Source organism: Pseudoduganella lurida (assembly GCF_007830455.1).
In the GTDB taxonomy this organism is placed as follows: Bacteria; Pseudomonadota; Gammaproteobacteria; order Burkholderiales; family Burkholderiaceae_D; genus Rugamonas; species Rugamonas lurida.
This window is the reverse complement of record NZ_VLLB01000001.1, coordinates 223648-685020: the sequence shown is the minus strand read 5'-3', so window position 1 is coordinate 685020 and position 461373 is coordinate 223648. Positions and strand designations below refer to the sequence as shown.

General features: G+C 66.8%; 377 protein-coding genes, 3 tRNA genes and 1 pseudogene (2 of these 381 cut by a window edge). 208 read left to right on the top strand and 173 right to left on the bottom strand.

The genetic code is table 11. The features are described 5' to 3' along the window. Nucleotides 1-2459: the 5' portion of a CHASE domain-containing protein gene (locus IP91_RS02965; protein WP_145647274.1), read on the bottom strand. It extends 1504 nt beyond the left edge of the window; 2459 of the gene's 3963 nt are visible here — the first part of the coding sequence; the start codon lies at nucleotides 2457-2459; its stop codon lies beyond the left edge, outside the window. A gap of 311 nt (nucleotides 2460-2770) precedes the next feature. Here IP91_RS02965 and IP91_RS02960 point away from each other — a divergent pair, with 311 nt between their 5' ends. Beyond that, nucleotides 2771-4486, top strand: coding sequence for a sensor domain-containing diguanylate cyclase (locus IP91_RS02960; protein WP_229473786.1), 1716 nt, complete (start codon nucleotides 2771-2773; stop codon nucleotides 4484-4486). Here IP91_RS02960 and IP91_RS02955 read toward each other — a convergent pair. Beyond that, a complete protein-coding gene (locus IP91_RS02955) occupies nucleotides 4402-5463 on the bottom strand; it encodes a CHAD domain-containing protein (RefSeq protein ID WP_158643068.1) in 1062 nt (353 codons plus the stop codon). The genes IP91_RS02960 and IP91_RS02955 overlap by 85 nt on opposite strands. Nucleotides 5464-5633: 170 nt before the next feature. Next, nucleotides 5634-8987 carry a DUF8487 domain-containing protein gene (locus IP91_RS02950; protein WP_145647272.1) on the bottom strand — a complete coding sequence of 1118 codons (3354 nt, stop codon included), beginning with the start codon at nucleotides 8985-8987 and terminating at the stop codon, nucleotides 5634-5636. A 139-nt stretch (nucleotides 8988-9126) separates the two neighbouring features. On the opposite strand from IP91_RS02950, the gene IP91_RS02945 reads away from it, so the two are divergent. The 10 genes from IP91_RS02945 to IP91_RS02900 all read left to right on the top strand — a co-directional run bounded on the left by IP91_RS02945 (nucleotide 9127) and on the right by IP91_RS02900 (nucleotide 28264). Next, the gene (locus IP91_RS02945; protein WP_145647271.1) at nucleotides 9127-10014 is read left to right on the top strand and encodes a sugar kinase; all 888 of its coding nucleotides are present in this window, start codon (nucleotides 9127-9129) and stop codon (nucleotides 10012-10014) included. A 135-nt stretch (nucleotides 10015-10149) separates the two neighbouring features. Further along, complete coding sequence (locus IP91_RS02940) at nucleotides 10150-13227, top strand: glycoside hydrolase family 2 TIM barrel-domain containing protein (protein WP_158643067.1); 3078 nt, start codon at nucleotides 10150-10152, stop codon at nucleotides 13225-13227. Between the two features lie 107 nt (nucleotides 13228-13334). Then, a complete protein-coding gene (yghU, locus tag IP91_RS02935) occupies nucleotides 13335-14174 on the top strand; it encodes a glutathione-dependent disulfide-bond oxidoreductase (RefSeq protein WP_145647269.1) in 840 nt (279 codons plus the stop codon). Between the two features lie 107 nt (nucleotides 14175-14281). Further along, complete coding sequence (locus IP91_RS02930) at nucleotides 14282-14482, top strand: hypothetical protein (RefSeq protein WP_145647268.1); 201 nt, start codon at nucleotides 14282-14284, stop codon at nucleotides 14480-14482. Nucleotides 14483-14770: 288 nt separating this feature from the next. Beyond that, complete coding sequence (locus IP91_RS02925; protein WP_158643066.1) at nucleotides 14771-16408, top strand: sensor domain-containing diguanylate cyclase; 1638 nt, start codon at nucleotides 14771-14773, stop codon at nucleotides 16406-16408. Nucleotides 16409-16487: 79 nt separating this feature from the next. Further along, entirely contained in the window at nucleotides 16488-18824 is a 2337-nt protein-coding gene (locus tag IP91_RS02920; protein WP_145647266.1) for a glycoside hydrolase family 2 TIM barrel-domain containing protein, read from the top strand. 273 nt (nucleotides 18825-19097) lie between these two features. Continuing rightward, entirely contained in the window at nucleotides 19098-20108 is a 1011-nt protein-coding gene (locus tag IP91_RS02915) for a zinc-binding alcohol dehydrogenase family protein (RefSeq protein WP_145647265.1), read from the top strand. Nucleotides 20109-20263: 155 nt separating this feature from the next. Then, a complete protein-coding gene (locus IP91_RS02910; protein WP_145647264.1) occupies nucleotides 20264-21088 on the top strand; it encodes an amidohydrolase family protein in 825 nt (274 codons plus the stop codon). Between the two features lie 10 nt (nucleotides 21089-21098). Beyond that, nucleotides 21099-23588: a glycoside hydrolase family 95 protein gene (locus IP91_RS02905; RefSeq protein ID WP_145647263.1), complete on the top strand. Its 2490-nt coding sequence runs from the start codon at nucleotides 21099-21101 to the stop codon at nucleotides 23586-23588. Nucleotides 23589-24472: 884 nt separating this feature from the next. Next, a complete protein-coding gene (locus tag IP91_RS02900) occupies nucleotides 24473-28264 on the top strand; it encodes a TonB-dependent receptor (protein WP_145647262.1) in 3792 nt (1263 codons plus the stop codon). Nucleotides 28265-28597: 333 nt separating this feature from the next. Here IP91_RS02900 and IP91_RS02895 read toward each other — a convergent pair whose 3' ends face one another. From IP91_RS02895 to IP91_RS02885, 3 genes are all read right to left on the bottom strand, one after another. Further along, a complete protein-coding gene (locus tag IP91_RS02895; RefSeq protein WP_145647261.1) occupies nucleotides 28598-29281 on the bottom strand; it encodes a PEP-CTERM sorting domain-containing protein in 684 nt (227 codons plus the stop codon). A gap of 77 nt (nucleotides 29282-29358) precedes the next feature. Then, a complete protein-coding gene (locus IP91_RS02890) occupies nucleotides 29359-33102 on the bottom strand; it encodes an SdrD B-like domain-containing protein (RefSeq protein WP_145647260.1) in 3744 nt (1247 codons plus the stop codon). A gap of 334 nt (nucleotides 33103-33436) precedes the next feature. Next, the gene (locus tag IP91_RS02885; protein WP_145647259.1) at nucleotides 33437-33700 is read right to left on the bottom strand and encodes a hypothetical protein; all 264 of its coding nucleotides are present in this window, start codon (nucleotides 33698-33700) and stop codon (nucleotides 33437-33439) included. 220 nt (nucleotides 33701-33920) lie between these two features. Here IP91_RS02885 and IP91_RS02880 point away from each other — a divergent pair, with 220 nt between their 5' ends. Both IP91_RS02880 and IP91_RS02875 read left to right on the top strand, forming a co-directional pair. Further along, the gene (locus IP91_RS02880; RefSeq protein WP_145647258.1) at nucleotides 33921-35129 is read left to right on the top strand and encodes a cation:proton antiporter; all 1209 of its coding nucleotides are present in this window, start codon (nucleotides 33921-33923) and stop codon (nucleotides 35127-35129) included. An 85-nt stretch (nucleotides 35130-35214) separates the two neighbouring features. Continuing rightward, the gene (locus IP91_RS02875; RefSeq protein ID WP_145647257.1) at nucleotides 35215-38214 is read left to right on the top strand and encodes a sensor histidine kinase; all 3000 of its coding nucleotides are present in this window, start codon (nucleotides 35215-35217) and stop codon (nucleotides 38212-38214) included. Between the two features lie 21 nt (nucleotides 38215-38235). Here IP91_RS02875 and ppk2 read toward each other — a convergent pair whose 3' ends face one another. From ppk2 to IP91_RS02860, 3 genes are all read right to left on the bottom strand, one after another. Beyond that, on the bottom strand, nucleotides 38236-39153 hold the full coding sequence (gene ppk2, locus IP91_RS02870; protein WP_145647256.1) for a polyphosphate kinase 2: 918 nt from the start codon (nucleotides 39151-39153) through the stop codon (nucleotides 38236-38238). A gap of 176 nt (nucleotides 39154-39329) precedes the next feature. Next, nucleotides 39330-41336, bottom strand: a complete 2007-nt coding sequence (locus IP91_RS02865) for a beta strand repeat-containing protein (protein WP_145647255.1) — start codon at nucleotides 41334-41336, stop codon at nucleotides 39330-39332. 396 nt (nucleotides 41337-41732) lie between these two features. Next, the gene (locus tag IP91_RS02860; protein WP_145647254.1) at nucleotides 41733-42461 is read right to left on the bottom strand and encodes an MHFG family PEP-CTERM protein; all 729 of its coding nucleotides are present in this window, start codon (nucleotides 42459-42461) and stop codon (nucleotides 41733-41735) included. A gap of 443 nt (nucleotides 42462-42904) precedes the next feature. On the opposite strand from IP91_RS02860, the gene IP91_RS02855 reads away from it, so the two are divergent. Together IP91_RS02855 and IP91_RS02850 are read left to right on the top strand one after the other, a co-directional pair. Beyond that, on the top strand, nucleotides 42905-44422 hold the full coding sequence (locus IP91_RS02855) for an ATPase domain-containing protein (protein WP_145647253.1): 1518 nt from the start codon (nucleotides 42905-42907) through the stop codon (nucleotides 44420-44422). Continuing rightward, nucleotides 44409-46091, top strand: coding sequence for a response regulator (locus IP91_RS02850; protein WP_145647252.1), 1683 nt, complete (start codon nucleotides 44409-44411; stop codon nucleotides 46089-46091). Before IP91_RS02855 ends, IP91_RS02850 begins: the two co-directional genes overlap by 14 nt. Nucleotides 46092-46226: 135 nt before the next feature. On the opposite strand, the gene IP91_RS02845 is transcribed toward IP91_RS02850, so the two are convergent. Both IP91_RS02845 and IP91_RS02840 read right to left on the bottom strand, forming a co-directional pair. Further along, entirely contained in the window at nucleotides 46227-48278 is a 2052-nt protein-coding gene (locus tag IP91_RS02845; RefSeq protein WP_145647251.1) for an AsmA family protein, read from the bottom strand. Between the two features lie 339 nt (nucleotides 48279-48617). Next, nucleotides 48618-51755 carry a glycoside hydrolase family 2 TIM barrel-domain containing protein gene (locus IP91_RS02840; protein ID WP_145647250.1) on the bottom strand — a complete coding sequence of 1046 codons (3138 nt, stop codon included), beginning with the start codon at nucleotides 51753-51755 and terminating at the stop codon, nucleotides 48618-48620. A 228-nt stretch (nucleotides 51756-51983) separates the two neighbouring features. On the opposite strand from IP91_RS02840, the gene IP91_RS02835 reads away from it, so the two are divergent. The 7 genes from IP91_RS02835 to arfB all read left to right on the top strand — a co-directional run bounded on the left by IP91_RS02835 (nucleotide 51984) and on the right by arfB (nucleotide 58937). Then, nucleotides 51984-53129 carry a hypothetical protein gene (locus IP91_RS02835; RefSeq protein ID WP_145647249.1) on the top strand — a complete coding sequence of 382 codons (1146 nt, stop codon included), beginning with the start codon at nucleotides 51984-51986 and terminating at the stop codon, nucleotides 53127-53129. Nucleotides 53130-53243: 114 nt separating this feature from the next. Beyond that, entirely contained in the window at nucleotides 53244-53801 is a 558-nt protein-coding gene (locus IP91_RS02830; RefSeq protein WP_145647248.1) for an RNA polymerase sigma factor, read from the top strand. Nucleotides 53802-53803: 2 nt separating this feature from the next. Continuing rightward, complete coding sequence (locus IP91_RS02825) at nucleotides 53804-54769, top strand: FecR family protein (RefSeq protein ID WP_145647247.1); 966 nt, start codon at nucleotides 53804-53806, stop codon at nucleotides 54767-54769. 78 nt (nucleotides 54770-54847) lie between these two features. Further along, nucleotides 54848-55492, top strand: coding sequence for a secretin and TonB N-terminal domain-containing protein (locus IP91_RS25925; RefSeq protein WP_158643065.1), 645 nt, complete (start codon nucleotides 54848-54850; stop codon nucleotides 55490-55492). Beyond that, on the top strand, nucleotides 55417-57195 hold the full coding sequence (locus IP91_RS02820) for a TonB-dependent receptor (protein WP_158643064.1): 1779 nt from the start codon (nucleotides 55417-55419) through the stop codon (nucleotides 57193-57195). Before IP91_RS25925 ends, IP91_RS02820 begins: the two co-directional genes overlap by 76 nt. Further along, nucleotides 57195-58457, top strand: a complete 1263-nt coding sequence (locus IP91_RS02815; RefSeq protein ID WP_145647245.1) for a ComEC/Rec2 family competence protein — start codon at nucleotides 57195-57197, stop codon at nucleotides 58455-58457. Before IP91_RS02820 ends, IP91_RS02815 begins: the two co-directional genes overlap by 1 nt. 84 nt (nucleotides 58458-58541) lie before the next feature. After that, on the top strand, nucleotides 58542-58937 hold the full coding sequence (arfB, locus tag IP91_RS02810) for an alternative ribosome rescue aminoacyl-tRNA hydrolase ArfB (RefSeq protein WP_145647244.1): 396 nt from the start codon (nucleotides 58542-58544) through the stop codon (nucleotides 58935-58937). Nucleotides 58938-59026: 89 nt separating this feature from the next. Here arfB and IP91_RS02805 read toward each other — a convergent pair whose 3' ends face one another. The 4 genes from IP91_RS02805 to IP91_RS02790 form a co-directional block, all read right to left on the bottom strand. Then, a complete protein-coding gene (locus IP91_RS02805; protein WP_145647243.1) occupies nucleotides 59027-59224 on the bottom strand; it encodes a hypothetical protein in 198 nt (65 codons plus the stop codon). A gap of 38 nt (nucleotides 59225-59262) precedes the next feature. Further along, nucleotides 59263-60201 carry an MFS transporter gene (locus IP91_RS02800; RefSeq protein WP_145647242.1) on the bottom strand — a complete coding sequence of 313 codons (939 nt, stop codon included), beginning with the start codon at nucleotides 60199-60201 and terminating at the stop codon, nucleotides 59263-59265. Nucleotides 60202-60419: 218 nt separating this feature from the next. Then, the gene (locus IP91_RS02795; RefSeq protein WP_145647241.1) at nucleotides 60420-61178 is read right to left on the bottom strand and encodes a PEP-CTERM sorting domain-containing protein; all 759 of its coding nucleotides are present in this window, start codon (nucleotides 61176-61178) and stop codon (nucleotides 60420-60422) included. 305 nt (nucleotides 61179-61483) lie between these two features. Further along, a tRNA-Leu gene (locus tag IP91_RS02790) sits at nucleotides 61484-61570 on the bottom strand. A 200-nt stretch (nucleotides 61571-61770) separates the two neighbouring features. Between IP91_RS02790 and IP91_RS02785 the strand changes: the two genes are divergently transcribed. The 3 genes from IP91_RS02785 (at nucleotide 61771) to IP91_RS02775 (ending at nucleotide 66346) form a co-directional block, all read left to right on the top strand. Further along, complete coding sequence (locus tag IP91_RS02785) at nucleotides 61771-62622, top strand: hypothetical protein (RefSeq protein ID WP_145647240.1); 852 nt, start codon at nucleotides 61771-61773, stop codon at nucleotides 62620-62622. Between the two features lie 48 nt (nucleotides 62623-62670). Then, nucleotides 62671-64881, top strand: a complete 2211-nt coding sequence (locus IP91_RS02780; RefSeq protein ID WP_145647239.1) for a penicillin acylase family protein — start codon at nucleotides 62671-62673, stop codon at nucleotides 64879-64881. Between the two features lie 79 nt (nucleotides 64882-64960). Continuing rightward, a complete protein-coding gene (locus IP91_RS02775) occupies nucleotides 64961-66346 on the top strand; it encodes a hypothetical protein (protein WP_145647238.1) in 1386 nt (461 codons plus the stop codon). Here IP91_RS02775 and IP91_RS02770 read toward each other — a convergent pair. Together IP91_RS02770 and IP91_RS02765 are read right to left on the bottom strand one after the other, a co-directional pair. Then, complete coding sequence (locus IP91_RS02770) at nucleotides 66343-67518, bottom strand: trans-sulfuration enzyme family protein (protein WP_145647237.1); 1176 nt, start codon at nucleotides 67516-67518, stop codon at nucleotides 66343-66345. The two genes, IP91_RS02775 and IP91_RS02770, sit on opposite strands and share 4 nt — an antisense overlap. Beyond that, a complete protein-coding gene (locus IP91_RS02765) occupies nucleotides 67515-68918 on the bottom strand; it encodes a pyridoxal-phosphate dependent enzyme (protein WP_145647236.1) in 1404 nt (467 codons plus the stop codon). Before IP91_RS02765 ends, IP91_RS02770 begins: the two co-directional genes overlap by 4 nt. 171 nt (nucleotides 68919-69089) lie before the next feature. Here IP91_RS02765 and IP91_RS02760 point away from each other — a divergent pair, with 171 nt between their 5' ends. The 7 genes from IP91_RS02760 to IP91_RS02730 all read left to right on the top strand — a co-directional run bounded on the left by IP91_RS02760 (nucleotide 69090) and on the right by IP91_RS02730 (nucleotide 80575). Further along, nucleotides 69090-69644 carry a thymidine kinase gene (locus tag IP91_RS02760; RefSeq protein ID WP_145647235.1) on the top strand — a complete coding sequence of 185 codons (555 nt, stop codon included), beginning with the start codon at nucleotides 69090-69092 and terminating at the stop codon, nucleotides 69642-69644. A 165-nt stretch (nucleotides 69645-69809) separates the two neighbouring features. Then, nucleotides 69810-70577 carry a type I methionyl aminopeptidase gene (gene map / locus IP91_RS02755; RefSeq protein WP_145647992.1) on the top strand — a complete coding sequence of 256 codons (768 nt, stop codon included), beginning with the start codon at nucleotides 69810-69812 and terminating at the stop codon, nucleotides 70575-70577. Nucleotides 70578-70794: 217 nt separating this feature from the next. Beyond that, complete coding sequence (locus IP91_RS02750; protein ID WP_145647991.1) at nucleotides 70795-73911, top strand: TonB-dependent receptor; 3117 nt, start codon at nucleotides 70795-70797, stop codon at nucleotides 73909-73911. A 295-nt stretch (nucleotides 73912-74206) separates the two neighbouring features. Beyond that, nucleotides 74207-76450: a carboxy terminal-processing peptidase gene (locus IP91_RS02745; RefSeq protein WP_145647234.1), complete on the top strand. Its 2244-nt coding sequence runs from the start codon at nucleotides 74207-74209 to the stop codon at nucleotides 76448-76450. Between the two features lie 407 nt (nucleotides 76451-76857). Next, a complete protein-coding gene (locus IP91_RS02740) occupies nucleotides 76858-77379 on the top strand; it encodes a (2Fe-2S)-binding protein (RefSeq protein WP_145647233.1) in 522 nt (173 codons plus the stop codon). Next, nucleotides 77376-78386 (top strand): FAD binding domain-containing protein, encoded by a 1011-nt coding sequence (locus IP91_RS02735; protein WP_145647232.1) that lies wholly within the window; start codon nucleotides 77376-77378, stop codon nucleotides 78384-78386. Before IP91_RS02740 ends, IP91_RS02735 begins: the two co-directional genes overlap by 4 nt. Nucleotides 78387-78397: 11 nt before the next feature. Then, nucleotides 78398-80575 (top strand): xanthine dehydrogenase family protein molybdopterin-binding subunit, encoded by a 2178-nt coding sequence (locus IP91_RS02730; RefSeq protein WP_229473764.1) that lies wholly within the window; start codon nucleotides 78398-78400, stop codon nucleotides 80573-80575. 386 nt (nucleotides 80576-80961) lie between these two features. On the opposite strand, the gene IP91_RS02725 is transcribed toward IP91_RS02730, so the two are convergent. Continuing rightward, nucleotides 80962-82578: a catalase gene (locus tag IP91_RS02725; RefSeq protein ID WP_145647230.1), complete on the bottom strand. Its 1617-nt coding sequence runs from the start codon at nucleotides 82576-82578 to the stop codon at nucleotides 80962-80964. A 200-nt stretch (nucleotides 82579-82778) separates the two neighbouring features. Between IP91_RS02725 and IP91_RS02720 the strand changes: the two genes are divergently transcribed. After that, entirely contained in the window at nucleotides 82779-85013 is a 2235-nt protein-coding gene (locus IP91_RS02720) for an NHL repeat-containing protein (RefSeq protein ID WP_145647229.1), read from the top strand. A 57-nt stretch (nucleotides 85014-85070) separates the two neighbouring features. Here IP91_RS02720 and IP91_RS02715 read toward each other — a convergent pair whose 3' ends face one another. From IP91_RS02715 to IP91_RS02635, 17 genes are all read right to left on the bottom strand, one after another. Continuing rightward, nucleotides 85071-86006 (bottom strand): diacylglycerol/lipid kinase family protein, encoded by a 936-nt coding sequence (locus IP91_RS02715; protein WP_145647228.1) that lies wholly within the window; start codon nucleotides 86004-86006, stop codon nucleotides 85071-85073. Between the two features lie 87 nt (nucleotides 86007-86093). Further along, the gene (locus IP91_RS02710; protein ID WP_145647227.1) at nucleotides 86094-87944 is read right to left on the bottom strand and encodes a rhamnogalacturonan lyase; all 1851 of its coding nucleotides are present in this window, start codon (nucleotides 87942-87944) and stop codon (nucleotides 86094-86096) included. Between the two features lie 275 nt (nucleotides 87945-88219). Then, nucleotides 88220-89215, bottom strand: coding sequence for an alpha/beta fold hydrolase (locus IP91_RS02705; RefSeq protein WP_145647226.1), 996 nt, complete (start codon nucleotides 89213-89215; stop codon nucleotides 88220-88222). A 166-nt stretch (nucleotides 89216-89381) separates the two neighbouring features. Then, on the bottom strand, nucleotides 89382-89924 hold the full coding sequence (locus IP91_RS02700; RefSeq protein ID WP_229473762.1) for a prepilin-type N-terminal cleavage/methylation domain-containing protein: 543 nt from the start codon (nucleotides 89922-89924) through the stop codon (nucleotides 89382-89384). A 168-nt stretch (nucleotides 89925-90092) separates the two neighbouring features. Continuing rightward, nucleotides 90093-90815 carry a hypothetical protein gene (locus IP91_RS02695; protein ID WP_145647224.1) on the bottom strand — a complete coding sequence of 241 codons (723 nt, stop codon included), beginning with the start codon at nucleotides 90813-90815 and terminating at the stop codon, nucleotides 90093-90095. Beyond that, complete coding sequence (locus IP91_RS02690; protein WP_145647223.1) at nucleotides 90815-91576, bottom strand: ABC transporter permease; 762 nt, start codon at nucleotides 91574-91576, stop codon at nucleotides 90815-90817. Before IP91_RS02690 ends, IP91_RS02695 begins: the two co-directional genes overlap by 1 nt. Beyond that, nucleotides 91573-92316, bottom strand: a complete 744-nt coding sequence (locus IP91_RS02685) for a prepilin-type N-terminal cleavage/methylation domain-containing protein (RefSeq protein WP_145647222.1) — start codon at nucleotides 92314-92316, stop codon at nucleotides 91573-91575. Before IP91_RS02685 ends, IP91_RS02690 begins: the two co-directional genes overlap by 4 nt. A 3-nt stretch (nucleotides 92317-92319) precedes the next feature. Then, nucleotides 92320-93078, bottom strand: coding sequence for a hypothetical protein (locus IP91_RS02680; RefSeq protein WP_145647221.1), 759 nt, complete (start codon nucleotides 93076-93078; stop codon nucleotides 92320-92322). Beyond that, complete coding sequence (locus tag IP91_RS02675) at nucleotides 93053-93493, bottom strand: hypothetical protein (protein WP_145647220.1); 441 nt, start codon at nucleotides 93491-93493, stop codon at nucleotides 93053-93055. The genes IP91_RS02680 and IP91_RS02675 overlap by 26 nt, the downstream gene beginning before the upstream one ends. Continuing rightward, complete coding sequence (locus IP91_RS02670) at nucleotides 93490-94158, bottom strand: hypothetical protein (RefSeq protein ID WP_145647219.1); 669 nt, start codon at nucleotides 94156-94158, stop codon at nucleotides 93490-93492. The genes IP91_RS02675 and IP91_RS02670 overlap by 4 nt, the downstream gene beginning before the upstream one ends. Continuing rightward, entirely contained in the window at nucleotides 94146-95777 is a 1632-nt protein-coding gene (locus tag IP91_RS02665; protein ID WP_145647218.1) for a hypothetical protein, read from the bottom strand. The genes IP91_RS02670 and IP91_RS02665 overlap by 13 nt, the downstream gene beginning before the upstream one ends. A gap of 1 nt (nucleotide 95778) precedes the next feature. Further along, a complete protein-coding gene (locus IP91_RS02660) occupies nucleotides 95779-96984 on the bottom strand; it encodes a type II secretion system F family protein (RefSeq protein WP_145647217.1) in 1206 nt (401 codons plus the stop codon). Further along, the gene (locus IP91_RS02655) at nucleotides 96984-98678 is read right to left on the bottom strand and encodes a GspE/PulE family protein (RefSeq protein ID WP_145647216.1); all 1695 of its coding nucleotides are present in this window, start codon (nucleotides 98676-98678) and stop codon (nucleotides 96984-96986) included. The genes IP91_RS02660 and IP91_RS02655 overlap by 1 nt, the downstream gene beginning before the upstream one ends. 5 nt (nucleotides 98679-98683) lie before the next feature. Continuing rightward, nucleotides 98684-100513 carry a tetratricopeptide repeat protein gene (locus IP91_RS02650; protein WP_158643063.1) on the bottom strand — a complete coding sequence of 610 codons (1830 nt, stop codon included), beginning with the start codon at nucleotides 100511-100513 and terminating at the stop codon, nucleotides 98684-98686. Further along, nucleotides 100510-102519 carry a pilus (MSHA type) biogenesis protein MshL gene (mshL, locus tag IP91_RS02645; RefSeq protein ID WP_229473760.1) on the bottom strand — a complete coding sequence of 670 codons (2010 nt, stop codon included), beginning with the start codon at nucleotides 102517-102519 and terminating at the stop codon, nucleotides 100510-100512. Before mshL (IP91_RS02645) ends, IP91_RS02650 begins: the two co-directional genes overlap by 4 nt. Before the next feature lie 51 nt (nucleotides 102520-102570). Beyond that, nucleotides 102571-103539 carry an ExeA family protein gene (locus IP91_RS02640; protein ID WP_145647214.1) on the bottom strand — a complete coding sequence of 323 codons (969 nt, stop codon included), beginning with the start codon at nucleotides 103537-103539 and terminating at the stop codon, nucleotides 102571-102573. Between the two features lie 3 nt (nucleotides 103540-103542). Continuing rightward, entirely contained in the window at nucleotides 103543-104274 is a 732-nt protein-coding gene (locus IP91_RS02635; RefSeq protein ID WP_145647213.1) for an ABC transporter ATP-binding protein, read from the bottom strand. Between the two features lie 137 nt (nucleotides 104275-104411). On the opposite strand from IP91_RS02635, the gene IP91_RS02630 reads away from it, so the two are divergent. The 16 genes from IP91_RS02630 to IP91_RS02555 all read left to right on the top strand — a co-directional run bounded on the left by IP91_RS02630 (nucleotide 104412) and on the right by IP91_RS02555 (nucleotide 120816). Beyond that, complete coding sequence (locus tag IP91_RS02630; protein ID WP_145647212.1) at nucleotides 104412-106115, top strand: GspE/PulE family protein; 1704 nt, start codon at nucleotides 104412-104414, stop codon at nucleotides 106113-106115. Between the two features lie 3 nt (nucleotides 106116-106118). Further along, the gene (locus tag IP91_RS02625; protein ID WP_145647211.1) at nucleotides 106119-107342 is read left to right on the top strand and encodes a type II secretion system F family protein; all 1224 of its coding nucleotides are present in this window, start codon (nucleotides 106119-106121) and stop codon (nucleotides 107340-107342) included. 1 nt (nucleotide 107343) lies between these two features. Continuing rightward, the gene (locus tag IP91_RS02620; RefSeq protein ID WP_145647210.1) at nucleotides 107344-107859 is read left to right on the top strand and encodes a type II secretion system protein; all 516 of its coding nucleotides are present in this window, start codon (nucleotides 107344-107346) and stop codon (nucleotides 107857-107859) included. Between the two features lie 92 nt (nucleotides 107860-107951). Beyond that, nucleotides 107952-108386, top strand: a complete 435-nt coding sequence (locus tag IP91_RS26675; protein WP_199754468.1) for a prepilin-type N-terminal cleavage/methylation domain-containing protein — start codon at nucleotides 107952-107954, stop codon at nucleotides 108384-108386. A gap of 15 nt (nucleotides 108387-108401) precedes the next feature. Further along, entirely contained in the window at nucleotides 108402-108971 is a 570-nt protein-coding gene (locus IP91_RS02610) for a prepilin-type N-terminal cleavage/methylation domain-containing protein (RefSeq protein ID WP_145647208.1), read from the top strand. Then, nucleotides 108968-109531 (top strand): type IV pilus modification PilV family protein, encoded by a 564-nt coding sequence (locus IP91_RS02605; RefSeq protein WP_145647207.1) that lies wholly within the window; start codon nucleotides 108968-108970, stop codon nucleotides 109529-109531. The genes IP91_RS02610 and IP91_RS02605 overlap by 4 nt, the downstream gene beginning before the upstream one ends. A gap of 10 nt (nucleotides 109532-109541) precedes the next feature. Then, entirely contained in the window at nucleotides 109542-110375 is an 834-nt protein-coding gene (locus IP91_RS02600; RefSeq protein WP_229473757.1) for a prepilin-type N-terminal cleavage/methylation domain-containing protein, read from the top strand. Next, entirely contained in the window at nucleotides 110372-110869 is a 498-nt protein-coding gene (locus IP91_RS02595; RefSeq protein ID WP_229473755.1) for an agglutinin biogenesis protein MshP, read from the top strand. The genes IP91_RS02600 and IP91_RS02595 overlap by 4 nt, the downstream gene beginning before the upstream one ends. Beyond that, nucleotides 110869-114036: a DUF6701 domain-containing protein gene (locus IP91_RS02590; RefSeq protein ID WP_145647205.1), complete on the top strand. Its 3168-nt coding sequence runs from the start codon at nucleotides 110869-110871 to the stop codon at nucleotides 114034-114036. Before IP91_RS02595 ends, IP91_RS02590 begins: the two co-directional genes overlap by 1 nt. A 134-nt stretch (nucleotides 114037-114170) precedes the next feature. Further along, on the top strand, nucleotides 114171-115121 hold the full coding sequence (locus IP91_RS02585; protein ID WP_145647204.1) for a type IV pilus biogenesis protein PilM: 951 nt from the start codon (nucleotides 114171-114173) through the stop codon (nucleotides 115119-115121). Next, nucleotides 115118-115798, top strand: a complete 681-nt coding sequence (locus IP91_RS02580; protein ID WP_145647203.1) for a PilN family protein — start codon at nucleotides 115118-115120, stop codon at nucleotides 115796-115798. Before IP91_RS02585 ends, IP91_RS02580 begins: the two co-directional genes overlap by 4 nt. Next, nucleotides 115795-116565, top strand: a complete 771-nt coding sequence (locus IP91_RS02575; RefSeq protein WP_145647202.1) for a type II secretion system protein M — start codon at nucleotides 115795-115797, stop codon at nucleotides 116563-116565. The genes IP91_RS02580 and IP91_RS02575 overlap by 4 nt, the downstream gene beginning before the upstream one ends. Nucleotides 116566-116591: 26 nt before the next feature. Then, the gene (locus IP91_RS02570) at nucleotides 116592-117020 is read left to right on the top strand and encodes a hypothetical protein (protein WP_199754467.1); all 429 of its coding nucleotides are present in this window, start codon (nucleotides 116592-116594) and stop codon (nucleotides 117018-117020) included. 22 nt (nucleotides 117021-117042) lie between these two features. Next, on the top strand, nucleotides 117043-118818 hold the full coding sequence (mshL, locus tag IP91_RS02565) for a pilus (MSHA type) biogenesis protein MshL (protein WP_145647988.1): 1776 nt from the start codon (nucleotides 117043-117045) through the stop codon (nucleotides 118816-118818). Then, nucleotides 118818-119726, top strand: a complete 909-nt coding sequence (locus IP91_RS02560; protein WP_145647201.1) for an ExeA family protein — start codon at nucleotides 118818-118820, stop codon at nucleotides 119724-119726. Before mshL (IP91_RS02565) ends, IP91_RS02560 begins: the two co-directional genes overlap by 1 nt. 10 nt (nucleotides 119727-119736) lie before the next feature. Continuing rightward, entirely contained in the window at nucleotides 119737-120816 is a 1080-nt protein-coding gene (locus tag IP91_RS02555; protein WP_145647200.1) for a tetratricopeptide repeat protein, read from the top strand. Nucleotides 120817-120840: 24 nt separating this feature from the next. Here the strand turns inward: IP91_RS02555 and IP91_RS02550 are convergent, their stop codons facing one another. The 3 genes from IP91_RS02550 to IP91_RS02540 are packed head-to-tail and all read right to left on the bottom strand — an operon-like array spanning nucleotide 120841 to nucleotide 123369. Next, a complete protein-coding gene (locus tag IP91_RS02550) occupies nucleotides 120841-121689 on the bottom strand; it encodes an HD-GYP domain-containing protein (protein ID WP_145647199.1) in 849 nt (282 codons plus the stop codon). 2 nt (nucleotides 121690-121691) lie between these two features. Next, on the bottom strand, nucleotides 121692-122855 hold the full coding sequence (locus IP91_RS02545) for a pyridoxal phosphate-dependent aminotransferase (RefSeq protein WP_145647198.1): 1164 nt from the start codon (nucleotides 122853-122855) through the stop codon (nucleotides 121692-121694). A 25-nt stretch (nucleotides 122856-122880) separates the two neighbouring features. After that, nucleotides 122881-123369: a putative toxin-antitoxin system toxin component, PIN family gene (locus IP91_RS02540; protein ID WP_145647197.1), complete on the bottom strand. Its 489-nt coding sequence runs from the start codon at nucleotides 123367-123369 to the stop codon at nucleotides 122881-122883. Nucleotides 123370-123408: 39 nt separating this feature from the next. Between IP91_RS02540 and yaaA the strand changes: the two genes are divergently transcribed. Next, the gene (gene yaaA, locus IP91_RS02535) at nucleotides 123409-124176 is read left to right on the top strand and encodes a peroxide stress protein YaaA (protein ID WP_145647196.1); all 768 of its coding nucleotides are present in this window, start codon (nucleotides 123409-123411) and stop codon (nucleotides 124174-124176) included. Between the two features lie 219 nt (nucleotides 124177-124395). Here the strand turns inward: yaaA and IP91_RS02530 are convergent, their stop codons facing one another. Continuing rightward, nucleotides 124396-125205, bottom strand: a complete 810-nt coding sequence (locus IP91_RS02530) for an outer membrane protein assembly factor BamD (RefSeq protein WP_145647195.1) — start codon at nucleotides 125203-125205, stop codon at nucleotides 124396-124398. A 64-nt stretch (nucleotides 125206-125269) separates the two neighbouring features. Between IP91_RS02530 and IP91_RS02525 the strand changes: the two genes are divergently transcribed. Then, nucleotides 125270-126373 (top strand): RluA family pseudouridine synthase, encoded by a 1104-nt coding sequence (locus IP91_RS02525; protein ID WP_371860575.1) that lies wholly within the window; start codon nucleotides 125270-125272, stop codon nucleotides 126371-126373. After that, nucleotides 126370-127161 (top strand): peptidoglycan editing factor PgeF, encoded by a 792-nt coding sequence (gene pgeF, locus IP91_RS02520; RefSeq protein WP_145647193.1) that lies wholly within the window; start codon nucleotides 126370-126372, stop codon nucleotides 127159-127161. The genes IP91_RS02525 and pgeF overlap by 4 nt, the downstream gene beginning before the upstream one ends. 3 nt (nucleotides 127162-127164) lie before the next feature. On the opposite strand, the gene IP91_RS02515 is transcribed toward pgeF, so the two are convergent. Next, complete coding sequence (locus IP91_RS02515) at nucleotides 127165-127365, bottom strand: hypothetical protein (RefSeq protein ID WP_145647192.1); 201 nt, start codon at nucleotides 127363-127365, stop codon at nucleotides 127165-127167. Between the two features lie 57 nt (nucleotides 127366-127422). Here IP91_RS02515 and IP91_RS02510 point away from each other — a divergent pair, with 57 nt between their 5' ends. Beyond that, nucleotides 127423-129147, top strand: coding sequence for a PHA/PHB synthase family protein (locus IP91_RS02510; RefSeq protein WP_145647191.1), 1725 nt, complete (start codon nucleotides 127423-127425; stop codon nucleotides 129145-129147). Nucleotides 129148-129386: 239 nt separating this feature from the next. Then, nucleotides 129387-129947, top strand: coding sequence for a polyhydroxyalkanoate synthesis repressor PhaR (phaR, locus tag IP91_RS02505; protein WP_145647190.1), 561 nt, complete (start codon nucleotides 129387-129389; stop codon nucleotides 129945-129947). Nucleotides 129948-129951: 4 nt separating this feature from the next. Here phaR and IP91_RS02500 read toward each other — a convergent pair whose 3' ends face one another. Continuing rightward, entirely contained in the window at nucleotides 129952-130908 is a 957-nt protein-coding gene (locus tag IP91_RS02500; RefSeq protein WP_145647189.1) for a LysR family transcriptional regulator, read from the bottom strand. An 83-nt stretch (nucleotides 130909-130991) separates the two neighbouring features. Here IP91_RS02500 and IP91_RS02495 point away from each other — a divergent pair, with 83 nt between their 5' ends. The 8 genes from IP91_RS02495 to IP91_RS02460 all read left to right on the top strand — a co-directional run bounded on the left by IP91_RS02495 (nucleotide 130992) and on the right by IP91_RS02460 (nucleotide 140632). Next, entirely contained in the window at nucleotides 130992-131789 is a 798-nt protein-coding gene (locus tag IP91_RS02495; RefSeq protein WP_145647188.1) for an NAD(P)H-dependent oxidoreductase, read from the top strand. A gap of 177 nt (nucleotides 131790-131966) precedes the next feature. Beyond that, on the top strand, nucleotides 131967-133265 hold the full coding sequence (locus tag IP91_RS02490) for an ABC transporter substrate-binding protein (protein ID WP_145647187.1): 1299 nt from the start codon (nucleotides 131967-131969) through the stop codon (nucleotides 133263-133265). Nucleotides 133266-133315: 50 nt separating this feature from the next. After that, nucleotides 133316-134149 (top strand): carbohydrate ABC transporter permease, encoded by an 834-nt coding sequence (locus IP91_RS02485; protein ID WP_145647987.1) that lies wholly within the window; start codon nucleotides 133316-133318, stop codon nucleotides 134147-134149. Next, nucleotides 134146-135051, top strand: coding sequence for a carbohydrate ABC transporter permease (locus IP91_RS02480; protein ID WP_145647186.1), 906 nt, complete (start codon nucleotides 134146-134148; stop codon nucleotides 135049-135051). Before IP91_RS02485 ends, IP91_RS02480 begins: the two co-directional genes overlap by 4 nt. A gap of 31 nt (nucleotides 135052-135082) precedes the next feature. Continuing rightward, nucleotides 135083-136138 carry an ABC transporter ATP-binding protein gene (locus tag IP91_RS02475; protein WP_145647185.1) on the top strand — a complete coding sequence of 352 codons (1056 nt, stop codon included), beginning with the start codon at nucleotides 135083-135085 and terminating at the stop codon, nucleotides 136136-136138. Nucleotides 136139-136271: 133 nt separating this feature from the next. Next, entirely contained in the window at nucleotides 136272-137660 is a 1389-nt protein-coding gene (gene rimO / locus IP91_RS02470) for a 30S ribosomal protein S12 methylthiotransferase RimO (RefSeq protein ID WP_145647184.1), read from the top strand. Between the two features lie 256 nt (nucleotides 137661-137916). Then, nucleotides 137917-139092, top strand: a complete 1176-nt coding sequence (locus IP91_RS02465) for a cystathionine beta-lyase (RefSeq protein ID WP_145647183.1) — start codon at nucleotides 137917-137919, stop codon at nucleotides 139090-139092. Between the two features lie 124 nt (nucleotides 139093-139216). Beyond that, a complete protein-coding gene (locus IP91_RS02460; RefSeq protein ID WP_145647182.1) occupies nucleotides 139217-140632 on the top strand; it encodes a cytochrome B6 in 1416 nt (471 codons plus the stop codon). A gap of 44 nt (nucleotides 140633-140676) precedes the next feature. Here IP91_RS02460 and IP91_RS02455 read toward each other — a convergent pair whose 3' ends face one another. The 3 genes from IP91_RS02455 to IP91_RS02445 form a co-directional block, all read right to left on the bottom strand. Then, a complete protein-coding gene (locus tag IP91_RS02455; RefSeq protein WP_145647181.1) occupies nucleotides 140677-141033 on the bottom strand; it encodes a DUF4870 family protein in 357 nt (118 codons plus the stop codon). A gap of 66 nt (nucleotides 141034-141099) precedes the next feature. Continuing rightward, a complete protein-coding gene (locus IP91_RS02450; protein ID WP_145647180.1) occupies nucleotides 141100-141336 on the bottom strand; it encodes a hypothetical protein in 237 nt (78 codons plus the stop codon). A 15-nt stretch (nucleotides 141337-141351) separates the two neighbouring features. Beyond that, on the bottom strand, nucleotides 141352-141744 hold the full coding sequence (locus IP91_RS02445; RefSeq protein ID WP_145647179.1) for a c-type cytochrome: 393 nt from the start codon (nucleotides 141742-141744) through the stop codon (nucleotides 141352-141354). Nucleotides 141745-141892: 148 nt separating this feature from the next. Here IP91_RS02445 and IP91_RS02440 point away from each other — a divergent pair, with 148 nt between their 5' ends. After that, nucleotides 141893-142390 (top strand): TspO/MBR family protein, encoded by a 498-nt coding sequence (locus IP91_RS02440; protein ID WP_145647178.1) that lies wholly within the window; start codon nucleotides 141893-141895, stop codon nucleotides 142388-142390. A gap of 79 nt (nucleotides 142391-142469) precedes the next feature. Continuing rightward, the gene (locus tag IP91_RS02435; RefSeq protein ID WP_145647177.1) at nucleotides 142470-143666 is read left to right on the top strand and encodes a CaiB/BaiF CoA transferase family protein; all 1197 of its coding nucleotides are present in this window, start codon (nucleotides 142470-142472) and stop codon (nucleotides 143664-143666) included. Nucleotides 143667-143685: 19 nt separating this feature from the next. On the opposite strand, the gene serB is transcribed toward IP91_RS02435, so the two are convergent. The 4 genes from serB to IP91_RS02415 all read right to left on the bottom strand — a co-directional run bounded on the left by serB (nucleotide 143686) and on the right by IP91_RS02415 (nucleotide 150016). Continuing rightward, complete coding sequence (serB, locus tag IP91_RS02430) at nucleotides 143686-144528, bottom strand: phosphoserine phosphatase SerB (protein WP_145647176.1); 843 nt, start codon at nucleotides 144526-144528, stop codon at nucleotides 143686-143688. Between the two features lie 94 nt (nucleotides 144529-144622). Next, entirely contained in the window at nucleotides 144623-148075 is a 3453-nt protein-coding gene (gene mfd / locus IP91_RS02425; RefSeq protein WP_145647175.1) for a transcription-repair coupling factor, read from the bottom strand. Between the two features lie 118 nt (nucleotides 148076-148193). Continuing rightward, nucleotides 148194-148949: a GAF domain-containing protein gene (locus IP91_RS02420; RefSeq protein WP_145647174.1), complete on the bottom strand. Its 756-nt coding sequence runs from the start codon at nucleotides 148947-148949 to the stop codon at nucleotides 148194-148196. Continuing rightward, nucleotides 148946-150016 (bottom strand): serine/threonine-protein kinase, encoded by a 1071-nt coding sequence (locus tag IP91_RS02415; protein ID WP_145647173.1) that lies wholly within the window; start codon nucleotides 150014-150016, stop codon nucleotides 148946-148948. The genes IP91_RS02420 and IP91_RS02415 overlap by 4 nt, the downstream gene beginning before the upstream one ends. A gap of 83 nt (nucleotides 150017-150099) precedes the next feature. Between IP91_RS02415 and IP91_RS02410 the strand changes: the two genes are divergently transcribed. The 10 genes from IP91_RS02410 to tssH (IP91_RS02365) all read left to right on the top strand — a co-directional run bounded on the left by IP91_RS02410 (nucleotide 150100) and on the right by tssH (IP91_RS02365) (nucleotide 161253). Next, on the top strand, nucleotides 150100-150306 hold the full coding sequence (locus IP91_RS02410; protein ID WP_145647172.1) for a hypothetical protein: 207 nt from the start codon (nucleotides 150100-150102) through the stop codon (nucleotides 150304-150306). A gap of 12 nt (nucleotides 150307-150318) precedes the next feature. Then, complete coding sequence (gene tssA / locus IP91_RS02405) at nucleotides 150319-151362, top strand: type VI secretion system protein TssA (RefSeq protein WP_145647171.1); 1044 nt, start codon at nucleotides 150319-150321, stop codon at nucleotides 151360-151362. Between the two features lie 40 nt (nucleotides 151363-151402). Continuing rightward, nucleotides 151403-151903, top strand: coding sequence for a type VI secretion system contractile sheath small subunit (tssB, locus tag IP91_RS02400; protein WP_145647170.1), 501 nt, complete (start codon nucleotides 151403-151405; stop codon nucleotides 151901-151903). A 12-nt stretch (nucleotides 151904-151915) separates the two neighbouring features. Beyond that, complete coding sequence (tssC, locus tag IP91_RS02395) at nucleotides 151916-153406, top strand: type VI secretion system contractile sheath large subunit (protein WP_145647169.1); 1491 nt, start codon at nucleotides 151916-151918, stop codon at nucleotides 153404-153406. 98 nt (nucleotides 153407-153504) lie between these two features. Next, nucleotides 153505-153996, top strand: a complete 492-nt coding sequence (locus IP91_RS02390) for an Hcp family type VI secretion system effector (protein ID WP_145647168.1) — start codon at nucleotides 153505-153507, stop codon at nucleotides 153994-153996. Between the two features lie 65 nt (nucleotides 153997-154061). Next, on the top strand, nucleotides 154062-154955 hold the full coding sequence (locus IP91_RS02385; protein ID WP_145647167.1) for a type VI secretion system accessory protein TagJ: 894 nt from the start codon (nucleotides 154062-154064) through the stop codon (nucleotides 154953-154955). After that, nucleotides 154948-155448, top strand: a complete 501-nt coding sequence (tssE, locus tag IP91_RS02380; protein ID WP_145647166.1) for a type VI secretion system baseplate subunit TssE — start codon at nucleotides 154948-154950, stop codon at nucleotides 155446-155448. Before IP91_RS02385 ends, tssE (IP91_RS02380) begins: the two co-directional genes overlap by 8 nt. A gap of 123 nt (nucleotides 155449-155571) precedes the next feature. Then, nucleotides 155572-157473 (top strand): type VI secretion system baseplate subunit TssF, encoded by a 1902-nt coding sequence (tssF, locus tag IP91_RS02375; protein WP_145647165.1) that lies wholly within the window; start codon nucleotides 155572-155574, stop codon nucleotides 157471-157473. Beyond that, the gene (tssG, locus tag IP91_RS02370; protein ID WP_145647164.1) at nucleotides 157458-158537 is read left to right on the top strand and encodes a type VI secretion system baseplate subunit TssG; all 1080 of its coding nucleotides are present in this window, start codon (nucleotides 157458-157460) and stop codon (nucleotides 158535-158537) included. Before tssF (IP91_RS02375) ends, tssG (IP91_RS02370) begins: the two co-directional genes overlap by 16 nt. Before the next feature lie 10 nt (nucleotides 158538-158547). Continuing rightward, nucleotides 158548-161253 (top strand): type VI secretion system ATPase TssH, encoded by a 2706-nt coding sequence (tssH, locus tag IP91_RS02365; RefSeq protein WP_145647163.1) that lies wholly within the window; start codon nucleotides 158548-158550, stop codon nucleotides 161251-161253. Between the two features lie 26 nt (nucleotides 161254-161279). Here the strand turns inward: tssH (IP91_RS02365) and IP91_RS02360 are convergent, their stop codons facing one another. Beyond that, complete coding sequence (locus tag IP91_RS02360; RefSeq protein ID WP_158643062.1) at nucleotides 161280-161933, bottom strand: class I SAM-dependent DNA methyltransferase; 654 nt, start codon at nucleotides 161931-161933, stop codon at nucleotides 161280-161282. Between the two features lie 179 nt (nucleotides 161934-162112). Here IP91_RS02360 and IP91_RS02355 point away from each other — a divergent pair, with 179 nt between their 5' ends. Together IP91_RS02355 and IP91_RS02350 are read left to right on the top strand one after the other, a co-directional pair. Then, complete coding sequence (locus IP91_RS02355; RefSeq protein WP_145647161.1) at nucleotides 162113-162502, top strand: DUF4280 domain-containing protein; 390 nt, start codon at nucleotides 162113-162115, stop codon at nucleotides 162500-162502. 21 nt (nucleotides 162503-162523) lie between these two features. Further along, nucleotides 162524-164494 (top strand): type VI secretion system Vgr family protein, encoded by a 1971-nt coding sequence (locus IP91_RS02350; protein WP_145647160.1) that lies wholly within the window; start codon nucleotides 162524-162526, stop codon nucleotides 164492-164494. Between the two features lie 29 nt (nucleotides 164495-164523). Here IP91_RS02350 and IP91_RS02345 read toward each other — a convergent pair whose 3' ends face one another. Beyond that, a complete protein-coding gene (locus tag IP91_RS02345; protein ID WP_229473752.1) occupies nucleotides 164524-166947 on the bottom strand; it encodes a penicillin-binding protein 1A in 2424 nt (807 codons plus the stop codon). Between the two features lie 177 nt (nucleotides 166948-167124). Between IP91_RS02345 and glpD the strand changes: the two genes are divergently transcribed. Next, the gene (gene glpD / locus IP91_RS02340) at nucleotides 167125-168663 is read left to right on the top strand and encodes a glycerol-3-phosphate dehydrogenase (protein ID WP_145647159.1); all 1539 of its coding nucleotides are present in this window, start codon (nucleotides 167125-167127) and stop codon (nucleotides 168661-168663) included. Nucleotides 168664-168775: 112 nt separating this feature from the next. On the opposite strand, the gene IP91_RS02335 is transcribed toward glpD, so the two are convergent. Further along, nucleotides 168776-170275 carry a peptide MFS transporter gene (locus tag IP91_RS02335; protein WP_145647158.1) on the bottom strand — a complete coding sequence of 500 codons (1500 nt, stop codon included), beginning with the start codon at nucleotides 170273-170275 and terminating at the stop codon, nucleotides 168776-168778. A 182-nt stretch (nucleotides 170276-170457) separates the two neighbouring features. Between IP91_RS02335 and ppnN the strand changes: the two genes are divergently transcribed. Continuing rightward, complete coding sequence (gene ppnN / locus IP91_RS02330; protein WP_145647157.1) at nucleotides 170458-171828, top strand: nucleotide 5'-monophosphate nucleosidase PpnN; 1371 nt, start codon at nucleotides 170458-170460, stop codon at nucleotides 171826-171828. A gap of 278 nt (nucleotides 171829-172106) precedes the next feature. Here ppnN and lysS read toward each other — a convergent pair whose 3' ends face one another. The 3 genes from lysS to prfB all read right to left on the bottom strand — a co-directional run bounded on the left by lysS (nucleotide 172107) and on the right by prfB (nucleotide 175437). Further along, nucleotides 172107-173639: a lysine--tRNA ligase gene (gene lysS, locus IP91_RS02325; RefSeq protein WP_145647156.1), complete on the bottom strand. Its 1533-nt coding sequence runs from the start codon at nucleotides 173637-173639 to the stop codon at nucleotides 172107-172109. A 2-nt stretch (nucleotides 173640-173641) separates the two neighbouring features. Continuing rightward, a complete protein-coding gene (locus IP91_RS02320; protein WP_145647155.1) occupies nucleotides 173642-174331 on the bottom strand; it encodes an HAD family hydrolase in 690 nt (229 codons plus the stop codon). Between the two features lies 1 nt (nucleotide 174332). After that, a protein-coding gene (prfB, locus tag IP91_RS02315; RefSeq protein ID WP_145647154.1) for a peptide chain release factor 2 occupies nucleotides 174333-175437 on the bottom strand; the annotation gives its coding sequence in 2 pieces (ribosomal slippage) (nucleotides 174333-175355 and nucleotides 175357-175437; 1104 coding nt in all). Between the two features lie 151 nt (nucleotides 175438-175588). Here prfB and IP91_RS02310 point away from each other — a divergent pair. Then, entirely contained in the window at nucleotides 175589-177598 is a 2010-nt protein-coding gene (locus tag IP91_RS02310; RefSeq protein WP_145647153.1) for a bifunctional 2',3'-cyclic-nucleotide 2'-phosphodiesterase/3'-nucleotidase, read from the top strand. A gap of 137 nt (nucleotides 177599-177735) precedes the next feature. On the opposite strand, the gene IP91_RS02305 is transcribed toward IP91_RS02310, so the two are convergent. The 6 genes from IP91_RS02305 to IP91_RS02280 form a co-directional block, all read right to left on the bottom strand. Then, nucleotides 177736-178542, bottom strand: coding sequence for a DUF817 domain-containing protein (locus tag IP91_RS02305; RefSeq protein WP_371860597.1), 807 nt, complete (start codon nucleotides 178540-178542; stop codon nucleotides 177736-177738). A 42-nt stretch (nucleotides 178543-178584) separates the two neighbouring features. Further along, nucleotides 178585-178902: a DUF2288 domain-containing protein gene (locus IP91_RS02300; RefSeq protein ID WP_145647151.1), complete on the bottom strand. Its 318-nt coding sequence runs from the start codon at nucleotides 178900-178902 to the stop codon at nucleotides 178585-178587. Between the two features lies 1 nt (nucleotide 178903). Continuing rightward, nucleotides 178904-179620, bottom strand: coding sequence for an RES family NAD+ phosphorylase (locus tag IP91_RS02295; protein ID WP_229473749.1), 717 nt, complete (start codon nucleotides 179618-179620; stop codon nucleotides 178904-178906). Then, nucleotides 179621-180058, bottom strand: a complete 438-nt coding sequence (locus IP91_RS02290) for an antitoxin Xre/MbcA/ParS toxin-binding domain-containing protein (RefSeq protein WP_145647150.1) — start codon at nucleotides 180056-180058, stop codon at nucleotides 179621-179623. 81 nt (nucleotides 180059-180139) lie between these two features. Continuing rightward, the gene (gene recJ, locus IP91_RS02285; RefSeq protein WP_145647149.1) at nucleotides 180140-181834 is read right to left on the bottom strand and encodes a single-stranded-DNA-specific exonuclease RecJ; all 1695 of its coding nucleotides are present in this window, start codon (nucleotides 181832-181834) and stop codon (nucleotides 180140-180142) included. 6 nt (nucleotides 181835-181840) lie between these two features. Further along, nucleotides 181841-182866 (bottom strand): hypothetical protein, encoded by a 1026-nt coding sequence (locus IP91_RS02280; protein ID WP_145647148.1) that lies wholly within the window; start codon nucleotides 182864-182866, stop codon nucleotides 181841-181843. A gap of 160 nt (nucleotides 182867-183026) precedes the next feature. Here IP91_RS02280 and IP91_RS02275 point away from each other — a divergent pair, with 160 nt between their 5' ends. The 5 genes from IP91_RS02275 to IP91_RS02255 are packed head-to-tail and all read left to right on the top strand — an operon-like array spanning nucleotide 183027 to nucleotide 189570. After that, nucleotides 183027-184292 (top strand): lipoprotein-releasing ABC transporter permease subunit, encoded by a 1266-nt coding sequence (locus IP91_RS02275; RefSeq protein WP_145647147.1) that lies wholly within the window; start codon nucleotides 183027-183029, stop codon nucleotides 184290-184292. 19 nt (nucleotides 184293-184311) lie between these two features. Next, nucleotides 184312-185571 carry a lipoprotein-releasing ABC transporter permease subunit gene (locus tag IP91_RS02270; RefSeq protein ID WP_145647146.1) on the top strand — a complete coding sequence of 420 codons (1260 nt, stop codon included), beginning with the start codon at nucleotides 184312-184314 and terminating at the stop codon, nucleotides 185569-185571. A gap of 4 nt (nucleotides 185572-185575) precedes the next feature. Next, entirely contained in the window at nucleotides 185576-186271 is a 696-nt protein-coding gene (gene lolD, locus IP91_RS02265) for a lipoprotein-releasing ABC transporter ATP-binding protein LolD (RefSeq protein ID WP_145647145.1), read from the top strand. Between the two features lie 12 nt (nucleotides 186272-186283). Then, nucleotides 186284-187096, top strand: coding sequence for a TatD family hydrolase (locus IP91_RS02260; protein WP_145647144.1), 813 nt, complete (start codon nucleotides 186284-186286; stop codon nucleotides 187094-187096). A 47-nt stretch (nucleotides 187097-187143) separates the two neighbouring features. Further along, the gene (locus tag IP91_RS02255; protein ID WP_145647143.1) at nucleotides 187144-189570 is read left to right on the top strand and encodes a DNA internalization-related competence protein ComEC/Rec2; all 2427 of its coding nucleotides are present in this window, start codon (nucleotides 187144-187146) and stop codon (nucleotides 189568-189570) included. On the opposite strand, the gene mdcH is transcribed toward IP91_RS02255, so the two are convergent. The 9 genes from mdcH to mdcA form a co-directional block, all read right to left on the bottom strand. Further along, a complete protein-coding gene (gene mdcH / locus IP91_RS02250) occupies nucleotides 189558-190496 on the bottom strand; it encodes a malonate decarboxylase subunit epsilon (RefSeq protein ID WP_145647142.1) in 939 nt (312 codons plus the stop codon). The genes IP91_RS02255 and mdcH overlap by 13 nt on opposite strands. Continuing rightward, nucleotides 190493-191122: a malonate decarboxylase holo-ACP synthase gene (locus tag IP91_RS02245; protein WP_145647141.1), complete on the bottom strand. Its 630-nt coding sequence runs from the start codon at nucleotides 191120-191122 to the stop codon at nucleotides 190493-190495. The genes mdcH and IP91_RS02245 overlap by 4 nt, the downstream gene beginning before the upstream one ends. A gap of 3 nt (nucleotides 191123-191125) precedes the next feature. Further along, nucleotides 191126-191890 (bottom strand): malonate transporter subunit MadM, encoded by a 765-nt coding sequence (gene madM / locus IP91_RS02240; protein ID WP_145647140.1) that lies wholly within the window; start codon nucleotides 191888-191890, stop codon nucleotides 191126-191128. A 10-nt stretch (nucleotides 191891-191900) separates the two neighbouring features. Beyond that, on the bottom strand, nucleotides 191901-192296 hold the full coding sequence (madL, locus tag IP91_RS02235; protein ID WP_145647139.1) for a malonate transporter subunit MadL: 396 nt from the start codon (nucleotides 192294-192296) through the stop codon (nucleotides 191901-191903). Nucleotides 192297-192370: 74 nt separating this feature from the next. Then, nucleotides 192371-193186 carry a biotin-independent malonate decarboxylase subunit gamma gene (gene mdcE / locus IP91_RS02230; protein ID WP_145647138.1) on the bottom strand — a complete coding sequence of 272 codons (816 nt, stop codon included), beginning with the start codon at nucleotides 193184-193186 and terminating at the stop codon, nucleotides 192371-192373. Then, the gene (locus tag IP91_RS02225; protein ID WP_145647137.1) at nucleotides 193183-194058 is read right to left on the bottom strand and encodes a biotin-independent malonate decarboxylase subunit beta; all 876 of its coding nucleotides are present in this window, start codon (nucleotides 194056-194058) and stop codon (nucleotides 193183-193185) included. The genes mdcE and IP91_RS02225 overlap by 4 nt, the downstream gene beginning before the upstream one ends. Beyond that, nucleotides 194055-194378 carry a malonate decarboxylase subunit delta gene (locus tag IP91_RS02220; RefSeq protein ID WP_145647136.1) on the bottom strand — a complete coding sequence of 108 codons (324 nt, stop codon included), beginning with the start codon at nucleotides 194376-194378 and terminating at the stop codon, nucleotides 194055-194057. The genes IP91_RS02225 and IP91_RS02220 overlap by 4 nt, the downstream gene beginning before the upstream one ends. Beyond that, on the bottom strand, nucleotides 194359-195255 hold the full coding sequence (locus tag IP91_RS02215) for a triphosphoribosyl-dephospho-CoA synthase (protein WP_145647135.1): 897 nt from the start codon (nucleotides 195253-195255) through the stop codon (nucleotides 194359-194361). The genes IP91_RS02220 and IP91_RS02215 overlap by 20 nt, the downstream gene beginning before the upstream one ends. Then, complete coding sequence (mdcA, locus tag IP91_RS02210) at nucleotides 195255-196910, bottom strand: malonate decarboxylase subunit alpha (protein WP_145647134.1); 1656 nt, start codon at nucleotides 196908-196910, stop codon at nucleotides 195255-195257. Before mdcA ends, IP91_RS02215 begins: the two co-directional genes overlap by 1 nt. Nucleotides 196911-197043: 133 nt before the next feature. Between mdcA and IP91_RS02205 the strand changes: the two genes are divergently transcribed. After that, entirely contained in the window at nucleotides 197044-197946 is a 903-nt protein-coding gene (locus tag IP91_RS02205) for a LysR family transcriptional regulator (RefSeq protein ID WP_145647133.1), read from the top strand. A 15-nt stretch (nucleotides 197947-197961) separates the two neighbouring features. Here the strand turns inward: IP91_RS02205 and IP91_RS02200 are convergent, their stop codons facing one another. The 4 genes from IP91_RS02200 to IP91_RS02185 form a co-directional block, all read right to left on the bottom strand. Continuing rightward, nucleotides 197962-199281, bottom strand: coding sequence for an alpha/beta hydrolase family protein (locus tag IP91_RS02200; RefSeq protein WP_145647132.1), 1320 nt, complete (start codon nucleotides 199279-199281; stop codon nucleotides 197962-197964). Between the two features lie 52 nt (nucleotides 199282-199333). Then, nucleotides 199334-199852: a hypothetical protein gene (locus tag IP91_RS02195; protein WP_145647131.1), complete on the bottom strand. Its 519-nt coding sequence runs from the start codon at nucleotides 199850-199852 to the stop codon at nucleotides 199334-199336. Beyond that, a complete protein-coding gene (locus IP91_RS02190; RefSeq protein ID WP_158643061.1) occupies nucleotides 199849-200199 on the bottom strand; it encodes a transglycosylase SLT domain-containing protein in 351 nt (116 codons plus the stop codon). Before IP91_RS02190 ends, IP91_RS02195 begins: the two co-directional genes overlap by 4 nt. An 87-nt stretch (nucleotides 200200-200286) precedes the next feature. Next, nucleotides 200287-200604: a hypothetical protein gene (locus IP91_RS02185; RefSeq protein WP_145647129.1), complete on the bottom strand. Its 318-nt coding sequence runs from the start codon at nucleotides 200602-200604 to the stop codon at nucleotides 200287-200289. A 182-nt stretch (nucleotides 200605-200786) separates the two neighbouring features. Here IP91_RS02185 and IP91_RS02180 point away from each other — a divergent pair, with 182 nt between their 5' ends. Both IP91_RS02180 and dcd read left to right on the top strand, forming a co-directional pair. After that, the gene (locus IP91_RS02180) at nucleotides 200787-201632 is read left to right on the top strand and encodes an alpha/beta fold hydrolase (protein ID WP_145647128.1); all 846 of its coding nucleotides are present in this window, start codon (nucleotides 200787-200789) and stop codon (nucleotides 201630-201632) included. Nucleotides 201633-201731: 99 nt separating this feature from the next. Then, complete coding sequence (dcd, locus tag IP91_RS02175; RefSeq protein WP_145647127.1) at nucleotides 201732-202298, top strand: dCTP deaminase; 567 nt, start codon at nucleotides 201732-201734, stop codon at nucleotides 202296-202298. An 85-nt stretch (nucleotides 202299-202383) separates the two neighbouring features. Here dcd and IP91_RS02170 read toward each other — a convergent pair whose 3' ends face one another. Together IP91_RS02170 and IP91_RS02165 are read right to left on the bottom strand one after the other, a co-directional pair. Then, complete coding sequence (locus IP91_RS02170) at nucleotides 202384-203913, bottom strand: sensor histidine kinase (RefSeq protein ID WP_145647126.1); 1530 nt, start codon at nucleotides 203911-203913, stop codon at nucleotides 202384-202386. A gap of 2 nt (nucleotides 203914-203915) precedes the next feature. Then, the gene (locus IP91_RS02165; RefSeq protein ID WP_145647125.1) at nucleotides 203916-204605 is read right to left on the bottom strand and encodes a response regulator transcription factor; all 690 of its coding nucleotides are present in this window, start codon (nucleotides 204603-204605) and stop codon (nucleotides 203916-203918) included. Nucleotides 204606-204790: 185 nt separating this feature from the next. Between IP91_RS02165 and IP91_RS02160 the strand changes: the two genes are divergently transcribed. The 11 genes from IP91_RS02160 to IP91_RS02110 all read left to right on the top strand — a co-directional run bounded on the left by IP91_RS02160 (nucleotide 204791) and on the right by IP91_RS02110 (nucleotide 215534). After that, entirely contained in the window at nucleotides 204791-205444 is a 654-nt protein-coding gene (locus IP91_RS02160; protein ID WP_145647124.1) for a Spy/CpxP family protein refolding chaperone, read from the top strand. 10 nt (nucleotides 205445-205454) lie between these two features. Next, nucleotides 205455-206123 (top strand): hypothetical protein, encoded by a 669-nt coding sequence (locus tag IP91_RS02155; RefSeq protein ID WP_145647123.1) that lies wholly within the window; start codon nucleotides 205455-205457, stop codon nucleotides 206121-206123. Between the two features lie 18 nt (nucleotides 206124-206141). Further along, nucleotides 206142-207053 (top strand): peptidase associated/transthyretin-like domain-containing protein, encoded by a 912-nt coding sequence (locus tag IP91_RS02150; protein WP_145647122.1) that lies wholly within the window; start codon nucleotides 206142-206144, stop codon nucleotides 207051-207053. 315 nt (nucleotides 207054-207368) lie between these two features. Next, a complete protein-coding gene (locus IP91_RS02145; RefSeq protein WP_145647121.1) occupies nucleotides 207369-207926 on the top strand; it encodes a hypothetical protein in 558 nt (185 codons plus the stop codon). A gap of 93 nt (nucleotides 207927-208019) precedes the next feature. Then, the gene (locus IP91_RS02140) at nucleotides 208020-208754 is read left to right on the top strand and encodes a hypothetical protein (protein ID WP_145647120.1); all 735 of its coding nucleotides are present in this window, start codon (nucleotides 208020-208022) and stop codon (nucleotides 208752-208754) included. Nucleotides 208755-208759: 5 nt separating this feature from the next. Beyond that, nucleotides 208760-210028 carry a hypothetical protein gene (locus IP91_RS02135; RefSeq protein WP_229473747.1) on the top strand — a complete coding sequence of 423 codons (1269 nt, stop codon included), beginning with the start codon at nucleotides 208760-208762 and terminating at the stop codon, nucleotides 210026-210028. Nucleotides 210029-210053: 25 nt separating this feature from the next. Then, on the top strand, nucleotides 210054-212315 hold the full coding sequence (locus IP91_RS02130) for a hypothetical protein (RefSeq protein ID WP_145647118.1): 2262 nt from the start codon (nucleotides 210054-210056) through the stop codon (nucleotides 212313-212315). Further along, on the top strand, nucleotides 212308-213342 hold the full coding sequence (locus IP91_RS02125) for an aminotransferase class I/II-fold pyridoxal phosphate-dependent enzyme (RefSeq protein WP_145647117.1): 1035 nt from the start codon (nucleotides 212308-212310) through the stop codon (nucleotides 213340-213342). Before IP91_RS02130 ends, IP91_RS02125 begins: the two co-directional genes overlap by 8 nt. Further along, the gene (locus tag IP91_RS02120; RefSeq protein WP_145647116.1) at nucleotides 213339-214199 is read left to right on the top strand and encodes a hypothetical protein; all 861 of its coding nucleotides are present in this window, start codon (nucleotides 213339-213341) and stop codon (nucleotides 214197-214199) included. Before IP91_RS02125 ends, IP91_RS02120 begins: the two co-directional genes overlap by 4 nt. 28 nt (nucleotides 214200-214227) lie before the next feature. Continuing rightward, nucleotides 214228-214806 carry a hypothetical protein gene (locus tag IP91_RS02115; protein WP_145647115.1) on the top strand — a complete coding sequence of 193 codons (579 nt, stop codon included), beginning with the start codon at nucleotides 214228-214230 and terminating at the stop codon, nucleotides 214804-214806. Beyond that, entirely contained in the window at nucleotides 214803-215534 is a 732-nt protein-coding gene (locus IP91_RS02110) for an amidohydrolase family protein (RefSeq protein ID WP_145647114.1), read from the top strand. The genes IP91_RS02115 and IP91_RS02110 overlap by 4 nt, the downstream gene beginning before the upstream one ends. 9 nt (nucleotides 215535-215543) lie before the next feature. Here the strand turns inward: IP91_RS02110 and IP91_RS02105 are convergent, their stop codons facing one another. From IP91_RS02105 to IP91_RS02095, 3 genes are all read right to left on the bottom strand, one after another. Continuing rightward, nucleotides 215544-216893 (bottom strand): sigma 54-interacting transcriptional regulator, encoded by a 1350-nt coding sequence (locus IP91_RS02105; RefSeq protein ID WP_145647113.1) that lies wholly within the window; start codon nucleotides 216891-216893, stop codon nucleotides 215544-215546. 198 nt (nucleotides 216894-217091) lie between these two features. Beyond that, nucleotides 217092-219350, bottom strand: a complete 2259-nt coding sequence (locus IP91_RS02100) for an arginine/lysine/ornithine decarboxylase (protein ID WP_145647112.1) — start codon at nucleotides 219348-219350, stop codon at nucleotides 217092-217094. Between the two features lie 171 nt (nucleotides 219351-219521). After that, complete coding sequence (locus IP91_RS02095; RefSeq protein WP_145647111.1) at nucleotides 219522-220004, bottom strand: dihydrofolate reductase; 483 nt, start codon at nucleotides 220002-220004, stop codon at nucleotides 219522-219524. Nucleotides 220005-220334: 330 nt separating this feature from the next. On the opposite strand from IP91_RS02095, the gene IP91_RS02090 reads away from it, so the two are divergent. Further along, the gene (locus tag IP91_RS02090) at nucleotides 220335-220769 is read left to right on the top strand and encodes a hypothetical protein (RefSeq protein WP_145647110.1); all 435 of its coding nucleotides are present in this window, start codon (nucleotides 220335-220337) and stop codon (nucleotides 220767-220769) included. 126 nt (nucleotides 220770-220895) lie between these two features. Here the strand turns inward: IP91_RS02090 and IP91_RS02085 are convergent, their stop codons facing one another. From IP91_RS02085 to wrbA, 10 genes are read right to left on the bottom strand one after another with little or no spacing between them, the layout of a single operon-like run. Then, on the bottom strand, nucleotides 220896-221867 hold the full coding sequence (locus IP91_RS02085) for a thymidylate synthase (protein WP_145647109.1): 972 nt from the start codon (nucleotides 221865-221867) through the stop codon (nucleotides 220896-220898). Nucleotides 221868-221921: 54 nt separating this feature from the next. After that, complete coding sequence (locus tag IP91_RS02080; protein WP_145647108.1) at nucleotides 221922-223325, bottom strand: DEAD/DEAH box helicase; 1404 nt, start codon at nucleotides 223323-223325, stop codon at nucleotides 221922-221924. Further along, nucleotides 223322-224413 carry a threonine aldolase family protein gene (locus IP91_RS02075; protein ID WP_145647107.1) on the bottom strand — a complete coding sequence of 364 codons (1092 nt, stop codon included), beginning with the start codon at nucleotides 224411-224413 and terminating at the stop codon, nucleotides 223322-223324. Before IP91_RS02075 ends, IP91_RS02080 begins: the two co-directional genes overlap by 4 nt. Further along, on the bottom strand, nucleotides 224406-226253 hold the full coding sequence (locus IP91_RS02070) for an ABC transporter transmembrane domain-containing protein (protein WP_145647106.1): 1848 nt from the start codon (nucleotides 226251-226253) through the stop codon (nucleotides 224406-224408). Before IP91_RS02070 ends, IP91_RS02075 begins: the two co-directional genes overlap by 8 nt. Before the next feature lie 42 nt (nucleotides 226254-226295). Further along, on the bottom strand, nucleotides 226296-227372 hold the full coding sequence (locus IP91_RS02065; protein ID WP_145647105.1) for a lipocalin-like domain-containing protein: 1077 nt from the start codon (nucleotides 227370-227372) through the stop codon (nucleotides 226296-226298). Next, nucleotides 227372-229951 carry an FtsX-like permease family protein gene (locus IP91_RS02060; protein WP_145647104.1) on the bottom strand — a complete coding sequence of 860 codons (2580 nt, stop codon included), beginning with the start codon at nucleotides 229949-229951 and terminating at the stop codon, nucleotides 227372-227374. The genes IP91_RS02065 and IP91_RS02060 overlap by 1 nt, the downstream gene beginning before the upstream one ends. Before the next feature lie 5 nt (nucleotides 229952-229956). Next, nucleotides 229957-230382 (bottom strand): DUF4124 domain-containing protein, encoded by a 426-nt coding sequence (locus IP91_RS02055; RefSeq protein ID WP_145647103.1) that lies wholly within the window; start codon nucleotides 230380-230382, stop codon nucleotides 229957-229959. Further along, nucleotides 230379-231785: an FAD-binding oxidoreductase gene (locus IP91_RS02050; RefSeq protein ID WP_229473745.1), complete on the bottom strand. Its 1407-nt coding sequence runs from the start codon at nucleotides 231783-231785 to the stop codon at nucleotides 230379-230381. Before IP91_RS02050 ends, IP91_RS02055 begins: the two co-directional genes overlap by 4 nt. A gap of 3 nt (nucleotides 231786-231788) precedes the next feature. Beyond that, complete coding sequence (locus IP91_RS02045) at nucleotides 231789-232202, bottom strand: DUF2069 domain-containing protein (RefSeq protein WP_145647102.1); 414 nt, start codon at nucleotides 232200-232202, stop codon at nucleotides 231789-231791. After that, complete coding sequence (wrbA, locus tag IP91_RS02040; RefSeq protein ID WP_145647101.1) at nucleotides 232202-232813, bottom strand: NAD(P)H:quinone oxidoreductase; 612 nt, start codon at nucleotides 232811-232813, stop codon at nucleotides 232202-232204. The genes IP91_RS02045 and wrbA overlap by 1 nt, the downstream gene beginning before the upstream one ends. Before the next feature lie 48 nt (nucleotides 232814-232861). Between wrbA and IP91_RS02035 the strand changes: the two genes are divergently transcribed. Both IP91_RS02035 and IP91_RS02030 read left to right on the top strand, forming a co-directional pair. Beyond that, complete coding sequence (locus tag IP91_RS02035) at nucleotides 232862-234232, top strand: YihY family inner membrane protein (RefSeq protein ID WP_145647100.1); 1371 nt, start codon at nucleotides 232862-232864, stop codon at nucleotides 234230-234232. 187 nt (nucleotides 234233-234419) lie between these two features. After that, nucleotides 234420-234881 carry a CBS domain-containing protein gene (locus IP91_RS02030; protein ID WP_145647099.1) on the top strand — a complete coding sequence of 154 codons (462 nt, stop codon included), beginning with the start codon at nucleotides 234420-234422 and terminating at the stop codon, nucleotides 234879-234881. Nucleotides 234882-234906: 25 nt separating this feature from the next. Here IP91_RS02030 and IP91_RS02025 read toward each other — a convergent pair whose 3' ends face one another. Next, nucleotides 234907-237147 (bottom strand): EAL domain-containing response regulator, encoded by a 2241-nt coding sequence (locus IP91_RS02025; protein ID WP_145647098.1) that lies wholly within the window; start codon nucleotides 237145-237147, stop codon nucleotides 234907-234909. 251 nt (nucleotides 237148-237398) lie between these two features. Between IP91_RS02025 and aroC the strand changes: the two genes are divergently transcribed. Next, complete coding sequence (gene aroC / locus IP91_RS02020; RefSeq protein WP_145647097.1) at nucleotides 237399-238505, top strand: chorismate synthase; 1107 nt, start codon at nucleotides 237399-237401, stop codon at nucleotides 238503-238505. Between the two features lie 45 nt (nucleotides 238506-238550). On the opposite strand, the gene IP91_RS02015 is transcribed toward aroC, so the two are convergent. Together IP91_RS02015 and IP91_RS02010 are read right to left on the bottom strand one after the other, a co-directional pair. After that, nucleotides 238551-240050, bottom strand: a complete 1500-nt coding sequence (locus IP91_RS02015; protein ID WP_145647096.1) for an HDOD domain-containing protein — start codon at nucleotides 240048-240050, stop codon at nucleotides 238551-238553. Then, nucleotides 240047-241816: a putative bifunctional diguanylate cyclase/phosphodiesterase gene (locus tag IP91_RS02010; RefSeq protein ID WP_145647095.1), complete on the bottom strand. Its 1770-nt coding sequence runs from the start codon at nucleotides 241814-241816 to the stop codon at nucleotides 240047-240049. The genes IP91_RS02015 and IP91_RS02010 overlap by 4 nt, the downstream gene beginning before the upstream one ends. Nucleotides 241817-242131: 315 nt before the next feature. Between IP91_RS02010 and IP91_RS02005 the strand changes: the two genes are divergently transcribed. From IP91_RS02005 to IP91_RS01995, 3 genes are all read left to right on the top strand, one after another. Then, entirely contained in the window at nucleotides 242132-243820 is a 1689-nt protein-coding gene (locus tag IP91_RS02005) for an isovaleryl-CoA dehydrogenase (protein WP_145647094.1), read from the top strand. Nucleotides 243821-243905: 85 nt separating this feature from the next. After that, the gene (upp, locus tag IP91_RS02000; RefSeq protein ID WP_145647093.1) at nucleotides 243906-244556 is read left to right on the top strand and encodes a uracil phosphoribosyltransferase; all 651 of its coding nucleotides are present in this window, start codon (nucleotides 243906-243908) and stop codon (nucleotides 244554-244556) included. A 9-nt stretch (nucleotides 244557-244565) separates the two neighbouring features. Next, nucleotides 244566-244919 carry an Hpt domain-containing protein gene (locus IP91_RS01995; protein ID WP_145647092.1) on the top strand — a complete coding sequence of 118 codons (354 nt, stop codon included), beginning with the start codon at nucleotides 244566-244568 and terminating at the stop codon, nucleotides 244917-244919. Between the two features lie 36 nt (nucleotides 244920-244955). On the opposite strand, the gene IP91_RS01990 is transcribed toward IP91_RS01995, so the two are convergent. Next, a complete protein-coding gene (locus IP91_RS01990) occupies nucleotides 244956-245384 on the bottom strand; it encodes a hypothetical protein (RefSeq protein ID WP_145647091.1) in 429 nt (142 codons plus the stop codon). 56 nt (nucleotides 245385-245440) lie between these two features. Between IP91_RS01990 and IP91_RS01985 the strand changes: the two genes are divergently transcribed. Next, entirely contained in the window at nucleotides 245441-245644 is a 204-nt protein-coding gene (locus tag IP91_RS01985; protein WP_145647090.1) for a cold-shock protein, read from the top strand. A 253-nt stretch (nucleotides 245645-245897) separates the two neighbouring features. On the opposite strand, the gene IP91_RS01980 is transcribed toward IP91_RS01985, so the two are convergent. Next, nucleotides 245898-246830, bottom strand: a complete 933-nt coding sequence (locus IP91_RS01980) for a LysR family transcriptional regulator (RefSeq protein WP_145647089.1) — start codon at nucleotides 246828-246830, stop codon at nucleotides 245898-245900. Between the two features lie 126 nt (nucleotides 246831-246956). On the opposite strand from IP91_RS01980, the gene aceB reads away from it, so the two are divergent. Continuing rightward, nucleotides 246957-248546, top strand: coding sequence for a malate synthase A (gene aceB, locus IP91_RS01975; RefSeq protein WP_145647088.1), 1590 nt, complete (start codon nucleotides 246957-246959; stop codon nucleotides 248544-248546). Here the strand turns inward: aceB and IP91_RS01970 are convergent. Then, entirely contained in the window at nucleotides 248543-249202 is a 660-nt protein-coding gene (locus IP91_RS01970; protein ID WP_145647087.1) for a 2-hydroxychromene-2-carboxylate isomerase, read from the bottom strand. The genes aceB and IP91_RS01970 overlap by 4 nt on opposite strands. Before the next feature lie 22 nt (nucleotides 249203-249224). Beyond that, nucleotides 249225-250046, bottom strand: a complete 822-nt coding sequence (gloB, locus tag IP91_RS01965) for a hydroxyacylglutathione hydrolase (RefSeq protein WP_145647086.1) — start codon at nucleotides 250044-250046, stop codon at nucleotides 249225-249227. Here gloB and IP91_RS01960 point away from each other — a divergent pair. The 10 genes and pseudogenes from IP91_RS01960 to IP91_RS01915 all read left to right on the top strand — a co-directional run bounded on the left by IP91_RS01960 (nucleotide 250045) and on the right by IP91_RS01915 (nucleotide 257490). Beyond that, a complete protein-coding gene (locus IP91_RS01960; protein WP_145647085.1) occupies nucleotides 250045-250824 on the top strand; it encodes a class I SAM-dependent methyltransferase in 780 nt (259 codons plus the stop codon). The two genes, gloB and IP91_RS01960, sit on opposite strands and share 2 nt — an antisense overlap. After that, a complete protein-coding gene (gene rnhA / locus IP91_RS01955; RefSeq protein ID WP_145647084.1) occupies nucleotides 250817-251257 on the top strand; it encodes a ribonuclease HI in 441 nt (146 codons plus the stop codon). The genes IP91_RS01960 and rnhA overlap by 8 nt, the downstream gene beginning before the upstream one ends. A gap of 71 nt (nucleotides 251258-251328) precedes the next feature. After that, the gene (gene dnaQ, locus IP91_RS01950; protein WP_145647083.1) at nucleotides 251329-252030 is read left to right on the top strand and encodes a DNA polymerase III subunit epsilon; all 702 of its coding nucleotides are present in this window, start codon (nucleotides 251329-251331) and stop codon (nucleotides 252028-252030) included. A 50-nt stretch (nucleotides 252031-252080) separates the two neighbouring features. Next, a tRNA-Val gene (locus IP91_RS01945) sits at nucleotides 252081-252155 on the top strand. 481 nt (nucleotides 252156-252636) lie between these two features. Then, nucleotides 252637-253584, top strand: coding sequence for a tyrosine-type recombinase/integrase (locus tag IP91_RS01940; protein ID WP_145647082.1), 948 nt, complete (start codon nucleotides 252637-252639; stop codon nucleotides 253582-253584). A 378-nt stretch (nucleotides 253585-253962) separates the two neighbouring features. Beyond that, a complete protein-coding gene (locus IP91_RS01935; RefSeq protein WP_145647081.1) occupies nucleotides 253963-254340 on the top strand; it encodes a VOC family protein in 378 nt (125 codons plus the stop codon). A 205-nt stretch (nucleotides 254341-254545) separates the two neighbouring features. After that, a complete protein-coding gene (locus IP91_RS01930) occupies nucleotides 254546-255466 on the top strand; it encodes an alpha/beta hydrolase family protein (RefSeq protein ID WP_145647080.1) in 921 nt (306 codons plus the stop codon). Next, nucleotides 255463-255894 (top strand): MarR family winged helix-turn-helix transcriptional regulator, encoded by a 432-nt coding sequence (locus IP91_RS01925; protein WP_145647079.1) that lies wholly within the window; start codon nucleotides 255463-255465, stop codon nucleotides 255892-255894. Before IP91_RS01930 ends, IP91_RS01925 begins: the two co-directional genes overlap by 4 nt. Nucleotides 255895-255995: 101 nt before the next feature. Continuing rightward, a pseudogene (locus IP91_RS01920) lies at nucleotides 255996-256798 on the top strand (IS5 family transposase). Between the two features lie 185 nt (nucleotides 256799-256983). Beyond that, complete coding sequence (locus tag IP91_RS01915) at nucleotides 256984-257490, top strand: GAF domain-containing protein (RefSeq protein WP_145647078.1); 507 nt, start codon at nucleotides 256984-256986, stop codon at nucleotides 257488-257490. Nucleotides 257491-258036: 546 nt separating this feature from the next. Here IP91_RS01915 and IP91_RS01910 read toward each other — a convergent pair. After that, nucleotides 258037-259161, bottom strand: a complete 1125-nt coding sequence (locus IP91_RS01910; RefSeq protein WP_145647077.1) for a PQQ-dependent sugar dehydrogenase — start codon at nucleotides 259159-259161, stop codon at nucleotides 258037-258039. Nucleotides 259162-259896: 735 nt separating this feature from the next. Beyond that, a complete protein-coding gene (locus IP91_RS01905; protein WP_229473740.1) occupies nucleotides 259897-260874 on the bottom strand; it encodes a LysR family transcriptional regulator in 978 nt (325 codons plus the stop codon). Between the two features lie 5 nt (nucleotides 260875-260879). On the opposite strand from IP91_RS01905, the gene IP91_RS01900 reads away from it, so the two are divergent. Continuing rightward, complete coding sequence (locus tag IP91_RS01900) at nucleotides 260880-261311, top strand: DoxX family protein (protein WP_145647076.1); 432 nt, start codon at nucleotides 260880-260882, stop codon at nucleotides 261309-261311. A 33-nt stretch (nucleotides 261312-261344) separates the two neighbouring features. Here IP91_RS01900 and IP91_RS01895 read toward each other — a convergent pair whose 3' ends face one another. Further along, a complete protein-coding gene (locus IP91_RS01895; protein ID WP_145647075.1) occupies nucleotides 261345-262205 on the bottom strand; it encodes an AraC family transcriptional regulator in 861 nt (286 codons plus the stop codon). 120 nt (nucleotides 262206-262325) lie between these two features. On the opposite strand from IP91_RS01895, the gene IP91_RS01890 reads away from it, so the two are divergent. Next, the gene (locus IP91_RS01890) at nucleotides 262326-263543 is read left to right on the top strand and encodes an FAD-dependent monooxygenase (RefSeq protein WP_145647074.1); all 1218 of its coding nucleotides are present in this window, start codon (nucleotides 262326-262328) and stop codon (nucleotides 263541-263543) included. Between the two features lie 211 nt (nucleotides 263544-263754). Here IP91_RS01890 and IP91_RS01885 read toward each other — a convergent pair whose 3' ends face one another. From IP91_RS01885 to IP91_RS01875, 3 genes are all read right to left on the bottom strand, one after another. Then, the gene (locus IP91_RS01885; RefSeq protein ID WP_229473737.1) at nucleotides 263755-265089 is read right to left on the bottom strand and encodes an aminotransferase class V-fold PLP-dependent enzyme; all 1335 of its coding nucleotides are present in this window, start codon (nucleotides 265087-265089) and stop codon (nucleotides 263755-263757) included. Nucleotides 265090-265091: 2 nt separating this feature from the next. Then, nucleotides 265092-267488, bottom strand: coding sequence for a TonB-dependent receptor plug domain-containing protein (locus IP91_RS01880; RefSeq protein WP_145647073.1), 2397 nt, complete (start codon nucleotides 267486-267488; stop codon nucleotides 265092-265094). 201 nt (nucleotides 267489-267689) lie between these two features. Continuing rightward, nucleotides 267690-267995: a helix-turn-helix transcriptional regulator gene (locus tag IP91_RS01875; RefSeq protein WP_145647072.1), complete on the bottom strand. Its 306-nt coding sequence runs from the start codon at nucleotides 267993-267995 to the stop codon at nucleotides 267690-267692. 221 nt (nucleotides 267996-268216) lie between these two features. Between IP91_RS01875 and IP91_RS01870 the strand changes: the two genes are divergently transcribed. Genes IP91_RS01870 through mobF form a run of 3 tightly spaced genes read left to right on the top strand, consistent with a single transcriptional unit; the run spans nucleotide 268217 to nucleotide 273165 of the window. Continuing rightward, complete coding sequence (locus IP91_RS01870) at nucleotides 268217-268549, top strand: hypothetical protein (protein ID WP_145647071.1); 333 nt, start codon at nucleotides 268217-268219, stop codon at nucleotides 268547-268549. Between the two features lies 1 nt (nucleotide 268550). Continuing rightward, a complete protein-coding gene (locus tag IP91_RS01865; protein ID WP_145647070.1) occupies nucleotides 268551-270299 on the top strand; it encodes a type IV secretion system DNA-binding domain-containing protein in 1749 nt (582 codons plus the stop codon). Then, nucleotides 270292-273165: a MobF family relaxase gene (mobF, locus tag IP91_RS01860; RefSeq protein WP_158643060.1), complete on the top strand. Its 2874-nt coding sequence runs from the start codon at nucleotides 270292-270294 to the stop codon at nucleotides 273163-273165. The genes IP91_RS01865 and mobF overlap by 8 nt, the downstream gene beginning before the upstream one ends. Nucleotides 273166-273464: 299 nt before the next feature. Here mobF and IP91_RS01855 read toward each other — a convergent pair whose 3' ends face one another. The 21 genes from IP91_RS01855 to IP91_RS01755 all read right to left on the bottom strand — a co-directional run bounded on the left by IP91_RS01855 (nucleotide 273465) and on the right by IP91_RS01755 (nucleotide 293358). Then, nucleotides 273465-276317: a conjugal transfer protein TraG N-terminal domain-containing protein gene (locus tag IP91_RS01855; protein ID WP_145647068.1), complete on the bottom strand. Its 2853-nt coding sequence runs from the start codon at nucleotides 276315-276317 to the stop codon at nucleotides 273465-273467. 1 nt (nucleotide 276318) lies between these two features. Next, nucleotides 276319-277743 (bottom strand): conjugal transfer protein TraH, encoded by a 1425-nt coding sequence (locus IP91_RS01850; RefSeq protein WP_145647067.1) that lies wholly within the window; start codon nucleotides 277741-277743, stop codon nucleotides 276319-276321. Nucleotide 277744: 1 nt separating this feature from the next. Next, complete coding sequence (locus IP91_RS01845) at nucleotides 277745-278533, bottom strand: conjugal transfer protein TraF (RefSeq protein WP_145647066.1); 789 nt, start codon at nucleotides 278531-278533, stop codon at nucleotides 277745-277747. Between the two features lie 121 nt (nucleotides 278534-278654). Then, on the bottom strand, nucleotides 278655-279740 hold the full coding sequence (locus IP91_RS01840) for a conjugal transfer protein TraN (protein ID WP_145647065.1): 1086 nt from the start codon (nucleotides 279738-279740) through the stop codon (nucleotides 278655-278657). Nucleotides 279741-279764: 24 nt separating this feature from the next. Beyond that, complete coding sequence (locus tag IP91_RS01835; protein WP_145647064.1) at nucleotides 279765-280766, bottom strand: hypothetical protein; 1002 nt, start codon at nucleotides 280764-280766, stop codon at nucleotides 279765-279767. Beyond that, the gene (gene trbC, locus IP91_RS01830; RefSeq protein WP_145647063.1) at nucleotides 280763-281503 is read right to left on the bottom strand and encodes a type-F conjugative transfer system pilin assembly protein TrbC; all 741 of its coding nucleotides are present in this window, start codon (nucleotides 281501-281503) and stop codon (nucleotides 280763-280765) included. Before trbC ends, IP91_RS01835 begins: the two co-directional genes overlap by 4 nt. Next, complete coding sequence (gene traU / locus IP91_RS01825) at nucleotides 281500-282537, bottom strand: conjugal transfer pilus assembly protein TraU (RefSeq protein WP_145647062.1); 1038 nt, start codon at nucleotides 282535-282537, stop codon at nucleotides 281500-281502. The genes trbC and traU overlap by 4 nt, the downstream gene beginning before the upstream one ends. Continuing rightward, nucleotides 282521-283210: a type-F conjugative transfer system protein TraW gene (gene traW, locus IP91_RS01820; RefSeq protein WP_145647061.1), complete on the bottom strand. Its 690-nt coding sequence runs from the start codon at nucleotides 283208-283210 to the stop codon at nucleotides 282521-282523. The genes traU and traW overlap by 17 nt, the downstream gene beginning before the upstream one ends. Beyond that, nucleotides 283197-283715: a S26 family signal peptidase gene (locus IP91_RS01815; RefSeq protein WP_145647060.1), complete on the bottom strand. Its 519-nt coding sequence runs from the start codon at nucleotides 283713-283715 to the stop codon at nucleotides 283197-283199. Before IP91_RS01815 ends, traW begins: the two co-directional genes overlap by 14 nt. 7 nt (nucleotides 283716-283722) lie before the next feature. Continuing rightward, entirely contained in the window at nucleotides 283723-284097 is a 375-nt protein-coding gene (locus IP91_RS01810; protein ID WP_145647059.1) for a TrbI F-type domain-containing protein, read from the bottom strand. Next, nucleotides 284094-286682, bottom strand: coding sequence for a type IV secretion system protein TraC (gene traC, locus IP91_RS01805; protein ID WP_145647058.1), 2589 nt, complete (start codon nucleotides 286680-286682; stop codon nucleotides 284094-284096). The genes IP91_RS01810 and traC overlap by 4 nt, the downstream gene beginning before the upstream one ends. Beyond that, nucleotides 286679-287278: a type IV conjugative transfer system lipoprotein TraV gene (gene traV / locus IP91_RS01800; protein ID WP_145647057.1), complete on the bottom strand. Its 600-nt coding sequence runs from the start codon at nucleotides 287276-287278 to the stop codon at nucleotides 286679-286681. The genes traC and traV overlap by 4 nt, the downstream gene beginning before the upstream one ends. Before the next feature lie 2 nt (nucleotides 287279-287280). After that, nucleotides 287281-288030, bottom strand: coding sequence for a DsbC family protein (locus IP91_RS01795; protein WP_145647056.1), 750 nt, complete (start codon nucleotides 288028-288030; stop codon nucleotides 287281-287283). Continuing rightward, nucleotides 288011-289276: a TraB/TrbI/VirB10 family type IV secretion system protein gene (locus IP91_RS01790; protein WP_158643059.1), complete on the bottom strand. Its 1266-nt coding sequence runs from the start codon at nucleotides 289274-289276 to the stop codon at nucleotides 288011-288013. Before IP91_RS01790 ends, IP91_RS01795 begins: the two co-directional genes overlap by 20 nt. Further along, nucleotides 289269-289979, bottom strand: a complete 711-nt coding sequence (locus IP91_RS01785) for a type-F conjugative transfer system secretin TraK (RefSeq protein WP_158643058.1) — start codon at nucleotides 289977-289979, stop codon at nucleotides 289269-289271. Before IP91_RS01785 ends, IP91_RS01790 begins: the two co-directional genes overlap by 8 nt. Before the next feature lie 10 nt (nucleotides 289980-289989). Continuing rightward, a complete protein-coding gene (locus IP91_RS01780) occupies nucleotides 289990-290568 on the bottom strand; it encodes a TraE/TraK family type IV conjugative transfer system protein (protein ID WP_145647053.1) in 579 nt (192 codons plus the stop codon). Between the two features lie 3 nt (nucleotides 290569-290571). Then, complete coding sequence (gene traL, locus IP91_RS01775; protein ID WP_145647052.1) at nucleotides 290572-290856, bottom strand: type IV conjugative transfer system protein TraL; 285 nt, start codon at nucleotides 290854-290856, stop codon at nucleotides 290572-290574. A 6-nt stretch (nucleotides 290857-290862) separates the two neighbouring features. Further along, nucleotides 290863-291201, bottom strand: coding sequence for a TraA family conjugative transfer protein (gene traA, locus IP91_RS01770; RefSeq protein ID WP_145647051.1), 339 nt, complete (start codon nucleotides 291199-291201; stop codon nucleotides 290863-290865). Nucleotides 291202-291213: 12 nt separating this feature from the next. Then, on the bottom strand, nucleotides 291214-291549 hold the full coding sequence (locus IP91_RS25920) for an OmpA family protein (protein ID WP_158643057.1): 336 nt from the start codon (nucleotides 291547-291549) through the stop codon (nucleotides 291214-291216). Between the two features lie 765 nt (nucleotides 291550-292314). Continuing rightward, nucleotides 292315-292749, bottom strand: coding sequence for a lytic transglycosylase domain-containing protein (locus IP91_RS01760; protein ID WP_145647049.1), 435 nt, complete (start codon nucleotides 292747-292749; stop codon nucleotides 292315-292317). Nucleotides 292750-292992: 243 nt separating this feature from the next. Beyond that, nucleotides 292993-293358 (bottom strand): hypothetical protein, encoded by a 366-nt coding sequence (locus IP91_RS01755; protein ID WP_145647048.1) that lies wholly within the window; start codon nucleotides 293356-293358, stop codon nucleotides 292993-292995. Nucleotides 293359-294232: 874 nt separating this feature from the next. On the opposite strand from IP91_RS01755, the gene IP91_RS01750 reads away from it, so the two are divergent. Beyond that, nucleotides 294233-295807, top strand: a complete 1575-nt coding sequence (locus IP91_RS01750; protein ID WP_145647047.1) for a methyl-accepting chemotaxis protein — start codon at nucleotides 294233-294235, stop codon at nucleotides 295805-295807. A gap of 638 nt (nucleotides 295808-296445) precedes the next feature. Here IP91_RS01750 and IP91_RS01745 read toward each other — a convergent pair. The 4 genes from IP91_RS01745 to IP91_RS01730 all read right to left on the bottom strand — a co-directional run bounded on the left by IP91_RS01745 (nucleotide 296446) and on the right by IP91_RS01730 (nucleotide 302522). Further along, nucleotides 296446-297657, bottom strand: coding sequence for a trypsin-like serine peptidase (locus IP91_RS01745; RefSeq protein ID WP_145647046.1), 1212 nt, complete (start codon nucleotides 297655-297657; stop codon nucleotides 296446-296448). A 2-nt stretch (nucleotides 297658-297659) separates the two neighbouring features. Beyond that, on the bottom strand, nucleotides 297660-298649 hold the full coding sequence (locus IP91_RS01740; RefSeq protein WP_158643056.1) for a DNA/RNA non-specific endonuclease: 990 nt from the start codon (nucleotides 298647-298649) through the stop codon (nucleotides 297660-297662). A 734-nt stretch (nucleotides 298650-299383) separates the two neighbouring features. Beyond that, nucleotides 299384-301045, bottom strand: a complete 1662-nt coding sequence (locus IP91_RS01735; protein ID WP_145647044.1) for an ATP-binding protein — start codon at nucleotides 301043-301045, stop codon at nucleotides 299384-299386. Further along, the gene (locus IP91_RS01730; protein ID WP_145647043.1) at nucleotides 301035-302522 is read right to left on the bottom strand and encodes an ATPase domain-containing protein; all 1488 of its coding nucleotides are present in this window, start codon (nucleotides 302520-302522) and stop codon (nucleotides 301035-301037) included. Before IP91_RS01730 ends, IP91_RS01735 begins: the two co-directional genes overlap by 11 nt. Before the next feature lie 754 nt (nucleotides 302523-303276). Between IP91_RS01730 and IP91_RS01725 the strand changes: the two genes are divergently transcribed. Beyond that, nucleotides 303277-305751, top strand: coding sequence for a PAS domain-containing hybrid sensor histidine kinase/response regulator family protein (locus IP91_RS01725; RefSeq protein WP_158643055.1), 2475 nt, complete (start codon nucleotides 303277-303279; stop codon nucleotides 305749-305751). Nucleotides 305752-305859: 108 nt separating this feature from the next. Here IP91_RS01725 and IP91_RS01720 read toward each other — a convergent pair whose 3' ends face one another. Continuing rightward, the gene (locus tag IP91_RS01720; RefSeq protein WP_145647042.1) at nucleotides 305860-308112 is read right to left on the bottom strand and encodes an ATP-binding protein; all 2253 of its coding nucleotides are present in this window, start codon (nucleotides 308110-308112) and stop codon (nucleotides 305860-305862) included. A 512-nt stretch (nucleotides 308113-308624) separates the two neighbouring features. On the opposite strand from IP91_RS01720, the gene IP91_RS01715 reads away from it, so the two are divergent. From IP91_RS01715 to IP91_RS01705, 3 genes are all read left to right on the top strand, one after another. Further along, the gene (locus IP91_RS01715; RefSeq protein ID WP_145647041.1) at nucleotides 308625-309047 is read left to right on the top strand and encodes a response regulator; all 423 of its coding nucleotides are present in this window, start codon (nucleotides 308625-308627) and stop codon (nucleotides 309045-309047) included. 304 nt (nucleotides 309048-309351) lie between these two features. After that, nucleotides 309352-312039 (top strand): bifunctional diguanylate cyclase/phosphodiesterase, encoded by a 2688-nt coding sequence (locus IP91_RS01710; protein WP_145647040.1) that lies wholly within the window; start codon nucleotides 309352-309354, stop codon nucleotides 312037-312039. 536 nt (nucleotides 312040-312575) lie between these two features. Beyond that, the gene (locus IP91_RS01705) at nucleotides 312576-313043 is read left to right on the top strand and encodes a DUF1203 domain-containing protein (protein WP_145647039.1); all 468 of its coding nucleotides are present in this window, start codon (nucleotides 312576-312578) and stop codon (nucleotides 313041-313043) included. A gap of 166 nt (nucleotides 313044-313209) precedes the next feature. Here IP91_RS01705 and IP91_RS01700 read toward each other — a convergent pair whose 3' ends face one another. Further along, nucleotides 313210-313458 (bottom strand): hypothetical protein, encoded by a 249-nt coding sequence (locus tag IP91_RS01700; RefSeq protein ID WP_145647038.1) that lies wholly within the window; start codon nucleotides 313456-313458, stop codon nucleotides 313210-313212. Between the two features lie 285 nt (nucleotides 313459-313743). Here IP91_RS01700 and IP91_RS01695 point away from each other — a divergent pair, with 285 nt between their 5' ends. Together IP91_RS01695 and IP91_RS01690 are read left to right on the top strand one after the other, a co-directional pair. Then, nucleotides 313744-315381: an ATP-binding protein gene (locus IP91_RS01695; RefSeq protein WP_158643054.1), complete on the top strand. Its 1638-nt coding sequence runs from the start codon at nucleotides 313744-313746 to the stop codon at nucleotides 315379-315381. 325 nt (nucleotides 315382-315706) lie between these two features. Further along, entirely contained in the window at nucleotides 315707-316006 is a 300-nt protein-coding gene (locus IP91_RS01690; RefSeq protein WP_145647036.1) for a hypothetical protein, read from the top strand. Nucleotides 316007-316159: 153 nt separating this feature from the next. Here IP91_RS01690 and IP91_RS01685 read toward each other — a convergent pair whose 3' ends face one another. Further along, a complete protein-coding gene (locus IP91_RS01685; protein ID WP_145647035.1) occupies nucleotides 316160-316594 on the bottom strand; it encodes a hypothetical protein in 435 nt (144 codons plus the stop codon). Between the two features lie 538 nt (nucleotides 316595-317132). On the opposite strand from IP91_RS01685, the gene IP91_RS01680 reads away from it, so the two are divergent. Together IP91_RS01680 and IP91_RS26610 are read left to right on the top strand one after the other, a co-directional pair. Next, nucleotides 317133-318812: a histidine kinase famiy protein gene (locus tag IP91_RS01680; RefSeq protein WP_145647034.1), complete on the top strand. Its 1680-nt coding sequence runs from the start codon at nucleotides 317133-317135 to the stop codon at nucleotides 318810-318812. 167 nt (nucleotides 318813-318979) lie between these two features. Beyond that, nucleotides 318980-319105: a hypothetical protein gene (locus IP91_RS26610; RefSeq protein ID WP_259772436.1), complete on the top strand. Its 126-nt coding sequence runs from the start codon at nucleotides 318980-318982 to the stop codon at nucleotides 319103-319105. Nucleotides 319106-319226: 121 nt separating this feature from the next. On the opposite strand, the gene IP91_RS01675 is transcribed toward IP91_RS26610, so the two are convergent. Further along, on the bottom strand, nucleotides 319227-320387 hold the full coding sequence (locus IP91_RS01675; protein ID WP_145647033.1) for a WD40 repeat domain-containing protein: 1161 nt from the start codon (nucleotides 320385-320387) through the stop codon (nucleotides 319227-319229). Nucleotides 320388-321284: 897 nt separating this feature from the next. Between IP91_RS01675 and IP91_RS01670 the strand changes: the two genes are divergently transcribed. The 3 genes from IP91_RS01670 (at nucleotide 321285) to IP91_RS01660 (ending at nucleotide 324389) form a co-directional block, all read left to right on the top strand. Continuing rightward, nucleotides 321285-321692, top strand: a complete 408-nt coding sequence (locus IP91_RS01670; protein WP_158643053.1) for an antirestriction protein — start codon at nucleotides 321285-321287, stop codon at nucleotides 321690-321692. Nucleotides 321693-321770: 78 nt separating this feature from the next. Continuing rightward, the gene (locus tag IP91_RS01665) at nucleotides 321771-323702 is read left to right on the top strand and encodes a ParB/RepB/Spo0J family partition protein (RefSeq protein ID WP_145647031.1); all 1932 of its coding nucleotides are present in this window, start codon (nucleotides 321771-321773) and stop codon (nucleotides 323700-323702) included. Between the two features lie 288 nt (nucleotides 323703-323990). Continuing rightward, the gene (locus tag IP91_RS01660; RefSeq protein ID WP_229473735.1) at nucleotides 323991-324389 is read left to right on the top strand and encodes a hypothetical protein; all 399 of its coding nucleotides are present in this window, start codon (nucleotides 323991-323993) and stop codon (nucleotides 324387-324389) included. Nucleotides 324390-324493: 104 nt separating this feature from the next. On the opposite strand, the gene traM is transcribed toward IP91_RS01660, so the two are convergent. The 4 genes from traM to IP91_RS01640 form a co-directional block, all read right to left on the bottom strand. Further along, the gene (gene traM, locus IP91_RS01655) at nucleotides 324494-325246 is read right to left on the bottom strand and encodes a conjugal transfer transcriptional regulator TraM (RefSeq protein ID WP_145647030.1); all 753 of its coding nucleotides are present in this window, start codon (nucleotides 325244-325246) and stop codon (nucleotides 324494-324496) included. Nucleotide 325247: 1 nt separating this feature from the next. After that, nucleotides 325248-325973: a nucleotide-binding protein gene (locus tag IP91_RS01650; RefSeq protein ID WP_145647029.1), complete on the bottom strand. Its 726-nt coding sequence runs from the start codon at nucleotides 325971-325973 to the stop codon at nucleotides 325248-325250. Between the two features lie 9 nt (nucleotides 325974-325982). Beyond that, a complete protein-coding gene (locus tag IP91_RS01645; protein ID WP_145647028.1) occupies nucleotides 325983-326300 on the bottom strand; it encodes a hypothetical protein in 318 nt (105 codons plus the stop codon). A gap of 136 nt (nucleotides 326301-326436) precedes the next feature. Beyond that, nucleotides 326437-327072, bottom strand: a complete 636-nt coding sequence (locus IP91_RS01640; RefSeq protein WP_145647027.1) for a hypothetical protein — start codon at nucleotides 327070-327072, stop codon at nucleotides 326437-326439. A gap of 648 nt (nucleotides 327073-327720) precedes the next feature. Between IP91_RS01640 and IP91_RS01635 the strand changes: the two genes are divergently transcribed. Further along, nucleotides 327721-328002: a hypothetical protein gene (locus IP91_RS01635; RefSeq protein WP_145647026.1), complete on the top strand. Its 282-nt coding sequence runs from the start codon at nucleotides 327721-327723 to the stop codon at nucleotides 328000-328002. 90 nt (nucleotides 328003-328092) lie between these two features. On the opposite strand, the gene IP91_RS01630 is transcribed toward IP91_RS01635, so the two are convergent. Next, nucleotides 328093-328422: a hypothetical protein gene (locus tag IP91_RS01630; RefSeq protein WP_145647025.1), complete on the bottom strand. Its 330-nt coding sequence runs from the start codon at nucleotides 328420-328422 to the stop codon at nucleotides 328093-328095. A 271-nt stretch (nucleotides 328423-328693) separates the two neighbouring features. On the opposite strand from IP91_RS01630, the gene IP91_RS01625 reads away from it, so the two are divergent. The 14 genes from IP91_RS01625 (at nucleotide 328694) to IP91_RS01560 (ending at nucleotide 345265) form a co-directional block, all read left to right on the top strand. Further along, nucleotides 328694-329776, top strand: a complete 1083-nt coding sequence (locus tag IP91_RS01625) for a LacI family DNA-binding transcriptional regulator (RefSeq protein WP_145647024.1) — start codon at nucleotides 328694-328696, stop codon at nucleotides 329774-329776. Beyond that, nucleotides 329773-331041, top strand: coding sequence for a sugar ABC transporter substrate-binding protein (locus IP91_RS01620; protein ID WP_145647023.1), 1269 nt, complete (start codon nucleotides 329773-329775; stop codon nucleotides 331039-331041). Before IP91_RS01625 ends, IP91_RS01620 begins: the two co-directional genes overlap by 4 nt. Continuing rightward, nucleotides 331038-332105, top strand: a complete 1068-nt coding sequence (locus tag IP91_RS01615; protein ID WP_145647022.1) for a carbohydrate ABC transporter permease — start codon at nucleotides 331038-331040, stop codon at nucleotides 332103-332105. The genes IP91_RS01620 and IP91_RS01615 overlap by 4 nt, the downstream gene beginning before the upstream one ends. Next, the gene (locus tag IP91_RS01610; RefSeq protein WP_145647021.1) at nucleotides 332102-332986 is read left to right on the top strand and encodes a carbohydrate ABC transporter permease; all 885 of its coding nucleotides are present in this window, start codon (nucleotides 332102-332104) and stop codon (nucleotides 332984-332986) included. The genes IP91_RS01615 and IP91_RS01610 overlap by 4 nt, the downstream gene beginning before the upstream one ends. Before the next feature lie 14 nt (nucleotides 332987-333000). Beyond that, the gene (locus IP91_RS01605; protein ID WP_145647020.1) at nucleotides 333001-333975 is read left to right on the top strand and encodes a family 43 glycosylhydrolase; all 975 of its coding nucleotides are present in this window, start codon (nucleotides 333001-333003) and stop codon (nucleotides 333973-333975) included. A 71-nt stretch (nucleotides 333976-334046) separates the two neighbouring features. Then, entirely contained in the window at nucleotides 334047-336413 is a 2367-nt protein-coding gene (locus tag IP91_RS01600; RefSeq protein ID WP_158643052.1) for a GH32 C-terminal domain-containing protein, read from the top strand. Between the two features lies 1 nt (nucleotide 336414). Continuing rightward, entirely contained in the window at nucleotides 336415-337557 is a 1143-nt protein-coding gene (locus tag IP91_RS01595) for an ABC transporter ATP-binding protein (RefSeq protein ID WP_145647018.1), read from the top strand. Beyond that, nucleotides 337554-338507, top strand: coding sequence for a carbohydrate kinase family protein (locus IP91_RS01590; RefSeq protein ID WP_145647017.1), 954 nt, complete (start codon nucleotides 337554-337556; stop codon nucleotides 338505-338507). The genes IP91_RS01595 and IP91_RS01590 overlap by 4 nt, the downstream gene beginning before the upstream one ends. An 82-nt stretch (nucleotides 338508-338589) precedes the next feature. Next, on the top strand, nucleotides 338590-341487 hold the full coding sequence (locus IP91_RS01585) for a TonB-dependent receptor (protein ID WP_158643051.1): 2898 nt from the start codon (nucleotides 338590-338592) through the stop codon (nucleotides 341485-341487). 429 nt (nucleotides 341488-341916) lie between these two features. After that, nucleotides 341917-342927, top strand: coding sequence for an AraC family transcriptional regulator (locus tag IP91_RS01580; RefSeq protein WP_145647015.1), 1011 nt, complete (start codon nucleotides 341917-341919; stop codon nucleotides 342925-342927). Continuing rightward, nucleotides 342924-343958 carry an SDR family oxidoreductase gene (locus IP91_RS01575; RefSeq protein WP_145647014.1) on the top strand — a complete coding sequence of 345 codons (1035 nt, stop codon included), beginning with the start codon at nucleotides 342924-342926 and terminating at the stop codon, nucleotides 343956-343958. The genes IP91_RS01580 and IP91_RS01575 overlap by 4 nt, the downstream gene beginning before the upstream one ends. A gap of 51 nt (nucleotides 343959-344009) precedes the next feature. Next, nucleotides 344010-344381: a hypothetical protein gene (locus IP91_RS01570; RefSeq protein ID WP_145647013.1), complete on the top strand. Its 372-nt coding sequence runs from the start codon at nucleotides 344010-344012 to the stop codon at nucleotides 344379-344381. Nucleotides 344382-344781: 400 nt separating this feature from the next. Continuing rightward, a complete protein-coding gene (locus tag IP91_RS01565) occupies nucleotides 344782-345015 on the top strand; it encodes an AMP-binding protein (RefSeq protein ID WP_158643050.1) in 234 nt (77 codons plus the stop codon). Continuing rightward, nucleotides 344939-345265, top strand: coding sequence for an AMP-binding enzyme (locus IP91_RS01560; RefSeq protein ID WP_145647012.1), 327 nt, complete (start codon nucleotides 344939-344941; stop codon nucleotides 345263-345265). The genes IP91_RS01565 and IP91_RS01560 overlap by 77 nt, the downstream gene beginning before the upstream one ends. A 250-nt stretch (nucleotides 345266-345515) precedes the next feature. On the opposite strand, the gene IP91_RS01555 is transcribed toward IP91_RS01560, so the two are convergent. Further along, complete coding sequence (locus tag IP91_RS01555; protein WP_145647011.1) at nucleotides 345516-346688, bottom strand: tyrosine-type recombinase/integrase; 1173 nt, start codon at nucleotides 346686-346688, stop codon at nucleotides 345516-345518. Between the two features lie 326 nt (nucleotides 346689-347014). Between IP91_RS01555 and IP91_RS01550 the strand changes: the two genes are divergently transcribed. Continuing rightward, a tRNA-Val gene (locus IP91_RS01550) sits at nucleotides 347015-347089 on the top strand. A 330-nt stretch (nucleotides 347090-347419) separates the two neighbouring features. On the opposite strand, the gene IP91_RS01545 is transcribed toward IP91_RS01550, so the two are convergent. After that, nucleotides 347420-347995, bottom strand: a complete 576-nt coding sequence (locus IP91_RS01545) for a hypothetical protein (RefSeq protein WP_145647010.1) — start codon at nucleotides 347993-347995, stop codon at nucleotides 347420-347422. A 337-nt stretch (nucleotides 347996-348332) separates the two neighbouring features. On the opposite strand from IP91_RS01545, the gene IP91_RS01540 reads away from it, so the two are divergent. The 3 genes from IP91_RS01540 to IP91_RS01530 all read left to right on the top strand — a co-directional run bounded on the left by IP91_RS01540 (nucleotide 348333) and on the right by IP91_RS01530 (nucleotide 352397). Next, nucleotides 348333-349166 (top strand): DUF2306 domain-containing protein, encoded by an 834-nt coding sequence (locus IP91_RS01540; protein ID WP_145647009.1) that lies wholly within the window; start codon nucleotides 348333-348335, stop codon nucleotides 349164-349166. 95 nt (nucleotides 349167-349261) lie between these two features. After that, entirely contained in the window at nucleotides 349262-350875 is a 1614-nt protein-coding gene (locus IP91_RS01535; protein ID WP_158643048.1) for a sensor histidine kinase, read from the top strand. A gap of 154 nt (nucleotides 350876-351029) precedes the next feature. After that, nucleotides 351030-352397 carry a glycoside hydrolase family 27 protein gene (locus tag IP91_RS01530; protein ID WP_145647007.1) on the top strand — a complete coding sequence of 456 codons (1368 nt, stop codon included), beginning with the start codon at nucleotides 351030-351032 and terminating at the stop codon, nucleotides 352395-352397. A 379-nt stretch (nucleotides 352398-352776) separates the two neighbouring features. Here the strand turns inward: IP91_RS01530 and IP91_RS01525 are convergent, their stop codons facing one another. Further along, entirely contained in the window at nucleotides 352777-353616 is an 840-nt protein-coding gene (locus IP91_RS01525) for an MHFG family PEP-CTERM protein (RefSeq protein WP_145647006.1), read from the bottom strand. A gap of 100 nt (nucleotides 353617-353716) precedes the next feature. Here IP91_RS01525 and IP91_RS01520 point away from each other — a divergent pair, with 100 nt between their 5' ends. Further along, the gene (locus IP91_RS01520; RefSeq protein ID WP_145647005.1) at nucleotides 353717-354679 is read left to right on the top strand and encodes a hypothetical protein; all 963 of its coding nucleotides are present in this window, start codon (nucleotides 353717-353719) and stop codon (nucleotides 354677-354679) included. Here IP91_RS01520 and IP91_RS01515 read toward each other — a convergent pair whose 3' ends face one another. From IP91_RS01515 to tssK, 9 genes are all read right to left on the bottom strand, one after another. After that, entirely contained in the window at nucleotides 354680-355255 is a 576-nt protein-coding gene (locus IP91_RS01515) for an FxDxF family PEP-CTERM protein (RefSeq protein ID WP_145647004.1), read from the bottom strand. It abuts the gene before it with no gap. A gap of 261 nt (nucleotides 355256-355516) precedes the next feature. Beyond that, nucleotides 355517-356434, bottom strand: coding sequence for an Imm71 family immunity protein (locus tag IP91_RS01510; protein WP_158643047.1), 918 nt, complete (start codon nucleotides 356432-356434; stop codon nucleotides 355517-355519). Continuing rightward, nucleotides 356431-357336, bottom strand: a complete 906-nt coding sequence (locus IP91_RS01505) for a hypothetical protein (RefSeq protein ID WP_158643046.1) — start codon at nucleotides 357334-357336, stop codon at nucleotides 356431-356433. Before IP91_RS01505 ends, IP91_RS01510 begins: the two co-directional genes overlap by 4 nt. 45 nt (nucleotides 357337-357381) lie before the next feature. After that, nucleotides 357382-358338, bottom strand: coding sequence for a hypothetical protein (locus IP91_RS01500; protein ID WP_145647001.1), 957 nt, complete (start codon nucleotides 358336-358338; stop codon nucleotides 357382-357384). A 282-nt stretch (nucleotides 358339-358620) separates the two neighbouring features. Further along, nucleotides 358621-359559 carry a hypothetical protein gene (locus tag IP91_RS01495; protein ID WP_307724386.1) on the bottom strand — a complete coding sequence of 313 codons (939 nt, stop codon included), beginning with the start codon at nucleotides 359557-359559 and terminating at the stop codon, nucleotides 358621-358623. Continuing rightward, nucleotides 359559-360980 carry a hypothetical protein gene (locus IP91_RS01490; protein ID WP_145646999.1) on the bottom strand — a complete coding sequence of 474 codons (1422 nt, stop codon included), beginning with the start codon at nucleotides 360978-360980 and terminating at the stop codon, nucleotides 359559-359561. Before IP91_RS01490 ends, IP91_RS01495 begins: the two co-directional genes overlap by 1 nt. After that, entirely contained in the window at nucleotides 360973-363840 is a 2868-nt protein-coding gene (locus IP91_RS01485; protein WP_145646998.1) for a type VI secretion system Vgr family protein, read from the bottom strand. The genes IP91_RS01490 and IP91_RS01485 overlap by 8 nt, the downstream gene beginning before the upstream one ends. Beyond that, nucleotides 363840-364616, bottom strand: a complete 777-nt coding sequence (gene icmH / locus IP91_RS01480; protein WP_145646997.1) for a type IVB secretion system protein IcmH/DotU — start codon at nucleotides 364614-364616, stop codon at nucleotides 363840-363842. Before icmH ends, IP91_RS01485 begins: the two co-directional genes overlap by 1 nt. A 15-nt stretch (nucleotides 364617-364631) precedes the next feature. Continuing rightward, nucleotides 364632-365963 carry a type VI secretion system baseplate subunit TssK gene (tssK, locus tag IP91_RS01475; RefSeq protein WP_145646996.1) on the bottom strand — a complete coding sequence of 444 codons (1332 nt, stop codon included), beginning with the start codon at nucleotides 365961-365963 and terminating at the stop codon, nucleotides 364632-364634. Nucleotides 365964-366346: 383 nt separating this feature from the next. On the opposite strand from tssK, the gene IP91_RS01470 reads away from it, so the two are divergent. The 8 genes from IP91_RS01470 to tssH (IP91_RS01435) are packed head-to-tail and all read left to right on the top strand — an operon-like array spanning nucleotide 366347 to nucleotide 375663. After that, the gene (locus IP91_RS01470; RefSeq protein ID WP_229473733.1) at nucleotides 366347-366967 is read left to right on the top strand and encodes a tetratricopeptide repeat protein; all 621 of its coding nucleotides are present in this window, start codon (nucleotides 366347-366349) and stop codon (nucleotides 366965-366967) included. A 42-nt stretch (nucleotides 366968-367009) separates the two neighbouring features. Next, nucleotides 367010-367513, top strand: a complete 504-nt coding sequence (gene tssB / locus IP91_RS01465) for a type VI secretion system contractile sheath small subunit (protein ID WP_145646995.1) — start codon at nucleotides 367010-367012, stop codon at nucleotides 367511-367513. A 2-nt stretch (nucleotides 367514-367515) separates the two neighbouring features. Next, nucleotides 367516-369024: a type VI secretion system contractile sheath large subunit gene (tssC, locus tag IP91_RS01460; RefSeq protein ID WP_145646994.1), complete on the top strand. Its 1509-nt coding sequence runs from the start codon at nucleotides 367516-367518 to the stop codon at nucleotides 369022-369024. Between the two features lie 35 nt (nucleotides 369025-369059). Next, nucleotides 369060-369551 (top strand): Hcp family type VI secretion system effector, encoded by a 492-nt coding sequence (locus IP91_RS01455; protein ID WP_145646993.1) that lies wholly within the window; start codon nucleotides 369060-369062, stop codon nucleotides 369549-369551. Nucleotides 369552-369601: 50 nt separating this feature from the next. Beyond that, a complete protein-coding gene (gene tssE / locus IP91_RS01450; RefSeq protein ID WP_145646992.1) occupies nucleotides 369602-370090 on the top strand; it encodes a type VI secretion system baseplate subunit TssE in 489 nt (162 codons plus the stop codon). 1 nt (nucleotide 370091) lies between these two features. Beyond that, nucleotides 370092-371936 (top strand): type VI secretion system baseplate subunit TssF, encoded by a 1845-nt coding sequence (tssF, locus tag IP91_RS01445; RefSeq protein WP_145646991.1) that lies wholly within the window; start codon nucleotides 370092-370094, stop codon nucleotides 371934-371936. After that, complete coding sequence (tssG, locus tag IP91_RS01440; protein ID WP_145646990.1) at nucleotides 371900-372982, top strand: type VI secretion system baseplate subunit TssG; 1083 nt, start codon at nucleotides 371900-371902, stop codon at nucleotides 372980-372982. The genes tssF (IP91_RS01445) and tssG (IP91_RS01440) overlap by 37 nt, the downstream gene beginning before the upstream one ends. Nucleotides 372983-373011: 29 nt before the next feature. Beyond that, nucleotides 373012-375663 (top strand): type VI secretion system ATPase TssH, encoded by a 2652-nt coding sequence (gene tssH / locus IP91_RS01435; protein ID WP_145646989.1) that lies wholly within the window; start codon nucleotides 373012-373014, stop codon nucleotides 375661-375663. Between the two features lie 12 nt (nucleotides 375664-375675). On the opposite strand, the gene IP91_RS01430 is transcribed toward tssH (IP91_RS01435), so the two are convergent. Beyond that, a complete protein-coding gene (locus IP91_RS01430; protein WP_145646988.1) occupies nucleotides 375676-376293 on the bottom strand; it encodes a helix-turn-helix domain-containing protein in 618 nt (205 codons plus the stop codon). Nucleotides 376294-376458: 165 nt separating this feature from the next. On the opposite strand from IP91_RS01430, the gene IP91_RS01425 reads away from it, so the two are divergent. The 7 genes from IP91_RS01425 to IP91_RS01395 are packed head-to-tail and all read left to right on the top strand — an operon-like array spanning nucleotide 376459 to nucleotide 386885. Next, a complete protein-coding gene (locus IP91_RS01425; RefSeq protein WP_145646987.1) occupies nucleotides 376459-378483 on the top strand; it encodes a serine hydrolase domain-containing protein in 2025 nt (674 codons plus the stop codon). After that, nucleotides 378483-379487 (top strand): dipeptide epimerase, encoded by a 1005-nt coding sequence (locus IP91_RS01420; protein WP_145646986.1) that lies wholly within the window; start codon nucleotides 378483-378485, stop codon nucleotides 379485-379487. The genes IP91_RS01425 and IP91_RS01420 overlap by 1 nt, the downstream gene beginning before the upstream one ends. Beyond that, the gene (locus IP91_RS01415) at nucleotides 379484-380743 is read left to right on the top strand and encodes a peptide MFS transporter (RefSeq protein WP_145646985.1); all 1260 of its coding nucleotides are present in this window, start codon (nucleotides 379484-379486) and stop codon (nucleotides 380741-380743) included. The genes IP91_RS01420 and IP91_RS01415 overlap by 4 nt, the downstream gene beginning before the upstream one ends. 58 nt (nucleotides 380744-380801) lie before the next feature. Continuing rightward, nucleotides 380802-383075 (top strand): TonB-dependent receptor, encoded by a 2274-nt coding sequence (locus IP91_RS01410; protein ID WP_145646984.1) that lies wholly within the window; start codon nucleotides 380802-380804, stop codon nucleotides 383073-383075. After that, on the top strand, nucleotides 383075-384118 hold the full coding sequence (locus IP91_RS01405) for an N-acetyltransferase DgcN family protein (protein WP_145646983.1): 1044 nt from the start codon (nucleotides 383075-383077) through the stop codon (nucleotides 384116-384118). Before IP91_RS01410 ends, IP91_RS01405 begins: the two co-directional genes overlap by 1 nt. Beyond that, nucleotides 384115-385698: a serine hydrolase gene (locus IP91_RS01400; protein ID WP_145646982.1), complete on the top strand. Its 1584-nt coding sequence runs from the start codon at nucleotides 384115-384117 to the stop codon at nucleotides 385696-385698. The genes IP91_RS01405 and IP91_RS01400 overlap by 4 nt, the downstream gene beginning before the upstream one ends. Continuing rightward, nucleotides 385695-386885 carry a dipeptidase gene (locus IP91_RS01395; protein WP_145646981.1) on the top strand — a complete coding sequence of 397 codons (1191 nt, stop codon included), beginning with the start codon at nucleotides 385695-385697 and terminating at the stop codon, nucleotides 386883-386885. The genes IP91_RS01400 and IP91_RS01395 overlap by 4 nt, the downstream gene beginning before the upstream one ends. Here IP91_RS01395 and IP91_RS01390 read toward each other — a convergent pair whose 3' ends face one another. The 8 genes from IP91_RS01390 to IP91_RS01355 are packed head-to-tail and all read right to left on the bottom strand — an operon-like array spanning nucleotide 386886 to nucleotide 396685. Beyond that, on the bottom strand, nucleotides 386886-387437 hold the full coding sequence (locus IP91_RS01390; protein WP_145646980.1) for a hypothetical protein: 552 nt from the start codon (nucleotides 387435-387437) through the stop codon (nucleotides 386886-386888). It abuts the gene before it with no gap. 8 nt (nucleotides 387438-387445) lie between these two features. Continuing rightward, nucleotides 387446-388477, bottom strand: a complete 1032-nt coding sequence (tssA, locus tag IP91_RS01385) for a type VI secretion system protein TssA (protein ID WP_145646979.1) — start codon at nucleotides 388475-388477, stop codon at nucleotides 387446-387448. Between the two features lie 23 nt (nucleotides 388478-388500). Continuing rightward, the gene (locus IP91_RS01380; protein ID WP_145646978.1) at nucleotides 388501-389310 is read right to left on the bottom strand and encodes an OmpA family protein; all 810 of its coding nucleotides are present in this window, start codon (nucleotides 389308-389310) and stop codon (nucleotides 388501-388503) included. 2 nt (nucleotides 389311-389312) lie between these two features. Further along, nucleotides 389313-390299 carry a type VI secretion system-associated protein TagF gene (gene tagF / locus IP91_RS01375; protein WP_145646977.1) on the bottom strand — a complete coding sequence of 329 codons (987 nt, stop codon included), beginning with the start codon at nucleotides 390297-390299 and terminating at the stop codon, nucleotides 389313-389315. Further along, a complete protein-coding gene (gene tssM, locus IP91_RS01370) occupies nucleotides 390296-394162 on the bottom strand; it encodes a type VI secretion system membrane subunit TssM (RefSeq protein ID WP_145646976.1) in 3867 nt (1288 codons plus the stop codon). The genes tagF and tssM overlap by 4 nt, the downstream gene beginning before the upstream one ends. 25 nt (nucleotides 394163-394187) lie before the next feature. Then, a complete protein-coding gene (locus IP91_RS01365) occupies nucleotides 394188-395570 on the bottom strand; it encodes a hypothetical protein (protein ID WP_145646975.1) in 1383 nt (460 codons plus the stop codon). 1 nt (nucleotide 395571) lies between these two features. After that, the gene (locus IP91_RS01360) at nucleotides 395572-395835 is read right to left on the bottom strand and encodes a PAAR domain-containing protein (protein ID WP_145646974.1); all 264 of its coding nucleotides are present in this window, start codon (nucleotides 395833-395835) and stop codon (nucleotides 395572-395574) included. A gap of 10 nt (nucleotides 395836-395845) precedes the next feature. Beyond that, nucleotides 395846-396685 (bottom strand): M15 family metallopeptidase, encoded by an 840-nt coding sequence (locus IP91_RS01355; protein ID WP_199754465.1) that lies wholly within the window; start codon nucleotides 396683-396685, stop codon nucleotides 395846-395848. 198 nt (nucleotides 396686-396883) lie between these two features. Between IP91_RS01355 and IP91_RS01350 the strand changes: the two genes are divergently transcribed. From IP91_RS01350 to IP91_RS01325, 6 genes are all read left to right on the top strand, one after another. Next, on the top strand, nucleotides 396884-397771 hold the full coding sequence (locus IP91_RS01350) for a hypothetical protein (RefSeq protein ID WP_145646973.1): 888 nt from the start codon (nucleotides 396884-396886) through the stop codon (nucleotides 397769-397771). 24 nt (nucleotides 397772-397795) lie between these two features. Then, the gene (gene tssI / locus IP91_RS26755) at nucleotides 397796-402667 is read left to right on the top strand and encodes a type VI secretion system tip protein TssI/VgrG (RefSeq protein WP_145646972.1); all 4872 of its coding nucleotides are present in this window, start codon (nucleotides 397796-397798) and stop codon (nucleotides 402665-402667) included. Further along, nucleotides 402664-403359, top strand: coding sequence for a DUF7738 domain-containing protein (locus tag IP91_RS01340; RefSeq protein ID WP_145646971.1), 696 nt, complete (start codon nucleotides 402664-402666; stop codon nucleotides 403357-403359). The genes tssI and IP91_RS01340 overlap by 4 nt, the downstream gene beginning before the upstream one ends. A gap of 78 nt (nucleotides 403360-403437) precedes the next feature. After that, complete coding sequence (locus tag IP91_RS01335) at nucleotides 403438-403620, top strand: hypothetical protein (RefSeq protein ID WP_145646970.1); 183 nt, start codon at nucleotides 403438-403440, stop codon at nucleotides 403618-403620. Nucleotides 403621-403709: 89 nt separating this feature from the next. Beyond that, nucleotides 403710-404165 carry a DUF7738 domain-containing protein gene (locus IP91_RS01330; protein WP_145646969.1) on the top strand — a complete coding sequence of 152 codons (456 nt, stop codon included), beginning with the start codon at nucleotides 403710-403712 and terminating at the stop codon, nucleotides 404163-404165. Nucleotides 404166-404584: 419 nt separating this feature from the next. Beyond that, nucleotides 404585-405283, top strand: coding sequence for a DUF7738 domain-containing protein (locus tag IP91_RS01325; RefSeq protein ID WP_145646968.1), 699 nt, complete (start codon nucleotides 404585-404587; stop codon nucleotides 405281-405283). Between the two features lie 256 nt (nucleotides 405284-405539). Here IP91_RS01325 and IP91_RS01320 read toward each other — a convergent pair whose 3' ends face one another. Continuing rightward, on the bottom strand, nucleotides 405540-407834 hold the full coding sequence (locus IP91_RS01320; protein ID WP_229473731.1) for an FdhF/YdeP family oxidoreductase: 2295 nt from the start codon (nucleotides 407832-407834) through the stop codon (nucleotides 405540-405542). 138 nt (nucleotides 407835-407972) lie between these two features. Here IP91_RS01320 and IP91_RS01315 point away from each other — a divergent pair, with 138 nt between their 5' ends. Then, entirely contained in the window at nucleotides 407973-408599 is a 627-nt protein-coding gene (locus tag IP91_RS01315; RefSeq protein ID WP_145646967.1) for a hypothetical protein, read from the top strand. A 22-nt stretch (nucleotides 408600-408621) separates the two neighbouring features. On the opposite strand, the gene IP91_RS01310 is transcribed toward IP91_RS01315, so the two are convergent. Together IP91_RS01310 and IP91_RS01305 are read right to left on the bottom strand one after the other, a co-directional pair. Further along, nucleotides 408622-409089 (bottom strand): cyanophycin metabolism-associated DUF1854 family protein, encoded by a 468-nt coding sequence (locus IP91_RS01310; protein WP_145647975.1) that lies wholly within the window; start codon nucleotides 409087-409089, stop codon nucleotides 408622-408624. Continuing rightward, nucleotides 409079-411358 (bottom strand): cyanophycin metabolism-associated ABC transporter, encoded by a 2280-nt coding sequence (locus IP91_RS01305; RefSeq protein ID WP_145647976.1) that lies wholly within the window; start codon nucleotides 411356-411358, stop codon nucleotides 409079-409081. Before IP91_RS01305 ends, IP91_RS01310 begins: the two co-directional genes overlap by 11 nt. A 305-nt stretch (nucleotides 411359-411663) precedes the next feature. On the opposite strand from IP91_RS01305, the gene IP91_RS01300 reads away from it, so the two are divergent. Next, complete coding sequence (locus tag IP91_RS01300; protein WP_145646966.1) at nucleotides 411664-413841, top strand: cyanophycin synthetase; 2178 nt, start codon at nucleotides 411664-411666, stop codon at nucleotides 413839-413841. Nucleotides 413842-413880: 39 nt separating this feature from the next. After that, nucleotides 413881-416451: a cyanophycin synthetase gene (gene cphA / locus IP91_RS01295; RefSeq protein ID WP_145646965.1), complete on the top strand. Its 2571-nt coding sequence runs from the start codon at nucleotides 413881-413883 to the stop codon at nucleotides 416449-416451. Between the two features lie 56 nt (nucleotides 416452-416507). On the opposite strand, the gene IP91_RS01290 is transcribed toward cphA, so the two are convergent. After that, on the bottom strand, nucleotides 416508-417602 hold the full coding sequence (locus IP91_RS01290) for a LacI family DNA-binding transcriptional regulator (protein ID WP_145646964.1): 1095 nt from the start codon (nucleotides 417600-417602) through the stop codon (nucleotides 416508-416510). A gap of 131 nt (nucleotides 417603-417733) precedes the next feature. After that, nucleotides 417734-417862 carry a hypothetical protein gene (locus tag IP91_RS26605; protein ID WP_259772435.1) on the bottom strand — a complete coding sequence of 43 codons (129 nt, stop codon included), beginning with the start codon at nucleotides 417860-417862 and terminating at the stop codon, nucleotides 417734-417736. 227 nt (nucleotides 417863-418089) lie between these two features. Between IP91_RS26605 and IP91_RS01285 the strand changes: the two genes are divergently transcribed. From IP91_RS01285 to IP91_RS01265, 5 genes are all read left to right on the top strand, one after another. Beyond that, nucleotides 418090-419340 (top strand): Hsp70 family protein, encoded by a 1251-nt coding sequence (locus IP91_RS01285; RefSeq protein WP_145646963.1) that lies wholly within the window; start codon nucleotides 418090-418092, stop codon nucleotides 419338-419340. Between the two features lie 10 nt (nucleotides 419341-419350). Continuing rightward, on the top strand, nucleotides 419351-419983 hold the full coding sequence (locus tag IP91_RS01280) for a 3'-5' exonuclease (protein ID WP_145646962.1): 633 nt from the start codon (nucleotides 419351-419353) through the stop codon (nucleotides 419981-419983). Nucleotides 419984-420173: 190 nt separating this feature from the next. Then, on the top strand, nucleotides 420174-421541 hold the full coding sequence (locus IP91_RS26670) for a tetratricopeptide repeat protein (protein WP_145646961.1): 1368 nt from the start codon (nucleotides 420174-420176) through the stop codon (nucleotides 421539-421541). Between the two features lie 171 nt (nucleotides 421542-421712). Beyond that, nucleotides 421713-423908 carry a prolyl oligopeptidase family serine peptidase gene (locus IP91_RS01270; protein WP_145646960.1) on the top strand — a complete coding sequence of 732 codons (2196 nt, stop codon included), beginning with the start codon at nucleotides 421713-421715 and terminating at the stop codon, nucleotides 423906-423908. A 217-nt stretch (nucleotides 423909-424125) separates the two neighbouring features. Beyond that, nucleotides 424126-425832, top strand: a complete 1707-nt coding sequence (locus IP91_RS01265) for a DUF4214 domain-containing protein (protein ID WP_145646959.1) — start codon at nucleotides 424126-424128, stop codon at nucleotides 425830-425832. A gap of 30 nt (nucleotides 425833-425862) precedes the next feature. Here the strand turns inward: IP91_RS01265 and IP91_RS01260 are convergent, their stop codons facing one another. Together IP91_RS01260 and IP91_RS01255 are read right to left on the bottom strand one after the other, a co-directional pair. Next, the gene (locus IP91_RS01260; protein ID WP_145646958.1) at nucleotides 425863-426867 is read right to left on the bottom strand and encodes a sensor domain-containing diguanylate cyclase; all 1005 of its coding nucleotides are present in this window, start codon (nucleotides 426865-426867) and stop codon (nucleotides 425863-425865) included. A gap of 85 nt (nucleotides 426868-426952) precedes the next feature. Further along, nucleotides 426953-427891, bottom strand: a complete 939-nt coding sequence (locus IP91_RS01255) for a sensor histidine kinase (protein WP_158643045.1) — start codon at nucleotides 427889-427891, stop codon at nucleotides 426953-426955. A 182-nt stretch (nucleotides 427892-428073) separates the two neighbouring features. On the opposite strand from IP91_RS01255, the gene queE reads away from it, so the two are divergent. The 7 genes from queE (at nucleotide 428074) to nadC (ending at nucleotide 434553) form a co-directional block, all read left to right on the top strand. Beyond that, entirely contained in the window at nucleotides 428074-428709 is a 636-nt protein-coding gene (queE, locus tag IP91_RS01250; RefSeq protein ID WP_145646956.1) for a 7-carboxy-7-deazaguanine synthase, read from the top strand. A 12-nt stretch (nucleotides 428710-428721) separates the two neighbouring features. Further along, nucleotides 428722-429177 (top strand): 6-carboxytetrahydropterin synthase QueD, encoded by a 456-nt coding sequence (queD, locus tag IP91_RS01245; RefSeq protein WP_145646955.1) that lies wholly within the window; start codon nucleotides 428722-428724, stop codon nucleotides 429175-429177. Next, nucleotides 429170-429736 (top strand): tRNA adenosine(34) deaminase TadA, encoded by a 567-nt coding sequence (tadA, locus tag IP91_RS01240; protein ID WP_229473728.1) that lies wholly within the window; start codon nucleotides 429170-429172, stop codon nucleotides 429734-429736. The genes queD and tadA overlap by 8 nt, the downstream gene beginning before the upstream one ends. A gap of 33 nt (nucleotides 429737-429769) precedes the next feature. Continuing rightward, nucleotides 429770-430687, top strand: a complete 918-nt coding sequence (gene ldcA / locus IP91_RS01235) for a muramoyltetrapeptide carboxypeptidase (RefSeq protein ID WP_145646954.1) — start codon at nucleotides 429770-429772, stop codon at nucleotides 430685-430687. Nucleotides 430688-430767: 80 nt separating this feature from the next. Further along, entirely contained in the window at nucleotides 430768-432366 is a 1599-nt protein-coding gene (locus tag IP91_RS01230; protein ID WP_145646953.1) for an ABC-F family ATPase, read from the top strand. A 129-nt stretch (nucleotides 432367-432495) separates the two neighbouring features. Further along, a complete protein-coding gene (gene nadA, locus IP91_RS01225; RefSeq protein WP_145646952.1) occupies nucleotides 432496-433650 on the top strand; it encodes a quinolinate synthase NadA in 1155 nt (384 codons plus the stop codon). A 9-nt stretch (nucleotides 433651-433659) separates the two neighbouring features. Continuing rightward, nucleotides 433660-434553 carry a carboxylating nicotinate-nucleotide diphosphorylase gene (gene nadC, locus IP91_RS01220; RefSeq protein WP_145646951.1) on the top strand — a complete coding sequence of 298 codons (894 nt, stop codon included), beginning with the start codon at nucleotides 433660-433662 and terminating at the stop codon, nucleotides 434551-434553. Nucleotides 434554-434557: 4 nt separating this feature from the next. Here the strand turns inward: nadC and IP91_RS01215 are convergent, their stop codons facing one another. Both IP91_RS01215 and IP91_RS01210 read right to left on the bottom strand, forming a co-directional pair. Further along, complete coding sequence (locus IP91_RS01215) at nucleotides 434558-435067, bottom strand: GNAT family N-acetyltransferase (RefSeq protein ID WP_158643044.1); 510 nt, start codon at nucleotides 435065-435067, stop codon at nucleotides 434558-434560. Nucleotides 435068-435262: 195 nt separating this feature from the next. Next, nucleotides 435263-436966, bottom strand: coding sequence for an MFS transporter (locus IP91_RS01210; RefSeq protein ID WP_145646949.1), 1704 nt, complete (start codon nucleotides 436964-436966; stop codon nucleotides 435263-435265). Between the two features lie 219 nt (nucleotides 436967-437185). Between IP91_RS01210 and IP91_RS01205 the strand changes: the two genes are divergently transcribed. From IP91_RS01205 to IP91_RS01190, 4 genes are read left to right on the top strand one after another with little or no spacing between them, the layout of a single operon-like run. After that, complete coding sequence (locus tag IP91_RS01205; protein ID WP_145646947.1) at nucleotides 437186-437488, top strand: Dabb family protein; 303 nt, start codon at nucleotides 437186-437188, stop codon at nucleotides 437486-437488. A 10-nt stretch (nucleotides 437489-437498) separates the two neighbouring features. Next, entirely contained in the window at nucleotides 437499-438278 is a 780-nt protein-coding gene (locus IP91_RS01200) for an SDR family oxidoreductase (protein ID WP_145646945.1), read from the top strand. A 34-nt stretch (nucleotides 438279-438312) separates the two neighbouring features. Further along, nucleotides 438313-439308 carry an NADP-dependent oxidoreductase gene (locus IP91_RS01195; protein ID WP_145646943.1) on the top strand — a complete coding sequence of 332 codons (996 nt, stop codon included), beginning with the start codon at nucleotides 438313-438315 and terminating at the stop codon, nucleotides 439306-439308. Between the two features lie 20 nt (nucleotides 439309-439328). Next, nucleotides 439329-439775 (top strand): GNAT family N-acetyltransferase, encoded by a 447-nt coding sequence (locus IP91_RS01190; protein WP_145646941.1) that lies wholly within the window; start codon nucleotides 439329-439331, stop codon nucleotides 439773-439775. Here the strand turns inward: IP91_RS01190 and IP91_RS01185 are convergent. Next, nucleotides 439772-440680, bottom strand: coding sequence for a LysR family transcriptional regulator (locus IP91_RS01185; RefSeq protein ID WP_145646939.1), 909 nt, complete (start codon nucleotides 440678-440680; stop codon nucleotides 439772-439774). The genes IP91_RS01190 and IP91_RS01185 overlap by 4 nt on opposite strands. Before the next feature lie 109 nt (nucleotides 440681-440789). Here IP91_RS01185 and IP91_RS01180 point away from each other — a divergent pair, with 109 nt between their 5' ends. Further along, nucleotides 440790-441797, top strand: coding sequence for a zinc-binding alcohol dehydrogenase family protein (locus IP91_RS01180; protein ID WP_145646938.1), 1008 nt, complete (start codon nucleotides 440790-440792; stop codon nucleotides 441795-441797). Nucleotides 441798-441872: 75 nt separating this feature from the next. Beyond that, nucleotides 441873-442526 (top strand): oxygen-insensitive NAD(P)H nitroreductase, encoded by a 654-nt coding sequence (gene nfsB / locus IP91_RS01175; protein WP_145646936.1) that lies wholly within the window; start codon nucleotides 441873-441875, stop codon nucleotides 442524-442526. Between the two features lie 18 nt (nucleotides 442527-442544). Here nfsB and IP91_RS01170 read toward each other — a convergent pair whose 3' ends face one another. From IP91_RS01170 to ygfZ, 3 genes are read right to left on the bottom strand one after another with little or no spacing between them, the layout of a single operon-like run. Next, entirely contained in the window at nucleotides 442545-443369 is an 825-nt protein-coding gene (locus tag IP91_RS01170) for an NRDE family protein (protein ID WP_145646934.1), read from the bottom strand. Continuing rightward, nucleotides 443360-443677 carry a DUF4936 family protein gene (locus IP91_RS01165; RefSeq protein ID WP_229473726.1) on the bottom strand — a complete coding sequence of 106 codons (318 nt, stop codon included), beginning with the start codon at nucleotides 443675-443677 and terminating at the stop codon, nucleotides 443360-443362. Before IP91_RS01165 ends, IP91_RS01170 begins: the two co-directional genes overlap by 10 nt. Beyond that, nucleotides 443677-444684, bottom strand: a complete 1008-nt coding sequence (gene ygfZ / locus IP91_RS01160) for a CAF17-like 4Fe-4S cluster assembly/insertion protein YgfZ (RefSeq protein WP_145646932.1) — start codon at nucleotides 444682-444684, stop codon at nucleotides 443677-443679. The genes IP91_RS01165 and ygfZ overlap by 1 nt, the downstream gene beginning before the upstream one ends. Nucleotides 444685-444837: 153 nt before the next feature. On the opposite strand from ygfZ, the gene mltG reads away from it, so the two are divergent. The 9 genes from mltG (at nucleotide 444838) to IP91_RS01115 (ending at nucleotide 451553) form a co-directional block, all read left to right on the top strand. Continuing rightward, the gene (mltG, locus tag IP91_RS01155; protein ID WP_145646930.1) at nucleotides 444838-445851 is read left to right on the top strand and encodes an endolytic transglycosylase MltG; all 1014 of its coding nucleotides are present in this window, start codon (nucleotides 444838-444840) and stop codon (nucleotides 445849-445851) included. A gap of 26 nt (nucleotides 445852-445877) precedes the next feature. Beyond that, entirely contained in the window at nucleotides 445878-446492 is a 615-nt protein-coding gene (tmk, locus tag IP91_RS01150; RefSeq protein ID WP_145647972.1) for a dTMP kinase, read from the top strand. An 8-nt stretch (nucleotides 446493-446500) separates the two neighbouring features. After that, a complete protein-coding gene (locus tag IP91_RS01145) occupies nucleotides 446501-447517 on the top strand; it encodes a DNA polymerase III subunit delta' (protein ID WP_145647971.1) in 1017 nt (338 codons plus the stop codon). A gap of 17 nt (nucleotides 447518-447534) precedes the next feature. Beyond that, on the top strand, nucleotides 447535-447933 hold the full coding sequence (locus IP91_RS01140; protein ID WP_145646928.1) for a PilZ domain-containing protein: 399 nt from the start codon (nucleotides 447535-447537) through the stop codon (nucleotides 447931-447933). 6 nt (nucleotides 447934-447939) lie between these two features. Beyond that, complete coding sequence (locus tag IP91_RS01135) at nucleotides 447940-448461, top strand: GNAT family N-acetyltransferase (protein ID WP_145646926.1); 522 nt, start codon at nucleotides 447940-447942, stop codon at nucleotides 448459-448461. A gap of 82 nt (nucleotides 448462-448543) precedes the next feature. After that, entirely contained in the window at nucleotides 448544-449326 is a 783-nt protein-coding gene (locus IP91_RS01130) for a TatD family hydrolase (protein WP_145646924.1), read from the top strand. Further along, nucleotides 449326-450066, top strand: coding sequence for an ankyrin repeat domain-containing protein (locus IP91_RS01125; RefSeq protein WP_229473724.1), 741 nt, complete (start codon nucleotides 449326-449328; stop codon nucleotides 450064-450066). Before IP91_RS01130 ends, IP91_RS01125 begins: the two co-directional genes overlap by 1 nt. 265 nt (nucleotides 450067-450331) lie before the next feature. Continuing rightward, nucleotides 450332-451249, top strand: coding sequence for a class I SAM-dependent methyltransferase (locus tag IP91_RS01120; protein WP_145646922.1), 918 nt, complete (start codon nucleotides 450332-450334; stop codon nucleotides 451247-451249). A 106-nt stretch (nucleotides 451250-451355) separates the two neighbouring features. Continuing rightward, on the top strand, nucleotides 451356-451553 hold the full coding sequence (locus tag IP91_RS01115) for a hypothetical protein (RefSeq protein ID WP_145646920.1): 198 nt from the start codon (nucleotides 451356-451358) through the stop codon (nucleotides 451551-451553). Nucleotides 451554-451655: 102 nt separating this feature from the next. Here IP91_RS01115 and IP91_RS01110 read toward each other — a convergent pair whose 3' ends face one another. After that, nucleotides 451656-452732 carry a phospholipase A gene (locus IP91_RS01110; RefSeq protein WP_145646918.1) on the bottom strand — a complete coding sequence of 359 codons (1077 nt, stop codon included), beginning with the start codon at nucleotides 452730-452732 and terminating at the stop codon, nucleotides 451656-451658. 179 nt (nucleotides 452733-452911) lie between these two features. On the opposite strand from IP91_RS01110, the gene fusA reads away from it, so the two are divergent. Continuing rightward, nucleotides 452912-455020 carry an elongation factor G gene (fusA, locus tag IP91_RS01105; protein WP_145646916.1) on the top strand — a complete coding sequence of 703 codons (2109 nt, stop codon included), beginning with the start codon at nucleotides 452912-452914 and terminating at the stop codon, nucleotides 455018-455020. A gap of 205 nt (nucleotides 455021-455225) precedes the next feature. Here fusA and IP91_RS01100 read toward each other — a convergent pair whose 3' ends face one another. Both IP91_RS01100 and IP91_RS01095 read right to left on the bottom strand, forming a co-directional pair. Next, entirely contained in the window at nucleotides 455226-457574 is a 2349-nt protein-coding gene (locus IP91_RS01100; RefSeq protein WP_145646914.1) for an EAL domain-containing protein, read from the bottom strand. Between the two features lie 55 nt (nucleotides 457575-457629). Next, nucleotides 457630-458109, bottom strand: a complete 480-nt coding sequence (locus IP91_RS01095) for a hypothetical protein (RefSeq protein WP_145646912.1) — start codon at nucleotides 458107-458109, stop codon at nucleotides 457630-457632. A gap of 148 nt (nucleotides 458110-458257) precedes the next feature. Between IP91_RS01095 and IP91_RS26595 the strand changes: the two genes are divergently transcribed. After that, nucleotides 458258-458386, top strand: a complete 129-nt coding sequence (locus IP91_RS26595) for a hypothetical protein (protein WP_259772434.1) — start codon at nucleotides 458258-458260, stop codon at nucleotides 458384-458386. A gap of 19 nt (nucleotides 458387-458405) precedes the next feature. Here the strand turns inward: IP91_RS26595 and IP91_RS01090 are convergent, their stop codons facing one another. Then, complete coding sequence (locus IP91_RS01090) at nucleotides 458406-460376, bottom strand: peptidase U32 family protein (protein ID WP_145646910.1); 1971 nt, start codon at nucleotides 460374-460376, stop codon at nucleotides 458406-458408. A gap of 147 nt (nucleotides 460377-460523) precedes the next feature. On the opposite strand from IP91_RS01090, the gene IP91_RS01085 reads away from it, so the two are divergent. Next, nucleotides 460524-461373, top strand: the 5' portion of a protein-coding gene (locus IP91_RS01085) for a TerC family protein (protein ID WP_145646907.1). It continues 716 nt past the right edge of the window; only the first 850 of its 1566 coding nucleotides appear in the window; it begins with the start codon at nucleotides 460524-460526; the stop codon falls past the right edge of the window.

Here is a 461373-nt window from a genome sequence, read left to right as displayed (position 1 = left end):
GCCACGAAGGCGCTCTTGGCACGGCTGGCGCTTTCGGCGATCGCGACCGCCTGCCGGAGCTGCTCTTCCGCCGCCCGCGCGGCCGTCACGTCGCGCACGATCAGCGCGAAGCCGGCCAGTTCGCCGTCGCGCTGCACGGCATCGAGCTGCAGTTCGCCGAAGAAGCGGCCGCCATCGGCGCGCGCCATCGCCGCCACGGCCGTGGCGGTGCCGGCACGCGAGGCGTCGGCCAGCAGGGCGCGGGCCTGCGCCGGATCGGCCCACAGCCGCGCGGCGCCGCCGGCCGCCAGCGCATCCGGATAGCCGAACAGGTTGGCGGCGCCGCCGTTCCACGCTTCCACCCGGCCGGCGCCGTCCAGGAAGATGATGGCGTGGCTGGCCACGCTGGCCGTAAACAGGCGGAAGCGCTCCTCGGACTGGCGCGTGGCGCGCTGCTCGTGCTGCAGCTCGCGCGTGATGCGCTGCGCCATGGCCAGCGCGCGGGCGCGGGTCGAGGCCAGGCCGCGCACGATTTCGAACAGCAGGAAGCTGATCAGCGCGCCCAGGCCGAGCGTCAGCAGCGCGCTCTGGCGGTCGACGGCGGCCTCGAAGCGGGCCGTGGCCGTGAAGGACAGCTGCCAGCGGTGCCCGGCTTCGTCGATCGGGAGCATGCGCTGCTGCACCAGCGGGCGCACGTAGCGCATGCCGCGCCAGTCCGCCGTGTCGTTGCTGTAGATGGCCCGGCCGGGCGGGCCGTCGTGCAGGTCGACGATGCGCAGCGTGAACGCGTCGGCCGCGCCCACCATGCTGTCGACCATCTCGCCCACGCGGAACGGGCTGTAGACGAAACCGCGCAGGGCGACGGCGCGGGCCGCGCTGCCGGCAATGTCGGCACCGGGCGCATACACGGGCACGAACATAAGGAAGCCCTGCTGGCTGCCCCGGCCGCCGTCCTGTACCAGGGTCACCGTGCCGGTGCTGCCGATGGCGGCACTGCGTGCCGTGGCCAGCAGCGCGGTGCGCCGGATCGTTTCGGACATCATGTCGAAGCCGGCCGCGCGCAGGTTGCGGGCGTCGCCCGGTTCCATGTAGGTCACGACGGCGGCCGGCCAGCGGCGCGGCGTGGGCCAGATGCGGAACGCCGGGCGCTCGACCCGCTGGCGCGCCACGAAATCGTCCGCCATGTCCTCGCGCAGCCAGGTGGCGTAGCCGAGGCCCAGCGTGCCGGGAAAGGCGCGCGCCAGGTCGAAGTCGGCCACGTAGTCGAGCCACTGCTGCCGCGTCACGGCCGGCGCCGCGTCGAAGAACGCCTTGCCGGCCCTGAGCAGGCGGCGGTAGTTGGCCATGCGGTAGTCCATCTGCCGCCATGCCGTATCGACGCTGGCGCGGAACTGTTCGCGGATGCGGTGCTCCGAGTAGGTGGCGATGCCGTGCCAGGCGGCCACGGTGATGGCCAGGCACAGGGCCAGCGTGACGACGGGCGAGCGCGCCGGCCGGCCGCCCTGCCGCGCCCCGGGCTGCCCGGCGGCCGTGTTGGCGACCACCATGGCCGTCACGGCCAGCAGCGCCAGGTAGATCTGCAGCGCGAGCATCGAGTGGAACTGGTCGCGCGTGGCGAACGGGCCGCCGCCGGCCAGCGTGGCCCAGACGGCCCCCGCGCCGGCAATCACCGCCGCGGCGCTGCCGGCCGGCGCGCCATGCCGGAATGCCGCCCAGACGAGGGGAACCAGCAGCAGGAACGGCAGCCAGTCCGGCGTGCCGGCGGCCTCCAGCCGGAACACCAGCAGGGTGGCGCCGGCAGTGAGGGCCAGCAGGGCCGGCAGCGCCAGGACCGTGCCGCGCGCCTGCCATATGCGCCGCAGCGCGCTCCGCGAACTCCAGGCGGCCAGCAGCGGCGTCACCAGCAGCATCGCCAGCACATCGCCCAGCCACCACAGCATCGCCACCTGGACCGCCTCGGCCTGCGGCACGATGCCGGCGACGGCCAGGGCGGCCCCTCCGATGCCGGCACTGGCGATGGCGGCCAGCGCCACCACGACGATGTAGCCGTAGACGATCAGGGGATGGTGCGCGCGCAGCAGGCTGCGGCCATACCGCACCGCCCACGCAGCCGCCGCCACGGCGGCCACGTTGCCGGCACTGATGGCGACGGCGGCGGCGGTGTTCGGCAGGGCGGCGGCGCCGGCCAGCCCCGGACCGGCCGCCATCAGGTAGAGATTGACGAGGAGGCTGCCCGCGCCGACCGGCACCAGCATCGGCCGGCGCCAGCGCAGCACGGCCCACAGCGCAATGCCCGTCGGGAGCCAGACGGGGCTGTTGTTACCCGTGGGGACGGCCAGCGCCAGGCAGGCGGCGGCGGCCAGCACATACAGGAAGAGGCACAGCAGGCCCGCGGGCAGGACGCGACCGGGCGGCATGCGCGGCCGCGCCGGGGATCGGCCGGCACCGTCGCCGGCCGGCGTGCTGCTGCGTCTGCCCATCTGCGCGGGACTCCTCCATCCGGGCCGAACCGCTCCGGCCGGACGCCGGTGCGCCGTTGGCCGGCTGATCGGATGATGCCTCAGTTGCACGCCCGCCGCAGGATGTGAATGTGCGGAAAGACCGGATCCGCGCGTGACGTGATGGCATCGTTGTCAGCCTACAACGAAAGTTGCCAAAGTGTTTTTAGTTGCCGGGCTGCCGGGTATAATCCGGCCACCGTGGCACGCCCCTAAATTCTTCGCGCGCGCCGCCCGCCTGGCCACCACCCCGCCGGAACACCGCTGATGCGCCCCGTGCGCTGGAGAGCACCGTGCTTTCGGCCATCCACCATTTCACCAGCTTCAAGTTCAAGATTTCCTTCCTCGTCACGTCGATGGTGCTCATCGCCGGCCTGGGCGTGGGCGGCATCTCGCTGCTGATCGCCGAAGTGCAGATGCACCGCGTGATCGCCAGCCAGGAACTGTCCACGCTGGCCGGTGCGGCCGCCTTCATCGACAGCGACGTGCGGGCCCGCCAGCTGGCCCTGCGCACGATCGCGGAAGAGGCGCGGGCCCACAACCTGGATGCGGCGGGACTGCAGGCGCTGCTCGAAGCGCACCAGGGCCTGGCCGACGACTTCGCCAACGTGACCGCCTTCGATACGCACGGCGACCTGGTCGCCAGCCTGCGCGACCGCCGCGAGCGGCGCATCAACATCACCAGCCGGCTGCACTTCCAGGAGACGCTCGCCACCGGCAAGGGCGTGATTTCCCTGCCGTACCGCAGTGCGCTGCTGGAACGCCCCGTGTTCGCCGTGACGCAGCCGCTGTTCGACGCCTACGGCCGCCAGTACGCCATGCTGGTCGGCGCCGTCGACCTGCTGCGCCCCACCTTCGTGGCGCAGATCGAGGCACTGCGCACCTCGGGCAAGGGCTATCTGTTCATCACCACGCAGGATGGCACGATAGTGCACCACCCGCGCACGGAGCTGATCCTCACGCAGCCTTCCGGCGACAACCGGCCGGCCGTGGAGGCCGCACTGACGGCGCCGGAAGGCTGGCGCACCGATATCCTCGATGACGGCACGCCGTCGCTGGTCGTGTTCAAGCGGCTGTCGCACGTGGGCTGGACGGTGGCCGTGTCGTATCCGCTGCGCGCCGCGTTCGCGCCGATGGCGGCCGTGCGCAACAACACGGTGGCGGCCGCAGGGCTGTTCACGGCGCTGGCCGGCGTGTTCGGCTGGCTGTTCGTGAAGACGCTCACGCAGCCGCTCGACCAGCTGCAGCACAAGGTGGAGGCGATGGGACGGGGCAAGACCGATATCGACGTGTTCAATGTCGATGCACGGGACGAGTTCGGCCTGCTGAGCCGCGCGCTGTACCGCCTGTCGCAGCTGCGCCAGCAGTCCGAGGACGAGCTGAAACGCATGGCCAGCACGGACGTGCTGACGGGCGCCCACAACCGCCGCATGTTCGACCAGTTCCTGCCCACGGCGCTGGCCCGCGCGCGCCGCGCCGGCGAGCAGGTGGCCGTGGCGTTCCTGGACGTGGACCGCTTCAAGGCCATCAACGATACCCACGGCCATGGCGTGGGCGATGCCGTGCTGGTGGAATTCACGCGCCGCCTGCAGGGCGCCGTGCGCTGCACCGATACGGTGGCCCGCCTGGCCGGCGACGAGTTCGTGATCGTCTACGAACAGCTGCATGCGGTGGAAGAAGCGCACCAGCTGGGCGCGAAGATCATGACGGCGATGGCGGCGCCGTTCCGCATCGGCGACCTGGTGCTGCGCGTGACGACGAGCGTGGGCATCGCCGTGGCGCGCCACGCCTCCAGCGCGGAAGCCATCATGCATTCGGCCGACTACGCGCTGTATGGCGTGAAGGCGGCCGGCCGGAACGGCTATGCGGTCAATGTGGTGGGGGCGGAAAAGCTGGCCAGCGTGCACGGCCACCAGACGATGGCTCAGCTGGTCAACCGCAGCCTGGCGGCGCGCTTCAGGGCCTTGCCCAGCGAGCGGGCATCGCCTTCGCTGGCCGCCAGCACGTAGCCGCGCGCGTACGACGCCTCGCGCGCCAGTTCGCCGTGGCCGTGCTGCAGCTGCGGCAGCAGCCGGCTGGCGACGGCCAGGTCGTTCAGCTCGCCCAGGCGGTCCTGCAGCGCGGACAGGCGGCCGATGTACTTTTTCACGGTCCCTTTCGGCAGCAGGTCGCGGAAGAACTCCGCGCTGTAGCGGGCCTTCTTGGCCGCGATGCGCACCCGGTGGCGCGCCGGCGCGTCCGCCACGTCGAGGCTGGCGATGCGCTTCTTCAGGCGCTTTTCGGCGCGGCGCAGCAGCGGCTGGGCGCCCACGGCTGCCGGCTGGGCCAGCGGCGCCTTCTTCGGCAGCGCCTCGTCCGGCGGCATGCGCCACTGGCGTCCGTCCAGCCAGGCGTCCAGGCCTTCCAGCAGCGCGGCGAAGCGCGGTTCTTCCAGCGTGTGCAGCATTTCGCGGTGCATCACGGCCGCCTTCGATTTGGCCGACTCGCGCAGCGCATGCGTGTCGATGCCCGCGATGCGGTCGATCGTCGACTCCACCAGCACGTCCCAGTCGCGCGTGGCGCCGAGGGCGCCGGACAGCCATTCCACGTCGGCAGCCAGGCCCGGCGGCAGCGCGGCCAGGTCCTCGAACATGCCGAGCAGGGCACGCAGGCGGCGCAGGCCCACGCGCATCTGGTGCAGGCTTTCCACGTCCCTGGCGAGCACGCCCGGTACATTGGCCTGCATCTGGCGCAGGCAGTTCAGGCCCATGCGCCGGAACGCGTCCTCCAGCGTCATCCTGCGTCGCAGGCGCACCGGTTCGGCCTTGATGGCGGCCGGTGCGGGCTCCGCTTCGGGCAGGGAAGTGGCTGGGGGCGCGGGCTCAACCCCTTCATGGCTGGCATCGTTGACGGCTTCCGGCGCGGCCGAGGCAGCGTCGACGGCGGCGTCGTCACGGGGGCGGACGACGTCCGCGGGGGCTTTCTGCAGTTTCAGTTGCGGTTTCATGGCTCGGTCTCCAATGTCGATGAAACGACTATAGACCCGCCACACCGCCCGGCACTTTTTCGATGCGCCGGCTGCGTGAAGCGGCGCACACATGGGCGCGATGGGCCGGTTCAGGTTGACCGGCGCTCATGCTCCCATATCTGGGAACATGAGCGCCTTTCATGTGGCGCTCAGCGCGCCGGCTTCGGCGGCCGCGGCCGGCGGTCGTCCATGCCCGCCTCGTCGACATCCACGCTGCTGGAGCGGGAGCGCTGGTATTCCAGTTCGCCCGCTTCGTCCGGCAGGGGCTTGCCCGTGTAGGACACGGCCACGTCGGCCAGCGCGATCGCGCGGTCGGCACCGAAGCCGGACAGCGCCGTCAGCTTCAGCCAGCGGGCCGTCACGGCCGCATCGAAGCGCACCGTCTGCGGGTCGAAGGTGGAGCCCAGCGTGGCACGCTTCACGTCGCGCCACGCCTTGCCGTCGTCGCTCGCCTGGACCAGCCATTCCCGCACGTCGCCCTCGTGGTCGCGATGGTTCTGGCGCGGCATCAGCACCAGGCCGTCGAACGGCACGGCGGCCGGGAAGGCGATGGTCAGTTCCGGTTGCGGGCGAGGAGAATTGGGGGCAGCATCCCTGGCCGGTGCCAGCAGCGCATACGTGTTCGGATCGCCGTCGACGGTGCGGGCCGCATCGGGCCAGCCGCTGGCCTGGGCACCCAGCTTCTTCATCACGCGCGTGTCGAACAGTGCGGCGCGCATGGCGGCCGGCTCGATGGCGGTGCGGGGCGCGAAGCCGCTGCCGGCCATGTAGTCGAGCACCGACTTGCGCAGCTGGCGCGCCACCACGCGTTCGTCGAGCTGCGAGACCAGGTCGGCGGTCGACACCACCAGCCGGCCCTTGCCGACCCGGGCTTCCCACAGCAGTCCCAGCTTGTAGTTGCGGTTCCAGTCGTCGATGGGCTGCACGATCGGCTGCAGGCCGGGCGGCAGGTTGGCCAGGTTCATGCCGCGCGCCTGCGTGGCCAGCTCGGCCCACTGCCAGTCGTAGTGCGCGTCCGTCGGGAAGCCGGCCAGCGCCGGATGTTTCGTGTCGATCCAGAGACCCAGCATGCGGCTCCAGCCCGGGTTCATGAGCCGGTTCCAGAACACGGGCACGTCGGCCAGTGGCGGCGACATCCAGTCCAGGTCCGCCTTGCGGGGGATATACAGCACCTTGCCGCCGGCAGCCAGCCGCGCTTCCGCCTCGGGCCAGGCGTGCGTGATCAGTACGTCCTGCGGCACCTTGTCCGCCACGCGGTCCGGATACAGCCAGAAGTTCCAGTCGTTCTCGATCTCCTTGTGACCGGCGATGCCGACGACGAGGCGGTATTTCGCCGGGGCCGGCAAGCCCGCCAGCGGCAGGCGAATGCGGCCCAGCTGCGTGTTCCCGCCCGTGGCGATGTCGGTCGTGTCGAGACTGCCACCGGCAACGGCAGTGCCGCCCGCATCGACGATGCGCCAGGTGGGCCGCACGCCCGTCAGCGCAGCCTTGCCGTAGTGGGCGATTTCCACCGGCACGTCGAGCGTGTCGGCCGACGTCAGCACCAGGCGCGTCACGCGGGCCAGCGGCACCGTCTCCCCGTTGAAGCGGCGGAACGCCTCTGGCGTGGCATAGCCCTTCGATTCCCAGAACGTGTCGAGCAGGCCCACCAGCGCGGTGCCCTGGCCCAGGTAGTCGTGCAGGTCCAGCAACTGGTAGCCGCTCATGCCGCGCGTGCGCAGCGCCGCTTCCACTTCCTCCTTGTAGCAGGCCAGCTGCCAGGCCCCGGAGGCCAGCGCGAAGTCGCGGTTCTTGTCCAGCACGCCGTGGGCGCGGGCGGAGTCGCGGAAGATCTCGTAGTTCCCCGGCTGCAGGTAGCCCGTGAACTTGCCGATGATCGAATAGTCGGGATAGGCCACCCACTGGCCCGTCTCGTGGCCGAGCACGGGCACCGTGATGCCTTCCAGCGAGGCGGAGTAATCGCGGCCGAACCAGCCCGTCTTGTTGCGCAGCGGTTTCGGGCCGATGCGCTGGATGGCCAGATAGTCGGTGCCCTTGTCCACGTCCGGCACGTTCGGCTCCGTGTGGCCCGTACCGTTGGTGTACAGGCGGCGCGGATCGGCCAGGCGGTAGTGGACGATCCACTTGTCGAAGGCCTCCTTCCACTTGCCCTTCGGCTCGTTGCTGGGGCTCAGCAGCAGGAAGGACGGGTGGTTGCCGTAGGCGCGGATCATCTTCTCCGTCTCTTCGTACAGCATCGCCTCCATCGGCGTGCCGGGCGACACGTCGTTCCACATGCCCGGTTCCGGCTGCAGGTAGATGCCCACCTCGTCGGCCGCCTGGAACGCCGCTTCCGGCGGATTGAACGAGTGGAAGCGCATGTGGTTGATACCCCAGGCCTTGTTGATCGCGAAGATCTTCTTCCAGTACGCCACGTCCGTGGGCGGATAGCCGGTCAGCGGGAAGTCGCCGCCGTGGTGCGTGCCGCGCATGAACACGGGGCGGCCGTTGACCAGCATCTGCTGCCCCTGCGCGCGGATCTGCACGAAGCCGAAGCGCACCGTGCGGCCGTCCTTCGCGGCGGGGCCGGACAGCGCGAGCTGCAGGGTCTGCAGCGCCGGATTGAATTCGTCCCAGGTGGCCGCATCGCGCGGGTACTGCACGGTGAATTCCGCGCCCCCGCCATCGGCCGCCCAGGTCACGGGTATCTTCCGGCCGTTGGCGCTGATGGTGCCGCCCCCGGCCTTGCCACCGGCATTCCCGATGCGCAGTTTCACGCGCACGGTGCGGTCCGCCACGTTCGGATAGACCTGGGCATCGTCGATGTAGACGGGCGACGTGGCCTGCAACTGGACCTTGCCGATGATGCCGTTCCAGCTCATGCCCAGCGAGTCGGACACGCTGTGCGAATCCGGGCGGTACTTCATCAGCATGCGGCTGTCGACCCGCACCGAGACGACGTGCCGGCCCGGCGGCAGGAAGCCCAGGTCGTACGCATGTTCGGCCACCAGGCTTTTCTGCGAACCGATCTCGCGGCCATCGACCCACACGGTGGAGCCCCAGCGCGGGCGCTCCAGGTGCAGCACCACCCGCTTGCCGCGCCAGTTCGACGGCACCGTCACGTCGCGCTGGTACCAGGCAGCGCCGAGATAGTGGCGCGGTGGCTGCGACAGGAAGGGCACCTTCACCTTGCCGGGCTGCGCGTAGGCCTTGTAGTCCTCGCGCAGGTTCCAGTCCTTGTCGTACAGCGACAGCACCCAGGGCGTGGTGGTGCCGATCTCGTCGCCCTTGCCCTGCGCGTTCAGGATGCCCGGCAGCGCGATGCTTTCCTCGAGGGGCTGCGTGGCCCAGCCGGCACGCGCGCCTTCGTCGGCGCGGTCGAGCGCGAAGCGCCAGGTGCCGGACAGGTCCAGCGTGTCGGCGGCGTGCAGGGGCAGGGCGGCGGCCAGCAGCAGGCTGGTGGCCAGCGCAAAACGGGGCAGGGAGATCGGCATCGGCGGCAGGAGGGGGTGAAAATAGCGCATTATGCCGTTGCGGTCGGGTGCGAAGTGGTCAACAAGTTGAGCAAGGACCCGGCATCGCGTCGGGGCGCAGCGCCGCGCGGCACTGGCCGGCCACCGGAAATGGTGTTAACGTTAACGGATTGCCCCGAGAGGAACGACGATGACCGCAGCCCCCGAACGCCGCTTCGACCTGATCGCCATCGGCGAATGCATGGTGGAGTTCCATGCCACCGAGCCGCTGGCCACGGCCACCGCATTCCGGAAAGGCTGCGGCGGCGATACGCTCAATGCGCTCGTGACGGCCGCGCGGCAGGGCGGGCGCACCGCCTTCGTCACGCGCGTGGGCGACGATCCGTTCGGCGCCGGCCTGCGTGCCGCGTGGCAGAACGAAGGCGTCGACGTGAGCCAGGCGCCGCTCGTGCCCGGCGAGAACGGCGTGTACTTCATCTCCCTCGATGCGCATGGCGAGCGCTCGTTCACGTACCGGCGGGCCGGCAGTGCGCCATCGACGCTGGACGCAGCGCATATCGACGAGGCCTTCATCGCCTCGGCGCGCTGCGTGCTGCTGTCCGGGATCACGCAGGCGATCTCGCCCTCGGCCCGTGCCGCCACGCTGGCCGCCGCGCGGTACGCCAGCAAGCACGGCGTGCTGGTGGCCTACGACCCGAACTACCGGCCGCGCCTGTGGTCCGGTGCGGCCGCGGCGCATGCCGCCTGCGTGGAGCTGCTGCCGTTCGTCGACATCCTGCTCCCCAGCCTGCCGGCCGATGCCGACGTGCTGCCCGGCGCGCCGCAGCACCTGGTGCGCCACGCCGTCGTCAAGCACGGCGAGGCCGGCTGCGAGGTGTTTCACGAAGGCGAGCGCCACGTGGTGCCGGCCGCGCCGGCCCGGGTGGTCGATACCACCGGGGCGGGCGATGCCTTCAATGGCGCCTACCTGACGGCCTTCCTGCGCGGCCTCGCACCGCCCGATGCGGCGGCCCTGGCCAACCGCGTGGCCGCCGCCAAGCTGGCGCACCGGGGCGCCATCCCGCCGCGCGAGGGCTGACCGGGCCGACCGATCAACATCGCGAGCGTTTGCGGCGGCGGCCGGCGGGGCAGCTCCTTTCCTGGCGGCCGCGCCCCATAATCGCGTGTCGCCACGGCCCCTTGCCGCGTGGCCCGTTGCCCGCGAGGATCCCGCTTGAAATTCCTGTCGATTGCCGTGCTGGCCGCGGCCCTGTCCCCATCCGCCCTGGCGGTCGACGCGCTGGCGTCGTCCTCGCCTGCGCTGGCGTCGTCCTCGCCCGCGCTGTCCCGCTCTCTCGATGGTGACTGGTCGTTCCGGTACATTGCCGGCGGGGTGGCCGGTACCGATGCCGCATTCATGGAACCACGGTTCGATGCCTCCGCGTGGCCGACCATCCCGGTGCCCGCCAACTGGGAGCTGAAGGGTTTCGCCGAGCCGCAGTACGGCGACGACCTGAAGGAAGGGATCGGCCTGTACCGCCGCACCTTCCGCGTGCCTGCCGGCTGGCAGGGCCAGCGCGTGTTCCTGCGCTTCGAGGGCGTCGCGTTCGGCTACGAGGTATGGGTGAACGGCCGGCGCGCCGGCGCTTCCTCGGCCAGCGCCTTCAACCGGCACACCTTCGATGTCACGGCGCTGCTGGCGAAGGGCAGCGCGGATAACGTGCTGGCGGTAAAAGTGCTCACGCGGCCCCACGGCGTGGAATTCGACCTGAACGACGACTGGTCGCTGTCCGGCATCTACCGGCCCGTGCAGCTGTTTGCGGTGCCGGCCACCCATCTGACGGACCTCGCAACCAGGACCACGCTGACCGCGGACGGCAGCGCCGTCTTCGCGGTCGATGCCACGGTGAGCCGCGCCGATGGCGAGGTGCGCGCGACCCTCGTCGCGCCGGATGGCCGCACGGTCGGCGAGGTTGACTTGCCGCGCAGGGGGGATCTGCAGCACGCCGGCATCCTGCGCGTGACGAAGCCCGCACTGTGGACGGCCGAAACGCCGTCGCTGTACCGCCTGCAGTTGACCGTGACGGCGCGCGGCAAGGTGCTGCAGACCGTGGAACAGCGCGTCGGGCTGCGCGAGATCTCGATCGCCGGCGCCGTGCTGCGCCTGAACGGGCGACCGATCAAGCTGCGCGGCGTGAACCACCACGATCTCGATCCGCTCGCCGGCCGCGCCATCACGCGCGAGCAGATGAAACGCGACCTGCTGCTGATGAAGGCGGCGAACGTGAACTACGTGCGCACCTCGCACTATCCGCCGGCGCGCGAGCTGCTGGACCTGTGCGACGAGCTGGGGCTGTACGTGATGGACGAGGTGGCGATCGGCTACGGCGACAAGAACCTGGACAGGCCGGACTACCGCGCCAACATCCTGGGCCGCGTCGAGCCGACCATCCGCCGCGACCGCAATCACGCCTCCGTGCTGGTCTGGAGCATCGGCAACGAGAATCCGATCACGGAGGTGGAGCTGGAAGCGGGGAGGATCGCCAAGCGGCTCGATCCCACGCGCCCGATCACGTATCCGAAGGTGGGCAGCTATTTCGCCGCGAATTACCGGCGCATTCCCGACTGGGTGGACATCCACGCGCCGCACTACCCCGTCAACGAGCGCATCGCGGAGTACGCTCGGACGCTGAAGCATCCGGCCATCTTCACCGAGTATGCGCATGCGCTGGGGCTGGCGACGGACCGCCTCCAGGACCAGTGGGAGCTGATCTGGCGCCATCCCGTGTTTGCCGGCGGCTCGATCTGGCACTTCATGGACCAGGGCATCCTGCGCACCGCCGCGGCGCCCGTCGATCCGGATCGGCCCACGCAGCTGGTGTGGCTGGACCGCTTCCGTCATTACGACACGCATGGCCTGGATGGCGCGGATGGCGTGGTGTATGCCGACCGCACGCCGCAGACGGATTACTGGCAGATGCGCAAGGTGTACGCGCCGGTGCAGATTGCGGCGGTGTCCACCGAGGTGAAGCCCGGCCGGCAGGACGTCGCGCTGACGGTGGAAAACCGCCACGATTTCCGCTCGCTGGCCGGCATGCGCCTGGCCTGGGCGCTGCAGCGCAATGGCCGGGCCATCGGGCAGGGCGAGCTGCCCTTGCAGGCCGCGGCGCGCCAGACGCAGACCTTGCAGCTGCCGGTGGACGTGCCGGCCGATGCGGGTGACGATGTGCTGGCGCTGGCGTTGCGCGTCCTCGACGGGCAGGGTACGCAGATCACCGAACGGACCGTGCAACTGGGGCCAGGCCGCGCGCCGGACTTCGCGGCGCTGCTGGCGGGTGCCGCGGGTGCGGCACCGGTTCTTGCGGGATCCGCCGGCGCGGCACCAATTCTTGCGGGATCCGCCAGCGCGGCACCGGTTCTTGCGGCATCCGCCGGCGCGGCGCCCGTCGTGACGGAAGCGGCAGGCGCGATCCGCGTCGCGCTGCCGCAATGGACATTGACAGTGGCACGCGCTTCCGGCGCCGTGACGATCCGCGACCGCGCCGGCCGCGATCTGGTGGCCGGCATCGTGCCGCACAGCGGCCGCAGGCCGACGATGGCGGAGGAATTGGGCAGCAAAAAAACTGGCTTGTGGCTCCCATCCACGCTGGACCGCATCGATGCCCCGGTCGTGCAGGTGACGCAGGAAGCGGGCGGCGTGCGCATCGCCGTGTCGGGCCGGTGGCCGCGGTCCGACCTGCCGGCCGAAGGATACCGGGGCGGGTACCAGCTCGCCATCGATGCACGCGGTGCGATCGCGGTGCGCTACGAGTTCACCGTGGAGGCCAAGGCCGGCACACTGTCCGAGGCGGGCCTGTCGCTCGTCGCCCCGGCGGGCCTGGACGAGTTCCGCTGGATCGGCCAGGGCCCGTATGCGGGCTATCCCGGCAAGGACCGGCTGAATGAGTTCGGCCTGTTCCACCTGCACCGGACCGACCTGCGCTTCCAGGGCAACCGCCGCGGCACGTCGCTGGCGCTGCTGACGACGGCCGCCGGCGCCGGCTTCGCGCTCGCAAGCGCGCCGGCCGATGTGGCCGTCGAACGGTCCGGTGCGGGCGCGCTCCTCAGCCACAACGCGCTGATCGCCGGGCTGGGCAACAAGGGCACGGCGCCCGAGACGACGCTGCCGCTGGGCGCCCACCCGACGCGGGTGGCCGGCAGCTTCACGCTGCTGCCGCTGGACGACGCCTGGCCGGCACCCCTGACGCGCTGGTTCGGCGCTGCCGGCGCCACGGATATCTTCCGCCCGTTCCTGCACAGCTACGACCAGTAAGGCGGCATTTCGGGCCGCGGCCTGCAGAACTTTGTCAGCCATGCCACACTGGCGGTCCTCGTGGCTGCGCCGGTGGCGCGGCCGGAACCCGAACAGGAGATCTGCGCATGAGTCAGGACACGAACTATGTGCCGCCCGCGGTATGGGCGCCCACGACATCCGGCGGCACGTTCGCCAGCATCAACCGGCCCGTGGCCGGCCCCACCCATGACCTGGCGCTGCCGGTCGGCGAACACCCGCTGCAGCTGTATTCGCTGGGCACGCCGAACGGCCAGAAGGTCACGATCCTGCTCGAAGAGCTGCTGGCCCTCGGCCATGCAGGCGCCGAATACGATGCGTGGCTGATCAGGATCGGCGAGGGAGCGCAGTTCTCCAGCGGCTTCGTCGATATCAATCCGAATTCGAAGATCCCGGCGCTGGTCGACCGCAGCGGCGCCGCGCCGGTGCGCGTGTTCGAATCCGGTTCCATCCTCGTCTACCTGGCCGAGAAATTCGGCGCCTTCCTGCCCGCTACCCAGCCGGCCCGCGCCGAGGTGCTGAACTGGCTGTTCTGGCAGATGGGCTCCGCGCCGTTCGTGGGGGGCGGCTTCGGCCACTTCTATGCATACGCACCCGTGAAGCTGCAGTACCCGATCGACCGCTATGCGATGGAAGCGAAGCGCCAGCTCGACGTGCTGGACCGCCAGCTGGCCACGCACCGTTACGTGGCCGGCGACGAGTACACCATCGCCGACATGGCGATCTGGCCGTGGTACGGCTGCCTGGTGATCGACAACCTGTACGAGGCGGGCGAGTTCCTGGCGGTGCAGGACTACCGCCACGTGCGGCGCTGGGCCGACGAGCTGGCGGCCCGGCCGGCCGTGGCGCGGGGCCGCCGCGTCAACCGCCTGCGCGGCGCGCCGGAGGAGCAGGTGCCGGAGCGGCACAGCGCTGCCGACCTGGACTGACTGGCAATCTGCAACTGTCGCGAAAACCTCATGTAAGTTCTTAAGTATGCGCGCCAAGTTTGCGGCCTGCGCTATCATCATGTCGTCATGAAGGCGCCGGAGACATCATGGAACGACACAGCGAACATCGCGCAGACGGACGCACGGCCGCGGAAGTGGAGCAGGGCGTGCAGCTTTCCTTCGACGAGGGCGTTACCTCCGCCCTCGAATACATGCTGACCCATGGCGTGCCGCGGCCGATCGCGATGCGCGTGCTCAGTTCGCCGGAATGCATCCGGCGGCGCGAACGGCTCCTCGCCGCCAGCTAGCGGCTGGTACTCCGCCGAACCGGGCCTTCACGGGCGAGCCACTGCTGTGGCAAGGGGGCGACACAGGTCCACCCCGCACGCCGGTCGCGGGGGTATTTACTACCGGCAACGTCCGTTATGGTAAAATCGCGTCGCGCCCTTCCGGCGCAGCGCACGGCCCAGCCAATGCCGTCATGTCGTCGCCCCGGCGACGGAATCACTGATCGGATTGACGATGGCCCGCTTCTGCCTTTTCCCTGGTATGTCCTGCCGCCGCCTGCGTGCGCGCGCCCTGTCGCGGGTGCGCCCATGAAGCGCCTGCTCCTTCCCCGCACCCTGCGGTTCCGCATGACGCTCGTCGTCAGCCTGCTCGTGCTGCTGGCCACGCTGCTGGTGTCGGCCCTGTCCCTCGGCTTCGTCGGCTGGCGCATGAAGGAAGTCGTCGGCAAGGAGCAGCTCGCGCTGCTGAGCAGTGCCGCCGCCGGCCTGGACCAGGATTTCGGCATGCGCCAGGCGCTGCTGCGCACGATCGCCGAAGGCCTGGCCGACCGCGCCACGCTCACCGCGGCCGACCTGCAGGCCGACCTGGAGAAGCACCCGACCTTGCGCGAAGAATTCTTCAACGTGATCGTGTTCGACACGGCCGGCACCGTGGTGGCCAACCTGGGTGACCGCCGCGCGCTGGGCAGCCGCATCGCCGCCAGCCGCGCCTATTTTGCCGAAACGCTGCGCGCCCGCGAAGGCGTGATCTCGGCGCCCCTGCGCAGCACGCTGTCGGGCAAGCCGATCGTCCTCATCACGCAGCCCGTGTTCGACGGGGCCGGCAAGGTGCGTTACGTGCTGGGCGCTGCCGTCAACCTGGCCAATGGCCGGCTGCTGGGCCACTTCGAGGCGGCCCGCCCGGGCAACACGGGCTACCTGTTCCTGGTGGACGGCACCGGCACGATCCTGATCCATCCGAACCGCGACCGCATCCTCAAGCGCATGGCCGAAGAAGAAGGCGGCGTGACACCCACGATGCGGGCCGCGCTGGCCGGCTTCGAAGGCTGGACCGAAGGCGTCACGAAAAGCGGCGAGGAAGCGCTGATGGCATATCGCCGCGTCCACCGCACCAACTGGATCATCGGCGCCGTCTATCCGGTCGACGAGGCGTTCGCGCCCGTCATCGAGGCCGAGCGGGCGTCCTGGCTGGCGGCCGGCCTGGTGGCGCTGCTGGCCGGCGGCTGCGGGCTGTGGGCCACGCGCCGCCTGCTCCATCCACTGATGCAGCTGCGCGGCGCCGTGGGCCGCATCACGGCCGGCACCGCCGATATCGCCGTGCTCGATTCGGCCCGGCCGGACGAGGTGGGGGAGCTGAGCCGCGCGTTCTACCGCCTGTCCGAGCAGCGCCGCGCCGCCGAGCAGCAGCTGGCGCTGCTGACACGCACCGATGTCCTCACCGGCATCAACAACCGCCGCATGTTCGAAAGCGAACTGCCGGCCGCGCTGGCCCGCGCCGCCCGCGCCGACACGGGCATCGTGCTGGCCTGCATCGACGTGGACCACTTCAAGGCGATCAACGATACGCACGGCCACCCGGTGGGCGACCGCGTGCTGGTCGAATTCGCGCAGCGCCTGCGCGCCGGCGTGCGCGTCGTCGATATCGTGGCGCGGCTGGCCGGCGACGAATTCGTCGTCATCTTCGAATGCGTGCGCACCGAAGAGCAGGTGGCGGTCCTGGCGGCAAAGCTGCAGGCCGCGTTCCGCCAGCCGTTCGACTGCGGCGGCCGGCTGCTGGCGGTATCGGCTAGCGTGGGATTCGCGCATGCCGTGCGCCCGGCCGATTCCGAGGCCATGCTCAAGGCGGCCGATGCCGCGCTGTACCAGGCCAAGGAAGCGGGCCGCAATACCTGGGCGCTGGTGCGCGTGGGCGACGAGGCGGTGCAGCCGCGCAGCGCGGCCGGCTAGACCCGGCATCGAAGGGTGGGCGCACGGTGGCGGATCGCATACAATTGCCGTTTTCGTCACGGTTTCCGACCCTTACTCCATGATCCTTTCGCGCTTCCTGAACGCCGCGCCGCGCCACGCCGCACGCGCGTCGTTTGCCCTGCTGCTCGCCGCCGCCACCGGCCAGGCCCTTGCCGCCACCGTGCCCCTCAACGATGCCTGGCAGTTCTACCGCGACGAAGCGCGGGGTGCCACGACCGTCGACCAGGTGCCGGCCAATGGCTGGACGCGCGTCGACCTGCCGCATGCCGCGCGCATCGAACCGCTGATGCCGACCGCCGCCTGGCAGGGCACGGTGTACTACAAGAAGATGCTGAACGTGGCCCTCAAGCCGGGCGAGCGCGCCATCGTGCGCTTCGAAGGCGTGATGAACGTGGCCGACGTGTGGCTGAACGGGAAGCACCTGGGCCAGCACCTGGGCGGCTACCTGCCGTTCGCCTACGACGTGACGGACCTGCTGAAGGCGGGCGGCCTGAACGAACTGGTGGTGCGCGCGAATAACGAGGACAACCCGGTCACGGGCCCGAAACCGCTGAAGGACCTGGACTACATCCAGCACGGCGGCATGTACCGCGGCGTGGCGCTGGTCACCAAGCCGGCCGTGCACATCACCGACGAGATGGTGTCGTCGACGGTGGGTGGCGGCGGCGTGTTCGTCACTTATCCGGCCGTGAGCAAGTCGGCCGCGGTGGTGCAGGTGAAGGCCGAGGTGAGCAACACGTCGGGCGAAGAGCGCACCGTCACCGTGAAGAACACGCTGACGTGGCAGGGCAGGCAGGTGGCGACAGCGAGCCAGCAGGTGCGCCTGGCCGCCGGCGAGAAACGCCATGTGACGATGCCGCTGCAGCTGGCGAAGCCGAACCTGTGGTCGCCGCAGGCGCCGAACCTGTACCAGCTCAGCACCGCCGTGACCGGCGATGCGGGCGAGGATGTCGTCACCAACCGCATCGGCGTGCGCCGCATCGCGTTCGACAAGGGCCGCCTGCTGGTCAACGGCACGCCGCTGATGCTGCGCGGCGTGAACCGCCACCAGGAGTTCCCGTACGTGGGCTACGCCGTGCCGGACAACGCCCAGTACCGCGATGCGCTGCTGATCAAGCAGTACGGCTTCGATTACGTGCGCCTGTCGCACTACCCGCAGTCGCCGGCCTTCATGGCCGCGGCCGACGAACTGGGCCTGGTCGTGCTGCCCGGCGTGCCCGGCTGGCAGTACTTCAATCCCGATCCCGCCTTCAGCGCCCAGGTGCAGCGCACCTGCGCCGACATGATCCGCCGCGACCGCAACCACCCGAGCGTGATCGCCTGGGAATGCTCGCTGAACGAAACGGAGATGCCGGCCGCACTGATCGACACGCTGCACCGGACCGTGCATGCCGAATACCCGGGCGACCAGGCCTTCTCGGCCGGCTGGGTGCCGCAGACCTACGACATCTACCTGCAGGCGCGCCAGCACCGCATCGGCAGCGAGCACAGGACGCCGGACAAGCCGCTGATCGTCTCCGAATACGGCGACTGGGAATACTATGCGATGAACGCGGGCTTCAACCAGACCGCGTGGGGCGACCTGAAGCCGGCGGACCGCTCCAGCCGCCAGCTGCTGGGCGCCGGGGAAAAGCACCTGCTGCAGCAGGCGAAGAACGTGGCCGAAGCGCATGACGACAACTTCAATACCCATGCCTTCGCCGATGGCTACTGGGTGATGTTCGACTACACGCGCGGCTATGCGCCGGACCTGGAATCGTCGGGCGCGATGAGCATCGACCGGCTGCCGAAGTTCGCCGCCGAATTCTTCCGCTCGCAGCGCGATGCCGGCGAGCGTTCCGTGAAGTGGGGCGGCGGCCCGATGGTGTTCATCGCCAGCTGGTGGACGCCGGAGTCGTCGCCGCTGGTGCGCGTGTACACCAATGCCGAGGAAGTCGAGCTGCGCCTGAATGGCAAGGTGGTCGCGCGCCAGAAAGCCAAGCCGTCGAAGACCCATCCGAAGCTGGCGCATCCGCCGGTCGAATTCGACACGGGCGGCTTCGCACCGGGCGAGCTGGTGGCCGTGGCCTATACCGGCAAGCGCGTCGTCGCCGAACACCGCGTGCGCACGCCGGCCGCCCCGGCGCAGCTGGCGCTGTCGGTCGATGACCGCGGCGTGCAGCCCGTCGCCGGCGACCTCGTGTTCGTGCGCGCCCGCATCGTCGACACCAACGGGACCACCGTGCCGGAGACGGGCCGCAAGGTCACCTTCGCGCCCGTGGCCGGCTACGAGATCCTGGGCGACAGCACCGTCGCCACGGAAGCGGGCATCGCCAGCGTGGTCGCCCGCGTGAAGCCGGGCACCGGTACCGGCAGCATGAATGCCGAAGCCGGCACCCTGCGCGGCAAGCTGTAACGCCGCCACTACTGCCGAGCTCGTGTCACCTTCTGGGGTCAGGCGTAGTGACACGCACTCAGCAGTAGTGCCCCCCGCCCGGGCGTGGCGCTCTACAAAAAGCGTTACAGAAGAGCTCGTGTCACTACGCCTGACACCATGGTGTGACACGGGCTCGGCCGTAAGAATGAATGTCACGTTGAAATAGTCACCCCGGTGACTATTTTTTCGGCCTTCAAATGTCTTGAATATATGGAGTACACTGGCGCGACCTGATCGGCATGGAAGGGAACCATGAAAGCTGTCGTGTGCGAAGCGCCGGGCGCGTTGCGGCTGGTGGAGCGGCCGGTGCCGGTGGCGGGGCCGGGGGAGGTGCTGCTGCGCGTGCGCCGGATCGGCCTGTGCGGGACGGACATGCATATCTTCCGCGGCACGCAGCCGTTCCTGGCCTATCCGCGCGTGATGGGGCATGAGCTGTCCGGCGAGATCGTGACGGCGCCGGCGGGCAGTGCCCTGCGGCCGGGCGACCCGGTCTACGTGATGCCCTACCTGTCCTGCGGTGCGTGCGTGGCCTGCCGCAGGGGCCGCACCAACTGCTGCACGCGGGTCGAGGTGCTGGGCGTGCACCGCGATGGCGGGATGGCCGAGTACCTGGCGCTGCCGGCGCAGTTCGTGTTCGGCACCGAGGGCATTGCGCTGGACGACGCGGCGATGCTGGAATTCCTGGCCATCGGCGCGCATGCCGTACGGCGTGCCACGATGGAACGGGGACAAAACGTGCTGGTGGTGGGCGCCGGTCCGATCGGCATCGCGGTGGCGCTGTTCGCGCAGCTGGGGGGCGGCGTGGTCACGGTGCTCGATGGCCGGGAGGACCGCCTGGCATTCTGCCGCGCGGCGCTCGGCATCGGCCGCACCGTCACGGCCGGCGAGGGGGACAGGGCGGCGCTGGCGGCGCTGACGAACGGCGAATTCTTCGATGCCGTGTTCGACGCCACCGGCAACGTGCATGCCATGGAGCGCGGCCTGGACTTCGTCGCCCATGCCGGCACCTACGTGCTCGTGTCCATCGTGCGCGACCGCATCTCGTTCGCGGACCCGGAATTCCACAAGCGCGAGACGACATTGCTGGCCAGCCGCAACGCCACGGCGGAAGACTTCCGCACCGTGCTGGCGGCAATGAAGGCGGGCCAGGTGCCGGCAGGCCTGATGAACACGCACCGCACCACGCTGGCCGGCTTCGTCGATGTGCTGCCGGACTGGATGGACCCGGCGGCCGGCGTCATCAAGGCCATCGTCGAGGCATGACGGCCCGTCGCTGGCGGCAAGCGGGCAGGTAGAATGCACGCATCCCGGCCATTGCCATCCCGGCCGCTCCTGGCACCCGCCATGCCCCGCTGCGGTGCCGGCCTGCTGCTGCGGTCCCTCGCGCATGGCGGCGCCTCACCCACAGGAGCCCCGTGATGCGCATCGACGCCCACCAGCACTTCTGGCAGCTCGCGGCCCGCCAGGGCGCCTGGCCGCCGCCGGCACTGGCGGCGATCCACCGCGACTTCGTCCCGGCCGACCTGGCGCCGCTGCTGGCCGCGCACGGCATCGACGCGACGGTGCTGGTGCAGTCGCTGCCGGCCGAAGACGACACACTATCCCTGCTGGACCTGGCGGACCGGCATGCCTTCATCGCCGCCGTCGTTGGCTGGACCGACCTGAAGGCCGCCGATGCGCCCGGCCGGATTGCCGCGCTGGCACGCCACCGGACGCTGCGCGGCCTGCGCCCGATGCTGCAGGACCTGCCGGACGACTGGATCGCCGACCCGGCGCTCGACGCCGCGGTCGATGCGATGCTGCGCCACCGCCTGTCGTTCGACGCGCTGGTGGTGTCGCGTCAGCTGCCCGCGCTGCTGGCGTTCGCGCAGCGCCATCCCCGGCTGCCGATCGTGATCGACCACGCCGCCAAGCCTCCCATCGCGACGGGCGACCTGGCGGCATGGCGCACCGATATCGGCCGGCTTGCCGCGCTGCCGGGCGTGTGCTGCAAGCTGTCCGGCCTTCTCACCGAAGCGGGGCCGCGCTGGCAGGCCGCCGATCTGCAGCCCGTCCTGGACCATCTGCTGGACAGGTTTGGCGCGGCACGCCTGCTGTGGGGCAGCGACTGGCCCGTGCTGGATCTCGCCGCCGACTACGGCGCCTGGCTGCAGGCCTGCGAACGGCTGCTCGCACACCTGCCGCAAGCCGACCGCCAAGCCATCTTCGGCCTGAACGCCCGCCGCTTCTACCGCATCGACTGACGAGCCTCCGATGACCTTCCTGCAGATCCTCTTCCTCGCACTGACCCTGGCAACGCTGCGCGCCACCGCTGCGCCAACCCCGGACAACGGGGCACTGACGCTCCATTACGACAAGCCGGCCGACGCCTGGACCGAAGCCCTCCCGGTCGGCAACGGCCGGCTGGGCGCGATGGTGTTCGGCCGTCCCGGCGACGAGCTGCTGCAGCTGAACGAGGCCACCCTGTGGAGCGGCGGGCCGGTCGGGCGGGAGCTCAATCCGGGTGCGTTCGACGCGCTCGGCAAGGCCCGCGCGGCGCTGGCGCGGGGCGACTACCAGGCCGGCACCGACTGGGTGCGCAAGATGCAGGGCCCGTACACGGAAAGCTACCAGCCGCTCGGCGACCTGCTGATCCACCAGGACCTGGCCGGTGCCGTGCGGGACTATCGCCGCAGCCTGGACATCCGCGACGGCATCGCCAGCACCAGCTACACGGTGAACGGCGTGCGCTACACGCGCGAAGTGTTTGCCTCCGCGCCGGGCCAGGTGATCGTCGTGCGCCTGTCCGCCGACCGCCCGCGCCAGCTGAACCTGGACCTGGAGACGCGCACGCAGATGCGCGCGACCAGCCGCGTGGACGGTGGCGCCATCGTGGTGGCGGGCAGGGCGCCCGCACACGTCGATCCCAGCTACGTGAAGACGCACGCGGAGCCGGTGATCTGGGACGATCCGGCCGGCTGCCGCGGCATGCGCTTCGAACTGGCCGTCCGGCCGGTCGTGCGGGACGGGAAGGTCACCGCCAGCGGCAGCCGCATCGGCATCCGCGATGCGTCCGAAGTGGTGCTGCTGGTGTCCGCGGCAACCAGCTTCGCGGGCTTCGACCGCTGCCCGGCCAGCGCCGGTCGCGACCAGCACGCGCTGGCCCAGGGGCACCTGCGGCGCGCGCAGGGACAAGGGTACACGGCCCTGCGCGCCGCCCACGTGGCCGACTTCCGCGCGCTGTTCGACCGCGTGGCGCTGACCCTCAATCGTGGCGAGGCGGACCGCAGCGCGCTGCCGACCGACCGTCGGCTGGCCGAGTTCACCGCCGGGCAGCCGGATGCCGCCCTGGAGGCGCTGTACGTGCAGTTCGGCCGCTACCTGCTGATCTCGTCGTCGCGCACGCGCGGCGCGCCCGCCAACCTGCAGGGCATCTGGAACCAGCTGGTGCGCCCGCCCTGGAGCAGCAACTACACCACCAACATCAACCTGCAGATGAACTACTGGCCGGTGGAAAGCGCCAACCTGAGCGAGCTGCAGGCACCGCTGGACGACCTGCTGCGCGCGCTGGCCGTCACGGGGCGCGACACGGCCGCCACCTATTACCACGCGCCGGGCTGGGCGGCGCACCACAACGCCGATATCTGGGCCAGCAGCAACCCGGTGGGCGATTTCGGCGACGGCGATCCGAAATGGGCCAACTGGGCGATGGGCAGCGCCTGGCTCAGCCGCCACATCTGGGAGCATTACCAGTACACCGGCGACCTGGCCTACCTGCGCGACGCGTACCCGGTGCTGCGCGATGCGGCGCGCTTCACGCTGGCCTGGCTGGTGCCCGATGCGCAGGGTCGGCTCGTCACGTCGCCCTCCACGTCGCCGGAAAATGATTTTTACTATACGGATGCGGCCGGCGTGCAACGCCAGGCGGCCGTCACCGTGGGCTCGACGATGGACCTGGGCATCGCCCGCGACCTGTTCGAGAACGTGGCGGCGGCCAGCACGGTGCTGGGCGTGGATGCCGGCCTGCGGAACGAGATGGCGGCGGCCACGGCGCGCCTGCTGCCGTTCCAGGTGGGGGGCAAAGGCCAGCTGCAGGAGTGGTACCGGGATGTCGAGGAAGTCGATCCGCACCACCGCCACGTGTCGCAGCTGTACGCGCTGCATCCCGCGCGCATCATCTCGCCGTTGACGACGCCGGCGCTGGCGGCAGCGGCGCGCCGCACGCTGGAACTGCGCGGCGACGACGGCACCGGCTGGAGCCTGGCGTGGAAGGTGAACTTCTGGGCGCGCCTGCTCGATGGCAATCACGCCTACACGCTGTTCCGCAATTTGCTGCGGCTCACCCGCCCCGGCGACAAGCACGGCGGCGCCTACGCCAACCTGTTCGATGCCCATCCGCCGTTCCAGATCGACGGCAATTTCGCCGGCACGGCCGGCGTCATCGAGATGCTGCTGCAAAGCCAGAACGGCGAGCTGCACCTGCTGCCGGCGCTGCCCGATGCGTGGCGGGCCGGCAGCGTGAAGGGCATCGTCGGCCGCGGCAACTTCGTGGTCGACGTCGACTGGGATGCTGGGCGGTTGCAGGCCGCGCGCATCACGGCGCGGCGGGGCGGGCGCTGTGTGCTGCGCACGGCGGCGCCGGTGACCGTGCAGGGCGTCGCGGCGCGGAGCATGCCGGGCACGCTGGGCTATACGCTGGCGTTCGACACGGAGCCGGGGCAGCACTACGAGGTTATTCCGGCGCCGCCGGCGGGCTTGCACTAGCGACGAGCAATCTGCAAGCGTCGGCTGCGTACAACGGCGCGTGGCTGGTTCCGATCATCGGCGTGACTGTTTTCCCGGCGCCCGCAAGCAGCCCGGGTGCGTGGCGATGGCGCGCGGACGCGTGGCGCGACAATGACGCGACAAAGACGCCGGTGAAATCGTTTCCACCCACCCGATCGTGCGGATGACGTCCGTATGACAGCGCGCGTTCATGGCTGGCATAGCGAATTGGTTATCGCAGCGGCGGAAAAAGTGATTGGGCGGGGCGCCGGGTGACCCGTACGATGGCCTTTGTCCGTGTACATCGTACCGCGGCCCAGTGGCGGCGAACCGTGTTGCCAGCGCCAGCGGTGGTTCGCTCATCGCGGTGAGCATTTGCCCGGATGTATCATCGGGGCAACTGCCGGCCCGGATTTGTGTCTTACAATCCGGACAGATAACGTAACTATAAGATATTAAATAACGATGCGGCACCGGCCCTGCCAGAGCTGCCGCACACTTCGGAGATGAAATGACCACAGCGAGCGCACTCTTCCGCCCGGCAGCCTTCCACACGCGGCGCGCCCTCCCTCTCATGCCCGGCCCCAGGCGACAGCCGCACTGACTGGCCCGGCACTGCCGGTGGCTGAGCGCACCGGCAGTGCCTGCATTACCTGACTGAACGAACGTAGCCCACGCCTGCAGCACGGCAGTGGCGCGGCTTGTCACGTCTGGCACATTGCCAGGCTGGCCGCGGCCACCCCGGGCCCCGTCCCGCGGGCGCATTGCAGCGACGCCGGGGCATTAATGTATTAGCGCACAGGGTGGCAAAGGCTTCGGCTGCCAGTTCGTCTGCCGCGGTCCACGGCATCCCGTGCAGCACACAAGACAAACCAGGAGGAGACATGAAGCATCATTCGAACGAAATTCCGCTGCGGCGCATGACGCGCGCCGTCACGATGGCGCTGGCATCGCTAGTCGCCAGCGGCCATGCCTACGCGCAAAACACGGCGGCCAGCGGCACCGCGCCGGACGTGGAAGGCCCGACGACGACCGTGCAGATCGTGGGTGCGCGCCAGTCGCAGCAGAGCGCCATCGCCAGGAAGCGCAACGCCGACACGGCGCAGGATTCCATCATCGCGGAAGACGTGGGCGCCTTCCCCGACCGTAACGTGGCCGATGCCATCTCCCGCGTGGCGGGCGTGGCGCTCGACCGGGGCGACTACGGCGAGGGCGTGAGCGTATCGATCCGTGGCAATGGCCCGGAACTCACGCGCGTGGAGCTGGACGGGCAGGGCGTGCAGCAGGCCGGCGGGACCGACATGCTGGGCGGGATCTCCGCCGGCCAGGATGCCGCGGGCGGCCGCGGCGTGGAAATGCGCCAGCTGTCCTCGGACCTGATCAAGAGCGTGGACATCGTCAAGGGCTCGACGGCGGACATGACGGAAGGCTCGCTGGGCGGCGGCGTGCGGATCACCACGCGCAACGGCCTCGACTTCAAGAAGGATTACCTGTCGGTGCGGGTTTCCGGCACGGAGAACTCGATCAACAAGAAGGTCAATCCCGACCTGAACCTGGTGGGCGTGAAGAAGTTCATGGACGACAAGCTGGGCGTGCTCGTCAACCTGTCGAAAAGCAAGCGCGACCTGGAGTCGCACAAGATCCAGCAGGGCGGCACCAGCAACCAGGTGGGCGCGATCCGCCCGCTCGACTTCGACAACTCGCCGGAAAAGACCTTCAGCTTCCAGCCTTCGACCGTCAAGCTGGACGACCCGCTGGCCACCACGCCGCTGCAGGTCTCGAACCTGGCCGCCGGCGGCACGTTCAACAGCGCCACGCCGCAGCAGATCGTGGACCGGTCGGCCGCGGCACAGTCGAAGGCCGACTGCTACAGCGCCTTCCCGCTGTTCACGGTCGCGCAGGAGAACGCCTTTGCCACCGGCACCAACCGCACCAACGCCATCAACGCGCGCCAGAACGAACTGGCCAGCTGCCTGGGCCAGTGGAACGACTGGATCAACAGCAATGGCCGCTACAACGTGTCGCGCTACAAGGCCGACCGCAACAGCGGCGACATCCGCTTCGACTACAAGGTCAGCGACAATCTGACCGTCTACTTCAAGCACAGCCGCAGCAGCGACACGGTCAAGGAGACCAGCAGCGACCTGACGTTCGGCGGCTTCACCGCCAATCCGGGTGCCGTCAACGGCCCTAACGGCTTCGCCGGGGCGGGCATGATCGAAACCGCGATTCCCGTCAACGCTGCGCTGCCGAACAGTGGCCGCGCGCCGAACGGCGCGTCGTACGTGCGCTCGGTCGCGCCGGGCTCGGGCTACTTCTATTATCCCGACCTGTCCTATCGCAGCGGCACGCCCGTCAACGGCACGGTCGCCAACGTCGATCCCGCCTCGGTGGTGACGGACGCGAACCACCACGTGACCCAGTACTCGCTGGCCGATGGCAGCTACGGCATCGACAACACCACGCGCTACATGGAAACGAAGTCGCGCTACTCGCAGGCCGGCGCGAACTACAAGAACCGCTGGGTGCGCGCCGAGCTGCTGCTGGGCGATTCCAGCTCGACCTTCTCGCGCTACGAAAAACGCGCCAGCTTCAGCGCGTACACGGGCCCGACCGACGTGGCCGTCCTGCCGAACGGCATCTGGAACTACACGCCGCGCAGCCTGGTCGATATCTCGAATCCGGACAACTTCTTCCGGCTACGCCCCCAGGGTGCGCTGCAGGCCGTGCCGGCCACGGCGCTCGTGCCGGCCAGCCCGGCCTACACGGCGGGCCAGACGCCGAACATCGACCCGACGCGCACGCTGTCGCTGCAGAACGCCCGCATCAACGAGTCGTTCGAGCGCACGATGAAGCTGGACCTGGCCTTCAACACGGGCGACTTCACCAACGGCTACCTCCCGCAGATCAAGACGGGCTACAACCGCCGCAAGAGCGGCTACGACGCCTGGGGCACCGGCGGCTACACGGCACAGAACGAAGTGGGCGAGTTCGGCAAGCCCGGCTACGTGCCCGGCGTCTATATCCCTGGGAGCAACCTGCGCACCACCTACCAGGTCTGCGAGGACACGCCCGGTTCGCTGGCCGCGGGCGGCAAGCCCTGCGTGTACGGCTACACGCCGAGCCCGAATCCGACCGCCTCGCTGCAGGGCACGATCCAGATCAGGCCGGACCAGTTCCGCGACATCTTCAAGCAGTCGCTGACCGTGCCGCCGACCGGCCAGTTCTACGGCGGCGACAAGGACCGTCCGGCCGGCCTGACGGACGGCTGGACCGAGATCGACATCGATAAGCTGTATTCGCTGCTGGGCGTGCCGAACTACAACCTGAACTGCATCAAGAGCTGCACGGGCAGCGACGGCAAGACCTACGCGCAGCCGAAGAACGCCATCGCCGAAACGGTCGATGCCGGCTACCTGATGGCCGACTTCGCGCTCGACCACGTGCCGTTCTCGGAACGTGCGCTGCCGTTCGGCGTGGAGTTCGACGGCAACGTGGGCGTGCGGGCCGTGAAGACGAAGGTGTTCGGCACGGGCCAGCTGCAGTTCACGTCGATCACGAAGAACGTCAACTTCAATCCGCTCGACCCGAACAATGCGGCCGGTATCAACACGCGCATCTATCGCCGCGATGTCACGCTCAATGCCCAGAGCACGGATTACCTGCCGTCCGTCAACCTGAACATGTGGCTCCTCGACCGCAAGGTGGTGGCGCGCTACAACTGGGGCAAGACGGTGGCGCGTCCCGCCGCCGGCCGCCTCGTGCCGACCGGTTCCTGCACCTACGACCAGCGCTTCGAAGACGTGGTCGATTCGTCGGATGAACCGCAGGCCCAGCGCTGCAGCGGCACCATCGGCAATCCCGAGCTGAAGCCGCTGACCAACCACAACCAGAACCTGTCGCTCGAGTGGTATCCGAACAAGGACAACATGCTGTCGTTCTCGTACTACAAGCAGGAAGGCAAGATCGGCGCGCCCACGCTGATCGAGGGCATCAGCGGCGCCAACCTGTTCGCCGGCTCCGGCGAGGTGGACACGGCCTCCGGCAAATCCCTGGCGGACCTGGCATTCAACTACAACCGCTGGACCAACCAGCTGCCGAGCAACCGCACGGGCATCGAGGTGGGCGGCAAGACCGCCTTCACGTTCCTGCCCTGGTACCTGCGCTACACGGGCCTGGACGCGAACTACACGCGCAACAAGTCCAACCTCACGGGCACGGCGGTGCGCGACCTGCTCACCGGCGACATCATGCCGGTGGCCGGCGAGCCGCACCATTCGTGGAATGCCTCGCTGTGGTATGACGACGGCGTGCTGACCGCGCGCGTGGCCGTGCAGGTCGTGGCGGACAAGTTCAACTGCATCTCCGGCTGCAACCTGTCGACGGGCATCAACAACTATCCGGCCCAGGGCCTGACGGTGGTGCGGGCGCCGGGCTATGCGCCGGGCGCGCCGAGCTTCCGTCTCTCCACGCGCTATGTCGATGCCAAGCTGGGCTACAAGATCAACAAGAACATCGAGGTGTTCGTGGAAGGTCGCAACCTGGGCAAGACCCATACGGGCAACACGACGGGCGGCTATGCCAACTTCGCCGACGGGACCCCGAACGTGTACACCGACAACTACACCGGCGCCACCTACATGGCCGGCGTGAACTTCCGCTTCGGCGGCGAGTAAGCGCGCCGGCGTACCGCCTCCACCATCCGGCCCGCCAACGGGCCGGGTGTTTGCCGAAGGTGATCCGTCACCTTCGGCTTTTTGCCGTTTACGGGGGCCAGAGAGGACAGCGCAATACCGCAGCCGAATACTGCAGCCCAATACCGCAGTCGAATACTGCAGCGCAATACTGCAGCCAGATACCATAGCCCGTTGTCGCCGCCCGCTACCGCAGCCCATTGGCGCAGCCAGGTAGCGCAGCCGGTCCGATACCACCACCCAAAAAAAATCCCGCGCGGCGCAAGCCGGCGAGATTTTTTCTTCAGCACAGGCAAGCCGGCGAGCCGGCCCGTATCACGCCTGCTTGCGGCGGCGTGCGAACAGGCCCATGGCGGCCAGGCCCACGCCCATCATGGCGTACGTGGTCGGTTCCGGCACGGCCGAAATCAGGTTGGCCGTCACGACCGTCTGCGAGCCGGCGGCAGCGTACGACGTGAAGTCGTACTTCGACACGAAGGCCGTGTTGGCCTGGGCGGCGAGCAGCATGCTGGTCGTGTTGTTGACGATGGTGCTGTTCGCCACGCTGGTGTTGGTGGTGCCGTTGGTCAGCACCTGCAGGTCGCCCGATGCCAGGTTGCCGTTGTCGTTGTACAGCTCCCACAGGGCCAGCTGGAAGCTCAGCGCGGTCGACTTGCCGGCCGCATCGGCCGTCAGCGTGTCGGCGTAGTACAGCGAGTACAGGCGCTGGACGCTGGTGTTGCTGTCGAAGCCGGTGAACGCGGCATTGGCCGTGTACGTCGTGGTCTTGGTATTCATGCCCGTCATCGGCTCGATGCAGAAGGCCAGCCAGTCGGTGCCGTTGTCGTTGATGTTCCAGACCGGCACGTTCACGACCGGCGCCGTCTTCGTGAAGTTCTTCACGGCAGCCAGGCCCTGCGAGTACTTCGACGTGACGGTGACGGAAGCGTGGGCGCCGGCAACGGCGAGGAGGGCGGCGGAAGCGATGGCGCAGCGGGCGAACAGGGAAGAGATTTTCATCGTGAACTTTCTATTTTGGTTGGTCGTGCCGCCGGCGCCTGCCGGCGGCGTTCTGGCGTTTTAGGTGTAACGGTGAATCAGGCTGCTGCCGCGCTGGCCTGGCCGATCAGCGTGGCCATGCTCTGCGCATCGATGCCCGCGGCGGCCGCATCGGCGGCTGCCACGTTGAAGTACACGTCCGTCATGTCGACCGTCTGGCCGCCGACCACGGCGCTGCTGCGCTCCAGGTGCAGGTTGCCGTTCGCATCCAGGAACGGCAGTTCCTCGTAGGCCACCGTCAGCGACGTCACGCCCGCCTGCGCCAGCGAGACCAGCTCGCCCGCATCGGTGATGCCGTTGCTGTTGGCGTCCTGCCACAGCGTCAGCTTGGCGAAGTTCGTGTCGGCCGCGGTCACGAAGCCGTCGCCGTTGCTGTCGAAGTCGGCCAGCTTGGCGAAGCCGCTGCCTTTCGTGGCGCCGCCGAACAGTTCCGTGATGTCGTCGATCCTGCCGTTGCCGTTCAGGTCGATGGCCAGGAAGGCGTCGTCCGCCGCCAGCCAGCCGGACTTGACCGCCGAGCCGGTGCCCAGCAGGTCGAAGCTGCCGCCGAAGTCGGCGCGCGCGATCGTGTGGATGCCGTCGCCGTTCAGGTCGATCGCGATCGGCGTGATGGCCGCGTCGCGCGTCATGTCGCTCTGGCCGGAGGTCACGGTGAACACATCCGTCTTCGTCACGCCGACCTTGCTGACGCCGTCGCCATTCACGTCGCTGTCGATGCTGTCGTTGCTGCCGGTGTTCTTGACGCCCCACTTCCAGTCGTTCATCGAGTAGGTGTAGCCCGCGCTGTCCTTGAACACGACGTTGGTCTTGTCGAACTGCAGGTAGTAGCTGCCCGGATCCAGGTTCTTGAACAGGTAGTTGCCGTTCGCGTCGGTGGTGGTCGAGGAAACCAGCGTGCCGCTGCTGGTGTACAGCGCGACCTTGACCTTGCCGATGCCTTCCTCGCCCTTGTCCTGGATGCCGTTGTGGTTCGCATCGCGCCACACCTTGTCGCCGATGCTGGCGGTGCGGTACAGGCCCGCGTCGATGGTGGTGTTCTGCTCGTTGGCCGCCAGCTTGAAGGTGCCGCTGCTGACCACGCCGTTGACCAGCTTGAAGTCCGAATCGAGGCTGTCGTTGCCGACATTGGCCTTGGTGACGTTGTAGCCGTCCGGACGCGCCACTTCGATGCTGTAGGTGCCGGCCGCCAGCTTGCCGAACTGGTAGCTGCCATCCGCCGCGGTGACGGTCGTGCCCTGCAGCTTGTGGTTGGCGTCGTACAGTTTCACGGTCACGCCGCACAGGCCTTTTTCGCCCGCATCCTGGATGCCGTTGGCATTGCTGTCTTCCCAGACGAAGTTGCCCACGCTGGCACCCTGCACCAGGCCGGCATCCATCGTCAGGTTGCTGCCGCCGGCCGCCACGGTGACCGTGCCCAGCTTGCCGCTCGCGTCGGCATTGCTGTCGGTGGCCGTGCTGCCCGCGTTCTGCTTCGTGATGGCGTAGCCGTCCGGCGTCTTGATGCTGACGCTGTAGGTGCCGGCCGTGACCGCGAACTTGTAGTTGCCGGCCTTGTCGGTCGTGGTGGTGGCGACGATGGCGCCCTTGGTGTCCGTCAGGGTGACGGCCACGTTGGCCACGCCCGTCTCGCCGCTGTCCTGGATGCCGTTGGCATTGCTGTCGAGCCAGACCCGATCGCCGATGACCGCCGCTTCCGTCACGCCGGCGTCGATAGTGTTGTTGACTTCGCCGGAAGCAAGCGTCACCTTGTGCGACAGGCCGTTCGCATCGATGTCGGAATCAATCGCGTCGTTCGTGCCGGCGTTCTGCTTGGTGATGATGTAGCCGGACGGCAGGGCGGACTTGTCGAACTGTACGCTGTAGGTGCCCGGCTTCAGGCCGGCAAACGAATACTCGCCGGCCGCGTTCGTCGTGGTGCTGGTCACGGCCTTGCCGTTCGTGTCCAGCAGCGTCACTTTCACGCCCTTGATGCCGCTCTCGTTGCTGTCCTGGATGCCGTCGCCATCGCAGTCGAACCACACGCGGTTGCCCAGCGTGGCGGTCTTGTACAGGCCGGCGTCGGCCGGGTCGATCGTCTTGCCGGCGGTGACGGTGAACTGGGCGGAGTTGCCGCTGGCATTCACGTCGCTGTCGATCGCATCGTTGGTACCGACATTGCTGCCGGTGAAGGTGTAGCCGGCCGGCGCATCGACGTGCACGGTATAGGTACCGGCCGCCTGCGAGAAGCTGTAGTTGCCGCTGGCATCCGTCTTCGTCACGCCCACTTCCTTGCCGGTGCTGTCGAGCAGGTGCACGACGGCGTTGGCGATGCCTTTCTCGCCGCCGTCCTGCAGGCCGTTGCCGTCGGCATCGTGCCACACGGTGCTGGCGATCGTGCCGTTCGGCGTGACCGCGCCGGCCTGCAGCGCGGCGTGCTGGCCGGACGCGAGCGTGACCTGGGCGGTGGCGCCGCTGGCATCGGCATCCGATTCGCTGCCGGCCGCGCCGGTGACGAACTGGGCGCCGGCCGGCAGCGTGGCCGGGTCGAATTTCAGGCTGTACGTGCCCGGCTTCAGGTCGCCGAACTGGTAGTTGCCGGAAGCATCCGTGACGGCGCTGGCGACGACCTTGCCGGCAGCGTCGAGCAGCGACACCTTGACATTGCCGATGCCCGCTTCGCCGGCGTCCAGCTTGCCGTCCCTGTCGGTATCGCTCCACACCTTGGCCGAAATGTCGGCGGCGCGGAACAGGCCCGCATCGGCGGAATCGTGCACGTCGCCCTTGACGACGGTGATCGCATCGCTCACGCCGGCGGCGTTGAAGTCGCTGTCCTTCGCGGCATCGCTGCCGGCACCCTTGGTGGTGACGAGGTAGCCGGCCGGCGCCGTGACGGCGACGACATAGGTACCGCTGCCGATGTCGAAGCCGTAGTGGCCCGCCGCGTCGGTGGTGGTGGTGGCCACCGCGTTGCCGGCCGTGTCGCGCAGCGTCACGGTGACGCCGGCGATGCCCGCTTCGCCACTGTCCTGGATGCCGTTGGCGTTGCCGTCTTCCCAGACGGTGTCGCCGATGTGGGCTGGCGTGGAACCGCCCGTGCCGGGCGTACCCGGATCGACCGGCACCGGCACTGGGACGGTGAACTTCAGGTAGTTCACGGCTTCGCTCGTGTCCTTGGCGCCCGGGCCCACCGTGCCGCCGTCGTCGCGCACATGGAAGCCCATCTCGACCGTGCCGCCGGAATCCTTGGCAGGCTGGAACGTGAGGTTGCCGGCGCGGATGTCGTCGATCGAGATCTCCGTGCCCGCGGCGACCGGCTCGCCGTTCAGCAGGATCTGGCCGGCCTTCGGCAGCGAGGTGATGATCATCGAATTGAAGTGGTCGCCTTCGACCGGATCGCGGAAGCCGAAGGCATCCTCGCCCAGCACGACCGGCGTGCGGTCCGTCAGGTTGTACGCATGGTCGGCACCGAACGGCGCGTCGTTGACCGGATCCACCACCACCTGCAGGGTCAGCGTGATGAGGTCGCCATTGCCGTCGGCCACGAGGAACTGGTACGTGGTGAACTGGCCGTTGTAGTTTTCCTGCCAGGCGCCGGGCGTGACGGTCAGCTTGCCGCCGTCCAGGCCCAGCAGGGGCGTGTTGTCCTCGACAAACGTGCCGTCCGGCATTTCGGTGAGGAACGACGCCACGTCGATCGACTGGGAGGGCGTGTAGCCGGCCGCGACGATGATGTCGCGCAGCGTGAAGGTGGCGGTGGTGTCTTCGAAGACGTGGATGGTGCTGTCGAGGGTGATATCGCTCATGTGTACTCCGGGCCTCGCGGCCGGTCTCAAGGTTCAGTTTGGCGTTACGGGAATGCCCTGGACACGGTACGGGGATAGGGTACGAGTCTCGTGGGGGAAACAGGTCATGCTTGTTTGATACAACAGTTGCCAAGGTTATAGCAAAACTTGTCGTTTGACCATAACTTTCTAATCGGAACAGGTAATTTATTTAACTTACGTTGTCGAGTTTCAACGTATTGAAGGCGCAGGTGCTTGCCGCCCTTGCCGGTTCAGTGCCAGCTGACAGGGCGGGCGGCAAGGGGGAGGGCGAAAGGGACGGGCGCGGCGCGGCCACGGAGGGTGCCGCGGCGCGTCAGGACTCGGCAGTGCCCGTCGTGACAGGGGCAGCGGGCACGGGCGAGGCTGCCGGTAAAGAGGGAAAGGGATGCGGGAGCGGGGAAGCAGGGGATGGCTGGGGCAGGGGAGAAGTGCCGGCTGCCGCCGGTGCGGGCGGGTCCGCCTGCAGGCCCTCGCGGCGCAGGTAGTCCAGCGCATCCTCGATGCCCAGCATCTGCTCGAACACTTTTGCCACTTCCAGCTTCTGCCGGTCCAGTTCGTCGTTGCGGCCTTTGGGCACGACGCCTCCTCACATAATTTCCGTACGGCAATTATATCTGGCGTGGACAGGACGAACCCTCTCCAATTGTCACAGACACGTACAAAATCCGGCGGCACCTGGAAGCGTTTCCAGCGGCGCCTTGAAAACGTTGCACCGCCTGGCGCCCGCCAGTAAGATTGCGTCGAAGTTTAATGACAACAAAAAAGTAACGACGACCAGAACACTACAAGGGGATGTCATGTCGAACTCGGAAATCTATCTGCTGGCAATGCTGCTGATCTTCAGCGTGCCGTATCTGGTGTGGCGCCTGCTGCGCACCGATTATTTTGCGCCGCTGGTGATCGTGCAGATCATCATGGGCATCGTGATGGGGCCCAGCCTCCTGGGTGCCGTTTTCCCGGCCTATCACCAGTTCGTCTTCAACCCGGCCGTCGTGCAGTCGATCAACGGCGTGGGCATGTGGGGCGTGATGCTGTTCGTGATGCTGGCCGGCCTGGAGCTGGATCTGAAGAAGGTCTGGCAGTACCGCAAGGAGAGTGCCACGACGGCCGGCCTGTCGCTGGGCGTGCCGCTGCTGTTCGGCTGCGGCGCCGGCCTGCTGCTGCTGGGTTATGGCGGCTGGATCGGCCCGAAGGCGCGCGACTGGCAGTTCACGCTCGGTGTCGGCATGGCCTGCGCCGTGACGGCCCTGCCGGTGCTCGTCATGCTGATGGAGAAGCTGCAGATCCTGCGCCAGCCGATGGGGCAGCGCCTGCTGCGCTACGCCAGCCTGGACGACGTGGCGATCTGGGGCGTGCTGGCGCTGATCCTGCTGGACTGGGAACGCGTGGGCCGCCAGGCCGGCTTCCTGCTGGCGTTCGGCGTGGCGACGTTCCTGCTGCGCCGCGCGATGGTGCGGCTGCCGGCAGGCGACCGCTGGTACGTGGCGCTGATCTGGCTGATCGCCTGCGGCCTGGGTGCCGACTGGGCCGGCCTGCACTTCATGGTCGGCGCGTTCCTGGCCGGCGTGGTGATGGATGCCGACTGGTTTGAGCAGAAGCTGCTGGACATGCTGTTCAAAAACGTGCTGCTGGTGCTGATGCCCGTCTACTTCATCAGCACGGGCCTGCGCACCCGATGGAATATGGGCGGCACCGCCGTGTTCTTCGTCACCGGTCTGCTGCTGTTCGCCTCGGTCGGCGGCAAGCTGATCGGTGCGCAGATCGCCGGCCGGCTGCTCAAGTGGCAGGCCGGCGAGGCGTCCACCATCGGCTGGCTGCTGCAGACGAAGGGCCTGGTCGAGATCGTGTTTGCCAATATCCTGCTGGACAAGGGCATCATCACCGGCGAGACGTTCACCGCGCTGATGCTGATGGCCGCCACCAGCACGATGCTGACGGTGCCGATCGTCCATCCGCGCCTGCATCGCGCCGCGCAAACCGGGCTGGTGCAGCAGGCCGGTTCCTAGCTGTCCGCGCCACAAGGGATGCGCAGCCATTGCCATCCATGACACCGGACTGGACGCCAGGCGTTTTCCATACGACAATTGTTAAATGAGAACAATTGTCATCCGGCTCTTCCTCCGATGGATCGTGCTGGCTGCCGCGTGCGCGGCGCTGCCGGCCCATGCCCTCGACCCTGCGATCGGCATCGAAGGCTACCGGCATGACCGCTGGGGCGAGACGGACGGCGCGCCGCGGCTCATCGATGCCCTGGCGCAGACGGAGGACGGCTGGCTGTGGGTCGCCAGCCGCCAGTCGGGGCTGTACCGGTTCGACGGCGTGCGCTTTCTGCACTACGAGACGCGCGACGGCAGCCGCCTGCAGAACATCGGCATCAGCGCCATGCGCCCCGGACCCGGCAACGCATTGTGGATGGGCCACGGCGCGGGCGGTGTCAGCGTGCTGCGCGACGGCCGGCTGAAGCACGTGCTGCTGCCGGCGCAGACCGCCAGCGTGTATGCGATCGCGACGGTGCCCGACGGCACCACGTGGATCGCGTCCGCGCTCGGCCTGTTCCGTATCCGGGACGACGTCCCCGTCAGGATGGGCGCCGCGCAGGGGTACCCGGGCCAGCAGGCCCAGTACGTGCTGGCGGACCGTGCCGGCCGCGTCTGGGTCGCCGACGACGGCAACCTGACAGTGCTCGAACCCGGCGCCGCGGCCTTCCGGCAGGTACGCCGCACGCTGCCCGATCCGATGCTGGTCGAAGCGCCGAACGGCAGCGTCTGGCTGGTGCTCGGCAAGGAATTCACCCAGTTGGCCCCCGCGGCGGACAGGCGGCCGGCGCCGCCGTCCTTCGGCACCGCCAGCAGCTTCCAGTCCGGTTTCGACGGCGATGGCAACCTGTGGTCCGGCAACTGTCCCGTCGGCCTGTGCGTGCTGCGCCCCGGCGACTGGCAGGGCCGCGCTGCGTTCAGCGCCATGGGCGGCAACGAGCGGCTCGACCAGCCATGGCAGCTGACCAGCCTGACGATCCTGTCCGTGATGGTCGACCGCGAAGGCAGCTTGTGGGTCGGCACGCCCGCCGGGCTGGAGCGCCTGCGCGACCAGCCGGTGCACATGGTGGGCGAACTTCTCGACCGCGGCAAGGTCTTCGCGCTGCCCCATCCGGATGGCAGCATGCTGGTGCTCGAAGCACGCCGCCTGAACGGCGCCCTGACGCTGTGGCGCATGGAAGGCAGCCGGCTGGTGGCGCAGCCCAATCCGCTGAACGCGGCCGTGATGTCGCGCGCGCCGGATGGCAGCCTGGTGCTGGGCGGCAGCGGCGGCATCGAACGGCACCGGGCCGCCGGCGTGGAACGGATTCCCCTGCCGCCGGTGCCGGCGCGGGCCGGTACGCTGGCGCTGCGCGACCTCATCGCCGGCAACGACGAGCTGTGGGCCTGGGTCGCCGGCCATGGCGTGTGGCAGTACCGGGGCGGCCGGTGGCTGCAGCCGGATCCGAGGGGCAAGGGCGTCATCGCCGTGGCCTTCGATGCGGCGGGGCGCAGCTACCGGGGCTATGCCGCCAACCACCTGGTCATCGCGGATGGCGAGAAGGTGCGCGAGCTGGGGGCGGCGGAAGGGCTCGACGTGGGGCGCATGCGCTTCATCCTCCCCGCCGAAACGCTGCTGGTGTCCGGCGACCGGGGGGCGGCCCTGCTGCACGATGGCCGTTTCCAGCCGCTGCAGACGTCCGTGCCGGCCGGGCTGGGCCTCATCAGCGGCATCGTCAGCGGCCGGGATGGCACGCGCTGGCTGAACACTGCCAACGGCATGTTCCGCGTGGCCGCGGCGGACTGGGCCCGCACGATGGCGGACCCGCGCGTGCCCCTGCGCGGTACGCTGCTCGATGCGCTGGACGGCTACCTGGGCGGCGCGGAATCCACCTGGCTGACCAACACCCTGTTCATGGGTGCCGACGGCCGCCTGTGGTTCGTCGGCGAGCGGGGACTGGCCTGGCTGGATCCACGTGCCGTGACCCCGAACCCGGCGACACCGGACGTGGAACTGCTGGCCTTCACCGCCAACGGCCAGCGGCGCCGTCCCGCCGACCGGAACGACCTGGGCACCGGGGCGGCCGACCTGGCGATCGACTACACCGCGCCGAGCCTGCGCATGCCCCAGCGGGTGACATTCCGCTACCGCCTGCTGGGCGCCGACGCCGCCTGGGAAGACGCGGGCCCGCGCCGCACCGCGTTCTACAAGCACCTGGGGCCGGGCGACTATACCTTCGAGGTGGTGGCCGTCAACGAGAGCGGCGTGCCGAGCCGGCGTGCCGCCACGCTCCACTTCCATGTCGCGCCGCGGCTGACGCAGACGGCGTGGTTCCAGGTTGCGTGCGCGCTGGCCCTGCTGGCGGCGATCGCGCTGGCCTGGCGCGTGCGCATGCGCCGGCTGGCAGCCCGGCTGGAGGACCGCTTCCAGGTGCGCGTGCGCGAGCGGGAATCGATTGCACGGTCCCTGCACGACACCTTCCTGCAGAGCGTGCAGGGACTGCTGCTCAGCATGCAGTCGGTGACGATGAAGCTGCCGGCGGACAGCACCGCGCGCGGCGAATTCGATGCGCTGCTGGAGCGCGCCGAACGGGTGCTGGTGGAAGGGCGCGACGAAGTGAAGGGCCTGCGCGGCGAGTTCGCGTCCAGCGTCGACTTCTGGCAGGTGCTGCAGCGCGACGTGGGGCTGGTCATCCCGCGTGCCGCGGCACGGCTGTCGCTGCTGCGGCCGGAGGCGGTCGACCGGCTGCATGCGCCGCTGCGGCACGATGTGTATGCGATTGCCCGCGAGGCGATAACGAATGCGCTGCGGCACACGGCCGGCAATGTCACCGTCGAATGCCACGCCGGCCCGAAGGCATTCACCTTGTGCGTGGCCGACGCGGGTGCTGGCCTGGGCGCATTCCGGCATGGCAAGGCGGGTCATTTCGGCCTGACCGGTATGCGCGAGCGGGCCGCGCAGATCGGCGCGCGGCTGCAGATCGAGGACGGCGAAGGCGGCGGCACGCGGGTGCTGCTGACGGTGCCGGCCAGCCTGGCCTATCCGGAGGATGCGGCGGCGCAGGCCGGCCTGTAGAGCGGCCGGACGTGCCGCGGGCTAGTAAATCTCCGGCACGATGATCTCGTTCGGCACGGGCCGGCGCATGTAGTCCTCGTGGTATTCGCGTTCGGGCAGGGTGATGACGGGGCGCTCGACCTCCGTGTACGGAATCTGCTGCAGCAGGTGGTGGATGCAGTTCAGGCGCGCCTTCTTCTTGTCCACGCCCTGCACGACCCACCATTTCGCGTCATCGATGTGGGTGCGCTCCAGCATGATCTCCTTGGCCTTCGTGTATTCCTCCCAGCGGCGGCGCGACTCCAGGTCCATCGGGCTCAGCTTCCACTGCTTCAGCGGATCGTGGATGCGCGACAGGAAGCGGGCGTTCTGTTCCTCGTCCGAGATCGAGAACCAGTACTTGATCAGCTGGATGCCGGACTTCACCAGCATGCACTCGAACTCCGGCACGGTTTGGAAGAACTCCTCGTACTGCGCATCGGTGCAGAAGCCCATCACGCGCTCCACGCCGGCGCGGTTGTACCAGCTGCGGTCGAACAGCACGATCTCGCCGGCCGCCGGCAGATGCGACACGTAGCGCTGGAAGTACCACTGGGTCCGTTCGCGGTCGTTGGGCGCCGGCAGGGCCACCACGCGGCACACGCGCGGATTGAGGCGCTGGGCGATGCGCTTGATGACGCCGCCCTTGCCGGCCGCATCGCGCCCCTCGAACAGGATGACGACCTTGTGGCCGGTGTGCACCACCCAGTCCTGCAGCTTGACCAGCTCGGCCTGCAGGCGGAACAGCTCGCGGAAATAGGTCTGGCGGTCGGCGCGCTCCTGCGGGGTGCGGGCGTGGGCCGGCAGCAGGGTCTCGGGATCGAGGTCGCTGTCGTCGAGCTCCAGTTCCAGCTCCTCGTCATAGCTGTCGTCGATATCGCGCTGCATGCGGCGGGTGAGGTCGTGGTCGGAATTGAGCATGGTCTTGTCGGGGAAAAGTCGAAGGCGCGCCCGAGCTTACCCGGGCAAGGTGACAGGCGCGTGACAGGCCCGTGGCGAGCCGAAGCGCACCGCGATGCAGCAGAGCCCGTGTCACGGTGCCTGGCACCCTGACACGGGCTCGGCAATGTCCTGGTGCCTGGCACCAGGACACGGACTCAGCCGATGCGGCGGCGGCGGGCGAAGGCGGCGAGGATGCCCAGGCCGGCCACCAGCATGGCGATGCTGGCCGGCTCCGGCACGGCGCTGACGTTGGTGTAGGTGCCGTCGAAGCGGTAGGTGACGGCCAGGTTGCCGATCGTCGTGGCGCGCATCAGTTGCAGGAAAGCCGCGTCGTCGACGTAATTGCCGGTGAAGCGCAGTGCATACCCGACGGTGCCGGTGACGGCCAGCGTCTCGCCTGCGGCAATCGTGCCGAGGCCGTTGAAGGTGAGCGCCGAGCCGCCCAGCACGATGCCCGAGCTGTCGGCCAGCGACAGGCTGGCGAAGGTCTGGCTGCCGGCGGCCGTCGCATCGAGCGTGCCGCCCGCCAGGACCAGTGCACTGTCCGCCGCGATGCGGTCGGCGCCGGCCAGTACCAGCGTGCCGCCGGCGAGGCGCGTCTCGCCCGCGTAGCCATTCGCGCCGGACAGCGTGACGGTGCCGCTGCGGATCTCCACGCTCGCGACGTTCGTGATGGCACCGGCGTACGAGAAGGCGTTGCCGCTGCCCGCATCGACCGTGAGCGTGTTCGCACCGCCCGCGCCGCCATCGATGTCGCCGAGGATGACGGCATTGCCGCCGGTGATCGTCACGGTGTTGCGGCCCGCGCCCAGTGCGATGGCCCTGCCGTTGCTGCTGCCGTCGATCAGGCCGGCATTGGTGATGGTGGTGGCGTCCGCGCCGCCGCGGATGGCCGCATTGGCGCCGCCGCCGCCGCGGATCGTCGCACCCGCATGGTTAACGATGGTGACGGTGTGGCCGCTGGCCGCGCCCTCGATCCAGATGGCCGCATCGCTGCCGCCGCGGATCGTGCCGCCGGCCTGGTTGACGATGGTCGCATTCCCGTACAGGCCTTCGCGCGTGCCGGCCAGCGCGCCGCTGCTGATGTCGTTGCCGGCCAGCGTGATGCCGCGACCCAGCGCATTGCCGTTGCCCGGGGCGACCAGGCCCTCGATCAGGCCGGCGTTGACGATCCTGCCGCCGCCGGCCGAGATGCCTTCGCTGAAGGCGCGCCCGTCCGCCGGCAGGCTGAACGCGTTGAGCGAGCGGATCGTGCCCGTGTTGACGATGTCGACCAGGCCATCGACATCCACGCCATCGCCGTCCCCGGTGATGCCGTTGCCGACGATGGTGCCGCGGTTGGTGAGGGTGACGACCTGCCGGCCGTTCAGCCCGTCGACATTGATGCCCGAGCCGCTGGTGCCGCGGATCGTGCCCGCATTGGCGATCGTCAGCCGGAAGTCCGTGCCCGCGCCGGCCTGTCCCGCGGTGACGCCATGGCGCCCGCCGCTGACGATTCCGCCGGCCGCATTGGCGATGACGATGCCGGAATTGGATTGTCCGTCGATCGCGTCGCTGCCGCTGCCGGACGTCGTCAGGGATTCGATCAGGCCGGCGTTGTTGACGATGCCGCCCGCGCCGGGGCGCACCGCATCGGCCTCGAAGGCGCGCAACACGCCGCCCTGGTAATTGTTGACGATATTCGCGCCCGTCATGGCGGCAAAATCGACGGCCTGGGCGCCACCGGCGCTGGCATTGCGCGAGACCAGCGAGCCATAATTGTTCAGCGTGACGCTGGCGTTTGCCACGTTCATCTGGATCACGTCCGCATCGGCCGTCCAGATGGTGGCTGCCGCATTTCCGGGGGCGCCGTTGTTGATCACCAGGTTCGCGACGCCCGTGTTGTCACGGATGGCGCGGCCCGTGCCGGTCTGCGCGATCGTGCCGAGATTGTTCAGCGTGGCGTTGCTGCCGTCGACAGTGACGGCAACCTTGGAACCCGCCACCTGCAGCGTCCTGCCCGCGTGGACGGTGCCGGTCTGGCCCGCCCCCAGCGTTTGCGGCGTGGTGCTGTCGGCAGCGATCGTGAAGGATGCGGCACCGGCAGCGGCGGGGGACAGCAGGGCGGCAGCGACCAGCGCGGCGCTCATCGGCGCCAGTGCGAGGCGGAAGGATACGGACATGGGAGGACTCCAGGTGAACTTGTTGTCAAATTTAAACTATCGATGTGACAAGAATGTGACATCGCCAATGTGGCAAGGCGCCCGGGCGGGCAATGGGGAGGCCGCCCAGGGGGTGGGCAGAGGGAATGTCACCCGCCAGACGGGTGGGTGCGGGAGTTGGTCCACACGCTAGCAGATGTGGCAGTCTCCCGGCAGGCGGATAGATGTGGAAGTCGCCCGGCAGGCGGATGGGTGTGAGAGTCGCCCGCCGGGCGGGTGGGTGGGAAAGTCGTCCGCAGGCGGCAGGCATGGAAGTCGCCCTGGATGGGCGTAAAAGCCGCCCGCCAAGGGATGGGTGTGAAGGTCGCCCGCCAGGCAGGCGCGGGCCTGAAGCGTGACGGGGGAGCGGGCGCGGCGTCAGTCGGTGCGCTTGCGGCGCCACAGGCGCGCCGCCATGATGGCGCCGCCGGCCAGCAGCATCGCCCACGTGGAGGGTTCCGGTACCGGGGAAACGGGGCCGGCAGGAGGCGGGCCGTAGTAGCCACCGCCGCCCGGTCCGGGGTACGACGGCAGCGGTGCCGGCGCGATCAGCGACGACCGCGTTCTGGCCCAGGGCGGCAGTTCCTCGCCGCGCGACGGCACTTCCGAATAGACGGGCATCGGCATCGGTGCCTGTTCGGCCGGCGCCGCGGCAACCTGGAGCGGCGGGGCGCCGCCGCTCGCGCCAGCCGTGCTCGGACCCGACGTGACGATGCGCCGCACCCGGCTCACGTTGCCGCACACCTGCGGCACGATCACGCATTCGTCGTTCACGCAGTACACCTTGGCGCTTTCCCGGTGCGCCGCGCTCCACTTTGCGCGGGTGACCGTGCGGCACACCCGATTCGCGCCGAAATGCATGTCGGTGATGCGCGCGTCATACTGATTGCTGCCTTCGATGCCGTTGCGGCTGATCTGCACATGATCGTCCGCGGCACCGTCGCTGATACGCTGCGCCAGCACCCGTCGGTCGTCGGCCGGGATGTCACGGTAATTGGCCAGCGCTGCCGCGGGCGTGCCCCGGTAGCGGTCCACGCCGGGGCGATCCCAGGAACATACGGGCTGGATCATCAAGGCCGCGGCGGCGGCAGCGATCACGATAGACATGTCGGTTACTCCACGAAAGTTGCATTCAAAACACTACACGACCACTATATGCCTTTCCAGCCCGCTTGAGCGTGCGCGATTTAACGTAATTAGCGGATGCGCAACAGTCCGTCAGGAAAGTAACGCCAGTGATATACGTTCCAGTGATGAGAGGTATGGGAATAAAGAATTGGCCTGACCAGATCGGCGCTGCCATGATGCACCTGTCTCCTCCAGCTCTTCACGAAGAATTGGATTGCGCCGGCTCCGAGCCGGCTTTTTTTTGTCGACAGGAACCGGGAGTCGGTCCGCACGGTAGCCCGGCAGTGCGCGTTTGCAAGCCAACCGCCTTATAATCCTGTCATAGGGCACGCGGCGTTACCGCGCGCTCCCAACAACAATGCCCGATGCGTTCGAGCGGCGTCGGTTCGGCGCGCGGTGCACGGGCTGCCCTGAACGGTCTGATGAATACACCCACTACCTCCCGCCGCGCGCTCCGCAAACCGGTGTCCCGCGTGTCCACCGGCGTTCCCGGTCTCGACGATATCCTGTGCGGCGGCCTGACGGCCGAACGCGTCTACCTCGTCGAGGGCTCGCCCGGCGCGGGCAAGACCACGCTCGGCCTCCAGTTCCTGCTGGACGGGATGGCCAAGGGCGAGCCGGGCCTGTACATCACGCTGTCCGAGACGGCCGACGAACTCGATGCCGTGGCCGAAAGCCATGGCTGGGCGATCGACGACATCGCCATCTTCGAGCTGGCCAACGACGAGACGCTCGACCCCGAGGCGCAGCAGTCGATCCTGCACCCGGCCGAGATGGAGCTGGGCGAGACCACCCGCGGCGTGATGGCCCAGGTCGACGAAGTCAAGCCGCTGCGCGTGGTGTTCGACAGCCTGTCCGAAATGCGCCTGCTGGCGCAGAACCCGCTGCGCTACCGCCGCCAGATCCTGGCGCTGAAGCAGTTCTTCGCCGCGCGCGCCTGCACGGTGCTGATGCTGGACGATAAAACGGCCGAGTCCGACCAGCACCTGCACAGCATCGCCCATGGCGTGATCAGCCTCGAGCAGATCGCCCAGGAATTCGGCAAGGAGCGCCGGCGCGTGAACGTCCTGAAGATGCGCGGCATTCCGTTCCGCGGCGGCTACCATGACTATGTGCTGGAAAAGGGCGGCATCCGCATGTTCCCCCGCCTGGTGGCGTCCGAGCACCACGAGAATTTCCAGCCGGTGCTGCGGGCGACAGGCGAGACTCGCCTGGACGAGCTGCTGGGCGGCGGCCTGGGCGCCGGCACCAATACGCTGATCATGGGGCCCTCCGGCGTGGGCAAGACGACGGTCACCGTGCGCTGCCTGCTGGCGGCGCTGGAGCGCGGCGAGAAGGCCGCGTTCTACCTGTTCGACGAAGGCCTGGGAACTTTCCTCGTGCGCAATACCTCGCTGGGGCTGGACGTGCGCCCGTATCTCGCCAGCGGCCAGCTGGTGCTGCGCCACATCGATCCGGCCGAGCTGGCGCCGGGCCAGTTCGCCGCCATGCTGCGCGATGCGGTCGAACAGGACGAAGCCGGATTCCTCGTCATCGACAGCCTGAACGCGTACATGCAGGCGATGCCGGGCGAGCAGTACCTCACGCTGCAGATGCACGAGCTGGTGTCCTACCTGAACCAGAAGGGCATCACCACGATGCTGATCCTGGGCGAGCACGGCCTGGTGGGCGCGATGCAGCGCGATGTCGACCTGAGCTACCTGAGCGACACGACCGTGCTGCTGCGCTTCTTCGAGGCGGGCGGCAAGCTGCGCCGCGCCATCACCGTCGTCAAGAACCGTACGGCAAACCATGCGCTGACGATCCACGAGCTGCTGCTGCACAGCGGCGGCGTGGAGATCGGCGCCCCGCTGGCCGGCTTCGAAGGCGTGCTGACGGGGCTGCCGACTTACCGGGGCAGTACGGCAATGATGGTCTCGGGCGAAGATGTCGGGGGCTAACCCTGCCGAACAGCGCGTGCTGGTGCTGGCACCGCATGGCCGCGATGCCGAAGTGATCGGCCGCGTGGTCGGGCGGGACGGTGTCGCGTGCGAGACGGTGCCGGACCTGGCCGCGCTGACGGAACAGGTGGCGGCCGGTGCCGCCGCCGCCATCGTGGCGCAGGAAGCGCTGGTGGGCGGCGACGCGGCGCACCTGCAGGAGTGGCTGCAGAACCAGCCGCCCTGGTCGGATTTCCCGTTCGTGGTGCTGCTGAGCACCCGCGCCGGCACGCTGCCGCCACGGCTGCGCGCCGCCATTGGCGCGCTCGGCAATGTGGTGCTGCTGGAACGGCCCCTGAGTGCCGAGACGCTGGGCAGCGCGGCCGATTCGGCCCTGCGCGCGCGCCGCCGCCAGTACCAGGCGCGCCAGGTGCTGGCCGAACGCGAGGAAGTGTCGGGCCAGCTGGTCGCGCTGAACGCCACGCTGGAAGCACGCGTGGACGAGCGCACCCGTGCGCTGGCGCAGGCCAACGACCGCCTGACCGCCGAAGTGATCGGCCGCGAAAAAGCCCAGCAGGCCATGGTGCAGTTCCAGAAGATGGAATCGCTGGGCCGGCTGACGGGGGGCGTGGCGCACGACTTCAACAATCTGCTCAATATCGTGCAGGGCACGATGGAGCTGATCCTCATGATGAGCAAGGACGACGCCGTGCGCGCCCGGGCCCAGACGGCCAAGGCCGCGTGCGAACGGGGCGCCAAGCTCACCGCGCAGCTGCTCACGTTTGCCCGCAACCAGACGCTGGACCTGCGCCCGCTGCCCGTCGCGCCGCTGTTCGACGCGGTCACGGAACTGGCACGGCCCCTGCTGGGGCACAGCATCGAGCTGCTCTGCTCGATCGGCCCCGACGTCGACTGCGTGCTGGCCGATGCCAGCCAGATGGAAATGGCATTGCTCAACCTCGTCATCAACGCGCGCGATGCCATGCCCGAGGGCGGACGCCTGATCATGCGCGCCTCGCGCGGCAAGCCGCCGGACGCGCTGCTGACGAAGGGCGACTACGTGCGCCTCGCCGTCTCCGACAACGGTGCCGGCATGCCGGAAGACGTGATGGCCAAGGTGTTCGAACCCTTCTTCACCACGAAGGGCGTGGGCAAGGGCACCGGCCTGGGGCTGAGCCAGGTGTACGGCATGGCGCAGCAGTCCGGCGGCATCGCCAGGATCGAAAGCGCGCCGGGCCACGGCACCACCGTCGAGATCTGGCTGCCGGCTGCCACCGCCGAAGCGGCGGAGCGGCAACCGGAACCGGCGGCCCGCAACGCGCTGCAGGGCGCGCGCGTGCTGGTGGTGGAGGACGACGAGCTGGTGCGCACCGGCATGGTCGACGCGCTGCTGGCGCTGGGCTGCGAGGTGACGCAGGCCGCCAGCGGCGACGAGGCGGTGACGATGCTGGCCGAACGCCAGCCGCAGCTGCTGCTGACCGATTACCTGATGCCCGGCATGACGGGCGCCGAGCTGGCCGACCGGGCGCGCGCCGCCTTCCCGGACCTGCCCGTGGTCGTGGCCACCGGCTACGCCGACATGGAAGCGGTGCAGCGCGCCGTCGGCCAGGGCGCCGTGCTGCGCAAGCCGTTCCACATGGCCGAACTGGCTGCGGCCGTGGAGCGCGGCCTGCAAGGCGCACGGGCATAGAGAAGCGCTGCAGCCCCGTAGCCTGCAGCGCACCCGCCCATGAAAATACGCTGCAGGCCCCGTCGCCTGCATTGCGGACGCTCATGAAAAAACGCTGCAGGCCTCGCGGTCTGCAGCGTTTTTTTTCCGGCGCGATTACTTCTTCGCGACCGGTTTCTTCGGCGTCTCGCGCATCTGCGGCGTCTTCTCGGCGCGGCTGATCTCGGCGCCGCAGTTGGTGTCCGGCGCCTTGTCCACGTTCACCAGCGGCAGGATGGCGGCCAGCGGGTTGATGGCGGCCAGCGCCACGGCGGCACCGGCCTTCAGTGCCAGCGGTCCGGCATGCGGGCCCACCTTCGGATCGGCAAACGTGCCTTTCGCGTACAGCGGCGTGCGCAGCGAGAAGATGCGCGTGCCCTTGCTCTTCGGCCGCACGTCCACGTCCAGCGATTCCTGCGCCAGGTCCACGTAGCCCGTCACGCCGATCACCGCGTCGTCCGTATCGAGCACGAAGCGGTCGATATTGGCGCGGCCGTTGCGCACGTCCATATTGGTGGCCAGGCAGTTCAGGTGCACCTGCTTGTCGCCGAACAGCTTGGCGTAGACGGCATTGGCCACGTTCAGGCCGGCGATCTCCAGCAGGAAGCTGCTCACCGACCCTTCGGTGACGACGGCGCTGGCTTCGCCGTTCGAGGTGGCAAGCATGGTGGACACGGAATTGCCCTTGCCGGCGATCGCCATGTCGCCATTGATCTCGCCGAAGCTGGCCTGCATCGACTGCAGTTTCGGGAACAGCTCGCGGATCTTGATGTGGCGGGCCGCCACGCGCGCTTTCGCATCGATCACCTTGTCGCGGCCATCGAGCGAGATGTTCGACGTGATCTGGCCGCCGGCCAGGCCGAAGTTGAGCGGTGTGAGCGTCAGCACCTTGTCCTTCATGTGGATGTCGGCCTTGATGTTCTGCAGCGGGATATCGTTGGCGCGCACGATCTTCTTGCCGGTGAATTTCACGTCGGCGTCCAGCGCGCCCCATTTGGCCGTGTTGAACTGGTCGACCGGCAGGGCCTTGCCCTCGGCCGGCTTTTTGACTTTGCCCGCGGCCTTCGTGCCGGCGCCCGTGTCGGCACCGACGGTCGGACCCAGGTCGGCCAGGCGCACCTGCTGCGACGTCAGCTCGCCGCGCAGCAGCGGGCGGGGCTTGCGCGGCAGGTATTCCATCGTGCCGGCGATGTCGCTTTCACCCACCTTGCCGGTGAACTTGTCGTACTTCCAGTTCCACACGTCGCCGTCCTTCCTGCCCAGCAGGCGGCCCTTCGTCTGGAACGGCGGCGTCTGCGGCAGCAGCACGCCGGTCAGCGCGTACAGGTCGGCCATGCTGTCCGCGCCCAGCGTCAGGTTCAGGTCGATGCCGTTCAGCGAACGGGGATCGTTCAGCGTGCCGTTGACGGCCACCTTGTTGTTGCCCGAGACGGCGTGCGCCTCGACGGGGTAGCGGGTGTGCTCGTCGGTCAGGGACAGCACGGCGCCGGCCTTGCCGCCACCCGTCACGGGAGCCTTGTTGTAGGTGCCGCCCAGCTTGAATTCGATGCCGTAGGGCTGCACGGCCGGCTGGCCGTTGGCGGCCGGCGTTGCCGTGGTCGGGGCGCCTTCGATCGATTGTGCGTCCGCGTGCAGGTCCAGCTTGATACCTTCGTCCAGGTAGCGCAGCTTGCCGCCGGCGAACGCCAGGCGCTGGATGTCGTAATCCCATTCGGACGGACCGTTGTCCTTCAGCGTCCACGTGTTGGTGCCGTCCGCGCGGCGCTGCAGGGCGATCTGCGGCGCTTCCAGGCGCAGGTCCGTCAGCACCACTTCCTTGTGCAGCAGCGGCAGCAGGTGGAAGGCCACGTCGACGCGTTTTGCCTGCGCCATCTGCTTGCCGACCGTGCTCCATTCCGGATTGCTCATGTGGATGTCCTGCGCGCTCACGAACGGTCGCGGCACGAAGCGGCGCCAGCCCCGTTCCGTGTCCTCGCCCCGTTTCCAGTGCACCTGCAGGTCGCCATTGATGGCGAAATCGCGGCCCGTCGATTCGGACACCTTGCGGTTGATGTAGGGCTTGGCGCGGTTCCAGTCGAACGTGAGGATGAACACGATCAGGATGACGATCAGTGCCACGAGGGTCCCGAGCGTCCAGCCCGCGATTTTGACAGCCTTGTTTGTTTTCATGATTGAATAGTCCGTTATCTGCATGCCACGGTTGAGCTTTAAGGCGCACCGCATCGAGGCGGCCGCCGCCGGCGCGCAGTGCTTGGCCCCGCCACGCGCCTTGATGCCATAGATCGGTAGCGTACATAAGAGCACGCGGGCCGTTCGTTAGTTGGATAGCATTGCCGGGCAATTGAGTGGCACATGAGGGGCAAATGGGGAGCAAATCAGGGGCAAATGAGGGCAAACAATGGCTGCCGTGACCATGACGATTCCGTGAGGAATCAAAAGGCAGCGACGAACGTGGCGGCCGGCCGGAAAGACCCGGCAGCCTGCCGCCGCCGGGTGGGGAGATACAATTTACTGGAAGCGGAACGTCAGCGTGCCCTGGTACGCGCCGCTCGCAATCGGCCAGGCTGCGGCGGGCCCGAGCACCTCGGTGCCGCTGAATTTCTCGCCGATGGCCGGAATCGCGTGCAGCCACGACAGGTCGCCGGCCGGGAATTCCACCGTGGTGTTGCCGTGCGAGATGCGGGGCGTCCCCACGCGCAGGTAGCCGTCGGGTGCCGCGGCGTTGACGAGCAGGGTGCCGGTTGCCGTCTTCAGCCGGGCCCAGCGCACGCCGGCAAAGAAGCCCTGTGATTCCGGATAGCGGAATGCCTCGCCCGGTTGCAGGTCGAACTGCGCCACCTCGTGCACGCCCAGCCAGGTGCCCTGCAGGCGGTTCTTCCAGACGCGGTAGGGGCCTTCGCCCAGCCAGCGCAGCGATGCCCCGGTGTCCTGCGCATCCTGTGGATGGTCGAACGTCACGCCGTGGTACTGCACCGTGCCGTCCAGCCGGTAGGCGTAATCGAGCTGCAGCGCGCCATCGCCATGCAGCGTCCAGCGCACGCGATCCAGGCCGGCGCTGTTGCGCGCTTCCAGCCAGGCGACGGGCTTGCCGTCCTTGTCCTTCGCCGTGCCGCTCGTGACGATCGCCGGGCCGTCGGCCAGGGCCGGGAAGCGCGCCGGGGCATGGCCCACGCGCACGCGCTCGAAGCTGACGGGCTGGCCGAGCGGGTCGACCGCATTCGAGATGCGCACTGCCGCGACGCGCTGCGGCGGGAAGCGGTACTCGCTGCCGTCCGAGCGGCGGCGCGACGCATCGAACAGCGTCTTCCAGTGCGTACCGTCCGCGCTGATCTCCAGCCGGAAGGCGGCATAGGCGGTTTTCTTGTCGATCGCCGGGATGATCTCGATGACGCTGGCCATTGCCGGCGTGGCGAGGCGGCGGACGCCGCCGGCTTCATCGTCCGCGAAGGCCAGCCAGTCGGTCGTCGCATCGCGGGCCGGCCGGGCAAACGCCAGGCGCGGGCCGTTGCTCAGTGCCGACACGTGACCGGCATGCTGCAGCGAGCGCAGTTGTCCGCTGGCCGCGTCGAAGGTGGCGCTGGCCGTGCCGGCAAACAGGCGGATGGCGCCATCGGCCTGTTCGACCCGCGGCGCCGTCGTGGCCTTGCCGGCCGCGGCGGCCTGCACGCGCGCCGCGAGATCGGCGGCCGGATACGTCCAGGTCCACAGCTGGCCGCCATCGGGGCCGGTGGCCGTGACGTCCAGGGCATCGGCCTGGTAACTGCGCCAGCTGGCCGGCAGCCGCAGGTCCAGCGTGCCGCTGCTGCGCGCCGCCACACCGGTCGCCCGGCCCGTACCCTTGGCAAGCACGCGTGCCCCGTTGGCTGATAAACCGGGAGCCGGGTAGCGCACCAGCTGCCACGTGAATGTCACCCGGTCCAGGCTCGTGAAATCGTAGCGGTTGTCGACCTTCAGCCGGCCATCGAACGCGGCATCGAGCGTGGCGGCGCCCAACTGCACGGGCGACCAGATCTCCTTCACGGCGTAGTAGCTGCCTTCCTTTTCATGGTGGGGGCCGACGATGCCGTCCGGTCCGTAGGTGCCATACGGATCGACGCGGTTGCCCCGGTCGGTGCGCACCACGCCCTCGTCGTTCAGCGCCCAGATCACGCCGCCCACGCCCACCGGCGACGCCATCATCGCGTTCCAGTAGTCGTCCAGGCTGGCGCCGCCGCCGCCGTCGTACACGGCATGCATGAATTCCGTGGGCATGAACAGGTTCGGTCCCTTCAGGCGTTCGTTGAGCAGCTGCCAGTTGGGGTAATGCTTGGTGTCGATGTCGCCGAAGATGGCCCACGGGTGGATGACGGGACGCTGCTGCGGATCGTATTTGTGGTACTCGCCGTCCAGGTCGAGGTTGAAGCCGCCCTCGTTGCCGTTGGCCCAGAACAGGATGCTGGGGTGGTTCACGTCGCGCGGGACCATCTCGCCGACCAGCTTGCGGCCGATCGCCGTGCCGTGGGCAGCCTGCCAGCCGGACAGCTCGTCGATCACGTACAGCCCCAGTTCGTCGGCCGCCTGCAGGAAGGCCGGATCGGGCGGGTAGTGCGACATGCGCGCCGTGTTCATGTTCATCGACTTGATCAGGCGCGCATCGGCGTAATTGTCGTCGCGGTCGAGCGCACGGCCCGTCCCGGGACGGAAGCTGTGCCGGTTGACGCCCTTGATGACGATCTTGCGGCCGTTCAGGTACAGCCCGTCCCCCTTGCGCAGCTCGAAGGTGCGGAAGCCGAAGCGTTCCGTCGCCGTATGCAGCGCCTGGCCGTCCCGCAGCAGCGTCAGGCGCAGCGCGTACAGGTTCGGCGTTTCGGCCGACCACAGGCGCGGCCGGTCGATGCGCGCCGCCAGTTCGACCTGGCCGGCAGCAGTGACGGCGGTGCGGAAGGGCGCGCCGGCCGGCTTGCCGGCGCTGTCCAGCACCTGTGCTTCCACCGCATTGCCGGGCGACGCCGCGCTGACCGTGACCAGCGCGCGCAGGCTGCCATCGGCGCGGGCATCGATGGCCGTCTGCGCGATGGCCTGCACCGGCGCTGCCTCCAGCCATACGGGCCGGAAGATGCCGCCGAAGACCCAGTAATCCCCGCGGCGCTCGGCCTTCTCGCTGGCCGCATCGGTGGCGACCTTGTTGACGTCCACTTCCAGCAGGTTGTCGGCGCTGGCACCGGGCTTGACGAGCTTCGTCACGTCGTAGCTGAAGCGGTAGAAGCCGCCGATGTGCGGGGCGCCGGCCTGTACGCCGTTGACGCGCACGGTCGCCTCCGTCATCACGCCTTCGAACACGAGCCGGATGCTGCGGCCCTGCCAGCTCTGGGGCACGGCGAACGTCAGGCGGTACTGGCCCGTTTCGTTGTGCAGCTTGTCGCCTTCGCCGTAGTCGTAGCCGCCAAAGCCCTGCAGCTCCCAGTTCGACGGCACGGGGATCGTGGTCCAGGCGCCGGCGCGGCGGCCGTCCGAGACCTTGAATTCCCACGGCACCGCCGTCTTCGGACCGGTGCCGGACAGATAGCGCTGTTCGGTCACGGGCGTGGCGGCAAGGGCGGAGACGGTGGTGGCCAGCAGGGCGGCGGCGAACCAGCGTGAGGCGAGCGGACGGGCGTAGGCGGGCATGGAGACAGGGGTTGGGTTGTCGGATTCCGGCCGGTTCTTATAGCACAGGTTCGTACTCCCTTTTGCTCAGCTGCGTGACTGATCGACGGCGGACACGGCGCAAAGGCTGTCTGCGGCAGGCGACAAGTTCGCGACAAGTTCGGACAGACGCCACGCCTCTTCCGGCGCACGATCCCGGATGGACCGGCGCTGCACGCCGGCACGACCGCGACCGAAGGAGGTAACACCATGAAGCCATCCCCGCAGTGCTCCCCCGCTTGCACTTCGACCCACGACCACGGCCGCCGGCGCGCGCTGGCCATCGGCCGCGACTGGCTGATCGCCAGCGTGCCGCTGCTGTCGCCCGGCGTGGCCACGCTCGTCTACGCCCAGCCGCCCAGCCAGGGCGACTGGCGCTACTGCCACAAGTGCCATGCGATGTTCTTCAGTGGTTTTCCGGCCAAGGGCGTGTGCAAGGCCGGCGGCGCGCACGAAGCCATGGGCTTCAACTTCGTGCTGCCGCACGACGTGCCGGAGACGGGCACCGCGCAGTCGAAATGGCGCTTCTGCCAGAAGTGCAATGGCATGTTCTTCGACGGCTTTCCGGGTAAAGGCATCTGCGCCGCTGGCGGCCCGCACGTGCCGGCCGGGTATGTCTTCACGCTGCCGCACAGCGCGCCCGAGTCGCCCACCGCCCAGGCCAGCTGGCGCTTCTGCCAGAAATGCATGCTGATGTTCTTCGACGGCTTTCCGGACAAGGGTGTGTGCGGCGCCGGCGGTGGCCACCAGGCGGCCGGCCTGACCTTCGTGCTGGCGCATACGACGAATTATCCGGTGAAGGTGCAGAATCTGGCCCTGCAGGCGCCGCGCCTGCAGCAGATGGTCAACGTCATGTGGGACAACGCCGGCCGTGCGCTGGTGGCGTCCACCATGGAGCGGGTGCTGAAGAACCGCGGCGTGGCACCGGGCGTCAATATCCGCACGCCGCACGCCAGCATCGGCGCCGTCAATGCCAGCGCCAGGCAGATCGGCCCGAACCTGTTTGCCGTCGACCTGGAGGCGCCCGGCAACAACATCCTGTTCAAGACCACCACGCCGACCGTGCTCGGCTCGTATGCCGATCCGGAGTTCCGCGTGGGCTTCCGGATGACGCTCAGGTTCGAGATGATGGTCCGTAACGCGCTGCCGCCGGTGGCCGTGACGGTGATCGAGGCGCGCGTGCACGACGCCAGCATCGCGGGGGCGAATGCGGTGGGCACCATCGTCGAAACGGTGGGCGACTTCGTCACGGGCGGCGGGTTCAGCCGCGACATCACGCAGCAGATCAACACCAACGGCGATGTACGGGTGGGGCTGGGGCAGGCCATATCGGCGGCGCTGGACAAGGTGGGGTAGATCGTCGGCGGGGTGTCACGGGCCGGTCATGCCGCGCTGCTATCCTGGCGGGGCATCTTTTTTTTCGCCACCGATACCGGATTCCTGTCACCGGTTCGTCTGACCCTGCAAGACATGCCCAACGACCTGGACGACTGGTTCATCACCGAGGTGCTCCCGCTGGAGGGCACGCTGATGCGCTACCTGCGACACAACTGGCGCGACTCCGCGGAATGGGCGGACCTGCGCCAGGAGGTCTACGCACGCGTGTACGAAGCGGCGCGGGCCGGGCTGCCCGAGCGCGCCGCGCCGTTCGTGATGACCACCGCCCGCAACCTGCTGATCGACCGGGCGCGGCGCAGCCAGGTGGTGTCGATCGAGGCGTATGCGGAACTGTCCGACCTGGCGCTGGACGAGCTCACGCCGGACCGCCATGCCGGCGGCCGCGCCGACCTGCAGCGCTTCGTCGCGGCGCTGGACGACCTGCCGCCGCGCTGCCGCGAAGTCGTCATGCTGCGCAAGGTCGATGGCCTGTCGCAGCGCGAGGTGGCGGAAAAAATGGGCATCGCCGAGGACACGGTGGAAAAGCAGATCGCCAAGGGCATGCGGGCGCTCGCGGATGCGCTGTTCGCGCACGGGATCGGCGCAGGCATCCGCAAGCTGGAAGACCGGCTGCGCAAACGAGGCACGTGAGGATGGACGATAAGAACATGGAACGGGACAAGGGTGCGCTGGCCGTGGAGGCGGTGGCCGCCGCATGGCTGGCGCGGTGCGACCGGCATGCCTGGAATGGGGAGGAACAGCGCCGCCTCGACGCCTGGCTGGCCGAAGACACGCTGCACCGCGTGGCCTGGCTGCGCCTGCGCGGCGCGTGGGAGGGCGCCGATGCGATCGTTGCGGGCGCCAGCCATGCCGAGGCGGCGCCGGCCATCCCGAGGCGCGCGGCGGCGCGGCACCTGCCGTGGCGGATGGCGGCCGGCCTGGTGCTGGCCTGCGCGCTGGGCGTTATGCTGGCGCTCCGTTCCGGCGGCGACGACGTGCAGCGCTATGCCACGCAGGTGGGCGAGCGCCGCAGCGTGGCACTGGCGGACGGCTCGCGCCTGCAGCTCAACACGGCCACGCGGCTGCGCACCGTGGGCGACCAGCCCCGCCACGTCTGGCTGGACGGCGGCGAAGCCTATTTCGACATCGCCCACGACCCGGCCCACCCGTTCGTGATCGAGGCGGGCAGCAGCCGCGTGACGGTACTGGGCACGCGCTTCACGGTGCGGCGCGATGGCGACAGCACGCGCGTGCTGGTCGAGCAGGGCCGGGTGCGGCTCAGCGAGAAGACGGGCGCCGTGGAGCTGGCCCGCAACGAGGAGGCGGTGGCGCAGGGCGGCGTCATCGTGCGCGCGGCGCGCAGCCCGGCGCAGGCGGCGCAGCGGCTGGCGTGGCGCAATGGCCGCATCGTGTTCGACGGCACCACGCTGGCCGAAGCGGCGGCGGAGTTCAACCGCTACAACGCGCGGCGGCTGGTCGTCGACGACCCGGTAGTGGCGGGCATGGCCATCGGCGGCAGCTTCGCCCCGACCAATGTGGAAGGTTTTGCACGTTTGCTCGAACAGGGCTTCGGGCTGCACGCGCGGCGGCACGCGGACCGCATCGAGATCACGCGATAAATTTTCCGCATCGGCATACCGGATTCGTCATCGGCCCTCGTCTTACAGGGGAGCAGCATCCCATCAAAAGAGGAAACCATGACAAGTCCAACACTGATCGGCGCCCTGTGCGCCCTGGCAGTCAGCGGCGCGCTGCACGCCCAGACCGCCGCCATCAATATCCCGCCGGGTGACCTGAAGACGGCGCTCGATCAGTACGCCGCGCAGACCGGCACCCAGCTCTTGTACAAGGCCGAGGATGTACAAGGACGTGCCAGCGGCGGCGCGCAGGGAGCGGCGAACGCCGAGGCGGCATTGCAGGCCGTGCTGGCCGGTACGGGGCTCTCGGTGCGGCGCGATGGCGCCAACGGGGTGCTGGTCTTTCGCGAAGCACGAGCCACCGCACCGGTCGCCGCAGACACCGAACTGGCCACCGTCACGGTGACGGCGCAAAAACGCTCGCAGTCGGCGCAGGCGGTGCCGATTGCCATGACGGCGCTGTCGGCAAAGACGCTGGACGTGCACCGCGTGCAGGGCCTGCAGGACGTGGCGCGCCTGACGCCGGGCCTGCTCGTGTCGGCCTTCAGCCAGGCCAATCCCACGATCGCCATCCGCGGCATCAGCAACACGTTTCGCAGATCGGCGTCAACAAGCCGGTGGGCATTTTTGTGGACGACGTCTACATTCCCCGCAACAGCGCGGCCAGCTTCGAGCTGTTCGACCTGGAATCGGTCGCCGTGCTGAAAGGACCGCAGGGCACGCTGTTCGGCCGCAACGTGACGGGCGGCGCCATCGTCATCAACACGCGCCAGCCCGATCCGGAAAGGCTGGCGGCGGAAGGCGATGTCACGGTGGGCGACCACGGCGAGCGCCAGGCGCGCGGCTTCGTCAACGTGCCGCTGGGCGAGCGCGCCGCGCTGAAACTGGCCACCTCGGTGCGCCAGCGCGACGGCCTGGGACGCGACCGCCTGACGGGCCGCGAACAGGACGATATCGACAGCCAGAATTTTCGTGCGCAGGCGCTGTTCAACGTGAGCGATGCCTTGACTGCCACGGTCAGCGCCGACTACAGCGACGACCGCAACGGCGGCCGCACGCTGTCCTCCGACACGCTGGGCGACGATGGCGATGTGCGCACGTCCGAGCTGGGCATCGCGCAGCGCTTTGCCCGCATCATCGCGGGCGCGTCCGCCAAACTCGTCTGGCGCATGCCGCAGGGCGAGATCACGTCGATTACCGCCTACCGCAAATCGCAGTCCGGCGAAACCTATTCGGGCGTGGGCGCCAGCTACACCTTGCTGACCACGGGCAGCCAGAGCATCACCAGCGATGCGGACCAGATCCACACGCTGTCGCAGGAACTGCGTTACGCCAGCCCGAAATGGGCGGCCGGCGATTTCGTCACGGGTCTGTATTACGCGGACGAAGACGGCGACCGGCAACTGGCGACGCGGGGCCTGACAGTGCGCACCGGTGTTCTGGCCAGTTCGACGCTGGCCAACCAGTCGGTGCAGAGCCGCAGTGTCGCCGTGTTCGTCGATGGCGTCGTCCATCTACCTGCCGCGTTCGACCTGACGCTGGGCGCCCGCTACACGCGCGACCGCAAGACGGCCAGCCTGACCCGCAGCGATCTTCTTCGCCCGACCAGCAATTTCACCGTCACCGACCTGTCGGGCAGCTGGAGCGAGGTCACGCCCCGCGCGGTGCTGAGCTGGACCCCGCGTACCGGCCTGATGACCTACCTGAGCGCGACGCGCGGTTTCACGAGTGGCGGCTACAACGCCGATGCCTCCAGCGCCGCGGTATTCCGCACGGCGTTCGATCCGGAGACCGTCAACAATTTTGAACTGGGCATCAAGTCGCAATGGCTGCAGAACCGGCTGCGCGTCAACGCCTCGATCTTCCGCATGAACTACCGCGAAAAGCAGGAGCTGGTCAACAACACGCTGAGCGGCGTACTGGCGATCTTCAATGCCGGTAAGGCGACGATGAAGGGCGGCGAGTTCGAGGTCGCCTATAAAGCCAACAGCTGGCTGGACCTGACCGGCAGTTACAGCCACCTGGATGGCCGCTATGACAGCTTCGTGCTCGGCACCGTCAACAACAGCGGCAACCCGTTATCGAATGCGCCGCGCAAGCAGGTCAGCACGGCCGCCAATATCAGCATCCCGATGTCCTTCGGTTATGCCGTCGCGGCCGCCAGCTACGCGTGGAAGGACAGCTACAACACGGGTGCCGCGAATGACCCGAACCTGCAGCTGCCCAGCTTCGGCCTGGCCAATCTGTCCGCCGGCATCGAGTCGCGCGACCGCGGCTGGCGCCTGCTGGCCTGGGTGAAGAATGCCAACGACACGGATTACCTGCTGACCCGTTCGACGCAGGTGGTGCGCGCCCGTTATGCCGGCGAGCCGCGCACGTTCGGCATCAGCCTGGCGGCGCGTTACTGATGGCCGCGCCTAACGAGGCGCGCCGGCGCCTGCTGCGCGCGCTGCTGGCGATGACGTCGGCGCCGCTGCCCGTGTTGGCCGGCGAGGCTGCCGTCGATGTGCCGGGCCAGCCTATGCGGGCGTGGCAGGCCGGCTGGCTGGACATCCACCATCTCGCCACGGGCCGCGGCAACGCAACGTTCATCCAGCTGCCGGACGGTACCAGCCTGTTGATCGATGCCGGTGCTTCCGTAAACGGCACGGATGTCTCCGTCGCGACGCGGCCCGATGGCAGCCGCGCCGGCGAGTGGATCGGCCGCTATGTGCAGCGCCATCTGCGGCGTGCCGGCCTGACGGGGCTGGACTACCTGCTGGCGACGCACCTGCATCCGGATCACACGGGTGACGTCGACGCGGCATCGCCCTGGTCCACGCGCGGCGCGTACCGCCTGAGTGGCGTGACGGATGTCGCCGACCTGGTGCCGGTGCGGATGCTGGTCGATCGCGGCTACCCGGCTTATGCGTATCCGGCACGCTTCGATGCGCCGTTTGCCGGGAACTATCGCGCCTTCGTCGATGCACGGCGGCGCGCGGGACTGGGCGTCGAACGCTTTCGCGTGGGCAGCGCCACACAGATCGGGGCCCGGGGTCATCGCCAAACGGCGCTGCCGTTCGAGGTGCGCAATATCGCCGCGAATGGCGAGGTATGGACCGGGCAGGGCGAGGGCGCGCGCAGCCTGTTTCCGCCCCTGGCGAGTCTGCTGAAACCGGACTGGCCGTCGGAAAACCAGTGCAGCGCCGCGCTGCGCATCGGCTACGGCGGCTTCAGCTACTTCACGGGCGGCGACCTGACCAGCTACACGAACGACGGCGCGCTGCCGTGGCAGGATGTCCTTGGACCGGCCGCCCATGCCGCCGGGGCCGTCACCGTCGCGACGGCGGATCATCACGGCATGTTCGATGGCCTGAACGGCGACGTGGTGCGGACATTGCGGCCACGGGTTTGGGTGATTCCGTCCTGGCATATTGCCCATCCCGACATGCTGCAGCTGGAGCGCATTTTCAGCGAGCGGCTGTATACGGGACCGCGCGACGTGTATGCCACCTCGGTGATGAAGGAAAACCTGCTGGCGAATGGCCGCTTGACGAAGCGCTTGCGCAGCCATGAAGGGCATGTGGTGGTGCGGGTGCTGCCGGGTGGCGCGCGCTTTTATGTGGCCGTCACGGAGAATTCCGATGAAGGCGACCGGGTCGCGCAGGTCGGCGGCATGTTGGTCGCATAGGGACGGCGACGCGCTGCCGGCAGCAGCCAGTTACAATCCGGGGTTGGCGCCGGTGGCGCACACGATCACGGCAGGCAGGGCGACATGGCAGCAATCAATCCGGCGGAGGTGGAATTCAGCGCGATCCGCGCCCAGGGTCCGGGCGGGCAGAACGTCAACAAGGTGTCGTGTGCCGTCCACGCGCGCTTCGACATTGCCGCATCCTCGCTGCCGCCCCATGTCAAGCAGCGCCTGTTGGCGCTGCGCGATGCGCGCATCACGCAGGAGGGTGTGCTGGTCCTGAAAGCCCAGCAGTCGCGCAGCCTGGAGCAGAACAAGGAAGATGCGTTGCGTCGGCTGCAGGCGCTGGTCGACCAGGCCGCCATCGTGCCTGTCGTACGGCGCGCCACGCGGCCGACGCGGGGTTCGCAGCTGCGGCGGCTGGATGCGAAGACACGCGCTGCCAGCATCAAGGCGTCGCGCGGCAAGGTCACCGAATAGGATTTACCGTCGGCTGCACGCTTGCTTCCGCATGGCTGCTGGTCGGTCCGCCATGCCCCGCCAGTAATCCCCGGTACGGGTCAGCAAGGTCAGCAGCAGGGATGCGCCACGACGTACAGCAGCAGGGCCAGCAAACTCTGACCCACGCCCGGTATCGCCAGCACGCTGGCCACCCGCTGGCGCTCCTGCGCACGGCTACCGGGGAAAGCCGGGAGCTTGGCTACGACCCAGGCCATCAGCGTGACCGCCAGTGCGCTGAGCAACCCGAAGGTGAGGAGCCAGCTCACCAGGTTGCCGACCCGGGTACCGGCCGAGATGCCGATCGTCAGCGCCAGTGGCGGCCAGCCATGGCAATGTCGATGGCGCGGCCTTTCTGGCTGGCGGGCACCATGCATGCCGCATAGCTCACCATTATCGCCCGTGCGAGACCGGCCGCCACGTCGCCTACGAAACGGGCCACGAAGATCAGCGACAGGCTGCTGGACAACGCCGTGACCATATTGCTGAAGGCAAATCCAGGCACGGCGGTCAGCAGCAGCGTGCGAAGGCCGACCTGCTGGGTTGCGGCGGCCAGGGGGATGGCAGACAGCAGTGAGCCCAGTGCGTAGATGCTGATCAGTTGCTGCATCACAGCTTCCGTATTGTGCAGGCTGGCCGCCAGTTGCGGTAGCAGTCCGGCGGGCAGCACCTCGGTGAGGATGAATGATGAAGCTGGACATCGCCAGTGCCAGCAATTGCGATAGGGAGAGCTTGCCGTTGCCGGGATGCGGTTGACGGAGGCGCCGAAACTGGTGCCGTTGGTGATGCTCAGGTCGCCTTCGGTGCCAGTGAGCTCGATCTGCAACCCGAAATTATTGCGCTTGCCCGCATCCACGTGCACAGACAGCACGGCGCCATTGGTGAGGGTGCCGTTCAGGTTGATCTGGTCCGGATAGGTGTGCGACAGCGTTTCCCAGGTGCCGACGATTGTGATCTCCGCGATCTGGTTGGCCGTGAGGGCGCCGAGCATACGCGGGAAGCCGAGGTGGCTGAACAGGATGCGCAGGAAGTGACCGCGGAAGATCGGCAGCAGGTCAGAGAAATTCTCGGCCGGCACCGTGTACGCGAGATCGTCCATGCGGCGGGCACCAAACGATTCGATGCTGACGTGCATGCGCACCGAGCGCAGTTCGCCGATAGAGCCCTCGGCAAGCAGGTCGCTGACGTAACGGTTGCCCGGTAGGCTGCTCGCCGGCCGCCGCCTTGTCCCCCTGCGGCTGTACACGGCCGTGACCTCGAATTCGGGCAGCAGTTACAGGGAAGGGATGTGGCCGTATTCGGCCCAGGTGCCGGCGCCGATAATGCCGACGCGGATTTTCTGTGCGGGTGCGGATGCCGCCGGTGACTCTGTCATTCGAAATTTCTGCAAGATCGAACTGATAAACACATTTTGTGTTGCGCGTCGGTCGCCGCGGCGGCTGAATGCGAAGGCAGGCGTGTGGATCAGGCGCGGCGACGTGCCGCACTGGCGACGGCAAGGAGGCCGATCCCCAGCATGGCCCACGTGGCCGGTTCAGGAACGCTTGCGGCGATGATGGTCGAGCCGGCACCCACGACGAAGTCTGCAGTCAACGTGAGTGCCTGGTCGCTGGTATTGGCATAGTAGAGCGAGAAATTCTCGCGCAGATATGACTCGGCACCATAGGCAATCAGATCGTACTCGGGGCCGGTGAAAGTGCCCTCGGGGTACAGTCTGACAGATGCAATGCCATAGGCGGTCTGAAAATTGTCCACGCCATTGAAGTACCGGGTTACGACAAATGCATTTCCCGATATCGTCAACGCGCTGTGCGCCGCCAGCGTAATCGTATATCCCTTCGCGGCGCGCAGGGATCCATATCCTGAGGCGCCGATATTGTGCTGCACCTGGCCTTCCACGCCTACGCCGCCAAATGTCGCATCACCGAAGGCACCCAGCTTCGTTGCGCCAGCCGTCATCCTGTAATCGACGGCAGCCGCGCCCACAGGTTCGTAGATTACCTCCTGCCGCAGATTATTAATATTGGAGTAAACCTCCAGGTCATAGCGGTTATAAGCGGACTGGTAGGAAAACGAGGCTTCCACCCCATCGTCCGGTGTAAGGTCGATAACTCCGATCGACACGTTGAGGAGGCCCGCATCGAGACGCATGCCTTCTGCCTGGGCATGGCCCGTACATAAAGCCAGGGCCATGATGGGAAAAATGGAAGGGGAATGCTTCATATAAGTTCCTTATGGAAAATATTAAACAAGGGAATATTGCGATGTAATACGTGAAGAGTTTATATCAAGACAACTCTTACGAATACATTATTTTCCGTTGTTTATTCCACGCGCGGCAACACTGAATATGGCCCTGGGCTCGAAGTCATTCGGCGAGGCGGGGATTCATGAGGGCGCCGGGTACAAGCTCCGGGGCTTGGCGCGTTGGCCGGAATATCCGCCAGTTTTGCGGAACTGTCTGGGAATCGCGGAAAAAGGAGATGCGCGACGTACTGACGGGATCGCGCTGAAGCCCGCATGAATACTGGTGCCCCGGGCCGGAATCGAACCGGCACGACCTCACGGTCAACGGATTTTAAGTCCGGTGTGTCTACCAATTTCACCACCGGGGCACAGCCCAGCATTATGACATGCCCGCCTGCCGACTACCAAGCGTGAGCCAGGGTCGCCCGCACCCGCCACAGCCAGCCAGGCCGCTGAAACATCTTTGATCTCCCCGCCCGCCGGCCCTTTGGCGCCACCCGCCGATTGGTGTAGCATGCTGGACGGCACGCCAGGGGCGTGCCGCTTGCTTTACGAGGAAGAGTAAACGATGCAAATCAAGATCAACGACATGCTGCGCGACTACATCGAACCGCTCACCGAGGCGGAACACGAGGCGCTCGAGCGCAGCCTGCTGGCCGAGGGATGCCGCGATGCGCTGGTGCTGTGGAACGATGTGCTCGTCGATGGCCATAACCGCTATGCGATCTGCCAGCAGCATGGCATCCCGTTCAAGGTCGTCCAGAACGAGCGCTTCAAGAGCATGGAAGACGTCATGCTGTGGATGATCGACAACCACCTGGGCCGCCGCAGCGTGTCCGATTTCCAGCGCGGCGTGCTCGCCCTGCGCAAGAAGGACATCGTCGCCAAGCGCGTCGAGGAGGATGCCGCACGCCTGAAGGCGGAAGACGCCAGCATCGCACCGCCCGATCCGGAAGGCGAACCGGCGGCACCGCCGAAGGTGCGTACCTCGCGCGAGGACATCGCCCGCGCTGCCCGCCTGTCCAGCAACACGCTGTCGCAGATCGAGAAGATCCAGAAGACCGCCACGCCGGAGCTGGTGGAGGCGGTTCGTGCCGGCACCATTTCGATCAACGCCGCCGCCACCGTGGCGTCGCTCGCGCCGGACGACCAGGTGAATGCGGTCGCCGGCGGCAAGAAGTTCCTGCAGCAGGCCGCCAAGGAAATCCGCGAGCAGCGCGCCGCCGCGCGTCCCGTGAAGCCGGCCAAGCCGGCACCGTGGGAAGACGGTGGCGAGACGCCGTCGCAGCCGGACCAGCCGCTGACCGAAGTGGAACACCTGCGCGCCGAAGTGGCCGAGCTCAAGGCCAAGAACACTTCGCTGCGCGCCGAGAACGCCGAGCTGCGCGAGCGCATTGCGCAGCTGGTGGATGCCTCCTGAAGTAATTCCATCATTCGTACTTCCACTCACTCGATGAAGGGTTTCGACATGCCGAGCAAGTCTTCCGTCCTGGCGCTGGCTGGGCTGATTCCCGTGGCTGCCATCGCGGCACCCGCCGCACCTTCCGATGGCCAGCTGGCGCCGGCCGAGGTGCTGCGCCTGCAGTCGCTGGCCAAGCGGGTCACGATCCTGCGCGACAAGTGGGGCATCCCCCACGTGTATGGCAAGACGGATGCCGATGCGGTGTTCGGCATGCTGTTCGCGCAGGCGGAGGACGACTTCAACCGCGTCGAGATGAACTTCATCGTGGCGCTGGGCCGCGTGGCAGAAGTGGAAGGCGAGAAGGCCCTGTACGACGACCTGCGCATGAAGCTCTTCATCCGTCCGGAGGGGCTGAAGGCGCAGTACAAGGCCAGCCCGGCGTGGCTGAAAAGCCTGATGAATGCGTGGGCCGATGGCCTGAACTGGTACCTGCACACGCATCCCCAGGTCAAGCCGAAGCTGCTCACGCACTTCGAGCCGTGGATGGCGCTCAGCTTCTCGGAAGGGAGCATCGGCGGCGACATCGAGGAAGTGGACGTGCCGGCGCTGAAGCGCTTCTACGACGACACGCAGCTGCATGCGGACGCGGGCGTCGTCGCGCGACGGGGCGAGCTGGAAAAGGAGCCGGGCGGCTCGAACGGCTTCGCCATCGCGCCGGCCCTGTCCAAGAGCGGCCGCGCGCTGCTGATGATCAATCCGCACACGTCGTTCTACTTCCGGCCGGAGATCCACGTGAACAGCACGCAGGGCCTGAACGCCTACGGCGCCGTGACGTGGGGGCAGTTCTTCGTCTACCAGGGCTTCAATGACCGCATCGGCTGGATGCACACCTCCGGCGGCGGCGACGTGATCGACGAGTTCCTGGAAACGGTCACCGAAAAGGACGGCAAGTACTACTACCAGTACGGCAAGGAGCAGCGCGAAGTGAAGGCGGTGGAGATCGCGCTGCCGTACAAGACTGCTGGCGGCATGGCCGAGAAGAAGGTCACCGCCTACTTCACGCACCACGGGCCGGTGGTGCGCCGCGAGGGCGACAAATGGGTGTCCGTCGCGCTGATGAACGATCCGCTGAAAGCCATCCAGCAGTCCTTCCTGCGCACCAAGGCGCGCGACTACAAGGCTTTCTCGAAGGTGATGGAGCTGCGCACCAATTCGTCGAACAACACCGTGTATGCGGATGCCGACGGCAATATCGCCTACTGGCACGGCAACTTCATCCCCGTGCGCGACCCGAAGTTCGATTATTCGAAGCCGGTCGACGGCAGCGATCCGGCCACCGACTGGAAGGGCCTGCACGCGGTGAAGGACACCATCTGGCTGTTCAATCCGAAGAACGGCTGGATCCAGAACACCAACAACTGGCCATACTCCGCCGCCGGCGCCTACAGCCCGCGCCAGCAGGACTATCCGGCCTATATGTCGATGAACCCGGAGAATGCGCGCGGCATCCACGCCGTGCGCGTGCTGGAGAATAAAAAGGACTTCACGATCGAGTCGCTGATCGCGGCAGCCTACGATACGCAGCTGACGGCCTTCGAACCGCTGCTGCCGCTGCTGATCCGCGCCTACGACGAAACGCCGGCCAACTCGCTCCCGAAAGCGGGCCTGGCCGGCCAGATTGCCGTGCTGCGCGACTGGGACATGCGCTATGCGCTCACGTCCGTGCCGACCTCCATCGCGATCTACTGGCTGCAGGACCTGGTGAAGACCTACACGCCGGCCGCCAAGGAACAGAAGATCCTCGTGCTCGACTACCTGGCCACGCGCGTCACGCCGGTGCAGCGCCTGGAGGCGTTGACGCGCGCCTCGGCGAAGCTGGAGAAGGACTTCGGTTCGTGGCGCACGCCCTGGGGCGAGATCAACCGCTTCCAGAGGCTGACCGGCGACATCGTGCAGCCGTTCGACGACAGCAAGCCGAGCATCCCCGTGCCGTATGCCTCCGGCAACTGGGGCGCGCTGGCCGCCTACGGCATGACGTCGCCGCAGACCACGCGGCATATTTACGGCGAGCGGGGCAACAGCTTCGTTGCCGCCGTGGAATTCGGGCCGAAGATCCGCGCGAAAAGCATCCTCGCGGGCGGCCAGAGCGGCGACCCTGCCTCGCCGCACTTCACGGACCAGGCGGCGATGCATGCGCGGGGCGAGTTCAAGGACGTGCTGTTCTACAAGGACGACATCCTGAAGAACCTGGAACGGGAGTACCAGCCGGGCCAGTAAGCCGGTTGTACCGCGGCCGGGCCGAGCCACCCGGCCGGCGCGGGCGTAGAATGGCCTCTCCAGCTCGAGGGAGGATGCCATGTCCGCAGACCACGATGGAACGCCGCCACGGCGCAGCGGCGACTCGGCGCAGCGCCAGGAGATCGTCCGGCTCGAGGAATTCATCTTCGTGCGCGAGCTGTACGAGGTCTTCCTGCTGCTCGACCATATCTCCGGCCGCTGGGACAAGGACCTGCGCGCTGAAACGGGCGCCGATCCGGCCCTGATCATCCGCACCATCTGCGAAATCGGCCTCACGCCCGCCACCGACGACGGCAAGCGCCTGGAGCAGGCCGTGGCCCTGATGCGCGCCAAGGACACGCTGAACGCCGTCGCCCGGCCCGCCACCGGCATGACGGTGGCGTTCACCATCCTCGTGGTGGGCGAGGAGGATCGCCGCAAGCGATTGAACACCGTCCGCCGGCTGGTGCGCGACTGTTTCCAGCCCCGTTCGAAACCCGAGGAGGCGCCGCCGCTGCCGGCACGCGGCGCAGCCAGCCCCCTGTGGGACAAGCCCACCCGCGTCACGCTGGCCCGCTATGCGTATCCCGGCCTGATCGGCGTGGCGATCCGCTTCAACCGCCGCATCCTGTGGCTGGTGATCTTCCTGCTCACGGCGCTGGCGCTCACCTGCGCGCTGTCCTGGCACGTCTCGGCCGGCAATGTGATCCTCGAACACCTCGACGAGGTACGCACGCGCACCGCCACGCTGCGCACCGAGATCTCCACGGCGGAACTGAAGTACACGGCCGACGAGCGGGCGCGCCTCATGGCGGCCGACGCCGCGAGCTCCCTGGCAAGGGCCCCGGAGCCCGTACGCTTCTGCTCGCTGGCCGGGCCCGATGGCAGGCCGCGCTACCGCACCACCGAGGAATACCAGCTGTGCGAGCGGGGCGATGCGCTGCGCGAGGAACGCCGCGCGGTGCGCCTGAACTTGCGCGAGTGGCTGGCACCGTGGCGCTCGTTCTATGGGATTTTCTACACGCCGCCGCCGGCGCCCGTGAACGATGCGGCGGAAGCGAACGTGCGCCGCCGCGGTACGGAGGAGATGGCGCGCATCGTCACGCTGGTGGCCGGCACGGCGTTCCTGCCGCTGGCCTACGGCGTGCTGGGTGCCGGTGCGGCCGTGCTGCGGCGCCTGTGGGAACGCATGCGCGAGAGCCTGCTGTCGCCGCGCGACTCCACGCTGGCGCTGCTGCAGCTGGCGCTGGGCGGCACGATCGGCGCGTGCATCGGCCTGTTCATCAATCCCTCCGGCGCCGCGTCCGGCGAGTCGCATGGCCTGCTCGATGCGTGGGCGCTGTCCGGCTCCGCGCTGTCGTTCATTGCCGGCTTCGGCGTGGAAGGCGTGTTCCAGGCACTGGAGAATTTCGTGGGACGCGTGTTCCGTACGGACGATGCGCGGCGGGGCGAGCGGGGCGACTAGATCGCGGCCAGCGCACGTGCCAGGTCGCGGCGCAGGTCGTCCACGTCCTCGATGCCGACCGAGAGGCGCACCAGGCCATCGCCGATGCCCAGCTGGGCGCGCTGTTCCGCCGGGATCGATGCATGCGTCATCAGGGCCGGATGTTCGATCAGGCTTTCCACCCCGCCCAGGCTTTCGGCCAGCGCGAACACTTCGCAGCGTTCCAGGAAGCGCCGCGCGCCGGCCAGGTCGGTGGCCAGGTCGATCGAGACGATGCCGCCGAAGCCGGCCATCTGCCGGCATGCCAGCCCGTGCTGCGGATGGGAGGGCAGTCCAGGATAGAAGACGTTGCGCACTTGCGGCTGTTCTTCCAGCCACTGCGCCAGGTCCAGCGCGCTGCGGCAGTGCCGTTCGATGCGCAACGCCAGCGTCTTCACGCCGCGCAGGGCCAGGAAACTGTCGAACGGTCCCAGGATCGCACCCACGGAATTCTGGAGGAAACCCAGCTGCTCGCGCCATGCGGCTTGACGGTCCTCGCCGCCGACCACGGCGATGCCGGCGATCACGTCCGAGTGGCCGTTCAGGTACTTGGTGGCCGAGTGCACCACGATGTCGAAGCCCAGTTCCAAAGGCCGCTGGATGATGGGACTGGCAAAGGTATTGTCGGCCACCGCGATGATGCCGTGCGCCCGGCAGATGCGCCCGATGGCGGCCAGGTCGGCGAGTTTCAGCATCGGGTTGGTGGGTTTTTCGACCCACACCATTTTCGTCTCGGGGCGCAACGCGGCCAGAAGGTTCTCCGGGTTCGTCAGGTCCGCATAGGTGAACTGCAGGCCGGCGCTGCGGCGACGCACGCGCTCGAACAGGCGGAAGGTGCCGCCATACATATCGTCGCCGGCCACGACGTGGGCGCCCGCGTCCAGCAGTTCCAGCACCGTGGAGATGGCGGCGAGGCCGGAAGCGAAGGCGTAACCCTGCGCGCCGCCTTCCAGGTCCGCCACGCAGCGCTCGAACGCCCAGCGGGTGGGGTTGTGCGAGCGGCCGTAGTCCAGGCCCTGGTGCACGCCGGGGCTCTGCTGCACGAACGTGGACGTGGCGTAGATCGGCGGCATGATGGCGCCGGTGGAAGGATCGGGGTGCTGGCCCGCATGGATCACGCGGGTGGCCAGCTTTTTTTGGTCGGGATCGCTCAAGGCAGCTTCCTCCGCAGATGGTTGAGCAGGTCGTAGCGCGTAATGAGACCGAGGAACTGCCGGCCGTGGGAGCGCGTGCTGTCCATGACGACCGCCGTCAGGCCCCGGTCGAGGATGCTGCGCAGCGCCTGCACGCTGTCTTCCGGCCGCAGGGTTTCGACACGCGTGGTCATCGTGCCGCCTACCGGATCGGCAAACGCGGCGGCATCGTTGCCGACATGGAGCAGCAGGTCGGATTCGTCCACGATGCCCGCCAGCCGGCCCTCGTCGATCACGGGCAGCTGCGCCAGGTCGGCCGCGCGCATGCGGTTGAAGGCGATCAGCAGCGTGTCCGTGGACGAGACGCTGATCACTTCACCCGCATCGGGCCGGCGGCCGATCAGGTCGCGCAGGTCGCCCATCCGGGGCCGCTGGATCAGGCCCTGGTCGAACATCCAGCCGTCGTTGTACATCTTCGACAGGTAGCGGGTACCGGTGTCGCAGACGAAGGTGACCACCCGTTTCGGCACTGTCTGCTCGCGGCAGAAGCGCAGCGCGGCGGCCAGCAGGGTGCCGGTCGACGAGCCGGCCAGGATGCCTTCGGCGGCCAGCAGCTCGCGAGCTGTGTCGAAGCTCTCCTGGTCGGCGATCGTGTAGGCGTGGCGCACGCGGGAAAAATCGGCGATCGGCGGAATGAAATCCTCGCCGATGCCTTCCACGGCCCACGAGCCGCTGGTCTCGGCGATGCGGCCCGTGTGCACGTACTCGGCAAGGATGGAACCTTGCGGATCGGCCAGCACGAAGACCACGTCCGGCGCGGCCTTTTCGAAGTAGCGCGACAGTCCCGTGACGGTGCCGCAGGAGCCGGCGCCGACGACGATGGCATCGAGCTGGTGACCCATCTGTTCCCAGATCTCGGGGGCAGTGGTGGTCTCGTGCGCCAGCGGGTTGGCGGGGTTGTTGAACTGGTCCGCGTAAAACGAGCCTGGCGTGTCGGCGGCGATGCGTGCTGCCAGGTCCTGGTAGTACTCGGGATGCCCCTTGCCCACGTCCGAGCGGGTGATGTGGATCTCGGCGCCGAGCGCCTTCAGGTGCAGCACTTTTTCGGTGGCCATCTTGTCCGGCACGACGAGCACCACCCGGTAACCCTTGATACGGCCGACGAGGGCCAGGCCGAGGCCCGTGTTGCCGGCGGTGGCCTCGATGATGGTGCCGCCGGGTGGCAGCCGGCCGTCGCGCTCGGCGGCCTCGATCATCGACAGGCCGATGCGGTCCTTGATGGAGCCGCCGGGATTCTGGGATTCCAGCTTCAGGAACAGGCAGCACGGACCCGTATCCAGACGGGTGACTTCGACAAGCGGGGTATTGCCGATGAGGGAGTAGAGCGCGGGTGGCACCTGCGCGGCGGAAGGCTGGGGCATGGCGTCTCCTTGTCGGTGAACGGCCGATCGTGTCGGCGCGGTGAGCGAAGGAACCGGCTGCGCCGGATGAGTGCCGGGTCGCAGGCCTGGGGGGCAGTATGCGCCGAAACGCCGTGGCTGTGGCGGGCCGCTGTCTTATAATCGCCGTCTTCATTCGACGGGCAGACGGCAGTGGCAAAACTCTATTTTCGATACTCGGCAATGAACGCCGGCAAATCCACGGCGATGCTGCAGGTCGCCCACAACTACGAAGAGCAGGGCCAGACCGTGCGCCTGTTCACGGCGGCTATCGACGACCGCTTCGGCGTGGGCCGCATCACCTCGCGCCTGGGCCTGCAGCGCGAGGTGGAAACTTATGACGCGGACACCAATTTCCTCGACATCCCCAGGATCGCCTGCGTGCTGGTGGACGAGGCGCAGTTCCTGTCCGTCGCCCAGGTGCAGCAGCTGCACCAGCTCGCACAGGTGAAAGGCGTGCCCGTCATCTGCTACGGCCTGCGCACGGACTTCCGCGGCGAACCGTTCCCCGGCTCGGCCTACCTGCTGGCGCTGGCCGACGATATCGAGGAGCTGAAGAACATCTGCTCCTGCGGCAAGAAGGCGACGATGAACATCCGCGTCGACGAACACGGCAAGCGCATCCGCGAAGGCGAGCAGATCAGCATTGGCGGCAACGAGCGCTACCGGCAGGCCTGCGGCCGCTGCTTCTACTCCGGCTCGCACTGAGCCACCGTGTCCCGGTGCCAGGTCCCGGTGCCAGGCACCAGGACACGAGCTCGACCGGGGCTTAGTGTCCCGGTGCCAGGCACCAGGACACGACCTCGACCAGGGCTTGCACAACATGGTGGTCGCAATATACACTTCGTATACGATTTGTATATGGAGTGTATGATGACGAAGCGCCCGCACGAAATCGAACTGATGGCGGAATCGGGCCGCCTGCTGGCCAGCGTGTTCGGCCACCTGGACCGGCTCGACCTCGTCGGCATGTCCACCATGGCGGTCAATGACCTGGTGGACCGGCTGATCGTCGACGAACTGGCGGCCCGTCCCGCCAGCAAGGGCCAGTACGGCTACGCCTACGCGCTGAACGCGTCCCGTAACCACGTCGTGTGCCACGGCGTGCCTTCCGCGACGGAGATCCTGCAGGGCGGCGACATCGTCAACTTCGACATCACGCTGGAAAAGAACGGCTGGCTGGCCGACTCCAGCAAGACGTATCTGGTGGGCGAGGTGGCGCCCGCGGCGCGCCGGCTTGTCGAGATCACGTACGAGGCGATGTGGAAGGGCATCCGCGCCGTGCGGCCCGGCGCGCAGCTGGGCGACATCGGGTACGCGATCGAACGGCACGCGCGCCGCAACGGCTGCTCGGTGGTGCGCGAATACTGCGGCCACGGCATCGGCCGCGAGATGCACGAGCGGCCCCAGGTGCTGCACTGGGGCAAGGCCAGGACGGGCCTGGTCCTGCAGGAAGGGATGGTGTTCACGATCGAGCCGATGCTCAATGCCGGGGGCCGCGAAGTGCGCACGGAAGAGGATGGCTGGACGGTCGTCACGCGGGATGCGCAGCTCTCGGCCCAGTTCGAGCATACCGTGGCCGTCACCCGCAATGGCGTGCGCGTACTGACCCTTCGCCCGGATGAGCAGCCGCCGCACTGAACGGGCACCGGCTTGCTTCCTGATAGCGTAAATCGCCGCAGCGCGCAACCGGTAATGCGCGGTGGATGCCAGCCTGTTGTTGATTCGATACCAAACCGCCCGTTTGAATCAATGCGCTGACTGTTTGGATGCCCGTTACTTTTCGATACATTCCAGCTCCTAGAATCGGACTGCAGTCGCAACACCACTTCAGTCAAAAAATAACGGAGACATGACAATGCAATCGAACTGCGCCCGGCCCGTCCGCGCCCGTCCCACTGTCTGCGCCGCTGCCGTCGCGGCCGCGCTGACCCTTCTCGCTGCCGAACACGCCAGCGCACAACAGGCGCCCGCCACCGACAAGGGCAATGTGGTCGTGGTGTCCGGCACGCGGCAATCCGTCGCCTCGGCCATCGACCGCAAGAAGAACGCCAGCACCGTCGTCGATTCCATCGTGGCCGAAGACATCGGCGAATTCCCCGACAAGAACGTGGGCGAGGCGCTGTCCCGCGTCACGGGCGTGCAGCTGTCGCGCGATTTCGGCGAAGGTTCGCAGGTCAATATCCGCGGCGTCGAGGCCAACCTGAACCGCATCGAGATCAATGGCCTGTCCGTGCTCAGCACCAACGGCACGGCAGGCCGCGGCGCGGAACTGCGCGAGCTGCCGGCCGAGCTGATCAAGTCGATCGACGTGTTCAAGGGCGTCACGGCCGACCAGACGGAGGGCGGCATCGGCGGCACCGTCAGCATCAAGACGAACATGCCGCTGGACTTCAAGAAGCGCACCGTGGTCGTCAAGCTGGAAGGCGAGCACAGCACCAACCGCGGCGGCGTGCAGCCGCGCGGCAGCCTGCTGCTGGCCGACAGATTCCTCGACGGCCGGCTGGGCCTGATGGCGAACCTGGTGTACGACAAGGTCTACACGCAGAACGACTACGTGCGCAACTCGAACTGGCGCTACCTGCGCGACTGGGACAATTCGCCCGAGAAAACGAACACCAGCCTGAACCCGGCCGCCGCCGCCGTCACGAGCAAGGCCGGCTGCGCCGCGCTCACGGGCGCGAACCAGACGGCCTGCAACAGCCAGTGGTTCGACTACTCGCCGGGCGTGCCCCGCTATGGCATCTGGACGCGCGACCACAAGCGCTCCAGCGCCGAGCTCACCGCGCAGTACAAGATCACCGACAACCTCGACGTCTGGGCGCGCTACAACAAGAACACGCAGAAGCAGATGCTGAACGACCGCAACTACTCGACGGACTTCGGCGCGCTGCAACGCTTTTCGAACGGCGGCGTGGCACCCGTCTACGGACCGAACGGCGTACCGCTCGCCACGCCGGCCGCCACCTGCGCCGATCCGGCTGCGGGCGTCACGCCGGCCGGCATGACCTTCGCCAACCACGTGATGACGGGCTTCACGTCCGGCACCTGCCAGAACGTGGCGGGGCAGGGCGCCTCGTACAACTTCGACACGGCGGCGCGCGATTTCGCCCTCAACATCGATTCGAACTACCGCTCGGCGGGCTTCAACTGGAAGAACAGCGCCTGGTCGGCCGAGGCGCTGGTGGCCAAGAGCGACTCGTTCTATGACCTGAACACGAACCTGATCTCGATGGCGGCCAACATCCCCGGCCTGAAGGTGGCGCTGGACGACCAGGGCCTGCCGAAGTTCACGTTCCCGGCCGGCTACGATCCGAACAGCAGCAGCACCTACACGCGCATCGCCACGCAGTACCAGCCGTCGTTCACGGACAACACGGAAGACCAGGTCAAGCTGGACCTGAAGTACCGGCCCAACCTGCCGTTCCTGAAGACGATCGCGTTCGGCGGGCAGGGGCGCCGTTCCACGTCCGACCAGTACCGCTGGACGGGCTACCAGGTGACCGGCGATCCGAACACCACGGCCGACGACGTCATCGTACGCAGCCCGGAAGTGCGGCACGAGATCATCTACGATCCGCTGAACACCAGCGGCGTGCTGCGCAATAATGGCGCGATCATCCCGGGTAGCGGGCTGACCGCCAACAACACCACCCGCTACGTGACGGCGGGCCAGCTGGCGCAGCTGGTGGACAGCATCCGCACCAACACGCCGGGCAGCTTCCTGAATGGCTACGACGGCCTGTCGGGCTATCCCAACGGCTGGATGGCGCCCAGCTTCGGCCAGGCCGCGCAGTACTTCGACCTGTCCCGCTTCAACCACGACCTGCTGCGCAACTCCATCGGCAGCGATGGCAAGAGCTATCCGATGCCGCCGCAGTTCGCCGTCCAGGAACGCGTGCGGGCGTTCTACGTGCGGGCCGACTTTTCCGAGGCGCTGTTCGGCGTCGAGTGGGACGGCAACGTGGGCGTGCGCTATGCCGGCACGCGCACCCGCGCCACGGGCCTCAGTTCCTACCGCAGCTATTCGACGAATGCCAGCAGCGGCGCGCGCGTCGAAACGATCCTGGCCAACCAGATCAGCACCTTCGAGAACAAGTACAGCGACGTGCTGCCCAGCTTCAACCTGGCCGGCTGGCTGGTGCCGGACAAGCTCGTCGCCCGCATCGGCTGGGGCAAGGTCATGGCGCGGCCGTTCATCGACCGCCTGACGCCGACCGTCAACTGCATCCGCAACAGCGGCCAGACCCAGTTCGGCGGCGACGGCAGCGCGGACGACTGCACCGGCGGCAACGTCAACCTGAAGCCGTTCCGCGCTACCAACAAGGATGCCAGCGTGGAGTGGTATCCGTCGCGTGACAGCCAGCTGTCGCTGGCGTTCTTCCGCAAGGACATCCGCAGCTACATCCAGAACGACGTGGTGCTGCCGAATGTCGACGTGTTCGGCGACGGCACGCTGTGGGACCTGAAGACCTCCATCAACAGCGAAGGCGCCACCACGAAGGGCTGGGAACTGGCGGGCCGCACGGCGCTCACGATGCTGCCGGGCCTGTTCGGCGGCCTGGGCCTGGACGCCAACTACACCCGCATGAGCTATGCCTATGCGGCCGGCAAGGAGCTGCTCAACCCGCTGGACAACACGGTGCTGCCGTATCCCGGCATGTCCCGCAACAGCTACAACGTGGGCGTGTGGTACGACCTGGGCCAGTGGAACGCACGGCTGGCCTACAACTACCGCGACGGGTATTACACGGGCACGGTGGACTCGAATGCGTCGCTGCCGGTGTATGGCGAAAAGGTCGGCTTCCTCGACGCCAAGCTGCAGTTCCGCGCCACGGAGAACCTGACCGTCTCCGTGGAAGGCAAGAACCTGACGGACGAGGGCCAGTACCTGAACGCGGGCTCCACGTCGCGCCGCAACGAGCTGGCCTGGTCCGGCCGGCGCTATTTCGTGGGCGCGACGTACAAGTTCTAACGTCGCGCTGGACCCGCCGAGGTGCCAGTGTCCTGGTGCCAGGCACCGGGACACGACCTCAGCCAATGTCCCGGTGCCTGGCACCAGGACACGAACTCAGCCAATGTCCCGGTGCCTGGCACCAGGACACGAACTCAGCCATCACCGCTCCCTTTACGCACCTTTACCCATCCTTAATGCCCCTTTAAGGCTGGGCGTCATCCAACTTCCCTTACTCCTGTAGAATAAAACCGAGGCGGGGTTGAATCCTTCCCGTCCGTCCGCAAATCGTCATTTTGGAGTCCGGAGTATGCCGATGAAGAAGCAAATGCTGCTGGCTGCGATGTCGCTGGCTTTCCTGACCACCTATGGTCACGCCGCACCGGCCGACAGGGCCGCGATCGAGCAACTGAAGCCCGCCGCCCAGCAAACGCAGGCCGCCCTGTGGGCCTCGCGCGTACTGTCCCGCTACCACTACAAGGCCACGCCGCTCGACGATGCGATGTCGGAGAAGATCTTCGACCGCTACTTCAAGTCGCTCGATGCCGAAAAGCTGTTCTTCGTGCAGGCCGACCTGGACAAGTACAACACTGCGAAGACGCGCCTGGACGATGCCATCGTCAGTGAAAACCTGCAGATTCCGTTCGATATCTACAATATGTACCAGCAGCGCTTCAGCGAGCGCATCGCCTATGCCCGCGAGCTGCTGAAGACGAAGCCCGATTTCACGCTGGACGAAAGCTACGAATACGACCGCGAAAAGGCCGAATGGTCGAAGAGCGAGGCGGACGTGAAGGACCTGTGGCGCAAGCGCGTCAAGAACGACTGGCTGCGCCTGAAACTGGCCGGCAAGGACGACAAGGCCATCCGCGACACCCTCGACAAGCGCTACGCCAGCTACCTGAGCCGCTCGGCCAAGCTGAACAACGAGGACGTGTTCCAGATCTTCATGAACGCGTACGCGATGTCGATCGAGCCGCACACGAATTACCTGGGCCCGCGCGCCTCCGACAACTTCGACATCGCCATGCGGCTGTCGCTGGAAGGCATCGGCGCCGTGCTGCAGACCCGTGACGAGTACACGGTGATCCGCGAAGTCGTCACCGGCAGCCCGGCCGGCATGTCCGGCAAGCTGAAGGTGGGCGACAGGATCGTCGGCGTCGCGCAGGGCGACAAGGGCGCGATCACGGACGTGCTGGGCTGGCGCATCGACGACGTGGTGCAGCAGATCCGCGGTCCGAAGGATTCCACGGTGCGCCTGCAGGTGCTGCCGGGTGATGCCGGTCCCGATGCCAAGCCCGTCATGATTTCGCTGGTGCGCAAGAAGATCAGCATGGAAGAGCAGTCGGCCAAGAAGTCGATCCTGGAAGTCAAGGACGGCAACGTGAAGCGCCGCATCGGCGTGATCTCGCTGCCCACCTTCTACCTGGACTTCGAGGCGCGCCGCCGCGGGGACAAGGATGCCAAGAGCGCCACGCGCGACGTGGCCCGCCTGCTGGCCGAGCTGAAGAAGGAGAAGGTCGACAACGTGCTCGTCGACCTGCGCAACAACGGCGGCGGTTCGCTGACGGAGGCGGTGGAACTGACCGGCCTGTTCATCGACAAGGGCCCGGTGGTGCAGCAGCGCAGCGCCGAGGGCAAGGTGGAAGTGGAAAGCGATACCGTGGCGGGCCTGGCCTGGGACGGTCCCGTCGGCGTGCTGATCAACCGCGGTTCCGCCTCGGCCTCCGAGATCTTCGCCGCCGCCATCCAGGATTACGGCCGCGGCATCATCATCGGCGAACCGAGCTTCGGCAAGGGCACCGTGCAGACCCTCATCAGCCTGGACCGCTTCGCGCAGGACAAGGCCAAGCTGGGCGAGCTGAAGATGACGATCGCGCAGTTCTTCCGCATCAACGGCGGCACCACGCAGCTGCGCGGCGTCACGCCGGACATCAAGCTGCCGACGATGGCCGATGCCGAGAACTTCGGCGAGTCCAGCTACGACAACGCGCTGCCATACACGGTGATCAAGCCGGCCGTCTACATTCCGGCCGGCGAGGTGAAGGACATCATCCCTATGCTGGACAAGAAGCACGAAGCGCGCGTGGCGAAGGACAAGGACTACCAGTTCCTGATCGACGACGTGAACTACGTGAAGAAGCAGCGCAAGGACAACCTGATCTCGCTGAACGAGAAGGTGCGTCGCAAGGAACGCGACGAACAGGAAGCCCGCGGCAAGCAGCGCGACGCCCGCCTGGCCGCCGCGCCGTCCGCGGACGATCCGATCCTCGTGCCCGATCCGACCGCCAGGAACGCCATCGCCGCCAAGCCGGCCGGCGCCAAGCAGTCGAAGGCTGCCACCGCTGCCGCCGCCATGAAGGGCGTCAGCCGCACGGACGACGGCCTGCAGGGCGACGAACGCTCGCTGGCCGCCGAACTGGAAGCGGAAAAGGCCGCCAAGAACGCCAAGGACGTGCTGCTGAACGAAGCCGTGCACATCCTGGCGGACGAAGTGGCGCTGCTGAAGACCGACACCCGTCTCGCCTCGCGCGTGCTGCCTTACGCACCGGACCGCTGATCGCCGGCCCTGGCCGACCCCCCATCCCCAGCAGGGATGCCCTGAGGACCTCCACGGAGGTCCTCTTTTTTTGCTTGCAGCCGAGCCCGTGTCCATGTCGGGGTCAGACCCCGACATGGACACGGGCCCGGCCGTTAATCGGGGATCACTTCTTGTTCGTAACCGACTGTTATAAGTGTGGCGCATAACATCCATCACCACAAAAAAGTGGCGCGCTTTGCGGCATCGCAGCATACTGCACCTGTCTCCTCTATTCTCCTCCAAGGAAATAGATTCAAGCCCGCCTCACGGTGGGCTTTTTTTTTGCCTGCGATCACGGTTTTCGAGGTCGGCACCGTGGCGATTTCAATCGTGCGCCGCACAACCCCCGTTTTGCGCGAAGTTGAGTTCTTCCTAGAGGAGAGCTCATGCAAGAAGCGGAAACAACCCCGAATACCACGGCTGGCCGACCGGCACCCGACGGCGGCCTGGCCATCACCGTCAACGGCGTGGAACAGCGCGTCGACGTGGACGTGCGCACCACGCTGCTCGACTACCTGCGCGATACCCTGCACCTGACGGGCACCAAGAAAGGCTGCGACCACGGCCAGTGCGGCGCGTGCACCGTGCACGTCAACGGCCGGCGCGTGAACAGCTGCCTGACGCTGGCGATGGCCTGCGCGGGCGACGAGGTCACCACCATCGAAGGCCTCGGCTCGCCCGAGCGGCTGCATCCCATGCAGGCCGCCTTCGTCGAGCACGACGGCTACCAGTGCGGCTACTGTACCTCCGGGCAGATCATGTCCGCGGTGGCACTGCTGAAGGAACCCTGCGGGCCGGGCGATGCCGCCGTGCGCGAATGCATGAGCGGCAACCTGTGCCGCTGCGGTGCCTACTCGAACATCGTGGCCGCCATCCAGCAGGTGCGCAAGGCGGAGGGCGCCCGATGAGGCCGTTCGAACTGCGCCGCGCCGCCAACGTGCAGGATGCCGTGCTGCTGGCCGCCACGTCGCCGACCGCCCAGCAGGGCGCTACGGTGCGCTACCTGGCCGGCGGCACCACGCTGCTGGACTTGATGAAGCTCGATGTCGAGCGCCCCGCCCACGTGGTGCAGATCACGCCGCTGGGCCTGGACCGCATCGAACCGCAGGCCGATGGCGGCGTGTCCATCGGCGCGCTGGCGAAGAATGCGGACCTGGCGCACCACGGGTACGTGCAGCGCGTGTATCCGGTGCTGTCGGAAGCGCTGCTGTCCGGTGCCTCCGCCCAGCTGCGCAATATGGCCACCACGGCCGGCAACCTGCTGCAGCGCACCCGCTGCGTGTACTTCCGCGATGCGGCCATGCGCTGCAACAAGCGCGAACCGGGCAGCGGCTGCGATGCGCTGGAAGGCTACCACCGCAACCTCGCCGTGCTGGGCACGAGCGAACACTGCATCGCCTCGAATCCTTCCGACATGAACGTGGCCCTGGTGGTACTGGATGCGCGCGTGCACGTCACCGGCCTGCATGGCAACCGCGAGATCCCGTTCGCCAACTTCCACCTGGTGCCGAAGGACCAGCCGCATGTGGAGACGCCGCTGGTGCCGGGCGACCTCGTCACCCACATCACCGTGCCGCCGCTGCCGGAAGGCGCCCGCTCGGGCTACCTGAAGCTGCGCGACCGCGCTTCCTACGAGTTCGCGCTGGCCTCCTGCGCCGTGGTGCTGGTGGTGAAGGACGGTATCGTCGACACGATCCGGATCGGCCTCGGTGGCGTGGCCACCAAGCCTTGGCGCGCCGTCACGGCCGAAACCCAGCTGGCCGGCCAGCCCCTGACCCTGGCCAATGTGGAAGCCGCGGCGGCCGTGGCGCTGCGCGGCGCCGAACCCCGCCGCGACAACGCCTTCAAGATCGAACTGGCGCGCCGCTGCATCGTGCAGGCGATCCGCAACGTGGCAGGGACGGATTTGACATGAGAGACGAAACCTTGAAAGACCCTATCCTGGGCGCGGGACTGCCGCGCATCGACGGCCCCCTGAAAGTGAGCGGCCATGCCCGCTACAGCGCCGACCGCTTCCTGCCCGGCATGCTGGTGGCCGTGCCCGTCGCGGCGACGATCGCACGCGGCCGCATCGAACATATCGACTGCGCGCAGGCGCTGGCGCAGCCCGGCGTGCATGCCATCTACACCCATGAGAACCTGGGCCGCATCGCCCGCATCGGCGAGGACAGCGACCTGCAGATCGACGAGAAGGTGCCGCCGATGCAGGACGACGAAGTGCGCTACTACGGCCAGTATGTCGCGCTGGTGCTGGCCGATACCTTCGAACATGCGGTGGATGCCTCCCGCCTGGTCGAGGTGCGCTACGCCGACATCAGGACGCCCGACGTGCGCATGGAGCTGGAACCGGACGAGGCGCCGGAAGCGGAGTCGGAACGGGGCGATCCGGACGCGGCCTTTGCCTCGGCGTCGGTCAAGGTCGACGAAACCTACCGCACGCCGATCGAAACGCACAACCCGATGGAGCTGCATGCCACCGTCGCCACGTGGGAAGGCGGCAAACTCACCGTGTACGAAACCACGCAGGCGATCGTCAACCACCGCGGCGTGCTGGCGGCGATGCTGCAGGTTCCCGAAGAGCGCGTGCGCGTGGTGACGGAATACCTGGGCGGCGGCTTCGGCGGCAAGCTGTGGCCATGGCCGCACTCGCTGCTGGCCGCCAAGTCCGCGGAGCGCAGCGGCCATCCGGTGAAGTTCGTGGTGCCACGGCAGGCCATGTTCCGCGCCGTCGGCCACCGCACCAACACGCAGCAGCGCATGCGCCTGGGCGCGGATGCGGACGGCAAGCTCGTCTCGCTGCAGCAGGACTACCTGATCCACAGCGCGCCGGCCGGCGAGAACGAGGAGGACTGCGGCGAAGCCACGGGCTACCTGTACAGCGTGCCGAACCTGCGCGTGACGGCGGGATCGGCGGAACGTGACCTGGGCGTGAACACGTCGATGCGCGGGCCGGGCGCCGTGCCGGGCCTGTTCGCGGTCGAATCGGCGATGGACGAGCTGGCGATCCGCCTGGGCATCGATCCCGTCGAACTACGGTTGCGCAACGAGCCGGAGATCGACGAGTCGGAGGACAAGCCGTTCTCGTCGCGCCACCTGCGCGAATGCTTTGCCGTGGGCGCGGAAAAATTCGGCTGGTCGCGGCGCGATCCGGCCGTCGGTGCGATGCGCGACGAGGCCGATGACGGCACGATCCTCGGCTGGGGCATGGCCAGCGCCAGCTGGGGCGCCAAGCGCCGTCCCGCGCAGCTGTCGATCCGCCTGCATGACGATGGCGCCGTGCGCGTGCTGTGCGCCACGCAGGATATCGGCACCGGCACCTACACGGCGCTGGCCCAGATGGCCGCGCATGCGCTGGGCATCGATGTGGCGCGGGTGCAGGTGCAGATCGGCGACACGGAACTCCCGCCGGGACCGTGGTCGGGCGGCTCGATGGCCACCGCCTCGCTGGTGCCGGTGGTGATCCAGTCCGCGCAGCACGTGGTGCGCCAGTTGCTGGATGTGGCCAAGCGCGTGCTGGGCGACGGCGCATTGTCGATGAATGAGGGCGCCGTCACGGGTGGTGGCGAACCGATCGCCTTCGAGGACGTGCTGAAACGCGCCGGCGTCGGTTATGTCGAAGGCCAGGGCAGCTCGCCGGCCAGCAGCAAGGATGCCAATGCGAAGGAGGTGTCGATCCATTCCTTCGGCTGCCACTTCGTGGAAGTGGCATGGCAGCCGGCCATTGCACGGCTGGCGGTACGGCGCGTGGTCTCCGTCATCGACGGCGGCAAGATCGTCAACGCCCGCACGGCGCGCAACCAGATCGAGGGCGCCGTGCACATGGGCGTGGGCATGGCGATGTTCGAGGAAACCCATTACGACGAGCGCTATGGCGCGCCGGTGAACGGCAACCTGGCCGACTACATCCTCGTCACGCATGCCGATGCGCCGGAGGTGGACGTGACGTTCCTCGACTATCCGGACAAGGCGCTGAACGAGTATGGCGTGCGGGGGATCGGCGAGATCGGGCTGGCCGGCGTGGCGCCGGCGATCACCGCGGCCGTGTATCACGCCACGGGCCGGCGGGTGCGGTCGCTGCCCGTGAAGATAGAGGATCTGCTGTAGGGGAGGGTGGCGCGACGGTCGTTGTGGCTGGCCGTCGCGTCTCCAGCTCTGGCACCGCTAGCCGGAGCGCTACGGGGTGAGACTGCCAGCCGTCGCGTTGCGGGGGACACCGCTAGCCGCAGCGCTACGGCGTGAGACCGTTAGCCGTCGCGTGACGGAGTGACACCGCTAGCTGTAGCGCTACGGGGTCTGGCACCGCTATTGATGCGATGCGATGCATCAATGGTGCCGGCTGCGGTGCCTGACCCCAGCCGTGTGTGTGCGCGGCGCCTGCGCATGCGAAAGCCTGGGGTCAGGCACCGCAGCACGGGCCCCGGACCTCGGATGAGACCGGTGGAAGCGGTGCCAGACCCCGGTGCCCAGCCGTCAACGGTGCACGAACTCCATCACTTCGCCGCCGCCGGCTCCGTCGCCTTGTTTCCGCCTTCCTGCTTGCCATCCGTATAGGTCGGCACATCGCGATGCTGGTGCGGGGCCGGCTTGCCGGGCAGCGGCGCGAGGGCCTGCGCGGTGGCCAGGTCCACGCCGGCCGCTTCGGCAACGCGACGGCCATAGTTCTCGTCGCAGTGCCAGAAGTGCCAGACCATGCGCTGGGCGATCGGCTCAGGGCACTGGCGCAGGTCGTCGCCCAGGTTCTTCACCAGTTCGTCGCGTTCCCAGTCCTCGAAGGTACGCCAGCGGTCGCCGGCCTGGCGGTAGTCGTCCAGCGTGCGGCTGGTCTGGTAGCGGCCCAGGTGGCCTTCCACCCACTGGTGATAGTCCTTGGCCGGTTTCGGCGCTTCCTGCAGTCCCCCCAGGCCGCTCGGCTCGTAGTTGATGTGCTTGTTCGTGCCGGCATCGTCCACGTAGTACGCCATCTGGCCGTCGCGCTGGTTGGTGCGGGCGCGCGCGCCATCCTGCGGCGCATTGACGGGCAGCTGCAGGTAATTGGGGCCCACGCGGTAGCGTTGCGTGTCCGAGTACGACAGCGTGCGGCCCTGCAGCATCTTGTCGTCCGAAAAATCGATGCCGTCCACCAGCACGCCCGTGCCGAAGGCGGCCTGCTCGGTTTCGGCAAACACATTGTCCGGATTCTTGTCCAGCACCATGCGGCCCACCGGCAGCAGCGGGAACTGGTCTTCCGGCCAGCGCTTCGTATCGTCCAGGGGATCGAAGTCCAGTTCCGGATGGTCGCCGTCGTCCATGATCTGCACGCAGAATTCCCATTCCGGGAAGTCGCCCCGCTCGATGGCCGCATACAGGTCCTGCGTGGCGTGGCCCGTGTCGCCGGCCTGGATTTCAGCGGCCTGCGCGCCCGTCAGGTTGCGCACGCCCTGCTTCGGCTGCCAGTGGAACTTGACCAGGCAGGCGACACCTTCGTCGTTGACGAGCTTGTAGGTGTTGACGCCCGAGCCTTCCATCTCGCGGTAGTTGGCCGGGATGCCCCACGGGCTCTTGACCCAGGTGACCATGTGCAGCGTCTCGGGCGACTGCGATACGAAGTCGTAGAAGCGCCACGGCTCCTGGCGGTTGGTCACCGGATCGGGCTTGAACGCGTGGATCATGTCCGGGAACTTGACGGCATCGCGGATGAAGAAGATCTTCAGGTTGTTGCCGACCAGGTCCCAGTTGCCTTCCACGGTCTTGAGCTTGACGGCGAAGCCGCGCGGGTCGCGCGCCGTTTCCGGCGAATCCTTGCCGCCGATGACGGTGGAGAAGCGCACGAACACGGGCGTGCGCACGCCGGTCTCGTTGAGCACGCGGGCGCGCGTGTACTTCGACGCCGGCTCGTTGCCGATCTTGCCGTAGGCTTCGAAATAGCCATGCGCGCCGGTGCCGCGCGCATGCACCACGCGTTCGGGAATGCGCTCGCGGTCGAAGTGGGTGATCTTTTCGATGAACTGGTAGTTCTCCAGCGTGGCCGGGCCCCGTTCGCCGACGGAGCGCAGCGCCTGGTTGTCGCGCACCGGGTGGCCCTGGCGCGTGGTGAGGATCGGACGCTGTTCGTTTGGCTTGTCAGACATGGCTTTCCTTTCAGAGTCGAAGCCGCGGTTCTCGGGATCGGTCAATACGTGAAATGCGGACGCGGCCACGAGACATTCTAGCCAGCGTCATCCGGGGACGTCGCCCGCTAGTGATGAACCCGGTGATCGGTGACGCGGCCGGCGCCGCGGGCCGGCCGGGCTTCTGCTAAGCTGGGCTCCCTGCAACAGCGAGTCCGCATGTGAACCGAAAGCTCATCCTTGGCGCCGTGGGCGGCGCCGTCATCGTCGCCGGCGCCGCCGCGCTGTACGGCATCTCCCGACAGGGCGCCGACAGGGCGTCCGACAAGCCGTCCGCCGTGAAACCGGCCGCCGTGCTGACCCCTGCGCAGTCGAACACCCCACGCTTCTGGGCCGCGCGTGTCACCACGCTGGGCGGCGACGGCGCGGCCGGTTTCGCCGATGGCGCGGCCAGCCGGTTCGGCGACCCGTTCGGCGTGGCAGTCACTCCACGGGGAAACGTCTACGTGGCCGATGGCGGGGAGGTCAACCGTATTCGCACCATCGCGCCGGACGGCACGGTCACCACGCTGGCCGGCGGCCGCGAAGGGTACGCCGACGGCAAGGGCGCGTCAGCCATGTTCGACACGCCATCGGCCATCGCGCTGGACCACCTGGGCAACCTGTACGTGGCGGACACGGGCAACCACGCGGTCCGCAAGGTCACGCCGGATGGCACGGTAACCACGCTGGCGGGCAATGGCCAGGCCGGCCATGCGGACGGCATCGGCGCCGCAGCGCGCTTCAATGGGCCCGTCGGCATCGCGGTGGATGACACCGGCGTCGTGTATGTGGCCGACACCTACAACGACCGCATCCGCCGCATCGCGCCCGACGGCACGGTGACGACGGTGGCGGGCAGCGGCCGGCCCGGGGATGCGGATGGCGCGGCCGCGCAGGCCGGCTTCGATACGCCGAGTGGCGTGGCCGTTGGCACCGACGGCGCGCTGTACGTGGCCGATACGGGCAACAACGCCGTGCGCCGCATCGGCACGGACGGGCGCGTGACGACGCTGGCGGAAGCGCCGGAAGGCGAGCGCCGCCCGCTGCTGCGCCGGCCGGTCGGGATTGCCGCCACGCGCGACGGCTACCTGTACGTGACGGCCGGCGGCGGCGGCCGCGTGCTGCAGTTCGCGCCGGACGGCAGCTACCGGCCGCTGGGCGACGCCGATCATCCCCTTGAACCGGGCTACGGCAGCGATGGCAGCGTGCAGTTTTCCGCACCGCGCGGCGTCGCCGTGGCGCGCGATGGCGCGGTGGTCGTCGCGGAAGGGCTGGGATTTGCCGTGGTGCGCCTGGCCCCGCCGCAGCCGGGCACGCGTCCCCCGGTCGAACGGCGGCGCGCCGCCACGCCATCCCGCAAGGAAGCCATGCCCTGGCCCGTGCTGCCGCAGGACCAGCCACACGAAGTGGTCGGCCTGATGGGCGAGGTGCGCGGCAATTTCGATGGCGAGAGCCGCGACCATTTCCACAACGGTCTCGACGTGCGCGCGGACGTGGGCCAGAGCGTGGTGGCGATCGCGGCCGCGAAGGTGACGGACCCGTTCCCGAACTGGGGCTATGCCACGCTGAGCGAGGGCCTCAGCATCGGCACGCTGTCGTACATCCACATGAAGGTGGGACGCGACCGGCGCGACCGGGCACTCGATGCGCGCTTCACGCTGGTGACCGGGGCCCGCAACAAGCCGGAACGGGTGCGCGTGCGGCGCGGCACCCGTTTTGCCGTGGGCGACGTGCTGGGCACCATCAACGGCATGGCGCACGTGCACCTGGATTATTTCCCGACCGGCGGTGTCGAGAACGCGCTGACGCTGCCGTTCATCGGCCTGCAGGACACGGTGGCGCCGAAGATCCAGAGCATCGTGCTGCTGGCCGATGGCGGCAGGCGGCTCGGCGCGCCGCGTGAAAAGCCCGTGCGCAAAGTGAAGAGTAAGAAGGGCGCCAGGACCGCGCCGGTTACCGAGGCACCGGCGGCCGGTCCGGCACGGCGCGTGAAGATTCCCGCGGCGGTGGGCAAGGTGGACATCGTCGTCGACGCCTGGGACCAGATGGACGGCAACCTGGAACGCCGCCGCCTCGGCCTGTACAAGCTGGGCTACCAGCTGCTGCGCGAGGACGGCAGCGCCATGCCGGGCTACGAACAGCCGCGCATCACGCAGGTGTACGACCGGCTGCCGCGCAATCCGGACGCCGTGAAACTGCTCTATGCGGCCAGCAGCGGGATCACCGTCTACGGCAGCAAGGCCACGCACTTCGCCTATGCGCTCAACAATTCCCTGCTCGACGGGCGCGCGCAGCCGGGCGTGTGGGAGGTGTCCGGTATCGCACCGGGCCACTACACGCTGCGCATCTACGCGGCCGATTACGCCGGCAATGTGGCGGTCGAGGGGCGGGATCTGCCGATCGCGATCGAGTGATGCTGCGGTCGGGTTCGTGTCCCGGTGCCTGGCACCAGGACACGAACCCGATGGTCATCAGCGCTGCGGTACCATCAGCCGCAGCCGGCCGTCCAGCGCTTCGAAGTGCAGCGGCGTGGTGAGTTCCAGCAGCTCGCCGTCGACGGCCGCCTGCAGGCGCCGGCGCCCGTAGAAGGGCATGCGCACGGTCATGCGGCGAAAGCCGAAGGCCACCACGTCGTCCGTGTCGGCCAGGCGGCCCAGCGCGCCGCGGAACAGCAGGGCCAGCATGCCGAGGCGGCCGACCGGCTTCGGTGCGACCGCCGCCAGTTCCCCATCGGCCACGCCCGGCATCACGGGCACCAGGCCCACCTGTTCCATCTGCAGGCGGTTGTTGCCGACGAAGAGGGTGGGGGTGCGCAGGTGCACCGTGCGCTCTTCCGCTTCCAGCTGCAGGCGCAGGCGGCGATGGGGCATCAGGATGGTTTTCAGTGCCGAGAGCCCGGCCACCACGCGGTTGCGGCCGAACTGTTTCTTGTCCTGCTCGCGCTCGTGCAGCAGTTTCGGGTACAGCCCGATGCTGGCATTGACGAGGAAGATGCGGCCGTTGACGGTGCCCACCTGCACCGGCTGTTCCGTGGCGGTCAGCAGCGCGTGCACGGCCTCGGACAGGTCCTCCGGGATGCCGTGCGTGCGGCCGAAATAGTTGAAGGTGCCCTGCGGCAGCGCGCCAAACGGACAGCCCTGGCGGATGGCCTGGCGCGCCACCGTGTTGATGGTGCCGTCCCCGCCCGCCGCGACCAGGATGCCGCCGTTCGCGCAGGCCTTGCCGGCATGGGCGATGGCGGCGTGATCGAGCTCGTCGCCTTCCACCAGGTGCAGGTGGAACGGCCGGCCGGCAGCGTTCAGCACGGCCTCGATCGCGGCCTGGCGCTCGGCCGTTTCGGAGGCGCCGGAGCCGGCGTTGAGCACGATGTACAGCGGTGCGTTGGCGGAGAGTGGGGTGGCGGTCATGGTCGCTGCACTCTACCACCAACGGTTACGCATCGCGCGCACGGACGGCTGAGTTGCCACCGGCCGTGCGCCTGCCGCGGGCCGCGTTCAGCGCGGCGTGTACACCGGCACCCCCTGCACCGGGCCCATGCCGTCGCCAAGGTAGAAGCTCGGGTGCGGCGGCTGGTTGTAGCCGGCGTTCTGGCCGGCCACCTGGGCGCGGTACTGCGGGTCGTGCATCAGCGTGGGGATGCGGTGCGTGGTCGGGATCGTGGTGCTGTAGACCAGCAGCGCCGTGTTGTCCGCCGTGCGCCACACGACTTCCTCGCGCCAGTCGCCGAACAGGTCGGCCGAGAGCACGGGCGTGGACTTGGTGCCGTTGTTCGACGCGGCATTCTGTGGTCCCGCATCGAGCAGGCGCACCGACGTGCCCGTGGCCGGATCCCACTTGTCGATGCTGGTCGCGTCCAGCAGTTCGCGCAGCGGGTCGCCGTCCCACCAGCTGGCGAAGTTCACGCGGCCGGGGCGGGTCGTGGAGATCTCGCGTCCGTCCGCCGCCATCAGGCCACCGCGCGTGGCCCAGCACTCTTCGCCCAGGTAGGCGGGATCGACATCGGCGCACACGCCGCGGCCCACGTCCGACGTGGCCGGCACGCTCCACAGCAGCCTGCCCGTCGCCGCATCGTGCATGCCCGAGCTGGCGGTGCCGTAGCACGACGGGGTTTCATGCACCATGTACACCTGCAGCCCGGCGCGCTGCGGATCGAATTTGCCGACGTGCAGCGCATCGCCATGGCACAGGCCCGTGGTGTACATCAGGTGGCCATCGCTGCCGATGGTGGCCGCGCCATAGATGATGTCGTCGCGCGCGTCGCCGTCCACGTCCGCCACGGAGAACCAGTGCGCGCCCTGGCCGCGCGCCGCGGCGCCTTCGTTGTTGGTGTCGAACACCCAGCGGCTGGTCAGCTGGCCGTCGCGCCAGTCCCAGGCCGCCACCACGGCGCGCGTGTAGTAGCCGCGCGAGAAGACCGCGCTGGGCCGCTGGCCGTCGAGGTAGGCCACGCCGCCCAGGAAGCGGTCGACGCGGTTGCCGTAGTTGTCGCCCCACGAGCTGACGGTGCCCCGTGCCGGCAGGTAGTCGGTGGTGGCCAGGGCCTTGCCGGTGCGGCCGTCGAACACGGTCAGGAATTCCGGGCCGCTGAGGATGTAGCCGGCGCTGTTGCGGTAGTCCGCGGCGGCGTTGCCGATCACGGTGCCGGCACCGTCCACGGTGGCATCGGCCGTCTTGAGCATCACTTCGGCGCGGCCGTCGCCATCGAGGTCGTAGGCGACGATCGTGGTGTAGTGGGCGCCGGCGCGGATATTGCGGCCCAGGTCGATGCGCCACAGCCGCGTGCCGTCGAGCCGGTACGCGTCCACGTAGGTATTGCCCGTGTAGCCGGACTGGGAGTTGTCCTTGGCATTGGTGGGCTGCCATTTCACCACCAGCTCGTATTTGCCGTCGCCATCCAGGTCGGCCGGCGTGCCGTCGTTCATTTCATAGGTATAGGCCACGCCATCCGGCGTGGTGCCGCCGGCCGGCTGCTGGACCGGGATGCGCAGCCAGGCCGCGTTCCAGACGGTCGCGCTGCTGCCCAGCGTCTTCACTTCCTTGTCCTTCACGACGGGACGGATCGTGTAGCGGGCGGACGCATTGCCGCCCGCGTCCGTGAAATTGCTCGCGTCGAGGGGAGCGGCGTTGAGTTTCACGTCGTCGCGGTACACGTTGAAGCGGGTGTCGGCGGCATCGGAGCCGAGTACGCGCCAGCTGAGGAAGATGCCGCCGCCGGCGGGCAGGGCGACCAGGCCGCGGTCGAGCCGCTCGACCTGCCTGGCGGGGGCGGCCAGGGCCGGCTGGAGGAAGGTCAGCGCCAGCAGCAGGGCGGACGTCGACGCGCTTGGTGCAAGGTTTCTTGTCATGTTTTTTCACCAGGTTGGAACGGCGATGATCACGCAGCGGCGGTTGCCGCTGCGCGCGCTGCGTGGGTGGCCGGTCTCCGATCGGACAGGTCGAACGACCCGTCCCGCGCCACTGCCCGCAGTCGAAATCCAGTATCGGACCGGGCCTGGGAGGCGTCAACGGCGCACGGCCAATCAATCAGCGGGATGAGCCGGGCGAGTGCGACAGACGGTGCGCCAAGAAAAAAGCCACCGGCTCGTTCGAACCGGTGGCCGCAGGGCAGAAGGCGGGAAAATCAGGCGCGTGCGAACGCCAGCAGGTCGGCGTTGACCTTGTCCTTGTGCGTGTCGGTCAGGCCGTGCGGGGCGCCCGGATAGACGATCAGCTTGGCATTCCTGACGAGTTTCGCGGAAGCGCGGCCGGCGGCATCGATCGGCACGATCTGGTCGTCGTCGCCATGGATGACGAGGGTGGGCTTGTCGAACTTGGCCAGGTCGGCGCGGAAGTCCGTCTCGGAGAACGCCTTGATCGAGTCGTAGGTGTTCTTGTGGCCGCCCATCATGCCCTGCATCCACCACGACTGGATCAGGCCCTGCGACGGCTTGGCGCCCGGCCGGTTGAAGCCGTAGAACGGGCCGGACGGGATGTCCAGGTAGAGCTGCGCGCGGTTGTCCAGCTGGCCCTTGCGGATGCCGTCGAACACCTCGATCGGCAGGCCGCCCGGGTTGTCGGCCGTTTTCAGCATCAGGGGCGGGACCGACGAGACGAGTGCCAGCTTGGCGACGCGCTTGGTGCCGTGGCGGCCCACGTAGCGCGCCACTTCGCCGCCGCCGGTCGAGAAGCCGATCAGGATGGCGTTCTTCAGGTCCAGCAGTTCGATGAGCTGGGCCAGGTCGTCGGCGTAGTGGTCCATGTCGTTGCCGTCCCACGGCTGGCTGGAGCGGCCGTGGCCGCGGCGGTCGTGGGCGATCACGCGGAAGCCGTTGTTGGCCAGGTGGATCATCTGCGATTCCCAGCTGTCCGCATTGAGGGGCCAGCCGTGGCAGAACACGACGGGCTGGCCGCTGCCCCAGTCCTTGTAGTAGATCTCCACGCCGTCGCGGGTGGTGAAGGTGCTGGCCGTCTTGCGCACCGGCTTTGCCGCCGCCGCATGGGCCTCGGCCGCGAAGCCGGCCGCCAGCGGCAGCGCGGCCAGTGCGGCAAGGCCGGTACTACCCAGCAGTGCGGCGCGGCGGGCCGGGTTGACTGCCGCGTCGCCGGCGTTGTTGTTCTCGGTTGGTTCTTTGCTCATCGCTTCTCCCTGATGCGTGGCAGGCACGCGTTATTGATGGGAAAAGTTTACCGCGTCGGCGCCGAAAAGCCGATCCGCCGAAAGGCAGACTGGGCAAGTACCCGGTCGGCAGCGGCGCCTGCGTCCCGGTGCCAGGCACCGGGACAATGCACGGAGACACGGGAGGTCAGAAGAAGACGGCGGTGCGGGTGATGATGGTGCCGTTGTTGGTGTAGGGGCCGGTGGCGCGCACGGCGCCCGTGTCCGGCTTGCCATCGTCCAGCTTCGCGTCGATCTGCTCGCTGAACGAATCGGGCAGGTTGTCGAGCCGGATGCCGTTGCCGCCACGGCCGGCCACCACGTCGTTGAACACGTACACGGCGCCGCCCTGGGCGCTCGTCATGAAATCCGTCGTGCCATTGAACGAACCGGTGATGAAGCCGCCCAGCGCCAGGTGCTGCGGCGCCAGCTGGTATTCGGCGATCTGGCCATCGCCGTTGCCGTTGCCGCTGGTGCCCGGCACGTGCGCGGTGGCCTGGGCATCGTCGCCCGGCAGCGCGCGGAACTTGTCCTGGTAGGCGTTCACCGCGGCCTGCAGCGACGTGGACTGCTGGATCACGTTCTTGATCTTGGCATTGTCGATCAGGCTCTGGCCCTTCAGCACGCCGCCCAGCAGCAGGCCGATGATGACCAGCACGATGGCGATTTCGACCAGGGTGAAGCCGCGCACGACAGGTGCCGGGCGCCGGGACGCCGGACGGCTGCTACGCCGATGGCGATCCATGCATGCCGGTCGAGCCGCTGGCTGGCTGGCTTGTTGCTGATCCATTCTTCATCCCCATGTCGAAGCTGTGCCGAGAGCCCCTATATTACAAGCTCGGCCCCGATTCTGCACCTGCTAGCGTGCGCCGGCGGCCGGCGGCGCACCGCGCTGCGGCCCCGTTCCGCGTTCCAGTTCCTGCAGCCGCCGTTCGAGGAAACGCACCTCGTTCGGGTCGCTGACCGTGCCATCCGACAGCAGCGCGCCCGTCACGGCGCGCTCGCTGTCGAGTTCATTCATGTCGCGCAGGATGAACAGTTCCAGCTCGCGTGCCCAGGCCGGCGCATCGGGGGCGCGCAGCCGTATCGAACGGGCATAGTGCCGCGCCAGCGGCAGGTCGTGCAGCCGGTGCCGCGCTGCCAGCGCGGCCTGCGCCATCGCCGGCCAGCGGCGCGCCGGATCGGCGTCGAACGCCCGCGCCGCGAAGTCCAGCATCACGCGCAGCCGGGCGGGATCGTGCACGGCGCCATACACCTGCACGGCGGCCGCCAGCGGCTGGCTGCTGCGCGGATCGAGCTGCTGTGCCACGTCCAGCCAGCCGGCCACGCGGCCATAGTCCAGCGTGCGCAGCGGCGCGTCGCCCTCGCTTGCATGCAGTGCCAGCATGGCCAGGCGCGCGGTGACGATGTCGTCGCCCAGGCCCGCCAGGCGCAGTGCGGTGATGCCGGGGGCCGGCGGCAGTGCCGCTGCCTGCGCTCGGACGGGCGGTGCCAGCGCCTGCAGCGCGACCTGGCCGGCCAGCGCCACCAGCAGCAGCGCGCGGACGGTGCGTGGCGCGCTGGCCGTGGCGCGCTGGCGCATCAGAAGGCCCGGCGATACAGGTCGAACAGCGCCGCGCCGCCGACCAGCAGCAGCGTGATGGCCGTCTGCAGCGCCACGAAGCCCAGGTCCGCCGCGCCTCCCGTGTGATACACCAGCCACTCGCTGCGGGCGAACGCGTCGAGCCGCGGCAGTAGCAGGGCCAGCGCGTCGACGCCGCCGGAAATGACGCGCTGCGCGGGATCGTCCGGCCCGCCATGCCCGGCCCGCTGCAGCGCCGCCACGCTGCGGGCCAGCAGGTAAAAGCCGAACGTGGCGCACAGGGCCGGCAGTGCCTGCTGCAGGGTGAGCGTGCAGAACACCGCGAACGTGGCGACGATCCACAACTCGCCGAGCAGCGCCACCATCCACAGGCCGGCCTGTGCTGCCGGCGCCACGAGCAGCACCAGCAGGCCGGCCAGCAGCGCCGGCAGCAGGGCCAGCATGCCGAAGCCGGCCAGGCGGCCCAGCAGCCAGGTGGCGCGGGGCAGGGGCAGCGCCACCAGCAGGTCGGCCTGCCGTTCCTGGAATTCGCGCACGACCGAGGTCACCGTGAACACGGCCACCAGCGCGACGGCGCCGAGCCGCAGCAGCGCGCCCAGCAGGGCCGCCTGGGTGGACCGGCCTTCGGCGGGTACCACGGCCTGGAGGAAGCCGGACAGGCCGATGGCACCGAGCACCAGCGCCGCCAGCAGCCAGGCCAGCCGGCTGCGCAGCGCTTCCCTCAGCGTGGCGCCGGCAATCGCGCGGATGGCGGCCGTCATGGCAGGCGCTGGGCGGCGATCATCCGGTTGAACAGGATGTTCGGCGACACCCACACGACGAGGTCGTCGAACGCGCCGCCTGGCAGCTTGGCATTGTCGCTGACGCCCCGCATCACGAATGCGGTACCGGCCGGGTTCAGGTTGACCTTCTCGTCGAGGTTGCCGGTACCGGCATCGGCGGCGCGCACGCCCAGGTCGGAAAAGCCGCCGTAGCCGTTCCTGCCGGTCGACAGGATCACGGCGGGGATGTCGTTCGGCGCGGTGGCGGCGGCCAGGTTGCCGGCTGCGTCGCGGGTGGCCACCGTGATGTCGCGCGGCGTGGCCAGGCGGAACGGCACGGCACTGTCGGTGAAGTCCGGCGTGGCGCTGTACAGGAACACATGGTCCCAGCTGTCCAGCTTGGCCAGGCCCAGCGTGGCCCAGGGCAGGAAGCCCATGCGCCGCTCGTTCGTGCAGCGCTCGCCCGAGCGGTCTTCCAGGCCGTTGGCGGCCGAGATCGCGGGGCAGGGCAGGTAGCCGTTGCGTACGGCAAAGCCGATCAGCGCCTCGCGCGCCTCTTCCATCGCGCGCTGCGTGTCGGCGGTGCGGCGCTGCTCCAGCTGCGACGACAGCGGCGTGAGCAGCCCACCGATCAGCAGGCCGACGACGACCAGCACGATCGCGATCTCGACGAGCGTGAAGCCGCCGTGGCGTGCGGTATGGCGCGCGGCGCGGCGGGGCGGGGCGGGGAACTGCTTCATGTTCTACGGCAGCGTGCGGGCTGCCGCCATCCTTTCATACAGGGTTGTCAGGGGCAGCGCGACCAGCAGGTCGTCGAACGGCCCGCCGGGTGCCGCCGGGTTGGTGCTGGCGGCACGGCGCATGAATTCGGTGCTCGCCACGTCGTTGCCGATTTCGTCTTCGTTGCCGGGCTGCGCGCCGGCCTGCGCCAGGCCGTTGCTGTCCGTGCCGAGATTGTTGCGGCCCTGAGAATACACCACCGCCGGGGCGCATTGCGCGTAGATCAGGCAGGCATCCTGGCCGACCTCGTAGCGCAGCTGGCCATCGCCGCTGCGCGTCAGCACCCGCTTGGTGGCCACCGCGTTCAGGCGCTGGATCGGCGCGGTCGTGTACAGCGGCGTGACGCTGTAGCGCAGCCGCTTGCCCCAGCTGTCCGCGCCGTCCACGCCCAGCGTCACCCACGGCAGGAAACCGCTGCACGAGGCTTCGTCCGTGCACGGCGTGGCACGCTCCTGGCCATCGACCGCCGACACCGCCGGCCGTGGCAGCCGGCCATGCGTGCTGGCGAAGCCGATCAGCGCGTCGGAGGCCTGCGCGAGCGTCGCCTGCGTGCGGCGCTCGCGCAGCCGCTCCACGTCGCTGCGGCCGAACACGGCAATGAGCAGCGTGGCGAAGCCGGCCAGCACGAGGGCCAGCAACAGCAGCAGCGCGGCGCCGCCTTCGCGCCGGCCCGCCAGCGCGCCGTGGCGCCGGCCGTCAGCGCGGGTCCTGGATCGTGCCATTGGACGGATCGTAGGACTGGCCCGGCTTGATGATCACGTTGCGGCCGCCGAGATCGACGGGCAGCGGCGCACCTGGCGCCACGCGCGGCAGGGTCGTTTCGCGCGCTTCGTCGTCGACCCAGACCGTGGCGCGCCCGTCGCTGCGGCGCACGAAGCCGCCAACCCGCTGCGGCGCCGGCGGAGGCGCCGGCGCGGCCTCCGGCACGGGTGGCAGCGCCGGACCGGCCGGCGTCGCCGGTGCCGCGGCGGCGGCCCGGTTGTCGGAGCGCTGCCGTTCCAGCATCATGCGCTCGGACGGCGTGGTGAACAGCCGGCCCATCGACTGGTAGGAGGTCTGCGCCGCCGCATCGGCGAGACCGAACAGCGTGGCGAACGCCAGCGCGGCCGGGCGCACTCGCGGTGTGCGGCGTCTCACCGGGAGCTCCCGCCGCGGCGCGGCATCGGGGTCAGCGTCAGCCAGTTCAGCGTGCAGTCGGAGGACAGCGTGGCGTTCCGGCCCCCCGCGGGCGCAGCGCTGGTGACGGGAATGCGGCGCAGTGCGCACTGCTGCACGGTGAATACGCCCTTCTGGCGCAGGTCGTCGAGGAAATTGAACAGGTCCATTTCGTGCAGCAGGTCCATGTGCAGCGTCATGCGGCTGCCACGCAGCTGGTAGTCGGCGGTGGCGAGGCGGCCCTCCAGCTTGTAGGGCTGCTGCGGCTCGATCTCGTATGTGACGGGCAGCAGGTGCCGGCCCTCCTGGATCTGGCGGATCGCTTCCACCCAGTCGAGCCGGTTCTCGGCGCCCACGATGTGCCGCCGCCGCAGTTCCAGGAACAGGGGCTGGTAGGCGCGGATCTCCTGCTTTTCCGATTCGGCGTACAGGAAACTGCGGCGTGCCGCCTCGCGCGTTTCCAGGGCGCGCCGTTCTTCCTGCCGCGCATCGTCCAGCTGCCAGTAGCTGGCCGTGATGGCGCCCACGCTCAGGCAGGCCGTGGCGGCAAACGTCAGCACCGCCGGGCGGACCAGCGCGAAGTCGCGGATCCAGTAGGGCAGCCGGATGCGGGTGACTGCCGGGCCGTTGCTGTTCAGGGCGTCCATGTGATGTCCAGCGTGAATTTGTTCTCGTCCGGGTTGGTGGTGGGCGTGCCGACGCTGCCGGACAGCTTGACGTTCGGACGGATGTCGAACGGCAGCTGCACGATCTCGACGGACATGCGCGGCATGCCGGCGAGCCGCTGCGCAAACGCATTCATCTCTCCCAGCACCCTGCGGTAATCGTTCGGCGCCGAGACCACCTCCGCCTGCAGGCGCAAGGTCTGCTGCGGCGCCGTCGGGATGCCCAGCGCGAACGACGAAGTGGGCGCGACCAGTCCCGCGGCGCCAGGGGCCCCGCCCGGCGACACGGTGGGCGCACCCGGCACGGCGGCGCGCCAGTCGAGCTGGATCAGCCGGATCTGCGGCGAGCGCTCCAGCGTCGCGCTGACCATGCCCACCATCTGCATCGGCCAAGGGCCCTGGCGCGCCACCATCCGGTCGATCGACACGGCGGCGCGCATGTTGGCGGTCTTGTCGACCGTGGGCGGCATGCTGGACATGCTGGCATTGTAGCTGGCGCGATAGTGGCGCGTTTCCGATTGCAGCGCCTCGGCATGGTCGCGCGCGATCACGTGGCTCGCCACGTTGGCCACGCTCCACGCCACGCCTGCCGCGGCCAGGACCACGCTGGAAGCGAACAGCGACAGACGCACGCGCCACAGGCGGTAGTAATTGCCGGCCGCGCCCGTGGGGTAGTGGCTGGCCGGCGCCTGGCGCGCCAGCAACGACAGCATCAGCGTATCGGTCGCACTGGCGACCGCGCCGCCCGTCGCCCCCGTTCCGCCAGGGCCCGCGGCAGGCTGGTCCGCGATGCCGAACAGCCTGCCGGCCCGCGGCGCCGGCAGCACCGTGTCGACGGACACGATGCGGTAGATCGTCTCGGCGCCATTCTCCACGCCGGCTGACAGGCCGGCGGCCAGTTCCGGATCGGCCAGCACCACCACGTGCAGCACGTCGCCCCGTTCCAGCAGCCGCACGCTGGTGAGGAACTGCTGCGTCTTGCGGGTTTCCTCCGCCAGCGCGCGCACCGGGCCGGCGACGGGCGTGCCGTGCACCAGCCGCGAGAACTTCACCGCGCCGGCGCGGAAATACGTCTGGCGCAGGCCGGCCGCCTGGCGGGTCACCAGCAGGATGTGCCGATGGCGCGCGGTAGCCAGGCGCAGCACGTCCCGGCCCATCAGCGCCGTCGAGTAGATGCCCGCCAGCGGCGTCTGCATCAGTTCCATGGCATCGACCCACGGCGTCAGCAGCAGCGGGTTGGTCAGCGCCGTGAACAGCACCATGTCGTCGCGCCGGCCTTCCTCGCTGCGCCCCTGCACGTGCGCGGTGCGGTAGGGCGTGTCGCGGTACTGCTGCACCAGCCGGCGCGCGCGCAGCTTGCGGCCGGCGCGGCCACCCACGTGGGGCAGCAGCAGGCGCGTGAAGTCCTCTTCGATCAGGTCGGTCAGCAGGTAGGCCGGCCGGCCGCCCTGGCTGTCGAGGTAGGCGAGGAAATCGTCCAGGCCCGCGCGCGTGGCCGGAAAGACGTCGGGGCCGGACAGCGTGCCGTGCTGCCACTGGTAGGCATGCAGCTGGTCGCTGGTGACATAGAACAGCTGCTTGGCAAGAAGATTGGCGAACATGTCAGATCCGGATCGCACTGATCGTGTCGTAGATGGGACCGAGGACGGACAGCATGATCCAGCCCAGCAGCAGGCCGAGCAGCACCGTCATCGCCGGTTCGATCATCGACTGCACGCGGTCGATCTGTTCGCGTACTTCACGGTTGTAGAAATAGGCCACGTTGCGCAGTGCGCCATCCAGCGCGCCGGTGGCCTCGCCGACCTTGAGCATGCGCACCACCAGCGGCGGGAAGATGCCCGTCAGCCCGAATGCCGCGCTGACCGTGCGGCCCTCGGAAATCTGCTGCGCGGCGCGGCGCAGCGCGGCGGCCACCACGCGGTTGCCGGCGATGCCTTCGGACAGGCGGATGCATTCGAGCACCGTGATGCCGGAGCCGTACATCATCGCGAAGAAGGTAGCGAAGCGGGCCAGGATGATCTTGTGCAGCACGGGGCCGACGGGCCAGACGCGCAGCTTCAGGCCGTCGAACGCGAAGGCGGCGCGGGCATTGCGGGCCAGCCACCAGCGCAGCCCGAACCACAGCGCGAACGGCGCGGCCAGCAGCAGGTACCAGTAATCGATGAACACGTTCGACACGGCGATCAGCGCGCGCGTGTGGAATGGCAGTTCCTGGCCCATGTTGCGGATGAAGCTGGTGAGCTGCGGCACCAGGTAGATCATCAGGAAGAACATCACGCCCGTCACCACCACCAGCACGACGGACGGGTAGGTGATGATCTTCTTCGCCTGGGCCGCCAGCTCGTCCTGCCATTTCAGGCTGTCGGCCAGGTTGCGGAACACCTCGTTGACCTTGCCGCTTTCCTCGCCGGCCCGCACCAGGCTCGTGAAGGTCTGGTCGAACGCTTCCGGGTAGTTGGCCAGCGCGTCGGACAGCGCCACGCCGCCCTCGATGTTCTCGATCAGGTCCGTGATGATCTCGCGGAAGCGCGGGTGGTCCATAGAATCGCGCAGGTCGTTCAACGCATCGAGGATCGGCACGCCGGCGCTGGCCATCTGCTCCATGTGGAAGCAGAAGTTGATCAGGTCGCGCCGGTCGATCGAGCGGCGCCCGAACGCGATGACCCGCTGGCGCGACTGCCGGTAGTCGATCAGGTCCAGCTCCATGCGCGACAGGCGCAGCTCCAGGTCCGGCACGTTCAGCGCGTCCATGTTGCCGGGCACGATGTCGCCGGCCGCGTCCATGGCGCGGTAGATATACTGGGGCATCAGGCCAGCCTGTCCGTGAGGTCGACGACGCGCGAGATTTCTTCCAGCGTCGTCACGCCTTCCAGCACGCGGCGCATGCCGTCGTCCACCAGCGAGCGGAAGCCGGCCGCATGGGCGGCCGCGCGCAGTTCGCGTACCGGCGCGCGGCGCGCCACCAGTTCATCGAGCTCGCCGTTCATCTTGAGCAGTTCCATGATCGCAACGCGGCCCTTGTAGCCCTGGTGGGCGCAGCGCCCGCAACCCACGGCGCGGTAGATGGTGGCTGGACGGTCCTCCGGACCGAGGCCCAGCAGGCGCCGTTCCAGCGCATCCGCCTCGGCGCCGTCCCGGCAGTGCACGCACAGGCGCCGCACCAGCCGCTGGGCGATGATGCCGATGATGTTCCCGGCCAGGACGTCGGCGATCACGCCGATGTCGAGCAGGCGGGGAATCGCGCCGACCGCGGAATTGGTGTGCAGCGTCGAATACACCTGGTGGCCCGTCATCGCGGCGGCCAGCGCCATGTCGGCCGTTTCCTTGTCGCGGATCTCGCCGACCAGGATCACGTCCGGATCCTGGCGCAGGATCGAGCGGATGCCGTCCGCGAACCCCAGCTTGGTCGATTCGTTGACGGAGGTCTGCCGGATCATGTTCATCGGGTACTCGACCGGGTCCTCCAGCGTCATGATGTTGACGCCCTCGGTGTTGATATGGTTGAGGATCGAGTACAGCGTGGTGGTCTTGCCGCTGCCGGTCGGGCCGGTGACGAGGATCAGGCCATCGGGCCGGGCGATCATCAGCTTGAGCACGTCGAGCTCGTGCTCGGCCAGGCCCAGGCCGTCGAGCGGCACAATGCCTTTCTGGCGGTCCAGCACGCGCAGCACGAAGTTCTCGCCGTGCGTGGTGGGCTGCGCGCTGGCGCGGAAGTCGATCTGGCGGCCGGAGAACTTGATGGCGATCCGGCCGTCCTGCGGCGAGCGCATCTCGGCGATGTTCATGTTGCTGATCACCTTCAGCCGCACGGCCATCGCCGGCCAGTAGGACTTGTGCAGGCTGCGGATCTGGCGCAGGATGCCGTCGATGCGGTAGCGGATGCGCAGGAAGCCATGCTCCGGCTCGAAGTGGATGTCCGAGGCGCCATTCTGCACGGCGTCCGCCAGCAGCGCGTCGATCAGCCGCACCATCGGGTGGCTGTACTCGTCCGCCGCGCCCTGGTACGACACCTCGCCCGTCTCGATCTCCTGCAGGATGCCGTCGATCGACAGCTCGAAGCCGTAGTACTGGTCGATGGCGCGCAGGATGTCCGATTCGTTGACCAGCAGCGGCGTGACGGTGATGCCCTTGACCAGCATCGCGTGGATCTGGTCCAGCGCCACGATGTTGCTGGTGTTGGACATGGCCAGCACCAGGTTGTCCTTGTCCCGCTCGTAGACGATGGGGAACACGCTGTAGCGCTTCGCCACGTCCTTCGGAATCAGCTTCAAGGCAATGGCATCGACGACGAGGCTGTTCAGGTCCGCGGACTGGGTGTTCAGGTTCTCCGACAGCGCTTCGCGGATCGTGGCCTCGGTGACGAAGCCGAGGCCGACAAGCAGCCGGCCCAGCGGTTCCTTTTCCCGTTTCTGTTCGATCAGCGCGATGCGCAGCTGGTCTTCGCTGATGACGCCTTTTTCGATCAGCAGTTTGCCGATGGGTAGCTTGGCCGGTTGCGGCATCGTGCTCAGTTCCCCGGTGCCGACGTTGGGACCACCGGCGCCGCATCGGCCGCGCCGGCGCTGCCGCCCAGTTCGCGCAGGCGGCGCTCGGCCATGGCGCGGTCGAAGCCGGCCGGCTGGCCGCCGGACAGCGCCAGCGCCCGCTGGTAATACTCGCGCGCCAGCCGGCCCTGGTTCATATGATCCAGGCCGATCGCCAGGTTGAAGGCGTAATCGGGGTTGCCGGGCGCCGCGGACCAGGCGTGGAAGTAGGCCTGCTGGGCCTCCTGCCAGCGGCGCTGGCGTGCGTACAGGTTGCCCAATGCGAAGTGCAGCGAGGCGCCTTCCGGCGCATTGCGCAGCGCACCCTTCAGGCGCAGTTCGGCCGCATCGCCTTCGCCGGGCCGCAGCGCCACCATGCCGGCCAGCGCATCCGCATCGCGCGGATCGCGGGCCAGCAGGCGCTGGTAGGCGTCGGCCGCGTCGGCATCGCGTCCTTCGCGGCGCGCCAGCGCAGCCGTGCCGAGCAGCGCGTCGCGATTGTTGGCGTCGCTGCGCAGCGCGGCATCGTACTGCTGGCGCGCGCTGGCCAGGTCGCCGGCCAGCAGCGCCGAGTAGCCGGCCTGCACGGAGGGGTTGACGCCCTGCCGCGGCTTGCCCCGCGCCATGCGCATGTCGCCCGGCTCCCCACCCGGCAGCGTTCCGGCGGCGGCCAGCGGCGCAGCGGCCAGGCCCGCAACCGCCGGGGCTGCGGCCGCCGGCGTACCCGCATCGGCTGTTTCGACTGCCTGCTGTTTCATGTCACGCAGCTCGCGTTCGGCTGCATCGCGTATCGCTTCGCGGCGGACCTCCGGATCGGGAATGGCGGCCAGCTGGGCCGGCGTCGGTCCGCGCGGAACGGGGGCTGTGCGGCGTGCCGCGCGCGACTGGCGCACCGGTTCGTTGGCCAGCAGTGGCGTGGCCGACGCGGTATCCGGCGCGCGGGTGGCGGCGGCATCGGGGGCAGGCGACGGCGCGGCGGTGGCTGGGGTGGCGGTGGTGGCCACCGAGACCGGCTGTTCCGCCACGGTGGCCTGCGGACCGTACGGCGGGCCGACGGGGGCGACGACGATCGGCGCACCGGCCGCGCCGCCCACGCTAGTGGCGCCGGTGGCGCTCGGCGGCGGCATCGGCACCATGGGCAGGCCGGCACCGGGGCCCGGACCCATCACGGCCTGCCGGTACAGCCAGACGAAGACGATCACGATCACGGCCAGCACGCCGCCCAGCGCATACACGCGCAGGCGGGCAATGTCGATGCCGGCCGTGGCGTCGCGGCGCGGGCGCGGATCGCGCGACATGGCACGGCGGTCCGGCGCGCCGGGGGCACGCGGCGCTTCCGGCGCGGCCGATGGCGGGCGGGGCGCGGCGCGCGCATCGGTCACGGGAATGGCGGCCGGATCGGGGCGCGTGCGGGGCGCCTCGTGGCGAGCCTGCGGCGGCACCGGATCGTGCACCGCTTCGCGGGCCGGCTCGATCGGCGAGGACGAGGGGTTCGCCAAGGGGGCAGGCGAGGGGCCAGCTGAGGTGCCAGCTGCGGTGCCAACTGAGGTGGCAGCCGAAAAAGCGGAGCCGGGCGACGCGGCGTCGCCCGACGATGGCGGCAGCGGTTCCAGCGGCTCCAGGCTCAGCTCCAGGCCGGTGACCGCCGCGGGCGGCACGGCGGCCGGTACAGGGGCAGTGCTCGCGCCAGGCGACGCTTCGCCGGCCCGCGCAGCGTCCCGCTCGGCTTCCGTGCCCCCCGGGATGTCCTCTTCCTGCAGCCCGCTCTGGCGCGCCCGCTCCGCCTTCTTCAACGCTTGCATCAACAGGCTCATGGCATCCCCGCGGCTGGCTTGTCACCCGATGGCACGCTGTACGGATGCTTGTTGAGCGACTCGGTTCCCGGCAGCAGATAGCGCATGTCGCGGTAGTCGCCGTCCATGCTGGCATCCTTGACGACGATCGCGCGCAGGAAGATCACCAGTTCCGTCTTGGTGGCGCCCTCGTTGCGGTAGGCGAACAGGTCGCCGATCACGGGCACGCGCGACAGCAGCGGCAGGCCGTTCTTGGTATTGTCGACGGAATCCTGCATCAGGCCGCCCATCACGGCCGTCTGGCCGCTGAACACCTTCATCACCGATTCCACCTCGCGGGCCTGGATCACCGGCACCTGGCTGGTCACGCCCTGTTTCGCCAGTTCCGGGTTCGGATCGGTCACGTAGCTGACGATGCGCGTGATGGTGGGGCGCACGTTGATCGTGACTTCGCCCTCGGCGGAAATCTGCGGCGTGACGCTCATGACGAAGCCGACAGGAACCGTCTCCACGCGCGATTCGTAGGTGGCGGGCGATTGCACCCCGCCGGACGAGTTGGTGACGGCCGGCGTGACCTTCAGCGTGAAGAAGATATTGTTGTCGACCACCTTCAGGAGAGCGGTCTGGTTGTTCAGCACGCTGATCTTCGGGCTGGACAGCACCTGCACCTTGCCGAACGTTTCCAGCAGCTGCACGGCGGTGGTGATGTTGCCGATCGCGCTCGTCGGGTTGGCGTAGTTCAGCGTGAACAGGCCACCCAGCCCCTGCGCGGTGGACGGCAGCGGCGTGTTGGCCAGGTTGCCCTGGCCGAAGATGGCGCCGCCGCTGCCGATGCGCTGCCAGTTGATGCCCTGCTGGTACTGGTCGGACAGCTTCACTTCGAGGATGGTGGCCTCGATCATCACCTGGCGCTTCGAGGCGGTCTGGATCACGTCGAGAAATTCGCGCACCTTCTCGTGCTGCCGGCCGGTGGCGCGCACCGCCACCAGGCCGCTTTCGGCATTGACGATGACGGAAGGCGCATTGCGCTGGGCGGCATTGCGGCCCTGTGTCGCGGCGGCCTGCACGCCGGGGAAGCTGCCATCCGCCGGCTGCTGGGTGGCGCCTGCCGCCGGGGTGAACGCGGTCTGGTAACCCGGCACGGCCTGCTGGCCCGGGATCTGACCCGCCAGCTGGCCAGGTTGCTGCCCCGGTTGCTGGCTCAGCTGCTGATTCTGCTGCGCGGCCGCATCGGCCTGCTGGCGCAGCTGCGCCAGCGGATCGTTCAGCTGGTCGTTCAGGTTGGTCGGCCGCAGCATGTCGCGGATGTTCTTTTCCAGGCTGTACCAGAAATTGTTGTCGGCCCGGTTCGCCACGGACGTCGTGGAGTTGTTGTTGCCGGAGGTGAGCGTGGTGCCGGCGCTGGCAATGGTGCCGGTGCCCGTGTTCGAGCCCGTGTAGCTGGTGCCCGCGCTGGAGCCGCCCGTGGTGGAGATCTGCGTGGCGATATTGACGCTGCTGTTGGTGCTGCGGGCGATATTGACGTAGTCGATCCGGTAGTTGCGCCAGTGCGGCTCGTCCGGCAGCACCGTCAGGTTGCCGGCCTCGAGCTCGTAGCGCATGTCCACCTGGCGCGCGATGCGTTCCAGCAGCTGCGGCAGCGTCTGGTCCAGCGCGTTCAGCGTGACGCTGCCCTGGATCGAGGGGTGGATGTCGATATTCAGGCCGGCATCGCGGGCCAGCGCGAACAGCACCGACTCGACCGGCACCTTGTGGACGGTGACGCTGTACGTCTCCGCGCGCGGCGCGGGCTGGGGCGGCGGCAGTGCGGCGCTCTGCTGCACGGGGTCGGGAATCGCGCCGGCCGGCCGCGGCGGCTCGCTCACGTGGGCCGGTGACACGGGCAGCCGCGGCGCCGTGCAGGCACCCAGCAGCGAGCACAGCACGGTGGCGCCCAGCCCCTTCGCGCCGTGCCTGACCGTCCTCTGTATCACTCCGTTGATGCCATTCCCGGCGCCATTCACGCCCTGCTGCACAGCTTTCTTCACGCCTCGTCCCATCATGATGCCGGTAAGTGGATTTACAGACTGATAATAATCTTATAAATTGGTCTGGTGTGCAATTGTGCGCGCTCCCGGCGCGGCGGGCAAATCCGTGACGGCGTGCCAGGCGAGCCAGGCTGCCAGCGCGAGACCGAGCAGTGCCAGCGCCACCCGGACGAGGCGCGGCACCCGCGCCCCTGCCGGCGCCCGCCTTGGCAGCGCGGCGAAGCTGCATTCCCGCACGGCCTGGCGCACGTGCCGGTCCCGCACGCGGTCGGCATCGTCCGCGAAGGCCGCCAGCAGGGCTTTGTCCGCCAGGATATTGATGCGGCGAATGATACCGCGCGACACGCCGGCAATGCGGCGCGCCGCGCTGGCGCTGAACAGTTCGCCGTCCGGGTGGCCCGCGGCGCACAGGCGGTGGGCCAGGAAGTCGCCCACCTGGCCGGGCGGCAGCGCGGGCACGAAGAAGCTGTGCGTGATGCGTTCGCTCAGCTGGCGCATGTGCGGCAAGGCCAGGTGCTCGTCCAGTTCCGGCTGCCCGAACAGCACGATCTGCAGCAGCTTGTGGCGTGCCGTTTCCAGGTTGGTCAGCAGGCGCACCGCCTCCAGCGTGTCGAGCGGCATCGCCTGCGCTTCCTCGACCAGCAGCACCACCTGGCGGCCGGCCGCGTGGCGGGCGATCAGCTCGTCGTTCAGCTGGCGCAGCACCTGGTCGCCGCGCCGGCCCGCCACGTCCAGCCCCAGTTCCGCCGCCACGGCATACGGGACTTCCTCGCGCGTGAGGCTGGGATTGACCAGCCACAGCACGTCCACGTGGGCGGGCAGGCGGCTTTCCAGCATGCGGCACAGCATCGTCTTGCCGCTGCCCACCTCGCCGGTGACCTTGACGATGCCTTCGCCATGCTTCACCGCATACAGCAGCGCCGCCAGCATGTCGCCCCGCGTATTGCCCTCATAAAAGAAGGTGGGGTCGGGGGTGATGGAAAAGGGCGCCTGGCGCAGGCGGAAATGGGCGAAGTACATAGTTCAGGCGATCGCGGCCAGGAAGGCCGCTTCGAGGTCGGCACCGCCGAACGCGGCCATGCAGGCGGTCGGCGTGCCGGCAAACACGATACGGCCGGCATGCAGGATGGCGATGCGGTCGCACAGGTCGGCGGCATCGGCCAGCGCATGCGACGTCATCAGCACGGCAGCCCCGGCATCGCCCCGCCGGCGCAGCGCCTGCCGGAACTGGGCGCGCGCCTTCGGGTCGAGGCCGCTGGTGGGCTCGTCCAGCACGAGGATGTCCTTGTCGAGCAGCAGCGTGGCGGCCAGGCCCAGCTTCTGGGTCATGCCTTTCGAATAATGGCGGGGCGCGAGGCGGAGCGCGTCGGCGTCCAGGTCCAGCAGGGCAAGCAGGGCGGTGGAGGCGGCCGGATCGGCCCGCTGGCCATGCAACGCCTGCACATAGCGCAGGAATTCGGCGCCTGTCAGGTGGGCGGGTGGCCCGAAACGCTCGGGCAGGTAGGCCAGCGGCCGGCGCGCCGAAGGGTGCGTGTGCGCCGCGCCGGCTATGCTAATGTCGCCTCCGTCGAGCGGGCAGAAATCGAGCAGGCAGCGCAGCAGCGTGGTCTTGCCGGCGCCGTTGATGCCGGCCAGGCCCACGATCTCGCCCGGCGCGATGTCGAGGTCCACGCCGTCCAGCACTGCCCGGGCGTGCGCAGCCCCACCGGAACGGCGTTTGACGACGTGACGAAAACGCAGGGCCGCTGGCGGCATCGGATTCCAGGCTGATATTGACGATCCGTCACTGTAGCAAAGAACAGACGCCTACCGGTAGTGCGAATGTATCCCGTTCTAGCTCACAGGAAACATTCGGCATACAATGCGCGGTCACGCTGAGGAGATGGACAGGGATGGCTAGGCCGGAAAAAGTAAGGCTCGGGGAAGTGCTGATCCAGCAGAAGCTGCTGACCGAGGAACAGCTCGGGCTGGCGCTGGGCGAACAGAAACGCACCGGCCGCAAGCTGGGCCGCGTGTTCATCGACAGCGGCTATGTCACGGAAGAGCAGATCGCCGGCGCGCTGGCGCGCCAGCTGAACATCCCGTACATCAACCTCAAGTTCTACAACATCAACCCGGAACTGGTGCGGTTGCTGCCGGAAACCCAGGCACGCCGCTTCCGCGCGCTGGTGCTGGAAGACCGGGACGGCACCATGCTGGTCGGCATCTCCGATCCGACCGACCTGTTCGCGTACGACGAGATCGCCCGCCTGGTGCGCACCGGCATCGAGCTGGCCGTCGTCAACGAGACGGAAGTGCTGGCCGCGATCGACCGCATCTACCGCCGCACCGAGGACATCACCGACCTGGCCCGCGAGCTGGAACAGGAACTGGGCGACAGCTCCGTCGACTTCGGCGCGCTGGCCGCCAATCCTGGGCTGGAAGAGGCACCGGTCGTGAAACTGCTGCAATCGGTGTTCGACGATGCGGCCCAGGTGCGCGCCTCCGACATCCACATCGAGCCGCAGGAAGGGCGCCTGCACATCCGCTTCCGCATCGACGGCGTGCTGCACCTGCAGACCCAGGCCGACATCAAGATCGCCCCCGCGCTGGCGCTGCGCCTCAAGCTGATGTCCGACCTGGACATCTCGGAAAAGCGCCTGCCGCAGGATGGCCGCTTCGCCGTGCGCGTGAAAGCGACCCGCATCGACGTGCGTATCTCGACGATGCCCACCCAGTTCGGCGAATCGATCGTGATGCGTCTGCTCAGCCAGGGCAGCGCCAACCTGCGCCTGGACGCGATCGGCATGCCGCGGCCCCTGATGGAAAAGTTCCGCGCCATCGTGCAGCGCCCCAACGGCCTGGTGCTGGTGACGGGGCCCACCGGTTCCGGCAAGACGACCACCCTGTACAGCGCGCTGGCCGAGCTGAACTCCGTCGAGAAAAAGCTCATCACGGTCGAGGATCCCGTCGAGTACCGGCTGCCCGGCATCAACCAGGTGCAGGTGAACGAGAAGATCGAGCTCGACTTCGCCCGCGTGCTGCGTTCGGCACTGCGGCAGGATCCGGACATCGTGCTGGTGGGCGAGATGCGCGACCAGGAAACGGCGCAGATCGGCCTGCGCGCCGCCATGACGGGCCACCTGGTGCTGTCGACACTGCACACCAACGATGCGGCCAGCACGCCGCTGCGCCTGATGGACATGGGCGTGCCCCGCTACATGGTGGCCAGCTCGCTGCAGGCCGTGCTCGCGCAGCGCCTGGTGCGGGTGATCTGCGAAAGCTGCACGCAGCCGTATACGCCCACGCCGACCGAGCACGAATGGCTGCGCCAGGAGCTGAACGACAAGGTGGGCATGGCGAAGTACTTCCATGGCAAGGGCTGCTCGCACTGCAACGGCATGGGCTACCGGGGCCGCACCGGCGTCTACGAACTGCTGGAGATGACGCAGCCCGTCGTCGATGCGGCCAACGATCCCGATCCGGCGCACTTCCTGAAGGTGGCGTCGCAGCAGATGGCCGGCCAGACGCTGCGCCGGCACGGCGTGCAGCTGGTGATCCAGGGCCGCACGACGATCGCCGAAGCGATGCGCATCAGTAATCAGCAGGAAAGCTGACGGATGCCCTTTTTCGCCTACAAGGCCCGCAACGCGCGCGGCGAGCTGCAGCAGGGCGTTCTCGAAGCGGCCGACACGGGTGCCGTGGCCGACCAGCTGCTGGGCACCGGCGCCACGCCCGTCGAGATCACGGTCACGAAGGCCCCGGCCCGCGAGGGATCCGGGCTGTGGGCGCGGCTGACGGAGAAAAAGGTCACGTCGCTGGACGTGCAGCTGTTCAGCCGCCAGATGTACACGCTGCTCAAGTCCGGCGTGCCCATCATGCGCGGGCTGGCGGGCCTGCAGGAATCGGCCATTTCCGTCACGTTCGGGCGGGTGATCCGCGACCTGCGCGAGTCGCTCGATGCCGGCCGCGAGCTGTCGGCCGCCATGCGGCGCCACCCGACCGTGTTCAACAATTTCTACCTGTCGATGGTGCGGGTGGGCGAAATGACGGGGCGGCTCGATGAGGTGATGCTGCGGCTGTTCGATCACCTGGAGTTCGATCGGGACATGCGGGCCCGCGTGAAATCGGCGGTGCGCTATCCCACGTTTGTCGTGATCGCCATGGTGATCGCGATGTTCATCGTGAACATGTTCGTCATCCCGCAGTTCGTGAAGGTGTTCGAGAGCTTCCATGCCGAGCTGCCGCTGATGACGCGGATCCTGATCGCCACGTCCAACTTCACCGTCAATTACTGGTACGTCATCCTCGTGGCGCTGGTGGCAGCCGGCCTGGTGCTGCGCGGCTGGGTGCGCTCGCCGGACGGCCGGCTGCAGTGGGACCGCTGGAAGCTGCGCCTGCCGATTGCCGGCAAGATCGTCCACAAGGGCACCATGGCCCGCTTCGCGCGCAGCTTCGCGCTGTCGTCGCGCAGCGGCGTGCCGATCGTGCAGGCCCTTACGGTGGTGTCGCAGACCGTGGACAATGCCTGGCTGTCACAGCAGGTCGACAGCATGCGCGATGGCGTGGAGCGGGGCGACAGCATCCTGCGCACGTCTGTCGCGGCCGGGATCTTCACGCCCATCGTGCTGCAGATGATCGCCGTGGGCGAGGAATCCGGCTCGCTGGACGACCTGATGGACGAGATCGCCCAGATGTACGAGCGCGAGGTTGACTATGAACTCAAGACGCTGTCCGCGCAGATCGAGCCGATCCTGATCGCCTTCCTCGGCGCGATGGTGCTGGTGCTGGCACTGGGCATCTTCCTGCCGATCTGGGACCTGGGCCGCGCGGCCCTGCACTGACATGGCCGGGCTGCCGAGCCGCCGCCTCGCGCGCGGTGCTTCCCTGTTCGAATTCGCCGTGGCCATCATCATCATGGCCGTGCTGGGCGGCGTATTGCTCGGCCGGGTGCTGCGCTACCAGGCCGAGGCGGAACGTACCGGCGTCAATTACCAGGTGGCCATCCTGCGCAGCGCTCTGGCCAGCCATGTCATGGAGGCGGGCATCGCCGCCGATCCGCAGCAGCTCGCCGCATTCGACGGCATCAATCCCGTCGCGCTGCTGCAGCGTCCGCCACCGGGCTATCGTGGCGAATTCGACCATCCCGACGACACCGAAATGGCCGGTGGCAGCTGGTATTTCGACAGAAAACAACGAATCCTTGTCTATGTATTCAGCAGAAACGAAACATTTCTTGATGTGCTTCCGAAGAAATGGTGTTTCCGTGTAGAATTATCTCGCTTGCCCACAAACAACGCCAAGCCGCCAGGAACACCGGGATCCAGTTTCGGTGTCGCCCTTCACCAGGTCGACGGTTGAACAGAATGGTTCACATTTTCGTGTAGCTTCCGTCACATACACATTCTTTTGTTACGTTGGAGATTTACATGCAAGTCAAACAAGTGGGTACGATGAATAAGGGCCAAGGCGGCTTCACCCTGATCGAACTGATCGTCGTGATCGTCATCCTGGGCATCCTGGCTGCCACGGCACTGCCGAAGTTTGCCGACCTGGGCGGCGATGCGCGCCTGGCGAAGATCCGTGGCGCACGTGGCGCGGTGGCCAGCGCAACCGGCATCGTGCATGGCGCCTGGCTGGTCGGTGGTACCGCTGCGGCGGGTAACGTGACGGTCGACGGCGCGACCGTGGCTGTGAACGGAACGGGCTTCCCGACATCGGCCGGGATCCTGACGGCGGCGGGTATCGATGGCAATGAGTACAAGGTCACCAGTACTGCCGACCTCGTTACGTTCGCTGCCGATACGACGCACCTCAACTGCTCGTTCACCTACGCTCCTGCGACCGGCGTCGTCTCTTCCGCGCCTGCAGACAAGACCAACTGCTAATTGGCGGACGACCCGATGCGACCGTACCCGGTACGGCCCGCGGGTAACCCGACACTGCCCGGTTCTGCCGGGCAGTTCGGGTTTACGCTGGTCGAACTGATTATCGTGATGGTGCTGATCGGGATCATCGCCGCCGTTGCGGCGCCGCGCTTCGCCAGCCGCGCCGGCTTCGATGCGGTCGGTTTCACCGACCAGGTCGCCACTACGCTGCGCTACGGCCAGAAGCTGGCCATTGCCCAGAACCGCAGCGTGTACGCGCGCCTGAACGGCACGTCGGTTGCGCTATGCTACGATGCCACCTGCGCCGGCAAGGTCGTGCCCCCCGCCGGCAGCAACAGCGCCAGCGCCAGCACGCTGGCCGCCTGCGGCAACTCCACCAACTGGGCATGTGAAGGCGTACCGAACGGGCTGGCGATGACTGCATCCGCGATGTTCTATTTCGATCCGGCCGGCCGGCCTTTCCTGGCCACCGACGCGGCCAACGCCGTCACTTCCTCGTTCGTCAACACGCTGACCGTGCGCATCACGGGCGACGGCAAGAACCACGACATCCTGGTGGAACCGGAAACGGGCTTCGTGCGATGACGGCAGGAGGCGCACATGCGCCGCTGCCGCGCCAGCGCGGCCTGACGCTGATCGAGCTGATCATGTTCATCGTCATCGTCGGCGTCGCCGTCATCGGCGTGCTGCAGGTGATTACCATGAATACGGCGCGCAGCGCCGATCCGATGCGCCGCAAGCAGGCCATGGCGATCGCCGAGGCGCTGGTCGACGAGATCCGCGCCGCGCGCTTCAGCTGGTGCGACGTGACCGACCCCAACTACTCCACGGCCACCAGTGCCGCCGGCTGCACGATTCCCGAGGGCGTCAACCAGGAGGCAGGCGGCGGCGCTCGTCCGTTCGACAACGTGAACGATTACGTGCAGGTCTATGGCACGCCGCTCACCTACACGACGGACGTCATCGGCACGCCATTCCCCGCCGGCTATGCCGCCACCGTCACGATCACCCAGCCCCCCTCGCTGGGGCCGGCCGGCGCCACCGTGCCGCAGGGCGCCGTGCTGCGCATTCTCGTCAACGTCGCCTATGGCAATGAGGCGGTGACGCTGGAAACCTACCGGACCCGCTATGCGCCGAACAACTGAGCGAAGGCCATTGCCTACCGGCGCTGGCCGCGGCTTCACGCTAGTGGAGGCCATCATCGTCATCGCCATCACCGGCATCATCGCGGGCATGGTGGCGATCTTCATCCGCGTGCCGGTGAAGAGCTATGTGGACACACAGGCGCGCGCCCAGATCGCCGACGCCGCCGACCTTGCGCTGCGCCGCATGACGCGCGAGATGCGGCTGGCGCTGCCGGCCACCGTCACCGTCTACAACAACCAGCTGGCCGTGCAGTTCCTGCTCACCAAGACGGGCGGCCGCTACATCAGCATCAACGACGGCCCGCCCGCCACGCTGCTGCCGCTCGACTTCACCAGCGGGAAGACGCAGTTCGACATCGTGGGTGCGGCGCCGACCGGCAAGCAGGCCATCGTGGCGGGCGACTACATCGCCATCGGCAACCTCGGCATCGCGCCGGCCGATGCCTATGCCTTCGGCGCAGGTGCCGACAATATCTCGCGCGTGGCATCGATTGCCGGCAGCCGCGTGACGCTGGCACAGAATTATTTCTCGTCCACGCAGTCGACCGGCGGCGGCTTCCAGGTGGTAACGGGTACCGTGACCTATCTGTGCACGCCGGCCACCAGCGGTGCCGGCACGCTGCAGCGCTATTTCACGACAAGCATCGTCAAGGGCATCGGCAACCTCAACACGCTCGGCACGCCGGCGCTGCTGACGAACATGGTGGCCGGCTGCACGTTCAGTTATACCGTGCTGCCCGGCCAGAACGCCGGCGCGCTGGCCACGCTGGTGCTCACGCTGCGCCACGCGAACGGCGAGAGTGCCCGCCTCGTGCGCCAGACTCAACTGGATAATCCGACATGAATGCGTCCAACCTGAATGCGTGCAACCTGAATACGTCCGACTCGAACATCAACGGTCGTCGTGTGGCCATCGCGCGCCGCCTGCGGCGGAGCCGCGGCGTCAGCATCATCACGGCGATCTTCCTGCTGGTGATCCTGTCGGCGCTGGGGGCCGCGATCGTCACCGTGTCCACCACGCAGCAGCAGTCCTCCGCGATCGACCTCGTGGGCACGCGCGCCTACGAGGCGGCGCGCACCGGCATCGAATACGGCCTGTACCGCTACCTGCTGGCAGGCACCTGCGCCGGCGGCAGCATGACGGCGCCCGGCACGCTGGCGGCAATGACGGTCACGCTGACCTGCGTGCAGAACACCAACACGATGGCCGACGGCGTGACGAAACTGACGCAGACGCGCATCGTCTCGACCGCGTGCAACCAGCCGGCGAACGGCAACTGCCCGAACGCGGCGCCCGGTGCCGATTACGTGCAGCGCGTGGTGCAGGTGGAGCTGTGATGATCGTGCGCTTCCTGAAGACCATGCTGCTGGCAGCGCTGCTGTGCACGGGTGCAGCACGGGCCGATACGCCCATCACGCTGTTCAAGAGCTTTGCGGGCAACGTCAACTTCACCGGCACGCAGAAGTCGCTGCGCACCAGATCGAACTCGGACAATGCCTGTTCCGTCAGCAGCACGGCAACGCTATCGCTGACGGGCATCCCCTCCGGCAGCACCGTGCTGGCCGCCTACCTGTACTGGGCGGCATCCGGCTCGAACGGCGATTTCTCCATCCTGCTGGACAACAAGACCGTCGATGCGCCGTCCAGCCGGCAGTACAGCTCGTCCACCGTGGGCTACAATTTCTACTCCGGTGCGGCCGATGTGACGGATATCGTGAAGGGCAACGGCACCTATGTGGCCGGCGGGCTGGTGCCCGCGCAGACGGGCTACTGCGCCGTGCAGGCCGTGCTGGGCGGCTTCCAGCTGCTGGTCATCTACAGCAACAGCAAGGAAACCTTCCGCGTCCTCAATGTCTACGAGGGCTTCCAGTACATCCAGAATTCCTCCGTCGAACTGACGCTGGCCAACTTCACGATTCCGAATCCGGACACGGGCCTGACCGGGCGGGTCGGCCACATCACGTGGGAAGGCGATGACACGCTGGGCAACGATGGCGAGACGCTGCTGTTCAATGGCGTGGCCCAGTTCGATGCGATGAACCCGAAGGGCAACCAGTTCAACTCGGCCAGCAACATCAACAACGACTATTACTCGTACGGCGTGGATTTCGATGCGTTCACGGTGTCGCCGCCCACCATCGCCGCCGGCCAGAAATCCGCGAAGACGACTTATCTGTCGAAATCCGACCTGGTGCTGCTGAATGCGGAAATCATCGCCGCACCGAACATTCCCGCCACCGACCGCGGCGTGACCCTGACGCTCGACGGTCCGCTGGTGCCGTCGGCGGCCACCACGTACACGGTTTCCGTCGTCAACAACGGGCCGATGGACGAGGGCGGCCCGCTGACCGTGACGGGCACGCTGCCGGCGGCCCTCATCTACGGCGGCGCCTCCGGCAAGAACTGGCGCTGCACGGCAGCTGGCCAGGTCGTCACCTGCACGTACACCGGCACGGTGACGAAGAACACCACGCTGCCGCCGCTGACGCTGACAGTCACCCCGGCGGCTTCCGCCAGCGGCCTGGTGCTGTTCAGCGTCACCGTGGGCGGCAAGCTGTTCGACTACTACGACGGCAACGACACGTCCACGGTCAGCGCGCGGATCGGCGCGGCGAACTTCACGCCCGTGTTCATCTTCACGGACAAGCAGTGCAAGCACAACAAGCCCTTCGGCGATCCGGGGCAGCCGTGCCTGCCGCTGCAGCTGCCATTCTGGCCGGCCAACCGCGACATCCAGACATGGATCACCTATGTCGTGAAGAACGTGCCGACGGCGCTGGCCAGCACCAACACCACGATCCCGATGCGCTTTGCGCTCAGCTGCCACGATCCGCGCGCCAACGCCGGCGTGCGCGCGACCTACGACCTGCGCAACGGCGGGACGAAGCTCACGCTGCCGCTGTGCGCCAGCGGCGGCGTGATCCCCGAGCAGAATTCCAGCGCGTGGGGCACCGCCAACAATATCCTGTATCCCGGCGGATCGCCGACCAGCCAGGCCACCACCGCCAGCCAGAGTTCGGATCCGACCGACTTCCTGCTGCGCTACCAGGATGTCGGCCGGATCGAGCTGTTCGTGACGGACAACCTGGGGCGCCTCGGGTCGACCGGCGCCTTCGTGTCGCGCCCGGACAGCCTGCTGGTGCGGGCCCAGGCCGACAACCTGGCGGGTGAGCCGGCCAGTCCCACCGATCCGCGCTTCCTGCCGGCCGGCACGCCGTTCACGATGACGGTCAAGGCCATGATGGAAGGGATGACCACGCCGGCCCCGAACTTCGGCCAGGAAACCGATCCGGCGCGCGTGAAGCTGTCGATCTTCCCGGCCACGGCGGCCGATGGCGCGCCGATCGATGCGATGGCGAAGGATGACCCGGGCATCGACAGCAGTGGCAATCCAACGCTGGCGCTGCGGTACGAGAACGGGCTGGGGGCATTTTCGGGCGGCGTGGCCACCGGCACCGATTTCGCGTTCGACGACGTGGGCGTGATCCGCGTCGAGTCGCAGCTTGCCAACGTGGATGCCAACGGCAACGGCTCCTACCTGGGCACGGGGAATGTGTACGCGAATTCGATCAATGTCGGCCGCTTCTATCCCCATCACTTCGACGTGACGGTGACCGGTCCGATGACCTGCGTGGCGCCGGCCCTGTGTCCGACGGACCCGCTGCCACCGGCCGCGCCCACCGTGCCCGCCACCACCATCACCACGATGGCATACTCCGGCCAGCCCTTCGCCGTGAAGGTGGAAGCCAGGAACCTGCTGGGCAAGCCGCTCAGGTTCTACCAGGGCGAGCTGGCGCGCGACGTGGTGCTGAGCGCCGTCACGGCACCCAACGGCAGCACCGCGCAAACGTCGCGCACCTCGGGCCTGTCGAACTCCACGCTGTCCGGCACGGCCGTCGCGGCCGGGCTGTTCAATGCCAGCGTGGCGAACTCGACCTCTACCTACACGTTCCCCACGGCCCTGGCTTACAAAGGGTCGCCGGCGACGACGGCCACGTCGGCGCTGCCCGTCTCCGTCTACCTGCGCGCAACCGAAACGAGCACCGGCGACAGCACCACGTCGAAGCGCAGCGATGCCGTGGAAGGCGGGGTGCGGATCGTCAACGGCCGGGTGTTCGTGCCGAACATGGCCGGCAATGCGGCCCTGGCGATGAACGTGCCGGTCACGGCGCAGTTCTTCGGCACGCGCGATGGCCTGGACGGCTGGTACGACAGCACCACCGACTCCACATCCATCTTCGTGCCGGCCTCGGACGTGAAGTTCGGCAGCTGCACGAAAGTGCCGGGCGCCGCCACCTGCAGCGTCCCCGTCAAGGTCGACAGCAAGACGGTCGGCGCGTTCAGCCAGGGCACCGGCACCGTCAAGCTGCTGGCGCCCGGTTCCGGTTCGAGCGGTTCGATTCCCATGTACCTGTCCGGCCCTGCATGGCTGCCCAGCGTGTACGGCGTGCTCACCTACGGCACCGTGAAGAGTCCGTATGTCTACCTGCGGGAACTCTACTAGGCGCTTTGTGGCTGCCGGGCACGAAAATTGTGGCGAAAATAGTTTTTTGCTACCGGAAGTTCCAGGAATCTTGAATATAATCAAGCCGCTGCAACGGTTTTTGCAGGCAGTACCAAATCATTGAGACAGGTGGCATGGCGTTCTGGCGAAAAGGAAAAAAGAAGGCAGGCTGGCTGGCCCTCGCACCGGGTGCGGCGGGCGTGTGCGCGGCCGTCGTGCAGCGGGGGCCGGAAGCGAAGCCGGTCGTGCTGGCCGCCGCGTTCCTGCCCGGCACGCGCGCCGACCTGGCCGCCGTGCTGGCGCGCGCCGGCCGCGAGCTGGAAGCCGACACGCGCCACTGTTCCAGCCTGCTGGAAGCCGGCGAGTACCAGCTGCTGTCGGTCGAAGCGCCGAACGTGCCGGCCGCCGAACTGAAGACGGCGGTGGGCTGGCGCCTGAAGGACATGATCGACTTCCCCGTGATGGATGCGACGGTGGACGTGCTCGACATTCCCGTCGCACCGAACGGCCCGGCACACAACCACCAGGTCTTCGCGGTCGCCGCGCGCAACAGCCTCATCGAGGCGCACCAGGGCCTGTACACGACCGCCAAGGTGCCGCTCGACGCGATCGACATCCCCGAAACGGCGCAGCGCAATATCTCGGCACTGCTCGAACCGCAAGGGCGCGGGCTGGCGATGCTGGCCTTCGACGAGCGGGGCGGCCTGCTGACGGTCACCTGCGGGGGCGAGCTGTACCTGGCACGCCGCATGGACATCGCGCTGGCCCAGGTGGAAGGTCCGGCCGAGGCGCGCCAGGCCTTGTATGACCGCATCGCGCTGGAGCTGCAGCGCTCGCTGGACAATTTCGAGCGGCAGTTTTCCTACGTGGCCGTGTCGAAGCTGGTGGTCGCCCCGACCGGCAGCAGCAGCCTGTACGACTTCCTGTCCGCCAACCTGTACCTGCCCGTCGAGCTTCTCGACCTGGCCAGCGTGCTCGACCTGGATGCCGTGCCCGCGCTGCGCGAGGCGGCGCAGCAGGCGCGCTTCTTCACCGTGCTGGGCGGCGCGCTGCGCGAAGGCGCCGGGGGCAAGTCCGCGCCATGAGCCAGCAGATCAACCTGTTCAATCCGCGCTTCCGCAAGGAGAAGCGCTACCTGACGGCGCCCTACCTGGCGTTCATGCTGCTGGGCGCGCTGTTCGGTTCCGTGGCGTTCGCGGTTGCCGCGCATGGCCGCGCGGCGGCGGCACAGGAACAGGCCGACGAGCTGAAGGCCCAGGTGCAGGAAGCCGAGACCCGCAAGCAGGCCACCGTGGCCGGCCTGGTGCCGCGCACGAAGGACGTCACCGTCGACCAGCAGCTGGCGGCGGCGGAACAGGAAGGGCACGCGCTGCGCGGCGTGGCCGACATCATCGGCCGGAACCGCGTGGGCGACCCGCGTGGCTACGCGGATTATTTCGAGGCGCTGGCGCGCAGCCGGGTTGCCGGCCTGTGGCTGACGGGCGTGCAGATCGCCGGCGGCCAGGGCGATATCGGCCTGCGCGGCCGCGCGCTGCGCGCCGAACTGCTGCCCGGCTACCTGAACGGCCTGGCCCGCGAGCCCGTGCTGCAGGGCAAGGCGTTCGGCCAGGTGGAGATTGCGCGGCCGGCGCCCGTCACGCTGCCGGTGCCGGCATCGGCAGGCGCCGACACGCCGCCGCCCGCACCGGTCACCGTCACGCCGCCGTACGTGGAATTCTCGCTGCAGGCGGGCGGTGCACGGCCCGCGGGAGGTGCGCCATGAAGGCCGTCTGGCTGCGCTGGGCGGCGCGCATCGATGCGCTGACTTTGCGCGAACGGGCGATGGTGGCCGTGGGCGGCGTGGCCGGCATCGTGTTCGGCGTGTACTTCGGTTTCACGGACCCGGCCAACGCCCGTGAACGGACGCTGCGCGCCAGCATCGTGCAGCAGCGCGGCCTGCTGCAGGGCGTGGACACGGAGATCGCCCAGAAGCAGGCGGCCGCCGCGGCCGACCCCGATGCGGCGGCACGCAAGCGGCTCAAGGAAGTCCAGGCCGCGAACACCGTGCTGCGCGCCGAGCTGCGCAACACCAGCCGCGGGCTGGTGCAGCCGTCGCGCATGACCGCGCTGCTGCAGGGGATGGTGCAGCAGAATGGCCGCCTGAAGCTGGTGTCACTGAAGACGCTGCCGCCGGCCGGCACGACGGATGGCAATTTCGCGGAGCAGGGGGAGGGCAGTGCCACCGCTGCGGCGGCCCCGGTGCTGCCCGTGACGCCGCTGTCCACCACGCCGCCGGGCGGCACCGCACCGGTCCAGGCTGCCGCGACGACTACGCCGGCAAAGGATGCGCCGCTGCTGTACCGCCACGGCGTGCAGATCGTGCTGCAGGGTGCCTACGGCGACATGGTCGCCTACATGAACGCGCTGGAGCGCATGCCGGCCCAGCTGTTCTGGGGCCGCGCCGTGCTGGACGCCGCGGAACACGACAAGTCGACATTGACTCTTACGCTGTACACCCTGAGCCTGGACGACAAATGGATTGCCCTGTGATGCCCCGCGCCGTGAAGCTGCGCCCTGTGAAGCTGCGTCCTGTGATGCTGCACTTGAATGTCCTGCTGGCCGGCCTGCTGCTGGCGGCCGGCGCGCACGCGCAGTCGGCCGACCCCACGGCGCCGCCGCCGGGACTGGTTCCGCTGGCCGAAGGCGAAGCCGCCCCTGCCGCCCCGGTGGGCCCGGAACTGCAGCAGATCCTCGTCTCGCGCGAACCGGGCGGGCGCCGCCTGGCCGTGATCAGCGGCGAGACGGTGCGGCAGGGCGCCCGCTACCAGGGGGCCATCGTCGAGACGATCGGCGCGAACGAGGTCGTGCTGCGGCGCGGCGGCAGGCGCGAGGTCCTGAAACTGTTCGCCCACCCGCAGGGGGCGGTCACGCCGCGCGCGGCCGCGCGCATCCATCCGGACGCCCCTGCAGCGGCCGACCCGGCGCGCAACGGGCGCGCGCAATAACATGAAGACGAAGAACCCCACCATGCGAACCTTGACGACGATCGCCGGCGCCACGCTGCTGGCCGCACTCGCGGCCGGCTGCGACACGGCGAACCGCCGCGACACCTACGACGCCATCAGCGGCGAAATGCGCCAGGCCTCCGGCAAGGCGGCCGCCATCCAGGCCACCGCGCCGGATCCCGTCGAACAGGCGCTGCTGCCGCCGGCGCCGGCACTGGCGGCGCAGCTGCCGAAGGCGCGCACGGTGCTGGAAGAGCGCTTCAACGTGGCATTGAACAACGTGCCGGCGCAGCAGTTCTTCAACTCGATCGCCACCGGCACGCGCTACAACATGCTGCTGTCGCCGGAAGTGGCCGGCACCATCACGGCCAACCTGAAGGACGTGACGATCTTCGAGGCGCTGGACGCGGTACGCGAGCTGTACGGCTACGACTACAAGGTGGAAGCGAACCGCATCTACATCCGGCCGCTGACGATGCAGACCAAGATGTTCAAGGTGAACTACCTGACGGGCAGCCGCAAGGGCAGCTCGAACGTGCGCGTGTCGTCCACCTCGATCGACAAGATCATCAGCAACAACCAGGGCGGGCAGGGCGGCCAGGACAGCAATGCGCAGAACAGCGCCGCCGGCCAGAACCAGACGCAGACGGGCCTGCCGGGCGGCGGGCAGTCGGCACAGGACGACGCCAGCAACGTGCGCATGACTTCCGAAACGGACTTCTGGGGCCAGCTCAAGCTGGCGCTCGAGGCGATCGTGGGCACCGAGGATGGCCGTAGCGTGATCATTACGCCGCAGTCCGGCGTGGTGCTGGTGCGCGCGATGCCGATGCAGCTGCGCGCCGTGACGGACTACCTGAAGGCCACGCGCCTGGCCGTCGAACGGCAGGTGATCCTGGAGGCGAAGATCCTCGAGGTGCAGCTCAACAGCGGCTTCCAGACGGGCGTCAACTGGGCGGCATTCCGCTCCGCCGGCAACAGCGCCGGCAGTGCTGGCGTGATCGCCCCGGGCAGCGGCCTGATCACGCGCGACCCCGTCACCGGCGCCATCTCGCAGGTCAGCGGCGGCACGACGGGGTTCACCACGCTGCCCGGCCGTGCCATCACGGCCGCGGCCGACAACCTGGGCACGATGTTCGGCTTCGCCTTCCAGACCAGCAATTTCTCGGCGATGCTGTCCTTCCTGGAATCGCAGGGCACCGTGCATGTGCTGTCGAGCCCCCGCATCGCCACCCTGAACAACCAGAAGGCCGTGCTGAAGATCGGTACCGACGAGTTCTATGTCACGGGCATCAGCACCACCACCAACTCGAACGTGTCCGGCAATACCGTCACGCCGAACGTGATCGTGCAGCCGTTCTTCTCCGGCGTGCTGCTGGACGTGACGCCGCAGATCGACGACGACGGCAACGTGATGCTGCACGTGCACCCGTCCGTCAGCCAGGTCAGCACCGTCAACAAGACCGTCAACCTGGGCTCGGCCGGTTCGCTGAACCTGCCCCTGGCCGCCTCCAACACGTCCGAGATGGACAGCCTGGTGCGGGGCCGCAATGGCGAGATCGTGGCACTGGGCGGGCTGATGCGCCAGGCCACCAGCAGCGACCAGTCGCAGCTGCCGGGCGTGGGCAATGTGCCCGTGCTGGGCGCGCTGTTCCGCAACAAGGATGCCAGCACGCAGAAGCGCGAACTGGTGGTGCTGATCAAGCCGACCATCGTGGACGATGCCGGCAGCATGACGCAGGAAATGCAGGACACGGCGCGCCGCATCGAGCGCCTCGATCCGAACAACCGGGGCCGCTGATGTACGAATCCCACTTCGGCCTGCGCGAGGTACCGTTCTCGATCACGCCGGACACCAGCTTCTATTTCGGCAGTCCGCATTCGCAGGAAGGCCTGAACACGCTGCTGGTGGCCGCGCGCAGCGGCGAGGGGTTCATCAAGATCACCGGTGAAGTGGGCACCGGCAAGACGCTCCTGTGCCGCAAGTTCATGGCGACGCTCGGCGACGAATTCGTGACGGCGTATGTGCCGAACCCCTACCTGGAACCGCGCGCGCTGATGATGGCGCTGGCCGACGAACTGGAGATCGTGCTGGAGCGCGACGTGGAACAGCACCAGCTGGTCAAGTCGCTCACGTTCCGGCTGCTGGAGCTGGCGGCGCGCGGCAAGCACGTGGTGCTGTGCCTCGACGAGGCGCAGGCCCTGCCGCTGGAGAGCCTGGAGGCGCTGCGCCTGCTGACGAACCTGGAAACGGAAAAGAGGAAGCTGCTCCAGATCGTGCTGTTCGGCCAGCCGGAACTGAATGCGCACCTGGCCGATCCGAAGATCCGCCAGCTGGCCCAGCGCATCACCTTCCACTATCACCTCGGCGCGCTGTCGAAGGACGACCTCGATTACTATCTGGCGCACCGGCTGCGCGTGGCGGGTTATGCCGGTGCGCGGCTGTTCAGCGCCGCTGCCGTGCACAAGCTGTACAAGGTCACCGGCGGCATTCCGCGGCTCGTCAACATCGTGGCGCACAAGGCCCTCATGCTGGGCTATGGCGAAGGCCGGCAGATGGTCGAGAAGCGCCATATCGCGCTGGCGGCCGGCGACACGCTGGGCGTGCAGGGCCGGTCCGCGCGCTCGCTGTGGCGCTGGCCCTGGATGGCGGGTGCCGCTGCACTGGCCGCCGCGGCGTGCGGCATTACCCTGGCGTTGACACGATGAGCCTGAACCCATGAGCTTGATAAACAAAATGCTGCAGGACCTGGATGCGCGCGGCGGCACCGGTACCCGTGCGCCGTCCGGCGAGCTGCGTCCCGTGGCGGCCGAACGGGGCGCCGCGAAGGCCATCGCCATCGGCGCCGGTGTCGGCGTGCTGATCGTGGCCGCGGCGGCAGGTGGCTGGTATTACCTGCAGCGCGCCGCCGTGGGGCCGGCCCCGGTGCCGGTCGCAGCGCTGGTCAAGTCCCCGCCGGCAGTGGCGCCAGCGCCCCCGGTGCCCGCCGTGGTGGCTGCGGTACCGGCCGATCCAACCGCGCCGGAAGCGGCGGCACCGGCCGAACCGGTGCCGGTGCTGGCGGCACCGGTGGCGGCCGCCCCGGCAACACCGAAGCGCGAGCGCACCGTGGCGCGCGAGGCGCAGGAGGGTGAAGGCGCACCTGTCGCACCCCGCCGCGCCGCCGCCGAACGCGCCACCGAACGTGCCACTTTAGCGCGCGCCGCCGTGCCGCCCCCGCAGGGGGTGACGATGACCTCGCAGCAGCAGGGCGAAAGCGCCTACCGCCGCGCGCTGGCAGCCGTGCAGGATGGCCGGGTGCAGGACGGCATCGCGGGACTCGAACAGGCCGTGTTTGCCTATCCCCGCCACGAGGCGGCACGCCAGACCCTCATTGGCCTCCTGATCGAAACGGGCCGCCGCGACGAGGCGGTGCGCCACCTGCAGCTGGCGCTGGGCCTGAACGCCAGCCAGCCGCAGCTGGCGATGCTGCTGGCGCGGCTGCAGCTGGAGCAGGGCGGCAATGCCGTCGAGACGCTGCAGCGCACCCTGCCCCACGCGGCGGCCAATGCCGACTACCTGGCTTTCCTGGCCGGCGTGCTGCAGAAGGGTGGCCGGCACCGCGAGGCGGCCGAGCAGTACGAAGCGGCGCTGCGCATCCAGCCGAACAACGGCGTCTGGTGGATGGGCCTGGGCATCTCGCAGCAGGCCGAACGGCTGCGCACCAATGCCCGCGAGGCGTTCATGAAAGCGAAGGCGGCCGGCCTGTCGCCGGAGCTGCGCGAGTTCGTCGACAAGCGGCTGGCCCAGCTGAACTGAATTCTTTCGAAGCCGGCGGCCCGCTTACAGGCTGGCCAGCGGCCCCCACACGCCCTTCATCGGCACGCGCAGCGCCACGTCGTCCTCGCCGAGGGCGGCGGCGATGCTGCAGCCGTTGCCGTCCACCTGGCGCGGCTGCGGCACCGCCAGCACGATGCCCTGCGCGTCCAGCAGGCACAGGATCTCCGGCCGCGCGCCATCCCGATGCACCACGATGCCCGTCTCGGCGCTGGCCAGCCGCACCAGCGTGCCGGGCGGGTAGTGGCCGATCTCGCGTTCGAACGCTTCCGTCAGCACCGGGTCCGGGGAATCGGCCAGCACGCGGCGCAGCGCATCGTCCGGCAGCAGCGAGCGGCGGTAGTTGCGGGCCGAGATGCCGGCGCAGTAGCGGTCCGCCATGCGCAGCAGGTGCGCCGCGGCTTCGATATCGGTGTCGTCGGGCAGCGGGTCGGGCGAGTGATCCTGCAGAAGGGCCGTGAACCAGCCGTTTCCGGCGGCTGTGCGGGGCGTGTCGCGGCTATCGTCATGGCGGCCGGTGGCGTGCAGGGCCAGCGCGGCCGCTGTCAGCGACAGCAGGTGGGCGGGGCGCATGTGCAGCGCGCGGGCCACGAGTGCCGCGATCACGGCCGTCTCCACGCTGTGCCGCGCGGCGTAGCTGCCGCCGATCTGGTTGCGCAGCACGCAGGCCAGCGCCACGTCCGGGCTCAGGTCCAGTGCCCCCAGCAGGGTGCGGGCGGTGGCGCGCAGGTGGCTGTCGTCATGCACGACGGCCGGTCCGTCGAGGCGGGCCTGCACGGCGTTCAGCGCGCGCAGCACGGAGGGCGGCTGCGGCGCGCCTTCCCCGTGCCCCGTCAGGCTGTCGTGCAGGTCCATGGCTACACGCGGGCCAGGCGTTCCAGCGCGTTGGCCAGCGTGGCTTCCGCCTTGGCGAAGCAGAAGCGCACGATGCCCGATTCCTGGCCGCCCCGGTAGAACGCCGAGACGGGAATGGCGGCCACCTTGATCTCGGTGGTCAGCCATTCCGCGAAGGCCGCTTCCGGCAGGTCGGAGATGGCGCCGTAGCGCACGCACTGGAAGTAGGTGCCGTCCGCCGGCAGCAGCTCGAAGCGGCTGGCGGCCAGACCGGCGCGGAACAGGTCGCGCTTGTGCTGGTAGAACGCCGGCAGTCCTTCGTACGCCGCCGGGTCCGCCATGTAGGTGGCGATCCCTTGCTGCATCGGTGCGTTCACGCTGAACACGTTGTATTGGTGGACCTTGCGGAACTCCACCATCAGCGGCGCGGGGGCCGCCACGTAGCCGATCTTCCAGCCGGTGACGTGGTAGGTCTTGCCGAAGCTGGAGACGACATAGGCGCGCGCCGCCAGTTCCGGATGGCGGCTCACCGAAGCGTGCGGCTGGCCGTCGTACACCATGTGTTCGTAGACTTCGTCGGACAGCAGCAGGATGTCCGTGCCGCGCACGATGCCGGCCAGCGCATCGAGGTCGGCGGCGCGCAGGATGCTGCCGGTGGGGTTGTGCGGCGTGTTGATCACCACCATGCGGGTCCTGCCGGTGACGGCGGCCTGCACCCGGTCCCACGGCACGTGGTAGCCGCGGTCGTCGAGCGCCATCGGCACCGGCACGACGACGCCGCCGGCCAGTTCGATGGCGGGCATGTAGCTGTCGTAGGCCGGTTCGATGACGATCACTTCGTCGCCCGGGTGCACGGCGCACAGGATGGCGGTGGTGAGCGCCTGCGTGGCGCCGGCCGTGACGGTGATTTCGGTGTCCACGTGATATGCGTGGTCGTACAGCGCGCTGATCTTGGCGGCGATCGCCTGGCGCAGCGCCGGGGTGCCTGTCATCGGCGGATACTGGTTGTGGCCGTCGCGCATGGCATCGGCCACCGCATCGACCAGCCGCGGGTCGCAGGCGAAGTCCGGGAAGCCCTGGCCCAGGTTCACCGCGCCGTGCTGCTGCGCGAGCGCGGACATGCGCGTAAACACGGTGGTGCCCACGGCGGGCAGGCGGGTGACGAGGCTGGGCGTGGATTGCGTCATGATCGGGGCGGTGGGGGTTTTCGGATCATTCTAGCGCAGCGGCCGGGGCCTCGTGCGGGACCGGTTCGAGCCGCCATTTCTCGGGCGGGATCACGTCGAACATGCCGGCCGTGCGCAGGCGTTTCGCCAATTTCAGCAGCGCCTTGTCCTTCGTGATCAACGTTCGCGCGCCGGCATCGCGGGCCAGCTCCAGGAATTTCTGGTCGTCCCGGTCCGTGCAGACCGGCAGGCGCACGCCGGATTCGGGCGGCGCCACCACCTTGATCAGCGCATCGAAGCGTGCGGCGCTGGCGGGCCGCGTGTCGTCGCTCAGCGGCAGGTGCGGGTAATGCAGCACGATGCGGTATTCGTCGCGGCAGTCGGCACGCGTGATGGCCTCGACGGCGCCGCTCTCGATGGCGGCCAGCAGGCCGGCCCAGCGCGGATCGTGGAACACGAACAGGTCGAGGCAGACGTTGGTATCGATGACGATGCGGGGTGGTGCCGATGAAGCGGAGGAGGGAGGGAGTATCATGTCGGTCTGTTCTATATTGCCGGTACGGTTACGAATGATATGCTGATAGTGCTTTCCCCCGCAAAGAGTCTCGACCTCGATACACCTCCCACCACCAACATCGCCACGCAACCCGCCTTCCTCGATCATTCCGAAGAGCTGATCGGGCATATGCGCGGCTACTCGCCGCAGGATCTTGCCGAACTGATGGAGCTGTCCGATGCGCTGTCCACGCTGAACGTGGCGCGCTATGCGTCATGGACGAAGGATACGGCCGGCGCGCGTCCCGCGGCGATGACCTTCGACGGCGATGTCTACGACGGCCTCGATGCGCGCACGCTCGATGCGCCGCAGCTCGACTACGTGCAGGGCCGCGTGCGGATCCTGTCCGGCCTGTACGGCCTGCTGCGCCCGCTGGACCTGATCCACCCGCACCGGCTGGAAATGGGCACGCGCCTGAAGACGGCGCGCGGCAAGGATCTGTATGCGTTCTGGGGCGACCTGATCGCGCATGCGCTGAACGACACGGCGCGCGAACGGGAGGCGGAATGGCTGGTGAACTGCGCGTCCGAGGAGTACTTCAAGTCGGCACGCCGCGCAAAGCTGGCGGTGCCGGTGATCACGCCCGTCTTCGAGGAATACAAGAACGGGCAATACAAGATCATCTCGTTCTACGCGAAGCGCGCCCGCGGCCTGCTGGCCCGCTATGCCGCCATCCACGGCATCACCGATCCCGAAGACCTGAAGGGTTTCGATGTCGACGGCTACGCCTTCACGCCGCATGCATCGAACGATGAAAAGTGGGTGTTCCGGCGGAAGGCCAGCTGATTACAGCCCAGCTCGTGTCCACCATGGGGTCAGACCCCGACATGGACACGAGCTGGACAATAAATGGAGTGAGTCAGGCCGGGCGCTGCGACGACCGCGGTTCAGTCAGCAATGACCAGAGCGGAAACCCAGGTTTCTTACTGACGAGACCGTGTCCATGTCGGGGTCTGACCCCAAGGTGGACACGGGCTCAGCCGTAGACGAAAAATTTACGCCGATTTACGAAGCGGACCAGAATTTCCACCACTTGCGCTCCGGTTTCGGGGCGCCTTCGTCGAGGAATTTGCTGTTCGGGAAGTTCTGCTTGAAGACACGCAGCGTGTCATCGCGCAGGGCAACATTGCCGAGCTTGTCGTAGCTGCGCGCCATGATCCACAGCGCTTCCTCGATCGACGGCGAGTCGCGGTACTCGCGCACGGCGTCCTGGGCACGGTTGGCGGCGGCCAGGTAGGCGCCGCGGCGGTAGTAGTAGCGCGCCACGTAGACTTCGTAAGTGGCCATCGCGTTGATCAGGTACTTCATGCGATCGAGCGCGTCCGGCGTGTACTGGCTCTCCGGGAACTTGTCGACCAGCGCCTTGAAGGCGGCAAACGATTCGCGCGTGGCTTTCGGGTCGCGCTCGGCCGGATCCTGTTCGTACACGAAGTTCAGCAGGCCGATCTGGTCATTGAAGTTGATCAGGCCGCGCAGGTAGTACATGTAGTCGACGTTCGGGTGATTCGGGTGCAGCTTGATGAAACGTTCGACGGCCGCCAGGGCCTGTGCCTGGTCCTGCGATTTGTAGTACGCATAGGCCACTTCCATCTGCGCCTGCTGGGCGTACACGCCGAACGGGTAGCTGGCCTCGAGCTTCTGGTACAGCTGGATCGCGCGCTCGTAGTGCTGGCCGGCCATTTCTTCCTTGGCCTCCGAGTATAATTTCGTTGCGGACCAGCCTTTGGTCTCATCCGATTGCTCCGGCAACAGGCTGCAAGCCGTCAAGCTGGCCATCAGGATGGATGCTGCGACTACCTTCAATTTTTTTTGCATGTTCTCGTGCAAGAAGACGTTTAAACAAGATACAACCAGGCTGATTATAGCCGATGGGAATGCTGTGATATTGAATCGTGAGCCAGATCTGGCGAAACAGGCGCCGGACGACCAACTCTCCAATGACGAACTCGACGAGTTCGACCCGGAGCTGGGGGAGGCCGGCGACCCGCTTGCCCCCATCACCCTGCAGCTGACGCCGGAAGCCTGCGGCGAGCGCCTCGACAAGGTGGTGGCGAAACTGGTGCCGCAATTCTCGCGCGGCCGCCTGCAGAGCTGGATCGAGGAAGGCTTCGTCACCGTCGACGGCAAGCCGGCCAAGGTGCGCGCCACCGTGTATGGCGACGAGACCGTCGTCGTGCTGCCGCAGGCCGCGCCGGAAGACGTGGCGTTCGCACCGGAAGCGATCGATATCGATGTGGTGTACGAAGACGAGTACCTGATCGTCGTGAACAAGCCGGCCGGCCTGGTGGTGCACCCCGGCGCCGGCAACTGGACGGGCACGTTGCTGAACGGCCTGCTGCACCGCTGGCCCCAGCTGGGCGGCGTGCCGCGCGCCGGCATCGTGCACCGCCTCGACAAGGACACGAGTGGCCTGATGGTGATCGGCAAGGACCTGCCGTCGCAGACCGACCTGGTGCGCCAGCTGCAGGCGCGCAGCGTGAAGCGCGAATACTGGTCGCTGGCGTGGGGCACGCCCCGCCTGTCCGGCACGATCGATGCGCCGATGGGCCGCCACCAGCGCGACCGCGTCAAGATGGCCGTGTCCACGGGCATGGGCGCCAAGCCCGCCATCACGCATTACCAGCGCCTGGCATCGGGCGAGCTGGACCGCCGTCCCGTCAGCCTCGTGCAGTGCCGCCTGGAGACGGGCCGCACCCACCAGATCCGCGTGCACATGGCGCACCTGGGCTTCCCGCTGGTGGGCGACTACGTGTACGGCAAGCCGCACCTGACGGGCGTGTTCCACCGCCAGGCGCTGCAGGCCCGCCGCCTCGGCCTGATCCACCCGGCCACCGGCGAGCACGTCGAATGGCAGATCCCCCTGGCGGACGATTTCGCCGCACTGCTGGCACAGGCCGGCATCGAACCGCCGGACGACTCGGTGCTGCAGTCGACCGGCGACGATTTCGACGACGACGACTTCGACGACGAAGACGAGCAATGACCGCCCACCACGCGCCCCAGTGGCTGCTGCCGGACTGGCCGGACCTGCCCGACAGTGTCGGCGTGCTGTGCACCACGCGGCGCGGCGGCGTGAGCCCGGCCCCGTATGACGACGGCCAGGGCAAGGGTGGGCTCAACCTGGGCACGCACGTGGGCGACGCACCGAAATGCGTCGAACGCAACCGCGACATCCTGCGCGCCGAGCTGCCCGCCGAACCGGCCTGGCTGACGCAGGTGCACGGCATCCGCGCGCTCGATGCGGCGCTGGTGGACCATGATGCGCCGCCGCCGGTGGCGGACGCCAGCTACACGACGGCGCGCGGCGTCGTGTGCGCGATCCTGTCGGCGGATTGCCTGCCCGTGCTGTTGTGCGATACACAAGGCCGCACCGTGGCCGCCGTGCATGCCGGCTGGCGCGGCCTGGCCGATGGCGTGCTGCAGGAAGCGGTGGCGGCGCTGCGCAATGCCGGCGCGGGCGAGCTGACCGCCTGGCTGGGCCCGGCCATCGGCCCGTCGCGCTTCGAGGTGGGGCCGGACGTGCTGGAAGCGTTCCTTTCGCCGGCGGACCGCGCGGCGGACCTGCTGCGCGCCGCGTTCACCGAACTGGCCAACCGTCCCGGCAAGTACCACGCCAACCTGTACGCGCTGGCCCGCATCACCCTGGCCAGCATGGACGTGCATCGCGTGGCGGGGGGCGACTTCTGCACCGTCTCCAATTCCGGGCGCTTCTATTCTTACCGCCGCGACGGCGTCACGGGCCGGCAGGCCAGCCTGATCTGGCTGAAATGACGCTCAGGGTTCCGGCCCCTGTTCGGCGGCGGCGCGCGCCCGCTCGCGCTGCCGTTTGCGCCGCTTGCCGCCCGTCACATAGAATAGGATCCCGAGCGGCGCCGCGCAGTACAGCAGGAACGTCATGACGCCGGCAACGACCGTCGGCTCGGTCAGCGCCATCAGCAGCACGACATAAATCCAGGCAAGCGCGACGATCAGCATTGGCAGTTTGGTGGGATGGTGGGACCGGTCTACAGATCAATTCTAAATGGAATGAACATGAACATGCCCGACGCGCAAACTTTCGCCAGCTGGATGGACCCGACGCAGTGGCAGGCCTGGCTGCCGAAGACCGATGCGCTGCCCGCCGGCTTCCCCGGCATGGACCTGCTGCGCGATGCCGGCGCCACGGTGCGGCCCGAGGTCCTGGAGACGCTGAAGAACGAATACCTCGCCGAACTGGGCGCGCTGTGGCAGGGGCTGCTGTCCGGCCAGGCGCCGGCGCTGAAGGACCGGCGCTTCTCGTCCGCCGCCTGGACCGGCAATCCCGTTACCGCCTTCAATGCTGCCGCCTACCTGCTGAACGCCAAGTTCCTGGTGGCGATGGCCGATGCCGTGGAAGCGTCGGCCCAGCAGAAGCAGAAGATCCGCTTCGCCGTGCAGCAGCTGGTGGACGCGATGTCGCCGGCGAACTTCCTGGCCACCAATCCGGAAGCGCAGCAGATGATCCTCGACACCAACGGGGAGAGCCTGACGCGCGGGCTGAAGAACATGCTGGCCGACATGCAGAAGGGTCATATCTCGCTGTCCGACGAAAAGGCGTTCGAGGTGGGCCGCAACCTGGCCACCACGCCGGGCCAGGTGGTGTTCGAGAACCCGCTGTTCCAGCTGATCCAGTACGCGCCGGCCACGCCGAACGTGAAGCAGCGCCCGCTGCTGATGGTCCCGCCGTGCATCAACAAGTACTACATCCTCGACCTGCAGCCGGAGAATTCGCTGGTGCGCTACGCGGTCGAGCAGGGCAACACGGTGTTCCTCGTCTCGTGGCGCAATCCGGATGCGTCGCTGGCCAATACCTCCTGGGACGACTACACGGAGCAGGGCGTGATCCAGGCCATCCGCGTGGTGCAGGAGATCGGCAAGGAACCGAAGCTGAACCTGCTGGGCTTCTGCGTGGGCGGCACGCTGCTGTCCACGGCGCTGGCGGTGCTGGCGGCGCGCGGCGAGCAGCCGGCCGCCAGCCTGACGCTGCTGACGACCTTCCTCGACTTCGCCGACACGGGCGTGCTGAGCGTGTTCGTCGACGAGCAGCAGGTGGCGCTGCGCGAGCAGACGCTGGCGAAGGGCGGCATGATGTCCGGCCGCGACCTGGCCAGCACCTTCTCCAGCCTGCGCCCGAACGACCTGGTATGGAACTACGTGCAGTCGAACTACCTGAAGGGCAACGACCCCGCCGCGTTCGACCTGCTGTACTGGAATTCCGATTCGACGAACCTGCCGGGCCCGATGTTCTGCTGGTACCTGCGCAATACCTACCTGGAAAACAGCCTGAAGCATCCGGGCCGGCTGACGGTGGCCGGCGAGCAGGTCGACCTGTCGAAGATCGACGCCCCCGCGTTCATCTACGGCTCGCGCGAGGATCACATCGTGCCCTGGGTGTCCGCCTACGGTTCGATGAGCATCCTGAACCCCGGCAAGCCCGAGGCCAACCGTTTCGTGCTGGGCGCTTCCGGGCACATCGCCGGCGTGATCAATTCGCCGGCCAAGAACAAGCGCAGCTACTGGATAAACGACGGGACGAGCGACGACGGCGCCGCGCCAGCCGATGCGGACGCCTGGTCCGCCGGCGCCACCGAGCAGCCGGGCAGCTGGTGGCCCCAGTGGGCGGCGTTCCTGGCCGAGCATGGCGGCAAGGACGTCAAGGCCCGCGCCAAGCTGGGCAGTGCCCGCTACAAGCCCGTGGAAGCGGCGCCGGGCCGTTACGTCAAGGAAAAGGCTGAGTAGGGCGGGAAACCCGGCGGCGGCGGCCGAACTGTGTCGCAGGGCGAGTTCGGTTGCGTTGCAATATCGGCCGCCGTCCGGCGAAATCTTATAATGGCAGACACATTTCTTACATTATTCACTCTATAATAGGATGTGCAGGGCTAGTGAAAGCGAACTCTCCGTTCGCTTTTTTTTCGACGTCGCCCCGGATGCGCTGCGGCGCAACAGATCGACACAACACGGACCCAATCGGACTTGTGATGAGTAGTGCAAAAAAAAGTACTGAACGCCTGATCAAGAAGTATCCCAACCGCCGTCTGTACGACACGCAGACCAGTTCCTACATCACGCTGACGGACGTGAAGCAGCTGGTGCTGGGCAGCGAACCGTTCACCGTCGTCGATGCGAAGTCGAACGAAGACCTGACGCGCAGCATCCTGCTGCAGATCATCCTGGAGGAAGAAGCGAGCGGCGTGCCGATGTTCTCGACGGACGTGCTGGCACAGATCATCCGCTACTACGGCCACGCGATGCAGGGCATGATGGGCTCCTACCTGGAAAAGAACGTGCAGGCGTTCACCGACATCCAGCGCCGCCTGACGCAGGGCACCACGAACTACGACAGCGCCACCTTCAGCCCGGAGATGTGGACGCAGTTCATGAACGTGCAGGCGCCGATCATGCAGGGCATGATGAACAACTACATCGACCAGAGCAAGAGCCTGTTCGTGCAGATGCAGGAACAGATGCAGAACCAGAGCAAGAACCTGTTCGGCGCCTTCCCGTTCGCCGTGCCGCCGACCACGCCGGAAAAAAAATAAAGCATCAGCCGGCTACCGCTGCCGCGAACGTTTCGCGCAGCCAGCGGTGGGCCGGATCGCGATGCAGGCGTTCATGCCACAGCATCGCCATTTCATAGCCCGGCACCTCCACGGGCGCTGCCAGCACCTTGACTCCCTGCGCCTGCCGCGCCAGCCGTTCCGGCAGCATCGCCACCAGGTCCGTACTGGCCACGGCCGCCGCGGCAAACAGGAAGTGCGGTACCGACAGCGCCACGCGCCGCCGCTGGCCCAGCATGGCCAGCACGGCATCCGTGACGCCCTCGAATCCCGCACCGTCGTGCGACACCACCACGAATTCCAGCGCGCAGAACTGCGCCAGGGTCGGCCGCCGTTTCAGCCGCGGATGGCCTGGCCGCGCCACCAGCACATAGCGTTCGGCAAACAGCGTGCGCCGCCGCAGTCCGTGCGGCGAGCCGGCGACCGTGTGGAAGGCCAGGTCGATGTCGCCCCGTTCCGCCTGGCCGGTGAGGCGCGCCGGATGCATTTCCACGACGGCCAGCCGGGTCTGCGGTGCCGCGTCGCGCAGGCCGGCCAGCGCGGGCAGCACCACGGCCGCCTCGCCGTAGTCCGAGGCCGCCACGCGCCAGGTGTGGTTGGCGGTGGCCGGATCGAACGGCCCCGCGGGCGCCACGGCCAGCTGCAGGCCTTCCAGCGCGCGCCGCAACGGTTCGCGCAGCGCCTCGGCGCGCGCCGTGGGCCGCATGCCGCGCGGACCGGGCAGCAGCAGCGGATCGCCGAAGGTGTCGCGCAGCCGGGCCAGCTGGGCGCTGATGGTCGGCTGGGTCAGGTGCAGGCGCGCCGCGGCCCGCGTGACGTTCTGCTCGGCCAGCAGCACGTCCAGCGTCAGCAGGAGGTTGAGATCCAGCCGCTGCAGATCGACCCGGTGCAGGGCGGGCCGATGCAGGTCAAGCTGGAGCGGCGCATTCTTGGTATCGGGCATGTCGATGGCAGGTATGGAGGTTATTCATTTCCACTATACCGCGTGCCGCTGCACACTGGCCTTTTCCATCAAGGGAGTCCGTCATGCAGGTACTGTATGTGTTTGCCCACCCCGAACCCCGCTCGCTGAACGGCGCGCTGAAGGACCACGCCATCGACCACCTGCGCCGGGCCGGCCATGCCGTCGACGTGTCCGACCTGTATGCGATGGACTGGAAGGCCCGCCTCGACGCGGCCGACAGCACGGGGCCTGCCGCGGGCCGCTTCGACCCGGCCCAGGCCTCGAAGCTGGCCTACGAGAACGGCTGGCAAAGCGCCGATATCGCGGCCGAGCAGGATAAGTTGCGCCGCGCCGATGCGGTGATCTTCCAGTTCCCGCTGTGGTGGTTCTCCATGCCCGCCATCATGAAAGGCTGGTTCGAGCGCGTGTATGCCTATGGCTTCGCGTACGGCGTGGGCGAGCATTCGGACCAGCGCTGGGGCGACCGCTACGGCGAGGGCAACCTGGCCGGCAAGCGGGCGATGCTGATAGTGACCACTGGCGGCTGGGAGTCGCACTACAGCGCGCGGGGCATCAACGGCCCGATCGACGACGTGCTGTTCCCGATCCAGCACGGCATGCTGCACTATCCCGGCTTCGACGTGCTGCCGCCGTTCCTCCTGTACCGGGCCGGCAGGATGGATGAAGCGCGCTTTGCTGCAGAACGGGCGGCACTGGATCAGCGACTGGACACGCTGTTCACGGCCACGCCGATTCCGTTCCGGCGCCAGAACGGCGGCGACTATGACATCCCCGCACTGACGCTGCGCGATGCCATCGCGCCGGGTGCCCATGGCTTTGCCGCGCATGTGGCCGATCCCGCCGCTGACGTTGCAACATAAATATCGATTGACGGGGCTTTTGCCCCGCTGCTAGACTCCGTGGCATGATTGGAATCGATTCCAATCCGATGATTCCGTTCCCGGCAGGGTGCCGAATTCCTTTATCATCGGAACGGAATTGCCAGTCAAACCCGAATAAATACACCAATAAGGTGCCCCAGGCGCCACGGAGACACTATGAACCAGGCGACGATTGCTGCCGCCATCGCGGCGGCGGCGGCCGTGGCGCTCGCGCTGGCGTTGCCGGGCGGCGCCGCGCCGACCGCTGCCCCAGCGACCCCTGACGCGAAGGGCGGTGCCGCGCCGCTGAAGGCCACCGTATCGCACTGGTGGACCTCGGGCGGCGAGTCGGCCGCGATCCGTCAGTTCGCCGACGCCTACACGCGCGCCGGCGGCCAGTGGATCGACCAGGCCGTGGCCGGCGCCGACCAGTCGCGCGCCTCCACCATCAACCGCATCGTCGGCGGCAATGCGCCCGTCGCCGCCCAGTTCAACACGTCGAAGCAGTTCCGCGACATCGTCGACCAGGGGCTGCTGAACAATCTCGACGAGGTGGCGGCAAAAGGCAACTGGGATGCCATCCTGCCGCAGACGATCATCGATGCCATCCGCATCGACGGCCATTACTACGCCGCGCCGGTGGACATCCACATGCCGGCGTGGTTCTTCTACTCGAAGGCGGCGTTCGCGAAAGCAGGCATTACCGGCGAGCCGAAGACGTGGGAGGAATTCATCGCCCAGCTGGACCGCCTGAAGAAGGCCGGCCTGATCCCGCTGGCGTTCGGCGGCCAGGTCTGGCAGGAGAAGATCCTGTTCGACGCCGTGTTCGCACTGGCCGGTGGCGCCGACCTGTACCTGCGCATCTACCGCGACCGCGACGCGCGCGCCGTGCAGTCGGCCGCCTTCCGCGACGTGCTCGTGAAATTCCGCAGCCTGCGGGCCTACACGGATGCCGGCGCGCCGGGCCGCAACTGGAACGACGCGACGGCGCTGGTGGTCTCGGGCCGGGCCGGCGTGCAGATCATGGGTGACTGGGCCAAGGGGGAATTCACCAGCGCCGGCCAGGTGGCGGGCCGCGAGTTCGGCTGCTTCCCCGGCTTCGGCGCCAAGGCGCCGTACATCGTGGCGGGCGATGCCTTCGTGTTCCCGAAAACGTCCAGGCCGCAGGTGGTGAAGGCGCAGCAGCTGCTGGCCACGGTGATGACGGCGCCCGGCCCGCAGGTGGAGTTCAGCGTACGCAAGGGCTCGATCCCGATCCGGCCGGACGTCGACATGTCCCGGTTGGACCTGTGTGCCCGCACCGGCATCGCCATCATGCAGGACCGCACGCGCCAGCTGGCCAATGCCGAAATGCTGCTCGACCCGGACCTGAACGGCGCGCTGCAGGATGTGCTAACCAACTACTGGAACCGCAACGAGACGCCCGAATTCGCACAGCAGGCGTTTGCCCAGGCGATGAAGGACTACGCGTGGTAGCCCCGCGCCGGCGTGCCGTCTCGTGGTCTGCGTACCTTGCGCTGGTGCCGATGGCGCTGACGGTGCTGGGCGCCTACGTGCTGACGATCCTGTGGACGGCGCGCGTGTCGTTCTCGTCGGCGCGCATCTTCCCGACCGGCGACTTCGTGGGCTTCGGCCAGTACGCGCGGCTGTTCCGCAATGCGCGCTGGCTGCTGTCGCTGGAGAACCTGGCTCTCTACGGCGCACTGTTCATCGTCGCCTGTCTCGTACTGGGCTCCCTGCTGGCCGTGTTCATCGACCAGAACGTGAGCGGGGAGGGCGTGCTGCGCACCGTGTTCCTCTATCCGTATGCGATGTCCTTCGTGGCCACGGGGCTGGTGTGGCAGTGGATCCTCAATCCCGAGCTGGGCCTGCAGTCGGTCGTGCGGCGGCTCGGTTTCACCGACTTCACGTTCGACTGGATCGTGCGGCAGGACATGGTGCTGTACACGATCGTCATCGCCACCGTCTGGCAGGCCAGCGGCCTGGTGATGGCGCTGCTGCTGTCCGGCCTGCGCGGCATCGACGGGGAGCTGTGGAAGGCGGCGCGCATCGACGGCATTCCGACGTGGCGGGTCTACGTGTCGATCGTGCTGCCGATGCTGTGGCCTTCGCTGTCCACCGCCTTCATCCTCTTGTTCGTGATGGTGGCCAAGCTGTTCGACGCGGTGGTGGCGATGACGCAGGGCGGACCCGGCACGGCCAGCGAGGTGCCGGCCAAGTTCATCATGGACTACCTGTTCGGCCGCGCCAACGTGGGGCTGGCCTCGGCCGCCTCGATCGTGCTGCTGCTGACGGTGCTGGCGATCGTCGCGCCGCTGTACTACGCACGCAGCCGGGCCGTACGCAGGGGGCATGCATGAGGCGGGACGATCGCATCGCCATCGCGCCCGCGTCGGTGCGGCGACGGAGAGCCACGCTGACGCCGGCGCGGCTGGGCATCTACGCCTTCCTGCTGACGGCGGCGCTATTCTTCCTGGTGCCCCTGTACGTGATGCTGGTGACGTCCGTGAAACCGATGGCCGAGATCCGGCTGGGGAACATCTTCGCGCTGCCGTCGTCTCCCACGCTGGCGCCGTGGCACGCTGCGTGGCAGGCCGCGTGCACGGGCCTGGAGTGCGAAGGCATCCGTGGCGGCTTCTGGAATTCCGTCCGGATCACGGTGCCCAGCGTGGTGCTGTCGATCGGGCTGGGTGCCATCAACGGTTATGCGCTGTCGTTCTGGCGGCCGCGCGGCGCGAACCTGCTGTTCGCGGTGCTGATGGCCGGCGCCTTCATTCCCGGCCAGGTGATGCTGTATCCGCTGGTGCGGGCGCTGGCCGCCGTGGAGCTGTACAGCTCACTGCCGGGCATCGTCGTGGTGCACCTGATCTTCGGCATGCCGATGATGACGCTGCTGTTCCGGAACTACTACGCCTCGCTGCCGCAGGAGCTGTTCAAGGCGGCGCGCATCGATGGCGGCGGTTTCTGGCGCATCTTCTTCGAACTGATGCTGCCGATGTCGGTGCCCGTCATCGTCGTCGCCGTGATCATGCAGGTGACGAACATCTGGAACGATTTTTTGCTGGGACTCGTGTTTGCCGGTTCCGACAACCTGCCGATGACGGTCCAGCTGAACAACATCATCAATACCACCACGGGCGAGCGGCTCTACAACGTGAACATGGCGGCGACCATCCTCACGTCGCTGGTGCCGCTCGCCCTGTATTTCTTCTCCGGCCGCTGGTTCGTGCGCGGCATCGCCAGCGGCGCCGTCAAGGGTTAAGTGAAATGAGTGCAAGCAAATGAGTGCAAGCATGGCCAATGTCTCCATCCGCAACCTGCAGGTCCGGCTGGGTGCCAATAATGTGATCGACGCGCTCGACCTGGAGATCGGCGCCGGCGAGTTCGTCGTGCTGCTGGGGCCTTCCGGCTGCGGCAAGAGCACGCTGCTGCACACCATCGCGGGGCTGAACGACGCCAGCGGCGGCAGCATCCATATCGGCGGGCGCGACATGACGCATGCCGACCCGAAGGACCGCGGCATCGCCCTCGTGTTCCAGTCGTACGCCCTGTACCCGACCATGAATGTGGAACGCAATATGTCGTTCGGCCTGCGCATCAGCGGCACGCCGAAGGACGAGATCGCGCGCCGCGTCGAACGGGCCGCCGGCCTGCTGCAACTCGGGCCGCTACTGAAACGCAAACCGGGCGAGCTGTCCGGCGGCCAGCGCCAGCGCGTGGCGATCGGCCGCGCCATCGTGCGCGAGGCCGATGTGTTCCTGTTCGACGAACCGCTGTCGAACCTGGACGCCAAGCTGCGCACGGAACTGCGCCGCGAACTGAAAGGGCTGCACCAGCGCCTGGGCGCCACGATGATCTACGTGACGCACGACCAGGTGGAGGCGATGACGCTGGCCGACCGCATGGCCGTCATGAAGGGCGGGGCGATCCAGCAGTTCGACACGCCGGACGCCATCTACCGCGCACCGGAAAACCTGTTCGTCGCCACCTTCCTCGGTTCGCCCGGCATGAACCTGTTCCACGGCCACCTCGACACTTCGAGCGGCATCTGGTTCCGTTCCGAACACCTGGCGCTGGATGTGTCGCACTACGCGTTCCGCCAGTCGCCCGCGCACCGGCAGGCCGTCGTGCTGGGCGTGCGGCCGGAAGACGTCGACGTGCGCGACGACGGCGCCTGCCGCGCGCCGGTGGCGCTGGTGGAAGCGATGGGCGCGCACCGCATCGTGTGGCACAGCTTCCACGGCACGCAGGTGGCCGCCATCGTGCAGGACGACCGGGCAGGCGGCGCGTTCTCGCTGCGGCCGGAGCAGGTTTCCCTGTTCGACGAAACATCGACCCAGCGCCTGTAGGTTGTCAAAAAGTTGCTTCGAAAATGGGGACAGACCCCATTTTCAAAGCAACATCGGCGCCGCCGCCGCTGTCGCTGGTGTCCCATATCGGGTAAAATAGTCGATTGCCTCCGCCCTTCGTGACAATCGAACAATGCAATCACAACCACTCTCCCGCCTCACTCCGCCCGCCGATGGCAAGCCAGCACCGAAGGTCGGTTTCGTTTCGCTCGGCTGCCCGAAGGCGCTGGTCGACTCCGAACAGATCCTGACCCAGCTGCGCGCGGAAGGCTACGACACGGCCAAGTCCTATGCCGGTGCCGACCTGGTGATCGTGAACACCTGCGGCTTCATCGACGCGGCCGTGCAGGAATCGCTCGACGCGATCGGCGAGGCGCTGGCGGAAAACGGCAAAGTGATCGTCACCGGCTGCCTGGGCGCGAAGAAGAACGCCGATGGCGGTGACCTGATCCAGTCGATCCACCCGAAGGTGCTGGCCGTGACCGGCCCGCACGCGGTGGGCGAAGTGATGTCGCAGGTGCATACGCACCTGCCGAAGCCGCACGAGCCGTTCATCGACCTGCTGCCGCCGCAGGGCGTGAAGCTCACGCCGAAGCACTACGCCTACCTGAAGATCTCCGAGGGCTGCAACCACCGTTGCTCGTTCTGCATCATCCCGTCGATGCGCGGCGACCTGGTGTCCCGCCCGATCGGCGAGCTGATGATGGAAGCGGAAAACCTGTTCAAGGCCGGCGTGAAGGAACTGCTGGTGATCTCGCAGGACACCTCGGCCTACGGCATCGACGTGAAGTTCCGCTCCGGCTTCTGGAACGGCCGACCCGTCAAGACGCACATGACGCAGCTGACGGAAGCGCTGGGCCAGCTAGCCAAGCAGTACGGCGCCTGGGTGCGCATGCACTACGTCTATCCGTACCCGCACGTGGACGAGATCATCCCGATGATGGGCGAGCACGTGCTGCCTTACCTCGACATTCCGATGCAGCACGCGCACCCGGAAGTGCTCAAGCGCATGAAGCGCCCGGCGTCCGGCGAGAAGAACCTGGAGCGCATCCTGAAATGGCGCCAGATGAACCCGGACCTGACGATCCGCTCGACCTTCATCGCCGGCTTCCCGGGCGAGACGGAAGCCGAATTCGAGTACCTGCTGGACTTCCTGAAGGAAGCGCAGATCGACCGCCTCGGCTGCTTCGCCTACTCGCCGGTGGAAGGGGCCACGGCCAACGAGCTGGCCAATCCGGTGCCGGACGAGCTGCGCGAGGAACGCCGCGGCCGTGTCATGCTGCTGCAGGAAGAGATCTCCCGCCAGCGCCTGAAGGCGAAGGTCGGCAAGACGGTGCGCGTGCTGATCGACGAACTGACCCCGTCCGGCGCCATCGGCCGCTCGGCTGCGGACGCCCCGGAGATCGACGGCGTCGTGCACGTCAAGAAGCCGTTCGAGCCGCACAAGAAGCTGGCCGTCGGCCAGTTCTTCGACGTCGAGATCACCCGCTCGGACGCGCATGATTTGTGGGGCGAGGCTTAAGTCCAAAAAGGACTTGAGCCGATGGCACACGAGGCATGGGGCGAGGCCTGAGTCCACAGGGACTCAGGACGATGCAACACGAGGCATGGGGCGAGGCCTGAGTCCACAGGGACTCAGGACGATGCAATACGCGGCATGGGGGGGATTTTATATCCTCGCAGCGTCAGCCGAAGATCGTTGGCCCGATGTCAGACGGAGCCCCGGCAAGTACAATGAAAGGCGGACCACCCGGTCCGCCTTTTTTCATTCGCGAGCCATGACCACCAAACTCTCCCCGCAGACCACGCTGATCCACACGGACTACACGCCGCCGGCCGGTTTCGGCGCCTTTCCGCCGGCCATCCACCATGCCTCGACGGTGTTCTTCGAAAACGTGGCGGCGCTGCGCTCGGGCGACTGGAAAAACAAGACCGCCTATACCTACGGCCTGCACGGCACGCCCACCACCTTCACGCTGGAGGCCCGGCTGGCCGAGATCGAGGGCGGCCGGTTCTGCCTCCTCGCACCCTCCGGCCTGGCCGCCATCACGATGGTCGACTTCGCGCTGCTGAAGACCGGCGACGACATCCTCCTGCCCGACAATATCTACCACCCGAACCGCGTGTTGGGCAACTGGCTGCAGGAAGCCTTCGGCATCACGGCGCGCTACTACGATCCGCTGGTCGGTGCCGGCATCGCGGCCCTCATCCAGCCGAACACGAAACTCGTCTGGACCGAGTCCCCCGGTTCCGTGTCGATGGAAGTGCCGGACCTGCCGGCAATCTGCGCCGCGGCGAAGGCGGAGGGCGTCGTCGTCGCACTGGACAATACCTGGTCGGCCGGCATCGCCCTGCGCGCCTTCGACCTGGGTGTCGACATCGTCGTGCAGGCCCTCACCAAGTACCAGTCCGGCGGCGCGGATGTGCTGATGGGCGCCGTCATCACGCGCGACGAAGCGCTGCATGAAAAGCTCAGCAACTCGCACATGCGCCTCGGCTACGGCGTGGGCGCGGACGATGCCTACCTCGTCATGCGCGGCCTGCCCACGCTCAAGCTGCGCTTCGAAGCGCACGATGCGGCAGCCCGCAAGGTAGCGGCCTGGCTGAAGGCGCGGCCCGAAATCGCGAAAGTGCTGCATCCGGCGTTCGAGGACTGTCCCGGCCATGCGCACTGGCAGCGCGACTTCACCGGCGCCGGCGGCCTGTTCTCCGTGCTGTTCGATGCGCGCTACACGGAAGAGCAGACCGACCGTTTCGTGGATGCCCTGCAGCTGTTCCAGATCGGCTACAGCTGGGGCGGCCCGAACAGCCTGTGCGTGCCGTACCGGATCGGGGCCATTCGGCAGGGCTGGGGCGATGCCGGCATCCTGGTGCGCTTCAATATCGGGCTGGAAGAGCCGGCCGACCTCATTGCCGATATCGAGCAGGCGCTGGGGCAACTGGCAGCGGCATAGTGGGGTGTTTGCTATCCCTGCGATCAATCAATTCAATCGATTCCGAGCTTTGATTTGACCGCGGCGAATGCTTAAATGGTCTGAGGAGATATAGCCGAGCCCGCCCTGACACGAGGAGCCAGCCATGCACGCATCCCGGATCGCATTCGCCGCCACGATCGCCTTGATTCCGCTGGTCGTCTGGACCCAGGACAACCGTCCTCCGCCGAGCCCATCGGGTCCGCCGCAGGTGCCCACCAGCTATGCGAAAGTGGACATCACCGAGCCGTTCGATGTCACGCTGGCACGCATGAAGGCGGCGCGGCCCGCCATCGAGCGCCGCCAGCAGGAGCTGCTGGCCAGGCGCTACGATCTCGCCAACCGCCCGGTCCCGGGCGTGACGATGTTTCGCGGCAAGCCGGTGCAGGGCGGGGTGCGCGTGAAACTCCCCGACGGCATCGCGTCCTGGCAGCGGCTCGCGGCCCTGGCGCCGGAAGAGATCAAGGCGCGCGACCTGTTCCCGGCCGGCTTCCTGCCCCTGTCGCACCCGAACCACCCGGAAGGCGGCATGCTGTTTCCGCAGTTCCATATCGACGAGATCCTGCGCCAGGAAGGGCGCGACCTGAACCGCTTCGACCTGGGATTCGACCTGCCGGACCACATCCTGCCCGAGTTCCCCGCGCCGATGTTCCTCACCACGCATCCGGAACTGGGCGACGTGACGAAGGGCCAGCTGCTCACCATCGACAATTTTTACCCCATCTTCAACGGCCTGCTGAACCCGAAGCAGATCGAGGGCCTGCGCCTGCTGCTCACGCCGTTCCCCCAGCAGCAGTTCAACCAGACGGAAGACCGGCGTTCGGTGCGGCCCAGCCGCGGCGTCACCTGCTTCGACTGCCATTCGAACGGCCACACCAACGGGTCCAATCACCTGGTGGGGGATATCCGCCCGCAGGAGCTGCGCCACCGTATCGAGACGCCGACCTTGCGCGGCCTGAACGTGCAGCGCCTGTTCGGGTCACAGCGCGCGCTGAAGACGGTCGAGGATTTCACGGAGTTCGAGCAGCGCGCGGCCTATTTCGATGGCGACCCGGTGATCGCCACGAAGAAGGGCGTCAACGTGCTGGAACGGGGCAGCCAGGTGCAGTTCATGGCCGAGTTCCAGTCGCTGCTGGACTTTCCGCCCGCGCCGAAGCTGAACGTGTACGGCCGGCTCGATCCGAAGCTGGCCACGGCGCAGGAGCTGCGCGGCGAGAAGGTCTTCAACGGCAGGGGCCAGTGCGTCGCCTGCCACACGGGCCCGTACTACACGGACAACCTGATGCACGACCTCAAAACGGAACGGTTCTATAAAGTCCAGACGGTCAACGGCATGAAGGCGGTCGGCGACGGCAAGATCAAGACCTTCCCGCTGCGTGGCATCAAGGAGTCGCCGCCCTACCTGCACGACGGGCGGCTCATCACGCTGGAAGACACGGTGGAGTTCTTCAACCTCGTGCTGGAGACGAAGCTGACGGACGGCGAGAAGGCCGACCTGACGGCGTTCCTGCGCACGCTGTAGAAAAGGCGCCGTCACCCGAAAGGACCGCCGAGGCGGTCATTCCTTCAGATCGGCTGGTTGTTATGCAGCGTGATCCAGCCCCGGATCAGCCGGTACGCTTTCCAGAGCCAGGCCAGTGCCCAGATGCCGTAGGCGAACGGAATGCCGATCAGCGTGACGAACAGCACCCAGCCGATCGCCATCCACACGACATACCACCAGAACGAGCGGATCTGCCAGCTGTGGTGGCTTTGCGCAAACGTGCCGGCCGCGTCGCCCCGCTTGATGTAGTTGAGGATCAGCGGGATGAACGACAGGGCACCCAGCGTGAACAGGAAGCTCACGCCATGGGCGAGATACAGCCACGAAGCCCATGTCTTGGCCGAGCTGGTTTGCGAATCGAAGATCAGTTCCTGCGACATAAGCCCTCCTTGTATGAAGGGACAGTCTATAGACATTTTGCCAAGTCCGGCGCACGGCCGGCCGGGCTACTCGCCGCTGCTGGTGTACTCGGCGGCCGCCTTGGCGGACCACACGGCTTCCTGGTGCGACGGGTAGGGCTGGTCGTAGCCCTCCACGCTGCCGTCGTCGCCGACGAAATACAGGCCCCAGCCGCCGCCTTCCTCGCGGATGGCGATGTCGCCGGGACGGCAGGCGGTGGCGATATCGTCGCCGGCTTCCAGCGTGACGATGCGGGTGCGGCGGTGCGTGATGGTCTTGGTCATGACAGCAGTATAGAGTCAGCGGTATTGACGCAGGTAGGCTAGCAGGTTGGCGATCTGGCGCTCGTTGCCGATGCCCCAGAAGCGCATCTTGGTACCGGGCACCACCTCATCTGGGTCGCGCAGGAACGCGGCGAGCGTGCGCTCGTTCCAGACGATCCCCGATTTCTTCATCGCGGGCGAATAGGCATAGTCGGGCGTGCTGCCGGCGCGCCGGCCGATCACGCCGTTCAGGTGCGGCCCGAACACGCCGCGTGCCGACGGCCCCACCTGGTGGCACGAGGCGCAGGTCCGGAAGGTCGACGCGCCCGCCACCGGATCGCCGGCAAGCGGCGCGGGCGCAGGGGTGCTGGCGGCAAGTGCGGGCATGGCGAGCAGTAACGACAGCAGGCGGTTGATGGCCCGATTCATGGGTGCATTCGTGGGTGGATTCGTCGTTGGATTCGTCGTTGGATTATATCGCGCCACCGTGCGCTGGCACGCGCAACACGGGAGCGGCGTGCGACGAAGCGCTGCCGCCCCTGCTACAGTAATGCCACTTCGACAACCCGGTCCGCACATGAATACCCATCGTCTCGCCGTCAACATCAAGAGCCTGGCCGGCTGGCTGCTCGTCACGTTTGCCGCCGCGGCCTTCGGTGCCTGGGCCTCGCAGAGCGCGCCCGAGTTCTACGCGCAGATGAACAAGCCCTCCTGGGCGCCGCCGGCCGGCGTGTTCGGCCCCGCGTGGTCGGTGCTGTACCTGATGATGGCGCTGGCCGCCTGGCTCGTGTGGCGCGTGCGGGGTTTCCGCACCGCGCCGCGCACGCTGTCGCTGTACCTCGTGCAGCTCGTCGCCAATGCGCTGTGGAGCTGGCTGTTCTTCGGCTGGCACCTGGGCGCGGCAGCCTTTGCCGAGGTGCTCATCCTGTGGGCGCTGATCCTGGCGACGACCATCGCGTTCTGGAAGGCGCGTCCGCTGGCCGGCATGCTGCTGCTGCCTTATCTCGCCTGGGTCACGTTTGCCAGCGCGCTCACGTTCGCCTGCTGGCAGCGCAATCCGCAACTGCTGGGCTGACGACGGCCCCTGGGCACTGGACGCCCTGCCATCGACTGGCTATCCTCGCAGCTCGCAGCCGGATCAACGAGGAGGGGACATGGCGGGACCGCTGGAAGGCATCAAGGTAGTGGAAATCGGCGCGCTGATCGCGGCGCCGTTCGCGGCAAGGCTGCTGGCCGAATTCGGCGCGGAGGTCGTCAAGATCGAGGCACCCGGCGACGGCGATCCCATCCGCAAATGGCGCAAGCTGCACAGCAATGGCACGTCGCTGTGGTGGTATCTGCAGTCGCGCAACAAGCAGTCGGTGGCGCTGAACCTGAAGAGCGCCGAGGGCATCGCCATCGTCAAGCGCCTGCTGGAACAGGCCGACATCCTGATCGAGAACATGAAGCCGGGCGCGCTGGAAAAGCTCGGGCTGGGCTGGGACGTGCTGCATGCGCTGAACCCGAAACTGACGATGGTGCGCATTTCCGGCTACGGCCAGACGGGCCCGTACAAGGACCGCCCCGGCTTCGGCGCGATCGGCGAGGCGATGGGCGGCATCCGCTACACGACCGGAGAGGCCGGTGGCGTGCCCGCCCGCGTGGGCGTCAGCCTGGGCGATTCGCTCGCTTCCCTGCATGCGGTGATGGGCGCGCTGATGGCCGTGCTGCGCGTGAAGACGGGGCAGGGCGACGGGCAGATGGTCGACGTGTCGCTGGTGGAGAGCGTGTTCAACCTGATGGAAAGCCTGGTGCCGGAATACGACCTGCTCGGCCACGTGCGCGAGCGCAGCGGCGGCGCGCTGCCGGGCATCGCGCCATCGAACACCTATCCCACGCGGGATGGCGCCTACGTCGTCATCGCCGGCAACAGCAACCCGATCTACAAGCGGCTGATGGCCGTGGTGGGCCGGCCCGACCTGGCCGACGATCCCCGGTTCGCCCAGAACGACGGCCGCGCCGCGCAGGCCACGCTGATCGATGCGGCGATCGCCGGCTGGACCTCGCGCCATCCGATCGATGCCGTGCTGGCAGCGCTGGAAGCGGCCGAGGTGCCGGCCGGGCCGATCTATTCGGTGGCGGACATCGTCAGGGACCCCCACTACCAGGCACGCGACATGATCCTGGAGCAGCAGTTGCCCGATGGCGTGGCGGTGAAGATGCCCGGCATCGTGCCGAAGCTGTCGGAAACGCCGGGCGAAGTGCGCTGGCAGGGCCCGGCGCTGGGCGAGCACACGGATGCGGTGCTGGCCCGGCTGGGATGGAGCGCCGCCGCGATCGCGCAACTGCGGGCGGCAGGGGTCGTGCAGTAAAGCCGGACAGCGACGACGCTTATTCGAACAGGTTCAGGATCCCGTCCAGTCCCACGAAGTTGAACGCGACGGTGGCCTGTTCGCGCACCACGGGCTTGGCGCGGAACGCCACCGACATGCCGGCGATGCCCATCATCTGCAGGTCGTTGGCGCCGTCGCCCATCACGATCGCTTCCTGCGGCGTGATGCCCAGCGTGGCGCACACGTGTTCGACGGTGGCGCGCTTCGCTTCCGCATCGACGATATCGCCCACCACGTTGCCGGTCAGTTTGCCATCCACGATCTCCAGCACGTTGGCGCGCGTGAAATCGAGGCCGAGGCGCGTCTTCAGGCGGTCCGTGAAGTAGGTGAAACCGCCGGAAACGAGCAGCGTCTTCAGTCCTGCCGCCTGCACGGCCTTGAGCATGCGCGTGGCGCCGGGAGACAGGCGCAGACGCTCGTCGTACACGCGTTCCAGCGCCGCGGCGTCGAGCCCCTTCAGCAGCGCCACGCGGCGGCGCAGGCTTTCGGCGAAATCGAGTTCGCCGCGCATCGCTGCCTCCGTGATGGCCGCCACCTGCGGCTTCAGGCCCTGCATGTCCGCGATCTCGTCGATGCATTCGATCGTGATCAGCGTGGAATCCATGTCCATCGCCACCAGCCGGTAATCCTGCAGCCGCTGCGTGCCCATCATGTAGGTGGCATCGAGCTGGGCCGCCTGGGCCGCCACTTCGATCGTCTGGCGCAGGCCCGGCGACCAGGTGATGCCTTCGCAGCGCAGCGCGCAGCCGCCCAGGCGGGTGATCGACTGCGGTGCCGTCAGCGCGGCGATGCGCTCCAGGCGCGGCGAACAGTTGTCCTGGCCCTGCAGGACCAGGTTCATCGAAATGTCTCTGGCCTGACTGGTTCCGGCCTGGCCGGTTTTGGCTTGATTCAGGTTGGCTTGATTCATCGGGCGTGCTTCATCGGCAGGTGGTTCATGCGGTAAGTTGTTTGATGGCGGACTTGATCTGGGCCACGCGGGCGGCCAGGTCCGGCATGCTGGCGGTGATCTTCAGCTTGTCCTGGCCGTTGAGCTTGATGTGGCGGTGCTTCTGGATGAGCGTGATGATGCGCATCGGGTCGATCGGCGGCTGCGGCATGAACTGCAGGTTGGCCGCTTCGCCGTGCGCGTCGATCTTGACGATGCCGACCGTCTTCGCCGCAACGCGCAGCCGGTGCGTTTCGATCAGCGCCTTGACCGGTTCGGGCAGCTTGCCGAAGCGGTCGATCAGCTCTTCCTGCATGCCGTCGATGGCCTCCTGCGAGGCGCAGTTGGCCAGGCGCTTGTAGATCGACAGGCGTTCGTGCACGTCGCCGCAGAAGTCGGCCGGCAGCAGCGCCGGCACGTGCAGGTTGATCTCGGTGGTGGTGGCCAGCGGCGCGGCCAGGTCCGGCTCGCGGCCCGCCTTCAGTGCGCGCACGGCCTCGTTCAGCATGTCCGTGTAGAGCTGGAAGCCGATCTCCAGCATCTCGCCGGACTGGCTCTCGCCCAGTACCTCCCCGGCGCCGCGGATCTCCAGGTCATGCATTGCCAGGTAGAAGCCGCTGCCCAGTTCTTCCATCTGCTGGATGGCGTCGAGCCGGCGCTGCGCCTGCTTGCTCAGCGTCTGCACGTCGTTCACCAGCAGGTAGGCATAGGCCTGGTGGTGCGAACGGCCCACGCGGCCGCGCAGCTGGTGCAGCTGCGCCAGGCCGAACTTGTCGGCGCGGTGCATGATGATCGTGTTCGCCGTGGGCACGTCGATGCCCGTCTCGATGATCGTCGTGCACAGCAGGATGTTGTAGCGCTGCGCCACGAAGTCGCGCATCACCTTTTCCAGGTCGCGCTCGTGCATCTGGCCGTGGGCCACCGCGATACGCGCCTCCGGCAGCAGCGCCGTCAGCTGGGCCATGCGGTTCTCGATCGTGTCCACTTCATTGTGCAGGAAGTACACCTGGCCGCCGCGCTTCAGTTCGCGCAGCACGGCTTCGCGGATGATCGATTCGCCTTCCGAGCGCACGAAGGTCTTGATGGCCAGGCGCTTCTGCGGCGCGGTGGCGATCACGGAGAAGTCGCGCAGGCCTTCCAGCGCCATGCCCAGCGTGCGGGGGATCGGCGTGGCCGTCAGGGTCAGCACGTCCACCTCGGCACGCAGCGACTTCAACGCCTCCTTCTGGCGCACGCCGAAGCGGTGCTCCTCGTCGATGATCACGAGGCCCAGGCGCTCGAACTTGACGTCGTCCGACAGCAGTTTATGGGTGCCGATCACGATATCCAGCGTGCCGTCCGACATGCCCTTGATGGCGTTGGCGATCTCCTTGCCGGTACGGAAGCGCGACATCTCGGCGATCTTCACGGGCCAGTCGGCGAAGCGGTCCGCGAAGGTCTGCGCATGCTGTTCGGCCAGCAGCGTGGTCGGGGCCAGGATGGCCACCTGCTTGCCGCCCATGACGGCGATGAAGGCGGCGCGCAACGCCACTTCCGTCTTGCCGAAGCCCACGTCGCCGCACACCAGCCGGTCCATCGGCTTCCCGGACGTCATGTCCTTCATCACGTTCAGGATGGCCGCCGCCTGGTCGGGCGTCTCGTCGAAGCCGAAGCTTTCGGCAAAGCGCTCGTAGTCCTGCGACGAATACTCGAATGCGTGGCCGACGCGTGTGGCGCGGCGGGCGTACAGGTTCAGCAGCTCGGCGGCCGTGTCGCGCACCTGCTCGGCGGCGCGGCGCTTCACCTTGTCCCACTGGCCCGAGCCGAGCGAGTGCAGCGGCGCGTCCTCCGGCGCGCTGCCGGAGTAGCGCGAGATCACGTGCAACTGCGAGACGGGCACATAGAGCTTCGAATCTTTGGCGTATTCCAGGTACAGAAATTCGGTCTCGCCTTCGCCCAGGTCCATGCTGATCAGGCCCATGTAGCGGCCGATGCCATGGTTAATGTGCACCACCGGATCGCCGATCTTCAGCTCCGACAGGTCGCGCACCATCGATTCGACCTGCGTGACGGCTTCCTGTTTCTTCCTGCCCACGCGCCGGCCGGAGCCGGCATACAGCTCCGTCTCGGTGATGAAGGCAAGGGGCGTATCGAGCATCAGCCGGAAGCCGGCCTGCAGCGGCGCCACGCCCAGCACGAAGCGGTCGTGCGAAGCGAGGAAGCCTTCGTAGCCGTCCACCAGTGCCGGATGCAGGCCGAATTCGGCAAAGTACTGCTGCAGCGTTTCGCGGCGGCCGTTCGACTCGGCGCAGACCATCACGCGCAGGTCCGGCTGCAGTGCAAAGGCACGCAGGTTCGTCAGCGGATCTTCCAGGTGGCGGTTGACGGCGATGTTCGGCACCGGCGCGGACAGCTCGGACGGCTCGCCATCGAGGCCGGCCTTGCCCGCTTCCTTGCCGATCGTCAGGCGCGCATGCAGTTTCGCGCAGGTGAAGAAGGCCTCGTCGCGCAGGAAGATCGATTCCGGCGGCAGGATCGGGCGCTCGCGGTCCGACTTGAGGAACCGGTAGCGGCTTTCCGTGTCGGACCAGAAGCGGCGGATCGCGCCGTCGATATCGCCGACGAGCGCGAGCGATGCGCCTTCGGGCAGGTAGTCGAACAGCGTGGCCGTCTCTTCGAAGAACAGCGGCAGGTAGTACTCGATGCCGGCCGAGGCGATGCCGCTGCTGATGTCCTTGTAGACGACGGCGCGGGAAGGATCGCCTTCGAACGTCTCGCGCCAGCGGCTGCGGAACGTGGTGCGCGCCGCCTCGTCCATCGGGAATTCGCGGCCCGGCAGCAGGCGCACCTCGTTCACCGGATACAGCGAACGCTGCGTATCGGCATCGAACGTGCGGATGGTCTCGATGGTGTCGCCGAACAGGTCGAGACGGTACGGCAGCGCGGAACCCATCGGGAACAGGTCGATCAGGCCGCCGCGCACGGAGTACTCGCCCGGCGACATCACCTGCGTCACGTGCGTGTAGCCCGCCAGCGTCAGCTGCGCCTTCAGCGCTCCTTCGTCGAGCGATTCGCCCTTCTTGAAGAAGAACGTGTAGGCGGCCAGGAACGACGGCGGCGCCATGCGCACCAGCGCCGTCGTGGCCGGCACCAGCATCACGTCGCACTGGCCGCTGCGGATCTCGTGCAGCGTGGCCAGGCGTTCCGAGACCAGGTCCTGGTGCGGCGAGAACGCGTCGTACGGCAGCGTTTCCCAGTCGGGCAGCAGGTGGCAGCGCAGGCCGGGCGCGAACCAGGGGATCTCGTCGCGCAGGCGCTGGCCATCGCTGGCCTGCGCCACGATGACCGCCAGCATGCGGCCCTGCGTCTTCAATGCAGTTGCGGCCTGTGCAATGGCATAGGCGTCGGCGGAACCGTACAGCGCGGGCAGCGCGAACCGGTTGCCGGGTTTGGGGAGTGCTTTAATCAGGTCGAAAGGCATTCAGGTCGAAAGGCATGCAGAGGGGCGAAGACACACAACGATCGGCCGCGGCCCTGTGGCGGCGGCAAGCGTTCATTATAAAGCAAGGCCCGTCCCGGCGTTTTCCTGCGGAACGCCGCTAGCCGGGGCCCAGCACGCCGGTGACGGTGAAGCGGAGGCTGCCGTCCGGTCCCGGCTCGGTGCGCACATGCAGTTCGCGCAGCCCGCCCTGCACGGCCCGTTCGACGAGGGGCAGCACGGCGGCCGCCACGCGGGTCTCGTCGCTGGCCGGGGGGGCGGCGGGCCGCACCACCGTGGCGTTCGACGGGGCCGGGGCAACCTGCGCCGGACTGCGCGCGAAGATCGCGGCGATCGCCTCGCACAGCGCGGCTGCACCTTCGGCCACCAGCGGCGCAAACGGCCCGTTCGCCGCCGTGTTGTTGATCAGCTGGAGCACGCCCAGCAGCCGGCGGTCCGCCGTACCGCCCGACAGTACCGGCACCACCAGCATCTGCCGCGTGCGGTAACCGGTGCGGCGGTCGACTCCCTGCTGGAAGCACAGCTGCGAATCGTGGCGTTTCAGCTCGGCCTCGTCATACACATCGGCCAGGTTCAACGGCCGGCGCGACAGTGCCACATAGCCGGCAATGCTCTGCGGCGTGACGGGAAGTTTCAGCTGCTTGAACGACGCCAGTCCCGTCTTCAGCTTCGACAGCAGCGCGGCACCATCGTCGGCCAGTGCGTAGACCGTGATGCGGTCCGCGCCCAGCACGTCGCACAGCTCGGCGGACATGGCCAGCATGATGTCGTCCGGATTGCCGGTGGCGGCGATGCGGGCCACCAGCCCGTGCAGCCGGCCGAGGAAGCGCTTGCGCTCCGCCCCGGTGGCCATCATCGAACGGTCCCGCCGCGGTGCCAGGGCGCGCTGGCGACGACCGTGGCATCGGCATCGCAGGCGTCCGCAGCGCTGACGCCTGCACCGCCGACGTCCATATCGCTGGCATCCACATCGCTGCCGTCCGCATCGCTGGCGCGATCGTTAGCAACGTCCGCATTGTCCGCCTCGCTCATGGCGATATCGGGCGGCCGGGTGATGGCCACCGTGTGGTCGCCCGCCGCGCCGCCGCGCAGCGCCAGCATCAGGTCCTGCCGGAACGCCGCCGCCGTCGGATAGCGGTCTTCCGGCCGCTTCGCCAGCGCGCGCAGCACCACGCGGTCGAACTGCGGGCCCACCGATGGATTCGCCACCGAGGGCAGCGCCGGCCGGTCGTACAGGATCTGGTGCTGCAGGGCGCCCAGCGTCGGCGCGCGGAACGGCTTCTCGCCCGTGAGGAACTGGTACAGGATGATGCCGGCCGCGAAAATGTCGGCGCGCGGGCCGGCCACCTGGCCGGCGATCTGCTCCGGCGCCATGTAGCTGGGCGTGCCCACGACCTCGCTATCGGCCGCCGCCGGCGCATGCCGGTCGTGCAGGCGCGCCACCCCGAAGTCCGTCAGCTTCACGCGCAGCTGGGCCGACAGCATGATGTTGGCGGGCTTGATGTCGCGGTGGACCACGCCGTTCTGGTGCGCGTAGCCGATCGCGTCCAGCAGCTCGCCCGTCATGCGCACCGCATCTTCCAGCGTGAACTCGAGCTGGAACGCCTGGTCCGCGTCGAAATAGCCGGACAGTTCCTCGCCTTCGATCACTTCCATGACCAGGTAGGCGACATCGCCTTCCTCGCCGAAGTCGTACACGGTGACGATGTTGGGATGGTTCAGCCGCGCCACGGCCTGCGCCTCGCGGACGAAGCGGGCGGAATAGTCGGCGCGCTGCGCGGCGTCGAGCTGCTGCGTGAGGATCACCTTGATCGCCACGCGGCGTTCCAGCCTCGGATCGATGCCTTCGTAGACGAGGCCCATGGCGCCGCGTCCCAGCACGCGCAACAGGCGGTAGCGGCCCAGCTGTTCGGGTTCGGTCATGGCGCATCCGGTGCGTTGAAAGCGCCGAGTTTAAAGCACATCCGGCGTCCAGGAACAGTGGCGCGGATACGTCAGCACGCACCTTGCAAGCTGCCCGCCACGGCACGCGCCATCCCTATGGCAAAGCCGATGAAACCAGCCGGCAGTTACCGCAAGCTAGTCAAAAAAAGCAGTTTGCAAGCGATAAAACCGGTCGCAAAGTCTTGTATATTCTCGGTAAAAATAAGGCAAGAAAATCGAACAAGACACTGACCACAACGACCAGACCGGCGCCCGCGCCGGCAGCCTGAAAGAGACCGACCGTGGATATCGAAGCGCTGCTCCTGGAGGTGGGAGAGGGGGACCCGTGCGGCCCCGATCTCGAGTACGACCCGGCGTTCCTGGCGCTGGAGCAGGCCGCCCTCGGCAAGCCGGAAGTGCAGTACGGCGAGACGCTCAGCCCCGCCGTGCCGCCCGAATGGAAGGCCGTGCGGCAGCTGGCGCGCGGGCTGCTCGAACGCAGCCGGGATTTGCGGCTGCTGGTGACGCTGGCGCGTTCCGAACTGGCGCTGGCCGGCATGGCCGGGCTGGCCGGCACGCTGGCCGCGATCGCCGCGCTGCTCGAGGAGCGCTGGGCGCACGTGCATCCGCAGCTCGATGCCGACGACGGCAACGATCCCACGCTGCGCATCAATTCGCTCGCACTCCTCACCGATCCGCTGTTCCTGCGCGAAGTGCGCGAAACGCCGCTGCTGGTGCTGCCCGGACTGGGCGCATTTGCCCTGCGCGACCTGGAGTTCGCCAATGGCGAGCTGCCGGTGCCACCGGGCGCGACCGTCCTCGAGCTGCCGTCGATCGCGGCCGCGATGCTCGATGTGCCGGCGCCGGTGTTCGGGCAGGCCTTCGATGCGGTCGCGCGGGCCAGCGACGGTGCGCTGCGCATCGAGATCGCGCTGGTGCGCGAGGTGGGCAGCGCGCAGGCCCTCAATCTCGATCCGCTCACGAAACTGCTGAAACGGGCCCATGATTTCCTGGCCGCGCAGGCCGCCGCCCGTACGGGCGATGCCGCCGGCATCGGTGCTGCCGAAGCCGGCCTGGCGCAGGGGCTGGCGGAAGGCGGGGCCGCGGGCGGCGCTCGGCAACCGGCGACCGGCGACATCGCCAGCCGTGCGGACGTGATCCGCATGCTCGACCGGATCGGCCAGTACTACCGGCAGCACGAGCCGTCCAGCCCCGTGCCGCTGCTGCTGGAGCGTGCCAGGCGGCTGGTGCCGAAGAACTTCTTTGAAATCATCGAGGACCTGGCGCCGGACGGCCTGCAGCAACTGCTGGTCGTGAGCGGTCCGCGCCAGGACGGGCCGGACTGACACCGGAACCGGGCAGGGACATCAACCAGGAGGAGCCATCGTGGGCAAAGAGAGCAGCCAGAAGTTCATCGCGCGCAACCGTGCGCCGCGCGTGCAGATCGAGTATGACGTGGAGGTGTACGGCGCCGAGAAAAGCATCCAGCTGCCCTTCGTGATGGGCGTGCTGGCCGACCTGTCCGGCCAGCCGGCCGATCCGCAGGCGCCCGTCTCCGACCGCAAGTTCCTCGAGATCGATGTCGACAATTTCGACGAACGCCTGAAGTCGATGAAGCCGCGCGTGGCCGTGCAGGTGCCCAATACGCTCACGGGCGAAGGCAATCTGTCGGTGGACATGACGTTCGAGAGCATGGACGACTTCGCGCCGGCCGCCATCGCCCGCAAGGTCGAATCGCTGAACAAGCTGCTCGAAGCGCGCGGGCAGCTGTCGAACCTGCTGACCTATATGGATGGCAAGACGGGGGCCGAGGAACTGGTGGCGAAGCTGCTGGCCGATCCGGCCCTGCTGCAGGCACTGGCCGCCGCGCCGAAACCGCAAGCGTGAAGGGAGAACGACATGGCGCAGATCCAGGAAATCAACGAAGCGGCCACCGGCACGCTCGAGCTGAGCGACTTCGGCAGCCTGCTGCAGAAGGAGTTCAAGCCTCAGTCGGACAAGGCGAAGGAAGCGGTCGAAACGGCCGTGAAGACGCTGGCCGAGCAGGCGCTGGCCGGCACGCGGCTGGTGTCGGGCGACGTGCTGGCGACCATCGAGAGCCTGATCGCCGCACTGGACGACAAGCTCACGGAGCAGATCAACCTGATCCTGCATACCGAGGAGTTCCAGAAGCTGGAAGGGGCATGGCGCGGCCTGCACTACCTCGTCAACAACACGGAAACGGACGAAACGCTCAAGATCCGCGTGATGAACGTGTCGAAGAACGACCTGGCGAAAACGCTCAAGAAATACAAGGGCACGGCCTGGGACCAGAGCCCCGTGTTCAAGAAGATGTACGAGGAGGAGTTCGGCCAGTTCGGCGGCGAGCCGTTCGGATCCATCGTGGCCGACTACCACTTCGACAACAGCGCGCCCGATGTCGAACTGCTCACCGGGATGGCGAAGATCGCGGCGGCCGCGCACGCGCCGCTGATCGCCGGTGCGGCACCGTCCGTGATGCTGATGGAATCGTGGCAGGAACTGTCCAATCCGCGCGACCTGACGAAGATCTTCCAGACCCCGGAGCACGCTGCATGGCGCTCGTTCCGCGAATCGGAAGACGCGCGCTATGTCGGCCTGGCGATGCCGCGCTTCCTGGCGCGCCTGCCGTATGGCGCGAAGACCGATCCGGTCGAGGAGTTCGACTTCGAGGAAGACACTTCCGCGCCCGGCAGCGCCAACTACACGTGGTCGAACGCCGCCTACGCGATGGCCGTCAACGTCAACCGCTCGTTCAAGGAATACGGCTGGTGCTCGCGCATCCGGGGCATCGAGTCCGGCGGTGCCGTGGAAGGGCTGCCGGTGCACAGCTTCCCCACCGACGACGGCGGCGTGGCGATGCAGTGCCCGACCGAGATCGCCATCTCCGACCGGCGCGAAGCGGAGCTGGCGGCCAACGGCTTCATGCCGCTGGTGCACAAGAAGAACACCGACTTCGCCGCGTTCATCGGCGCGCAGTCGCTGCACAAGCCGGCCGAGTACGACGATCCGGATGCCTCCGCCAATGCGGCGCTGGCCGCGCGGCTGCCTTACCTGTTCGCGACCTGCCGCTTCGCCCACTACCTGAAATGCATCGTGCGCGACAAGGTGGGCTCGTTCAAGGGCCGCGACGAGATGCAGCGCTGGCTGACCAACTGGATCAACCGCTACGTGGACGGCGATCCGGCCAACTCGTCGGAAGGCACCAAGGCGCAGAAGCCGCTGGCCGCCGCCGAGGTGCAGCTCGAAGAGGTGGAGGGCAATCCCGGCTACTACACCTCGAAGTTCTTCCTGCGCCCGCACTACCAGCTGGAAGGGCTGACCGTGTCGCTGCGGCTGGTGTCGAAGCTGCCGTCGGCGAAGGGCGGCTGACGGCAGGGCAGCGCAGCGAGAGATTGTTTGCAGGACGCGCCGGGCCCGCGGGTCGGCCCGCTCAACCATGACCATCAACGACCAACCAGGAGAACGAAATGGCAGTGGACATGTTCCTCAACCTTGGTGCCAACATCAAGGGCGAAACGAAGGATGCAGCACAGTCGAAAGCGGGCGATATCGATGTCCTGGCCTGGAGCTGGGGCGCCGCGAATGCGGGCAGCTTCCACGCCGGCGGCGGCGGCGGCGCGGGCAAGGCCAGCTTCCAGGACCTGTCGGTGACGAAGTGGGTCGACAAGGCCTCGCCGGCGCTGTTCATCGCGCTGGCCAAGGGCACCCATATCCCGGCGGCCACGCTGCTGGTGCGCAAATCCGGCACGGGCCAGCAGAAGTACCTGGAGATCTCGCTGGCCGACGTGCTGGTCACCTCGATCGCCTCGGGCGGCAGCGGCGGCGAAGACCGCCTGACGGAGAACGTCACGCTCAACTTCGCGCAGGTGAAGCTGGAGTACTTCCTGCAGGACAAGGCCGGCGTGACGGCTTCCGGCGGCATCTTCGACTGGGACATCGCCGGCAACGCGTCGAAATGAAGCCGTGCCGGGAACGCCTGCCCCGCAGCGCTCCCGGCCATCGCCACCCACCCGACCAGGCCACCATGGACGCGCAACCCGGCATCAGGCAAAGCCTCATCGCGCCAGCCCTCACTACGCAGACCCTCATCGCGCAGGGCCGCCTCGACGAGGCGCTGGCCGCGCTGCAGGACGAAGTCCGCAGGCACCCCGGCGATGCGCGGCACCGCATCTTCCTGTTCCAGCTGCTGTGCGTGCTGGGGCAATGGCAGCGCGCGCTCACGCAGCTGTCGGTGGTCGCCGAGCTCGATGCCGGCGCGCTGCCGATGGTGCAGACCTACCGCGAAGCGATCCAGTGCGAGGCGCTGCGCGCCGAGATCTTCGCCGGCAAGCGCCAGCCGCTGCTGTTCGGCGAGCCGGAAGAGTGGGTCGCCCAGCTGCTCGAAGCGCTCAGGCGCGCTGCCGATGGCGACCACGCCGGCGCGGCTCGCCTGCGCGAGGCGGCATTCGACGCGGCGCCCGCCACGCCCGGCTCGATCGACGGCGTGCCGTTCGCCTGGCTGGCGGACGCGGATGCCCGGCTGGGGCCCGTCATCGAGGCGGTCGTCAACGGCAAGTATTTCTGGGTGCCGGTGCACCGCATCGGCCGGATCGCCTTCGAACCGCCCGCCGACCTGCGCGACTGCGTGTGGACGCCGGCCACGTTCGCGTGGACCAATGGCGCCAGTACCGTCGGGCTGATCCCCACGCGCTACGAGCGCACTGCCGCGCAGGCCGATGCCGCGCTGCTGCTGGCCCGCCGTACTGAATGGGTCAGCCGGGGGACCGACAGCGGGACCGACAGCGGGGAGGCGGGCCTGGGCGGCCATGGCCTGGGCCAGCGCATGCTGGTCACGGACGCCGGCGAATATGCGCTGATGGACGTGCGCGCGATCGTGTTCGGCAGCGGCGTGCCGGACCTGGCGGCCGTCGATGGCTGAGCTCGCGCCCCGGGAGCGGCTGCAGCCTTCGCTGCTGGACCGCCTGACCGACCACCAGCCGGAAGCGCAGGTGGAGTCGCGCGACCGACGCGTGCTGTCGCTGCGCACGCTGCGCGACTCCGTGCTGCGCGACCTGGCATGGCTGCTCAATGCCACCAACCTGCTGTCGACGACGGACACTGCGCCGCTGCCGTACCTGGCCGGTTCCGTCCTCAATTACGGCATGCCGGACATGTCCGGCGTGAGCGTCGCCGGGCTGGACCTGGCGGAGCTGGAGCGCGGCATCCGCCAGGCGATCTGGGATTTCGAGCCGCGCCTGATCCGGGCGACCGTGTCGGTGCGCGCCGTGCCCGCCGAATCGGACCGCAACCGCATCACCTTCGTCATCGAAGGCGACCTGTGGGCGCAGCCCTATCCGGAGCGGCTGTACCTGAAGACGGAACTCGATATCGACCGCGCGGTCCTGCGGCTGCGCGAAGGAGCGGGAGCATGAACCTGGGCCCCGCGCCGCCCGTGCGGGGAGGCCGTTCGATGCCACACGGCCTGACACTGCGCCTGGGCGAGGGAGCCGCGTCATGACCACAGGCCTGCCGCGCTCGCGCAAGGGAGCCGCCGCGTGAATCCCCGCTTCCTCCGTTACTACAGCCAGGAACTGCAGCACCTGCGCGAGGTGGGCGGCGAGTTCGCGCGCGACTACCCGAAGGTCGCCGGGCGGCTCGGCCTGGAAGGTTTCGAATGCGCCGATCCGTATGTGGAGCGCCTGCTGGAAGGCTTCTCGTTCCTGGCCGCGCGCGTGCAGATGAAGCTCGATGCCGAGTTCCCCCGGTTTACCCAGCACCTGGCGGAGCTGGTCTACCCGCACCTGCTGGCGCCGACCCCGTCGATGGCGGTGGTGCAGCTGCAGCCGGACCTGTCGAATCCGGCACTGAAGGGTGGTTATCCGGTACCGCGCGGGACGGCGCTGCGCAGCGTGCTGGGGAAGGGCGATGTCACCGCCTGCGAGTACCGCACGGCGCATGACGTGACCCTGTGGCCGATCGAGCTGGTCGAAGCGCGGCTCGCCACGCATGGCGGCACCCTGGCGGGGCTGGACGTGAAGCTGCCACCGGGCGTGCGGGCCGGCTTGCGGCTGCGGCTGCGCACGGCGGGCGGGCTGGCGTTCCGCGAACCGGGCCTCGACCGCCTGGCCCTGCACCTGCGCGGCGGCGACGCTCTGCCGGTCCGCATCCTCGAGCTCCTGCTGGCCGGAATCGAAGGCGTGCTGCTGGCGCCGGCCGATGCCGGTGCCGGCCGGCCCGCCAGCTGGCACGGCCGGCTGCCGAAGACGGCCCTTGTACCGCTGGGCTTCGACGAGGAAGAAGCACTGCTGCCCGCGGGCGGCCGCACCTTCCCGGGCTACCGGCTGCTGCAGGAATATTTCGCCTTCCCCCAGCGCTTCGGGTTTGTCGAGCTGCGCGGCCTGCGCGCCGCGCTGGCGGGATGCACGGAAGGCGAGATCGATGTCGTCATCCTGCTCAACCGCACCGATGCGCATCTGGAACAGGTGCTCGACGCCACGCATTTCGCGCTGCACTGCACGCCGGCGATCAACCTGTTCCGGCGCCGGGCCGACCGCATCGGCGTCGATGGCGAACAGTTCGAGCACCACGTGCTGGTGGACCGCACCCGCCCGCAGGATTTCGAGGTGCACCAGATCGAGGAAGTGCGGGGCTACGGCACCGGCGTGGCGGCCGAACAGGTGTTCCATCCGTTCTATACGGCCAAGGACCCGGGCAGCGCTACCGGGGAGACGGCGTTCTACCAGATCCGCCGCGAGCCCCGGCTGGTGTCGCAGCGGCAGCGCCGCGCCGGCCCCCGCTCCAGCTACATCGGCAGCGAAACCTTCATCTCGATCGTGGATGCGGCGGCCGCCCCGTACCGCGACAATCTGCGCCAGCTCGGCCTGACCGTGTGGTGCACCAACCGCGACCTGCCGCTGGCGATGCCGCTCGGTGTCGGCAAGACCGACTTCATCCTCGACACGGGCGCGCCGGTGGTGGCCATCCGCTGCCTGGCAGGCCCCAGCCAGCCGCATCCTTCGTCTGCCGAAGGGGGCGCGGCATGGCGGCTGCTGAACCACCTGTCGCTGAACTACCTGTCGCTCGTCGACGGCGACGCGCGCAGCGGCCGTGGCGAAGGCGCCGTCGCGCTGCGCGAGCTGCTGGCGCTGTACTGCCCGGCCGGCGACGCGCATGCCCGGCGCCAGGTCGACGGCGTGCAGTCCGTGACCGCGCGGGGCGTCACGCGCCGGATGCCGTCGCCGGGCCCGGTCACGTTCGGCCGCGGCCTGCAGCTCACGCTCACGCTCGACGATGGCGCCTTCGAAGGCAGCGGCGCCTTCCTGATGGGGGCCGTGCTGGCGCGCTTCTTCGCCCAGTACGTGTCGATCAACACCTTTACCGAGACCGTCGTGCGCACCGTCGCGCGCGGCGAGATCATGCGGTGGAATGCGCAGGTGGGCCGATGCGCGATCCTGTAGCGCTCGAGGCGGCCCTGGAGCGGGATGCGGCGCGCATGGAGTTCTTCCAGGTGCTGCGGCTGATCGAAGCGGCGCATCCGCAGCTGCCGCGCATCGGCACCTCGCTGCGGCCGCGCGACGACGCGGTGCGCTTCGGCCAGCATGCCTCGATGACCTTCAATGGCACGCAGCTGGCGGCTTTCAGGCGCAGCGACGGCGCCGCGCGCGGCCGGCTTGCCGTCAATTTCCTCGGCCTGCTCGGCGCCAACGGGCCACTGCCGCTGCACCTGACGGAATACGTGCGCGACCGCCTGCGCAACGGCGGCGACGGCACGCTGCTGGCGTTCCTGGACGTGTTCCACCACCGCCTGCTGTCCCTGTTCTACCGGGCGCGGGCCCAGGCCGAGCCGGCGATCAGCCTGGACCGGCCGGAGGGCGACCGCTTTGCCGACTACGTGGGCAGCCTGTTCGGCATCGGCAGCCCGGCGCTGCGCGGGCGCGATGCGATCGGCGACTTCGCGCGCCTGCATTTCGCCGGCCTGCTGGCCAGCCATGCGCGGCCCGCCGCCGGCCTGGTCGCCATCCTGCGGGCCTATTTCGGCCTGCCGGTGCGGATCGAGCAGTTCGCCGGCCACTGGCTGCGGCTGCCGGAAGAGGTGCGCACCCGCCTCGGCGGCGCGGCGGCCGGCGCGGACGGCGGCAATGCGCTCGGCATCTCGACGGTGCTGGGCAAAAGCGTGTGGGACTGCCAGAGCCGCTTCCGGCTCGTCCTGGGGCCGATGGCGCTGGACGATTACCGGCGCCTGCTGCCCGGCGGCGCCAGCATGGCGCGGCTGCTGGCCTGGGTGCGCGAATACGCCGGCCTGGCGCTCGACTGGGACGTGCGCCTGGTCCTGCGCCGGGAAGACACGCCGCCGCTGCGGCTGGGCCGGGGCCTGCGGCTCGGCTGGACCACCTGGCCACACGGCGCGCCGCCCGACCGGGACCGGGACCAGCTCCTGGTCCGCCCGCTGGATGACACCTTCATACCGTGCACCGGACGCCCGTGCGCGGCCCCGCTCCCCCCTGGCGCCCATCCGGGCTGAGGAACACACCATGGCAGACATCAGCCGCGTCGCCCTGTTCGGCAAACTCAATTCCCTGTGCTACCGCGCGATCGAGAGCAGCACCGTGTTCGCCAAGCTGCGCGGCAATCCCCATGTGGAGATGGTGCACTGGCTGCACCAGATCCTGCAGCTGCAGGATGCGGACCTGCACCGCATCCTGCGCCATTACGAGCTCGATCCGGCGGCGCTGGCACGCGACCTGACGGCGGCGCTGGACCGGCTGCCGCGCGGCGCCACGTCGGTGGACCTGTCGTCGCAGCTGGAGGAATCGGTGGAGCGCGCATGGGTGTACGGCACGCTGCTGTTCGGCGAATCGGCAGTGCGTTCGGGCCACCTCGTGGTGGGCATGCTGAAGACGTCCGGCCTGCGCAATGCGCTGTACGGGCTGTCGCCGCAGTTCCAGAAGGTGAAGGGGGAGGACCTGTCGGAGCGCTTCGGCCAGCTGCTGCGAGAGTCGCCGGAAACCGCGCTGGCCGCGACCGACGGGTTCCGGGCCGGTGGTGCCCAGGTCGATGGTGCACCGGGCGAAGCCTCGGGCGCGATCGCGCCTGCCGCGCTGGGCAAGGGCGAAGCGCTGAAGCAGTACACGGTGGACCTGACGGCGCAGGCGCGGGGCGACGATGCCCGTGCGAAGCTCGATCCGATCGTCGGGCGCGACGACGAGATCCGGCAGGTGGTCGACATCCTGATGCGCCGGCGCCAGAACAACCCGATCCTGGTCGGCGAGGCCGGCGTGGGCAAGACCGCGGTGGCGGAAGGCTTCGCGCAGCGGATCGCACGCGGCGACGTGCCGCCGGCGCTGCGGGACGTGCGGCTGCTGGCGCTGGACGTGGGCCTGCTGCAGGCCGGCGCCAGCATGAAGGGCGAGTTCGAACAGCGGCTGCGCGCCGTGATCGACGAGGTGCAGGCGAGTGAAAAGCCCGTGATCCTGTTCGTCGACGAGACCCATACGCTGGTGGGTGCTGGCGGCGCGGCCGGCACGGGCGATGCGGCCAACCTGCTGAAACCTGCGCTGGCGCGGGGCACGCTGCGCACGATCGGCGCCACCACTTTTGCCGAATACAAGAAGCACATCGAGAAGGATCCGGCACTGACGCGGCGCTTCCAGACCGTGCAGGTCGACGAGCCGGACGAGGCGCGCGCCATCCTGATGATGCGGGGCGTGGCGGCGACGATGGAGGCGCACCACAAGGTGCAGATCCTCGACGAGGCGCTGGAGGCGGCCGTCAGGCTGTCGCACCGCTACATTCCGGCGCGCCAGCTGCCCGACAAGTCCGTCAGCCTGCTCGACACGGCGAGCGCACGCGTGGCCGTGAGCCTCCACGCCACGCCCGCAGAGGTCGACGACGCGCGCAAGCGCATCGAGGCACTGGAGACGGAACTGGCCATCATCGGCCGCGAACAGGCCATCGGCATCGATACGGCCGGGCGCGCGGCGGAAGCCGGCAGTGCGCTGGCCGCCGAGCGGGACCGGCTCGCCAACCTGGAGGGCCGCTGGGAGGCGGAACGCCAGCTGGTCGACCGGCTGCTGGCGCTGCGAGTGCGCCTGCGCGGCGAGGTGTCAGCGGGTGGGGCCACGGCAGACAGCGCTGGGCAGGATCGGGCCGCCACGCTGGCGCAGTTGCGCGACGTGCAGGCGGAGCTGGCTGCGCTGCAGGGCGAGAACCCGCTGATCCTGCCGACCGTCGATTACCAGGCGGTGGCCGCCGTGGTCGGCGACTGGACCGGCATCCCGGTCGGCCGCATGGCGAAGAACGAGATGGAGACCATCCTCGGCATCGGCCGCCTGCTGGCGCAGCGGGTGATCGGCCAGGACCATGCGATGGAGATGATCGCGCGGCGCATCCAGACCTCGCGCGCGGGGCTGGACAATCCCGGCAAGCCGGTCGGCGTGTTCCTGCTGGCGGGAACCTCCGGCGTGGGCAAGACGGAAACGGCACTGGCGCTGGCCGAGGCGCTGTACGGCGGCGAACAGAACCTCATCACCATCAACATGAGCGAGTACCAGGAGGCGCACACGGTGTCCACGCTGAAGGGCGCGCCGCCCGGCTACGTGGGCTATGGCGAAGGCGGCGTGCTGACGGAAGCGGTGCGGCGCCGGCCCTATTCGGTGGTGCTGCTCGACGAGGTGGAAAAGGCCCACCCCGATGTGCACGAGATCTTCTTCCAAGTGTTCGACAAGGGCTTCATGGAAGACGGGGAGGGGCGCTTCATCGACTTCAAGAACACGCTGATCATCCTGACCACGAATGCCGGCACGGAGCTGATCGCGGGCCTGTGCCGGGACCCGGACCTGATGCCGGATCCCGAGGGCATGGCCAAGGCGCTGCGCGAGCCGCTGCTGAAGGTATTCCCGCCGGCGCTGCTGGGCCGGCTCGTGACGATTCCCTACTATCCGCTGTCCGATGCCATGCTGGGCCGGATCGTACGGCTGCAGCTGGACCGCATCAAGCGGCGCGTGGAGGCGCGCTACCGGATTCCGTTCGCGTACAGCGATGAGGTGGTGGAACTGGTGGTGTCGCGCTGCACCGAGACGGAATCCGGCGGGCGCATGATCGACGCGATCCTGACCAACACGATGCTGCCCGATATCTCGCGCGAGTTCCTGAACCGGATGATGACGGGGCGGCCGATCGCCGGCGTGCGGGTGGGCGTGGCGGGCGGTGAATTCAGCTATGACTTTTTCAGCGAATGACTTCGCGTGATGCCGTTGTGGACGGTTCAGGCACTGCGTCTGAAGGCCGCGACCAGCAGGCCGCCTCGCTGCAGCTGTTGCCCCTGCTGCTGCGTGCCGAGCGTGATGCGGCTGACGACGGCCACCGTGAAACCGGCCGCGTCGAGTGCACCGCGCACATGGGCCTCGGCGTGGCTGTAGCGGCCGTTCGGCTGCAGCAGGTAGCGGGTCACGCTGGCGCCTGGCGCCTCTTGCACGGTGAACAGCAGCTGGCCGAAGGGCCGCAGCGCCGTGGCGGCAGCGCGCAGCACGCCGTGCAGGTCGCCGAAATGGCGCAGTACGTCGGCCGCCACGACCAGGTCATACGTGGCCGGGTGGCCGGCCAGCCACGCTGTCAGTTCCGCTTCCTGCAGCGCGTCGTAGCCGCCCCGTTCACGCGCCACGGCGAGCCTGGCGGGCGCGCGGTCCACGCCTGTCAGCTCGCGGGCGTAGGGCTGCAGCAGGGAACCGCACGCGCCTTCGCCGCAGCCGGCGTCCAGCACGTCCAGGGTTTCGGCCGGCGTCGGCAGCAGCGCGCCCAGCAGCGCCGCGCACAGGGCAGGCGCACCGGGCGCTGCGTGCCGATCGTTGCCGGTGGCGTGCGCTATCCCGGCTCCGGCAAGCCTTTGCAGCAGCTGCTCCGGGTGTGCGTCGACGCTCATGGGGTCCGCCCGGAAGCGTGGCGGCAGGGTGTCGGCAGCGATTTGTTCATCTCGCATCTTCCTTTGATAGTCGGTCGATTTTCGGTGATTGTCGGTAATAATAGATTATTGGAAATGAAAATCAAACAGCATCGGCAAAATAAAACGGCGCGGCTGCCCGCTGCTGTGGAGGGTTGCTGATGGCCAGCCAGGTCGCGATGGGGGCGCTGATGAAATGCTCGTTCGGCGCGGCGCCGGCGTCCTTGGCGGTGCTGCCCGTGAACCGCGTGCTGGCCGAAGGCCCGCCGGCCGCCAACATCATGGACCACCAGCCGCTGGTGAATATCCTCCCGTTCGGCGTGTGCCAGTCGCCGGCCAATCCGGTGGTGGCGGCAGCGACAGCCGCGGCGCTGGGCGTGCTCACGCCGATGCCCTGCGTGCCGGCGACCGCCGCGCCCTGGACACCGGGCGCGGCAACGGTGCTGATCGCGAACATGCCCGCGCTGGACAACACCAGCAAGTGCCTGTGCAACTGGGGCGGCGTCATCGCCTTCACGCATGCCGCCACGACGAAGACGATGATTCCCTGACCCGAAGCGAAGACAGACATCATGCCCAGCCTGCAAGCGAACCGCGAGGTCACCGTCACGAGCGCCGCCGGAGCGGACGTCCTGCTGCTGGAGCGGCTGCACGGCAGCGAGATGCTGGGGCAGCCGTTCGAGTACCGCGTGCAGCTCGTATCGGCCGAACCGGATGTGGCGGCCGCTGCGGTGCTGGGCAAGGCGATGTCCGTCACGATCGTGCTGCCGGCGGGCGGCGAACGGGTCTTCCACGGTGTCGTCACCCGCTTCGCGTGTGCCGGCCGGGCTGGCGCCTACACGCGCTACGAGGCGGTGCTGCGCCCCTGGCTGTGGCTCCTCACGCGCGCGTCGAACTGCCGCATCTTCCAGCAGAAATCGGTGCCCGCCATCGTGCGCGCGGTGTGCGAAGGGGGCGGCTACGGCGGCGAGGTGAATCTGGACGTCACGGCGCTGGCCGGCGAGTATGCAGAATTGCCGTACTGCGTGCAGTACCGCGAGACGGATTTCCATTTCGTCAGCCGCCTGCTGGAAGAGGCGGGCATCTATTACTGGTTCCGGCACGAGGCGGGGCGCCACACGATGGTGCTGGCCGATTCCTATGCCGCGCATGCCGACACGCCGGGCTACGCGCGCATCCGCTTCGGCGGCGAGGAAGGCCGCGGCGTGGTCGATGGCGAAGCGGTGCACCGGTGGGAAGCGGCCACCGAGATCCAGGCCGGTGCCTGCGCGCTCAACGATTTCGATTTCGAGAAGGCCGCCGCCTCGACGAGCGGCGCGCTGCTGGTACGCGCCGCGATCCCCGCCGCCGCGCTGGACGCCGAATACGAACTGTACGACTACCCGGGCGGCTACACGGCGGCCGGCGCCGGCACGGCGCGGGCCCGCGCGCGCATGGAAAGCCAGCACGGCCAGTGCGAACAGATCAATGGCGAGACGAATGCGCGGGGCGTGGCGGCGGGCCGGATGTTCGCGCTGACCGGCCACCCGCGCACGGACCAGGACCGCAAGGTGCTGGTGACGGGCACCACGGTCGACGTGACGGACCTGCGCTACGCCTCGGGCGGTGGCGGCGGCTTCGCTTTCCACTGCGCGTTCACGGCCGTGGGCGAGCGGCACAGCTACCGGCCGCTGCCCGTCACGCCGAAGCCCGTGGTGCGCGGTCCGCAGACGGCCATGGTGGTGGGCAAGGCCGGCGAGGAGATCTGGACCGACAAGTACGGCCGCATCAAGGTGCAGTTCCACTGGGACCGCGATGGCCAGGACGACGAGGCCAGTTCCTGCTGGGTGCGGGTGCAGCAGGCCTGGGCCGGCAAGGGCTGGGGCAGCATGTTCATTCCCCGGATCGGCATGGAGGTCGTCGTCAGCTTCCTGGAAGGCGATCCGGACCGCCCGCTCGTGACCGGCTGCGTGTACAACGGCGACGCCATGCCGCCCTATGGCCTCCCGGGCGAGCAGACGAAATCGACGTTGCGCACCAACAGCTCGAAGGGTGGCGGCGGCTACAACGAGCTGCGCTTCGAGGACCGCAAGGATGCCGAAGAGATCTTCGTGCAGGCCGAGAAGGACTTCAACCGCGTGGTGAAGAACAACGACACGCTGACGGTCGGCTTCGAGAAGAAGGACAAGGGCGACCAGACGGTGCGCATCGCCAACGACCAGTCGCTCGAGGTGGGCCATGACCGCACCGTGAAGGTGGCGCACGACGACCGCGAGACGGTGGAGCACAGCCAGACGGTGGCGATCACGCTGGACCAGACGCTCGACGTGGGCGGCAGGCAGACCGTCACGGTCACGGGCGACCAGACCATCACGGGCAAGGCGAAGATCGTGGTCACGGCCACCACGTCGATCGAACTGAAGGTGGGCAGCAGCAGCATCCTGATCGAGCCCGCTGCCATCACCATCAAGGGCGCGCAGATCACGCTGGACGCCAGCGGCAAGCTCGACGCGAAGGCGGCCGGCCCCGTCACCGTGCAGGGCGCCGTGGTGAAGATCAACTGATCAACGTGCTGTGCCCCGCATGACAACGGCTAGTTCGTCTCGGGTGGCGGATTCGGCGGGATGGCGGGTGCGACATTCGGCAGGGTCGATGGCGGAACGGCGGGCGACACCGGCGCGATCACCGGGGCGCCCGGCAGCGCCGGCTGCTCGCCGCCTTCCATCTGTGGCACCGGTACTCCTGCCTGGCCCGGCACCGCTTCGTCGAGGTCGATGCCGCGCACCGTCGGGTCGGCCGCATACTCTTCCAGGATCCAGTCGCCATCGAGCTGCACCACGCCTTCCGGCGCCTCGCGTTCGACGACGGGTCGCCTGGCCAGCGCCACCTTCATGTAGTCGATCCAGATCGGCAGCGCCAGCGTGGCGCCGAACTCGCGGCCGCCCAGCGACTTCGGCTCGTCGTAGCCCATCCAGGCCACTGCCACGATGCCGCCGCCGTAGCCGCCGAACCAGCCGTCGACGGCGTCGCTCGTGGTGCCCGTCTTGCCTGCGATATCGGTGCGGCCGATGCGCTGCGTGGCCGCCGCGCCCGTGCCGCTGCGGGCCACTTCGCGCAGCATGCTGTCCATGATGAAGGCGTTGCGGGCATCGAGCACGCGGGCCTCGTCGGTCAGCTTCGGTGGCGGCGGCACGGCTTTCAGCACCTTGCCCTCGGCATCCTCGATGCGGGCGATCAGGTAGGGCTGCACCTTGTAGCCGCCGTTGGCGAACACGGAATACGCACCGGCCATCTGCTGCGGCGTGACGGCGCCGGTGCCCAGGGCCATCGTCAGGTTGTTCGGATGGCGGGCCGGATCGAGGCCGAAGCGGCCCAGGAACTCGTGCGCATACGGCACCGTGACGGCGCGCAGGATGCGCACCGACGGCACGTTCTTCGATTCGGACAGCGCGCGGCGCATCGTGATCGGACCGTCGAACTTGAAATCGTCGTTCTGCGGCTTCCACGGCTCGCCGTTCGCGCCGCCCGGCAGTTCGATGGGCACGTCGTTGATCAGCGACGACGGACCGAAACCCTTGTCGATGGCGGCCGAGTAGACGAACGGCTTGATCGACGACCCGGGCTGGCGCCACGCCTGCGTCACGTGGTTGAACTTCTGCAGGTTGTAGTCGAAGCCGCCCACCATCGCGTGATACGCGCCGGTGGCGGCATCGATGGACACGAAGGCGGCCGCCACTTTCGGCACCTGCGTGATGGCCCAGCCCTTCTTGTCCTGCGCGACGCGGATCACGGCGCCGGGACGGATGCGGATGCCGTCCTTCGCCTTCGAGGACAATGCCGGCGCGGCCAGCTTCAGGCCGTCGCCCCTGATGCGCACATCGTCGCCGTCGGCCGTCTCGGCGCGCACTTCGCTGGCGCTGGCGGACAGCACGACTGCCGGAATCAGGCCGTCGCTGGACGGGCGGCGGCCCAGCGCCTCGTCGATCGCTTCCTCGCGTTCCTCGTCGCCGTCGGGCAGCTCGATGAAGGCCTCGGGGCCCCGGTAGCCATGGCGCTGGTCGTAGGCGATCACGTTGCGGCGCACCGATTCGTAGGCCGCATCCTGGTCGGCCTTCAGGATCGTCGTGTGCACCACGATGCCGCGCGTGTACGCCTCTTCCTGGAACTCGGCGAACACGGCCTGGCGTGCCAGTTCGGCCACGTATTCGGCATGCGTGTCGAACTCCTGGCCCTTGTTATTGATGTGCAGGGTCTCGTGCTGCGCCGCTTCGTACTGCGCATCGCTGATGTAGTCGAGATCGTGCAGGCGGCGCAGCACGAGCGCCTGGCGCGCCTTGGCACGCTTGAAGTTCGACACGGGGTTGTGGCGCGCCGGATTTTGCGGCAGGCCGGCCAGCATCGCGATCTCGGCGACCGACAGCTCCTGCAGCGTCTTGCCGAAATAGACCTGGGCGGCCGCGGCGAAGCCGAACGAGCGCTGGCCCAGGTAGATCTGGTTCATGTACAGCTCCAGGATCTGGTCCTTCGTCAGCGCATCCTCGATCTTGTAGGTCAGCATCACCTCGTTGAGCTTGCGCGACAGGACCTTCTCGCGCGTCAGGAAGAAGTTGCGCGCCACCTGCATGGAGATGGTCGAGCCGCCCTGGCGGAAGCCGCCGGCCAGGTTGGCCTTCATCGCGCCCATCGCGCGCACCCAGTCGATGCCGCCATGCTCGTAGAAACGCGTGTCCTCGATGGCCAGCACGGCCTTCTTCATCATGTCCGGGATATTCTTGATGGGCACGAAGTCGCGGTGCTCTTCGCCGAATTCGCCGATCAGCACGTGATCCGCAGTGTAGATGCGCAGCGGGATCTTCGGCTTGTAGTCGGTGACGGCGTCCAGCGACGGCAGTTTCGGGCGGACGACCAGGAACAGGTAGCCCAGCACGGCAAGGGTGGCGACGAGGCCGGCGACGGCGATGGCGATCAGGCCGCGCAGTGCGTTGCGGCGGTTCAGCCAGGAGAGCGTAGTAGTCAAAACGGGGTGGTCCATGTTGAAGACCGGGCCATTATAGACGACGTGACAATGACGTCCGCGCCCGGGATGCCGCGAAAATAGGCACCTTCCATCCGCGCCGGGGACCCTGAGCGTGACGGCGCTTGCCACGGGTGCGCAACTGACGTATCTTCATAGAAATTATTCAGCGGGGAAGTGATGTCAGCGGCAAAGTGTGGCGTCGATTCGGACGTGGACGTTCTGGTGGTCGGAGGCGGCATCAACGGTGCCGGCATCGCGCGCGACATCGCCGGGCGCGGCCTGTCGGTGGCGCTGTGCGAGCGCGACGACCTGGCCTCCCACACCTCGTCGGCCTCCACAAAGCTGATCCACGGCGGCCTGCGCTACCTGGAGCACTACGAATTCGGCCTGGTGCGCAAGGCGCTGGCGGAACGGGAAGTGCTGCTGCGCGCCGCCCCGCACATCATGCGGCCGATGCGCTTCGTGATGCCGCACGCCGGTCAACGGAGCGCGCTGCTGGTGCGTGCGGGCCTGTTCCTGTACGACCGGCTGGCGCGCCGCGAACTGCTGCCCGCCTCGCAAACCGTGCGCCTGTCCTGCCATCCCGCCGGGCGTGCCCTGCGGCCCCAGTACCAGCAGGCCTTCGTGTATTCGGATGGCTGGGTGGACGATGCCCGCCTGGTGGTGCTGAACGCGATGGACGCGTCGGAGAAGGGGGCCTGCATCCTGCCGCGCACCAGCGTTCTCGCCGCGCGACGCGAGGGTGATCTGTGGCAGGTCACGCTGCGCAAGGCCGATGGCACCGTCAAGGAAGCGAAGGTGCGCTGCCTCGTCAATGCCGCCGGACCGTGGGCCGCGTCGTTCCTGGACGCCGCCCTGCAGCGGCCCCATACCCATCAGCTGCGCCTCGTGAAGGGCAGCCATATCGTCGTGCCGCGCCTGCCGGGCCATGACGACGCCTACCTGTTCCAGCATGAGGACGGCAGGATCGTCTTTGTCATTCCCTACGAACGCGATTTCAGCCTGATCGGCACCACGGACGTCGATTATCGGGGCGATCCCGGTGTCGTGCGGATCAGCGAAGACGAGATCCGCTACCTGTGCGATGCGGCCGGCCGCTATCTCGTCACGCCCGTGCAGCCGTCGGACGTGGTGTGGAGTTTCGCCGGCGTGCGGCCCCTGCTCGAGGACGGCGATGCGAAGGCCAGCGCCGTCACGCGCGATTACCGGCTGGAAGTCGAGAGCGCCGGCGCGCCACTGCTCACCGTGTTCGGCGGCAAACTCACCACCTACCGCAAGCTGGCGGAGGAAGCGGCGGACCTGGTGGGCAAGGCCCTGGGCCAGCCGGGCACCGCCTGGACGGCGGACGCCTGCCTGCCGGGCGGGGACCTGTTCGGCGCCGTGCCGCAGAACCGCTCGGTGCTCGAATTCGACCAGTGGGGCTCCAGCCTGAAGGTGCAGTACGGCTGGCTGGACTGCCCGCTCATCGGCCGGTACGCGCATGCCTACGGCACCCGCATCCATACGCTGCTGCAGGGCCGCGCCGCGATGGCGGACATGGGCGAGCAGGTGCTGCCGGGACTGTACGAGGCGGAACTCGACTACCTGCGCCGCCACGAATGGGCGACGACAGCGGCGGACATCCTGTGGCGCCGCACCAAGCTGGGCCTGCACCTGCCCGCCGGCGCGGCGCAGCAGCTGGACGCCTGGCTGGCGGTGCATCCCGCGGCCAGGTGACAACGGCGACGGAGCGAAGACAGCGGCCAGTTGAAAACGGCGATGGATTGAAAACCGGCGATCAATTGAAAACGGCGACCTGTGGTCGCCGTTTTGCCATGCCGGAGGACGCTTACTTCACGCCGTGCATCAGCTTCTGGATCAGCGGTGCGAGCAGGAACAGCAGCGCGCCGCCGATGACCAGCGACCAGAACCCGAAGTTGTAGCCGGCCAGCGCGGACGCCACCGACATGCCCGATTCGCCGGAGACGTGCGAGGCGAAGATGCCCGACAGGTTGTTGCCGATGCCGGTCGACAGGAACCAGCCGCCCATGCCCAGGCCGACCAGGCGCGTGGGCGCCAGCTTCGTCACCATCGACAGGCCGATCGGCGACAGGCACAGCTCGCCGATCGACTGGATCGTGTAGACCATGAACAGCGTCCAGAACGGGATCTTGCCGTCGACGACCATCGTCTTCAGCGCGATCACCAGCAGCAGGAACGCCAGGCCGTTGAAGATCAGGCCCAGGCCGAACTTGCGGGGAATCGACGGTTCGGCATTGCGGCGCGCCAGCCAGATCCAGGTGGCCGCGATGATCGGTGCGCACAGGATGATGGCGGTGGAGTTCACGCTCTGGAACCAGGCGGTCGGGAATTCCCAGGTGCCGAACATGCGGTTGACGATGTTCTCGGCCAGGAAGGTGAACGAACTGCCGGCCTGCTCGAAGAACATCCAGAACAGGATGTTGAAGAAGAAGATGATCATCATCGCCCATACTTTATCGCGCGCGACCGGGCCGTTGCGGTAGCCCTCGACCAGCAGCATCACGGCCAGCAGCACGAACAGCACCGTCAGCACGACCTGCAGCTGCTGTGCGCCCACGGCCAGCAGTGCATAGACGACGGGGATCACGGCAAGCGCGCCGATCATCACATACAGGATGCGCGATGTACTTTGCGCATGCGCTTCCGGCATGCCGATGCCCTTGAGCTGCGCGCGGCCGATGAAGAACCAGACGAGGCTGATCAGCATGCCGATGCCGGAGGCGATGAAGACGATGTTGTAGGCCGGCGTGTCGCCCGTGTTGAACACGTACTGCGCCAGGTACTGGGTCAGGATCGGTGCCACGAAGGCGCCGGCGTTGATGCCCATGTAGAAGATGGTGAAGCCGCTGTCGCGCCGCGTGTCGGTGGCCGAGTACAGCTTGCCGACCATCGTGGAGATGATGGGCTTGAACAGGCCGTTGCCGGTGATGATGGTGGCCAGGCCCAGCTTGAAGATGGTCGGATCGGGGATGGCGATCATGAACAGGCCGGCGGCCATGAAGGCGGCGCCGATCAAGATCGAGCGCTGGTAGCCGAGCAGCCGGTCCGCGACATAGCCGCCGAACAGGGCCGCCGCGTACACCAGGGCGAGGTAGGAGCCGTAGGTGAGGTTCGCATCGGCTTCGCCGGTGGCGGCGCCGCCGTGGAACTGAGCCACGATGTAGAGGACGAGCGCCCAGCGGATGCCGTAGAACGCAAAGCGCTCCCAGAACTCCGTCATGAACAACATCCACAGCGGGGCGGGATGCCCCATGATCTGCTTGAATTCGGGGATCGCCGACTCCACCGCCTTGCTGTTACCGCTCATTCGGCATCTCCTGCAAAAAAGGCGCCATTGTAATGGACGGCGTCGAATTGTCGATCACTTCATGTGGTGCGTCGCAGCAAAGTGGCGAGACTGTAAAGATTGCAATCCCGTGCGGGCGGCCAATGTCGTATATTGGTGCCCAGGACGTTCGTACAGCATTACTGATTAGGGAAGGCAGCATCATGGAACAAGGTTTTGTCGATACACTGATTTCGCCGGAAGGCAAACTCGAAGTACTGTCCAAGGCGGAAGTCGTCAAGCTGCTGGACACGGGCAAGGGCGGCCTGTACAAGGTGTTCCGCCAGTGCGCGCTGGCGGTCCTGAACTGCGGCAGCACGGTCGATGACGGCAAGGAGCTGCTGGACCGCTACCAGTCGTTCGACATCAACATCCTGCAGCGCGAGCGGGGCATCAAGCTGGAGATCAAGGGCGCGCCGGCCATCGCCTTCGTCGACGGCAAGATGATCAAGGGGATCCACGAGCACCTGTTCGCCGTGCTGCGCGATATCGTCTTCGTCAGCAACGAGGTGACGGACAATCCGAAGTTCGACCTCGAAACGACCGAAGGCATCACGGATGCCGTGTTCCACATCCTGCGCAATGCGAACATCCTGCGCCCGCAGCTGAACCCGAACCTGATCGTGTGCTGGGGCGGCCACTCGATCAACCGCGCCGAATACAACTACTCGAAGGAAGTGGGCTACCAGCTGGGCCTGCGCGGCATGGACATCTGCACCGGCTGCGGTCCCGGCGCGATGAAGGGCCCGATGAAGGGCGCCACCATCGGCCACGCCAAGCAGCGCTTCATGAACGGCCGCTATCTCGGCATCACGGAGCCGGGCATCATCGCCGCCGAATCGCCGAACCCGATCGTCAACGACCTCGTGATCATGCCGGACATCGAGAAGCGCCTGGAAGCCTTCGTGCGCACCGGCCACGGCATCATCGTGTTCCCGGGCGGCGCCGGCACGGCTGAGGAGATCCTGTACATCCTCGGCATCCTGCTCCATCCGGACAATGTGGACATCCCGTTCCCCCTGGTGTTCACCGGGCCGGAATCGGCGCGCGAGTATTTTGTACAGATCAACGAGTTCATCGGCCTGACGCTGGGCGAGGCCGCGCAGGGGCGCTACAAGATCATCGTCGACGATCCGGAGCTGGTGGCGCGGGAGATGCAGGAGGGGATGAAACAGGTGCGCGAATACCGCAAGGGCCGCAGCGATGCCTACTACTTCAACTGGGCGCTGAAGATCGACGAGGAATTTCAGCGCCCGTTCGCTCCCACCCACGAGAACATGCGCAACCTGAAGCTGCACAAGAACCAGCCGGTGCACGTGCTCGCCGCGAACCTGCGCCGCGCGTTTTCCGGCGTGGTGGCGGGCAACGTGAAGGCCGAGGGCATCCGCGCGATCGAGGCCCATGGCCACTTCGAGATCCATGGCGATGCCGAGATCATGGAGCCGATGGACCGGCTGCTCGCCTCGTTCGTGGCGCACAGCCGGATGAAGCTGCCGGGGAAGGCTTACGTGCCTTGCTATCGGGTGATCAAGTAAAGTTGTCGCCGCCGAAGTCCGCGGCGCAGGAGCGGCCGGGGTCTGACCCACAGCGCCCGGGACTGTTGCCTTGGTTGCTGTCCCTGTCGCGGGTCTGACCCCAGCTTTTCGCTGGCGCCATCGCGACGCCTGCAAACTGCTGGGGTCAGACCCGCGGCAATGGCAGCAATCAGGATGAACGTCACGGGCGCCATGGGTCAGACCCCGCTGCTCACCAGCCAACAATAAAAAACGCGGCCAAGGCCGCGTTTTTTTGCATGCGCCGATGAAGGCGAAACTCAGTCTTCCTTGCGCAGGTGCGGGAACAGCAGCACGTCGCGAATGTTCGGCGAGTCCGTCAGCAGCATGATCAGCCGGTCGATGCCGATGCCGCAGCCGCCGGCCGGCGGCATGCCGTATTCCAGCGCGCGGATGTAGTCGGCGTCGTAGAACATCGCTTCGTCGTCGCCGGCTTCCTTGGCGGCCACCTGGGCCAGGAAGCGGGCCGACTGGTCTTCCGCATCGTTCAGCTCCGAGAAGCCGTTGGCGATCTCGCGGCCCACCATGAACAGCTCGAAGCGCTCGGTGATGCCCTTCCGGGTGTCCGAGGCGCGGGCCAGCGGCGAGACTTCTTCCGGGTAGTCGATGATGAACGTCGGCTCCCACAGCTGCGCTTCGGCGGTTTCTTCGAACAGCGCCAGCTGCAGTGCGCCCAGGCCGGAATGCGCATGCGGCTTGACGCCGAACTTCTTCAGCTCGGCCTTGATGTACTCGGCGTCTTCCAGCTGCTCGGCCGTGTAGTGCGGCGCGAACTTGTTGATGGCGCCGACGATCGTCAGGCGGTGGAACGGCTTCGACAGATCGAGCTCGCGGCCGCCGTAGGTCAGCACCGCGGAGCCGTGCGCATCGGTCGCGGCCTGGCGGATCACGGCTTCCGTGAAGTTCATGATCCACTGGTAGTCCGTGTACGCCGCGTAGAACTCCATCATGGTGAACTCGGGGTTGTGACGGATCGACACGCCCTCGTTGCGGAAGTTGCGGTTGATCTCGAACACGCGGTCGAACCCGCCCACCACCAGGCGCTTCAGGTACAGCTCCGGCGCGATGCGCAGGAACATCTGCATGTCCAGCGCATTGTGGTGCGTGATGAAGGGTTTCGCCGCCGCGCCGCCGGGGATCGTGTGCAGCATCGGCGTTTCGACTTCCATGAACTCGTTGTCCTGCATGAAGCGGCGGATCGACGCGATCGCGGCCGTGCGGGCCTTGAAGGTGCGGCGCGTGTCCTCGTTCATGATCAGGTCCACGTAGCGCTGGCGGTACTTGGTTTCCTGGTCGGCCAGGCCGTGGAACTTGTCCGGCAGCGGGCGCAGCGACTTGGTGATCAGGCGCAGTTCGGTGACCTTGATCGTCAGTTCGTCCGTCTTGGTCTTGAACAGCGTGCCCTTCACGCCCAGGATGTCGCCCAGGTCGTAGGTGCGGAACGCCTCCATCGACGCTTCGCCCGTCACGTCCAGCGTCACGTAGATCTGCACGCGGCCATCGGACTTCGGACCGGAGGCATCCTGCAGCGTGGCGAAGGCGGCCTTCTTGCCCGCTTCGCGCTTGAGCATCATGCGGCCGGCCAGCACCACGGCCACCGGTGCGGCTTCCAGCTCCTCGCGCGACTTGCCGGCGTACTGCGCGTGCAGGTCGGCGGCCTTGTGTTCCGGGCGGAAGTCGTTCGGGAAGGCGACGCCACCTTCGGCGCGGAGCGCGGCCAGCTTGGCGCGGCGTTCGGCGATGATCTTGTTGTCGTCCTGGCCTGGCGCCTGGTCTTGGATTTCCGTGGTCATGGTTACTGTGCTTGTTGAATGAGGGGTGAGGAGTCGAACAGCGCGTCGATATCGAGCTCGGTGAAATCGCGGGCGATGCAGATCACGTTGTCGAACTCGGCGAAGGCGGAGGCGGGCAGGGTGGTGGTCAGCACCACCGCGCGCATGCCGGCGCGGCGTGCCGCTTCCACGCCGAGCGGCGCATCTTCGAACACGATGCAGTGCCCGGGTGCCACGCCGCAGCGTTCGGCCGCCAGCAGGAACACGTCCGGATTCGGCTTGCCGCGCGCGACATCGGCGGCGCCGACGACGGCATCGAAGTGGCGGCGCAGGTCCAGGCCATCGAGCGTGAAGACGATGTTGGCCGGCGGCGCGGCCGTGGCCACGGCCAGGCGCACGTCCTCTTCCTGCGCCGTTTCGATGAACGACTCGAAGCCTGCGACCGCTTCCAGGTGCGGTCCGTACAGGTCGCGGTACAGCGATTCCTTCTCGGCGTCGAGCGTGGCCGTTTCGGCATCCGACAGGTCGGCGCCCATGTAGCTGCGCATGATCTCGTGGCCCTGGCGGCCGGCCGAGTCGCGGAAGAAGTCATCCGGGTCGACCGAGCGGCCGCGCTTGGCGAGAAACGCGATCCACGATTTCGTGTGGAAGCTCATGTTGTCGACGATCGTGCCGTCCATGTCGAAGATGAACGCGCGGGGAGTCTGCGTCATGTCAGACACCCTGCTTCAGCGAGGCGGAGATGAAATCGTCCAGGTCGCCGTCCAGCACGTTCTTCGTGTTGCCGGTCTCGAAGCCGGTGCGCAGGTCCTTGATGCGGGACTGGTCCAGCACGTAGGAGCGGATCTGGTGGCCCCAGCCCACGTCCGTCTTCGAGTCTTCCAGCTTCTGCTGCTCGCTCATGCGCTTGCGCAGCTCCTGCTCGTACAGCTTGGCCTTCAGCATTTCCATCGCTTCGGCCTTGTTGCGGTGCTGCGAGCGGTCGTTCTGGCACTGCACGACGATGCCGGACGGCGCGTGCGTCAGGCGCACGGCGGAGTCGGTCTTGTTGATGTGCTGGCCGCCGGCGCCGGACGCGCGGTAGGTATCGATGCGCAGGTCGGCCGGGTTGATCTCGATCTCGATCGAGTCATCCACTTCCGGATAGACGAACAGCGACGTGAACGACGTGTGGCGGCCGTTGGCGCTGTCGAACGGCGACTTGCGGACCAGGCGGTGCACGCCCGTTTCGGTGCGCAGGTGGCCGTAGGCGTAGTCGCCCTCGACCTTGATGGTGGCCGTCTTGATGCCGGCGACTTCACCATCGGACTGTTCCATCACCTCGACCTTGAAGCCCTTGCGTTCGCAATAGCGCAGGTACTGGCGCAGCAGCATCGACGCCCAGTCCTGGGCCTCGGTACCGCCGGCGCCGGCCTGGATGTCGATGAAGCAGTTGTTCGGGTCCATCGGATTGTTGAACATGCGGCGGAATTCCAGGCCTTCGATGACCTTCTGGATCTCGGCCGTGTCGCCGATGACGGATTCGAGCGTCTCGTCATCCGCTTCTTCCTTGCCCATCTCGAACAGCTCGGCCATGTCGGCCAGGTCGCTCTTCGCTTTCGTGAGCGTGTCGACGATGGCTTCCAGCGCCTTCTTTTCGCGGCCCATGTCCTGGGCCTTCTTCGGGTCGTTCCAGACCGCCGGATCTTCCAGTTCGGCGTTCAGTTGTTCCAGCTTCTCCGACTTCACATCGAAGTCAAAGATACCTCCGAAGTTCGGCTTCGCGGGACGTCAGGTCTGCGAGCTGGGCGGCGAGGGAATTGATGCGTTCTGCTTCCATGATTGTTCTGTCTCTTAGAGGGGCGATCGAACCGGCGATTATACCGTATCGTGACCGGATTCCGGGGGCAGGCAGCCCGGCAGAGCCGAATCTGGCGCCACCGTCGCGGCTCCCGTATCATGCTGGCCGTTGCCACCTACCGGTCCTGAAGATGACATTTCGTTATTCCCTTCGTTTCGTTCCCCTGATCCTGGCCGGCTGCGCCGCGCTGCCGTCCGATGGGCCATCCACGCCGCCCGCCGGCACGCAAGCCACCGTCGCGCTGCTGGAAACCACCGACCTGCACAGCAACGTGGTCAGCTACGACTACTACAAGCTGGCGGCCGAGCCATCGATCGGGCTGGAGCGCACGGCGACTTTGATCGCCGCTGCGCGCAAGGAATATCCGAACAATGTCCTGCTCGATAACGGCGATTCGATCCAGGGCACGGCGCTGGCCGACTACCAGGCGCTCGTCAAGCGCGTGGGTTGCGGCGAGGTGCTGGGCATCTACAAGGCATTCAACGCGCTTCGCTACGACGGTGCCGGCGTGGGCAACCACGAATTCAACTACGGACTCGATTACCTGAACCAGGTGACGGGCAACCGCTTCGACGTGGAAGGCGTCGCGGCGAATGAAAAATGCGCGGGGCCGCAATTCCCGCAGGTGCTGGCCAACGTCTACAGCGTGAAGTCGAAGCAGCCGCTGTTCCAGCCCTACGCCATCATCGACAAGCGCATCACGGCCACGGCGCCGGATGGCACGCCGGTGCAGGCCACGCTGAAGGTCGGCATCATCGCGTTCGCGCCGCCCACCATCCTCACCTGGGACAAGCGCTGGCTGGATGGCAAGGTCTACACGGTGGGCGTGCGTGAAACGGCGCAGCGCTACGTGCCGGAGATGCGCGCGAAGGGTGCCGACATCGTCGTCGCGATCTCCCACGCGGGCCTGGATGCCGACACCTACTCGCCGACGATGGAAAACGGCAGCTGGCACATCGCGCACGTGCCGGGCATCGACGCGCTGCTGATCGGGCACTCGCACCAGGTGTTCCCGAACGCGACCAGCACGGTCCCGCAGTTCAACCTGCCGGGCGTGGACAAGGTGAAGGGCACCGTGAACGGCGTGCCGACCGTGATGGCGGACCTGTGGGGCAAGCACCTCGGTGTCGTCGGCCTGCGCATGACGTTCGACGGCAAGGCCTGGGTGATCGACAAGTCGCGCACCACCGTCGAGGCGCGGCCGATCCGCAGCGGCACGCAGTCCGTCGCCGCCGATCCGGCCATCGGCGCACTGGTCGCGGCCGAGCACGAGGCCACCATCCGCTACGTGAAGACGCCGGTGGGCAGCACGGACTTCCGCATGTCGACGTATTTCGCCGACGTGGGCGACATCAGCGCCATCGAGATCGTCAACCAGGCGCAGGCCGCGTACCTGCAGGACTACGTCAGGACCAACCTGCCGCAATATGCGCGGCTGCCGGTGTTGTCGGTCTCGGCACCGTTCAAGACCGGATCGGCCGGTGTGTCGAACTACACGGACGTGCGGGCGGGCAGCATCGCCCTGAACAATGCCGCCGACCTGTACCTGTTCCCGAACGCGCTGCATGGCGTGAAGGTGGATGGCGCCGGCCTGCAGGCCTGGCTGGAACAGTCGGCGCGGCGCTTCAACACGATCGACCCGTCCCGCACCGAGGCGCAGGAGCTGGTCAGCACCAGCTACCCCGGCTTCAACACGGACATCCCGACCAGCCCCGACCTGCACTACGAGATCGACGTCACGCAGCCGCCCGGCAAGCGCGTGAAGAACCTGCGCTACAAGGGCGCAGCCATCGCACCTAGCCAGGAATTCCTCGTCGCGACCAATAACTACCGCGCCAGTGGCGGCGGCAACTTCCCCGGCCTGGACGGCAGCCGCACGGTCGTCGCCGCACCGGACAACAACCGGGATGTGCTGATCGCCTACATCCGCCAGCAGGGCGCCCTGACGCGCGCCGCCAACGGCAGCACGCGCAGCTGGCGCTTCACGCCGGTCGCCACGAAGGGCCCGGTCGTCTTCCACTCGGCGCCGGGCAAGGCCGCGCTGGCCCGGGAAGCCGGTCTCGCCAACATCCGCGAACTGCGCCCCGACGACGGCGGCGGCAAGGGCTTCGCGCTGTACGGCATCGACCTCGCCAACTAAGCGTACTGCTCAGCCTGTGTCCACCTTGGGGTCAACCCCGTTTTCGGACACGGGCTCCTCCGTTGCCATGGATGAGCCCGTGTCCGATTTTGGGGTTGACCCCAAGGTGGACACGAACTCGGCCGTAGCAGGATTTCTCAGTCGGGCACGTGCACGCGCGCCTTCACGTGCTTCAGGTTGGCGACGATGGTGAAGGTCATGATGACCAGCAGCGACCAGGCGCTCCACTTGCTCACGTGGACGGCGGACCAGGCGCCCAGCTGGTTCGGGTAGCGCCACACGCCCATGAACGTGCCGATGTTTTCGGCCAGCCAGATGAAGAAGCCCGTCAGCACGAAGCCCAGCAGCAGCGGCATCTGGCGGTCCCGGTCCAGCGGCCGGAAGATGACGGTGGTGCGCGCGTACAAACCCAGCGCGCAGGCGGCCAGGTACCAGCGGAAGTCGCCGATGAAATGGTGCGTGTAGAAGTTGACGTAGATGAGGATCGCGATCGCGGCGGCCATCGGGTACGGCGGATGGTGGCGGATGCGCAGGTCCAGCAGCCGCCAGGCCTGGATGATGTAGCTGCCGATCGCCGCATACATGAAGCCGGAGAACAGCGGCACGCCGAACAGTTTCGTCACCCCCGCATCCGGATAGCTCCAGGAGGCGATGCCGGACGACGTCTTGAACACCTCCAGCGCGAAACCGACGACGTGGAACAGCCCGATGGCCTTCACTTCGTCCCACGTTTCCAGCCGCGCATACAGCATCCAGCCCTGGATCAGCAGCGCGATGGCGAACAGGACGTCATAGCGGGCGATGCCGAACAGGCCGGCGCGCGGCACCACGAAGACCGACAGGAAGAACAGCCCGGCGAACAGGCAGGCGCGCGCTTCCTTGATGCCGAAGTACAGGAATTCGACGAGCGGGCGCGCCACCGGCCGCAACGCACGCGGCCGCATATCGGTCAGGTGGGCGTCCAGCGCGCTCAGCATGGCAGCGCGTCAGTGGCGGATCTTCTGCTGCTGCACAAGGATGAACGGGCTCACGACAGAGGCCCACAGCTCGGCATTCGTCGCCAGCCAGGTCTGCGCCTGCGCATCGCTCACCTTGGCGATCTGGCCGGCGGCCATCCACTGGCCGATGCTGGCCTTGTCGTCATGGGCGATGCGCACGGCGACATCCACGAGGTCCAGCTCGTCCGCGATCCACACCACGTTGCCGGAGGCGAAGTGGCGCACCAGCTCCGTCCATGGCAGGCGCGCTGTCTCGCGGTTGACCTTCTGCTGGAGTTCTTCGTCTTTGTCGGGATTGGTCTGCATGTCAGTTCTGGTGGTTCGGTTCAATGGGCTCCACGCGCGGCGTCGGGCTGCCTTCCCATGTTAACCGATAGGCCAGACCTTTGCGAACGTTGCCGACGAGTGCGGGCCGGAAGCAGGCCAGGTTGGTGCCCGCCGGCCGGCGCACGCTCGGATAGATGATGCCGGTCGAGCCGGCATCGAGCAGCCGCTCGGCCAGCAGCTGGGATGCCACATAGCTGTCCGGCGCCAGGCAGTCGGCAAACGCGGGCAGGCCGCGGATATCGTGGAACTGCGCGGTAAAGTCCGCCAGCATCGCCTGGTAGCTGACGCTGTCGTCGAAGCGGTCGATTTCCGCATATTCGACGGTCTTGTGGAAGATCACTTCGGCCAGCGCCGTCTCGGCGTCGAAGGCACAGTACCAGGCCCCCCGTTCGCCGTCATTGAACCGGCTGCCTTCGGGACGGGCGTAGGTGAAGGCGGCGTTGACGATGCGGTAGTTCGGCACATGGAACAGCAGTTCGCCGATGCCGATGCCCGGTGCGCCGCCGTGCTCTGCCAGCAGGCGCGCGTTGGTGGCGTTATCGAGCTCGAACAGGTCGTCGAGCTCCTTCTGCCCCTCGGCCAGCGGCGCCAGCACCGAGTCCTCGACATCGGCGAAGCGGGACTGGATCAGGCGGCAGGTATCGAACTGGCGCAGCAGGCGCTGCGGCGGCACGGGCAGCACCGGCGCGACCGCCAATTACAGGCCCCCGCGCCGCGCATCGACCAGCTTGCGCACGGTCTGCATGGCCAGCAGGCCGCCGGCCAGCATGAAGGCCAGCGGCGTGCGGCCGCCGAAGATGACGTTTTTATTGGGCAGGGCCACCCATTCATCGGCGAGCTTGTCGCCGTACAGGATGTGCAGGGATTTGTAGATGCCGAGCAGGTAGGAGATGCGTGTGATGCGGTCCACCTCGAGCACCCGGTCGGGCTGCTTCTTCCACTCGTAGAAGGCACTGCTGGACAGGCCGCCCAGCAGTTCGCGGGCCTCGTCGTCGCGCAGTTTCCAGGCCGCGGCGAGCCGGAAAAACCCTTTCAGCGCGGACCGGGACAGGCGCTCGCGTTCGCCCCTGGCATTCAGGTCGACGGGCACCACCGGTTCGAAGCGGCTCTTCGGATAGGCATAGGCGTGTTGCATAGCTCCTCCATGTATGGAGTCGTTATACTCCGTTTCCAGAGTCATTGCAAGCGACCGGCGCGGTGCCGGGCGATGCGCGCCCTAGGCTGCCTCGGCGTGCTCCACCAGTAGCTGCACGCGGGTGGTGCCGTTGTACTCGTTGGCATCCAGGCGGAATGCCACCCGCGCCCGGTCGCCCAGCGCATCGGTATGGCCGAACCAGATGGCATCGTAGCGCGCGCCGTTCTTCTCCAGCAGCAGCTTCAGGTGCTTTTCCTTCAGGATGCGCTGGCTCACCACGCGGAACTCGTCGCAGAACACCGGCGGTGCAAACCCTTGTCCCCAGACGATGCCGTCCATCAGCTCGATGAACTGGGTGGTGTAGTAGCCGTCTTCCAGCGGCCCGTCCGTTTCGATGACCCGTTCCAGCTGGGTGTCGGTCAGCCACGACTGGCCCACCGTTTCGAACGCCTGGGCGAAGGTGTCGAACGCATCGGCGCGCAGCGACAGGCCGGCCGCCATCGCGTGGCCGCCGAACTTGTCGATCAGGCTGGGCGCCTTTTTCGACACCAGGTCCAGCGCATCGCGCATGTGGAAGCCGGCGATCGACCGGCCGGAACCCTTGATCCAGCCGTCACCGGCGGGGGCGAACGTGATGGTCGGACGGTAGAACTTCTCCTTCAGCCGCGAGGCGACGATGCCGATCACGCCCTGGTGCCAGCCTTCGTCGAACACGCAGATCGTGTTGCTCTCCTTCGGCTGGAAGTCGTCCAGGTGCAGCAGCGCGGCATCCTGCATCTCGGCTTCGATCTCGCGACGCTTGATGTTGATCTCGTTGAGCTGCTGCGCCAGCGCCCAGGCGCGGCCTTCGTCGTCCGTCACGAGGCACTCGATCCCCAGCGACATGTCCTCCAGCCGGCCGGCCGCGTTGAGGCGCGGGCCGAGCGCGAAGCCCAAGTCGAACGGCGTGGCGCTGCGCGCCTGCCGGCCGGCGACCCGGAACAGCGCGGCCACGCCGGCATGCATGCGGCCGGCGCGCATCCGCTTCAGGCCCTGCGCGACGAGGATGCGGTTGTTGGCATCGAGCTTCACCACGTCTGCCACCGTGCCCAGCGCGACGAGGTCCAGCAGGCTGTCGAGCTTGGGCTGCGTCTGCGCATCGAACACGCCGCGGCGGCGCAATTCCGCGCGCAGCGCCAGCAGCACGTAGAACACCACGCCCACGCCGGCCAGGTTCTTCGACGGGAAGCCGCAGGCCGGCTGGTTCGGATTCACGATCACGCGCGCATCGGGCAGCCGGTCCCCCGGCAGGTGGTGATCGGTGACGACCACTTCGATGCCGCGCCGCTTGGCTTCCTCCACGCCGTCGATGCTGGCGATGCCGTTATCGACGGTGATGATGATGTCCGGCGATTTCTCGCGCGCGGTGAGGGCGACGATTTCCGGCGTGAGGCCATAGCCATATTCGAAGCGGTTCGGCACGATGAAGTCGACGTTCGCGCCCATTGCGCGCAGGCCGCGCAGCGCCACGGCGCAGGCGGTGGCGCCATCGCAGTCGTAGTCGGCCACGATCACCATGCGCTTTCGCGCGGCGATCGAGTCGGCCAGGAAGGTGGCGGCCGCGTCGATGTGCAGCAGGCCGGCCGGCAGGATCAGCGCGCCCAGCTCGGACGACAGGTCCTTCGGGTCGACGAGGCCGCGTGCGGCGAACAGGCGGGCAAGGACGGGGTGGATGCCGCCCTGGCGCAGCATTTCGGCTTCGCGAAACGGCGCGGGACGGTGGGCGATGCGGGTCATGTGTGCTCAGGCAAGGAGGTTCTTCAGTGTGTCGGTGCGCCAGAATTTGTTCAGCGCAAGTCTGGTGGTCGTGGTCGTGGTCCAGCCGCGGCGGTTCGTCAGCACCAAGTCCACGTCGCGCAACTGGCCCGACTTCAGGGCCCCCAGCAGTGGTGCGAACCATTCCGCTTCCAGCGCGGCCATCAGCTGCAGCCAGCGGCCCCAGTCCTCGGCCAGCGCGGCGCCGATCAGGCCGGCCGGCACGGCGAGCCGGTGCGCTCCCGCGGTGGCCAGCCATTGGACCGCCGTGGCATCGCGCAGTTCCGGTGCCGCCAGCGCGGCGAGCCAGCCGGGTGCATCCGTCGTCGCCAATGCCGGCGACGACGGCGGCAGCGTGGCGGCCGCGCCGGCCCACATCCAGAACGAATTGACGGGCAGCGCGCGGCCCGCATTGACGGGATGCGCGTGCCAAAGCATCTGCACTTCGTTCTGCAGGCGGCGGAAATCGCGCGCGACGGCGCCCGCCGGCATCCAGTCGTGCAGGTTGTCGCCACTGGCCGCATCCGGCGACGCGGTGGACAGTGCCGCCCAGTCGTCCGCACGCAGGAACCAGGTACGCGCGTCGCCATACACCAGCGCCTTGCCCGGTCCATCAAAGAGCGGCAGCGCGGCCTCGAACAGCGTGCGCGACTCCTCCTCGCCGATGGGCAGGTTGCGCAGGTCCGGCATCGTCAGGTGCGTGCCGATCTGCACATGCACCGGATGCAGGATGAACCAGAAGCCTTCCGCAGGCTGCAGTCCGTAGCCGCGCATGACGGCCGGTGCGAACGGCGCGGCCGGCTGCGTGGACGGATCGCCGGCCAGGCCCAGCGCATGCGCCAGCCACGCCTCGTGCGGCAGCAGGCGCGCGTCGAGGTCGAACGCGTGCGTCGAATGCGTGCTGTTGCGAGAAAGTAAAGTCGCCAGGGAGGGAGTCTGCAGTGCGCGAACCAGGTCCGGCGCCATTTCCGCGGGCGGCAGCCCGAACGGCAAAACGAGGGTGGTGGAAGCCATGCGGCATTGTAATGGATCGGGGCGGGCACTGCTCGCTGCCGCGGGCCTTCTCTCTTCGGGTGCCGCCAGGCCGTCTCTCATCATGCAGCTCATCAGTAAGCCATGGAATGCTGTTTATATGGCACACTGCGCACTTTCGCGACAAGGATACGTCCCTGCCATGGGTTTCATGCACCGGATGCCGTTCGAATGGCTGGTCGGGCTGCGCTACACGCGCGCCGGCAAGCGCAGCGGCCGCAACAGCTTCATCTCCTTCATCTCCGCCATCTCGATGGCGGGCATCGGCCTGGGCGTGGCCGCGCTGATCATCGTCCTCTCCGTCTACAACGGCTTCCAGAAGGAAGTCACCACGCGCATGCTGTCGGTGCTGGGTCATATCGAGATCTACCAGATGGGCGGTCCGATGGCCGACTGGCGCGCCACGGCCCGCAATGCATTCGCCAACCCGGAAGTGAAAGGCGCGGCGCCGTTCGTCGAGCTGCAGGCGTTGCTGGCCCATGGCGGCGACGTGCTGCGGCCGGCCATCGTGCGCGGCATCCTGCCGGAAGAAGAGGGCAAGGTATCCCAGGTGCCGCAACAGGTGAAGCAGGGCAGCCTGGCGGACCTGCGGCCCGGCGCGTTCAATATCGTGCTGGGCAGCGAGCTGGCGAAAGCGCTCGAGGTGAAGGTGGGCGGCAAGGTGGCGATGGCGCTGGCCGAAGGCGGCGGCCTGTCCGGCGGCGCACCGGCAATGCGCACTTTTACGGTCGTCGGCATTTTTGAAGCGGGCCACAACGAATTCGACTCCTCGCTGGCCTATGTGCACCTGGCGGACGGCCAGCAGCTGCTCAACCTGGCCGGCCCGTTCGGCCTGCGGCTGCGCGTGGCGGACATGGACCAGGCGCCGGAGGTGGCGTTCCAGCTGAAGCAGACGATGCCCGGCGAGCTGCTGATCCGCGACTGGTCGAAGCTGAACGTGAACTGGTTTGCCGCCGTGCAGACGCAGAAGCGCATGATGTTCATCATCCTCACGCTGATCATCGCGGTGGCCGCGTTCAACCTCGTCGCCACGCTCGTCATGACCGTCACGGACAAGCAGGCCGACATCGCGATCCTGCGCACCCTGGGCGCCTCGCCCCGGTCGATCATGAAGATCTTCATGGTGCAGGGGGCTTTGGTCGGCGTGATCGGCACGCTGCTCGGCATGGCCGGCGGCGTGCTCATTGCCGCCAATGTCGACGTGATCGTGCCTGCCATCGAAACGGTGCTGGGCATGAAGTTCCTGTCGAAGGATATCTACTTCATCAGCGCCGTGCCGTCCGACCTGCGGCTGGGCGACGTGGCCGCGATCGGCGGCACCGCGATTGCGCTGGCCTTTGTCGCGACCTTGTACCCCAGCTGGTGGGCGGCGCGTGTAAAACCGGCGGAGGCGCTGCGCTATGAGTAAGGTTGCAAACAAGGGCCCCATGAGTCAGTTACCGTTTGAATGGCTGGTCGGCCTGCGCTACACGCGCGCCGGCAAGCGCAGCAGCCGCAACAGCTTCATCTCCTTCATCTCGCTGATCTCCATGGCCGGCATCGCGCTGGGCGTGGGGGCGCTGATCGTCATCCTGTCCGTGATGAACGGCTTCCAGAAGGACGTGACGGACCGCATGCTGTCCGTGCTGGCCCACGTGGAGGTGTTCGATTCGCACGCCGGCATGCAGGACTGGCAGCAGCAGGCGAAGAATGCGCTGCGCCATCCGGAAGTGAAGGGCGCCGCGCCGTTCTCGGAAACCCAGGCGGGCCTGATGCACGGCGCCGAGGCGCTGCGGCCGGCCATGGTGCGCGGCGTGCTGCCGGCGCAGGAACCGGCCGTGTCCGACATCGCGAAGCACATCAGGTTCGGCAGCTTCGAGGCGCTGCAGCCCGGCCAGTTCAACATCGTGCTCGGCATCGACCTGGCCCGGGCGCTGAACGCGGGCATCGGCGAAAAAGTGACGATGGTGCTGCCGCAGGGGACGGTGACGCCGGCCGGCCTGGTGCCGCGCATGCGCTCGTTCACCGTGGTCGGCATCTTTGCCGCCCAGCACCAGGAGTTCGATGCCGGCATGGCGTTCATCCACCTGCAGGATGCCGAACGCATGCTGCGCATGGATGCGCCGGCCGGCCTGCGCCTGCGCCTGACTGACATGCACCGCGCGCCGCAGGTGGCCGAGGAACTGAAGAAGATCATGCCGGCCCACCTGCAGGTGCGCGACTGGTCGAAGCTGAACGCCAACTGGTTCGCCGCCGTACAGACGGAAAAGCGCATGATGTTCATCATCCTCACGCTGATAGTTGCCGTGGCCGCGTTCAACCTGGTGTCGACGCTCGTGATGACGGTGACGGACAAGCAGCCGGACATCGCCATCCTGCGCACCCTGGGCGCCTCGCCGAATTCGATCATGAAGATCTTCGTCATCCAGGGCGCGCTGGTGGGCCTGCTCGGCACCGCGCTCGGCGTGACGGGCGGGGTGCTGGTGGCGCTGAACATCGATGTGATCGTGCCGTTCATCGAACATTTATTGGGAGTGCAGTTCTTGTCGAAGGAAATCTACTACATCAACACCGTGCCGTCGGACATGCGCTGGCCGGACGTGGCGAAGATCGGCGTGATCTCCGTGGTGCTGGCCTTCCTGGCCACCATCTACCCGAGCCGCTGGGCTTCCCGTGTCAAACCTGCCGAGGCGCTGCGCTATGAATGAGCCGATGAACAACGTTGACAATCCGGTGGTCCTGTCCTGCCGCAATCTCGGCAAGACCTTCACGGAAGGCAGCTACTCGGTGCCGGTACTGACGGGAATCGATTTCGCGGTGCGGCGCGGCGAACGGGTCGCCATCATCGGCGCCTCCGGCTCCGGCAAGTCGACGCTGCTGCACCTGCTAGGCGGCCTGGATACCCCGACCACCGGCAACGTGACCCTGCTCGACAAGGATTTCGCCACGCTGTCCGAAGCGGCCCGCGGCGACCTGCGCAACGCGGCGCTGGGCTTCGTCTACCAGTTCCACCACCTGCTGCCGGAATTCTCGGCACTGGACAACGTGGCGATGCCCCTGATGATCCGGCGCGTGAAGCGCGCGCAGGCCCAGGAACAGGCGCAGCAGATGCTGGCCCGCGTGAACCTGGCCAAGCGCGTGACGCATGTGCCGGGCGAACTGTCCGGCGGGGAGCGGCAGCGCGTGGCACTGGCCCGCGCCATCGTCACGCAGCCGGCCTGCGTGCTGGCCGACGAACCGACCGGCAACCTGGATCACGCCACGGCCGAGCAGATCTTCGACCTCATGCTGGAGCTGTCGCGCACGCTGGGCACCGCCTTCGTGATCGTCACCCACGATCCGGAACTGGCGCGCCGCTGCGACCGCGTGCTGCGGCTGACGGACGAAGGTCTCAGGCAGGAATCCTAGGAAGGCAGCGCCATGTGGATCGATACCCACTGCCACCTCGATGCCCGCGAATTCGGCGACGACGCGCTGGGTGTCGCGGCGCGCGCGGCACAGGCGGGCGTGGGCATGATCGTCATCCCGGCCGTCGCACGGTCGAACTGGGAAGCCGTGCGTGCCCTGGCAGCGCAGGCCGGGAATGCCAGCTACGCGCTGGGCATCCACCCGATCTGCGTGCCGCAGGCCACCGAGGACGACCTGGCCGCCCTGCGCGAAGCCGTGCGCGTGGCGCTGGACGATCCGAACTTCGTTGCCATCGGCGAAGTGGGGCTCGATTTCTTCCTTCCCGCGCTGTGCGAGCCGGCCATGCGCGAAAAACAGGTGCACTTCTTCCGCGAGCAGCTGAAGATCGCCCGCGAGTTCGGCCTGCCCATCCTCACGCATGTACGCAAGTCGCAGGACCAGGTGCTCAAGCACGTACGGCAGATCCCGCCGGTCGGCGGCATCGCCCATGCCTTCAACGGCAGCTTCCAGCAGGCCCAGGGCTATATCGACATCGGCTTCAGGCTGGGCTTCGGCGGCAATGTGACTTTTACACGCGCCTTGCAGATCAGGCGGCTGGCGGAGCAGCTGCCATTGTCCTCGATCGTGATGGAGACGGATGCGCCGGACATCGCGCCGCACTGGCTGCATCCGGGCGTGAACACGCCTGACCAGGTGCCGCGCATCGCGCAGGTGCTGGCCGATTTGCGCGGCATGCCGCTTGAGGAACTGCAAGCCGTCACCACCGCGAATGCGCATCATGTAATGCCCCGCTTGCGGGCCGCCGGCAGGGCAAGCGGTCCGTAGCCCCGTCGGTGCCGCCGGTGCCGCGGTTTCCGACCCGGTGAGGTGGCATGCGCAGTTCGATCCTCGGCTTCGTCGGCGGTGCCGCGCTCCTGCAGCAGCAGGCCGCATTGCCATCCCATCCGCTGCTGTTGTTCCTGGCATCCGCGATGCTGGCGTTGCTGGGTGCCTGGCGCCTGCGCGGTGCCTGCCGTGTCGCGGCGAACGCACTGTGCGGGCTGGCACTCGGATTCTGCTGGGCCGCGCTGGTCGCCACGCACGCTCTCGCGCCGGGGCTCGCGAAGGCCGACGAAGGCCGCGATGTCGTCATCACCGGCACGATCGATAACCTGCCCAACCGCACCAGCCAGTTCACCCGCTTTAACTTTGCCGTCGAAAGCGCCGAGGGCATGGCGGTGCCGCCGCGTATTGCGCTTTCGTGGTACGCCGGCTTTCGCGGCGCCGTGGAACCGGTGCCGGTGCTGCAGCCGGGCGAGCGGTGGCGCCTGAAGGTACGGCTGCAGCGGCCGCACGGCAACGCCAATCCGCATGGCTTCGACTACGAACTGTGGCTGCTGGAGCAGGGCGTCCGTGCCACCGGCTATGTGCGTGCCGAAGGGCCGCATGTACGGCTGGCCGGCTTCGTGGTCACGCCATCGAATGCGGTGGAACGCATGCGTTCCATGCTGCGGGAGCGCATCCTGCGCGCGCTGGAAGGCCGGGACTATGCCGGCGTCATCGTCGCGCTCGTGGTGGGCGACCAGCGCGCGATCGACCAGTCGGACTGGCAGGTGTTCAACCGCACGGGCATCAGCCACCTCGTGTCCATCTCGGGCCTGCACATCACCATGATCGCGGGGTTGGTCGCATGGCTGGCGGCGGGACTGTGGCGCCGCTCGTTCTTCCTGCGCCGGGTGCAGCTGCCCCTGCTGCTGCCGGCGCAGAAGATCGCCGCGCTGGCCGGCATGCTGGCGGCGCTGCTGTACGTTCTGCTGGCCGGCTTCGGCATTCCGGCGCAGCGCACGCTGTACATGCTGTGCGTGGTGGCGCTGGCCCTGTGGACGGATCGGCTGGCCAGCGTGACCCACGTGCTGGCTTTGGCCGCTTGCGTGGTGGTCCTCATCGACCCCTGGGCCGTGATGTGGCCTGGGTTCTGGCTGTCGTTCGGCGCCGTGGGCGTGATCCTGTATGCGTCGGTCGGAAGGACCGCCGTGTACAAGAATCCCGGCGACCCCGCCGCGGCCGATCCCGACCTGCAGCGCGCCACGCCGCTGACCCGCCGCCAGCGCTGGCTGCGCGGCCTGCGCGCCGCCGTCACGACGCAATACGCCGTCACGCTGGGACTGGTGCCGCTGACGCTGCTGCTGTTCGCGCAGGTGTCGCTGGTCAGCCCGCTGGCCAATGCGATCGCCATCCCCGTCGTCAGCCTGCTGGTCACGCCGCTCGCGCTGGCCGGCGCCGTGCTGCCGACATCATTGGGAACGCCCTTGCTGGTGCTGGCCCACGAGACGATGCGCTGGCTGGCGGCACTGCTCGAGTGGTTCAGCGCCGTACCGCTGGCCGTGTGGACGGCACCGGTACCGCCCTGGTGGCTGTTCGCGCTGGCGCTGGTCGGCACGGCCTGGGCGCTCGCGCCGCGGGGCTGGCCGGCCCGCTGGCTGGGGCTCTTCACCTGGCTGCCATTGCTGGCGCTGCAGCCGGATGCGCCGGCACCCGGCACGCTTCGGGTGACGGCATTCGACGTGGGGCAGGGCATGGCGGTGCTCGTCGAAACGTCCGGCCACCGGCTGCTGTACGACACGGGGCCGTCGTACGGTGAGGAGGCCGATGCGGGCGGCCGGGTGATCCTGCCCTACCTGCGCGCCCGCGGCATCCACCGGCTCGACGGGCTGGTGGTCAGCCATGGCGACAGCGATCACTCGGGCGGCGCGTTGTCGGTACTGCGCGACATCGGGGTGCCGTGGCTGCTGTCGTCGCTGCCGCCCGATCACCCCGCGGCACTGGCCGCCCGTGCGCAACGGCACTGCGTCGCCGGCCAGCGGTGGCAGTGGGACGGCGTGCGCTTCGAGATGCTGCATCCCACGGCCGCCAGCTATGCCGATGCGGCGCTGAAGACGAACGGCCGCAGCTGCACCTTGCGCATCGTGGCGGCCGGCGGCACCGTGCTGCTGCCCGGGGACATCGAGGCGCGGCAGGAGAACGAGCTCGTGGCGCGCGAAGGCCCCCGGCTGCGCGCCGATATCCTGCTGGTGCCGCACCACGGCAGCGGCACGTCGTCGACGGCGCCCTTCCTGGATGCGGTCCAGCCGAGTACCGCCGTGTTCCAGGTCGGCTACCGCAACCGCTATCGCCATCCGAAGCAGGAGGTGGTGGAACGCTATGCCAGCCGGGCCGTGCGGATCGCCCGCAGCGACGAGGTGGGGGCCATCACCATCACGGTGGGCCAGGGCGTGACGATCGAGGAGTACCGCAAGACCCGGCCGCGCTACTGGTACTGATCGCGGCCGGCATCGACCAGCCGGGCGATATCCTCGCGTCGCGCACCATCGCAGCTCACGGCCACGCCATCGGCAAAGACCGGCTGCGCCAGCTTCGTCAGCACGCTCCCGGGCGGCATTTCAACCGCCACGCGGGCGCCCCGTTCCCAGGCATGCCGGAGGGTGTCGTACCACTGCACCTGGCGCGCCATGTTGCTGGCCAGGTCGGCGCCAATGGCGGCGCCGTCGAACAGCGCGCGGGCGGTGCTGCTGCTGACGTAGGTGATGCGCGGGCGCCGCAGCGTCACGGTGGCAAACGCAGCTGCCAGTTCGGCGGCCTGCGTCTGGAACAGCTCGCAGTGGGACGGCACGGCAACCGCCAGGCGTTCCGCCTTCGCGCCCGTGCCACCGGCCTGCACGAGGACCGCCACTGCGTCCAGCGCGCCATCGGCACCGGCCATCACCAGCTGGCGCGGGCCGTTCAGGTTCGCGAGATAGACGGGATGGCCGGGACCATGGACCCCGGCGATGAGTGGCGCCAGCTCGCTGGCCGTCAACCCCGTCACGGCCGTCATGCCATAGCCGGCCGGGTACGCGGTCTCCATCGCGCGCGCGCGCTGCGCCACCAGCCGCACGGCATCGGCGAATGCCAGCACGCCGGCCGTGACGGCGGCGGGGTACGCGCCGATCGACAGGCCGCTCACCATCGACGGCACGGCGCCCAGCGCGGCGAGGTGCCGGGCCGTGGCGACGCCGGCGATCAGCAGGCACAGTTGTACCGCCACGGTGGAGCGCAAGTCGGCTGCCGTATCCAGCGTCAGCGGATCGTGCCCCAGTACCGCTGCCGCTTCCTCCAGCGTGCGGTCGGTGTCCGGATGCGCAGGCAGCGCATGCAGCATGCCGGGGCGCTGCGCGCCCTGGCCGGGAAAGGTGAACAGGACCGTCATGCCGCCTCGGCGTGGCGCCACGGGTCCGCGACCAGCAGCGGTCCATGCGCCGTCTTCAGCAGCACCCGGCCGCCGCGCGCCAGCTCGGCCAGCGCGAAACCACCCCAGCCCGTGTCGACCTGCAGGTCGATGCGACAGGACGCCCCCTGCTGCAATGCCAGCAGGCGGTCGATGACCTGCCCCGACAGGGGAGACGGCGCCCGCACCAGCAGATCGAGGTCGCTGTCCTGCCGCAGCGCGGTGAGACCGCTGGCCAGCTGGAAGCCGGCGCCGCCGGCCGGGCCCCACGCCACGCCCAGCGCATCGAGTTGCGGCGCCAGCGCCGCCAGCGCGAGCAAGGGCGGCAGCGTGCAGTCCGGCGGCACCGGCACGTGGGCCAGCATCTCGGGCGTCACGCAGCGCGTCACGGCGGCACGCTGCACGTGGCCCTTGCAGCGCTGGCTGCGCGTGATACCTCGCGCACCCACCGGCACCCGGCTGCCTGACGCCACGTCGCGCCGCACCACCAGCGGGGCGCGCAGCAGCCAGGCGATGTCGAGCCAGTCCGGCCACGCGCCACCCGCATCGAAGCGGTCCGGCAGGCGCAGGAACAGCAGGTCGTGGGGACGGAATGCGTGCGGTTGCATGGGCTACTCCACCAGCGCGCGGGTGGCAAAGAACAGCAGCGATGGCCCGAGCAGGCAGCCCAGGCCCGTATGGAAGGTCGCCACCAGCGCGCCATACGGCACCAGCCGGCGGTCGGTGGCAGCCAGTCCGGCAGAGACGCCGCTGACGGTCCCTGCCAGTCCGCCGAACACCATCGCGGAGCGGGGCGTGCGCAGCCGCAGGAACTTCGCCGCGGCCGGCGTGCCGACCATCACCATGATCGCCTTGATGAGGCCCGCCGCGATGCTGAGGGCCATCACGTCCGAGCTGGCGCCGATCGCGGCACCGGTGACGGGACCGACGATGTACGTCACCGCCCCGGCACCGATGGTGGTGATGCTGACCGCGTCCCGGTAGCCGAACGCATACGCCACGCCGGCGCCGACGACGAACGGCAGCAGGGTCCCCAGCAGCAGGGCCAGCACGCCGACCATGCCGGCCTTCTTCGCTTCCACCACCTGCACCTCGAACGCAGTGGCCACGATGGCGAAGTCGCGCAGCATCGCGCCACCCATCAGGCCGATGCCGGCAAACAGGGGCACGTCGGCGATGCCTTTGGTGCCGCCGGTCTGGATGCCGCCCCAGTAGGCCAGGCCCAGGCCGATCACGATGGCGATGGCAGAGCCGTGCACGCGGCCCATCGTCAGGTAGCGCGAGCATTGCATCGACACGTACATCACCAGCCCGACCACGGCAAAGGCGAGCACCAGGCCATTGTGCTGGAACGTCTTTTCAAGCAGTTCGATCATGGCGTTCTCCTCAGGCGATGGTGGCGGCTTGCGGCGGCAGCGGATCGTCCGCCGGCTTTTCGCCGCGGTTGATCAGCGCGATGACACAGGCGCAGACGACCACGCTGCCCAGTGCCGCCAGCACGGCGACGGGGCCGCCGCGCAGCGCAGTGACGACATTCTGCTGGGCGGCCATGGCCACCACGACGGGGATGTACATGGCGCCCCAGAAGCCGACGCCCATCTCGGTGGCCTGCGGCATCCAGCCGCGCTTGTGCATCCACAGGCGCGCGCAGATGAGCAGGATCATCGCGATGCCCACGCCGCCCACGTTCGTTTTGGCGCCGATGAGTGTCCCCAGCAGGTCGCCGAGGAAAATGCCCAGCAGGTGGCAGACGGCCAGTAATGCGGTTCCATAAATGATCATGATTTGTCTCCTGGATTCTTTGGTCGATGGACCGGCGGCAGCATGGTTATTTTTGTGCGGCCTGCCGGATTGGTTCAGGCGTTGGCGCCTCCTTCCCACTGCGCGTGCAGCAGTTCGCGGACGCGCCGCGAGGCGGCCCGGTGTGCGCCGCCGAAGCGGCCGGACAGGTCGCGCGCGGCGTCGGCAGCGATGTCCGCCAGTGCCTCTTCCAGCGTGGCACGCACCAGCGCAACGTCACCGGCCGTCGGTGCCGCGGCGCTGGACGCCTGCAGCACGCGCCACAACAGGCCCAGCGACGCGTAGCTGCGGATGTCGTAGGCCATCGGCGGCACGCTCTGCGCCAGGGTCTCCAGCGCCTCGACGGAGCGCAGCGTGATGCGCGCGGCGGATGCCTTGCCCATCGCATGCACCATCACGCCCGCATCGTCCAGCGCGATCAGCCGGTTGGCCTGGTAGCCGTGGGCGAGGAACGCGCCGGACATGGCCAGCCCGACGATCAGGCCGATGACGGGATGTCCGGCGAGGCGCGCCTGCGCATAGGCGCCGGCGGCACCGGCCAGCGCCTGGTGGATGCCGAAGGCTTCCTCGCGCCGGCCGTATGCCTGGCTCGTCACGTCGATGATCGCAACGATCGGGCGCTTGACCGATGCTTCTCGGTCGGCCCCGACAATTTCCTGCACGGCCTGCGCCAGCTGCCAGCCTTCGACGAGGCCCACTTCGCCGTTGCGGGCGCGCGGAAAGCGGTTCTGCGCATCCGGTACGACGGCGATGTAGCGGGCCGGCGCGCCGGCGAGTGTGCCGTCCACGACCTGCACGGCCGTCCAGTCATGGGCCGGTGCGTCTCCCGCCAGCTGCGCCAGCCAGGTGGCGCCATTCGAAGTGGTGTTCATTGCGTTTCCTTCCCGGAGTCATTGCCATAGATGTAGCGCACATCCGCCGCCGCGGGCTGGCGCGCCGTGTCGAAGCGCGCCAGGCTGTCCAGGGAGTGCGCGTAGCGCTCGCTGCGATGGATGGCCGGCGGGCCGGCCCGGAACAGCTCACCCAGCGCGGCGCGCACCTGGGCCGTGTCGTCGTCGACCAGCATATCGGCCAGCCCGGTGGCGTGGCGCTGCGCGCCGCCCGTCAGTCCCCAGATCTGCGCACGGTCGCGCGAGTCGAATTCGGCCAGCCCCGCTTCCTGCTCGATCACCTGCGGGCCGTTCAGGCCCAGGCGCGCTTCGCGGGTCAGCACCAGATACGAACACAGGCCCGCGGCGATCGACATGCCGCCGTAGCAGCCGACCGTGCCGGCGCTCACGCCGATCACGGGCCGGTAGCGCCGCAGGTCGACGATGGCCGACTGGATCTCGGCGATCGCCGCCAGTCCCAGGTTGGCCTCCTGCAGCCGCACGCCACCCGTTTCGAACAGGATGACGGCCTGGGTGGGAATGCCGCTACGGTTGTCGCGCGCCGCCAGTTCCAGCGCGCCGGCGATCTTGGCGCCGCCCACTTCGCCCATGCTGCCGCCCTGGAAGGCGCCTTCGATGGCGAGGACCACGGTGGCCGCGCCGTCCAGCGTGCCCTTGGCAACGATCACGCCGTCATCGGCCTGCGTGACCAGCTTCTGCTGCGCCAGCCAGGGCGAGGTGACGCGGTCGAAGGGCCCCACCAGTTCGCGCATCGAGCCAGTGTCGAGCAGGGCGGCGGCGCGGCTGCGGGCACCCCGTTCGATGAAGCTGTCGCGGCCGAGCAGCTGCTCGATCGGGAGTCGTTCCGTGCTCATGGTGTGCTCCTTCCTGGAGTTGCGGCCAGCGCCGCTTCCTCGTATGCCTGCTCGATGCGCATGCGCACCACGCCGGGCGTGGCGCCGTTGTCGTTGATCTCGATGCGGGCCGCCGGCAGGGCTGCGTCGGCAAACACGCGGGCGAGCAGCGCCGTCCACGTGCCGCCGTAACCGTCCACGGACGTCTGCACCGCCACGCTCGTGCTGCCGGCCGCCTGCGGTTCCAGCAGCACCTCCAGGTCGCCCGAGGCCACCACGCCCGTCACCGTGCGGGATGCGGCGGGCGCGCCGGCCGGGAATTCAAACTGCAGTCGCTCCATGAGGGGCCTCCATTGCGTCGATTGGTTGATTGCCCAGGCTGTCCAGCAGCAGCGCCGCCGCCAGCAGGTCCGCTGCGCCGCCGGGCGAGGTGCCGCGCGCCAGCATGTCCGCTTCCAGTGCCTGGAAAGCCGCAGGACCGGTCGCGCCCGAGACGCCGCCGGCATCGAGCACGGCCTGCGCGCCGGCCTGCGCCGCGGCGAGGGCGGCCGTGCCGCCACGCGCCAGCAGGCAGGTGTCGTCCAGTTCCGCGACGATGGCCAGCAGGGAGTTCAGGCGCGCGGCGCTCTCGCCGTCGCCACGTGCGCGGCAGGCCAGCAGCATCGGCAGCGCCACGTCCACCACATGGGGAAAACCTGCCTCGGCCTGGCCGCGCGCGCCGCCGACACAGTAGGTCCGGCGTGCGGCTTCGCCCTTGTTGCCGGTGCTGGCAGGGGCCTCCGGATCGGCCAGGCGGGCCAGTGCGCCGGCGCGGGCGGCGATGATGGCTGCGCTGCCGGCACCCTGTGCCGCGGCGGTGACGAGCAGTCCCAGCGCCCAGATCGCGCCGCGGTGCGTGTTGACGCCGCCGGTGGCCGTCATCATCGTGGCCTCCGCCATGCGGCCGATGGCGCCGATACGGCGGCGCAGTGCCGGCAGGTCGTCCATCGTCGCGCCGGCCCCCGCCATCGCCGCGAACGCCGGCCGCAGCGCGTGCGCCGACTGGCACATCAGCAGCCAGCTCAGGTCGCGGTGGGCGCCGCTGCCGCGCAGGTCGACCAGGCCCGGTTTCGGCGTCAGCATCGCCTCGTCGACCAGGGCGTTGACGGCCAGTCCGGCCAGGACGTTCGCGCGCGAGCCGGCCACGATGCGCGGGTGCAGTTCATTGAAGGGATTCATTACCAGCTCCTGAATTTGGCGGGCGGGTCGTACAGGCCGTCCGACCAGTCGACCAGCTCGGCGATGCTCTTGGCGGCCAGCAGCGAGCGGGTGGCCTGGCCCCGCTGCACGCCGATGTCTTCCGGCAGCGCGATCAGGCCGTCCTGGCGCATGCGCGCCGTCTGCTTCGGATCGTGCGTCAGGCCCACCGGCGTGACGCCGGCAACGGCGGCCAGCATGGCCTTGCGCTCTTCCAGCGAGCGGGCCTTGTACAGGTAGGCGATGCCTTCTTCCGTCAGCACGTGGGTCACGTCGTCGCCATAGATCATCACGGGTGCCAGCGGCATGCCCGAGGCCTTGCCCACGTCGACCGCATCGAGCGATTCAACGATCGTCGGCTGGCTGCCGTCCTGGAAGGTCTCGACCATCTGCACCACCAGCTTGCGGCCGCGCTGCAGCGGGTCGTCGCCCTCGATCAGGTCCAGCCAGGCCGGTGTGGGATGGCGGCGGCCGTGCGGGTCGTGGCCCATGTTCGGTGCGCCGCCGAAGCCCGTCAGCCGGCCATGCGTGACGGTCGATGAATTGCCCAGGCCATCCATCTGCAGCGTGGCGCCGATGAACAGGTCCACCGCGTACTGGCCGGCCATCTGGCACAGCAGGCGGTTCGAGCGCATCGAGCCGTCCCGGCCCGTGAAGAAGATGTCCGGCCGCGCCGCCGTGTAGGCTTCCATGCCCAGCTCGGCGCCGAAGCAGTGCACGCTCTCGACCCAGCCGCTTTCGATGGCAGGGATCAGCGTGGGGTGGGGATTCAATGTCCAGTTGCGGCAGATCTTGCCCTTCAGGCCCAGCTGCTCGCCGTAGGTCGGCAGCAGCAGCTCGATCGCGGCCGTGTTGAAGCCGATGCCGTGGTTGAGGGACTGCACGTTGTGGCGTTCGTACACGCCGCGGATCGCCATCATCCCCATCAGCACGTGCACCGGCTTGATCAGGCGCGGATCGCGGGTGAACAGGGGCTCGATGTAGAACGGCTTGTCGGCCTGGACGACGAAATCGATCCACGAACCGGGAATGTCCACGCGGGGCAGGCCGGCCGGGTCGTCGACGATCTCGTTCACCTGGGCGATGACGATGCCGTCGCCGAACGCGGCCGCTTCCACCAGTGCCGGCGTGTCCTCCGTGCTGGGGCCCGTGTACAGATTGCCCGCGCGGTCGGCCTTGTAGCCGGCCACCAGCACCACGTTCGGCCGCAGGTCCACGTACAGCCGGGCATACAGCTCGACATAGGTGTGCAGCGCGCCCACCTGCAGCCGGCCGTCCTGCAGCAGCTGGGAAATGCGCAGGCTCTGCGCGCCGGCAAAGGCGAAATCGAGCTTGCTGGCGATGCCCCGTTCGAACAGGTCCAGGTGCTGGGGCAGGCTCACGCTCGGCATGATCATGTGCAGCCCGCTGACCTGGTCCGCATCGAGCTGCACCAGGGCGCGGGCCAGGAAATCGGCCTGCTTCTGGTTGTTCCCTTCCAGGACCACGCGGTCGCCGCTCGCCACCAGCAGCCCCAGCGCGGCGACGATGTGCCCGGTGGGCAGGACGCGGCCGTCGCACAGGTGCTCGACCGCCGCGAGGCGCCGCCGCTTTTCCTGGCGCCGCGTGTCCCACTGGCGTGGGGTTGTGCTGTTCATGCTGTCTCCCGTTGGTGTAATGCGTCGGATAGGTGCCAGCATAGGTTGCCGGCGTGGCCGATTCAATCACTCCCGCCGACGCGACGTTTACTCTGACGGTAAGAATGGGTATGCTGCATTGCAGGAGACAACCATGATCGACGACGAAATCACTCTGAAGAAACTGGAAGTGTTCCTGTCCTTCATGCGGCTCGGCAGCCTGGGCAGCGTGTCCGAAGAGCTGGGCCAGAGCATCGTGAGCGTGCACCGCTCGCTGCACTCGCTGGAGGAAGGGCTGCGCTGCCCCCTGTTCGGGCGCGAGGGACGACGCCTGACCGCGCTGCCGGCCGCCTATGCGTTTGCCAGCCATGCCCAGCGGGCCGTGACGGAGACGGAGGAGGGCATCCGCAAGGTGCGCGAGATCGCCGGCTTCAACAGCGGCCGGCTGCGCATCGGCGCGCTGTATTCGCTGACCCTGCGCTGCATCCCGCACCTGCTGATGGGCCTGAAGCTGCGCCGCCCCGAGCTGCACATCGACCTGACGCTCGGCTCGAACAAGGACCTGCTGCAGGGCCTGGCCGATGGCCGGCTCGATGCCGTCGTGATCGGCCTGCAGGCGCCCCTCGACAACGCGCAGCTGCTGGCCGTGCCGCTGTTCGAGGACGAGGTGCGCCTCGCCGCGCCGCTGGGCTCACCGTTCGCGGGCATGGCGCACGTGGACCTGAAGGACCTGCGCCACGAGCAGTTCATCACGCTGGGCGCCGGCTTCGTCACCGCCGACAGTTTCAACCACGCGTTCCGCCAGGCCGGCTTCGTGCCCGAAACGGCCATGCAGGTGAGCGACATCTTCTCGCTGATTAACCTGGTGGGCAGCGGCATGGGCTACAGCCTGCTGCCGGCCCGCGTGGCCGAGTACAGCGCGCGCATCGAGCTGCTGCCGCTGGCCGAGGCCTATGCCTCGCACCAGGTCATCACGCTGCTGCTGCCCACCTCGCGCGAACGCGACCCGAACCTGCTGGCGCTGGCGGCCGAGTCGCGCATGTTCGGCAAGGGTTGAGAGCCCGCTTGCCGCTTACTGCGCCGGCAGGTGCAGCAGCTCGAGGCCCAGCGCCGTGCGTTCGCGGAAGCCCTTCCACGTGACGGTGTCGCGGCCGGCCGTGCCGCCGGCGGGCAGGGGCGGCAGGTCGAGATAGCCCTGCAGCGGTTCGCCCCTGAGCGTCATGCCCAGGAAGGCGGTGACGAAGTGCTGGTTGATGTTGTTGATGCGCCGGCTGTCCCAGACCGGTTCGGCGTACGCCATGTAATCGTCGAAGCCGGCCGCGATGGCCGCCGGCGACACGGGATTGGGCGCCGTGTTGTGGCGCGCGCCCCGGTAGGTGAGCAGGTAGCGGTCGGCGTGCACCGCGCCCTGGAACAGGCGCCGCACGCCATCCTGGTAGCCGGCCACGTCGTCCTGGTCGCCGCTGATGAACAGCGTGGGCGTGCGCACGCCGGCCAGGCCGGCATCGTCCCAGATCTTGTGTGCACCGCCCCATGGCGCGATCGCCACCACGGCCTTGATGCGCGGATCGCGCCGAGCCTCGTACTGCGCATTGCCCTGCTGGTTGACGGCCAGCCCCCCGCCGGGCACGAAGGCGACGGCCGCCGGGCTGATGCCGGCGCCGACCGCGTTCAGGGCGCCGTAGCCGCCCATCGAATAGCCCACCAGCGCGGTGCGGCCGGGATCGACGAGGCCGGCCAGGAAGTGGCCGCTGCCCGGCTTCGACCAGCCGGCCACCGTCTGCAGCACGAACAGGTCGTCCAGCGGGCGGTTCAGCAGCGTGCTGGGAAAGCCCGCCTTGTCGGCGCGCGTCGATTCCGGATGGTCGACGGCGACGACGACATAACCCTTCGACGCCAGGTTCTCCGTCAGGTAGCTCATCTGCAGGCGCGAGCCCGGATAGCCGTGCGAGACGATCACCAGCGGGTAGCCGCCGGCCGGTGCGGCGGCGGGCCGGGCATCGCGGGCGGCACGGCCGGCGAACTGGAACGGCGTGTTCGGCCGGGCCGGATCGTTGGCGCCCGATCCCAGCACATCCGTGTAGACGGTGTGCTGCGCCTGGCCGGATGCCAGGGCCGCCGGGTACCATACTTCCAGCGTGAGCCTGCGGGTGTAGCGGGGCTCGGGCGTGCCGGCCGTGGCCTTCAGGATGTCCAGCTGCCCGGCATGGTCGACCGCCTGGGTGCGCACGCCCACCGCGAGCGGGCCGCGCGCCGCCAGTTCGGGCGCATCCGGACGGGCATCGCCGAAGTATTCCACCACCGGCACCATATCTGCGGCTTGCGACACGGATTGTGACGCCCATGCCGCGATCACTGCGATGCCCATTGCCAGCTGTGCGACCAGTTTCATGCTGCTCCTTCAATCAGTGAGCGTGCCCGGCGTGGCACGCGGGAGGCGAAGCTCAGGGGACGATGCGGTCCACTTCGTAGTACTTCGCCATGTCGTAGTCCCCGGCATAGAACACGGCGCCGATCTTCCAGCCGCTGTCCCTGCGGTAGCTGAATTCATAGTCGGCGATGCGCGCCAGGGCCTGGCAGCGCGCCGTATCGAACACATAGGCCGGGATCTTTTCGGCACCCTTCGACTTCTTCAGCGCCGTGTACAGCGCGATTTCGCTGTCGGCCGGGCCCTGGCGGAACAGCACCGCGTAGTTGTGCAGGAAGACCGGACGCGCAATCACCAGCGGCTTGCCGTCGTCATACGCCGGCAGCAGCTTGAGGGGAAAACGGTAATGGGCGGCCACCTTGACCGGGTCGCCGGCCAGCGCCGCGGCGCGGAACGCCTGCCAGCTCGTTGCCAAAGCATCCGGCGGCGGCGGGGTGCACGGCGCTGCTGCGGCGTGCGCAATTGCAGTAATGCCCGCGTCGAGCGCGAAGGCCAGGGAGAGGATGCGGCAGCAGCGTATAGCGAAGGGGTTCATTGACGTTTTTCCTTGGTTCCGGGCCAGCGGTATGACACGACGTGGCGCACATGGTCGGCCGGGTCCGCGGCCCAGTGGGCGGATTCCTTGATGGCCTTGTTGCGGATCCGCTTCAGGTACTGCAGACCGGCGCGGATGCTGGCGCGCGCATTGAAACGGTTGCTGTCGTCGATGCCGAACTGCCTGGCCGTGCTGTCGGTCACCTGGGCGATGCCGGACGCCGTGCTGTCCGTGTTCGCGGCATCCGGATGGAAGCCTGACTGGCGCTTGGCAATCGCCAGGTAGCAAGCGATCTCGCGGTTGTTGAAGCCGATCTTGCGGCCTTCCTCGATGATGATGTCGATCACCCTCTGCTGCACTTCCGGCGGCGCGGTTGTTCCCGGACAGCTCCTTGCTGCGGTCGATCGGTTCGTTGGCGTGGGCATGCGGCGACGTCATGGCGCGGTGGCCCGGTGGAACTTCTCGTTGTTGTCGATGGTGATGGTCACCGGCTCGGACTGCGCCGTGTTGGCGGGGAGGGTGTGGCCTATCGTCAGCTGGTAGCGCGCCAGGCCGCCGTTGGCGCCGGTGCCCTGCGCCGCCGTCACATGGCCGTGGAAGGAGCGCGTGCCGCCGCCGCCCGGCGATTCTCCGCCGCGCACGCATTCGGCCAGCAACGCATCGCTGCCCAGGGGTGTCGCGAGACGTATCAGCCTGGTTTCCTGCGTGAGGCCACGCAGGTCGGCCCTGAGCAGGCCGGGTAGGTCGGACATGCCGCGGAACTCCTGTCTTTGTTGAAAGGATTGCACTACAACCGGTATTACACCGTATAACGAACCCGGCAGCAAGGGGCATGCGTGCGCGGATCCGCCGCGGTTGGCGCAGATCGGCCGGTGGCGACCGCCGCCGTCGGTTAGAATCCGGGCGATCCGTACTGCGGCCTCCCGGCGCACCCATGAAACCGATACTGCATTTCTCCCACGCTAACAGCTACCCCGCCGGCACCTACCGTCAACTCTTCGCGCTGCTGGGCGCCGACTTCGACGTGCAGGCCCTCGACATGCATGCGCACGATCCGGCCTATCCGCCGCAGGATGGCTGGCAGGCGCTGGTCGACCAGCTGGTGGCGGAACTCGAGCGGCGCTACGGCGGCACGCCCGTGATCCTGGTGGGCCATTCGCTGGGCGGCATGCTGAGCCTGATGGCGGCGGCGCAACGTCCGGACCTGGCGCGCTGCGTGGTGATGCTCGATTCGCCCGTCGTCGCCGGCTGGCGCGCGCTGGCCTGGCGCCTGCTCAAGCACTTCGGCGCGGGCGACCGCTATTCGCCGGCGCGGCTGTCCGTCAAGCGGCGCAACGTGTGGCCCGGCGCGGACGAGGCGCTGCGCCACTTCGCGGGCAAGGCGCTGTTTGCCGCCTGGGCGCCCGGCGTGCTGCAGGATTACCTGGATGCCGGGCTGGTGCCCCATCGGGATGGCGTGCAGCTGCGTTTCTCGCGCGAGGTGGAAACAGCCGTGTACCGCACCTTGCCGCATCACGTAGGCGGCCTGGTGGCCCGGCAGTTCCCGGTGCCGGTCGGCTACCTGGCAGGCAGCACGTCGCCGGAGAACCGCCAGGCGGGCCTGGGCGCCACGCGCCGGCTGGTGGGGCGGCACTTCCGCGTGCTGCCCGGCGGGCACCTGTTCCCGATGGAGTCGCCGGCGCTGACGGCGCAGGCCATCGGCGCGATGATCCGCGAGCTGCTCGGCGAGCTGCCAGGCCCCGCGCCCGCCGGCGCGCTGGCGATCGAGCAGGGGTCCTGAGGATGGGCGGCGGCGCCGGAATCGCGTAAAATCACGCCGATACGCGCCGTGGACCCCGCGCCACGCGCTCCAGCAACCAGACCAAGAGTAAAGCCCCCGATGACGATTAAAAGCGACAAATGGATCCGCCGCATGGCGGAATCGACCGGCATGATCGAGCCCTTCGAACCGGACCAGGTGCGGTCCGTCGATGGCCGCAAGGTGATCTCGTTCGGTACCTCGTCGTACGGCTACGACATCCGCTGCGCCGATGAATTCAAGGTCTTCACCAACATCAACAGCACCATCGTCGATCCGAAGAACTTCGATTCGAATTCGTTCGTCGACATCAAGAGCGACGTGTGCATCATCCCGCCGAACTCGTTCGCGCTGGCCCGCACCATCGAATACTTCCGCATCCCCCGCAACGTACTGACGGTCTGCCTGGGCAAGTCGACGTATGCGCGCTGCGGCATCATCGTCAACGTGACGCCGTTCGAACCGGAATGGGAAGGCTACGTGACGCTGGAGTTCTCCAACACCACGCCGCTGCCGGCCAAGATCTACGCGGGCGAAGGCTGCGCGCAGGTGCTGTTCTTCGAAAGCGACGAGGTGTGTGACATCTCGTACAAGGACCGCAACGGCAAGTACCAGGGCCAGCATGGCGTGACGCTGCCGAAGGCCTGAGCCGCCGTCGTTGCTGATGAAAAAACGGCGCCTGCGAAGGCGCCGTTTTTTTTATGGCATGGAACCGGTCATGGCATGGAACCGGTCAGTCGAGCGGCAGCGCGATCTCCACGCACAGGCCGCCGCCCGCGCGGTTGCTGGCGGCGCGGTTGCTGGCGGTAATGGTGCCGCCGTGCTGCTGTACCACCTGCCGGGCGATGGCCAGGCCGAGGCCGTGGCCGTCGACATCCTTGTCGGTACCGCTGCTGCGGAAGAAGGGTTCGAAGATGGCCTGCAGGTCCTGCGGCGCCACGCCGGGCCCCTGGTCCAGCACGCCGATCCGCAGCATGCCGTCGCGCGCCACGCTCTCCACGACCACCGTGCCGCCTTCGGGGCTGTGCTTGATGGCGTTGCGTACCACGTTCTCGATGGCCCGTGCCAGCAGGTCCGGCTGGCCCAGCAGCAGCACGTCGGCGATGTCGTGGGACAGCACCGTGCGGCCCTGCGACGCCGCCTCGAACTGCGCGTCGCCGACGATCTGCAGCAGCAGTTCGGCCATGTCGATTTCGTCCTTCGCCACGGCGATCGCACCCGCTTCCAGCCGCGACAGCGTGAGCAGCTCGCCCACCAGCTTGTCCATGCGGATGCTTTCGCGTTCGATGCGTTCCAGCGACGCGGCGGTGCGGTCGGGTCGCTGGTGCGCCAGGCCGATCGCGGCCTGCAGCCGCGCCAGCGGCGAGCGCAGTTCGTGCGACACGTCGTGCAGCAGCCGCGTCTGGCCGTCCATCAGGCTGCGCAGCCGCGCCGTCATGCGGTCGAAGTCGTGGCCCAGGTCCGTCAGTTCGTCGTGCCGCCCGCCGCCCACGTGCGCGAAGCGCGGGGCCAGGTCGCCCTGCGATGCCGCTTCGAAGGCCTGGCGCAGCGAGCGGATCGGGCGCGAGAAATACCATGCCAGCAGCGCCGCGAACAGCAGGCTGGCGGCCACCGCCACGGCGAGGGGGATGAAGGGCGTCAGTGGCTGGAAGCGCGGGTTGCGGTCCTCGGGCCCCATCGGGCCGCCGGGGCCGGGCTGGCCCGGACCTCCCATCGGGCCGCCGCCCGTGAAGCGGGGCTGGTCCGGCCGGGCGACCGGCGTGCGGCCATCGGGCGGACCGCCTTCGCGGCGCGGGCCGCCCACGCCCAGCGGGATGCCGGCACCGGCCAGCAGCGGCCGCGCATCGGCGTTGTTCAGGTTGCGCTCCTGCGCCGGCAGGAACAGCAGGTAGTGGCGCCCGCTCGGCAGCATCACGCGGCGCACCACGCGGGTGTCACCCTGCGCCAGCAGGGCGCGCGCTTCGTTGACGACGGTCGGGTTGACGATGCGGCCCAGCAGTTCCTTGCCCCGTTCGTCGACGGCAAATACGCGGTGCCGGTCCATGTTCTCCAGCAGCCGCGTGAGCGCCTGCGCGCCGCCGAATTCCAGCGTGGCGGCGGCCGATTCGATGGCCATGCCGGCCGGCGGGCTCATGTCGATATCGAGCCGCCTGCCCTGTTCCGCGGCGCGGTTCTTCAGCCACACGGCCCCGCCGATGCCCGCCGCGGCCACGATCTGCGCCAGCAGGATCGACAGGAAGAACTTCCAGAACAGGCGGCCCACGGTCAGTCCTTGATCAGCTGGTAGCCCATGCGGTAGACGGTCTGCAGGCAGGAGCGGCCATCGGCCAGCGTACCCAGTTTGTGGCGCAGGCTGGACAGGTGCACGTCGATATTGCGGTCGAAGCGCGCCATCGGCCGGCCCAGGCCCTGTTCGGACAGCGTGTTCTTGCTGACGGCCTTGCCGGCATTCCTGGCCAGGACTTCCAGCAGGTTGAATTCGGTGCTGGTCAGTTCCAGCGTGGTGCCGGCCCAGCTGGCGCGGCGCTGCTCCGGCCACATGGTGAGCTGGCCGACGACGAGCGGCGCGGAGGCCAGCTGGTCCATCGGCGAACCCTGCGTGCGGCGCAGGATGGCGCGGATGCGCGCGGTCAGTTCGCGCGGCGTGCAGGGCTTCGTCACGTAATCATCGGCACCCAGTTCCAGGCCCACGATGCGGTCCGTGTCGTCGCCGCGGCCCGTGAGCATCAGGATCGGCATGCGGCTGGCGGCGCGGATGCGGCGCAGCGTTTCCAGGCCGTTCATGCGCGGCATCATCACGTCCAGGATCGCGATCGCGTACTGGCCCGTCAGCGCGGCGGCGGTGCCGGCCTCGCCGTCATGCGCCGTCTTCACTTCGAAGCCTTCCTGCTCCAGGTATTCCTGGAACATTCCCACCAGTTCGACATCGTCGTCGATCAACAGAACCTTGCTCATTTCAGCTTCTTCTACACAGTACCGAGGAAGGCATGATAGCAGCCTGCCTGCGCCCGGGCGCGGCGTTTTACCCGCTTTTACAGCGCTGGCGGCGGTGTGCCTTTACACGGATTTACGTCCCTCTAACCGCGCTTTACAGGGGGCGGCGGGACAATGATGCCTCCCCTGAAACGCAAGGATGCCGAATGAAAAACAAGATGAAGTCCGCCCCCCTCAATCAGTTCCTGCTGGCCGCCGCGCTGGCGCTGCCTTGGGCCATGTCGGCCACCTCGGCCGCATCGGCCGCCCCGGCCATGGATGGCGGCGAAGGTGCGCCGGGCCAGGGCCCGCAGGCCGGCGAACGCCGCGGCCGGCCGCCCGGTGCCGACATGGGCCCCCGTGGCGAAGCGGGGCCGCGCGGCCATGGCCCTGGCCGTGGTCCCGGTTTCGGTCCGGATGGCGACCCCGATGCCGGCCCCGGTTTCGACGGCATGCCGCCGTACCTGCATGGCCTGGACCTGAGCGAGGCCCAGGAGGACCGCATCTTCACCATCCTGCACGACCAGATTCCGTATCTGCGCCAGCAGGACAAGGCACGCGACAAGGCCGAACACGCGCTGTTCGAGCTGCACGGCGCCGCGAAGTATGACGACGCGGCCGCCGTCAAGCTGGCCCAGGCCGCCGCGCAGGCCGATGCCAACATCACGCTGTCGCACCTGCGCACCGAGCAGAAGGTGCTGGCGGTGCTGAATGCCGAGCAGCGCAAGGAACTCGCCGAACGCCGCGAGGGGCGCGGACCGCGCCGCGAGGGTGGCCACGGGGCGCCCCGCGACGCCGGCCAGGCCGCACCGCAACAATAAGGAGAGCACGATGAGCATCAATTCCCTCACGACCAGCGCCGCCAGCCAGCTGGCCTACACCAGCCGCGTGTCCGGTACCTCGTCCACCTCGTCCACGTCCTCCAGCCAGGCGGTGCGCCAGGCGCCGCCGGCCCGGCCGGATGATGGCGGCGGCCTGATCGGCGCGATCGCCGATGCGCTGAAGTCGATCGGCGTGGCCAGCACCGAGGACACGTCGACCGCCAGTACCGATGGCACCACCAGCAGTTCGGACACCACCAGCACCGGCAATGCTGCACAGGCGCTGGGCACGTTCCTGGAAAGCCTGATGGGTGCACTGCATGCTCAGAACGCCGGCAGCGGCAGCGATGCGGGGGACGGCGGCACGCCACCGTATGGCGAACCACCGCAGGGCGGCCCGGGCATGGGCGGCGGACCCGGCAAGCTGTCGTCGGACCTGGAAAGCCTGATCGCCAGCCTCAGCGAGGGGACCGGTAATACCGACAGCCAGTCCGCCACGGAAAGCACGGGCACCGACAGCACGGTCGGCACGCTGCAAAGCACGTTCAAGGACCTGCTGTCCGCCCTGGGCAGCGACAGCGCCGACGCGACGACGCAGCTGACCAGCTTCCTGCAGTCGCTGTCCAGCAAGCTGCCCTCCGCCGGCAGCACGGGCAACCTGATCAACACTTCGGCATAAGCCACCACGGGAGCCAGCATGGAACATCACGGACACAGTCTCGAAGAAGACCTGCAGACGATGCTGCAAGCCACCACGGGCCGCCGGCAGTCGCTGCGCTGGCTGCTGGCCAGCGCGGCATCGCTGCCGCTGCTCGGTTGCGGCGGCAGTTCGTCCGACGCCGCCACCGGCACGACGGGTACCAGCACCAGCACGGGTACCAGCACCAGCACGGGTACAAGCACGAGCACGAGCACGGGCACTACCACCACCGGCACCACGACGACGACCACGACCAGCGGCAGCTGCTCGGTGATCCCGGAGGAGACGGGCGGGCCTTACCCGGCCGACGGCACCAACAGCAATAGCAGCGGCGTGGTCAACGTGCTGACGCAGAGCGGCGTCGTGCGCAGCGATCTCCGCAGCAGCTTTGGCAGCATGTCCGGCACGGCCGCCGGCATTCCGCTGACGATCAAGCTGCACATCGTGAACGCGAATGCCAGCTGCGCGGCGGCCAATGCGTTCGCCGTCTACCTGTGGCAGTGCGACCGCGACGGCAACTACTCGCTGTACTCGAGCGGCGTCACGAACCAGAACTACCTGCGCGGCGTGCAGGAAGCCGATGCCAATGGCGACATTGTCTTCACCACGATCTTCCCCGGCTGCTACTCGGGCCGCATGCCGCACGTGCACTTCGAGGTGTACAGCACCCTGGCAAAGGCCGCGAGCGCGTCGAACCGCATCAAGACCTCGCAGTTCACCTTCCCGATGGCCACGCTGAACGAGGTGTATGCCACCAGCGGCTACAGCGCCAGCGTGCGCAACCTGGCGCAGATCAGCTATGCGTCCGACAACGTGTTCGGCGATGGCTACTCGCTGCAGCTGGCCACGATCACCGGCAACGTCACGGACGGCTACGTGGCCACGCTGACGGTGGCAATCGCTGCCTGACGGGACGCGGCCGGCCGCGGCCCTCGCAACCACCCTGGCGAAATCCGTTTCGCCGTTTGTTCGCCCGGCCCCTCGCCGGGCGAATCCGTCTTCGCCATCCGTTTTGCCTGGGACGCCACTGGCTGGCCTGCCGCCGGCGCGTCGGAAGCCGGCGACCGGCACCGCGCACCATGGCGCCGAACGGAGGCCCCGCCGTATGCACCGGCGTCCGACCCGGGCCTCCCGGCCTGCCGGCTCCCGCCGATCGAGCTGGCATACCCCTTGCACCTTCCGGCATGACGCCGCCCGCCGCGGCACCGTACCACGGAGCTTGCAATGCCAGCCTTCCTCCCACCCGTTAGTCCCGGCGACCGCCGCCTGATCGATTACCGCCCCGAACTCGAACTGCCTGCCGGCGCGGCCACGGCGTCGCCGGTGCGCGACGAATACGGCGAAATGGACTTCGCCGCCCGGTTGCTGGAAGCGCGCAGCGCCGAGGAACTGCGACCCGTGCTGCGCGACCTGGCCAATCGCGCTGCCGGGGACCGCGAGGCCGTGGCGGCATTGCGCGACCCGGTAGTGCGCGTGCTCGATCGCGCCGCGCGCCTGGTGTTTCCGCTCGATGCCACGCGTGCCCCCGCGGACCTGAAGCGGAAAGCGGCCGGCATCTTCGGGCTGGAACTGGAAGGCCTGTCGCCGGAAGACAAGGAATTCGAGGTGGCGCGCCGTTTCGTGCGGCTCGCCACGGATGCCAGCGAGGCGGCACTGGCGCGGGCCGGGCGGGCGCCGGAGGCCGCTCTGCAGCAGGGCCTGGTGCAGGCGGCGCGCCGCAATGCGCCGGGCCTGTTGCGGCAGCGCGCGGCGGCGGACGCATGGCCCACGGCGGGCCAGTAGCGCCGGCGCGGCGCGCAGATCGACGTACTGGATTGCTAGGCGGGGCGGTGCGGCCGTTCCCATTTCGTTCGACCACTGTAACGGGAGTTCATCATGCACGACATCGATCGCACGACCCTCGAGTTCGGCCAGGAGTTCGGCCAGCAAGGCTACGAGATGGAGCAGTACGAGTTCGGCCAGGGGGAATGGACGGGCGAGGGCGGCGGCCTGCTGTCCGAGGCCGACGAGCTGGAACTGGCCAACGAACTGCTGTCCGTCACCAACGAGCAGGAGCTGGACCAGTTCCTCGGCAGCTTCCTGAAGAAGGCCGCGTCGGTGGCCGGCAACATCATCAAGTCCCCCATCGGCCAGGCCGTTGGCGGCGTGCTGAAAGGCGTGGCGAAGAAGGCGCTGCCGCTGGCGGGCGGTGCGATCGGCGGCTACTTCGGCGGCCCGCTGGGCGCCAAGATCGGCAGCGGCCTGGCTTCCGCCGCGGGCGGCGCGCTGGGCCTGGAGGCGGAGGGCGAGCTGTCCGGCGAGGACCGCGAGTTCGAAGGCGCCAAGACCTTCGTGCGCATCGCGTCCGACACCGTCAACCGTGCCGCGCAGGCCCGCGGCGGCGATCCGCGCCAGGTGGCCCAGGCGGCAGCCATGGCGGCGGCGAAGCAGTTCGCGCCGGGCCTGCTGGGGGCGGGGCAAGGCCAAGGCCAGGGGCAGGGCCAGGGCCGCGGTGGCCAGGGCGGCATCCAGCTGGGGCAGGGCGGTCGCAATGGCGCGGGCGCCGGCAAGGGCGCACCGAGCGGACGCTGGATGCGCCAGGGCCGCAAGATCGTGCTGTACGGCGTGTGACGGCCATGGCCATCGGTGCGTACGCCGCGTGGATGCTGGCGCAGGAGGCGCGTTCGCTGCTCAACCGCGTCGACCGCATGCAGCCGTTCGTGCTGATCGAACCGATGGTGCCGGCCGCCGCGCTGCCGCCCGCCGCGCAGGCCGCCATCGAGCGGCACCTGACCCTCGGCCGGCGCGAACTGCGCGCGATGGTGCGGGGCTTCCTCGGATGGCTGCGCGGGCCGGCCCGATGGCGCGTGTCGGCGGCCGATGCCCAGCGGCGCTTCACGTTCCTGCGCCTGAAATTCAATGCGGCGCTGACGCAGTTCGACCTGTTCATCGATGTCGTCACGCAGCGCAGCGAACATGGCAACGGCGTGTGGCTGGCCGGGCTGGACGCGGTGTCGGCCGATGCGCTGCGGCTGCCGGGGCGCTACTTCGATGCGCCGGCGCTGGTCTGCTACCTGGACCGCGGCCCGGGTGCGGCCATCCGGCGGGCGCGCACGCGGCTGCCGGGCGGCGGCGAGAACCCGGTGGGCATCATCCGCGTGCCCCGCGAACGGATGATCGGCAGCAGCATCGCCTCGTCGCTGGTGCACGAGGTGGGCCACCAGGGCGCCGCGCTGCTGGACCTGGTGGGATCGATGCGGCCCGTGCTGCAGGCGCTGCAGCATGGCGGCAGCGGGCCGCCGGCGGTGTGGCGGCAGTGGGAACGGTGGATCTCCGAAGTGGTGGCCGATTTCTGGGCGCTGGCGCGGGTGGGCGTGGTGGCGACGCTGGGGCTGATCGGCGTGCTGTCGCTGCCGCGCGTGTTCGTGTTCCGGCTGAACGCGGACGACCCGCATCCGGTGCCGTGGCTGCGCGTGAAGCTGAGCTGCGCGCTGGGGCGGCTGCTGTATCCGCACCCGCAGTGGACGCGCATCGAACGGCTGTGGGATGGCTATTACCCGCTGGACGACGTGGCGCCGGGCGACCGGCAGCTGCTGGAACAGCTGACGGCCAGCCTGCCGGCGATGGCGGGCCTGCTGGCCAATCACCGGCCGCCCGCGCTGCGCGGTGCGTCGCTGGTCGAGGCAATGGCGGTGGCAGGTCGCCAGCCGGCGCTGCTGGCACGGCTGTTCCGCTGGTGGCACGCAGCGCCGCAAAGGATGTACGACAGCGCGCCGGCGCTGGTGCTGGCCGTGATCGGGCAGGCGCGCGCCGACGGCCTGCTGGCCCCGGAGGACGAAAGCGTGCTGCTGGAACGGCTGCTCACGCACTGGGCGATGCGCGCTGCCCTGCAGGGTGGCAAATGAACGGATGACCTTTCAGGAGAGCGAGATGGCGACGAGATCGGTGGGGACGAGGACGATGGGCACGATGGGCAAGAAAGCGCCCGGCATGAGACGGTCGGGCGTCGGGCAGCTGACGCAGACGGCGGCCGGACGGATCACGCCGCAGTTCGGCACGGTGGCGGTCACGGTGCGCGACACAGCGAGCGCGCTGCCGCTGGTAAATGCCGCGATCCGCCTGTACCGGGGCTTCGACAACAGCGGGGTGGCGCTGTGCACCTGCGGCAACGCCCAGCTGGCGCTGTGGGACCCGACACCGCACCAGGAGTGGGCCGTGGGCTTCACGGGACCGACCGGCAAGATCACGTTCTCGAACGTGGTGCCCGGCGTGCACTTCATCATGCTGGACAACGTGACGCCGTACCTGGGCGATGCCACCGTGGTCCAGTGCATCAAGGTCGATGCCGGCGGCACGCACACGCTGGACTTCGAGCTGGGCATCGGTCCCGTCGTCGAGCTGTCGTTCGAGCCGCCGGCGCAGGGCGGCCGCACGGACGATGCGTTCGTGGGCAACCGCGCCGTCGTGGAAGTGACGTTCCAGGGCATGGACAAGGTGATGGCCGGCGAAGTCGTGCTGGAGGTGGCGGAGCCGTGGCAGCCGCGCGCCGGCCAGAGCTACGCCGCATCGCAGCTGATCCGCAGGCCGGGCCGCTACCACTTCACGGGCCAGCTGACATTCGCGCGCCGTTCGCCGCAGGTGATCGTCACGCCGGGCATGACGGCGGCCGAGGCGCTGGCCGGCGCGTCGCTGGCGCTGGATGCGAGCTTTGATGCGGAGGATCGCACGCCCACGCCCATCTCCGGCAATATCGGCGTGTCGCTGTCGCGCAGCGAGACGGAAGCGACGCCCGACCTGGCGCTGTGGACGCTGATTCGCAACAGCACGGAAGCGCTGTCCTTCAACAACTACATGGATTTCCTCGACCAGCTGTTCTGCGCGCCGGGCTACGACCAGTCGGGCGGTGCGATCGCGCCGTTCGAACGATCACGGTTCACCGAAAAGGCGGCCGCCTACCAGTCGTTGAAAAAACGCCGCGCGCTGCCCTTCACGGATTCCGAGGCCTACCGGGTGCTGAAAGCGGCCACCGAGGCATTCGTGATGGTCAACTGCGGCGTGCTGCGCCCGCCCTTTGCGTTCGATCCGGTCAACGACAATGCCTACCTGGACCGGCGCGACATCCCTGCCAGCGGCAGCCTGGAAGACACGCTGGTCAACGACTACCTGGAGTCGATCGGCGGCTCGTCGATGCTGCCGTATCTGGCCGTGATCCGCCGCAAGCTGCCGGACGTGCCGATCATCCTGCGCAACAACGAGAACTGCGAGGAGGCCGAGCTGTGCTTCGGCATCATCCAGGACCGGCTGACCAATCCCTGCCTGATCGAACTGATCTGGAGCTACTGGCAGGAGGAAGGGATGCTGGTGCAGACGATGAACGTGATCACTCAGCGCTTCCAGAACCTGCGCTCGCCGCTGGTGACGGATCCGCTGGCCAACACGGAAATCGACATGCTGCGCCCCCTGAACAACCTGCTGTGGGGCTACACGCAGGACGAGCAGCACCGGCTCACGGTGGTGCGCCGCAACTACGAGTACGACCATCATTATGGCGTGCGCCTGGACGGCAAGGCGGTGCGCAACCTGCGCCCGGCCGACAGCCGTTCGAAATTCCTGGAAGCGTTCCACCACCTGCTGCGCCTCCTCACATCGTTCTACCGGCAGGACGACGACACGACCGTGAAGGCCGATGCGTTCCCGATCCTGAACGCGCTGAAGGAAGTGCACCTGATCCTGTCCCAGGGCGCCCACAACCAGTACGGCGACCTGCCGTCGACGGCGCGCATCGAGATGCTGATGCAGCAGTGGCTGCTGGCGCGCCCCGAGTTCCGCGAGTTCCTGCCGACCCGCGTGATGGTGGCCTATCCGGAGCCGTGGATGGACCGCGTGGACGCGATGAAGAAGCTGCAGACCTGGAGCGACACGAGCGTGATGCACTTCCGGAACCTGGCGATCTTCGGCGAACAGCTGCTGCTGTCGATCCGCTTCGGCCACTGGAGCGATGTGTACGAAGCCACGCAGGCGTTCAACTGGGCGCGCTTCTGGCGGCCGCAGGCGCAGGGCTACATCCATGCCTACCGCGCCGCGACTGGCGTCGACCTGTCCGTGGAGTCGGCCAATCCGGCCGAGGAGGCCACGCTGCCGTCGCTGCTGCTGCGCCAGCGGCTGAACCAGCAGCAGCGCAGCGGTGTGTGAACGGCGGCTCGATTTCACCAGCGCGCTGTACCTGGGCCTGCGGCATCCGTGTCACGAGCTGGCCCCCTGGCCGGCCCTGACGCTGGGCAAGCCGGCCGCGTTGGAAGAGGTCCCTGGCGCCCGCGCGGTGGCGCATGACCTGGCGCAGTTGCAGGGCTGCGCGGCGGCGACGCTGTTGCCGTCCACGCTGCACTTGTTCTGGGACCTGTTCGGCATGCTGGCAGGCGAGCGGTATGCCGTGCTGGTGGACGAGGCGTGCTATCCGGTGGCGCGCTGGGGTGCCGAGCGGGCCGCGGCGCTGGGGCTGCCGCTGCGCACGTTTCGGGCGGCGACGCTGGCGGGCGGGGCAGCATGGGCCGATGCGACCGGCCGGCGTCCGCTGATCCTGGCGGATGGCTACCGCCCCGGCAGGCCCGAGGCGCCGCCGCTGGCCCTGTACGCGGCGACGGCGGCTCGCTACGGGGGCCTGCTGGTGCTGGACGACACGCAGCCCCTCGGTGTCCTGGGCGAGCAGGGCGGCGGCTCGGTACGGGCCCACGGCCTGCAGGGAATGCCCGTGCTGGTGGGTGCTTCGCTGGCGAAGGGGTTCGGCGTGCCGGTCGCCGTGCTGGCCGGCGATGCCGGCACGATCGCCCGGTTCGAGGCGGTGAGCGAGACGCGGCTGCACGCCAGCCCGCCCTCGGCGGCGACGGTGCTGGCGGCGGCGCATGCACTGCGCCTCAATCGCGAACGAGGCGACAGCATGCGTGGCGCGCTGGCGCGGCGGGTGGGGCAATTTCGTGCCGCGCTGGCGGCGCAGGGCTTGCAGGTGGAGGGCGGCGCGTTCCCTGTCCAGGCGGTGCGCCTGCCCGGCTGGATGCGGCTGGGGGACGTGCACGAGGCGCTGCGGCGCGATGGCGTGCAGGCGGTGCCGCAGCGCCGGAATGGGACGGCGCGCCTGACCTTCCTGCTGAGGGCCGACCATACGGCGGCAGAGATCGCGCAGGCCGCCGCAACTGTGGGACACCATCTGAAGGAGCTGGCATGAACGAGGCATTCGAAGCGCTGCCCTTCGCGGCAGGCGCGCGGGAGGGCGACATGGAGCAGAACATCCACGACGGAATGGCGGGCGAGCTGGAAGAGGAGCGGGGCCGCATGTCCGTGATGCGGGGTGGCGGGGGCGGGCGGGGCGGTGGCAGTCGCGGCATGGTCAACCGAACTGGTCTCCCCGTCCATCGTGGCGGCGCACGGCCGGGGCGCGGGCCCGTCGGGCGGCCGGCACCGGCGGGCGGCGGGCTGCCATCGGGAAGGCGGGGTGCGCGTCCGTCTCCCCGACCGTCCCGCTGGCCGCGCGGCCCGTACTGGGGCCCCGTGTACGGCTGGCCGAGGGACGTGATGGTGAGCGAGCCGGGAGGCTATCCGTGGCCGGTGGAAGATGCCCCGCCAGCGATCGAGCCGCTGGATTTTCCGCCACAGGATGACGGTAACGGCGGCGAGAACCAGGAGATCCCGCCGGAATTGCTGACGACGCTCGGCGCACTGGCGATGCCGGGCAAGCCGGTCTACCGGCTGCTGGGCTCCCTCATGCGTGCGCCGGGGCTGCTGAAGCCGAAGGTGGCCGGCTTCTACCTGATCGTGTTCCCGGCCGGCGGCCGGCCGCCCGGGCGCTTGCGCGCCTACAGTGGGCAGACGGACGACCTGAAGCGCCGCATGCTGGAGCACATCGTGGAGATCAACCGGCTGGGCCTGCACGCGCCGCGGCACAAGGTGTTTATCGCCGAGAGCACGCTCGGCGACGAGGCGCGGCGCGCCATCGAATACGCGCTGCACGACCGCATGCTGCGCGACCATTTCGGCGTGCTGACCAATCCGCGGCGCGAGCTGGCCGCGCAAGCGTGGCAGTGATGCACGCCGCGAATGTCGGGAGATGATCATGAATGGATTACAGTGCAAATGCGGCACCTGCGGCCGCTGCCGGTCGCAGCAAACGTTCGAAGTCCTGCCCTTCTTCATGGGCGAAGCGGCAGCGCCGTTCCCGGAAGCGGAAGAACTGGAGCTGGCGATGGAACTGCTGTCGGTCGCCAGCGAGGCGGAGCTCGACCAGTTCCTCGGCAGCGTCTTCCGGAAGGCCTGGTCCGGCATCCGGAAGGCGGGATCGGTCGTGGCCAAGGTGGCCAGGCCTCTGGGCGGCGTGCTGAAGGGGATCGCCAAGCAGGCCTTGCCCTTCGTGGGCAGCGCGCTCGGTTCGATGATCCCGATTCCCGGTGTTGGCACAATGATCGGCCGCGCGGCCGGCACCGCGCTGGCCGGTGCGCTGGAGATGGAGGCCGAAGGGCTCGATCCGGAACAGGCCGAGCTGGAGATGGCCCGCAAGTTCGTGCGGATCGCCGGCAGCGCCGCTCAGGGGGCGGTGCAGGGCGATGGCAGCCCGGCCGCCATCCACGCCGCATTGCAGTCGGCCCTGCGCGAGCACGTGCCGGGCCTGCGGCATGCCGCGCCGTTGCAGTCATGATCATCGACGCGCACTGCCATGCGGGCCCCGGCGACGGCCTGACGGGGCCGTGGGACAGCGACCTGGCGCTGCAGCGCTACCGGCGCCGCGCGGATGCCGCGGGCATAGCCCGCACCGCGCTGCTGGCGGCGTTCCACTCCGATTATGCGCAGGCCAATGCCGCCGTGGCCGAACTGGTGGCGGCCGAGCCGGACCGCTATTACGGGTACGCGTTCGTGCATGCGGCACGCGACCGCGGGCGCATCGCCGCGATGGTACGCACGGCCGTCGAACGGTACGGCTTCATCGGCATCAAGGTGCACCGCCACGATGCGCCGCTGAGCGGCGAGATCTGCGACGCGGCGCGCACCTTCGGCCTGCCGGTGCTGTACGACCCGATGGGCGAGGTGCATGTGGCGGAACTGCTGGCGGAACAGTACCCGGACGTGAACTTCATCCTGCCGCACCTGGGCAGCTTCGCGGACCAGTGGTCGGCGCAGCTGGCGCTGGTCGACCACCTGGCCCGCCACGGCAATATCTACACGGACAGCTCCGGCATCCGGCGCTTCGACCTGCTGTGCGAAGCGGTGCGCCGCGCCGGGCCGCATAAGATCCTGTTCGGCTCGGACGGGCCCTGGCTGCACCCCGGCCTGGAACTGCACAAGATCCGGCTGCTGGGGCTGGGCAAGGCGGACGAGGCCCTGATCACGGGCGGGAATTTCCTGCGGTTGATCCGGCGCGACCGGTGAGGAACGCCGCTACGGCACACCGTCCGCATCGCGCGCGGCCTTGCGCCGGATCTGCAGCGCCCGGTCCGTGACGCCGAGGCGCTGCGCCGCGCGCTGGTTGTTGTCGTCTTCCTGTTCCAGCACGAGGCGGATCGCCATGTCCGTGGCAGCCTGGCCGATGCGGGCCAGCGACACGCCGCGGTCGACCGCATGGCGGATCGCGGTGCAGAACGGCGCGTCCGGCCAGCAGGGCACGCGTGCCGGCCGCTCGTCCGGCGGCACGTCGCCGATCGTGATCGGGCCGGGACCCGTGTGGCGGTGCCACAGCCGGGCGACCGTCTGGCGCAGGTCCCGCACATTGCCCTTGTATTCGCGCGTGAGCAGGTAGTCGCGCACGGCGGCATCGAGCGCGCGGGACGGCCCGTCGGGATCGAGCTGGCGCAGGAAGTGCTCGACCAGCGGCAGGATGTCGCCCGGGCGTTCGCGCAGCGGCGGCGGGCGGCAGCGCCAGGCGGCAATGCGGTAGTACAGGTCGGCGCGGAAGGTGCCGTTGGCGATCTCCGCTTCCAGGTCGCGATTGGTGGCGCACACAAGCCGGAAGCGGCTGGGCTGCCACGTGTTGCTGCCCACGCGCTTGTACTTCCGTTCCTGGATCACGCGCAGCAGCTGCGCCTGCATGGGCAGCGGCAGTTCGCCCACTTCGTCGAGGAACAGGATGCCGCCATCGGCCTGGGCAAACGCGCCGTCGCGGGCGTTGACGGCCCCCGTGAAGGCGCCCCGTTCATGGCCGAACAGTTCCGAGCCGGCCAGTTCCGGGGACAGCGTGGTGCAGTCGAGGACCGTCAGCTCGCCCGGTGCCCCGGCCAGCTGGTGAATGAGCTGGGCGATCAGGTCCTTGCCCGTGCCTGTCTCGCCCGTGATCAGTACGGGCGAGCGCGTGAAGGCAGCCACTTCCACCACGCTGTGCACGAGCGTGCGCCAGGCCGGGCTGTCGCCCACCAGCCACCCTCGCACGGCGGACGAAGCCATCAGTTCCTGCACCGCGCTCCAGCGCGCCAGCCGCGCGGCCACCTGCTGCGCGCACAATGCAGCCGTGGTCCAGGCCAGCAGGTCGGTGGCACCGGCGGCCAGCACGCGCCACATGGCGTCCGGCGGCAGCGGCGTCCGTGCGCAGTCGATCGCGAGCACCGTCGCGCGTTCCGCCAGCACCGCCAGCGTTGCCAGGGACGTGTCGTCCGCCCCGCTGCACAGCACGATGCCGAAGCTGCCGGGCGCCGCATCCTCCAGGACGAGCCCGGACGAGGCAAGCGCCGCATGCAGCGCGCCGGCGGCGCCGGCACTGGCGGGGTCGAGCGGGTGCATCCACAGCGTTTGCGGCATCTTGCTCCTCCTCGCGGTGCTGCCGCGTTGCGGCGGCAGGCATCCACCACTATAGGAAAGCGCTGCGGCGCTGGATTTTAGGTGGATAAAACGGCGGAACGGAACGGCGCGCGCGCGACGCGGTCGGCGGGATACGGGGAGGAAAGACGCAGGGCCGGAGCCGGCCCTGCGGTGGATGCGTTACGGCGTGCAGTACCGTTAATCTTCCAGGCGCACGCAGTCGACGAAGTAGTCGCGCTTGCCGTTGACTTCGCGTTTCACCAGGCCGTGCACGTCCGTCTCGAAGCCGGGGAATCGCTCGTTGAAGTCGCGTGCGAAGCGCAGGTAGTCGACGATGGTCTTGTTGAAGCGCTCGCCCGGGATCAGCAGCGGGATGCCCGGCGGATACGGCGTCAGCAGGATGGACGTGATGCGGCCTTCCAGGTCGTCGATCGCCACGCGCTCGATCTCGCGGTGCGCCATCTTGGCGAACGCATCGGACGGCTTCATCGCCGGGATCATGTCCGACAGGTACATCTCCGTCGTCAGGCGCGCCACGTCATACGCCTTGTAGAAATCGTGGATCGACTGCGACAGGTCGCGCAGGCCCATGCGCTCGTAGCGCGGATTGGCGGCCGAGAACTCCGGCAGGATGCGCCACAGCGGCGCGTTCTTGTCGTAGTCGTCCTTGAACTGCTGCAGGGCGGTGAGCAGCGTGTTCCAGCGGCCCTTCGTGATGCCGATCGTGAACATGATGAAGAACGAATACAGGCCGCACTTCTCCACGATCACGCCGTGCTCGGCGAGGTACTTGGTGACGATCGATGCCGGGATGCCGGAGTCGGCGAACTGGCCTTCCAGCGACAGGCCCGGGTTGACGATCGTGGCCTTGATCGGGTCCAGCATGTTGAAGCCCGGCGCCAGCTTGCCGAAGCCGTGCCAGTCGTCCTCGGCGCGGATGATCCAGTCCTCGCGCGTGCCGATGCCTTCCTCGGCGAAGGAATTCGGGCCCCACACCTTGAACCACCAGTCCTTGCCCCATTCCTCGTCGATCTTGCGCATGGCGCGGCGGAAGTCCAGCGCTTCCAGGATCGATTCCTCGACCAGCGCGGTGCCGCCCGGCGCTTCCATCATGGCGGCAGCCACGTCGCACGAGGCGATGATCGAGTACTGCGGCGAGGTGGACGTGTGCATCAGGTACGCCTCGTTGAAGGCGTCCTTGTCCAGCTTGACGGATTCCGATTCGCGCACCAGCACCTGCGAGGCCTGCGACAGGCCGGCCAGCAGTTTATGGGTGGACTGGGTCGAGAAGATCATCGACTCCTTGGCGCGCGGGCGGTCCTTGCCGATGGCATGCATGTCCTTGTAGAAGTCGTGGAAGGTGGCGTGCGGCAGCCACGCTTCGTCGAAGTGCAGGGTGTCGATTTTCCCGTCCAGCATTTCGCGCAGCACTTCCACGTTGTACACCACGCCGTCGTAGGTCGACTGCGTGATGGTGAGGATGCGCGGCTTCTTGTTCTTGGCGTCGCGCGCGAACGGGTTGTTCTCGATCTTGCGCTGGATGGACTCCATCGTGAACTCTTCCAGCGGAATCGGGCCGATGATCCCCAGGTGATTCCGGGTCGGCATCAGGAACACGGGGATCGCGCCGCACATGATGATCGAGTGCAGGATCGACTTGTGGCAGTTGCGGTCGACTACCACGATGTCGCCCGGCGCCACGGTGGAGTGCCACACCATCTTGTTGGACGTCGAGGTGCCGTTGGTGACGAAGTAGCAGTGGTCGGCATTGTAGATGCGCGCCGCATTGCGTTCGGAGGCGGCCACGGGGCCGGTGTGGTCCAGCAGCTGGCCGAGCTCCTCGACGGCGTTGCACACGTCCGCGCGCAGCATGTTCTCGCCGAAGAATTGGTGGAACATCTGGCCGATCGGCGACTTCAGGAACGCCACGCCGCCCGAGTGGCCGGGGCAGTGCCAGGAGTACGAACCGTCATTGGCGTAGTGAACCAGCGCGCGGAAGAACGGCGGCGACAGGCCATCGAGGTAGCTCTTGGCTTCGCGGATGATGTGGCGCGCCACGAACTCCGGCGTGTCCTCGAACATGTGGATGAAGCCGTGCAGCTCGCGCAGGATGTCGTTCGGGATATGGCGCGAGGTGCGCGTTTCGCCGTACAGGTAGATCGGGATATCGGCATTCTTATAGCGGATCTCTTCGACGAAGGCGCGCAGCGATTTCAGCGCATGGTCGGTTTCCTCGACGGTGCCCGCGCCGAATTCCTCGTCGTCGATCGACAGCACGAAGGCGGAAGCGCGCGACTGCTGCTGGGCGAACTGCGACAGGTCGCCATAGCTGGTCACGCCCAGCACCTCCATGCCTTCCTTTTCCATCGCCGCGGCCAGGGCACGGATGCCGAGGCCGGACGAATTCTCGGAGCGGAAGTCCTCGTCGATGATGACGATGGGGAAACGAAATTTCATGATGTCTCCAAAAAGAACAACCGCCCCGGTTCAATGGTGTCCGGAGCGGCCTGGGGTGCTGAAAAAATAAGAACGGGATTCTCGCAGAAATCGTACGGCTCAGGTGGAAAAAATAGTACGTCAGTCAACCGTGCGGCGGCGCCACCCAGCGCCCGCCTTGTTACATGGCGCTCAGCGCCGGCGCGCCAGCGTGACGATGTCGAACTTCATGCCGTTTGCCGACTCGTGCGCTTCGCGGGCTGCTTCCTGCCATACGGCGGGATCGAGGGACGGGAAGAACGTGTCGCATTCGAAGGCCTGGTGGATCTCGGTGACGATCAGCGTGTCCGCAACGCGCAGTGCTTCATCGAACACCTGCGCGCCGCCGATGATGAAGGCCGGCGCGTCGCCGACCAGCGCGACGGCCGCTTCCAGCGACTGCACGGCTTCCACGCCCTCATGGCGCCAGCCGGCATTGCGGGTGACGACGATGCTGCGGCGGTTCGGCAGCGGCCGGCCGATCGAATCGAAGGTCTTGCGGCCCATGATGATCGGATGACCCGTCGTCAGGCGCTTGAAATGCGCCAGGTCTTCCGGCAGGTGCCAGGGCAGCTGGTTGCGCACGCCGATGCCGCGGTTGCTGTCGATGGCGACGATGATGGAGAGTTGCGTCATTGTGGGCGTTATTGAAATGTGCTGAAAAAGGCCATGGAACGGGCCGTATTATCGGCGATTTTTGCGTCAGGCGTGTGACGTGTGGAAAGCACAACCGGCTGGCTGAAAGTGAAATAATTATTTCTTCTGTGGAATTTCCGTGGATTTCGTGGCAAACTTCGTTCAAGTAGTGATTTTACTGATTTGTGATTCGATTGATTTGGACTATTCAAGGAGGACGCCATGGGTTCGCAATATTATCGCGGCATGCTGAACATGCCAGCCGGCTTGCCCGCACCGATGACTTACCGGATGGCGCGGCGCGTTTGCCCGATCGGTTGTCGCGTGGCCATGGCGGCCTTTTCCGACACCCTGGCCGACGCGGTGCGCTTCGCCAGCCCGGCAGGTGCCGAGTGGCGCCAGCGCACCACCCGCATGCGCCTGGCCGCGCTGGAATGCCAGGCACTGCATGCGCTGACGCTGGCGGAGCTGCAGGAGCTGGCCGAACTGGAAGCGCAGCTGCAGCGTGGTGCTCAGGCGAAGGAAGTGCTGCTGCACCTGAAGGCCCAGCCGGGCGGCCCGTTCCCGCACGCCGAACTGCTGCACGGCCGGCTGCTGCTGGCCGAGGACGATGACCGCGGCCTGTTCCTGTTCGAGATGGCCGCCACCCACGACGCCGCACTGGCGCACGTGACGGCCGAAGAGGGCGCGCAATTCCTGCGGCGCACCCGTGGCAAGCGCGCCGCCGAGCTGTGGGCCGAGAGCCTGCGTTCGCACGCGGATTGACGCTGCTGGTCAGAGGCCAGACTGTGCTTCCTTTCACAGGAGAGCACACGATGACGGTCTATCTGGTGGCGGCCGACACGCTGGCCGATTGGAACGCTGGTGGCCTCGATGGGGCCGGCCGGCTGATCAGACGGCCATCGGCGCCGTCAGCGGCGGGTGGTGCTGGTAGCCTTCCAGGCTGAAGTCCGAAGGTTCGATCTTTTCCAGCCACTCCGGCTCGTATAGGCCGGTCTTCGCGAAGTCGGGCACGCGCTCAGAGATCACCAGTTGCGGCAGCGGGAACGGCTCGCGCTTGAGCTGTTCCTGCACCATGTCAAGGTGGTTCTCGTAGATGTGCGCATCGGCGATGAAGTACGTGAACCAGCGCGGCGTGTAGCCCGTCAGGCGCGCGACCAGATGCAGCAGCGCGGCGCCTTCGGCGATGTTGAAGGGCGTGCCCAGGCCGATGTCGTTGCTGCGGATGTACAGGCACAGCGACAGTTCCTTCGTCGTGGCATTCGGCAGGAACTGGTACAGCAGGTGGCAGGCGGGCAGGGCGACTTCATCCAGCACGGCCGGATTCCAGCCATGGAAGAGGATGCGGCGGCTGCCGGGGTTGTGGACGATCGTGTCCAGGCACTCGCGCAGCTGGTCGATCGGTTTGTAGAACAGCACCTTGGCCGCGCCGTTGTCGTCCACTGGACCCACTTCGATGAAGCCGTTGGCCTTGGCCGCCTCACGCTGCGCCGTTGCTGCCGCATCCACCAGCTTGTAGCCGGGCCACTGGCGCCATTGCACACCGTAGACGGGACCCAGGTCATCCTCGCCGGTGCGGTAGGGATTCGCCAGCCACTGCGCGTTTTCGTTCGCATTTTGATCCCACACCTTGCAGCCCAGGGCGCGGAAATCGGCGGCGCTGCTGGAGGCGCGCAGGAACGCGCACAGTTCGCCGACGACGGACTTGAACGCCAGCCGCTTCGTCGTCACGGCCGGGAAACCCTGCGCCAGATCGAAGCGCATCATCGCGCCCGGCAGGGACAGGGTGCGGATGCCCGTGCGGTTTTCCTGCCAGCTTCCTTGCTCGAGGACGGTTTCGATCAGTTGCTGGTACTGCTTCATGCGAATCTCCGGTCTTGCTTGCGCCTGCGGCGCATAGCCTGCCATTTTATCATGTCACCGCTTGGGGCCGACCTTCTTTTTTGCTGCGAGGGAAGCTTTTGCAGCGGATTTCGCACCCCGCCCGGCCGCGACGAACACGGCGCCTTTCGGTACCGGCTTCGTGGCAGGTGCCGGCTTGCGCGGAACCGCGCGCTCGGCCTTCGGCTGGGCGAAACCGCCGGCGGGGCGCGGTGCATTGGCGTCTGCGGGCGGCGGCGTCCATGGCCGCTTGCTCTTTTGCGCAGGCTTGGCGGCCTGTGCTGCAGTGCCCGTGGCAGGCACCCGATGCTCGGCTTCGAAGCCCGGCTCCTCGCTCCGCGGCAGCACCTGCCGGATCACCGTCTCGATCGCGCGCAGCAGTTCCACTTCGTCCGCGCAGACCAGCGAGATCGCTTCGCCGGAAGCGCCAGCGCGACCGGTGCGGCCGATGCGGTGCACATAGTCCTCCGCGACTGTCGGCAGGTCATGGTTGACGACCAGCGGCAGGCCGACGATATCGAGTCCCCGTGCCGCCACGTCGGTGGCCACCAGTACCTGCACATCGCTCGCCTTGAAACGGGCCAGCGCACGCAGGCGTGCCGGCTGCGGCTTGTCGCCATGGATCGCATCGGCGCGGATGCCCGCCTCCTGCAGCGTGCCGACCAGCTGGTCGACGCCCTTGCGGGTCTTGGCGAAGACCAGCACCTGCCCCCACCTCTGCTTGCGCAGCAGGTGCAGGAACAGGTCCGGCTTCGATTTCTTGTCCGTGGTGATGACGCTCTGGCGCACCGTCTTCGCCGCGGCATTGGCCGGACTGGCCTGCACGGAGACGGGGTCGCGCAGCAGTTCGGCGGCCAGCTTGCGGATCGCTTCGGGGAAGGTGGCCGAGAACAGCAGGGTCTGGCGCTGGGCCGGCAGCGCGGCAAACACGGCATCCAGGTCGGCAGCAAAGCCCAGGTCCAGCATGCGGTCCGCTTCGTCCAGCACCAGCGTCTGCAGCTGGCCGAGGCTCAAGGCGCCTTGCCGCTGCAAGTCGCGCAGGCGGCCCGGCGTGGCCACCAGCACGTCCAGCCCTTTTTTCAGCTTGCCGATCTGCGGCTCGATGGGCACGCCGCCGTAGGCCAGCCCGAAGCGCAGCGGTACATGCGCACCATAGCGGCGGAAGCTTTCGTAGACCTGCTCGGCCAGTTCGCGGGTTGGTGCCAGCACGAGGCAGCGCACGCCGAGCGGGCCGACGGCGCCTTCCATGGTCAGGCGCTGCAGCAGAGGCAGCGCGAAGCCGGCCGTCTTGCCGGTGCCCGTCTGGGCGGCGGCCATCAGGTCCCGGCCGGCCAGCACCGGCGGAATGGACTGGCGCTGGACTGGCGTTGGTTCGTCGTAGCCCAGTTCGTCCAGCGCGCGCAGCAGCGGGTCGATCAGTTTCAGGTTCGTGAAGCTCATTGCGTGTCTTTCAGTGCGGCGTGCCAGGCGGCCAGCGCGGCATGCACCGCCGCATCCGGCAGGTCGAGCAGATTGTCGCCGACGTACCATTCGGTGTAGCTCGTGCCCGGCAGCTGCGCGGGATACACGGCGTTGTGCAGCCACACGCCGTGCGATGCGGCGATGGCGTTGCGGATCTCCAGCGCCCGCGCGCGGTCGACGGGCAGGTGCAGATGCAGCAGGTTGGCGTGCGGCGCGGCGGGGTTCACCGCCAGCAGCGGGTAGTCGCGCAGCGCTTCATACAGCCACTGCGTGCGCCTGAAATACGCCGGCATCGCGGCGAGTCGTGCATCGAGCTGCATCGCCGCCGCCACCACATACGGCGAACGGTGAATCACGTTGCCGCCCTGGCGGCGGTACCACTCGGCAGAGCGCGCGACGAAGTCGGCCGAACCGGCCAGCACCGCGCCGCCCAGCCCGCCGATGCCCTTGTACAGCGACACGTAGACCGTGTCGAAGCCGGCCGCGATCTCCGCGTACGAGCGCTCGAAATACGCAGCGCACTCCCACAGCCGCGCGCCATCCATGTGCAGGTGCGTGCCGCGTTCGGCGCAGTGGGCCTTGAGCGCCGCCAGCTCGTCCCAGGTGGGCGACTGGCCGCCGATCTCGCGGGCCGGCAGTTCCAGCGACACGGCGCCCAGCCGGTCCGGCAGCGCCTGCAGCTCGGCCAGCGTGAACGGGCGGTACGGGCTGCCTACTTGTAGCGCCTGGAAATGACCGAACACCTGGTGGTTGCCCCGCTCGTGCTTCAGGATGTGCGCGGTGGGATGCAGCGCTACCAGGGGGCTGCCCTTGTCCTGGCAGGCCAGCCGCAGCGCGGTGGCCTGCGCCATGGTGCCGGTGATGCAGAACACGGCCGCTTCCTTGCCCAGCAGTGCCGCCACCTTGCGCTCCAGCGACTGGACCAGTTCTCCTTCGCCGTACACATCGTGGGCAATGCCGTTTGCCTCGCACCAGGCGCCCATCGCCGCATAGGTCTGCGCCGGCGTCGGCTGCCGGTGGCCGGGCAGCACCGTATGGCAGCGCTGCCGCAGGTCGGCTTCATTCATGGCTGTGCTCCACGTGCACGTTATGGAACTGCAGCGCGGCCAGGTTGGCGTATACGCCACCCAGCGCCACGAGCGAACGGTGCGTGCCCGTTTCGACGATGCGGCCGTCTTCCATCACGATGATGCGGTCGGCACGCTGCACGGTGGCGAGGCGGTGCGCGATGATGACGGTGGTGCGGCCCTGCATCGCCACTTCCAGCGCCGCCTGCACCAGGCGTTCCGATTCCGCATCGAGCGCGCTGGTGGCCTCGTCGAGCAGCAGCAGCGGCGGATTCTTCAGCAGCGCGCGGGCGATGGCGATGCGCTGGCGCTGGCCGCCGGACAGGCGCACGCCGCGCTCGCCCAGGAACGATTTGTAGCCATTCGGCAGGCGCTCGATGAATTCATGTGCGGCCGCCAGCCTGGCAGCGCGCATGACCTCTTCGTCCGTCGCATCGGCGCGGCCGTAGCGGATGTTTTCCATCGCGTCGGCCGAGAAGATCACCGTATCCTGCGGCACGATGCCCACTGCGCCGCGCAAGTCGTGCAGCGCGAGCTGGCGGATATCGACGCCATCGAGGCGGATGGTGCCCTGCTGCGGATCGTAGAAACGCAGGAACAGCTGGAACAGCGTAGTCTTGCCGGCACCGGACGGGCCCACGATGGCCACCGTCTCGCCGGGGCGGATATCCAGGTTCAGGTGCGCCAGCGCGGCACTGTCGGGCCGCGAAGGATACGCGAACGTGACGTTGGCCAGCGTGAGCGCGGCGCCATTGGCGGCGCGCGGCGGCAGCGCCAGCGCCTGGGCCGGCGCGCGGATCTCCGACTGCACGGCCATCAGTTCCAGCAGCCGCTCGGTGGCGCCGGCGGCGCGCTGCGCCTCGCCCATCACTTCGGACAGCGCGCCGATGGCACCCGCCACGATGGAGGCGTACAGGATAAACTGGCCCAGGTCGCCGCCGGACATGGTCCCCTGCAGCACGGCGTGCGCGCCCAGCCACAGCACGAACACGATGGTGCCGAACACCAGCACGATGGCCAGCATCGTCAGCAGCGCGCGGGCGCGGATGCGGCGCATCGCGGTGGCAAAGGCGTTTTCGACGGTGGCGCCGAAGCGTTTCGATTCGATGTCTTCGTGCGTGAACGCCTGCACGGTCGGCATCGCGTTCAGGATCTCGCTGGCGATCGCCGACGCATCGGCCACGCGGTCCTGCGAATCGCGCGACAGCTTGCGCACGCGGCGGCCGAACATCACGATCGGCAGGATCGTCAGGATCAGCAGGCCGATGATGATGGCGGTGAGCCGCGGGCTGGTGATGCACAGCATGACGAGGCCGCCGGCAAACAGCAGGATGTTCCGCAGCGCCATCGAGATGCTGGTGCCGACCACGGCCTGGATCAGCGTCGTGTCGGTGGTGATGCGGGACAGCACTTCGCCCGTCTGCGTGGTCTCGAAGAAGGCCGGGCTTTGCTGCACCACGTGGCCGTACACGGCGCTGCGGATATCGGCCGTGACGCGTTCGCCCAGCCACGACACCGTGTAGAAGCGTGCGGCGGTCGCCAGTGCCAGCACCACGGCGACGGCAAACAGGGCGACGAAGACCTCGTTGACGCGCTCCGCGCTGTGCAGGCCCGCGTGCGCGCCGAAGCCCAGGTCGATCATCTGCTTGAATGCATAGGGAATCGCCAGCGTGGCCCCGGCGGCGACGACCAGCGCGATGCCCGCCATCAGGAAGCGGCCCCGGTAGGGCTGCAGGAAGGGCAGCAGGCCGCGCAGGGCCGCCAGGCTGCCTTTCTTCAGGTCGCGGTTGGTGCTGGGCGCTGCGGTGTCGGTGGCGCTACGGGTGGTGCTGTCGCTCATGCTGGCTGTGTCTCTTGGTTGCGTGTCGTGTTATTGCGTCGATTACAGTTTCATGGCCCGCACATAGCCCGTCAGTTCCAGGTAGCCGCGCCCGACCGGCCGGCCATCGCGCCGCACCGTGACGGCGCCTTCCCAGTACACGGCGCCGGTCGAGCGCCGCGAGTCCAGTTCCTGGTCCTGCTGCAGGGGATCGAGCTGCCAGACGGCGCCGCCGGTGCCGATCGACAGCGCCACGGGATACTCGGCATTGGTGCGCGGCGAACGCCAGCGCGTGTGCGGCGTGAACCGCACATCGTCCGGGCCGAAATGCGTGATCTTACCCGAAGCGTCGCGCCACGTGGCATGGGCCCACAGCTGGCCGCCCTGCCGGTCGCGGATGCGGAATGCCATCAGCGCGCCGCCATCGTCCAGGTTGGCACCGACCCAGTCCCAGCCCGTGGCGTTTTCATCCAGGACCTGGCTGGACCATTCGTGGTCGAGCCAGGTGACGCCGTTGACGGCCACCGGCTTGCCGCCGGCCTCGGTGATGGTGCCGCTGGTGCGCAGCTGCGGCTTGCTGTAGTAGTAGCTGGCCTGGCCGGCCTTCGGCCCCTTTTGCGAATACCCGTTCTCGCCCTGCAGCAGCACGGGCTGCGTGGGTTCCAGCACCAGGTCGAGCGTGAAGTCGGCACCCGGCACCTTGACGCGGTAGCGGCCATCGGCGCCGCGCGTCATGCGCCAGTCGTCCAGTTTCACGTCCGTGTCCGTCTCGCTGGCAAACGCGAGGCCGAAACCGGCGCGCGCGCTTCTCTGGTCGTGCAGCAGTTTTTTCTGCGCCGGGTCGGACAGCGCGGCGTGGCCGATGATCAGCTGCTTCGGCGCGAAGGCGCTGGGGTTGTCCTGGTCCACGCCGGTACGGCTGCGGAAGAACGTGACCTGGTAGCCGACCGACTTGCCGGCGGCCGTCGTCAGCCAGCCCGTTGCATACCACCACTCGGTGCGGAACGCAGGGTGGGACCCGAAGTCGCGCGGGAAGACCAGCGGGCTGGCGGCCGTCAGCGGCGTCACGGCGCTGAACTGCGGCGGTGCCGCCAGCAGCGGGCCGCACAGGACCAGGAACAAGGCAAGCAGTAGACGCATCACCAGTCCTCCCGCACGGCGCGGATCGGGCCGCCCGACAAGGCCTGCCGGCCGGAGAGCAGCGCCGTCAGCATGCTGGCCGCCAGCAGCGCGGCGGCGACAGTGACCAGCAGCGGCCAGGGATAGTGCATCTGCATGGTCCAGTGGAAGGATTGCGGGTTGACGACATGGACGAGGATCAGGCTGATCGCCCAGCCGAGGACGAAACCGGTGGCGATGCCCAGCGCCGTCAGCGCGCCGCCTTCCAGGGCCAGGATGCCGAGGATCTGCCGGCGCGTGACGCCGATATGGCGCAGCATGCCGAACTCCTTCGAGCGGGCCAATGTCTGCGCCGAGAAGGTGGCCGCCACGCCGAACAGGCCGATGACGATGGCGATCGCCTCCAGCAGGTACGTGACCGCGAAGCTGCGGTCGAAGATGCGCAGCGACAGGGCGCGGATCTCGGACGGCGCCGTCACGTCGATCGCGGCGCCGAACGGCAGCGCCTTCAAGGCTGCCTGCACCCTGGCGGCGCTGGCATCCTTGGTCACCCACAGCGCGGCGTCGCTGACATCGGCGTCGCCCGTCAGCCGCACGTAATCGCCCCGCGCGATGGCCACGGCGCCATTCACGCGCGCGTAGTCTCGCCAGATGCCGGCGACAAAGAACGGCCGGCTGGCCCCGGCCAGCGGCAAGTCCAGCGTGGTGCCGGCGCGGATGCGGTACAGGTCGGCCATCGCTTCCGACACCCAGGCAAGCGGCAGGTTGCCGGCCGTTTGCGGCACGGCGTCGCCCACCAGCACCATCGAACGTCCCGGTGCGGCCGGATCGACATCGCGTGCCAGCAGCGCCACGTTCGGGCGGTCCGGTGCGATCGAGACGGAGCGCAGACGCAGGAATTCGGCGCGGGCGATGCCGGGCGCCTGGCGGATCGCTTCCTGTTCGCGCGGCGTCAGGCCGGACGTGCCGCCGGCACTGGCGGTACGGGCGTACAGGTCGGCCGGCAGCACCTGCAGGATCCAGTTGTCGACGGAGACGCGGAAGCTGGCCACCATGATGGCCATCGCCACCATCAGCGAAAAGCTCGACAGCACGCCGCCCAGCGCGATGCCGGCCTGGCCGGACGCATTGGCCAGCCGCGCCAGGGTCAAGGTCGGCACGGCAGGAGTGGCGCTCCGGTGCGCGGTGGCGGCAGTCCAGCGCGCATGCGCAAAGCGGAATGCCAGCGCGGCGATGCGGGGCATCAGCGCTATGCCGCCGATCAGCAGCAGGGCGATCGACAGGTAGCCGAACACGGGCAGCTCGAAAACCGGCGGGAGCCGGGAGAACAGCAGGGCCAGCGCCAGGGCGGCCAGCGCGGGCCATGGACGGGTCAGGCGCCGCAGCGCCACCTCGTCCGCACCGGATTTGAGTGCGATGGCGGGCGTGGCGCGCGCCGCTTCCCAGGCCGGCGTCAGGCAGCCGAGCAGGGCGACACCGACGCCGAGCGCGAAATAGACAAATGCGGCAACCGGCGTGAACTGCACCTGCGGCTGCACGCCCGCGAAGTAGCCGGCACCGAGGTCGCCGCCAAAGAACCGCAGCGCCACCGCGGCGATGCCGTAGCCGCCGGCGATACCGAGACCGGCGCCAACGACGCCGAGACAGGCACCTTCGATGAGCACCTGGCGCAGCAGCCGGTGCCGCTCCAGGCCCAGCACGCGCAGCAGCGCGAACTGGCTGCGGCGGCGCATCACGGACAGCGCCTGCGTGGAGAAGACGAGGAAGGCGCCGGTGAACAGGGCGACCAGTGCCAGCACGCTCAGGTTGACGCGGTAGGCGCGACTCAGGTTGCTGTTGCGGCTTTCCTGGTTCGCGTCGTTCGGCCGGCCCACCTGGAAGCGGCCCGGATAGTCGCGCGCCAGCTCCTGCGCGAGGGCTGCCTGGAAGGCGTTGCGGTCGACGCCATCGCGCAGCTTCAGGTCCACACGCGACAGCTTGCCGACCCGGTCGAAGCGCCATTGCGCGGCGCCGATATCCATCACGCCGAGCTGCTGGCCCACGCGGGCACGCTGTAGCGAGCCGGCCACGCGCAGGGTCAGTTCGCCCGTGCCGCGCTGGAACGTGACGCGGTCGCCGGGCTGCACGCCCAGCCAGCGCTGCGCGGCCGGCGACAGGAACAGCGCATCGTCGGCCAGCGTGTCGGCCGCGTCACTGCTGGCCGGCGCGCCGATCAGGTCCGGCGTGATGTAGCCGGCGCGGAAGACGTCGAGCCCGACGATTTTCAGGGGCTGCGTGCCGCCCGGCAGCGATGCGGCGATTTCCAGCACCGGGGAGGCAATGGCCACGCCGGGCCGCGCCGCGAGTCGCCCGTAGATCGCTTCGTCGAACACGGGCTCGGTACCGCTCACCTGGACATCGGCCTGGCCGGACAGGCTTTGCACGGCCGCCGAGAATTCGTTGAAGGCGGCGGCGTTGATCAGGTGGATCGCGAAGCCGAGGGCGACGCCGACGGCGATGGCGGCAACGGCGGTGAGCGTGCGCACCGGGTGGGCGCGCCATTCACCGAGCAGTAACCAGCGGGAGAGCGTTTGCAGCGAGGAGGGACCGGATGTCTGCATCGAACCTACGCGCATTCGACGTCGTGGCGCTCGCCGGCACGCCGGGCACGCAGCCTGGCTGCTTCCGCCGCTTGCGGCGACGCGCGGCGGGCATCGTCCTCGGCCCACTTCTGCGCGAGCTTGAGTTTGTCGCAGCGCTGGCGTTTTTGCGCGGCCATGCGCTGGCGCGCCGCATCTTCCCGGTCCTGCCGCGCGTCCTGCGCGAGCCGCTGCTTCTCCAGCTTCTTCGATTCGGCCTGCAGGCGTTTCAGCTCGCCCATTGCCACCCGATCGGGCGCGGGCGCAGCCGGCGAGGCGAGCACGGTTTCCCGGCCACGCTCGCAGGGCGCCTCCGAATACGTGACGGGCTTGCCCTCCAGCGCGCACTTGTAGATCTGCGCGTGGACGGGCAAGGCAAACGAAGCGGCGACCAGAAAGGGCAGGCGGTTCACAGGATCTTCCCCGGGTTCATCAGGTTGTGCGGATCGAGCGCGCGCTTGATGGCGCGCATCAGCGCCAGTTCCACGGGCGACTTGTAGCGCGCCAGCTCCTCGCGTTTCAGCGCGCCGATGCCATGTTCGGCCGAGATCGAGCCGCCGAAGGCCGCCACCGCATCGTGCACCACGCGGTTGACCTTCTCCTGGTTGACGAGGAAGGCTTCGTTGTCGATGCCGGACGGCGGCGCCACGTTGAAGTGCAGGTTGCCGTCGCCCAGGTGGCCGAAGCACACCAGCCGGCAGCCGGGAAAGGCTTCCTGCAACCGCGGTTCGGTGCTGGCGATGTAGTCGGCGATGCGCGAGACGGGCAGCGAGATGTCGTGCTTGATGTTCTTGCCCTCCGCCGCCTGCGCCATCGAGATGTGTTCACGCACCTGCCACAGGCCGCGCGATTGCGCTTCGCTCGTGGCCACCACGGCGTCGTCGATGATGCCGCCTTCCAGCGCGGCCCCCACGGCCGATTCCAGCAGGCCGACGGCGTGCGCCTCGGACTCGCTGCTGGACAGCTCCAGCAGCACGTATTGGGGATGGGTTGCCGCGAACGGCCGCGGCAGCGCGGGAAAATGTCTTGCCACCAGTGCCAGGCAGTAGGCCGACATCAGTTCGAAGCCCGTCAGGCTGGAGCCGGCGCGGTCCTGGACCAGCGACAGCAGCTGCAATGCCTGCGCGGGCGACCGCAATGCGGCCAGTGCGGTGATCGAGGCTTTCGGCGCCGGATACAGTTTCAGCACCGCGCCCGTGATGATGCCCAGCGTGCCTTCCGCGCCGATGAACAGGTCGCGCAGGTCGTATCCCGTGTTGTCCTTGCGCAGGCCGGTCAGGCCGGACCAGAGGTCGCCGGCCGCCGTCACCACTTCCAGGCCCAGGCACAGTTCGCGCGCGTTCCCGTAGCGAAGAACGCCCGTGCCGCCCGCGTTCGATGACAGGTTGCCGCCGATCGTGCAGGTGCCTTCGGATGCCAGCGACAGCGGGAACAGGCAGCCGGCAGCCGCTGCCGCCGCCTGCACGTTCTGCAGGATGCAGCCGGCATCGACGGTCATCGTGCGGTTCACGGGGTCGATGGCGCGCACTCGGTTCAGCCGCGCCAGCGACAGCACGACGGCATTGCCCTGCCCATCGGGCACGCTGCCCAGCACCAGGCCCGTGTTGCCGCCTTGCGGGACGACCGGCACGCCCGCCGCAACACACGCCCGCACCAGTGCCGCCACTTCCTCGACGGTGCCGGGCCGCAGCACGGCCAGCGCGCGGCCCGTGTACCGGCCGCGCCAGTCGCGCAGGAACGGCGCCATGTCGGCCGGGCCGTCCAGCACGTTCGCTGTGCCGACGATCGCCCGTAAATTGTCCAGGAAGGCGCTCACGGCTTACTTGAATCCCTGGCCGTTGCGGCCGCGCGCCACCTTGTCGAGTAGCTCCTGCGCGGCCTTCTTCGCGGCGCGCTTGTACGGGTGGACGTACCACAGCGCGCAGATGAAGAACACCAGCACCAGCGCCGCCTCGCCCCAGCCCAGCCACGGCATGGCCTTGTCGCTCCAGCCGCGCACCACGCCTTCGGTGAAGTAGGCCAGGATCATCATCGACGACCACTGCAGCGTGTACAGGTCGCGCTTGATCACGCCGATCAGTGGAAACAGCAGCGGTGCCGCCTTCAGGGCCAGCCAGGACCCGCCCGGATGGAGCGGCGCCAGCACCAGTTCCCAGGCCAGGCACCAGGCGATCAGCACGGCCACGCTGGCCAGCGCGCCCCACCAGGCGAGGTTGTGCCGGCCCCGTGCCATCAGCGGCCTCCGGCCAGGCGCAGCGCCGTTTCGGCCAGCCGCTTGCCCTGCGCGACGGCGAGGCGTTTTTCCTCGTCCGTGACGGGCTTGCGGCCATCCAGGCCGGCCCAGTGGCTGGCGCCGTACGGCGTGCCGCCGCTGGACGTGGTCATCAGGTCGGGATTGGTGTAGGGCAGGCCGACGATCAGAAGGCCGTGGTGCAGCAGCGGGATCATCATCGACAGCAGCGTGGATTCCTGGCCGCCGTGCAGGCTGCCGGTGGAGGTGAACACGCTCGCGGGCTTGCCTGCCAGCGTGCCGGCCAGCCATTCGCTCGACGTGCCGTCCCAGAAATACTTCATGGCCGATGCCATGTTGCCGAAGCGGGTGGGCGAGCCGACGGCGATGCCGGCGCATTCCTGCAGGTCCGCCGCTTCCACATACGGTGCGCCTTCGGCCGGCACGTCGGGCGCGGTGGCTTCCGCAACGGTGGACACGCCGGGCACGGTGCGCAGCCGGGCATCGCAACCGGGCACGCTCTCGATGCCCCGGGCGATCAGTTCGGCCAGTTTGCGGGTGGCGCCGTGCCGGGAATAGAACAAAACAAGGATAATCAGATTGGGCGCGTTCATCGTTGGTATTATAGAACGCTTTACAGGGTGCCACGGGCGCACAGGAAGGTGCATTTGAAGTACGTCTCGCCGATCGTCGGAGTCATTGCGCGCAGCTGCGGCAGGGGAGTGGCGGCGCTGCGCGCGCTGTCCTGGGGCGAGGTGCGCGACCTGTGCCTGTTCGCGCAGCGCCGTCTGCGCGAGGAAAGCCTGCCGCAGGTGGCCGGGGGCCTCACGTTCACCACCGTCTTCGCGCTGGTGCCGGTGCTGACCATCGCCCTGGCCGTGTTCACCACCTTCCCGATGTTCAATACGCTGCGGGGCGCGCTGGAAGCCTGGTTCATCCAGAGCGTGATGCCGAAGGCGATCTCGAACACCATCATGTCCTACCTGACGACGTTCGCATCGCAGGCCACGCGCCTGTCGGCCGTGGGCGCCGTCACGCTGATGGTCACGTCGGCGGCCATGATGGGCATGATCGAGCGCGTGTTCAACCGCATCTGGCGCGTCAATGCCGAGCGGCGCTGGACCCGGCGCATCCTGGTCTACTGGGCCCTGATCACGCTGGGCCCGCTGCTGCTGGGCGTGTCGATCACGCTGTCGGCCTATTTTTTCTCGGCCACGTCCACGCTTGTCGGTGCCGTGTTCGGCACGCTGTTCTACGCGATCGTGTCGGTGCTGGTGACCACTGCCGGGTTCACGTTCCTGTACATGGTGGTGCCGAACAAGGTGGTGGACTGGCGCGATGCGCTGGGCGGCGGCCTGCTGGCCGGCCTGGCGTTCGAGCTGGCCAAGCGGGGCTTCGCCGTGTTCATCACGCAGTTTCCCACGTACTCGAAGATCTACGGCGCGCTGGCCGCGCTGCCGCTGTTCCTGCTGTGGGTGTATGTGTCGTGGATGATCACGCTACTGGGCGCCCTGCTGGCCGCCGCACTGCCGGTGGTGAAGTACGAGCGCTGGTGGTACGAGCCGGCGCCCGGCGCCGCCTTCGTCGACGCAATGGCGGTGCTGAAGGTGCTGCACGTGGCGAGTGTGTGCGGTGACACGGCCCTGGTCGACATGGCGACGATCCGCGCCCGCACCCGGCTCGGCTTCGACGAGATGGAGACGCTGCTCGAGCAGATGGAAGAGAAGGGCTGGGTTGGCCGGGTGCGTACCGAGGCCGTCCCGCGTGTGCAGTTCGGCAAGCATGTGAGCGATCCCGGCGACGGCTGGGTGCTGCTGGCCAATGCCGACCAGCTGACGCTGGCCGATGTCTACCGCCAGTTCGTGTTCGGCGGCATGGCCGTCAACGCCGGCGCTGCCAACGAATCGGACGATCCGCGCGACGTGCAGGCCCGCATCGAGGCGGCGCGGCTGGCCCGGCAGGTCGAGGAAGCCGTCGAGGGTGGGCTGGGCCGCACGCTGGCCGAGCATTTCGGGCCGCTCGACTGCGGCTGATCCGCGGTGGCCCCGCTCACACCCGTTGCCCGTGCGCGCTGGCTTTTTTGACGGGCATACGCTACATTGCCCCATGACCTGGGATTGAACGCCAACGCACGGCGTTCGATTTGCTCGTTTGAATTTGCATCGCATCTTTGCATCCGACTCATTGAGCTGCACGGCAGCAGCGGACAGGACGGCCACCATGAAAGTCTCAGAAATCCTTCAAGTGAAGGGCAACATCCTTTACACGATCACCCCGGACCAGCCGCTGGTGGAAGCGGCCAACACGATGGCCGAGAAGGACATCGGCTCGCTCGTCGTGATGGAATACGGCGACCTGGTGGGCATGCTGACGTTCCGCGAGGTGCTCAAGGCGCTGCACGCCAACGAAGGCACGATCGGCGGCGGTACCGTGCGCCGGCACATGGACGACCACCCGATCACCGTCACGCCGGATACCGATGTGAACGAGGTGCGCCGCATCATGCTGGAGAAGCACGCGCGCTACCTGCCGGTGATGAACGCCAAGACGCTGCTTGGCGTGATCTCGTTCTACGACGTGGCGCGTGCCGTGCTGGAAGCGCAGAGCTTCGAGAACCGCATGCTCAAGGCCTATATCCGCGACTGGCCCGCCGAGGACGAAGCGGCCGACCGCGCGCACTGAACACGAACGCCGCGCTGCGCTGGCACTAGGCCCGCCGGGCTTCTTCGCCGCGCAGCCATTCTTCCAGTTCGCCGGCCGCCATCGGCCGGGCGAACAGGAAACCCTGCGCCAGCGGGCAGCCGAGGTGGTACAGCACCTGGGCCTGCCGCTCGTCCTCCACGCCTTCCGCCACGATCGACAGCCCCAGGTTGCGCCCCAGCTGGATCACCATCTCGGCGATGCTGCTGCCCCGCGAGGAACCGGTGATCTCGGTGACGAACGCGCGGTCGATCTTCAGCCGGTCCACGCGCAGCCGCTGCAGGTGCGACAGCGACGAGAAGCCGGTGCCGAAATCGTCGATGGCGATGTGCACGCCGGTTTCCTTCACCTGTGCCAGCATCTGGGCCAGCAGGTCCGGCTCCTCCATCGCCATCGATTCGGTGATCTCCAGCTCGAGGAAGTGCGGCGGCGCGCCCGTGTCCTGCAGTGCGCGCCGCAGCATCGGGAGGAACTGCGGGTGGCGGAACTGCACCTGCGAGACGTTGACGGACATGGTGAAATCCTCGTGCCCCGCGGCGCGCAGCCGTACCAGCTCGGCGCAGGCGGTGCGCAGCACCCATTCGCCGATGTCGATGATCAGGCCCGAATATTCCGCGATGGGGATGAAGCGGTCCGGCGAGACGAACTTGCCGTCCGCCGTGCGCCAGCGCAGCAGCGCCTCGGCGCCGACCGGCCGGCGTGTCGTCAGGTCCATCTGCGGCTGGTACATCAGGAACAGCTCGTGCTTGCTGAAGGCGGAGCGCAGCGCGTGCATCATGCGCACCCGCTCGCGGATCTCCACGCCCATGCTGCGCGTGAAATAGAAGTGGCCGGAGCGCTGCTGGGTCTTGGCGCGCTTGAGGGCGATGTCGGCATCCTTCAGCGCATCGGTGCCGCTGCCGTCGTGTTCCGCCAGCCGCACCAGGCCCAAGGTCGCCGTGACCTGCACGGTCTGGCCTTCGATGTCGAAGGGCTGGTTGAACAGCGCCAGGATGCCGCCCGGGTGGACCTGGATCGCGTCGCCCAGCACGCAGAAGATGTCGCCGCCGATGCGCGCCACGGTGGCCTGGCGGTCCAGGCTGTCCTGCAGTCGGCCCGCCACGGCGGCCAGCAGCATGTCGCCGAATTCGTGGCCCAGCGCGTCGTTCGTTTCGGCGAAGTGGTCCAGGTCGACGAGGCACAGCGTGGCTTCCCGGCGCGCCGGGCTGGCCAGCGTGGCATCGAGCAGCTCGATCAGGCGCGTGCGGTTGGGCAGCTTCGAGAGCGTGTCGTAGAACGCCGCATCGTGCAGGTGCGTCATCAGCTCGACGTTGTCGAGGCCGACGGAGACATTGGCGGCGAACACGTCCAGCAGCCGCTGCTCCAGGTCCGACGGCCGGCGCGTTACGCCCAGCAGGGCGCCGAACGCGCGGCGTGTCTTGCCGGACAGGTTGAGCGCCACCGCATCGTCGTCGTACAGGTTGCGCCGCTCGGCCAGCGCGCGCGCCAGCAGGGGCGGCATGCTGTCGCCGCCGGCGCCGAAGCGGCTGCCCTCGCGGCGGGCCCAGGGGCCGCAGGCGGCGATCACGTCCATGCCGTCCGTGCCTTCCGCGCACAGCAGGCCGCACGCGGGCTGGTCCAGCAGCGCCGCTGCCTCGTCCAGCGCGCCGGCCGCGAAGCTGCGGACGCCGTGCAGCGACATCATCGACGTGCTGGCCTGGACGATCCGGTTCAGCCCCCGGTGGCTGGCACTGATGCGGCAGATCTGTTCGTAGGAACGGATGGCCGCCGTGACGGTGGTGTACAGCTTGATGCGGGTGAGTTCGGACTTGGTCTTGTAGTCGTTGATGTCGAAATCGCGGATGGCATCGATTTCGGGCGCGTAGCCGGGCTGGCCGGTGCGCAGGATGATGCGCACGTCCGCCAGCCTGAGGGTTTCACGGATGTGGCGCACCAGGTGCAGGCCGGCATCGTCGTGCTCCATCACCACGTCCAGCAGGATGACGGCGATGTCCCGCTCGTGCTGCAGCTTGTCGCGCGCCTCGGCGGCGGAGTAGGCGTGCACGAATTCCAGCGGGCGGCCCTGCATGTCCAGGTTGCCCAGCGCGAAGGTGGTGGTCGAGTGCACGTCTTCGTCGTCATCGATGATCATCACGCGCCAGACGGCATGGGGCGCGGCGCCTGCCAGGGGCGCCGACGGCTCGTCCAGGAACACGAGATCGTCCGGCTCCGGCGCCTGCGCGACGGGGGGCGTGATCGATGGGGGCATGCGTCCTTCTCCAGAATGGGCCGTTTCCCGTACCCAGTATATAGCGGATAGATTGCGGATTGCTCGTTTGCCAGCGAAGTGATTATAAAGCGACGGCAATGAATTTCTCACAAGAATCGTTGCCGTGGAGTGCTTTATTGCCGAGTATGTTGTGCCAGGTGCAGCCCGTGCGGCGGCCGCGGCGCCGGGCGCTGGCCGCATCGATGCCAAAAGGGTAAAATTGCCGGTTTCTCCCGCTCCTTCAGGTCATCATGTCCGGTAATTCATTTGGCAAGCTGTTCACGGTAACGACTTTTGGCGAATCGCACGGACCGGCCATCGGCTGCGTGATCGACGGCTGCCCGCCCGGCCTGGCGCTGTCCGAAGCCGATATCCAGCCGGAGCTGGACCGCCGCCGTCCCGGTACCTCGCGCCATGTCACCCAGCGCCAGGAACCGGATGCGGTGCAGATCCTGTCCGGCGTCTACGAAGGCGTCACGACCGGCACGCCGATCGCGCTGCTGATCCGCAACGAGGACCAGCGCAGCAAGGACTACGGCAATATCGCGGACAGCTTCCGTCCCGGCCATGCCGACTACACCTACTGGCACAAGTATGGCGTGCGCGATCCGCGCGGCGGCGGCCGTTCCTCGGCGCGGCTGACGGCGCCCGTGGTCGGCGCCGCGGCGATCGCCAAGAAATGGCTGAAGGAGCAGTACGGCACCGAGTTCGCGGGCTGCATGCGCCAGCTGGGCGACATCGACGTGCCGTTCCAGGATTTCGCGCACGTGCCGTCGAACCCGTTCTTCGCGGCCACGGCCGATGCGGACCTGATCGAGCGCATGGAAACCTATATGGACGAGTTGCGCAAGGCCGGCGACTCGATCGGCGCGCGCATCGACGTGGTGGCAAGGAACGTGCCAGTGGGCCTGGGCCAGCCGATCTACGACAAGCTCGATGCCGACATCGCCTACGCGATGATGGGCATTAACGCGGTGAAGGGGGTGGAGATCGGCGCCGGCTTCGCTTCGGTCGCCCAGCGCGGTTCCGAGCATGGCGACGAGCTCACGCTGCAGGGCTTCGGCAGCAACCATGCCGGCGGCGTGCTGGGCGGCATCTCGACGGGCCAGGACATCACGGTGTCGATCGCCATCAAGCCCACCTCGTCGATCCGCACGCCGCGCCAGTCGATCGACCGCGCCGGCCAGCCCGTGACGGTGGAAACGTTCGGCCGGCACGATCCCTGTGTCGGTATCCGCGCCACGCCGATCGCCGAGGCGATGCTGGCGCTGGTGCTGATCGATCACGCGCTGATGCACCGCGCCCAGTGTGGCGACGTGCACGTGGCCACGCCGGATATCGCCCGCCTGGGCAAGTAGGATGGCGGCGCGCTGGACGCGCCTCCTGCCATGCCGGCCGGGTCTTCAGGCTGCGCGGTTGTTTTCCATTTCCGTGCGGTGGCGGCGTTCGACGGCCCGCACCACCAGCGCACGCAGGTCGTTGAGCAGCGCGAATTCCGTTTGCGACAGCTGGATCGGCGGGAACGTTTCGTCCCAGTCGCCATACAGGAAGCCGGCCGGCTGGCCGTTCGACGACAGCGGCAGGATCACGAAGCTGCGTGCCTCGGCCAGCGTGGAGCGCCACCATTCCGGCAGCTTGGCGGCGAACTTCGGGTCGCGCGCATTCTCGATGAAGATCACGCGGTCGCTGTTGAGCGCCGCATGGAATACGTTCGGCTCGTAGGCATCGTCGAACGACATGTTGGCCAGATGTTCCTTGGCGTCGCCGAAGCACATGCGCGCCACGTAGCGGCCTTCGCGGCGGTTGCGCACGAATGCCACGGCGCGCGAGAAATCGAGTCCCTTGAACACGGTTTCCAGCGCCACCGAGACCATCTGGCTCGGGCTGGCGGTGGCCACCATGCCGCGCATGTCGGCCAGGCCGCTCAGCAGGACGCGGTTGCCGGCGGCGCGCTGGCGCGTCTGGGCCAGCGCCTTGGCGCGGCGTTCGGCCGGTTTCGACAGGGGCGCGATCGTCAGGTCGTCGACGGCGGCCTCGCGGGCGCCCTCGATGGCCGCCCGCACCAGGTCCATCTGCAACCCCAGCATCGGTGCATAGGCCTGCGCCACACGCTCGACTTCGGCGGCGCCGGCTTCGTCGTCGTTCCACAGCGAGGCGGCGCAGCGGCGCGCCAGCGTGGCCACGCCGGCCACCCAGTCCGTGCCGACCGGCTTCACGTCGCCGTGTTCCAGTTCGTCCGGTTCGACCGTCCGCATGCCGGCCAGCAGGTTGCGCGGCAGGCCCCAGCGTCCCGCGGTGGCCAGGCCGATGTCGGCCAGCGAAATCCCCAGCACGGCGGGCGCTGCGGCATCCTCGTTGCCGGCGCCGCCATGGGCCTGCAGCGCCGCCCATTGTTCCGGCAGGTAGAACGTCACCATCATGCGGCCCAGCGTGTGCAGCATCGAGCAGACCACGGCTTCCTCCGTCTGCGGACTGTGCGCCAGCGTGGCCAGCTCGCGCGCCAGCAGGCCGGCCAGCACGGCCTTTTCCATCTCGATGTGGGCGTGCGTCGATTCCGGCGCGCCGGCCGTCAGTTCCTCGACCAGCTTCAGGCCCAGCGCCAGGTGGCCGATCGCCTCGGTGCCCAGCACCAGCACCGCTTTCGAGACCGTGTTGACGTGCTGGCCGAAGGCCGCGTACATGCTGCTGTTCGCGAGACGCAGCACCTTGTTGGTCAGCACGGGATCCGACAGCACCGTTTCCGTCATGCTGAACTGGCTGTCGTCCTCGCCCCGCATGGCGCCCAGCACGGCGGCGATGGCCTTGGCGAAGGCGGGCATGTCGCCCTGGCGGCGCGTGCGCTCCCACAGCAGCGCAAGGGTCTGGCGGCCGGCGGCGCCGGCGGGAAGGAAGGAATCGCTCATCGGACCGCCCGCAGCTGGGGTTCGTGCCGTGCCGGTCCCGCCACGCCGGCCGGCACGTCCGCGGCGCGCATCACGTCTTCGTAGTGCCGTTCGGTCAGCGCGGCGACCGCCACGTTGGCGGCCATCGGCTTGCCCGTCAGGTAGCCCTGCACGTACTGGCAGCCCCGTTCGTTCAGGTAGGCCAGCTGCGCTTCCGTCTCCACGCCTTCGGCCACCACCGACAGCGACAGGTGCTTGGCCAGGTCGAGCACGGCGTTGCAGATGGCGCCGTCCTTCTGCGATGCCGGCAGGTCGCGGATGAAGGCGCGGTCGATCTTCAGCACGGAGATCGGGAAGCGCTTCAGGTACGCCAGCGAGGAATAACCGGTGCCGAAGTCGTCGATGGCGATGCGGGCGCGCCGCTCGGCCATCTTGGCGAGGATGGTTTCGGCATGGGCGGGATCGATCATCAGGGTCCCCTCGGTGATCTCGAGCACGAGCTGCGCGCCCGACACGCCGGAAAAGGCCAGCGCGTCGTCCAGCACGTCGAGGAATCTGTCGTTGCGGAACTGGCGCGGGCTGATGTTGACGGAGATGTACAGGGGCCGCTGCGCCGCCTCCTCGAACTGCTTCAGCTGAACGCAGGCAGCCTTCAGCGCCCAGGCGCCCAGCAGGTTGATCAGGCCATTCGTCTCGGCGATGGGGATGAAGCGCACCGGCGGTACCATGCCCAGCGTCGGATGCTTCCAGCGCATCAGCGTTTCGAAGCCTTCGATCTCGCGCGTGCGGGCATCGACGATCGGCTGGTAGTAGAGCATGAATTCGCCTTCGCGCACGGCCTGGAACATGGCCGCCTCCAGCGAGATATCGTGTTCGGCGGGCGTGCTGTGGCGTGCGCTGTAGACGACGCATCGCGCCTTGCCGGTTTCCTTGGCGCGCGACAGCGCCGCATCGGCCAGCGCCACGAGGCGCACTTCGTCCTCGGCATGCTGCGGATAGACGGAAACGCCGATCGACGCGCCCACGTGGATGGTGTGCTCGCCGATCTCGAACGGCGCCTGCAGCGTGGCCAGCAGGCGCCCCGTGACGAGGCGGATCTGCTGCTCGGTGAAGGTGCCGGGGAGCACGGCCACGAATTCGTCGCCGCCGGTGCGGGCCAGCGTGTCGCTGTCGCGCAGGGTCTTGCGCAGGCGCGCCGCGGCCAGTTTCAGCAGCGCGTCGCCGGCCGGATGGCCCAGGCCATCGTTGACCTTCTTGAAGCCGTCCAGGCCGATCGTGGCCACCGAGAAGCCCTGGCCGGAACGGCGCGACTGGGCAATCGTCATGCGGATGCGGTCGGACAGCAGCAGGCGGTTCGGCAGGTCCGTCAGCGCATCGTGCGTGGCCAGGTGGCGCAGCCGCTGTTCGGTCGACAGCTGGGCCGTCAGGTCGCGGCCGATGGCCAGCAGTTCGAGGTTGCCGTCCGCCGCCGGGTAGGTGGACAGCCGCAGTTCGAAGGGGACGTCCCGCTCGCCTGCCTGTACGCGCACGTCCAGCCGGCCCACGCCCGTGTCCGGCAGTTGCGCCAGCGCGGCCTTCAGGGGAGCCTGGTCGAGCTCGCTCAGGAACGTCGCCAGCGCCACGTCGTGCAGTGGCTGCGCCTCGCCGATCAGCGCGGCGGCGCGGCGGCTGGCGAAGCGGATCCTCCCGGCCGCATCGAGACGGAAGACGATGTCGCCGGCCTCTTCGAGCATGCCGTCGATGGCATGCCGCTCGGCGCCGGGCGGGGTGATGGAACTGGACAGCATGCTCTGGTCGTCTTCGTGGGTGGCAGGGATGGTGGAGTGACCCGAAGGCCGACGTGGCGCATTCGACGGGCCGGTAATGCCGCCGGTACTGCATATACGATACAAGCAGGTGCAAATGTACCACTTCGATACGATAAAAACATGAAATCCGGCAACATTCTTCGATGTTGCTCATGAAAATGTTGCGATGCCCGTGAAAAACAGCGGCCCGTGCGTCACTGCAGGATTGCAAGCCAGCGACGGCGCATCCGGCCGTCCTTGCCTGTCCCGGCGCTTTTCGCTAGGCTGGGGGGCACGAAGAGCGAGGAGGCGGCGATGACCGGCGGACCCTACGACACGCATGCGGTGTTCAACCAGCCACCCGCGTTCGGGAACTTCAATCTGTTCGCTGCCGACACGGCCCTGCGCGAGGCACTCGGCAGGGAGGGCGGTGCCGCGGCCGTGCCAGACCTGCTGGCGCTGGGCGAGATGCTGGGCCGGGCGGAGACGCTCGACCTGGCCAGGCTGGCCAACCGGCACGGTCCCGTGCTGCACGGCTTCGATGCCGCCGGTCGCCGCATCGACGAGGTGGAATTCCATCCGGCCTGGCATGCGCTGATGCGGCTGTTTGTCGGCGCCGGCGCGCATGCGTCGCCCTGGGATGGGACGGAGCCGGCCGGACAGGTGGTGCGCGCGGCACGCTACATGCTGTTCGGGCAGGTGGAGAACGGCTCGCAGTGTCCCGTCACGATGACGTATGCGAGCGTGCCGGCGCTGCGCCAGTCGCCTGCGCTGGCGGCTGGCTGGCTGCCGAAGATACTATCGCGCGAATACGATCCGCGGCCGCTGCCCGTGCATTTGAAGTCCGGCGCTCTGATCGGCATGGGCATGACGGAAAAGCAGGGCGGCTCGGACGTGCGCAGCAATACCACGCACGCCGAGCCCATGCTGCCTGCCGAGGCGCGGGCAGTGTTCGGCGACGAGGCCGACGGTGTCTATCGCCTGGTTGGCCACAAATGGTTCTTCTCGGCGCCGCAGGCCGATGCTCACCTGGTGCTGGCGCAAACCGAGGCGGCGGGCAATACCGGCCTGTCCTGCTTCCTGGTGCCGCGCTTCCTGCCGGACGGCACGCGCAACGGCGTGCGCATCCAGCGCCTGAAGGACAAGGTGGGCAACCGTTCGAATGCCTCATCCGAGGTCGAATTCACGGGCGCCTTCGGCCACCTGCTGGGCCAGGCCGGGCGGGGCATTCCCACGATCCTGCAGATGGGCAGTCACACGCGGCTGGATTGCATCCTGGGTACGGCGGGCACGATCCGTGCGGCGCTGACCCACGCCCTGCACCATGCGCGCCATCGCCACGCGTTCGGCAAGCCACTGGACCGGCAGCCGCTGATGCAGAACGTGCTGGCCGACCTGGCGCTCGAGTCGGAAGCCGCCACGGCCTTCGCACTGCGGCTGGCGCGCTGCTACGATCATCCGGCCGATGCGGGCGAGGCGGCCCTTGCCCGGCTGCTCACACCGGCCGGCAAGTACTGGATCTGCAAGCGCGGCCCCGGCTTCGGCGCGGAGGCGATGGAAGTCGTCGGCGGCAGCGGCTACGTCGAGGACAGTCCGCTGGCGAGGCTGTACCGCGAACTGCCCGTCAATTCGATCTGGGAAGGTTCCGGGAACGTGATGTGCCTGGACGTGCTGCGCGCCTGCGCCCGCTCGCCCGCGGCAGCGGAGGCACTGGCAGCGGAACTCGCGATCGCGGGAACGGCCAATGCGGACTACGCGGCGTTCACCGCGCGGTTGCGGCAGGATCTGGCGGTGGCGCCCTCCGAAGAATTTGGCGCCCGCGTGCTGGCCGAGCGCATCGTGCTGGCCGTGCAGGCGGGACTGCTGCTGCGCCATGCGCCCGGCATCGTGTCGTCTGCCTTTATTGCTTCGCGGCTGGCGCGCGAACCGGGCGGCGCCTACGGGCGGCTGCCGGCCGGCACGGACTGCGCGGCGCTCATCGCCCGGGCCTGGCCGGGACCCTGACCGGCATTTTCAGGCCGCCATAGACAGCGCGGGCACCGGACTGGGATAATGCGGGACGCAAACCGTCCGTACCAAGCCAACCAACATGAAACAAGATCCGCGCTTCCCGAACCTCTTCATCACCGATCACCCGCTGATCCAGCACAAGCTGAGCCACATGCGCGACAAGAGCACGTCCACGCGCACGTTCCGCGAGCTGCTCAAGGAAATCACGCTGCTGATGGGCTATGAGATCACCCGCGACCTGCCGCTGACCACGCGCGAAATCGATACGCCGCTGATGACGATCGATGCACCCGTCATCGCCGGCAAGAAGCTGGCCGTCGTGCCCATCCTGCGCGCCGGCATCGGCATGAGCGATGGCCTGCTGAACCTGGTGCCATCGGCCCGCGTCGGCCACATCGGCGTGTTCCGCGATCCGGAGACCCACCAGCCGGTGGAATACCTGGTGCGCCTGCCGGACCTGGTGGACCGCGTCTTCATCCTGTGCGATCCGATGGTTGCGACGGGCAATTCGGCCGTGCATGCGGTGGACGTGCTGAAGAACCGCGGCGTGCCTGACGAACAGATCATCTTCCTGGCTCTCGTGGCCGCACCGGAAGGCGTGCAGGTGTTCCAGAACGCCCACCCCGGCGTGAAGATCTATTGCGCCTCGCTCGATTCGCACCTGAACGAGCATGCCTACATCATCCCGGGCCTGGGCGATGCGGGCGACCGCATCTTCGGCACCAAATAAGGAGCCCCCGTGGCATTGCCGGCCGATCCCGATTTCCGCGCCCAGCTGCGCGCGCTGGGCGACAAGTTCGCTGCCACTGTCCCGGAGCGGATGGCCACGATCGCCGACGCGCTGGCCGCTGCCGGCACCGCGCCGGACCAGGCCGCCCTAGAGAGGCTGCACCATGCGCTGCACACCGTGGCCGGTTCCGCCGGTTCCTTTGGCTTCACCGTGCTGGGCAACCAGGCACGCCGCCTGGAGCAGGCGGTGCGGGCGTTGCTTGGTGGGGAGGGCACCTGGAGCGCGCTGGTGCCGCAAGTCGAAACCTACCTGGCATGGGCGGCCAGCGACCCCCGTGCGGACGAGTATTTATCGCACGATTGATAAAAATCAAACGCGCGACACGAATCTTGTCTATAGTTACACACATGCCGAACGAAACTGTGCGTGCATGAGTAACGAAAGCCAAAAGGGGAACAGCCCGAAAAGGCGTGGTGGAAAGCAGAAGAGAGGGAAGGCAAAGTGGTCAGCGATGCGCTGGGGCTGTTTTGCCGAATCTTTCTCGATGGTCTGATTAAATTCCGTGCAAAGCGATGCAAACAAGCCGCCGGCTTCTTCGGCGACCGAAATGCTGGGTCGTTTTAGCGGAGCGTCTGGCCCGCGATTTCCAGTCAGATGACTGAAAAACTTGCTGCGATTCACTGGATTTCGTCGTTCTAGCCCGGCAGTAGCAATTATTTTCGTCAAAACGTGCCGAAAACGTGCCTCATGACGTACTTTTGGCCCGGTATTCGGTATAATGCGGGATCGTTTAGATTCAAGCGTATTGCAGTTGGTCTGCCATTGCATACTTGCTTCAAACGATATCACGGGCGCAAGCTCATTTAACTGTAATAGGAATTGTAATGGCAACTGGTATCGTAAAATGGTTCAATGATTCGAAGGGTTTCGGCTTCATCACCCCTGACGAAGGCGGCGAAGATCTGTTCGCTCACTTCTCGGCGATTCAATCCGCTGGCTTCAAATCGCTGCAGGAGAACCAACGCGTATCCTTCGACGTGACCGCTGGCCCGAAAGGCAAGCAAGCTTCGAACATCCAGCCGATCTAATCTGCTTGGGTCAAACGAACTAAAAAAATCCTCGGTTTCCGAGGATTTTTTTTCGCCCAAAATTGGTTGATCTGTTCAACGATTGACGTTGTAGTAGCGATGGATCCGGTGGAGTAGGGCGGCGGCGACGGCGCTACGCCGGGCGCGCTGCGGCGAGACCGGCCATCTTGGCGAGACCGCTCATCTTGGCGAGACCGGTCATCGCGACGGCCTGTGTAAGGCGGTTGCTTGCAGTCTGCCGAGCAATTGGCGCTCAACCCGGCAGTGAGGCGCCTGCCTGGGTTCCGGTGCCGAAATAGTCCGGCTTCATGTAACTGCGGCGCAGGAATTCCACGAAGGCGCGGATCCGCAATGGCAAATGACGCCGTTGGGCGAAGACCGCATAAATGTCGTTGCCCGGCGCGGAGTACGCCTCGAGCACCGGCTGCAGCCGGCCCGCTTCGATATCGGCGCCCACTTCCCACATCGACCGCCACGCCAGCCCCTTGCCGGCCAGGACCCAGTCATGCAGCACGGCGCCATCGTTGCAGCGCATGTTGCCGGCCACCTTGACCGTGACAGCGCGGCCGCTGTCCTGGAAGGTCCAGCCCCGCTGGCTGCCTTCGCTGCTGATGGCCATGCAGTTGTGTCGCGCCAGGTCGTCCAGCGTGGCGGGTACGCCATGGCGCTGCAGATAGGCCGGCGTGCCGACGACGACGCGGCGGTTGTCCGCAAGTTTTACACTGACCAGGTTCGAGTCCTCCAGGCTGGCAATCCGGATGGCGACATCGACGCCTTCGCCGATCAGGTCGACGATCCGATCGTGCAGGTTCAGCGTGATGGTCACGTCGCGGTGCTCGGCCAGGAAGGAGGGCACCAGCGGCGCCACATGCTGCCGCCCGAAGCCGGCCGGCGCGGAAATCAGCAGATGGCCCGACGCATGCACGCTGCGTGCCGACACGGCCGCCTCGGCATTTTCCAGCTCGCCGAGAATGCGCTGGCAGTCCTCCAGGAACGCCGTGCCTTCGTCGGTCAGCACCAGCTTGCGCGTGGTACGCTGTAGCAGCTTGACGCCGAGGCGCTCCTCCAGCGCATCGAGCCGCCGCCCGATCACGGCAGGTGCGATGCCCTCGGCCCGCGCGGCGGCGGACAGGCTGCCCCGCGCGACCACTTCGACGAAGGTGGAAATCTGCCTGAACTGGCCCATCGGTCCTCTCTCATCCATGACAAATGCGCACAGATGAAGTGATAATTTGTCTCGTTTATCTATCGTTTCAGTCAATATACTGGAATCAATACTGTTCCGCCAGACACGCAAACCTAGGAGATCGACATGAGCATCACGCCACCTGCAGGGATGGACATCACGGGCGACATCGCGCCCGGCTACGAACGGGTGCTCACGCCCGAAGCGCTGGCGCTGGTCGCCAAGCTCACGCGCGCCTTCGAGCCGCGCCGCCAGGAACTGCTGGCCGCCCGCACCGTCCGTGCCCAGCGCCTGGATGCCGGCGAGCGCCCCGACTTCCTGTCCGCCACGGCGCACATCCGCGCCGGCGACTGGAAGATCGCGCCGATCCCGCCAGCCCTGGAATGCCGTCGGGTCGAAATCACCGGACCGGTCGACCGGAAGATGGTGATCAACGCGCTCAACTCCGGCGCGGACAGCTACATGACCGACTTCGAGGATTCCAACACGCCCAACTGGCATAACCAGGTCGGCGGACAGCTGAACATGATCGACGCGGTGCGCAAGACCATCACGCTCGAACAGAATGGCAAGTCCTACAAGCTGAACGACAAGACGGCCACGCTGGTGGTGCGGCCGCGCGGCTGGCACCTGGACGAGAAACACGTGCTGGTCGACGGCAAGCGCGTCTCCGGCGGCATCTTCGATTTCGCGCTGTTCATGTTCCATAACGCCAGGGAGCAGCTGGCCCGCGGCGCCGGCCCGTACTTCTACCTGCCGAAGATGGAATCGCACCTGGAAGCACGCCTGTGGAACGACATCTTCGTGATGACGCAGGACGAGCTGGGCCTGCCGCAGGGCACGATCAAGGCGACCGTGCTGATCGAGACCATCCTGGCCGCCTTCGAGATGGACGAGATCCTCTACGAGCTGCGCGAGCACAGCGCCGGCCTGAACGCGGGCCGCTGGGACTACATCTTCAGCTGCATCAAGAAGTTCAAGGTGGACCAGGATTTCTGCCTGGCCGACCGCGCCAAGGTGACGATGACCGCCCCCTTCATGCGCTCGTACGCGCTGCTGCTGCTGCAGACCTGCCACAAGCGCGGCGCGCCGGCGATCGGCGGCATGGCGGCGCTCATCCCGATCAAGAACGATCCGGAGAAGAACGAGACGGCGATGGGCGGCGTGCGTACCGACAAGGCGCGCGACGCCACGGACGGCTACGACGGCGGCTGGGTCGCGCACCCGGGCCTGGTCGACCTGGCGATGACGGAGTTCACCAAAGTGCTCGGCGACGCGCCCAACCAGATCGGCAAGCTGCGCCCCGATGTCAAGGTGACGGCGGCCGACCTGCTGTCCTTCCAGCCGGAAGCGCCGATCACGGAAGCGGGCCTGCGCTACAACATCAACGTGGGCATCCACTACCTGGGCAGCTGGCTGGGCGGGAACGGCTGCGTGCCGATCCATAACCTGATGGAAGACGCGGCCACGGCCGAGATCAGCCGCTCGCAGGTGTGGCAGTGGATCCGCTCGCCGAAGGGCGTGCTGGATGACCGCCGCAAGGTGACGGCGGACATGGTGCGCGCGATGATTCCGGAAGAACTGCCGAAGGTGAAGGCCGCCGCGCCGGACGGCACCAGCCCGAACTACGAACGCGCTGCACAGATCTTCGAGGAGATGTCGACGTCGGAATCGTTCGCCGAGTTCCTCACGCTGCCGCTGTACGAAGAGATCTAGCCGGCAGAACCTTCCTCGCGCGTCGCCAGAGGCGGCCGCGCGAGGAAGTCCTGCAGGCGCTGCTCGTCGATGCGCTGGCCGGCAATCCGGCGCAGCAGCAGGTCGATGCGGTCGCTGCCCCAGAACAGTTCACCCGCGTAGCCGAACGTGGGAACCCCGAACACGCCGGCCTCGATGGCCCGCTCCGTCGCGTCGCGTAGCGCCGCCTTGATCTCGGACGTTCTTGCCGCTCCCTGCAGCGCCGCGCCATTCAGGTCGCATTCGGCCGCCAGCTGCAGCAGCACCGCCGGGTTCGAGATATCCAGGCCCCGCTCCCAGCAGGCTTCCGACAAGGTGAAGGTAAAGCGGCGCCGGCCTGCCAGCGAACCGATCGCCAGGCACATGCGCAGTGCCAGCAGCGGATTGAACGGATGACCGGGCGGACCGCGGAATGTCAGTCCACCCGCCGCGGCGAGGCGCAGCACGTCGCGCACCATCAGCTCGCGCTTGGCCGGAATTTCAGCCGGCCCCTTCAGGCCATGCGCACCCAGTATCGCCGCAAACAGCACCGGTTCCATTTCCAGGTGCACCCCGGCCGCCTCGATGCGCGCGATCGCCTTCGTTGCCAGCCACGCGTAGGGGCTCACTGGGTCGTAGTAAAAGCGGACAGTCTCCATCGCGGTTCGTCCGGAAAATCCCTCAGAAAACGTTCTTCCATTCGCGCAGCGCGGCAAACACGGCCAGCGGCGGAGCGCCGGGGGATACCTTGTCCTGCGCCGCAAGTTCCGCTTCAATACCCGGCTCGCGATAGCGCACGAACGGGTTGGTGGCACGTTCCAGTGCAATCGTGCTCGGTACGGTCGGCACGCCGCGCGCACGCTTGGCCGTCTCGACTTCGCTACGTGCGCGCAGCGCTTCGTTATCCGGTTCGACCGCCGCGGCGAAGCGCAAGTTCGACAGCGTATACTCGTGCGCGCAAAAAACCTGCGTGGCAGGCGGCAGGGCGGCGAGCTTGTCCAGCGATGCCGCCATCTGTGCCGGCGTGCCCTCGAACAGCCGGCCGCAGCCGCCCGCAAACAGCGTGTCGCCGGAAAACAGCCAGGGTTCGCTACCGGCGCGGTGATAAGCGATATGGCCCTTCGTGTGGCCGGGTACGTCCAGCACGGACAGCGTCAGGTCCAGGCCCGGCACGGCCACCACATCGCCTTCGCCCAGCGGTTGCGTGACGGCGGCGATGCCATCGTGGCGCGGCCCGAAGACGGGCACATCGAAGCGATCCAGCAGCGCCGGCACGCCGCCGATGTGGTCACCGTGGTGGTGGGTGAGTAGAATGGCGGTAAGCGCCAGGCGGTGCTCGTGCAGCGCCGCCAGGATCGGCGCGGCATCGCCTGGGTCGACCACGGCGGCGCTCGCACCATCGTGGATGAGCCACAGGTAGTTGTCGTTGAAGGCCGGTACGGCCAGGACGTGCAGGGTATCGGTCACGGATTGATCATCGAAGCAGTAGTGAAGGGACGGCATGGATAGCGCAGCATCGGGAAAATCCATTATAGCGCTGGACAGCTGGCTGCAGACGCCGGCCGGCGTGTACGTGCGCGACTGGGAACAGCGCCGGCTGGACGAGCTCACGGCCGACATCTTCGGCTACAACGCCGTGCAGATCGGCACGCCGCTCGTCGACGCGCTGGCCGCCAGCCGCATGCCGCACAAATGGCTGGCCGACACCGTGCTGCGTCCGGCGGGCAGCGCGGGTGCTTCGGCGCGCCCGGTTGCGCTCACGCTCGATGCCGGCGAGCTGCCGTTCGCATCGCAGAGCATGGATCTCGTGGTGCTGCCGCACGTGCTGGAATACGCGGCCGAACCCCACCAGGTGCTGCGCGAAGTGGAGCGCGTGCTGATCCCGGAAGGCCAGCTGATCATCTGCGGCTTCAATCCGCACAGCCTGTGGGGCCTGCGCCAGGTGACGGCGCGCGTGACGGGCAACCGCTATCTCCCCGAAGCCGGCGAGTTCATCTCTATGCCGCGGCTCAAGGACTGGTTAAAATTGCTGAACATGGGCGTCAGCCACAGCCACTTCGGCTGTTACGCGCCCGCCTGTCGCACCGAACACTGGCTGAAGCGCTATGCCTTCATGGACCGCGCCGGCCCGCGCTCGTGGCCATATTTCGGCGCCGTCTACATGGTGCAGGCCATCAAACGGGTGAAGGGCATGCGGCTGATCGGGCCCGCCTGGAGCAGGAAATCCGCGAAGGCACCGGTAGCAGTGCCCGCAACGAACAAGCACAAGGAACATGGATAAAGTCGAAATTTTCACCGACGGCGCCTGCAAGGGCAACCCGGGTACCGGTGGCTGGGGCGCGCTGATGGTGGCGGGCGAAGCACAGAAGGAACTGTTTGGCGGCGAAGTCAACACCACCAACAACCGCATGGAACTGCGCGCGGTGATCGAGTCGCTCAATGCGCTCAAGCGTCCCTGCGACGTCACCCTTCACACGGACAGCCAGTACGTCCAGAAGGGCATCAGCGAATGGATCCACGGCTGGAAGGCGCGCGGCTGGAAGACGTCCACGAAGGAGCCGGTGAAAAATGCCGATCTGTGGCAGGCCCTCGATGTGGCGCAGGCCGTGCACAAGGTAGACTGGCGCTGGGTGCGCGGCCACAACGGCCATCCCGGCAACGAACGGGCCGACATGCTGGCCAACCGCGGCGTCGAGACGGTGCGCCGGAAGTAACCAGGCTCTGCCCGATGCCGCTTGCTATACTGCGCGGCTGTCCAGATCCACCCTGTATTGACTGAGTAAACATGCGCCAGATCGTCCTCGATACCGAAACCACCGGCATCAACCCCAAGCTCGGCAACCGCATCCTCGAGATCGGCTGTGTCGAGCTGGTGAACCGCAAACTCACCGGCAATAATTTTCACCGTTACATCAACCCGCAGCGCGACTCGGAAGAGGGCGCGCTGAATGTCCACGGCCTGACGACCGAGTTCCTGGCGGACAAGCCTGTCTTCCATCAAGTCGTGGAAGAGCTGCGCGAATACATTCGCGGCGCCCAAGTCATCATCCACAACGCGCCGTTCGATCTTGCATTCCTGAACCACGAGTTCCGCCTGCTGAACCTGCCGCCGTTCGACGACCATATCGACGGCGTGATCGACACGCTGGCCCAGGCCAAGGAAATGCGGCCCGGCAAGCGCAACTCGCTCGACGCGCTGTGCGACCACTTCGGCATCTCGAACGCGCACCGCAAGCTGCACGGCGCACTGCTCGACGCGGAACTGCTGGCCGATGTGTACCTGGCGATGACGCGCGGGCAGAACAGCCTGGGCATGGACATCGTCGTCGAAGAAGTGTCAACCGGCATCGACCTGTCGCAGGTGGCGCTGGCCGAGATCTTCGTGCTGCGCGCTGCCGACGACGAGCTGGCGGCCCACGAGGAACTGCTGAACGGTCTGGACAAGGCGGTGAAGGGCGCCTGCGTCTGGCGCACGGCCGCCGTTTGAATACAGCGCCTTGACCGGTTGCAAGTGACCCTCTATAATATTGCTTCTTCGGGAGGTTAGCTCAGGGGTAGAGCACTGCATTCACACTGCAGGGGTCGCAAGTTCGAAACTTGCACTTCCCACCAAGAATTCGTTAATAATCAAGGGCTTACGGCATATGTCGTAGGCCCTTTTTTATTTTAGCAGAAAAAGTCCGGGGAAAGTCCGGAAAACCTGTTTGAACGTCGGTGGATTTTGGCGGACTCAAGAAGGGCTGGATATCGCCGCTTTGTGGCGAAATTGATACGGCCATCGAGAATATTTTTTGGTGTCGAGTGGCTACATTTTGCGGGACTGTCGAGGCAGCTTGGGCTCATTTGCCGAGGTTTACGGCACCGCGCGCTAAGGCGACATTTCCGCATGAAAATTTGTGCGGCTGCAACCAATGTTCTGTAGCTTAATGGCTCGATTCTGCAGTTCTCGTTTAAATGCAACTAACCGAAAGAGCAGGGCATGGCCCTTAACCAATGTCCCGAGCCGATCACACACCGGGTCTACAAGGAAGAGGCGAGGGCTCTGTTCTCGCGTCCCGACAGAAGCATGCCATGGTGATAAGATTGGATCGTTATGACGATCTCCGCCTGGGACCGCGAACCGGTCGCCGCTTTCGAGCAATTCCTTTACAGCAGTGGCTTCGCGCAGACGGCGAAGCGGGCTGCGCCGCCCGTCTCGGCAGCGTCGGCCGAAGTGTACAAATTCATGTTTGGCCGGTTTGCCAAATGGCTGCGGGTGCGCGGTCGCACGTTCTCACAGCTTGCGCCCGGCGACCTGATCGAATTCCTGGGTTCCCGTGATGCGCGGGGCAGGCCGTTACAGAGCAAGATCGCATACCGCTATCTGCGCCTGCTGGAACGCTGCTACGAGCATCTGGACATGGTGCCGAATCCGGCCAGCGCCGCGATCACCATCCTCGGGTCGAACCGGCCAGCGCGCGATCGTGAAATGGTGGCGCTGTCACCTGCGCAGGCAGGGCAGGTCATTGCCGCGAGGCCGGAGCTGACCTCCTGGAAGCGGCAGCGCGACCGGGCCATGCAACTCGTCATGCTGTGCGCAGGTCTCCGGGTGGCAGAAGCGATCGGCTTGCTCGCGAGCGAGGTCGCCACGGTGCCGGAGCAGGATGGCACGTTGCGCATCCGTCTGACTCCGTCGGGCAAGCAGCCGACCAGCCGCCTCCATGAAACGTTCCTGCAGCAAGCCGCGGTGCCGGAAGTGCTCGAGTGGAGCGCGGCGCGACAGCAACTCGGCATTCCAGGGGAGCTGCTGTTCCCGGCGGACGATGAAGGGCGTCCACTGCACAAGAGCACGGTGTACCGCCAGGCACGCAGTGCGTTGAAAGAGGCGGATGTCGCCATGTCGCACGCGGGAGGCCGTACGCTGCGCAATGGTTTCGCGGTGGCTGAACTGCGTGCAGGCACGCCAGAAGAGACGATGCGCAAGCGGCTAGGTCTCGTGCGTGCGCCGGCACTCGATTCCTATCTTAGTGCCGCTCGCAGGCTGCGCGATGGAAAAGCGTAAGGCGGTTTTGTCTGCGTGAGGCTGGATGGATGCGTCCGTTGGGGCAGCAGTCCGCTTGCTGCGCTGAGCGTTTGTGCCACGGGGTGGGGATGCTCTACCTCGACTGAGGCCGGTTGTGCCTGCGCTGCAACGGCGCCGGTGGTCAATGAAACAGAATGACGCAGCTGCGCACTGCGGGCCAATTTAATTGTCAATCAGCCGGCGCATACTTGATGTTCATGCGTCGATCCGCGACGGCCATCGCCCACATATCTGCCTTAGAGCGCCTAACAAAACCCTGTAGCTCAGCAGGCAACAGCCGAGTACACTGAGCAGTGCCGACCGTCCGCTATCGGCCAAGAGCGGACCTATACTCATCCATTAAACGTAAGGAAAAACATGCTGCATCATTTGTCTATCGCTGTCTCTGACCTGAACCGAGCCTCGTCTTTCTACGATGCAGTGCTCGCACCTCTTGGATACGTGCAGGTTTTTGCCGATGACGAGGCTGTCGGCTACGGCTATGCGGGTGGCGGCGATAAGCTATGCCTCAAACTTGCGGATCGAGTCCAGGTTCCAGGCGAAGGGTTTCACCTGGCTTTTGCTGCCACTGAGCCCGAACACATAGACAAATTTCATGCTGCTGCACTCGTCCATGGAGGACAGTGCAATGGGTTGCCGGGGCCTCGTCCTGAGTACGGGAACGGATACTATGCCGCGTTCGTTTTTGATCCTGATGGCTATCGAATCGAAGCGGTCATCAATAAATCTGAATAACGTTTTGGCCGTTAGACTTCCGGACACGAAGTAAAGAGGAATGACTGCTTTGGGTCGAAGGCGGACGTAGCGGTAGGTCCGTAATCGGCCAAAAGCAGCCACTCGCCATAGGCGGCGAAGTTACGCGCTCCTTCTTCGTCTCGATGCTTGTACCTAGGCCTCAGCCATGCTAATTTAGTTAACACGTTAACTAAATGGCGAAATCATGCATCCAGAACCGTTCCACATCACGCTTTCCGCAAATGGCAAAATTGAGGGCAGTCTTTGGGCGACGAATGGCGCCAGGGCAGTAGTGCTTCTGCACCCCGGAACAGCAGTCACGCAACGCTATTACGAACCCTTCGCACGCTACCTGGTGGAACTTGGGTTGAACGTCGTTACTTACGACTACCGTGGCACGGGACGATCGCGACCTGCAAATTTGCGCGGCCTCACTGTTTCGATGTCCGACTGGATGGATGACGATGTGGGCGCAGTTACACGCTGGGCTGCTGCACGCTTTCCCGCCCTACCAATGCTAGCTGTTGGACATAGTTTGGGCGGGCATGCTCTTGCTCTATCAGAAGATACGAATTCGCTTCGCGCAGCCGTACTGGTCGCTTCACACGCTGGGGTGACTGCCTCAATTCGCGGAGTTGCAGAACGAATTAAGGTATGGATAATCATGCGTGTCCTTGCTCCGCTGCTCTGCGCAGTGCTCGGATACATGCCAGGACGCAAGCTGGGACTTGGCGAAGACTTGCCGCGTGATGTGATGCTTCAATGGAGCCACTGGACTACTCTGCCGCGCTACTTCTTTGATGACCCTGCAATGGACGCCGAGCGGCGCATGGCTCGCGTGCAAATACCCCTTCTCGTATTGGGCTTCAATGACGACCCCTGGGCCAACCCAGACGCAATCAGTATGCTCATCGCACCACTTACCAACGCAAAAATAGAGCGGCATCAGATTGCGCCGCGTGACGCTAATATGCAGGTCATCGAGCACATGGGGTTTTTCCGTAAACGTTCAGCAGAACGCCTATGGCCTCAGATTGGGTCTTGGTTACTGGACCAACTAAACCATGTTGATATCCAGCCCGCCAGCGTTGCCGGTGATTTGCGAACAAAACAGGGTACGAAATGAGCAAGGAGGCCAAATCTCCGCGCTTCGTTTTTCTGGTAAATCAGGCCTACCGAAAACTGCAACGCTGGACTGAGACTAGGCCTGGAACGTGGGAAGGGATTAGCACAGCTCAAGTTGGGCTTCTTTTTTTGCTGGCATCGCGCAACCAAGCCACGATTGGCGAGATTGCCCAAGCATTGCAGGTAGCTCCCGCAGCCACTACCAACCTCTCCAAGCGCATGGAGGCTTCGGGGCTAATCGAACGCATTGCTGACCAGGATGACGGCAGGATAACTCGGTTGCGACTTACGCAATCCGGCGAGGATGCGAGTGCACAAAGCAGAGAGATGCTCAAGGAGCTAAACAAACGGATAAGCGACGGTTTCTCTAGCGAAGAATTGGCTACCGTTGCGCGTTGGCTCTCACACGTTAACGACTTAGAGCTGTAATTACAACTTTATTTCACCGTCTGCTTTGGGTCGATAGCGGACGTACGCGGCCTCAGTCCGGGCACTAACATGGCGTCCGTATTCGTAGACGGACCGATGCCATGGCCCGAGCACTTCGTCCCGAAGAGCTGAGGTCGCTTATTGAAGCCCATCTCCCGATCCATCACCGATCGCCTAAAGGCGGACGGCCACGTATTGATGATCGCGCGGCTATGACGGGAATTCTGTTTGTCCTCAAGACCGGAATACCCTGGGAGTAGCTGCCGCGCGAACTCGGCTGCGGCAATGGCATGGCATGCTGGCGTCACCTTCACGAACGGATGCGGGCCGGCGTTGGCAGCGCGTCCACGAGGCGATTCTTCGACGGCTCCGAGAGCAGGACCAGATCATGTGGGATCGGGCTTGCGTTGACGCTGCGAGCGTACCGGCACCTGCCGGAGGCGAGCACACGGGCCGAAACCCAACCGATCGCGGCAAAGTCGGAAGCAAACATCGTTTGCTGGTGGATGAGCGTGGGCTTCCACTAGTAGCTCAGATTTCGGGCGCGCAGGTACACGACTCGCGTTTCCTAATCCCTTTGGTAGAGTCAATCCCGGCAGTTAAAGGGCTGGCAGGCCAAGCTCGCAAACGTCCAGGTAAGCTGCATGCTGATCGAGCGTACGTTTCGAAAGCCCATCGGGCTTGGTTGCGCAGTCGAGGCAGCGCAGCTCGTATTGCGCGTTATGGCGTCGAGTCGCGCGAGAGACTAGGCCGGTGGCGTTGGGTCGTCGAACGAACCTCGGGTTGGCTACATCGCTCGCGCAGATTGCGCATTCGATCTGAGCGGCGAGCAGAGATGCATCAGGCGTTCTTGTCGCTTGCCTGCTCGCTGATCTGTTGGCGGTACGTCGAGAGGTTTTGTTAGGCGCCCTTAGCGTTGCCGCTTGAACGTTCGTTATAGTTCAAACACCAAAGGACCGAATGCGACCAAAAGTGACCTCATAGCCTAACGAATTAGTTGCACCGGTGGATCAAGTGCGTGTATACCTATCTCGTACCCAATTTCTGGGCCATGGTCGATGTGCGGAGCATATTTTTGCAGGAGGCAGCGTGTCAGCACCGCCAAAGCCGGACAATGAAGCGGAACGTTTAGCGGCGCTATACGAACTCCTGATGCTCGACACTCTGGAGGAGGTAGAGTTCGACAAGATCGTCGACGCCGCAGCTGAGTATTTCGCCGTGCCGATGGCATCCATAGGATTGCTCGACGAAGATCGCCAATGGATCAAGGCGGCGGTCGGCTTCGGCAGTATCATCGAGGTACCACGAGATGTATCGTTTTGCGGCCACGCGATATTGCGTCGGGAAGTAATGCTTGTGGCCGACACAAGCCTGGATGTGCGCTTTGCCGACAATCCTTTTGTACTTGGGGCGCCATTCATTCGATTCGTCGCCGACGCGCCGATCTTTCTTCCCTCTGGCTACGCAGTCGGCAGCCTATGCATTATGGACGTCGTACCGCGCCGTTTAGATGCCGCTGATCTGGCTGCGCTCTTGGCCTTGCGTGATCGTGCATTGGCGCTGTTCATCACGCGGCAACGCCCAATACGTAAGTGACTGTGCCGTTGTACACGTGAAGCGCTGACGTTGCACTAGCGTCAGCGTGGTCTGTCACTGCCTTTTTAGCCACATGAAAATGTCTCGAAGTCTTGTGTGCGGAATGTCTTGTTTCGGCCAAAGGGGACTTGTACAAACGAGCACATTGAGTCATGAGGGAAGTTACATGTCTCTGACGAAAACTTGAAGACCTTGCTGGTGCGCTCACGACTGCGACTAGTCATACGCCGGAGGAGTAACCAACATCGCGTTCCTTGACGCATGGATCGCTATGGCTGACCTTATGGATTCATGGACCAACATTCGACCGCATCTGATGCGATACGTGGGACATGTAGACCTCATCGATGCTCGATTACAAGTGGCGTTCGCTGCTTCGCATCCAACGAAAAAGACAAAGGCCGCAATGCGATCCTGGCGATCATAACTTGGGCGTGAAGCAGCCCCGAAACGGCTGAAGGTCCGTCTCGGGTCGCAGCCGGCCTGACAGCGACCGGCCGATGCCGACGCAAGGCGGCAATGCCCGCGCCGCCCAGTTCCGCTGCGCTACCTCTTCGGTGTCAGCTTCAGGAGCCGGCCGCTCGCACCGTCCTCCAGCAGCCATAGCGCGCCATCCGGCCCGGTGCGAACAGCGCGGATGCGTTCGCCCATGTCCCAATGGTCCACCTTGCTGGCGTTCTCGCCGTCGAGGGCGATGCGGTCCAGCGACTTGCCCGAGAGACCGGTGATGAAGAGGGAATTTTTCCACTTCGGGAACAGGTCGGCATCGTAGTAGGCGAGGCCGCCTGGTGAAATGGCCGGATTCCAGGACACTTTCGGGGCTTCGAAGCCGTCGCCAGGCGCGTGGTCGGGGATGTCCCGGCCGTCATAGTGGTTGCCATTCGATGCTTTCGGCCAGCCATAGTTGAGGCCTGGTGCGATCAGGTTGATCTCGTCGCCAACGCGCGGTCCCATTTCCATTTCCCATAACCGCCCCTGCCTGTCGAAGGCCGTGCCCAGCAGATTGCGGTGGCCATACGACCAGACGGATCCATGGAAGCCCCTGGCCGCGAACGGGTTGCCGGCAGCTGGCGTGCCGTCGAGGTTCAGGCGCAGCATCTTGCCGAGCGTCGACCTGGGGTCTTGCGCCGGATCGAAAAGCTGGCGGTCGCCACTGGTGAAGAAGAGGTACTTGCCATCCGGCGATAAGGCAATACGGCCCGAATAGTGCCCGCCAGTCGACGCATCCTGGCCGCGGAAAATGACCTTTGGATCCTTGAGCGTGCCGCCGGCCTGATCCAGGGTCGCCGTGGCGAGCACGACCCGGCTGTCGGCACTGGGAGCCGCCTCGGAGTAGCTGAAGTAGATCAGCTTGCTGGACGCGAAATCGGCAGCGGGCATGATGTCCATGAGCGCGCCCTGGCCTTTGCTGCTGACGGCGGGTGTGCCGGACACGGTGCGCCTGGTACCGGTGGCGGGATCGAACAGGATCATCGTCCCCTCTTTCTGCGTCACCAGCACGTTGCCGTCGGGCAGGAATGCCATGGCCCAGGGGCTCTTGAATGTGACGACTGGCTTGACCTGGAAAGGCAGGCCGCCGGTCGCTGTGGCACTGGCCTGCGCGTCCGCGGCCGTCGCGGCAGGGGCGACTGCGAGCAGGGTGAGCGAGAAAGTGGTGGCAAGGCCGAGCATGCATCCATTCGCGGGTCGATGCCCGGTTGTTTAGACGAGAGGTAGGTCAACGTGCGCCGGGGTAGGCATGCCGATGCCTTCAGCACGGACGCTTTGACGGCAGCCACCTTCAAGTTGGCGGTGCGCCTGGCATAGTTATTACGACTGTGTGCGCAGACGTCGCAATCGCGTCGCGAAGTATGCGTCGGCGCTGTCAATGTAAAGGGGCGGCAGGAAGTGTAGAGCAAAACGTCCATTACAGACGCTGCGCTGGTCGCGGCGGGCTCATTCTGCGCCTCGGCCGGGCAGCACGCTGCGCGTGACACTCTGTGACTTTTCCGCGATCGCAAGCTGATAGCATTAGCCCCATGTCAGATTAGGCAGAAGCAATCGTTAAGCGCTATATGACCACAAAGACCGAACGGCCCGAATGCAACAGGCACGACCATGTGCACGCCGCCTATGTGAACGCTGCTATAAAGATCAAACAGGAATTGGGATTGCGGAGAGCTGAGGATTTTTTGATACGTGAGGGGGTTCCTCGCAGTGTCATCGATAGGGTGTTGCATGCTAAGGGACCCGCTAGAGCAACCACAACGTAAGTCTGCTAGCGATGTCACCCCGACTCTGCAACGATCTGCGGCCTTGTGGCCCGCCCGTTTCGCCTACGCTATGCATCGAGTGGCTTGGCGCAGTCGAAAGCACATAGACTTCCTAGGAACAACCGGACGCGACGCGCAGGGATCGGCATCACTTCTACAGATTCTCTACCAAAAAATCGATAAAGCTACGCAGCTTCAGCGGCTGGTGGCGCCGGCTCGGATAAACGGCAAACAGGTGGCCCTGGTAGGCTTTCCCTGCGTCGCCGTAGTGAACCAAGCGGCCACTGGCGAGGTCATCGGACACGAGCCAGCTGGGCAAAAATGCGGCGCCGATTCCCGCCAACACCGCGTGATAGCTCAAGGTGGTATCGCTTGAGCGCATCGCCACCGGCTGCTCCGGGCCCACGAGCATCCCGGCCGCTGGCATCTTGGGTCGCCCGAATTGCATGTGGTTCGGCATGATCAATGCGGGCAGGTGGAGGGCGGCAGCATGGTTTTGCGTAGCCGATTGGGCGAGGAATTCCGGCTTGGCCACGCAGTAAAACGCGACTTCGCACAGCTGCCGCGAAATCAGACTCTGGGAATCGTCGTTATTCATGCGCAGTGCCAGATCAAAGCCTTCGGCCACCAAGTCGACCATGCGGTTTTCCAGGTAGACGTCCAGCCGGACCTCGGGGTAGCGCTGCCGGTAGTCGGCGATCAGCGCGGCGAAGCGGGGGGTTGCGATCCACACGGGCGCGCTGATCTTCAACTCGCCACGCGGCGGACCGCTGACATGACTGACTGCAGCCACCCCGGCATCGAGGATGTCGAGCGCCTGCATGGCATGCTCGTGGAAGATTCTGCCGGCCTCGGTGAGACTCATGCTGCGGCTGGTGCGGTTCAGCAGGCGCGCGGCCAGGCCGCGTTCCAGGCGCGCCAGGTGCTTACTGACCATCGGCGGCGCCATGCCAAGGCGATTGCCCGCAGCGGTCAAGCCGCCGCTCTCGACAATCTCGCAAAAAACGCGCAAACCGGTCAGGTCGTTCATCGTGAAGGTTTCCTTGTGGGGAAATGGTGATTTGCCGATGCGCACATCGATTTCCAGGATCGGAAAGCATAGCATCACCTTTCCGATCACTTCCCATTTCACCGCGCATGACTTCACTTGTACGTTCGACCGATCACCGCTACTTGTCCGCAGGACTGTGGCTGGCCCAGGCTGCTGTGGCGCTGGTATTCGCCATGTCTGGCCTGATCAAACTGTTTATGCCGATGGCCGAACTGACCGCCATGATGACGTGGCCGGGCGACTATCCGGCGCCGTCTGTGCGGACAATCGGTGTGGTCGATCTGCTAGGCGCTGTCGGCGTGCTGCTGCCGTCATTGACACGCATCCGGCCACAGCTGGCCGTGGTTGCGGCAGGCTGCTGCGCGCTGCTGCAGATCCTGGCGATCGGTTTTCATGCGAGCCGTGGCGAATTCTCCGTGTTGCCGCTCAATCTTGTACTGCTACCGCTGTGCGTGCTGGTGTTGTGGGGGCGCGGAAAACGGTTGCCGATCACGCACCGCGCTGCGGGCGCGGCGTGAGCGCCGGTAAACGATGGGATACGTCATCGAGCTTCAGTCATCGCTGGTTCCTCTGCTGCGCGTCGCCAGATAACGCGCCGGCGTCTGCCCCAGCGCTTTGCGGAACATGAGCACGAAATTGCTCGCGTTGTCGTAACCGAGACCCTCCGCCACGTCTTGCACTTTCGCGCCCTTGGCCATCCACTGCAGAGCGATCAACAGCTGCAATTGCCGGCGCCAGCGTCCGAAGCTCATGCCGGTCTCGCGGGTGACAAGACGGGATAACGTGCGTGGGCTGATGTCCAACCGCTGCGCCCATGCGGCGATGCTCGTGGGAGCGGCAGGCGCCGCCATGATGCCGTCGATCAGCTTGCGCAGCCGTCTGTCTGCCGGCATGGGAAGGTGCACACCGCCAGGCTGCGCCAGCGCCACTTCCTCGAGCAGGAGCGCCATGATCCGCGACGGCATGGCGCCCTGGTCGTAGTGCATGGGGAATGCCGCGGAGCGGATCACCAGCTCGCGCAGCAGCGGCGTCACGGACAGGGTGCAGCATTGGTGCGGCATGGCTTCACACGCCGCACTATCGACATAGACGACGTAGCAGGCGACCGTGCCGGACGTCTCCATCCGGTGCGGTACGCCGCCAGGTACCCAGATCGCGCCCCCGGGCGGTACGAGCCAGAAGCCGCCCGCCACCTCGCACGTCAGCACACCGCGCAACCAGAGCAGGAACTGGCCTTTGCGATGCTGGTGGAACTGTGACGCTACGCCCTGTTGGATATGACCAGGGCTTGGCGCCGCAGACCCGTCAACGACGTTGGCATCGACGTCGATAGCACCCACTGTGATGACTGGCCGCGCGACGAGATCAGGGTCTTCCCAATCGATGTTGGTGGTATCGCCGAAGATTGGCATAGGGACTCGACTGAGAACTCGGTGGCCAGAAATCACTATAACATGGCCGGATACCACCTTGTGGTCATTGGTCGCTATATCTACCATGACAGCCGATAAAACGACCATGAGCTAAACGGTATGAAAAGAACGAAGAGCATCCTGATTTGCGGCGCAGGCGTTGCCGGGCCTGCCTGCGCATGGTGGCTAAAACGCTACGGGTTCAAGGTGGTGGTTGCCGAAAAGGCCGCCAGTTTCAGGGAGGGCGGGCAAAACGTCGACGTGAAAGGTGCCGGACAGCAGGTCATCGCGATGATGAACCTGACGATGCAAATCGATGCGATGAACACTGGCGAATGCGGGCAGAAATGGCTGGATGCGGCGGGCAGGGTGCTGGCCACCCTGCCGAAGGGCAGCGTGGGAGGACTGACGAGCGACTTTGAGATACTGCGCGGCAACCTGGCCCGCATTCTGTTCGATGCGACGCGCGATGCCTGCGATTACCGCTTCGGCACGTCCGTCGTGGCGCTGGACGAGAGCGCGGAAGGTGTATGGGTCACTTTCGCCACCGGCGCAGTGGAGGAATTCGCGATGGTGATCTGCGCCGACGGGGTGGGCTCGTCGACGCGGGCCCTGGCGCTGGCCAAGCAAACCAGGTTGCGCTATTTGGGCGCCTACATGGCGTTCTTTACTATCCCGCGGCGCGCCGGAGACGATTCATGGGCGTACTCGGTCAACGGTATTGGCGGCACCATGATCCACCTGCGCCCCGGAGGGCTTGCCAACACCACCGTTCTGGTGACATTTCCGGCCGCGCCGCCAGCCCCGCACGAGAAGCAGGTCAACTCAGTGCATGACGCCCGCCACATGCTGCGTGCGGCCTTGAGTGGCCGCGGCACGGTCGCGGAACGCATCGTCGGCGAACTTGATGCGGTCCGGGACTTTTATTTTGGTCCCATGAGCCAGGTACAAGCGTCACATTGGTCGTCAGGCCGGTTGGTCCTTCTTGGCGATGCGGCCCATTGCCCGACACCTTTTACCGGCAAGGGCACAGCGTTGGCGCTCGTCGGTGCCTATGTGCTGGCTGGAGAAATCATGCGGTGCGCATCCCACACCGAAGCGTTCGACGCATATGAAACCATCCTGCGCCCATACGTTGAGAAGACCCAGCAGGAACTAACCCCGCGGCTGGTGCGGATGCTGCATGTGAAGACGCGTTCTGGTATCGCCATCGCCCGGTTTGTCCAGCGCCTGCTTGGAAGCAGGTTCATCCAGTACTTGCTCGCACCGAGGGCCGTGGCCCACGCGCGCAGCGTAGAGGCCGATTTTGCATTGCCGCGCTACCAGACCGATGCATAGCATCGTGGTTGATGTCTTCACTAGCTACTCTCTTCCGGCAACATTGGGCTAAGCGTTGAGGCCGACACGGTTGCCGTGATAGAACCGCGAAGTCCGTCGCTAGCCGAGATGCCAAGTCGACGCAACTAGCTCAGCCTGCCGGAAGCCGAGGGATGCCTGTTACTGCCGCGGCGCGGTGCGTGACGCCAACTCAATGCTCGAAGTGGTGGTCCTACGTGCGGGCGACGGCCTCCAGCCCCGTCACGAGTCGATCGACTTGCGCATTGGACGTGAAAATCGACGGGGTGACCCGCACGCATGCACCGGATGCCAGGCCATCGCGCCACACGGCGAACACGCCATGCTCGCGCAACAGTCGTCGTGACAGCGCTGCGTTGTCGGCGACCGACGTCTGTCCGTGCACGCGGAACGATGCAATGGCGCTGGTCAGACGCGGATCGGCCGCGGCAAGCAACTGCACGCCGCCGATGTCGCGCGCGGCATCGACCCAGCGATTACGCAGATGGTGCAAGCGCGCCTGCTTGTTGGCGACGCCGATCTGCTCGTGCAGCTGCAAGGCCAGGGGCAGGGACAGGTAGGCGGCGAAGTTGATGGTGCCGGTGTGGATGCGCGTGCGGATGTCGTCGCCGTCGGACTCACCCATGTAGGGATCGATGGCGCGTACCCGGCCACGCCGGATGTAGATCGCACCGATCCCCACCGGCGCGCCGATCCACTTGTGCAGGTTGATGCCGGCAAAGTCGACCTGCAGATCCGGGATGCGCATGTCCAGCTGGCCAAAGCCGTGGGCCGTATCGCAGATCACGTCGATGCCGCGCGTGCGTGCCATGCTGCCGATTTCCGCGACGGGCAGCACCATTCCGTTGCGGTGGTTGACGTGCGTGAGCAGCATCATGCGCAGCTTCGGATACATCGCGATGGCCTGCGCATAACAGTCGATCACCGCGTCGTATGTCGCCGGCTCGGGCAGGGCGATGCGCACCACGTTGACGCCGCGGCGCTGCCGCAGCCAGTGCATCGTGGTCAGCATGTTGTCGTAGTCGATGTCCGCGCACAGCACCGTGTCGCCACGTTCCAGTCGGTTGTAGCCGCCGATCAGTGCCTGCAGCGCCTCAGTGGCACCGAGAGTCAGCACCACTTCGTCCTGGTGCACGCCGAGTGCGTTCGCCACGGCGCCGCGGGCGGCTTCGTACTCGGCAGGAAATTCCAGGCGGCCATACAGCGCGTTGCCGCGATTGACCTCCTCCACGTGCCGCTGGTAGGCAGCGACTACGGGCCGGGCCATCGATCCCCAATACCCATTGTCCAGCATGGCGACATCGTCGGTGACGTCGTACTGCGCAGCGACGCGCTGCCAGTACGCGTCATCCGTGGCCAGCGCAGCCGGCGCCACGGCGGGCGGCGTCAATGCCGCCAGCAATGGCGCGGACGCCGAGGTGAACGCGGCTGCAACGCCTGGCGTGGCCGCAGTTGCCCCGGCTGCGGCCAGGGGCAGCATGGCACTGGCGCTGGCCATCAGCCAGGCGCGGCGTTTCAGATCGGGCACGTTCAAAACTTCACCGTGTAGTCCACGTACAGGTTGCGGCCATCGGTGTCGTACGGCGCGTTGCGCGAATAGATCAGCCCGCGGCTGGCCTGGAACACCGCTTCGTCGGGATACTTGTCGAACACGTTGTCGATGCCGAAACGCAGGGTCTGTTTCGGCGTGACCTTCCAGCTGGCGGCCAGGTCGACAAAGCGCATGGCGCCGAAGCGCTGGAAGATGTCACCGGTGGCGTTGCCGGTGCTGTCGGTCCAAGATCCGTAGTGACGCAGCCGTGCCAGCACGCTCCAGGCGCTGCGATCGTAGGTGGCGCCGACGGTGGCCTTCTGGCGCGGCAGGCGCTCTTCGAACACGATGCGCTGGCTTGCATTGGTGGCGACGGCCGACTTGCCGCCGTCGACCTGCGTGCGGTTGTAGTTCCAGGCCAGTGTCAGATTGAGCTTGCCGTCGCCGAGCCGGCTCAGGTGGCTGCCGACCACGTCGACCCCCTGGGTGGTGGTGTCGAAGTCGTTGGTAAAGTAGGTGACCGAGGTATAGCGCAGCGGATTGGCGACGGTGCTCGGCACGGCGAACGCGGCGGACGTACTGAAGCGATCGCGCACCTTGATGTCGTACAGATCGACGGAGCCGGACAAGCCGCTGCTGTTCTTCCACGTGATGCCGAGCGACAGGTTCTTCGATTTCTCCGGTTGCAGTGGCTGCGCTCCCAGCAGGACGGCGAGCGGGTCGGTGTTCGACAGGCGGCCGCTGGAGAACACCAGCAGGGTCTTGGTGTCGAGACCCTGGCTGGTGCTGTTGGTATTGAGCTGGCCTGGCGTGGGCGCGCGGAAGCCCGTGGAATACGAGCCGCGCAGCGCAAAGTCGGGCGTGATGGCGAAGCGTGCCGACAGTTTGCCGTTGACCGTGTCGCCGAATTCGGAGAAGTCCTCGTAGCGCAGGGCGCCACCCACCGTGAAGCGTTCGTCGACGGGGACTTCGACATCGAGATAGGCGGCATAGCTGTCCTGGTCCCAGCGGCCAGCCTGTGCCGTGCTGAAGCCGGGAGCGCCGTTGGCATTCGCATCGAGGCCAAGAGCGGCACCCGGGCCGACCGCAAACGACGCCGGATCGCCGGCCTTGACCCCATAACGCTCGTTGCGGTATTCCGCCCCGAACCCGATATTCACGGGCTGCGCCATGCCCGCCACGTTCCACGCGTGGCTGAAATTAGCGTTGACGAGCTTTTCCTCCTGCGTCAGGCGACCCAGGTAGAACGATGTCGGACTGGCCGGTCCGAGCGAGGCGTTGATGGAATTGTGCATGCCGTAGTCGATTGCGTTTCGGCCGTACGACGCGCTCACGTCCCACGAAAATGCATCGCCGAACTGGCCGCGCACGCCGGCCAACACATGGGCGTCGTCCTGCTCGTTGGTGTACTGCGGGCTGAAGCCGGTAGGATAGATCGACCGGAGGTCCCAGCCCGGGAAGGCGGTGGTGCGCTTGTAGACACTGGTGCTGGTATCGGGATTGCGCCAGTTGAAGTCCGAGGTGCCTTCGCTGTGCGCCAACAGGCCGTAGCCGTAGGCCACCATATCACGGCCCAGGTCCACGCTGGCATTGAAGCCGAGACGCTGGCTTTCCAGGTCGGGCTGGCCCCAGCGCTGGACCGGGTTGGGAACGTTCAGTTCAGGATGCGCGGCCTGCAGGGCGATGGCGTCGGCGCGCTGGCGTGTGCGCGAGGTCGGGGCGGACTGCGCCGCTTCCGCAAACAGGTTGAGGCGGCCGGTCTCGCCGAACACCAGGCCATACTTGGCGCGCAGCTCGTTGGCCTTGCCGTCGGCTTCGCTGTACTGGGAATGCTGGGCGGTGATTTCGCCACCGGGTGCGTCGTCCAGGATGATGTTGATGACACCGGCGATCGCATCGGAGCCATACTGTGCCGAGGCACCGTCGCGCAGCACCTCGATGCGCTTGATGGCGCTGGCGGGAATCTGCGCCAGGTCGGGCGCCTGTGCGCCACGCGCCCCGAGCAGGGCGCTTCGGTGGAAGCGGCGGCCATTGACCAGCACCAGCGTCTGGTCCGGCGACAGGCCGCGCAGCGTGGCGGGGCGCACGAAGACCTGGCCGTCGGCCATCGGCAGCCGCTGCACCACGTAGGACGGCACCAGCTGCGCCAGAACGTCGTTCAGGTCAGACGATTCGACGGCGGCGATGTCTTCCCGGGTGAACACGTCAACCGGTGCCAGCGTGTCGAACTGCGTACGGTTGCTGGCGCGCGTGCCCGTCACGATGACCGACTGACTTGCCCCAGCGGTGGCGAGTGCGGCGTCGGCCGTCTCGGTGGTTTGCGCATGGACGGGGATCAGAGCGTGACTGGCATACAGGGCTACGGCGCTGGCGATGAGGCTGCGTTGGAAATTCATTGGCAAGTTGTCGGTGGTTGAACGGGTGTGCCAACGCGTCTGCGGTTGAGCAGCGAGTCGGCAGGGCGGCAGGGCGGCAGCCTACAGCGCAAATGTTTCCTGTGTATGAACCGCAGGCAGGCAATCGCTAGTGCGGGCGCCAATGATGCGGAGGTGCTGGCGGCGTGGAGGCGCACAGCGTAGGGCTGACGTCGTGTGTATTCAGGGCATTCGCGTCGGGCCGGAGCGCTTACGCTTGGCAGGCGGCTGGGCAGAGGTCGATGTCACCGGGCCGGTGCGTGTGACGCGAGTGGCCCGGACGCGGGTGCCGATCCAGTTCTCCACTTCGTGACGAATCCATGCGCGCGCCCGTCCGCCAACGGCAATCGGGGCAGGAAAGTCGCCTTGCTTGATCGCGAGGTAAACACTGCTGCGGGACATGCCGCAGATTGCCATGACGGCCGGCAGCTTCACCAGCGACAGCTCGGTGGTGCGGGGGATCGTGCGGCGCTCCTGGGTGGTGGACATGGCGGCCTCGCGCGGTTGGGAGAGGGCGGAATGGGTGAGCAGATGAACGGCATTGCTACGGACCAGGCTGGTAAATACAGTATGCGCGGTGAACGGGTCGGGTATATGCTGATCGGCTGAGGGTGCCGACTACATCAACTGGACGTATAGGGATCAGGACTTTACAAGTCTTTGCTGATCCAGCACATGGCGGGCACATCGGTAGGTCCGACACTGGCAGGATGGAGCCGAAACTGCCACTGCCGCTGAAAGTGCCTGCCGATGTTCGGCGCTGGGTGATCGACCAGGCCGGCAAGCGGCGCATGCCGGTCGGCACCTATGTGCTGGAACTGCTACGACGGGGCATCGTCGACGAGACGATCGAGCAAACCGTACGCCGTGCCGGTGCTGCGTTTTCGTCGGATGCAACCGCACGCGAGTTGCTTCGTCAGACCCTCATCGTTCGCTTTCAGCAGGAGGCCCTGCTACGAGGTGACAGCCACGACGGGGCGATCGCGGCGGCATTGCGACGTGCGGAGGACGAGCTCATAACGCTGTCGGTCCGCGAGGAATGACATGGGATTCCTGCGTCACGGCCGCCGGCAGGATCTCATACGTGGTGCGGAGATCGTCCGCCACGAATACGGCCTGTACGTGGCCGCGATGCGCTTCAGCGTCGCGATGGCATGCGTGGCGTTCATCGGTGTCATGGTCTTCTGCGCTTACCAGTTCCTGACGCCGCAACAGCGCGCCGTCCTCCTGGCGCGAACGTCCGCACACATCCACGTCTGGCGGGATGCCCCGACCACGCCGGTCCGCTTGCCCGTGTTGGGCGATCGCATGCGCCGGGTGGCGGCCGTTCCGTCGGCCACGTTGCTGGCGCTGACGGCACAAGAGGGCAGCCAGATCCGGTCGACATTGCTCGGTTGCGCGGCACTGGGCACGGTCGCCGCAGCGGCCGTACTGCTGGGCACCCACGCTGCCTGGCGCCGGCAGGGCCAGCGGGCTGCCGAAGACATCGTGATACGCGGTGCGGTGTTCGTGGAACCGTCTGTCGTGCGGAGGACGCTGGAGCGCGACGGGAAAGCCAGCGCCGTACGGTTCGCTGGCGTGCCCCTGGAGCGTGGTTGCGAGGTGTTGAACACGATGATCACCGGCACGGTCGGTACCGGCAAATCGGTGGCGATCGGTGAAGCGCTGTCCGGCGTGCGTTCGGGCGGTCAGAAAGTGATCGTGTTCGATCCCACCGGCGAATACGTCGAGCGCTTCTACCGGGAAGGGCGCGACGTCATCCTCAATCCTTTCGACCAGCGCAGCCCACGTTGGACACCGTGGAACGAGGTGCGCCGGCCCTACGACTTCGGCAACGTCGCCGAGGGTTTTCTGCCCGTGATGAACCAGAAGGAGCCCTTCTGGGAAATGGGCGCGCAGATCGTGCTCGAGGACGTGATGAGCCGTTTGGCCAGGCAGGGCAAGGCCACCAACCGTGCGCTGGTCGAGGCGATCAACATCATGAGTCTCGAGGAGATCCAGGACCTCGTGAAAAAGCTGCCAGCGTCCGTTTACATGGACCCGGAAGCGGCGCGCACGGCGCTGAGCATCCGCATGAACGTCGTGCGTGCCGGCAAGGCGGTGCGGTTCCTGGAAGACGGTGCGGCCTCATCGCAATTCTCGATTCGGGACTGGGTGACGGACGCGAAGCAGGACAGCTGGCTGTTCCTGTCGGCCCGCGAGGACATGCTCGTGACGATGCGCCCGCTCATCACGGCATGGATGGATATCGCCCTGCGCGCCGTCATGAGCCTGCCGCCCAGCATCGAGCGCGTGATCTGGAACGTCATCGACGAGCTCAGTGCGCTGGACCGGATTCCCTGCCTGCAGCAGGTTGCGACACGGGGCCGGAAGTATGGCGTCGCATCGATCATCGGCTACCAGAACTTCGCCCAGCTCAAGCGCGTCTATGGCAGCGACGATGCGCAGACCATTGCGTCGACCTGCCAGAACGTGCTGACCTTGCGCGTGCCGGATTTCGCCACGGCCGAGCATGTGGCGAAGAGCTTGAGCACGCAGGAGGTGCTGGAAAAAAGCGAGAACCTCAGCTTCGGCAAGGACCCGACGCGCGATGGCGTGACCATTACGTCGCGTCGGACCACCCGCCAGTTGGTGTTGCCGGCCGAGATCCAAGGGCTGCCGAAATTTCACGGGTATCTGCGGCTCGCGGGGCGCAACGACGTGATGAAGGTGGCATTCGCTTACCAGGACTATCCGCGCATCGCGGCACCGTTCCTGGAACGTGAGATCGTCAGCTATGATCTCGATGAGTAACCTCAAGAGCGTGGCCAGCGCGGCCAGCTACTACGCCGACGACAACTACTACACCCAGGACCAGAACGCGGCGCGCTCCGCATGGCAGGGCGAAGGCGCAGCGGCCCTCGGCCTAGCCGGCGAGGTGGCGCCCGAACAGTTCGTCGCTGTCCTGAGCGGCCAAGTGGGCGACCAGGCGTTGGGCCGGATCATCGGGCGCGATGCCACCACTGGCGAGCTCGTGCGCGATCATCGTCCGGGCTACGATGTGACCCTGTCAGCCCCGAAATCGGTGTCTCTCCTGGCCGAGGTTGCGGACCGGAGTGAGGTGCGTGCAGCGCACGAGGCGGCGGTCGACAAGGTCCTGGCCTATATCGAGAAGAACCTGACCGCGATGCGCGTCACGGAGGCTGGCCAGACCCGCGAAGAACAGACGGGCAAGCTGGTGGTGGCGCGCTTTCATCATACCGTGAGTCGTGCGCTGGATCCGCAGACCCACACCCACCTCGTGATCGCCAACGCGACGATGGGCGGCGACGGTGTCTGGCGTTCGCTGGACAACTCCTCTCTGTATCGATCGCAGAAGCTGCTGGGGGCCATCTACGACAGTGAACTGGCCGCGAACCTGCGAGCGCTCGGCTATCGCATCGAGGCAGGGCCCAAGGGCAGCTGGGAAATTGCTGGATTCTCCCGCGAGCAGATCGAGCACTTCAGCCAGCGGGCGCGGGCGATCGAGGATCGGCTCGAGCGGTTCGGGCTGACACGTGACACAGCGACCGCGGCGCAGCGCGAGGATGCCGCATTGCGTACCCGTCCTGCGAAACCGGCGTTTTCCCACGAGACGTTGCGTGATGAATGGCTGGAGCGGGCCAGTGGCATCGGTATCGACTTCAATCGCATCGAGGTGCAGCGCGAAATGCAGGCGCGACATCCGATCGATCCGGCCTATTCTGTGGACATGGCGGCAGCGTCCGTGGCGTTCGCTCTCGAACACATCTCGGAGCGGGAGAGCGTCATGTCGGACGCGCACCTGACGCGGACAGCACTGGCGCATGCGGCGCACGTCGCGCCTTGGGCGGGCGTCACCCTGGACCGCGTGCAAGAGGCTGTTGTTGCGGCGCTCGATCGTGGGCAGGCATTGCGCACCGCACCGGGCGACATCACGACGCCTGTCGCGATGGATCGTGAGAGACACATGCTGTCCTTGGCGGATCGCGGCAAGAGCGCGGTGGAGCCCATCGCCCGTGCCGAGGCCGTGGCAGCAGCGATCGACAGGTTCGAATTGAAGAAGTCGATCGAGATCGGCCAGGCATTTGCATTGACGGCTGGGCAGGAGGACGCTGCCGTGCTGGCCCTGACGAGCGCTGACCGCATCGTTGCGTTGCAGGGCTATGCCGGCACCGGCAAGACGACCATGCTGCAGATGGTGAACGAGGTTGCTAGAGAAAGCGGATATGAGGTGCTGGGCGTGTCGCCGAGCGCCGAGGGGGCACGTACGCTGGAAGAGGAGAGCGGCATCCGCAGCAGCACCGTGGCAGCATTCCAGCTCGCGCTTGTGCAGGAACAGCGCATTGCCAACAAGCCGCACCCCCTGGACATCACCGGCGCAATCGATCTGGCTGGCAGTGATATCAGGACCATCCGCATTCAGCTGCCGAATGCGCCGGATGGGCGCAGCAAAGCGCCCGCGCAGACGCGCAATCTCCAGTTATGGGTCTTGGATGAGGCCTCGTTGGCTGGCCAGCGACAGGTGTCGGAGTTGATGGAGGCCGCCGACCGCACCGGTGCGCGGTTGATCCTGGTCGGTGATCGGCTGCAGCTGAACGCTGTGGAATCGGGCAAGCCGTTTGAACTGCTGCTCAAGCATGGCGTCGCGCAGACAGAGATGACGAGCATCAGCAGGCAGCAGGTCCAGGACCTGCGCGACGCGGTGGCAGCCGCCGTGGAACGCGACAACGTCACCGCGTTGGGTCATTTGCAATCTCGTATCGTCGATATGCCCAGCAAGCCGGCGTTGTTCGAGCAGATCGTGGCGGATCTCGTTGGCCTGTCGGGCGAGGCACGGGCCAACAGCCTGCTCCTCGTGCCATTGAACAAGGACCGCGAGGTCATCAATAAGATGGTGCGGGGGGAACTGCAGAACCAGGGCATCATCGCCAGTAGTGAGAAGTCGTTTGCGACGCTCGTACGTGTCGACCATACGGAAGCACAGCGGCGCTTCTCGGCCTATTTCGAGCCCGGGATGGTACTACGCTTCAACCGTGACTACCGGCAGATGGGCGTCCAGCGGGGCGACTATGTCACTGTCCGGAGTATCGATTCTGCGTCTCAGACCGCGATCGTGTTGACGCCCAACGGCAGGTCGGTAAAGTGGCACGCGGACCAGCAGGTGAGGGTCGAAAGTTATACTGCGCAAGAGCGGAACATCGGCGTGGGTGACGAAATCCGGTTTACCCGAAACAACAAGGAGCTCGACGTGCAGAATGGCACACCAGGGACGGTGACCGGCTTTGATGGTGACCGTATGGTGGTCGCCGTGGGAACGCGCTCCGTCACGCTCGATCCAGCGCAGAGAAGCCACAGTCATTGGGACTATGCTTATGCGATGACGGTCTACGCTGCACAAGGCAGGACGACGGGCAGGGCGAATTTCCTCATCACGCGTGATAGTCGCGGCGCAATGGGGGAGCGCAGCTTTTACGTCGGGATTACCCGACCGCGTACCGACTTGCGCATCTACACGGACTCCACTGAAAGAACGATCAAACTGATTCAACAGGTGCAGGCGAAGAGCAGTGCGCTGGAGGGCATGGCGCCGGCCGCAGAGCGCTCGGGTGCCAAGGGGCAGGGCAGAGGACACGGAAGGAGCGATGGAATGGAAATGTAGGGAACTTCTGTCGATCTCTATTGTCTACAGAGGCAGAAGTGTAGGCCCAATTAGGGGGGGGAATGGTCACGAAGAGAGTAATTGATCATAATGAGGTGGCTATCGCTGCACAAGCGATCTTGGATAATGAGCCGCGCCATAGGGATGGCCGGTTGTATCGCCTCGCCGAGTGCTGGAGAAACGCGGGCTGCCGATACAGCCGAGACGACTATGACCGAAACCCAGTTATAGACTCATCCTCGCCGCGATGGTCCATATATAACAGTATTTTCGATAATTGGCACAAGTAGGATCACAGCTCATTTCTTGACGTCGCGGGGATCCGATCGGTTATCCGGTCCGTACAATCGTTCATGCAGTTTGTCCTGGTGGTCTGCGGCAGAGCCTGGCTTCGGCTTGTCATCTGGTCGGCGGTCTTTCCCGGTTAGCGCGCCACGCTGCAGCAAGGCTTTACTGGCATCCTTTCCTTCGCGGACCCGGCGGGCGACCTGTGATCCCTCTGCCTCACTCCGGGCACGCGCTTCCTCAAGCGCTTTAGCCACCGCGCTCGCCACCTTCGATTCGATTTGGTCGACGTCCTTGAAACCACGGCGGCGGATTGCCGCCTGATTGGCCTCGTGTCTGCTCTCGACATCCGATGCCAGCGTTCCGTATCGCTTGTACTCGCTCGCTATCGTCCTTCCTTGCAAGTGCGTGTCGGCCTCCTGCACGTCGCTCAACTCATTGCTCACCCGCGGCAGGATTGGCATGACGTCGAAGTTTGTCTCGGCCAGATACCCGGCCGCAAGTTTGGCTGCCAGTTCCGGATTCGACTGATACAACTGGTTGAACAGCTCGAGGCGATTGTCCTGTTGCAATCGTGAAGCCAGATAGCCTTCGTAATTCATCGATGAGTGCAGCCAGTTGTCAGTGACAACGTTCGCCTGTCGTGATAACGAGAACGCCTCCGACTTGGCGCGCTCGGCGTTTTCGGTGTGCTCCTTCGACTTGGTCAGCGCCGCCTCCGAAGAGCTGATGGATTGAAGATTCAGTTGCGATCCCCACTGGAAGGCTTCGCTGTGACGGAAGTCATCGCTGAGCGCTTCGTCGACAGTAATGCCGCGCGATTTCAGCCTGTCCTCGGCAAATGAAGTGGCGGCGTCCAATGCCTCTCGATTACCCGCTTCCCGGAGGGTGTTGCTGTCGGCTCCGACTCGAGCCTCAAACAACTTACCGATGCCGCCCTTCACCCCTACGCCAGTAACAATCGAACCGACGATTTTTCGTCCGATTTCCGACCCGCTGGTCAGGCCGAGGCGTTCGTTCACAGTTTCCGCTATCTGGTTCAGTTCCGCCAACGTCGAAGTTGCCTTGCTTGCCTTGCCCGTTTCGTCCGAATGCGTATCGCCGTGCTGTTCGCTGTAGGCCTTCTGCAGAGTCATCCTGTCGGCAAGCGCGGCAGAGCGCTGCTCGCTTGCGGCGATCGTTTCTCGCTTCGACACTTCTTCTCGCCCGGAAGCTTCCTGGTGCAGCGCATTGCCGATCTTTTGGCCAAAGTTGGCAGTGAAACCCAGTGAACTCTGGTTGCCCTGGAAACGGAACACGCCTTGCGGGCCCATGATGGCGCTGCCGGCCGCTGTCGTGTGGCGGGCAAAGCCCGACGTGATGGAGGGCGCGACGTCGTAGTGGTGCGCACTGACCGTGTTGGCGCTGGTGGTGTCGACGCTGACATTGCCCTGGCTGATGTTGCCTGCGGCGAGGCTGGTGGCCGCCGATGCGGCAGCGCCGCCGGCCGGGGCACCGATGGCACTGAACAGGGCGGCGCCACCCACTTCGCCACTCTTGACCAGTGCCCAGGCGATCATTGGCAGCAGCACGGTGAGGTAGCCGGCTATTGCCATGTCGGACAGGCCCTGCTGGCTCAGCTGTGCGATGTTCTGCAGGTTGACGGCAGGCTCGGTGTCCGCGGACGTGGCGATCCCGACCAGGGACGGGCGGCCGGCGCGCATCATGACGAAATTGAGAATCGCGTACAGGGGTGGAATCAGCTGCACCCAGACGATCGACATTGCGTAGAACTTCAGGATCTTGCCCGCATGGTCGACGGCCAGGATCATCAAGCAGATCACGATCGGGAACACGAAGTAGCAGACGATCTCGATGACGCTGCGGATGCGTGGCGTGGCGCGTTCGGCCACCCGCGCCATGGCCATGTACTGCAGGTTGGCCGTCATCTCCGCCTGCGCCTGCGTCGCACCGACGATGGCGGCGCTGCTGGAATCGAGCCGCTGGGCCGCGATCATCTGGGAGTCCCGCACGGCATTGAGTACCATGTTCTGCCGCAGCGACGTCGACGCGGTCGCCGCGATGCCGGTCAGCTCCGCGTATGACGCGGTGATCTGCGAGTCCAGCAGGGCGGCGGCCGCGGCATTGTTGATGGTCGACGGGTTGAGGATGCGGCCGCGGGTCTTGAGCACTGCCCGTATTTCATCGTTCCAGCGCTGCGACAAGAGTGCATACGCATCCGTGCAGACCATCGATCCGGACGGCGCACCGGCAATCGGCGTGCGCAGAGCACTGGAAGTGGCGGCCATGACCGTCCAGATGTCACCGCTGGTGGCGAGCGCGTCGGCGGCGATGCGGCCGCTGAGAATGTCGTAGTAGGTGCAGTTGTTGACGAAGCGCGTCAGATCGTCGCGGAACACCGGCGAGACGGGGGCAGCCTGCAGTGTGTCGACCAGTACCGTGTTGCCGAACATGAGGCCGTGCCGCTGGAACTTCAGGTCATCGGGCAGCGCCGACAGGGCCTCGAAGGCGCGCGTCAAGGTATCGCCCACGCGCGAGCTCATGGCGGCCAGCATGCCGAGCACCATCGGCACGTTGGCGACGACGACGGGTGGCTGCGTGCCGGTACGATCGAGAACGGTCACCGGTCCTTTCGGCATCAGCAGGGCAAACTGGATGAACGAGACCATCACGATCCAGCGCAGGAATTCGGTCGGCTCCTGGTCGCGCCGCAGGGCCAGGCCGATCAGCAGCGTGAGTCCGCCGACCAGCGCCACGGTGCGCAACATGTCGCGCATGGTGCCGCTGGACGTCAGCGCCGCCACCGCATTGAATTGCTCGGCCAGTTCGCCGGCATTGAAGTAGGCCAGAACGGTGAGACTATCCATGCTAGCGGCCTCCCGCCGCGAAGCGCAGGTTGCCGGCCAGGTTGGCAGGCAGGTTCGCCATCAGCGTGCGTTCCATGTACAGGATCTCGTCGGCGATGTGGTTCACCGATTCGGCCTTGGCGTACGCGGTGCGCAGCTCCTCCCGCGCGTCGGCCTTGACCCGATCGACGGTCGCGATCATGCGACGCAGATCGTCCTGCGCCACCGCGGGGACAGCAGCCGTCGCCTGGGCATACGCCTGGCGCAGGGTGTACGTCGCCTGCACGATGTATTGGTAGGCATATTCCGCGGCGATCAGGTCGGCGTACTTGCCGATCCAGACGTTGTCGAGGCCGACCGTCGGCATGGCGGTGGAGACGGCCAGCGCCTTGTACACCGGCAGCGCCGTGACGTTGATGAACGCGATTTCCTCGTCGGACAACCGGGCATTGGCACGGAATTTACCTGCGATGGCAAGCAGCGTCGCCTCGACCTTGCGCGCGAACGGCGTGACGGCCAGTTCGGCGTCGCCCAGGTCGAGGCATTCGTCCGGGCCGGTGCCGTCGCGGCAGGCGAAGACGGGCAGCTTGCCGTCCTCGTTGCCGCGAATGAACTGCGCCACCGTGATGGCCCTGGGCGGATGATACAGGGGCGCCTGGTCGGCCGCATTCGGGGGAATGACCACGGTGCCAGAGATGGCCATCAGGATCGTGCGGTCCTCGGCATCGAGGCCGGGTAGGCCGGACAACGCGCGCCAGCCGATATTGCCCGGTTGTGCAAAGGCTTTCTGGACCGGGTCCGTCAGCGATTGCACGGTCTCGTTCACCCTGGCGTTGTCGGCCTGCGTCTGCGCGCGCGCTTCGCTGTGGTCGGTGAAGCGGCCCGTGATCGGGCCGGCCACCTTGGCGAAATACTGGGCCGTGCGCTGCCAGTCGCCGGTGGTGCCGCGCGCCAGCGCTTCGCCGGCCTCGCAGGAGTTGATGTTGGTGGCATTCAGGTCCTGGGCCACCTGCTGCAGCTCCGTCAGCGTCTTGTTGATCTGCGGGCTGATGGAGTCCAGCGCCAGCTTGAACGCATAGGCCACCGCACTCGAGCCGATGTTCTTCATCAAGCTGACCAGCATGTCCTTCGAGATGAACGAGAACGAGCCGGCGTACAGGTCGATACCGCCGCAGCCCATGCGCAGGCTGGGCAACTGGGCCTGGACCAGGGGTGTCGTGCGTTGCGGCACGCGCATGAACAGGCTGCCGCCGCTGAGGACGTTCACCCCCTGGGCATCGTATGCGCCGGGTCCGGTGACGTTGCCATACATGCCGACGTCGTCGAACAGGCGCTGCATGCCGCCATCGCCGGCGGCGACCGGATTGGTCGCCAGTACGGCAAGGAGGAGATGGAAGATGCGGCCGAGCTTCAGACCAGGTTTGCGAACAGCACGGGGATAGGTCATGTCAGTACTCCTGGCCAGGAACGGTTTGGGTGAGAACGTGCACCCGGTTGACGATCTCTTCGAGCGACAGCACGCCGAAGCCGAGGGGCTGCAGCTGGCCGCTGCGCTTATCGGCGAGGTAGATGGCGGGCACCGCACCGATGGCCAGCCTGGTCGCCATGCCGTTATCGGCCCGTGCGTGCGGGAAGTCCGGCAGGGTGCCGCCGTCGAGGGAAACGGCGAAGACCTCCACGCCATAGGTTCGTTCATACAGCTTTAGGATCGGTGCCAGCTGGTGACAGTACGGGCAGTCCGACCGGAAGAAGAAGAACAGGCCATGGCTGGCAGCGAGCTGCGCGGATGCCGTCTGGCGCCGCTGCGTGCGCTCCGCATCGTAGGCAGTGAGCGCCATCGCATTGGTGGGCCGGCCGCGCAGGCTGTAGTCGAGATCGGGATGGGACCACACGGTGCGCCGGAACACGTCGGAGAAGCGGCTGGCCCGGTCCATCGCGAACTGCTGGACCTGCAGGTAGTCGCGTACGGCATCCACGCTCTGGGTCTCGACGGCCACGGACAGCATTCTCTCGATCTCGGCGCCGAGCTCGCGGTTCGTCATGGCGGCAAGGGGTTTGGGCGCCGGTGCCGGCGACGCGGCAGCCTTGGGCGGCGCGTACCAAAGGAAGCCGCGTTCGGGGTCCTGCCAGGTCGACTGGCTCCAGTAGCCGGGGCTATCCTGGGCGCCTGCCCATCCCGGCAGCAGTCCCAGCGTGATCCAGAATACGAGAAAAGGACTGGATGGCTTGGTGGGCATGATGGCCTCTCTGATGGGGTAGTGAGGGGGTAGTGCGGGGGTAGTGCGGGGGTAGTGCGTGTTCGCGTGTGGGCCCGGTTGCCGGTGCACGCCACGTGCCGCGGCTTGATGTCACCATCGGTCATCGACCGAAATAGGATTGCGGGGTCGCGGCGGGATGGCGGGCTGGCAGCTGCGGCTTGATGTCGTCGTAGACCTCGCTGAAGTCCACGCGCGACAGGTCCAGGGTCTGGAACTGTTCTGGCGTGATGCCGCCGCAGTGCGGGCGCTCTGCGCTGCCCCACGACGTGCCGGACAGCTGGCTGCGGGCGGCCTCCGCGATCAGGCGGGCGATCTTGCTGTTGAAGCAGCAGTGCGTTTCCTTGCGTTCCACACACAGGCTGGCGAATCCCAGGCGGATCTTGCGCGAGCAGTAGTCGCCGACGTAGTGACACAGTGCCTTGCGCCGGCGGATCGCCGTGCGGGCTTCCTCGTCGCTACAGCCCGCCATGTCGCTCATGACGTCGCGGGTGGTGTGTTCCAGATAGCGGTCGGGGTTCGTGGCCGAGGAGAGGGAAGAAGGCATGCCGGGACCGGACAGCACATCGTAGGCGTGGTCGCTGCCCCCTTCGACGGCGCGGTTGTTCAGGTCGGGCATGTCGCGGAACGAGCCTTTGCAGCAGTTCTGCAGCACCGTCTTGCTGCAGCGGCGCTCCTCGCCGCGAAACAGCCGCAGGGAGTCCTGATCCAGGTAGACGCCGGCTTCGCGGCCCGCTTCCATCATGGCCACCGCCTGCCGGAAATCGCCGTCGGGTGGCGTGCCCGTGTCGAAGCAGTTGCCGTCGATGCAGTACTGCTGGCCGCTGCAGTCGGACACCGTGCTTGCCTGTCCGCCGCCGGCCTGGCAGGCGTACTCATGCTGCTCGGTCAGGCAGACCGGCTGGCCGCCGACGGTCGCCGACTGGCTGCAGTGCACGGCGCCTTCGCGGCAGCCCTGCGCGCGCAACACGCCGCAACCGTCCGTGATGGCGGGTTCGATACAGCCGTATTCGGTGGTGCGCTGCCAGCACGGCCGGCTGATCGCCATGCCATCGATGGTGGCCGTGCGCGGTCCGTCGTTGCACGTCGTCGCCACCGGCGCACAGACGCGCCCGGCGGCGTGGGCATGCTGGCGCAAGCCGATGACCAGCAGAAGGAGTGGCATGAGCAGGAGCGGGCGGATACGCATGGTGGTCTCCTCGTGATGCGGGGCTTAGTGCGTGATGGGACCCAGGTCGCCATCGATTGCGGCGCAGTCCGTGTCGTCCCAGCGGTCCTCGAATACCGGCACCTCGGCCAGCCCTGTGTAAACGCCATCGCCTTGGAAACAGTTGGTCGCCGTCCGTGGCATCGTCGTGCAGGACTGCTCGGTCCTGGGCGGATCCACGATGGCGGGCGATGGCGGGCGGGTGCACGCGCTGGCGTCGAATCCATGCAGGGTCTCGGCGCCCGGGCAATCCTTGTGGAAGACGAGCGTCTCGCTGCCCTCCCCATGCCCCCGTTCGGCGCAGGTGGCCGTCGCGACGCGGTAGCTGGTGCTCGGGGGCAGCGGCAGCTGGTCGCCGCGGACCGTGCCCGATGCACAGCGCGCGTAGCGCGGTTCCGCGCCGGGTTGACGGGCGAACGTGGCCCATGCATACGTGACGACCAGCCGACGCTGGCAGCGGCCTTCGGTGACGGCGTGGCCGATCTCGCACCGTTCGACGCTCTGGCGGATCGGGGTGGTCGTCGTGCGATCGACGCACGCGGTGTAGCTGCCACTCAGGCCCGGCGCGTCGGCGGTGAAGGCCCGGGGGGCTTGCCGCACGACGTCGGCACGTGTCACGGCGGGTTCGTGCGGATCGATGCTTGTCCGGGGCCGCTCGTCGGGGTTGCGGCGCAGATAGTTGATGGCGGCGCATTCGCGGGCGTCGTCGGTACGTGTGTCGCCCGTTGCGCTCCGTACCGCACGGGCGCACTGGATTGCCTTGGCGGCGGCGGCGTCGCCCAGGGGCGTACCGAACAGGCCGCCCAGTGTCTGCTCGTCGCCCGCATCGCGGCCGGGAACCTGCGCGGCGCTGCGCGTGTCGATGCCGGCGGCAATGGCCGCATTGGCAGGGCGGTAGGCCTTGCCATCGACATAGGCGTCACGCGTCGACTGCTGTGCGACCGAGTCGCCCGCGACCATCGTGCACAACAGCGCGGCCAGAAATGTCACCTTGTCCGGTGCGATCATGGCTGCTCCTTCAGGCGCCCGAGCAGGGCCTTCGCGGACTGCGCGGGCACATCGTCGCCACGCGCCATCCGCTCCAGTGCGTAGTCCAGCGTGACGTCACCCATCACGATCCGGTGCTCGGGGCGTTGCGTGCACGTGCCGCCACAGGGCGGCGTGCTGGCGGCGAGCGCGAAGGCGGGGACCTGGGTGATCGCGAGCTGGCGGAACGCCCGCGGGTCGATCTCGAAGCGCGACCCGGGCGCGGCCTGGATGATGTCGGCGAGCCGGCTGGCCGTCCTGGCCAGCGAGTGGTCGACCAGGCCCCGCAGGACCAGCGGCACGTCGAGACGGGCGGCCTGAGCGGCCAGTTTAACCAGCGAGGCTGTCGGCATCGACAGCGAGACGAACACGTAGAGTCGTTGCGGTGCCGCGGGTGCCTGGGCACCTGCCTGTTCCGCGTAGCGTTGCGCCAGCGCTGCCGGATCGCGGTCAGCGGTACTTGCCATGCGCCCGGCCCGGTCCAGGATCTCTGCCGTGCTGGCCCGCGAGGCAGCTGCAATGGCGGCGTCGTTCGCAGGAATGCCTGGCACGGACGTCGTCTGCGCCGATGCGCTGGCCCCATTGGCACCGATGGCCAGCGCCAGGAGCAGGCCGTGGGCCCGCACCCGGACGCGGCCACGGTTGCAGGGCAGCGGGGACCGTTGCGGCGACAGCCGCGGAGACCGTTGCGGATGCAGCGGGGGTGTCTGCGTGTTCATCGTTGGGCTCCCACCAGGCGTTCGCAGCAGTTGCGCTTGCGGTACAGCATGTAGACAAAATCCTCGCCGTCGATGGGGTACTCCTTGCCCGCGCTCCACAGCGCCGTGGTGCGGCCCAGCGGCTGGCAGCAGCGGCCGTCGGCGCCGCGGCCCTGGGTGGATGGATACAGCATCGAGTACTTGTAGATGCGCCGGTCGAGGATCGGCATCGGGTACATGCCGCACCAGCCGGGGATGCCGTTGCCGGCGAAGGCCAGGAATTCCCGGTGCAGCTTCATGGCGAAGCGTTGCAGGATGAGGGAGGACGCCTGCACGCCGCTGACGTGGGCCTGCACGTGGCCGTTCAGCGGGTACATGCCGCCCTGGCAGCCGGCGCACCACTGCATCGCGGCGATCGGGAACCCGGTCGTGGCGGCCGCGCAGTCGCCTGCACAGGCGGCCTGGGCGGCCGGCGAGGCGAACAGGATGGCTTCCGGCGACAGGATGGCGGACAGTTCGTCGTCGTTCCACGCCGCGTCCAGTTCCGTGACATAGGCCAGATCGAAGCCGCGCTGTTCCAGGCAGCTGGTTTCCGACAGCACTTCCAGCCAATACAGCACGGGGTTGATGTACCAGTGCGCCTGGTAGAACGAATTATTCGATGCGCGACGGCCCTTCAGGCCCGCACCGACGGCGGCCACGGGGGCGCTGGCACCGTTCATCGTCATGCCGCCCAGCGACGGGAAGCACCATGGCGTGCGCACGACATCGACCTGCCGGGCCGGCTCCCAGAACCCGATGCTGATGCCCAGCTTGCCCCACGGCGGGGGCGGCCCGCACAGGCAGATGGGCGAGCCCGTGTTCTCGATGTCTTCCTGGCCCATCTTCGCGACCGTGCTGCTGCCGATGGACAGGGGAAAGATGCACGACCAGCAGATGTCCGTGACGGGATTCATGGTGCGGCCAGGGCAGGGCTGGGTGGGAGCTTGCGCGAGGGCGAGCGTCGGCAGGGCGAGGCACAGCGTGGCGGCGAGGCACCTATAGAGCGATTTCATCGATTCTCAGCCTTGGCCCATCCTGGGCGACGATGGCGGGGACCTGGCGGATGCCAAGCCGTTGCACGAGGGTGCCGTTCTGGTCGAAGTACACGGGGACCTGCCAGCGTTCCATCAGCTCGAACGGACTGCCGGCGACGAGCACGGGACGGGGCGCGCCGTCGCGACCGTCAATGAACTTGCGCGCGAACGCCACCTGGTCCGGGTCGCGCGCGTCGAGGAAAATCAGCGGACGCGCCAGCCGCACGGTGTCGAGCGGATTGATGCGGCTGCCCCTGGCCACCAGTACGCGGCCGGACACGTCGACGTGGTCCGTCTGCGCCGTCACCGACGGGTCGACATGGCGGGTGCGGCTGGACGTTGCCTTGGCGATGTCCGTCACAGGGTCGGGATGGCGTAGGGCCTTGTGCGCACGCTCCCTGGCGCTGCGCATCGCGATGGCAATGCTGCCGTCGGCCTGTTTTTGTGCGAGGCGCTGGTCGATCCAGGCCAGCATGTCTTCCTCGCCGATCGGATACACGGGCCCGATGACCAGTGGCGCCGCCATCGTCAGCGCGGCGGCGGGCGGGGCGACGGTCCGGGCGACGGCCACGGCGGGCACAGTGGGCGCGACAAACGCAGCGCCAGTGAGCACGGCGAGTGCCGCCAGGCCCAGTCGGTCAGAACAGTTCATAGGCCCTCCCCACGATGCGTTCCGGGCCGACCAGTCCGGTGATGCGGTAACGGCTGTCGAGGCTGTCCGGATGGGGCGCACCGACGTACAGGTAGCCGCAGGGGATGATGCCCGGCGCGATCGGTTCCAGCGGGATGCCCTGGCGGCTGGCGGGTTTGGCGGTGCCTTGCGGGCGCCCATCCACGAACACCTGGCGCCCCACGCGGGTGACGCACTGGCCCGGGACACCACGCACCTGCTTGATGAACAGTCGCTCGGGCCGGTAGAAGGCGTTGCGCTGCCAGGTAAAGGCCACCAGCTGGCCAACCCGGGTGGGCGGCATGTCCAGTTCGATCAGGTAGACGTGGCCGGGCAGGCTGCCTGACACGTTGACACCGATGCGGTAGTGCAGGTAGCTCCAGACCGCCAGTGCGCCGACCACCAGATAGCCGGACCACTGGCGGACGAGGTGCCGCAGCAGGCCACGCGCGACGAAGGCCAGCCGGGAGAGGAATTGGGATGCCATGACCACCTCACTGTTGCGACATCAGCTCGATCAGGCGGGGCGTCAGGTCGGGCATCTGGCCGGCAACCACCGCTTCGCGCATCAGCAGCACGCAGCCGCACTGGGTGCTGAGGCGCCGCGCCGCCTCGTCCAGCCGCTGACCGAATGCCGCCGTGCGTGCCAGAGCACGGGCCGTCGTGTCGCCATCGTTCGGCAGGCGCGCCAGCATGGCCGCCGTATCGTGCTGGTATTCCCGCAGGATGCGCGTCAGGTCGACCTGGGCGATCCGCGGTGGCTTCGGCGGTACATGCGCCAGTTCGACGATCAGGATGACCACGGTCAGCGCTGCGCCGACCAGCAGTGCCGCGACTGCGGCGCGGTTGGCGTTCTGGAAGGGCTTCATGCCGAGGCTCCGGCGTCGACAGCGCGGTCACGCAGCACCGCTTCGATGGCCGCAGCCACCGGCATGCCCCGCTCGCGATAATGTTCGACGGCGCGCCAGTCCTGCGGCGCCGTGCTGTAGGCCAGCAGCGAGAACGGATCGAGCAGCAGGCGTCCGACACCGCGCCCCATGGGGGAGCTGACGAAGATGTCGGCGTACAGACCCTGTTCGGTCTTCAGGGACATCAGGATGCGCTTGGTGGCATCGTCCACCTTCAGGCGCCCGCTGGTGGCCAGCTTCTCGATGGATTCCTCCTTCTGGCGCAGCAGGAACAGCCAGTCCGCGTTCTGCAGGGCCGCCTGGGCGGCGGGGCTGTGGTAGTAGTCCTCGACGGACTGGGTCAGCGTGCCGAAGGCGCCGCCGTACTTGCGGGCACGCCGGTAACCTTCCTCGATGAAGCGCCCCGAGTTGGCGCCGGCCATCAGGTCCCATGCCTCGTCGGTCGCGCACAGCTTCCTGCGGTCGCGGCGCTGGCGGTACATGTCCTGCGTGATGCGGAACATCATGATGAACAGCGCGACGCTTTGCAGGTCCTTCTTGGTGTTGAGCTCTTCCAGTTCAAGCACCACCAGGTCGTTGGCAAAATCGATGGTGCAGGGGCCCTCGAAGTAGCGCGCGTACATGCCGTCGCGCGAGTACGGGAACAGCTGGTCGGCCAGGCGGCGCGCATCGCGGTCGCGGTGGCCGCGCAATGACATGACGATGTCGTCGACCGTCATGCCGTTCGCTTCCTTGCGCCAGGCCGCCAGGATGGCAATTTCCAGCAGCGAGCGGTCATGGTCGGTCAGCGTGCCGGACGGCGACGCCATCTGGGCGACCAGGGGCTTGAGCATTTCCATGTCCTCGCCGATGTCGACGATCTGGTCGAACGGATTCATCGAGAAGCGCTCGCGCGGGTGCAGCGTGAATTCGATGAACTGGCCGCCGAAGTGGCTGCAGATCTTCTCGTAGCTGCGGCCGATGTCGATCAGCTTCACCTGGCCGCCAATGCCCAGGTAGCCGGTGGTGATCTCGTTGGCCAGGGCGGACTTGCCGGAGCCGGACGACGCGGCGACGGCAAAATTGTAGTTGCCGCCCGTGTTGTCGAACAGGTCGAGGCCCATCAGCTGGCCGCGCCGCCCGACCAGCTGGATCACCGGCGTGTCGGTGCCTTTCCATTCGGCCAGTGCCGGTGCCAGGTTGACGGCATTGCGCGTGACCTTCCTGGTGACCAGACCCGTGCGACGGTAGAAGCCGGACAGCGCGCCCGTGAAACCGAGCGGGATGGAAGTGAGCAGGGCCGGCACCTGCATGTACTGCTGGCTCACCAGGCTGAAGCCGCGCGAGTTCCACAAAGCCGTGGCGGCCATCTCGGCCGTCTCGATCTCCACGGCGGGCGCCATCAGCAGCAGCTGGTGGTACATCTCGATCTCCCCCAGGCCGTCGGCATAGGAGCGGTTCACCGTGTCCCAATCGGCCTTGACGCCCTGCATTTGCGGCATGAAGCGCGCCATCTGCGACGACGCATTGGTGGTCGCCCGCGCGCCGCGCAGCGTGGCCCCATCGCGCCGCTTGCTGCTGTCGAGGATGTGCACGCCCATCGTCAGGACGAACGGACAGGCGTAGCCGAGCTGCTGCTGGTAGAAGTCGCCGATCAGGTTGCCCATGCCCCAGAGGGGAAATTCGGCCGGGTAGCGGTTCACGATGTACAGGCGGCTGTGCAGCGCCGCTGCCGCGCCGCTCTGGCCGTAGCGCAGCGATTTGCCGTCGTCGCTCGGGGCACACAGGGTGTCGATGTCGACCATCTGGTGGCGCAGCAGCCTGCCCGGATCGTAGGCCGCCGGTATCGCCCAGGGGGTGGCCAGCTGCTTGTCGGGATTGAGCAGGGCGCGGCACCAGCCGATCAGGTCGGCCGGGCCCCAGTTCCAGCCGGCGAATCCGGCTGCCTTCAGCGTGGCGTGCATGGCCTCGCGCAGCTTGACGAGCGCATCGACCAGCGTTGAATCCTGCGGACTGCCGGCCAGCTGCACGGCGAGCACCAGCCGGAAGTCGCGGATCAGGCACGGCATGTGGGGCACCGGCCGGACGCGCGTGTGTGCCAGGTAATGGCTGGCGCGCCGGCGCATCAGGACGCGGTAGACATTGCTGCTGCGGCGCTCGGCGCCCGCGAGGGTGTCGTATGCCACGCCGCGGATCAGGCTCGCGTGCTGGATGCGCGGGCGGATGTCGCTGCTGGCGTACAGGGAGACCTGCAGGCGTGCGCCCACGGGCGCATCACCGAACAGCGGCACCAGGATCTTGATCATCTCCTCGGTGGCCCCCGTCTGCGGCGGCATTTCGATGACGAAGCCCAGCGCCTGCGGCGGGGTGTCACGGTGGCGTGCGCCGCTGTCGAGGACGAACAGGCCGTTGTCCGGCAGATAGGCGTTGTGCGGCAGCAGCGCCGAGAAGCGGTCCGGTCGCGTGAGCGTGCGCAGCGCATGGCGCACCAGGGCATGGTCGTTGCCTGGCCGCGGGCCGCGCAGGTGGCCTGTGGCGCGGGCCACCAGGTCGTGGAGGGCGTTCATCGTGGCTCCTTGTTCGGTTGAGTGGTGGCGGTGGCACGCGCCGCGGCCTGCGCCGTGGCATTGCCACGCACGTCCATGAGGCGCTGGCCAGAGTTGGCTGTCGCGGCTGCGGCGTGCGCGGTGTCAGGGACCGGGGCAGCGCCCGGAGCCGAACCCGGCGCCGCGACAGGATCGGCACGCCGCAGAGCGGGTGCGGCAGCTTCCTTGCGTACTTCGCCGATCAGCCAGCGCCCGGCGTCGATCTGCGTGTACAGGTAGGACTGGTCGTGCAGGGTGCCCTCGTCATCGATCCACGGAGCGATCCAGATGCGCAGCACGCGTGGCTCGCTGCGCAGCGGCTGGCCGGCGCGCGCTGGCGCCAGCGGCAGGAGCGTGTGACCGTTTGGTGCCGCCGCTGTCGGAAGGGACGGCTGTGCTGGCGGGCGGGCGCGCTGTTCCAGATTGGCGTAGACCCCGGACACGGAGGTGCACGTGACGCCGTCGGGCGCCTTACAGGCGAAGCGCGGCGTGGATCCCTGCAGCCCGCTGATCGCCTGGCAGCCGGCGAGCGATGCGATAGCAGCGGCAAGCACGATGGAAGCGGACGGTGTGCGCATGGCTACTCCGAGACCGGTTGCAGGTGGCGTTCGATGGCGGCGCTGTCGAGCGCACCGATGGCGCGCTGGCCGTTCGCGAAAACGAGGTACGGCGTGCCGTCGATGCCATGCGCCGCGGCGAAGGCGGCGATCCGCGCCAGTGGGTTGGCACACGTTGCGGGCGCGAGGGCCTGGCCGTGCACCGCATCACGCCACGCGGCGCTTCGGTCCGGGGCGCACCAGATGGACTGGGCTCGTGCCGGTGCCGTCGGATGCAGGGACGCCAGCGGCAGGAGGAAGGTGTACACGGTGACGTCCGGCACACGATCGAGCGCCTGTTCCAGATGCCGGCAATACGGGCAGTCGGGATCCGCGAACACGGCCACTTGACGGCTGCCGTTGCCGCGCACGGTCCTGATGGCGTCGGCCAGCGGCAGGACGGCGAAGTCCGGACCGTCTGCAGTCGGCGGCACGGGTGATACGGGCGGCGGCGCCGCACTGAGATCGGTCTGCGTGTCCATGTCGACCAGGTGGCCGAACAGGAAGTGACGTCCGTCGGCGGCGACGTAGGCCGACTGGGCGCCCAGCTGGACGAGCCAGATGCCGGGCAGCGGCGTGGCGCGGATGTCGCCGAACAGGGTGCCGGGGTAGCGCGCGGTGAGACGGGCCCGCAAAGCCACGTCATCGTGGGCCGGCTGGGCGGAATAGGCGGGCGTGCAGGCCAGTGCGGTGACCAGCTGCAGGCCGCACGCCTTAATGATCGGGCTGGACATCGGCGTAGACTCCTTCGGACAGAATGACGTCGACCACCCGGTCGGCGTCGATTTCGATGACCGGAAACATTTTTTCGGCGAGCGTGATGTAGTAGTCGGCCAGGCGGTCGAGCGAGCGGCCCACGCCGGTGCCGATGCCCGCCTGGAGGGCCTGGCCGGGCTTGACGGAGCTCGTTGATCCCAGTGGCGACACGGACTGCACGCTCGCCGAGCGTTCCAGGCCCGTGCCGATGCCGCCGACGACGCCGGCCAGCAGGGCATTGCCCAGCACTTGTCCCTGCTTGCTGACCAGGCGTCCACGCATGCCCGCCTTGCCGTCCTCGCCGACGATGAACCCCTTGACGGGCACGTCGAGGACACGGCCGTCGGCACCGACGCACGACAGCGTCTCGGTGCGGATATAGGCCCGCTCGCTGGACAGGTCGCCGTATCCCGCGCCCAGGAGGTGGCAGTATGTCCAGTTGTGGCGGTAGCGGTTCGGCAGCACGGCCAAGTCGTTCAGGCGCAGCAGCACGGGATGGGGATTCGACTGCGCCTGTCCGCCGGTAGGGGCGTCGAGACCGGACAGCAGCGACGCCTGGCCGAACATCCCCGCCGGGAGATACGTGGCGGTCGTGCGTTCCGGCGACTGCGGCGTCGAGTTAGAGCGCGTGGCGGGACTGATCCCTACGCCGGCGGTCGGCGCGGGCGTTTCGGCAGCACGCAGCCGCACGGTCATGATGGACGTCCGCACGGGCGCTGGGGCAGCCGGCGCGGTCGGCTGCGTGGTACCGATTGGTGTCGCGGCCTGCCGCGTTCCCTGCGCCTCTGCCGGGGCCTGGGGCAGCGCGATGACGGGATCGGAAGGGCGGCCCGGCGGGTACTGGTTGGCGACGCTCCGTTCGTAGGCGCGCAGCCGTTCGTCGAGGTCGCTCTCGGTGAGACGTTGCGTCGGCGGCGGCGCAATCCCTGACGGGTCCAGCTTGCGTTTGGCATCGCGCTGTTCGGTTTCCAGTGCGGACAGCTTGCCTTCCAGGTTGGCCAGGCGGCTGTCGGAGACGCCGCGCCAGGCATCGGCCGGCGCGACCTGTTCGCCTGGGGCGATATAGGAGCGCGTGCGCAGGTCGGTCTTGGTGGGCTGAGCGGGTTCGTCGCCGCCCGACAGCAGGACGCCGACGGAGGCGACCCCGAAGATGCCGGCCGCGATTCCGATGGCGGTGAGGATCTGGCGCCGGCGGGCGCGCTCGGTGCTGGTGAGCTCAGTCATCGCCATGCCTTTCGCGCACCACATACACGGCCGTGCCTTCGCCGGGTGCGAGCGAGTGCAGGTCGATGGCGATCGCGTTGACGCCGGGGTGGTAGAGCTCGCGTTCTTCCAGGACCATGGGGTCCGGACTGCGGTTCGTGACGAGATAGCGTTCGGCCACCAGGTCGCGCGTGAGCAGTTGGCGCTGCAGCGTCATGGCCGCTTCGCGCCACAGCAGGCGCGGCGTCGATACTTCGCGCAGGTCGGCATCGGGCGGCACCTCGTCGCCGGCCAGGGCGGCCAGCAGTCGGCGCTGGGCGCGCACGTGCGTGTCGGCGTGCGGTGCCGTGCGTTGCGCAACGGCGGTGGACGCGGTGCGCAGGATGATCGAATCGGCAGGGATGTCGGCCGGCTGCAGCAGCAGGGTGACGGTGGCACCGTCCGTCGTCGTCAGGAACGCGTTGATGGGCTTGTCGGCGCCTTCGGGCAGCGATACGAACAACTGGCCGGTGTCCTCGTCGGCATCGACGTGCAGCTCACCATCCTTCGCACGCAGCACGGCGATGCGGCCGCGATCGAGGGCGATGCGAGTCAGTTCACGCTTGCTGACCTTGGCGTAGACGACGCCCGCGTCGCGTGCGTCGATGATCTGGGCGCATGTGCCCGGGATGGCGACGAACAGGGACGCGCAGAGCGCCGCTGCGCTGAGACGTCGGACTGTCACGCGAATGCTGTCAGGGTTTGAAAGTGTGTGGGTCATGGGGAGTCACCTTGTCGTGTTTGCTGACGTAGAAGCGGCCGTCGCTGTACTCGAATTCGATGAGGTATGTCTGTGGTGCGCGAAACGGCTTGTCGTTCACCAGCGTGGTCAGCACGCCGTCGAGGACGACGCGGCGGCGGTGGGCATCGGTGTGCATCTCGCGCACCGAGAAGGTCTGCGCCACGCCATCGCGCTTGATGCGGGCCGTTTCGACATCGCACTGGCCCTTGTAGCGGGCACGGTCACGCGCCACGACGTACTTCAGGTACTGCCGGCACGCGGCATCGACCGTGTCGGGCGTGACGTTCAGCGGCAGCCCGTTGATGAACTGGCCCAGGTCCTCGAAATACTCCGGCGACGCCTCGGCACCGGCCAGCCAGAACGGCCGGCTGATCTCGGGCGGCAGGAAATACTGACGCTCGTTGCCGGCCTGGCGGGCGATGCTGCAGGCCTGCACGATGGCGAGGACGATGCAGCCGCCCAGCGCCACCTGCAGCTTGCGGATGCCGGAACGGGCCTTGTCCAGCGCGTTGATGAATTCATCGCCATCCATGGCTCACCCGATGAACTGGCGGACGGAGGACGGTGGCAGCTGCGGGCAGGGCAGCAGCCAGTCGCCGGGCAGGAACCAGTACATCAGGTGCGCGATGTACATGCGGTGCTTGCGCGACTTGTGGCGGCCGTACCAGCGCGCCGCGATCACACCGACGGCGACCCCGAACAGCATCAGGTCGGACAGGATGCCGAACAGGATCGCCACCATGAACACCAGGCCCTGGTCGAAGTCCCACCACAACAGCTTCGGTGGACCATCGTGCAGCTGGGGGATGGCGTAGTCCATGGCTGCTCATACCTGGGCCGACAGCACCGATTCCTGCAGCTCGGGACCGAAGCCGATGATCAGGGCGAGGATCAGGCCATAGATGGCCGGCATCATGTTCTGCCGACCGGCAGAGACCCCGATCCCCAGCAGGAAGGCAAACGCGGCGATGGTCTTGCCCAGGTAGCCCTTGGACCAGCCCATGAACTTGTCGTACAGCTCGCGGAATTCCTCGCCGGTGGTGCCGGCGTCCGCGCTCGACATGAGCAGGCAGCACAGGATGGCGGCAAACAGCAGCAGGTACAGGACGCGGCGGGTGATCGTGATCCTGGGGAGTGCCAGATGTGGCAGGGCGACGGCATGCATGATGTGCTCCTTTCATGGGCGGGTGGGTGAAGCGGTGAAGCGAACCGTCGCGCGACGCTGGCGCGCCCGGTCCGTGCTGGCTTGCGGCGACGTCGCGGCGATGTCGTACTCGGTCGTGATGCGCGCGGCGGGCAACGTGTGGCGCACGGCCTGCCCGATGGCACGCGCACGCGCCGCTGCCACGCGTTGGCGTGCTGCCGGTGTGCCGCGCTTGTCGGCGCGGGCGGTGATGACGATGGCGGCATGCGGATGACGCAGCACGGCAGCTTTCAGCGCGCTACGACCCGCGTGGGTCAGGTGGATCGCATTGAAGGGGAACGCGATGTCGATCTGGAACGGCGGCGTCACAGCGTTCGATCGCTGCGCTGTGGATGATGTGCCAGGCATCTGCGTCACGGACAGGACATCGGCGGAGGTGATCGGACTCTTCGGCGTGGCGCGAGGGCAGGTTGTATCGTCACAGGCGAGATAGCGTCCATGCGGACCATGGCGCAGCTGGGCAAAGGCGAGACGCGTCGGCGCTGCCGCTTGCACTGGCCCACGGGCTGACATTGACGCGGGCACGGTCGCCGCCGGTGACGCGCCGCAGCCGGCGAGGGCACATGCCAGCAGTGCGGTGAGCGCAGCGCGTGCGATGCGCGCAGCGCAGTTCGGGGACACCTGATCGACGTGTCCCGGCATGGTCGAACGCGGCCACCTGCCGTGACACTTCGGCGAAGGCACGGGAACATGCGGCTGCCCTGGTCGGCATTCCTGATGCGTTGTGTCGGTCGGTATGGTGCTCGTGGCTTGCATGGCCGCCCCACTGAAAAAGTGATCGATCTGGTGGAATCGATGTTATTCAGTAGCGGACTGAGCCTGTTTGTCGGGGCGCAGCGCACGCGACCTGTCGGGCTGAGCTGAATCAACGTCCTGTGCAGATAAGACGGCGATAAGGTTTTGTCTCAGGTGAGACGGGAGGGAATTGTGCGGGTGCAGACGGAGCAGTGATCACAACGGTGTTTTCCGTACCGGGCGAGGCGGGTCCTGGCGTGCACAGGGAACCTTCTCCGCGCTTGCGATGTCGTCCGCGTAGAGCGCGTCGGCAATGTGCAATGTGCATCCCCGAAGGTGCTACCTGGCCCCTTGATGGGTGCTTGCCGGGACGGTGGCCATCCGGGTTGCGATGCGGTGGGCGTAGCGGACGCGCTTTGCTTCTGTGGTGGCGTTGTACGCACCGACAGCCTGCCAGGTGTTGCCGTGGAGGGCGATGTTGTGCGCCAGGATCCATGCTCCCACGTGGATGTTGGTGCAGGGATCGAGCAGATGGCGTTCAGTGATGCCGAAGCGCCGCGTCAGCATCGGCAGCCACGACGAATTGATGCCCATGCAGCCGATGTCATAGGTGCCGTTACGGTTGGTGGCATGGCGCGGCGTACAGCGACCACCGGATTCCTGCTCCACGACGGCCCGCACAAGCGGGACTGGGTGTCCGAATGTGCTGGCCGCGGATCGAATGCAGTCGTGCAGCATGGTCGGCGAAGCGCATGCAAAGCGCGATGCTGCCATGAGGACTGCGCCAGTCAGAAGGGCGCTGGTCTGCAGCGTCGGTTGCCTCGGCCGCCAGCCGTGTCGCGCGGCGGCCTGGCCACATGCCGCCGCACGCGGCGTTGGACTCGCATTCAATGTCGTGGTGGTCATGGGGCAACGACGTTCGGGTGGAGGTGGTTGCAGTGGCAGCAACAGCGGTGTGACTCCGGATCGATCTACCGCCGTTCCAGCGATGGGCGGATGGGACGTTGGCCGATGCACTCAGTCGGTCAGGGGGCGGCGAGGAACCAGTTGGGCGTCCTGGTACGCCGGTCCAAGGCTGGCGCCTGGCAGATGCGTCGCGATCCAGCTGCGCAGGGCCTGCGCGGCAACGTGATCATTTGCCGCTGCTGATGCGGTCGTCGCATCGTTCGAATCGCAACGCAGGGCACCCATGTCGCGATCGCGAATGAAAACCAGGATCAGCGGTGATCCATTGGGTGACAACGCCTGCACGGTGCCGCAGCCGGTCGCCATGGCATCCTCCAGCGCCAGACGCATGGCGCCCAGCGCCTCGGGATTGCCGGCGATGCCGCCGGTTCCATCGCTTTCGGTGGGTGCGCGCATCGATAACATCGGGGTCATCATTGTCTCCTTTTTCATTGATTTGTAGGAAGCTGGACGTGCGGTGATATTGCATCGATGAGGACGGTCTGCATTGCTGTCTCTGCGGGGCGCCGCGCGTACAGCGGAGCGCGGCGCCTCTCAGGCACACTGCCTCCCTGGCTCAGCCGATGCTCTCAGAAAATACATCTGTGTGGAACCGGATTGCCACGCCACTGCGGACTGTCCGAGGCATCATCCGTGCAGGGATGGCGGATCTCGCGTCTGCCTTGCGCCGTACGGATGGCTGTTCGAATTTGGCCTCGCGCAGTGGGGGGCATCGTGTCACGGTAGAGCTCGCTAATATTGATCGTAGCGCAAAGCTATTGCCGAAAATGCCATTCATTTGTGTGCGCGCAATGGATGAGTGGGCGCGGGCGGAACCATCCGTTCCGTCGAATCGGACGCCTTGACGCAAAGCGCGATGTTTACCCGTCTGCCGATCCCATCCAGCAACGCTGATTGCCCCCAATGTGGCACTGCGCTCCTTGCGCTCCGGTGCGATGGCAGCGTCTCCTAGGATGGACTCCGGTTGCCAAGGTGACGGTGACACAAGGCAGTCACGCCTCCATCGGATTTCCATCGGCCAGACGCGCCCAGCCCACGTGCACGGCCACAGCGGAGTGCGCGAGCGTCGGCTCCCATAGCTCGCCCGCAGCGCGATCCCGCGCACTGGTTTGTTCGCCAATCCCAGGCCCGGGCACGTGGCACGCCATGGTCAAGTGCGGTGCGTTGTTTGTTGGTTCTCATCGGCAATAAATCTATTGTCGAGCCTGTCCAGGACGATACAATGTGAGAGATTTTTGTTTGCCTCCCACTGCCCAGCCCCCGCAGCCGCCCTCGCCAATGTGGATATGTTATGAAACTCGCTAATCTTAAAATTGGCGTGCGGCTGATGCTGCTTGCCGGATTCTTCTTGCTGACCGTCGTGCTGGTTGGCCTCACGGGGTGGCAGGCCATGCGCGACATGAATGTGCGGAACACGGCCGGCCTGACGGAAGCCAGCACGCTGCTGCATGCTGTCGATGCGGCGCGTTCGGCCCAGGTGGAATTCAAGATCCAGGTGCAGGAATGGAAGAACATCCTGCTGCGCGGTCAGGATCCGGCGCAGTTGCAGAAATACACCGCGGCGTTTGGCGCCAGCTCGCGCAAGACGGCCGGCCAGCTGACGGAGCTGAAGGCGGCCATGGACGCGCTGCGCTTGCCGGTCGAGCAGGTCGACGAGGCACTATCCTTGCACGCCGATCTCGAGCGAAAGTACCTGGCCGCGTTAGCCAGTTATGACGCGGCCGACGGCGACAGTGCGCATCGGGTCGACGCGCTCGTCAAGGGGATGGACCGCGCGCCCACCGAACGGATCGACGCTATCGTGGCGCTGATCGAGAAGGCCGCGACGGCCCGTGTTGCCGCAGTACAGACCGAAAATGACGCCGCTTACGGTCGTTCGGTGTCGATCCTGCTGGTGTTGCTGGTCGCCACGGTGGCGATCGGCGCCGTCATCGTCACCACGCTGATCCGCGGTATTACGGTGCCGCTGGGCCAGGCGCTCAACATGGCGCAGGAGGTGGCGGGAGGCGACCTGCGTGCGGACGTGCGGAGCACGCGACGGGACGAGATCGGTGATCTGCTGCGCGCGCTGTCGCAGATGAGCGCAAACCTGTCGCGCATTGTCGCGCAGGTGCGGCAGGGGACGCAGGCGATCGCGGTGGCCTCCGCCGAAATCGCGCATGGCAATGCGGACCTGTCGTCGCGCACGGAAGCCCAGGCGGGCACGCTGGAAGAAACGGCCTCGTCGATGGTGGAGTTGACCAGCACTGTGCGCCAGAACAGCGACAACGCCGGCACGGCGGCGCAACTGGCAGAACAGGCCACCAGCGTGTCGACGCGGGGCAGCGCGACCGTGGCCCAGGCGGTGGTCACGATGGGGGCCATCAATGGCACTTCCGAGAAGATCGGCGAGATCATCGGTGTGATCGACGGCATCGCATTCCAGACCAATATCCTGGCGCTGAACGCTGCGGTGGAAGCGGCACGTGCCGGTGAGCAGGGGCGCGGGTTCGCCGTCGTCGCCAGCGAAGTGCGGGCGCTCGCGCAGCGCTCGGGGGTGGCGGCCCGGGAGATTCGTGCGCTGATCACCACGTCCATTCAGGAAGTGGCGGCCGGCCGCGCCCTGGTCGACCATGCCGGCAGCACGATGCAGGAGGTGCTGTCGAGCGTGCGCCAGGTCGCGGCGGTGGTGCAGGCGATTGCGCTGGCCAGTGGCGAGCAGCAGGATGGCATCGAGCAGATCGGCGCGGCCATCGCGCATATCGATGGCGTGACCCAGCAGAATGCGGCGCTGGTCGAGGAAGCAGCGGCAGCCGCCGAAGCGTTGCGCGAACAGGCACGTCAGCTGGACGATTCGGTTGCCATTTTCAAGCTGCGCGCGGCGTAGGCGCGGCATCACGCGCTGTTTCTTCGCTGCGCCGGATTCAGCGTTGTCAAAGTCTCGATGAGCGCCGTTGACCTGTTTATCGCCGGATGAGTGATGTCGACAGAATGCATTGGCGCGGCCCTCGTGCCTTGGCGTGATCTGCTGGTCTCCTCCGTTGTCTGGAGGACTGGCCACATGCCCTGCGGCGACTGTTTTTTTGGCGCTCGACGGCCACGTGGAACCCGAGGGGCGTACGGCGGAGTAATCGCAATGAATGCGCGGACCGCTGCCCGGCGCCGATGGGTCACGGCAGCGTCGCGAAGCTTCCTACAATGCGCAGCATGCCTGCCATCTCGAAGTGTTGCCGCGTTAAATCCTTCCCGTGCCACATCCTTCCGTTTTCCTGTTGCACCGCACGCTGGCGTGGGGCCCTCACCAGTACCATCATCCGACATGGTCCGACGAGCCTCATCCACTTGCCTCATGCGGCACATCCTGCCGATCTGCTCACGGGCGGTGCGGCAAGGTGGCGGGCGCCGCTGCCGTGGCACGCCAGAACAATCACTTCGTCATTCGCAGTTTGAGGCGGGCGTATGGCAGCGCTGCGATCGGTGCCGACAGTGTCCGGCCTACCCGGCCAGCGACCCGCCCGGGTTGGGCTAGTCGGGGGTGCCGTACGCGGGCTTCGGGGACTGGTGTGATGGACCTTGCTCGGACACCGGTACCCGGCCAACCAGGTCACCCGGCACGGGAGCGAGGCGGGTGGCGAGCAGTTGTCTGAGACGGCTTGCCCCGCTCTCGGACAGGGTCTGCGGGCCGGCAATGGGTGCGCCGCTCTGGACGTCCACCAGGGTCTGCGCGAGGTGCTGCAGAATGCGGCTGATGCGGATGCCTTCGTTCAGGCCCCTGAACTGGATCCGGCCCGCGCCTTGTGCCGGGTCCCAGGGCTGGTCCTCCAGGTTCAGGATCTGGCCGGCCTCGTTGCGCGCGATCTCCGACGAGTGGTGCAGGGCGACCGCCTCCCACTGGCGGTTGAAGACCGGCGAGCCCGAGGAACCGCTGTTGGTGTCGGCTTCGTAGACCAGGTAGGGCGACGCCTCGTCGCGTTCGATCAGGCGGTTCTCGTTCAGCACGACCTGCTTGGCCTGGCCCAGCGGGTGCTGGATGATGAAGACGGCTTCGCCCGCCGCGATCTTGCCCAGTTCCGCGGTGAGGCGGTTGTAGCCGTAGTCCTCGATCCTGGCCTTGCCGTCGGTGCTGACCGCCTTCACGGCCACCAGCACGTAGTCCAGCACATCCCAGGGGCTGGAGAGCAGCAGCGTCGTCGGGTCCAGGGCGAACGTGGCGGTCTGGCGCAGGGAACCGTCGAACTGCTCCTCGAAGTCGAACAGGGCGGAGGAGTGCGGGGCGATCGCCTGCAGCGGCTCGCGGCCCATGTCCGACCAGTCCAGCACGTGGGCGTTGGTCAGCAGCAGGCCCGGGCCGACCAGGAAACCGGTGCCCTCCATCTCGGCGCCGGCAGCGGAGCGGGCCTTGATCTTGGCGACGGTGCGGCGCAGTTCGGCGCCACGCTGCAGGAACCAGACCGGCAGGAAGTCGGGATGGCCGATCAGCCGTTCCAGCTGGCGCTGGGTGTTCGCGCTCCACTGCTGGACATCGGGCTGCGCCCGGATTTCCTGCACCGCCTCCGCATCGAACTGCTTTGCCAGGAGCGGTGTGTGGACCAGGCGGTTGGCGCGCAACGTCGTGATCGCGGGATCGATCAGTCGCACCGTGCTGGTGGCCACGTGATCGTAGACGCGGGTGATTGCCGCGCTCTTTTGCCGCAGGCGGGCGCTGGCCCCCGTGTACACGGGACGCAGTTCGTCCATGGTCAGGCCGCGATGATGTCGCTGACCGAGTACAGCTGGCGGCGCCCGGCCCCTTGTGCCGCCACTTCCAGGCCGGGGCGAGGTGCCAGCGGCACTTCGGCGTCGACGAGGTGGGAGAAGTCGAGCCCGGTGCGATCGATGATCTCCTGGACCGTGACCTGCCACGTCGCCGGTGTGAACCGTTCCAGGCCGTCCAGCAAGTCTTCCTGGCCCAGGAGGTAGGCCGACACGGTGAGCTGGTCGTCGTCCGTCACGTAGGCGGCGATCTTCCAGAAGTGCCGCGGAATGCGCACGCCGCGATACAGGGGATCGTCGTCCGTCATCACGGGTCCCGTGAAGATCGTCAACGCGCGGCGTGCGCCGGTCGCCTGGCCCAGCAGGTAGTTTTCGATGCCCTGCCAGGTCTCGTCGTTCTGGTTGAAGTCGGCGTGCTGCGGCGAGCAGTTGGTGAAGTGGAAGGTGTCGTTGTTGGCGCGCACGGCATCCTCGCCCCAGGCCGGATCCAGGCGGCGCACCAGGTGGCCACGATCCAGGGCGTTGCGGGCGTACAAGTCCTCGCCGATCTGCTCGGACTCGGCGATGCGCGGATCGAAGTACCACGTGTCGCTGGCGCGCTTCGGTTTTTTCGACTGCGCGCCGTCGATATTGACGGCAGTATAGTAGGCCAGCTGGCGGCGCCGGTTCATGACGATCGAGAAGTGGTGGTAGGGCAGGACTGTCGCATCCTGTCCCGGCTTGGCGAGGGTATTCTTGGCGGCGTTGCGGCGTTGTTCTTCGTTCAGCGTCGGCAAGGCGACGGCCATGCCCAGGAAGTCGTCCCGGTAACCCTGGCGCTCTGCATAATTCTGTTCGATGTCGACCCGCTCCAGGCCGGCGCTCCCGGTCTCGCCCGTACCTGTCGCGGCGGTCAGCAAGCTGGCAGGCGTCGCGTGGGGCGTCTCGCCGAGCGAGAGGGTGATGGTCAGGGGCACCTGCAGTTGGATCGAGCTCATCGTTGCTCCGGCAGTGAGTGAGGGAGCCCCTACTATCAGATTTAAATATCCTTTCGTCAACGTGGAAGTTTTCATCGTGCTTGCCGTCCGACATGAATGCGTGATCGCGTCTCCGATCCGCGTGCTGCAATATTGGCCTGGGTATCTCTCGCATCGCACCGACTGGGTGTGCTGTTCAGTTCAAATCCATCATTCGATTGCCAAATGGGGCGTGCAGCCGGCTTGCTCAACCGGATCCTAAGGAAGTAGGGCGATCTTCATGAGTATCGCGCCCTGCAACACCGATGGCGAAGCCAAGCCACGGCAGCGACTTAAAGCAATAGCGTATCGAGATGGGGAGCGAGCGCGCCGGGTACCATGGGGGCTATGTATGAGGTAATGTATGGCGCGGCGACAGCGGCGCCGGGCCGCAGCGGGGCACAGCGAATTGCCTGGTTGCGCCCATGCCCATGACACAGATGCCCATGCCGAGCAGTCGAAGCCGCCCGTGCGAAGGTCGAATGAGAGCAGGGTCAGGTGTTGTCCCGTGGCGGGTCCAGGCATTTTGTGCTCAGACGTGCGCCCGGCAGCGCTGAAGCCGCATCGGCGCACTTCAACGGAAGGCGCTTATTGAAAGCAGTGTCTCTTCATCGGTGAGGTTCAGGCTTGCTGAAGACGGAGAACACTGGTGGCCGGGGAACAGCGCCGTGGTGCTAGCGGTTCTTCCTGACCTGCGACCGCATCGCCGCGTGGGCTCAACGTCCGGAACGGGACTTGTGGAGCGCTTTGGTGAAGGCTTCTTCGATTGTCGCGATCGTAAAAGGCTTGCGCACAAAATGAACGTCAAGTTCGCGTAGTCGCTCTGGCGACAGCATGTAACCGCTGGTCAGAACCACTGGCATATGTGGGTGATTCGCGGCAATCCAGCGAGCCAACTCGATGCCATCCATTTGGCCAGGCATGATCACGTCGGAGCAAACGATTTCGATCTCCGAAAAATCCGCGGTGATCGCATCGTCGGCACTGATCACCCATTTCACCTGCGCGCCGATCGCACGCAGGATTGCAACCGTCGATTCCGCCACATTGGCATCGTCCTCTACGTACAGGACCCTTACGCCTGCAAGGCCGTCATTGTTGAACCCATGTTGAATGTCTGGCGCGGCCACCTTTTCCAGACTGCGTGGCAACAGCATCCCGACCGTGGTGCCGACGCTCTCGCGCCGGAGGAAGGCAAGCCCGCCGCTCTGGATGGCGAACCCATAAACCTGCGAGAGCCCGAGGCCGGTCCCCTTGCCGACCGCTTTGGTCGTGAAAAACGGTTCAAACGCCTGGCGTGCGGTTTCTTCCGTCATTCCCTCACCATTATCCGTCACGGAGAGGCTCACAAATTCGCCATGCAGGTACCCGCCTTCGGGGAGCGCGACGTCTGGCAATCGCCAGTTGCGCGCGTGGAGGGTCAGGATTCCGCCGTTCGGCATGGCGTCCCGCGCGTTACCTACGATATTCAGTACCGCGGCGTCCAGTTGTGCCGGATCGACCAGCACTGACCATACGAAGGGGTCGACCTCCTGGCGCAGCTCTATCTCGGCGCTTAAGGTGCGCAGAATCATCTCGGACGTGGCGTGCAGATGCGCACGAATGTCCAGCGCGATGCTGGATAGCGGCTGGCGCCGCGCGTACGCCAACAGCTGCTGAGTCAGTGAGGCCCCATGGCTGGTGGCGCGACGGATGCCATCCAATGCGCGTGTGACACGCGTGTCGGGCGAGGACGTCAAGACCAGGCGGAGCAGTGTTTCGCTGCCCGCAACGACCTGCAACATATTGTTGAAATCGTGAGCGATCCCGCCCGTAAGCTGGCCGAGCGATTCGAGCCGTCGTGCCTCGGCCAGCGCGTGCTCGGCGCGACGTCGCTCGCTGACCTCGTGTTCAAGCATGCGGGTCCGTTCCGCCACGGTCGACTCGAGTCGGTCGGCATGTCCGGCCAATTCTTCAAGCTGGTCGCGTACCGCAAATTGAAGACGCCGCGTGCGCAGCGCCGAGCGGATCGCCATCGCTAGGACCAGGCGGCTCATGGGGCGTGTCAACAGGATGACGTTGCCGACACCCGCGAGACGGTCGAACCGCTCACTGTCGATCTCGCGGCGATCAGCTGCCGCCAACACCAGAATCGGCACATCGGACCACACGCGCTGCCTGTTCAAGGCTGCACTCAAGTCTTGAAGTGAACATTTCGCCAGGCCTTCTTCTGTGACGATCACGGCGAGAGCGGAATCGTCCAGCGCTTTATAGAATCCGTCCGCATCCGTGCACAGGTTGGCGCGCTCTCGTTCGTCTTCGATAATGCCACGCAAGGCCGCACCATCGCCCTCCAGTGGGGCGAATACCACCACCGACTGATGCAATTCAGACGCCAACGGCAGTCGCTCCTATCTCACGGTCAGCTGCCTGGACAGGTCCCCCAATGCGGATACCTTCGTTGGTGAGTTCAAGCTCGCGGATCTCGTGCTCGTGCTGACCCTGACGTTTTTTAAAGACGCATATCGCCTTGCACACGACATTGTCTCGCTCGTAGTAGCGCATGGAAATAATGTTGTCGGTAATGATACTGACCGCATCTGGCTCCTTGGAGGTGTCGAGCCGTGCGGAGTGCGCGCCCACCACGACTACCATCACACTCATATTGCTCAAGTAAGAGAACAATTCATTCATCTGTGGCAGCAAGGATTTCTCTTCACGAATCACGTCCAGATAGGAATTGATACTATCGATGATTACCAGCCTCACGTCCTGGTCTTCCACCATGCGCCTGACGTTCCAGATGAACTGTCCTGGTGAGATACGCGATGGATTGACACGACGCTGGAAAAACCGGTGCGACTCGCTTCCGGCTTGGTTGTCTTCGTCGTCGGCTGAGCCGTCCGATGCTTTGCCCTCACCCATGCTCAGTACCATTCGGGACTGCAGGGTGGTTTCGGATTCATCGAAATTGAAGTAGGCGGCCCTATATCCGGCTTTTACCGCGGCTGCCGCATACTGCAGTGCGAGCGTGGTTTTCCCGATACCGGAGGGGCCTAGGATCATGGTTGAACTACCCGCCGTCAGCGGTCCGCCAAATAAATCGTCCAAGGCACCGACGCCGCTGAATACCTCGGTTTTGTCGTTCGCCCGGTGATGCTCCTTAGCGATCAGACTGGGGAATACCAGTATCTCTCCAGTCTCAATGGCGTAGTCGTGCCAACCACTCTGGAAATCGCCTCCGCGTAGCTTGACAACGTGTAGCCGGCGTCGCGCCGCACCAAAACTTCGCTCGTCGTATTCCAGGGTGATCACACCGTGTACTGCGCTTTGTAGTTCGAATTCGCGACCGTCAGAAGTGATATCGTCCAGTAGAACGACCGTGGCACCAACCTTGCTCAGGCGTTCGCGCAGAGCGATGACCTGACGCCGATAATGCGCGCTGTCGCGAGCCAGCAGGCGAATCTCCACCATGGAATCGATCACCACGCGGACCGCCGCAGCCTGCTCAACCTTGGCACCAATGCGCTCGACCAAACCGTTCAATTCATTGTCGGTAGGTAATAGAATGGTCTGTGGACTCGGCGTGTCGGGCAATGGAATCATCTCCACGATGTCGATATCTCCGAGCGACCAGCCGTGACTTGCAGCAGTCTGCCGCAACTCGTCCTCAGCTTCAGACAAACTCAGGTACAAACACTTCTGACCTGCCTCTTTCCCCTCGATCAAGTAGCGCAACCCGAACGTCGTCTTTCCTGTACCAGGCCGTCCTTCGATCAGATGGATCCGATTACGCAATAAGCCCCCATGCAGCACCGAATCGAGTTCAGGAATGCCGGTGCGAATTCGCTCTGTGGGTATGAACATATCTGTCATCACGCTCTTCTGAAATGTTATTCACCTACCTGCTCAAGTTCTTCGTCTCTGCCGCTACGTACTCAGCATTGTTGCATTAACCGCCTGGTCCCGAACGTTGACGAACGCACAATTCCAAGCGAAATCAATGATTCAATCGGGGCGGCGGCCTGACTGCCGGATGAGGCCAATCGGCTTGATAGCGCCGGACCCAGCCATTTGGCCAAGCAGGTCCGCATTTCCACCATTTCATCCGGGGCGACAGGGTGATGCGGAGCTGAATTTCCGTCGAGTGGCGCGCTCTCGGTCGTGCCGCATTGACCGGGTTCATTCACGCGCTTGATTATTGAACGCTGGCACGCCTGTTCCGCTACTCGCCAGCCTGACGCACAGACGCGTGCTCTCCTAAGTGCATCCCCGGGTTTATCGTGCTGTCCGTCAAGGCTGGATGCAAATGACATGGATTGACAGCCTGGCCGTCTGCGCGTTTGCATCGGATTTGTATTGATCAGTGCGATGCGAAACGCGATTTTGTGTGAGAATTTCCCTAACTCATCATTTGTGGCGCACCTGCCGTTTGAAATGTATTTTTTGAAGAAACTGCTTTGCCTCTCCGGCAGGACCCATGCCAGCGTTAGTGGTCATGCGCTCGGCGCGTCGGGTGCCGAGGCGGCAGCTCAGCTCGCTCCTGTGCTGACGTGTTCCGCTGGCGTCGTGTTGTCGCGGGCGACCGCACTCGTCGAAATCTTCGTAGCGAAATCCACGAGGTCCCAGCGTGACTGACACCCTCGGGTACCTGGAGTCTTTCGACTGGAGTGACACCCCCATCGGTGCGCGCGAAGGCTGGCCGCCATCGCTGGAAGCGATCTATTCCATGATGCTGGCGTCGCCTCTGTCGATGTGCGCCACCTGGGGTGCGGAGCAGACGCTGCTCTACAACGCCGGCTATGCGCCATTCCTGGCGCAGCGGCATCCAGCAGCCCTTGGACGGCCATTGCCGGAGGTTTGGTCGGACGTGTGGAACGATATTGGTCCCTTGGTGGAACGCGTCTTTGCAGGGGAAGCCGTCAGTTTCGTCGATATGCACCTGGTCATGACGCGCAATGGCTACGAGGAAGACACCTGGTGGTCCTTTGCCTATAGCCCGTTGCGAGAGCGGGGACAGGTCATGGGCATCCTGAATGTCGCCACCGAGACGACGGCGGGCGTCGCTGCGGCACGTCAACGCGATGCTGCCGAGCGTGAACTGCGGGTGCGGAATGCCACGCTGGAGAGTGAAATTGTGGCGCGCCGAGACGCCGCGCACCGGTTTGCGCGTCTCATCGAACATCTCCCGGTCGGCATCTGCTACCTCGACGTGACTGGACAGCTCGTTCTCCGCAATCCTGTTTTCGAGAAATTTCTTCCCGACTATCCGGAATCGTTCAGCACATTCGAAAAGCGAGGACGACGCTGGCAGGGCTTCGATGCGCAGGGTGAGCAGCTTGCGCCCGAGGATTATCCTGATGCGCGCGCGTTGCGGGGTGAGCTCGTTACGCCTGGCGAGGAATTCCTGCTTTTCCGGGACGATGATTCCGCGGTGTGGGTGTCGATCAGCGCCGTTCCGTTGGTAAATCGCGATGAAGAACCCGCAGGAATTCTGCTGGTGCTCGACGACATCGATCAGCGCAAGCGCTTGGTGCTCGATCTCGAGCGCCGGGTGGCGTTGCGCTCTGCCGACCGCAATGCCTTGTGGACGCTGTCTTCCGACATCATGCTGCGTTGTACCCACAACGGAACGATTACTGCAATCAACCCGGCGTGGACGGCAGTGCTGGGATGGCGGGAGCACGAGTTGTTGGGCTCGAATCTGATCGACCTGATCCATCCCGATGACGTGGCCAGCACGATCTCGGGCGCGCGCGATCTGGCGCAAGGTAACAGTCTTCAGCGGTTCGATAACCGCTATCGGCACGTTGATGGCAGCTACCGGTGGATCTCGTGGTCCGCACGGCCATTCGAGAACATGATCAACGCGGTGGGCCGAGATATCACGCTGGAAAAGGAGCGCGTGGCCGAATTGGAAGCTGCTCAAATGGCCTTGCGTCAAAGTCAGAAAATGGAGGCGGTGGGGCAGTTGACGGGCGGGTTGGCGCATGACTTCAATAACCTCCTGCAGGGTATTACTGGTGCGCTGCAGCTGATTCAGTTGCGCATGCAGCAGGGCCGGCTCGACGACCTGGAGCGATTTGTCGCGACCGGGATGGGGGCCGCGCGCCGGGCTGCCGCACTGACACATCGCCTGTTGGCGTTCTCTCGGCGGCAGACGCTCTCGCCAACCATCGTTGACGTCAATCGCCTTGTCGCAGACATGCAGGAACTGATCCAGCGTAGCGTGGGACCTTCCATCCATGTCGCTGTCGTGTGCACATCCGATGCGTGGGCCGCCTTGGTCGATGGCTCCCAGCTTGAAAATGCACTGCTCAATCTGTGCCTAAATGCCCGTGACGCCATGCCGGACGGGGGGCGCATTACCATTGAAACCGCCAACCAACGGATCGACGAGCGCGCCGCCGGTCAAAAGGGAATCATGCCAGGCGAGTATCTGTCACTGTGCGTCACCGACACCGGGACCGGCATGTCCACCGACATCGTTGCAAGGGCGTTCGAGCCATTCTTCACGACCAAACCCTTGGGGCAGGGGACGGGGCTTGGGCTTTCCATGATCTATGGTTTTGCCCAGCAATCGGGAGGGCAGGTCCGCATTAACTCGGAAGTCGGGCACGGGACCACGGTCTGCATCTACTTGCCGCGTCACGACGGGGAGGGCGTGGCGAACAGCGCGGCCGACAGCGGCGCATTGGCGCCCCTGGCGCAGCCAGGACGACCTGCCACCGTGCTGGTGGTAGACGATGAACCAACGGTCCGATCACTTGTGATCGAGATCCTGAAAGACCTCGGCTTGGCCTGGATCGAGGCGTCCGATAGCACGGCCGGACTCAATCTCCTGCAGTCGACTGCCCATATCGACTTGCTGATCTCCGACGTGGGTCTGCCGGGGGGCATGAACGGCCGTCAGATGGCGGATGCAGGGCGGACCAGCAGGCCCGGCTTGCCCGTGCTGTTCATCACGGGGTATGCGGAAAATGCATTCATGAGCAACGAAAGCCTGGAACCCGGCATGGCGGTGCTGACGAAGCCATTTTCAATGCAGGCGATGGCTGCCAGCATTGAAGCAATGATGAAGATCGGCCCGCAGTCCCGCACTTAAGGGATGTGCGGCCTCCTGTATGAGGAGGCTGCCGCGATGCGTGTCGATTGACGGTGCCGTTCAGATCGCCACGCGGGACGGGCTTGTGCGCGGAATGGCTGCTGGCAGTCACGCCGCGGTCGGCAGGGTGAACGAAAACGTGGTGCCGCTGCCAGCCGTGCTGTCCACCCACACGCGTCCCCCTTCCTGTTCGACAATCCCTTTGACGATCGACAGGCCCAGCCCGATGCCGAGATGGGTATTGACCGGTCCTTGCACGAGGCGATCGAAGACGCGCGGCAGCAGATCGGCCGGGATACCGATACCCGTGTCCGTGACCGTGAACACGGTCTCGCCAGCCTGACGTTGCACGGCGACTGTCACCGCACCGCCAGCAGGCGTGAACTTCAGCGCGTTGCTGATCAGGTTTCCCAGCACTTGCTCGACGCGGGCGCGCTGGCATGAGACCAGTAGAGGCGCGCTTTCGTAAGCGGCCGTGAGGGAAAGTCCGGCTCGTTCCGCCAGCGGCTGCGCCAGCTCCACGGCCTCCTGCACCAGCGCTTGTGCGCGTTCGGCATGCGTTGGTGCGGGAACGGAGGTGCGCTGCTGGCGTGCCAGGTCGAGAATCGAGGTGACCAGGCGCTCCATGGAGTCGGTGGCCCGGATGCCGCGGGCGATCAGTTGCGTCCGCACGGCGGGCGAAGCCGCGCTCTCTTGCTGGAGCATGTCCCACGTCATCTGGATCACCCCCAAGGGATTGCGGATATCGTGCGACACCATGTGCACCATATTTTCCTTTTCCTGGCTGACACGCTCAGCAACGGCGCGGGCCGCCTGTTCTTTGTGGAACGCTCGGCGCAAGTCGATGGCAAGAATGCTCGCGCGCAGCTCCGTGACCGCGTCGATCTCCACCTTTTTCCATGGTGTCGCCTGGCCTTCCACCACTTCCTTCCAGGAATCGAAGGATAGGCGAGGATGCAGCCGCCCCGTCCCGTCCTGCGGCAAGCGCTTCTCTGGCGCACCGGCCCACACGACCGTCGTGATGACTTCCGGACGGAACCACAGAATGTAATTGCGTTCCGACTTGGGGATGGCCACTGCCAGCAGGCCACTGGCGATGTGACGGTAGGCCTGGGCCGGTGCGAACATTTCTCCCAGCCGATTGGTGCAAAACACTTCCTGCTTGCCGTGCTGCGACGCGAGCCAATCCACCAACGTCTCGATTTGCGCCACGGACGGCGTCGTGCCGACCAGCGTCCATTCGTTGTTGAAATAGATCGCGGCAGCGGCACCGGTTGCACCAGCGAGGTCCAGCATTGTCGGGCTTTGAGTCACGAGACTCTGTACGAGGTCGTCCTCCTGTTCCATCCGCGCGAGCAAATTCTGATGGACGCGTTTCAGCTGCGCGCCATACCGCGCATCGGCCAACGCTTCCTTCAGCCCCAGTTGGGACGAGACCAGCTGCGCGACCATCTTTGCGCCCAGGCGGCTTTCCTCGCTCAAGGGCCGGGGCGTGGCATGGTGACATGCCACCAGTCCCCACAACTTGCCATCATCGATCAGCGGCAGCGTCAGTGTGGCGCCGACCTCCATGTTGCGCAAATATTCAATGTGCAACGGCGAAACGCTGCGCAGCAAGGCCCGACCGAGGTCGATGGGCATGCCGGTGGCGGGATTCAGGCCAGGGTAGATCGGGACGGGCGCATACTCGACGTCGGGAATGATGCGCAGCCAGTTATCGAAAAAGATGGCACGGGCCTGGGCGGGAATGTCGGACGCCGGGAAATGGTGGTGCAGGTATGAATGCATCTCGGGCGCCTTCGCTTCCGCGATGACGTCGCCGTGCCAGTCTTCGGTGAAGCGGTAGACCATCACCCGGTCGTAACCCGTCATGTTGCGCACCTGCAGGACAGCCTCGTCGCACAGTGCCTGCAGGTTGACGGCGCCCAGCAACGCCTGCACGGCGTTCCGGATCAGACGCTGGAACGGGCGTACGTCTGCGGCATCTGGTGCCAAGGGCTCCAGCTCGATGATCAGCAGGCCCTGCCTCTCGTGCGCGCTCAGGCCCCATTGTGAAGCCGAACCCGTGGCCGCATGGAGGATCGACACCGTCAATGGCGCCGCTTCCTGCAAGTCACCGCCCGTCAGGTAGCACCGTAATGCCTGTACCTCCAACGCATCGACGTGCTCTGCCAGCGAGGTTTTTACGAGCGCCTCCGCAGAGAGTCCGAACGCGGGATGACAGTTCATGCTGGCGTTGGCAATCCGCAGGGAGGGGAGCTCAATGCTCAGCAGCATCCCGAACGGTTGAATGGCGCCGGGGATGTGGATCGGTTCGCTCTCGCAACTGTCGATCCGGGTCTGTAAGAATGGTTGGGTCATCGATGTGAATAATGATGAGGCGGTTGTAACATTCGGGCTACCTTGCCGGTCTGCCCGGTACTACGAGTTCATCGGATAAGTCGTACCTATCATAACTGAACTATTGGTAAGGCATTCGCGGGAAATGTCTTACGCGGGCACGGGGCGTCTTAACGTCTGGAAGGGCGGAAGGGATTCCCTCGATCGACCGTGCATGCGCCGACGTCATCATGCCGGCAGCTAGAACGTTATAGGTAACTTGCGCGCGACCTGCAGGTGCTTGTTCCACGGCAGCGCATCCGCGACCGACTACACCGAGGCGTTCCGGCATCGAAAACAGGGATGCGCGAGCTTATCAGGGGGCGGAATGGCGCCCTGGAACCGCCGCCCCGAGATTGACGTTGGGTTAGTCGTTCCTGCTCCGTGCCAGTCCGTACACCGTTTTCCTGGTGGAACGGTCCGCGTCGGACAGGACGAACTAGCTATCATGCGTTAAGCCGTCAGATGACGATCAATATCGCCCGGGGAGTCTCATGCCGTTTTCGTCTCTGTTCGCACAAGGCCAAAAGCTTTATCGCATCCTCATCGTCGACGATTACACAGCGGCGGCGGACGGTTTGGCCGAATTGTTGAATTGCTTCGATATCGACGCTCGGGCTGTCTACTCCGGCGCGGAAGCCGTTCGCGTCTCGCGCGAGTGGTTGCCCCATCTTGTCATTCTCGATCTGTGCATGCCTGCCATGAACGGCATGGAAACCTTGTGCTCTTTACGATCCCATCCGCTCACAGCGCCAATCCCCGTGGTCGCGATCACGGCATGGGACAACAAAATCGGGCCTTCGGGGAACGAACGCGCGCAGTTCGCTGCCATTCTCATGAAACCTCTTCCACTTGAATACCTTCTTACCATCATCGAAGGCTATCGGCCGACGAAGACCGTCGCGGGGCCTGCATGATTGTCGCAGCAACGGGGACCGCCACTACGCCAGTGGCGCGGCGTATCACGTCTTGAACCTGGCAAGCCGCAGCGTTTTCAGAGGTCAAAAACTTTCCACGCGTTGCATGGGTGGGGCCTCGTCCATGTGGCCTCAAGAACCTGTCATGTTGCACACGAACCGCAGCGCACATGGCGGAATGCCAGCGACTTATGGTAATCTATAGTGATGGAAGGCAATTAGAAGTGCCATAAGGCAGGTGCGTGGACTCGTGCGCCGGCTCGTTGTTCATGTACGCGGGTCCTCCACCCAGAGTGTACCCATAATGCCGTTCGAACTATCTGAAGCACAAGCCGGCTCGACCAGCGCACGCAAACCATTCCAGGCACTGCCGCGCTGGCCGAGGCTGTTCCGGTTCCGATCATGGCTGTGGCTCGCTTCGTGGGTAGCCGTCTTGGGCTTGACGGCGGTCGGCGTCGATCGGCACCTGCGTGACCGTGCAATGGCGGACGCTGCTGTCGACAGCGCGCGCATGGTGCGCACGCTGGCGCAGGAAACGCAGCTGGCGATGCGCGCGTTGGACATGACATTGCAAGATATGCGTGATCGCTGGCAGAACGATCCGGCACGGTTTGACGAGCATGTTCAGCGCCGCCGGACACAGTTATCCACGCAGATGCCGTTCAGCATATCGATTGTCGATTCCGACAATCGGACGCGCTTTGGTCACGATGTTGCGGCGTACTTACCGAGCGAGCAACAAGCGGGAGACATCGACGCGTTGACGTTCAGCCTGCCAGTGAACGACGCCGCGCGTGGGGGGACGTTGCTTCACGTCGCCCGGCCCTTGCGTGCGGCCGATGGCATGGCGGCAGGGCGTATCGTCATCGCTGTTCCTGCTGCGTACTTTACTGCACTCGGGACTGGCATGGATCCCGGCAGTCGCAGCGTGTTCGTCGTGGCACGCGCGGATGGGTATCTGCTGGCGCGCGTGCCGGCATTGCCGCCGCCCGAGCGCGCCGTCCGTTATGCGACAACGGTGCTGGCGATGGCGGGCCAGCAGGTGTATATCGAATCCCATGTCGCGAAGACGGATGGCGTGGAGCGCCTGTATGCGTGGACACGGGTGCCTGGTTTTCCGCTACTCGTTTGCGTGGGGCGCTCACATGCTGACGTGTTCGTGTCCTATCAGCGGCAGCGCGAACTGCTGCTGGGCGCCTGTATCGCCTTGGTCGTGGTGGGCGCGCTAGCGCTGTGGTGGCGATCCGTGGCGGTGCGTCAACGTGAGGCAGCCCGCCGGGCGCTCGAACGCAGCGAAGTGCGCCTGCAGTTTGCGCTGGAAGGTGCGCGCGAGGTTGTCTGGGACTGGGACATGACCACCGGTGCCGCCTATTTCTCGCCCCGGCTGGTCGACATCACGGGGCAGGACCAATCCGACTTGCCAGGGCGCATGGCCGACTGGGCCGCATTGATCCATCCGGACGACCTGCGCACGGTGCGGGAGGCCGTGCGCGCCCATGTGCAGGGCAAGGCAGAGCGCTACGCGTGCGAATACCGCGTGCGCGGCGCGGATGGTGCCTGGCGCTGGGTGTCGGCGCGCGGCACGGCGGCAACCCGGGACGGGCGGGGCCGCACGACCCGCCTGACGGGGGTGTTGTCCGATATCACGGAGACGCGGCTGGCCCAGGACGCCGAGCAGAGCTATCGCTTGCGCTATGACCCTCTAACCGGCCTCATCAACCGCGGCGCGCTCCTCCTCGAAGGGACGCGTCTACTGTCCCAGAATGCCGCCGCGCCGTGCTGGCTGCTGTGCATCGATCTCGACCGCTTCACCGTGCTGAACGACGGTCTCGGCCACGAGGCGGGCAATGTCGTGCTGCAGCTGGTGGCGCGGCGTATCCAGGAAGTGATCGGGCACGATGCGACGGTAGCCCGCATGGAGGCAAACCAGTTCGTGGTGCTGCTGGAGACCGCACCGCATCAGGACGTTGTGGCGCGTACCGTCCATGACTTGCGCAAGGAGATCGCGAGCCCGCTGACCATCGGCGGCGAGCAGTACGTGCAGACGTGCTCCATCGGCATTGCCAGTTCTCCCGCCGATGGCCAGGTCATTGGCGAATTGCTCAGTCGGGCGCGGGCGGCGATGCGCCGGGCCAAGGGGATGGGTGGCAACCACGCGCAGTTCTATACGGAGGCGCTCAACGAGCGCACGGTCGAGCGCCTGAATCTGGAAAAGGCATTGCGGCTCGCTCTGGTCAACGGCGAGCTGTCGCTGCAGTTCCAGCCGCAGGTCGAGATGGCCAGCAGCCGCATCGTCGGCGCCGAGGCGCTGCTGCGCTGGCAGCATCCGGAACTGGGCATGGTGCCGCCTGACCGGTTCATTCCTATTGCCGAAGAAACCGGCATGATCGGGGAGATCGGCCAATGGGTGCTGCGCCAGGCCTGTGCCTGCGCGCGGCAATGGCGCGATGCCGGATACGTCGGTATTCGCGTGAGCGTGAACCTGTCTGGATATCAGTTCCGCGACGTTGATCTGGTGGAACAGATCGCCGAGATCCTGCATGAGACGGGCCTGCCCAGTGCGCTGCTGGACCTGGAAATCACGGAAAGCGTCGTGATCGACGATTTGCCAGCGGCGCTGCGCACGATGTGGCGGCTCAAGCTGATGGGCATCACGCTGTCGCTCGACGATTTCGGCACCGGTTACTCCAGCCTGTCTTACCTGCGCCAGTTGCCGATCGACACCTTGAAGATCGACCGGTCCTTCATCGGGCACGTGGCAAGCGACACGCGGGTGGCGGCCATCACCACGGCCATCCTGACCATGGCGCGCGACCTGGGCCTGGCCACGGTCGCGGAAGGCGTCGAATTGGCCACGCAAATTGAATTCCTGCAGCAGCGGCACTGCGACCTGGTGCAAGGCTACTATTTCAGCCGTCCCATCGCGCATGCGCTGTTCATGCAGCGCCTGGCCACCGAAGGACAGATTCTGCCCGCTGGCGCACCGGGCTAGCAAAAAAACAGCAGGAAGAAACTAGTGGTGCTCGCGAGATGGCTTCTGCAGGCCGCCTGACGTTTACGTGCCCGGATACGCGTAGTGGGCGTTTCAGCGCGGTCGCCATGATCCGTCGTGGTTCGCCGCACTGCGCGACCGGTGGCGCACCACAGCGCCTGCACGCGCCAACCCCGAGCCCAGCGCGACAGACGCAGGGAGCTCGCCCTCGTGGAGGCGCCCGACAATCCACGCGTGAGCACGCCACGGGCCTGTGACCGGCTCTGCTGTCAGGAGCTGGCGAACCGTAGCGTTGCCTGCATCAAGGAGCTGAGCGCTCGAACTCTCGGCGAGAAATCCCCTTGTCGCGTCGGACACCACGCTATCGAAGGGGATATGGGCGGGCGTCCTTCCCTCGCGCTCCCGGAATACTGCGGCGCGGTGCGTGGAGGCGTCAATTCCCGCGGCGCCTCCCGGCCGATATCGCCGCAAGAAACGGCTAGCCGGGCGCGGCGCCAGACGCAATCATGTGGATCCCCAACGTTCAGGAGTCCTCCGTGCATTTCCGTCTCTCCGGTCTCTCACCACACCAGTTCGAATCATTCTTCGGCATGTCCGATGCAGCACTGGCACAGCTGGGTGTCCGGCGTCAGGTGGTCGATCGAAGCCCGGGTTTCCCCGATCGCGTCACGTTGCAGGATGTCGCGGTAGGCCAGACCGTACTGTTGCTCAATTATGTACACCAGCCGGCGGCCACACCCTATCGTGCCTCGCACGCCATTTTTGTCCAGGAAGGCGCCGCGCGCCGCTTCGAGGCCATCGACGAGGTGCCCGAATCGCTGCGCATCCGGTTGCTGTCGGTGCGTGCCTACGACACCGAGGGCATGCTGCGTGACGGGGATGTGGTCGATGGGCGGCATATCGAGTCGGTGATTACACGGATGTTTCAGGATGCGGGGATCGCGTATCTGCACGTCCATCATGCCAGGCATGGGTGCTACGCATGCCGCGTCGACCGTGTGTGAGCGCGCCTCGACGTTGCGTGCCGTGCGGCCGTTATCCCCACAGAGGTCACACGGCCGTTGGGTCTGACACAGCACTGCCTATTGGACCACGAGGGAACGCAGGTGATCCGGGTGCTAGGCCTTTGCCACTCCAACGACGAAGCGGCTGCTTCTCGATCTGCGGTACTCAAATCGTGGCCACGCTGTGCGATGGTAAGTGGAGCCGGCTCTCGCCGTTTCGTCTCTGTGCTGGATCGTCCTGCAGGATGCGATGGATGACCATGTACGGGATCCCATGCGCGAGCATCAGCTGCTTCAACTGTGCGGGATGCGTCGTCCGCAGCAGTCGGATGGCGGCTTGTACGATGGCGGCGCCGACGTGATCACGCCGGCGGCTGTACGTTTCGTAATACGCGGCAGGCCAAGGATGGGACATGGTTTTCTCTCGATCGTTAGCCAGCGGGCATGCAGGGAGGGCGCCAGTATTGCCGGGGCAAATAGCCTTTATACAGCAAATGTGTGAAACGGTCCGAGGCGGCATTTGACGCCGTTGCCGCCACGGTGCCGATCACCGTGCGCCGCAGTGGCACGGAGGCATCGAAATCTTTTTGTTTTTTTCAACGTTGATTTATGATTGGAAGTTGTGGTGGCTATTCTTTGTTGACAGACTCTTCGCTTGGCTTTCGGAGTGCAAGCGACGCCGAACCTGATGGAGAGAGATATGTTCCCGATTGGCGGTGGGGCGATGGGCCAGCTGGTGAGCGAGCATGATTGGGCGGCGACCAGCCTGGGGGCGATCGACACGTGGCCCGAAGCGCTGCGCACGACACTCAATCTAATTCTCAATTCGCCGGAGAGCATGTATCTCGTGTGGGGCGAGGAGCTGCTGTTCTTCTTCAATGACGCCTACCGGCCGATCCTTGGTCCCCGGTTGGCGGTGGCCCTCGGGCGTCCGCTGGCCGCTCTCTGGGCGGACGCGTACGGTGCGGTGCGGCCTCACCTGGAAACGGCCCTGGCGGGTGGCGCCGTGCGCCTGGTGGACACGCCGATCCGGATGCAGCGCTACGGCGTTCCCGAGCAGACCTGGTGGTCGTATTCCTATTCGCCCTTGTATGACGGTGACCGGGTTGCCGGCGTGCTGTGCTTTACGACCGAGACCACGGCACGGGTGCAGGAGCAGCAGTACCTGGAAGGACAGGCGGTGCGTCACCATCACGTGCTGGAAGGGATGCCAGGCCTGCTGTGGACCGCCGATGCGGCCGGTCGCGTGACCTACGAGGGCGATCAGGTGCCATGTCGCGACGCCACGGGCACGGCGCAGGAGCCGTGCGGCTGGCCCGATCATCTGCACCCGCAGGATGCGCCGGCAACCATGGCGGCGTGGATGGACGCCGTCGCGTCCCACCTGCCGTTCGAGGCGGAGTACCGCCTGCGTGCGGAGAACGGTGCCTATCGCTGGTATCTGGGCCGCGCCGTGCCGCAGGACGACGATGGGGATAGGGCGCCGTCGTGGGTCGGCGTGTGCATGGAGCTGGGCGACATCGTGGCCCGCCGCGCGCAGCTGGAGGAAGACAGCGCCGTGCTGCGGACGGAAGCCGGGGAACGCGCCGTCACCCTGGCCGCGACCGAGAGCGCATTGCGTCAGGCCCAGAAGATGGAAGGCATCGGACAACTCGCCAGCGGCCTCGCGCATGATTTCAACAACCTTCTGCAATGCATCCTCACCGCGCTGGAAATGGCGGCACTGCGCGTGCGCGGGGGCGACGACCGCGCCTTGCACCAGTACGTCGGGATGGCCGAATCCTCGGCACGGCGTGCGGCGGCACTGACGGCGCGGCTCCTGGCCCTGGCACGCAGCGAGGAGCCGCTGCCGGTGCGTACCGATATCAACCGCGTGATCGGCGAGATGGGGGACCTGCTGCGGCGCACGGTGGGCGACGGCATTGATCTGGCCCTGGAGCAGGGCGGCGATTTACCGGACGTTCTGGTCGATCCGCCGCAGCTGGAAAACGCGCTGCTCAATCTGTGCATCAATGCCCGCGATGCGATGGCTGGCGCCGGTGTGCTCCGTCTCAGCACAACGCATGTAGTGGTGCCTGCAGTGCTCGCGGCGACGCTGAACCTTGCCGAAGGCGGCTACGTGCGGCTGTCCGTCGCGGATACGGGGGCAGGCATGTCGGCCAGGGTGCTGGCGCGCGCCAGCGAACCGTTCTTCACCACGAAGCCGGTCGGGCAGGGAACGGGCCTGGGTTTGTCGATGGTGCGCCGCTTCGCACGCCATGCCGGGGGCGGCTTGCAGCTGCTGTCGGAATCGGGCGTGGGCACGACGGCGCTCGTGTATCTGCCCAGTGCGCCGTAGGCGGGCACCCTCTCGCGTGGAACGACCATCCAGAGGGCGCGTGGGGTGGCTGGGATGACCCCTGCCTGGCGCGATGCGTTCCGCGCTAACGCCGATTGTGCGGACACTGGCAACACCCGGGGGCGGCATCGGACGAACAGGGCGCGCGTTCGAGGATGCCATTCGGCGTGCCGGACAGGCGGTGGCACAGCCGCAATCTGTTGACGTCGCCGTACATCGAACTACACTGGGAACGCTGCCACCGCTCTTTGACACTGACGCTTGCGCTGCCCGAGGCCTTCCTGCAGACCGATATCAACCTGATCACATTCATGCCGGTGTAACGATGATCCTTCGCCCCTTGGTCTCCATGCTGCACCCGTCGATCATCACCGCCACCGCATGGCGACGCGAGCATGGGTTCGAAGCGCGTGGCGGGATCGTCGTGGTTGGCGTGGCGGGAATCTGCTGGATGGACCGCTTGCGCAACCCGGAGCGGTGGGAGCCGGGAGCGGTCGCTGTCGACGCCCTTGGGCATGCCTGGATCGCCATGGGTGGTGACAGGGATGACGGTGCCATGGCGTGGATGCCAACCAATACCGCGGCGTGGCGACGTACCGCGCAGGCATCGCGCTCAAGTCCATGATGGTACCGAAGGCCGTGTGTCGCTGTCAGGACCGACTGGGCCTGACGGGCGGCTGGCCTTGGGCAAGCATTGATGGTACCAGCCGATGTCCAGCACCTCGTATCTGAACCGCAAGATGATCACGACCGCGAGGCCGTCCCCGGAAGTACCTGGCTACTGCGTACGTTGGGACACGCGGGCCAACAGGCTGTCCCAGAGATCCCGGTATACACGCGCTTCAAGCCAGATAGCGTGGCTACGCAGACACGACTTGATGTCGATCGGCAGCTCGCTGCGCGCCAGCCGTCGGTCAATGATCAGATTGAGGGCAACACTCAGGACCAGCGTGATAGCCAAGCCGACGACTGCAAAGGCAGCAATGGCGTATGCCAGTGTGTGCGTGCCGGTGACCAGTGGCGGCACGACGTCGGCGTGCCATCCCCGGTACAGTACTGCCAACGACAGAGGAACCAGCAGCAGGACAGTATTGCGGCGCAGGAGCGCCGGGCGGCGTACGGCTGCCAGATAGGCCACGACGCGCATCAACTGTGAAGTTGTCAGTTCGTGGTGTGACAGTACAACGCGCAATTGGGGGTGTACGGGATACATCCGGTTCGTTCTCGTGGCGGAAGGCGAAGCGTCTCTGCACTAGGGTATCGATGCCTGGCGTGGCTGCGGCACCATTTTTTACAGTTGTTGAGGAGCGTCAAGCGTGGTGCGAGGCGGACTGGCTCCCAATGCAACCGCGTTGGCGGACGCTGCCCGCGCGTAGTCCGGGGTGGCTGCGCGGCCCGTCGCTACCGGATTGCCCCGGCAGGCGCTGGTATCGAAACGATATGCCACCGCGCTGCCGACCAGGCCGGACGAAATGGCCAGCGCTGCCGGGACCGATCGATGGCAATGCCAGGGGCCGCATTGCCGATACCGCTCCTCCTTGGCCACCGGCAAACCGCTGCCATTGCGCACGACCTATGACCGTCAGGCGTTGAATCCGGGGTGGCCTGTAGCGGTCAGTGGAAATCGCGGCTTTCCGCGTCCAGTTCGCCAAACACGGGCAGGTACACGCTGAACAGAAGGTGCGTGATCGGCCTGCGGGGCGACGGCTGACAAGCGCATCTGTTACATTCGAATTTTTGGCGGATTTTGTATGGTGAGCGCTTTTCCTCGCGACGACGACGACGAGATCGTGCTGGCGAATGGCAGTGTCGGTGTCAAGGCTGGCAGTGAACTCGAAGGCAGCGCCTACAATCCGATGGGCAATCCGGGCGTCGAACACTGGAAGGCAAGTTCTATTTCCCAGTCCGGCTTCGCGGCCCAGGACAATATTTTCTTCGCAGCCGTCGAGATGACGCGCATGCCGATGGTCGTCACCGACCCACGCCAGCCAGACAACCCGATTGTCTTCACGAATGGCGCCTTTCTCGACCTGACTGGGTATAGCCCGGACGAGGTCTTGGGGCGCAATTGCCGTTTCTTGCAGGGCCGCGATACGGACCGGGCAACGGTGGAGGAAGTGCGCACGGCACTGGCACAGCACAAGGCGGTGGCGGTCGATCTCCTCAACTACAGGAAGGACGGCAGCTCGTTCTGGAATGGCCTGTTCATCGGTCCAGTGTTCGACAAGGATGGGGCGCTGCTCTATTTTTTTGCGTCGCAGCTCGATATCACCACCCGCCGCGTCAACGAGATCACGCTTACGCAGGCGCAGAAGATGGAGGCCATCGGCCAGCTGACGGCCGGCCTCGCGCACGACTTCAATAACTTGCTGCAGGTGGCCATCGGCAACCAGGAAATCGCCCTCAGGAGCCTTGCCAATCCCGACCTGACGGGCAAGATGCTGGCGAAAAGCCAGGCCGCGCTGCAAAAGGCGACCAAGCTCACGCAGCAGTTGCTGGCGTTCGCGCGCAAGCAACGTCTCGAGCCGCGGCTGGTCAACCTGAACAACCAGATCATGGCATTCAGCGAGATTCTGGCCAGCACGCTCGGCGAACAGGTCGAGCTGCGGCTCGACTTGCGCCCCGGGCTGCCGGAATGCAGTCTCGACCCGCATCAGTTCGAGGTGGCCGTGCTCAATGCCTTGCTCAACGCGCGGGATGCCATGCCGACGGGCGGCACAATCACCATCGGCACGTCGGTGCTGCGCGACAAGGAGAAAATCGGCGCGCACCGCCTGCTGGGCGATCAGTACGTTGTCGTGTGTGTCTCAGACACCGGCCAAGGCATGTCGCGCGATGTGATGGCGCGTGCCACCGAGCCGTTCTTCACCACCAAGGGCCCCGGTACCGGACTGGGTCTGGCCATGGTGCATGGTTTTGTTGAACAATCGCATGGGCGGCTGGAGCTGGACAGTGAACTGGGCAAGGGAACGCAGGTGCGCATGATCTTTCCGGTGGCGGACCAGGCGCAAGGCGGCCCGAACGAACAGGATGGCGCACAAGCGGTGCGCGACGGGCGGGCGGAGGACGTCGCCGCCAAGCGCGTGCTGGTCGTTGACGACAACGCGGACGTGCGGGAAATGGCGGCGGCGTTCCTGTCTTCGCTCGGGTACGAAACGGTCGAGGCGGAGAGCGGCGAAGCAGCGCTGGTCGTGCTCGAAGCAACCACCGTCGACCTGGTGTTTTCAGACGTCATCATGCCGGGAGGGATGAATGGCCTGCAATTGATCGACACGGTACGGCGTCGGTATCCTGGCGTCGCCACCCTCGCCGCAACGGGTTACGCCGAAAACGCCCTGGAACGGCCGGCCTCTGCACCGGACCTGCAGATCCTGCCGAAGCCGTTCAAGCTGCACGATCTCGCCGACATGGTAAGCAAACTGACGCAGTAGGGCCACTGGCCGGCATGGCGGGCGGTCAATCGACCGATGTTCGCCAGGTTGTCCGCAACCACACCGTTTCCGGTCTCTGTCCAACGGCCACCGTCCCGGCCCGCCCACCTTTGACGGCTTTTCGCGGACGCCGGAGGGTGTCAAGTCGCGCGCTGGTGGAAAGGATCATGCTGGCGCTGGCGCTTCCCCGCAGCGTGCTCCTGCCGTTGAGCACGACGCTGCTGGCCGAGGTGTTCGGAACGGTCGTCGAGCGCATTGGCGTGCAGTGGGCGCTGGAAGCGCCCGCTGGATAACGTTCTCGCGGACTGGCGAGCGACCGACGCGCTGCCCGTCGCACGGCGGCAAACTGACATCCAGCAATCGATACCGTTCCCTTGGCGTTGTCCATCGCAGGTCTCCGCAGGGCCGTGCGTGCTAGTTCGGTCGTCGTTGCAATCCTCCTGCTTGATCGACGGCATAGAGATCAACATGATTCTCAAATCCAAGGACCAACGTTTTCGCGTCGAACGAGATGCCACCTGCGATGGCTGATGTGTGCTGGGTGAATTGCGCCTGTCCGGAGACAGCAGCGCGCACGCTGATGTAGCCGGCATGGTCGCTATAAACAGCTTCCAGAATGCGGGTGCCCTGATCGAGATGGACAAGCGAGGAGGGGCGGTCGAGTGCCAGCGCCAGTTGTTCCTGATGGATTTCACGGCTGCGCAAGTCGACGCGCACGACCCCGGCACGCCCATGGATATCCGCATAGCGCGCGTCAGGCGAGATGGCCAATGACGAAGTCGGGCTCACATCGATGGGCAACGGGATGCTTGTGCGTATGTGACAGCTGTTCCTGTTCAGACCAACGAGGACCGAAGTGTTATGCATCGCTGGCCTGCCGAAGGTGGGTGGTTCTCCGGGCAGATTCCATGCCTGGGGATTCACGACCTCGCCGACCATCCACACTTCGCGAGGTGAGGATCCGCTGCGCACATCGTATGGATAAAAGGGGGCGGTATTGCCGCAGCGGATTTCGGACCAGTCGTCGGTTGCGTAGTAGACGATCGACGGGCCTTCGTTGGCGATCGGCCTGTCGAAAACCCGAACAAGGGTCGCACTGTCGCTGGAGAATGCGATCGAGCGGCACCCGTGCCCTTGACCGGCATCCTCGAGATACTTCACGATCGTCCAATGGCGGGTGTCCCACACCCGCACGACATCACGTCCTCGATCTTGTGCAAAGCATGCCGCCAGCAGCCGCCCATCCGGCGAAAATTCAAGCGGCCGCGCATGCATTGAGACGCGCAATGCGCCTGGCAGGCCAAGGCGCATCACGATGCGATCAGCGACCCTGTCGTAGATGGCTATGTCATCATCCGTCGCTGCCACCACGACGTTGCCATGCGGGCTGACCGCCACGGAGCGCACGTTGGCCAGGTCGACTCTTGCCAAGTGTCGGGTCCCCGGGATGCGTTCCGGGAGGGGGAGGATGTGGAAACCAATGACCGCGACCACGGCCACGATAGCAACGAACACTGATACGCCGACCAGCTTCAAGTGATTGACCAAGGGATTCTGCCTTTTTTGATCGGTCAATTCTATCGATATTTACGCAGGCGTGGGGGAGTGGCCTGTCCAACGGATGCGCCACCGCTGGCATGGCTGGTGCGACCACGCGCTGGTTGGCGTGTCCCCTCTGTGCAGTCCTGTATGTGGGCTGACCGCACGGGTGTCGCCCGGCATGACCGTGACAGCGGATGTTCCCTCGAGAGCATTGGTCGGGTTATCCGCTAGGCGACATAACTGGATGCAGGGTGGGGGCTGCCTGATGACTTCGATCCTGATAGGCATCGGCGCACGTAGGTGCAAAGCGGATCCGGGCGATGCCCTGCGGGCCGGACTCCTTCCGGGTTCGCTGCGCTCCGTCCCTGCGGGACCGGGCTGCGCCCGCCTGCAGTCCTCCTATCGCAACGACATGGTGACGCAGCATGCTGCCGCGCCACCACGCAGGCCTGGACGGATCGCGCAGCGCTGCGCGCACCGCTCATGGTGGTGTCACCCCGACGGGACCCGAAGTGCCGCTGCGCGGCGGCGACCAGCGAGGCACGTCCACCCCGCACGACCTGAAGTGAGGACAGGAAGGCTTTCAAGGGCCATGCCAGCCAACGGCGCTGGCATGGCCCTTGAGCCGCCGCTTGCGCTATGAAGCCGGCCGCCTTCCTGCCCTGCGCAACCCCATTCAAAACGTCAGCGCGGGCCACGGGGCCCATCGCGCAAATCCCCCCACAAGCCCCCCGGATAGGGTGAGGGGGGCTTGTGGGGGGATAAACCGCGCGATGGGCAGACAGCAAGTGGCCCTTCACGCCTCACTGCCGACACACCACCCACTCCCCGCTCGCCCTGAGGGCGAGAGCGAGAGAGATCAAATGAGAGGATGACTTTGCGACCTCTCTTTCTCAAACGCACGTAATGGAGGTGGTGATGGAAACGACGATGGGAGTGCAAGGGGTGACGGCGCAACGGGTGGGCGTGTTCCAGCGCATGAAGTGCCTGCCGCAACGCTTCGGCGTGCTGGGGATCGTGGTCGAACAGCGCGTTTATCACGTCATGGGCGAGATGTGCCGCGCCTACGACGGCGGCTACTGGGACTATTACGAGCTGTCCAACGGCGGGTTCTACATGGCGCCGCGCAGTGCGCATGCGTACCTGCTGGAGGTGGCGGGCAACGGCTATCGGGGCAGCCTGTCGGCCGATGCGGCGGGCATCGTTGCCTGCGCGATGGCGTACAGCCACCTGTCGTTCGAGCGTGACGGGGCGGACTGCGCGCGGGCGTTCCACCAGCTGCGCGCGTACCTGCTGGATCACCCGGAGCAGCGCGAGATCCTGCGCGCCATCGACTGAAGGACGCTGCGGCGGCGTTTGCCGGCAGCGCCGTCGCAGCATCGCCATGCCGGCGTGTTGCTTCACAAGGAGGTCATCATGTCTGCTGTGTTGAATACCCCGATCCACCCTGCCGCCTCGACGGCGCAGGCACCCCATGCCGTGGCCCTGCGTCATGCCACGCTGGCCTGCGTGCTGCACGCCCAGCTGGTGCGCAGTGCCTACAACGTGCGGCGCAAGGGCGCGCCGATCCATGAACTGAAAGCGCTGATCCGCTCGCAGGGGCTGTTGCAGAACCTGATCGGCTACTGGCAGGTGGGCGCGGGCGGCGTCACGGGATTGATCGAGATCGTCGCCGGTGAACGGCGCATGCTGGCGCTGGGGGAACTCATCGCCGAAGGGGCCCTGCCGCCCGATTACGAAGTGCCCGTGCTGATCGTGTCGCGGGACGAGGCGGTTGCCATCAGCCTGGCCGAGAACATGGGACGCGAGCCGATGCATCCGGCTGACCTGTTCGACGCGATGCTGGCGCTGGCGGGCGCGGGGCGCGATGCGCACGAGCTGGCGCTGGCCTTCGGGACGGATGTCCAGGCGGTGCGCCGCTGGCTACGGCTGGCGAAGGTGGCGCCATCGCTGCTGGACCTGTACCGCAACGGGCACGCCACCCATGAACAGATGACGGCACTGGCCGTGAGCGACGATCAGGAGGCGCAGCGGCGCGCCTGGGAGGCCTTGCCGGACTACGGGCGTTCGCCGAATCAGCTGCGACAGCTGCTCACCAGCGGCGACATCAATGTCCGCACGGACCGGGTGGCACGCTTCGTCGGTGTCGCGGCGCTGGAACAGGCCGGAGCGGTGATCCGGCGCGACCTGTTCAGCGAGAAGGGCGACGGCTATCTCGGCGACACGGCGCTGCTGGCCGATCTGGCCGTGGCGCGACTGGAGCGCATCGCCCAGCGGGTGCGGCGGGAAGGTCACGCGTGGGTCAGCGTGGTGCTGCGTGTCGATGCTGCATTCGTGTCCTATTATGCCAGGGCGCCCTTGCTCCAGCTGGAACCGGACTTGCAGCAGAAGGCGCAGCTGGCGGCGATCGACAACGAGACGGCGGCACTGCGGGCGCAATCGGCGGATGGCCTGAACGAGACACAGCGCGCGGCGCGCGATCGCCGCCTGCAACGCCTGTACACGCAGCGCCAGGGCATCGAGCGCGCACTGGTGGTTCCCGAGCCGCAGATCGCCAGCCTGTCCGGTGCGCTGGTCACCCTCGACCACGAGGGCCGGCCGACGATTTATCGCCACCTGATCCGGCCCGAGGACAAGTCGAAACTGCCCGGTGCGGAAGCGCCGAAACGCGCGCCTCGCCCACTGCATCCGGAAAAGCTAATCCGCCTGCTGACGACCCATCGGACGCTCGCCCTGGCAGCCGAAGTGGTACGGCAGCCCCATGCCGCGCTGGCCCTGGCCGTGCAGGCATTGTGGCGCGACGTGACGGGTGGTCCGTCGCACGGGGCGGGCATCCGCCTGCTGCCATTCCACGCTTGCCCGGAGGCGGCGGACAGCCCTGCGGCGCGGGCGTTGGCCGACGTCGAGGAGCGTTTGGCCGCACTGGCGGTGCCACCGGGGGTACCGCTGGCGTGGTGCATGGCGCAGACGCCGGAAACGCTGCTGACGCTATTGGCTTTCGCGGTGGCGCGGTCGGTCGATACGGTGCTGGGCACCGAAGCACCACATGCTGCTTTTGAAGAGCTGGCGCTGGCGGTGAAGCTCGACATGCGTCAGTGGTGGCAGCCAACGGCAGCCGGATACTTTGTTCAACTGACGAAGCCGCGCATCGTGCAACTGGTCGGCGAGGTGGTGTCGGCGAGGGCGGCGGTGCCGCTGGAGAGTGCGTCGAAGGAGGTGGCCGCGCAACTGGCGGAACAAGTCTTCGCGGGCGTGGATTGGTTGCCGGCCGTGCTGCGTACACCCATCGAAGCAGACGCCGAACCGGCACCGTCTCCCGGCATCGGTGACGGGGTAGCCATGGCATGACGCACGAGAGGTAGCGCCGGGGCGGCGGCTGCGTGGTGCCGCCGCCCTGCGCTGCCACGAGCAGGCGTGACGACTCCGTACGGCGGTGTGCCGGAACGACGGTTTCGATGCAGATGCCGCTGACTGGCATCGGCGATCACGCCGAATTTAAGCAACTTGCAGGGAGATGATCATGCGCGGATTGGAGACCCGGGTGTGATTGGCCCGCACACGTATTTTGGCAGTGACGGATCGCGCGTCGGCGGACGAGCAAATGTGCGTCGTCCGGCGGCAAGCCGAACAGGACGGATGGATGCCGAAAATAGCTTCGTCACGGTGCCGGTGCTGTTCGCCGACGAACCCGGCCTGGCGCAAGGCTGGGAACTTGGGTGGCAGCGCTTCCACCATTTTGACATTGCGGCGTGGCGTGAGAAGTGCCGGCTGGTGGCGGCGCAAACGGCCAACACATGCGGCCTTAGTGCCGACCTGTATAACAATCGGTTCAGCAGCGCTGTCGATTGCCTGCTTGGCGCGCTGCCCGCTGCCCATCGCACGATGGCGAGCCACATCGCCATGGAATTCGACTACGCGACGCCGCAGGAACGGCAGCAGGACGACCGTTTCGGCCGATCCTGGGCTTCTGCCGGCATGGGATTGAACTGGGGTGCTGTCCGGGCGGCTGTGGCGCGTGTTGAGGGCGGCGGGTAAATCCGGCGCTCGGCGTTACCAGCGCGGTGCCACGGCGACACCACGGTGATCCCGCGTGTGAATCGATCGGCACCGCGCGTGTAGAGGCGCGCCGCGAGCGCTGGTCACTGCCTCTCGGCGCGGCCTGCCGTCCTGTCGTGCGGCCGCGGTGGCGCCGGTGTGGACGCTGCTGGCGGGTCCCGGTCAAGTGGGCCGAGTAGGCGCCGCTCCCGCTCTCCGAGGCGGGGCCAGGCCGCATCGAGCAGCAGGCCATTTTGCATGAGGCGCGTCTGTTCCGCGCTGGGGCCGCGCGTCCAGTAGAGCGTCATCCCGCAGCCGATTGCGATGCCAAACGCTGTGCCGACCAGGCAGGCGGCCGGATCGCGCCACCAGTACCGCCAGCCGCTGCGCCGCAGGACATTGCGTCGGACATGGTCCAGGGTCTCGGCCGCCGAGCGGGCGAAGCTGGCGCGTACCGCCAGCAGCTCCTGTTCGGTCACCGTCCGCGTCCCCTCGGCCAATTGCGCGAACGCCTGCGCCATGGCCCGATCGGCCTGGTCGAGGTGCGTGGCACTGGCCCGCACCGACTCGGTCAGCTTTGCCGCCACCTCGTCTGCGCGAAGCGCGAGCCGGTCCGCTGCACGGGTCGCCGCGTCGTCCATCAGGCGGGACTGTAACAACGCGGCGCCAATCACCGGATCGTTGCGCGACACTTTCAGGCCGGTCTCGCGAAAAATGTCCTGCGCCAGCCTGTCCAACAGGTCGGGTTCCGTCGTCACGGGCACCGCCTCATCGGCCAGTTCCGGTTCGATGCGCTGCCCGGTGTCCATCGGCAATTCAATCTGAACGGGCGGTCGGCGGGAGGGCGGCTTGCCCATCTCACAGCTCCAGCACTGCCAGCTGATCGAAAATACCGGCTCGAATCATGCTGAGGCGCTGGCGCGGCATGATCCCGAAGTCCGGCGATTCGATGGCCTGGGCAAATGTCAGCTTCCGCTCCAACATTATCTCCAGATCCTTGCCGAAGGTATCGCCGTTGCCACGACCCAGCCGAACAATGCCTTTGATGCGTTCGGCGTTTCTCTCGTACAGGGACGATTCGAGGAAGGTGCGTCCCTGGCGTTCGACAGGGCCGAAGTACTCATTGAGCCAGACCACCACTGGTGCCGAATGCTCCTGCAGCACGATCTCCAGCCCGTGGCGGGTGTCATTGAAGGCCTGGCCGCCCGTCAGGACGGAGTGGATGACGACCGGGCGGCCTGAACCTGTCAGCAGATCGACAACGCGGTTCTCCGCCAGGTAGGCCATCAGCGGGACAAAGGTGGATGCACCGTTATCGATGACAGCGATGTTGTCGTCCCACAGCAGCGCATCAATCAGGCCATCGAATGCACGGGCATTGATCCTGTTGTCGGTGCCGAGGATGTCGATGCGCTTCACCGTCAAGGCCTCATAGCCGGTGAAGGTATTGTTGACGGGATCCGTGTCGTAGCAGCTGACAGCCCGTTCGGTATGCACGAGGTATTGTGCCAGCAGTGCGGACGCCAGCGACTTGCCCACGCCCCCACGGCCTTGGAGCGTGAAGTGAACTGATCGGGTATCCATTGCGGTCTCCTACCATGAGTTGTCGGACTTGCCGGCGGGCTCCCATTTGAAGACCGGGATGCCATCCGGCAGGACTGGTTTTGGGGCCGGTGGCCGGGGTTGCGGTTTCGTGGGCGACGATGTGCGCAACCGTGCTCGGTCGCGGCGACGCAGGAACCGGATCACTTCTTCATTGCGCGCCGTGACGCCCTGTTCGGCGAGATAGCTGCAGATGCAGCGGTACGATGCGCCGGACTTGCGCAATGCGATGATTTGCTCCAACCAGGGCGCCAGCTTGCTGACGGTGCGCTGCCGGCGCGCGAGAAAATCGTTAATGTCGGTATTCATGAGCGGCCTCCTGTACGTAGGTACTGTAGCGAGGCCAACCGAGCAGCCATTGCGGACGCTCAGAACACTTAGCGATAACGAATGCGTATCCGAGATTGATAAGGGGAGGGCCCGGACACCGCGGGATATGCGGCCCTTACCGAGTTTGGAGAGTCGCCGACGAACTGTTGAGGCGATGGATTGCCGTCGCAAGACTGCTACTGCTGCCTTCGGAATAATGGGGCCAAGGGACCAATGGTTCTTCCAGCACATTACCGACCACGAACGCGGTGGGACACCGATAGATGGCTGTGTTATTGCCAGCATCCAGGCGCACCATCGCATACCCAGCAGCGCAATGGATGTCGGCTTCGGTGGCAATGTCGGCGTCCAAAAACCCGACACGATCGTGATCGGCGTAGAACGTAATGTGATCGAATGCCGCGTACATGATGAGGGCGCTGCCAAGCAGCGCTGCAGTATGGGCGCCCATCTGCAAGCGGGACGAGCGTTTCATCGCATTGCGGAGACACCATCCGTTTGCGGTGAAGGAAATGGCGCCGCCACACAGCAATATAAATGGCGCGCTCTTGGCGATGCCAATCGGCGCACCCGTTTCGCCCAACATCCATTGAAATATCGCCATCCAAATGAGCGCGCCACCGAGGAACGCGATAGGGAGCGGTAGTTCGTCCGCCTGAACGGAAGACTGAATGTGCCGGCGCGTGGCCACCTCCACCACGCGCCACAAGCCTGTTGTGAAGATCACGGCCAGCGAGATGGCGAAAATCATTGTGTCGACCTCTGGGTGGGAGATTGCAGTACGAATGGGTCGCTATTTTACGATGACCTTAAGTTAAATAATCGCAGTACTGCGGCTGCGCGGTAATAGATTGCGGAGTGTCAACCTGATTTATCCGACCGGGGCTCCGATGCCTGTCGATGCCAATCCGGTGCCGAACCGCTGTCGCTGAGGTGTCGACCTGATGCCTCTACGATGCGACTAATGCTGCGTATCGATGCTTATACTGCTGTCGTTCGATGCTGGTTTTGGTGCTGGAAATGCTGGGTGTAACTGAAAATGTATTTCGGGCATCTAACCCGCGAGTAACAGTTGTCCATAAGCATCGCGGGGACGCCCCGCGACCCCATCAGGCAGGTCTCACACATCACGCAACCTGCGGTTGCGCAAAGGCGCCTTTTGGCGCAGATGAAACCCGTCATACGCTGCTTCGAGTGCAGGAAAGGCGCAGATACGGGTCTCTTCGTGCGGATCTTAGTGAAGCCGCATTACAAGAAGTTGTCGCGTGTACCGAGACCCAGGAGACCGAGCTCGGCATGCTTATTGAGCGTTTGAAGGTGGCTGATCCTGCTGCCGTGGCCAGACAAAGGGGCCACGAAGGCCCAGTGTGCGCAGATCATCGATGGATTAACGCAGGGCATGGCTTCGTTCGGGACAGAAGGGATAAACGCCGTCCGCTTGCTACAGGCTAATGCCAAGGCCAAGCGCCGGATTGCGGACGAGTTTGTCGCCGGCCCGCTGATCGACAGGCATGCGTTGGTTCCCCTGTTTGCGGAAGACTGTCGTCACGGTGCCCGTGCCGTTCCGGAGCCGACGCAGGTCGATGCCTGCGTGAAGGATCGCCAGGCCTTCACGGCGGAGGTAAGGGCCTTTGTGTCCTGCTTGGAGGGCTGCCTTGCCGATGCAGGAATGGCCCGCTGACGTGCCCACCGCGCACCGCGTCCCGGTTCGCATTGCCATCGGCTCCGGGGCTGGAGGGGAGTTTCGCCGGCAACTGTTCATTTGCCTCGGTCAACGTGCGTGGGGTCTGGTCTGCGGCGGCGCGCCTGTGGCGGGGCGTTCCCATGCAGCCGAGGCGTCGGTGCCCAGGTAGAGCCGCTGGGTGTCGCTGTGGATCGGCACGTCGATCTCGAACCCGCCTTTCTCGCCCGGTCTGACCAGGCCGACCAGGATCAGGACACGCCGCGCTGCTGGCGCATCGACGACCCGGATCGACCGGATCGTGCATGAGCTGTGCATGATATAGCCGGACAGTCGCACGGTGACCTTGCCATCCGGCTCCTGCCGCGCACAGGCTCCCATCTGCACGTCCCTGCGACCGACGATGATTTCGCTGAACACGGCGCCTCCCTATCGGCAACGATTCCACGGCGACTTCCCTTGGAGTGCCTACGGCATGAACCAGTTCCACGGCGTGTGTTCCATGGCGGATGGCGACGCTTCGAGCGGACGGGTCGGAGCGCAGGCGCAGCGTCGGAACCGTATTCCTCGCGCGGGCTGCCACTTCATCTTTGTGATTGACAGATCCACCGGCAATCCCTAACATCCCTAAAAATGACAACGTTGGACATTTATTGTGGATGTCCGGCAAAACAGCTTTGCAGGAGACAGTGTGGCGACAATTCACGATGTGGCGGAACGGGCGGGCGTGTCCATCAAGACCGTCTCGCGGGTGCTCAATGGCGGCGGGGAAGTGACCGAGAAAACGCGCTCCCGGATCGAGGAGGCCATGCGCAGCCTGGAGTTTACGCCGTCCGCTGCGGCGCGCATGCTGCGTGGCCGGCCCACCGGGCTGGTGGCCGTGATCGCCGAACATCTGACGACGACACCTGACTCGTCCGAAATCATCAAGGGCATCCAGAATGTCTGCGAGCAGCTGGGCAAGGTGCTGCTGATCGGCGAGACGGGCGGCCGCCAGGACGTGGCCGATCGCCTGGTTGCCGACATGCGCGAGCGGCGCGTCGAGGCGATCCTGTTCGCCACGCCGTTCCACGCCCAGGTCACGCTGGAAACGCCACTGGGCAGCACGCCGACCGCACTGGCCAACTGCTTCGAGGCGGCCTGCCGTTTCACCCAGGTCGTGCCGGACGACGAGGGCGGTGGCTACGCGGCGGCCCGCATCGTTCTCGACGCAGGCCATCGCAAGATCGCCTTCCTGCAGCTCATTCCCGGCATGATTGCAACGGACCTGCGTCTGCGCGGCTTCCAGCGTGCCCTGCGCGAAGCCGGCGTTGTGCCCGAGCCGGCCTGGCTGCTGCATGGCGCCGAACAGGCCGAGACGGACGAGTTCTCGCACCTGGCGGACGCGGTGGAGCACCTGTTCGCCGGCGCCGAGCGGCCCACCGCGATCCTGTGCGGTAATGACAAGATGGCCATGCGCGTGATCTTCATCCTGCAGCGGCGCGGGCTGCGCGTGCCGGCCGATGTGTCGATCGTGGGCTTCGATGATTTCCGCCTGATCTCCGAGGCGCTTTATCCCGGCCTGACCACGGTGGCGCTGCCGTATCGGGAGATCGGCGAACTATCCGGCCGCCATGTGCTGGAACACGGCGATGCCCCGGCGACGACGGTGCGCGTACCTTGCCTGCCGGTGCTGCGCGGTACGGTGAGTGCGCCGCCTGATCGGCCTGCGGCTGCCGCGTCGGCGTCGAAGCGACCGAAGCTATCGGAGCCATCGAAGGCGGCCGCACGATGAAGCGCCTCATTTGCACCTTGCTGGTGGCGTGGACGTTGCCGGCACTCGCTGCCCCGGTCGAGATCCGGCTGTGGCGCCACGATACGGGCGACGTCGAGATGGTTGCCAGCAGGGCCGCCGTGCAGCGTTTCAATCACGCGCAAGGACGCTGGAAGGTCGTCGTCGAGGCGATCCCACAAGGTTCCTATACCGAGTCCATCACGGCCGCGTCGCTGGTGGGGCAGCTGCCCTGCATCATTGCAATGGACCAGCCGACCGTGCCGAACTTTGCCTGGGCCGGCCACATTCGCCCGCTCGATGGCCTGCTGCCCGCGTCGGCCGTGGCGCCGCTGCTGGAAGGCGGCCTCGGTCGTTATCGGGGCGCGCTGTACAGCGTCGGCCAGTTTGATGTCGTGCTGGCGCTGTTCGCGCGCCGCTCGCAGCTGGCCGCACTGGGCATCCGGATCGCCACGCCGGACCATCCCTACTCGGCAGCCGAATTCCACGACGTGCTGGTGAAGGCGAAGCGGGGCGGCCGTTACCGCTTTCCGCTGGACCTGAACGGCCGCTTCAAGGGCGAGTGGTACAGCTACGCGTTCTCGCCCTGGCTGCGCAGTGCCGGCACGGACCTGATCGACCGGCGCGATTACCTGCGCGTCGACGGTTTCCTGAACGGCGACGCGGCGGTGGGCGTGGGCCGCTACTACGGCCGGCTGTTCAAGGATGGCCTGGTCGAACGCATCCCGGCCGACGACAAGGCCTTCGAGCAGGGCCGCGTGCTGTTCCACTACACGGGCTCCTGGAAGGCACGCGAATACGCGCAGCAGTTCGGGGACGACCTGGTGGTGATGCCGCCGCCCGATTTCGGGCAGGGGCCGAAGATCGGCGCCGCGTCCTGGCAGTGGGGCATCACGCGCAGCTGCCGGCAGCCCGAGGGCGCAGCGGCCTTCCTTGCGCACCTGATTGCGCCGGCGGAAATGGCGGCGGCATCCCGCGATACCGGGCTGGTCCCGGTAACGGCGCAAAGCGCGGCCCTGACCGAGCATTACCGTCCCGGCGGCGACTGGCGCATCTACTTCGAGTTCGCGCAGCGCTTTGCCCAGCCACGGCCGGCCACGCCCGGCTACCCGGCCATCTCGTCCGCGTTCGAGAAGGCGATGGCCGATATCCGCAGCGGCAGGGATGCCGCCGAGGCCTATGACGAGGCGGTGGAAGCCATCGAACACAATATCGCGCGCAACGGCGGTTACGGCTTCGACGCGCGCACAGCGGGAGGCAGCAAATGAAGACTCGTCCTGGCAATGATGGACCGTTGGCCGTCAGCGCCTTTGCGGCACCTGCCGTGCTGCTGTTCCTGGCCTTCGTGGTGCTGCCGATGCTGCTCGCGGCGGGCGCCACGCTGACCAATCACCGGCTGATGTCGCCGGAGCCCACGCGCTATGTGGGCCTGGACAACTACCGCCGCCTGCTGGCGCTGGACGTCATCGTCGTCGAGCCGCTGCGCGATGCACGAGGCGCGCTGGTGCGCGACGAAGATGGCGTGCGCTATCCCACCTGGCGCCAGGTGCGCAAAGCCCGGCCGGAGTTGCAGGGATACCGCGCCGCGTTTCACATGCTGTTCGGCAATGCGCGCATCGTGCTGGCAGCGACCGATCCGCTGTTCTACCGGTCGCTGATTAATACCTTCCTGTTCTCGCTGCTGGTCCTGCCGCTGCAGTGCGGCGCGGCGCTCGGCCTGGCCATCCTGGTCAACCAGAAGATCCGCGGCCGGGTGTTCTTCCGCACCGTGTACTTTGCGCCGGTCGTCACGTCGATGGTGGTGGCGTCGATCGTCTGGGCGTTCATGCTCAACACGGATCGCGGCATGCTCAACGAGCTGCTGCGCGGCGTGCTGCGCAACCCGAATGCGGGGCCGGACTGGCTGGGCGACAGCCATTACGCCTTGCCGGCGATCGCGCTGATGTCGGCGTGGCAGGGTGCCGGGTTCCAGATGCTGGTGTTCCTCGCCGGCCTGCAGTCGATCTCGCCCGAACTGTACGAAGCGGCCAGGCTGATGGGCGCGAACGGCTGGCAGCGCTTCGTGCATGTGACGTTGCCGGGCCTGCGCAACACGATCATCTTCGTGCTGGTCTCGACCACGCTGTTGGCATTCGGCCTGTTCACGCAGATCGACGTGATGACGGCCGGCGGGCCGCTCGACTCCACGTCCACCGTGGTGTACCACGCGGTGCGCAGCGGTTTCCGCGAACAGGATGTGGGCTATGGCTCCACGATCACGCTGGTGTTCTTCGGCATCGTGCTGGGCCTGTCAGTGCTGCAACGCGTGCTCGTCAACCGGGGCCGCCGATGAATCCCTTGCTCGCCAACCGCCTGCGCACCGGTGCGCTGCTCGTCATGATGGCCGCCATCGGCAGCGTCTTCGTCGCGCCGCTGCTGTTCATGGTGGTGTCCTCGTTCAAGAGCGACAACGCCATCTTCTCCAACCTGGACCGCTGGTCGGCCTACCTGCCATCGGCCGACTGGTCGCTGGCCAACTACCGAGCGGTGTTCGAGAAGAGCGACCTGCCGTCGTTCCTGTTCAATTCCACGCTGATCGCCGCGCTGGTCGTCGTCGGCGGCATCCTGGTCAACAGCATGCTGGCCTTTGCCATCGCCCGGCTGCGCTGGCGGGGCCGCCAGCTGGTGCTGGCCTTCGTGGTGGCGCTGGTCATCGTGCCGTTCGAGGTGATCGCCATTCCGTTGCTGTCGCTGGTGGCGCGTTTGCCATGGCCGGGCTTCGAGCACGGCCACCTGGTGCTGCATACCGGCTGGTTCAACAGCCTGCACGTCCAGGTGATCCCATTCCTGGCCAACGCCTTCTGCGTGTTCCTGTTCTACCAGTTCTTCCGCGATATCCCGCCGGAGCTGGACGAAGCGGCCAAGATGGATGGCGCCGGACCGTGGACCCTGTATGCCCGCATCATCATGCCGAACAGCGGGCCGGTCATCGCCACGGCCGCCATCGTGCTGTTCATCTCCGCCTGGAACCAGTACCTGTGGCCGATCATGGTCATCCAGGGCGAGGCGTTCCGGCCGGTCCAGCCAGGCATCCAGCAGTTCTTCGGACGCACCAATTCATGGGGCCAGATCATGGCCTACGCAACGGTCATCACCTTGCCCGTACTGGCCGTCTTCCTGGCATTCCAGCGGCAGTTCGTCGCCTCGGTTGCCGGGACCGGCATCAAGGGCTAACTTTGGGAACTTACATGGCACTGAAACTCGACGACAAATTCATCTGGGACTTCTGGCACTTCGAGGAGGCCGGCGTGCAGCACCTGTACTTCCTGCAGGCCGACCGCGCCATCGGCAATCCCGACCTGCGCCACTGGAACGTCTCGATCGGGCACGCGGTTTCGCCGGACCTGCGCAACTGGACGCCGCAGGGCACGGTGTTCGGTCCCGCGGCATCGCCGGCCTGGGATGATTTCACCACCTGGACCGGCTCGGTCATCCATGCCGAGGGCCGCTACCACCTGTTCTATACCGGCACCTGCCGCGCCGAGCAGGGCATGCGCCAGCGGATCGGCCACGCGGTTGCCGACACGCTGGATGGCCCGTGGCAGCGCGTCGGCGATGGCCTGGCGCTGGACCTGGACGAACGCTATTACGAGGAATACGCGGAAGGCCGCTGGCATGACCGGGCGCTGCGCGATCCCTGGGTGCTGCCCGACAAGATCGACGGCATGTACCACATGTTCTATACCGCCCGGCGCAACGACGGCCCCTTGTATGAACGGGGCGTAATCGGCCATGCCGTGTCGGCGGACCTGCTGCACTGGCAGGCGACGGCGCCGGTGTATGGCGGCGGGCACTACGGCCAGCTGGAAGTGCCGCAGGTGTTCGAGCGCGACGGCCGCTGGTACTGCGTGTTCTGCAACGTGGCGGCGCACTGGTCGCCGGCGCAGCGCGCCCAGCATGGCGGCGGCGTCTCCGGCACGCACTACCTGGTGGCCGACCACCCGCTGGGTCCCTGGACACCGGCGCCGGGCTTCCTCGACGGCGACCTGCCATGCCGGCGCTATGCCGGCAAGATCCTGCGCGATCCCGTCACCGGCAACGACTGCCTGCTGGCGTTTCTCGACACCGGGGCGGACGGCCAGTTCGTCGGGGCGATCGGCGACCCGATCCCGCTGCGCCGCATCGACGGGCTGTACACGCTCGGCGCGCCATCAGCCGAATGATGACAACGTTGGACATTGCTGCCCGTGCCACCCCGCCGCAGAGCGGGGCGCGTGGCAGCGGAGGGGACACCATGCAAACAATCTCGAAGGCCGCGCAGTCACGTCGGCCCGCCGCGCAGCGCCACGCGGTCGGTGCGCGCCTGGCATCCATCACCGTCGGCATCCTGCTGGCGACCGGCATGCACGCGGCCGTGGCCGCGGCCGATCCCGCGGTGCCGCTGGCCCACTGGAAGCTGGACGAGGGGGGCGGCAGCGTCGCGCTGGAGAGCCTGTCGGGCCGCCGCGACCAGGTCGATTATGTCTTCAACCAGGCCCGCTTCAAGCCGTCCACCGCGCCGCTGTGGCGGCCGGCGGGACCCTGCATCGATGCGGGCTGCCTGCTGTTCGACGGCTATTCGACGGAAGTGATCGCGCCGGCGCTCACCACCGCCGAATTGCAGCGCGGCTTCACGCTCAGTGCCTGGGTGGCGCCGCATGCCTTCGAGTGGGGCGATGGCGGCCATTACTCGGCGTTCCTCAGCCAGTTCGATGCCACGGCCAGGCAGGGCTTCTCGTTCGGCGTCTACCGTTTCGGCACCTGGGGCATCCAGCTGGGCATGGGCAGCGCCATCGTCGACGTGCGGGTGCGCGAGCGCAAGCTGCCGCGCGATGCATGGTCGCACGTGGCGGCCAGCTACGATCCGGCCAGCGGGCGCGTGGCGCTGTACCTGAACGGCGAGCGCATGGCGAATGTCGCCATGCCGGCCGGCGGCAGGTTCGCGCTGCCCGCCAGGCCACTCTCAATTGGCCGGCATTCGGCGCCCGAGCAGATCGGCGGCGTCTTCAAGCTCAATACCTTTCTGGGCCTGATGGATGAAGTGCGGGTGGCTGCCGGCCCGTCGGATGGCAACGCCATCGCCCGCCAGATGGCTGCCGACCTCGCCGGGCACGGCGGCCGCCCGCCGGTGCTGGTGGCAGCAGACCTGGCGATCCCGGCCAGCACGTTCAACGGCGACCGCCACCGCCCGCAATACCACCTGATGCCCGATGCCGGCTGGATGAACGAGCCGCACGCGCCGCTGTACCACGACGGCCGCTATCACCTGTTCTTCCAGAAGAATCCGTTCGGCCCGTTCTGGCACCAGATCCATTGGGGCCATTGGGTCAGCCAGGACATGGTGCGCTGGCGCGAGCTGCCGATCGCACTCGCGCCGGAGGACGACGGGCTGGCGACGGACGGCATCTGGTCGGGCAGCGCCACCCATGCGGCGGACGGCACGCCGGTGCTGTTCTTCACCGCCGGGAACGACACGGCCCGGCCCAACCAGCGCACCGGCATGGCCACGCCCTGCGATCCGGCCGACGCGAACCTGGTGTGCTGGAAAAAATATCCACAACCCGTCACGCTGCAGCAGCAGGGCATTGGCCGCTTCGGCGAGTTCCGCGATCCGTTCGTGTTCCGCGACGGCGAGCGCCGGCGCTGGTTCCAGCTGGTGGGCTCGGCGCTGCCGGGCGGCAGCGGCACGGCGCTCGTCTACGAATCGGCCGACCTGCTGCACTGGACGCCGCGCGGCCCGCTGTTCTCGATCGATCCGCAAGGCTTCCCCGGCTTCGAGAAGACCTGGGAGCTGCCGGTGCTGCTGCCCATCGGACGCGGTGCGGACGGGCAGCAGCGGCACGTGTTCCTCAACGATGTCAAAGGCCAGGCCTATTACTGGATCGGCGTGTTCGATCCGGCCACCGCGCGCTTCGTACCGGACAGCACGGCGCCGCGCGCCTTCGACCTGGGCGAAGGGCATTTCTCCGGCCCGAGCGGCTTCATCGATCCGCGCACGGGTCGCGCCATCGTGTTCTCGATCGCCCAGGGCGAACGTTCGCTGCAGGACGAGCGGGATGCCGGATGGGCCCACAACGGCGGACTGCCGCTGGCGCTGTCGCTGGGCGCCGATGGCGACTTGCGCCTGGCGCCGATCGAGGAGGTGGCGACGCTGCGCCAGTCATTGCTGCTGGATCTGCGTGACACCAGCGTGGCCGAGGCCGGGCAGGCCCTGGCGGCACTGCATGGCGATGGGCTGGAAATCGAACTGGAGCTGGCACCCGCAGCGGCCGCCGGCCGACGTGGCCTGCAGGTGCGCCTGGCACCCGGTCAGGAGGAAGAAACCGCCGTGTACGTCGACACGGCGCGGCAACGCCTGGAGATCGACCGTACCCGCAGCACCCTCGGCAAGGACTACGGCGTGCAGGGCGGCCCGTTCGACCTGGGCCAGGAAGTCCTGCGGCTGCGGCTGTTCCTGGACCGCTCGATGGTCGAAACCTATGTCAACGAACGCCGCAGCCTGACCAGCCGCATCTATCCCACCCGGGCCGATGCGCAGGGACTGGGCCTGCTGGCCATGCCGGGCGACCGCATCGTCTCGCTCAAGGTCTGGTCGATGGGCGCGGCAACGAAAGGAAACTGAGATGGCAAGCATCGCATTGAAGGATGTCGGAAAGACCTACCCCGGCAAGGACGCGCAGTACATCCTGCAAGGGGTCGAGTTCACGATCGCCGATGGCGAATTCGTGGTGCTGGTCGGGCCGTCGGGTTGCGGCAAGTCCACGCTACTGCGCATGATCGCCGGGCTGGAGGACATCAGCGCGGGAGAGATCAGCATCGATGGCGCACGCGTCAACGACGTGCCGCCAGCGCAGCGGGGCCTGTCGATGGTGTTCCAGAACTATGCGCTGTATGCCCACATGAGTGTGTTCGAAAACATCGCCTTCAGCCTGCGGCTGGCGCGCGTGCCGAAGGCCGAGATCCGGCCGGCCGTCGAGCAGGTCGCAAGGATGCTGCAGATGGAGCACCTGCTCGAGCGCCGGCCGCCGCAGCTGTCGGGCGGGCAGCGCCAGCGCGTGGCCATTGGCCGCGCCATCGTGCGCAAGCCGCGCGCCTTCCTGTTCGATGAACCGCTGTCCAACCTCGACGCGGCGCTGCGTGCCGACATGCGGGTGGAGATCGCCCGCCTGCACAAGCAGCTGTCGGCCACGATGGTGTACGTGACGCATGACCAGGTCGAAGCGATGACCCTGGCCGACCGCATCGTCGTGCTGGGCCCGGCCGGCGTGCAGCAGATCGGCACGCCGATGCACCTGTATGACCAGCCGGCCAATGTGTTCGTCGCCGGCTTCATCGGCAGCCCGAAGATGAACCTGGCCGCCGGGGCGATCGAGGCCGGCGGCCGGCTGCGGCTCGGCAGTGCCCAGCTGGCGTGGCCGGTGTCGCCCGGATTTCCGGCCGACGGCGCGGCGGCGCCGGTCACGGTGGGCATCCGTCCCGAACACCTGGTGGCCGATCCGCAGGGCCCGATTCGCGGGCAGGTGCAGCTGGTCGAACGGCTGGGCGCCGAATCGTATGTGCACCTGGCCGTGGCCGGCCTGGAAAAACCGCTGGTGATCGTGGTGCACGGCGAACCGCCGGCGCTGAACGAGGCGTGGCAGGTCGCCCCGGTGCCGGGCCGGCTGCATGTCTTCGACGGCGCCGGTCTGCGCATGGTACCCACCGCACAGGATATTGGATCCACTCATTCAACCGCCGGCACGGCCGGCATCCAGGAGGTAGCATGATTATCGTCTGTGGCGAAGCCCTGTTCGACGTCTTTTCCGATGCAGTGAGCGAGAGGGACGGGGCGGACCAGGATGCAATCGCGCTGACCGCGCGCATCGGCGGTTCCCCGTTCAACCTGGCGGTCGGCCTGGCCCGGCTGGGCGCGGCCCCGATGTTTTTCGGCGGCCTGTCGACCGACATCTTTGGCCGCCGGCTGGCTGCAACGCTGGCGCGCGAAGGCGTCGACATCGCCGCGGCCCCGCGCCCCGTCGCCGCCACCGCACTCGTGATGGTCGATGTCGATGCGGCCGGCGTGCCGACCTACACGCTGTATGGCGACGCGACCGCCGAGCGGGCCGTGACGGTGGCGGACCTGGGCCGGGTGCCGTCCGATGCGGCGGCCATCCATGTGGGCTCCTACTGCATGGCCGTCGAGCCGGTCGCGTCGGCCCTGCGTGCGCTCGTCACCCGGCAGCACGGGCGCAGCCTGATCGCATTCGATCCCAACGTGCGCCTGACGATCCAGCCACGGCGCGACGCCTGGACCGATGCCGTGGCCTGGATGCTGCCGAAGACCGATCTGCTGAAAATCAGCGACGAGGACATCGCGCACCTGTATACCGGCATGGCGCCGGCGGCTTTCATCGACATGGCCTTGCAGGCCGGCGTGGCGCTGGTGGTCGTGACGCGTGGCGGCGCCGGCGTGCTGGCGGCAACCGCGCAGCTGCCCGTGCTGGAACTGCCGGCCACCAGCACGGTGGTCATCGACACGGTGGGCGCCGGCGACACCTTCCAGGCGGCCCTGCTGTGCTGGCTGTCGCGCCACGGTCTGCTGGCGCGACCGGCCCTGGCCGCGCTGGACCGCGACACGCTGCGCGCGGCACTGGCCTTCGCCGGGCGCGCCGCCGCGATCACCTGCGCGCGGCGCGGCGCCGACCTGCCGCGGCTGGAGGAGGTGCCAGCCACTTGATGCGCTCATGCTGACAACGTTGGACAACAGTGCTTGCCAAGGCGGCCGGTCGGCGGCCGATAATCATAAAAGGAGATGCGGTATGACTTACTCGTTCGATCATTACACCATTCGTTCGGCGGCACTGGCGATCTGCCTGATGCCGGCGTTAGTGTTTGCACAACAGCAGGGCGCAGGTGCGGAGGTGCCGGTGCAGATTCCGGCACAGGCCCCGGCGGCGGCGCAGGCCACGACGGTGCCGGTGGCGCAAGGCCAGCCGGCGGCAGGCGCCGAGGGCACCGATCCGGCCGCGGTCATCATCGTCACCGGCGTGACGACGGCCACGACCAAGAAGAACGCCACGTTCTCGATCAATACGCTGGGGGCGGAAGAGATCCAGCGCCTGGCGCCAATGAGCACGGCGGACCTGCTGGCCAACTTCCCCGGCATTTATTCGGAAGGCAGCAGCGCCGGGGAAGCGAGCAACAACATCACCGTGCGCGGCCTGCCCGTCACGGGCGGGTTCCGCTTTGCGCCGCAGCTGATCGACGGCCTGCCGGCCTACGAAGAACCGGAAGCCCCATTCATGAACAACGACGTGTTCGTGCGCGACGACCTAATGACGGAAAGCGTGGAGCTGGTGAAGGGCGGCCCGGGCGGCATCCTGTATTCGAACGGCCTGGGCGCGACCGTCAACCACGTCACGCGCACCGGCGGCGAGCAGCTGGCCGGCGGCTACAAGATCGAGTACGCCGACTACGGCTTCTGGCGCCACGATGCCTTCGTGTCCGGTCCGCTGGGCCGCAACCTGACGGGTGCCGTGGGCGGCTTCTACCGCCGCAGCGACGGCGTGCGCGACACCGGCTACACGGCCGACGGCGGCGGCCAAGTGCGCGGCAACCTGGTGTACACGAGCGACGACCGCAAGACCACGCTGCGGGCCGACGCCCTGTACATCAACGATCGCACGGCATTCTTCCAGAACCTGCCGATTTCGGTGCCGCGCTTCACCAGCAGCGGCACGCCTGCCAATCCCACGGTGATCAACCAGGACAGCATCCAGCCGCTGGGCATCGACTTCGAGCACGGCACCACGGCCTCGCCCTACAACCGCCGCTTCGACATGATCGGCGAGTATGGCAAGCGCACGGTGGACCAGGCGGACGGCATCCACCCGGACTTCCGCATGTTCACGCTGAGCGGTTCGCATGAACTGGACGGCGGCTGGAAGCTGTCGGCGGGCCTGCGCCACACGACCGGCAGCAACGGCTTCAACGCGGTCTTCACCGGCAACGACACGGCGACGGCCACCAACTTCCTGAATGCCCGCTTCCAGAACGACGTGATCTCGCCCGCCCACGGCGCGGCGCTGGGCTGCAATCTGGCCAACGCCAAGCTGGTCGGCTTCTTCAATGTCCCGGCCGGCAATGCCTGCGGCGCGTTCGCCAACATCAGCCGCGACGACTTCGTGCGCAAGTACGCGAAGGCCACCGGCGTGGCGGCACGCTACCTGAACGACGGGTCCGCGGTGCCCGCCTCGGCCAACCTGAACTTCATGATTCCGTTCATCGCCGACGTCGAGGCGTCCAGCACCTCGCTCGACCTGAAGGTGCAGAAGTCGTTCCAGCTGCAGGGCCTGCACGAGCTGACGTTCGGCGTCTACAAGAGCCGCTACGACTACACGCCGAACTTCCAGCAGGCGCTGCTCGTCACCGACGTGGCCGAGCGCTCGCGCCCGGTGGACCTGTATGCCGTCGATGCGCAGGGCCGGCAGGTGGGCCCGAGCCTGACGCAGGGCGGCGCGATCCTGCCGGGGTGGGGCGGCTTCGTCAGCGATATCCAGGGCAACGGCAATGCTGCCTATCTGCTGGACCACTGGAATGCGCTGGGCAACCGGCTGAAGATCGATGCCGGCGTGCGCTGGCAGAACCTGAAGGCCGACGTCACGCGCCGCGACCGCAACGTCATCACCGACCTGACGCCCGCCGGCACGGTCATCGGTTCGACGCAGGACACGACGGCCGACAATGAAGTCAGCCTGCCGGGCGAGGCGCACCGCTTGCAGCGCAACTTCCATGACCTGGGCTGGTCGCTGGGCGGCAACTACAGCTTCAGCAAGGCGTTCGCCGTGTATGGCCTGGCATCGAGCTCGTTCCGCCTGCCCAGCCTGCAGGACCTGAACGACCTGGCCACCGCATCGGACACCATCGTCAATGGCCGGAAGGTGGACATCGACGCGGTGGAGCGCATCCGCCAGTACGAGATGGGCCTGCGCTACCTGACGCGCGGCTTCGGCGCCTCGGTGGCGGTGTTCTACAACCGCTTCTCGCCGCGCAGCGCCGTCAACATCTACAAGGACATCGAATCGGGCCAGTGTGCCACGCAGGGCGGCATCACGCAGATCAATTCCTGTCCGGACGTGGCGCAGCTGTACAAGCGCGGCATCGAGAACGTGGGGACGGAAGTCGAGCTGTCGTGGCGGCCGGCGGCAGTCGACGGCCTGGAACTGAAGGGCAATTTCGTGCTGCAGAATCCGAAGGTCGACGGCGCCAACTACACGATCACGCAGGAAGACAAGGACCCGGTCGGCGTGATCACCGGTTACCACTACGTGCAGGTGAGCGAGGATGGCCGCCGGCCGCGGCGCCTGCCGAAGGTGATGTTCAACTTCATGCCGTCGTTCGACCTGAAGCCGCTGACGGACATCCCGGTCAGCGTGTACGCCCAGTACCAGCGCTACGGCACGCGCTATTCGGAGGCATCGGACAACAACGTGACGCTGTTCCCTTCGTACTACATCGTCAATGCCGGCGCGCAGTACCAGGCCAGCGAGCGCTGGCGCGCCCACCTGCACGTGTCGAACCTGACCGACCAGGTGTCGTTCACGGAAGGCGATCCGCTGTTCAGCGACCTGCTGTCGCCCGACGGCACGCGCAACCGCGGCGTGGCCCGCCCGCTGTTCGGCCGCACGATCCGGTTCAGCATGACGTATATGTTCTGAAGTCCTGCTGTGCGCCCCGGATGGTCCAGTGCGGGGCGCGCTCAACACTCCGGCATGTCTCCGGTGCGGCGGGCCGACATGGTGTCTATCGACTACCAGATCGGCTGTACACGGTATCGCTGTTCTCGCCGCGGCGTATGAATCCGGTGACCACGCCTGCCACGGGATCGCGCTGGAAGATGCGCCGCATCCGTGCCTGGCCATGCTGGCGTCAGCGGCATCAGGCGCAATGTGCAGTGATCGCATTGGAACACATCCCGGCATGCTCGCGGATGCCACACCCAGGAACCGGAGCTTCAACATCACGAGCTCCAGGATGGGGGATTTGATTAATGTTTCCACAAGTCCATGCTATCACGGCCGGTTGAGTGGTCATTGTTTGGCGCGATCTGATTTGTTCGGGTAGGGGGGAGCACTTATCCTCCCATCATGACCAGCGCAAAAGTGTTTTCTCTGTCCCCCCATGGCCTTGCGGCGCTATCCACGACGCTCGTGGCGCTTTGCGAGCGCGCCGGTATAGCGCCATCCAATGCATGGGAAACAGACGATTTTTTCCGTCTTTGGCAAGCTGCCGACGACCTGTTCGAGGATCGGTCGGCGGGGATGCGTTTCGGCGCGGAAGGGATCGCCCGGGGGTATGCCGTGGCCGCTATCGTTTCGCTACACGCGCCCGACTTTCGGCAGGCACTCGTCACGCTTTCCCGATACAAGCGCCAAACCTGTCCAGAACTCGTCGAATTCGCGGTGGAAGGCGACGAAGCCACTGTGCGCTATCGGTGGCTGCTGGCGACAGGGGACGTGCCGCGCCTGCTCGTCGATACGACCATGGCATCGCTGAAAGAACTGGCGCGGCGTGGTTCCGGGGGGAGGATTGCGCCGGTCAGGCTGGAACTGGCGCGGCGTCCTGCCGATCAGGAACTGTTGCGCAGTCACTTCGGATGTCCCATCGTTTTCGGCGCCACGCATGATGCGATGGTGTTCGAACGCAGCGCGCTCGACGTCCCGTTCGTGGCAGCCGAAGGAGGCGCTTTCGCAGACGTGCTGGCGAACGTCGAGACATTGATTGCCGAGGACGCCGGAGCGTCGATGCTGGTCGGTGACCTGCGTGTGGCCATTGCGCGGCAGCTGAGCGAGGGCCGTCCTCCTGGTATCGGCGAGATCGCCCGCAGACTGGGCGTGAGCAGTCGCACCCTCCAACGCCGCCTCGACGCATGCGGCACCAGTTTCCAACGTCAGCTGGCCGAAGTACGCCGCATCATGGCGAGCCGTTTGCTCCGTCACACCGATCTGGACGTGGTGGCCATCGGCATGCTGCTTGGATTCGCCGAGCCCAATTCGTTTGCGCGTGCCTTTCGCACGTGGGAGCAGACCACGCCACTGCGCTGGCGTGACGGTCAGACCATGAATCGACCATCCATCACCAGGGAAACCCACGAATGAGTCAGCAACGTATTCTCGTCACTGGTGGTTCCGGTTTCATCGCCGGACACTGCATTCTGCAACTCCTCGCGCAGGGCTATCATGTGCGTAGCACCATCCGTTCGCTTGCCGGCGAAGCAGCGGTGCGCAGCGCCTTGGGGATGGGTGGCATGGTCCACGGCGACCGGCTGAGCTTCATTGCTGCCGACCTGCTGCAGGACGGGGGATGGGCGGAAGCCGTCGCCGGTATCGGCACTGTGCTGCACGTCGCATCGCCAGTGCAGCCCGGGCATGTCGAACATGAAGACGACGTGATTATCCCCGCTCGTGAAGGCACCCTGCGTGTGTTGCGCGCCGCCCGTGATGCCGGCGTCAAGCGCGTCGTCCTGACGTCAGCTTTCCATGCCGTCAGTTGGGGCCACCCCCATAGCAAGCATACGTTTACCGAGAATGACTGGACGAGACTCGACGGTCCCGACATCGATGCCTACGGTAAAAGCAAGACCCTCGCCGAACGCGCCGCATGGGACTTTATCGCCTCGGCGGGCGGTCTGTTGGAACTGACGAGTATGCTTCCGGTAGCGGTCATGGGACCGGTACTTGGCAAGAACATCTCAGGGGCAAACCAAGTGATTCAACGCATGCTCGATGGTGCCATGCCAGCAATGCCGAACCTGTTCATTCCGATCGTCGATGTGCGTGACGTGGCCGGCGCGCATATCCTGGCGATGACCCATGCGGACGCCGCGGGAGAGAGGCTGCTGCTGTCGAATGGTCCCGCGCTCGCAATGAGAGAGATTGCTGCCATTGTCAAAGCTGAGCTCGGCGAGCGCGGCGTGCATGTACCGACGCGCACCGTGCCTGACTTCATCCTGCGCATCGCGGCGCGGTTCAAAGCTGAACTGCGCCCGATCGTTCCAGATCTCGGTTATGCGAAGCGGACGTCCAACGATAAAGCACGACGCATCCTCGGCTGGGAACCCCGCACGGCTCATGAAGCCATCGAGGCAGCGGCCAACAGCATGGTCGAGAAGTGCTTGATCAAGTCCTGATACGTCAGCACGGAACGTATCGCTGCCGACTGACGAGAGAGAACGAAATCCATGTACAAAACGCTCGCCTATTTACCCTTTGGTTGGCTCACGCTGATTGGCGTTCTTCACTTCATCATCGATGTAGTCGCGCAGCATCTGCGCGGTAAGCGGACCGCGGGCCTGCCGACCACGCTGTACTACGGCATGCATACCGCATATGCCATGAGCGAAGTACTCGTCGGAATGGTAGGGCTTCTGATCGCGTGGCGCGCCGCGACATTACTGGACGACTGGCGGCTGGTTGTATTTTTTGGACTCGCCGCCGTTGCCTGGCTCGGTTTTGGTTTCTACTTTGATGAATACCGCGAGCCGAAGATCAATGTAGGCATCTTTTTGGCGTTGCTCGTGACGATGGTGGTATTCCGGACCCAAGCCACCTGAGCGGCTATCGTCTGCACGGTAGCGTTGTCCTGCCATCCTTGAATCGCACCCGAAGTCATCCATAATGGCACGCCGCCCCGCTGAGCGAAGGATTGTTCGAGCGCGCTTTTTTAGCTGCGAGTGACTCATGGCATTAGGTCGTCGACGCAAAGCATGTTCCAGCCATCTCCGGCGGCGATCATCGCTGGGCGACACCCTCATCGAACCTATTGCGCTCCATGGAGTCGATTGGCGTGTGTTTGACGCACTGCTACGGGCTGACCGAGATCTACGGCCCTGCCGCAAGCTGCGAAGCCAAGCCGAAATGGCACTCCCCCCAAGTGAGCGAGCGTGCTGATCTCAGTTCTCGACAAGGCATGCGCTATCCGCTGCAGACGGATATGACGGTGCTATTGATGGCTTGTCCGAGCCAGTCCCCGCGGACGGCACGACGATCGGGGAAATTGCCTCCCGCGGCGATATCACGCTGATGGGATGTCTCTATGATCCCGTCGTCACCGACTGTGCGTTGGCCGGACAATGGTTCTGGACCGGTGACCTGGCGGTGATAGAGCACGATGGCTACATCGAGATCAAGGACCGTTCCAAGGGCATCATCATTTCGGGCGGAGAATATTTCGTCAGTCGGAATTGAATACGTGCTGCACTCGCATCCTCAAGTCGCCGCCGTGGCCGTGGTTGCTAGCGCGGATGGGAAGTGGGGTGAGGTACCCGTAGCCGTGGTCGAGCTACGCGAGGGCGCGCTCGTGACCGAGGCGCAGCTGATCGCGTTCTGCCGGGACCATCTGGCACATTTCAAGTGTCCGAAACGGGTGTATTGCCGGGCGCTGCCGAAAACGGCCACTGGCAAAATTCAGAAGAATGTCATCCGGAATAGTCTATAAATGGCCGGTGATGTGGGCTGCCTCGTAGCGCGAACCGATGCTGGCAGCGCAGCGCTTCCGGCGGCACCGCGCGTTAAAAGGATGAGCTGGAAATGCGGTCGTGACTTCCAGGAGGGCCACGGGGCCGCCCACAAGATGGCGATGCGGGCAGCCCGGCATGCCGCCTCCCGGTTGCCGGTTCTCATCGAGACCGTAATACCGCCATCGATTAGAATGATCAACGGTAGAACGATTGCGGTCCGCCGAACCGTTACAAGACCAGTTTCGCGAGAGCATTGATCGCTGCATTCGGCCGTAGATGGCCGTAGTGTTTTTCGATCATTGCCACGGATGTGCCACTAATCTGTGCCACGGTGAGGAGGTCGAGCCCATCATGAACTAGATCAGTGATGACGCTGTGGCGCAGTGTGTAGGCAGTTGTAGTGGGCGGCAATTGGGCGAGCGCGACGGCTTTCGCGATTGGCTTCTTCCAGGCGTCCTTGTTCCAGCGTCGACCATCCGCACGCGCGAATAGCGGAGACGTGGGCGAGAGATTAGAATCCTTTGCGGCACAGATCTCTGCTGCCGCTGGTGGCAGTTTGATACACCGATTCTGCCCACTTTTGTCCCGTCCCACAGTGAGAACTTGAAGGCGTGCGTCATAGGCGCCGATCGTCAGGGCGGCCAGCGCACCAGGCCTCAGAGGCAGGAGGCAAAGGCCCCGCAGGAGTTTGGCCAGATCGTTTGGCGCGCTATCGATCATTGCCCTTCTTTGATCACGGTCCAGGTAGAGCGTCCTCCGTCGGCTGGTGTTAGGAAAAGCCTTTAGCGGTTCCTTCCATGCGAAATCGGACGCCACCCGGTGATCGGAGAGAGCTTTGTTCAGGGCGGCACGAACCGCGGCGAGGTCACGATTCACGGTGTCTTTCGAACGCTTGCGCAGCATCTTCTTGCCTGTCGATCTGACGGGGGATGCCACCAGACGCCGACGAAAGGCATCCATGTGTTCACGGGTCAATCTAGCTAATAGCTGATTAGCGACGGGATCCAGGTTAATCCATCGCTGGTAGCGGGCCTGCAGTTCGTCCGCGGGTCCGTCGCCCTTCATTTCTCGGATACGGGACACGTAAGCGTCACAGGCGTTCATCACTGTGAAGGTGTCAGCGGCAATCACGCGCGCTTCGGGCAACTGGGAGGCAAAAGCCCGAGCTAGTTCGACCGCTTTGTCATAGCGTAAGTGCGCTGCCCATTCCTCGAGGGTGCCAAGGGCGTGCTCGATGCGGCGCCCGTCATCCAGGCTCTGGCGTGCGATCCATCGCCCGGCGGACGTTTCAGAGGCCTTTCGAAATCCGACTGAGACGCCGGCACTAATGCGGCTCCAGTAGGGCTCTTTTCGTACGGCAAGCTTGGCGCGGCTTGCCACGGTATCGATCCTTTGCACCATTTTGATGCCTCCAAATGGGTGAAAAGCTGACTGCGGTTTCGATCGGACTCTGCCGCACAAAAAGTCCGGGAAAAGTCCGGGGTAAGTCCGGAAATTCCGGGGAAAGTCCGGGGATTATTGCTGGACAGTGCTGGACTTTCTTGGATTTTGGTCAACCTTTAGCACTTATAAACTTTGTGGCAAGAGCGCTAACGAGACTTATTCAAGCGCATCGATTTTGACCACTTTTAGCCGCATTCTCATAGGAGAGGGCGAAAAACCGACCTTTTTGCGATGTTCGAGAAATTTTGACTTACCGCAAGAACTTCGTTACAATTACGCATCTCGGGAGGTTAGCTCAGGGGTAGAGCACTGCATTCACACTGCAGGGGTCGCAAGTTCGAAACTTGCACTTCCCACCAAAAATTCGTTTGAAGTCAGAGGCTTACAACTCGCGTTGTAGGCCTTTTTTGTTTCTGCGTGGAAAATATGGGGGAAAGTCCGGAAAATTGCGGCGGACCGCGGTGAATTTCGTTGGGTCCGACAAGAGCGTTTCGGAGTGTTCGAGTCCGCTATTTGGGTTGCGACCGCGCGTTAGTGCGCAGGCACGACGTCTCTCAATCCAGGCACGAGGTCTCTCAATCCGATCGTAGAGACTCCGGAACAGCGTGGAAACGTGCGCTGTGATGGCAGCCTGCACTCCTGCGGCCCAGGTCCTCGCGGGCGCAGGATACTCACATACCAGTTGATGCTCAGGGCGCGTGCAGCGTCACGAATTCGCGCCATTGTGGGCTGGCATTGTATTGGTCCAGATAGCGCAGTCGCTCTTGCGTGGTTGCTGCCAGCCAATACGGCAGGAAAAACCAGTCCCACCAGTACTCGATCGAGCCCTGCAGGCTGCCCACCGTCTCCGGTTCGATTTCGGGGAAGACGATCCAGGGCGGGGAAGGGTGCAGGTCCAACCCATCAATCTTGCCGAGCAAGGCGCCCGAGTTCGTTACGATGGTTGCCACCGCTCCCCCAAATTCGGGCCTCAAGGAGAAATGCACTGCCTTGGAACCGTTGTTGGCGGACCCCTCTTGAAATGCCCTGTCAGACACTGAGTCGAACTCGGAGGAGATTGCCGTTGCGACGCGCGTCGCGTCCTCCAGGTTCACCATGAATTCGGTCCGGTAGGCGTGGACGTCCTGGTCTCCCAGGAACAGTTTGGGCGGGAACACCGCGAGGCTGGGCGCCGCTTCCAGGGCCGAGGCCGGATACGCCCTGATCAGCTCGTCGATGGGCTTGGACTCCCCCAGCAACGCCGCGATTTTTTTGAACAATCCCATGTGCGCCTCAGATGCTGTCGCCGAGCCGAATGATGGCTTTTTCTCCAATAAAAACCGGTTTGATCAAAATACCGCAACTCTATCATTGAATAAAACATGGCGGCGGGGTGGATGCTTGCTCTGCTCGAATCCATTCACACTGCAGGGGCCGCGATTGCGAAACTTGCACTACCCGTCCGGTTTGGTTGTACGAAAGGGCCTGCGATTCATGTCGCGGGCCCTTTTGCTTTGGGCGGCAGTGGCGCAACTTGCCTCGGTTCCCGCGTTTGTCGTTGTCGGCATTGGATGAGCGGCCTTTCTCTCCTATGCTGGATGTATCGGGTTCCTGGATTTCATCATGACCGATTCCCTTCCAGCCGCCTCCACGCCGGCCGTGCCGGCTCAGCCTCCCGCGGGCTCGCCAGCCAGCACGCTGCTGCTGTTCAGCTGGCTGAGCGCCGCTATTTTCAGCCTGTACATCGTGATCTTCTATGGCGGCGCTGCGCTGCTGGGCACGATGGAGCGCGACTGGAACGAAGTGCTGCCACGCCTTTACGCGCGGGCCGCCACGACCGCCAACCTGATGATCGGCATGCACTTCGTCACCGGAGCGGCCATGCTGGTGCTGGGGCCGGTCCAGTTCATGTCCGGCATCCGCACGCGCTGGCCCGCCGCGCACCGCTGGAGCGGGCGCGTCTACCTTGCCTGCGCCGCGCTGGCCGGCGTCGGCGGGCTGGCCTACCTGTCGCTGCGCGATCCCGTCGGCGGCCAGGTGATGGCGTTGGGCTTCGGCCTGTATGGGGTGCTGATGCTGCTGTCGTGCGCGCAAACGCTGCGGCATGCGCTGGCGCGGCGCATGTGCGAGCACCGCGCGTGGGCGATCCGTCTGTTCACATTGGGCCTGGGTTCCTGGCTGTACCGCATGGAGTACGGGCTGTGGCTCAACGCGCTGGACTGGCCTGGGCATGCCACCGGCACGTTCGATGGTCCGTTCGACCTCGTGATGGACTTTTTCTATGTGCCGCACCTGCTGGTTGCCGAATATGTCATCCGCCGCCGTCCCGCGTTGCCGGGAAGCGTGATGAAAGCAGCCGGCGCTGCATGTGCAATGCTGCTGGCGGTCGTGACCTGGCTGTTCGCCTCGGCCTACTGGTTGCCGCACATGCGCGACCAACTCGCGCGTCTCGCGTAAGGTCGGCGAGCGTCCGTGCGCTTCGGGGCCGGCAGATCAGCGGGGGACTGCTAGAATCGAAGTCCCCCAGCCACGACCGGCCCTTGGTCCTGCCCATGCAACTGCACGACTCCACATATCAGGCGCTGTTCGATGCGTCGCCGAATCCTTACCTGGTGCTCGATCGCGACCTGCGTATCGCTGGTGCGAACCGGGCGTTCCTGGCGCTGATGGCGCGGGAGCTGGCCGATATCGCCGGACAGCGCATCTGGGATGCGTTTCCTGCCGATCCCGAAACGGTGCGACTGGCGACCGCGTCGATCGAGCGCGTCATCCGCACCGGCAAGGCGGACACGATGGCCCTGCAGCGCGTCGATCTGCCCGTGGGGCAGGAGGGCGAGGGGAGCCGCACCCGCTACTGGAGCGTCAGTCATAGTCCCGTGCCCGGCGCCGGCGGCGCCGTGCAATTCGTGCTGCTGCACGCCGTCGACGTGACGGCAATGGGGCGCCTGCGTGGCGATGCACGCGAGCCGGTGGATACGACAGCCGCGCTTGCCCCCGAACAGACGGGCCTCTTCTCGCATGCCCGGCACGTCCATGAAACCAACCAGACGCTGCTCGCCGATCTGGACCGCCTGCAGACCTGGGTCCAGCAGGCGCCGGGCTTCATCGCGGTGCTGCGCGGTCCCGACCATGTGTACGAGCTGGTCAACGATGCGGCCGCGAAGGTGACGGGACCGCGCGACTATATCGGCAAGTCGGTGCGCGAGAGCGTGCCCGAAGCCGAGGCGCAGGGGCTGGTGGCCCTGCTCGACCAGGTGTACCGCAGCGGCGAGCCGGCCGTGGTCTATGGCCGCGAACTGCAGTTCCGCCGTGGCCCGGGTGGTGCCCTGGAAAACTGCTTCGTGAATTTCATCTACCAGCCCATCTTCGGGGCGGACGGTGCCGTCGAAGGCATTTTCGTCGAGGGCACGGAAGTGACCGAGCAGTACCTGGCGCAGCGTGAGGTCGAGGCCACGCTGCGCCAGGAGGCGCGCAACAAGGATGCCTTCCTCGCCATGCTGGCCCATGAACTGCGCAATCCCCTGGCGCCCATCGCCACCGTGGCGGAACTGCTGTCGCTTGGCCAGATTGACGCAGCGCGGGTGAGCAAGGCGAGTGCCGTCCTGACGCGGCAGGCACGCCAGCTGACGGAACTCGTCGACGACTTGCTGGATGTCTCGCGCATGACACGCGGTCTGGTAGACCTGGTGATGCAGCCGACGGATATGCTGGCGGTAACCCATGAGGCGCTGGCACAGCGCCGCCCGGTGCTGGACTTGCGCGACCAGACGGTGGCCCTGCTCCTGGCGGAAGGGCCGGCGATGGTGCTGGGCGATGCCAAGCGCCTGGTGCAGGTGGTGGCCAACCTGCTCAACAACGCCGCCACGTCCTCGCCGGACGGCAGCCAGGTCACCATCACGCTCGGCATCGATGCCGGTAAGGTGGTGGTGAGCGTCAGCGACAACGGCGTCGGCATGACGCCGGCCGTGCAGGCCACCGCATTCGGCCTGGTGCCCCAGGCGGAGTGCTCCCCGGAGCGGACGCAGGGTGCCCTGGGTATCGGACTGGCGCTGGCCCGGCATATCGTCGAACTGCACGATGGCAGCATCAGCGCGCAGAGCGCGGGACCGGGGCGCGGCAGCACTTTCACCGTCGTGTTGCCGCACCTGGAGGACGCTGCCCTCTGATGCGGGCGGTGCCGCCGGCGTCGCGCTTCGATAGCGATTCCGGCATCGCAGCGGTGTGAAAAATCATTAGCGGTTCAGCGCCGGGCGGATTACGATCACGCGCCGGCCGCCTGCCGGGCGTGCCACCCCAATAACAATGGAGACCGTCCCCCTCATGAATCCGCACCGCCGCACCCTGCTTGCCTCCGCCATCGTCGCCGGACTCGCTACCACCGTCCCGGTCAACCTGCATGCAGCGCAGCGGGGAAAGGCAGCTGCCAGTGCCGCCGGGCTCGCACCCACGCCGCCGATGGGCTGGAACAGCTGGAATTCGTTCGCCACCACCATCACCGAAGCGCAGGCGCTGGAGAATGCCCGCATCATGGCGCAGCAGCTGCTGCCTGCCGGCTACGACATCTTCACGGTCGACATCCAGTGGTACGAGCCGAACGCGAACAGCTACGAGTACCGCAAGGATGCCCAGCTGACGATGGACGAATACGGCCGTCTGCTGCCGGCGCCGAACCGTTTTCCCAGCTCGGCCGACGGCGGCGGCTTCAAGACGCTGGCCAACCAGGTCCACCAGCTTGGCATGAAGTTCGGTATCCACGTCATGCGCGGCATTCCGCGCCAGGCGGTGCGGCAGAACACGCCTGTGCTGGGCACGCCGTATCGGGCGCAGGATATCGCCAACACGAACTCGGTGTGTGGCTGGAACAGCGACATGTACGGTGTCGACATGAGCAAGCCGGGCGCACAGGCCTATTACGATTCGATCTTCCGGCTGTATGCGTCGTGGGGCGTCGACTTCGTCAAGATGGACGACATGTCGCGTCCCTACCAGGACAACTGGCGCGAGATTGAAGCGGCGCACAAGGCCATCGCGGCCGCCGGCCGCCCGATCACGCTCAGCCTGTCGCCCGGCGAGACGGACCTGAAGTGGGGGTTGCACGTGCCGCATTACGCGCAGATGTGGCGCATCTCGGACGACTTCTGGGACGAGTGGAAGATGCTGGACGCCCAGTTCCAGCGCCTGGAAAACTGGAACCGCTACATGGGTCCGAATGCCTGGCCGGATGCGGACATGCTGCCGCTCGGCCGCCTCGCGCTGGGCAAGCGCGACACGAAGTTCACGCCGGACGAGCAGCAGACGTTGATGACGCTGTGGTCGATCGCCCGCTCGCCGCTGATCATGGGCGGCGACCTGCGCCACCTTGACGAACGCACGCTCGGCCTGCTGACCAATCCGGAAGTGCTGGCCGTGAACCAGCGCAGCACGGCCAACCAGCCGCACCATGCCGATGCCGGCACCCGCATCTGGACGGCACGGCCCGCCGACGCTGACAGGTCGCATTATGTGGCGTTGTTCAACGCGGGCGACAAGCCGGCGGAGCTGGTGTTCGACCTGTCGCGGCTGGACCTCGGCGGGCGCACGGTGGCCTGCCGCGACCTGTGGGCACGCCGCGACGTGGACCGCGTAACCGGCAGCCTGCGCCGCACCCTGCCGCCGCACGGCTCCGCGCTGCTGCGGCTGACAGCCTGACCGGCAGGACCTCTGCCGCATCGGCAGCCAGAGCGGTGGATCGGCGGCAGGACCGATGCGGCGTCGCTTCGACACCGTTCGGATGGCGTGCCAGGCGCCCCCCGACGCGGGTGCCCGCACATCTAACTGCACTTCGTGCAGCGAACCGAGGAGCTATCGTTACTTCGTATTTTACGAAGTAACGTTCATAAAAGCTCTGGTTTTACGTTTCGTGGAATGCCTCTACACTAGGTCTTGACGAATCGGCAATCGCGCAGCGGCCGGTTCGTCCCGAATGCCTGTGTAACGTGTTTCACCTGCGCCTGCCCCATGGCGCGCTTCCCTTGCGGTGGCCCGGTTTCCCGGCCACCGCTTTTTTTGCGCAAAGCAGCGCCGCCGTTCAGCGCAGGCGGGTGTACAGCCCCAGCGCGCCCATCCCCACCAACAGCAGCAGCCAGATTGCCGGTTCCGGGACCGGCGAGACGGTGCCGCCCACCACCGGGCCATAAGGCGCCAGCACAGGCATTGCCGGTCCGTACGCGGTGCGCGGCGGCTGCGGCGTGTCGTCCGATCCGCCCGAGCCACCAAAGGCGCCGAAGGGGGCATACCCGGTACTTTCCATCGACCCCGTTGCGGTCCTGGCCGCAGGCATCGTAGCGAGCTGGGCCATGGCGTCGGCAGCATCGACGTCCACCTCCGGCGCGTGTGCCGGCATCGTCCGGCCGGTCATCGACCCGCCGGTTGCAGCCCGACCGCCGGTACCGCCACCGGCGGCAATCGCATGCACGCGGCTGACATTGCCGCAGATCTTCGGCACGATCAGGCATTCGCCGTCGGCGCAATACACGGCGGCCGGCTGGCGCGCGGTGACCGCCCAGCGTTCGCGCGTCACCTGTTCACAAACGGTCTGGCGGCCGAAATGCATGGCCGTGATCTGCGGGGCATAGGTTTGGCGGCCCAGGATGTCGTCGCGCGTGATGACGACCCGGTCGTCGGCGGCGCCACGCACGATCTTCTCGACGAGGCGCTGCCGCGTGGCAGGTGGAATATCGATGTAGCGGGAAACGGCTTCCGCGGGCGTGCCGCGGTACGGGTGCCGGCCCGGTTCATTCCAGGAACAGGCAGGGACGATCGATGCCGCGGTCAGCGCGGCTGTGGCTAATAACAGGGACATGATGGAAGGCGGCCCGCGGGGGCGCCGGTGCGGCGATGACTGATGTCGATCGGGACGGCAGGTCATCACAGCCGTCCGGGTGGCAATGGGGGCACCGGGTGTTGGTGGCGTTCGCTTGGCCACGAACGCATCCTAGCACCGAATGATCCAGTTTCGGCAACTCTCGATGCTTTTCGACATCAAAATCGCAATGGTCGACGCCCGTGCCGCCGAAGTGTGGCATTGGCAACACGGCATCCACCCGCCGCGGCCGGCTTTCCGTCACCATCATCATCACCGTCGCCATTCCCTGCGCCGGTCTGGCTGGCACATCGACGAACGATGCGACCACGCTTTGCAAAAGGGCGTACTGTTCAGTATGACCGAAAAAAACCACGATGCAGCGTCCGCAGCACCACCGGCCAGCGCTGGAACGGGAACCGGGGCCGGCGCCACGGCTCCGGGTTTGCCGCCGACCAACCGGCGGCTCCTGTGGGCCGTGGCCTCCTTGGCGGCGGTGCTGGCGATTCTGATCGTTACCTGGCTGGTGCGTGCCGTTGGCACCGAGAAGGCCATGTTCGAGGTGGCGAAATCGGTCGGGCCACAGCTCGCCAGCCCCGCGCCCCAGCCGCTGCCCGACACTCCTGCGGCTGCACCTGCAACGCCCACAGCCACGCCGCCCGGTTCGCCAGGCATGCGCACGGACACGGGCGACGCCCGGGAGGGCGATGCGGTAGCCGAAAGCGCGCAGCAGATGGATGGCACGGCTCCCATTGCCGTTTCGCCGGAGGGGCAGCGTGAAGCGGACCGGCCGCAAAGCGGAACCACGGACAGCCGCGATCTCGGCACGGCGTCGAAGGCACCGAAGCTTCCACCGGCGCCCGGTCGGGTGGCGGCGACGCAGCGGGCGGGCACAGGCGAGGGCACCCCGGCACCCCAGCGGAGTGCGCCGGCGGAGCAGGCACACCGCCAGCGCAGCGCCAACGCGGCGACCCGGCCGGCAGCCCCCGAAGACCGCTTGGCACGCGAGACGTTCCGTCGCTGCCCGGCGCTGGGCGACGAGGGTGCCGTTCTCTGCCGCTGGCACATCTGCAACGGCGCGGCCGGCAAGGAAGCAGCTTGCCGGCCTTATCTGGAACGGCGCCGCTGATCAGCCGTCCTGCCGACGGCGCCGCGCCACCAGTGCCAGCACGCCGAGGCCGCCCGCCAGCATGCCGTACGTGGCCGGTTCAGGGATGGGCGAAGTGAACGACAGCGAGATATCGATTGCGCCATCCCGTACCGCGTTGCCGGTGGCGACCAGCGTATAGGTGCCCGGCCCCAGGCTGCCCAGGAAGCTCGAGTGGGCGAAGCCGCCCAGCACGCCCGTGAACGTGTCGCCGGCCACGACATTGGCCGAGGAATCGACGATGTCCAGATTCACGCCGATCAGTCGCGGTCCCTGGCCCGCAGGCGGATCGACGATCCAGCCGGCAAGTCCGTTGAAGTCGACATACTCGGACAGCGTGAAGGTCGTCACCTGGTTGAGCGCGCCGCGTTCGGTCACGAACGATTCGGCGAACAGGTTGTCGCCGCCATCGAGGGGTGTCTGGACGGTGGCGGTGCCGATCAGGTTGCCATACCAGACATATTCGGTATCGGCGGCGGCGGGGGCGGAAACGCCCACGGTCAACAGTGCGGCGAGCGCCGCGGCGCCCGTCCAGCGGGCAAGAGCGAAGGCCGGCATGATGCCTCCTGTGAACGAGTTGACGAGAGAACACGCGAAGAAATCTGCAAACGCGTCACGACCGCACGCCGCGCTGAGGCAGCGCAGCAGGGTTGCGCAAAGCTTGCAGCGCGCGACCGTACAAGGCCGCGCTATCTCAGCCTAGTGCGCGAAGCGCGGCTGTCAACCGTTCAAATTTTATTTTTATGACGAACTTTTGGCGATAAGTCTTGTCGACTCGAGCGAGCGACAGGTGTGGCGCGCACCCTGAGACCGAGCCGTCTAAGGCAGGTAGCCAAGCCGAATTTTCTCCTCGGTTCGGTCCCGCATGGCCGGGTGGGCCGCGCCGTGCGGGGCCAGGCGGGGAAACGCGAAACGGTAAGAGGATTCGGTCGCCGGAACGCTGCCGTCCCGGTACCGTTCATCCCGCCACAGCAAGCGCCATGCGACGTCCACGCAGTCGATCTCCTCTCCGGTACTCACCGGCGCGTGGGGTGCAACCAGTCCACCGTGCAGGTAATGCATGGCTCCGACCACGCAAAAGGGCGGCGGTGGGGGCGGCGGAGCAATCAAGAGCAGTGAGCGGAGCGTCAGCTTCCGGGGTGGCACGGCAACGGGTTCCCAGATACCGGAGCAGGGCGGGACCCGACCGGTGTACACGAAGAGCGGTTCTGCCGGATCCGGCACCGATGGAAGCTCGCTGGGGAGCGGGACGGTATCGAGATAATGTTCGAGGTCGGGGCTGAACGGAATCGCCCCGGTTCCCTGCAGGCGGTGCGGTGCAATAATCCGTGAGCTGCACTCGAACCATGCTTCGCTGACTGCGGCCAGCGCACCCCTGTACTCGAACCAGAACGGGGTATGGTGCTCGTCAATCCCGTTCTCCCCTTCGTCGATCCTGTTCTGCCTCGTCACCGCATGAAACAGGGGGCGGGAGGCTATTTCCAGATCAGAATATCGATCGAATTGCAGTACGGTCCTGTCGCCGGCGCCGAGGCGTGCCACCGCTTTTTCCAGGGGCTGCAAGCCATCGCGAATAGCTACGACTTCGGAGCGGTGAATGCCGGTCCCGTCGCTATAACCGAGTTCGTCGGCCTTCCGGATGCTCCGGTCCGCAACGGCGAGCCAGGCCCGATAGAGAACCAGTATCCGGCGCCAGGCCGTGATGGAGCTGAGCTTCTGGAGCCAGTGGAACATCATCCGGCGCTGGGGTTCCGTGGGAACCCGCGGCGATAGTCTGGAATAGGTATCGTGCATTGTCCCGATTTTAATGTACCGATGCATGCCGCATCGGAACCGATGCCCCATAGGCTGATTCCTCCAGATGGCTCCATCTGACGGCCTTGCGCGGCGGTTCTACGAATGCGGTGTCTGATCTGCGTCCCACTGCCAGAACGTGGTGCCATAGGCGCTGTCGAAGGTGGGCATCGGCTCGCCCAGCACGAAGACTGGAGCATGACCTTCGCCTGCGGCGCCACGCGTTGCCGGACACCGAGAAACTGCGCACAGCTGTCTTCCACGTCCGGCACATAAATGCCGGAGATCTGCAGCGGGGCATTCGACGCAACCTGCGTCTGCGTGTCCAGCCTGTAGGCGGGCCACCGCTGTGGCGCGTCCAGCGGACCACGTGACCTTTCCCTGTACCCCGTAGTGAGCGCACCCGGCTTCCAGAAAGCGTCGTCGGTAGCCTGGATGTTCGACGCCAGCATGACTGCAAGGGCCAGCAGTTCGCCGTAGCGCCTCGCATCTTCTTCCGCCATCCAGTCGGTAGAAAAATCCGTCTGGCCTTTGCAGTCACCGAGCGGTCCATTACAGGCCGTCAAGCCACTGGCGTCACCGCTGCGCAGCAGGGCGAGGCCGGCATTCAAGGATCGCAGCGTGTCGCGAAAATTCGGTATTACCCGTTCGCCCCAGACGATGTCGGGCTGCTCGGGCAGGGGCCGCCTGCGATAATCGGCTGGCAGATCGTGCATGAAGCGATCCAGGCAGTCTTCAAGGTGCACGATCATGTCGGTCCATGTACAGCGCAGTTCTTCCAGGTATGGACTCGAAATATAAGGTTCGAGAAGACATATCTCCTGTGGGATTAATTCTGTCCTCATTCTCGCTCTGGCAGGTCAGCAGTTTCCCCTGGAAATGGACTGGGATTAGCTCTGGTCACCGTCCCATTGCCAGAGTGTCGCCCCATATGCACTCTCGAACGAAGGCATCGTTTCCCCTTGCACGAAGCGTCGGCGTGAACCAGTGCTGGCAGGGGTAAGCCAGAATCCGGTGCGTGGACAGGTGCTGCCGCCGGTGATACGTAACTGAACCGTGTCCAGCGAGCTCGGTGCCACAACCGGGCCATCTTCGCCAGACCGTTCGACCAGGATCCAAGTGCAGTCGCGCAGCTCGTCTTGTGGTTCGATGCCATACTTTTCTCCGGTCGACGCATCCGACAGGTCGCGCAGTCCGATCCTGACCAGTGTCTGCGGCGCGTTGCCGTTTGCAGCATGCAGGAATTGCGCGCAGCTGTCAGGAATATCGGGGAGGAAAATGCCTGTTCGGGTCAGAGGTTCTCCGGTACGCACTTGCACTGTCGGGGATGTCCGGTACACAGGCCAATGGGGGAGCAGCGGCATTGGTCCGCGCGTGCCAGCATCGTAATCCGTCGTCAAATCACCCGGTGCCCAGTAGCCAGCTTCTGTCGCCTGGATATTCATTGCCATCATCACCGCCCTGTTGAGCAGCATGCCGTAGGTGGCTTCGTCGGCGGGACGCATCCAGCCGGACCCGAAGTCCTGCTGGCCCTTGGAATCGTTCAGCGGACCATTCGCGTGATCCAGGCCTTGAAAGTCTCCAGCGGCAAGCAGCGCATGCCCTTCGTTGAGCGACTTCAGCGTATCCCGAAAATTGGGCAGGACCAGCTCGCCCCAAACGATGTCGGGCTGTTCAGGGAGCGGCCGGTCACGGTAGTCAGGCGGTAAGTCATTAGTGAAGCGGTCGAGGCACCGTTCCACGTGCGCGACCATTTCAGTCCATGCATCGCGCAATGCGAGAAAGTAGGAGGCCGAGCTGTAGCGTTCCAGAAGGTAGATTTCTTGTGGCAGCAATGGACTCGTCATTTTTTCTTGCCAGACTCTTCCAGGGAAACTTCGACCGACGCGAGTTCCGAGATGTTACGTTTGGAGTTGCCAGGGTGGCATCCTGCTAACTAACGAAAGGAGAAGAGTTAATAGGTAAATGCCATGAGGAGCCAATCGGGAAAGGGGCCTGAGGAAGCATATTCTCATTGCGCTACACCCTGATCCGCAGCGGCTATCCGCTTGCTCTATCGCCATCGTCGATTCGTGTCATGCGTTGCTGCCAGTGATCCGAAGCATCGTTTCGGCCTTGCGGCGGCGGTGCTATGAATGCGGTGTCTGATCCGCGTCCCACTGCCAGAACGTCGTGCCATAGGCGCTGTCGAAGGTGGGCATCGGCTCGCCCAGCGCAAAGTAACGGCGCGACGCCGCTCGGGCCGGGGTGAACCAGAAGCCCGCGTGCGGACAGGTGTCGCCGCCCGCGACTCGGGCGGGCGTTGTGTCGAGCAGGCTGGGGGCGCTGGCCGGGCCTTCGTCGGCGACCCGCCTGACCAGCGTCCAGATGCAGTCGCGCCTGGTAACGGGATGCTGTCCGCCGCCCGCTGCGTTTGACTGGAGCATGACCTTCGCCTGCGGCGCCACGTGTTGCCGGACACCGAGAAACTGCGCACAGCTGTCCTCCACGTCCGGCAAATAAATGCCGGAGATGCGCAGCGGCGCATCGGACGCGACCTGGGTCTGCGTGTCCAGCCGGTATGCGGGCCACCGCTGTGGCGCGTCCAGCGGACCACGTGACCTTTCCCTGTACCCGGTAGTGAGCGCACCCGGCTTCCAGAAAGCGTCGTCGGTAGCCTGGATGTTCGACGCCAGCATGACTGCACGGGCCAGCAATTCGCCGTAGCGCCTTGCATCGTCTTCCGCCATCCAGTCGGTAGAGAAATCCGTCTGGCCCTTGAAGTCACCGAGCGGCCCATTACAGGCCGTCAAGCCACTGGCGTCACCGCTGCGCAGCAGGGCGAGGTCGGCATTCAAGGATTGCAGCGTGTCGCGAAAATTCGGCAGGACCCGTTCGCCCCAGACGATGTCGGGCTGCTCGGGCAGGGGCCGCCTGCGATAATCCGCCGGCATATCGTGCATGAAGCGGTCCAGGCAGTCTTCAAGGTGCCCGACCATTTGCGCCCATGTATCGCGCAACGCCTCCAGGTAGGGCACCGAACTGTAACGTTCAAGGAGGAAGACTTCTTGCGGGATCAATGCGGTCATTATTTTTTCTCGTACCAGTTATTGGTCAGCGTCGGCACGCCGATCATGGAGGTGTGGCGGTCCAGGTCGTCATACCCCCAGTTGGTCGGGCGGCGCGGCCCCATGTGCTTCCTGTCCAGGTGGGCCGGATCGATGACGATCTGCCGTGCGCCGCCCTCCAGCACATAGTCGGTGCCCTTCAACCGCTGGCTCGCGGTGACACCTTCCCACACATTCAGGCCGGGACCGGGCGGCACGACATAGGTAACGTATTCGCCATTGCTGTTCCAGTGAGTCCACACGGCGAAGCGGCGGCGCCAGTCATCCTTGCTTTTCAACAGATCGAATTCCTGCTTGGTCATCCAGCAGATGCTGTTGTCGGACGAAAGGGGATCCAGCACCCGGTACAGCGTCGTGCCGGGTGGGATGGTAATGGGATCGATCGTCGAGAACGTATTGAATGCGTTGTCGAGAGGATGCCTGCCACGCGCTGCACTCGGTTCCGTGCTGGTCCACCCCGCTTTTTCGTCCGGCGGGTCGATCAACGGGTCGTTGGCCAGCGTGGGTCGCTTGTCCGCATAGGGCGGCAGTGCGTGGTCGAAGGCAGCCTTCTCGGCATCCGCCGAGGTGCGGATGAAGGCATGCGGATTGCGCACATTGAGGCGGGCCTGGTGCGCCGCGGCGGCCTCGATGTCGAGCCGTCGTGCCAGCTTGTTCAGGTAATCCTGGACGGGCTTGATGGCCTTGGCCAGCTGCGCGTCCGCCTGCCGCCGCACGCCGTCGATGATCTGCAGCAGCCGGCCGGCACGTTCCGCCAGCGCTGCGCCACCCCAGCGCTTGACGAGCCCGAGCAGCGACGCGGCTGCCTTCCTGGCCTCGTCGAAGGCCTGCAGCAGCTTGGCGACATTGATTTGCGCTGCCAGCGCGCGGAACTTGTTCGCGAGGTACTTGTACGGATTGTCGATCTTCAGCGCACGCAGCGTCTTCACCACTTCGGGTCGCGCCAGGAACCGGTTCAGCTGGATGATCCCCGCGTCCAGCGCCTTGGCAATCTGCGGCACGTTGCTGGCAGTGTGCGTGGCTTTTCGCAGCGATGCAAAGACCACCTTCCCGCAACCCTTGAACAGTGACCCGAGGGTGGGGGAGAGGCCGATCAGTGTCAGTACCAGGGCCACCCAGTGCCAGGTTTCCTTCGGCTCGCCGTGGATCTTGCGGCAGTTGGCGACCACGTCGCGCACGTCGCAGATCTGGTCGACGAAGGGAATCATCGATATCACCGTGCCGGTTGCCACCTGGGCCGTGCTCTGGTTGTCGTTGAAGTCGCCCTGCAACACCTCCCAGATCCATTCCGCGGCGGCGGAGACATCCTTCTTCGCGCTGTTGTACCAGCGGCTTGGCGCGGCCCTGAACCACGCCAGCGCATTTTCAAATGGGTCAGTCATCTATGGCGGTCCGTTCGTCAGCATCCGGCAGCCCGTGGAACTGGTTGTTGGCCTTGGCAAGCATCTCGGCCAGCGGATGCCACGGCTTTTCCGGTTCCGGCTCGCGCGCTTCGTATTCGGCGCGAATGGGCTTTTCGGGCACGTTCTCGTGGTGCGCGCTGCCCTTGTCATCGAGCTTTCCACTCAGGGCAGCACCGCCGGCGAACAGGATCTTGTAGCCCACGCCAGCCATCGGATCGCCGTAGAAATCGCGGTATTGGAGGCCGATGAAGTTCGTCTCCTTCATGGCGCTGTCCGGCAGCACCGGCAGTTCGCCCGCCCGGCTGCTGCCCCCGTCGAACACATGCTGCCCGCCCTTCACCGTGAAATTGCCCGGGCAGGCAAACGTGATGTCGCCGCCCTCCAGCGTGATCGACGACTGGCCCGCCTGCAGCACGATCTTCCGGCTGGCCTTGATCTCGATGCTGTCGGAGACGGAAATCACGGTCACCGCCTTGTCGGCCACGATCTCCAGCTGGTCGGTGTGGGCCTGCAGCGACACGGGTCCATTGGCAGCGAACGCCTGTATGCCGCCGGCATGGCTGAAATACGCGGCAGCATTGGCAGCGACGGCGGAAACCGTACCGCCGGCAGCAACATGCACATCGCCTTGCGTGGTCCATTGCAGCTGCTGGCCGGCGAACAGCACGGTCGATGCCGGTGTCGCCCAGTTGATGGCCGACGGTGCATCCAGCACCACGAGCGGCGCGCCGGGTTTTTCGACCGCCTGCGCCGCATCCAGTTCGCGCGAACCCGCCTGCGCCTTGCTGGCCTGCTGGCCGTTGACCGCACCCTGGAATGCGCCTTTCCCTTGCGGGTCGAGCAGCGCGATCGTTTCGTCATGCGCTGCAATGGCGTCCTTGCTAGTCAAGGCGTTCTGATTCGTCGCCGCATCCCCGAGCGTCGTCACCAATTCCTTGGCGGACTTCAGCGCCCCCAGCGCTTCGGCCGCATCCATCTGCGTCGATTGCGCGCCGGCGCGCGCGGAGGTGGTCAGCAGCACCCCTTCGCCGCCCCGCACGACCGCCCACGCATCGGTGCGCAGCTCGAAGCCGCTGCCCCGGTAGGCGCCGCGCTGCGACGAGGCGGGCGCCTGGTCGATCAGGTAGCCCAGGTTCAGCTGCGTGGCGGCCGTGCTGGTGGCCAGGCGCATGCGCAGCTGGCCCGGCGTATCGTCCAGCTGCCACTGGTTGTAGCCGGCGCCGTCGAATGCGTGCGAGTGGATGCCGGACAGGGCGCCCGCGTGGTTGGCGCCGGAATCCACGCCGGCGGAGAACGGCGGCCGGTCGCTGCCCGTGTACAGCTGCGCCACGACGACGGGGCGATCGATATCGCCCTCGATGAAGTCCACCAGCACCTCGGTGCCGATGCGCGGCGTGAACTGCGAGCCCCAGTTCGGGCCGGCCAGCGCCTCGGCCACGCGTACCCAGGTGCCGGAGCGTTCGTCGCCGGGCGCGCTGCCTGCCGCGTCCATATTGTGCGACAGGCCACCGGGGTTCGAGCCCTGGCCGCGCTGCCAGGCGAACTGCACCCGCACCTGGTGGTCGCGCATCGTCGTGGCCACGGCGTCCTGCAGGCCGACCACGATGGCGGTCTGCGGACCGAGCGCGGTGGACGGCGAGGGTGCCGCGATCGCCTGCGGCACGATGGCGACGGTGTCGCGCACGGCGCCGAAGCGGTTGCGGTAGGTGCCGTTCTCGACACCAGTGGCCGCGGCGCGGATCTGCGGCGTGAAGTTGTTGCGGGCATCGTGTTCGACCCACAGCACCGTGAAGCCGTTGTCGCCGGCCGGATAGCGTTCGTGCTGCGTCAGGTCGAAACGGTGGCCGGCAGCCAGGCGGCGCACCGCGCCGGCGCCGTCGAACAGCTTGTTCTGGAGCTCCAGCGCCTGCAGCATCAGGCGGCTGTGCGGGTCGGCTGCGGCGCCGTCGTCCTCCCCGCTGGCGATGCGTTCGCCGCTGCCGTCGTGGATGGAAAGTGCCGGCAGCTCGCCGATGTCCAGGCTCGTGCCCTGTTCGGCGGCAGGGGCCAGCAGCTGCGCCGGATCCCAGCTGCTGATGCTCACGGCGTTCGGCTGCACGGTGCGGCGCGCGGCGAAATGGTCGATGGCGTCGTCGCTGTCGGTGGCGCGCACGCCGTGGAAGCGCAGCACCGGGTCACCGGGCGTATCCGGTGCGGTGGCGAGGCTGTCGAAGATCACCAGCTTGTGGCGGGCCTGGCCATCGGCCGGGTCGTCGGATGCCTGGTCGTGTTCAAAGCGCCACGACAGGCCTTCGGAGGCCAGCAGGCGCGTGAAGAATGCCAGGTCGCTTTCGCGGTACTGGGTGGTGATCGGCCGTGGCAGCAGTTCCTGCGTCACGTCGAATTCGAAGCGCAGCTGCGGGTAGTCGGCCAGCAGTTCGGTCACGATCTGCCGCGCATCCAGGTCCTGGAAAACATAGCTGTCGCGGCGCAGCCGCAGCAGCGCCAGCGCCGGCTCCAGGTGCAGCCGGTAGCGCGCCACGCCGCCATCGGCACCCAGCCAGGCCGCTTCGGTACACAGGCCGTGCCAGGCGCGGCGACTGCCGTCCGGCTGCAGCAGCGTCACGGTCAGTTCCTCGCCGAGGAACGCCGCCAGGTCGAGACTGGTCGACGTGCTGAGCGCATCGACTTCGAAGCGGTAGACTTCGTTGACGGCTTCCCGGCCGGCGAAGCGCTCGGGCAGCAGCGCTTCCGGCAGTGCGCCTTCCTGGACGCTGGCCAGCGTCAGCAGCCGCGCATGCTGCGACAGGCCGGTGCCGAAAACGCCCAGCGCAGAGACGATTTCCGGCAGCGCGACCATCAGGGCAGCGTGATCGTCAGGTTGGCCGCGCGCGGCGCCAGTTTCACGACGTCGCTGTAGGCGTTGATGCCCTTGCCGGTGGTGCTGGACAGCGAGGTGCGCAGGCCGATATAGCCCAGCACGCAGATCAGCGCGAACACGGAACACAGCACCCACAGCGGCAGGTCGCTGCGCAGCTTGTGCGCGATCTGGTCCGGCCGTTCGGCATGCGGTGCGAAACCGCCGCGCTTGCCCTTCATGTGGGCGATCTCGTCACCGAGGCGGGAGGTCAGGTAGTTCAGCTTTTCCGTGCCTTCGATGATGTAGCGGCCCTGGAAACCCAGCAGCAGGCACATATGGAAGACCTCCAGCGCCTGGAGGTGCGCACTGCCGCGTGCGCGCAGCTGTTCGAGGCGGTTGAAGAAGTTCTCGCCGGCCAGCTGGTCGCCGAACAGCAGCAGCTGCAGCGGGCGGCGTTCCCACGCATCGCGGATCGAGAACGAGGAGCGCAGGATGATTTCGTCGACGGCGGCGCAGAACGCATATTTGGCAGCGTCCACGTCGTCCGGCGAAGCGTTCTGTTTCTTGGCATTGCGGCCGAAGTCCTCGAGGAACTGCGCCATCTTGCGCGAGAAGGCGGCATCGTCCTGCGGGCCGTTGCCGTTCTTGAGCATGAACAGCGCGTAGAAGCCGTCGTACATCAGGTCCAGCAGGGTTTGCGGCTTGCTCGACGTGGCCGCCGGCGCGCCGGCACCGATTAGGGAAGGGGCAGTGGAGTGAGCAGAAGCAGTGGTCATGGGGGATTCCTGAGGTTAGGACGTGACGGCAACCAGGTCCAGCTTCGCTTCCGGCATATTGCCCGGCACGTAGATGGAGATCGACTGGGCCTGCAGCATCCGTTCGTACATCTGGCCCTTGGCCTCGATGGCGAAATAGACGGCATCGGGCCGCACCGGCACGGCAGCCGGCACCTGCGGCGCATGCACCAGGCGCACGCCCGGCATGGCCGAGAGCACGAATTTTTCCACGTCGTCCGGCGCGCCCACCTTGAAGCGGAACGGCACCACGTCGACGATCTCGCTGGCCGGCAGCGCGGCCGACACGGCCAGGTAGAACGTGGTGCGCTCGTCGATCTTCTGCGAATCGAGCATGCCGTGGTGGTACGACGGTTTTACTTCGCGCAGCGCGATGGCGAAATACTTCGACGAGATCACGGTATCGAGCAGGTCGCGGATGATCTGGTGCAGCGTGGCGAATGCCGGACCGGGGTCGGCGTGGTGGTACGCCGGCAGGTCGGCCAGCGTCCAGCTCTTCGAGAAGGTCATCAGGCTGCCGGCCAGCGACAGCAGCTGTTCGTACAGCCGTTCCGGATGCAGCGACGGATGGTGGAAGTAGTGCGACAGCGAGGCGAACGCCGTGCTGGCCGTATGCAGCAGCCAGAACGACGACATGTCGCCCGAGCGGAATTCGATCACGTGCTTGCTGGGTTCGCGGTGGTGGCCATACAGGGCGCTGACCTTGGCCTGCAGCGCATCGACCAGGCGGCGCAGCTGCAGGAACAGCAGCGGCGCGCTGCGGATCGACAGGCTCGGTGGCACGAAGGCCGCATCCACTTCGAAGCCGCCGGTGGCCGCGCGGCGCAGCCGCAGCACGGGGAGGTGCGTGTACGAGTCCAGCGGCTCGGCATCGGATACCAGCCGCACGGTCTTGCGCAGGTAGGTCAGCTGGGCGCTGGCCGCCTGCGTGTACAGGTCCGGCGTGTCGCGGTTCAGCTGCTGGAAGCGGATCGCATTGCCGCCATCGCCGAAATTGCCGCCGAACGGCTTGAAGGCGGGCAGGGCGGCGTGATACGTCACGGTCTGCGTCGACTGGGGCAGCGGGGAGAGGTCGATCGTGTCCGGCAGCTCGTCGCCGCCCGGTGCCGAATACAGCTCGCCGTCCTGGAACCGCACGGACAGCTCCAGCAGCCGCAGGGCATTGTTGGCCAGCGCATCGCGGTCGATCTGCAGCGCGCCCACGCCCCAGGCGTACGGATGCAGCAGGCCCACGTTCTGGTGCAGGCGCTCTTCGTGATACCAGTCCTGCTGCTGGAAGTGCTGCGGCCGCAGGAACAGGCCTTCGCCCCAAAGAATTTTACCGCTCATGCTCTGTGCTTCCTCGTTCTTGAACTACCGGTAGGTGGCGGCTCGCCGTCAAATGGCAGAAGAGTAACATTTCTTGGGGCTTCCCTGCGCGCAATTGTGCAATATCGTTTTAGTAAGTGTGAGAATTCGTGAGTATTTACAAAGCCTTGCGGTCAATTAGTGCGGCGCACACTTCACTAATGAATTGAGTGACATCAATAATCCACTCTGATAATATGCGCGCTTGTCAGTTAATTATCAAATATGCATTCCGGCGCATGGCGACTATTTTCCCGATAGACGCTGCTCCGTAACCGTCGCGTCGTATCTTTTGCGTTGTATCTTTCGCGTCGTGTCTTTCGCTTTGTATCCGCCGCCTTTGTATTAACCAGTTTGAGGACCGCATGACCCTTGCCATTTCGTTTGCCCGTTTCCCCGTGCTGGGACGGCTTGTCGTCGCTACTGCCTGCGCCGCGGCGCTGGGCGCCTGTACCACGCCCGGCCCGGTCGTGCAGAAGCAGCCCGCGATTCCCACGATGGACGAGCTCCTGTCGAAAGCCACCCAGGCCAGTGCTTCGGGCAACAAGGAGCAGGCCGTCACGCTGTGGAAGGAGGCGGCCGCCGCCTATCCTTCCGAGAAGGCGCCCTGGACGAGCATCGCCCAGCAGCGCTACGAGGCCGGCCAGTACGGCGATGCGATCGTCAGTGCCCAGGAAGTGCTGGTGCGTGATCCGAACGACCGCCTGGCCAACAGCATCATCGCCATCAGCGGCCTGCGCCTGTCCACCCGTGCGCTGTCGGACCTGAGCCGCCAGAACAACCTGTCCGGTTCGATCCGCACCGAATCGCAGGACCTGGCGCGGCTGCTGCGGGAAAGCCTGGGCGAGACCGTGCTGATTCCAACGCCGCCCCAGCCGGCTGCAGCAGCTGCGGCCAAAACCCCCGCGGCAAAGGGTGGCAGGAAACAGCCGGCGGCAAAACAAAAGGCCGGTTCCGGTGCCGATCCATTCGGCGCATTGAAATAAGCGCGCACAGCACACTTTGAATCAACCCATCGAGGGAAAGCCATGTCCAAAAACTCCAGCGTCCAGAAGAAGCTCCAGAAAATCCGCCCGCCACGTGTCCAGATGACTTACGACGTGGAAATTGGTGATGCCATCGAGAATAAGGAATTGCCGATGGTGGTGGGCGTGGTCGGGGATTTCGGTGGAAATTCCGAGGTGCCGCAGAAACGCCTGAAGGAACGCAGCTTCGTCGGCATCGATCGCGATAATTTCGATGAAGTAATGAAGGGCGTGGAACCGCGCGCTGCGTTCCGGGTGAAGAACGAACTGACCGGCGAGGGCGGCGAATTCGGCGTGGACCTGACGTTCCGCTCGATGGACGATTTCCGCCCGGAGGCCGTGGTCGACCAGATCGATCCGCTGAAAAAACTGCTGGAAGCCCGCACCCGCCTGGCCGACCTGCGCAACAAGCTGGCCGGTAACGACAAGCTGGAAGACCTGCTGAACGATGTGCTGAACAGCACCGAGAAACTGGCCGAGCTGGGCCAGCAAACGACGAAAGAATGACCATGAACGCGCAATCGAACGCCAGCGCCGTCGCCGCCACGGCCACTAGCAACGCCAATGCCGCCACCACCGAGTCCGGCCTGCTGGACCAGATCGTCGAACAGAGCAAGGTCGCCAAGTCCAGCGCCGAGCATGCGCGCGCCAAGGACCTGATCGCCGAACTGGTGAACCAGGTGATGGACGGCACCGTCGTCGTGTCGGACAACCTGGCTGCCACGATCGATGCCCGCGTCGCCGAACTCGATCGCCTGATCTCGGCGCAGCTGTCGGCCGTGATGCACGCGCCGGAATTCCAGAAGCTGGAAAGCAGCTGGACGGGCCTGAACTACCTGGTGCGCAATACCGCCACGGGCCCGAACCTGAAGGTCAAGATGCTCAACGCCACCAAGCGCGAGCTGGTGAAGGACTTCCAGAGCGCCATCGAATTCGACCAGAGCACCATGTTCCGCAAGGTATACGAGGAAGAATTCGGTACCTTCGGCGGCGCCCCGTTCGGCGCGCTGCTGGGCGACTTCGAGATCACCCGCCAGCCGGAAGACATGTACTTCATCGAGCAGATGTCGCACGTGGCCGCGGCCGCGCATGCGCCGTTCATCTCGTCCGCCTCGCCGGAGCTGTTCGGCCTGGAAAGCTACTCGGAGCTGGGCAAGCCGCGCGACCTGTCGAAGGTCTTCGACACGGTGGAATACGCCAAGTGGAAGTCGTTCCGCGAGTCCGAGGATTCCCGCTACGTGGGCCTGACGCTGCCGCGCTTCCTGGGCCGCCTGCCGTTCAATCCGGCCGATGGCGCCACCACGGAAGGCTTCAACTTCGTCGAGGATGTGGACGGCACCGACCACGAGAAGTACCTGTGGTGCAACGCGGCCTACGCCTTCGGCACCAAGCTCACGGCCGCCTTCGAGGACTACGGCTGGTGCGCGGCGATTCGCGGCGTGGAAGGCGGCGGCCTGGTGGAAGACCTGCCGACCCACACGTTCAAGACGGACGAAGGCGAAGTGGCGCTGAAGTGCCCGACCGAGATCGCCATCACGGACCGCCGCGAAAAGGAACTGTCGGACCTGGGCTTCATCTCGCTGGTCCACTGCAAGAACACGGATTACGCCGCCTTCTTCGGCGCGCAGTCGGCGCAGAAGGCGCGCAAGTACAACTCGGACGCCGCCAACGCCAACGCCGTGCTGTCGGCACAGCTGCAGTACATCTTTGCCGTGTCGCGCATCGCGCACTACATGAAGGCCATGATGCGTGACAAGATCGGCAGCTTTGCCGCCGCCTCGAACGTGGAGGACTTCCTAAACCGCTGGCTGACCCAGTACGTGCTGCTGGACGATAACGCCAGCCAGGAACAGAAGGCCCAGTTCCCGCTGCGCGAAGCGTCCGTCCAGGTGTCCGAGGTGCCGGACCGGCCCGGCGTGTACCGCGCCGTGTCGTTCCTGCGCCCGCATTTCCAGCTCGACGAGCTGTCCGTTTCACTCCGGCTGGTCGCGGAGCTGCCTGCATCGACCAAAACCTGAACCTCCCCCCGTAGCCAACAACCGAAAGGAATACCATGGCAATCGACGTCTACCTGCAAATCGACGGCATCAAAGGCGAGTCCGCCGACACGGCCCACAAGGACTGGATCGAAGTGAAAAGCGTGAACTGGGAAGTGCTGCAGCCGAAATCGGCCACGGCCTCCACCGGCGGCGGCCACACGGCCGAGCGCACCGAGCACAAGGACATCGTCGTGTCGAAGCTGGCCGACCTGGCCACGCCGATCCTGCTGCAGACCTGTTCGTCCGGCAAGACGATTCCGAAGGCGAAGTTCGAATTCCTGCGCGCCGACGGCCAGGGCGAACGCGTGAAGTACTTCGAGATCGAGCTGGAAAACGTCCTGATCAGCAATGTGTCGCCCTCCGTCGAACCGGGCAACATCCTGACGGAAGACGTGTCGCTGAAGTACTCGAAGGTGAAGTGGAAGTACACGCAGCAGAAGGTCGGCGGCGGCACCGGCGGCAACACGTCGGGCGGCTGGGACCTGTCCGCCAACAAGGTGGCCTGATCCTGCTGGCGCGCCGCAACCAGGTGTCGATCGGCCGCGGTGCATAAGCGATGAAGGGCTTTACGCCAGGGCTGCTCGACCGGCTGATGGACGCGTCGGCGAGTGCCGCCAGCGGCACAGTGTCCAGGGTCTCGCTCGAGGAGTTGAAGGACTCCGTCGCGCGCGACCTGGAGGCGCTGCTGAACACGCGGGTGGTGATCCCGGAAAACCTGCTGAAGCGCTTTCCGGAATGCGCCCGCTCGATCGTCACGTACGGCCTGCATGATTTCGCGGGCCTGTCGCTGTCGAGCCTGGACGACCGGGCCTTCATCTGCCGCAGCCTCGAGGCGGCGATCGCCCGCCACGAACCGAGGCTGCGCAATGTGCAGGCGCGGCTGGAACTGCGCGACGATGCGGTCAACCGCCTGAACTTCGCGATCACCGCGCTCCTGGTGGTCAGCGAAGCCCATGAACCCGTCAATTTCGACGCGGTGCTGCAGCCGTCCAGCCTGCAATACACCATCAGCAAAGCGCGCCGCGCCGTGGCGCCGGGAGCCTGAGTTGGACCAGTTACTACCGTATTACGAACAGGAGCTGGGGTTCCTGCGCCGCTACGCGCGCGAGTTCTCCGAACGCTATCCGAAGATCGCCGGCAAGCTGCTGATCGGCGGCGAGGTGTGCGAAGACCCGCACATCGAACGCATGATCGAATCGTTCGCGCTGATGAATTCGCGCATCGCGAAACGGCTCGACGACGACTACCCAGAATTCACCGAAGCACTCTTCGAAGTGCTGTATCCCCATTACCTGCGGCCGTTCCCGTCCTGCTCGATCGCGCGCATGGACTTCAGCACCGCCGCGGCGCAGCTGACCACCGCCACCTCGATCGCGCGCGGCACGCAGCTGACCACGCGCCCGGTGCGGGGCGCCGTCTGCACCTTCCGCACCGCGTATCCCGTCACCGTGGCGCCGCTGGCACTGACGCAGGCCGCGTTCCATCCGATCATCGAGGCGCCGGAAGCGGCGCGGCCGCCCCCGCATGCCACCTCGGCGATCGCCATCACGCTGGCCAGCACGTCGGCCCAGGTGGCGATCCCGCAGCTGCGGCTGCCGTCGCTGCGCGTGTTCATCGATGGCGAACCGTCGTTCTGCGCCGCGCTGCGCGATGCGCTGTTCATGCGCGGCGTGTGCGCCTATGCGGAAGCGGACGGCAATGGCCGCTGGATGCCGCTGGGCCGGATTCCCGTCACGCAGGCCGGCTTCGGCGAGGACGAATCGCTGATCGACTTCCCGGCCCGTTCGCACGATGCCTACCGGCTGCTGACCGAATACTTCTGCTTCCCCGAGAAATTCAATTTCTTCGACATCGACCTGGCCGCGCTGGCGGCCGTGCTGCCCTCCGGCTGCAAGTCGATCACGCTGCACCTGGCGCTGTCCGGCCTGCGCAGCGACTCGAACCTGGCGCGCATGCTGGGTACCCTGTCGGCCAACAACCTGCTGCTGGGCTGCACGCCGGTGGTGAACCTGTTCCGCCAGCGGGGCGAACCGATCCGCCTGACGCACACGACGGCCAGCTATCCCGTGCTGGCCGATGCGCGCCGCGCATTTGCCTACGAAGTCCAGGCGATCGACTCGGTGCGGCTGGTGCGGCAGACGCCGCAGGGCGAGTCGATCGTCGAGTTCCGGCCGTTCTATTCGCTGCGCCACGGCCAGGTGCCGGAAAAGAACGGCCACTACTGGATCGCCCGGCGCGACACGGTGCTGGCCGAGCGCAGCCCCGGTTTCGAGACGCAGATCTCGCTGGTCGACATCGATTTCGATCCGGCCGACGTGGAGACGGACACGCTGAGCATCGAGCTCACGTGCACCAACCGGGACCTGCCGGCATCGCTCAGCTACGGGCTGCGCAGCGGCGACCTGTTCCTGGAAGGCGGATCGAGCGTGCGTTCCATCACCTTCCTGCGCAAGCCCACGGCATCGCACCGCTTCGAGCGGGGCCGCGGCGCGCACTGGCGCCTGATTTCGCACCTGTCGCTGAACCACCTGTCGCTGTCCGGCGGCGGCGTGGATGCGTTCCGCGAGATGCTCACGCTGTACGACCTGCCGCGCTCGGCCTCGTCGCAGCGCCAGATCGGCGGCATCGTCGCGGTCAGCCACAAGCCGGCCACCACCTGGCTGGCGGGGAACCCGTTCGCCTGCCTGGTGCGCGGCATCGAGGTGCGGCTGACGATCGACGAGGAAGCCTTCGTCGGCAGCGGCATCGATGCGTTTGCCCACATCGTGGAACGCTTCCTAGGCCTCTACGTGCATGCCAACAGCTTCACCCAGCTCGTCATCGTGTCCAACAAAACCGGAGAGGAACTGCAGCGATGCACGCCACGAAGCGGCGATTTGAGTCTGCTGTAATCGAGCGGCTGTTCGCCGAGCCGTACCGCTTCCAGTACTTCCAGGCCGTGCGCATGCTGGAGGTATGGCTGCGCAAGCGCGGCGTGCCGGAAGAGGGCGCGGTGGCGAACTTCGTGCGCTTCCAGAACTCGCTGTCGCTGTCGTTCCCGGCCAGCGAGGTGGAGGCGCTGCGGCCGGAGCCGCGCGAGCTGGCCGCCACGGCGCCCGGACTGGCCGCGGCCCTGCAGTCGGCCGAGCTGCGCTATGTGCGGATGACGCCCACCTTCATGGGCTTTTTGGGCACCAACGGTGCGCTGCCGTCGCACTACACGGAACGCATCGCCGCGCACGCGCTGTACGAAAAGGACGATGGCCCGCGCGCCTTCCTGGATGCGTTCTCGACCCGCACGCTGGCACTGTTCTACCAGGCCTGGCGCAAGTACCGGCTGGAGCTGCGCTACCAGGGCGCCGCGAAGGATGGCTTCCTGCCGCTGCTGCTGTCGCTGGCGGGCGTGGGTCCGGCATCGCTGCGGCGCCGGCTGTCCGACCACGGCGAGGGCGTGCTGGACGAATCGGTGGCGTATTTCGCCACCGCGATGGCGCACCGGCCGGCATCGGCCGTGCAGATCGCGCGGGTGCTGTCCGAGTACTTCGGCCAGCGCATCCGCACCGAGCAGTTCATCGGCTGCTGGTACGACGTGCCGGCGGCCCAGCAGACGGTGCTGGGCCTGGCCAATGCGGCGCTCGGTGCCGGCGCGATGGCGGGCGCGCGCGTGTGGCAGCGCGACCTGCGCATGCGCCTGGTCGTCGGCCCGCTCGACCTGGCGGCGTACGAATCGTTCCTGCCGGGCGGCCGGGCAGCCCGGGCACTGGAAAGCATGCTGACGATGTTTACCGGCCTGTCGCTGGAATACGAGGTGCAGCTGGTGCTGCGCGCGGCGGACGTGCAGGGGGTGGCGCTGCGCGACGATCGCATCGGCGGGCGGCTCGGCTGGGACAGTTTCGTGGTGGAGGGACCGCAGGCGCAGGACCGTGCGGATGTGCGTTACGAGATTCACGCCTTGTAGCAGGCTGCACTCTAAAAAAAGGAAAACACATGAGCATCAATCTGAAAACGCTGATCGGCAAGCTGAACGACACCTGCCGCACCGCCGCCACGCGCGCCGCCAATATCTGCGTGGGCCTGGGCCAGTACGAAGTCGATATCGAACACCTGTTCCTGGCGCTGCTGGAACAGCCGGCCAGCGACTTCGTCGTCGTCGCACGCCAGGCCGGCATCAGTACCAGCCAGCTGGAGGCCGACCTGCAGGCGGAAATCGCCAAATTCAAGAACGGCAACGCGCGCACGCCCGTGTTTTCCGAACGGCTGCCGAAGCTGTTCGAGAACGCCTGGCTGATCGCCTCGCTCGACCTGCGGTCCGGCCAGCAGGCGCAGATCCGCAGTGGCCACCTGCTGCAGTCGCTGCTGACCACGCCGGAGCTGGCCCAGCTGGCCTCGCGCAGCTCGCAGCAGTTCGCGAAATTCGATACCGAACAGCTCAAGCACAACTTCGACAAGGTCACCGGCGGCTCGCAGGAGACGGTGGCCGTCGCGCTGGCATCGGGCAGTGTCGGCGATGGCGGCGACCCGGTCGGCGAGCTGACGGACAAGGCTGCCACCAAGACGCCGGCGCTGGACCAGTTCACCACCAATCTCACGCAGCGGGCCCGCGACGGTAAAGTCGATCCCGTGATCGGCCGCGACATGGAGATCCGCCAGGCGATCGACATCCTGATGCGCCGCCGCCAGAACAACCCGATCCTCACCGGCGAAGCCGGCGTGGGCAAGACGGCCGTCGTGGAAGGCCTGGCGCTGCGGATTGCGCAGGACGACGTGCCCGACGTCCTGAAGGGTGTGGAGATCCACACGCTGGACATGGGCCTGCTGCAGGCCGGCGCCAGCGTGAAGGGCGAGTTCGAGAACCGCCTGAAGAACGTCATCGACGAGGTGAAGAAAAGCCCGCAGCCCATCATCCTGTTCATCGACGAGGCGCACACGATGATCGGCGCCGGCGGCCAGGCCGGCCAGAACGATGCCGCCAATCTGCTGAAACCGGCGCTGGCGCGGGGCGAACTGCGCACCATCGCGGCCACCACCTGGGGCGAGTACAAGAAATACTTCGAGAAGGATCCCGCGCTGGCTCGCCGCTTCCAGGTCGTGAAGGTGGAAGAGCCCAGCGAGGAAATCGCCTGCGCCATGTTGCGCGGCATGGCGCCGCTGATGGAGAAGCACTTCGGCGTGCGCGTCTACGACGAGGCCATCACCGAGGCCGTGCGCCTGTCGCACCGCTACATCAGCGGCCGCCAGCTGCCGGACAAGGCCATCAGCGTGCTCGATACCGCCTGCGCCAAGGTCGCGCTGGGCCAGAACGCTACGCCAGCGCGCATCGAAACGCTCACGCGCAAGCTGGAACGCATCGCCGCCGAACACGCGCTGCTGGAACGGGAGCAGGGCACCGGCAATGCCACGCATGCGGCGCGGCTGAAGGAACTGGCCGAGAGCCGCGCGAGCGCGGAAAGCGAAGCGACGGCACTGAAGGCGCGCTGGGAGCAGGAGAAGACGCTGGCGGACCAGATCCGCACGTCGCGGGACCAGCTGGAAGGGGGCGCCGATGCCAGCCAGTCCGGCGACCTGAATGCCCTGCAGGCGGAACTGAAGACGCTGCAGGGCGAGACGCCGATGGTGCCGCTGCAGGTCGATGGCCATGTGGTGGCGGAGATCGTGGCCGGCTGGACCGGCATCCCGCTCGGCAAGATGGTCAAGGACGAGATCAGGACGGTGCTGACGCTGAAGGACCTGCTGCAGGCGCGCGTGCTGGGCCAGCCCCATGCGATCGAAGCGGTGGCGCAGCGCGTGCGCACGTCACGCGCCAACCTGGACGATCCGAACAAGCCGAAGGGCGTGTTCCTGTTCGTGGGCCCGTCCGGCATCGGCAAGACGGAAACGGCGCTGGCGCTGGCGGACGTGCTGTATGGCGGCGAGCGCAAGCTCATCACCATCAACATGAGCGAGTACCAGGAAGCGCACAGCGTCTCCGGCCTGAAAGGTTCGCCGCCCGGCTACGTGGGCTATGGCGAAGGCGGCGTGCTGACCGAGGCCGTGCGCCGCAACCCGTACAGCGTGGTGCTGCTCGACGAGGTCGAGAAGGCCCACCCGGACGTGATGGAGCTGTTCTTCCAGGTGTTCGACAAGGGCGTGATGGACGACTCGGAAGGCCGCGAAGTCGACTTCCGCAATACCATCATCATCCTGACCTCGAACGTGGCGTCCGCGCAGATGATGCAGGCCTGCCTGAACAAGACGGCCGACGAACTGCCGTCCGTCGAGGACCTGGAAGCGCTCATCCGCCCGGCGCTGATGAAGCAGTTCAAGCCGGCCTTCCTGGGCCGCCTGAAGGTGGTGCCGTACTACCCGATCCCGGACGACGTGCTGGTCGAGATCATTCGCCTCAAACTCGACAAGATCAAGGCGCGCGTGGCCGCCAACCACAAGGCCGACTTCAGCTACGACGATGCGCTGGTGGAAGCCGTACTGGCGCGCTGCACCGAGGTCGATTCCGGCGCCCGCAATGTCGACAACATCCTCAATGGCACGCTGCTCCCCGAGATCGCCGAGTCGGTGCTGGCGCGGATGGCGGAGGGGCAGCCGATCGCGAAGATCAAGGTGGGGGCCGGCAAGACCGGGCAGTTCAAGTACACGGTGAAGTGACGCCACGCGGCGTCACTTCCCGGCGTGCTTCTCCAGCAGCGTGTGCACGTGTTCCTCATCCTCGCCGGACATCACGGTGAGGATCAGCGCCTCCTCGCAACCCTCGGCGGAGAGGTAGGCGTGGCCCATGCTTGAGTCGAAGTAGATCGACTGCCCCTCGTGCAGCACCACCGGGTCGTAGAACTCGGTGGTGATCATCACGCTCCCTTTCAGCACATACGAGAACTCCTCGCCCGAGTGGTGCTGCAGGCTGCCGAACTGCTTGAGCGTCTTCGCGCGGATCTTCGCGACGACGGGGATCATGCGCTTGCGGCGCAGTTCCGCGCACAGGTAGTGGTAATCGTAGTTCGGCGTCTGCACGCGCACCGCGTGTTCCAGGTCGCCCAGGCTGCGCCGCGCGGTCGGCGTCACCGCATCTTCCGCATCCTCGGCAAACAGCTCCGACATCCTCATGCCCAGCTTCTGGCTCAGCTGGTACAGCTTCTCGTAGGTCAGGGTCAGGCGATCGTGTTCCACCTTCGAGAGCGTCGACACGGGGATGCCGCTGTGCGCGCTCATCTCCTTCAGGGTCCAGCCTTTGCGGCTGCGCAGGTTGCGCATCAGCACACCCAGCGTGGGCGAGTTCGACATTCTTTATTTTCCGTTCCGTGGTTCTTTGGTTGTACTTTGTGACTGTTTGTTGACAAATTCTCCGATCAGGATAAAGTGTCCTAATCAGGACAAAATATCGTAAATCAGAAAAATCATTGTAGCGATTGGTCTGGTCAATGGCAATCCACATCGGAGGAGCGCTTCATGGATCTACGCAGGATAGTCGTGCTGGCAGCAGGGTTGGTCATCGGAGGCGCCACGCTGGCGCAGCAGGCCGTGCAACCGGAGGCCGTGGTGCCGGGGCCCGCGGTGGCGGCGCCTGCCGGCCCGGCAATGGTGCCGGCGCCGCGCGGCAAGGAGGGACTGACGAAGGACGATGTGGACAGCTGGCTCGATGGCTACATGCCGTATGCGCTGAACACGGGCGTCATCCCCGGTGCCGTGGTGGTCGTGGTGAAGGACGGCCAGATCCTGACCGCGCGTGGCTTCGGCTATGCGGACGTGGAACATCGCACGCCCGTCGATCCCGAGCGCACCCTGTTCCGCCCCGGCTCCGTGTCGAAGCTGGTCACATGGACGGCCGTGATGCAGCAGGTCGAGCGGGGCAAGCTCGATCTGGACACGGACGTCAACAAGTACCTTGACTTCACGATCCCGGCGCTGGACGGCGCGCCCATCACGCTGCGCCAGATCATGACGCACACGGCGGGCTTCGAGGAGGCCGCCAAGGAGATCATCGACTACCTGCCGGCGAAGACGCCGAAGCTGGGCGCGCTGCTCAAGGCCTGGGTGCCGCACCGCATCTACCCGGCCGGCACCACGCCCGCGTATTCCAACTACGCCACGGCGCTGGCCGGCTACGTCGTCGAACGTATCTCCGGCCAGCCGTTCGACGACTACGTGGAGCAGCACGTCTTCGCGCCGCTCGGCATGAAGGATGCGAGCTTCCGCCAGCCGCTGCCGGCCCGGCTCGCAAAGCAGATGGCGCGCGGTTATCCGAAGGCGGGCGAGGAAGCGAAACCCTTCGAGATCATCGGCCCGGCGCCGGCCGGTTCGCTGTCCGCCTCCGGCACGGACATGGGCCGATTCATGCTCGGCATGCTGCAGTACGGCGAACTGACGGGTCAGCGCGTGCTGTCCGCCCAAACGGCGGCCACGATGCTGCACAGCCCCCTGGAGAAGGTCGATCCCCGCTCGCTGATTCCGCCGCTGAACCGCATGGAGCTGGGCTTCTTCGAAACCAATATCAACGGTCGCGCCGTCGTCGGCCACCTGGGCGATACGGAGGCCTTCCACACCTCGCTGCACCTGTACACGAAGGAGGGCGTTGGCCTCTACGCGTCCTTCAACAGCACCGGGAAGGAAGGTGCCGTCGGTACGCTGCGCACGGCCCTGTTCCACGATTTCTCGGACCGCTACCTGCCCAATGTCGCGCCGGCGGACGGCAAGGTCGATGCGAAAACGGCCGCCGAACACGCTCGCCTGATGGGCGGCGTGTGGGAAAACAGCCGCAAGTCCGAATCAAATTTCTTCGCGCTGCTCGGTTTCGCCGGCCAGACGAAAGTCACTGTCACCGACAAGGGCGAGCTGTTGATTCCGGCACTGGTGGGCCGCGGCGGCCAGCCGCGCGAGTGGGTCGAGATCGCCCCGTTCGTGTGGCGCGACCGCAATGGCCATGACCGCATCGCCGCGCAGGTGGTCGATGGCAAGCCGGTCCGGTGGAGCATGGACTTCATGTCGCCGTTCATGGTGTTCGACCGCGTGCCGGCCTCGCGTTCCACGGCGTGGCTCACGCCGGCACTCGTCGTCGGGCTGCTGGTACTGCTGCTTACCTTCCTGGCCCTGCCGGCCGACTGGATCGTGCGCCGCCGCTATGGCGTGGGTCCGGCCCAAGCCGGCAAGGCACGCACGGCCACGCGAGCAACCCGCATCCTGGCCGGTCTCAGTCTTGCCGTGCTTGCCGGCTGGGCGGGACTGATCGCCGCGATGATGGCGAGCCTCAAGTATGCAACGTCGTTCAGCGATCCGTGGCTGTGGCTCCTGCAGGGCCTGGGACTGATTATCTTCGTCGGCAGCATCCTGGCCAGCGGCCGCCATCTGCAGCTGGCGTTCCAGGAGAAGCGCAGCCTCTGGCGCAAGCTGTGGAGCATACTGGTGTTCGCCTCGGCGCTGCTGCTGTGCTACTTCGCCTGGCAGTTCGGCCTGCTCGCCTTCACGGTGCACTACTGATGGCCCGCCTGACCATGGACGTCGCTGCCGAGGGGCTGCGACTGGCGCAGCCATTCCGCATCGCCGGCTACCTGTTCGAGCGCTTCGACGTGGTGGTCGTCACGCTGCGCGACGGCCACCACACGGGCCGCGGGGAGGGCGGTGGCGTGTACTACCTGGGCGACGACGTGCCGCACATGCTGGCCGAGCTGGAACGCTCGCGGGAGGTCATCGAGGCCGGACCGGACCGCGACACGCTGCGCACGCTGATGCCGCCCGGCGGCGCCCGCAATGCCGTCGACTGTGCGCTGTGGGACCTGGAAGCGGCGCGTTGCGGCATGCCCGTCTGGCAGCTGGCCGGCCTGCCGCCACCGCGCGCGCTGCGCACCACGTTCACGCTCGGCGCCAACGAGCCGGCACTGATGGCGGAGGCGGCAGCTCTGTGCACCCAGGCGCAGGCCATCAAGATCAAGCTGACGGGCGACCTGCCGCTCGACCTGGCGCGCGTGGCCGCGATCCGCGCCGCGCGCCCGGAAGTCTGGCTGGGCGTCGATGGCAACCAGGGCTACCAGGCCGCGGATCTGGATGACCTGGTGGCGGGCCTGCTCCTGCAGCGCGTCGCGCTGCTCGAACAACCGCTGGCCCGTGGCCGCGAGGCCGAGCTGCAGCATTACCGGTCGCCGATCCCCATCGCCGGCGACGAAAGCATCCTGACGCTCGCCGACGTACCGGGCGCCGTGGGCCGCTTCGACGTGGTGAACATCAAGCTGGACAAATGCGGCGGCCTGACGGAAGCCCTGCTGATGGCCGACGAGGCGCGGCGGCTGGGGCTCGGCGTCATGGTCGGGAACATGGGCGGCTCCAGCCTGGCCATGGGACCGGGCTTCGTGCTGGGCCAGCGCTGCGACATCGTCGACCTGGACGGCCCGACCTTCCTGGCCAACGACCGCAGTCCCGCCGTCGATTATGTGCACGGCAACGTGTGGGCACCCGGCACGGTCTGGGGCGGCGGAGTGCTGGCATGAAGGATACGCGCAACTGGTTCGGCCATCCGCGCGGGCTGACGGTGCTGTTCCTCACCAATATGTGGGAGCAGTTCTCCTATTTCGGCATGCGTGCGCTGCTGGTCTATTTCATGACGAAGCAGCTGATGCTGGGCCAGGCGCAAGCCTCGTTCATCTATGGCGCCTACACGGCCTGCGCCTATTTCACGCCCATCATCGGCGGCGTGATGGTCGACCGATTTCTCGGCAAGCGGCGCGCCATCATCATCGGCGCCTCGGTGATGGCGGCCGGCCACTTCATGATGGCATTCGAGCCGCTGTTCTACGCCGCCCTGATCACGATCGCCCTGGGCAACGGGCTGTTCCTGCCGACGCTGCCCAGCCAGGTCGGCGACCTGTACCGGCGCGACGATCCGCGCCGCGGCTGGGCCTACAACGTGTACTACGTGGGCATCAATATCGGCGGCTTCCTCGCGCCCCTGTTGTGCGGCACGATCGGCGAAGTCTATGGCTGGCACTACGGCTTCGGCCTGGCCGGCCTCGGCATGCTGGCCGGGCTGGTGATCTACCTGAGCGGACAGCCGTACCTGCCGCCGGAACCGGAACGCATCGTCGCCGGCGAGAAGCGCCCCTTCGACCGGCAGACGCTGCTCGTGCTGGCGGGGATCGGCATCGCCGTCACCGTGTTCCGCGCCGCCTACGAACAGGTGGGCAACACGGTGGCGCTGTGGGCCGATGCGGGCGTCGACCGCCACGCCGCCGGTCTCGTGATTCCGATGACCTGGTTCCAGTCGCTCAACCCCCTGTTCGTGATGCTCTTGACGCCACCCCTGCTGGCGTACTGGCGGCGCCGCGCCGCGGCCGGCCACGACCAGCCGCCAGCACGGCGCATGGCGGCCGGTGCGGTCATCGTCGCAGCCGCCTACCTGCTGCTGGCCACGCTGGCCTGGACATCCGGCGCCGGTGCCACGGCGTGGGGCTGGCTGGCGCTGTTCTTCGTGGCGTTCACCTTCGGCGAGCTGTTCATCCTGCCCACCGGCCTGGGGCTGTTCGCCCGGCTGGCGCCACCGAGTCTCGGCACCACGACCGTGGGCGCCTGGTTCCTGATCATCTTCAGCGGCAGCCTCAGTGCGGGCCTGGTGGGCAGCCTGTGGAGCCGGCTGGAACACGGGCTGTTCTTCCTGCTGCTGGCAGGCCTCGCGGCGCTGGCGGCGCTGCTGCTGTTGCTGCTCGATCCCGCGACGGAGCGGGTCGACCGCACGCGCCGCGCTGTCTGAACTTCCCTCTGCCTCCCTCGCACATTCCAAAAACACGCTGCAATTCCTGGAGAACCCCATGTCGAAGCTATCCCACAGCCTGTTGTTGTCCTCGATGGCACTGGCCATTTCATCGGCCTATGGTGCCAACCCTGGAGTCGACCCCGCCACCGACCCTGCAACCGACGCCGCCGACAGGGACCGCGACGTGCAGCAGGTCGTGGTCACCGCGCAGAAGCGCGCCCAGACCACGCTCGACGTGGCCCAGGCCATCTCCGTCGTCAGCGGCGAGACGCTCGAGCGCGAGCAGGCCAGCGCGTTTGCCGACTACCTGAAGCTCGTGCCCAGCCTGCAGCTGGTGCAGAGCACACCCGGCGAAGGGCGGCTCGTGATGCGCGGCCTCGACACGGGCGGCGTGGCATCCACCGTGGCCGTCTACCTGGACGAGACGCCGTTCGGCTCCAGCAGCGGCCTGGTGAACGGCGCCATCCTGGCCGGCGACTTCGACACGTTCGACATGGCGCGCGTGGAAGTGCTGCGCGGGCCGCAGGGCGCGCTGTATGGCGCCAGTTCGCTGGGCGGGCTGCTGAAATTCGTCACCAACGGGCCGGAGACCGACCGCTTCCTGATGCGCGTGCGGGCCGGCGCGGCCACCGTCGATGGGGGCAAGATGGCGTACCGCTCCAACGTGGTCGTCAACACGCCGATCAGCGACACGCTGGCGTTCCGCGCTTCCGGCTCCTACACGCGCGAGCCGGGCTTCATCGATTCGATCGGCACGGCGGGTTCGGATGTGGCGCGCAACCTGAACGGCGCACGCAACGCGGGCGGCCGCGCGGCCCTGCAGTACACGCCGAACGCGGATTTCTCCCTGCGCCTGTCCGCGGTGGCCCAGAACATCGCCGTGGACAGCGCCGGGACCGTGGAAAGCGATCCCGTCACGCTGGCCACGCTGTACGGCCGCCAGACCCAGTCGCAATATGTGCCGCAGAAGCACAACGTGAAGTACCGCGTCTACAACGCCACCGTCAACTGGAACCTGGCGTGGGCCAACCTGACCTCGTCCACCAGCTCCAGCACGCAGAAGCAGGTGTTCCGCGACGATGCCACCTACAACCTGAGCGCCCTGGTGGAGGGGGCCTTCGGCACGCCGAACGACCTGTTCCTGGCCCAGAACACGGAGCTGAAAAAATTCACGCAGGAGCTGCGGCTCAGTTCCAATGCCGGCTCGAACGCCGGCGGGATGCTGGACTGGCTGGCCGGCGTCTACTACACGGACGAAGACGGCGACCTGCGGCAGCGCTACGTGGCCCTGCAGCCGGGCACGTTGACACCGCTGGCGGGCCTGCCGGAACTGGCGGACATCCGGCTGCAATCGAAGTACCGGGAATATGCGGCGTTTGCCAACACCACGCTGCACTTCGGCTCGCGCTATGACCTCGACCTGGGCGCGCGCTACAGCCACAACAAACAGCACGCCGTGCAGGGCCAGGACGGCGCCCTGGTCGGCGGCGCGGACAGCAACGCCGCCGACTCGGCGGAGCACGTCTTCACGTATGCGGTGGCGCCGAAATGGAAGATCGACGAGAGGAATTCCCTGTACCTGCGCGCCGCCAAGGGTTTCCGCCCCGGCGGTCCGAACGTGCTGCCACCGAATCCGCCCGCCGGCACGCCCACCACCTACGCTTCGGACTCCGTGATGAGCTACGAGGCCGGCTTCAAGTCCATCAGCCGCGATGGCCGGCTCTCGTTCGATGTCGCCGCTTTCCACATCGACTGGAAGGATATCCAGCTGCTGGCCGTCGTCAACGGCTTCGGCGTCAATACCAATGGCGTTGGCGCCACGTCCGATGGACTGGAGTTCAACGTGACGTACCGGCCCATGTCCGGCCTGCGCCTGTCCGCGAATGGCGCGTGGACGGACGCGACGCTCGATGGCGACACCAGCCCGCTGGTGGGCGGCATGAAGGACGACCGGCTGCCGTTCTCGCCGAAGGTCAGCGTCGGTGTCTCCGCCGACTACCGATGGAGCCTCGGCGCGGCCACGCCGGCGTTTGCCGGGGTATCGGTGCGCCACCTGTCGAAGCAGTTCGGCGCGTTCGATGCGGACTACCGGGCCGCGTTCGGCCGCCAGCGCGAGATCGGCTCGTACCACGTGGTCGACGCGCACTTCGGCGTGGACATCGGTGCCTGGACGCTGGAGGCCTACGGCAAGAACCTGACCGACAGCGAAGGCAAGACGTCGACCTCCGCTGCCACGGCCAATGGCGGCGACATCTATCCCGGCGGCGCCATCGCCACGGGCGTCATTGCGCCCCGCACCGTTGGCCTGACCTTGACGCGGGAGTTCTGATGACCGGGACGACGCTCGACAATACGTTCGGCCGCTATCTGCTGTTCCTGGGCGATACGGTGGAACCGGGCTATGCGAAGACGGCGTTCGGCCTGCGCGACTGGGCGCGCGAGCGCTGCGTGGGGGAGCTGGCGCTGCCGGCGGCAACTGTGACCACCGGATTGCCGGCCCTCACGCCGCGACAGGCGCAGGCGCAGGGCGCCACCGCGCTAGTGATCGGAGTGGCAGCACCGGGCGGTCTGATACCGCCGGCCTGGGTGCCCGCATTGCTGGCAGCGCTGGAAGCCGGGCTCGATCTCGTCTCCGGAATGCACGTGAAGCTGGCCCAGATCGATGCGCTGCGCGAGGCGGCGGCGCGCCTGGATCGCCGGCTGATCGACATCCGCACGCCACCCGCCGACATCCCGGTGGCCAATGGCCGGCGCCGCACGGGCTGGCGCGTGCTGACGGTGGGGACCGACTGCGCGCTCGGGAAGAAATACACGGCGCTGGCGTTGACGCGCGCGCTTTCCGGTCGCGGCATCGATGCCAGCTTTCGCGCCAGCGGCCAGACCGGCATCCTGATCGCCGGCGGCGGCATGCCGATCGATGCAGTCGTCGCCGATTTCGTGGCCGGCGCGGCCGAGCTGCTCAGTCCCGCCTCCGCTGCGGATCACGTGGACGTGATCGAGGGGCAGGGCTCGCTGTTCCATCCGGCCTATGCGGGCGTCTCCCTGGGCCTGCTGCACGGCAGCCAGCCGGACCGCTTCATCGTCTGCCACGATCCCGGCCGCACGCACATCCTCGGCCTGCCGGAGACGCCGTTGCCATCCGTCGAGGCCGTGATCGCGCTGACGGTGGCGCTGGGCCGCATCACCAATCCGGCCATCGCCTGTGCCGGCGTGGCCCTGAATACGTCGGCGTTGGACGCCGTCGCCGCACAGGCCGAGATCGACGCACTGTCGGCCCGGCTGGGCCTTCCCGTGGCCGACCCGTTGCGCGGTGGCGCGTCGTTCGAGCGCCTTGTCGACCACTGCATCATTCCCGATACGGAGCAACCATGAACCGGACGACTTTTCTTCTGATTGGTCTGGCGCTGGCCGGTATCGCGAATGCCGCACCGCCAGCCCGCTTCGATGCGCGGGTCGAGACCGTGCGGCGGGAGACCGGCGTGCCAGGCCTGGCGATCGCCATCGTCGAGGACGGGCGCACGACGCTGGCGCGCGGCTATGGCGTGCGGCAGCTGGGCGCGCCGGCGCTTGTGGATGCGGACACGCTGTTCCCGATCGGATCGACCAGCAAGGCGTTCACGGTGGCGGCGCTGGCCACGCTCGTCGATGCCGGCAAGATCGACTGGGACGACCGCGTCATCGACCACCTGCCGGGCTTCCGGATGTACGACCCGTGGGTGACCCGCGAGATGACGGTGCGCGACCTGCTTGTCCACCGCAGCGGCATCGGCGAAGGCACGGGCGACCTGCTGTTCGTCCCGCGCAGCAACGTCTCGCGGGCCGAGGTGGTGCGGCGGGTGCGCTACTTCAAGCCGGCCACCAGCTTTCGCACCACCTTCGCGTATTCCAATCTGATGTACGTGGTGGCTGGCCAGCTGATCGAGACCGTCAGCGGCGAGCGCTGGGAGGATTACGTGCGTCACCACGTGCTGCTGCCGGCGGGGATGACGGTATCGACCACGGACAACGAGCAAAACTTTGCGACCGAGGACCGGGCCTACCCGCATGCGCGCATGAACGGCGGCCTGCGCGGCGCCGGCGACCAGCAGCGGCTGGACGAGCGGGATGACCTGGGCCGCAACGCGGCACCGGCCGGCGGCATCGCCAGCAGCGCCAGCGACCTGGCGAAGTGGCTGCAGGTGCAGCTGGCGGCCGGCGCCGCGGCCAATGGCAAGCGCGTGTTCAGCAGTGCGGCGCACGAGCAGATGTGGCAGCCGGTGGTCGAGGTGCCGATCAGTCCCATGCCGCCCGAACTGAAGGCCGCGCAGCCGCATTTTTCCAGCTACGCGCTCGCCTGGGACGTGATCGATTACCGCGGCGTGCGGGTGATCTGGCATGGCGGCGCCGTGTTCGGCTTCAAGACGGCCGTCGTGCTGGTACCGGACAAGAAGCTGGGCTTCGCCATCACCATCAACAGCGAGGACGGCGCCCTCGTCCGCGGCCTGATGTACGAGCTGCTCGATCACTACCTGGGCGCGCCCTTCAACGACTGGCCGGCGAAGTATCGCGCCCACAGCGGCAGGCAGGTAGCCGAAGGACTGGGACTGCTGAAGGCCGCGCAGCGCACGCCGGCCAAGGTGGGACCGTCCGCGCCGGCATCCGCCCTGGCCGGCACCTACAGCGATCCCTGGTACGGCAATATCGACATCGCGTCGGCACCGTCCGGCCTCACGATCGATTTCAAATCCACGCCGCGCATGTCGGGAAGGCTGGAGCACTGGCAGTACGACACGTACATCACGCGCTTCGACGACCCGGCGCTGGAGCCGGCCTATGTTACCTTCGCGCTCGATGGCGACGGCAAGGTGGCGCGCGTGACGATGAAGGCCGCCTCGCCGATTGCCGATTTCAGCTGGGATTACCAGGACCTGGCGTTTACGCCCGTCGTCCCCGGGACAAAGGAAGACCGATGATTGCCTCTGCCAGGAAGGGCGCTCTGCTCGCCGCCGCGGTGTCACTGACCACGCTGACGGCATGCAGCAGCCTGCCCGAGGCCACGCACCGCCAGCTGCTCACGCTCGATACGCACCTGGACAGCCCGGTCCATTTCGGCCGCGCCGGCTGGAGCTTCGGCGACCGCCACGATCCTGCCACCGAGATGGCGCAGCTGGACCTGCCGCGCATGGCGGACGGGAATCTCGATGGCGGCTTCTTCGCCATCTTCACGCCGCAGGGTCCACTCACGCCGGAAGGGTATGCGGCTGCGGCCAGCCGGGCGCAGGCACGGTCCGCGCAGATCGACACGATGGTGGCCACGTTCGGCGAGCGCATCGGCGCGGCGCGCAGTGCCGACGATGCGCTCGAGCTGGATGCGGCAGGGCGGCTCATTGCCTTCAAGAGCATCGAGAACAGCTATCCGCTGGGCGAGAGCGTGGCGGGGCTGGCCGGGTATTACCGGCAGGGTGTGCGCCTGGCCGGGGTCGTGCACACGGCAAACAACCAGTTCGCCGATTCCGCCACCGACGAACCGCGCTGGCACGGCCTGAGTCCTCTCGGCCGGGAGTGGGTGGCCGAGATGAACCGGCTGGGCATCGTCATCGATGCGAGCCACGCGTCGGACGCCGTGTTCGACCAGCTGCTGGCGCAGTCGAAGGCGCCGATCCTGCTGTCCCATTCCGGTTCCCGCGCCATGTTCGACCATCCGCGCAACCTGGATGACGACCGGCTGCGCAGGCTGGCCGCTTCCGGCGGTGCGCTGTGCTTTTCGACCATCTACCTGAGTGCGATCCAGATGGGCGAGGAACGGGAGGCGCTGTTCGACCGCAGCGAACATATCGCCGACCTGGCGCCCGCCGAACAGGCGCATCTGTCGCGGCGCTGGCGCGAGCTCGATGCGACGGCGCCCCTGTGGTCCGCCAGCTTCGACCAGTACATGGCGGCGCTGCTGCATGTGATCGAGATAGCGGGACCGGATCACGTGTGCTTCGGCGCGGACTTCGACGGTGGTGGCGGCATCGCCGGCCTGTCGGACGTGACGGACCTGCCGCGCATCACGGCGCGTTTGAGGGCGGCCGGCTACGGCGACGCCGACCTGCAGAAGATGTGGAGCGGGAACGTGCTGCGCATCCTGCGCGCGGCGCAGGCGGGGGCTGCCCGGTGATCAGGGGTTCTGGAACTCGATGCGGTTGTTCTTGTATTCCCACCTGGTATAGGGCCCGAACACGCGCACGTTTTCCTTGTCCTTGTACAGCTTCTCCTCGCGCTTGAGGCGCCGCACGAGGTCCGGATCCGTCAGCGGCGCGGTGGTGGGCGCGAACACGTCGCGGCGCACGCTGCCCTTGGCATCGAAGCCGCGCGAGATGATCGTGAGCTTGCGGCTGGCCGGGTCGAAGTAGAGGCGCATCCAGTCCGTGTTCATGTCCTGCAGATAAACGCCGCCATCACGGCCCTGGGCGAAGTAGAAATCGCTGCACTGGGCTTTCGGTTCGCGCTTCCAGCCGCAGGCCATCAGGATGACGACGTGCTGGTCGTCCAGTTTGCGAACCGAGATGCGGCCCTTGGTATAGCCCCAGTTGCTGGCCGGGACGGTGTTCGATGTGGCGAGGTCGTACTCGCCCTCGAGGGCGCCGACGGACACTTGCGCTGCACTGGCTGCGCTGCTGAACGCCAGCGCAGCGGCGAAGATGGACAGGTAATGAGGGTTGATTTGCATGCGGTGGTTCAGTTGGAGGGCGGTACGCCCAGCAGTTCTTCGATGTGGGACAGCGACGCCTGGTCCTTGACGACGGAGCGCAGCCAGGTGTGCAGGTCCTGTTCGCCCGCGTTGGCGGCCTTCTCGGCAAAATAGGACACGGGGCTGTGTGGCTCCGTCTCGCGGAAGAAGGTGGCCACGGCGCGCAGCTGCGCGATTGCCTGGGCGCGGGTGCGCAGCGGTCCCGGCGTGGACGTTTCTTGAGCAACCGGCGCGGCTTGACCGCCAGGGGCGGCATCCGGGTCCGGCAGTGCCGGCTGCGCCGCAGAAGGGGCAGCAGCCGCGGAAACAGGCAGCGCATGCAGCATGCCCTTCACCGCATCGCGCGCCGCGGCGAATCCCGGGCTGTCGGCACCCAGCTTCGCATCGGCCACCGCTTCGAGCTTCTGCAGCGCATCGAGGCAGTACTGTGCGTCCGCGTGGAACGTTGCGACGAACTGCGCGGCGTTGTTGCGGCGCGCGGCCTCCATGTCCGCCAGCTTCGGCAGGCCTTCCGGCTCGTTGCCGGCTGCGGCACGCTTGCGGGCCGCCTCGAACGCGATCGTCGACCAGGCCGCCTGGCGGCCTTCCGTCAGCGGCACTTCGCGGACCAGGGCGCGGGTGCGCGACAGGATCCAGCTGATATTGCCGATGCGCTGGTCCTGGTCGCCGCCTTCCGCTTCCGGATACAGGCCCAGGTCCCAGTACTGTTCGCACAGGCCGGCGAGCAGGCGGAAGCCTTCGCCCAGGCCGCGCACGCGGTACTGTTTGGCTGCCGCTTCGGTGAGCCACACGGCCACTTTCAGGTCCTTGGTCTTTTTCGTCAGCAGCGTGGTGCACTGCCGGATGACGAAGTCCCAGTCGGCTTCCTTCAGATCGGTGACCCATTCCCCCTGTTCCAGCGACGGGTCGTCGAACTTGCGGGCCTGCGCAATGGCATCCAGCTCGGGCGAAAACGACACGTCGCTGCCGGACGGGTTGCTGTCGCTGATGGGTATCAGCAGCTCTTCTGCGGTAAACATGGTGTCCTCTCGTATGCGCAGGCTTACTGGGCCAGGCGGAATTCGATGCGGCGGTTGCGCGCGCGGCCTTCGGCGTTGTCGTTGCTGGCCACCGGGCGGTCCGGCCCCTGACCGCTGGCCGTCAGCAGGTCTTCGGCGATGCCGTGGCTGGCCAGATAGGTCTTCACGGTGGCGGCGCGCGCCTGGCTCAGGCTCACATTGCTGGCGCGCAGGCCGGCGCTGTCCGTGTGGCCAATGATCTCCACCTTGCGGCCCTTCAGCTTCAGCATGGCCGCCACCATCTCGTCCAGGATCGCACGGCCGGCCGGCGTGAGCGTCGCCTGGCCGCTCTCGAATTCGATCGTGCGGTTGGCCAGCGTGGAATCCAGCACGGCCTGGTCGGCCGCCGACACGCGCAGGCCGTTGTTGACCGTGTAGGTCGGATTGAGGCTGGTGGCGACGGTGCTGGCGATCTTCTGCCGCACCGCCTCGTTGGCCACTTCGCCGCGCAGGCTGACGGTATTGCCGTCGATTTTCAGCTGGCCGCGCGAGATCTGCTTCAGGTCCGGGGTGATGAGCTTCTGCACGTAGGTGTTCCAGTTGGCGGGCATCGCCACCTGGCCGATGGCCACCTGGTCCACCACCTTGTCCGCGCCATACAGCTCGCGCAGCTTCGCCAGCACGGCGGCCTTGGTGGTTTCGTCCGGCACCGTGCCGCTGGCCAGCACCTGGCCCGGCTGTGGTGCAGCGGGGGCGGGCGCAGTGGCGTTCTGCGCCAGGGCGGGAAGGGACAGGCAGGCACCGGCCAGCAGCGCGCCCGCGCGAATGCAGGCCAAAACAGTATTGAATCGCATGATCAGGTTCCGATAAATGCCGTGCCGACGGATTCCAGCGCGGACTGCAATGACAGGTCGCTACGGGCCAGGTAGGTGGACAGCTTCTTGATGGCGTAATCGCTGTCGATCTGTTCCTCCACCCAGTCCAGCTCCTCGAAGGCGATGTGATGGTCCTGCGCCACCTGCGGATCCATGATCGCGCACAGCGTCTGCGGCGAGGCGCCCGAGAAGCCCACCACCAGTGCCGGGCGGCCTTCGATGCGCGTGACGAACAGCGCCAGTTCAAAATCGGCGCGGGCCAGGAACGGCGCGATCACGTGCATCCAGAAGGCGGCCACCAGGTTGCGGTACATCGGGTCCGCCGGCAGCGGCAGCACCAGGCTTTTCTCCAGGCGGCTGGAGCTGCTGGCCAGCACCGGCTGCAGCAGCATGCCGAGGGCCAGCAGCACCTGGCGCGACGAGCCCTTGAAGCCGGCCCCCGCCAGCAGCGTATCGAGCGCGGCGAGCGTTTGCAGTTCCAGAAAATCCTCGAAGGCCGCGTCATAGGCGGCAGGGCGCAGGTCCAGTTCGATGGGTTTCGCGGTGGCCGACTGCAGCGGCACGGTCGGATCGGCCGCATCGCGCACCCCGGACGTGAGGCCTTCCAGCCGGCTCCACAGCCGCGTGAACACCAGCGGAGAGTAAGGAACGAAGCTCGCGGGTTCGGCCACTTCCATGGCACCGACCATCAGGAAGGGATAGCGGCGGCTCGACTGGTCGCTGCTGGCCACGACATGGCCGCCGATGGCATGGCGCCGCCGCGGGCCGACAAACGCGAAGTGCAGCGGCGCCACCGCGTCATAGGCCAGCTTCCAGCGCGCGTTGGTGCTCATCAGGTCCATGGCCTGCGACAGCCAGCCGTCCAGCACCTGCAGCAGCGCCGGGCTGGTGCTGCCCTTGACGAAGTCGCCGCGGCTGGGCAGCTTGCCGAAGTAGCCGACGCTGACCGGGGTCACGGCGCGGCTCATTGCGGGGCACCCGTGGTGGCGGCCGCAGTGCGGGCCGGTGCGGCAGCAGGGGCCGGTGCGGGGACAGGAGCAGGGGCCGGTGCCGCCGGCGTGGCCGGCACTGGCGCCGGCGCAGGGGCGGTCACCGTCTCCGGCAGGCGCAGGCGCTTGAAGCCCGCCGCCGGCTGGGGCACCTGGGCCGGCGGCGGCGCTGTGGTGCCCAGCACCTTCAGGTTGGCCGTGACCGTCACGCCTTCGTTCGACCAGGACAGCTCGAACACGCCGCCGTCCTTGCGCTTGCGCTGCGCCGCCTCGACCATCTTCTTCAGGCCGAAGTGGCCCGACTCATCCAGCAGCATCACCTTGCGGCCCTGCGGCGTGAGGGCGCTGATGCGTGCCCCCGGCGTGCCGCCCGGGTTCGGCCACACCATGTGCACCCACGGCTGCGGCTGGCCGCGCCAGCGCAGTGCCTGGCCGTCGATCTCCAGCGTGAATTCGGTGGCGCCGGTGGCGCCCAGCGCCTGCACGTCGAACTGCGTCTGGCTTTCGCCGCCGCTCGATGCGGCAGCGTTGGACACGCCGCCAGCAGCAAGCGGCGCCACCCAGTTCGGGAAGCTGGCCACCACCGATGGCGCCAGCGTGATGCCCATATTGGCCCAGGTGCGGCTGCTCAACGTGTCGCCGCGGCGCACCGCCAGCGGACCGACGGTGGTGTTGAAGAACTTGGCGATGGCGCCTTCCGGACCGAAGATCTCGCCGATCTCCGCATTGCTCGCTTCCGCCTTCGACTCGGTGGCGAACGGGTATTTCAGCGCCAGGTTCTTGTTGAAGGGCTGCAGCACCTGCGCCGCCCACACCTTGTTCACTTCCACTTCGGTGGGCTTGACGATCACGGCGAACGTCTGCATGAGCGGGCGCACCAGTACCGGACGCAGGGCCTGGCGCTGCCCATCCGTCATCCCCACCAGCATCTGTTCATCGACGTACTTGAGCGCATCGGCCAGTTCCGAGCCGCTGCCATCGAGCGTCTGCTGCATCAGCTGCTTCGCGCCGGGACCCGGGTCGCCCTGGTTCTTGATCGTGTTGAAGCGGGCACGCAGCTTGGACAGGCTGTCGATGTAGCCGCGCATCAGCGAAGCGTCGTTGTCCTTCTTGACCACCAGGCGTGCCACGCCGGCGAACTCGCGGCCCACGGGACCCAGCGGCAGTGCCGCATTCTGCGTATTCGGCGTAGGTGTAGCGATGTTCACGTTCACGCCGGACGGCTTCTGGCGCAGGATGGTCTCGCGGAACCACCCGGCCACCCCGCGCTGGGCCCGTTCCAGGCTGGTGTTCAGCAGCGAAGGGTTGTCCCACGAGGTCTGTTCGTAGACGGTGGCCACCAGCTTGTTGAGCGGCGAATTCTGCGGGTCGCCCAGGCGGTTCATCGCGCTGGCGGCGGCATCGAAGCCATCCAGGTCGCGCACCGTCACGCCCTGCATGAACTTCTGCCACTCCTTCGCGTACTCGTTCTTGTACAGCTCCACCAGCGACTTCTGGATCTGTTCCGGGCTGCCTTCCAGGGTCAGGTCGTCCTTCGCGGACGTCTTGAGCACCCAGTCGGCACTTTGCAGTTCGCGGTTGGCTGCATTGCGGAACGCATCCTGCACGAAGCCTTCCCACGCCTGGCGCGTGAAGCTGCCGGGAATCGCGTAGCTGCCCAGTACCAGATCCTTGTCCTGGTCGCCCACGATGCGGGCGACGGTGATCGACGGATAGCGGGTCGCAGCGCGCGCCTTCACGTCCGCATACACGCGTTCGCGGGCCGGCATGCCGCGCACCACGCGGCGCAGGTTGTCGCGGGTCTGGTCCACCAGCGCCAGCTTGCCGTCGATGCCGGGCCAGGACGGATCGTTCACCTGCGCCAGGTAGAACGAGATCAGGCGCTCGGCGCTGCGGATCATCTGCTCGCGCGGCATCGTGCCGCGGTTCCCGTCCAGCCAGACGCGCCAGAAGCGCGTGATCTGGTCGTTCAGGTGGGCCGCCTCGGCGCGCGATTTATCGGACAGCATCAGGTACGTCTTCAGCGCGTTGTACGCATCTTCGGCATCGGCGGGCGACGCGTCCTTGAACTGCTGGGCGCCGTTGTTGATGGCGGCCGTGTCGGCATTTGCCGCTGGCGCCGCGGCCGCCGTGCCTGCCGCTGCCGTCACGGGCTTCGTCATCGGCTGGAGCTGGCCCGCGTTCGCGTTGACCTCGGCCAGGAAGGATTCCAGCGACTGCGCGACGGGTTTCAGCATCACCTCGCGCACGCCGTTGAAATATTCCTCGCGCAGCTTCTGGTTCAGCAGGTCCCCCTGGTACAGGCCCAGGCCCAGCGACAGGGGACGGTTCTCGTGATAGCGGTCCAGCTGCTCGATGCGGTCCTGCAGGATCTCCAGCGCCTGGAAGCGCGACTGCAGGTCCATGGTTTTTGCCTGCACCTTGATGGCCTGGTCCAGGTCCGCCTGCACGTTGGCCACCAGCTGGCGGTTGTTCATGTACGACCAGCTCCAGCCGGCCAGCGCCAGGCCCACGAAGGCCGTGGCGGCAAAGAAGGCCGCGTAGCGCAGGCGCAGCTTGGCCGGGCTGGCGTACTGCGCCACCAGGTCCTTGTCGGCAAAGATCACCTTGCGGAACAGGTTGAGAAGGAAGTAGCCCTGCTGCGCATGCTGGTCGCTGTGCTCCACCGGCTGCAGCTGCAGGTCGAAGCGCTGCGCCACGCGGGTCGACGAGGCGGACACCGTTTCGCCTTCCTGCAGGGCGCTGGTGAAGTAGAAGCCGCGGAACACGGGCTTGAACTGGAACGGGTTTTCCTCGAACAGCGTGGCGATGAAGGCGCGCAGCGCCGGCTTGACGGACGAGAATTCGAGCGGGAAGGTGAATACGCCCGGCGGCATGCGCTGCGACTGCAGCGACATGTTCGCCAGGCTCACGTCCTTCAGGCCGTCGTACAGCTCGTCGAAGCGCGTGTCGAACTGGTCGAGCAGCTGCTCGCTGCTGGTGTTCTGGCTGTAGGGCAGCGTGGCGCCCCACACGCGTTCGCGCTCGTTGCGTTCGCTGTCGTGGAAGAATTCGTTGAAGCCGGTGATCAGGTCGGCCTTGGTGAACACCACGTAGACGGGCGCATGGACCTCCAGGCGTTCCGTCAGTTCCTGCACGCGCTGGCGCAGGTTCTTGGCCAGGTCGATGGCGAACTCGGTGCGGTTGCGCGTCAGTTCGGCGATGCTCACGGCGATGATCACGCCGTTGATGGGCGCCTTGCGGCGGTATTTCTTCAGCAGGTCGAGGAAGCCGAACCACTCGGCGCGGTCTTCGTCCACCACCGAATAGCGGCCCGCCGTGTCGAGCAGGATGCCTTCCGTGGTGAAGAACCAGTCGCAGTTGCGGGTGCCGCCCACGCCCTGTACGACCTTCGAGTCGGCGAACGGGAACTGCAGGCCGGAGCTGGCGATGGCGGTGCTCTTGCCGGCCGCCGGATTGCCGATCACCATGTACCAGGGCAGTTCATACAGCGCGGCATTGCCGGAGAACTGGCCCAGCTTGGAGCCCTTGATGGTGGCGATCGCGTCGAGCAGGCGCTTGCGAATGACTTCCGTTTCCTGGCGCTGCGTGGCATCGGCGTTCACCTTGCCCACATCCTGTTCCAGCATGGTGCCCAGCTGGCCGGCGGATTTGCCGCGACGCCAGCGGCGCCAGCCCCACAGCACGGCGCTGACGACGACGGCCAGGCCAAGCACGATCCACGGCACGCTCGCGGGCCACTGCAGCAGCCGCGCCACGATCAGCAGCAGGGCGATGAACGCCACCCAGCCAATGGTGATCAGGCTGGTGCGGGTCGTCAGGAATTGCCAGATTTTTTGCATGGTGTTGTCGAGTCGAAGCGTGGATTCAGGCGTTGGCGCCCGGCGTGGTACCGGCAGTGATGACGGCCACGTCGCGGCGGTAGGGATCGAGGTTGCCGATGCAGAGCACCGGCGCGGCGCGTTCCTGCGCCACGTGGCTGGCCAGGGCCACGGCGGTGAGGAAGGTGACGGGATCGCAGGCGCCGCAGGCCGCGCCGATGCTGGCCACGTCCGCCGTGGCGTCGAGCTGAGGCGCAACGACGCCCATCAGCTCCATCACCCGGCTGGTGCGGTGATCGGCATCGGCGGCGACGAACGTGACCTCGTTGGCCTGGCAGTGGGCGCGGTCCAGCGCCTGCGTGCACAGGGCCTGCAGCGTGGCGGCATCCGTGCGCCTGGACTGGTCCGCCGATTCGGCGCGCTGGCCGGAGCTCACGCTGCGCAGGGCGGGCAGGGGCGCCTCGTCGAAGGCGAGCAGTGCGGCCTGCGCGGGGTCGGCCAGCAGCAGCGCAGCGGCGCCTTCGCCGGGAATGATGCCCTGCTGGTGGCGGGCGCTGAACAGCGCATCGGCGTTCGACAGGCGTTCGATCTCGCCCGCGCCCACGTGCGAGCCGCAGGCGACGACGGCCGACAGGGCGGGCTGGCCGGATGCCGCCAGCAGGCGTGCCAGGATGGTGGCCACGTCGTCCGCGGCGCCGCGGTCGGGCGCGATGGCCAGCCGGTCGGCCGGCCAGCCGGCAGCGTTGATGCGCTCGGCGAACCAGCCGCTGGCCAGGGCGCGCGCTTCCGGACCCCAGTCGGCCGGCCAGGCGCAGTGAAGCTGCAGCACCGGCAGCGGCGACGGCGCGCGCTTGTCCGGCCGTGCATTGTGGGCATCGATATCGGGATGCGCCGCCAGGCGCAGGGCGATGTCCGTGACCACCGCATCGCCGGCGGCCAGCGCGCGCCATTGTTCCGGGCCGAAGCCGACGTCGCGGCTGGCCAGCTGGCTGCGTGCCGCGGATTCGTCGATGGTCGTCACGCGCGCGGCCAGCACGGGGTAGCCGTAATCGTCGACCAGCTCCGCATCCAGTGCGGGCCGTGCCTCGCCGCCGGCCAGCGCCTGCTGCAGTTCGATGACGGAGCCGCCGTGCGGGGACAGGACGGATGCCGTGACGATATTGAGGAAAGCGGCCGGCGCGGCCGGGACGGCGGCGGCAACCGGCGCCTCGGCCGGAGCAGGCGTGGCGGGGCTGGCGCTGGCGCGCTGGTACAGCTTGCGGCCGCCCCAGAGCAGCGCGAGCAGCGCGAGGGGCACCACGAGCAGGAACAGCGTGAGGTCGCCCGTGCCGGGGGCCACGTTGTTGGCGCGCCAGTACCACACGGCGCCGCCCCAGCTCGCACCGACCGACCCGCCGGCCGCCATCACGTTTCCGAACCAGGCGCGCATCTCAGACCAGGTCGATGCTGCTTTGCTGGCTGGCGATCAGCGTCGCCCCGCAGGAAGTCTTGTCGCCATGGCGTGCCACCGGGCGGCCATCGACGATCAGCGTCGCGTCGCCGGTGGCGATGGTGACGTTGCTGTGTCGCGGGCAGGAGACCTTGTCACCGACGCGCGCGATGCCCTTGCCGCCGCTGTCGCTGAGCTGGGAGGCTTCCACTACGGTGCCGTCGTGCGACGTCTTGTCGCCCAGCCGGATCAAAGGTGCTGCCATGGTTGCACTCCTATCGTTTCATCACGCCGGGCATGCGCAGTTCCGTGTGCCCGAAATCCATCATCTTCCAGCGCCCGCCCCAGGTCAGGCCCAGCGACTCAGCCGCCTCGCCGTACAGCTGGTAGCCCCGCATGGCCCACGGATCCTTTTCCGAGATCACCAGCTTGCCCTCGCGGACGAACGCGCAGTCCGCGGCCAGGCCGTACTGGTGCCAGCTCTGGAAGGCCGCCGCATTCGTCACGTTCGAGCCCATCGCGGCCAGCGCGTTCTGGCGTTCCGGGCTGCGGTACCCTTCCAGGATCGCCATCTCGTAGCCGTGCCGCTCCTTCATGATGCGGAACACCATCAGCAGGCGCTGCGTGTACGCCTCGTTCATCTGCGCCCAGTCGCGGCTCGCGGAGGCCAGCAACGGCCTTTCGCGTTCCACTTCGGCGGACGCGAAGACCAGGGGCGGCAGCGCCGGCGGCGGCACCAGCTGCTCGCCCTGCAGCAGGTCCGCCACCTGCGTGTTCATCTCGCGCGTGGATGGCTCGTAGCCGTCCCAGGATGGCCGGCCTGCCAGCAGCATGGCCGCCAGCGGCGGCACGGCGATCAACACCAGGCCGCCGATCGCCAGCAGGTAGTGGCGGCGCAAGAACGCGCCCAGCGCGCCGGCCGACGCCCGGCCGCTGCCACGCAGCGCGTCCGCATCGCGCAGGCGCCGCCGTGCCAGGTCGCCGGCCTGACGGCGCATCCGCTGGCCCGCGCCTGCCAGGGCGCCCAGGACGAATTCGCGTCCCGCCGGAAACAGGATCAGCCAGCTCACGGCGCAGGCCAGCACGAAATACAGCGCGACCGCCAGCACCCACACGACAACCTCCTGGTAGTTCCAACGCGTTACTAGTATCTACAAAGCATTGCCTGAGTATAACTTACCTATCTGGCAAGGTCACGCACGATTGCATATAGTGTTTTTATTAATTGTGGTGCTCCACACAATAAAGGCGCAAAATGCGGCAGAAAGTGCTTGATTCTAGTAAAGTACTGCGAAATTAATAAGGAGCTAACGTTGCAAGAGCAAGGCGATCGCCCGGCACGACCTGGCCGGCCCAGTCTGATTTCATCCGCACCGGACACCGAAACGGGGCCACAAGGCATCCTCAGTTCGCTCGACGGGAAGTCCGGCGCCAAGGTTGCCAGGCCCGCGGCGGCGCCGGCGCGCGAGAAGTCGCGCCCGCTCGTCTGGGGCGTGCTGGGCCTGGGCATCGTCGCGGTGGTCGCAGGCATGATCGCCCTTGGCACCGACGACGGGCCACGGGAGACGGCGCCCATGCTGGCTGCTGCGGCGCCACCGGCAGCGATGCCGGCGCCGGCATCCCCGGCAGCGTCCTCTGCTGCGGGCGCGTCCGCCGCATCGGCGTCCGCCATTGCACCGGAGCCCGAACCTTCCGCCGCCGCGGTGCTGCAGGATGCGCCGGAGGTCGCAGCGGCAACCCCGCCGGCACCGGCCGAAGCGGCGCCATTTAAATCGATCACGGGTGCTGCGGGGAATAAGGATCCATTAAGCCAGGCACTGGAACGGCCGGCGAAAGATACTGTGGCTAAAAGCGCGCACCATGCGGATAAACCCAGGGCCGACGATAAGAAGGGTGGCGAGAAGAAGGTCAATGAGAAGAAGGTCAGCGAGACGCGGCTGGCGCAGGCTAGAACCCCGCAAAAACCGGCAGTGAAGGCCGAGCCGAAACCGGCGGATAACGACGTCGTCCTGCTGGCCGCGCTGATGGCCCATATGCAGCCCCGTAACCGGAAGGCGACGCCGGCCGAACAGCTGAAGATCTGCCGCCAGTACAACGCCGCCGGCGAGGAACAGTGCCGCGCGCGACTGTGCGAAGGCGACGCCCGCAAGGAACCGGAGTGCAAGGCGCGCCGCATCATGAAGGAATCGTCGGATACATGAGCACTGATACATGAGCACTGATACATGAGCATCGCGCTGACCGACAGCGTGCTGGCCGCATTGGCGGCGTTTTCGAGCACGACGCGACTCTACGAACTCCACCTCGAAGCCGATGGCGCGGATTTCGGCGCCGGCGGCCTGCTGGTCGAGGCCTTTGCCGCCGACGATGCCGTCCAGGAAGTGAGCGCGCGCGACGTCATCGTCCTGTCCACGAACGCGCATATCGATCCCGCCACCCTGCTGGGCCGCCAGGCCACGCTTGCAGCCAGCCTGGCCGACGGCTCGCGCACGGCTTTTGCCGGCGACGTCACCGAGGCGGCGATGCTCGGCAGCGAAGGCGGACTGGCACGCTACCGCCTGCGCCTGACGCCGTGGCTGTGGCGCCTGACGCAGGTTCGCAACAGCCGGGTGTGGCAGGACATGACCGTGATCGACATCGTCGACCATGTGTTCGACGCCTACGCGCCGCTGGCCCGCTGGCGCTGGAGCGACGAGGTCGAGGCCTTCCTGGCCGACGTGCCGCCACGCAGCTACTGCGCCCAGTATCGCGAGTCCGACTATGATTTCATCCGGCGCCTGCTCACCGAAGAAGGCATCGGCTGGCGCATCGAACAGGTGGACGAGGGCCACGGCGTCGTGCTGTTCGCCGACACCACGCGCGATGAGGCGGTGCCGGAAGACGCCAGCAGTGCGGCCGGCGGCGGCATCCGCTTCCACGGCGTGCGCGCCGGCGAGCAGGCCGACACGATCCAGGCGTTGCAGGCACGCCGCACCGTCACGGCCACGCTGACGACGCTGCTGAGCTACGACTACAAATCGAAACAGGCCGTCACGGCCAGCGCCCCCGCACTGCAGCGGCATGGCGCTCTGCCGGACCTGGAAAGCTACGATGTACCGGGCCAGTACGCCTACGCCAGCGGCGCCGTCGCGCAGCACTACGCGCAGCTGCAGATGCAGGCGCGCGAGGCACGCGGCCACACATGGTCGGGCCGTTCCACCGTGCGCACGCTGGCTGCCGGCACGCGCATCAATGTGACGCAAGGCCCGCTTGCGGATGCCGGGATACCAGCCTATACGGTACTGCGCGTCACGAGCGTGGGCGTGAACAACCTGCCGGCACCCGCGCAGCAGGGGCTTGCCGAACTGTTCGGCCCGATCCCGGAACTGCTGGAAGACACCTTGCGCGAAGGCGGCGCTGCGACGGGCGATCTGTCGCTGGTGATCGCCCAGGCGCATGATACGGGGTATGCGAACACCTTCGACGCGCTGGCGGCCGACGTGACGTGGCGTCCCGAACTGCCTGGCAGCGATGGCCGGTCGCATCCGAAGCCCACGGCGTTCGGGGCGCAGAGTGCCATCGTGATCGGTGCGCATGGCGAGGATGCGCCGGCCGGTGCCGATGAAGTGCACTGCGATGCCCTGGGCCGCGTGCGCATCCGCTTCCACTGGCAGGACGGCAGCGAGACGTGCTGGGTACGCGTGGCGCAGCGCTCCGCCGGCGGCGGCATGGGCAGCCAGTTCCTGCCGCGGATCGGCCAGGAAGTGCTGGTGCAGTTCATCGAGAACGACATCGACCGGCCCGTCATCGTGGGTGCGCTGTACAACGGCCAGGGCGAGGGCGGCGTGACGCCAACGCCGGGCGGTACGCCCACCGAGGCGGCGCACGGGGCGCGCTTTGCGCCCGCCAGCGATCACGCCCCGTCCGCCCAGGGGAACCTGGTTGCCGGCAACAGCCCGCTGTGGCATGGCGCCTCGGGCGATGTAGCGGGCCACAACAACGGCGCGGCGCAGTGGGGCGTGCGCAGCAAGGAGTTCGGCGGCGCCGGCTACAACCAGCTGCTGTTCGACGACACCGATGCCCAGGGCCGCGTGCAGCTGCGCTCGACCCATGCGGCCAGCGAACTCACGCTCGGTCACCTGGTGCATGCGGCAGACAATTACCGCGGCAGCCTGCGTGGCCAGGGCGCCGAGCTGCGCACCGATGCCTATGGCGCCGTACGGGCCGGCAATGGCTTGCTCGTCTCCAGCTACGCGATGCAGCACGGCGCCGAGTCGCGCGACCCGTCCGGCGACAACACGCCCGGCATCGCCCTGCTGAAGCAGGCCGTCAAGGTGGGCGAAACGTTCAGCCAGGCGGCCGTGACGCACCAGACGGTGGCGCTGGGCGCGCATGTGGGCGCCGGGAGGGCCAATGCGAGCGCGCTGTCGGACCAGGAGGCGCCTTTGCAGGCGCTGCTCACGGCAGTATCGGGCATGGTGAGCGGTGCGGGCCTCGCCACCGCCCGCGCCGATGCGGACAAGAGAGTGGTCGCACCGGCCGATGGCAAGCTGCCGCATTCCACCGATGCCGTCCTCGCGATCAGCGCGAAGGCCGGCATGGCGGTGGCGGCCGGGCAGGCGATGCAGCTCTCGAGCGGCGAGGCGATCGCGCTGATGAGCGGCGGCGACAGCCAGTTCGCATCCGGCGCGCAGATGCGGGTGCACAGCGGCCAGGCGATCGGCGTGCTGGGCGGCGCGGTTGCGGCCGGCGAGAACGGCCTGGGCGTCCAGCTCATTGCGGCGAAGGATGCCATCGACGTGCAGGCGCAGGCTGGTACGCTTGCCGTGCAGGCGCGTGACGATGTGAATGTCGTCAGCGCCAACGCCCACGTCGACTGGGCGGCAGCGAAGAGCATCTCGCTGTCCACGGCGGGGGGCGCGAACATCACGATCGACGGCGGGAACATTACCGTGCAGTGCCCCGGCAAGATCACGATCCGGGCCGGGAAGAAGAGCCTGGGCGGCGCAGTATCGGCGAACTATGCGCTGCCGGTTCTGCCGGTCGCGCTGCTGGTGCCGTCGCCCGGACGCAAGCTCGAAAGCACGTTCGCGTATGACCAGCTGAAGGACATCGCGCAGAAATTCACCAAGCTCGAATTCGTGACGCTGCTCGTGCCGATCTTCGGCTACGACATTCCGGCGCCGACGTACATCAAGCTGTACGAAGGACTGCGGGACGGCTCCATCAAGGGACCGAAGATCAAGCTGATGACCGGCGGCCACTACCCGGCATCGTTCGATAACAAGACGCGCGAGATCCGCGTGCACCAGACGGCCGCGGACCGCGCCGCCAAGGGTGGCGACGACTCGTGGGAACTGGTCACGGTGCTGCTGCACGAATTCGGCCATTACATCGATGCGGTCCTGCGGCAGGACCTCGCGCCGAAGAACGCCGACGGCACGTCGACGCTCAAGGCCGATGCGGACCTCGACGAGGGCGCGAAGTACGCGTACGAGATCGCGTTCTATGATTTCGCGGGCACCAGCGAAACGGTGTATGCGCAGTATTCTTCGCCGAACTATTCCGGTCCGCTGAAGGTCAAGTACAACGCGATCCGGCAGGCCATACGCAAGGCGCAGGATGAAGATGCGCAGCGCAGGGAAGGCAAGGGTGGCGATGAGGAGTACTTCGGGGCGGGAAGGGGCGAGCATCACAAGGAGCGGCCCAACAGCTCCTTCGGTCACCAGTCGATCGAAGAAGCCCTGCGTTCCGCGGATGGCCGTGTATTCAATACTAACGCGTTGAAACTGATTTATTTCGGTAACTGGCTGCGCGACTTCTCGCAGGTCGTGGATCCTGCGATCGTGCGCAAGCCAGGCGCGCCAAAGAACTTCCCGCGCGCCTTCAGCCGCGTCAGCTTGACGGAAATCGTCGATGTCCTTGGTGAGGCGGATTTTGTCGAACACCCGCGGGACCGCGAAACATACAGGGTCACGCAGGAGCTGCTGGGCGTCTACCGCCCGGTCGAGCATATCGACAATCCGACGAACAACGACGCGAGCGCTCCCGATCCGCAATCGATCGATGCCGCATTCCAGCCCAAGCCCAGTGCGGCATATGTTGCGGTCGATCCGGCAACGGCGATGAAGCGCTATATCCCGGCGTCGAGGGACTACATGAAGGCAGAGATCGGCAAGGCTGCGGCGGCCGGACCCAACGCCGCCGGTTTCCGTCACCTCGGGGCGGGGCTGCACGTCCTGGAAGACTATTTCGCCCACAGTAATTTCATCGAGCTCAGTCTGATCAAGGCCGGCTACAAGGGCGTCCTGCCCTGGACCTCGCCCGTGCAGGGCGCCAAGCATCCAATACCTGTCGTCACCGGCATGTTCGACAAGGACGACGTGATTGCCAGTACCGCAGGATTGATCGCTGACCTGCTGTTCAAGGTCGAGTGGGAATACAAGGGCCTGAAACCCGGGGAGCGGACCAAGGCCGACCGTATCATGCTGATCCTGCTTCGCGAGCATAGCACTCCTTATTATCTCGACATCTACAAGCAGTATCTTCTGGCTCGCGACGGGTGGCTGAAGGTGCCGGGCCACGAATATGCTGACAAGGCGCTGCATTACACATTCGGCATGATCGGCAACGTCTACAACTTCGTGTATTCGAGCCTGCTCAAATTGGTGGGAGAGAGTGTCGACGACCAGCAAGTGGTGCGCACCGGCAACCCGAACACGAACGGTTCGACCAACCCGACGCACTCGCAACTGGCGAAAGATCACGATACGCATCCATTCCACGTGCTTGCCGCAACCCTGGCCAAGTATGCAGTGCAGGAAGTGGGCACGGAAATGGCCGACCGCTGGACCGGGCGCAATCCGGCCGCCGATCCGGCATCGGTGGCCGCCGCGTTCCTGGTGCATCCCAACGATTGCCATTGGCAGGACAAGATTGTCGCCGATTGGGCGAGACGCAATCCGGCCCAGCTGAAGCGGGGCGAGTCGGCGACGGAATGGGAAGCGCTGGAAAAGGCGCACAAGAAGGAAGTGCTCGATACCATTGCCAATGCTGGCAAGGCCAGCCGGTCTACATGGAAATATGTGACGGATTATTTCGACGATCTTTTCAAATGAAGAAATTGCTTATTTTGCTGCTGGCACTCGTCGGCTGCGTTCATGCGCAGGATACTGCGCAACCGAGTCGCTCCGAACAGCTGCGAGCAGTATTCGACAAAGCCGCGAAACGCAGTGGCATCGTCAAGGACGCCGCCCCGGTCCGAACGGTTCGCAAGGGGGCGAAGCCCGAAATCTTGCTGTCACCTGGAAAAGTGGTTTTTAACGGTACCGAACTTCGCTTTGGCGCAAGGGTGGCGGACTGGAAAGCCGTCATCGGAGGCGAAGCCTTGTGCTCCAAGGCGAATGAAAAACCTGTCTGGTGCAAGTGGGACGGGAACGGCATCGAGATCGGCGGCACCCTCGAGAAACCCGATACGGTGGAAGAACTGCGCGTGTACCTGAATCGGGATGCGAATGAGCTGGAAATGAAGGATATTCCCACTGCATCCGGCCGGAAGCGGGTAGAGCCGGTCTGGCTCGCAAAGGGTGTCTTCCGCGGTTACCTGGCAATCGATCAATTCGGCGTCGACGCACGGACGACGTTCCGGGAGATACAAAATGGGGTCTCCGCCGATTATAGGTTGCGCTGCGGCCTCGCGCAGTGTACCCATCCCCATGGAAATCTCGGCCCTGAGCTAAACATCCAGATGGTACTGATGGGGACGCCTGACGACGGCGTTCTCAAGGAGCTATCGCTCTACAGGCCATGACAAATTTCCGGGAACGAAATCCCTCGTTCTGCGGCTTCACCCGGCGTGTACAGTGCGTGGCTAGGAATGCGATCCCGGATGCGCCTGCGTTTCTTCCTGCTGGCGATGCTGCCCATGCCGGCACTTTCCGGTTGCGATTCGGGCGAAGCGGAGCGGCGCAAACTTCTGGCGTTCAGGGAAAGAACCTGGCCCATCCAGGCGTTCAACTATACGCCCAGCGCGATTGCCGAACTCGAACCTCCGCTCGAGTGCCTGGATTAAGCACGTCGATTCTGATCGGATGGATCCTGCTCACGAGTTGCGCCTTCTGCTTCGCGCAAGCTGGTCCAGCCGAAACAGCGTCACGCTCTTTGAAGTCGAAGTTTTCACACGCCCAAAAATCTGCCGATCTGATCATCGAAAATATACCCCATCGCGTGGTGAAGCGAGGAGCGAAGCCAGAGTTATTACTGCAAGATGGCAAACTCACGTTTGATGGGCAATGGCTTGAGTTCGGTGTCGGACTCGAGCAGTGGCGCAAGATCATCGGCGTGGGGAGCCATTGTTCGTTCGGTGGCGTTGACCAAGATTGGTGCAAATGGGATACATTGGGAATCGAGATCAGCGGCGAACTCGAAAGCCCCAGAAAGGCCAAGCGGCTGAAAATCCGCTTTTCGCACGACAAGGAAGAAGATTTCCTGGTAGGCGTGTCGACTCCCTCTGGAAATAAATTCAAGAAAGCCGACTGGCACGCGCGGGGCAGTTTTCGGGGATACTTCGAAATAGATGGCTTCGGTGTTGATGCCACTGTCACGTTTCGCGAATGACGGCAAAATATCGTCACTCGAAATTCCGTGCGCTGCGGAAGTTCTGAATGCAGTCACCCCAATGGCCTGTACGGCGAGAAGTTCCGGCTCTGGCTGATACTGGATGGGCCGAAAGAAAATTCGCATATTCGCGACCTGACCATTGGTTCCAGGTAGCCAGTTCGTCGTCGGCGGCATTCAGCCTTGTGCAGTAGTTCCGATTGTAGTCGCCCAAACAGACTGTATGGTCCCAATCGTAGGCTCAGGTTCATACGCGATGGACCGACAAAAAATCCATGCATCCGCGGCCTTACGATTGGCTTGAGGCAAAAAATTCTATAGGCGCACAAAAAAGAAGTTCTTGATTCCATCAAGAATGCTGGCAAGTCGAGCGAATCGACATGGCAGTACGTAACGAAGTTTTTTGATGATCTGTTTAAATGAAATCAATATATTTTCTTTTATTTGCCTGCTTCACAGGCTTGTGTAAGGCGCAGAGTGAACCGACTCCGAGCGCCTCTGAACGATTTCGCGCCGCATTTGAGCGCGCTGCGAAGCATGCCGGTGCCATCAAGGACTACGGCGCCCCGCGTCTCGTCAATAAAGGCGCGAAGCCGGCACTAATACTTTCCGAAGGAAAAGTTTATTTCAACGGCTCGTTGCTCACGTTCGGCGAGCCACTGGAAAAGTGGGAGAAGGTGCTTGGTGGCCAATCCGTTTGTTCCAAGCGGAACGAGAAGCCCAGGCGATGCAAGTGGGATGCGCTGGGTATCGAGATCGGAAGCACGTTCGTAAAGCCGGCCAGCGTGGAGGAGCTGGTAATCCGACTAGGCCGGGATCCTGACGAATCGTTGATGACTTCCATACCGGCGAAAGCTGGCGAATCGAGCCCTGATACGGTACTGCTTTCGAAAGGTACTTTCCAAGGTTACCTGGAGATGGATCGGTTCGGCATCGACAGCAAAACGAAATTTTGGGAAATTCGGACCAGCGTTGCACCGGACCACAATTTGCGCTGTGGATTGAGGGAGTGTCATCAACCCCATGGTAAATTTTCTGATGAAGTAAATATCGCAATGATACTGTCGAGCGGCGATGAAAACGGCACATTGCGAGAGTTGTCGTTGTATAGGCCCTGACCTACGATCGACTATGGAAGCGCTTATTTAATCGCCGGACTGCTGGCGCGGTCTGCTGCCAAGCCGGCACATTGGCACATCCTTTTGTTGTCCCACCAGTACTGGTCAGGTTTGGCAGCCAGCGCCGGAGCGCAGGCCGTGCGCATCGCAGCAAGGAGCAATAGCGGCAGCCGCCAGAAGCGACTGACCGGTTCGACGGCCGCCCATGCGGGCACCTCGCCGCGCCCCGGCGAGGTGCTGACAGTCGTGCGGCCGATCATTGGACCGCGGAGCGGCGGATCAGCACATCGATCGACTTCGCCGCCGGCACCTTGCTGTCGATGGCGTGGTGCCACAGCGGAATGAGCGGATTGCACTCGGGGTAGTATCCGGCCACGCAGCCATCCGGGATGTCGTACGGGACGACGGTCAGCCCGGCCACGCTGCGCTCCGCATCCACGCCGACTGCCGTGCGCAGGTCGACTTCGTCGCCGTTCGAGAGGCCGTGCCGCGCGATGTCCGCCGGCGACATGAACAGCACCATGCGGCTGCCGGTCACGCCGCGGAAGCGGTCGTCGTTGCTGTAGATGGTCGTATTGAACTGGCCATCGCTGCGCACCGTGAACAGGCGCAGCGCATGCGGGTCGCCCGTTTCCGTGTCCGGATCGCCCTGCAGGGTCTCGGGCGTGAAGAACTCCGCCTTGCCACTCGGGGTGTTCCAGACCCGTTCCGCGGCGGCCAGCGGCTTGCGGAACCCGCCCGGCGTCCACATGCGCTCGTTGAATTCGTGGAAGATCTTCGGATAGGTTTCGGCGATCGCATTGCGCACCGTGCTGTAGTCGGCTACCCAGCCGTCCCAGTCCACCTTTGGGTTCGGCAGCAGCGTGGCCTTGGCCAGTGCCGCGACGATGGCCGGTTCGGACAGCAGCGTGTCGGCGGCCGGTTCGGCCATGCCGCGCGAGCCGTGCATGTACGCCGTGCTGTCCTCGATGCTCACGCTCTGCGGCACGCCGCCCTGGCGGTCGATCTCGATGCGTCCCAGGCACGGCAGGATGTACGAGGCCTTGCCGTGGATGATGTGGTTGCGGTTCAGCTTGGTGGAGATCTGTACCGTCAGCGGCAGCTGGCGCCAGGCCGCTTCCATGCGCACGGTATCCGGTATGGCGCGGATGAAGTTGCCGCCCAGGCCGATATACGCCTCGACTTGACCGGCCAGCATGGCCTCGCAGGCCTCCACCGTGTTCATGCCTTTTTCGCGCGGCGGTTCGAAGCCGTACTGTTCCTTCAGCTTGTCCAGCGGCGCCAGCTCGGGTTTTTCGGTGATGCCCACGGTGCGCTGGCCCTGCACATTCGAGTGGCCGCGCACGGGACAGATGCCGGCACCCGGCTTGCCGATATTGCCGCGCAGGAGCAGGAAATTCACCAGCATCGTCACGTTCTGCACGCCATGGCGGTGCTGCGTCAGGCCCATGCCATACACGCCCATCACGGCCGACGATTTGCAGTACACGTCCGCCGCGGCTTCGATGGCGCTGCGCGTCAGGCCGGATTCGCGTTCGATGTGGCCCCAGGTGCAGTCGCGTACGGACTGTTCGAAGTCGTCGAAGCCGTGCGTGTGCTCCTGCAGGAAGGCGGTGTCGAGCACGCGCTGGGCGCCGCCGGCGCGGGCTTCGTCGTCCTGCGCCAGCACAGCCTTGCACAGGCCCATCAGCGCAGCGGTGTCGCCGCCCGGCTTGACCTGGTGGTATTGCGTGCTGATGGCGGTTTCGGCGCCGGTCAGCATCTCGAGCGGCGATTGCGGATTGGTGAAGCTGACGAGGCCCCGCTCGCGCAGCGGATTGAAGGTGATGATCTGGACGCCCCGTTTGCGCGCCTCCTGCAGCTGGTGCAGCATGCGCGGGCTGTTCACGCCCACGTTCTGGCCGAAGAAGAAGATGCAGTCGGTATGCTCGAAGTCGTTCAGGTTGACGGTGCCGACCGGCACGCCGATGCTTTTCTGCAGGCCGACGGACGTGCTCTCGTGGCACATGTTCGAGCTGTCGGGCAGGTTGTTGTTGCCGTACATGCGGGCGAACAGCTGGTACATGTACGACGTTTCCAGCGATGCCCGGCCGGAGCTGTAGAAGACCACCTTGTCGCGCGCGCATTCCTGCAGCGTGGCGCCGATTTCGCGGAACGCCGCGTCCCAGGCGATGGGGCGGTAGCGGTCGCTGGCGGCGTCCCAGCGCAGCGGCACGGTCAGGCGTCCCAGGTCTTCCAGGTCATGGTCGCTCCACGCTTCCAGTTCCGTCACGGTGTGGCGTTCGAAGAAGTCGGCGCCGATCTGCTTGCTGGTGGTTTCCCAGGCGGTGGCCTTGGCCCCGCTTTCGCAGAATTCGAACGGATGCGGATTGGCCGGCTTGGCCCAGGCACAGCTCACGCAGGCATAGCCGTCGGGCTTGTTCTGCTTCATCAGCAGCCGGCTGTCCTTGATCGGCACGTGCTGGCCTAGCAGGATGTTGGTGACTTCCTTGACCGAACCCCAGCCGCCCGCGGGCATGGTCGGGTCTTCGACCTTCAGCTCCTCTTTCATGATGACTCCTTGGCAATCGATTCGCTACCGTAGCGTGGCGGCGCAGCCCTGACGGTGCGCCTGCGCACAGAGCCGGGAGCAAAGGAACATCGGATGGTGCCCGGTCCTGCCGGGACAACGTTGCGGTATCATGGCGCGATGCAATCTGACAGCTCAAACCCGGGACTGCCCGGACCGGCAGGGGAAGCCGCATCGGCCGACCGCAGCACTGCGCGCATCTCACGGCGGGTGGCGTATCTGCTCGCTGCGCTGGCCCTGGTGGCGATCGGGGCGGGCGGCGTGTGGACGGTGCAGACCGTCGAACATGACCGCGCGCTCGCCGCGGTCGAGCGGTCTGTCGCTGCGGCGCCGGCGCCCGCGGCGGCACCGCAGCCAGTGGCAGAGGCACCGGTCCCGGGGCCGGTGCCGGCGACGGCTGACCGCCTGCCGCCACTGCCGCTGCCCGGCCAGGCCGTGCCCGCCGCCGTACTGCGCGACCTGCCGCCGTGGCTGGCTGCCGAGCTGGCGCCCGTCGAGACCTCCGGCGGTTCGGGCGATGAATCCGCACTGCCGCCGGCACGCGTGCCCGGAGCTGTGGTCCGGCCGCATGACAGGGGAAGCAACGAAAGCAGGGAAAGCAGGGAAGTCAGTCGTGCCAGGGAAGGGTACAGCGCGGTGTTCGCACGCTGCCCCCGTCCCGGCGAATCCGGCGCCGTCGAATGCCGCCGGGCCGTGTGCGACGGCGCGGCGCGCAAGGCCTCGGCCTGCGCGCCGTACAAGGACTAGTGATGCAGGGCTGGACTGGCGCTTAGAGGAAGCGGTCCAGGATCTTCTTGCTGTGCTTGTCCAGCGTGTACTGGTTGCGGATCAGGAAGTGGATGCCGTGCGTGTCCGAGATCAGCAGGGCATCCGGACCGATGCGCCGGATGTCTTCCTCGCCGCGCAGCACGAAGTCGGCGTTGCCGCGGTTGGTCTCCACGCTCCAGGTGCATGGCGTGGCGAAGCTCGTCACATCCAGGATGCGGCTGATCTCCGGCATGAACTCGCGGCCGGCCAGTTCTTCGCGCACCAGCGCGGCCGCTTCGGCCGGCAGGTCGTCCACGCTGTCGATCCACAGCACCTCCTTGCCGTCCGTATTGACGAGCGCCAGGCCGTCGTCCGGCGCCCCGATCGGGAAGGCACGCACCGGCGCAACGCCCTCGTGCAGGTTGCCGGCGGCGTCCGTCAGGACCAGGCGGCCGAAGGCATCGCGCCGCAGGGTGAAATCAGTTGTCATCATCGCGTTGTTTGGTGCTGTCATCGAGGTCGGTATCGACATTGCGAGCCTGCGCCTGGTACAGGCGGTAGTAGGCGCCTTCCTTTGCCATCAGTTCTTCGTGCGGGCCTTCCTCGACCACCTTGCCGCGGTCCATCACCACCAGGCGGTTGGCGCGCTGCAGCGTGGAGAGGCGGTGCGCGATGGCGATCGTGGTGCGCCCGGCCACCAGGTTGTCGAGGGCCTTCTGGATTTCCTTTTCCGTTTCCGAGTCGACGGAGGCGGTGGCTTCGTCGAGGATCAGGATGCGTGGATCGATCAGCAGCGCGCGGGCGATCGAGATGCGCTGGCGTTCGCCGCCGGACAGGCCCTGGCCCCGTTCGCCCACCATCGAATCGTAGCCCTGCGGCAGGCGCAGGATGAAGTCGTGCGCGTGCGCAGCGCGGGCCGCCGCGATGATCTCGGCGCGCGTGGCGTTCGGCTTGCCGTAGGCGAGATTTTCCGCGATGGTGCCGAAGAACAGGAACGGCTCCTGCAGCACCAGGCCGATGTTGCGGCGGTAGTCGGACACGGCAAACGAGCGGATGTCCACGCCATCGAGCAGGATGGCGCCTTCGGCCACGTCGTAGAAGCGGCAGATCAGGTTGACCAGCGTCGACTTGCCGGAGCCGGAGTGGCCCACCAGGCCGATCATCTCGCCGGCCTTGATCTCCAGGTTCACACCCCGGTTGACGGCGCGGTTGCCGTAGCGGAAGCCCACTTCGCGCAGCGTTATATTGCCCTCGATCCGGTCCAGCTTCACCGGCTTCACCGGCTCCGGCACCGAGGACACGTGGTCGAGGATGTCGAAGATGCGCTTGGCGGCCGAGGCGGATTTCTGCGTCACCGAGACGATGCGGCTCATCGAATCGAGGCGGCCGTAGAAACGGGCCGAGTAGGTCAGGAAGGCCGTCAGCACGCCGACCGTGATGTGCGACTTGGAGACCTGCCAGATACCGAACACATAGATCACCAGCAGGCCCAGCTCGGTCAGGAACGACACGGTGGGCGAGAACAGCGACCACACCTTGTTCAGCTTGTCGTTGACGGCCAGGTTGTGCTTGTTGGCGATGCGGAAGCGATTCGCTTCGCGGGCTTCCTGGGCAAACGCCTTCACGACGCGGATGCCGGGAATGGTGTCGGCCAGCACGTTCGTCACTTCGCCCCACACGCGGTCGATCTTCTCGAAGCCGGTGCGCAGCTTGTCGCGCACCAGGTGGATCAGCCAGGCGATGAACGGCAGCGGCACCAGCGTGACGAGGGCCAGCCACGGGTCGATCGTGAACAGGATCACGCCCGTCATGATGATCATCAGGCAGTCGGAGGCGAAGTCGAGCAGGTGCAGCGACAGGAACACGCAGATGCGGTCGCTCTCGCTGCCGATGCGCGACATCAGGTCGCCCGTGCGCTTGCCGCCGAAGTATTCCAGCGACAGCTTCAGCAGGTGCTCGTAGGTGTTGGTGCGCAGGTCCGCGCCGATCCGTTCGGAGACGAGGGCCAGCACGTAGGTCTTGCCCCATCCCAGGATCCACGCCAGCACTGCCGAGGCGAGGAGGCCCGACATGTACAGCATCACCAGGTCGGTATTGACCGGCTGGCCGTTCTGGTAGGGGATCAGCACATTGTCCATCAACGGCATGCTGAGGTAGGGCGGGATCATGTGCGCGCCGGTCGACAGCAGCATCAGCGTGAAGCCGCCCAGCAGCGCCCAGCGGTACGGATGGGCGAAGCGCCACAGCCGGAACAGCGTCCAGGTCGATGGCGGCGTGTAGACGACCTTGGTGCAGATCGGGCATTCGTCCTGGTCCGGCTCCAGCGGCGCCTTGCAGGTGGGGCAGGCGTGTTCTTCCGGCGGCACGATGCTGCGGCCCGTCAGCGCCGCGTCCAGCAGCGGGGCAAACCCTTCGGACAGCTTGATGGCATGGAGGTTCTGGCCCAGCGTGAAACGCCATGCGGCCAGGCGGCCGTTCTGATCGAGCAGTTCCAGGTGGCCGACGCCGGCATGGTCATGCAGTTTCAGCGCCATGCCTGCGCGATAGGGCCACGATTGCCAGGTCTTGTCGCCCGGCGCGCGGGACAGGATGCGGCGCTCGGTCAGGACGATCAGGCCTTTCGCGAAGTGCAAAGTGGAATCGAGGTCAACCTCCAGGGCACTCTGCACGTTTTCCCCAGGAGCAAGCTGCATCTGCGTGTCGGAACGCCAGGCTTCTGGCAGTTCGATGCGGGCTGGCCCGGGAGAAAGTTCAGTCATTGTCATTGTGGGAAATACTCCGGTGCTTTCTTTGCCAAGTGGCAAGAATATGAAATCGGTGGGACAATATGGCTGGACAACCTACGACACCAGGCCCGGCCGGTTGATGGAACTGTAACGGATCAGGCACGCAGTACGCTGACACGATTAGCGCACGGAAGAATGGAGCCGGATTTTATTTATTGTATTCTTCAGGGACGATTCGGCAGAGGAAGCCCCGATAGCGGACGCTTCAACGTACGCCGCTGTGTAACATTCGCGTACGCATTCTCGGAAGTATACCGCAAGAGGTACGAACAAAAAACATGACAAAGAAGAAAGACATCGACGTCCTCCGCGTGACCCACCTGCTTGGGCCGAATATCTGGACGTACCGCCCCGTGATCGAGTCCTGGCTCGATATCGGCGAGCTGGAGAATTTCCCTTCCAATAAACTTCCCGGCCTGTATGAACGGCTGACCGCGGCGCTGCCCGGCCTCGTCGAGCATCGCTGCGGCGTGGGCGAAGTGGGCGGCTTCCTGGAGCGCCTGCGCGACGGCACCTATGCCGGGCACATCCTCGAACACGTGGTGCTGGAACTGCAGAACCTGGCCGGCATGCGCACGGGCTTCGGCAAGACCCGGCAGACGGCCGAGGGCAGCGGCATCTACAAGATGGCGTTCCGCACCCGCCAGGAACAGGTGGGCCGCGCGGCGCTGGGGTTCGGCCGCGACCTGCTGATGGCCTGCATCGAGGACCGCCCGTTCGACCTGGCTGCCGCCGTGGAACAGCTGACCGACATGGTGGAGCGCCGCTGCCTCGGACCTTCCACGGCCAGCATCGTCGACGCGGCCACCGACCGCGGCATCCCGCACCTGCGCCTCACCGACGGCAACCTGGTCCAGCTGGGCCACGGCGTGCGCCAGCGGCGCATCTGGACGGCCGAGACCGACAATACGAGCGCGATTGCCGAGGGTATCGCGAGCGACAAGGACATGACGAAGGACATCCTGTCCTCCTGCGGCGTGCCGGTGCCGGAAGGCGCGCTGGTGACCAGTGCCGAGGAGGCCTGGGAAGAAGCGCGCGACATCGGCCTGCCGGTGGCCGTCAAGCCGTACGACGGCAACCACGGCCGCGGCGTGTCGCTGAACCTGATGACGGAAGCGGACGTCAAGGCCGCCTACCGGATCGCCGTGGAACGGGGCGGGAGCGAGTCCGTCATCGTCGAGCGCTTCGTGGTGGGCGACGAGCACCGCCTGCTCGTCGTGGGCCGCAAGCTGGTGGCCGCCTCGAAGGGCGAATCCGTGTGGGTCACGGGCGACGGCCGCCTCACGGTCCAGGAACTGGTCGACACGCAGATCAACACGGATCCGCGCCGCGGCACGACCGAGGAGCATCCGCTGAACCTCGTCGAGCCGCGCAAGTCGGCCGAAGTGCAGCTGGACCTGCAGCGCCAGGGCCTGACGCCGGACTCGGTGCCGGAACCGGGCCGCAAGGTGCTGATCCAGCTGAACGGCAACGTGGCCAACGACGTGACGGACCTCGTCCATCCCGCCGTGGCGGAGATGGCGGCACTGGCCGCGCGGGCCGTGGGCCTGGACATCGCCGGCATCGACCTGGTGGCGCAGGACATCTCCAGGCCGCTGGAAGAGCAGGGCGGCGCGATCATCGAAGTCAATGCCTCCCCGGGCCTGCTGGCGCACCTGAAGCCGGCGCCGGGCGGCACGCCGCGGCCGGTGGGCGCCGCGATCGTCGAACAGCTGTTCGCGGCGGGGGAAGACGGCCGCATCCCGATCGTCGGCGTGTCCGGCTCGCGCCACACGGCACTGATCGCGCGGCTGACGGCCTGGCAGCTGCAGGTGTCGGGCCGCTACGTGGGCGTGGCCTGCGAGGAAGGCGTGTACCTGAACGGCCGCAAGATCGCCCGCGGTCCCCTGACCGAATGGGAATCGGGCCAGCGCCTGCTGCTCAACAAGAATGTCGAGTCGGCCGTGTTCGCGAACGGCACGCGCATGACGCTGGCCGAAGGCCTGGCCTACGACCGCTGCACGGTCGGCGTGGTAACGGATACCGATGGCCATGAAAAGCTCGGCGAGTTCTACATCGACGACCGGGACAGGATGTTCAACGTGCTGCGCACGCAGGTCGACGTGATCCTGCCGGACGGCGTGGCGGTGCTCAATGCCGCCGATGACCAGGCCGTCGAGATGGCCGGCCTGTGCGACGGTTCGGTGCTGCTGTACGCGGCCGACGAGCACACGCCGGCGCTCGCCGCGCACCGCGCCCGGGGCGGCCAGGTGGTGTTCGGCCGTGGCGGCGCGTTCGTGCTGGCGATCGGCGCCGACGAACTGGCCACGCTGCCGGCCCACTGCCTGCCGAACGACGAGGAAGAGTGCCGCGAAGCGGTGCTGGCCGCGCTGGCCGCCGGCTGGGCCCTGGGCCTGTCGCCGGACCTGATCGCGGCCGCACTGCGCACGTTCGAATGGAAGACGCTGGCGCGCTGAGGCGTGCTTGCGCAAAGAAGAAAAGATAGGAACCCGTACATGGAAGTGATCCGTACCCGCGCGCTGCGCGGCCCGAACCTCTGGAGCCACCACACGGCCATCGAAGCGATCGTGTCCTGCACGCCGGAAGAACTGGCGGCCGACCGGCTGCTCGGCTTCGAAGTGCGGCTGCGCGCGCGCTTTGCCCGCATCGGCCAGTTCCAGCCGCACGGCCATGCCGATGCGGTGCCGCTGGCGCACGTGCTGGAGCTCACGGCGCTGGCGCTGCAGGCGGAAGCCGGCTGCCCCGTCACGTTCAGCCGCACCACGGCCACCGTGGAAGCGGGCATCTTCCAGACCGTCGTCGAATACACCGAGGAAGACGTGGGCCGCCGCGCCGTCGAACTGGCCGAGGAACTGGTCAACGCGGCGCTGCAGGACACGCCGTTCGACCTGGAAGCGGCGCTGACGGAACTGCGCGACCTCGACGAGGACGTGCGGCTGGGCCCGAGCACCGGCGCGATCGTGCAGGCCGCGATCGCCCGCAAGATCCCGTTCCGGCGCATGACGCAGGGCTCGATGGTGGCCTTCGGCTGGGGCAGCAAGCAGCGGCGCATCCAGGCCGCCGAGGTCGATTCGACGAGCGCCATCGCCGAGACGATCGCGCAGGACAAGGAGCTGACGAAGAAGCTGCTGGACGCGGCCGGCGTGCCGGTCCCGGTCGGCCGCACGGTCGAGACGGCGGAAGAGGCGTGGGAGGTGGCGCAGCTGATCGGCCTGCCGGTGGTGATCAAGCCGAAGGACGGCAACCAGGGCAAAGGCGTCACCGTCAACATCACCAGCCGCGAACAGACGATCGCCGCGTTCAACACGGCGCGCGAATTCCGCGACGACATCATGGTCGAGCGCTTCCTGCCCGGCCACGACTACCGCATGCTCGTCATCGGCAACAAGATGGTGGCGGCGGCGCGGCGCGATCCGCCCCATGTCGTGGGCGACGGCGTGCACTCGGTGCGCGAACTGGTCGACATCGTCAATGCCGATCCGCGCCGCGGCAGCGGCCATGCCACCTCGCTGACCAAGATCCGCTTCGACGACATCGCGCTGGCGCGCCTGAAGATGCAGGACCTGGAGGCGGACTCCGTGCCGGCCCAGGGCCAGCGCGTCATCCTGCGCAACAACGCCAACCTGTCGACGGGCGGCAGCGCCACCGACGTGACGGACGACGTGCACCCGGAAGTGGCGGCGCGCGCCGTGGAAGCGGCGCAGATGATCGGCCTCGATATCTGCGGCGTGGACGTGGTGGTGGACAGCGTGCTGCGCCCGATCGAGGAACTCAATGGCGGCGTGGTGGAAGTCAATGCCGCGCCCGGCCTGCGCATGCACCTGTCGCCGTCGTACGGCAAGGGCCGTCCGATCGGCGAGGCCATCGTCGGCACGCTGTTCGCAGAAGGTGACGATGGCCGCATCCCGGTCGTTGCCGTCACCGGCACCAACGGCAAGACGACCACGGTGCGCCTGATCGCGCACCTGATCGCCTCGTCCGGCCTGCGCGTGGGCATGACGAACACGGACGGCGTGTACGTCAACGGCCGCCAGATCGACAGCGGCGACTGCTCCGGCCCGCGCAGCGCACGCAACGTGCTGCAGCATCCGGACGTGGACGCTGCCGTGTTCGAGACGGCGCGCGGCGGCATCCTGCGTGAGGGCCTCGCCTTCGACCGCTGCAAGGTGGCCGTGGTGACGAACATCGGCGCAGGCGACCACCTGGGCCTGAACTACATCACGACCGTGGAAGACCTGGCCGTGCTGAAGCGGGTGATCGTGCAGAACGTGGACGAGAACGGCGTGGCCGTGCTGAATGCCACCGACCCGATCGTCGCCGCCATGGCCGCTACCTGCCGCGGCAAGGTGACCTTCTTCGGCGCCGACCGCTATCACCCGGTGGTGGCCACGCACATCGCGCAGGGCCGCCGCACCGTGTACGTCGACAAGGGCGAACTGGTGGCCGTCGAAGGCAAGAGCGAGCAGCGCATCGCGCTGGCGGATATCCCGCTGACCCGGAGCGGCACGATCGGCTTCCAGGTCGAGAACACGATGGCCGCCGTGGCGGCCGCGTGGGGCGCCGGCATCGACTGGCAGTCGATCCGCCTGGGCCTGAAGACCTTCACCACCGACAGCCACAATGCGCCGGGCCGCTTCAATGTATTCGACTTCCGCGGCGCGACCGTGATTGCCGACTATGGCCACAATCCGGATGCCATGCTGGCGCTGGTGCAGGCGGTGGAATCGATGCCCGCAAAACGCCGCTCGGTCGTCATCAGCGGCGCGGGCGACCGCCGCGACGAGGACATCTCGCAGCAGACCGAGATCCTCGGTAAAGCATTCGACGACGTGGTGCTGTACCAGGACCAGTGCCAGCGCGGGCGCGCGGACGGCGAGGTGATCGCGCTGCTGCGCCAGGGCCTGAGCGGCGCGCCGCGCACCCGTCACGTGGACGAGATCGACGGCGAGTTCATCGCGATCGACACGGCGCTGGATCGGCTGACGGACGGTGACCTGTGCCTGGTGCTGATCGACCAGGTGGAAGAATCGCTGGCGCACATCGCCAGGCGCGTCGCGGCCGGCTGATCCGGTCGCAGCAGAAAAAACCCGCCAGCTGGCGGGTTTTTTCATGGCGGCGCTGGTTATGCTGCCAGCGTCGCCTCTTCGAGCGGCACAAGGCGTGCGGTGGTGCCGTCGACGAACTGGGGCGCGAAGGTGCGCTTTTCCGCCAGCTGGCCGGTGCTGTCCATCATCGTCACCAGCATGTCGACGGCGGCCAGCGCCATGGCGTGGATCGGCTGGCGCAGCGTCGTCAGGTCGTGGCCTGGCCAGGTCGACGGTTCCGGCGCATCGAAGCCCGCCACCGACATGCGGCCCGGCACGTCGATGCGCAGCTCGTGGCGCGCCACGTCCAGGCAGCCGAGTGCCAGCAGGTCGTTGCCGCAGATGATGGCGTCCGGGTGCCGGCCCAGGCGGGCGACGATGTCGCGCAGGCCCTGGGCGCCGCTGGCATAGTCGAAGCCGCCGGTGACGACGACGGGCGCCGGCAGGCCCAGTTCGCGCAGGCGGTCGCAGGCACCGTCGCGCCGCTCGGCCGCCACGACCGATTCCGCCGGACCGGCGATGATGCCGAAGTGGCGGTGCCCGGCCGTGGCCAGTCGCGCCGCCAGCAGGCTGCCGCATTCGTACTGGTCGCACAGCACGCTGGTGACGGTACGGTTGCGCAGGTTGCGATTGAAGACCACCAGCGGCAGGCGGCGCCGTTCGAACTCCTGCACCTGTTCATCCGACAGCGCCGCGACCACGATGGCGCCGTCGACCTGGTATTGCCAGACATCGGCCAGCACGTGGCCGATATCGGCTTCCTGCTGCATCGTAAACAGCAGCACGCGCTTGCCGCGACGCGTCAGCTGCTGGGAGAGCTCGGCCAGCGCCGCTGGCAGGTGCTGGTTGGCCAGCTGCGACAGCACCACCGCCACCATGTTCGAGCGGCGCGTGATGAGGCTGCGTGCCGCCGCGTTGGGGATGTAGTCCAGACCGGCCGCTGCCTTCATCACCCGCGCATACGTGGATTTCGAGACGCTCGCGCCCGGCTTGAAGCAGCGCGACACGGCGGACTGCGACACGCCCGCCACCATGGCAACGTCGTAGGAAGTGACGCGGCGCTCCTCGCGCTGGATGGCCGCCTTGTGCTCGGCCAGGTTCACTTCCTGGGGTGGGATCTTTGGTTTTCTCATGGATGGAGTGGGTGGCCGGCTGGCAGATAGGCTGACAGGCCGGTCAGTTGCCCTGTGGATTGAGGATAACGCACATACTTACTCTAAGGCAATTCTTTCTTCCAAGAAAATACCTTGGTGTTGTAGTACAGCTACCCGGTCACCAGCAGGGACAGCCCGATGGCCATCAGCAGCGGGGCCATGGCCAGCATGCGGCGTCGCCATGGGGCGCGCGTGCGTTGCAAGGCATCGCGGTGGTGCGCCAGGCTGCAGGAAAGCACGGCCGTGTCCGTCAAGCCGGCGTGTCGGGCTGGCGGTGTCGGCCGCGATGCCGGCCCGCGCAGGTGCACGATCGCGTGTGGGTCTGGATGAGTGTTCGAGTGAGCGCGAGGCATGGCCATCTCCCGGTTGAATTGCCTAGCGTAACTACTTCAGGCGGTCCGGATTTGACGAAACGCAAGCTCACCTCTGCTACAATACCGCCCCTTTACTGAGCGGGATGGTGGTGATGGCAAATGCGTGCGGTGTCGACTTCGGCACGTCGAATTCCACGGTCGGATGGGTGGCCCCGGGCCGCCCGGTGATGCTGCCGCTCGAGGAGGGCAAGGCCACCCTGCCGTCCGTCGTGTTCTTCAATGCCGACGACGACGAGGTGACCTTCGGCCGCGCCGCGCTGGCCGACTACCTGGCGGGCTACGACGGGCGCCTGATGCGGTCGCTGAAAAGCCTGCTGGGCACGCCGCTGATGGAAGGCCAGACGGAAGTGGCCGGCCGTTCCGTGCCGTTCCGCACGCTGCTGTCCCAGTTCATCGGCGAGCTCAAGAGTCGTGCCGAGACAGCGGCCGGCCGCCCGTTTACTGCCGCCGTGCTGGGCCGCCCGGTGTACTTCATCGACGACGATCCGGTTGCGGACCAGCTGGCCGAGGACACGCTGGCGCAGATCGCCCGCGACGCCGGCTTCAGGGACATCGCCTTCCAGTACGAGCCGATCGCTGCGGCGTTCGACTACGAATCGCAGATCGACGGCGAGGAGCTGGTGCTGATCGCCGACATCGGCGGCGGCACATCGGACTTCTCGCTGGTGCGGCTGGGGCCGGAGCGCGCCGCCAAGCGCGACCGCCGCGACGATATCCTGGCCACGGGCGGCGTGCACATCGGCGGAACCGACTTCGACAAGTACCTGAGCCTGGCGACCGTGATGCCCGTGCTGGGCCATGGCAGCGAGCTCAAGAGCGGCAGTGCCGTGCCGTCGAGCTATTACTTCAACCTGGCCACCTGGCACACGATCAACCAGGCGTACACGCGCAAGATGTCGTCGCAGCTCGCCGAACTGGTGCGCGATGCGCGCGAGCCGGCACTGCTGCAGCGGCTGCAGAACCTGATCGAGGACCGGGCCGGCCACTGGCTGGCGATGCAGGTGGAAGAGGCCAAGATCGCCCTGTCGGCCAGCGACATCGTGCAGATGAACCTGGACCGGCTGACGCCGCCGCTGACCCTGGACGTGGCACGACCCCGGTTCGTGACGGCGATCGAGCCGCTGGTCGATACGGTCGGCGCCACCGTGCGCCGCCTGCTGGACGACGCCGGCGTGCAGCCCGGCCAGGTCGATACCGTCTTCTTCACCGGCGGCTCGTCCGGCGTGGCCGCGCTGCGCGAGCGGATCGGCGCCGTGGTGCCGGCGGCGCGCCGTGTCGAAGGCGACCTGTTCGGCAGCATCGGCGCCGGGCTCGCGCTCGATGCCGTGCGCCAGTTCGGCTAGGAGAACAGTCATGCTGACCAAATCGATCGTGATGCTGGACTTCGAGACCACCGGCCTGTCGCCGGACATGGGCGACCGCATCACGGAAGTGGCGGCGCTGCGGATCGCCGACGGCGTCATCGTCGACCGGTTCGTGTCGCTGGTGAACTGCGGCGTGCGCATTCCATCCTTCATCACGGGCCTGACCGGCATCACGCAGGCGATGGTCGACGGCGCCCCGCCGGCCCGCGACGTGGTGCCGCAGTTGCTGGCCTTCATCGGCACCGATGCGCTGTCGGCGCACAATGCCAGCTTCGACGAGAAATTCCTGCGCGCGGAGAGCGGCCGCCTGGCGATGACGCCCGCGCATGGCGGCACCGTCTGTTCGCTGAAGCTGTCGCGGCGCGTGTTCCCGCACTTCGGCAGCTACAAGCTGGGGCAGCTGGGCAGCCGGCTGGGCATCGCCTTCCGCGGCACGGCCCACCGCGCCGAGGCCGATGCCGAAGTCGCCGCCGAAGTGCTGCTGCATATCGGCCGGCATATCGCCAGCGCGTATGGCATCCGTGAAGTGGATCCGGCGCTGCTAGTATCCGTCAACCGCCTGGCCGCCGCCAAGGTGCCGGCCTTCCTGCAGAAGCATTCCAGCCAGGCCGCGCCGGTCTGAGATCGTCCGCCTCGCCGTGCAGCGCGCCGTAGCGCGCTTTCGCCGCCCCCGTATCGGCTTGCATCAAGTTCCCCGTTCCCCTGTGCCCACCATGACAAATGGCTAAACCGATTGAGTTCGCTCAAAAGGAATGCGCGAACACTTATTAAGCTTTATGCAACAACACCGGCGTGCTGGATGGGGAGCTGGCATGAAAAATCGTTATTCGAGCAAGGATGTGGACACGTACGCATGGTTTCGCAATGCTTCCGAGCACGGCGACCCGTACGCGCAGTTCAACCTCGCGCTGATGTATCGGCGCGGCAAAGGTGTCGAACGGGACGACAGGACCGCCTTCACCTGGATGCGGCAATCCGCCCTGCAGGGGATTGCTTTCGCACAGAACCACCTGGGCGCCATGTATTACAACGGCGCCGGCACGCCCGCCGATGACACCGAAGCCGTCTACTGGTTCCGCAAGGCCGCCCGGCAGGGCGACGCCTCGGCCCAGCAGAACCTGGGGTTGATGTACCGCAAGGGCCGCGGCGTGCCGCGGAGCGACGAGATGGCCCTCACCTGGTTCTGCCGGGCCGCCGAGCAGGGCGTTGCCAGCGCCCAGTCGCTGCTGGGCGAAGCCTATGCGCAGGGGCTGGGCACGAAGCGTCACTTTCCGCTGGCGCTGGCCTGGTTCCGCAAGGCGGCGTTGCAGGGAGACGCCACCGCCCAGCTGAACCTGGGGCTGATGTACCGGCGCGGCCATGGCGTATTGCAGAGCGACACCCAGGCCGTCGCCTGGTACCGGCAGGCCGCCGCGCAGGGGCTGGCAGCGGCGCAGCGTCACCTGGGCGTGGCCTATGCGGAAGGGCGCGGCGTGCCCGCCGACCTGGCGCGCGCCTGCTCGTGGCTGCAGCGCGCCGCCGACCAGGGCGATGTCGATGCGCAGTTCAACATGGGCGTGATGCTGTCGAACGGTTATGGCGTGCGCAAGGACGAGACGCAGGCCTTCATCTGGTACCGGCGCGCGGCCGAGGCCGGCCACATGCTGGCGCAGTACAACCTGGGCGGCATGTACGCGCACGGCCGCGGCATCGAGCGCGATCCGGGCGAGGCGCTGCAGTGGTACCGCAAGGCGGCCGAACAGGGTGCGGCGAATGCGCAGTTCAATGTGGGGGTCATCTACGCCAACGGCCACGGCGTGGCCAAGGACGAAGCCTGCGCCGTGGCCTGGTACCGCAACGCGGCCGAGCAGGGCGATGCCAGCGCCCAGAACAACCTGGGCGTGATGTACGCGAACGGCCATGGCGTGCCGCAGGACGACGGCGAAGCCGTGCGCTGGTACCGGCGCGCCGCCGAGCAGGGCCACCCGCTGGCGCAGTACAACCTGGGCGGCATGTATGCCAGCGGGCGCGGGGTCGACCGCGATTCCGTGCTGTCCTACATGTGGATCTCGCTGGCGGCCGAAGCGGGCGACGAGACGGCCTGCAGCAACCGCAAGCTGATCGAGCGGCGTCTGACGCGCGAGGAAATCGGTTCGGCCGAACAGATGACGCGCCGCTGGCGCGACGCCCACGGCGCCTGAAACGCCAGCGCCGGCCTGGCGCTGGCAACACCACGGAATTCGTCCCGATACCGTCAAGGCCAAATAAACGCTGCCGCAGCGTATGGCAGAGCAAACCTTATTTGCTTGCCTTCCCGTTATCATCGGTGCTTCGCGCGCTGGCGCGGCCTCCCGACCGACCGAAAGATTCCCATGCACCGCAATCCACGCAACGTCCGCCGTACTGTCCTTGCCTTGTCCCTGCTCGCCGCCACCGGCAGCGCGGTGCAGGCGCAAACCTGCGCCCCCGGCACGCCGCTGACCTATCCCGTCACGCAGAAAGTCGACCAGCGCGACGATTACCACGGCACCAGGATCGCCGATCCCTACCGCTGGCTGGAAGACGCCAACAGCGCGGACACGAAAGCCTGGGTGGACCGCCAGAACACGCTGACGCAGGGCTACCTGGCGCAGATCCCCCAGCGCGCGGCGATCCGCCAGCGCCTGACGCAGCTGTGGAACTTCGAACGCTTCAGCGTGCCGTTCCAGGAAGGCGGCCGCTACTTCTACACCCGCAACGATGGCCTGCAGAACCAGGCCGTGCTGTACACGATGGACACGCCGGACGCCGCACCGCGCCTCCTGCTGGACCCGAACACGCTGGCCGCGGACGGCACGGTGGCGCTGGCCGGCCTGGCCGTCAGCCCGAATGGCAAGTACTTGGCGTACGGCACGGCGGCCTCCGGTTCCGACTGGAACGAGATCCGCGTGCGCGACATCGCCACCGGCAAGGATGCCGCGGACCAGATCCGCTGGGTAAAATTCTCGCAGACGGCCTGGGCGCATGACGGTTCCGGCTTCTACTACAGCCGCTACGACGAACCGACGGAAGCGGCGAAGCTGGCCGGCATCAACTACTTCCAGAAGCTGTACTTCCACCAGCTGGGCACGGCGCAGGACCAGGACGTGCTCGTCTACCACCGGCCCGACCAGAAGGAATGGGGCTTTTCCGCCGAGGTAACGGACGATGGCGCCTGGCTGGTGATCAGCTCCACCCAGGGCACCGATCCGAAGAACCGCATCTTCATCCGCGACCTGAAGAAAAGGACCGCGCCCGTGACGGCGCTGCTCGACAGGTTCGACGCTTCCTACGCCTTCATCGACAATGTGGGCGCCGTGTTCTACTTCGTCACGGACAAGGATGCGGCCCGCTCCCGCATCGTCGCCATCGACGTACGCACCGGCAAGCTGAGCGAAATCGTGCCCGAGGCGCCGCAGACGCTGACCGGCGCCAACATCGTCAACGGCCAGCTGGTTGCGGAGTACCTGCAGGATGCGCACAGCGCCGTGAAGGTGTTCGACCTGAAGGGCCGTCCGCTGCACGACGTGGCGCTGCCGGGCCTGGGCACGGTGGATGGCTTCGGTGGCAAGCGGGGCGATGCCAGCACGTTCTATTCCTACACCAGCTTCACCACGCCCTCCACCATCTACCGCTACGACCTGAAGTCGGGCAAGAGCAGCGTGTACCGCCAGCCGAAGGTGGATTTCGACCCGGCCGCCTACGAGACGCGCCAGGAATTTTTCACCAGCAAGGACGGCACGCGCGTGCCCATGTTCATCGTCGCGAAGAAGGGCATGAAACGGGACGGCAGCAATCCGACCTACCTGTATGGCTACGGCGGCTTCAACATCTCGCTGACGCCGGCGTTCTCGGTCGCCAACCTGGCGTGGCTGGAAATGGGCGGCGTGTACGTGATGGCCAACCTGCGCGGCGGCGGTGAATACGGCGAATCCTGGCACCAGGCCGGCACCAGGCTGCACAAGCAGAATGTGTTCGACGACTTCATCGGCGCGGCCGAATGGCTGGTGGCCAACAAGGTCACGTCGCCGGCGAAACTGGCGATCGGCGGGGGCAGCAATGGCGGCCTGCTGGTCGGCGCCGCGATGACGCAGCGTCCCGACCTGTTTGCCGCGGCGCTGCCGGCCGTCGGCGTGATGGACATGCTGCGCTTCCACAAGTTCACCATCGGCTGGGCCTGGACGTCGGACTATGGTTCGGCCGACAACGCGGACGAATTCCAGGCGCTGGTGCGCTACTCGCCGCTGCACAACCTCAAGCCCGGTACCTGCTATCCGGCCACGATGATCACCACGGCCGACCACGACGACCGCGTGGTGCCGGCGCACAGCTTCAAGTTCGCCGCCACGGCCCAGGCCGCACAGGGCGGTCCGGCCCCGATCCTGATCCGCATCGACACGAAGGCCGGCCATGGCGCGGGCAAGCCCACGTCGAAGCAGATCGACGAGGTGACGGACCGCTGGGGCTTCCTCGGCCGCGCATTGAACATGGCACCGCCGGCGGAAACGACGGCCGCGGCACCGGCCGCCGCCAACGTCAGCGCGCAGTAATCGGCAGCCAGGTGACTGCGGCGAGCGAGGTGCGGCCTCCTGCGGGCCTGATTGGCAAGCCCGGGTAACGGAAGGGCAAGTCGTGTCCCATCAGGTGATGTGCTGACGCAACATTTTCGTGCGGCGAGCCTCGCTGCTTGCCTTGAAGCAATGCGCCGAGGCACATCGGCGACGGGGCCGTGCTACCATCCGGCGACCTCACCCACTTGTGCGCACCATGAGCCTCACCACCGGCAACAACTCGATCGACTCCCTCATTTACGGCAGCTGGAACCGGACGGCCGGCACGCCGGTGACGCTGACCTACAGCTTCCTGACCCGCGTGCCGGCTGGCGCTTCCTCGGAAGATGCGAACGGCTTCGCGGCGATGAGCACCGTGCAGCAGGCGGCCGTGCGCGACGCGCTGGCGCAGTGGGCCTCGGTGGCGAATATCACCTTCATCGAAACGGCTGCCAATGCGGGCAGCCTGCAGTTCGGGACCAATGCGCAGACGGGCAGCAGCGGCTACGCCTACCTGCCGGAGCAGGGCGTGTCCTCGCTGACGATGTACCTGAACAACAAGGGCGCGTACAACAGTGTGTACACCGCCGGTTCCTATGGCCCGACCGTGCTGATCCATGAGATCGGCCACCTGCTGGGTCTGAAGCACCCGGGCGACTACGATTCCTCCGGCAACGTCATCGATGGCCCGTTCCTGCCGGCCGCCACCGACAATGGCGACTACACGCAGATGTCGTACAACGACCCGACCGCCTACTCCGTCACGCACAAGTACGCCACCACGGTCATGCTGTACGACATCCAGGCCATCCAGTACCTGTATGGCGCGAACCTGAGCTACCACACCGGCAACGACACCTATTCGTACATGGGCAACGCCACGTCGCAGTGCATCTGGGATGCCGGCGGCAGCGATACCATCGATTTTTCCGCCTGCTTGGGCGCCACCATCATCAATCTGAACGCCGGCACCTTCAGCGAGACGGCGCGCGGCCTGAACAATATCTCGATCGCCTACAACGTGACGATCGAGAATGCCATCGCGGGCGCTGGCGGTTCGACCATCTACGCGAATGCCGCTGGCAATACGCTGACCGGCGGCGCCGGGGCGGACACGTTCTACGAAGGCGCCGGCAGCGACCGCATCAGCGGCGGCGGCGGGCTGGACACGGTGGTGTTTTCGCGCAGTTTCGGCAGCTACGCCGTCTCGCATGCCGGCGACGTGTTTACGGTGAGCGGCGACGGCACCGACACGCTGTCCGGCATCGAACGCCTGGTGTTCAGCGACCGTACCCTCACCACTGCAGCACTGGCGCAGGCTTACACGGGTACCGCCGGCAACGACCTGCTGGCGGCCGGCACGGTAGCGATCATCGACGGCGCTGCGGGCATCGACACGGTCGTGTTCGCCGGCACGCTGGCAAGCGCGAACATCACGCGCTCCGGCGGCGTGGTGGATGTCACGCCGGCCGGCGGTGCCACGTCGACGCTGCTGCAGGTGGAGCGCCTGCAGTTTTCCGACATGAGCCTGGCACTCGACCTGGACGGTATCTCCGGCCAGTTGTACCGCCTGTATGAAGCCGTGTTCGCGCGCGAGCCGGACGTGGCGGGCATGGGCTTCTGGCTGGCCAAGGAAGCGGGCGGCATGAGCCTGACGAGCATTGCCAGCGGCTTCCTGCAGAGTCCCGAATTCACGGCGGTGTACGGCACGGACCCGACGAATGCGCTGTTCGTCACGAAGCTCTACGAGAACGTGCTGCACCGCGCGCCGGATGCCGCCGGTTTTGCCTTCCACGTGGCCAACATGGAACACGGCCTCAGCCGCGAACAGGTGCTGCTGGGCTTCTCGGAATCGCTGGAATTCACGCAGAACCTGGCGCCGACGCTGCCGGTCGGCGTGCAGTTCGTGCCCTGGATCGCCTGAGCGGGCGGCAGCCGCGCAGCCCGCCGGCCGTCACCCTTCCCGTGGCAGGCTGATGCGATTGCGGCCCATGTGCTTGGCGCGGTACAGGGCCGCGTCGGCCGTGGCCAGCAATTGCGATGGGTCCGTTTCCGGCGCGGCCAGCGCCGTGGCCGCGCCGATGCTGACCGTCACGAACTGCTTGGCGGCGCCCAGGTTGGGCAGGTGCAGCGCCTCGACGCGGCAGCGGATCCGTTCCGCCACGATCGCCGCGCCCTTCAGCGCCTGGTTCGGCAGGATCACGGCAAACTCCTCGCCGCCGTAACGGGCCACCAGGTCGTTGGCGCGCATTTCCTTGGCCACGGCGCCGGCGATGCGCTGCAGGCACTCGTCGCCGCCCACGTGGCCGTAGGCGTCGTTGTACTGCTTGAAATTGTCCACGTCCACCATCAGCAGCGACAGCGGCTGCTTCTGGCGCAAGGCGCGCTGCCATTCCGCATGCAGCGTGTCGTCGAAGCAGCGGCGGTTCGCCAGGCCCGTCAGGCCGTCGCGCGTGGCCAGCTGCTCCAGCGAGATCTGCGCCTGTTTTTCCTCCGTCATGTCGCGCAGCGTTTCCACCACGGCCAGCAGGTGGCCATTCGGATCGTGGATGGGGCTGGCGTCGACGGCCAGGTAGCGCCGCCGGCCGATGCGCGGCATGTCGCACCAGCTCTCCGCGCTGAGGCTGCCCGGTTCGTCGCTGGGACGGCCGTGGGTTTCATACAGGGACGCCATTTCGTAGACCCGTTCCTGCACCACCAGGTCGGCCAATGTCGGCCGGGGGTTCTGGTAGAAACAGCGCCAGGCTTCGTGGGTGCCCAGGATTTCGTAGGCCGGCACGCCCGTCAGGCGCTCGCAGGCGCCGTTCCAGACGATCACGCGGCTCTGCGCATCGAGCACGAAGGTGGGGATGACGAGATGTTCCAGCAGGCCGAAGCCATGCGCATGGGTCTGGGCGAGGTGCGGGAAGTCCAGCACATGCGGCACTTTCGGGAGACTCGTCTTCGGGCTGCTGTTCATGGTGGCCGGTTCTCTAGGCGATCGTTGCGGGCACTGCATTGATGGGAATCTGGATTGTGCTATGCGGTAACGGCGTTGCGTTTGATCAACCGCAAACGGCTGCCGGATCGGCCTCGGCCATGTCCGGCGGCGCCACAGGCACGGTGGCACACAGCGACGTGCCTTCCCCTGGCTGGCTATCGAGGCGCAAACGGCCGCCGGCCGCCGCAACCCGGTCGGCAATGCCGGCCAGCCCCTGGCCGCGCCGCTCCCGCGCCGGCGGCAGGCCGATGCCGTTGTCGCGCACGGTCAGCGCTGCGCCTTCCGGGGCGCGGGCGAGCGTGACGTGCACCTCGCTGGCGGCCGCATGGCGCAGCACGTTCGACAGGGCTTCCTGCAGGATGCGGAACATGGCCGTCTCCACGGCGGGCACGGCGCTGCCGGACCAGCCGCTGCCGTCGAGGTGGCAGCGCACGCCGGACAGCCTGGCGAACTCGTCGAGCTGGCGGCGCACCGCCTGCGGCAGGCCGTGTTCGAGCGCCGCCGGCCGCAGGCCGTCGATCACGCCGCGCAGCGAGCGTACCGTCAGGCACAGATGCCGCTCGATCATGGCGACCTGTGGCTGCAGCCAGGCCGGCAACTGCGGATTGGCGTGCAGCGCGCCGATATCGAGGTGCAGCGTGAGCAGGTGCTGGCCCAGGTCGTCATGGATGTCGCGGCCGATGCGCCGACGTTCGGCGAGGCGTGCTGCCTGGACGCTTGCGTCCCGGGCGACCAGCGCGGCGTGGCGTTCCAGCAGCGCCCGTTCGGCGCTCGCCCGCAGCGCGTGTTCGGCCACCAGCTTGTGGCGCAAACGCTCGCAGCGCCGCACCAGCCGCAGCTGGCGCGAGAACAGCCAGCACAGAATGGCAAGGAGGCCGATGGCGAACCAGCCGACGGGGCCGGCGGAAGGCAGGGCGCCGGCCACCGGTGCGGCGCAGGCGAGCACGACACCCGGCAGCAGGTGCCCGCCAGGAAGATACGAGGATTTTGTCCGGCATCTCATCGTGTTGCCTCCAGTCATCTCCGTGAAAGGACGTTAGCGGAACCGACCGGGAATGGTTTTGTGCAGCGTCAAAATGTTCATCGGAGGCGCAACGCCGATGTTTGACTTATAATTGAAGGTTGCCCGCTCGGCCTCCGACGGGAACCCTTGCCGGACCACGTTTGGTCGTATCAGGAAGCATCGTGACTTACAGCATCAAAGAAATCTTCTATACACTGCAGGGCGAGGGCGCCCATGCGGGCCGTCCCGCCGTGTTCTGCCGGTTTTCCGGCTGCAATCTGTGGACCGGCCGCGAAAGCGACCGCGCCAGCGCCACCTGCCAGTTCTGCGACACGGACTTCGTGGGCACGGACGGCGAGCGTGGTGGCAAGTTCACCACGCCGCTGGCGCTGGCCGACGTGATCGACAGCCTGTGGCCCGACACCCATGCCGCCAGCAAGTATGTCGTCTTCACGGGCGGCGAACCGCTGCTGCAGCTCGATGCGCCGCTGATCGATGCGATGCATGCGAAGGGCTTCACGATCGCCATCGAAACGAACGGCACGCTGCCCGTCCCGAGCGGCGTCGACTGGATCTGCGTGAGCCCGAAAGTGGGTTCGACGCTGGTGGTCGGCAAGGGCAGCGAACTGAAGGTGGTCATCCCGCAGGCGGGACAGGACCTGGCCGACTACGAAGGCCTCGACTTCGACAATTTCTTCGTCCAGCCGATGGACGGCCCGCTGGCGGCGTTCAACACCACGCTGGCGATCGAAACGTGCAAGCGCAATCCGAAATGGAAGCTCTCGCTGCAAACCCATAAACTCCTGAACATTCCCTGACCGGATCCGCCTATGTTGACGATTACCCGCAAGCTCGAATTCGATGCCGGCCACCGCATTCCCGACCACAAGAGCCAGTGCCGCAACCTGCACGGCCACCGCTACACCCTGGAAATCACGCTGACCGGCCAGGTCATCACCGCGGAAGGCAATTCCGACAACGGCATGATCATGGACTTTTCCGACGTGAAGGCGCTCGCCAAGGCGCACCTGGTCGATGTCTGGGACCATGCCTTCCTGGTGTACGACAGGGACACGTCGGTGAAGGAGTTCCTGTCCTCGCTGCCGGACCACAAGACCGTCGTCATCGACCGCATCCCCACGGTGGAAAACCTGGCGGCAGTGGCCTTCGACATCCTGAAGGCCGCCTACAAGGACCGCTACGGCACCGGCCTGCGCCTGCACAAGCTGGTGCTGCACGAAACGCCGAACTGCTGGGCCGAGATTTCGGATGACGGCCATGCCTGATTCGCCGGCGTCCCGGGACCCGCAGGCTGCGTTCATGCGCGCCGCGCTGGCCGAAGCGCAGCGCGCGTGGGACCTGGGCGAGGTACCGGTGGGCGCCGTGGTCGTGAAGGATGGCGTCGTCATCGCGCGCGGCTTCAACCAGCCGATCGCCGGCCATGATCCCACGGCACATGCCGAGATCATGGCCCTGCGGGCTGCCGCGCAAGTGCTGGGCAACTACCGGCTGCCGGGCTGCGAGCTGTACGTGACGCTGGAGCCGTGCGTGATGTGTTCCGGCGCGATGATGCACGCGCGGCTGGCGAAGGTCGTCTACGGCGCGCGCGATCCGAAGACGGGTGCCGCCGGCTCCGTCGTCGACCTGTATGCGTCCGAGCAGCTGAACCACCACACCGAGGCCGTGGGGGGCGTGCTGGCCGACGAATGCGGCAGCCTGCTGAAGGCGTTCTTCGCCAGCCGCCGCGCTGCCGTGCGCGCTGCCAGGCTGGCGGCCGCAGGGGATGGGATTGCAGCGCATCGGCTTGAAGCGGACCGGGTTGAAACTGATTCATCCGCCCGGTAAGATGGCCGCGCCATCCACCACCCGGACCCTCCTTTGAAGAACATCTGCATCGCCATCGCTGCACCGAGCGGCGCCGCCCTCGATGACGCCGCGGTGGCACGCGGCATCGCCCGCCTGGAAGAGGGCGGCGTCACCGTCCACAACTACTACGACCCTGGCGACAAATTCCAGCGTTTCGGCGGCACCGGTGCGGGCCGCCTGGCGCAACTGGAAGCGGCGGCGCGCGATCCGGATGCGCAGATCGTGATGGCATTGCGCGGCTCGTACGGCATCTCGCGCCTCCTGCCGCAGATCGATTTCAGCATGATGGCGGACAGCGGCAAGCTGTTCTGCGGCTACAGCGACTTCACCGCGTTCCACATGGGCCTGATGGCTGCCACGGGCCGGCAAAGCTTCGCCGGCCCGATGGTGTGCGACGATTTCATCCGCGACGAACCGGTCGGCTACACGCTGGACCAGTTCTGGCAGTGCCTGCAGGGTCCCACGCATCGCGTGCGCGGTATGGCCACGGGCAATCCGCTGGTCGATGTCGAAGGCACGCTGTGGGGCGGCAATCTCGCCATGCTGAACCACCTGGTCGGCACGCCGTATTTCGCGCGCGTCCCGCACGGCATCCTGTTCCTCGAGGATATCGGCGAGCACCCGTACCGCATCGAACGGATGCTGCTGCAGCTGCTGTATGCCGGCGTGCTGGACGGCCAGCGCGCCATCGTGCTGGGCGACGTGTCCGGCTACCGGCTGGCGCCGTTCGACAACGGCTATGACTTCGACGCCATGCTGGCCTACCTGCGCACCACGCTGCCGATGCCCATCCTCACGGGCCTGCCGTTCGGCCACGTGAAGGAGCGCTGCACGCTGCCGTTCGGCGGGCGGGCGCGCCTCGTCTCGGATGACGGCGGTTTCGACCTGACCGTCACGGATTATCCGACGCTGGCCCGGCCGACCCGCTAGCTGCCGGCAGTCCGCCGGGATGGTAAAATGCCCGGTTCATCAAGTACCTCGTGCATTACTAAGAATTTAAGGGCCCATCAGTGCTATCCACCGCAAACATCACCATGCAGTTCGGCGTCAAGCCGCTGTTCGAGAACATCTCCGTCAAGTTCGGCGACGGCAACCGCTACGGCCTGATCGGCGCCAACGGCTGCGGCAAGTCCACCTTCATGAAAATCCTCGGCGGCGACCTGGAGCCGACGGCCGGCAACGTGATGCTGGACGTGAACGAGCGCCTGGGCAAGCTGCGCCAGGACCAGTTCGCGTATGAAGAGATGCGCGTGCTGGATGTCGTGATGATGGGCCACACCGAGATGTGGGCCGCGATCACCGAGCGCGACGCGATCTACGCGAACCCGGAAGCGACGGACGACGACTACATGAAGGCCGCCGAGCTGGAAGGCAAGGTCTCCGAGTTCGACGGCTACACGGCAGAAGCGCGTGCCGGCGAACTGCTGCTGGGCGCCGGTGTCGGCATCGACCTGCACCAGGGCCCCATGAGCGCCGTGGCGCCGGGCTGGAAGCTGCGCGTGCTGCTGGCACAGGCGCTGTTCTCGAACCCCGACATCCTGCTGCTCGACGAGCCGACCAACAACCTGGACATCGACACGATCCGGTGGCTGGAAGACGTGCTGAACCAGCGTAACTCGACGATGATCATCATCTCCCACGATCGCCACTTCCTGAACCAGGTGTGCACGCACGTGGCCGACATGGACTACGGCACCCTGAAGATCTACCCGGGCAACTACGACGACTACATGCTGGCCTCCACGCAGGCCCGCAACCAGCAGCTGGCCAACAACGCCAAGGCGAAGGACAAGGTCGCCGAGCTGCAGGACTTCGTGCGCCGCTTCTCGGCGAACAAGTCGAAGGCCCGCCAGGCGACTTCCCGCGCCAAGATGATCGACAAGATCAAGGTGGAAGACATCAAGCCGTCCTCGCGCGCCTATCCGTTCGTGCGCTTCGATGGCGAGAAGAAGCTGCACCGCCTGGCCGTCGAGGTAGAGGGCATCTCGAAGACCTACGACCGCACCCTGTTCAGGAATTTTTCCATCATGGTGGAAGCGGGCGAGCGCATCGCGATCATCGGCGCCAACGGTGCCGGCAAAACCACGCTGCTGCGCTGCATCGCCGGCGAGCAGGCGCACCTGCAACCGGATACCGGCCGCGTCAAGTGGGCCGAGAACGCCAACGTGGGCTACATGCCGCAGGATCCGACCGAGGAATTCCCGGCCGACGTGAACCTGACGGACTGGATGGGCCAGTGGACGAAGGAGGGCGACGACGACCAGGCCGTGCGCTCCAGCCTGGGCCGCCTGCTGTTCGGCGGCGAAGAGGTGAAGAAATCCGTGCGCGTGCTGTCCGGTGGCGAGAAGGGCCGCATGATGTACGGCAAGCTGATGCTGGGCCGTCACAACGTGCTGCTGCTCGACGAGCCGACGAACCACATGGACATGGAATCGATCGAGTCGCTGAACATCGCGCTGGACAAGTATGCCGGCACGCTGATCTTCGTCTCGCATGACCGGGAATTCGTGTCGTCGCTGGCCAACCGCATCCTCGAGATCAAGGAAAACGAGATCGTCGATTTCCGCGGCAACTACGAAGAGTACCTGACCAGCCAGGGCATCAACTGAGGGAACCTCGATCAAGCTATTGCGCAACGCCATACGCTGGCCTCCGTTCCTCAGCCAGATCCGACGTCGCGCATGACGCTTTCTCGAGAGCCCGAAAAGTCACGGGAATACAGTGCAACGGACAAAGCGATGAACAGCGTAGCCATACCTATCAAGACAGTCGAATACGAAAAGCCGCTGCTCGAGGACAACGAGCAGGGCGGCAGTTGCGTGGCCCATGCATGGGCGCGCACGCCGGCGCCGGTGCCGGCAAGCGAGAAGATCCTGCTGAAGGAGCGCATCCGCACGCTGCTGCGTGAACGGAACGCCGTGCTGGTGGCGCACTACTACGTGGATGCGGACCTGCAGGACCTGGCCGAGGAAACCGGCGGCTGCGTCTCCGATTCGCTGGAGATGGCGCGCTTCGGCCGCGACCATCCGGCGCAGACCCTGGTGGTGGCCGGCGTCAAGTTCATGGGCGAGACGTCGAAGATCCTGTCGCCGGAAAAGACCGTGCTGATGCCGGACCTGGACGCCACCTGCTCGCTGGACCTGGGCTGCGATCCCGATGAATTCGCGGCGTTCTGCGACCAGCATCCGGACCGCACCGTCGTCGTCTACGCGAACACCAGCGCTGCCGTGAAAGCGCGTGCGGACTGGATGGTCACGTCGTCGATCGGGCTGGACATCGTCAGGCACCTGCACGAGCAGGGCAAGAAGATCCTGTGGGCACCCGACAAGCACCTGGGCGGCTACATCCAGAAACAGACCGGCGCCGACATGCTGCTGTGGCAGGGCTCCTGCCTCGTGCACGACGAGTTCAAGGGCGTGGAGCTGGACCTGCTGAAGGCCGAGCACCCCGATGCAAAGGTGCTGGTGCACCCCGAGTCGCCGGCCAATGTGGTCGAACAGGCGGACGTGATCGGTTCAACGTCGCAGCTGATCGCCGCCGCCGTCAGCATGGATGCGACGGAGTTCATCGTCGCCACCGACAACGGCATCCTGCACAAGATGCGCCTGGCCGCGCCGACCAAGACATTCATCGAAGCGCCGACCGCCGGCAACAGCGCCACCTGCAAGAGCTGCGCGCACTGCCCGTGGATGGCGATGAACGGCCTGCGCAACCTGGCCGACGTGCTGGAAAACCTGACGAACGAGATCCACGTGGATCCCGCCGTCGGCGCGCAGGCGCAGGTGTCGATCAACCGCATGCTGGATTTCTCCGCGGCGAAGAAGGCGAAGATAGCACCGGGTGCCGACCTGGCGAAAGAAGCCCGACTGTTCTCCGGCATCGGCCCGGCGTAAGGAACCATCTTGAGCACTCTGAAAAACCGTTTTGCACCGTTCGACGCGGCGCTGACCCGCGCCTTCGAGGCCAACCTGCTGTCCGCGTTGCTGGAAGACGTGGGCACTGGCGACCTGACGGGCAAGCTCGTGCCGGAAGGCGGCCGCAGCGCCGCCCGCGTGATCGTGCGCGAGAATGCCGTGCTGTGCGGCGCACCGTGGTTCGAGGGCATCATGCATGCCGTCAGTTCCGCGATCGGCATCGAATGGCATTACGCCGAGGGCGACCTGATGACGGCCGACAGCGCCGTCTGCACGCTGGTCGGGCCATCGCGCGCGATCCTGACGGCCGAGCGTTCGGCGCTGAACTTCCTGCAGTTGCTGTCCGGCGTGGCCACGGCCACGCGGCGCTACGTGGACGTGATCGCCGGCACGCAGGCCGCCATCCTCGACACGCGCAAGACGCTGCCGGGCCTGCGCCTGGCGCAAAAATATGCGGTGCGCGTGGGCGGCGGCCAGAACCAGCGGCTGGCGCTGTACGACGGCATCCTGATCAAGGAAAACCATATCGCTGCTGCCGGCGGCATCACGGCGGCGCTGGTGGCGGCGCGCCTGGCCGGCACGACGGCCACCGGCGCTGCCGTGACCGTCCAGGTGGAAGTGGAAAACCTGGTCGAGCTGGAAGAGGCGCTGACGGCCGGCGCCACCTCGGTCCTGCTCGACAACTTCGACCTGGCCGCCATGCGCGAAGCGGTGCAGATCAACCGGGGCCGCGCGCTGCTGGAGGCTTCCGGCGGCGTCAATGTCGACACGGTGCGCGGCATCGCCGAAACGGGCGTGCACCGCATCTCGATCGGCGCGCTGACGAAGGACATCAAGGCCACCGACTACTCGCTGCGCATCATCGACGGCACGCTGCGCTGATCGGTCAGCCCGACCCTCCATCGAGGCGCAGCCGCATCGGCTGCTCCTCGAATGCCGGCCGGTTCGCCATCGGCACCGCCGCTCCCCACGCTTCGAATCCCAGCCGCTGGTACAGCCGGAACGCCGGCGTATCGAGCTTCGTCACACCCAGTTCGACAGCGCTGGCACGCCGTTCGCGCGCCCAGCCGATCCCCCGTTCCATCAGGGCCTGCGCGATGCCGCGGCCGCGGTACGCCGGCGCCACCCACACCTGATAGGCATTGACGATCCCTTCATTGTCCTGCGCCCAGGCCAGGCCGGCCGGCTGGCCGTCGCATTCGGCCAGCAGCGGCAGGTCCACCGGCGAAGCGACGGTCTTCGCCAGCAGCGCGGCCCACGTGGCGTCGGGCCGCGCCTGCGCATCGGCCAGCGACGCGGAAAAGGCATACGGGGCATCGGCCAGCGCGGCCAGGCGCAGCGTGCGCCATGCGGCCCATTCGCCGGCCTCGAAGGAGCGGATCAGGAAGGTGTGCATCGGTCGAGCATAGCAAGGCCGACAAAAAAAGGCCACCCTCGCGGTGGGCGGGCGGACAAAAAATGGCATTCTCGCAGGTGGACGGGCGGACAAAAAGGGCCATCGTCGCGGGTGGGCGGGCGGACAAAAAAAGGCCACCCTCGCGGGTGGCCTTCAGGGCGGCGCCGGTACGCCGCCAGCCATGAACCTGCCTGTTCAGTCGGCTGCGTAGATGTCGCGGTCCTTCGTCTCGCGCACGAACAGCGCGCCGATCACCAGCGTGATCAGGGCGATCACGATCGGATACCACAGGCCGTAGTAGATGTCGCCCTTGAAGGCCACCAGCGCGAACACGGTGGTGGGCAGCAGGCCGCCGAACCAGCCATTGCCGATGTGATAGGGCAGCGACATGGATGTGTAGCGGATCCGCGTCGGGAACATCTCGACCAGCATCGCCGCGATCGGCCCGTACACCATCGTCACGTACAGCACCAGGATGAACAGGATCAGCACCACCATCGGCTTGTTGATGCCGGCCGGATCGGCCTTGGCCGGGTAGCCCGCCTCCTTGATGGCGGCCGCCACGTCCTTCTTGAAGGCGGCTTCGCGGTCCTTGCTGGCCGCATCGAAGTTCAGGTTATCCGGCGTCATCACGGCATCGAACGAAGTGAGCTCCTTCGGACCGACCTTGATGGTGGCGACGGTGCCGGCCGGGGCTTCCTGGATGGTGTAGTTCACCGAGGCGGCGGACAGGATGCCGGTGGCGATATCGCAGGAGGACGGGAATTTCTTCGTGCCCGTCGGGTTGAACTGGAAGTGGCAGGAATCCGTATTGGCCACCACCACCACCGGCGAATTGTTCAGGGCCGTTTCCAGGGCCGGGTTGCCGAAGTGCGTCAGCGCCTTGAACAGCGGGAAGTAGGTCACTGCGGCCAGCAGGCAGCCACCCAGGATGATCCACTTGCGGCCGATCTTGTCCGACAGCGCGCCCCACAGCACGAAGAACGGCGTGGCCAGCAGCAGTGCGATGGCGATCAGGATATTGGCCGTGGCGCCGTCGATCTTCAGCGTTTTCTCCATGAAGAACAGCGCGTAGAACTGGCCGGTGTACCAGACCACGGCCTGGCCCATCGTCAGGCCGATCAGCGCCAGGATGACGATCTTCATGTTCTTCCACTGGCCGAACGCTTCCGTCAGCGGCGCCTTCGACGTCTTGCCTTCCGCCTTCATCTTCACGAACGCGGGCGATTCGCTCATCGCCATGCGGATCCACACGGACACGCCCAGCAGCAGCACGGAGACGAGGAAGGGAATGCGCCAGCCCCAGGCCTGGAATTCGTCTTCGCCGATCGCCTGGCGGGTCGCCAGGATCACCAGCAGCGACAGGAACAGGCCCATCGTGGCCGTCGTCTGGATCCACGACGTGAAGAAGCCCCGCTTGCCTTCCGGCGCATGCTCGGCCACGTAGGTGGCGGCACCGCCGTATTCGCCGCCGAGGGCCAGGCCCTGCAGGATGCGCAGCGTGACGAGGATGATCGGCGCGGCGATGCCGATGGAGGCGTGGCCGGGCAGCAGGCCGACGATGAACGTGGACAGGCCCATGATCAGGATCGTGATCAGGAAGGTGTACTTACGGCCGATCATGTCGCCGAGGCGGCCGAACACGACGGCGCCGAACGGGCGCACGATGAAGCCGGCCGCGAAGGCCATCAGCGCGAAGATGAACGTGGTGGTGGGGTCGCCGATGAAGAACTGTTTGGCGATGATCGATGCGAGCGAGCCGTACAGGTAAAAATCGTACCACTCGAACACGGTGCCGAGCGAGGAAGCGAAGATGACCTTCTTTTCCTCCTTCGTCATCGGCGTGCTCTTGGTCTTGCCCACGGACGGTGCGCCCGCGGTGCCGGATGTGATTGCCATACTGTGTCTCCTTGGTTAAGGTGCCGTCGGGTTGATCCCGTTATTGTCTAGGCATGATGCAGTGTGGGCGCCGAACCTTACGTCATGCTTGCTCCAAACTTACACCGAACTTACAGTGCAATGGCCGATGGTCCGAGTTCCCAGGGGAGCGTCGGTGAAACATTGACCGATATGCTATGCTCCCGCGCTCATCGACCATCGACGACCAGGAGAGACGCAGTGATCAAGCACATCGTGATGTGGAAGCTGAAGGACGAAGCGGAAGGCGCCGACCGCGCCACGAACGGCCGCAAGCTGAAGGAACTGCTGGATGCCTGCCGCGGCATTTCGCCCGGCATGCTGACGCTGGAAGTGGCGCTCGCCCAGCCAGGCCTGGAAGCGACCTATGACGCCGTGCTGTATTCCGAGTTCACGGACCGCGACGCACTGAACGCCTACCTGGACCACCCGCAGCACCTGGCCCTCAAGCCGTTCATCGCCGCCGTGCGCGAAGCGCGCCAGTGCATGGACTACGAAGTCTGAGGACGGAGCGATGCGCACCGTCGGCCAGCTGTTCGACCTGCGGGGCCGCACCGCGCTCGTGACGGGCGGCTCGCGCGGCCTGGGCCTGCAGCTGGCCACGGCGCTGGGCGAGCAGGGCGCCACGGTCGTGCTCAGCGCGCGCAAGGCGGATGATCTCGACGAAGCCGTCGCGCAGCTCGCGGCCCGGGGCATCACTGCGCATGGCATCGCTGCCGACCTGGCCGATCCCGATGCCGCGGATCGTCTGGCTGCGGCCGCACTCGACCGGCTGGGCCACCTTGACATCCTCGTCAACAACGCCGGCGCCAGCTGGGGCGCCCCCGCCGAGGACACGCCGCTGGCGGCATGGGACAAGGTGATGGACCTGAACGTGCGCGCCGTGTTCCTGCTGTGCCAGGCGGTGGGCAGGCGTTCGATGATCCCGCGCCGCGCCGGCCGCATCATCAACGTGGCGTCGATCGCCGGCCTGGCAGGCAACCCGCCGGGCACGATGAAGACGCTGGCCTACAATACCTCGAAGGGCGCCATCGTCAACTTCACGCGCACGCTGGCCGGCGAATGGGGCGAATACGGCATCAACGTGAACGCGATCGCACCGGGCTTCTTCCCGTCGAAGATGACGCATGGCCTGCTGTCCCGGATGGGCGAACAACTCGCGGCGCAGGCGCCATTGCACCGGCTGGGTGGCGACGCGGACCTGAAAGGGGCCGTCGTGCTGTTCGCCTCCGAGGCCGGCCGCCATATCACGGGCCAGATCCTGGCCATCGACGGCGGCGTGTCGGCAGTCTGACCATCGCCCCCAATTCCACCTCGAAGGAATGCCAATGACCCCATACCAACGCCTCGTCCTTGCATCGCGTCCGCGCGGCGAGCCGACGGCCGACAACTTCCGCCTCGAGACGGTCGAGGTGCCGGCCCTGCAGGACGGCCAGCTGCTGGTCCGCAATCACTACCTGTCGCTGGACCCCTACATGCGCGGCCGCATGAGCGAATCGAAAAGCTATGCCGCCTCGCAGGCGCTCGACGAAACGATGATCGGCGGGACGGCCGGCGAGGTCGTCGCGTCCCGGCACCCGGACTTCGCGGTCGGCGATGCCGTTGTCGGCAATGGCGGCTGGACCGAGATGACGCTCTCCGATGGCACCGGCCTGCGCAAGGTGGACACGTCGCGCATCCCGCTGTCCGCGTACCTGGGCGCCGTCGGCATGCCGGGCATGACGGCGTGGTACGGGTTGAACAGGATCCTCGAGCTCAAGGCGGGGCAGACGCTGTGCGTGTCGGCCGCCAGCGGCGCGGTGGGCAGTGCGGTCGGCCAGCTCGCGAAGCTGCAGGGCGTGCGTGCAGTCGGCATCGCGGGCGGTCCGGAAAAATGTGCCTATGTCGTCGACGAACTGGGCTTCGATGCCTGCGTCGACTACAAGGCCGGCAATCTGTTTGCGGACCTGAAGGCCGCCGCGCCGGACGGCATCGATGGCATCTTCGAGAACGTGGCGGGCGAAGTGTTCGATGCCGCGCTGGCGCAGACCAATGCCTTCGCCCGCGTCGCGCTGTGCGGCATGATCGCCGGCTACAACGGTGAAGATATTCCACTGCGCAGCGTGCGCGCGCTGCTGAAGAACCGCATCACGCTGCGGGGCTTCATCGTCACCGAACACCTGGACTGCTGGCCGCAGGGCCTGGCCGAGCTGGGCACGCTGGTGGCGGACAGCAAGCTGAAGTACCGCGAAAGCGTGGCCGAAGGCCTGCCCGCGGCCCCGGAAGCCTTCATCGGCCTGCTCAAGGGCCGCAACTTCGGCAAGCAACTCGTGAAACTGATCTGAACGAACGGAATTCGAAGCCCATGAACGATTCAAGCACTCCCGTGGCCCCGCTGGCCATCCGCTACGGCGACTGGGCCACGCTCAGCGCCGATGCGCAAACGATCCGCCTGGCCGTCTTCGTGCAGGAGCAGAACGTGCCGCCGGAACTGGAAATGGACGAGAAGGACGCGGTCTGCCTGCATGCCGTGGCCTACGATGCGAGCGGCACGGCCGTTGGTACCGGCCGCCTGCTGCCCGACGGCCATATCGGCCGGATGGCGGTGTCGAAGGCCGTCCGCGGCACGGGTGTCGGCGGCGCGCTGCTGCGCGGGCTGATGTCGCAGGCGCGCGATCGCGGACATGCGGAAGTCATCCTGTCGGCCCAGACGCATGCCGCGCCGTTCTACCTGGCCCACGGCTTCACGCAGGTGGGCGCGGAGTTCTTCGAAGCAGGCATCGCGCACGTCGAGATGCGCCACGTTTTCTAGGGCGGAACACCCAGCGCCGCGCAGCGCTCCGCCAGTAGTGCATGCAGCTGCTGCACCGCCGGCGAAAACTGGCGCCGGTGCGGACAGATGAGCTGCAGCGGCGCGCTCTCGCCCGGCTGCTCCGGCAGCACCACCGCCAGCCGGCCGGCCTGCACATCGTCGCGCACGTCGAGCCACGATTTATAGGCGATGCCTTCGCCGGCGATGGCCCAGCGCCGCACCACGTCCGCGTCATCGCTGGCCAGCGGACCTTTTACCTGCACCGTACGCCGTCCCTGGGGCGTCGGAAATCCCCATTTGTCGTACAGCCGCCCGTTGATGTGCCAGAGCAGGCAGGCGTGCTGCGGCAGCTCGTCCAGCGTGTCGGGTGCGCCATGGTCGGCCAGGTAGGCGGGCGCTGCCACCAGCACGCGCCGGTTGTCCGGTGCGACGGGCAGGGCGACGAAGCTGGCATCCTCCACGGACCCGTAGCGCAGCGCGATATCGACGGGATCGCGGAACACGTCCGTCACGTGGTCGGAAAACTGCACGCGCAATTCCAGCCCCGGATGCTGGCGCCGGAACGAGGTCAGCCAGGGCAGCAGGATATTGCGGCCGAAGTCGGAAGGAGCGGCGATCTGCAGCGTGCCGCTCAATGTCTCGTCGCTGCGGCGCAGTTCCTCGCGGCCGCTGTGCAGCAGGGCGATCACGTCCCGCGCGTAGGGCAGGTAGCGCTCGCCTTCATCGGTCAACCGCAGGCTCCGGGTGGAGCGGGCGAACAGGCGAATGGCCAGGTCCCGTTCCAGCCGCAGGATGGCGGCACTGACCTGGCCGGGCAGCAGGTTGGCTTCGCGGGCGGCCTTGGTGAAGCTGCCGCAGGCCGCCGTGCGGACGAACAGCGCGAGGTCGTTCAGGTGGATCGTCATGCCCGGTATTTTCTCTCGGCGAGTGAAAGTGCTTATCGATTATAGGGGTTTTTACAATGTGTTTTGTGCTGCACACTAGATGCAACTAACCGAAGGAGGTTTCGTCAACATGAAAAGCATTGTCTATACGCAGAACGGCCTGCCCATCGACCAGCCCGATTCGCTTCACGAAATGGAGCTACCGGATCCGATGCCTGGCCCGCGCGACCTGCTGGTGCGCGTGCACGCTGTGTCGGTCAACCCGGTCGATACGAAGATCCGCAAGGGCGTTGCCGTGACCGAGGCGCGCGTGGTGGGCTGGGATGCCGCGGGCATCGTCGAAGCAGTCGGTGCGGAAGTCACCGGCTTCCAGCCGGGCGACGAAGTGTTCTATGCGGGCTCGCTGACCCGTCCCGGCTCCTACAGCGAGCTGCATCTGGTGGACGAGCGCATCGTGGGCCACAAGCCGAAGACGCTGGACTTCGCCGACGCGGCCGCGCTGCCGCTGACGTCGCTGACGGCCTGGGAACTGCTGTTCGACCGCCTGAAGGTCGTGGAAGGCGCAGGGCAGGGCCGCACGCTGCTGGTGATCGGCGCCTCGGGAGGCGTCGGTTCGATCCTCACGCAGCTGGCCGCGAAGCTGACGGGCCTGACCGTGATCGGCACGGCGTCGCGTAACGAAACGCAGCAGTGGGTGCGCGCTGCCGGTGCCCACCACGTGATCGACCATGCCAAGCCGATGAAGGCGCAGCTGCAGGCACTGGGCTTCGAGTACGCCGACATCGTCATCAGCCTGACGCACACCGACCAGCACTATGCCGACATCGTCGACATGCTGGCGCCGCAGGGCCAGTTCGCGCTGATCGACGACCCGGCCACGCTGGATGCCATGCCGCTCAAGCGCAAGAGCATCTCGCTGCACTGGGAACTGATGTTCACGCGCTCGATGTTCGAGACGCCGGACATGGACCGTCAGCGCGAGATCCTCGACCGCGTCGCCGCGCTGGTGGATGCGGGCGAGCTGCGCACCACGGTGGGCGAACGGATCGGCCGTATCGATGCCGCCAACCTGCGCCGCGCCCACGCCATCATCGAGAGCGGCAAGGCCCGCGGCAAGCTGGTGCTCGAAGGCTTCTGAGCGACACACTTGCAATGACGCGCTGTCCATCGCGGACGATGGCAGCGCTCACCCACAACTGAACCAGGAGAACACATGGATATCGTTGCCAAGGCACGCCAGCGCTACACCGTCAAATCGTACGACCGCGAACGCAAGGTTCCGGCCGAGACCATCGACCAGCTGCGCGAACTGCTGCGCCTGGCGCCATCGTCGGTCAATTCGCAACCTTGGCACTTCGTCGTGGCCGCCACGCCGGAAGGCAAGGAGCGCATTGCGAAAGCCACCGATGGCAAATTCCAGTACAACGCCGCGAAGATCCGCGATGCCTCGCATGTGATCGTGCTGGCCACGCGCGTGGCGCCGGACGATGCCCAGCTGGCCGCCGTGCTGGAGCAGGAAGCGCGCGATGGTCGCTTCGTGAACGAGGCGGCGCGCACCGGCCAGCAGGCAGGGCGCCTGTCGTACACCAATCTGCACCGCTTCACGCAGAAGGACGTGCCGTACTGGTACGAGAAGCAGACCTATATCGCGCTGGGCAACCTGCTGCAGGGCGCCGCGCTGCTGGACGTGGGCGCCACGCCCATGGAAGGCTTCGATGCGGACCTGCTGGATGCGGAACTGGGCCTGCGCGACAAGGGCTTCTCGGCCACCGTCATCGTCTCGCTGGGCTACAGCAGTGCCGAGGATTTCAATGCGAAGCTGCCGAAGTCGCGCCTGCCGGCCGACCAGGTGTTCACCGACATCTGAACGGAAGGCTGCGCCGGCTCAGCGGATCGTGAGCTCGTGCAGCTCGGCCGGCGCGTTGTTATACAGCTTGACGACCGTGGAGGTGCGCGTGCCGTAGTCGGGCGACTCGATCTTCACGGCGGAGAGCTGCCGTTCCCGTTCCAGCGGCACGCCCGTCTCGGGCAGGCGCTGGTCCGGCGCGCGGGTGGTATCGGCCAGCATTTCGAAATACGCGTCTTCCGGCGCGCCCAGGCACAGCAGGCTTGCGAACTGGGCCTTGGTGCGCAGGACCTTCGGCCAGGGCGCATCGAGCAGGGCGTTGGACAGTCCGTACACGCCGGGGCCCAACGGCTGGCCGTTGCGCGGGTCCGCATCGCCCCGGTTCGAGAACCAAACGAGCTCCTCGCCGTCGCACAGCACCAGGTTGAAACCGTTATACGCGTTCGCGCCGGCGCGGATCTGGTCGACGTATTCGCGTGCGCTGGCCGTCGAGGCCAGGAAGTTCGACACCAGCATGCCGCGCGAGGGCGCATGGGGATTGAAATCGTGGGGCGCGCGGATATTCGTGATGGCGGCAAAGCGCGAAGGCGCCTTGCCCGGTTCCTCGATGGGTGCCAGGCGGTCGCCGGCGCACTGGGCACGCAGCGGCGAGATATTGGCAGGCCACTGTTCGTCCGGCCCTTCCGGCTGCGTGACGCCCATCCAGCTACCGCCGGCCTTCAGGTCGCGGCCCGCCACGATCTGCGGGTTTTCTTCCCAGGGCGCGGCGGCCAGGCTGGCGCGGTCAAAATATTCGTCGCGGTTGGCGGCGGCAATCAGGGGCACGCCGGGGACGACCCGCCACGCAAAAACGATCAGGCACATGGGATATCCGTGAACACTTCGATATGGCGCGGGCCCACCAGCAAGGGGGGCAGGCCGGACAGCGCGACGGCTTCGGCCATCGCATGGGTCATTGCGTCGGCAGAATCCGCGGCCACGCCGGGGTAGATCTCCATCCACGTCTGCACGCCATCGGCGCTTTCCGGACGGCGCTTCAGCTGCGGCACCACGCGGTGCGCTGCCGCCAGTTCCGCCTGCAATGCGCGCACCTGCGGCAGCAGCGCGTCCGCATCCTCGTCGCGGACGCGGTAATAGACGTACAGGTCCACCTGCCCGGTCGGCGTCATCATCAGACGTCGAGCTTGTCGAGCGCGTAGGGCAGTGGCAGGAAACGCAGTGCCGGACCGTCCGCCGCGCGGGCATGCACGTCGCGCGCTTCCAGCGCATCGAGCTTCATCTCCACCAGCGCATCGACGCCGCCGGCACCGTTCGGCGCGGCATTGACGACCATGCCGCAAGGCTGGCCCGGATCGGCGGGCGCGAACACCTCGGTGCCGGGCGTGATGCCCGCATCGTCGATGGTGGCCAGCGCCGTGCGGCGTTTCAGCTTGCCCAGGTACTGGCTGCGCGCGACGATCTCCTGGCCCGGATAGCAGCCCTTCTTGAAGTTCACGCCGCCCAGCAGCTCGAAGTTGATCATCTGCGGCACGAACTGCTCCTGCGTTGGCGTGGTGATCAGCGGCACGCCGGCGTGGATGTCGGACAGGCGCCAGGCATCGTCGCCGCCCACCACCAGCCGGTCGGCCAGTTCGGCGGCCACCATGTCAGCCGTTTCCGGCGACAGCAGCCACAGGTAGCGCGGCGCGCCGAACGCGTCGGCCACGCGCAGCAGCGTGCCCAGGGGATGATCGAGCTTCGTGTACGGTGCGGGCGGCAGCGCATCGAACCAGGTCTGCAGCACCGCTTCTGCCAGGCCGCCACCAAGCCCCAGCATGACTCGGTCCGCGGTCGCATCGGCGGCTTTGGTCTTCGCGCGCAGTACGAACATCGACAGCCGTTTCTGGATGGCCGGCTGCAGGTCGCGCGCCAGCTGCAGGTACACGGACTGGTCGTCCCGCCACATCAGGAAGCTGGCCTGCAGCCGGCCCTTCGGCGAGCAGTAGCCGGCCAGGCGCACGTCGGCGCCGCCCAGGTGCTCCACATCGTTGGTCAGCTGCGAGTGCAGGAACTTGGCCGATTCCTCGCCCGTGAAGGCGATCAGTCCGAGATTGCCGAGGGGCGCGACAAAGCCGGCGGCCAGGGCGGTGGCGGTGACGGCCGTGTCGGCGGGAGCGAGAATTTGATTCCAGGTGGTCATAATGTTGGATACTTTGGCTACTTATTGCTACAGAGTTGCACGCTTAGGCATTATTATTACGGGCTCATTATAAAGATCCCGCGCCGATCGCGCCGGGCACCCCCCAAAACGGGCGCCGGCCGGCATGACGACCAGGCGCGGTCAGGACAGACAATGGCATTCATTACAAAAACGCTCGGCCTCGGCGTGCTGGTGGCCGCGATCGCGGGCGCCGGCTTCAACTGGTGGGCGAAGAGTCCCATCATCGTCGAAGGCGACAGCGTGCCGTTCGCGATCACGAAAGGCAGCGGCGCCCATGCCGCCGGCCAGCAGATCGCCGAGGCGGGCGTGCCGATCCAGCCGCTGCTGTTCAACCTGCTGGCGCGGGCCACCGGCAAGAGCGGCCGCCTGAAGGCCGGCTCGTACGAGCTCAAGCCCGGTACCACGCCGCTGCGGCTCATCGACCAGCTGGTGCGCGGCGAATTCGCCCAGGAGTCGCTGACCATCATCGAAGGCTGGACGTTCCGCCAGATGCGCCAGGCGATCGCCGCCCACCAGGGCCTGAAGCACGACACGGCCAAACTCTCCGACCGCGAAGTGATGGCGAAGATCGGCTCGACCTACGAGAAGCCGGAAGGGCTGTTCTTCCCCGACACCTACCTGTTCGCGAAAGGTTCGTCCGAACTGGACATCTACCGCCAGTCGCATGCCGCGCTGCTGGACCGCCTGAAGAAGGCCTGGGACAAGCGCGATGCGGACCTGCCTTACAAGGATCCCTATGAGGCGCTGACGATGGCCTCGATCGTGGAAAAGGAAACCGGGCAGAAGTCCGAGCGGGCCATGATCGCGGCGGTGTTCGTCAACCGGCTGCGGGCCGGCATGATGCTGCAGACCGACCCCACCGTCATCTACGGCATCGGCAGCAGTTTCGATGGCAACATCCGCAAGAAGGACCTGGAGACGGACACCCCGTACAATACCTACCTGCGGGTGGGGCTGCCGCCGACGCCGATCGCGCTGCCGGGCGTGCAGTCGCTGACGGCGGCACTGGCGCCCGCCCACACGGGCGCGCTGTACTTCGTGGCGCGCGGCAATGGCACGAGCCATTTTTCGGACAACCTGAACGACCACAACAAGGCCGTCAACCAGTACCAGCGCGGACTGAACGGCAAGGCAACACAGCAATGACAGGGCAGCACGGGGTGGCACAGCACATGGCGCAGCGCGGCAAATTCATCACATTCGAGGGCATCGACGGCGCCGGCAAGTCCACGCACATCGCGCACGTGGCGGGGCTGCTGGCCGCGCGCGGGCTGGAGCTCGTCAGTTCCCGCGAGCCGGGCGGCACGCCGCTGGGCGAGAAGCTGCGCGAACTGGTGCTGCACGAGTCCATGCACCTGGAGACGGAAGCGCTGCTGGTGTTCGCCAGCCGCCGCGAGCACATCGCCCAGGTCATCGAACCGGCATTGGCACGGGGCGCCTGGGTCATCTCCGACCGCTTCACCGATGCCAGCTTCGCCTACCAGGGCGGCGGCCGCGGCCTGGACCTGCGCAAGCTCGAAGCGCTGGCCGAATGGGTGCACCCGGACCTGGCGCCGGACCTGACGCTGCTGTTCGACGTGCCGCTGGAGGTGGCCCGCGCGCGCCTCGACGCGACGCGCGACCTGGACAAGTTCGAACAGGAAAAAGCGGACTTCTTCTCCGCCACGCGCAACGAGTACCTGCGCCGCGCCGCGCAGGAGCCGGGGCGCTTCCGCATCATCGATTCCACTCGCTCCATCGAAGCGATCCGCGTGGAGCTGGCGCAGATCATCGGAGCACTGCGCTGATGGATGCCCTGAACACCTCGATCTATCCCTGGCAGGAAGATGCCTGGAGCACGCTGCAGCAGCTGCGCGCGCGCCTGCCCCATGCGGTGCTGTTCCACGGGCCGGTCGGCACCGGCAAGTCCCACTTCATCGAGCACTTCGCCCAGGCGCTGCTGTGCGAGAACGTGCGCACCGACGGCCATCCCTGCAACGCCTGCGCGTCATGCGGCTGGTTCGTGCAGGGCAGCCATCCGGATTTTCGCCGCATCCGTCCCGAAGCGCTGGACGAGGAGGCGGGCGAAGAAGGCGAGGGCGACGACAAGAAGAAGACCAAGCCGTCGAAGGAAATCAAGATCGAGCAGGTGCGCGCGCTGGCCGATTTCATGAACATCTCCACGCACCGCCAGGGCCTGCGGGTGGTGGTGCTGTATCCCGCCGAGGCGCTGAACACGCCGGCTTCGAACGCGCTGCTGAAGACGCTGGAAGAACCGCCGCCGGGCACCGTGTTCCTGCTGGCCTCCAACAGCCTGGACCGGCTGCTGCCCACCATCCTGTCCCGCTGCCGCAAGTTCGCGCTGCCGATGCCCGCCCATGCCGCAGCACTGGCCTGGCTGCAGGCGCAGGGCGTGGCCGATGCGGACGGCTGGCTGAGCGAGCAGGGCGGCGCGCCGCTGGCCGCGCTGGCGCAGGCCGAGACGGGCAACCGCGAGGAGATGGACACGCTGCTGCAGTACCTGGCGCGGCCGTCCGTGGAACTGGCGCTGCGCACGGCGGACAAGATGCAGAAGGTGCCGTTGACCTCCGTGGTCGCCTGGCAGCAGCGCTGGCTGTACGACCTGTTTTCGATGAAGCTCACGGGCCGGATCCGGTATTATCCCCGCTACCAGCGCGAACTGAAGGGGCTGGCGGACCGGGTGGCGGTGGCCGGCGTGCTGGCCGCGATCAAGGCCACGGCCGAGCGCCGCGCCACGTCCGACCATCCGCTGTCGCCCAAGCTGTTCCTCGAGGACATGCTGCTGGACTACAGTGCCAGCTGCGCGGGATGACGCATGAGGGGGAAGCGATGAGCACGGGACCCAATAGTATCGGCGCCAATGCTGGAACGGGCGCTGCGCCTTCCGCGCCGCGACCGGCCGTGCTGTCGCTGGCCATCAAGGAGAAGGCTGCGCTGTATGCGGCCTACATGCCGTTCCTGAAGAACGGCGGCGTGTTCGTGCCCACCGGGCGCGCCTACCAGATCGGCGACGAGATCTACCTGATCCTGTCGCTGATGGACGACCCGAACAAGTACCCAATCGCCGGCAAGGTCGTCTGGATCACGCCGGCAGGAGCCAACAACAACAAGGCGCAGGGCATCGGCGTCCATTTCCCGGACGACGAAGCGGGCCAGCGCACCCGCGCCCGCATCGAGGAAATCCTCGGCGCCGCCCTGCGTTCCTCGCGCGCCACCCACACCCTGTAAGCACCCATGTCTTTCCGCCACCGCTTTGCCACGCTCGACGACCTGCCGACCATCGTCGCCATCTACAACAGCACCATCGCCTCGCGCGAAGTCACTGCCGACACGGAGCCGGTCTCCGTCGAATCGCGGCTGAACTGGTTCCATGAACACCAGCCGGAGCGCCGTCCCCTGTGGGTGATCGAGCATGCGGACGACACATCGGCCAAGCCGGAAATCCTGGGCTGGGTCTCGTACTCGAACTTCTACGGCCGCCCCGCGTATTCCGGCACGGCCGAAGTGTCGATCTACATCGCCGAGAGCCAGCGCGGCAAGGGACTGGGCCGCTATGCGCTGGCCGAGGCCATCCGCCACGCGCCGCAGATCGCCGTCCACACGGTGCTGGGCTTCATCTTCGGCCACAACGCACCGAGCCTGGGCCTGTTCCGCAGCTTCGGCTTCCGCGAGTGGGCCAACTTCCCCCGCGTGGCCAACCTGGACGGCATCGAACGCGACCTGATCATCCTCGGCAAGCGCGTGGACGGAAAATAGGGACAGACCCCATTTTTCAGGAAACGTTTCCTTGAAAATGGGGTCTGTCCCCATTTTTGGGCGTCTCGGCTACAATCGGGGCATGTTCATCGATTCACATTGCCATATCGACTTCCCGGAGCTGGCAGCCCGGATGCCCGAGATCCGCGCCAAGATGGCCGAGAACGCGGTCACGCATGCGCTTTGCGTGTCCGTCGACCTGCCGGATTTCCCCCGCGTGCTCGCGCTGGCCGAAGCCTATCCCAACTTCTACGCCTCGGTCGGCGTGCATCCCGATTACGAGGACACGCCCGAGCCGACCGTCGACCAGCTCGTCGCACTGGCCGAACACTCGAAAGTGGTGGCGATCGGCGAGACGGGGCTGGACTACTACCGCCTCGAAGGCGACCTGGAATGGCAGCGCGAACGCTTCCGCACGCACATCCGCGCCTCGCGCGCCACGGGGAAGCCCCTCATCATCCATACCCGCGCCGCCAGCGAAGACACGCTGCGCATCATGGCCGAGGAGGGTGCCGGTACGGATAAAGGCGGCGTGGCCGGCGTGATGCACTGCTTCACGGAGTCGCTGGAAGTGGCGCGCGCGTCGATGGCGATGGGCTTCTATATCTCGTTCTCCGGCATCGTCACGTTCAAGAGCGCGAAGGACCTGCAGGCCGTGGCGCTCGAGGTGCCGCTCGACCAGATGCTGATCGAAACGGATTCGCCTTATCTCGCGCCCGTGCCGTACCGCGGCCGGGTCAACGAGCCGGGCTACGTGGCGCACGTGGCCGAGTACATCGCGCAGCTCAAGGGCATCTCCGTCGAGGAAGTGGCCGCGGCAACCAGCGCCAACTTCTTCCGCCTGTTCTCCGCCGCGAGGGCCTGATGCGCCTGTCGCCCCGCGGACTGGCCCGGCGCTGGCGCCAACTGAAGGGCCGCCTGCGCGCGCGCTTCACGATCCGGCTCGGCGCCATCGCCATGGCAGTCGCGTCCGTCACGGGGATGACACCGGTCGTGGCGCAGACGACGGAGGCCGATGCCGTCTCCTTCTTCCGCGCGGCCCAGGTCGACAATGCCGGCCGCATCCGCCCGCTGCTGTCGCGGGGTCTCGATCCGAACGTGCGCGATCCGGTGCGGGGCGAGACGGGGATGATCGTCGCGCTGCGCTATGACGCGATGGAGGTATTCCAGCTGCTGCTGTCCCAGCCGAAGACGGATCTCGACGCGAAGGCCGCCAACGGCGACACGGCGCTGATGATGGCCGCCTACCGCAAGAACCTGCCGGCCGTGCAGGCGCTGATCGCCAAGGGCGCCCAGGTCAACCGTCCCGGCTTCACGGCACTGCACTATGCGGCTGCCGCCGGCGCGCTCGACGTGATGCGACTGCTGCTGGACCAGCACGCCTACATCGACGCCGAGTCGCCCAGCGGCGTCACGCCCCTCATGCTGGCCGCCCGCGAAGGCCAGGAAGACGCCGTCAAGCTGCTGCTGGAAGAAGGCGCCGACGCCACCTTGCGCGACGGCGGCTTCCACATCGACGCCGCCGAATTCGCCGACCGCGCCGACAAACCCTGGATCGCCAAAACCATCCGCCACTTCCAGGCCGAGCAGCTCATGCGCCGCTGAACCCTTTTAATGGCCGAGCTCGTGTCACCATGTGGGGTCAGGCGCGGTGACACGAGCTCTACAGTGCGGAAAATTTGTCTTTCAAAACAGGGACATGGCCCTCCACAGCTGAGTGCGTGTCACCACGCCTGACCCCATGGTGGGACACGAGCTCGGCCGTGGGTGGGCCATTTGCCCGAAGTGGACCGTAAATCCCGCCGACCTCGACGCTTCGACCCGGGCGGGCATTGCCGATAATGTGATCACGTCACAATGAGGAAATGCCATGCTGTCCGAACGCGAACTCGAAAGCTGCTACCTGGGCCAGTTCATCCCGGTCCACTACCATCACAACATGCTGATGGATACCAACCGCATGCATGCGTTCCGGACCGCCATCGACCACGTCGTCAAGCCCGGCATGAAGGTGCTGGAACTGGGCGGCGGGACGGGGGCGCTGTCGTTCTTCGCGGCGCAGCGGGCCGAAAAGGTCTATTGCGTGGACTTCAATCCGGACATGGTGCAGGAGGCGCGCCGCTTCCTGGCGCTGAACCGCGGCGGCCACAAGGTGGAGGTGATCCATGCGGATGCGTTCGAATACCTGCCGCCCGAGCCCGTGGATGTGGTCATCTGCGAGATGATCCACGTGGCGATGCTGCGCGAGAAGCAGGTGGAAGTGATCGAATCGTTCAAGCGCCGCTACCTGCAGAAGTTCGGCGGCGAGCTGCCCGTCTTCCTGCCGGAGGCGGTGCTGATGGCGGCCCAGCCGCTGCAGCAGGAGTATGACTTCGAAGGTTTCCACGCGCCGATCGTGCAGTTCCAGCAGCCCGGCGTGCCGCAGTCCGGCACGGTGGAGATGGCCCAGCCGGCCGTGTATTCCGTGACCGACTTCACCCAGCCGAACGACGCCAGCTACGACTGGCAGGGCAAGTTCGTGATCGACCGCGACGGCACGGTCAGTGCGATCCGCTTCATCACCAAGAACATCCTCTCCGTCGTGCAGGAGCGCGCCACGACCATCGACTGGCTGAACCACTACATGGCACTGCCACTGGCCACGCCGGTTGCGGTGCAGCGCGGCGATGTGCTGCAGGTGAGGTTTGCCTACCGCGCCGGCGGGTCGATCCCGTCGCTGCAGGCGAAGCTGCACGCCTCCGTGCTGTATCGGGCGGCACTGCAGCCGCAGGTCATGGCGTACGCCTGAGCCGCGACGGCACCGTTCACACCGGCTTATCTGCCGTCCATCGCACCGCGGTTGCCTGCGTGCGGGCGCACCGGCACCATGGAGCCTCACTGATCGCGAGGACTCCATGTTCGGCTTCATACTCTGGTTGATTCTGCTGTTCGTCTGCTGGCCGCTGGCTTTGCTGGCCCTGCTGCTGTATCCGCTTGTCTGGCTCGTGCTGCTGCCGTTCCGCCTGATCGGCTTCGGTGTCGAGGCCGTGTTCGAGCTGCTGCGGGCCATCATCCTGCTGCCGGCGAGGGTGCTTGGCGGCGGGCGGCGGTAGGAAGCCGAGACGTGTCCTGGTGCCTGGCACCAGGACATAGGGATGACGGCAGGGACCGTGTCTTGGTGCCTGGCACCAGGACACAGCAATTGCATCGGCGGCTTAGAAGTCGACGGTGAAGCCGCCGCCCAGCGAGATCTGCGAGTAGTTGTAGTCGATCAGGCTCTGGCCATAGCCGGAGAAGAACTGCAGGTAGCCCTTCAGGTTCGCGCGCAGCGGGAAGGCGTAGCCCAGCTGCAGCGCGCCGTGGTCGGTGTGCAGGTTGCGGCGGGCGAGCAGCGAGTACTCGGTACCGTCGTCGCGGTAGGTCACGCGCACGTCGCCATGGCCCATGAAGTCGGTGATGTCCAGGTTGTCGTTGTCCGACTTGTCGTTGTCGAGGCGCTTCCAGGCGCGCGCCGTCACCGCCAGCTTGCCGTACTCGGCACCCAGCTCCCCATACACGCGGTTCCAGCTGCGCGAGCGCGTGCCGGACTGGCCGTTCGACTGGTGCACCACCCCGATGCCGGCATAGCGGAAATCGATGCCGGCCAGGTTCTTGCCGATCGGCGTGATCGCCATGATCTCCGGCTGGTAGTTGGTTTCGCGGAACGGGCTCGACTCGCTGCGGTTGTACGCCTGCCAGAAGCTCTGCTGCGTGTAGCCGAACCACAGGTCCACCGGCGAGTTCGCGATCGATTCGAGCATCTTCATCTTGAACGACAGCTGGTAGGCCAGCTCCACGTGCTTCGACTTCAGGCCGCCCGGCGTCACGTCCTCGAACGGCGCCTCGTTGGTGCTGTTGCTGTAGTTCGCCAGCAGCAGGTAGTTGTCGCGGTGCGGACGCAGGTTGAACACGCCGCGCTTGCTGTCCTGGTCCAGCTCCCACAGCGGAATCTGCCGCGAGACGATCTGCTCGCCGCCGGCGGCGGCAGCGCTGTCGACGGGCTTGGCGACCGGTCCGCCAGGGAAAGCGCCCTGCTGCTGGTCCTTCGAGTCGGTGGCGGCCGTGGCGGACGTGGCGTCCGGTGCGGGGCGGTTCCCCAGCACGTCGTAGCAGCCCAGCCGCTGCGTGGGGTCGCCCAGCAGCGCGCACTTGGCGAGGTCCTGCTCCATCGTCGGTGGCGTGTTCTGTGCGAGGACTGCGCAAGGGGAGATGGCCAGCAGGGCCGAAAGGCAGGGGGCAAGGCGGAATTTCATGGTCATGATCTTGTGTTTGAGAAAATCGGGCAGGGTGCAGTATAGGCAAGGCGGCCGCAAGCGGTCGCACGGCTGGCTTGACAAAAAGAATCTCAACCCAAACTACCAACCCTTACTGTTAGAATCACCGGCACCGCCAGGTTCTTCGAGGCCTGGCCGCGCCGCTCCAGGAGAACCATATGAGCCGCAAGACCCCCATCGAGCGCTACCGCAACATCGGCATCAGCGCCCACATCGACGCCGGCAAGACCACCACGACCGAGCGCATCCTGTTCTACACCGGCGTCAATCACAAGATCGGCGAGGTGCACAACGGCGCGGCCACGATGGACTGGATGGAGCAGGAGCAGGAGCGCGGCATCACCATCACGTCCGCCGCCACCACCGCGTTCTGGCGCGGGATGGCCGGCAACTTCGCCGAGCACCGCATCAACATCATCGATACCCCCGGCCACGTGGACTTCACGATCGAGGTGGAGCGTTCGATGCGCGTGCTCGATGGCGCCGTCATGGTGTACGACGCGGTGGGCGGCGTGCAGCCTCAATCCGAGACGGTCTGGCGCCAGGCCAACAAGTACAAGGTGCCGCGCATCGCGTTCGTCAACAAGATGGACCGGGTTGGTGCGGACTTCCTGCGCGTCGAGCAGCAGATCCGCGACCGGCTGAAGGGCAATCCGGTGCCGATCCAGATCCCGGTCGGCGCGGAGGACCACTACCAGGGCGTGATCGACCTGGTGAAGATGCAGGCCATCATCTGGGACGACACCAGCCAGGGCGTGCATTTCACCTACGAGCCGATTCCCGCCGAGCTGCAGGCGCTGGCGCAGAAGTGGCACGACCATCTGGTGGAAGCGGCCGCCGAGGCCACGCCCGAGCTGACGGAAAAATACCTGAACGGCGAAACGTTCTCGGAAGCCGAGATCAAGGCGGCCCTGCGTGCCCGCACCATCCGCAACGAGATCGTGCCGATGCTGGCCGGCAGTGCGTTCAAGAACAAGGGTGTGCAGGCGATGCTGGACGCGGTGATCGAGTACCTGCCGTCGCCGGTGGACATTCCCGCCATCGCCGGCCACGACGAGAACGACAACGCCATCGAACGCCATCCGACCGACACGGATCCGTTCGCCGCGCTGGCGTTCAAGATCATGACCGACCCGTTCGTTGGCCAGCTTGCTTTCTTCCGCGTGTATTCCGGGGTGGTGAATTCGGGCGACACCGTCTACAACCCGGTCAAGGGCCAGAAGGAGCGGCTCGGGCGCATCCTGCAGATGCATGCCAACGAGAGAAAAGAGATCAAGGAGGTGTTCGCGGGCGACATCGCGGCGGCCGTGGGCCTGAAGGCGGTGACGACGGGCGACACGCTGTCCGACCCGGCGCACGTGATCGTGCTGGAGAAGATGGTGTTCCCGGAACCCGTGATCTCGCAGGCGGTCGAGCCGAAGACCAAGGCCGACCAGGAGAAGATGGGCATCGCGCTGAACCGCCTTGCGCAGGAAGACCCGTCGTTCCGCGTGCACACGGACGAGGAATCGGGCCAGACCATCATGTCCGGCATGGGCGAGCTGCACCTGGAGATCCTGGTGGACCGCATGCGGCGCGAGTTCGGCGTCGAGGCCTCGGTCGGCAAGCCGCAGGTCGCCTACCGCGAGACGATCCAGAAAGCCGTGTCGGATGTGGAAGGAAAATTCATCAAGCAGTCCGGCGGCAAGGGGCAGTATGGCCACGTGGTGCTGAAACTGGAGCCGCTGGAGCCGGGCAAGGGCTATGAATTCGTCGATGCGATCAAGGGCGGCGTGGTGCCGCGCGAATTCATCCCGGCGGTCGACAAGGGCATCACGGAAACGCTGCGCGCCGGCGTGCTGGCCGGCTACCCGGTGGTGGACGTGCGCGCCACGCTCACCTTCGGTTCGTACCACGACGTGGACTCGAACGAGAACGCGTTCCGCATGGCCGGCTCGATGGCCTTCAAGGACGGCATGCGCCGCGCCGACCCGCAGCTGCTCGAACCGATGATGGACGTGGAGGTCGAGACGCCCGAGGAATTCATGGGCAACGTGATGGGCGACCTGACGACACGCCGCGGCATGGTGCAGGGCATGGACGAGATCCCCGGCGGCGGCGCCAAGCTCATCCGCGCGCTTGTCCCGCTGGCGGAGATGTTCGGCTACTCGACCACGCTGCGCTCGCTCACCCAGGGCCGCGCCACGTACACGATGGAGTTCAAGCACTACGCCGCCGTGCCGAAGCACATCCTCGAGCAGATCGCCGTGGGCCGCGGCCGCGCCTAGCCGCTAGCGCCGAGCTCGTGTCAACTTCGGGGTCAGTCACGTTTGTTGACACGGGCTGAGCCGTAACCAGGCTCTGTCGGCTCCTACAGCTGAGTCCCTGTCAACTTTCGTGACTGACCCCGTTGTTGCTAGCGGCCGAGCCCGTGTCCATGTCGGGGTCTGACCCCAAGGTGGACACGGGCTCGGCTGTAGGCTCGGCTTTGATTCAGCGCCGCATGAGCTGGGAGAAGTCGTCGGCGGACATGGCCTTGCCGTACAGGTGGCCCTGGCCGTACTCGCAGCGCAGCAGCCGCAGCAGCTTGGCTTCCTCGGCCGTTTCGACGCCTTCGGCCACCACCTTCATCTCCAGGTTGTGGGCCAGCGTGACGACGGTCTGCACCAGCGCCATGTAGCCGGCATCCTGCGCCATGCGGATGACGAAGGACCGGTCGATCTTCAGGATGTCGACCGGCAGCGTGACGAGGTAGGCCAGCGACGAGTAACCGGTACCGAAATCGTCCACGGCGACGGGCACGTTCAGCTCGCGCACGCGGGTGAGGATGTCGACGGCGCGGCGGTGGTCGGAGACCAGGCTGCTTTCCGTCACTTCGATCTGCAGCGGATGCAGCGCGGCGCCGGCCGTGTTCAGCGCACGTTCGATATTGTCGAACAGCGAATCGCAGCGGAACTGCGCCGGGGCGACGTTGACGGCGATCTGCGGCGGCTGCAGCCCTTCGTCGTGCCAGCGCTTCCAGTCCTCCATCGCCTGCTGCATGACGCGCCGGCCCACCTCGATCACCAGCCCGCTGCGTTCCAGCACCGGCACGAACTCCGTTGGCTGGACGATGCCGCGGGTGGGATGACGCCAGCGCAGCAGCGCCTCGGCGCCGGCCAGCTTGCCCGTTTTGAGGTCCACCTTCGGCTGGTAGAAGGTTTCGAACTGGTCCAGCGCCAGGGCTTCGCGCAGCTCCGCTTCCAGGCTGATCTGCTGCGCCATCGCCTGGTCGGCATCGCGGTCGTAGAAGCCGATCAGCTCGTCCTGGTTGCGGGCATTGGCCAGCGCATCCCACGCTTTCACGAGCAGTTCATCGGCACTGGTGCCATCCTCCGGCAGCATCGCCGCGCCCACGTTCACCGTGCACCAGATCTTGTGCTGGTCCACCTGGTAGGAGCCTTCCAGCAGCGGGATGATCGTGTCGCGCGCGTAGCTGTGCGGCGCCAGCACTTCCTCCATCGGATAGAACAGGGCGAAGCGGCCGATGCCCACGTGCGACAGCAGCATGCGCTCGGCCACCGCGCCGCGCAGCCGCCCAGCCACCTGCCGCATCAGGCCGATCGCGGCCGTGTTGCCATAGGCGGAGCTGATCTCGTCGAACCGGTTGATGTTCACGAGCAGCACGGTGCCGCTGGCACTGGCGGCGGCCAGTGCCGCGATCTCCTCGTCGAAGCGCAGGCGGCTCGGCAGGCCGGAGAGGGCGTTGGTGCGCGCCAGGCGGAACAGCTCCTGGGCATTGAGCAGGCGCTCGATGCCGAAGCTGAGCTCGTTACCCAGTTCGAGCGCCCGTTCGCGGTAGAAGGCATCGAAGAAATCCCGGCGCGGCGAATGGAACGCGATCACGCCCCAGCACTTGCCGTTCACGCACAGGGGAATCGCCATGCAGGACCCGTTGCCATCGGCTTCGTTCGAGAATTGCAGGCTGCTGGTGGCAACGGCCGTGACAGCCAGCGCGGGCGGTGCCCAGTCCCCCAGCGGATCGCCCGCGTGCCACCGGTGTTCGACACCGTCGGGTCCCATCGACGTGAATGGCTTCAGGCCGCCAGAGGCATCGTCGACGCGGCCGATCTCCACCAGGTCGAGCCCCGGCTGGTGCGCGGCGACGCGGCAGGTGTCGAGACACAACTGCTCCAACGTGCGGGCCCGCGACACGATGGCGGACAGGCGGGACAGCAGCACGTAGAAATTGTCGTGGCGGATCAGCGCCCGTTCCTTTTCCACTTCCTTCGTCATGTCGATGGCGGTGCCGCCCAGGAAGGGCTCGCCATCGACATCGATCGGGAACTTGTGGACCAGCCAGTGGCGGCTGCCGTCGTGCGACGTTTCCATCGCCTTGATGATCTCGCCGTGATCGAGCACGGCGCGGTCCTGCTCGACCAGGCTGCGGCGCTGGTCTTCCGGCCAGAAGTGGCTGTCGTCCATGCCGATCACCGTCGGCACGCCGAAAAAGCCGCTCAGCGCCGCATTGCCCATCACGTAGCTGCCGGCCCGGTCCTTGATCCACAGGGGCGAAGGCGAGTGGTCGGCAAAGCCGGACAGAAACCCTTCGGCGCGCGACAGGCGGCGGCGCAGCGACTGCTGGACCGCGGCGCTGGCAGCCAGGTCGGCCAGCGCCTGCCGGTGTTCCGCGCTCATGGCCGGTGGCGCGTGGGACAGCAGCGCGGCTTCGCTGGCCAGCGCGTCGGCCGGCACGGGCTTGCCGCAGAGGTAGCCGGCCAGGCGCACGAGCTCGGCCGAAAAACCGTCCGGACCGGCGTCGGGCGCGACGTGCCTTCGTTCCTGGGATGCGATGTTGTTCATGTCAGCTCTAACGTTGCATCGGCCGCCCGGTGGACGGCACGGCGCCAGCGCGCCGTCAGAACAGCTTGAACTTCAGCTGGATGGCGAGGGCGCCGTGCAGGCGGTCCTTGTAGGTCGGAACGATAGCAAAGTTCACGCCGACCCGTTGGTACTCCAGGCTGATCGTGGGGATGGCAGCGAGGAACCAGCCGCCATCGCGCATCTTCGGATACCCGTCGAAGCCGCCGACCACGGCGCCCAGGCGCAGCGGCCCCAGCGCGATGGGCTGGTAGTAGATGCCGGCATAGTTCGACATTGCCCGGTCGCTGTTGTGAAAGCGCCCGACGGTGGCCGAGGCCACGCTGGAGAAACGGTATTCGGCACCCAGGCCCGGATTGGTGTCGTCGAAGCCCTTGTCGCGCTGGAAGTGGTAGGAATAGAACCCCGGATTCACCCACAGCTCGCTCTTCGGTTCGGACTCGATCCACGTGAACGGATTCGCGTGCGCGAGCAGGGAAGTGGCGGCCAGCGCGGCGCCCAGCAGTGCTTGTTTCATCCGATCCTCGTCAATATTGATGGCGCGGCAATTATAGCCACAGGATGGGCCGCTCGCACCCATTGACGTAGATAAAGCTATTTCCAATTGGAAATTGACCGCATGGCGTGTATGCCCGACAGTGGACGGTCCGCCATGAGGAGCCGCCATGAAACGCCAGATGCTGATGCTGCTGTCGATCGCCGCCGTGATTGCCGCCTGCGCGACGGCATCGAGCCGGGGTGCCGCCGGCATCGGCCGGCCGCTCCCGCCGTACCAGCCGAGCGGCGCGCTTTAGCTTCGGCCCGGCCGCTTGATCAGGCGCGCGGCCGCTGCTTGTGGAACACCAGCGGGCTGTAGGGCACGGCGGAGGGCGGCGGCGACTGCAGGATGTTCTGCTTCATCGCGCCCACCACGTGCATCTCGCACGGCTTGCAGTCGAAACGCAGCGTGTAGCGCTCGTCGCCGGAGACCAGCGTCATCGGCTCGGCCTTCACCTGGCCCTGCACGCCCTGCACGCCCTTGGCCTGTTTCGGGCACAGGTTGAACGAGAAGCGCAGGCAGTGCTTGGTGATCATCAGCGACACCTCGCCGGGCTCCTCGTGCGCCTCGTAGGCGGCGGCGATCATCTGCACGCCGTGCTTGTGATAGAACGCGCGCGCCTTCTCGTTGTAGACGTTGGCCAGGTACGACAGCTGCGTTTCCGGGTACACGGCCGGCGGTTCGACGGCCGCCTTGCGCTGCGGACGTTCCCAGGCCTTCAGGCGTGCCGTTTCGTGGGCGGCGACCGCATCGCGGCGCAGCGCATTGATGGCGCCGTTCGGCACGAACCATGGCTGCGACAGCGCCAGCTCGATGCCCTGCACCTCGAACATCGTGTTGCCCAGCTTGCCCAGGCTGGTGCGCAGCGAGCTCTCCGCCTGTGCGGCCTGCTGGGCGGGCTGCAGTGCCAGCAGGGTCTCGGCGCTGCTGTGGATGCCGTCCTCGTCCGACACGTCCAGGCGCAGGCCGCCCGCGATCTCGGCCAGGCGCAGCGACACGCCCACGCGCCGCTCGGACGACTTCTTGTTCAGTACCGCTTCCCAGTGATGGTCGCGGTTGCGATGCACTTCCGTGCCGACCTTCAGGCCGGCGAGGGTGTTCATCGGCTCGTTCGGGAACACGCGCCAGCGCTGGCCGTCCGGCGTGTCGTCCAGCTTGGTCACCGTATTGGCCTGGATGCCGGCCGGCGTGCGCTTCACCATGTAGTTCAGGCCGTCGCCATTGGCCATCGGCGCATCCGTCAGCAGCTCGAAATGGTCGCCGCCCAGCTTCGTGACGGTGCCCAGCTTCACGCCCAGGTACTTCGGCGAATCGAAGGCGCCGATATCGTCCTGGCGGCCGGTGGCGAAGTAGTCGGTGTGGCCGCGGTTGAAGTTCTTCTCCACGTTCGGCGTAAACAGCACCTGCGTGCGACCGCTGGAGGCGCGCGCGAATTCCGGGCGGCGTTCCAGGATTTCGTCCAGCAGCAGGCGGTAGTGGCCCGTGATGTTCTTCACGTAGCCCATGTCCTTGTAGCGGCCCTCGATCTTGAACGAGCGGATGCCGGCGTCGACCAACGCTTCCAGGTTGCGGCTCTGGTCGTTGTCCTTCATCGACAGCAGGTGCTTTTCGTATGCGACCACGCGGCCCTGGCCGTCCGACAGCGTGTAGGGCAGGCGGCAGGCCTGCGAGCAGTCGCCGCGGTTGGCGCTGCGGCCGGTGTCCGCATGCGAAATGTAGCACTGGCCGGAGTAGGCCACGCACAGGGCGCCGTGGATGAAGTACTCCAGCGGCGTGTCGACCTCGGCGCGGATCTTCTTGATCTGTTCGATGGTCAGCTCGCGGGCCAGCACGAGCTGGCTGAAGCCCACGTCGCCCAGGAACTTGGCGCGTTCGGCCGAGCGGATGTCGCACTGCGTGCTGGCGTGCAGCTGGATCGGCGGCAGGTCCATTTCCAGCAGCCCCAGGTCCTGGATGATCAGCGCGTCCACGCCCGCTTCATAGAGCTGCCAGATCTGCTGGCGCGCCAGCGCCAGTTCCGAGTCGTGCATGATCGTGTTCATCGTCACGAAGATGCGGGCCCGGTAGCGGTGCGCGAACTGCGTCAGCGCCGCGATGTCCTCCAGCGGATTGCTGGCATTGTGGCGGGCGCCGAAGGCCGGTCCGCCGATGTACACCGCGTCGGCACCGTGCAGGATGGCCTCGCGGCCGATCTCCGCGGTTTTGGCGGGCGACAGCAGTTCGAGATGGTGGGCGGGCAGCGACATGGGGGATCCTGGGTAAACCGTGGGGAAGGCGGAGATTATACTGACACGCGGGGGGCCTGTCATTGCCGGCGGCCGTCCGGCGGCCAGCGGGCGCGCCCCGAATTGCCAATCCGTTACAATCGGGCTCCACACTTGAGGAGCCCTGCGATGGAATGGATTGCCGACCCAAATATCTGGGTAGGTCTGCTGACGTTGATCGTGCTCGAGATCGTCCTCGGCATCGACAACCTGATTTTCATCGCGATCATTGCCGAGAAAGTGCCGCCGCACCAGCGCGACAAGGCCCGGCTTGTGGGCCTGGCGCTGGCGATGCTGATGCGCCTGGGCCTGCTCAGCGTGATTTCATGGATCGTCACGCTGACCACGCCGCTGTTCTCCGTGGGGCCGATGGCGTTTTCCGGGCGGGACCTGATCCTGCTCCTGGGTGGCATCTTCCTGCTGTTCAAGGCGACCGTCGAGCTGCACGAGCGGGTGGAAGGGCAGACGCACGTGCAGAGCGGGCCGGTCACGTACGCCAGCTTCCTTGCCGTCGTGGCCCAGATCATCGTGCTCGATGCCGTGTTCTCGCTCGATTCCGTCATCACGGCCGTCGGCATGGTGGACGAACTGGGCGTGATGATCGCGGCGGTCATCATTTCGATGGCCGTGATGATCACGGCCTCGAAACCGCTGACCCGTTTCGTCAACGCCCACCCGACCGTCGTCGTGCTGTGCCTGAGCTTCCTGCTGATGATCGGCCTCAGCCTCATTGCGGAGGGCTTCGGCTTCCACATTCCGAAAGGCTATCTGTATGCGGCGATCGGCTTCTCGGTCGGCATCGAGGCGCTGAACCAGCTGGCGCGCCGCAACCTGGTCCGCCAGCACGAGCTGGTGCCGTTCCGTGAACGCACCGCCGCCGCCGTGCTGCGCCTGCTGGGCGACAAGCAGGCGGCCCGGCGCGACGAACCGTCGCCGGAAACCGTGGATGCCGAGGACGATCCCGTGTTCGAGACGGCCG

Excerpts from the sequence above, each read along its gene's own strand:
- IP91_RS02955 (WP_158643068.1), bottom strand. The coding sequence starts at position 5,463 with ATGAAACCGCAACTGAAACTGCAGAAAGCCCCCGCGGACGTCGTCCGC.
- IP91_RS02950 (WP_145647272.1), bottom strand. The coding sequence starts at position 8,987 with ATGCGCTATTTTCACCCCCTCCTGCCGCCGATGCCGATCTCCCTGCCC.
- IP91_RS02945 (WP_145647271.1), top strand. The coding sequence starts at position 9,127 with ATGACCGCAGCCCCCGAACGCCGCTTCGACCTGATCGCCATCGGCGAA.
- yghU (WP_145647269.1), top strand. The coding sequence starts at position 13,335 with ATGAGTCAGGACACGAACTATGTGCCGCCCGCGGTATGGGCGCCCACG.
- IP91_RS02930 (WP_145647268.1), top strand. The coding sequence starts at position 14,282 with ATGGAACGACACAGCGAACATCGCGCAGACGGACGCACGGCCGCGGAA.
- IP91_RS02925 (WP_158643066.1), top strand. The coding sequence starts at position 14,771 with ATGAAGCGCCTGCTCCTTCCCCGCACCCTGCGGTTCCGCATGACGCTC.
- IP91_RS02920 (WP_145647266.1), top strand. The coding sequence starts at position 16,488 with ATGATCCTTTCGCGCTTCCTGAACGCCGCGCCGCGCCACGCCGCACGC.
- IP91_RS02915 (WP_145647265.1), top strand. The coding sequence starts at position 19,098 with ATGAAAGCTGTCGTGTGCGAAGCGCCGGGCGCGTTGCGGCTGGTGGAG.
- IP91_RS02910 (WP_145647264.1), top strand. The coding sequence starts at position 20,264 with ATGCGCATCGACGCCCACCAGCACTTCTGGCAGCTCGCGGCCCGCCAG.
- IP91_RS02905 (WP_145647263.1), top strand. The coding sequence starts at position 21,099 with ATGACCTTCCTGCAGATCCTCTTCCTCGCACTGACCCTGGCAACGCTG.
- IP91_RS02900 (WP_145647262.1), top strand. The coding sequence starts at position 24,473 with ATGAAGCATCATTCGAACGAAATTCCGCTGCGGCGCATGACGCGCGCC.
- IP91_RS02895 (WP_145647261.1), bottom strand. The coding sequence starts at position 29,281 with ATGAAAATCTCTTCCCTGTTCGCCCGCTGCGCCATCGCTTCCGCCGCC.
- IP91_RS02890 (WP_145647260.1), bottom strand. The coding sequence starts at position 33,102 with ATGAGCGATATCACCCTCGACAGCACCATCCACGTCTTCGAAGACACC.
- IP91_RS02880 (WP_145647258.1), top strand. The coding sequence starts at position 33,921 with ATGTCGAACTCGGAAATCTATCTGCTGGCAATGCTGCTGATCTTCAGC.
- IP91_RS02875 (WP_145647257.1), top strand. The coding sequence starts at position 35,215 with ATGAGAACAATTGTCATCCGGCTCTTCCTCCGATGGATCGTGCTGGCT.
- ppk2 (WP_145647256.1), bottom strand. The coding sequence starts at position 39,153 with ATGCTCAATTCCGACCACGACCTCACCCGCCGCATGCAGCGCGATATC.
- IP91_RS02865 (WP_145647255.1), bottom strand. The coding sequence starts at position 41,336 with ATGTCCGTATCCTTCCGCCTCGCACTGGCGCCGATGAGCGCCGCGCTG.
- IP91_RS02860 (WP_145647254.1), bottom strand. The coding sequence starts at position 42,461 with ATGTCTATCGTGATCGCTGCCGCCGCCGCGGCCTTGATGATCCAGCCC.
- IP91_RS02855 (WP_145647253.1), top strand. The coding sequence starts at position 42,905 with ATGAATACACCCACTACCTCCCGCCGCGCGCTCCGCAAACCGGTGTCC.
- IP91_RS02850 (WP_145647252.1), top strand. The coding sequence starts at position 44,409 with ATGTCGGGGGCTAACCCTGCCGAACAGCGCGTGCTGGTGCTGGCACCG.
- IP91_RS02845 (WP_145647251.1), bottom strand. The coding sequence starts at position 48,278 with ATGAAAACAAACAAGGCTGTCAAAATCGCGGGCTGGACGCTCGGGACC.
- IP91_RS02840 (WP_145647250.1), bottom strand. The coding sequence starts at position 51,755 with ATGCCCGCCTACGCCCGTCCGCTCGCCTCACGCTGGTTCGCCGCCGCC.
- IP91_RS02835 (WP_145647249.1), top strand. The coding sequence starts at position 51,984 with ATGAAGCCATCCCCGCAGTGCTCCCCCGCTTGCACTTCGACCCACGAC.
- IP91_RS02830 (WP_145647248.1), top strand. The coding sequence starts at position 53,244 with ATGCCCAACGACCTGGACGACTGGTTCATCACCGAGGTGCTCCCGCTG.
- IP91_RS02825 (WP_145647247.1), top strand. The coding sequence starts at position 53,804 with ATGGACGATAAGAACATGGAACGGGACAAGGGTGCGCTGGCCGTGGAG.
- IP91_RS25925 (WP_158643065.1), top strand. The coding sequence starts at position 54,848 with ATGACAAGTCCAACACTGATCGGCGCCCTGTGCGCCCTGGCAGTCAGC.
- IP91_RS02815 (WP_145647245.1), top strand. The coding sequence starts at position 57,195 with ATGGCCGCGCCTAACGAGGCGCGCCGGCGCCTGCTGCGCGCGCTGCTG.
- arfB (WP_145647244.1), top strand. The coding sequence starts at position 58,542 with ATGGCAGCAATCAATCCGGCGGAGGTGGAATTCAGCGCGATCCGCGCC.
- IP91_RS02795 (WP_145647241.1), bottom strand. The coding sequence starts at position 61,178 with ATGAAGCATTCCCCTTCCATTTTTCCCATCATGGCCCTGGCTTTATGT.
- IP91_RS02785 (WP_145647240.1), top strand. The coding sequence starts at position 61,771 with ATGCAAATCAAGATCAACGACATGCTGCGCGACTACATCGAACCGCTC.
- IP91_RS02780 (WP_145647239.1), top strand. The coding sequence starts at position 62,671 with ATGCCGAGCAAGTCTTCCGTCCTGGCGCTGGCTGGGCTGATTCCCGTG.
- IP91_RS02775 (WP_145647238.1), top strand. The coding sequence starts at position 64,961 with ATGTCCGCAGACCACGATGGAACGCCGCCACGGCGCAGCGGCGACTCG.
- IP91_RS02765 (WP_145647236.1), bottom strand. The coding sequence starts at position 68,918 with ATGCCCCAGCCTTCCGCCGCGCAGGTGCCACCCGCGCTCTACTCCCTC.
- map (WP_145647992.1), top strand. The coding sequence starts at position 69,810 with ATGACGAAGCGCCCGCACGAAATCGAACTGATGGCGGAATCGGGCCGC.
- IP91_RS02750 (WP_145647991.1), top strand. The coding sequence starts at position 70,795 with ATGCAATCGAACTGCGCCCGGCCCGTCCGCGCCCGTCCCACTGTCTGC.
- IP91_RS02745 (WP_145647234.1), top strand. The coding sequence starts at position 74,207 with ATGAAGAAGCAAATGCTGCTGGCTGCGATGTCGCTGGCTTTCCTGACC.
- IP91_RS02740 (WP_145647233.1), top strand. The coding sequence starts at position 76,858 with ATGCAAGAAGCGGAAACAACCCCGAATACCACGGCTGGCCGACCGGCA.
- IP91_RS02735 (WP_145647232.1), top strand. The coding sequence starts at position 77,376 with ATGAGGCCGTTCGAACTGCGCCGCGCCGCCAACGTGCAGGATGCCGTG.
- IP91_RS02725 (WP_145647230.1), bottom strand. The coding sequence starts at position 82,578 with ATGTCTGACAAGCCAAACGAACAGCGTCCGATCCTCACCACGCGCCAG.
- IP91_RS02715 (WP_145647228.1), bottom strand. The coding sequence starts at position 86,006 with ATGACCGCCACCCCACTCTCCGCCAACGCACCGCTGTACATCGTGCTC.
- IP91_RS02710 (WP_145647227.1), bottom strand. The coding sequence starts at position 87,944 with ATGACAAGAAACCTTGCACCAAGCGCGTCGACGTCCGCCCTGCTGCTG.
- IP91_RS02705 (WP_145647226.1), bottom strand. The coding sequence starts at position 89,215 with ATGAGCAAAGAACCAACCGAGAACAACAACGCCGGCGACGCGGCAGTC.
- IP91_RS02695 (WP_145647224.1), bottom strand. The coding sequence starts at position 90,815 with ATGCGCCAGCGCGCCACGGCCAGCGCGCCACGCACCGTCCGCGCGCTG.
- IP91_RS02690 (WP_145647223.1), bottom strand. The coding sequence starts at position 91,576 with ATGACGGCCGCCATCCGCGCGATTGCCGGCGCCACGCTGAGGGAAGCG.
- IP91_RS02685 (WP_145647222.1), bottom strand. The coding sequence starts at position 92,316 with ATGAAGCAGTTCCCCGCCCCGCCCCGCCGCGCCGCGCGCCATACCGCA.
- IP91_RS02680 (WP_145647221.1), bottom strand. The coding sequence starts at position 93,078 with ATGGCACGATCCAGGACCCGCGCTGACGGCCGGCGCCACGGCGCGCTG.
- IP91_RS02670 (WP_145647219.1), bottom strand. The coding sequence starts at position 94,158 with ATGGACGCCCTGAACAGCAACGGCCCGGCAGTCACCCGCATCCGGCTG.
- IP91_RS02665 (WP_145647218.1), bottom strand. The coding sequence starts at position 95,777 with ATGTTCGCCAATCTTCTTGCCAAGCAGCTGTTCTATGTCACCAGCGAC.
- IP91_RS02660 (WP_145647217.1), bottom strand. The coding sequence starts at position 96,984 with ATGCCCCAGTATATCTACCGCGCCATGGACGCGGCCGGCGACATCGTG.
- IP91_RS02655 (WP_145647216.1), bottom strand. The coding sequence starts at position 98,678 with ATGCCGCAACCGGCCAAGCTACCCATCGGCAAACTGCTGATCGAAAAA.
- IP91_RS02650 (WP_158643063.1), bottom strand. The coding sequence starts at position 100,513 with ATGAGCCTGTTGATGCAAGCGTTGAAGAAGGCGGAGCGGGCGCGCCAG.
- IP91_RS02640 (WP_145647214.1), bottom strand. The coding sequence starts at position 103,539 with ATGTACTTCGCCCATTTCCGCCTGCGCCAGGCGCCCTTTTCCATCACC.
- IP91_RS02635 (WP_145647213.1), bottom strand. The coding sequence starts at position 104,274 with ATGCCGCCAGCGGCCCTGCGTTTTCGTCACGTCGTCAAACGCCGTTCC.
- IP91_RS02630 (WP_145647212.1), top strand. The coding sequence starts at position 104,412 with ATGGCTAGGCCGGAAAAAGTAAGGCTCGGGGAAGTGCTGATCCAGCAG.
- IP91_RS02625 (WP_145647211.1), top strand. The coding sequence starts at position 106,119 with ATGCCCTTTTTCGCCTACAAGGCCCGCAACGCGCGCGGCGAGCTGCAG.
- IP91_RS02620 (WP_145647210.1), top strand. The coding sequence starts at position 107,344 with ATGGCCGGGCTGCCGAGCCGCCGCCTCGCGCGCGGTGCTTCCCTGTTC.
- IP91_RS26675 (WP_199754468.1), top strand. The coding sequence starts at position 107,952 with ATGAATAAGGGCCAAGGCGGCTTCACCCTGATCGAACTGATCGTCGTG.
- IP91_RS02610 (WP_145647208.1), top strand. The coding sequence starts at position 108,402 with ATGCGACCGTACCCGGTACGGCCCGCGGGTAACCCGACACTGCCCGGT.
- IP91_RS02605 (WP_145647207.1), top strand. The coding sequence starts at position 108,968 with ATGACGGCAGGAGGCGCACATGCGCCGCTGCCGCGCCAGCGCGGCCTG.
- IP91_RS02595 (WP_229473755.1), top strand. The coding sequence starts at position 110,372 with ATGAATGCGTCCAACCTGAATGCGTGCAACCTGAATACGTCCGACTCG.
- IP91_RS02590 (WP_145647205.1), top strand. The coding sequence starts at position 110,869 with ATGATCGTGCGCTTCCTGAAGACCATGCTGCTGGCAGCGCTGCTGTGC.
- IP91_RS02585 (WP_145647204.1), top strand. The coding sequence starts at position 114,171 with ATGGCGTTCTGGCGAAAAGGAAAAAAGAAGGCAGGCTGGCTGGCCCTC.
- IP91_RS02580 (WP_145647203.1), top strand. The coding sequence starts at position 115,118 with ATGAGCCAGCAGATCAACCTGTTCAATCCGCGCTTCCGCAAGGAGAAG.
- IP91_RS02575 (WP_145647202.1), top strand. The coding sequence starts at position 115,795 with ATGAAGGCCGTCTGGCTGCGCTGGGCGGCGCGCATCGATGCGCTGACT.
- mshL (WP_145647988.1), top strand. The coding sequence starts at position 117,043 with ATGCGAACCTTGACGACGATCGCCGGCGCCACGCTGCTGGCCGCACTC.
- IP91_RS02560 (WP_145647201.1), top strand. The coding sequence starts at position 118,818 with ATGTACGAATCCCACTTCGGCCTGCGCGAGGTACCGTTCTCGATCACG.
- IP91_RS02555 (WP_145647200.1), top strand. The coding sequence starts at position 119,737 with ATGAGCTTGATAAACAAAATGCTGCAGGACCTGGATGCGCGCGGCGGC.
- IP91_RS02550 (WP_145647199.1), bottom strand. The coding sequence starts at position 121,689 with ATGGACCTGCACGACAGCCTGACGGGGCACGGGGAAGGCGCGCCGCAG.
- IP91_RS02545 (WP_145647198.1), bottom strand. The coding sequence starts at position 122,855 with ATGACGCAATCCACGCCCAGCCTCGTCACCCGCCTGCCCGCCGTGGGC.
- IP91_RS02540 (WP_145647197.1), bottom strand. The coding sequence starts at position 123,369 with ATGATACTCCCTCCCTCCTCCGCTTCATCGGCACCACCCCGCATCGTC.
- yaaA (WP_145647196.1), top strand. The coding sequence starts at position 123,409 with ATGCTGATAGTGCTTTCCCCCGCAAAGAGTCTCGACCTCGATACACCT.
- IP91_RS02530 (WP_145647195.1), bottom strand. The coding sequence starts at position 125,205 with ATGCAAAAAAAATTGAAGGTAGTCGCAGCATCCATCCTGATGGCCAGC.
- pgeF (WP_145647193.1), top strand. The coding sequence starts at position 126,370 with ATGACCGCCCACCACGCGCCCCAGTGGCTGCTGCCGGACTGGCCGGAC.
- IP91_RS02515 (WP_145647192.1), bottom strand. The coding sequence starts at position 127,365 with ATGCTGATCGTCGCGCTTGCCTGGATTTATGTCGTGCTGCTGATGGCG.
- IP91_RS02510 (WP_145647191.1), top strand. The coding sequence starts at position 127,423 with ATGAACATGCCCGACGCGCAAACTTTCGCCAGCTGGATGGACCCGACG.
- phaR (WP_145647190.1), top strand. The coding sequence starts at position 129,387 with ATGAGTAGTGCAAAAAAAAGTACTGAACGCCTGATCAAGAAGTATCCC.
- IP91_RS02500 (WP_145647189.1), bottom strand. The coding sequence starts at position 130,908 with ATGCCCGATACCAAGAATGCGCCGCTCCAGCTTGACCTGCATCGGCCC.
- IP91_RS02495 (WP_145647188.1), top strand. The coding sequence starts at position 130,992 with ATGCAGGTACTGTATGTGTTTGCCCACCCCGAACCCCGCTCGCTGAAC.
- IP91_RS02490 (WP_145647187.1), top strand. The coding sequence starts at position 131,967 with ATGAACCAGGCGACGATTGCTGCCGCCATCGCGGCGGCGGCGGCCGTG.
- IP91_RS02485 (WP_145647987.1), top strand. The coding sequence starts at position 133,316 with ATGGCGCTGACGGTGCTGGGCGCCTACGTGCTGACGATCCTGTGGACG.
- IP91_RS02480 (WP_145647186.1), top strand. The coding sequence starts at position 134,146 with ATGAGGCGGGACGATCGCATCGCCATCGCGCCCGCGTCGGTGCGGCGA.
- IP91_RS02475 (WP_145647185.1), top strand. The coding sequence starts at position 135,083 with ATGGCCAATGTCTCCATCCGCAACCTGCAGGTCCGGCTGGGTGCCAAT.
- rimO (WP_145647184.1), top strand. The coding sequence starts at position 136,272 with ATGCAATCACAACCACTCTCCCGCCTCACTCCGCCCGCCGATGGCAAG.
- IP91_RS02465 (WP_145647183.1), top strand. The coding sequence starts at position 137,917 with ATGACCACCAAACTCTCCCCGCAGACCACGCTGATCCACACGGACTAC.
- IP91_RS02460 (WP_145647182.1), top strand. The coding sequence starts at position 139,217 with ATGCACGCATCCCGGATCGCATTCGCCGCCACGATCGCCTTGATTCCG.
- IP91_RS02455 (WP_145647181.1), bottom strand. The coding sequence starts at position 141,033 with ATGTCGCAGGAACTGATCTTCGATTCGCAAACCAGCTCGGCCAAGACA.
- IP91_RS02450 (WP_145647180.1), bottom strand. The coding sequence starts at position 141,336 with ATGACCAAGACCATCACGCACCGCCGCACCCGCATCGTCACGCTGGAA.
- IP91_RS02445 (WP_145647179.1), bottom strand. The coding sequence starts at position 141,744 with ATGAATCGGGCCATCAACCGCCTGCTGTCGTTACTGCTCGCCATGCCC.
- IP91_RS02440 (WP_145647178.1), top strand. The coding sequence starts at position 141,893 with ATGAATACCCATCGTCTCGCCGTCAACATCAAGAGCCTGGCCGGCTGG.
- IP91_RS02435 (WP_145647177.1), top strand. The coding sequence starts at position 142,470 with ATGGCGGGACCGCTGGAAGGCATCAAGGTAGTGGAAATCGGCGCGCTG.
- serB (WP_145647176.1), bottom strand. The coding sequence starts at position 144,528 with ATGAACCTGGTCCTGCAGGGCCAGGACAACTGTTCGCCGCGCCTGGAG.
- mfd (WP_145647175.1), bottom strand. The coding sequence starts at position 148,075 with ATGCCTTTCGACCTGATTAAAGCACTCCCCAAACCCGGCAACCGGTTC.
- IP91_RS02420 (WP_145647174.1), bottom strand. The coding sequence starts at position 148,949 with ATGATGGCCACCGGGGCGGAGCGCAAGCGCTTCCTCGGCCGGCTGCAC.
- IP91_RS02415 (WP_145647173.1), bottom strand. The coding sequence starts at position 150,016 with ATGACCGAACCCGAACAGCTGGGCCGCTACCGCCTGTTGCGCGTGCTG.
- tssC (WP_145647169.1), top strand. The coding sequence starts at position 151,916 with ATGGCGCAGATCCAGGAAATCAACGAAGCGGCCACCGGCACGCTCGAG.
- IP91_RS02390 (WP_145647168.1), top strand. The coding sequence starts at position 153,505 with ATGGCAGTGGACATGTTCCTCAACCTTGGTGCCAACATCAAGGGCGAA.
- IP91_RS02385 (WP_145647167.1), top strand. The coding sequence starts at position 154,062 with ATGGACGCGCAACCCGGCATCAGGCAAAGCCTCATCGCGCCAGCCCTC.
- tssE (WP_145647166.1), top strand. The coding sequence starts at position 154,948 with ATGGCTGAGCTCGCGCCCCGGGAGCGGCTGCAGCCTTCGCTGCTGGAC.
- tssG (WP_145647164.1), top strand. The coding sequence starts at position 157,458 with ATGCGCGATCCTGTAGCGCTCGAGGCGGCCCTGGAGCGGGATGCGGCG.
- tssH (WP_145647163.1), top strand. The coding sequence starts at position 158,548 with ATGGCAGACATCAGCCGCGTCGCCCTGTTCGGCAAACTCAATTCCCTG.
- IP91_RS02360 (WP_158643062.1), bottom strand. The coding sequence starts at position 161,933 with ATGAGCGTCGACGCACACCCGGAGCAGCTGCTGCAAAGGCTTGCCGGA.
- IP91_RS02355 (WP_145647161.1), top strand. The coding sequence starts at position 162,113 with ATGGCCAGCCAGGTCGCGATGGGGGCGCTGATGAAATGCTCGTTCGGC.
- IP91_RS02350 (WP_145647160.1), top strand. The coding sequence starts at position 162,524 with ATGCCCAGCCTGCAAGCGAACCGCGAGGTCACCGTCACGAGCGCCGCC.
- glpD (WP_145647159.1), top strand. The coding sequence starts at position 167,125 with ATGTCAGCGGCAAAGTGTGGCGTCGATTCGGACGTGGACGTTCTGGTG.
- IP91_RS02335 (WP_145647158.1), bottom strand. The coding sequence starts at position 170,275 with ATGAGCGGTAACAGCAAGGCGGTGGAGTCGGCGATCCCCGAATTCAAG.
- ppnN (WP_145647157.1), top strand. The coding sequence starts at position 170,458 with ATGGAACAAGGTTTTGTCGATACACTGATTTCGCCGGAAGGCAAACTC.
- lysS (WP_145647156.1), bottom strand. The coding sequence starts at position 173,639 with ATGACCACGGAAATCCAAGACCAGGCGCCAGGCCAGGACGACAACAAG.
- IP91_RS02320 (WP_145647155.1), bottom strand. The coding sequence starts at position 174,331 with ATGACGCAGACTCCCCGCGCGTTCATCTTCGACATGGACGGCACGATC.
- IP91_RS02310 (WP_145647153.1), top strand. The coding sequence starts at position 175,589 with ATGACATTTCGTTATTCCCTTCGTTTCGTTCCCCTGATCCTGGCCGGC.
- IP91_RS02305 (WP_371860597.1), bottom strand. The coding sequence starts at position 178,542 with ATGCGGCCGCGTGCGTTGCGGCCGGTGGCGCGCCCGCTCGTCGAATTC.
- IP91_RS02300 (WP_145647151.1), bottom strand. The coding sequence starts at position 178,902 with ATGCAGACCAATCCCGACAAAGACGAAGAACTCCAGCAGAAGGTCAAC.
- IP91_RS02290 (WP_145647150.1), bottom strand. The coding sequence starts at position 180,058 with ATGCAACACGCCTATGCCTATCCGAAGAGCCGCTTCGAACCGGTGGTG.
- recJ (WP_145647149.1), bottom strand. The coding sequence starts at position 181,834 with ATGACCCGCATCGCCCACCGTCCCGCGCCGTTTCGCGAAGCCGAAATG.
- IP91_RS02280 (WP_145647148.1), bottom strand. The coding sequence starts at position 182,866 with ATGGCTTCCACCACCCTCGTTTTGCCGTTCGGGCTGCCGCCCGCGGAA.
- IP91_RS02275 (WP_145647147.1), top strand. The coding sequence starts at position 183,027 with ATGGGTTTCATGCACCGGATGCCGTTCGAATGGCTGGTCGGGCTGCGC.
- IP91_RS02270 (WP_145647146.1), top strand. The coding sequence starts at position 184,312 with ATGAGTCAGTTACCGTTTGAATGGCTGGTCGGCCTGCGCTACACGCGC.
- lolD (WP_145647145.1), top strand. The coding sequence starts at position 185,576 with ATGAACAACGTTGACAATCCGGTGGTCCTGTCCTGCCGCAATCTCGGC.
- IP91_RS02260 (WP_145647144.1), top strand. The coding sequence starts at position 186,284 with ATGTGGATCGATACCCACTGCCACCTCGATGCCCGCGAATTCGGCGAC.
- IP91_RS02255 (WP_145647143.1), top strand. The coding sequence starts at position 187,144 with ATGCGCAGTTCGATCCTCGGCTTCGTCGGCGGTGCCGCGCTCCTGCAG.
- mdcH (WP_145647142.1), bottom strand. The coding sequence starts at position 190,496 with ATGACGGTCCTGTTCACCTTTCCCGGCCAGGGCGCGCAGCGCCCCGGC.
- IP91_RS02245 (WP_145647141.1), bottom strand. The coding sequence starts at position 191,122 with ATGCAACCGCACGCATTCCGTCCCCACGACCTGCTGTTCCTGCGCCTG.
- madM (WP_145647140.1), bottom strand. The coding sequence starts at position 191,890 with ATGATCGAACTGCTTGAAAAGACGTTCCAGCACAATGGCCTGGTGCTC.
- madL (WP_145647139.1), bottom strand. The coding sequence starts at position 192,296 with ATGATCATTTATGGAACCGCATTACTGGCCGTCTGCCACCTGCTGGGC.
- mdcE (WP_145647138.1), bottom strand. The coding sequence starts at position 193,186 with ATGAACACCACTTCGAATGGCGCCACCTGGCTGGCGCAGCTGGCGGGA.
- IP91_RS02225 (WP_145647137.1), bottom strand. The coding sequence starts at position 194,058 with ATGAGCACGGAACGACTCCCGATCGAGCAGCTGCTCGGCCGCGACAGC.
- IP91_RS02220 (WP_145647136.1), bottom strand. The coding sequence starts at position 194,378 with ATGGAGCGACTGCAGTTTGAATTCCCGGCCGGCGCGCCCGCCGCATCC.
- IP91_RS02215 (WP_145647135.1), bottom strand. The coding sequence starts at position 195,255 with ATGAATCCCTTCAATGAACTGCACCCGCGCATCGTGGCCGGCTCGCGC.
- mdcA (WP_145647134.1), bottom strand. The coding sequence starts at position 196,910 with ATGAACAGCACAACCCCACGCCAGTGGGACACGCGGCGCCAGGAAAAG.
- IP91_RS02205 (WP_145647133.1), top strand. The coding sequence starts at position 197,044 with ATGATCGACGACGAAATCACTCTGAAGAAACTGGAAGTGTTCCTGTCC.
- IP91_RS02200 (WP_145647132.1), bottom strand. The coding sequence starts at position 199,281 with ATGAAACTGGTCGCACAGCTGGCAATGGGCATCGCAGTGATCGCGGCA.
- IP91_RS02195 (WP_145647131.1), bottom strand. The coding sequence starts at position 199,852 with ATGAACCCCTTCGCTATACGCTGCTGCCGCATCCTCTCCCTGGCCTTC.
- IP91_RS02185 (WP_145647129.1), bottom strand. The coding sequence starts at position 200,604 with ATGTCCGACCTACCCGGCCTGCTCAGGGCCGACCTGCGTGGCCTCACG.
- IP91_RS02180 (WP_145647128.1), top strand. The coding sequence starts at position 200,787 with ATGAAACCGATACTGCATTTCTCCCACGCTAACAGCTACCCCGCCGGC.
- dcd (WP_145647127.1), top strand. The coding sequence starts at position 201,732 with ATGACGATTAAAAGCGACAAATGGATCCGCCGCATGGCGGAATCGACC.
- IP91_RS02165 (WP_145647125.1), bottom strand. The coding sequence starts at position 204,605 with ATGAGCAAGGTTCTGTTGATCGACGACGATGTCGAACTGGTGGGAATG.
- IP91_RS02160 (WP_145647124.1), top strand. The coding sequence starts at position 204,791 with ATGAAAAACAAGATGAAGTCCGCCCCCCTCAATCAGTTCCTGCTGGCC.
- IP91_RS02155 (WP_145647123.1), top strand. The coding sequence starts at position 205,455 with ATGAGCATCAATTCCCTCACGACCAGCGCCGCCAGCCAGCTGGCCTAC.
- IP91_RS02150 (WP_145647122.1), top strand. The coding sequence starts at position 206,142 with ATGGAACATCACGGACACAGTCTCGAAGAAGACCTGCAGACGATGCTG.
- IP91_RS02145 (WP_145647121.1), top strand. The coding sequence starts at position 207,369 with ATGCCAGCCTTCCTCCCACCCGTTAGTCCCGGCGACCGCCGCCTGATC.
- IP91_RS02140 (WP_145647120.1), top strand. The coding sequence starts at position 208,020 with ATGCACGACATCGATCGCACGACCCTCGAGTTCGGCCAGGAGTTCGGC.
- IP91_RS02135 (WP_229473747.1), top strand. The coding sequence starts at position 208,760 with ATGGCCATCGGTGCGTACGCCGCGTGGATGCTGGCGCAGGAGGCGCGT.
- IP91_RS02130 (WP_145647118.1), top strand. The coding sequence starts at position 210,054 with ATGGCGACGAGATCGGTGGGGACGAGGACGATGGGCACGATGGGCAAG.
- IP91_RS02120 (WP_145647116.1), top strand. The coding sequence starts at position 213,339 with ATGAACGAGGCATTCGAAGCGCTGCCCTTCGCGGCAGGCGCGCGGGAG.
- IP91_RS02115 (WP_145647115.1), top strand. The coding sequence starts at position 214,228 with ATGAATGGATTACAGTGCAAATGCGGCACCTGCGGCCGCTGCCGGTCG.
- IP91_RS02110 (WP_145647114.1), top strand. The coding sequence starts at position 214,803 with ATGATCATCGACGCGCACTGCCATGCGGGCCCCGGCGACGGCCTGACG.
- IP91_RS02105 (WP_145647113.1), bottom strand. The coding sequence starts at position 216,893 with ATGCCGCAAACGCTGTGGATGCACCCGCTCGACCCCGCCAGTGCCGGC.
- IP91_RS02100 (WP_145647112.1), bottom strand. The coding sequence starts at position 219,350 with ATGAAATTTCGTTTCCCCATCGTCATCATCGACGAGGACTTCCGCTCC.
- IP91_RS02095 (WP_145647111.1), bottom strand. The coding sequence starts at position 220,004 with ATGACGCAACTCTCCATCATCGTCGCCATCGACAGCAACCGCGGCATC.
- IP91_RS02090 (WP_145647110.1), top strand. The coding sequence starts at position 220,335 with ATGGCGGCCTTTTCCGACACCCTGGCCGACGCGGTGCGCTTCGCCAGC.
- IP91_RS02085 (WP_145647109.1), bottom strand. The coding sequence starts at position 221,867 with ATGAAGCAGTACCAGCAACTGATCGAAACCGTCCTCGAGCAAGGAAGC.
- IP91_RS02080 (WP_145647108.1), bottom strand. The coding sequence starts at position 223,325 with ATGAGCTTCACGAACCTGAAACTGATCGACCCGCTGCTGCGCGCGCTG.
- IP91_RS02075 (WP_145647107.1), bottom strand. The coding sequence starts at position 224,413 with ATGAATGAAGCCGACCTGCGGCAGCGCTGCCATACGGTGCTGCCCGGC.
- IP91_RS02070 (WP_145647106.1), bottom strand. The coding sequence starts at position 226,253 with ATGAGCGACAGCACCACCCGTAGCGCCACCGACACCGCAGCGCCCAGC.
- IP91_RS02065 (WP_145647105.1), bottom strand. The coding sequence starts at position 227,372 with ATGCGTCTACTGCTTGCCTTGTTCCTGGTCCTGTGCGGCCCGCTGCTG.
- IP91_RS02060 (WP_145647104.1), bottom strand. The coding sequence starts at position 229,951 with ATGCAGACATCCGGTCCCTCCTCGCTGCAAACGCTCTCCCGCTGGTTA.
- IP91_RS02045 (WP_145647102.1), bottom strand. The coding sequence starts at position 232,202 with ATGGCACGGGGCCGGCACAACCTCGCCTGGTGGGGCGCGCTGGCCAGC.
- wrbA (WP_145647101.1), bottom strand. The coding sequence starts at position 232,813 with ATGAACGCGCCCAATCTGATTATCCTTGTTTTGTTCTATTCCCGGCAC.
- IP91_RS02030 (WP_145647099.1), top strand. The coding sequence starts at position 234,420 with ATGAAAGTCTCAGAAATCCTTCAAGTGAAGGGCAACATCCTTTACACG.
- IP91_RS02025 (WP_145647098.1), bottom strand. The coding sequence starts at position 237,147 with ATGCCCCCATCGATCACGCCCCCCGTCGCGCAGGCGCCGGAGCCGGAC.
- aroC (WP_145647097.1), top strand. The coding sequence starts at position 237,399 with ATGTCCGGTAATTCATTTGGCAAGCTGTTCACGGTAACGACTTTTGGC.
- IP91_RS02015 (WP_145647096.1), bottom strand. The coding sequence starts at position 240,050 with ATGAGCGATTCCTTCCTTCCCGCCGGCGCCGCCGGCCGCCAGACCCTT.
- IP91_RS02010 (WP_145647095.1), bottom strand. The coding sequence starts at position 241,816 with ATGCTGTCCAGTTCCATCACCCCGCCCGGCGCCGAGCGGCATGCCATC.
- IP91_RS02005 (WP_145647094.1), top strand. The coding sequence starts at position 242,132 with ATGACCGGCGGACCCTACGACACGCATGCGGTGTTCAACCAGCCACCC.
- upp (WP_145647093.1), top strand. The coding sequence starts at position 243,906 with ATGAAACAAGATCCGCGCTTCCCGAACCTCTTCATCACCGATCACCCG.
- IP91_RS01990 (WP_145647091.1), bottom strand. The coding sequence starts at position 245,384 with ATGCAATGGCAGACCAACTGCAATACGCTTGAATCTAAACGATCCCGC.
- IP91_RS01985 (WP_145647090.1), top strand. The coding sequence starts at position 245,441 with ATGGCAACTGGTATCGTAAAATGGTTCAATGATTCGAAGGGTTTCGGC.
- IP91_RS01980 (WP_145647089.1), bottom strand. The coding sequence starts at position 246,830 with ATGGGCCAGTTCAGGCAGATTTCCACCTTCGTCGAAGTGGTCGCGCGG.
- aceB (WP_145647088.1), top strand. The coding sequence starts at position 246,957 with ATGAGCATCACGCCACCTGCAGGGATGGACATCACGGGCGACATCGCG.
- IP91_RS01970 (WP_145647087.1), bottom strand. The coding sequence starts at position 249,202 with ATGGAGACTGTCCGCTTTTACTACGACCCAGTGAGCCCCTACGCGTGG.
- IP91_RS01960 (WP_145647085.1), top strand. The coding sequence starts at position 250,045 with ATGGATAGCGCAGCATCGGGAAAATCCATTATAGCGCTGGACAGCTGG.
- gloB (WP_145647086.1), bottom strand. The coding sequence starts at position 250,046 with ATGCCGTCCCTTCACTACTGCTTCGATGATCAATCCGTGACCGATACC.
- rnhA (WP_145647084.1), top strand. The coding sequence starts at position 250,817 with ATGGATAAAGTCGAAATTTTCACCGACGGCGCCTGCAAGGGCAACCCG.
- dnaQ (WP_145647083.1), top strand. The coding sequence starts at position 251,329 with ATGCGCCAGATCGTCCTCGATACCGAAACCACCGGCATCAACCCCAAG.
- IP91_RS01940 (WP_145647082.1), top strand. The coding sequence starts at position 252,637 with ATGACGATCTCCGCCTGGGACCGCGAACCGGTCGCCGCTTTCGAGCAA.
- IP91_RS01935 (WP_145647081.1), top strand. The coding sequence starts at position 253,963 with ATGCTGCATCATTTGTCTATCGCTGTCTCTGACCTGAACCGAGCCTCG.
- IP91_RS01930 (WP_145647080.1), top strand. The coding sequence starts at position 254,546 with ATGCATCCAGAACCGTTCCACATCACGCTTTCCGCAAATGGCAAAATT.
- IP91_RS01925 (WP_145647079.1), top strand. The coding sequence starts at position 255,463 with ATGAGCAAGGAGGCCAAATCTCCGCGCTTCGTTTTTCTGGTAAATCAG.
- IP91_RS01910 (WP_145647077.1), bottom strand. The coding sequence starts at position 259,161 with ATGCTCGGCCTTGCCACCACTTTCTCGCTCACCCTGCTCGCAGTCGCC.
- IP91_RS01900 (WP_145647076.1), top strand. The coding sequence starts at position 260,880 with ATGACTTCACTTGTACGTTCGACCGATCACCGCTACTTGTCCGCAGGA.
- IP91_RS01895 (WP_145647075.1), bottom strand. The coding sequence starts at position 262,205 with ATGCCAATCTTCGGCGATACCACCAACATCGATTGGGAAGACCCTGAT.
- IP91_RS01890 (WP_145647074.1), top strand. The coding sequence starts at position 262,326 with ATGAAAAGAACGAAGAGCATCCTGATTTGCGGCGCAGGCGTTGCCGGG.
- IP91_RS01880 (WP_145647073.1), bottom strand. The coding sequence starts at position 267,488 with ATGAATTTCCAACGCAGCCTCATCGCCAGCGCCGTAGCCCTGTATGCC.
- IP91_RS01875 (WP_145647072.1), bottom strand. The coding sequence starts at position 267,995 with ATGTCCACCACCCAGGAGCGCCGCACGATCCCCCGCACCACCGAGCTG.
- IP91_RS01870 (WP_145647071.1), top strand. The coding sequence starts at position 268,217 with ATGGAGCCGAAACTGCCACTGCCGCTGAAAGTGCCTGCCGATGTTCGG.
- IP91_RS01865 (WP_145647070.1), top strand. The coding sequence starts at position 268,551 with ATGGGATTCCTGCGTCACGGCCGCCGGCAGGATCTCATACGTGGTGCG.
- mobF (WP_158643060.1), top strand. The coding sequence starts at position 270,292 with ATGAGTAACCTCAAGAGCGTGGCCAGCGCGGCCAGCTACTACGCCGAC.
- IP91_RS01855 (WP_145647068.1), bottom strand. The coding sequence starts at position 276,317 with ATGGATAGTCTCACCGTTCTGGCCTACTTCAATGCCGGCGAACTGGCC.
- IP91_RS01850 (WP_145647067.1), bottom strand. The coding sequence starts at position 277,743 with ATGACCTATCCCCGTGCTGTTCGCAAACCTGGTCTGAAGCTCGGCCGC.
- IP91_RS01845 (WP_145647066.1), bottom strand. The coding sequence starts at position 278,533 with ATGCCCACCAAGCCATCCAGTCCTTTTCTCGTATTCTGGATCACGCTG.
- IP91_RS01840 (WP_145647065.1), bottom strand. The coding sequence starts at position 279,740 with ATGCGTATCCGCCCGCTCCTGCTCATGCCACTCCTTCTGCTGGTCATC.
- IP91_RS01835 (WP_145647064.1), bottom strand. The coding sequence starts at position 280,766 with ATGATCGCACCGGACAAGGTGACATTTCTGGCCGCGCTGTTGTGCACG.
- trbC (WP_145647063.1), bottom strand. The coding sequence starts at position 281,503 with ATGAACACGCAGACACCCCCGCTGCATCCGCAACGGTCTCCGCGGCTG.
- traU (WP_145647062.1), bottom strand. The coding sequence starts at position 282,537 with ATGAAATCGCTCTATAGGTGCCTCGCCGCCACGCTGTGCCTCGCCCTG.
- traW (WP_145647061.1), bottom strand. The coding sequence starts at position 283,210 with ATGAACTGTTCTGACCGACTGGGCCTGGCGGCACTCGCCGTGCTCACT.
- IP91_RS01815 (WP_145647060.1), bottom strand. The coding sequence starts at position 283,715 with ATGGCATCCCAATTCCTCTCCCGGCTGGCCTTCGTCGCGCGTGGCCTG.
- IP91_RS01810 (WP_145647059.1), bottom strand. The coding sequence starts at position 284,097 with ATGAAGCCCTTCCAGAACGCCAACCGCGCCGCAGTCGCGGCACTGCTG.
- traC (WP_145647058.1), bottom strand. The coding sequence starts at position 286,682 with ATGAACGCCCTCCACGACCTGGTGGCCCGCGCCACAGGCCACCTGCGC.
- traV (WP_145647057.1), bottom strand. The coding sequence starts at position 287,278 with ATGCGCACACCGTCCGCTTCCATCGTGCTTGCCGCTGCTATCGCATCG.
- IP91_RS01795 (WP_145647056.1), bottom strand. The coding sequence starts at position 288,030 with ATGTCCAGCCCGATCATTAAGGCGTGCGGCCTGCAGCTGGTCACCGCA.
- IP91_RS01790 (WP_158643059.1), bottom strand. The coding sequence starts at position 289,276 with ATGACTGAGCTCACCAGCACCGAGCGCGCCCGCCGGCGCCAGATCCTC.
- IP91_RS01780 (WP_145647053.1), bottom strand. The coding sequence starts at position 290,568 with ATGGATGGCGATGAATTCATCAACGCGCTGGACAAGGCCCGTTCCGGC.
- traL (WP_145647052.1), bottom strand. The coding sequence starts at position 290,856 with ATGGACTACGCCATCCCCCAGCTGCACGATGGTCCACCGAAGCTGTTG.
- traA (WP_145647051.1), bottom strand. The coding sequence starts at position 291,201 with ATGCATGCCGTCGCCCTGCCACATCTGGCACTCCCCAGGATCACGATC.
- IP91_RS01760 (WP_145647049.1), bottom strand. The coding sequence starts at position 292,749 with ATGGCAGCATCGCGCTTTGCATGCGCTTCGCCGACCATGCTGCACGAC.
- IP91_RS01755 (WP_145647048.1), bottom strand. The coding sequence starts at position 293,358 with ATGATGACCCCGATGTTATCGATGCGCGCACCCACCGAAAGCGATGGA.
- IP91_RS01750 (WP_145647047.1), top strand. The coding sequence starts at position 294,233 with ATGAAACTCGCTAATCTTAAAATTGGCGTGCGGCTGATGCTGCTTGCC.
- IP91_RS01745 (WP_145647046.1), bottom strand. The coding sequence starts at position 297,657 with ATGGACGAACTGCGTCCCGTGTACACGGGGGCCAGCGCCCGCCTGCGG.
- IP91_RS01740 (WP_158643056.1), bottom strand. The coding sequence starts at position 298,649 with ATGAGCTCGATCCAACTGCAGGTGCCCCTGACCATCACCCTCTCGCTC.
- IP91_RS01730 (WP_145647043.1), bottom strand. The coding sequence starts at position 302,522 with ATGACAGATATGTTCATACCCACAGAGCGAATTCGCACCGGCATTCCT.
- IP91_RS01720 (WP_145647042.1), bottom strand. The coding sequence starts at position 308,112 with ATGACCCAACCATTCTTACAGACCCGGATCGACAGTTGCGAGAGCGAA.
- IP91_RS01715 (WP_145647041.1), top strand. The coding sequence starts at position 308,625 with ATGCCGTTTTCGTCTCTGTTCGCACAAGGCCAAAAGCTTTATCGCATC.
- IP91_RS01710 (WP_145647040.1), top strand. The coding sequence starts at position 309,352 with ATGCCGTTCGAACTATCTGAAGCACAAGCCGGCTCGACCAGCGCACGC.
- IP91_RS01700 (WP_145647038.1), bottom strand. The coding sequence starts at position 313,458 with ATGTCCCATCCTTGGCCTGCCGCGTATTACGAAACGTACAGCCGCCGG.
- IP91_RS01695 (WP_158643054.1), top strand. The coding sequence starts at position 313,744 with ATGTTCCCGATTGGCGGTGGGGCGATGGGCCAGCTGGTGAGCGAGCAT.
- IP91_RS01690 (WP_145647036.1), top strand. The coding sequence starts at position 315,707 with ATGATCCTTCGCCCCTTGGTCTCCATGCTGCACCCGTCGATCATCACC.
- IP91_RS01685 (WP_145647035.1), bottom strand. The coding sequence starts at position 316,594 with ATGTATCCCGTACACCCCCAATTGCGCGTTGTACTGTCACACCACGAA.
- IP91_RS01680 (WP_145647034.1), top strand. The coding sequence starts at position 317,133 with ATGGTGAGCGCTTTTCCTCGCGACGACGACGACGAGATCGTGCTGGCG.
- IP91_RS26610 (WP_259772436.1), top strand. The coding sequence starts at position 318,980 with ATGCTGGCGCTGGCGCTTCCCCGCAGCGTGCTCCTGCCGTTGAGCACG.
- IP91_RS01670 (WP_158643053.1), top strand. The coding sequence starts at position 321,285 with ATGGGAGTGCAAGGGGTGACGGCGCAACGGGTGGGCGTGTTCCAGCGC.
- IP91_RS01665 (WP_145647031.1), top strand. The coding sequence starts at position 321,771 with ATGTCTGCTGTGTTGAATACCCCGATCCACCCTGCCGCCTCGACGGCG.
- IP91_RS01660 (WP_229473735.1), top strand. The coding sequence starts at position 323,991 with ATGGATGCCGAAAATAGCTTCGTCACGGTGCCGGTGCTGTTCGCCGAC.
- traM (WP_145647030.1), bottom strand. The coding sequence starts at position 325,246 with ATGGGCAAGCCGCCCTCCCGCCGACCGCCCGTTCAGATTGAATTGCCG.
- IP91_RS01650 (WP_145647029.1), bottom strand. The coding sequence starts at position 325,973 with ATGGATACCCGATCAGTTCACTTCACGCTCCAAGGCCGTGGGGGCGTG.
- IP91_RS01645 (WP_145647028.1), bottom strand. The coding sequence starts at position 326,300 with ATGAATACCGACATTAACGATTTTCTCGCGCGCCGGCAGCGCACCGTC.
- IP91_RS01640 (WP_145647027.1), bottom strand. The coding sequence starts at position 327,072 with ATGATTTTCGCCATCTCGCTGGCCGTGATCTTCACAACAGGCTTGTGG.
- IP91_RS01635 (WP_145647026.1), top strand. The coding sequence starts at position 327,721 with ATGGCTTCGTTCGGGACAGAAGGGATAAACGCCGTCCGCTTGCTACAG.
- IP91_RS01620 (WP_145647023.1), top strand. The coding sequence starts at position 329,773 with ATGAAGCGCCTCATTTGCACCTTGCTGGTGGCGTGGACGTTGCCGGCA.
- IP91_RS01615 (WP_145647022.1), top strand. The coding sequence starts at position 331,038 with ATGAAGACTCGTCCTGGCAATGATGGACCGTTGGCCGTCAGCGCCTTT.
- IP91_RS01610 (WP_145647021.1), top strand. The coding sequence starts at position 332,102 with ATGAATCCCTTGCTCGCCAACCGCCTGCGCACCGGTGCGCTGCTCGTC.
- IP91_RS01605 (WP_145647020.1), top strand. The coding sequence starts at position 333,001 with ATGGCACTGAAACTCGACGACAAATTCATCTGGGACTTCTGGCACTTC.
- IP91_RS01600 (WP_158643052.1), top strand. The coding sequence starts at position 334,047 with ATGCAAACAATCTCGAAGGCCGCGCAGTCACGTCGGCCCGCCGCGCAG.
- IP91_RS01595 (WP_145647018.1), top strand. The coding sequence starts at position 336,415 with ATGGCAAGCATCGCATTGAAGGATGTCGGAAAGACCTACCCCGGCAAG.
- IP91_RS01590 (WP_145647017.1), top strand. The coding sequence starts at position 337,554 with ATGATTATCGTCTGTGGCGAAGCCCTGTTCGACGTCTTTTCCGATGCA.
- IP91_RS01585 (WP_158643051.1), top strand. The coding sequence starts at position 338,590 with ATGACTTACTCGTTCGATCATTACACCATTCGTTCGGCGGCACTGGCG.
- IP91_RS01580 (WP_145647015.1), top strand. The coding sequence starts at position 341,917 with ATGACCAGCGCAAAAGTGTTTTCTCTGTCCCCCCATGGCCTTGCGGCG.
- IP91_RS01575 (WP_145647014.1), top strand. The coding sequence starts at position 342,924 with ATGAGTCAGCAACGTATTCTCGTCACTGGTGGTTCCGGTTTCATCGCC.
- IP91_RS01570 (WP_145647013.1), top strand. The coding sequence starts at position 344,010 with ATGTACAAAACGCTCGCCTATTTACCCTTTGGTTGGCTCACGCTGATT.
- IP91_RS01560 (WP_145647012.1), top strand. The coding sequence starts at position 344,939 with ATGGCTACATCGAGATCAAGGACCGTTCCAAGGGCATCATCATTTCGG.
- IP91_RS01555 (WP_145647011.1), bottom strand. The coding sequence starts at position 346,688 with ATGGTGCAAAGGATCGATACCGTGGCAAGCCGCGCCAAGCTTGCCGTA.
- IP91_RS01545 (WP_145647010.1), bottom strand. The coding sequence starts at position 347,995 with ATGGGATTGTTCAAAAAAATCGCGGCGTTGCTGGGGGAGTCCAAGCCC.
- IP91_RS01540 (WP_145647009.1), top strand. The coding sequence starts at position 348,333 with ATGACCGATTCCCTTCCAGCCGCCTCCACGCCGGCCGTGCCGGCTCAG.
- IP91_RS01535 (WP_158643048.1), top strand. The coding sequence starts at position 349,262 with ATGCAACTGCACGACTCCACATATCAGGCGCTGTTCGATGCGTCGCCG.
- IP91_RS01530 (WP_145647007.1), top strand. The coding sequence starts at position 351,030 with ATGAATCCGCACCGCCGCACCCTGCTTGCCTCCGCCATCGTCGCCGGA.
- IP91_RS01525 (WP_145647006.1), bottom strand. The coding sequence starts at position 353,616 with ATGACCTGCCGTCCCGATCGACATCAGTCATCGCCGCACCGGCGCCCC.
- IP91_RS01520 (WP_145647005.1), top strand. The coding sequence starts at position 353,717 with ATGCTTTTCGACATCAAAATCGCAATGGTCGACGCCCGTGCCGCCGAA.
- IP91_RS01515 (WP_145647004.1), bottom strand. The coding sequence starts at position 355,255 with ATGCCGGCCTTCGCTCTTGCCCGCTGGACGGGCGCCGCGGCGCTCGCC.
- IP91_RS01510 (WP_158643047.1), bottom strand. The coding sequence starts at position 356,434 with ATGATGTTCCACTGGCTCCAGAAGCTCAGCTCCATCACGGCCTGGCGC.
- IP91_RS01505 (WP_158643046.1), bottom strand. The coding sequence starts at position 357,336 with ATGAGGACAGAATTAATCCCACAGGAGATATGTCTTCTCGAACCTTAT.
- IP91_RS01500 (WP_145647001.1), bottom strand. The coding sequence starts at position 358,338 with ATGACGAGTCCATTGCTGCCACAAGAAATCTACCTTCTGGAACGCTAC.
- IP91_RS01495 (WP_307724386.1), bottom strand. The coding sequence starts at position 359,559 with ATGACCGCATTGATCCCGCAAGAAGTCTTCCTCCTTGAACGTTACAGT.
- IP91_RS01490 (WP_145646999.1), bottom strand. The coding sequence starts at position 360,980 with ATGACTGACCCATTTGAAAATGCGCTGGCGTGGTTCAGGGCCGCGCCA.
- IP91_RS01485 (WP_145646998.1), bottom strand. The coding sequence starts at position 363,840 with ATGGTCGCGCTGCCGGAAATCGTCTCTGCGCTGGGCGTTTTCGGCACC.
- icmH (WP_145646997.1), bottom strand. The coding sequence starts at position 364,616 with ATGACCACTGCTTCTGCTCACTCCACTGCCCCTTCCCTAATCGGTGCC.
- tssK (WP_145646996.1), bottom strand. The coding sequence starts at position 365,963 with ATGAGCGGTAAAATTCTTTGGGGCGAAGGCCTGTTCCTGCGGCCGCAG.
- IP91_RS01470 (WP_229473733.1), top strand. The coding sequence starts at position 366,347 with ATGACCCTTGCCATTTCGTTTGCCCGTTTCCCCGTGCTGGGACGGCTT.
- tssB (WP_145646995.1), top strand. The coding sequence starts at position 367,010 with ATGTCCAAAAACTCCAGCGTCCAGAAGAAGCTCCAGAAAATCCGCCCG.
- tssC (WP_145646994.1), top strand. The coding sequence starts at position 367,516 with ATGAACGCGCAATCGAACGCCAGCGCCGTCGCCGCCACGGCCACTAGC.
- IP91_RS01455 (WP_145646993.1), top strand. The coding sequence starts at position 369,060 with ATGGCAATCGACGTCTACCTGCAAATCGACGGCATCAAAGGCGAGTCC.
- tssE (WP_145646992.1), top strand. The coding sequence starts at position 369,602 with ATGAAGGGCTTTACGCCAGGGCTGCTCGACCGGCTGATGGACGCGTCG.
- tssG (WP_145646990.1), top strand. The coding sequence starts at position 371,900 with ATGCACGCCACGAAGCGGCGATTTGAGTCTGCTGTAATCGAGCGGCTG.
- tssH (WP_145646989.1), top strand. The coding sequence starts at position 373,012 with ATGAGCATCAATCTGAAAACGCTGATCGGCAAGCTGAACGACACCTGC.
- IP91_RS01430 (WP_145646988.1), bottom strand. The coding sequence starts at position 376,293 with ATGTCGAACTCGCCCACGCTGGGTGTGCTGATGCGCAACCTGCGCAGC.
- IP91_RS01425 (WP_145646987.1), top strand. The coding sequence starts at position 376,459 with ATGGATCTACGCAGGATAGTCGTGCTGGCAGCAGGGTTGGTCATCGGA.
- IP91_RS01420 (WP_145646986.1), top strand. The coding sequence starts at position 378,483 with ATGGCCCGCCTGACCATGGACGTCGCTGCCGAGGGGCTGCGACTGGCG.
- IP91_RS01415 (WP_145646985.1), top strand. The coding sequence starts at position 379,484 with ATGAAGGATACGCGCAACTGGTTCGGCCATCCGCGCGGGCTGACGGTG.
- IP91_RS01410 (WP_145646984.1), top strand. The coding sequence starts at position 380,802 with ATGTCGAAGCTATCCCACAGCCTGTTGTTGTCCTCGATGGCACTGGCC.
- IP91_RS01405 (WP_145646983.1), top strand. The coding sequence starts at position 383,075 with ATGACCGGGACGACGCTCGACAATACGTTCGGCCGCTATCTGCTGTTC.
- IP91_RS01400 (WP_145646982.1), top strand. The coding sequence starts at position 384,115 with ATGAACCGGACGACTTTTCTTCTGATTGGTCTGGCGCTGGCCGGTATC.
- IP91_RS01395 (WP_145646981.1), top strand. The coding sequence starts at position 385,695 with ATGATTGCCTCTGCCAGGAAGGGCGCTCTGCTCGCCGCCGCGGTGTCA.
- IP91_RS01390 (WP_145646980.1), bottom strand. The coding sequence starts at position 387,437 with ATGCAAATCAACCCTCATTACCTGTCCATCTTCGCCGCTGCGCTGGCG.
- tssA (WP_145646979.1), bottom strand. The coding sequence starts at position 388,477 with ATGTTTACCGCAGAAGAGCTGCTGATACCCATCAGCGACAGCAACCCG.
- IP91_RS01380 (WP_145646978.1), bottom strand. The coding sequence starts at position 389,310 with ATGCGATTCAATACTGTTTTGGCCTGCATTCGCGCGGGCGCGCTGCTG.
- tagF (WP_145646977.1), bottom strand. The coding sequence starts at position 390,299 with ATGAGCCGCGCCGTGACCCCGGTCAGCGTCGGCTACTTCGGCAAGCTG.
- tssM (WP_145646976.1), bottom strand. The coding sequence starts at position 394,162 with ATGCAAAAAATCTGGCAATTCCTGACGACCCGCACCAGCCTGATCACC.
- IP91_RS01365 (WP_145646975.1), bottom strand. The coding sequence starts at position 395,570 with ATGCGCGCCTGGTTCGGAAACGTGATGGCGGCCGGCGGGTCGGTCGGT.
- IP91_RS01360 (WP_145646974.1), bottom strand. The coding sequence starts at position 395,835 with ATGGCAGCACCTTTGATCCGGCTGGGCGACAAGACGTCGCACGACGGC.
- tssI (WP_145646972.1), top strand. The coding sequence starts at position 397,796 with ATGAGCATCGCGCTGACCGACAGCGTGCTGGCCGCATTGGCGGCGTTT.
- IP91_RS01340 (WP_145646971.1), top strand. The coding sequence starts at position 402,664 with ATGAAGAAATTGCTTATTTTGCTGCTGGCACTCGTCGGCTGCGTTCAT.
- IP91_RS01335 (WP_145646970.1), top strand. The coding sequence starts at position 403,438 with ATGCGCCTGCGTTTCTTCCTGCTGGCGATGCTGCCCATGCCGGCACTT.
- IP91_RS01325 (WP_145646968.1), top strand. The coding sequence starts at position 404,585 with ATGAAATCAATATATTTTCTTTTATTTGCCTGCTTCACAGGCTTGTGT.
- IP91_RS01320 (WP_229473731.1), bottom strand. The coding sequence starts at position 407,834 with ATGAAAGAGGAGCTGAAGGTCGAAGACCCGACCATGCCCGCGGGCGGC.
- IP91_RS01315 (WP_145646967.1), top strand. The coding sequence starts at position 407,973 with ATGCAATCTGACAGCTCAAACCCGGGACTGCCCGGACCGGCAGGGGAA.
- IP91_RS01310 (WP_145647975.1), bottom strand. The coding sequence starts at position 409,089 with ATGACAACTGATTTCACCCTGCGGCGCGATGCCTTCGGCCGCCTGGTC.
- IP91_RS01305 (WP_145647976.1), bottom strand. The coding sequence starts at position 411,358 with ATGACTGAACTTTCTCCCGGGCCAGCCCGCATCGAACTGCCAGAAGCC.
- IP91_RS01300 (WP_145646966.1), top strand. The coding sequence starts at position 411,664 with ATGACAAAGAAGAAAGACATCGACGTCCTCCGCGTGACCCACCTGCTT.
- cphA (WP_145646965.1), top strand. The coding sequence starts at position 413,881 with ATGGAAGTGATCCGTACCCGCGCGCTGCGCGGCCCGAACCTCTGGAGC.
- IP91_RS01290 (WP_145646964.1), bottom strand. The coding sequence starts at position 417,602 with ATGAGAAAACCAAAGATCCCACCCCAGGAAGTGAACCTGGCCGAGCAC.
- IP91_RS01285 (WP_145646963.1), top strand. The coding sequence starts at position 418,090 with ATGGCAAATGCGTGCGGTGTCGACTTCGGCACGTCGAATTCCACGGTC.
- IP91_RS01280 (WP_145646962.1), top strand. The coding sequence starts at position 419,351 with ATGCTGACCAAATCGATCGTGATGCTGGACTTCGAGACCACCGGCCTG.
- IP91_RS26670 (WP_145646961.1), top strand. The coding sequence starts at position 420,174 with ATGAAAAATCGTTATTCGAGCAAGGATGTGGACACGTACGCATGGTTT.
- IP91_RS01270 (WP_145646960.1), top strand. The coding sequence starts at position 421,713 with ATGCACCGCAATCCACGCAACGTCCGCCGTACTGTCCTTGCCTTGTCC.
- IP91_RS01265 (WP_145646959.1), top strand. The coding sequence starts at position 424,126 with ATGAGCCTCACCACCGGCAACAACTCGATCGACTCCCTCATTTACGGC.
- IP91_RS01260 (WP_145646958.1), bottom strand. The coding sequence starts at position 426,867 with ATGAACAGCAGCCCGAAGACGAGTCTCCCGAAAGTGCCGCATGTGCTG.
- IP91_RS01255 (WP_158643045.1), bottom strand. The coding sequence starts at position 427,891 with ATGAGATGCCGGACAAAATCCTCGTATCTTCCTGGCGGGCACCTGCTG.
- queD (WP_145646955.1), top strand. The coding sequence starts at position 428,722 with ATGTTGACGATTACCCGCAAGCTCGAATTCGATGCCGGCCACCGCATT.
- tadA (WP_229473728.1), top strand. The coding sequence starts at position 429,170 with ATGCCTGATTCGCCGGCGTCCCGGGACCCGCAGGCTGCGTTCATGCGC.
- nadA (WP_145646952.1), top strand. The coding sequence starts at position 432,496 with ATGAACAGCGTAGCCATACCTATCAAGACAGTCGAATACGAAAAGCCG.
- IP91_RS01215 (WP_158643044.1), bottom strand. The coding sequence starts at position 435,067 with ATGCACACCTTCCTGATCCGCTCCTTCGAGGCCGGCGAATGGGCCGCA.
- IP91_RS01210 (WP_145646949.1), bottom strand. The coding sequence starts at position 436,966 with ATGGCAATCACATCCGGCACCGCGGGCGCACCGTCCGTGGGCAAGACC.
- IP91_RS01200 (WP_145646945.1), top strand. The coding sequence starts at position 437,499 with ATGCGCACCGTCGGCCAGCTGTTCGACCTGCGGGGCCGCACCGCGCTC.
- IP91_RS01195 (WP_145646943.1), top strand. The coding sequence starts at position 438,313 with ATGACCCCATACCAACGCCTCGTCCTTGCATCGCGTCCGCGCGGCGAG.
- IP91_RS01190 (WP_145646941.1), top strand. The coding sequence starts at position 439,329 with ATGAACGATTCAAGCACTCCCGTGGCCCCGCTGGCCATCCGCTACGGC.
- IP91_RS01185 (WP_145646939.1), bottom strand. The coding sequence starts at position 440,680 with ATGACGATCCACCTGAACGACCTCGCGCTGTTCGTCCGCACGGCGGCC.
- IP91_RS01180 (WP_145646938.1), top strand. The coding sequence starts at position 440,790 with ATGAAAAGCATTGTCTATACGCAGAACGGCCTGCCCATCGACCAGCCC.
- nfsB (WP_145646936.1), top strand. The coding sequence starts at position 441,873 with ATGGATATCGTTGCCAAGGCACGCCAGCGCTACACCGTCAAATCGTAC.
- IP91_RS01170 (WP_145646934.1), bottom strand. The coding sequence starts at position 443,369 with ATGTGCCTGATCGTTTTTGCGTGGCGGGTCGTCCCCGGCGTGCCCCTG.
- IP91_RS01165 (WP_229473726.1), bottom strand. The coding sequence starts at position 443,677 with ATGATGACGCCGACCGGGCAGGTGGACCTGTACGTCTATTACCGCGTC.
- ygfZ (WP_145646932.1), bottom strand. The coding sequence starts at position 444,684 with ATGACCACCTGGAATCAAATTCTCGCTCCCGCCGACACGGCCGTCACC.
- mltG (WP_145646930.1), top strand. The coding sequence starts at position 444,838 with ATGGCATTCATTACAAAAACGCTCGGCCTCGGCGTGCTGGTGGCCGCG.
- tmk (WP_145647972.1), top strand. The coding sequence starts at position 445,878 with ATGGCGCAGCGCGGCAAATTCATCACATTCGAGGGCATCGACGGCGCC.
- IP91_RS01140 (WP_145646928.1), top strand. The coding sequence starts at position 447,535 with ATGAGCACGGGACCCAATAGTATCGGCGCCAATGCTGGAACGGGCGCT.
- IP91_RS01135 (WP_145646926.1), top strand. The coding sequence starts at position 447,940 with ATGTCTTTCCGCCACCGCTTTGCCACGCTCGACGACCTGCCGACCATC.
- IP91_RS01130 (WP_145646924.1), top strand. The coding sequence starts at position 448,544 with ATGTTCATCGATTCACATTGCCATATCGACTTCCCGGAGCTGGCAGCC.
- IP91_RS01125 (WP_229473724.1), top strand. The coding sequence starts at position 449,326 with ATGCGCCTGTCGCCCCGCGGACTGGCCCGGCGCTGGCGCCAACTGAAG.
- IP91_RS01120 (WP_145646922.1), top strand. The coding sequence starts at position 450,332 with ATGCTGTCCGAACGCGAACTCGAAAGCTGCTACCTGGGCCAGTTCATC.
- IP91_RS01115 (WP_145646920.1), top strand. The coding sequence starts at position 451,356 with ATGTTCGGCTTCATACTCTGGTTGATTCTGCTGTTCGTCTGCTGGCCG.
- IP91_RS01110 (WP_145646918.1), bottom strand. The coding sequence starts at position 452,732 with ATGAAATTCCGCCTTGCCCCCTGCCTTTCGGCCCTGCTGGCCATCTCC.
- fusA (WP_145646916.1), top strand. The coding sequence starts at position 452,912 with ATGAGCCGCAAGACCCCCATCGAGCGCTACCGCAACATCGGCATCAGC.
- IP91_RS01100 (WP_145646914.1), bottom strand. The coding sequence starts at position 457,574 with ATGAACAACATCGCATCCCAGGAACGAAGGCACGTCGCGCCCGACGCC.
- IP91_RS01095 (WP_145646912.1), bottom strand. The coding sequence starts at position 458,109 with ATGAAACAAGCACTGCTGGGCGCCGCGCTGGCCGCCACTTCCCTGCTC.
- IP91_RS26595 (WP_259772434.1), top strand. The coding sequence starts at position 458,258 with ATGAAACGCCAGATGCTGATGCTGCTGTCGATCGCCGCCGTGATTGCC.
- IP91_RS01090 (WP_145646910.1), bottom strand. The coding sequence starts at position 460,376 with ATGTCGCTGCCCGCCCACCATCTCGAACTGCTGTCGCCCGCCAAAACC.